This is a genomic window from Rhodococcus sp. NPDC055024, assembly GCF_053608585.1.
Genome location: NZ_JBSGVT010000007.1, coordinates 1 through 329,966, shown reverse-complemented (window position 1 = coordinate 329,966; position 329,966 = coordinate 1). Strand labels below are relative to the sequence as shown.

The following is a 329,966-nucleotide window of genomic DNA, read 5'->3' as shown; positions in this document are numbered from 1 at the left end:
CGATCGCTTCGAGCGATCGGCCCCGATTTCTGTCGTTCGATATAGGGCAAGCTCAGCGTGGGTGAATCCGGAACTCGACGCCGCCGAGACTCAGACCGGGCTCGACGGCAGACGCGCCGCTCGACGCCGCCAGATCGATTGCACTGAGCATCGACCGCTCCCCCGGAACGAACGACACGACGCGCGATCCCAGCGTGATCGAGAGTGTTTGCCTCGAAACCGGTTTCTTTCCGAACACCTCGGCCCACAGTGCCGCCGTCTTGGCCGGATCGGGAGAGGACACGTCGACGCCGAGGATGTCGTCGACCCATGGATCGACCGAAACCTCCTTCTCCGTCTCATCCCAGAACCACTCGTCGGCGTCGGGAATCTCGTCGAGTTCTACGAGCAGTCCGAGATCACCGGGATGGAGCTGGACGATCCGGTGACCGTAGGCCTCGAGATCGGCCACTGTCCGAACATCGGCCGCAACTGCACGTTCCAGATAGGGCTCGATGTTCGATACCTGGATCGAGAGTGCATAACCGCCCTCCCCTCCGCCCTTTCGGATCCATCTCGCCAGCGAGACAGTCTCGTCGAGCGGTGCGACGATCTCCAGAAAGGCTTGCGGCCCGACGGCCAGGGTCTCGTCGGCCAAACCGATGTCTTCGAGCAGCGGATCCGCGAATCCGGCAGCGAGATTCAGCGCTTCACGTAGTTGCCGACCGGTCTTCTCCAGGTCTCGTGCGCCGATCACCACCTGCCGCAAGATCTCCCAGGAGCCCGAGTCGGGCGTGGCCGTCAGAATCCGACCGCTTCGGCTGCGGTGTCGGCACTCTGCCAGCGTCGGAGCTCGGCCCCCGGAGCCCACGTCGAGTGCGTACCACTCGAAATCCTCTCGGGAAGGCGAAGTTTGCACAGAGGACCGTCTCCGACGCGGGCGGCGTCGAAGATCAGGCAGTAGGACGCATCCTCGTTCATGTCAGTGGTCAACGTGATGAGATAGCCGTCGTCTTCAGCGGTACCACCCACGCGCGGCGCCATCGAAGTCTCGCTGCCGTACACACCGTCACCGAAGGAGAAACGTTCCTCGTTGCCCGTCAGCAGGTCGTGTTTGACCAATCCGTCGAAAAGGAACCACGACGGCTTACCCGAAGCTGCGTATGCGTACCGGTATTTCTCGCCCGCGAAATTCCCGTTCATCATGCCGAATTCGGTGATCGAGTCACTGAGCTGCTCTTCACGCGTAGCTCCGGTGACCAGATTCAATCGCCAGCGGTGCAGCCGGGTCTGCATGCGATCGAGAGCGAGGAAGCGGAAGGCGCGTTCCCATTGATTGCCCATGCCGTTGTCCGACGGCTCCGGATCACCTTGGTAGAAACCGTCGAGAACTATTTCGTCACCCTCTTCGTAGGCGTTCACGAAGTGCAGGACGTAGGTCGGATCGGCCTCGAACCACTTGATGTCAGCGGTGTTTCCGCGGCGTGGGATGACTCCGAGACGCAGCGGGATTTCGGGATGGAAATTCGCGACGTGCGCGCCCTTCTCGAGCAGAACCGGATCCCAGAACAGGGGGCAATCGTTGAGGATCGCGTAGTTCTCCGTGAAGGCCATGTCGTGCGGCAAGCGCGGACCTGGAAGTGGGACATCGACGTAGTGGACCAACTCGTTGGCCGAGTCCACGACGCCGTAATGCATGTACGGCACTTCCTTGCTGTAGTTGAAGAACAGCATTTCTCCGGTTTTGTCGTCCACCTTCGGGTGCGCGGACACACCCCATTCGAAGGGGAACTTGCCGTTCCAGCTTTCCTTTCCGAGTGTCTCCGCCGACATCGGATCGAGGCGGTACAGATCCCCACACTGGTAGAAGCTGGTGAGAGCGGTTCCCCGGTGAACTACGACGTCGGTGCTGGACGCGTCCTTCATCCGGGTGCGTGCACCTTTGCCTCCCTCGGGGCGACTGAGTTTGGGAGACTCGGCGAGCCCTGCCCACAACGCAGCGCCGGCATCCTGCTCGGCCGCCAAGCCGTCCGTACGCACGAATCGGTTGCGGTAGAACGACTCTCCGTCGCGGAAGCCCACGATGTGAATCATGCCGTCGCCGTCGAAGGGGTGATATGCCTTCATCGAGGGATGAAGCGGATTCTCGGTATTTCGCAGGTAGACACCGTCGAGGTCTTTCGGAACCTCTCCGAACACAACTTCGAGGTTGTCCGCTTTGAACTCGGTGGTCTGCGGTTGCCACGGACCGGTGCGATACGGGTGATCGTCATCGGCGGGAAGGGTGGACAACAACTTGCCTACGATTTCGACGTCCATGGATTTCTCTTTTCGACTGATGGGGAAAGGCTTGGCTGCAATTCAGGAAACGGCGTCGACGACAAAACTGACGGTGGTGGCCGTACTTCCGCCGAAGTTGAGCGTCGCAAACCGGTGTGCGCCCTCGACTTGGAAGCCGCCGGCCGTTCCCGTCACCTGATGGGCCGCATCGAGAAGCATGCGGACACCGCTGGCACCCACCGGATGACCGCCGCCGATCAGACCACCGCTCGGGTTGATCGGCAGCTTGCCGCCCATGGCGATGTCTCCACTCTCGATGGCTTTCCAGGACTCACCAGGCGCCGTCAGACCGATGTGGTCGATCGCGAGATACTCACTCGCGGTGAAACAATCATGTGTTTCGATCCCGTCTATCCCGGTCAGATCGACTCCGGCCCGGGAGAAGGCGTCCATCACCGCATCCCGAACGTGTGGCATCACGTAGGGATTCTCCGCGTCACGCGCCAGTTTCTGTTCGAGGCCTAAACCGACGGTGCGGTGGCCCCAGCCCGCGATCTGAGCCAGAGGGGTCGCCGCGGCACCAGGGTGCTCACGAAGGTACTTGTCCGTCACCAGCACCACCCCGGCACCACCGTCGGTCACCTGACTGCAATCGAATCGTCGAACACCACCTTCCACAACAGGATTGGTGGTGTCGTCACCACCCGCATTTCCGAGCAGATCGGGCACCGACCAACCGCGTGTCTGTGCGTTGGGGTTGTTCTTCGCGTTCGAGAAGTTGATCTGCGAGATCGCGCGAAGGTGAGATTCGTCGATCCCGTAACGGCGCCCGTACTCCTTCGACACACGATCGAACATGTACGGCCACATGAATTTTGCTTCCCGACCTTCATGTCCTACCCAGGCTGCGGCACCAAGGTGACCCGCTGCGTCGTCACCCGGAACTGTCTTCTCCAGCTCGATACCCATCACTAGAGCGGCGTCGTAATTGCCGGCACGCAGGTCTGCCATTGCGGCGAGGACCGCGATACTGCCCGATGCGCATGCCGCCTCGTGTCTGGACGAGGGCACACCCCAGAGTTCCGGATGGACGGTGGCGGGCATCGCACCCAGCTGACCTTGGCCGGCAAACAACTGGCCGAAGGCATTACCGACGTGAATCACCTCGATGTCGGTGGCAGGAACCTTCGCCGCGGCCAGCGTGTGGTTCACCACCTCTTCGGCAAGGTTCGCGAAATCGAGTTCTTCACGGGTGAAGTTTCGTGCGAAGTCGGATTGGTACCCGCCGAGAATCCAAATGTTCGAAACAGTCATGACCTCTCCCCTTGCCGATCCGGCCTCGGTGACGTCACCGAGATACCCGTGTATCGGCGGTTGTAATTTCATCGCAACCGTACTACAACTAGCAGAGTAACTCTACTAATTGAAGGGTTGAAAATGACTGATGCTTTTGTCCTCGACTATGTGCGCACGCCGCGCGGTCGAGCATCGGCGCGAGGCGCCCTCCACGAACACAGCCCCGTGGATCTTGTGGTCCACCTGGCCAAGGCTCTGCAGGGTCGAACAAACCTCGCCGCAGAACAGATCGACGACGTAGTTCTCGGTTGCGCATCACAGGTGGACGAGCAGGGCGCGAACATCGCGAGAACTGCCGCACTGCTGGCAGGTTGGGGCGACTCCGTTCCTGGAGCGACTCTCAACCGATTCTGCGCATCCGGAGTCGACGCAGTCGGCCAGAGCGCAGCCCGCATCCGTAGCGACGATGTTTCCCTCGTCGTGGCTGGCGGTGTCGAAAGCGTCTCCCGCACCCCGATGTTCAGTGATCGCGGACCGCTGTGGACCGACCCGGCGACTATCGCGCAGATCGGCTCCATCCATATGGGTGTTGCCGCCGACTTGAATGCCACGATCGAGGGATACTCCCGCGACGAGTTGGATGCCTACGGCGTCGAAACCCAGCACAAGGCTGCCGAAGCGTGGCGCAACGGGGCGTTCGAGCGGTCGGTTGTACCTGTTCCCGGAAGAAACGGTGAGGCGGGAATCGCGCACGACGAACTGGTCAGGGCAGACACGAGCGCAGAGGGACTCGCCGCACTTCCGGCCGCATTCGAAGGACTCGGCGCCGGAGGTCAGGACGCTCTCGCGCTCGCCGCGTACCCAGAGGTCGGAAAGATCGAACACCTGCACACCGTCGGATCCTCTCCCGCCATGGCCGACGGAGCGGCACTCCTGCTCCTCGGGTCCGAGAAAGCCGCTGCCCGAGCCGGTTTGACACCTCGCGCACGGATCATCGGGTCCGCGTCGACATCGGTGAATCCGGTTCTCATGCTCACGGCAGGTCAGAGCGCCGTGGAGGCCGTCATCGCGCGAGCCGGACTGCGTCCGCAGGACATCGACGTGTTCGAGTTCGCGGAAGCCTTCTCCGCGCTCTGCCTGCGGTTCCGTCGCGATCTCGACGCCGGGCCGGACCGGATGAACCCCAACGGCGGAACGATGGCGATGGGCCATGCCTTCGGCGCTACCGGAGCAATTCTCGTGGGCGCGTGCGTCGACGAACTGGTTCGAAGCGACGGGCGATACGGCGTGGCCGCGGTCAGTGGCGCCGCAGGCGTCGGAGTTGCCGTGCTCGTCGAACGGATCGCCTCATGACCGCCAGTGCACTCTCCGGTCGCGTTGCCGTCGTCACCGGAGGTGGCAAGGGCCTCGGCCGTGCCGTCGCGCTGCATCTGGCAAGCCGAGGCGTCACGGTGATCGTCAACAATCGAAATCGCACACTCGATTCGAGCGGCCGAGGCCCCGCAGATCAGGTTGTCGACGAAATCCTCGAATCTGGTGGACAGGCCGTCGCCAACCACGACGACGTCACCGACCCCGACGTCGGCCGAAAGTTGGTGGACGACGCTCTCACTCGGTTCGGACGACTCGATTTCTGCATCACCAGCGCCGCGGTCAGCGGTCCGCAGATGCTCCACCGCACCACTGCCGAGAACCTCAGTACCGTCATCACGACAAACGTCGTCGGGACCGCACTGGTTGCAGCCGAAGCCTCCCGCGTGATGCGCGAAGCCGGGTTCGGACGCATCGTGATGATTGCCTCGACCGCCGGACTGCACGGTGAGCCCACCGTATCTGCTTACGCCGCAAGCAAGGGAGCCGTGATCGCCCTGGGCCGCACCGCAGCGGCAGAAGGTGCGAACCGCAACGTCTTCACCAATGTCCTTCTTCCCTACGCCACTACGCAGATGACCGAATCCGGAATGAACCCCGAATTCATCGACATCATGGGAGCCGACTTGGTCGCACCGGTTATCACCGCCCTTGTCGATCCCGAGTCCACTACCAACGGTCAGGTGATCGTCACGGCAGGCAACGGCGTGCGTTCGGCCGACGCCGTCGAGGGCTCGACCGAATTCTTGCCTACCACCACCGAACTCGATGCCACGGCGCTCGATGCACTGCTCGTAGCCAGTCGACTCGGCACACCTCACACCTATCCGAGCGCACAGGAAGCCTTCGCGGACTTCGCTTCCGAACTGCTCGACCACCACAATCGGAAGGCGCACGCATGACCGACATCCCACTGGGCGATCTAGCGCTGAACTTCGGAGTGAGTGCACTCGCCGTACTCCTCTTCATCGCCGCAGTGATGGCCGTCGCCATCCGAATGAACAATCACTCGATCATCGATATCTGTTGGGGGCCAGGCTTCGCCGTCGTCGCCGTCGTCTCGTACCTGACGTCCATCGGATCGGAAGGAAACGATCCGCGTCGCCTCGTTGTCCTTGCACTGACCGTGGTGTGGGGGATGCGACTGGGGTTGTACATCGGCTTCCGAAACCGGGGGCACGGGCAGGACAAGCGCTACACTGCCCTGCTCAAACATCAACAGGGACCGTTGGTTCCGTTCCTGATTCGGAAGATCTACGGACTCCAAGGCGTCCTCATTCTCGTGGTGTCGCTGCCCGTCCAGTTCGCGATGTACGAGTTTCGTGCCCTCGGCGTCGTCGGCGCGATCGGTATCGCCGTCTGGGCCATCGGCTTCGCCTTCGAATCGGTTGGCGACTACCAACTTTCCCACTTCAAGGCTGATCCTGCCAATACCGGAAAGGTGATGGATCGTGGATTGTGGGCCTGGACTCGGCACCCCAACTACTTCGGCGATGCGTGCGTCTGGGTCGGATTGTTCCTCCTCGCACTCGGTGATCCACTGGCGCTGATCACGATCATCTCGCCGATCGTGATGATCAAACTGCTGGTGAGCTACAGCGGTAAGGCGTTGCTCGAACGTGGCATGCGCAAGAGCAAGGGACAGGCTTACGACGATTACGTCGCCCGGACCAGCGGATTCTTTCCCCGTCCGCCCCGCCCGGCACGAAACCACGCGTCATGACCGCCCCCACGAGTGGCCTCGCCGACGTCTTCGACCTGGAATCGACCGGCCCGGACCGGTGGCAAGGGTCGAACGACGGTGTTCGGCTTCCTCAGTTGTTCGGCGGCCAACTGGTCGCGCAGTCGATTCTCGCGGCCGGACACACGGTCACCGACGGCAAAGCGATCAGTTCCGTCCACACGCACTTCCTGCGCCCCGGGTCGACGAAGTGCGCGACCGAGTTCTCGGTGGATCGTCTTCGCGACGGAAAGCGCTTGTCCACCAGAGGCGTCGACGTCCACCAGGGCGGACGACTGGTCTGCCGTTCGACGGTCTCGGCCTCCTCGATCGACGAGGGCATCACTCACAGTCGAGCCGTCCCCGCAGCACTCCCACCCGAAGAGTGCGTGACGTTGCAAGAGTTGGCCGAGGCGGACGGCGGGTTGGGAGAAGTATGGGAGGAGTTCTCCGCCATCGAGATTCGTGTGTCCCCACTCGATTCGCAGTCCCCCACGACACATTCGGCGGCGCCTCCGCGCAACATCTGGATGCGTTCGGCGCAGCGACTGAGCGAAGATCCACTGATTCACGTCGCTGCTCTTGCTTATGCCAGTGATTTGATGCTGATGGCCACCGCTTTGACTCCGCATGGATACGACATCGGGCAGGAGCACTCGCTCGACACCGATTGGACGGGAGTGTCCCTCGATCACACGATGTGGTTTCAGCGCCCCGTGCGAGCGGACGAGTGGCTGCTCTTCGAGCATTCGACCCCCACAGCTCATGCCGGCAGAGCGGTCGTGAATGCCGCGGTCTTCGATCCATCCGGACTCCAGATCTGCCAGATCACTCAGGAAGCGTTACTCATTGCCCGTACCGAGTGATTCCCGACTCTTTCTGCAGACCACTAGGTACGCTCTCGCGGTGCGGCTGGGTTCACGGCCTATGATTTCGGGGTGGTACGAGTGAATGCAACCGACTCTTCGACACCCACCGCGTCGGCGGGCGTCACCGAGTTGCCCGCAGGCGGACCCAACGCACTGGCCGTCACGCTCGGGTTGTTGGGGGACGAGTGGAACCTCTGGATTCTGCGGTTCGCCCTGTTGGGGTCGCGGCGCTACAACGACTGGCTGGCACTGGGGGGAATCTCCAACTCCGTGTTGTCAGCACGGTTGGCAATCCTGACGGCAGGCGGAATGCTCGAGCGTCGTGAGTATCAGCAGAACCCGCCACGGCACGAGTACTCGGTCACTCGCAAAGGGCAGTCGATCTGGCCCGTCCTCATCACCATGTGGTCGTGGGAGAAGCAGTGGGCGCCCAATGAAACCGCGCCGCTACCACCACTGCGACACAGCACATGCGGAAACGACTTCACCCCGATCCTGCGTTGCAAGGAGTGCGGCGAGGACGTGGACGTGCGGTCTCTGGACTCCGAAATGGGCCCGAGTGGCGACTTCTCACGCAGTGTCCCCGAAGCAACATCGCGGCGACGCTCCACCAAGTCCGAACGCCGACCGGAGATTCTGGCTCACACGATGGAACTCGTCGGCAATCGCTGGTCAGCGGCGATCATCGGTGCGGCATTCCGAGGCGCGCGCCGGTACGGAGAGTTCGCCGAGATCACCGGCGCGCCACCGGCGATAGTCGCGGATCGTTTGAAGCACCTCACCGAGATCGGTGTGATGGAAACGCGGCCGCTTCCGGATCGTCCCCAGTGGTCGGAGTATCGACTCACCGCCAAGGGGACGGCCTACTTCCCTGTCGTGATGTGCATGATCTCCTGGGGTCAGCGTTGGTTCAGATCCGCGGACGGCCCGGACATCGTTCTCCATCACAAAGCTTGCAGTAAGCGATTCGAAGCAAGGCTCGGGTGCAGTGTGTGCGGTGAGGAATTGAGGTCTTCGGACATCGAGGCGATCGACCTCACCACCTCGGTCCACGTACCCGGGTCCGGCTGGTCCTGAAGTCCCCGCTCAGCCGGCAGTGCGGATCCGGTCGAAACTCCGGCCTCGGTGTTCGAGCGGCAACCTGTCCCCTCGCCCGAACAGTTTGTTGCGCAGCGTTCCCTCGTCGTAGCCGCTCTGGTAGGCACCTCGTTTGGTCAGCTCCGGAATCACATGCTCCACAATGTCTTCGAAGGTTCCAGGAGTCACCGCGTACGCGAGATTGAAACCGTCGACGTCGGTCTCGGACACCCACTCCTGCAACTCGTCCGCGACCTCCGCGCCGGATCCGACAACGATCGGGCCGAGCCCGCCGATACCCGCCCACTCAGCAATGTCCCCCACCGTCCATTCACGGCCCTTCTCGTCGGCCTGACGAAACGATGCGACCGCGGATTGAATGGCATTGCTTTCGACGTTTCCGATCGGCTCGTCGGCTCGGTATCCGGAGAGGTCGATTCCCATCCACCCCGAGGTGAAAACGAGTGCACCTTCACTACTCGCGTAGCTGCGGTAGTCCTCGAGCTTCGCCTGGGCCAACTCGGGGGTTCGGTCGGTGATGATCGTCAACAGTGTGTAGATCCGGGCCGAGTACGGATCGCGGCCCACCTTCGTCAGCTCGTCTCGGATTCGGGTGACGGTGTCTTTGAGAATCGCCTTGGTCGGCGCACCGACAAAAATCGCCTCGGCATTCTCGGCGGCGAAGCGAACCCCGCGAGGCGACGCGCCGGCCTGGAAGATGACCGGCGTCCGCTGCGGAGAAGGTTCGGAGATGTGGATGCCCGGAACCGTGAAGTGCTTGCCTTCGTGCTCGATCGGATGAACCTTGGAGGGGTCCGTGTAGACCCCGGTGCTTCTGTCCCGCACCACCGCATCGTCTTCCCACGACGTTTCCCACAACTTGTAGAGAACTTCGAGGTACTCGTCCGCATGGTCGTAGCGATCGTCGTGCTGGAGTTGGTCGTCCTCGCCCATGTTCCGTGCGGCCGACGGGAGGTATCCGGTGACCACGTTCCACCCGATTCGCCCGTTCGTCAGGTGATCGAGGGTGCTCAAGCGCCGCGCGAACGGGTATGGATGCTCGAAAGCTGTACCAGCGGTGATCCCGAAGCCCAAGTGCTCGGTAACGGCAGCCATCGCCGACGCCAGCAGCAGTGGGTCCGAGACCGGCACCTGCGCGCCTTGCCGCAGCGCTGCGTCGTGGTTCCCGCCATAGACGTCGTACGTTCCCAACACGTCGGCCAGGAACAGCCCGTCGAATCGTCCACGCTCGAGGAGCTTCGCCAATTCCGTCCAGTACGTCAGATCCGTGTACCTGGACGACTGGTCCTCGGGGTGGCGCCACAGACCTGGCGATTGGTGGGCGACGCAGTTCATGGCAAAGGCGTTGAAGCGGATTCTGCGGGTCATTCCCGCACCATGCCGCGCCTGCTCGGCGGTGACCACCATTGCGATCAGTGCGATCGGTTCGGCCGGCACCTTGCACGCGATAACACCGTCGACTTCGCCACCGCGTCGGCGGGCCGCTACACTGGCTAGCGCAGCTGTGACGTCTGGGGCTTCGTGCCGACAGGTCGAGCAGATGCAACGGCAGTATCGGGAAGCGAAAACCCCCGCAGCACAGGGTTTTCAGCGCTTGTCGGTATGCTCCCCGCCCTCGTAGCTCAGGGGATAGAGCATTCCTCTCCTAAAGGAAGGGTCGCAGGTTCGAATCCTGCCGAGGGCACCAGGTGGGACTCTCCCCACACCGGCGCGACCAACGTGCCATTCTTGAATTCATGACGATGCCTCACTCCACGACTACTCCCCCGAAGAACATGTCGTTGATCCCGGGTGGAACGTACTGGATGGGCTCCGAAGACTTCTATCCCGAAGAACGCCCAGTTCACCAGGTCACAGTCGACGGATTCTGGATGGACACGACGGCGGTGACGGTCGCCGAGTTCCGACGCTTCGTGAAGGCAACCGGCCACGTCACCACTGCGGAAATCGCCCCGGATCCTGCCGACTATCCCGATGCCGATCCAGCCCTCCTCGTTCCGGGATCGTTGGTCTTCAATTCGCCACCCGGCCCGGTCTCACTCGACGACTACACCCAGTGGTGGTCGTTCACCCCCGGCGCCGATTGGCGCCATCCCGAGGGCGCCGACAGCAACATCGGGGGACGTGAACGGCACCCCGTCACCCACGTGTCGTACTTCGACGCCCAGGCCTACGCCGCGTGGGCCGGCAAGGAACTCCCGACCGAGGCCGAGTGGGAGTTTGCCGCCCGTGGTGGACTCGATCGCCAGGCCTACGTGTGGGGCGATCACGACTCACCGGGAGGGCGGCCCGGTGGCAATGTCTGGCAAGGCCAGTTCCCCTGGGAGAACCTGCTCGAGGACGGGTACGAGCGCACCGCGCCGGTCGGAAAGTTCCGGCCCAACGGCTACGGGCTGCTCGACATGGCCGGGAACGTGTGGGAATGGACGGCGGATCATTACACGTCCGACCACGCCCACGGTTCGAAGAATGTCGCGCCTGCCTCTTCGTGCTGCATTCCGCGCAATCCCCGCGCGGAGTTCGCCACCGAGGTCTTGGCTGGCGAACCCTACGCACGACGGGTGATCAAGGGTGGCTCACATCTGTGTGCGCCGAACTACTGCTTGCGGTACCGCCCTGCCGCGCGGCAGGGCGAGTCCGAAGAGTCCTCGACCTGCCACGTCGGCTTTCGGTGCATCATCCGCATTCCGCAGACGTAGATCAGAAGGGCACGTCTCCGAGGATTGCCACCCGCTCCATCACGCGGCGATGAGGGAAGTAGTCGCTCGCCGCATAGTGCTGTGTCGCCCGGTTGTCCCAGAATGCAATGGAATTCGGCGCCCACTTGAAACGGCACTGGAAGTCCGGGACCTTGACCTGCGCGAACAACAGGTTGAGCAGATCGTTGCCTTCGGCAGGATCCATGTCCGGAATGTGGGTGGTGAAGAGGCTGTTGACGAACAGCGTCTTACGCCCGGTTTCCGGATGCTTACGGACCATCGGATGCAGAACCGGTGGGTACTGCTCCTTCATCTGCTCCAACTTCTCCGGGCTCATACCGCGTCCGAAGGACGGCACGAAATCGTGGATGGCGTCCTTGCCCTCGATCAAGTCCTTGATCTCGTCCGGGAGGCAGTCGAAAGCATTTCCCATATCTGCCCACAACGTGTCACCGCCGGCCGGCGGCACGTCGATCGCTCGAAGGACCGAACCGAGCGGCGGTGCCTTGGTCCAGGTGACGTCGACGTGCCAGATGTTCTCGGTGCCTGGACTGTCTTCTCCGCGTTCGAATCTGACGACGGCCGGGACCTCTCCCTGCGGGAGAAGCGGATGAATCTCGAGTTCGCCCCAATGGGCGGCGAAGTCACGATGATTCAGACTCGAAATCGGCTGGTCGCGGAAGAAGACCACCTTCCATTCGAGTAGGGCCCGACGTAGATCCTCGATCTGATCCTCCGATGGATCACGTAAGTCGATATCGCTGATCTCGGCACCGATGAACGGTGTGACGGGAGTCAGAGTGAACCGCTCGTACGGGTTCGATTCAACGCCTTCCGGATTTCGCCGCATTCCGCGTGGCCCGAATTCGATTGTGTGATTGCCGATTTGAACTGTGCGTGATGATGTAAGGGTCGCCATCATATGACTCCGTCCTGTCGTGTCCTGAAGGGTCACACGTCAGTCGACGCGTGCACCCGTTGTGCTCGTGTGCGCTTGTGTGTGCTTTGGGGTGCAGTCAGGGCTCCCACCGCGAGATCGACCAGATGGTCCACCGTCGTATCGAAATCCGCCTGCACAACCGGATTTTCGTCTTGGCGGCGCTGCTCGAATATGGCCAGCGCGGACACACTCATGTTGAACGACAGGTCGATCCGTTCGACCGCGACGCGGCGGGGCAGATGCGGCAAGGCCCTCGTCAGTCTGCCGACAACTTCGTTGATCCCCTCGCTGACCTCGCGGAACTCGGCGCTCTGTGTATCCACCGACGGAGAGATTCTGGCAATGAACCTCGCATAGTTGGAACCGTCGACCGTCGCCATGAAATCGGCCAGCGGATACAGAAAAGCTTCGACCAACGCGCGGACCAGGTCAGTCCGCCCATTGGCGTCGATGTCGTCGAGATACGTCAGTCGCGCTGCATTGATCTGATCCATCCGATGGCGGAATACTGCCAGCACCAAACCGTCTCGCCCACCGAAGTGATATTGAACCGCAGAGTTGTTTCGCTGCCCGGCCGCACTCGCCACGTCCCTCATGGACACTTCGTGAATACCTTGCTCGGCGAACATCCGCTCGGCGACGGCGATCATGGCGTTCTTGGCATCCAACGAGGCGGGCATGCACCGACCATATAAGTCACTGTCTTAATTCCGCAAGCCCCAACCCCTGTGCGCGATGAAGGAGTGCAGGGACTCCTTAACCACTCACGGGGGTGATTGTCCCAGTCAGCGAGACTTACGGCGTCAACGGAATCCGGGCCGATACGCTTACAAATTAAGACGACTGCTTAATCGACCCGGTTTTGCACACGCCAAGGAGCCTGCTGGTGAATCGCCATTCCATCCCGATCATCCCCGAGACGCCGAACGTCGCGGCCGCCGTGTACTACCCCGATCAGAATCCCCCGTACACCCGCCCGGAACCGCTTCGCCCACCCGCCGGTGCGCCGAACGTGCTGCTGATCATGATCGACGACGTCGGATTCGGGGCGCCCTCTGCCTTCGGCGGTCCGTGCCGCACACCCACCGCCGAGCGTTTGGCCGAGACCGGCGTGAAATACAGCCGATTCCATACCACCGCTCTGTGCTCACCGACGCGCGCTGCCACGTTGACCGGGCGCAATCACCACAGTGTCGGCATGGGAGTCATCTCCGAAATGGCTAACGCTGCACCGGGATACAACGGGACCAGGCCCGCTTCCGCAGCGACAGTTGCCCGCGTCTTGCAGGGGAACGGCTATGCGACGGGCGCTTTCGGCAAGATGCACCAGACCCCGACGTGGGAGACAACCGCCGCCGGGCCGTTCGATCGTTGGCCGGTCCGTGAGGGTTTCGACAAGTTCTACGGTTTCCTCGGCGCCGAGTCCGACCAGTTCACGCCAGTGCTCTACGAGGACTTCACCATGGTGGACTTGCCGAAGACACCACAGGAGGGATACCACCTGTCCGAGGACCTGGTCGACCACGCGATCGAATGGGTCGAGGGCATCAATACGATGGACCCCGACAAGCCGTGGTTCTGCTATCTCCCCTTCGGCGCTTGCCATGCCCCACTTCAGGTTCCGGACAGCTACCTGGACAGGTACGTCGGCGAATTCGATCACGGATGGGATCGCCAACGCGAGATCACCCTCGAAAAGCAGAAGGAACTGGGCGTCGTCGCTCCTGATACCGAGTTGGCCCCGTGGGCTCCGGGGCTCCCGCACTGGGACGAACTCGACGACGACCAGAAGAAGGTTTCGGCCCGTCTGATGGAGTTGTACGCGGCGTTCCTCGAGCACACCGACGACGAGGTCGGCAGGCTCGTCGACCGGTTGCAGGATATGGGCGTCCTCGACAACACCCTGGTGCTCTACATGATGGGTGACAACGGCGCTTCCGCGGAGGGCGGAATGGAGGGCTCGTTCAACTACCTCGCCGGTCTCAACGGTTACAGGAGTGCGACATCCGACGTGCTGGCGCGCTACGACGAATTGGGGACCGAAACCAGCTACCCACACTATCCGGCGTCGTGGGCTCTGGCCCTCGACACCCCGTACCAGTGGGCCAAGCAGGTTGCGTCCCATTACGGCGGTACCCGAAACGGCCTGATCGCCCACTGGCCCAAGGGGATCGACAAGCCCGGAATCAGGGAACAGTGGCATCACTGCGTCGATATCACGCCGACAATACTGCAAGCTGCCGGAATTCCGGCGCCGACCAGCGTCGACGGCGTCACCCAGAAACCGATGGAGGGTGTGGCGATGAACTACACCTTCACCGAGCCCGACGCCGAAGAGCGCCACACCACACAGTATTTCGAGATCTTCGGCAATCGCGGAATCTACGATCACGGCTGGACCGCGGTCACCGCGCACCGCGCACCCTGGCTGATGGCGACTCACGGCCTCGAGCTCACCCCGATGAGCGAAGACCGTTGGGAGCTGTACGACACATCGGTCGACTGGTCGCAGGCCCGCGATCTTGCAGACGAGCATCCCGAGATCCTTGCCAGGCTCAAGGACAAGTTCCTCGTCGAGGCCGCCAAATATCAAGTACTGCCGCTGGACGACAGAACGGTCGGCCGTCACGCCACCGCGGAATCACGACCACCACATCCGATGATGGGCCGCAAGACCCTCACGCTGTACCCGCACATGAACGGCCTGGTCGAGAAGGCTGCACCGACGTTCTTCAACCGCTCGTACACGCTGACCGCGAGTCTGGGGAGCGTCGCCGACGGCATGCTGGTCAGCCTGGGCGGCCGGTTCGGCGGATTCGCTTTGTACATAATCGATTCCGTCCCGGTCTACTGCTATAACTTCAGCGGTGGAGGCCGAACCTACGTTCGCGGACCGGGTCAGCTGAGTGCCGACGCCAGCGAGCTGTCCATTCACTTCGAGTACGACGGCGGCGGAATCGGCAAGGGCGGAATCGCCACCCTGAGCGTTGACGGCGAGGTGGTCTCCGAGGGACGGATCGAGAAGACCACGCGGGCGATCTTCAGCATGAACGAACAGCTCGACGTCGGCATCAACCGGGGAAGCCCGGTCTCGGAGGAGTTCGCCGAGCACGGCACCTTCCGTTACGGCGGCACGTTGCACAGCCTGACCATCGACTTGCGCTCCACCCGCGACGTGGTGTCCGCGGCGGAACGGGAGAAAATCTCACTCGCCGTGCACTGATCGAACAGGCGACGCTCGCCGATTGTGCAGCCGCGCGCTATATCTGCCGCGCGGCTGCACAATCGCTCTGCGTCTATCCGACCGTGTACATCTGCAGGCATGGCCCCACTGGGCGAGTCTCCACGATGTCGCGGGCCTTCTCACGCGCCGCGTTGAACTCCCAGGGCGCACTGTTACCCGGCACTCCGAATCGATATCGACTCAACGCACACGAGCGCTGCGGTTCCGGTAGACGATCCAAAGCAGGCACCGCGTCGACGGAGAGCCCGTGCAGGTAGGAGACGTCGATGCTCTTACCGCCCTCGAACCGCTCCACGTTCTTTTGCGCGATGTACGCGTCGGGGTCGAACACCGCGAATGCCAGCAGAGCAAGGGCAGAGGTGGCGAGAACAGCTGTGGGTAGCCACTTCCCGGACATCCGGATACCCGCGACGAGCAACAGCACGAACACGAATCCCAGAAGCAACTCTGTCGCGAAGACGCTGACCCGCAGCACCGTGAAACCGTACTGATTCTCGTACAACCACATCCGGTGCACGGCCGATGCCACGATCACCAGGCTGAAGAGGCACAGTGCACCCAACAGACCGCGGGCCAGACGCCTCGATCCAGCATCGCGACGGTCGATGAACCGCACCGCGACGGCGATGACGAGCAGCGTCAGCACGGTTACTGCCATGAGCTGCCAGAAACCCTCACGTGCGTAGTCCGCATAGGTCAGTCCGTCGGTCACCTGAACGTGCTCGTCTCCCCCGAACAGTGTCTTTGTCTGCACTGCAACAAAACCGAGGAACAGGACGTTGAGCACGCCGAGCGGGACCGCCCATTCCCACATCGGCAACGGCGTCGCCGGCGCAGGCGCAAATGCGTCCACCGTCGGCGTTCTACGACGCAGATACACCGCAACCAGTGTGCCGAACGCCATCACGACGCCGGCGAAGATCCGTGCCCCCGGGTTCGACACCGAGATGGCAGGAGCGAAGCCACCGAAGATCTTCGCGAACTCCGGATCCGCACTCACGAACAAAGATCCGAAGATCAGCAGGAGGACAACAGACACTGCGCTCACGACGACAACTCGCACCGCCGGCACCCGCGGAGCAGAGCGGATAGCGAGTTTTCGACGACGAACGAAGTTCACCGTCCGGTGGGGCGCCCGCCAGGGTGCCACCGTTCCCAGGAGTATCCCGGTCCACGTCCGCCCACCGATCAGAGTCCACGTGAACAGAACCCACGCAGCTACGACGCAGAGGAACACCAACCACTCCGCACCGCGAACGGCGGCAACACCCAATAGCGCAAGCATCCCGATGGCGGCGACCCACTGCGTCACGGTCATCCGGGGCGGCGTCAAGATCCCGAAGACGATCACCACACCGACACCCACGATCACGTACGCGATACTGACGAACCCTGGATCGAGGATCAGGGCCGCAAGCACCCCTACTGCGGCCGCGCCGACGAGCATCGAGCGGGTGGCCATCGACGTTCGATCGGGGCGCCAGAACCGGCTGGGACGCTTGGGTTTTACGGCTGGCATCGGCGGTTTCGGTGGAATTACTATCGGAGCGCTCATGTGATCTCCTATGTTTCTGGTTCAAATTTTCAGGTTCGGAAGTACAGACGAATGCCGATGAAGGCATGCGCCATCGCGAGATCTCTCGATCCCGTCAGGGACTTTGATTCAGTTCTGCGGCAGCACTACTCGAATGCAGCATCCCGACGGGGCATCGACGACCGCAATCCTGCCGTCATGTAATTCGACCGCCCACTTCGCGATCGCGAGGCCGAGCCCGGTGCCCCCGTCTGTCGATCCGCCGCGGATGAAGCGGTCGAACACTCGCTCTCGGGCTTGTGGTTCGATGCCGGGGCCGTCGTCGTGGACGTCGAGCACCAACTCCCCCGCGCTGCCGGAACGCACTCGGATGGCAACTTTGGTGTCGACGTTCCCGTGCTGAACCGCGTTGTCCACCAAGTTGGTCACCACCTGATGGAGGCGATCCGGATCGGCTACCACGGACAATTGCGGAGGCTTCACGTCTATCTCGATGTCGCCCGCACTCACACTCGACAGCTCGCATAGGAATGGCTCGACCTCGAAACGGCTGCGCTTCAACGGCATTGCGCCGCCCTCGAGTTTCGAGAGGTCGAGAAGGTCGGCCACCAACGCGCCCAGTCGTTCCGTCTGCCGCAGCGCCGACTTCATCATCGCCGGATCCGGTTCTTCGACACCGTCGACGACGTTTTCGAGCATGGCCTGCAAAGCGGTGATGGGCGTGCGTAATTCGTGGGAGACGTTGCCGATCAGCTCGCGGCGGTACCGGTCGTCGGCCCCGAGGTCCTCGGCCATCCGATTGAACGCATGGGCGAGTTCGCCTACTTCATCGCGGGAAGTCGCTCGCACACGCCGCGAATAGTCGCCGCGCGCCATCGCCTTCGCCGCGGCCGTCATCTCGCGAAGCGGTGACGTCATCCCGTGTGCGAGCACCTGTGTAACTCCGAGAGCGACAACCAACGCCGTCAGCAGGGCGAAACGAAACGGTTGTTGCGACGTCAGCCAGAACCCACCGGAGGCGAACAACAGTGCTGCGACAACCAAGAGCCCGACCTTCACCTTGAAGGATCGCATCGGGTCCAGTGGCCGCGGCCACCGCGCAAAGAGTCGGTCGACGCCGCTCATCTCGGCACGTCCCAGGCGTACCCGACGCCGTGAACAGTCCGGATCACGGAAGGTCCGAGCTTGCGTCGTAACGCCTTGACGTGGCTGTCGACGGTCCGACTACCCGCTCCCTCGCCCCAGCCCCAGATCTCCTCGAGCAGCGACTCCCGTGGGATCGCGGCTCGCGGTCGCTCCGCCAGATAGGCGATGAGATCGAATTCGGTGCGGGTCAGGTGGACTTCTTGCGCATCACGGCGCACTCGACGCTCGGTCAAGTCGATCACGACGTCACCGAACTCGAGGAGGTCGGCCACCGGACGAGCGGCATGCTCCGCACGATCAGCACGCCGAAGCAACGCCTGCACCCGAGCGACGAGGACACGCATGCTGAACGGCTTGCTCAGGTAATCGTCGGCCCCCACACCGAGACCGATCAGCATGTCCGTTTCATCGGCGCGAGCGGTCAGCATCAGCACGGGCACCGGGCGCACGGCCTGGATGCGGCGGCACACTTCGAGGCCGTCGAACCCCGGCATCATGACGTCGAGCACCACCAGGTCGGCATCCATCTGCTCGCAGCGGGCCACCGCGCTCGGGCCGTCGAACGCCAGCTCGACGTCGTAGCCCTCGGCACGCAGCCTCGCCGCGATGGACTCGCAGATGCTGACCTCGTCGTCGACCACGAGCACTCTTCGCTGACTCATGGAACTGACTGTATTCGGCCCTCGTGGATGAACCTGGGAGGACTTGTGAAGGTTCTGTGCAGGTTCTAGAACCTGCGGATGTTGTTGATCGGCAGATCCGCCAGGGGCGTCAGTCCGGTCGGAACACCAACACCGTAGGCGTTGAACACCATTCCGAACCCAGCGTAGATACCGACGTGCGTCGCACCGGGATAGAACGTGATGACGTCGCCGGGAGCGAGGGCCCACCGCGGAACCGGCTGTCCGACGTTGGCCTGCTGCTGGCTGGTCCGTGGCAGATTCACGCCGGCCTGCCGAAACGCCCATTGCACCAGCCCGGAGCAGTCCCACGAGTTCGGCCCGACGCCGCCCCACTGATAGGGCTTTCCGGTCTGAGTGCTCGCCGCTGCCAGCGCGATCAAACCTGCCGGACTCGGAATGGGCAGGGCGGCTGAACCGCTGCTGATGCTGCCCGCGCTCCCCAGGCTGCCGGAACTCCCACTACTGCCGCCGCTGCCGAGGCTTCCCGGGTCAGCCGAAGCAGGGGCAGCGGAGAGCAACAGAACACTTCCGGTCAGCAAAGCCGCGACCGTTCCCGTGCGGAGTGTCGACTTCTTCATGCATCCGTCCTTCGTGGGAGTCGTTTCGGCGCGCGGCAGCGCACCTCGATAGCCGTGAACTGGTAAGACACGTGAAAACAAACACTTCGTTCGGATGTTAACGGCGTAGACGTGGTGTTCGGACAGGAATGATTGATCCGATTTGTCAGTTTTGAACAAACGGGCCTTACGTCCCGGCCCGGCAGAAGATCAGGGAATGATGGGGGATTTCCTGGATCCCGCGGCACGACAAGGTCCATAGATTCGACTCATGCGCCCATACCTGCTCGTCGCCGCGGTCATCATCGGAGCCACCACGGCACTCGTCGGTTGCTCGACGCTCCAGCGCGCTGTGGAGATTCAATCGGATCTCGACGGACTCACCCGCTCGGGCGTCGTCGGGTCGATCGCAACACTCGACGACGGCACCACAACGGCTGTCATGACCAGCGGGGTGCCCAACCGGACAAACGGCGATTCGATCGGCAAGAATGATCGCGTCCGGATCGGAAGTGTGACAAAAACATTCACAGCTTCGCTCGTTCTGCAGTTGGTGGCCGAAGGCAAGGTCGACCTCGACGCACCGATCGAGCAGTACCTTCCGGGGCAGATACATGGGAGCGGCACGGACGGCAGCGCGATCACCGTGCGGCAGCTGCTTCAACACCGCAGCGGCCTTCCCGAGTTCGCCGGTGAGCCCGGAGCCGACGAATGGATTGCTGCAAACGAGGACCGAACGCTGACGCCTTCCGCTGCGGTCGCCATCGCCCTCGGCAAACCGGCGCAATTCGTTCCCGGAACGTCGTTCGTCTACACCAACACCAACTACATCGTTCTCGGGATGCTCGTCGAATCCGTGACCGGCCGCAGCTACGCCGATGAACTTCAGTCTCGGATACTCGACCCGCTGCATCTGGGAGACACGTACCTCCCGCCGGCCGGCGAACGCGACATCAGGGGCGATCACCTGACGGGCTATCAGGACCTGGGAGGGGGCCTGACAGATGTTTCCCGGACCGAACCGTCGATCCCCTGGTCTGCCGGAGCGATGGTGTCGACGGGCACAGACCTGAACGTCTTCTGGCGGGCACTACTCGACGGGCAGGTGGTGCCGGCCGCGCAGCTTGCCGCGATGACCACTGGGCAGGTCGCCGCCACCGAAGCCGAGGGGCTCGGGTACGGGATGGGCGTCAGCGTCACCGAACTTCCTTGCGGCGTCACCTATACCGGCCACAGTGGCGGGATCTACGGGTACTACACGTTGTCCGGTGCGACGCCGGATCGTGCATTCACCGTGACGCTGACGTCGACGCCGAAGGACCAACCGGACACCGTCGCGATGCTCTCGCATGCTCTCTGCCCCTAACGCTGTTTCCAGAACTGATCACTACCAGTACCGATGACGCTGCCCGTCGGTATCCGCGACGAAGATGACCGCGTCGGCGCCGTCCAACTCCGACGGTTTCAGCGGCAGGTGGCCTGGCAGGATCGCCTCGCCCGCGGCGATCGACGGGCCAAGCGCGGCTCGCAGGGCCGGAGTCGGAAACAGGGCCCGGCGGGTGGTCGCGTCGGCCAACGCTCCTTGCAGAGTGCCCGGATCACTGTCGGGGTTGGCGTCGGTTGCCACAAATACGTAACGCTCTCCGAGGGCAAGTCCGACAAGTGAACCGGCGCTCCCCCAACTGACCACATCCTCGCTGACCGGCATCTCGGACTGCACTCGCAGGAGATGAGCGTTGTGGGCGAACAGGAGGCTCGGCCCGCGTCGCTGCTCCTGGGCAACGACGGCCAGCAGGTTCTCTGCCATCATCTCGGCGCGCAGGCTGAGCAGGGTTCCGATGCGATCAGGAGCGGGACGCGCCATCGCGGCGTGGTACCGCAGGAGTCCTACAGCGGTGCGTGCGTGTGCGAGAGCCAGGTCGTACGCGCCCGGGTCGGCAGGCCGCAGCACGGGTGCGGCGCGCCGAAGAATGCTGCCGAGGTCGTCCGCAATGATGCGCAGCAGGCGGGCATGATCGCAGTCACCGATGGACGCGTCCGGATCGAACATCGCCGCCGGGTTGGTCCAGTCGGTGTCCTGCCCGAGCAGAAGGTCGACGTCGTCGAGAGAGTGGGGCCGCAACGCGGCGGGCAGGAAGTCACCTACCGCTGACAGTGCGCGGCGTGGGCTCGGTGCGCCGGAATACTCGACCGGAGCATCGAAGCCGTAGAAGCGAACTCGGTCGGCCGGAGCGCGGCCGTGGTTGTACTCGCGTAGCCATTCGACGAGTTCGCGGTTTCCCGGTACTGCGCCGAATCCGTGGCTGAAGCCTGTGGCGAGGACTGTCTCGATGTCCGCCTCTCCCCCGCTCACGAAGTCATCGACAAGGAATGCCGCAAAGACATCTGTTTCGAGCACAATCGACCGATACCCTCGTTCGACCAGCTGGCCGAGAAGTTCGTTGCGCAGCAACGGAAAAGCCTTGATCCCGTGAGTCGGCTCGCCGAGGGCGAACAGAGTCGGCGCCTCGCTTCGCGCTGCGAGCAGTTCGTCGACGACGCGACCAAGACTTGCCGAATCTTCGAGTTGGCGGCCGATCTCACTCAGTGCCGGGGCAGTAGACATGGATATCCCTTTCGAAGGTGGACTGCCTTCGACAGTATCGTTGAATATTCGAGTGAAACTTTCACAGCAATTACCTGGGGCAGATCGCTGAAAGCCTCAATCGGAGGTGTTCAGTGCGGCCCATCGACCTTGCCCGTGAACACGGATTGTCCGCACAGGCGATCCGCAATTACGACGACGCCGGCATCTTCCCTCCGACCGAGCGCAGCAACACCGGCTACCGGCGATACACGCCTCTGCACGCGCAGGCCCTGCGTTCTTTCCTCGCGTTGCGCAGCGGTCACGGACACCAGCAAGCTACGGAAATCATGCGGGCGACCAATCAGGGCGACACCGAGTCCGCCTACCGCCTGATCGACAGTGCGCACGTGGCGCTGCTCGCCGAGCGCGGCACACGCACCGAGGTAGCCACAGCCCTGGGGACGCTGTCCACCACTCCGCCGGCACTGGTGCACGGACCAGCGTTGACGGTGGGTGAACTCGCGCGCCGTCTCGGCGTTCATCCGGCGACACTGCGCACGTGGGAAGAACACGGCATTCTGCGCCCCGAGCGCGAACAGGCAACGGGCTATCGCGAATACGGGCCGGAGTGTGTGCGCGACGCCGAGATCGCAAGGCAACTGCGACGCGGCGGCTACCGACTGTCGCGGGTCACCCAATTCGTCGATTCGCTGCGCGAGGCCGGCGGAGCGGACACATTGGCGGCGTTCCTCGACTCCTGGCAAGACCGGCTGACCTCGCGCAGTCGCAACCTACTTGCCGGCGCAGCTCAACTTGATGCCTATCTCACGATGCTCGAGCAGACCTAACAGGGTTGCCGATCGACAAACGGCCGCCGCGTCAGTTCACAAGCCGCGCAAGGCTCCTCACCATCTCACTGACGGTATCCGTCGACGGCCACGGGAACTCCGGGAGATCGGCACGCAACATCACCTGCCCGTGCAGCGAGGTCCAGATCGACACGGCATCGACAAAAGTGTCTGTGCTGTTTGACTTCCCAGCGGTGACACACGCGTCGAGGTTGGTCACCAGAGTGTTGAACGCAGCCAGCCCTCGCGTATCCGATTGTGGTGATTGACCTTTCGGCCTGGACCACCCGAACAAGACCCGATACCGAGCAGGCTCGGAAATGCCGAACTCGACGTACGCCGAGCAACCGGCGTACAGGCCCTCGACGGGGTCGGGATGCGCGGCCACCGCGTCGGCCACTGCGAGATGCAACTGCTCCAGCGATTCGGAGACAACCGCTTCGACAATGGCGTCGCGATCGGAAAAATGTCCATAGATCGAAGGGGCAGAGATCCCGACCTCGCGAGCGACCGATCGAAGCGTCACCGCCTGATCCGATCCGGTCCGGGCGATGAGCGTCGCCGCTGCGGCAACGATCTCTCCGCGCAGTCGTGCTCCGCTTCCTCGCGGATTTCGGGCGCGAGAACTCCGAGAACCACTGGTTTCGTTTTCATCGGCTTCCTCGGGACTATGACTCACCAGACAAACTTTACACATGTAAGGCGAAGCGGTACGTTCTCATCACTAAACATCCGTAAGGTTACATTCGTAAGGACATGATGAATTCTCTGGAACCCACTGACCGGCGACGATGGGCAGCACTAGGCGCCCTCTGTACATCCCTGGTCGTCGTCACGATCGACAACACCGTCCTCAACACCGCCATCCCCACCCTGGCCCGCGAACTGCACGCCACCACCGTCGACCTGCAATGGATCAACAACGCGTACACACTGGCGTTCGCCGCCTTGCTCATCACGGCGGGTGGACTGGGCGCGAGATTCGGTCACCGGCGAATACTTCTGACCGGCCTCACGCTTTTTGCCCTCGGGTCTGCCTGCGCCGCCCTCTCTCACACGTCGTTGCAGCTGATCGGGTGGAGAACAGTGATGGGAGCAGCTGCCGCACTGGTCATGCCCGCGACGCTGTCACTTGTCGTCGCGATGTTCGCCCCGCACGAGAGAGGTCGGGCGATAGGCATCTGGTCTGCAACCGCCGGACTCGGAATTGCGATCGGTCCGGTAGCCGGTGGCGTACTACTCGAACATTTCAACTGGGGCAGTGTCTTCTGGATCAACCTCCCACTGGTCGCCGGTGTGATCGCCGCGACGGTTTTTCTTGTGCCCCCGGCAAGAGACATCACGAAGGGTTCGTTCGACATCCCCGGGCTCCTGTTGTCCGCCGGCGGACTGGCTTTGATGGTGGATGCCCTCACTCAGGCAAGCCTTCGCGGATGGTCTTCGCCCGTCACGCTTCTGGAGATCGTGAGCGCAACAGCACTTCTCGCCGGATTCGTCTGGTGGGAGCTGCGGACCCCGGCGCCGATGACCGACGTGCGTATCTTCACCAGTCGAGTGTTCAGCATCTCCAATGCCATCTTGGCCGTAACGTTCTTCGCCCTGTTCGGAGTTCTCTTCACGTACACGCAATACCTCCAATTAGTCCGTGGCTACGGTCCATTGGTCGCCGGCGTCGGTGCTGTTCCGTTTGCGATAGTGATGGCGGCTGTCGCCTCCAGCAGCGATCGTGTGGTCGGCCGATTCGGCGTGCGCTGTTCGATCGCGAGCGGCCTCGCAGTCATGTCCGTGGGACTGTTGGTCTTGTCGATCGCAGCGGATAGGTACGCACCGTTCGGAATCCTGGCTGCGATCATGGCGCTGGTCGGCGCGGGGATGGGATTGGTCATGGCTCCGGCCACAACTGCGTCCATGTCTTCGGTTGCGCCCCAGCAGGCTTCGATGGCAAGTTCGATCAACAGTGTCGTACGGGAGTTGGGTGGAGTTCTGGGCGTCGCTGTCATCGGGACGGTCGTAGCCACTGTTTTCCGGTCCCGCTTCGAACCCGGAGTCGACACTTCCACAGCCGATCTGGCGCAGATCCATGCCGGCGCTCCCCCAGCGAGTGCCTTGACCGACGCAGCGAACCAGGCTTACACCTCGGCGATGAGTACCGGAATCCAAATCTGTGCTGCAGTCGCGTTCATCGGTGCGTTGGCCGTCATTGTGCTGCTTCCCGCACCACGTCTTCCCGCACCACACCGCCCGGCTTCTTGTCCTCCCGCAGACCCCGCCAACTCGGATGACGCAGACGCCCGGTCTTCGTCCAATCCATGAATCGCACCTCACCGACGAGTTCCGGTTTCACCCACACTGCTCCCTTGCGGTCGTCGGCGGGCAGTTCCTCTTCGAACGGACTTTCCTTCTGACGCAGCGGTTCCAGTATCGCAAGTATTGACTCCAAGTCGCGATCACTGAAGCCGGTCCCGACGCGCCCCACGTAGGTCAGCCCGTGCTCGCCCGGAATACCCATGAGCAGCGCGCCGATTCCCTGCGCTCGATTGCCCTGTCCGGTGCGCCACCCACCGATCACCACCTCTTGGGTGCGCCAGTTCTTCACCTTGATCCAACTCGACCCCCGCCGACCCGGAAGGTAGACCGATGCACGACGTTTGGCGACAATCCCTTCCCACCCGGCATCGGTACTCACCTCCAACGCGTTCTCCGCCGTTCCCTCGATTTGTGGGGGCACCTCGAGTTCACCGACCTTGCCCGCCAATGCATTCAATACGGTACGGCGATCAGAATAGGACTTCCGCAGCAAAGACACTCCGTCGAGGTACAGAAGATCGAAGGCCAGAAAAACTGGATCCCCGCCGCGCTGGAGGAGACCGAAATCAGAGACACCCACGTCGTTGTACGCCACTACTTCTCCGTCGAGAACCACGTCATGGCCGTCCAGGATCTCAGCCAACCCGGAAAGTGCTGGATAGTCTCGGGTCTTGTCGTTACCCGCGCGACTACGGAGTGACATTGTGCCCGAACGGTATTCGAGAATCACCCGAATACCGTCCCATTTTCCTTCGAAAGCCCACTCTTGCGGGTCGAGACCCTCGAGCGTTCCAGCGGTGGCGAGCATCGGCTCGAGATTCTTGGGAAACTCCGTTCCGAAACTCGCGTTCTGATCCTTCATCAGATGCATCAGCCACTGGTCACCCTTTGTCCGGATCAACGCGAACCGTCCTTGCACCCGTTTCCCACGGAGGCGCACGATCACCTCGTCGTCACGCCACTTCTCGGTCTCGTATGTTCCGGAATCCCAGATCGTCATCGAACCGCCGCCGTACTCCCCCTTCGGAATCGTGCCCGAGAAGGTGGCGTATTCGAGCGGATGATCCTCGGTGTGCACGGCCAACCGGTTCTCTCCGGCACTGGTCGGCACACCCTTCGGGACTGCCCAGGATACGAGCACACCGTCCCGCTCGAGACGTACGTCGTAATGCAATCGCCTGGCGTGATGTTCTTGAATCACAAAGGTATTGCCCGCTGTCTCCTTGTCCACCGCAGCCGGGATCGGCTCGGGCGTCCGATCAGCCGATCGTTTGTTGCGATAGTGCGTCAACGTGTCGGCCACAGCCGTCGAGACGGGCGGATCCAAGTCGCGCAGCAGATCACCTTCTGATTCGACGCGCTCCAGAACCTCGTCGAACAGCAGGTGGCGCAGCTTCGGATCGTCGAGTTCGTCCCAACTACGCGGCGCGGCAACATAGGGTTGATCGCGACCGCGCATCGAATACGGCGCAATGGTGGTCTTGGCGGCGTTGTTCTGACTCCAGTCCACGAAGATCTTGCCGGCCCGGACATTTCGAGCCATCGTTGCGGTGACGAGATCCGGGTGAAGCTTCTCCAGTCCGGTAGCGATCTGCTTGGCGACAGTCGACGCACCACTGCCGTCCAAAGTTCGATCCAGCGGAACGTAGAGGTGGATTCCCTTGCTACCACTGGTTACCGGATAGGCAGTCCACCCCAGAGTTCCAACCAGATCTCGAATCGACCTCGCCACCTCGGCGCACTCGGCCAACCCCACGCCCTCACCCGGATCGAGATCGAAAACCAGTCGTGTCGCCGGGCCACGCTCGGAACCGTCGAACCGCCATTGGGGAACGTGCAATTCGAGTGCCGCCTGTTGCCCCAACCACGCCAGCGATGCAACGGAATCGAAGATCGGATACGTGACAACACGATCCGAGTGTTGCAGCGACGCTCGGGTAAGCCACGGCGGCGCAGACGACGCAAGGTTCTTCTCGAAGAAGGACTGACCGTCCACACCATTGGGCCAACGCTTACGAGTGCCCGGTCTACCGACGACATGCGGAAGCATAACTGCGGCGATACGGGTGTAGTAGTCGATGACTTCGGCCTTCGTGGTGCCGCTCTCGGGGTAGAGAATCTTGCCCAGATTGGTCACGGACACCGTTGTGCCGTCGAGCGTGATCTGACCCCGATCAGTCGTTGCCATTTCCTCATTGTGCTGGAAACCGCTGTGTCTGGATACCGCTGCGTATGGCAGTAGAAATCTGGTGGATCGGAAACCTGCCGCCGCGCAGGGCCACGGGCGAGACTGGATTCTCGATGGGAGAGGAGACCACGATGACAGTTCGCAGTTCCCCGGGGCCGTTAGTGGAGAACAACTGGCGGATGTTCGCAACCTGTAAGACGGTGGACCCGGCGGTGTTCTATTCGCCGGGTGAAGAACGCGGACGCAATCGGGCCGCACGGGAAAGTTCCGCGAAGCAGGTGTGCTTCCGCTGCCCCGTCATCCGGGACTGCCTTACTTTTGCACTCGAGACCGCTGAGCCACACGGAGTCTGGGGTGGGACGACGCCGTCTGAGCGCCTTGCGTTACGACGCTCAGCTGCGTGAACACCTCTCGTACGAGACCCCCGTCACGTCCGTACCGGACAAACAGGCAAGATGGCCTTGTGCCTATGACACGACGCGCTGTTGCCATGACCGCGATCTTCGCTTCCTCGATCTTGTTGGGCTCGTGTTCGTCGCAGCCGGAGGCACCTGCGGCAGCGGACACCACGACCACGGTTCCCGAGGCCTTCACCAAACTGCCCTCGACGACCGCGGTGGACAAGTGCGGACCCCAGAGCGGGACCACCCTCGAAGACGGTGTCTTGACCATCGCCACCGATTCACCGGCGTACGCACCGTGGTTCGTCGACAACAATCCGTCGAACGGCAAGGGCTTCGAGGGCGCGGTGGCCCGCGCCGTCGTCGACAAGCTCGGATACACCACCGAGCAGGTGCGCTTCACCACGGTCGCCTTCAACGACGCGTTGAAACCGGGCCCCAAGAGTTTCGACTTCGATGCCAATCAGTTCACGATTTCCGGGGAACGCCGCGAGAACGTCGACTTCAGCTCGCCGTATTACGCAGTGGCGCAGTCGGTGATCGCCTCACGCGGAAGCAAAGCCGCTAGTGCAAAGAATCTTGCGGATCTTGCGGGCTACCGCTTGGGCGCTCAGACGGGTTCCACCAGCCTTGCGGCGATCACCGACACGATTGTTCCGACCACTGCGCCACGCGAGTTCGCGACCACGGACGACGCGAAAGCAGCGCTGGCCGCGGGTGAGATCGAGGCGCTGGTCGTCGACATCCCGACGGGATTCCACATCACCGAGAACGAACTCCCCGGGTCCGTCATCGTGGGTCAGTTTCCGCGGCCCAACGCGGTCACCGAATTCTTCGGTTTGGTGCTCGAGAAGAACAGTCCGCTGACTGCGTGTGTCTCTGCCGCCGTGGATGCGCTCTACGCCGACGGCACCCTCGAGAAGCTCGCGACCGGATGGATCACGGACAGCGCGGACGCACCCGTACTCGAGTAGTTCAGCCGGCGCGCCCACTGATCGCGCCGACGAAGACCTTCGGGATATCTGCCGGTGTCGGAGCGAAGTGACTGTTGCCGCCGGTGAGTGCCGAAATCTGCTCGAGCACATCGGTATCGGCGTCATCGGTGACGCCGATGGTGATGATCGGCACCGGGCGCGCCGGGTCCTGTTCGCGAGTCAGGGTGTCGAGAAGTTCTTGCAGCGAGATCCCTGCCGGATCGTCGTTGGCACCGTCGGTCAGCAGAATCACCGAATTGATCGACGCCGGATCGTAGGACTGTTGCACCGACCGATACGCGGCGAGAACGCTGTCGTACAAACCTGTTCCACCGCCGACGATCGAAGAGAGATTGTCGATCTGAGACAGTAGCTTGCTCCGATGGTCCGTCTCGCCTTCCATTGCATCCATACGGGCGATGGGTTCGAGTTCGCGGTAGTCCGTCCCGTCACCGAGGTCCACGGAGAAGGCCCAGAGGCCCAATTGTGCGTTGGCGGGAAACATTCGGATCGCGATGTCGCCGGCCTGCGCGGTCGCGGCCATTCGAGTGATCCCGTCCTGCATGTAGTCCATGGACCCCGAGACGTCGACAACCGCCAATGCGCGCGATGGTCTGGACAGAATCTCGTACCGCGCCAGGGCTTTGGTGACGACAGCCGGATCGGACGGCACCAGCGGCACAACCTTCCCCACTCCGCCGGCGACCAGTGGGGCCTGATCCGCGCCGCGGAACCCGAGGCCGGCGAGCACGGAGCGTCCGGTGTCCGACGTCAGAGCCGCCGCCAGTAGTTTGCCGGCTTCGTCTGCCCTAGACGAGTCTGCGCCCACACTTGCCATTGGGTAATCCATGAAGACCGAACCGGACGCCGGTACCGACGCGGCGAGTCCACTGTCAGCATGCGCGGCGAGATAAGCCTCGAAGGTCTGCTCGGTAGTCACCGCGGTCCCGCCGTCCGCGTCCACGGTTTGGATGCGTCCGGTCGAACCGGTTTCCTTCAGATTTCCGTACTGCGCTTGCGCCACCGGGACCAGGGCTGCCGAAATGGACGTGAGGTCCCCGCCCCGCGACTGGGTCTCGGCAAAGGCTGCCACGATCGGCGCACTGGAGACGGCACTGGTCAGGGGATCACCGATGTGCAGTGCTGGAGCACCGAGGACATCCGTCCATGCACCGGGTGCCTCGCTACCCGGCGCCGAGACGGTGACAACAGGGGTGGACGCGACCGAACTGCTGATCCGGCGAATCTCCTGCCCGCTTGCCGAAACCTTGTCCAGCCATTCGCTCGAATCGGGAATCCACAGTGCGGGCGCCGAACCGTCGGCGATCGCCGCGACGGTGAGCGCGGGATCTTGCGGCGTCACGCGCAGTGACGTGCACCCGAGATCCGCAGCGGGAATGGCAGCGGCGACGGCTTCGAGCGCTGAGGCGATCGACGGATCGGCCGCCACAGGCACGGTTTCCTGGTTGTCGCAATTGGTTGCTGTCGCAGCAGCAGCGGCGCCCACGCCGGGTTCTCCTTTGTCGCTGACGCTCTTGAACGTCACCGCAAATGCTGCGGTTCCACCGACTGCGACTACCGCCAGGAGTCCGATCAGAACCTGCACGGATCGAGGCATGGACGCAGGTGGTGCGCCGTACCCGTGACGAGACGACATTGAGCGAATCCTTTCCGGCGGGACCCGCACCAATAACCAGCCGATGCCTGGTTTATCCCGCCGAAAAGAATCCTAGCTCATGTTAGCGGCGAAGTAGCTCTATGTGTATATCTCGACAAACTAGGTGTAGATCTGAACAAACTGGGCCAGCGACTTCTCCACATCGCCCTTGAGCGCCCGCGCCACACTCGAACCGATCGGGCCGAACAGCGGCGCTCCACCCAACTCGACTGTCAGCGCAAGTTCCGATCCGTCGCCCTTTGCCTTCACGTCGAGTTCGAGACCGAGCTTGACCCCGCCCTTGCCGTCTCCCTTGAGCGAGATCGCCTTCGGGACGTCGTACTTCTTGATGGTCCACCGAACGCGATTGCGCAGGCCCTTCACGGTCACGACCGAGCTGATCTCGGTGCCGACACCCAACTGCTCGGGAAGTTCACTACGCCATCCGTCGTGAACCACGAGCCAGTTTTCGTAGCCGCTGAGATCGGAAGCCTTGTCCCACACTTCCTGAGGAGGAAGTGGAACGTCGATTTTCACTGTGAGCTTTGCCATGGCAGAACAATAAGCCCCGTGCGCCTTTTCCGTAACCAGAGGTACCAGAAACGCGCACGGGGCTTTGCCCCTCTTAGTGGCTGACGGCTTTCTCGACGCCGACGCCGGTGAGGGAGCGAACTTCCATCTCTGCCTGCTTTGCCGGATCTTCGATCTTGTTGCGTCCGATGTACGTACCGACGATGCCGAGGACGAATGCCAGCGGGATCGAGACGATGCCGGGGTTCGAGAGCGGGAACCAGGCGAAGTCGGAGTTCGGGAACATCGACGACGCCTTGCCCGACACTGCCGGGGAGAAGACGATCAGCGTCAAGCAGCTGATCAAACCGCCGTAGATGCTGAAGAGTGCACCGGTGGTGTTGAACTTCTTCCAGAACAGCGAGTACAGCAGGGTGGGCAGGTTCGCTGAGGCCGCCACTGCGAAGGCGAGAGCCACCAGGAAGGCGATGTTCTGCCCCATCGCCATGATGCCGAGAACGATGGAGACGAGTCCGATGACCACGACGGTGATTCGAGAAACTCGAACCTGCTGCTCCTCGGTTGCGTTGCCGCGCTTGATGACACTGGCGTAGATGTCGTGGGCGAACGACGCCGACGCAGTGATCGCGAGGCCGGCAACGACGGCGAGGATGGTCGCGAACGCCACCGCGGAGATGATGCCGAGGAAGATGGTGCCACCGAGCTCGAAGGCGAGCAACGGAGCTGCCGCGTTCTCCTTACCTGGTGCCGCCAAGATCTTGTCCGGTCCGACCATGCTGGCCGCGCCGTAGCCGAGAACCAGTGTGAACAGGTAGAAGGCACCGATCAGCGCGATCGCCCAAGTCACCGAGCGGCGAGCTTCCTTGGCAGTGGGCACCGTGTAGAAGCGCATCAGTACGTGCGGCAGGCCGGCGGTGCCGAGCACCAAAGCGATTCCGAGAGAGATGAAGTCGAGCTTCGTCATTCCGGAGAGCCCGTACTTCGCACCGGGCCCGAGGATGTCGCGTCCCTGCACACCCTTGGTGGTGGAGCTGTTGACCATGTCCTGTGCATTGGCGAGCAACTGAGAGAAGTTGCCGCGCACTGCCCACAGTACGAGCACGAACATGATGCCGGCTCCGGCGACCAACAGAACCGCCTTGACCATCTGTACGTAGGTGGTGCCCTTCATGCCGCCGACCAAGACGTACACGATCATCAGCACACCGACGATCGCGACGACGATCGACTGTCCCACTTTGCCGTCGATGTTGAGCAGCAGCGCCACAAGTCCACCGGCGCCGGCCATCTGAGCAAGGAGGTAGAAGAGGGAAACTGCCAGAGTGGACAGGGCTGCCGCCATGCGTACCGGACGCTGCTTGAGCCTGAAGCTCAGGACGTCGGCCATCGTGAATCTTCCGGTGTTCCTGAGTAATTCGGCCACCAGAAGCAGCGCAACCAACCAGGCGACAAGGAATCCGATGGAGTACAGGAAACCGTCGTAGCCGTACACGGCGATAGCGCCTGCGATACCGAGGAACGACGCCGCCGACAGGTAGTCGCCGGCGATGGCGAAGCCGTTCTGCGGGCCGGTGAACTGTCCACCCCCGGTGTAGAAGTCGGATGCCTTCTTGGTGGTCCGGCTGGCGCGGATGACCAGCGTCATGGTCACGACGACGAACGCGAGGAAGATCGCGATGTTGAAGGCGGGGTTTCCTACGTCCGTTCCGGACGCGGCGAGTGTGGTGATCACTGTGCGGGACCTTCCAGTTCTTCGCGGATGGCGGCGGAGCGGGGATCGAGCTCACGGCCGGCGAACTTCACGTACCACGCGGTGATGGCGAAGGTGGTGACGAACTGCCCGAGGCCGAGGATGATGCCGAGATTGATGTTTCCGAGAACCTTGGTGGCCATGAAGTCGTGCGCGTAGGTAGCCAGGACGACGTACACCGCATACCAGAGCAGGAAGAATGCAGTGATGGGGAAAACGAACTTGCGCAGACGCGTTCGGAGTTCCTGGAATTCGGGACTCGCTTGCATGTCTATGAATGCCTGGGCATCCGGGGTGCGTCGCTCTTGCGGCGACCCCTCACTGATTTCTGCTGTGGACACTGCCGGCTCCTCGCCTCGCGTGTGAAGTGAACTACGCACAGACGTTAGTGAGATCGGAGTCACATGAAGATGCTGTGGTGCCAGTCACACGCTGAGCAGTCGCGCGCTGCGCCGAACGGTCAGGCAGGCGCGACCAACGGCAGGTGCCCTGGGCGATGAAAGTCAGGGTTGGCGGAGATCGTCCTCGCGGTCGGAGCCCATTCCGAGCCGTTCAGGGGCGTGCATCCGCGTGAAGATTCGCGCAATATCTGCCGGTACCTGCTTCGCCGACGCCTTGCTCACGACGATCATCGTGACGAACGCCAGCGGCACGCTCACCGCGGCCGGGAACGCGAAAATGGCCGCCGGCCAGCCACCGAGGACGTTCTCCGACAAACCGCCCAGAACTGCGACGGTAGCGGCAGTTCCCGCGACGAACCCGCCGACCACCATCCCTGCCCCGGCGCCGACGGCGGTCAGGCCGCGCCACCAGATGCCCAACACGAGCAGAGGGCAGAGCGTCGACGCCGCGACCGCGAACACCAGTCCGACGGTTCTCGAGAGGTCGACCGATACCACCGCCAGCGACAGCACGAGCGGAACGACACCCGCCAGGAGTGCGGCAATGCGGAAATCCCGAACTCGCCCGCGGAGGACATCGGTACTGAGGACCCCTGCGATGCTGACGAGCAATCCGGACGACGTCGACAGGAAGGCCGCAATGGCACCGGACGCCACGAGGGCTGCCAGCAGTTGTCCACCCCACCCCGAGAACACCGATCCCGGCAGCAGCAGCACCGCGGCATCCGAGGTACCCGTGATCAGAAGTTGCGGAACATACAGGCGAGCGAAGACACCCAGGAGTGTCGGAAACAGGTAGAACACGCTGACCAGACCGACAACTGCGAGCGACGTGAGACGAGCGGCCCGACCGTCGGGGTTGGTGTAGAAGCGGACGAGAACGTGAGGCAGGCCGAGAGTTCCGAGGAATGTGGCGAGCATCAGCGAGTACACCTGATACATCGGGTGCGGCCCACCGAAACCCCAACCTGGGGTGATCCAGTCCGAGTTCTGTGCAGGCGCTCCCGCGACGACGGGGACCGCGGCTCCCGCGTCGAGGACCATGGACATGCCTTCACCGAGGGTGTGCTCCCCTGGCCCCAGGGTGACGGTGCCTTCGACCGCTCGCCCGTCGACCGTGCCACCGCTGACCGTCACCGGCTCGGACACCTGGACCACGACGTCGGTGGTGATGTCCACCGTCGTTGCAGTGGTGACCGTCGGCGGCATCGACGCGCCGACGTCGTGGTGATCGCCGAAGAAGTAGAAGGTCAGTGCCACAGCGGGAATCGCGACGGCGGTCAGTTTGAGCCAGTACTGGAAGGCCTGAACGAAGGTGATCGAGCGCATCCCGCCGCCCACGACGTTGGCGATGACGATGACGCCGACCGCAACGCCGCCGATCCAACTGGGAACACCGAGCAAGATGTTGAGCGTCAGGCCCGCGCCTTGGAACTGCGGAATCAGATACAGGATGCACACCATCGCGACCACGAGCATCGCGAGCTTGCGCAAGCGCGGTGAGCCGAGACGGAATTCGGCAAAATCGGGGACGGTGTACGCACCCGAACGCCGAAGCGGCGCTGCGACGAACAGCAACAGCGCGAGGTATCCGGCGGTGAATCCGATCGGATACCAGAGGGCGTCTGCACCGTATTTCGCGACCAACCCGGCGACTCCGAGAAACGAAGCAGCAGAAAGGTACTCACCGGAGATGGCCGTCGCATTCCACCGCGCGCTGACGGTCCTCGACGCGATGAGAAAGTCCGAGGTGGTGCGAGCGAGCCGAACTCCGTAGATACCGATCGCCACCGTCGCCACAGCCGCTGCCACGATGCCGATCACCGTCAACACCGGGATAGGTTGTCCTCCCACAGCGCCGCGCTCAGTCGTCCACGATGTCGGTGAAGTCCTGCTCGTTCCGTTCCGCCCGACGTACGAACACCCAGCCGGTGATCAACAACAGGGGATACACCGCGCCGCCCATCACGAGCCACGGCAATCTGATTCCCAGGACAGCGACGTCCGACAGCGTCGGGAAGAGGTGCGTCAGAAGCGGTACGGCACACAGGAGCCCGGCTGCGACGACCGCAAGGCGGATCGCCAGCCCCAACTGCGCGCGAACGAGACCCCGGATCATGGCGTCACCGACCTCGGTCTGTTCCTGCACCTCCACCCGTGTCCGCACGATCCGAGCGCCGCTGCGTTGCGCCAACACCACACGCTCACGTTGAGGAGGATCGGACTGCGACGTCATCGCGACAACCAACTCTGCTTGGGCGCACGAACCAGACGATCCTTGAGTTCACGGGTGTGTCTGCGGCTGACCGGAAGCTCGACGGGAGGCTTGTCGCCGTGCGGGCGCAGACACACCACCAATCCGCTGCCCACCGTGCGGATACCGGTGACCAGCGCCAGAGACACCAAATAGGAGCGGTGAACGCGCAGGAAGCCGGCGTCGGCCCAGCGTGATTCGAGCGTCGAGATCGGGATGCGCACCAGGTGCGACTTCCCTGCAGTGTGCAAACGCGCGTAGTCCCCGTCGGCTTCCACCCACTCCACCGAGGACCGCTGAACGAGCGTCGTGACACCGCCCAGTTCCACCGGGATCACCTCGTCGGTCGACGCAGCTTCGGGCTTGCTCTCGCTCTTGGCGCGCCCGGCCAACCCCACGATCCGTTGAACGGCCTGAGCGAGACGCTCCTCCCGGAGCGGTTTGAGTAGGTAGTCGACGGCACCGAGATCGAATGCCGCAACTGCTCGATCGTCGTGCGCTGTCACGAACACCACGGGCGGCGGCGTGGCGAAGTTGGAGAGAATGCCGGCCAGTTCGAGACCGTCGAGTCCGGGCATGTTGATGTCGAGAAATACCGCGTCGATGCTTCCACCGCGCAGGATCCTCAACGCGGTCGTCGCATCCGATGCAGTGTGAACGTGCGCGACCGAGCCCTCTGCGCGCAGCAAGAACGCCAGCTCGTCGAGGGCTGGTTTCTCGTCGTCGACGGCGAGGACGGTCAGCTGGGCATCAGTGTCAGTCTCGTTCACAACAGGTCCATGTTCCCACGACGGTTTCAGCCTGATCATCGAAGGCGAGAATCAGACGTGAATCCCCTGCTTGAACTTGGGAACACGCATACTGACCTTCGTTCCGGCGCCCGGCGCCGTCTCCACCACGAGTCCGTAGTCGTTTCCGAACGCGGCGCGAAGCCTGTCGTCGACGTTGGCCAATCCGACGTGAGCGGCTTCCCGCGCGCTGGGTCGTCCCGATCCCGACTCGATGGCGTCGAGTGAACCGGAGCGCAGTAGTTCGGGATCCATCCCCACTCCGTCGTCCTCGACGCTGATGATGCAGTCCGGTCCCTCGTCCGCGGCCACGATGCTGACAGTGCCGCCCTCCGGCTTACTCGAAATGCCGTGGCGAACCGCGTTCTCGACCAGCGGCTGGAGAGCAAGGAAGGGAAGCACCACGTTGAGCACTTCGGGTGCAACCTGAAGGCGGACGTTCAGCGCCTCCCCGAATCGCGCGCGTTCGAGAGTCAGATACCGATCGATGTTGCGTAGCTCGTCGGCGAGCAGGGTGAACTCGCCCGCTGATCGAAACGAGTACCGGGTGAAGTCCGCGAACTCGAGAATCAGTTCTCTGGCACGCGCCGGGTCGGTCCGCACGAAGGACGCGACGGTGTTGAGCGCGTTGTAGATGAAGTGGGGACTGATCTGCGCGCGCAGAGCCCGCACTTCCGCTCGATCCAACAGGGCCCGGGACGCGTCGAGGTCGGCGAGTTCGATCTGGCTGCAGGCGTACCGAGCGACCTCGGTGACCGCTCCGAGCATCCCCGGCCACGGATCTTCGCTGGTGACGATTCCCATCACCCCGACTACGCCGATGTCCTCGATCAGCAGTGGTTGCGCGATCAGCGCTCGCACGCTGTGATCGCTCGATCCGCGCACCAGGTCTGCGTGGGTGACGAGCACCCGGCGCTCACCTTCGATCGCGCGAATGGCGGCGTCGTGGAACTGATCGGCCAACGCTTCGTGACGACCGTCCCAGGCAAGCAGATTTCCCGACGCGTCCGCCAGGCCCAAGCCGGAACCGGCGGTCAGCTCGCGTAGGTGAGGCGCCGCCTCCGCCGCCGAATCCTTGTCGAGTCCGCGCCGAAGTGGCCGCGCTGCAAGCGAAGCCGTGTGGAGCGCCGCGTGGACGGCACGCTCGGTGGGAGTGGTCACCTCACGCCTGGTGCGCATCCACACCGCTGTCAGCGCCCCGGCCACCGCGAGAATCAGTACGCTCAGAAGCGCGACCACGGCCGGGCTCAACGCGAATCCTCGTCCAGTTTCCGGATCAGAGTTTTCGGAGCCACCGTGCGGTACGCATCTTCGACGACGTCGGCGACGTCGTTCCAAAATTTTTCGTTCTCGGTTTCGTCGGCGCTCGGCACGTCGAGGTACACGCCGATCCATCCGCGGCCACCCACGTACGGCGGGACGAAGAACCTCGACGGATCGCGGCTGACCCAATCTGCCTGCGCCCCAAGGGGTGCCGCGGCCCAGATCGCAACGCGATCGTCGTGGTGGTGATCCGCCATGGTGACGAACTGCGGCGCCTTGCGCACGAACCACGACGCTTCACCGTGGCTGACCCGCTCGGTTGCTTCCGGCAATGCCAGTGCAAGAGCGCGGATTCGCTCCAACGGCGTCATCTATTCACGACCCGCAGGTATTCGGCGCCGGCACACCTGCAAATCGATCCTTGACCCACGCAACAGCTCCCGGCACAGCGGCGCCGTCCGCGTGACCCTCGCCCGGCCGCGCGTGGAACTCGATGACGTCACCGTCGGCGCAGGCACGTTCCACCGCCGCCTCGGTCCACTCCGGACGGATGAGGTTGTCGTTTGTACCGACGACGACGTACATGGGACCGCTCGCCCGTTGACGTGGGAGAGCAACGTCGCTGAGCCACGCGTGAATTCGATCCGCGTCCTCGGCGGTGGCGGGCCGGGTGTCGGCCGGTGTGACCTTTCCGACTAGGCCCAACTTTTCGGTCGCGCGAGAGGTCAGGCACGAGGTGAGTAGATCGTAGTTCTGCTCGAATGCTCCGCGCACGTAGTCGGTTCGTTCGAGTTCGGGATGGGTGAGTGAGAGTCCTTCGAGCACGTACGGGAGCAACAGCTGCTGTGGGAGAGACAGATTCACCTCGGAATCACTCGAGATGATCGGTGAGATATCCGCTGCCGGGGACAGGTTTGCCGCACCCACGAATTCGAGACCGTCGCCGTACGTCTCGGCTTCCTCGGCTGCTGACCAGGAGGCCTGCCCGCCTTGGGAAAGCCCCAGAGTAGCCCACCGAGTCGAGGTGTCCGGAACGACGTTGCGCGCCGCTCGAACCGCGTCGATGACGTTGAACGCCGCGGTGTCGGGTTGCAGGTAAGGATGCGGATCCGGAGTGCCGAGACCCTCGAAGTCGGAGACAGCGACAACGTATCCCGAGTCGAGGAACGGTGCGACCAGGCCGATCGTGCCGAAAAGAGTCGGCGACGTCGACGGCGCACAGTCGTCCGAAATACCCGTCGTGCCATGGCCGATGGAAACGATCGGCCAGCCACCCTCCGGCGGAGTTCCAGGCGGCGTGAACACCGTTCCCGATACCTGAGTCTCCCGGCCGTCGATGCCGGAGGTGGAGCCGTAAAGGATCTTGACCGCACTCGCTCCGGACGCCGCCACTTCCGCTGTGCTGGTGAAAGGTTGACTGTCGAACACGACGCCGCGTTGAGCACTGTTCTCGACCGGCGGGGTGGTGGTGGTCTCGGTGTCGGTGACAGATATGTCAGGCGAGACATCCGATCCGCAGGCGACGCTCACGAGAAGTGCGCTCGCCACCAGTACTCCCCAGCCTGCGCGAACTCTCGAACTCCGAACCGTCATACGCAGTGTTCCCCTCTATTTGCCCGCGCTGCCTGCTCGGCGACGCCTGACACGTTCCTCGGCTGCGGCCTCTTCGATGTCGAGTCCTTCCAATACGGTACGCAATACCTCGTCGTCGAGATCGCCGTCGTCGCGTGCGGCGATCAGCGCAACTCGCTGCGAGCGCAGTGACTGATGCCGGAACTTGTCGAACAACGCTCCCGCGTTCCACAGGACAGCCTCGCGATCGGCGTCTTCGTCGACCTCCTGGAGTTGAAGCCTCGCCTGCATCGAACGCCGCACACGTTCGACGATTGCCTGCAGTTCCTTTCCGTCGATCCCCGGTGGAGGGTGCGCCGCAGCGTCGGCCAACGCCTTCTCACCGGCCTTGCGAGAAATGTTGCGTGCCAGCTCCATCTGTTCCTGCGTGCGCAACTGCTCGTGCGGATCCGCGACGTCGAGGCGGCGAATCATGAACGGCAGAGTCGAACCCTGAATCAGCAGGGTCCCGACAGCGACGATGAACGCGATCGCCTGGATGACGCCGCGTCCGGGGAACGGCTCGCCGGACGAGAGCGCAAACGGAATACCGCCGGCGGCAGCAAGAGTCACGACGCCGCGCATGCCCGCCCACGAGACCACCAGATTCTGTTTCCACGTCAGTTGATTCTCGCGATCGCGGCGCAGGGTTACACCGAATCGAACACGCGAGTAACTCAGGAACAGCCACAGAGGCCGAATCACGATGACCACGGCAAGGACTGCGAGACCGTATGCGAACACGTGAAGCACCGGAAGCCCGTCGGCGACAACATCGTCGATCACGAAGCTCAGTTGTAGACCCATGTATGCAAAGACGAACATCTCGAGAAGAGTGTCCAGACTCGACCACACCGAGCGCTCCTGCAGTCTCGTCATGATCGACGCATCCGTCGAATAGTGCCCGATCACCAAGCCGGCGACCACGACGGCCAGAACACCGGACGCGTGCAGTTCTTCGGCGGCCAGGTACGCAGCGAACGGAAGCACCAGCCCCAAGCCGGTTTCGAGTGGAGAGTCGTACATGCGGGCACGAACGAACTTGACGACAAACGCCAGCACCAAGCCGACGACGACGCCACCGATCACTTCGTACGCGAAAAACAGCAGGGGCGAATCTGTGGCAATTCGCGTTCCGGTCACTGCTGCGACGGCGACGGTGAAGAGCGTCAGCGCGGTGGCGTCGTTGACGAGCCCCTCGCCCGTCAGGATGGCGATGACCCGTTTCGGGAGCCCGAGTTTCTGACCGACCGCCACCGCGCTGACGGCGTCGGTCGGCGCGATCACGGCCCCGAGCACGAGGGCGGCGCCGATCGTGAACTCGGGCACCATCCATTCGGCGAAGAAGGCAACCACGAACGCCGTCACCAACACCATTCCGACGCCGAGACGCAGGATCGGTGCCAGGTTGCGTTTGAAGGTCGCCACCGAAAACTTCAGAGCGGCCGAGTAGAGCAGCGGCGGCAGGACCACACCGAGAATGACGTGGGGGTCGAGTTCGGGTCGCGGCATACCGGGTATGAACGATGCGACCGAACCTACCGTCACCAAAACCAGCGGGGCCTGCAGGTTTCGTCGATTGGACAGCCCGGTGACTGCGATGGCGGCAATGACGACCAGCAGAATCCAGGTGAAGTTCACGCGTTCATTCTGCCCGCCGACCCTGGGAGTTCACCCAGCGGACGCACAGAAGCCCGCAACCTTTTCGGTTACGGGCTCCTGAGCAACGGTGTTACCGAAAAACGGTATTGCCGAATCCGGTCTTACTGCTTTTCGGGAACAGCCTTCTTGGCGGCCTCGGCTGCCTTGTCGATCTTGTCGCCGTACTTGTTGCCGGTCTTGTCGTCAGCAATGTCGGCGACCTTGTCGATCGCGTCGTGAACTTTGTCGGAGTTCTCCGCTGCGAGCTCCTGGCCCTTTTCGACCAATCCCTTGACGTTGTCCAAGAAACCCATGTCCGTGTCCTCTCCCGGTGCTGACGCACATCCTTCGGCGGAATCGTTCCTCCGCGCCCTTCGATTCTCACAGTTCGACGGCCTCCGCGCCAGAAAGCAGGTCCGTGCTCACGATCCTCGCACTACTCGAGGTAGCGTTAACCCGCCAATAGCTGATTGACCGCCCATCGACATCGACAGGTGCCCGGTTTGAATGCAGGACTGCGCGGGACGGGGAGCGATCCCCACCCGACGCGTGAACTGCTGTCTCGGTGGTGGTCAGACCGTACCGATTACAGTTGGCTCCCCCGATTCCTCGACACCCGCGGGCTGACCGTTCCCGGGCGCAAATTGGTTGCGCTGTGGTGTTTCCTCTTCGCCCTGATCGCGGCGACGATGCAGTTGAGTCGCTTCGGTTCCGACACTGCCCTGGCGCGGTCGGTCCTCGCTGTCGGAAGCATCAGCGGGATCTACGCGGGTTGCCGTTGGGCACGAAACGAATCGTGGCCCACCTGGCAACAATCCGTGGCCTTTGTCGTCTGGGCCGACCTGTGGCTCGCCGTCACTCTTTTCTTCGCTGTCCGCACCGCTTTCGTCGGAACCATCGGCTGCATCCTGTTCATCATGATCGGTTTCTACGCGGCGATAGTTCACAGTCCACGCGTTGCCATCACGCACATCGGCTGGGCTCTTGCCGTCTGTACGACGCTGGCCGCCATGGCGATGTCCGAACCGGTCAACGACAACTGGGTGGTCGTGAATCTCTATCTGATGGTTGCCGGTGTGGTTTTCTCCACCGCCTGGATTCTGCAGATCGTCTGGCTGCGTCTGACCGACGACGCACGCAATGCCCACCGGGACTACCTCACCGCGACGCTCAATCGCCGCGGACTTCAAGACGAGGCACAGCATCTGCTGCGCAGTGATCGAACACAGGCGCTGATCGCACTTCTGATCGACGTCGACTCGTTCAAAAGCCTCAACGACACTCACGGCCACGTCGCGGGCGACGATGCGTTGACCGCTGTCGCCGACCGCCTCATCGCTGCCGCCGGACCTGATGCGGTGGTGGCGCGAATCGGTGGGGACGAGTTCGTCGTCCTGCGCGGAGTCGATCGAGGAGATATCGAACAGGTCGCCACCGAGATACATTCGGCGGTCTCGTCCGACTCCGATCCCTATCCCGTATCCGCCAGTACCGGCGTCAGTGTCTATCTGAGTCCCGAGACGGACTTACCGGATCGAGCTGTCAACGAACTGATCGAGCACGCAGACAATGCGATGTACCGGGCCAAGAAGCGCGGCGGCAATCGCATTGCCTGGGTGCAGATGTTCAGGCGCTGAAACTGTCTACTCGCTGTGCGCGTGGTGATGCTCGCCGGGTAAGTCGTCCGGCGTGGCGAACATCTTCCTTTTCTCCCCGTGCAGGCGTGCGCTGATCCACCACGAGAGTTCCACCAGTACAACACCGATCGCGCCGAGGGTGATCGCGAGCGTCGTAGCAGCGACGTTGCTCGGATCCAGTTTGAAGAACTCTCGGGTGAACGGCAGAGCGAACAGAATCAGATAGCCGGCCACCGATCCACCGATCAGAACAAGCTTCCACCAGACGTACGGCCTGGCCACGACGGCCAGAACCCACACGGCGATCATGATCAACGTGATGAGCGCGCTGGTTCCGGCCTGGATCTTCTGAGTTTCCGTCTGGTCCGGACCTTGGTAGGCCAGCACGTAGGAGATGAACGTGGTGATGCCGATGATCAGACCTGACGGCAGCGCCAAGCGCATGACGCGGGAGACGAAACCGGTTCGCGCGCGCTCGTTGTTGGGTGCCAGAGACAAGATGAAGGCCGGGATACCGATCGTGAACCACGCTGCGATCGTGACGTGGCGGGGAAGGAACGGGTACGGCAGCGGTTCGAAGTCGAAGACCTGGGACAGGACGCCGGTGATGCCGATCAGGAACGCAAGCACCACCGAGTAGACGGTCTTGGTCAGGAACAGATTCGACACACGCTCGATGTTGCCGATCACTCGGCGGCCTTCCGCGACGACGTACGGAAGCGTCGCGAACTTGTTGTCCAGCAGCACGATCTGGGCCACGGCTCGCGTAGCCGGGCTGCCCGAACCCATCGAGACCCCGATGTCGGCGTCCTTGAGGGCGAGCACGTCGTTGACGCCGTCACCGGTCATCGCGACGGTATGTCCGCGAGACTGCAAGGCAGCGACCATTTCCCGCTTCTGATCCGGCCGCACGCGACCGAAGGTTGTTGCGCCGTCGAGAGTGTCCGCCAGCTTTTCCTGATCGCTGGGCAGCTCCCGCGCATCGATCGGACGGTCGCCACCTTCGAGTCCGAGTGACCCCGCAACGGCGCCGACGGAAACCGCGTTGTCGCCGGAAATGACCTTGACCGCCACCTTCTGACTGGCGAAGTACTCCAACGTCTCCTGTGCGTCCGGACGCACCTTCTGCTCGAGTACGACCAGCGCTTCGGGGGTGACAGTTCCCGGTGCGTCGGCGTTGTCGACGGGGAGGTCGCTGCTGCCGAGCATGAGGACACGAAGTCCGCTCGACCCCACCTCCTCGGCCTTGCGGGCCATTTCCGAGTCGGGATCGAGCAGAACGTCCGGGGCACCGAGTACCCAGTTACCGTGACTGCCGTACGACTGGCCGCTCCACTTCTTCGCCGAGGAGAACGGCGCCACCGCTGTCGCCTCGCCCCACCCGGAATCGTCGGAGAGCGACTCGCGAATCGCCAGGACACTCGCGTTGGGACGAGGGTCGGAAGCAGCCATCGCGCTCAGCGCAGACTTGACCGCAGCCTCCCCCGATCCGCCCGGTGCGACATCGACCTCGGACAGGCGCATGCCGTTCTCGGTCAGCGTTCCGGTCTTGTCCGCACACACCACGTCGACGCGGGCCAGACCCTCGATCGCCGGCAACTCCTGAACGAGGCACTGGCGCTTGCCCAATCGGATGACCCCGACCGCAAATGCGATGGAGGTCATCAGCACAAGACCTTCGGGAACCATGGGAACGAGAGCTGCCACCATGCCGTTGAGGGCCGGTCGGATCGGCAGGCCGATGGTGAAGAGCTGGTTGAAGATGATCAGCGCACCCGCCGGAATCATCAGGTAGGTGATGAATTTCAGGATCTTGTCGATGCCGCTGCGCAGTTCGGAATGCACGAGGGTGAACTTGCTCGCCTCTTCGGCCAGCTTGGCCGCGTATGCATCGCCGCCGACCTTGGTGGCGCGGTATGCACCACTGCCCGCGGCAACAAAACTGCCCGACAACACTTGCTGGCCGCTCGCCTTGTGAACCGGATCGGCTTCACCCGTCAGGAGCGATTCGTCGACCTCGAGTGCGGCGGAACTGACCACCTCGCCGTCGACGACTATCTGGTCACCAGATCCGAGTTCGATAATGTCGTCGAGCACAACATCTTTGGGTGCCATTGCCACGGCGACGCCGTCACGCCTGACCATCGGCTTGGCCTGACTCACGATGGCCAGAGCGTCGAGCGTGCGCTTGGCGCGGATCTCCTGGATGATGCCGATGCCGCTGTTCGCGATGATCAACAACCCGAACATGCCGTCGATGATCGAGCCCGTCGCGAGCACGATCACCAACAACACGGTCAGGATCGCGTTGATGCGAGTGAAGACGTTGCCGCGAATGATGTCCTTGACCGAGCGGGACGCCCGGTCCGGCACGTCGTTGGTTTGCCCCGACGCGATCCGGGCCGCAACCTGATCGGCGGTCAAACCGCGGGCGACGTCGACGTCGTCCGGCAATCGCTCAGGGGCGACCGCCACTGCTGTCTCTTCTGAACTGGTGTGCTCGTGAGCCATGGTCAAAGATTACGCACCCGGAGCAACTAATCAGGGTTCGACTCGAAAGGCAACCACGTCCGCGGCGCTTCCCCGCTCATCCCAGCGGTATCCACCACTTCGACGGAGGTGTGGGCGACAACGCGTCGATCCTGCCGCCCGGCATCGGAACCGACACGGTCGTGCCTGCCTCTGCGGCCGACTCGTTGAGGCGAATGATCGGCTCCGACCACGAGTGAAACGCGAGGTTGAAGGTCGCCCAGTGAATCGGGACGAATACACCGCGCGACCCGTCGCCCTTGTTGAGGTCGATGTGCGTCTGCACTGCCTCTTCGGGATTCATGTGAATGTCCGGCCAGCGCACGTCGTACGCGCCGACGGGGAGAAGCGTCAGATCGAAAGGCCCATAGGTTTCACCCAGCTGTTCGAAACGTGATGTGTATCCGCTGTCACCACCGAAGAACACCCGGTGCTTCGGACCGGCGAACACCCATGACGCCCACTGGGTCGTGTTCCGAACGAGACCGCGACCGGAGAAGTGACGAGCCTCGGTGCACGTGAGAACCAGCTCGTCGATTTTTGTCGACTCGTCCCAGTCCAATTCCACGATCCGGTTCTCGGGCACCTTCCAGTGCCGCAAGTGAGCACCGATACCGATCGGCACGACAAACGGAGCCGTCTGTGTGCGAGTCAGAGTCTTGACCGTCGCCATGTCGAGATGGTCGTAATGATCGTGGGAGATGACGATCGCATCGACCGCCGGAAGATCGGCCAAGGCCACCGGAGCGGGATGCATTCGTGCGGGACCCACTGTGGCCGAGGGTGATACGCGTTCGCTCCACACCGGATCAGCAAGAACACGGTATCCGTCGACCTCGACGAGAACGCTCGAATGGCCGTACCACGTCACCGCCGCGTCGCCCGCTACCGCCGGTGCCAGCGGAGTGGCCAACGGAATCGGCTGACGCGGCCGACCCGTCGACCCTCGCGTAGCCATCGACTTGAACATCCCGGCATCGGTGCCCGGGACCAACGTGCTGCTGGGCTCCGAATTGTGGAACTGCCTGTCCCGGTATCGCGGGGACATCGCCGCATACGGCTGCACCGTGTTCCGCGATGCCCCGATCTGCGTCGGGATTCCCCATGCGGCTCGCGCCACCCATCCTGTTGCCGCGGCAACTGCAGCAACTCCGAGAAGCGTCGTCTTCTTCATTCAGACGAGCGTAGCCACTATCTGCCCCGCGTGCGTGGCGCCTGAGTACCCTGCAACTGGCTTTACTTTCCCTTGAATACGGGAGGGCGGTTTTCGATGCGGGCGGCGCGGGCTTCCTGGACATCCTCGCTGAGCCAGGCGGCGTGAAGGGCGTCGAGTTGCTCGGGAGACTGCTCCTCCATGGTCCCGTCGTCGTTGAGGACCATCTTCATGTGCCGCAAGGACAGCGGTGCGAGATTCGCGATGCGGTGCGCCCACTCCTGGGCGTCGGCGAGGGTTCCGATCTTGTTGGCGAGGCCGCGGGTGAAGGCTTCCTCAGCGCCGATCTGCTCGATCCCGAGCAGGATGGTGCGCGCGGGACCGCCGCCGACCAGCGACGCGAGCCGGCGCATGGTCCACTTGTCCACCGAGACACCGAGGGTCGCTGCCGGGATTCCGAAGCGAGCGCTCGGTGCTACGACGCGCAGATCCGACGCGATGGCCAACTGCGTACCCGCCCCGATGGCCGGACCGTTGACGGCAGCGATGACCGGGATGGGCGCCGTGTCGATCGACCGAAGCATCTCGAACAGGCGGTCGGTGAAGCCCTCCATGTAGACGTCACCGGAGAGGTCTGCCCCTGCACAGAACGCCGATCCCTCACCGGTGATGACGACGACGTGCGCATGCTCGGCGACTGCCGCATTCATCGCGTCCCGTATCGCGATGCAGAGTTCCGCGCTGAGCGCATTACGACGCTCGTGACGCTGCAACTCGATGGTCACGACGTTGCCGTCACGGGAGAACCCGATCATGTCCGCTCTCTTTCGTTTCTGGAAGGCTCGACACAGGGATGTTCCGAGGCGCCGATACCGTCCGCATACTTCTCTGCAGCTAAGTTCTGTACATCAGGAGGTTAGATTACCGATGAGTACAGACGACCTTGCCGCACAGCAACCACACCCGGTTGACGTGGTGGTGATCGGCGCAGGACAGGCCGGACTCTCCGCCGCGTACTACCTGCGCAAGTTCGGAATCGCACCCGAATCGGGGTTCGTGGTGCTCGATCATGCGTCCGGTCCGGGCGGAGCGTGGCAGTTCCGTTGGCCGAGCCTGACACTGAGCACCGTCAACGGTGTGCATGACCTCCCGGGAATGTCTTTCGCGGAAACCACCGGGACCGACGCCCAACAGGTGCCTGCATCGGTGGCGGTCCCCCACTACTTCGAACTGTACGAAAAGCAATTCGAACTTCCCGTCCACCGCCCGGTACACACGCGAGTGGTGTGCCCGAGGGAAGAGCGACTGCGGATCGAGACCGACCACGGAGTGTTCGCGGCCCGAGGCTTGATCAACGCGACGGGAACCTGGGAGCGACCCTTCATTCCCCATTACCCTGGGGCCGATTCATTTCGTGGCCGACAGCTCCACACGAAGGACTATCGAACCGCCGCGGAGTTCGAAGGCAAACATGTTGTCGTGGTCGGCGGCGGGATCTCGGCCGTCCAACTGCTCGACGAGATCTCACGCGTCACGACCACCACCTGGGTGACGCGCCGCGAACCGGAGTTCCGCGACGAGCCGTTCACGCCGGACATCGGCCGCGCTGCGGTGGCCATGGTCGAGGATCGTGTACGACGCGGTCTGCCACCGGGATCCGTTGTTTCGGTCACCGGCCTCCCCGTAACGCCTGCCATTCGGGCAGCACGTGAGCGTGGTGTGATGAATCGACTCCCGATGTTCTCCGAAATCCTTCCGAACGGCGTGAAGTGGGCCGACGGCACCGCTATCGATGCCGATGTCATCCTGTGGTGCACCGGATTTCGTAGCTCTCTCGATCACCTGGCTCCGTTGCACCTACGAGGGCCGGGTGGCGGAATCCCGATGACAGGACGCCTCGCCACGCAGGTCGAAGCCGACCCTCGCGTGCACTTGGTGGGATACGGTCCGTCGTCTTCGACGATCGGAGCCAACCGCGCGGGCCAAGCGGCAGCTCGCGAACTGACAGCTTACCTGGGGATCGGCGAATGAACAGAATTCTTGTTCCGGGCGAAACCTGCTGGCGCATCGAGCCGGCAGACAATCTTGCCTGCATCGTCGACGCCGCTGACTACTTTCACCATGCGAAGTCCGCGATGTTGCAAGCCGAAAAGCGAATCATGTTGATCGGCTGGGACTTCGACACGCGTATCAAACTCGAACCAGGCAAGCAGACGCTCGACGGCCCCAACCGGTTGGGAATGTTCCTCCGCTGGCTGGTCCGCGAGAAACCCGACCTCGAAATCCTCGTACTCAAATGGAACATCGGGGCGTTCACCGCAATCGGCCGCGGTATGACTCCTGTCTTCGTGTCCAACTGGTTGACCGACGAGCGCCTTCGGTTCGAGATCGACGGCGCCCACCCGGTGGGCGCGGCGCACCATCAGAAGATCATCGTCATCGACGACGCCCTGGCGTTCTGCGGCGGCATCGACATGACTGTGGACCGCTGGGACACCTCGGATCACGTCGACCGAAACGATTACCGAATCACGCCGAGCGGAAGGCGTTACGGCCCTTGGCATGACGCGACCACGGCGGTCGACGGCAATGCGGCGGCGGCCATCGGCGAATTGGCGCGGGCACGCTGGAAATCCGCAACCGGCGAGGATCTCACACCGGTCGAGAGCACTGCGACTCCGTGGCCCGTCAATCTGGCGCCCACCTTGCGGGTTGTCGACGTAGCCGTCGCCAGAACATTGCCGGAGCTCGGCGAACGCACGGAGGTGCGTGAGATCGAGGCGCTGTATCTCGCGGCCATCGCCGGGGCCAAGCGCACTCTGTACATCGAAAGCCAGTACCTCGCCTCACGCACTCTGGCCGAGGCGATTGCCGCGCGCCTGCGTGAGGACGACGGACCGGAGATCGTTCTGGTCATTCCGCGCAACGCCGACGGTTGGCTGGAACAAAAGGCGATGGACGGGGCGCGCCACGACCTGTTGCATCTGCTGTGGGCCGCCGATATCCACAACCGATTCGGTGCGTTTTATCCCGTGACCTCTTCTGGCGCACCTATTTACGTCCACGCCAAGGTTCTCGTGATGGACGATCGTCTCCTGCGAATCGGTTCGTCGAACCTCAACAACCGTTCGATGGGGTTCGATACGGAGTGTGACATCGCCGTCGAATCCGACGACGCCGCAGACGTCGAGTTGCGGGCCTCGATCATCGGTTTGAGGCGCCGTCTACTCAGCGAGCACCTCGACGTCACCGAGGAAGAAGTCGACGACGCATTGCGTGAGCGCTCACTGTTGTCGACGGTTCGCAGTCTTGCGTCTTCCAACGCTCGCAGTCTGCGCGAATTCGACCGGAACACAGTGGACGGCGAAGACCACGTGCTCGCTGAAAACGCGCTGATGGATCCCGAGCGCACGCCGCCCAGACTGAGCGACCGAATCGAGGGATTCCGTCGTCTCCTCGGTAAACGCTGAGACGCTAGAACACGCGGACGCTGTGCCCGGTTGTCAGTGAGAGTTCGACGAGTGTTGCGGCTCGATCACTCGGGACGAGCACAACGAGAAACGTATCGCTGTCGCTGTCGAGCCAGGCCACGGAAACGCCTGCCCCGGCGATGTTGTCGCCCACCCGCGCGAGAAGCGATTCCAGTCCGGCAGCTCGATCGAAGGCAGCGGCAAGGCTGTCTGCCCACTCCCACGATCCCGCACTTGCGGGCGAAGACTTCAGCTCTCGCAGCTGGCCGAGAACCTCGCCCGCGTCCTCGTTCCAGTCCACCCAGACGAGGAGTTCTTGTTCGTGCAACGCGTCGACGAGAGCGAACCACGCCAATTCGGGGTGTGGCTTCTCGAGCTTCTGTGAGTACAGCTCGTTCTGTACTGCGACATACCGTTCCGGGTAGTCGATTGCGAGAGTCACACGGTCGATGACTGTCGAGCTGTTCGGGGCAAGCAGTTCCGCGATCGCGCGCAACGCATCGCGAGCAGGTCCACCCACTATGGCTCCAAGGTTCGATTCGGTCATCGGCGCGGTTTCCACAGTCTGACACGCGGGTCCGCCTCGTACGGACCTGTCCTCGACGTTCGGTGCAGAGTCAGACACCGTTGCGGAGAGTTCCCTCACGCTTACGAACCAAAGTTCAGATAGCTACCAAATCGAACAACTCGGCTATCCTATTCGCCGCACTTGTCCGTTTAGCCTTTCACCTGGTCTTACAATCCCGATATAGTCATGGTCGATCCGTTGAGACAACTGGAATGTAGCGAGCCAGCGAACAGTCTGTTACCGTTCAGCTAACTACTCCTTCTGGTCAAACCGGATCGAAGGGGTTCGGGCAATGACCCACGGGGGGTTGACGTGAAGGGGCCATGTTCCGCATGAAACACGATTCACACACGACAACCTCTTGGTGGTCGATCGGCGAATGGCGCCTGGGATGGAAGGTCATCGCTGTCCTCGCATTGCCGATGATCGTCGCCGTTGTCCTCGGAGCCCTTCGAGTTCAGACAGAACTCGAAGAAGCCGCGCAGCTGAGTTCCTCGTCCGAGCGCGCCCTCGCAGTGCCAGCAGCGATCAATCTGGAATCGGCATTGTACGAACTCGCCGAAGCGGCATCGGCACGCTCCGACACCGCTCGTGCCACGCAAGCAGTCTCCGACGCGATGGACCAACTTGTCGATGCCGCCCGCACGTTCCAGTCCGACGATGCCCTCAACGACCAAGTGACTTCGGCGTTGGCCGAGAGCCGTTCCATCACCGAGGAGATCGCCGCCGGCGCGGTGGCACCCGCTCGCCTGGTTTCGCGGGTCGGTGAGGTCTCACGAGCCCTTTCCGGCACCTTCACCAGCGTCGTCGAGCATTCTCAGCGCCCAGTCCTGCGTGAACAGGGTGGTCGACTGTCCGCACTCTGGGAAGCGCGACGAGCCTTGGCCGAACAACGAATCCTCTTCGGCTCAGGCGATCCGGACCAGCAGGCTCGCACCTCGATGGTCAGCGCTGCCGGCGCCGAACTGGTCGCTCTGAACAACATCCTCACGATCGACGGAACCAACGACACCGTCCAGGCCCTGAGCAACTCGGCTCAGAACCGGATCAACGCCCTCGGATCAACTCCGTCGACTTCTCCTCTGGGGAGCCGCGTCGGTGCCGATCTGAAATCTGGAAACGAGCAGTACAACAGCCTCACCGACACCACAGTCACCGAGTTCGGCGACGCCGTCACCGCTGAATCCAATGCCGCACGAACCGCGGCACTTCGCGACACCGCGATTGTGCTCGGCGCGGTCCTGCTGGCCCTGGCCATCGCCCTCGTCATCAGCCGATCGCTCATCGATCCGATCCGCCGGTTGCGTTTTGCCGCCCTGCAGGCAGCGAGACGCGGACTTCCCGACGCGATCGAACGAATTCGCGCAGGTGCCAGTACCGACGAACTCGATTTTGCCCGTGTCCCGATCCGCACCCACGAGGAAATCGGCGAGCTCGCACGCGCCGTGGACGACATGCACGGCCAGGCCATCACACTCGCCGGCGAGCAGGCCACACTGCGGCGCCAGGTCAACGACATGTTCGAAACGCTGTCGAGGCGCAACAAGTCCCTCGTCGACCAGCAACTCGGTTTGATCGAACAGTTGGAGCAAGACGAAGACGACCCGCGTCGCCTCGAGAATCTGTTCCGGCTCGACCACATCGCCGCGAGAATGCGCCGAAACGGCGACAACTTGTTGGTTCTCGCCGGAACCGATGTACGCCGCGCCAGGACCGCCCCCATCGCCCTCGGCGATACCCTTCGTGCCGCCGTGTCAGGCGTCGAGGAGTATCGACGCGTTGAACTCGGGCAGATTCCGCCCGGAGTCGTCACCGGTCATGCGGCCCCGGACGTCGTTCATCTCATCGCCGAGCTGCTCGACAATTCGCTGCGGTACTCCCCACCTGAGACCACCGTCTCCATCAACGCCGCCCGCACCATCGACGGCTCCATGATCGTCGAGGTCGCTGATCTCGGTATCGGCATGTCACCTGCCGATATCCTCGATGCCAACGAACGCCTCGCCGCCGGCGGCGAGATGAGCGCAGATACAGCGCGTCGCATGGGTTTGTTCGTCGTGAGCCGAATCAGTCGTCGCTACAACATCTCTGTGCGCCTGCGCCCGACGGCAACGTCGTCGACACACAGCGGCATCACCGCCACGGTGCTCCTACCGACGTCGATTCTCGATTCTTCTCGGGCACCCGAGATCCGCACGCCGCGAACCGGACCCGTTCCCACGCTCGATCGGACTCCCCCTCCCGCAACGTCTGCACCGTTCGCACCGATCGCGCAGTCCGCACCGTCGGCTCCGTCGGCACCGTCATGGTCACAGCCCGTCCCGACCCAATCCGCACCCCCTGCGACCAGAAGTTTCGCTGATCTCCCGCGTCGAACGCCCGCTAACAGCACCGATCGGACTGAGACGTTCGCCCCGATCACACCGCAGTCGACGCCGCCGGCAACAGCGCCTTCGGGGTTACCGCGTCGTACCCCGGGCACAAGCGGAGTACCGACGGTCAGCACCTCGACTCCGACTATTCCGACACCCGCCACGTCGGTGTCATCCTTCACTCCTCTGCTCGATCCCGCAGGGACAAACGCATCGACAGCCCTTCCCGTTCGTACTCCGTCGCCGGAATTCGCCTCGCCGGCACAAGGTCCCGAGATTCCGGTGGGTCCCCAACCGTCGACAACTCCGCCGCCGCGGCACCGGCTCTCAGCCCCGACGCCGACAAATACTGCGGCGTTCTTCTCCTCACGTACCCGTGACGGGCTCTCTGCCCGATCATCGGCGCGCGCTGACAGCGCCGGCGACGGCAACTCGAACGGCGCGCCCACTGCCCCGTCCACGATGCCGATTTTTGCCCGGATGGTGTCGGAGTGGCTCGTCGATCCCACGGCGGAGACGTCAGCGGCTTCCACCGGCAGTTCGTGGACCACGGACGCCGATCAAGGCTGGGTGGCTGCTCGGACGTCATTCGAAATGCCGGTCACCAAGATCGCCGATTCAGGACTTCCCATTCGGGACCGCGGCGCCCGGCTGGTTCCTGGCGCCGTCGGCGGAGGCGGCTCGACACAGCGTCATGCATCCAATCCGGCGGACGTCCAACGTGGTTGGAGCAGTTACCAATCCGGAGTACAACGAGGGCGTCGGCACACCGCCGACCATCAGCGCGATGGCGGACAGTCTTTCGAATCGTCCACGATGTTGCACAACGATGAAGGAGAACAGTGAACACTGTCGGAGCCCAAGAGACTCCCCGCGCACTCGACTGGCTGGTTTCGGCTTTTGCCCGAGACGTGCCGGGTGTGAGTCACGCGATCATCGTCTCAACCGACGGGTTGTTGACGGCCTCGAGCACACACCTTCCGCTCGATCGAGCGGATCAATTGGCCGCTGTCACTTCCGGACTCGCCAGCCTGTCCGCGGGTGCATCACGCCTCTTCGACGGTGGGGCCGTCATGCAGTCCGTCGTCGAGATGGAGAACGGGTACCTACTTCTCATGGGTGTCGGTAGTGGTGCTTACCTTGCCGCCCTCGCCGTTGCCGGATGCGACATCGGCCAGATCGGTTACGAAATGGCGACTCTCGTCGATCGCGTCGGGACAACCATGGACATTGCTCCGCGAACATCGCAGGGTATTTGAGTCCGATGCCTCACCACCAATCCGAGTACGACGACGCCGAACCGAGCTTGGTCCGGCCGTACGCGCTCACCGAAGGTCGGACCCTGCCGTCCATCGACCTCCCGCTCGAAGCGATCATCGCGACGATCGAAGACGTGGTCTCGAACAATCTTGCACCGCAGGATATTCGTGCGTCGATCGTCGCACTGTGTGAGCAGCGGATCTCGATAGCCGAGATCGCTGCCCACCTGGGTGTTCCGATCGGAGTCGTGCGGGTACTGGTTGCCGACCTCGTAGTAGCCGGATCACTGGAAATACATGCCACTCTGCGAAGCGACGCATCTCGAGTCGAGCGACGCGAACTGATCGAAAGGACCCTCAGTGGACTTCGGGCACTCTGACTCATCGTCTCGCGTGAAATCGACCAAAATCGTGATCGCCGGGGGTTTCGGCGTTGGCAAGACAACGCTTGTGGGGACCGTCTCCGAAATCGTCCCCCTCCGCACGGAGGCAATGGTCACCGACGCCAGCGACGGTATCGACAATCTCGGATCCACTCCCGACAAGAGCACCACCACGGTCGCGATGGACTTCGGACGCATCACTCTCGCCGACGACCTGGTCCTCTATCTATTCGGAACCCCGGGCCAGCGCCGCTTCTGGTTCATGTGGGACGACCTCATCACCGGAGCGATCGGTGCGGTCATTCTGGTCGACACGCGCCGTCTGGAAGACAGCTTCGCCGCCGTCGACTTCTTCGAGGCGCGAGGACTCCCGTTCATCGTGGCGGTCAACCGTTTCGACGGCGCACCAATCCATTCGGCGAGCGATCTCCGGCAAGCGTTGGCTTTGCCCAACCGCGTTCCCATGATCGAGATCGACGCCCGTAACCGCGAATCGGCCAAACGCGCGCTGATCGCCATCACCGAGTACTCCCTCGAACGACTTGCAGCCGAAGCGGTCGTCTAGATGAATCACCAGATGCGAATCGTCGCCGAAAGGAACTGGCATGTCGGATGAAATGCACCATTTCTCGATGGGAATCTGGCTGCTCGGGCTCGCCTACGTCGTGTCCGTGGTCGGGTCGGTAGTCGGCCTGGCATGCACCAGGCATTCGGCGTCGGCGACGACAACCGCCACACGCATGCGATGGCTCGCCATGGCTGCCCTGTCGATCGGTGGCGTCGCCATCTGGCTGATGCATTTCATCGCCATGCTCGGCTTCGCAGTCCCCGGAAGTCCCATTCGATACAACCTCGGATGGACCGTGATCTCTGCGATCATGTCGGTGGCCGCCGTGTTTGTCGGTCTGCTGATCATCGGGACCGAATTCCGCTGGTCTCGGCTTCTGATCGGGGGCGTGGTGACCGGTCTCGCCGTGAACGTCATGCATTACACCGGTATGCGCGCCTTACGCTTTCAGGGTGAGATCCATTACGACCTGCTCTTCGTTGCGTTGTCGGTTCTCATCGCAGTCGTCGCCGGAACCGCTGCACTGTGGTTCACCATGGTGCTCGAGTCCACGATTCTGCGTTTTGTCGCCGGGATCATCATGGGTATCGCCGTCGTCGGTATGCACTACACCGGAATGGCCGCAGTCGAGGTTGTCCACGACGCGGCGGCCCCGGCACCGCAGGGGCTCGAAGTGTTCTCCTTCCTCTTCCCCGTCTTCGTTCTCGGCTTGCTGGCGTTGGCAGTTCCGATTGTCGCAGTGCTGACAGCGCCCAACCGTGCGACGGCTCGGATGGAATCCGCCGCCGACGACCTGGCGTTCGAAGCTCGAGAGTTCGCGATCTCGAACTGAGAGGAGTGCGGGGCGAGTCGATGTAGATCGACGACGCCCCGTACATTTCGAGGATGGTGGAAGCCGGACACAAACCCCAGCCGTCGGCCCGCGCAACGCTGGTCGTGATCGGTGGTTTGCCGGCCACCGGCAAGTCGACGATCGCGCGGGCACTTGCCCAGCATCACCAGGTTCCCTACGTGCGGATCGATACCATCGAACAGGCACTGACCCGCAGCGGTATCGATGATGCGTCCGGGACCGCTGGATACATCACCGGGTACGCGCTCGCCGCCGAACAATTACGACTCGGAATCTCGGTCGTGGTCGAATGCGTCAACCCGATCGAGATGACACGAAACGCCTGGTTCGCTACCGCACAACATAATTCAGCGAACTTACTCAACGTCGAGGTTGTCTGTTCGGATCCCGACGAGCATCGCCGACGCGCGGAGCAGCGTGTCGGCGACATCCCGGATCTTGTACTACCTAAGTGGCGGGAAATCCTGGATCGAGACTACGAGCCATGGACCACGGAACGGCTGGTGCTCGACACCGCAATCATGAACGCCGACAGCGCAGTACAACGCATCACTGCCCGAATGTTCGCAGCGTGAGAACTGTTCACAGCGTGAGAACAAAAAAGGCACTGTTCGGATCTTCGCGGTAGTTCCCGAACGGTGGACACGGCACAAACCCGAATTTTGCATACAGTCGACGTGCCGGATCGAAGAAGTCTTGCGTGCCGGTCTCCAATTCGAGTTGCCGGTAGCCTCGTTGTCTCGACTCGTCCACGACGTGTTGAAGAAGTCGCGTTCCCACTCCGCGCCCACGAGCTGCCGAAGATGTTCGCATCGACTTGATTTCACCGCTGCTCGACGATCGTTCCTTCAGCGCTGCACAACCGAGTAGTTCGTCGCTTTCGCTCCACAACGTCCACATGGTGACGGAGCTATCCGTCAGACCTGCGACGTCCAGCGCGTGAACGCTCTCCGCAGGCGAGGTCGCATGCATGTCGGCGAGATGTTCGGTCAGTAAGGCGCGGACCGCATCCCGATTCAGGTCGTCAACTTCGATTCGCACAGATCCCTCACCGCCCACTTTGTTTCCACCGGTATCGATCAAAGTATGACTGTCCGTCACTTCGCCGAAGGCTTGGCCCGTACGTGGATGCGTTCTCCTTGCGGCCCGAACAGACTCAGCACCTCGACCGGGCCGCGGCCGTCACTGCCGAACCAGTGCGGGTTGCGAGTGTCGAATTCGGCAGCTTCACCCGTGCCCATCACGATGTCGTGATCGGCCAACACCAACCGCAACCTCCCCGACAAGACGTACAGCCATTCGTAGCCGTCGTGCACTTGGGGGTCCGGTTCCGTCTGGCTTGCCGGGATGGTCATCTTGAATGCCTGCAATCCACCCGGCTGCCGAGTCAGCGGCAACACCGTTCGGCCGCTGACGCTTCGAGGCGCACTCTGGATGCGTGGATCGGCGACCTGCGGTGCCGCCACCAATTGATCCAACGGCACTTGGTGGGCGAGCGCGATCGGAAGCAGCAACTCCAAGCTCGGGCGACGCTCCCCCGCTTCGAGCCTCGACAGAGTGCTCTTCGAAATACCGGTGGACTCGGACAGCGCTGTGAGAGTGACGTTCCTCTGTGTACGAATGCGTTTGAGGCGCGCGCCGATCTGCGAGATGGCGGCATCGATGTGCGGACCGTTGACATTCATGATCCGAGTCTGACGACGATTCCCAGAAATGGCAACAATAGTTGCTGAGACTTCTCGTCCGCAGGCAACCTGTGCTCATGCGAACACACACTGAAACAGAGATCCTCGACACCGTGATCGTCGGCGGTGGCGCCGCCGGACTCAGCGCAGCCCTGGTGTTGGGTCGTGCGCGGCGCACGGTCGCCGTTATCGATTCCGGTAAACCGCGCAACGCGCCCGCAGCACACATGCACGGCTTCCTCTCGCGAGACGGCATGGCGCCCGGCGAGTGGCTTACCGTCGGACGCAGCGAATTGCAGACGTACGGAGTGGAATTCAATCGCGATGACGTTGTCGACATTTCCTGGCGTGGTATCGAACCCGGCTTTGTCGTCGAACTGTCAGGAGGCACAACCCTCGAGACCCGCACTGTGCTCGTTGCCACAGGCCTACAGGATTCACTCCCGGAAATACCAGGTATCCAAGAGCTTTGGGGACAGAGCGTGCTCCATTGCCCGTACTGCCATGCATATGAGATCAGTGACGAGCCGATCGGCGTTCTCGGCGGCGACGCTCGCGAGATGTCACTTCACCAGGCGCTTCTACTCCGACAGTGGTCGTCGGATGTGAAGTTCTTTCCCCACCACATCTCGCTCACCCCTGACGAACGCGCGCGACTGGCTGCACGTGGCGTGACCGTTGTAGATGGACAGGTATCTGGATTGATCCGCGAGAGAGGCGAACTGAAGGCCGTCGAACTCGACAGCGGCCAACTGGTTGCACGCTCAGCACTGTTCGTTGCGCCGCGTTTCATTCCGAACGACTCGCATCTGACGCGACTCGGGTGTAAAACCGGCCCTACTGGATTCGTGGCTGTCGACACTTCCGGCGCCACCAGCGTTCCAGGCGTCTGGGGCGCCGGCAACGTCGTCGACCCTCGCGCTCAGGTGATAGGCGCTGCCGCTGCCGGGTCGACGGCGGCAATCGCGATCAACGGATACCTGGTCGAGCAAGATGTCGAATCGGCTCTTCGTTCGACCGAGCCTGTGGGCGGTTTCTCGGCGGCCGTGGAGCAACGCGTCTGTGAGATGAACGGCGGCAGCGCCCTCCACGGCATGTGACCGAGGTGTCTACGTCGCGGGCCCGCCGTGCAACTTCTCGTAGGCGGCCTTCTCGGCGTCGTGGCGCGAGACCTTTTTCGGGTTCTCGAGGTCGGAAGGCAAACCGTGACGCTCGAGGCGACGCGACCTGTTCTGAGCCATGTAGGAGACCGAATAGAACAGTGCCAGAAGTACTCCGAGCAGCACCATCGATGCCCGCAGGGCCAAAGGCCCGGGGAAGAGCATGAAGGCAGCGAAGACCGGAAGGAACGGCACCATGCTGCGGATCAGGTGACGCGGCACAGCCCAGTCACCGATCAGGTCGTTTCGCACCCATTCCTGCATGGAATCGGGCAGCTTGCGCCCCACTGAATAACCCAACCACTGAAGGGGATTCGGGCTCGTACGTTGCTTTTTGGAAGTCACGGAAGTCACCTGTTCGGTACGCATCGACGGTACTGACGCAGTCATCACGTTTCTTTCGGATGCAGTCATCACATTTCTCTCATTGGTCCAAGGCTCCGGCGCGGAGCGCGGCCTCGTTGACCCGCGTCAGAACGTTGTGGAGTTCTTCGAGTTCGGCGAGGCTCACGCCGAGCTTCGCGACGACCGCCGGGGGGATCTTCTCCGCCTCCGTGCGCAGCGCCACACCCGCTTCGGTGAGGTCCACGTCCAGTTGACGTTCGTCGGCGCGGCTACGGGTGCGCGTGATCAACCCGGACGCCTCGAGTCGCTTGAGGAGCGGCGACAGCGTCGGCGAATCGAGCTGCAGTGCCTGCCCGATTTCCTTGACCGCCATCGGCGACTTTCCCCACAGTGCCAGCATCACCAGATACTGGGGATGCGTGAGGCCCATCGGCTCGAGCAGTGGCCGGTAGACGGACAGCACCGCCCGGTTCGCGACCGCAAGTGCAAAGCACACCTGCCGGTCGAGAGCCAGCGGATCGTCCATCTGCGTCTGCGGAGCCTTCGTCGTCATGAATCCGATGCTATCAGATTAATTAGTGCAGTAACTATTATTGCACTAATCAATTTGGCGATGATCGTCACTCTTCTCCAACGTCGACGTGGGTTGCCCGGTGAGACCCACGTGCGCTTCCGCCCTCATTCGCTCGACCATGTGCGGGTAGTGCAGCTCGAAGGCCGGGCGTTCGCTGCGGATGCGCGGCAACTCGGTGAAGTTGTGACGCGGCGGCGGGCAGGTGGTCGCCCACTCCAGCGAGTTTCCGTAGCCCCACGGATCGTCGACGGTGACCACTTCTCCGTAGCGGTAACTCTTGAAGACGTTCCACAGGAAGGGCAGCGTCGACGCACCGAGCACGAAGGCGAAGATCGTGGACACCGAGTTGAGCACGGCGAATCCGTCCGAGGGCAGGTAGTCGGCGTAACGACGCGGCATGCCCTCGCCGCCGAGCCAGTGCTGGACGAGGAATGTGCCATGGAAACCGACGAAGGTGGTCCAGAAGTGCCACTTGCCCAGTCGCTCGTCGAGCAGACGCCCCGTCATCTTCGGGAACCAGAAGTAGATGCCGGCATAGGTGGCGAACACGACCGTGCCGAAGACCACGTAATGGAAGTGGGCGACAACAAAATACGTGTCGGTGACATGGAAGTCGATCGGCGGACTCGCGAGGATGACACCCGACAGACCACCGAAGAGGAAGGTGATCAGGAAGCCCACCGAGAACAGCATCGGCGACTCGAAAGTCAACTGCCCCTTCCACATCGTTCCGATCCAGTTGAAGATTTTCACACCGGTCGGCACGGCGATCAGGAACGTCATGAACGAGAAGTACGGCAGGAGAACAGCACCCGTCGCGTACATGTGGTGAGCCCATACCGCGATCGAGAGGGCAGCAATCGCGAGCGTCGCATAGACCAATCCGGTGTAACCGAAGATCGGTTTACGACTGAAGACCGGGAAGATCTCCGAGACGATGCCGAAGAACGGCAACGCGATGATGTACACCTCAGGGTGACCGAAGAACCAGAACAGGTGCTGCCACAGCAGAACTCCGCCCGATGCCGGGTCGAAGATGTGCCCACCGAGGTGACGGTCGACGAACAGACCCATGAACGCGGCGGTCAGGAGCGGGAACGCCATCAAGATCAGGATGCTGGTGATGAAGATGTTCCAGGTGAAGATGGACATGCGGAACATCGTCATGCCGGGTGCTCGCAGGCAGATCACGGTGGTGATCATGTTGACCGCACCGAGAATGGTGCCGAGGCCACCGACCGTCAGACCGAAGACCCACAGGTCAGCTCCGACGCCGGGGCTGTGTACCGCGCCGGAGAGCGGGGTGTAGGCCGTCCACCCGAAGTCGGCGGCGCCGCCCGGCGTGAGGAATCCACCGAGGACGATGAGGCCACCAAAAGTGAAGAGCCAGAAGCCGAATGAGTTCAAACGCGGGAACGCCACGTCGGGCGCACCGATCTGCAGCGGAAGTATGTAGTTCGCGAATCCGAAGACGACTGGGGTCGCGTACAGCAGCAGCATGATCGTGCCGTGCATGGTGAACAGCTGATTGAACTGTTCGTTGGAGAGGAACTGCATCCCGGGAACGGCCAGTTCTGCGCGCATGAACAGCGCCATCAGACCGCCGATCAGGAAGAACACGAACGCAGTGATCAAGTACATGATCCCGATCTTCTTGTGATCGGTCGTCTTGATCATCTCGAGCATCCACGACCCCTTGGGATCACGACGCTTCGGATACGGCCGCTCCGGAATCGGCTCCAGCTCTCCGGCCCGCTCGTTCGGCACCGTCGTTGTCATGCTCGCGCGTCCTCTTTCGTGCTCGATACCGCCCTCAGAAACTTTCCGCACGACCATATCGCATGTTAATAGTTAATGCACAAACTAAGTTGGGTTTACATAACCACTGATCGAAAACCGAACGTACGCAACCTTTTGCAGATTTCAGGGAGATAAACTCATGCGGCGGAATAGGTCGAGGGTCCGCTGTGTTGAACAATCCCGTGACTCTTCCCGACACATCGACAGCACCCGAGGCCTCCGCGTTGCGCGGCCTCTTCGAGCCTTTCGAGGTCAAATCACTCTCGTTGCGCAACCGTTTCGCCATGGCCCCGATGACGCGCGCCTTCTCTCCCGACGGAATCCCCGGCGCCGACGTGGCCGAGTACTACCGTCGTCGCGCAGCAGGTGGTGTCGGCTTGATCATCACCGAAGGCACCTACATCCCCGACCCGGCAGCCGGCCCGCACACCCGCGTACCGCGCATCTACGGTGATTCGAGCCTGGGCGGCTGGAAGTCGGTTGTCGACGCCGTCCACGCCGAGGGTGGATCGATCATTCCTCAGCTGTGGCACCTCGGAGTCGAGCGCGGCGAGAACTCGCACCTGAACCCCGAGGTCGAAACCGTCAGCCCCTCCGGTCTGGCGCTGGACGGCACCCGTTTGGGACGCGAATTCACCACGTCGGATCTCGACGACTTGAAGCAGTCGTGGGTGGATGCCGCGCTCAACGCGAAGAACACCGGCTTCGACGGTCTCGAGTTGCACGGCGCACACGGCTACCTGCTCGACGAATTCCTCTGGGCAGGAACCAATGTCCGGACCGATGGATACGGCGGATCGCTCGAAGCTCGCACCCGTTTCCCGGCCGAGGTCGTCTCCGCAATCCGAGAGGCAGTCGGGGACGAGTTCGCGATCGTCTACCGATTCTCGCAGTGGAAGTCCGGCCAGTACGACGCTCGTATCGCGCAGAGCCCGGCAGAACTCGGCCGCATCCTCACTCCCCTGGTCGACGCCGGCGTCGACGTCCTGCATCCGTCGACGAGGCGTCATTGGGAACCGGCATTCGCTGAGCTCGACGGTGAAGACGGCAAGCTCGGCCTCGCCGGTTGGACCAAGAAGCTGACCGGGTTGCCGACTATCACCGTCGGCTCGGTCGGACTCGATTCCGTGTTCACGACGGCATTCACCGGCGACGCTGCATCGGCTGTGACCGGACTGGAGCGTCTCGAAGCTCAGTACGAGAACGGCGAATTCGACATGGTTGCCATCGGACGCGCACTGCTCGCCGATCCCGAGTGGGTCGACAAGCTCCGCACCGGACGCACGGACGAGCACATCGCATTCACTGCAGAACACCGCACACACCTGAACTGACCTCGCACGACAAAACGGCACTCCCGCGATTGAGGGAGTGCCGTTCGTGGATCTACCGGAAGTTCTAGCTGCCGAGCGTGACCGGGTCGGGGCCGATACGGCCGGCCGGCTCGTCGAGAGCACCGATCGCGTTGATCTGTTCCGGAGTCAGCTCGAAGCCGAAGACATCGAAGTTGGCTGCGATGCGTTCCGGGGTCACCGACTTCGGAATCACCACGTTGCCGATCTGCAGGTGCCAGCGAATGATCACCTGAGCCGCGGTCACGCCATGAGCGTCGGCGATGGCAGTGATGACGGGGTCGCCGAGAACGGTTCCCTGGCCCAGCGGGCTCCACGCCTCCGTCGCGATTCCCTTGCCGGTGTGGAAGGCGCGCAGTTCTGCCTGGTTGAACTTGGGGTGGAGCTCGATCTGATTGAGGACCGGCACCTCACCGGTTTCACCGATTACACGCTCGAGGTTCTCGATGGTGAAGTTGGAGACGCCGATGGAACGAACCCGTCCGTCGGCCTTGAGCTTCTGGAATGCCTTGAACGTCTCGACGTACAAGTCCTTCGACGGAACCGGCCAGTGGATCAGGTACAGATCGAGGTAGTCGAGACCCAACTTGTCGAGGCTGGCGTCGAATGCGGCAAGCGTCGAGTCGTAACCCTGGTCGTCGTTCCACAGTTTGGTCGTGATGTAGAGGTCTTCGCGGGCGATGCCGGATTCGGCGATAGCGCGGCCCACGCCCACCTCGTTGCCGTAGATCTTGGCGGTGTCGATACTGCGGTAGCCGGTCTTCAGGGCGGTGGAGACGGCTTCCTGCGTTTCGTCGTCCGGAACCTGGAACACACCGAATCCCAGTGCGGGGATCGTCTTACCGTCGTTCAGAACAATTGTCGGTACAGAGGTCACATCGTTGGTTTCGGTCATATTCGGAACCAACGCGCCAGAGCACGGAGGCATTCCCCGTCGAACATCCGGGGAGGGCCCTTGTACCGCCCGAAATGCCGGTCTACCTTGGTAGACAAGTATTGGAATCGCCTCGAGAAAAGAGAGAGCGATGAATCTTTCATATCGTCTCGCCTACAAGGTCGGCGTCACTCCGTGGGAGCACACCGGGCACGGGTTCGACGCTCAGCTGTCCGGACTTCTCGACGCGATTACCGTTCCGGAAGGTGGCCGTGCCCTCGATATCGGCTGCGGCACCGGACGTCATTCGATCGAGCTGGCGCAACGCGGTTGGCACGTCACCGGCGTCGACGCCGAGCAGGAACCGTTGGACAAAGCGCGCATCCATGCACGTGAAGCCCACGTCGACGTCCGGTTCCTCCATGAGGACGCCGCAGACCTGCACATAGCCGTCGACGGTGGGCACATGCTGGTACTCGACATCGGCTGCTTTCACGGGCTGTCCGAACATCAGCGACGGGACTACGGGAGGTCGGTCAACGCGATCACCGCGCCGGGCGCGTCCATGGTCATGTTCGCGTTCGGGCCAGGTCACCGCTGGCCGATGCCGCACGGCGTCTCCGAGGAGGACGTCATCCGCGCATTCGACGGATGGTCGACGGCCTCTAGCATGGCCGCGGACGTGAGCGAATCGCCACTTCCAGTCCGTGCGGCGCATCCGTGCTGGTATCACCTGGTTCGGGACTGACTGCTGTGCGCCTTTATTAACCGCCCGCGGTTAATAAAGGCGCACAGCACCGATTAACAGAGGCGCACAGCACCAGGGATACTTCTCAGGTGACTGCAACACTGCGCATCAGCGGCCTCTCTGCTTCCCGGGGAGAACGCACCCTGTTCTCCGACCTCGATCTGACGGTGGCGCCTGGCGACGTCATCGGCCTCGTCGGGGCAAACGGCGCCGGCAAGTCGACGCTTCTCACTGCCCTGGCCGGAATCGGAACCGCCGACGTCGAGGGTTCGATCATCCTCAGCCCGCCGGATGCTGCGGTCGGTTACCTCGCGCAGGAACCCGACCGCATCGAGGGCGAGACCGTCCTCGAGTTCCTCGGCCGACGCACCGGGGTCGCGCACGCCGAGGCGGCTATGAACACCGCGGCCGAAACGCTGGCTGAAGCCGAAGAGGATCTGTACTCCCCGGCGCTGGAGCGCTGGCTCGCGCTGGGCGGCGCCGATCTGTTCGAGCGCGCCGAGAAGGTAGTCGAAGAACTCGGACTTGGCGTATCCCTCGACGCTCACATGACGGCATTGTCCGGCGGTCAGGCCGCCCGCGCCGGCCTCGCATCGCTGCTGCTTTCGCGCTACGACATTCTCCTGTTGGACGAGCCCACCAACGATCTCGACCTGCGAGGTCTCGAGCAGTTGGAACGATTTGTCGCCGAGACCCGAGCCGCGTTGGTCGTCGTGAGCCACGATCGCGAGTTCCTCTCGCGCACCGTCACCGGGATCGTGGAACTCGATCTGGCACAACAGGACATCGCCGTGTACGACGGCGGCTACGAGTCGTACCTCGCCGAACGCGAGATAGCCCGCCAGCATGCACGCGAGGCCTTCGAGGAATATGCCGGCACCCGCTCCGATCTCGAAGATCGTGCACAGATGCAGCGCAACTGGATGGAACACGGCGTCCGGAACGCGCGCCGTAAGGCCAAGGACAACGACAAGATCGGACGCGGATTGCGGACCGAGTCGACGGAGAAGCAAGCCGCGAAGGCCCGCCAGACTCAACGCCGCATCGAGCGGCTCGAAGTGGTCGAGGAACCGCGCAAAGAGTGGGAACTTCGTATGGAGATCGCGGCTGCTCCGCGGTCCGGTTCCGTTGTCGCAACCACGAACGGCGCCAAGGTGACTCGCGGTCAGTTCACGTTCGGTCCGGTCACGACGCAAATCGACTGGGGCGATCGAATTCTCGTCACGGGCGCGAACGGTGCCGGCAAGACCACCCTCCTGAACGTCCTGCTCGGCAAACTCGTCCCGGACGAGGGCATCGCATCTTTGGGTTCAGGTGTCGCGATCGGTGAGATCGATCAGGCGCGCGGATTGTTCGAAGGCGATCAACCAGTAGTCGAGGCCTTCGGCGCTCAGGTTCCGGACTGGCCAGACGCCGATGTCCGCACGCTCCTTGCCAAGTTCGGCCTGCGTGGACACCACGTGCTCAGATCTGCCGCTTCACTGTCCCCCGGCGAAAGAACAAGGGCTGCACTGGCTTTACTCCAGGCCCGCGGCGTGAATCTCCTGGTACTGGACGAGCCGACGAACCATCTCGACCTTCCGGCGATCGAACAACTCGAGCAGGCAATGGAGTCGTTCGAGGGAACCCTCCTCCTCGTCACTCACGATCGACGCATGCTCCAATCCACCCGCAGCACGCGGCGGTGGCGGATGGAGAACGGACAACTCTTCGAGGAGTAGCCAACAGCACCGCTTGCGCAGACAACCCGCGTGTGCAACTATTTATGAGGCGCACGCAATAGTTGCATGCGCGGCATAGGTGGTTCACGGGCGACACGATCCCCCGTCGAGCTAGCCGTGTAGGACCTGATCCACTCGAATTGAACTGAATTCAAACGTCTTCAGAGATTCTCGTGCGGAGCCAACGTCAACAGAACCGAATCGACAGCCTGCTCAGCCAGGAGCGCGTCCAGCGGTAAGTGACGGAACAACGCTCGGTAATAGATCGGGGACGCCAATGCGTCCAGGACGAAGTCCAAGTCGAAGTCGCTCCGAAGGTCGCCGCGCAGACGTGCCGATTCCAGCACTGCCGCAGTGGAATCGCGTCGCGGCTGAAAGAACGCCGACTGGAAATCCCGCGCCAATTCCGGGTCCGCGGCCAGATCTGCAACCAACGCGGGCAGTATCCGACCAACTACCGTTTCGCTCAGTCCCACAACCAATGTCGTGATGCCGGCGACCAGGTCTGCCCTGAGATCGCCGGTGTCCGGCGTTGGATCAGTGCCGATATGCGCCACGACGACGTCCACCACCAGGTGCCGCTTTGACGGCCATCTACGGTAGATGGCGGGACGATGCACACCCGCCCTCGTCGCCACCGATCCGATCGACAGCTCCGCATATCCGTTCTCCCCCAACAATTCCAGGGTCGCGGACAGTACGGCGTCGTCGATCCGCTCGTCGCGGGCGCGCACCATCTACAGCACCGGCCGCGGCATGAGCACCAGCCGCCAGCCGTCAGGGTCTTCGAAAGTCATTCCCGCATTCTCCTCCCAGTACGGATTCTCGGCTTCGACGGGTTCGTGCCCCGCCTCACCCAGTCGCTGAACCACCTCGTACATCGCCGACTCGCCGGCGAAGTAGAGCACCAACAGATTGTCCTGCGTCGGCGCCGGGCACGGGCTTCCGTCTTCGTGGGTCGTGAATTCGAGGTGATAGTTCACATCCGGCAGACCCAGCATGATTCCGTCGTAGCCGGCATGTCCGGAAAACCGGTAGAGCTCCGGCAATCCCAGGCAGTCGCGATAGAACGCGATCACCTCGTCGAGCCGGTCGGTGGGTCGCGCTACGCGCACTTGCACTACTTCAAGATAGTTCGGCCACGTTGTCATGGTTAAACAGTACAGTACGTACCGTAACAATTCGAGCGCGAGCCAGACCGTCCCCTGAGCGGTCGACCTCGCGAGACCTACAAACGATCATTCTCCGGAAACGCTGCCTTGGGCATGAACTTCGGCCGGGCGAACAATACCGACAGCTTGGTGGGCTGCGACTCCACCGGGCGATCGGACCGATACAGCAACGCCTGCTGCGGGGTGCTCACCCATTCACTGGCGAAGATCTCACGGAGACGCAAAACCGGCACGTGCGACCCGTCCTCGAGTCGAACGGTGACGTCAGCCGTGGTGTCCGACTGGCCGTACACGACCCACCATGATTCGCCTTCGACATCGCCTGGAGTGTGCTGACCGATACCGATGACGGCACCTTTCTCCATCGGATCGCGCCAGAGCGGTTCGCGCCCTTGCGGTCCCACGCTGTAGCTACCGTCCTCGCGCACCTGCACGACCAGGCTGGACTTCTCGAGCACCAACTGTTCGACCACCATGTGAAGCCCCTTCCATTGCCGAACCTTATCCGCCGGCATCACCCAGAAGCGGGACTATCGCGGTTCGTGTTGACAAACTGTTGGGTTTTTACAACACTTTGATACATGAGCCCAGTCCGGCGGGGAGACGCGCTCCCTATCTTCAATCGCATCGGAGTGCTTCGCGCCGAGCGGAAGATGAGTCGGGCCCAGCTTGCACAACTCGTCGACGTCAATCCGCAGACGGTGGGGGCACTCGAACGCGGCGACCACTACCCCAGCCTGGATCTTGCATTTCGGATCTGCTGGGTATTCGACCTACCGGTCGAGGCGGTGTTCTCGCGGACGGAGTTCGGGCCGCTGTCGACGGAGGTCTACCGGAATGCACCGTCGACGGAGGCCTACCGAAACGCACAGTCGACGGAGGTCTACCGGACTGACCGCATTATCGAGGGGAGTGAAAAGCCAAGTGCCTGAATCGAATCTGATCGACCGCTACCAGGCCCACCGCACTCGGCGGTTCCTGCAGAACGAGGAGACGTTCCGACATTGGCTCCCGAATTGGCGGACCCGTCGACGTCGGCGCGTACTCGTCGTCGCCCTCGGAGTCCTTTTCGCCTTGATGATTGCCGTCGGCATAGCGTGCCTGTTCAATCCGCTCTTCGCGGTGGCTTGGCCGATCCTCACCCTGTTGTTCCTGCCGACGTGGTCCTCACTTCAAATCGTGTCGGGTCGGCAAGGGGATGCGCCGCGGCAGGCTTTGGACGAATGGGAGATCCAGCAACGCAATGACGCTCGCTCTGTCGGGTTGAGCGTGACCCAAACGTTGGTGTTCATTGTCGCCATTTTCCTCATTTTCACCTCGTCGGTGCAGTGGAATGTAGAGAGGCTGCCTTACACGGGAGGTTTATTGGCACTGACTGCAATGCTGATCGGCGCGTGCACGCCCGCGATGATTCTCTCGTGGACCAATCCAGACCCGGATCCGATTGATTCGGAAGAGTTCGACTTCTGACCCGTATTACCGAAGCGCACCACTCGACCGATGGGAAGGACCCATGTCAGCCACCCTCACTATCGACGGCATCTCGAAACGCTACGGCGACGTCGTTGCACTCGACAACCTGAGTTTCGAAGTCCGCCCGGGCGAGATCTTCGGATTTGTCGGCAGTAACGGTGCCGGCAAGACGACCACGATGCGCATTGCCTTGGGTGTCCTCGGAGCAGATTCGGGGGAAGTTCGTCTCGGCGGCAAACCCGTCGACCTCGACGTGCGTCGCACTATCGGATACATGCCGGAAGAACGCGGCCTCTACCCCAAGATGAAGGTGGGAGCGCAGCTTTCCTATCTGGCCGAACTACATGGACTCTCGAAAGCCGACTCGCATGCGGCCACGGAGCGGTGGACCGAACGTCTGGGCATCGCCGAACGCGTCAAGGACACCGTCGACTCCCTCTCCCTCGGCAATCAGCAACGAGTTCAGCTTGCAGCGGCGCTGGTTCACGATCCTTCGGTACTCGTTCTGGACGAACCATTTTCGGGTCTGGATCCGGTAGCGGTCGACGTCATGAGTGACGTGTTGGTCGAGAAGGCCCGCACCGGTGTTCCCGTTATTTTCTCGAGCCATCAGCTGGATCTGGTGGAGCGCCTGTGTGATCGCGTGGGCATCATCAGCCGCGGCAGCATGCGAGAGATCGGAACTGTCGACGAACTACGAGGCAAGGGGGACGGCCGAATCGAAGTCTTCGCCCCTGACGCGCCGGTCGGTTGGGCACACCATCTGATCGGTGTCACCACGCTGAGCCACCTCGACGGTCGAACACTCCTGAGCGTCGACGGCACCGCCGACGATCAGCAGATCCTGCATGCAGCGTTGAAAACCGGTCCGGTGCACGAGTTCACGCTACGACGTCCGTCACTGACCGATCTGTTCCGAGAGGTAGTAGCCGCATGAGCAACCAGTTGAGTGGAGGTCGAGCCATCGGGTTGGTCGCTCGACGCGAATTCATGACGCAGATCTCGAAGAAGAGTTTTGTGATCAGCAACGTCATCATTCTGGTCGCGATCATCGGCGGCATCATCGCCTTCTCCCTCTTCTCCGGTGGTGACGAGGACAAGTCGAAGATCGGCTTGGTCGGCAACCAGTCGCTCAGTGCCACGATGGTGTCCATCGGCGACACCCTCGGAAATCCGGTGACGGTGACGGAGGTTTCCGACGACGGGACCGCGCGTGATCAGGTCAAGGACGGCGACCTCGACGTGGCCGTGATCGCTGGATCGGGCGGCGGCGTCACTGTCGTGACCAAGAAGGAAGTGCCCACGAATTTGCGGGCCGTCATCGAGAGTTCCGTTGCACAGCAGGCACAGTCGAATGCGCTGTCCGCCGCGGGGATCGATCCGGCTCAGCTCGCCGAAGCCACGTCCACCGCAGTGGTCACCATCGATGCCATCGATCCCCCGGATCCCGAACAGGGCCAACGCATAGCGATGTCGATCGCTGCCGTGGTGCTTCTGTACATGCAGATCTTGCTGTTCGGAACGTACGTGGCGATGGGCGTCGTCGAGGAGAAGTCCAGTCGCGTCGTCGAGTTGTTGCTCTCGACTCTGCGTCCGCTGCAGTTGTTGTGGGGCAAGGTTCTCGGAATCGGCGCTGTCGGCCTGATGCAGATGGCCGCTTACGCTGTCGCGGGCGTCGCGACCGGATTGGCGACGGGCGTCCTGACCGTGACGGGCACCGCGATCGGTGTTCTGTTCGGCACTCTCGGGTGGTTCATTCTCGGCTTCCTCTTCTTCGCCGTGCTGTACGCCGCTGCCGGATCCATGGTCTCGAGACAGGAGGACGTCAATGCCACCGCGATGCCACTCGCACTGCTTGTCATGGCAATGGTCAGCGTGGCTTTCGTCTCGGTGAGCAATCCCGAAGGAACCCTGAGCAACGTGCTGAGTTGGATTCCGCCGTTCTCGGCCATCCTCATGCCCCTGCGCATTTCCGCCGGTGTAGCTTCTCCTTTCCAGATCGTGGGAACCATTCTGTTGATGCTGGTCGTGACTGCTGCGTTGTCGATGATCGCGGCAAAGATCTACCAGCGCTCCATCCTTCGCATCGGCAAGGTCGTTTCGTGGAAGGAAGCGTTCGGACGCTGATTCTCCGGCGCACAACTGACGCCACGCGATCCCGGCGGTACCCCGTCCAGGTAGGTTCATCCTGGACGGGGTGCTGCTTACTTGGAGGACGTTGTGCGAATCTCGGCCGAAGAACTACTCACTGCGGTACTCGATCCCGAGAGCTTCGTCTCGTGGGACTCCCCGCCCGTCGACGTCGGGCCTGGGCCGAAGTACGCGGAAGACCTGAAGAAGGCCCGCGAGAAGAGCGGAGTAGACGAGTCCGTCGTCACCGGTGTCGGCACCGTTCGGGGGCGTCGGGTCGCGGTAATTGCCTGCGAATTCAGCTTTCTCGCCGGTTCGATCGGAGTTGCTGCAGCCGAACGGATCGTGACCGCCGTCGAACGTGCTACGGCAGAACAACTCCCACTGCTCGCCTCGCCTACCTCCGGCGGAACACGAATGCAGGAGGGAACCGTCGCGTTCGTTCAGATGGTGAAGATCGCTGCGGCAGTGGCTGTTCACAAGGCTGCGCACCTGCCCTACCTGGTGTACCTGCGTAATCCCACCACTGGCGGGGTTTTTGCGTCGTGGGGATCTCTCGGCCACATCACCGTCGCGGAACCGGGCGCACTGGTGGGTTTCCTCGGCCCCCGTGTCTACGAATCCCTCTACGGCGAAAAGTTTCCCGACGGGATTCAAACCTCCGAGAACCTGTACCGCAACGGCGTGATCGACGGCGTCGTCCCGGTGGACCGCCTCCGACTACTGGTCAATCGAGCGCTGTGCGTGCTCACCGATCCCCCGACTCCGGCAGTCGCGGACCCGATTCCCTCGCCCGAGATTCCCGATGTCCCTGCCTGGCAGTCGGTGATGCTCTCGCGCCGGGCGGATCGACCAGGCATCCGGCAGTTGCTCCGCCATGCCGCGACCGAACAGGTACCACTCAGCGGCACCGGGCAGGGTGAAACCGACAAGACGATCTTGCTCTCGCTCGCCCGCTTCCGAGGCTTTCCGTGCATCCTGCTCGGCCAGGACCGCAGTGGACAATCCGCGCTCACCACGATGGGACCGGCCGCGCTTCGTGAAGCGAGACGGGGCATGAAACTTGCCGAAGAACTACAACTCCCGCTTGTCCTCGTCATCGACACTTTGGGCGCGTCGCTGTCCAAGGAAGCCGAGGAACGTGGGCTGGCCCCTGAGATCGCCCGGTGCATCGCCGACCTCGTGACGCTGAAAACCCCGACAGTGTCAGTGCTGCTCGGTCAGGGAACCGGCGGTGGCGCTCTGGCGCTGCTGCCTGCCGACCGGGTACTCGCGGCACAGAACGGGTGGCTCGCTCCCCTGCCACCGGAAGGCGCAAGCGCGATTGTCCATCGCGACATCAGTCACGCCCCGGAGATGGCCGCAGCGCAGGGAATTCGTTCGTTGGATCTGCTGCGAGACGGCGTGATCGACGCCATCATTCCCGAAACCCCTGACGCAGCCGACGAGCCCGTGGAATTCTCCAAGAGAGTAGGGGCAGCAATCGCGCACGAACTCTTCATTCTCGCCGAGGAGTCAGACACCGATCGCCAGTCCTCCCGTATCGCGCGCTATCGAAACCTGGGAGTTCCGCAATGACGACGAAGGATCGGACTGCACTGACGCTGCCACACAGTTACGACCGTGCGGCACTCGCTCGTTTCGAGCTGTTCCTGTTCGCCGCCGTAGCGACCGTGCTGATCACCCGTGCCTACCTTGCGGCAACCGGTTATCCCCAGATCGGGGGCGGTTCCCTCCACATCGCTCACGTTTTGTGGGGTGGATTGCTGATGGCCGTCGCCATCGTCTCGACCGCCATCACCGAAGGCTCTCGCACGCGCGATCTGGCGACCTTCGTCGGCGGAATCGGATTCGGCCTCTTCATCGACGAGGTCGGAAAATTTGTCACCGCCGACGTCGACTACTTCTACCAGCCTGCCATCGCGATCATGTACGTCGTCTTCGTCCTCTTCTATCTGGCCGCGCGCGAGGTGGTGATTCGGCGCGGTATGAATGATCGTCATCGGCTCGCCATCGGCGCACGAGCGCTCTCGGACCTCGCCCTCGGCCAGCTCGACGAGATCCAGTACAACCACGCCCTCCGAGTGCTCGACGGCGTCGAAGACCGCAGCCTCACCGGCCTCGTCGACTCGATCAAGGCCGGCCTGCACACACAGACTCCGCCGGTCGGCGGTATCGAATCGAAGATCACGCGTGCTCGCAACGTGTTCTTCCAACGGGCCGAAGCACTGCTCGGGCACCGACTCGTCCGCCGACTGGTACTGACTCTGTTCGTATTGCAGGCCCTCCTCGCGGTAGTCCAGGTGATCTACGCACTCGTCTCCGAGAACGGCGTCGAAGCTGACGACGTATCCGATCTCGTCGTCCAGATCTCCACGGCTGCAACCGGAGTTCTTGTGGTTCTGGGAGTGTGGTTCCTCTTCCGCGGTCCATACCTCCGGGCCTTGCGGCTACTACGAGCATCGATCGTGGTGAGCCTTCTGGTGACGCAGGTGTACCTGTTCACGCAGGACCAGTTCGGCGCGCTGTTCGGTTTTGCCGTCTCGCTGTTCATGCTCGCGACTCTTCGTATCGCGATTCGAAGCGAAGAGGCCGCAGCAGCTCACCGCCGTGATTCGCTGCCACAGTGATTCTCTAGCGCAGTGACTCGGCGGGCCGACTCGGTAGATCGCGGATGCCGCGCAGTGGACTGAAGAGCAAGACCAATCCGCACGGCGCGATCAACCCGGCCATGATCCACATGGTTCCGCGCACACCTACGAGATCACCCAGGAAGCCCGCCAGCAACGCACCCAGCGGAATAGTGCTGTGCAACAAGAACATACTCGTTGCCACCACTCGACCGAGACGGTCCGGCGGACAGTAACTCTGACGGAAGCTGCCGAGCACTACGTTGCAGGACACGACGCCGGCGATCATCACCATTCCTCCCGCACAGAACCAGAACAGGCCGGCGCCGTACGTCGTCAGAGGAGCCAACAGGATGAACGGTCCCGTCACCAACTGACAGATGAGAACGCTTCGGGCAGTACCGAATCGGCGCCCGAGCGGACGCGCGATCATCGACCCGACAATTCCGCCGATCCCGGCAATGGCCAACAGAAGTCCGAGTCCGAACTCCCCCACGCCAACTGTCTTTTCGAGGAAAACGATCTGGATCGTGGTGTACCCGGCGAGACCGAAATTGAGAAGAGTCCCGTAGACGACGATGGGCCGCAGATACGGATCAGCTGCGACGAATCGCAGTCCGAGCGCTATCTGGCGCCGAAACGGTTCTCGGCGGCCCTGTCCGCGGTCAACCGTTTCCTGCGCACGAATCAGCCAGATGCACACTGAGCAGACGACGAAGGTGAAAGCATCGACCAGCAGACCGGCTGCCAGCCCGACAGTCGCTACCAACAGTCCACCGATACTCGGGCCGATCACCCGGGTTGCGGCCTCGGCGCCCTGTATCTTCGAGTTCCCTTCGACCAGATCCGCTTCGTCGAGCACCGTGGGGAGATATGCGTGGTAGGCCGCCTGGAAGAAAACGGTGGCCGTACCGGTGAGCAGCGCAACCAGAAGCAAGTGGCCGTATGTCACCGCCTCCATGAGGCCGGCGATCGCGACGCTCGCGAAGAGCAGCGCGCACGCAGCGTTCGCGATCACCATGATCGGACGGCGAGGCAGCCGGTCGATCCAGGCACCGGCGGGTAGTCCGACGATCAACCACGGCAACCACACCGCCGAGGCCAGCGCCCCGATTTGAAAGTTACTCGCTTCCAATTCGCGAAGCGCGATCAGCGGCAGCACGACGGTCGTGACACCGTTTCCGATGCCACTGACAGCGTCGCCGGTCCACAGAAGTCGGAAATCACGCTGAGCGAGGACTCCCCAGAAGCCCGCACGTTGCGCTGTATCCGTCACACCGATTCCCCCTTCAGTCGCTGCCTGATCCCACCTGCCTATCCCACCCGCGACGCACCACTGGCCGACGGGACAGGCCCGTCCGGCGCAAACGGACGGTACTCGCACAAACACTGAGGCGCACGGCACTGGCAGTAACCTAAGGTGTTTCAAGTCACGGGTTAGCGAAGTTCACGAGAGGACACACGTCGATGAGCTCTTCTGAGCAGGCGTCCCACAACACGTATGCCGACGCGTATCGCGAGAGCATGGATCAGCCGGAGAAGTTCTGGCTCGATGCAGCGCGTGCCGTCGACTGGGATGTCGCGCCCACGAGGGCCCTCGACGATTCCGCCGCACCGATCTATCGCTGGTTCCCGGATGCGTCGCTCAACACCAGCTTCAATGCCCTCGATCGGCACGTCCGCGACGGCCGCGGCGATCAGACCGCGTTGATCTTCGACTCCGCGATGGTCCCCACCAAGGCCACGTACACCTACTCCGAACTCCTCGAGCAGGTCTCACTCTTCGCCGGTGTCCTGAAAGATCAGGGTGTTGTCGCGGGTGACCGTGTCATCATCTACATGCCGATGATCCCCGAGGCTGCGATCGCCATGCTGGCGTGTGCCCGTATCGGTGCTGTGCATTCAGTGGTGTTCGGCGGCTTCGCAGCCAAGGAACTTGCCACGCGTATCGACGACGCCGGCCCCGTGGTGCTCGTGACGGCGTCCGGTGGCCTCGAGCCCGGCCGAACCATCGAGTACCTGCCGATGGTCGAGAAGGCTCTGCAACTGTCCGCCACTCCCGCTCACACCGTGATCGTGAAGAATCGTGAGCAGATTCCCGGCGCTGCTGCCGACTACAAGTCAAGTGCCGCAGCCTGGTTCGACTGGGACGAGCTGATCGCCGATGCCACCCCTGCCGGCCCGGTGTCGGTCGCCGCGACGGATCCGCTCTACATCCTCTACACCTCGGGAACAACCGGTAAGCCGAAGGGCGTCGTCCGGGACAACGGTGGCCATGCCGTTGCGTTGACGTGGACGATGAAGAATCTGTACGACATCAGCCCCGGCCAGGTCTGGTGGACCGCCTCCGACGTCGGCTGGGTGGTCGGCCACTCCTACATCGTCTACGGACCTTTGCTCGCCGGAGCCACGACGGTCATGTACGAAGGCAAACCCGTCGGCACCCCCGACGCTGGTGCATTCTGGCGCATCATTTCCGAATACAAGGTATCGGCACTCTTCACCGCTCCGACAGCCATCCGCGCGGTCCGCAAGGCCGACCCGGACGCAAAAGAGCTCGCCAAGTACGACATCTCGTCGCTCGACACGCTGTTCGCGGCCGGCGAGCGCTTGGATCCCGACACCTACGAGTGGGCTACTCGGATTCTCGATCGCCCGGTGGTCGATCACTGGTGGCAGACAGAAACCGGTTGGGCAATCTGCGCGAATCTGCGCGGCCTCGAACCCATGGAGATCAAAGCGGGCTCACCCACCGTTGCCTGCCCTGGATACCGCGTCGAAATCGTCGACGGCAAGGGCGAACTCGTGGGACCGGGCACCGAGGGCAACATCGTGATCGGCCTGCCGCTTCCTCCCGGAACACTCGCCGGACTGTGGCGTGACGACGATCGGTACGTGAAGTCCTACCTGTCGACGTTCGAAGGCTATTACCTCACCGGCGACTCCGGATACATCGACGAGGACAACTACGTCTTTGTCCTCGGACGCAGCGACGACGTGATCAACGTTGCCGGACACCGACTTTCGACCGGAAGCATGGAGGCTGCCGTCGCGGGCCACCCGGCGGTCGCCGAATGCGCCGTCATCGGCATTCACGACGAACTCAAGGGGCAACGGCCGAGCGGCTACGTCGTGCTCAAGTCCGGCGTCGACATCGATCCCGAAACTCTCCGACAGGAACTGGTCGCGCGGGTGCGCGACCAGATCGGTGCTGTCGCCACGTTCCGGGACGTCACCGTCGTCGCCGCACTACCGAAGACTCGTTCCGGCAAGATCCTCCGCAAGACCATGCGGCAGATCGCCGACAACGAGGAGTACACGGTCCCGTCGACCATCGAGGACGCGAGCGTATTAGACGAGCTGTCCAAACTCCTTCGCGGATAAGGATTTCGCGAATTCCCCTGCCTGCCCGGCACCGGGCATAGCAGTATGAACACGTTCCAGTTTTGGCGCTTTACACGGGCAGGGGAAGTTCGATGGGCAATTTGGACGGTCAGGTCGCATTCATTACCGGAGCGGCGCGTGGTCAAGGGCGCGCGCATGCCGTCAAGCTCGCGTCCGAGGGCGCGGACATCATCGCGGTGGATCTCTGCGCGCCGGTCGCAACGGCGGGGTACGACATGGCCACCGAGGCCGACCTCGCCCAGACCGTCGCACTGGTCGAAGCTCAGGGCAGGCGCATCGTCGCGTCCGTAGCGGACACTCGCGACCTCGATGCCCTGAAATCGGCAGTCGACGCCGGAGTCGAGGAGCTCGGCCGGCTGGACATCGTGATTGCCAACGCGGGAATCGCGGCGTCGGCAAAACTGTCCTGGGATCTGAGCGCCGAAGAGTTCCGCGAGCTGATGGACATCAATGTCACCGGCGTCTGGTTGACGACCAAAGTGTCGATTCCGCACATCATGAACGGCAATCGGGGTGGGTCGATCGTGTTGATCAGCTCGATGGCCGGCCTTCGCGGCGTGCCGGGTATCGCACACTATTCCGCGTCCAAGCACGCCGTTCGCGGTTTGGCGAAGTCTCTGGCCAACGAACTCGGCTGGGCGGACATTCGGGTCAACTCCGTGCACCCGGGCAATGTGCGAACCACGATGATCGACAACGAACCGATGGTTCGCGCGTTCCGTCCAGACTTGGAGAATCCCGTCCTCGCGGACACCGCTCCCATCATGTCGAAGCTGAATCTGCTGCCCCATCCGTGGGTCGACCCCGAAGTGATTGCGGATGCGGTGTTCTACCTGGTGGGGCCGGCCGGGCGCGGGATCACTGGGATCGCACTGCCGATCGATCTCGGCACCTCGGAAAAATTCGCCGGCGGCTAAAGGCCCGAACTGATGCAGAATTGCCTCTGCCGGATGGGTCTCGAGCACCATCCGGCAGAGGCAATTCCGGCTTGATCAAGCCTTCGTAGCAACAGAACAAGTAGTCGACAACCTCATAGGCGCTCCTCGTCTGGCGTGGGAAAAACCTTTGTGGGATGCGCAACAAACCCAAGACCCAGAGTAGAAGCATTTGGCCGCAAACGCGCGTCATTCGGCAGTATTTTTTCGGATTCGGGCATACTGGACAACGCTCCCACCACGTATTATGGACCCGAGTTCACACTTACAGGGGGTAGGCACAGTGACGGTCAATTACGCCGCAATGGACCCGATTCACGGAAAAGTCGAGATCTCCTTCGACGTCGACACCGGGGTCGTGGACGTCCGAAACGGCGAATCGCGCGCTCTGTTGACGCGCCGAGTCGACGCCCCACGCCGCGAAGGCACACCCATCGGAACGCGGGCTGCCGCCGATCTGTTCTTCACTCTCGGTGGCGACGAAGTCGAACTCACTGTCGGCAAAGGGTTTCTGTCCCGGCGCTCGTATTCGGTCTCGGCACTCGTCGAGGGCGTGACACTGACCTTCGCGCCCGTCGACGACGCGAACAGCGCCTTCACCCGGGACGGGGTTCGCATCGCGCTGTTCTCCAAGAACGAGGAATCCGACCCCAGACAGACCGACGCAGTCTGGTCGAGCACTCCGAGCAACGACGAAGTCGTCATCGGCTACGCCCTGGCCGAAGCATTCGACTGCGGAGCACTCAACGGCGCTTTTGCCCTGATCGAATCACTGGTGCTCGGCGGCGGGTAAGGCCGAACTCAGAGCAGGTGAATAACCAGCAGAACGACGGCAATGGCTGGGAAAAGCATCTGCACGACGGCTGCGCGGGCCTTGTCGGGAGACGAGAGAATCAACACCAACCCCGCGGCAACCATCGATCCTGTGCCTGCCAGCACGAGGGCGATTCCGACCGACGCGGAACCGGTCGCCGCAATCACGATGCCGATCACGGACACGATTGCCAGGAAGAGGTTGTAAAAGCCCTGGTTGAAGGCAAGCGACTGCGTGGTGATCGCCTCTTCTTCTGACTTGACGCCGAATGTCGCGCGTGTCTTCGGGGCCGTCCAGAGAATCGATTCGAGGACAAAAATGTACACGTGCACTGCTGCGGCCAGTCCCGCGAAGATGTAGCCGGCGACGTTCATCGGTGAGCTCCTGTTGCATAGAGTGAATTCTGTATCGTTTGGTCCAATATATACTGGACCGAACGATACAGAAAGAGCGAGGCTTTGATGGGCAGATCACAAGAATTCGACACAACAGCCGTGGTCGCTGCCGCTTTGGACGTGTTCTGGGCACATGGGTACGAAGGCGCATCGCTCGGCGACCTGGAATCCGCGACGGGACTGAGCCGGTCAAGTCTCTACAACTCGTTCACCAACAAGCGCGGATTGTTCGACGCCGCAGTGCAGATGTACCTCGGACATGTCATCCGCCCGCGTCTGCGTAATCTCACTACGAATCCGAAACCGGACGCCGTCGACGATTACCTTTCCTCGCTGGCGCAAGCGATCAGCACCATGACCGCCGACTCACCTCGGCGAGGGTGCCTACTTCTCAACACTGCCGCCGGACTCGGCGCGCACGACGACGAGGCGGCAGCCGTCATCCGCGCTTACCGCCAAGAACTCGCCGACGCGATCAACAGTGGATTACACGCCGCTTTTCCGACCGAGACAGACGCCACGCTCTCCGATCGCACTCGAATCCTTCTCTCCTGCACGGTAAGTGCACTGGTTCTCTCGCGAGTTGACACCGAAGAGGCCATCGCGACTCTGGAATCTGCGCGCCGACTGAACGCAGAGTGGCAGCGATAAAGACAGGAAGCTCACGCCATTGCCTGCCATCGGCCGGGTAGGCGATGATGCTTCACGTGCCCAAGTTGACCACGCCCGCTATCGCCGCTGGATATCTCCGGGGAATGGACCAACCCTCGATACGCGTGGGGACTTCCGCGATTCTCCGGCCGTGGACCCCCGACGATGCACCGGCCGTGATGGAAGCGTTTCGGGATCCGTCGATTCAGCGTTGGCACGTCCGCCGTGCGGACTCGATCCACGAGGCGCGGGATTGGCTCACCGCGTGGCGAGACGGGTGGGCACGCGAATCCGAATGCCATTGGGCGATCGCCGCTCCCGAGACAAATGAACTCCTCGGCCGAATCGCAGTAAAGGGGGTGAACTTGTGGGACGGCACTGCCGAACTCGCGTATTGGATGACCCCAGCAGCGCGCGGCCGTGGACTCTGCACCCAGGCTGTAACCGCACTGTCCGAGTGGGCATTTCGCAAAGCAGGGTTTCACCGACTCGAACTCCAGCACTCGATCCACAACCCACCGTCATGCCGAGTCGCCACCAAAGCAGGGTTCAGCGAAGAAGGTGTTCGACGAGGCTCCGCGAGGCACGCCGACGGCTGGCACGACATGCACGTCCACGCCCGACTAGGCAGCGATCAGCCGCAGGTCACTCGATAACCACCCGCGCCGAGAGGGCAAGAGTCTGATCCACCAATTCCGCAACTCTCTGCGGCGTGACCGGCTCGAGGTCGAACAGGATTCGGTAGACGATCGGTGCCACCACATGGTCCACCACCGAATCACCATCCACACCAGCAGCTTCCGGCCAACGCGCGAGGATCACATCGATCTGCGTCCGACAGAAGAAGGCGCACTTGAACTTCTTCGTACCGTCCGGTGCGTGCGTCTGATCGTCGCTCATCAACACGTCTCGCAGCGAAGCACGACCGACGGGCGCCGACATCTCCTCGAGATAGTCCTGCGCCCAGACCGTCAGATCTCCTCGGAGCGAACCCGTTTCACGCGGGTCGGCGTCCGGTCGCAATCTCTCGATCGAGACATCGGCAAAAACTTCGTTGATGTCGCCCCACCGCCGATAGATGGTCGACGGGGTCACTCCCGCATCGGTCGCGATCATCGGCACCGTGATCTCGGCTCGATCACGCTGTTCCAGCAACTTGCGCGCCGACGCGTGCACGGCCTGTTGGATACGCGCACTGCGGCCACCGGGGCGCGGACCTGCGGACGGACTCATAAATCAAATACTAACGCAAAGATGTTGCATTAGGCTACGGCCAAGCGTAGCGTCCCAAACGCAAAGTATTTGCGTTTGAAGTCTTCACCACCCGCACGGGAAGCGCTACGACAATGACAACGACCGTTTCACCACCGACCGAGAGCACTTCACGCCCACGCTTGGGGCGAGGCGCCGCTTTCACACTCATCGCCGTCATCATCGCTACGTTCCTGGGCGCCTCCGCGACCCCGACACCGTTGTACGAGCACTATCAACAGTTGTGGGGATTCTCCTCGCTCGCGTCGACGCTCGTGTTCGGCATTTACGCTCTCGCACTGCTCGCCACACTCTTGACCGCCGGTTCTCTGTCCGATCACATCGGCAGGCGCCCGGTCCTGCTCGGAGCACTCGTCCTCGAGGCGATCTCGCTTGCACTGTTCGCCTCGGCCGATGGTCTGACCATTCTGCTGATCGCCCGCGTCGTACAAGGTGTTGCCACCGGCGCTGCAATCAGCGCTCTGGGCTCGGCCTTGATCGACCTCGAACGCACTCCCGGCCGCGGATCGATCATCAACAGCGTCGCTCCGACAGTGGGACTTGCCGTCGGCGCCGTGGGTTCGAGTCTCATCAGCGAGCACCTCCCCCGGCCCACCAGCACTGTCTACCTGGTCCTTCTCGCACTGGTCGTTCTCGAAATCCTCGGGGTTTGGGCCGCTCCCGAGACTTCGGGCGGACGGCCCGGAGCCTGGCAGTCGCTACGCCCCACCCTTGCCGTTCCTCGGGAAGCCCGAACGATGATTGCGCTCACCGCACCGTGCCTGATCGCAGTCTGGGCGTTGGGCGGTTTCTACCTCTCACTCGGACCGGCGCTGGCGCGCAACGCACTTGACGTTCACAGCTCACTCATCGGTGCCATCATGGTCGCAACACTGACGGGATTCGGAGCTGCAGCGGTACTCACCTTCCGTAAACTCGGCGGGCGAACCGTGATGCTGATCGGAACCACCGCCCTGGTGCTCGGGGTGGCCATCACACTCATCGGCGCTGAAACATCCTCTGCAGTATTGATTCTGGTTGGTACGGCTGTGGCAGGTATCGGCTTCGGAGCAGGATTCCAGGGGACCATCCTCACAGTCATGCCGCTGGCCGAGAACCACGAACGCGCGGGATTGTTGTCCACCGTCTACGTCATCGCCTATCTGGCCAACAGCCTTCCGGCATTGCTGGCCGGCTACCTGGTCGGCAAGGTGGGGTTGGTGGATACGACGCGCGGCTACGGAGCACTCGTCATGGTTCTCGCGGCCGCCGCGCTGATCGGACTGCTGGTCACCGGCGAGCGAAAGGTCAAAGCTGTCCCAGTGTCGGAGTAGATGTCCCCCGATCGGTGGACACACAGTTCCTCCTTCGTACGGTCCGGGTAGTGGACATACGGCATCGATCTGCTCCGACATAGTTGTCTTCGAGAGAGCCAACCGAACGCTCACCCGGACAAAGGACACCGACGATGACGAACCCACGCTACGTAGTTGCCGCAATCACGGCCCTGGCCGCTGGTGCCCTCACTTTGGGGTTGAGCGGAATCGCCAGCGCCGGAACTCTTCCGGCAACCGGCAATACCATCACGATGACGATCAGCAACGACACTGAACAGACAATTCATCTCGTAAGCGCCGACAATCCCTACGGACAGTGGATGCAGAGCCCACGTCAGTCGCTCGCGCCCCACGAGACCGAGATCGTCACCGCATACAACCAGGACCCGCGAGGCCTGACGGTCGACGTCGTCTACTCCACCCCCGGCGGCGGACAAGCAGTCTTCATGGCCAACGACTATCCGCAGTTCGACACCGACGGAACTCGCACAACCGACCCTGATCACTACTTCATCTCGAGCTACATCGACGGCTACTACCCGAACCTGAGCGTCGGCTACCACCTCGGTGCGGCGTCGTCATAAGAAATCCGTCTGCCTCTCAGACGCACTCGTTCTTGGACATTCGTCCGGCGTGAGGGGATTGTTGAACGCGGCCCCGCACGAGAAGGCACACGCCTCGTTGCAGGTGGTCCGAATGTCAACGGGAGAGGGAAAACCACAGTGCGACTACCCAATCAGTTTCTGATCTACGTCAGCGATGCAGCCTCCGCAGCAGCGTTCTACGGCGAATTGTTCGACGCGAAGCCGGAGGTACTCAGCCCTCGGTACATGACCTTCGACCTGGGCGGCGGTGTGGTCCTTGCACTGTGGAGCGGCAAGTCACGCGACCTCGATCCCGCGACACCACGAAATTTCGAAGTCGGCATATTGGTCGACGGCGGGAGCAACGAAATTCGGGCGATCTACGACGAGTGGGTGGCAAAGGGCGTCGAGGTCGTCGAAGAACCCAACGAAGATGTCTTCGGCCTGACATTCGTCATTTCAGATCTGGACGGAAACCGCCTCCGCGTAGCGCCCGCCGATCACTGAGCACTCAGCCTTTGATCTCGCCGTACCGGCGGAGGGCTTCCTCACGCTCGTGCGCATGGTCGACGATCGGGTCCGGATAGTCGACCGGCCGCATCGCTTTCAGTGAGTGGACCGCTTTGCCTGGAACATCGCGAAGTTCGGGGACCCACCGACGGACGTATGTGCCGTCGGGATCGAACTTCTCCCCCTGAGTGATCGGGTTGAAGACCCGAAAGAACGGCGAGGCATCCGTGCCCGACCCCGCAGTCCACTGCCACCCGTGCTGATTGGACGCCAAGTCACCGTCCACCAGTTGCGACATGAAGTACCGTGCGCCGCGCCACCACGGAATGTGCAGGTCCTTCACCAGGAATGACGCGACGATCATTCGCACCCGATTGTGCATCCAGTTCTCGGCGGCGAGTTGCCGCATGCCCGCATCGACGATCGGGAAGCCGGTCTTGCCCTCACACCAGGCAGTGAAGGCAGCGTCCGCGTCGACTCCGCCGTCGTGACGTAAGCGGTCGAACTTGTTGTCGTAGTTCTTCCGCGCGCTGTCCGGTCGTTGAAACAAGATGTCTGCGTAGAAGTCTCGCCAAGCCAGCTGGCGACGGTAAGCCTGAGCGCCGTCGCCGAGGCGCTTGGAAAGGTCTGCCAGCATGGTTCGCGGATGGATCGTGCCGTACTTGAGTGGGATCGACATCCGGCTCGTGGTGTCGAGGTCAGGCCGATTTCGTTCATCGTCGTACCGGTCAAGATCGTTCTCGCAGTATTCTTTCCACTGTTCGAGCGCACCGGCCTCCCCCACGAATTGGCTGACCTCACGAGACGGCACGGGAATGCTCACCCGGCGCGGGCCACCGTCCTTCTCCCCCGGATCGAACCAACTGACGGTCTGTGCGTCGGTCGACGCGGGACCTCGCCAACCGTGTTCCATCCACTGACGGAAGTACGGCGTGAACACCTTGTACGGATCGCCGTCGGCCTTGGTGACGCGTCCGGGGGCGACAGCGTACGGAGAACCGGTGGCGATCAACTCCACCTTCTCCGCCACTGCAGCGTCACGCCGTCGGCCGTATGGTCCGTAGTCTGCACTGATGTGAACTTCTTCGGCACCAACGGATTCCGCCACGCGGGGCACCACATCCACCGGATCACCTCGAACAACCATCAATTTTCCGTCGAGCTGGTTGTCGAGGGCCGCCAAGTTGGCGAACAGTTGATCCTGGCGGGGGGAGCCTGCCGGTCCGAGCAGTTTCTCGTCGAGAACAAATAATCCCAATGCCTGCCCGCCGCCATCCGACGCCGCGCTCAGGGTGGGAAGGTCGCCTACCCGCAGATCGCGTCGAAACCAGACCACAGAGTTGTTCACCCCGCCGAGCCTACCGATCAGATCCCAGAACGCACCCCGTCGCACGCGCAGCAAGTTGCGCAGCTCTCTCGGGTGTCGGCTCTGGGACCAGCCCGAGCAGGCGCCGCCGGTGTTCCTCACCGAGCAGCAATGTGTACAACTGATCCGCACTCAGCGCAGCCTTCTGTCCGTGCTGATCGAGCAAGATTTTCTCCAGGAAGGCAATCGACTTGGCCGGTCCGGATTCATAGAACGCGGCAGCCAGTTCAGGGAACTGCAGTGCCTCGCCGATCATCATGCGGTGCAGCGCAATCGAGTTTTCACTGTGCAGGGCGATGACGATGTCCACTGCGGCGGCCAGCAGGTCGGACTGGCCCTCGCCGGCATTGTCGACGTACGCGTGCTGACGCGCTACCGCAGCTGCAAAGACCGCGGACTTGTCGCCGAAGTAGCTGTACACGGTGCGCTTTGCGACGCCGGCCGCCGTGGCAATCGCGTCGATCGTTGTTCGAGCGAACCCGACTTCCCGAAACGAGTCGACCGCGACGTCGAGAATCTCGTTGCGTCGATCGGCGCGCTCGGCGTCACTGGTTCTCCCACGTCTGCGCGGTTGCTCCATCAAGTCTCCTGTTACCGTGCCAGTGAATTAATGCTACGTTGACGTTTCATTATTTCGAACACTACAGGAGCACTGCATGACCGGACAACGACTCGTCCACGTCGCCATCGCCGACGACTGGGAAGCGTGCAAGCGCTTCGGTGAGTACGAGGTCTCGACGCGCGGAATCAGTTACGACGAGGCGGGATTCATTCGCGCAACCACCCCGGACGCACTCGCTTCGGTGCTCGATCTGGTGTTCGGCGACCTGACCTTGCCACTGATCGTCGCCGTCATCGACGAGGACGCGCTGACCTCCGCAGGCATCGACGTCGAATGGGAGGCCGGAAAGCCCCGAATCCTCCGACCCCTACCGATGGACGAGGACACGGTGGTCGCCGAACTGGCCGTGGAACGTGTTGACGGGGTCTGGCCGCTTCCCGACCTCACCCCGTACGCAACCCGCACCGGCTAGACCAGGGCTACCTCTGGTTCGACCACCGGCGTCGACGCCTTCTTCCGACCGGCAGCCACGCACAGCGCGATCCCGACGGCGATCCAGCACACCAGCACCAGAAGTGGTGCGGCGGCACCGTGGCCGTCGAAGAAAGCCATCGATCGGACGGATGCCCCTGCGGCACCAGGCGGGAGCAGTTGTCCCAATGCGCCCCACCCCGCGGGCAACCAGGCCGCAGTTGTCGCCATCCCCGAGAGCGGATTGCCGACGAACATCATCGTGACGGCCCCCAATGCGAATCCCTTCATCCCGAGCAGGGATTCGAGTCCCAGAATGGGAAGCGAGATAGCCGAAATGCCCATGGTGAGTGCGAGTGCGGTGAGCAGGTAGTTTCCGTCAAGGCTGTTCGTGCCGAACTGCAGAATGGCAGTCAGGGCAAAACCCGCGACAACCGCGACGCCGACGGCGCCCAACACTCGCTTGACAATGCTGCGCGGAAACAGCTGCACGAGAACAACAGCAGGCATGATTCCACCGAACACCAGAGGCAAAGCCAGCGCCGTGAGCCCCGCACCGGTCGGGTCGTCCGCCGTCAACGGCACCACGTCTTCGACGGTAACCTTCGTTCCCGACGCATCCGAGAGTCCACTGGACACTCCGGTCAGGGTTTGCGCGATCGGGGTACCGCCCGCGGTGGCGATCAGCACGTGAGGGCCGGTCGCATCGACAACGATTCCGCCGACCACGTCTCGATTGCGAATCGCGTCACGAAGCGCGTCGGCGTCGGCGAAGTCCTGGGTGTCGAAGGCACCCGGCTTGCTCGCCTCGAGCGAGGCACTGATCTGAGTGGTCGCCTGAGCCGGACCGGATATACCCAACTTCAGTTCGTGCGGGCCACTGTTCACCGACGGCAACACGAAGGCGAGCAACATCAGCCCGATCACAGCAGACAGGCCCAACACCACGGCCACCAGCTTCTTACGGTCCCGCGCTTCGGCTTCGACGTTCATCACTACCTTCCCTAAGTGGAAGTTTTTCCTCCACTCTTTGTGGAAGATATTCCTCCAGTTATGATGAACTGTCAATACCGGAGGTGAATGTGCGAGCCGATGCACGCGAACGCAGGAACGCAATAGTCGACGCCGCCCGAGCGGTGTTCACCGAGCGCGGGCACGATGCGCCCCTCGACGCCGTCGCGGAACTCGCGAAAGTGGGCATAGCCACGCTGTATCGGAACTTTCCGACGCGCGAGGACCTGGTGACCGCCGTCGCCGTCGCAACGCTGACCGACGTCCGAGAGGCCGCCGACATCGCGCTTGCGGACATGCCCACCGATCCGACAAGCGCGTGGCACACGTTGGTGGATCGGCTCGTGGAACTGCGACTGGGTGCACTCATTCCCGCACTGGTGGAACGCAGTTTCACCGAGTTGGCCCCCGAAGTTCTGGCCGTGCGCGAGGCGACGAAAGCGAAGATGACCGCGACAATCGGCGCCGCTCAGAGCGCCGGACTGGTTCGCGCCGATCTACAACCGCTCGAATTCGTCATGGCTCTGGCCAAACTGACACGCCCGCAAATCGAGTTGTCCGACGAGGCCATGCCGAACCTGGTCCCTCGATTGGTCGCGGTGTTCATGGCCGGTCTGCGTCCGGACGGTACCGACTTGCCGGTCTGATCGGCGAAACACGACGTACCAGGCAAGGCACAATGGGGCTGTGACCGAGATACCGAAAATCCTCGTAGTCGACGACGACGCAGACGTCCTCACCTCACTCGAACGCGGATTGCGGCTCTCGGGATTCACCGTACTGACGGCAGTGGACGGCGCCGACGCGCTCCGAGTGATCTCCGACAAGCGACCGGACGCGGTAGTCCTCGACATCAACATGCCGGTGCTCGACGGCACCGGAGTGGTGACGGCGCTTCGAGCCGCCGGCAACGAAATCCCGATCTGCGTGCTCAGCGCACGCAACTCGGTCGACGATCGCATCGCCGGGCTCGAATCCGGCGCAGACGACTACATGGTCAAGCCTTTTGTCCTCGCCGAACTGGTTGCCCGGATCCGCGCGATGCTCCGGCGCAGCAACACCCCTGCCGGCGATCACACCGAGGGAACGAACACCCTGCGCGTCGGCAACCTCGACATCGACCTCTCCGGCCGCAGAGTTCGTGTCGACGGCAAGGAAGTACCGCTCACCAAACGCGAATTCGAACTACTCGAAGTACTCGCTCACAATTCCGGCATCGTGCTCACTCGCGAACGTCTCCTCGAACTGGTGTGGGGCTACGACTTCGTCGCCGACACGAACGTCGTGGACGTGTTCATCGGCTACCTGCGTCGAAAGTTCGAATCCGGCGGTTCACCTCGCCTTCTCCATACCGTCCGCGGCGTCGGGTTCGTGCTTCGGGAGAACCCGTGAAGCGTCGCCGCTTCTCACTTCGAACCCGCGTTGCCGCAGCCGCGGCACTGGGGGCGACGTTCATCGTCATCGCTCTCGGTGTAGTCGTTGCGTTGGCCATCGCTCGAAACAACCTGTCCCAGCTGGACCGTCGACTCGAGACGGCGTCGACAGTGATCGTGGCCAACGCAGCGACCGCCGGACCGTTCCTGGGAGCATTCGGAGACGGCGGCGCGTTTTCCGTGACCATCCGCTCCGACACCGACGGAACCGTCAAATCCAGCACCCCGACCCGTCTGCCCGAACTCCCGGTCGGCTCGGCCACCGTCGATGTGGACGGCACCAAGTACCGGGCATACACCGCCGAGGCCGACGGCATTAACGCCCTTGTCTCACTGGCAGTTCCCTACGCCGAAGCGCGGGACATCACCGTCGACCAACAACGCCAGGTCGCTTTCTTCGGCGTCGGTGCCGTCGGGGCCGCTGCAGCTCTCGGGTGGTTGTTCGGCGGCCCGGCGGTGCGCCCACTCGTGGAACTGACCCGCCGGATCGCCCGACGCGATCCCGATCTCGCCACCGAAATTTCCGGCATCCGTGAAGCGGACGAGCTTGCCGCAGCAGCAGAATCGATGCTCAGCGATGTCGCCCGGGCACAGGCCGCGACCAACTCGGCCCTTGCCGCCGCGCGAGACTTCGCTTCCGCCTCGGCGCACGAACTCCGAACTCCGTTGACGGCGATGCGAACCGACATCGAGGTGTTGTCCATTCACGAGCTCGATCACGAACAAAGACGCGAGATCCTCACAGATCTGGCCCGCGCGCAGGGCCGCGTCGAATCAACGCTGCGAGACCTCGAGCGACTGGCGAAGGGTGAACTCTCGACTGCCGAGGATTTCAAGGACACGGATCTGACCGAGGTCTGCGACATCGCCGCCGACGACGCACGCCGACATCATCGCGGCCTCGACGTCAGCGTCGTCACCGTGGATTCCCCACTCCCCTATTGCATCCGGGCTCTTCCCGGCGGAATCCGGTTGATCCTCGACAACGCGATCACCAATGCCGTCCGCCACGGCCGCGCGAGCACCGTGCGCATCACCCTCGCGCGCCCGGTCGATTCACCGGACACAGTCACGATCACGATCGACGACAACGGTTGCGGAATACCGGCCGAGGAACGCTCGAGCGTCTTCGAAAGGTTCACCCGCGGGTCGACGGCAGGCAAGACGGGCTCCGGCTTGGGCCTGGCACTGGTGGCGCAACAGGCGGCCCTGCACGGCGGACGCACGACATTCCACGACAGTCCGCTCGGCGGGGCTCGCCTGCTGGTCGAGCTCAGGGATCAACCCGGATCCGTTTAGCCCTTTCAGGTCTCGATCAGCTCACCGATCCCGGACGAAGTCACTTCGATGACCCGAGCCGATCCGATGTCGAAGAACAGCCCGGCGAGACGCAGGCGACCGTCGACGCGGGCTTGACCGACGAGAGGATGCCGTTCGAGAGTCTGCAATTGCACTGCAACATTGACCATTCCGAGCTGGTCGACCTCCGAGAAACCCGCCTCGGCGGCAGCGCGGGCGACCGGGTGGCCACTCGTGTAGGCCTGCAAACTCGTTTCGGCGTGACGCAGCCATTCCCCGATGGCTCCCGATTCCGGCGAACTGTCGGTCAGGAGTGCTTGCATCGCTCCGCAGCCTGAATGTCCGCACACGATAACCGAACTGACGCCCAACTCGTCGATCGCAAATGCCAGTGCCGCTTCCACCGACGTATCGCGGCCACCGGCAGGAACCAGGTTTCCGACGTTGCGCACAGTGAAGAGGTCTCCTGGGCCACTGCTCGTGATGATGTTCGGCACCACTCGCGAGTCTGCGCAGGTAAGGAAAAGGGAGTCCGGATTCTGCCCGTCACGCAACTGATCCATGTGTGGCCGTATCGCTTCGGCGCGGTGGCGATGGTAGTTGGACACCCCGTCGAGAATGGGCCGCAGCGCAGGCGGGCTGCTCAGATTCCTTCCCGAAGCCTGTGGTTGCCAACTCCCCCACGGAGCGAGCAAGCCTCGCAGGTCGGTGACTGCTGCGCCGCGCTTGGGCGGTCCGGTGGTCGCGCTCTCCATGCTCACCGATCCGACTTCGTCGATAGTCACCGACCCACCTGCCAACTCGTACTGCCTCGCCCACTCTTCGATGACGTCGAAGACGGCGTGGTCGAGAAAGTCGACGGACAGTTCGACCGTGACGTCCGACCGCGGCGGAATGCCGGCGAGTACCGACGTGAGCTTGGGCAGCACGAGGAAGGTGCACGACCCCTCGACGAGCACCCGCCACTTCCCGGAATCCTTGTCATCCAGCTCTTCTGCCGTGACCGATGCGCGAATGACACGCCACACCAGGAGGGCGATCGCCAGTGCCAATCCGATGAGTACGCCCTCGAGCAGGTTCAAGAACACGACTCCGACCACCGTGATGCCGTACACCCACAGGTCACCGGTCCGCCGCGCCAACCGAATGTGCGCCAGCTTGACCAGTTGAATACCGATGACGATCAACAGACCGGCAAGTGCAGACTTCGGAATCTGCTGAACCAACCCGGCCAGCGCGGCCGAGAACAGCAGGATCCACAGGCCGTGCATGATCGACGACGCACGGGACTTCGCACCGGCTTCGACGTTGGTGGCACTGCGCACGATCACTCCCGTGACGGGCAGCCCGCCGATCGCCCCTGACACCAAGTTCGCAGTACCTTGACCGAGCATCTCGCGGTCGAAATTCGAACGCGGGCCCGAGTGCATCTTGTCCACGGCCACAGCCGAGAGCAGACTCTCGACGCTGGCAATCAGCGCGATGGTCAGGATGCCGGTTGCGACGCCGAGCCACTGGCCGTCCGGCAGGGCAGGAAGTCCGATCGAGTCCAGCAGGGACCCGTCGAGAGCAATACGCTCGACGTCGATCGGCAGCACGAGTGAAGCGAGAGTTGCCAATACGATGCCGACCAACGCGGCCGGAACCTTTCGGACGCCCGCGGGAAGATAACGCCAGCCGAGAAGAGTGGCGACGACGACGAGCCCGATCATCAAGTCCTCGACGTGCAAGGCACCGATCTGCGCGGGCAACTGCCGTAGGTTGTCCAGCGCCGAACTGGCGGAGCTTCCTCCCAACAACACGTGAACCTGTTGTAGCGCAATGGTGATGCCGATACCGGCGAGCATCGCGTGCACCACCACCGGTGCAATAGCGAGTGCCGCACGGGCAATTCTGCTGAGCCCGAACACGATCTGCAGAAGACCGGCACCGACGGTGATCAAGCAGGTGACTTTCCACCCGAACTTGCCGATCAGTTCGGCGACCACCACGGTCAGGCCTGCCGCGGGACCACTTACTTGCAGCGGTGAACCTCCCACCGCTCCGGCCACCACTCCGCCGACGATGGCGGCGATCAGACCTGCCATGATCGGCGCCCCGGACGCGATCGCAATTCCCAGGGACAAGGGAAGCGCCACCAGGAAGACGACCAGCGACGCCGGCACGTCGTATCTGATCAGTTGCTCGAGATAGCGCCGGCTTCCACCACCCGGCGGAGACGAATCCCCTACGACGCTCTCGTCTGCCGGTGATTGTGTGTGCACTACGGACTGCGTCGACATAGATCTCCTCGCCGGACCCCGGATCCGGCTGCTGGGCAACATGTTCGAAGCGAATCGGCGATCGGTATCGCCGATCGACTGTGACTATGGTAACCGCGATTCCTTACCGTTCCCTTAGATGCGAGCCCAGACGTGGTCGACGTCACCGCCGCCCGGCACTGTGACTCGAACCTGAACATCGGTCCAAAAGATCGATCGAATTGCTTTAAACCGCAAGCATTTTGACTGACACACCTCCAGCGGCCGGCACACCTGAGCGCCGTCGGCGATAATGGTCGGGAGTGAACGCTCAACCGCAAACACAACGATGTGAAGGCAGGCACCATGTCCGATCAGTACGTCGCCGCGCAGGACCGCTACGAAGCCATGCCGTACCGCCGAACCGGTCGGAGCGGTCTCAAACTCCCGGCCATCTCGCTGGGCCTCTGGCACAACTTCGGCGACGACGTACCGATCGAGAACCAGCGCGCAGTTCTGCGGCGGGCATTCGATCTCGGAATCACCCACTTCGATCTTGCGAACAACTACGGTCCCCCGTACGGAAGCGCCGAGACGAACTTCGGCAGGATCCTGCGTGAGGATTTCTCTTCGTACCGCGAGGAATTGGTCATCTCGTCCAAAGCCGGCTGGGACATGTGGCCCGGCCCCTACGGATTCGGTGGTTCCCGCAAGTATTTGCTGTCTTCCCTCGATCAGTCGCTCGGACGACTCGGCGTCGACTATGTCGACATCTTCTACAGCCATCGCCCTGACGCCGAAACTCCGATCGACGAGACCGCAGGCGCCCTGATCAGCGCTGTCCAGCAGGGCAAGGCCCTGTACGCGGGTATCAGTTCGTACTCGCCGGAGCGCACCCGTGAAATCGCCGCACTGCTCGCCGCTGCGGGGGTTCCGCTCTTGATCCACCAGCCGAGCTATTCGATGCTGAACCGCTGGATAGAGCAGGACCTGCTGTCGGCTGTCGACGATCTCGGCGTCGGCGTCATCGCGTTCTCACCACTCGCTCAAGGCATGCTCACCGATCGCTATCTGAACGGCGTCCCCGAGGATTCCCGTGCAGCTCAAGGTAAGTCACTGGATCCGTCGTGGTTGACCGACGACGCTCTCACCCACATCCGCGCGCTCAACGACATCGCGGCAGACCGCGGCCAGTCGCTGGCTCAGCTGGCACTGAGCTGGGCACTCCGCGATTCGCGGGTCACCTCGGTACTGATCGGTGCGTCCAGTGTCGCCCAACTCGAAGCCAACGTCGGCGCGCTCGACAATCTCGAATTCAGCGCAGCCGAACTGGCCTCCATAGATCAGCACGCCAAGGACAGCGGCATCAATCTGTGGGCAGAGGCCAGTTCGATCTGAGCGATCACCTGCGCTAGAGCTGAGGCAACTCCACGTTCACGTGCTCGCCCTCTTCGAATACGGCCGACGCCGGCCCGACGATCAAGGGATCCGGAGTACCGACAGCCCGGTGATCCTTGTTGGGATAGTCGAAGCTGGCGAGCACGTGACGCATCGCCTCGAGGCGAGCGCGCTTCTTGTCGTTGCTCTTGATCACCGTCCAGGGCGCATCCCCGGTATCGGTGTAGAAGAACATGGCTTCCTTGGCCTGGGTGTAGTCGTCCCACTTGTCGAGCGAAGCCAGATCGGTCGGTGAGAGCTTCCACTGACGCACCGGGTCCGTTCGGCGGGCCGCGAACCGCGCCAACTGCTCTTCGCGGCTGACCGAGAACCACAGCTTGTGCAGATGAATCCCGGAGTTGACGAGCATCCGCTCGAAGTCCGGGGTCTCTCTCATGAACTCGAGATACTGCGTCGGCGTGCAGTAACCCATCACTCGTTCGACGCCGGCGCGGTTGTACCAGGACCGGTCCATCATCACTATCTCGCCGCCGCTGGGTAGGTGTGCGACATAGCGTTGGAAATACCACTGCGTCCGCTCGATGTCGGTGGGCTTCTCGAGCGCGACCACGCGGGCTCCACGGGGATTGAGATGCTCGGTGAATCTCTTGATCGACCCGCCCTTACCGGCAGCATCGCGACCTTCGAAGATGATGAGCACCTTCTGACCGGTTTCCTTGACCCCCAGCTGCAGCTTGAGCAACTCGATCTGCAGACGCCGCTTCTTCCGCTCGTACTCGCGGCGCGACATCTTCTTCTCGTACGGATAGCCCTGCTTCCAGGCATCCGCGAACTCCGAAGGCTCCAGCACGCCGAGCTTGTGCTTGAGACTCGACAGCTCGTCGATCTCGGCCGCGTAATCCTCGGTGACGGAAATTCTGGTCGACGGGGTCGGCAGGTCAGGAACCCGACCGTCCACACCGCTGGCGTCGGGGCTCATGAATACGCACTCCCTGTCGTCGAAATGAACGAACGTCCGGAAAGTGAATTTTACGCGCCGAAGCCCGCTCCCGCGGGTCCGAAGCGAATGTTGCTTGGCATCGAGGAGGTAACGACAGGTCCGGCTTCCCAGTCGCCGAACCCTCACGCGGTACCTTGATCGAGGTAACTGAGACGGTCGGTAACCCCGAGAGAAGAGAGTTCTGGCGAGATGCGAGTAGACGGACGGGAGATCCCGGTAACGGGAAGCCTCCTGCCACCACTGCACCGCCGTACGAGCGACATCATGCGGGTTGCGATCGCTGCTGTGCTGCTCGGCGGCGTGATCGCGGGATCTCTGATCACTCGAAGTCAGTGGGACGCCCTCGAAACGTCGGTGTCCAACATCGTCGGTGTTCTCTCGCCGAGCCTGTCCGACACTGTGTACCTGCTCTACGGCATCGCAATTCTGGCGCTACCGTTCGCCATCCTGATCGGCCTGATCGTCGGGCGCCGGTGGAAGTTGCTGGCCGGATACGCCGCCGCCGGACTGTGCGCCGGTGTCGCGCTGTCCTTCACCGGAACAGGCCTGGCGGCACCGAAATGGCACCTCGACGTGCCGGACCGACTCGACGCCACCTTCCTGTCTCAATTCCTCGACGATCCGCGATGGATCGCGATGCTCGCGGCGGTGCTCACCGTCTCGGGCCCGTGGCTTCCGAAGAAGTGGCGACGAGCCTGGTGGACGCTGCTTCTGCTCTTCGCTCCCATCCATCTGATCGTCAGCTCGATCGTTCCCGCACGATCGATGCTGGGTCTCGCCGTCGGTTACCTGATCGGCGCGGTGATCGTTCTCGCCGTCGGCACCCCTGCCCTCGAAGTGCCATTGGACTCGGCAGTACGCGTACTCGCGCGGCGCGGTTACCGCGTCACCGCATTCCGCGTCGTGAGTCCCTCGGGAATCGGGCCTCTTGTCATGTCCGCAGCCATCGACCAAGCACCGGACGACGAACCTTTCGACGAACTCGTCGTCGAGTTGTACGGACAGAACCAGCGAAGCAGCGGAGCAATTCGACAGACGTTCCGTTGGATCTCGTTCCGTAACCGTGAAACTCCGCCGCCCTACGGATCGCTTCGTCGCGCCGTCGAACACCGAGCGCTCATGGGTATCGCTTTCGCCGACATCGGTCTGGCCAGTTCCAAGGCCGTCGCAATCTCGGTACTCGATCGCGGGTGGGAGATGTACGCGCGCCCGAGTCCTCGTGGCATCCCCCTTGCCGTCGCCGTCGAGAACCAGGCGGGCGAGGAAGAATCCACCAAACTGATCGACGCGCTGTGGCAAACACTGCATACCGCTCACGTGCACCAGATGGCGCACGGCGACCTGCGCGCTTCCGAGATTCGTGTCGAAGGCGGAACCATCCTCTTCGGCGGGTACGCGTACTCCGAATTCGGCGCCACCGAAGTTCAGATGCAGTCCGACAACGCACAACTTCTCTTCGCCACCGCATCATTGTTCGGGGTCGATGCAGCGGTGGACGCCGCGATTCGAGCGCAAGGCGCAGACACGATTCTCGCCGCCTCCGGCCGATTGACCACCGCTGCATTGCCCAACCGAATTCGGCGGACGGTCACGGATTCCGCGAAACTGATGACCGAGATCCGAGACGAGGTCGGTGCCAAGAACGGGATCGAAAAGGTCGCTCCCGCACAGGTCACCCGATTCAGTCGCAACCAGCTGATCCAGCTCGTTCTGCTCATCGGTCTGGTCTACGTCGCCTACCCCTTCATCAGCCAGGTCCCCGCGTTCATCACCGAACTGAAGACGGCCAACTGGTGGTGGGCACTGCTCGGCCTCGGCGTCTCCGCACTGACGTACGTCGGCGCGGCTGCGGCCCTGTGGGCCTGTGCGTCGTCGATGGTCAGTTACCGCAACCTCTTGATCATGCAGGTGGCCAACACCTTTGCGGCGACGACAACTCCGGCCGGAGTCGGCGGGCTAGCGCTGAGCGTGCGGTTCCTGCAGAAGGGCGGGCTCGGTACCGTCCGTGCAACGGCCGCAGTCGCGCTGCAACAGACGGTTCAGGTGGTCACCCACGTCGGCTTGCTGATCTTCTTCTCGATCGTCGCCGGACGTGATACGAACCTCTCGCACTTCATCCCGGGATCCACTGTTCTGTACCTGGCGGGCGGCGTAGCGCTCGGAGTTCTCGGCGCATTCATGTTCATCCCGAAGCTCCGTGGGTGGCTGCGCGACGATCTGCGTCCTCAGATCACCGAAGTGTTGGGTGAACTGAGCCAGCTCGCGCGAAACCCCACGCGTTTCCTCATCATCGTCGGCGGCAGCGCCGCAACCACTCTGGGTGCCGCTCTGGCGCTGTGGGCGAGCGTCGAAGCATTCGGCGGCGGAACGACGTTCATCACCGTCACCATCGTGACGATGATCGGCGGCACGCTGGCCTCGGCAGCTCCGACACCGGGTGGCGTCGGAGCCGTCGAGGCCGCCCTCATCGGCGGTCTGTCCGCATTCGGACTGCCGGCAAGCATCGCGGTTCCGTCGGTCCTGCTCTACCGAGTACTGACCTGCTGGCTCCCGGTGTTCTGCGGTTGGCCGACGCTGCGATGGCTGCAGAAGAACGACATGGTCTGAGCCGTTCCCCTTTTACTGCCGGTTTTACTGCCGACGAACGACGTGCGCCTGCAGCGCTTCTCCGTCCTCGTCGACCCAGCCTTTGCTCTGCGCGTAATCGACCATCGCGGCAACACCTTCGACGTCCGTGGTGCTCTCGCGCACACGGGCCACCGAGACGAAAGCACTACCACCGCTGACGTATCCGTAATCTCGAACGCGCAACAGCTCGTCCAGTTCGGAATCGGAGATGTCGGTAGTCACCTCGACGTGGAAGTCATTCAGATTCTCGCCGTCATGGATGCTGACGCGGCCGTCGTCCACCAATACATACATGGCTCTCCTTCCTAGAGCACTGACGTCGGTGCGTGCGTACCGAATGCACGCCGGTGGTAGGTCAGTGGATTCGACTCGCGGTGCTCGACCTCGTCCACCGATCCTGTCACGATCTTGTGATCACCACCGTCCACGACGGCATCAACGGTGCACACGATCCAGATGGATACGTCCGGCAGTCTCGGAACACCGAGATGCTCCGCCCACTCGACACCGTCGAACTTCGCACGGCCCTTCCTCGCAAAGGCAACCGCCAGTGAGCTTTGCGCGGTCCCGAGGACATTGATCGCGAACCTCCGCGTTCCTTCGATGAGGCCGAGAACTTCCGACTGTCGATCCAGAGCCACCGCGGTCATCGGCGGGTCCATCGACAACGACATGAATGCGCTGACCGTCGTGCCGTGCGGCCGGTCGCCGTCCATTGCCGTGATGACGGCGACCGGTGAGCACACGTGCGCCATGGCTTCTCGAAAACGCAACGCCCGATTGCCCTGTGGATCGTTCACGACGTCAGCCCTTGTCTGCCAACTCTTGTGCGTACTTCTTCGTCATGTGGTCGACGGCGTCGAGTTGCGCCTTGGCATGCCCCTCCCGGACGGCCCGAGCGTGAGCTGCCGCATCGAGCGTCGCCTGCGCCTGCCCTTGGAAATGCGGAAAGACCTCCTGCGCGAACAACTCTGCCGAACGTCGGGTGTCCTGCGGGTTCGCCCAATCGTGACCCATCTGCAGCATGCAGCCGAAACCACCGGACTGGTCCCACAGCCGTTGTACCTGACGCCTGGCCTGCTCCGGTGTGCCGATGACACCGATCCCGGCTTCGTTGATGAAGTCGATCATCTCGCTCAGGCGCGCACCGGAGACCGCCATCTGCGGGAAGGCCGCGACGTGCTGGAAGTAGTCGAACCACTCCTCGATGCCGTATTCCACTTGCTTGCGTGCTTCCGCTTCGGTTTCGGCGATGTGAAAAGGCCCGGCGAGAGACCACCGTCGGCGATCCACCGTCGTGCCGTTGACCTCCGCGCGCTCCTCCATCACATTCCAGTGGTGCGCCAAGGCGTCGAAACCGTCGGCGGACAACGTTGCTCCGATGGAGAGCAGCCCCAGACCGTGCGTACCGGCCAGGCGAGGACCAGTCGGGGAAGCCACTGCGGCAACGGTGATTTCGATGCCGTTCTCCGAGTACGGAGCGAGTTGTAGCTTGGCGTCGTACAACTCGTGAGTTCGGGTCTTCGCGGAAACCGTCTCGCCACGAAGGAGGCGTACGACGATGTCGAGGTTCTCCTGCAACAACTCTCGGGTGTCGGTCGGGTTCAAACCGATCATCGCCGAGTCGGTGGGCAACGAACCGGGCCCGACTCCGAAGATGGTGCGGCCCTGAGTCAGGTGGTCCAACTGCATGATTCGATCCGCTGCCCACAGCGGGTTGTGATACGACAGCGACGTGACACCCGTGCCGAAACGAATCCGCGGTGCGCGCTGTGAGGCTGCAGCGATCATGATTTCCGGCGACGCGATGATCTCGCTTCCGGCAGAGTGATGCTCACCGAACCACGCCTCGTCGTAGCCCAACCGGTCGAGGTGCTCGACCAGTTCGAGATCGCGCTGCAGTGCGGCGGTGGGATTGCGTCCGGGGATGTGGAACGGTGCCATGAAATACCCGAAACGAAGCCTGCTCATGAGTTCTCCTAGTGCTGTGGGCCAACTCCTGGCCGTGCACCGGAAACGCTATCCGCGACGTGACCGTAGTCACAGTGCACGAAAGTGGACAATCTCAGACCCGCTGATCGGCGAGTTTCTGCTCGTAGACCAACTTCACGAACTCGGCACGGTTACGTACGTGCAAAACGGCAAGGATGCGGCTGACGTACTTCTTCACCGTGTCCGGACTGAGCGACAAGATCACCGCAATTTCGTCGTTGGTATGACCGTCCGCCAACAGCTCCGCGAGATCGATCTGCCTGGGCGTCAGCTTCTCTCGCCATCCCGGCTCGCGCTGACCGGGAAGTGTTTGACACAGCAGCGACAATTGCCTGCCCACAATGCCCAATCCTGCGATGTCGCGCCCTGAAAGATCCTTGCCTTCGGAATCGAAGATCCCCACCAGACCGTGACCACCGTGGGCCAGCTGGAGATGCATCACCGACGCGCTGTGCAGTCGTTTGCGATAGAGAAAATCCCGCAGGTAGGTCGCCGACTGCGAAGGGACGTCGGCCAACTGGGTGTGCGTGATCGCCGGGGAGGACAACAGCGTCGCCCGTGATTGCGCCGTCGCAAAGACGTCGTCGAGGTACCAATGCGCTTGGTACTCGTCGAGGATCGGCGTGATCCGCCCGGTCGTCACCGGATTCGGATCGGCGAACGCTGTCGTGAAGGTAGGACCGGCGAGGAATGTGGTGTTGGGGCAGCCGTAGTGATCATGCAAGGCCACCATGAGGAGGTTCTTGAGCTGATCGAGCGTTCTCGCCGCCGAGCAGTAGTCGAGGATCGCGAAAACACGGTCGTAGTCCGTCGCAGACAAAGCCACGTCGCCGCCACCACGCACGTCTACCACCTCACCGGAACTATGATCCAGATCACTCACCGAACAGCATAGGCACTGCGCTCGCGAAACGGACAGGTTCCGCCCCTACCTGCACTGTTGACGTCGATACCGGATACTGACCCCTATGTCGGAACTCGGAAAAGAACCAGACGAGAAGCAGAAGGCAGTTCTGGAGCGGCACGCCTCATGGATCGAATTGTTCTTCGACCTCGTCGTGGTTGCCGGCATCGGTCAGCTCGCTCACCTGCTCCACGGTTCACCGTCCTGGTCGGATGTCGGGCTCTACGCCTTGCTCTACCTCGCGTTCTGGACCGCGTGGGCGACGTTCACGATGTACGGCAACGTTGCCGGCGACCGCGTCCGAATTCCGAGCATGCTGATCGCCATGTTCGGGCTGGCCGTCATGATGGCGGCAGTGGCCGGCATCCACGACAACCATGCGCTGGCCTTCGCTGTCGCCTACGTAGCCGTACGTCTGCTGGCTAGTCGCGTGTGGCACAACGGTCAGATCGTCGTCGACTGGCCGATCGCCCAGATGTCACTTGGTGTGATTCCGTGGATCGTCTCGTTCTGGTTCGAGGGTGACACCCGCTTCTGGCTCTGGACTGCCGGTGTCACCATCGACCTATTGATCATGTTCGTCGTCTCCGGCAGCGCGATCATGGAAGACGCGCAGGAAAAGCTCGACCGCATCATCAAGGTCCGCGGGTTCAAGGACGACCGAATGCCCGAACTCGAAGCCCTGCACTCCGATCGGGCCCACCTTGCCGAGCGCTTGGGCCTGTACGTCATCATCGTGCTGGGCGAAGGCGTGATTCTCGTGATCTCCGCGGCCTCGAAGCTCACCTGGGACTCGACTGTGGTCAGCCTCGCCGTCGGATCGTTTGTCCTGCTCTCGGGCATGTGGGCGCTCTCGCTTCTCTACGGCCACGCCGGTGTTCCGCACCTGCAGGCCGAGAAGTTTCCCGCTCGCATCGACATGGCCCTGCACTGTTTCACCACCGGGGCGATCGCAGTTCTGGTCGCGGGCCTCGGGGCGGCCACCGAACACGGCGCGGAACACACGCCCGCGAATCTGCGGTGGTTGTTGTGCGGAAGCATCGCAGTCTATTTCGGCATCAGCACCGTCGCCGGATTGTTTGCGCGAACGGACCGACGGTGGTTGCTCGGCTGGGCACTCCCCTGCACTGCAATCCCCATCATCATGGGCATCGTCGGCACGCATATGAGCGCTACGTGGATCATCTGGGTGCTGGTGGCCACCGTGACCTGGCAGAACGGCTACGAGTACGCGCAGGTGAGGCGTTCGCGCCGCTCTGCTGTGCGCCTTTATTAACCCCCCGCGGTTAATAAAGGCGCACAGCAGGGAGGGTTTTTACCCGCACCGCCGGGTCGTAGCGATAAGGCTGCGCCAAGAGGATTCCGGCCAATCGTTTACGCAACCTCGATATCTCGGCCCGGACGGTCACCGTCTTGCGCGGATCACCGAACAGCTGTGAGGCGAGCTGCGAGGCCGTGAGACCCTCGGGCGCCTGGGTCAGAGCCACGAGGATCTGCGAATGGCGCGGGCTGAGGTCGATACTCCAGCTCCCCATGGCCGAGGAGTACCGCAGTTCCATCGCATTGGGATCTCGTAGGTCCAATTCGACTTCGGCACAGACAGTTCCGGACGCCGGGTTCACCTGAGGACGGATGAGCCAACCACCCGGAAGCGGCTCGCACATACATAATCCGAGCGACGGGAGCCAATGCTCGCCGCTGCTCATCACTTTCGGCAGAGCAATGCGGTAGATCGGCGCCATCGAATCCACGGCCGCGACCCAGCCACCACGGTCCACGACCACTGTCGGCTGACTCGCGCGAGCCAGTGTCGACGCCGAGATCATCCGGAGCTGATCCAATCCGATTCGATGCTTCTCCCGCAGTGCGGATTCCGCCAGCCTGGCCACACTGTCCACCAGTGCGAGGGTCGAAGGGTGGACCGTGTCTGCTGCGCCGGCGACGTTGACGACGGCGATGGCCCGGCGACTACGCGGATCCCGAACCGTCGCTCCGGAGCAGGTCCACGGATGCTGCGAGCGTGAGTAGTGCTCGGCCGAGAACACCTGCACTGCCGAACCTGATGCCAAGGACGTGCCGATCCCGTTGGTACCGACAGCTTCCTCGGTCCACGACGCACCCTCGATCATCCCGAGCCGTTCGGCCCGATCCAGCATTCGACTGGGCCCGTGTCGCCAGAGGATGCGTCCGTGGCGGTCGGCCACCACGATCAGATTCGCGTCGCCTGGGCCGACGAGTGGCGCCAGACCGTGCACCGCCTCGTCGAAGATCTCCGTCATGCCGGCGGCGCGTCGGCCCTCTTCGATCTCGGATTCGCGGCCCGTCTTGGTGATCGAGCACCGCTCCGGATCAACTCCGAGCGCACGCAGACGCGACCACGAATTCGCGATGACGGAGCGCGGACGCGCAGGCGGCTTGCGCCCCGACATCGTTGCTTCGTACACGGATTCGAGAACACGTGCGTACTGCGCCGGGTCTTCACCACTACCCAAGGCCGGTTCGAGTCGATTCGTTGCGCCGATCACACTCCAGTCCTATGCGACGGGGTCACCGAAAGCGAGCGTTGCACCCGGTTGCAGAGTTGTCCGCGTGCGTGAACGTAGGACGGCGTTCACGCACGCGGACTGTGCTCACGCGTTGAGGGGTCTCCCCAGCGCCGAGAGCACCGACTCGTGCATTGCCTCCGAGAGCGTCGGATGAGCAAACACGACCTCGGCGAGATCCTCGCCGGTGGCTTCGAGGGATCTGGCGATTCCGAACCCCTGAATCTGCTCGGTCACATCCGGACCGACCATGTGTGCGCCGAGCAGTTCCCCGGTATCGGCGTCGAAGATCGTCTTGACGAAGCCTTCGGCCTCACCGATCGCCAATGCCTTGCCGTTCGCCTGCAGGTCGAAGTGCCCGACGCGCAACGTGCGACCAGAGTCGGCGCATTGCTTCTCCGTCAGACCGAGACTCGCTACCTGAGGGCGGGCATACGTGCAACCAGGAACGTAGTCACGATCGAGCGGGTGAACATCGGGCACGCCGGCAAGCTTTTCGACGCACAGGACGGCTTCGTGACTTGCCTTGTGCGCCAGACACGGAGCGCCCGCGACGTCGCCGATGGCGTAGATCCCGAAAGCACTGGTGCGGCACCACTCGTCGGTGACGATCGCACCGCGCTCGATCTCGACACCCACGGCTTCCAACCCGAGATCCTCGACGTTGCCGGTAATTCCGGCCGCCACCAAAACCCGGTCCACGGTCAACGCGTGGACACCGTTGCTCGTCTGCACATTCACCTCGACGGCGTCGGCGCCGACGGTTACCGCCGACACCGAGGCTCCGGTGTGAATCGTGATGCCCCGCTTCTCGAACTGCTTGCGAACGAAGCCGGAGATCTCCTCGTCCTCGACCGGCATGATGTGCGGTGCCATCTCCACGATGGTCACCTCGGTTCCGAGATCGCGGTACAGGCTGGCGAATTCGACTCCGATCGCACCGGACCCGATCACGAGCAGCGACTTCGGCAGTTCCTTCGGGACGAGTGCGTCGAAGTAAGTCCACACCCGGTCGCCGTCCGGAACGACACCGGGTATCGAGCGCGGCCGGGCGCCGGTTGCAATGATGACGTGGTCGGCTCGATACGTCCGACCTTCCACGGATACGACGCCCTTGTCCACCAACTTCGCAGTGCCGGAGATGACGTCGACGGCGTTCTTCTTCATCAGATAGGCAACACCGCCGGACAACCGCTCCGAAACGCCACGGCTGAACGCCACCAACTTCGAGATGTCGAATTCAACAGACGCCGAACTGAATCCGTATGTGTCGAGTTCGCTCAAGGTATGCGCGACGTCAGCGCCGTGAAGCATTGCCTTGGTGGGGATACAGCCCCAGTTGAGGCAGATACCACCGAGGCGATCACGTTCGACCAGCGCAACGCTCAACCCCAACTGGGCAGCCCGGATCGCCGCAACGTACCCACCCGGGCCGCCGCCGATGACAAGAACGTCGTACTTTTGAGACGTATTGCTTTCCACCACAGCCCCTTACACCAACATCAGCGCGGGAGAAGCAACAAAGCGCTGGAGTTCGCGAAGGAAGGTCGCACCCAACGCTCCGTCGATCACCCTGTGATCGCACGAGAGGGTCACGGTCATCAGTGTCCGAACCGAGACGGTGTCGCCGACCACCACGGCCCGCTTCTCCCCCGCACCAACGGCGAGGATCGCACCCTGGGGCGGATTGATGATCGCGTCGAAGGCCTTGATCCCGAACATACCGAGGTTGGACACCGTGAAGGTTCCACCCTGGAATTCTTCGGGACGGAGTTTGCCGGTCTTCGCCTTGGTGGCCAACGAGAGCACCTCACCGGAGATGTCCGCCAACGACTTGGTGTTCGCACTGCGCACGATGGGCGTGATCAGCCCGGTCGGAAGTGCCACTGCCACCGAGACATCCGCCGACGCGAATCGAAGAACCGATTCGTTCGCAGCATCGAACTGGACGTTCACGTCCGGCACCTTCATCAGCGCGGCGGCGCAGGCTTTCACGATGAAGTCGTTGACCGACAACTTGACCGCCGGGACGGTCGAATTGATCTCCTTGCGCAGAGCGAGGAGCGCATCGAGCTCGAGATCCGCCGAGAGCCGGAAATGGGGAGCCTGCTGCTTGGACGCCTGCAACCTACCGGCGATTGCCGATCGCATGGGTGTGAAAGGAACTGTGTCGTAATCGGGTTCGACGGCAACGGTTCCCGTCTTCGCCGCCGCATCAGGTAGGAGCTGCGCGGAACGGGCGGCGTCGTGCACGTCGGCGACGCAGACGCGCCCCCTCGAGCCCGTCGGACGACAGTCGTGCAAATTGACACCCAGCGATTGCGCAGTTCTGCGTGCGACCGGGGTGGCCGGTACGGCGCTGTCATCGACAGTCGATCGCAGCGGAAGTCCGGATCTCGTGGCCGGCACTACCGGCGCAACAGTGCCACCGGCGTCACGAATCGCGTCGTCGATGTCTCGGACACTGATCCGTCCGAGTGGGCCCGTACCCACCACGGCGGCGAGATCGATTCCGAGTGCTTCGGCACGTCGGAGTGCGCGAGGACTGGCAAACACGTCACTCTGAGTCGTGCCCTGCAGAACGCTCGGTACGACGGTGGAGCCGGTTGGTGCAGGTTTCGGCGCAACAACCACCTTCGCAGCCGGCGTCGGCAGGGGTGTCGCGGGAGCCGCCGGCGCGGCAGCTGGTGACGGTGACGGCTCTTCCGGCGGCGCGGTTGCGCCGCGGGCGGCGAGGAACTGCTCGATCTCCTCATCCGTCGTGGACGCGTCGGCGGACACACCGATCACGGCACCGACGGGCAGAGTCTGCCCAGGTGTGCCGACGATCTTGCGGAGAACACCGTCGAACGGCGCCTCCAGCTCGTTGGTGATCTTGCTGGTCTCGATCTCACAGATCAATTGGCCCTTGGTGAACGACTCGCCTTCCCCGATGAGCCAGGCGTTGACCAACCCCTCCTCCATGGAGAGCCCCCACTTGGGGATGTCGATAGCTTTGATATCCGCCATGATCAGGCTCTCACCAGCTTGCGAACCGACTCTTCGATCCGCGCCGCGTCAGGCAGCCAGGCAGTTTCGAGGGTCGGTGAGAACGGAACCGGCGTGTGCGGCGGCGTGATCAGTTCGATCGGCGCTTTCAGGTAGTTGAAACCCTTGGTGGCGATCAACGCGGCCACGTCGTGCCCGAAGCCGCAGCGGGCGGCGGATTCGTCGACGATCACAACCCTTCCGGTCGACGCGACGGATTCGAGGATGCCATCCTCGTCCAATGGGGAGACGGTACGAGGATCGACGACCTCCACCGAAATACCCTCTGCTGCCAGCTTGTCCGCTACGTCGTTGGCGCGGTTCACCATCGCGGACAAAGCAATGATCGTGACGTCGTCGCCCTGCCTGGTGTAGTTGGCGACGCCGAACGGAATCGCGTAGGGCTCGTCCGGCACTTCGCCCTTGAGGTCGTAGAGAACCTTGTGCTCACAGAAGACGACGGGGTCGTCGTCCCGGATAGCCTGGATGAGAAGGCCTTTGGCATCGTAGGCATTGGACGGAGCGACGACCTTCAGACCAGGCACCGCCGCGAACACGTTGTACGGGGACTGAGAATGCTGTGCAGCGGCGGAGAATCCTGCGCCGATCATGCCTCGCACCACCAGCGGAGTTCTGGCCTTGCCACCGAACATGTAGCGGAACTTGGCAGCCTGGTTGTAGAGCGCGTCGTAGGAAACTCCGAAGAAGTCCATGAACATCAACTCGGCGACCGGCCGAAGTCCGGTCAGTGCGGCTCCGGCAGCCATTCCGATGATCGCGGATTCGGTGATCGGGGTGTCGATCACACGCTCCGATCCGAACTCCGTCCACAGGCCCTTGGTGACACCGAGGACACCGCCGAACGCCTCGATCTTCTTCGTCTCCAGATCGGGATTGGTACCGGCATGCCCGCCGCGTACGTCCTCACCGATGAGGACGACGCTCGGATCTCGTTGCATCTCTTGGGCGATGGCCTCTTTGACGGCCTCGCGGTAAGTCTTCTTCGACACGTTCTTGGTTTCCACGCTTGTCATCTCGGGCTCCTCAGTACGACACGTAGACATCGGTCAGCAGATTCTCGACGGGTGGATACGCCGCGGCGCGCGCCTTCGCTACCGCCTCGTCCACCAACACCCGCGACTGCTCGTCTACCGCGTCCAGATCAGCGAAGCTGACCTTCTTCGCGTCGACACTGCTACGGAAGTTCTTGAGCGGATCTTTGGTTTCCCGCAGTTGCGCAACCTGTTCCGCCGTGCGGTAGAGCTGCGCGTCGCCCTCGAAGTGGCCGTGCCAGCGGAATGCCGCCGCCTCGATCGTGGTGGGGCCACCGCCCGTCCTGGCACGCTCGGATGCTTCTGCCATTGCGTCGTAGACCGCGAAGAAGTCGGTGCCGTCCACCTTGACGGCAGGCATGCCGAAGGATGCGGCGCGCGCGGCGATGTCGGGTGCACCGACGGCGTAGTCGGTTCCGGTGGCCTCCCCGAATCCGTTGTTCTCGATCACGAAGACGATCGGAAGATCCAGCACCACAGCCATGTTCATCGCCTCGAAGACGGTTCCCTGGTTAGATCCACCGTCACCCGTGAACGAGGCTGCGATGACACCGTTTCCGAGCGTCTTACCACTCAGTGCCGCACCGATCGCCAACGACGGTGCGCCGCCGACAATCGCGTTGGCGCCGAGCATTCCCACGGACAGGTCGGCGATGTGCATCGAACCACCCTTGCCGCGACACAGGCCGTCGTCCTTGCCGAAGATCTCCGCCATCATTCCGTTGAGGTCACAGCCCTTGGCAATGCAGTGCCCGTGACCGCGGTGTGTGGATCCGATGTAGTCGGCGTCGCTGAGGTTCTCGCACACTCCGACGGCGATGGCTTCCTGGCCCGAGTAGAGGTGAATGAAGCCGGGGATGTCGCCGGTTGCATTCTCCTCGTGCAAGCGATCCTCGAAGGCACGGATACGTGACATCTTCTCGTACGCCTTCAGCAATGCTTCCCGGCCCAACCCTGAATGAGGCTTGGCCCCGGTCTTTTTCGATCCTGGCGTTGTCGGCTTCTGCGCCGTCCGTTGAACCACCGTCACACTCCTCGTTCTCGATCACTCGTCGCCATGCAGTGTCGTGTAGGTCACGGAGGAAGAGAAAGAGTTGCGTACGGTTGCCGGGAGTTGCGAAGGGTTGCAGCTGTTGACTTTCGAGCGTTGATTAGGCGCCGCTCAGGCTGCCGCGTCTGATCTTGGACAGCGCGCGGTGTTGGACGAGTTCGACGGCGCTCGTTGTTGTTCTCAGTGACAGCGCCGTCTCGCGCACGTCGAAACCGACAACGATGCGAGCTACCAAAACATTGCGTTCGACGGCCGACAGATCACCGAAAGGCAGAGTGAGTCGACTCGATGCTGGTAGCGAATCGATTTCGCGACTGATCGCGTCGTACAGGTGCGCGAGGAACGCTTCTCCGGCGCGTCTTCGTCGCCGGATGTCGGACAGGACGGATCTGCAGATACCGACGGCAATACGGTCAGCGTCGAGCGGTCGCAGTTCGACACGACAGCGCCGCGTCACCAGAGGCACGATGCGTTGAAGGAGTTCTGCAATCGCGTCACGATCCCCTCGGCACGCATCGTCGGCAACACTGTCGATCGAACGTCCACCTGCCCTGCTTGTCATTGCGATCTCCCCCTGGTTCGGCCCTTGGTCGAATTCCCGACTACTGCTCAGGTTTTGAACTTGTCAGGGGCGTATTGGCTCGGGGCAGATCCCGGTTTGTTCCCCGATGATGTTGATCTCGGCGTTGGAACGAGGGTCAGCGCCGTAGTTGATCTGGTCGGTGCACTTCTCCGAGGGCTCGACGGCATCGGGTGGGAGCGGCGCCGGACACGAACCCATCCGCTCTCCGATGCTGTTGATCTCCGCATTCGAACGAGGATCACCCGCATAGTTGATCTGATCGGTGCACCTGGTCGACTCGGTAGACGGACCAGGGCCCGCAGGGGCAACCGCGCTGGTCGAGACCGGGGTCCAGGCCGGCGCTGCATCGCCCGCCGGGGCTCCGGGAGTGGATGTGTCCGCACCGCCGCCCACCGAGTTCGAGCTTTCGACTGTCTCCGACGTGGTCGCTGGGGTCGGCGGCGGTGCGGTCGTCGACGCCGCGACCACCGACGTAGTCGTCGATTCGAGTCCTGGCGCGCTGGTGTCGTCACTCGAACACCCGGCCATCGCGCACACCACTCCGATCGTCAGTACGGCAAGCAGCACTCGCGGACGCCGAGTCTTGTTGGTCAGCAATACTTCAGGCATTTGCTCTCACACTCCTCGATACGCGGATCAGCTCGTTCCGCCCAAGCGGTGAACACCGACGTGACTCACTCTAGAAGCCCGATTCCATCGGTTTCGTAACAGAATTCCGGCGGTCGCGTACCAACTCTCGACGGTCCCGACATTCATACGATTACGTAACGGTGGGTGGTGAAACGCCGATATCGAGATCACGTGTGATCCTATGAAAAGTGCGCATGCCGATGAGACAGTTCGCACCGGCCGGGGAGGGGAAAGTGTTGTATCGGAATGAGATCTGTGAGGGCCGAACAGGCCGCACTCGCAGGCTGTTCGGTACGGCACTCGCGACAGCGGCCCTCGGAGCGTCCGTGATCACCGGATGCGGGTCCACCCAGGGTGTTGTGATCGAAGGCGATGTCGCTTCCACCGGATTGTCCGTCACACAGCCCGCCGACCTGGCCAGACGGGTTGCCGAGAATTCGAGGTTGGGGCGGGCGCTTCTCGACGACCCCGGGGTGTCGGAGGGTGTGAAGACCGAACTCCGATCGTGCCCGGACTGGTATCCGATCTCTGTCGGATCCATCCTTCTCGATCCAGGCGCACCTCGTATCGTGCCGGAGACCGAACTGATCGTCATGAACGTGTATCCGTGCCAACCGGCCCACCAACCCGGGACCGGAGTATCGATTTCGGTCAACCTCGCCGGCTACGTCTACCGCAGCGGCAAGGCCGGTTCGAGTGAAGACAATCCCGAACTAGGTGAGCGCCTGTTCTCCGTCGAAGAGCGAGGAAAGTTCATCGTCAGCGGTCAACGCGCCGCGAGTTTGTCTGTCCTGGAGACGGATCCGCGGCCACCGGAGTTCGAATGTTGCCCCCGTCCACCGCTTCGGACCGAGTTCCACTGGGATGGAACGGAGTTCATCCGTGATTGATCGCCGTCGTCGCGCGCTGCTCGCCGTGCTCTGCCTGCCGGTCGCGTTTGCTCTCGCCTCCTGTTCCACCGAGCCTGAATCAGAACCCACTCCGAATATCGCAGCATCACTCGACCCCTCGGATCTCTCACAGGGCTTGAGCATCGATCCTGTTGCCCTCCTCAGAGCAGACCCGGAAGTGTCCGATGCGGTCAAGGACAGTCTCCGACTGTGCGGTGATGCGAACTTCCCCTTCGAAATCCGCTACTCCCACGTGACGGACGCCGTTTGGCAAGATGCCGTCGTCAATGTCTTCACCTGCGAGTCTGTCGGCATCTGGGGACGACCGGCCCCACCGGTCAGCTTCATGGTCGCCGGATTCGTCTACCAGATCGACGAATCGGGCGCTCACAAAGTCTTCGGAGTGCAAGACCCAGGACGCTACGTCGTCGGCTCAACCGGAGGATTGTCGGTCATGGTCGACCTGTGCAAAGACCCCGGCATTCCGGAGTTCTGTCAATCGTCGACTGCATACAAGTGGACCGGTGAAGGGTTTGAGAGTGTTCCGTTCCCATGAAAGCGAAGGCCGATGACCGATCCGTTGATTTTGCTGGTCGAAGACGACGCTGTCATCCGCGAAGCAACGCAATTGAATCTCGAACGCAACGGGTTTCGGGTGATCACCGCATCGGGTGGGTTGACCGGAATGGATTTGGCGGTCGACGCCAAGCCCGATATCGCCGTCCTCGACGTGATGCTTCCCGACCTGAACGGAATCAGCCTGTGCCGACGCATTCGTGAGGAACTGTCGGTGCCGGTCATCATGCTGTCCGCGCGCGACGACCCGGTCGACATAGTTCTCGGATTGGAAGCCGGTGCCGACGACTACGTCACCAAGCCCTTCGACAGCGGTGTCCTGGTGGCCCGTATCCGAAGTGTGCTCCGGCGGGTCGAATCCCATTCCGGTACGGAGAAAGACATCGTGACTCTCGGCGATCTGGAGATCGATCGCGAGTTGGTGACCGTCACGCGTTCGGGCGCCGAAGTGGCACTCACCCCCACTGAAATGAAGCTGCTCCTGATCATGGTGAGCGTGCCGCGCAAAGTCTGGTCGCGCTCCGAACTGCTCTCGGACGTCTGGGATTACGACTGGGGCGGCGATACCCGCATCGTCGACGTTCACGTCCAGCGATTGCGCACGAAGATCGGCTCCGAACAGATCCGAACCGTCCGGGGGTTCGGCTACACGATGGACAACCATCGGTGAGATCGCGGGATCTCGCCGCCATGCTCCCGTCCACCGGGAGGCGGTTGTCGTTTCAGTGGAAGATCGCGGCGGCCATCACGTTCGTGATTGCCGTCGCCTCGATCACGCTCAGTACCGTGATGCATCAAACCTTTTCACACAACCAGGAGGATGCAGCGCGGGCTGCAGCCGATCGCAATCTCCAACTGGTGCTGCAGGACGAAACAGGCAGCATGCGTGCATTGTTCCGCGCCACCACGGATGGCCTGGACGTTCCGGAAGAGTTACGCGAGGCCGTCGCCGGCGGCAAACGCGCCACCTACCTCGTCGACAGTGGCGACCAACCATTCGTCTGGGCAGCTGCCGACGTGAACACTCAGGTGGTGGCGATTCGCGTCCCGTACACCGCGCAGCGGGAATCGATCGCCAGCGTCGATCGGACACTGCGCAATGCCACCGTCGCTGTGATCGCAGCGGGTGCCGTCCTGGGTGTGCTGCTTGGGCTCGCGATGTCGTATCGTTTGCGCTCGGCCGCCCGTGCGGCACGCAAAGTGTCTACCGGAGCGGACATCCGCGTCCGCTCGGTCACCTGGTCACTCTTCGACGACGAGATCACCGAACTGGCGGATGCAGTCGACGCGATGTCCGATGCGCTACGGGGTCAGCTCGACGCCGAAAAGCGTGTGACAGCCAACATCGCGCACGATCTCCGGACGCCCATCTCCGGACTGGTCGGCGCCGCGGAGCTTCTACCGCCCGGCAGGCCAACCGAATTGGTGCGCGACGGCGTACATAAACTCAGGAGACTCGCCGAGGACGTCATCGAAGTGGCCCGCCTCGACACCACCTCCGAGCAGGCAGACATCCAATCGGTGGAACTGGCACCGGTGGTGCGTCACGCGATTTCCACCACCGGGGTCGAGTGTGTAGTGAGTGCTCACGGCGCCCCCGCGTCGTACACCGATGCACGCAGACTCGAACGGATCATCGCCAACCTGATCTTGAATGCTCGCAATCACGGAAAGTCGCCGATCAATGTCGACGTCGACCACTCCCGCATCACCGTGCGGGATCGAGGCAGTGGGTTCACTGAAGAGTGGCTTCGTCAGGGGCCGAGGAGATTTCAGACTGATTGCGTCGAACGCGGCCCGAACTCGGGCCTGGGCCTCGGCTTGACGATCGTAGTGGGGCAAGCGGCGGTCATCGGCGCTGATATCGACTTCGCGAACCATCCGAACGGGGGCGCGGTGGTGACGGTCGACCTCCCCGAATGCTCGTCGGACGAGTTCGATTGACACCGGTGCAGTTCGGTCGATCGGCCGGGACACAGTGCCCCGGCCGATCATTGGTAGTTCAGGCTCAAACCTGTCCGACAGTAACTCCGGTGCGAACGTCCGGTGCACCGAGGCGCGCCGCATCAGCCGTCAGGTCATCGGGCTGCTCCTGAGATTCCCGCTCGGCTGCAACGCGCAACCGGTAGTGCTCGATCTCCTCGGCAATGTGCTCGGGAGTCCAACCGAGCACCGGTGCAACCAGTTCTGCCACTTCGGCAGCTGCCGCATCTCCGCGATCGGTAACCTCGATGGAGATGCGAGTACGACGGGTCAAGATGTCGTCGAGATGCTGCGCACCCTCATGGCTCGCAGCGTAATGGATCTCTGCCTTGAGGTACTCGGGGGCGGAGTCCAACGGTTGCCCCAGTTCAGGCCTCGCCTCGACGAGTTCGAACAACTCGTCGGCCAGAGTGCCGTACCGACCCAGTAGGTGCTCGATGGTCGAAACGTGGAGTCCCGTGCGCTCAGCGGTGAGATGCCGATTGTTGTGCGCGGCGAAGTAGCCGTCGGCACCCACCAGTTGGATACGCTCGGTGCAGGACTTCGGCACCTTCTGTTCGAGTCCGTGCACCGCGGAATCGACTGCGTCCTTGGCCATCACGCGGTAGGTCGTGTACTTGCCGCCGGCGACCACCGTCAAACCTCGGACCGGACTCGACACCGCGTGCTCACGCGAGAGAGTGCTGGTCGAGTCCGATTCACCGAACAGCAACGGACGCAACCCCGCGTACACACCGACGACGTCCTCGTGCGTCAACTCGTCCTGAAGGAGCTTGTTGACATGTCCGAGGATGTAGTCGATATCGCTTCGGCTGGCTGCCGGATGCGCGAGGTCGAGGTTCCAATCGGTGTCCGTCGTACCGATGATCCAGTGGCTTCCCCACGGGATCACGAACAGCAGGCTCTTCTCGGTCCGCGTGATGATCCCGGTCGAGGAGTTGATCCGGTTGCGCGGGACAACCAGATGCACGCCCTTGGAGGCACGAACCTGGAATTGTCCTCGCCCACCGACCATTTCCTGAATCTCGTCGGTCCACACGCCGGCCGCGTTGATGACCTGGCGAGCACGGATCTCGAAGGCGCGACCCGTTTCCAGATCCACCGCCTTCACACCGACCACGCGGTCCTCCTCACGGAGAAAACCGACGACGCGAGTGCTGTTGACGCACAGAGCGCCGTACTCGGCCGCCGTGCGCGCCAGCATCATCGTGTGGCGGGCATCATCTACCTGACCCTCGTAGAACTTGACCGAACCCCGGATAGCAGAACGCTTTCCGGAAGGGAACGATTCGAGAGTCTTCTTCTTGCCCACATGCTTGTGGTGTGAAGGAACCCCGCGGCCTGCGCCCATCACGTCGTAGACGCCGATGCCCAGACCGACGTACGGCCGGTCGATCAGCTTCTCGAGCGGGTAGATGAACGGCACCGGCTTCGCGAGATGCGGGCACAGCGAGTTCAGAACCAGCGACCGCTCACGCAGCGCCTCGAACACGAGCGCAAAATTGAACTGCTCGAGGTAACGCAGTCCGCCGTGGAACAACTTGCTGGACCGGCTCGAGGTTCCGGACGCGAAGTCGCGTGCCTCCACCAAGCCCACCTTCAGACCACGAGTCGCGGCGTCCAGCGCGCTACCCGCACCGACCACGCCACCGCCGATGACCAGGACGTCGAGTTCGGTTTCTTCCAACTTCTTCAGCGACTCCGCCCGCGAGGACGGACTCAATGCTTGTGCTGTGCTCATGAAAACTGTTCCTTCACTTGAAAATAGGTAGAAATGCGGGCGCCGCGATCAGTCTGCGTCGACCCAGTCGAGTGTCCGAGTGACGGCCTTCTGCCAGCCTGCGTACAGCCGGTCCCGCTCCGCCGAATCCATCGACGGCGTCCAACTCTTGTCCTTCGCCCAGTTGCTGCGAATGTCGTCCTCGCTCTCCCAGTACCCGACGGCGAGACCAGCGGCGTATGCAGCGCCCAAAGCCGTGGTCTCTGCCACGACCGGGCGGATCACCTCGACGTCGAGCAGATCGGCCTGGAATTGCATGAGGAGTTCGTTCGCGACCATTCCTCCGTCGACCTTGAGCACCTTCAAGTCGACACCCGAGTCGAGGTTCATCGCCTCGATCACCTCACGGCTCTGGTACGCAGTCGCTTCGAGCACCGCCCGGGCAAGGTGCCCCTTGTTCACGAACCGGGTCAGACCGACGATCGCGCCGCGTGCATCCGCGCGCCAATGCGGTGCAAACAGACCCGAGAACGCGGGCACGAAGTACGCGCCGCCGTTGTCCTCCACAGAGCGAGCGTTCACCTCGATGTCGGCCGCATTGTCGATCATGCCGAGGTTGTCCCGAAGCCACTGCACCAGCGAACCCGTCACGGCGATCGATCCTTCCAGCGCATAGACAGTGGGCTGCTCGCCGATCTTGTAACAGACCGTCGTCAGCAATCCGTTCTTGCTCATCACCTTTTCGGTGCCGGTGTTGAGGAGCACGAAATTGCCGGTTCCGTAGGTGTTCTTCGCTTCTCCGGGCGAGAGGCAGGCCTGGCCGAAGGTCGCAGCCTGCTGATCACCGAGGATTCCGGCGATCGGCACGCCGGACAGGGTGCCACGTTCACGGACGAATCCGAAGACCTCGGACGAGCTGCGGATCTCGGGAAGCATGGACTCCGGAATTCCCATGTCGGCACAGATTGCCGAATCCCAAGCGAGAGTGTCGAGATCCATCAGCAGGGTGCGCGAGGCGTTGGTCGGATCGGTGGCATGCACTCCGCCTTGGACGCCGCCGGTCATGTTCCACAACACCCAGGTGTCCATCGTGCCGAAGCACAACTCGCCGGCTTCGGCCTTGTCGCGAGCGCCCTCGACGTTGTCGAGAATCCACTTGACCTTGGGGCCCGAGAAGTACGTTGCCAACGGCAGTCCGGTGACTTCGGTGTACTTCTTGGGGCCGTCTTCGCCTGCGAGCGCCGTGCAGATCCGATCAGTGCGTGTGTCCTGCCAGACGATCGCGTTGTAGACGGGCTTTCCGGTTGCTCGTTCCCAGACCACGGCCGTCTCACGCTGATTGGTGATTCCGACGGATGCGATGTCGGCTGCGGTCAAGTCTGCATTGGCCAGGGCGCCCGCCGTGACGTTGCGGACGTTGTCCCAGATCTCGATCGGATCGTGCTCGACCCAACCCGCCTGCGGGAAGATCTGCGAGTGCTCATGCTGTTCGACGGCAACCACGTGCCCACTGTGATCGAAGATCATGCAACGAGTGGAGGTGGTTCCCTGGTCTATCGCGGCTACGAACTGCGCCATCGTGCTACCCCTTTGGTGTCGAAGAAAGTGCGAAAGATTTACTGTCAGAGATGATGATTCGCCGTCACGCCGGAATTGTGGCCGGCTCCTCGGCCGCCTTCTCCACCGTTTCGTCAGGCAGGAATCGTCCAACCAGCTTGTCGTAGAGGAACACCCCGATCGGAGCGCCGATCAGCGGCCCCACGATGGGCACCCAGAAATACAAGCTTCCGTACTGATCCCGCCAAGCACTGCCGTAACCGGTGAGGTACGACGCCAGTCGCGGGCCGAAGTCACGGGCCGGATTGATGGCGTAACCCGCGTTGGTAGCCCAGGCGAATCCGATTCCCACCACGATCAATCCGACGACGAAGGGCGCCAGATTCGCGAGCGGCGGAGTGCCGCGGGAATCCGTCACGGCAACGATGAGGAAAAGCAGGATCGCCGTACCGATGATCTGATCGATCAGCGCCGAGCCGAGACTGACCGGGAGCGTTCCGTTTCCGGGCATCGTCGAGAAGATCGTCTGAGTGGCCGTGGTGTGTCCGGGATCGATGGCGTTGAGCATGTCGTTGTAGTTCCATCGAACGATCAACGCCGCGACGAAAGCTCCCGCAGTCTGCGCCAGCGTGTACGGCAGCACCTTGCGCCAGGAGAAGTCCCGGAAGATCGCGAAGGCGAACGTGACCGCGGGGTTCAGATGAGCACCCGTCGCCCGGCCTGCGACATAGATTCCGAACATCACGCCGAGTCCCCAGGCCCACGCAATGCTGTCGTGTCCACCGAGACCCCCTGCGCTCCCGCCGGACACCACCTGCGCCACCACCCCGACGCCGAACAAGATCAAGATCATCGTTCCTGCAAACTCGGCTGCCAACTCGCCTGGAAGCCCCAATCGCTTGGCTTTCTCCATCCCCACCCTCACTTCGTTGTGATGCATGTCATAGTTTGGTCTGCTTCACTCGTAGCGTAAGACCCTTTGCACATTCACGCATAGCTCGTGCACATATGTGCAAATTGCCCATTTACGCACCGTAACGTGGGTAACAGACACACTTCAGGGACTTTGCGTGATCGAACGCTTCAGCCTGGTCCTACTCGGATAAGATTCGGTTCAGTGCTCTTGCACGTACGTGCAGACAGGACGAAACCATGGAAACTCCCACTTCCGACTCTCCAACCTCCGACCCGGCGGACCCGCGTATCGCCGACGCTGTTCAGGCCGCTCGCCTCTACTACTTCCAAGATCAGACGATGGCTGCCATCGGGCGCGACATGGGAGTCTCCAGATCCACCGTCTCCAGGCTGATCACCTACGCACGCACTTCGGGACTCGTCGAGATCAAGATCAGCACGCCGCACGGCCAGGCGCCTCGCATCGAACGCGAGTTCTCGGAACGGTACGGAGTACGCGCACACGTAGTGACCGTGCCGGAACTGGTGGGGGATCTCGAGCGACTCGAGAAGGTCGCCACTTTCGCGGGACGCCTGTTGGCCTCGTTCTTCGACAGCGACATGGTGATGGGAATCGCCTGGGGAACCACTCTCAGCGAAGTCAGCAAGCACCTCGCCCCCAAGCGCACGTACAACTCTTACGTCGTGCAACTCAACGGTGCTGCCAATACCCGCACCACGGGAATCTCCTACGCCAGCGACATCATCAGAACCATCGCTGACGCCTACGGCGCTCTGCCACAAGGATTTCCGGTACCTGCATTCTTCGACTACCCGGAAACCCGGGAACAGTTGTGGCGCGAACGCAGCATCAAGCGAGTGCTGGACATGCAGAAACGAATGGACCTGGCAGTCTTCAGCATCGGTGTCCCGGGTGGGAACGTGCCCAGTCACGTCTACACCGCCGGATACCTCGAACCCGATGAAGCAGAAGCACTTCGACGCGACGGAGTGGTCGGGGACATCGCAACCGTGTTCTTCCGGTCCGACGGGAGCTATCGCGGCATAGAACTCAACGAGCGCGCGAGTGGACCGCGGCTCGACCTTTTCGAGAAGGTCGCCAGACGCGTGTGCATCGTCGCCGGAACAGCAAAACTGCCCGCCTTGGAGGGAGCACTACGGGGCGGGCTGATCACCGACCTGATCATCGACGACGTCAGTGCCACCGCGCTGGTGTCCTGACCGCTGCACCAACTTCTCGATTCCGTCGAGCAGAAGGCCAAGCGAGAAACTGAAATCGAACGCATCATCGCCGGCTGCCTCGCCCTCCGGACTGCCGTCCTCGAAGCCTCCCTCCTCGATTGCAGCACTGAGGTAGGGAAAGTCCTCGCGGTTGATGACTCGCGCGATGAGGGCGCCGTAAGCCACGTCGTCGTCAGCCGACTGCGCCGACCGCGAAGCCAGGTCAGCCGAGAAGCGGGCACGGCCGATCACGAACAACGACACGTTGGTCACCACCTGGAACTTCGATGCGGCACTCAGAGCGACGCCGTCGAGTGCGCTCAGCCCCGCGTCGAGCCACGCCATGTTGTTCGGTCCGGTCGGCGGAGCGGTGATGGGCAGCTTGAGCCACCAGGGCCGACTCAGCATCGTGGCGTACTCCTTGTTCGCCCACGCCTCGAGCTTGACGCGCCAGGTCACGTCGTCGGGAATTATCGGCGGCGGCCCGATCACTCGATCCGAAATCAGTTCGATCAGTTCGTCTTTGCTTGCCACGTAGCGATAAAGCGACATCGTCGTGAACCCGAGCGCTTTGGCCACCCGGCCCATCGACAGTGCCGTAACACCTTCGGCGTCGGCCAACTCGATCGCGGTGTCGAGGATGTGCTCGAGACTGAGCCCCTTCTTGGGACCCCGCGTTCCGGGCTGATCCAGTCCCCAGGCCAGTTCGACCGTCCTCGGTAGCGCGCCGCCATCCATACAGCTCCCACTCTTCGCTCTTGCCATCATCCTAGAACTGTGTACGCTATAAACACGAGTTTATGCCATACACAGTTACCTCGGAGGTTTCGATGCCAGGAACGATCCCCGCAATCTCGGTCCGCGGACTCCGCAAGCGCTACGGCGATCAACAGGTTCTGGACGGACTCGATCTGTCGGTACCAGCCGGATCGGTGTACGCCCTCCTCGGCGCGAACGGCGCCGGAAAGACCACAGCGGTAAGAATTCTCACCACCCTCATTCCTTTCGACGCCGGCGAGGTCACCGTGGCGGGCCACTCACTCCCCGACGATCCCCAGAACATTCGCCGACGTATCAGCGTCACCGGGCAATATGCTGCCGTCGACACTCTGTTGACCGGTTCCGAGAACCTGACTCTCCTGGGCGAGCTGAATCACCTGGGCCGGAAGAACTCTCGAAAACGTGCCGACGAACTGCTCGACCAGTTCGACCTGACGGACTTCGGCGACAAACGAGCGGGCGACTACTCGGGCGGCATGCTCAGGCGACTCGACATCGCAATGAGCCTGGTCGCGAAGCCGGACGTCGTCTTCCTCGACGAACCCACCACCGGCTTGGACCCGAGAAGCCGCCACGAAATGTGGTCGATAGTTCGTGGCCTCACAGCGTCGGGTGTCACGATCTTCCTCACCACCCAATACCTCGACGAGGCAGACGAATTGGCCGACACCGTCGGCGTGCTCAGTGGCGGCCGTCTGGTCGCCGAGGGAACACCGGACGAACTCAAGCGTCTTGTTCCCGGCGGCCACGTCGCGCTGCAATTCGAGAACCTGGCCCAACTCGATCTCGCCGCGGCGTCACTGCCGCAGGCACATTCGAATGCCGAGACATTGACCCTGCACATCCCTTCCGACGGAGCCGTTCCGTCGATCAAAGCCATCCTCGACTCTATCGACGACCCGTCGATCACCGTCGAGAAGTTCTCCGTTCACACCCCGGATCTGGACGACGTGTTCTTCGCGCTCACCGGATCCGGCCAACCCGAGATTGCGAGAGTTCGATGACGTCCACCATTGCAGTCGATTCCGCGGTGATGCTTCGCCGGAATCTCAAACACGTTCTGCGTAGCCCTGATTCGATGATCACCGCGATAGCGCTGCCGGTCATGCTCATGCTGCTGTTCGTCTACGTCTTCGGTGGCGCCATCAACACCGGTACCGAGTACATCGACTACGTCGTGCCCGGAATCATCCTTCTGTGCGCCGGTTTCGGCGCCTCGACCACCGCCGTCAGCGTCTCGAGTGACATGAAGGACGGGATCATCGACCGTTTCCGGACGCTCGCGATCTCACCGTCATCGGTCCTGACCGGGCATGTGCTCGCCAGCGTCGTCCGCAATGTTCTGACGACGGCGATCGTGGTTCTCGTCGCGCTGATCATGGGGTTTCGTCCGACCAGTGATCCCCTACGGTGGCTCGGCGTCGCCGCGGTGATCGTCGCCTTCGTGTTCGCGATGTCGTACCTGTCGACGGCACTGGGGCTCCTGGCCCGGAACCCCGAGGCGGCAAGTGGTTTCACCTTCGCCATCATGTTCCTGCCCTACGTCAGCACTGCCTTCGTCCCGGCCGAGACCATGCCGTCGTGGCTGCAGGGGTTCGCTCGCCACCAGCCGGTGACTCCCATCATCGAGACGGTGCGTGGACTCTTGATGGGCACCCCGATCGGAAACAGCGCCGTCATCGCGCTCGCCTGGTGCCTGGGCATCGCCGCCGTGGGATTTGTATCGTCGAACTGGCTCTACCGGCGAAAGACAGCACGCTGACCGCACAAGAAAGCCCCACACCTGACGGTGCGGGGCCCTCGTGCTGTGCGCCTTTATTAACCGCGGGGGGTTAATAAAGGCGCACAGTAAAAATTACTTGGCGTCCAGCAGATCGATCACGAAGACCAAGGTCTTGCCGGAAAGCTGATGCCCTGCACCGGCGGGGCCGTATGCCAGCTCCGGCGGAATGGTGAGCTGACGACGTCCGCCGACCTTCATGCCCGGGATGCCGTCCTGCCAGCCCTTGATCAGGCCACGAAGCGGGAACTGAATGGACTCGCCACGGCTCCAGGAAGAGTCGAACTCTTCGCCGGACTCGAACTCGACACCGACGTAGTGAACGTCGACGGTGCCACCGGGAACTGCTTCGGCGCCTTCTCCGACGACCAGGTCCTTGATGACCAGATCGGTCGGCGCGGGGCCTTCCTGGAACTCGATTACGGGCTTGCTACTCATGGGTCCTCCTCGTTGAGGCGAAATATTGGGGTACAGAAGACTAGCGGGTGGTGATATCGCTAGGTCACGCGTCAGCGGGACGTGATGTCTCTGTAGTCACGCTCGGTGTAGCCGGTGTAGATCTGGCGCGGGCGGCCGATCTTCGTAGCCGGATCCTCGTGCATTTCACGCCAGTGCGCAATCCAACCGGGCAGACGGCCCATGGCGAACAGCACCGTGAACATGCGCGGCGGGAAGCCCATCGCGCGGTAGATGAGGCCGGTGTAGAAGTCGACGTTCGGGTAGAGCTTGCGCTCGATGAAGTAATCGTCCGTGAGGGCGGCCTCTTCGAGTTGCATTGCGATGTTGAGCAGTTCGTCGTCGCCACCGAGCTTGGCGAGGATGGTGTGCGCGGTTTCGCGGACCAGCGCAGCGCGCGGGTCGTAGTTGCGGTAGACGCGGTGCCCGAAGCCCATGAGCTTCACGCCGTCTTCCTTGTTCTTGACCTTGCGGACGAACTCGGCTGCAGTGCTGCCGCTGGCCTTGATCTCGTCGAGCATCTCGAGCACTGCCTGGTTCGCGCCGCCGTGCAGCGGGCCCCACAGTGCGTTGATGCCGGCAGAGACGGAGGTGAACAGGTTGGCGTCCGACGAGCCGACCATACGCACGGTCGACGTGGAGCAGTTCTGCTCGTGGTCGGCGTGCAGGATCAGCAGCATGTCGAGTGCCTTGGCGACCTCGGGATCACCCTGGTACGGCTCGGCGGGGAAGCCGAACGTCATACGCATGAAGTTCTCGACCAGGTTCAACGAGTTGTCCGGGTACAGGAACGGCTGTCCGACGGACTTCTTGTACGCGTACGCAGCGATGGTCGGCAGCTTCGCGAGAAGACGGATGGTGGACAGTTCCACCTGCTCCGGATCCTCGGGATCGAGCGAATCCTGGTAGTACGCCGACAGTGCATTCACTGCGGACGAGAGAACCGGCATCGGGTGGGCGTTGCGCGGGAAACCGTCGAAGAACCGCTTGAGGTCCTCGTGGAGCAGGGTGTGTCGACGAATGCGGTCCGTGAAGGACTCGAGCTGGGCGTCGGTCGGCAGTTCGCCGTAGATCAGCAGGTAGCTGACCTCGATGAACGTCGACTTACCTGCCAACTGCTCGATGGGATATCCGCGGTAACGCAGGATTCCCTTCTCGCCGTCGATATAGGTGATTGCAGAACTGGTGGATGCAGTGTTCACAAAACCGGGGTCAAGGGTGGTGTACCCCGTTGTGGCCAGCAGCTTTCCCAGCTCGATGCCGTCATTGCCCTCAGTTGCCCTGGCAATGGACATCGTGTACTCACCACCGGGGTAAGTAAGCGTGGGCTTTGTGTCATTGTCAGCGGGCACGAAGGATCCCTCTCAAGCTCGAACCAACGAGTAACTACATGCGATCAACTAGAAACTAGTCGCACGGGCGAGATCGTGCCGAAGGAGGGTCGCCCCACGGCTATTTTTCGGGTACTCACGAACCCGACATACCCACCGAAACTGAAACACGTTACAGGCTGTATTTTCTCGCTCGCGTGACCGATACTCCAGTCTACGGAATCGTGCGTTCACCCACACTGATCTGCACATCTCGACAGCGGCACACGACGTGGACGAACGACGGACCTTCCGGACCACTGGCAACGCGTACTGAAAACCGATGGTCATCGACTGATATCCAGTCGGCGTTACACGATCCCACGGTATGAGAGCCGGATCACAGAGCCTTGATACCCCAGCTACCCGTCCACGTCTGGCTCGGCTGAAGGACCAGGAGATCGATGCCCGAGTTGAAGGCGTCAGGCGGGCAGGTCATCGGTTCCAATGCCAATGCGCGTCCACGGTCGGGATATCCCTTGTCATTGGCAGGATCTGCGATAAATGCCTGAATCCACGGGAACTCGCGGTTGGTCCACAGGGCAGTGCCCGTTCCGTCTGGAGCCAGAAGCTCGTGTTGCGTGCGACCACTCCCGTCGACGACGTCCAATGCGCTGTACGGAGTGTCCAATTGAACCCCGGCGAGCGGTCTCGGCGTCCGGAAGTCGTAATCCGTACCGGCGACGGCCTGCGAATACGCATTCGGCAGCATCCTCGCCGGATCGATCGGCAGCCGCGTGCCGGCCGCCAGATGCAGAGCACATTCGTCGAGAGGAAAATCGCCGGCGCGGATGAAGGTATGCATTCCGAGCCCGAACGGCGACGACGTCGCACCCTTGTTCGTGGCCGTGTGAGTCACGGTCAACCCGTCGGCACCGACTGCATAGGCGACCGTCAGCTGCAACGGATACGGCCAACCCTTGTGCAGTCCGACGTCCACCGACAGCTCGACGCGCTCGTAGGTGTGGTCGACGAGGGTCCAATTCCGACGCCTGACAAACCCGTGGCTTGCGTTCCCCAGTGCCGGTTCGGTGATCTCGAGTTGATGCTCGATTCCGTCGAACATGAAGTGCCCGTCCCGAATCCGGTTGGGCCACGGTGCGAGAACCAATCCGGCAGAGAGCGGTGGCTTCGATCCGAGGGCCCAGGTTTCGGTCAGCGCACGCCGACCGTTGGGACCCTCGTGATCGAGAAGCCGCAATCCGGCACCGGCCGCCGCGATCTCGGCACGGTAACCGCCACCACGGATCTCGAACCCTCCCCTACCCGTGCTGTGCGGCGCAGTCATACGTACCAGTTTCCACCACGAGCGACCGGTTAACCAGGACGTCAGGCGGCGCGTCCCACCTTGTAACGAACGAACGCCGGAAATGCGAGAGCAGAAAGGACAACGCCGACAATCACCAGGAAGCCGCCGCCGGCCGCCGCGACACCGGTTCCGAACAGGAAGGCCGCACCGCCGTGCAGTACGTCACCGATGCGCGGACCACCTGCCACGACCACGATGAAGACGCCCTGCAATCTTCCACGCATGTCGTCGGTTGCCACTTGCTGGAGCATCGTGCTGCGGAATGCGGCCGAGACCATGTCGACGGCGCCGCCGAACGCCAGGAACGCCACCGCGACCCAGAGCAGAATCACGCTGGAGCCGGGACTCGCGAAGTACACGGCAACGCCGAAGCCGACCATGGACAGTCCCCACAGCACGATGCAGACCAGCACGGCGCGCCCCTGGTATTGCACCCGAGGCAGCCAACCCGAGAAGACTCCGCCCAGAACGGCTCCCACCGACATCGCCGCGAACAGCAGTCCGAGCGCAAAACCACCGCTGGCAGGGTCACCGAAGGATTCGTGTGCGATCTCCGGGAACAGTGCACGCGACATCCCGAACACCATCGCGATGATGTCCACCACGAACGAGGCGAGCAGAACCTTCTGCGTCGCCAGATACGTGAACCCGCCCAGGACCTCGCTCAATCCGGCCCGCCGAGACGTGCCGGTCGGCGGAATCGCCGGGAGCTTCCATACCGCCCACAACGTGGCGAGCAGAAAGATCGAGTCGAGCAGGTACAGCAGTTGCAGACCTGCCGACGGAATGAGAACGCCGGCCAGGAGCGGGCCGGCTATCGCACCGAACTGCACGACAGTCATGTTCAGCGAGTTCGCGGCAGGTAACTGCCTGCCCGGAATCAGGCGAGGAATGATCGCCGCCCGCGTCGGCTGGTTGACCGCGAAGAACCCCTGTTGAATCGAGAACAAGCCGAGCACCAACCACACGTTGTTCACGTTCAAGGCAGCCTGGATCCAGAACAGCACCGACGTGACACCGAGTCCGATCGAGGTGATCATCAACAGCCGGCGTCGATCCATGACGTCGGCGAGTGCCCCGCCCCACAGACCGAAAACGATCAGCGGTACCAAGCCGAAGATTCCCGTCAGACCGACGTAGGCCGAGCTTCGGGTGATCTCGTACACCTGCTGCGGTACGGCGACCACACTGAGCTGAGCACCGATAACGGTGACGATGCCGGCCGTCCACAGCCGTCGATAGTCGCGATTCTCGAGCGGAGTCGTGTCCGCAAGTAGCCGGCTCACGGCTGGAGTCGGACGGCGGACCACTGTCCGTCGACCAGGCTCGTGCGAACTCGATTGTGCATGCGGTTTGCTCGTCCTTGCCAGAACTCGACAGACTCCGGCCGGATCAGAATCCCGCCCCAGTTCGGTGGCACCGGAATCTCTCCGTCCACGCCGAATCGGGCCGCGACCTCACGCAGTTGCTCGTCGAGATCGGCACGCGAGCCGATCGGACGAGACTGCGACGACGCCCACGCACCGAGCTGTGAACCGCGAGGCCTGGTTCGCCAATACTCTTGCGTCAGTTGAGCACTCACCCGCTCGGCGGCGCCGCGAACGATCACCTGCCTGGCAAGAGTCAGCCACGTGAAGTTGGCCGACGCGTACGGATGGGCGTCGAGTTGACGAGCCTTGTCGGATCCGTAGTTGGTGAAGAAGAGCACGCCGTCTTCACTGAGGCCCTTGCAGAGCACGGTGCGCGAGGCCGGGTGTCCACGGTCGTCCACCGTCGACAGAGTCATGGCGTTCGGTTCCGGTGCGTCCGCTTCGACGGCATCCACGAGCCATTGACGCATGAGGGGCAGCCAACCGGTCTCGACGACCGAGGTATCCAATTCCGCACTCATGCGGTCCTCGACGGACTCCGATTCGCTGCCTGCTTGCGGATAGCCCACACGCATGGCCGCGAGTTCGTTGTCCACCGCCTGCGGGTCCTGACGTTCATTCGACACAGCCGAGAACGCTACTCCCGGGTACTCACTGGCCAACGGCTACGCGGCACGCGCTAAAGTTTGCCGTGGCTAGACCCGACCCGGACCGCGAGCCGCACCAGCGACAGCAACCGAATCGGGACGAGAAGATTGCGCAGTACTAAACACGGTGCGTGCTCATCCCTGCGAGCACCGAGGCGCAGTCACTGAAGCTGAGGCAGTGCGACTGTAGACCTGGCGCACTCGAACGAGGAGAGTCCACGAGAATGGCAGCGAGCGCAGCAATACCGGACGATTTTGTGAGCGGACTCGAAGGCGTCGTCGCCTTCACCAGCGATATCGCAGAACCCGACAAAGACGGCGGCGCACTGCGCTACCGCGGAGTCGACATCGAAGACCTGGTCGGCCAGAGGGTTACCTTCGGCAACGTATGGGCCCTTCTCGTCGACGGCCGCTTCGGCCCCGGCCTGCCGCCGGCCGAGCCGTTCCCCCTCCCCATTCACACCGGCGACGTCCGTGTCGACGTCCAGGCCGGACTTGCGATGCTGGCTCCCATCTGGGGCTACCAGCCGCTCCTCGACATCGATGACGAGACCGCCCGCGACCAGCTCGCCCGCGCATCCGTCATGGCACTGTCCTACGTCGCGCAGTCCGCTCGCGGCATCTACCAGCCCGCAGTCCCGCAGAGCCGCATCGACGAGGCCAAGACGGTCACCGAGCGCTTCATGGTGCGCTGGAAGGGTGAGCCCGATCCGGCACACGTCGAGGCAATCGACGCGTACTGGGTCTCCGCAGCCGAGCACGGCATGAACGCCTCGACGTTCACGGCCCGCGTCATCGCCTCCACCGGCGCCGACGTCGCGGCCTCGCTCTCCGGCGCCATCGGCGCGATGTCCGGCCCGCTGCACGGCGGCGCTCCGGCCCGCGTTCTTCCGATGATCGAAGAGACCGAGAAGACCGGCGACGCCCGCGCACTGGTCAAGGGAATCCTCGACCGCAAAGAAAAGCTCATGGGCTTCGGACACCGCGTCTACCGCGCCGAAGATCCCCGTGCACGCGTGCTCCGCGCTACTGCGAAGCGTCTCAACGCTCCCCGCTACGAGGCTGCCGCAGCTCTCGAGCAGGCAGCACTGACGGAACTGCGTGAGCGTCGTCCCGATCGCGCGATCGAGACCAACGTCGAGTTCTGGGCTGCAGTCATCCTCGACTTCGCCGAGGTTCCCGCGCACATGATGCCCGCCATGTTCACCTGTGGTCGCACCGCCGGCTGGTGTGCACACATCCTCGAGCAGAAGCGTCTCGGTAAACTGGTACGCCCGGCCGCCATCTACACCGGCCCGGAGCCCCGCACGCCTGAGTCCGTCGAGGGCTGGGACCAGATCAGCCACGCGTGACACCCGCTCGAATTCGCCAATCACGGTAGTACAGAACACAAGTGAAGGAACAGAAAGAAGCGATGACCTCCACACCGATCATCCCCGCCGACCTCAAGCCCGCCGACGGACGCTTCGGCTGCGGTCCTTCCAAGGTTCGCCCCGAGCAGCTGCAGTCCCTGGTCGAGGTGGGCGCTTCGGTGTTCGGCACCAGCCATCGCCAGAAGCCGGTCAAGAACGTTGTCGCCAGCATTCGTTCCGGCCTCGCCGATCTGTTCTCACTGCCCGAGGGCTACGAGGTCGTCCTCGGTAACGGCGGAACCACTGCGTTCTGGGATGCGGCTGCATTCGGCCTCATCCGCGAGAAGTCGCTGCACCTGACCAACGGCGAATTCAGCTCCAAGTTCGCTTCGGTCGCCAAAGCCAACCCGTTCATCGGTGACCCGATCGTCGTCTCCGCCGATCCGGGCAGCGCACCGGTGCCGGTCTCGGACCCGTCCGTCGATCTCATCGGCTGGGCGCACAACGAGACCTCCACCGGTGTGTCGATCCCCGTCTCGCGTCCCGCGGGTTCGGAGAACGCCCTGATCGCCATCGACGCCACCTCGGGCGCCGGTGGACTCCCGGTCAACGTCGCCGATTCCGACGTCTACTACTTCGCTCCGCAGAAGTGCTTCGCTGCAGACGGCGGACTGTGGATCGCACTGATGAGCCCGGCCGCCCTCGAGCGCGTCGCGGAGATCAAGGATTCGGGACGCTGGACGCCTGACTTCCTCTCGCTGCCCATCGCCGTGGACAACAGCTCCAAGGATCAGACGTACAACACCCCGGCCCTGGCCACCCTGTTGCTCTTCGCCAACCAGATCGAGTGGATGAACAGCAACGGCGGCCTCGACTGGACCACCGCTCGCACCGCGGATTCGTCCTCGCGCCTGTACAACTGGGCCGAGGCCAGCGAGTTCGCAACGCCGTTCGTCGCTGATCCGGCACACCGCTCGCAGGTTGTCGGCACCATCGACTTCAACGACGACGTCGACGCAGCAGAAGTTGCAAAGATCCTGCGCGCCAACGGAATCGTCGATACCGAGCCGTACCGCAAGCTCGGACGCAACCAGTTGCGTGTCGGCATGTTCCCGGCCATCGACCCCGATGACGTCACCGCTCTCACCAAGAGCATCGACTGGGTCGTTTCTCAGCTCGGCTGATTTTCACACTGCTTCACCGCTCGGTCCTCGACATCGTGTCGGGGGCCGAGCGTCGTTTGCGCAAGACCCTGTGAGCTACCACACCGGTAGGTGGATCAGAGGTCATCTCGCCCTGCGTGTCCTGCCGAGCCCATGGTCACGAATGAATTACAGTTGAGCGCGGCGCAAAGTCGCGAGCCGGCGCGATAAGGAGGTCAATGTGCGAGAGCTTAGAGTGATCGGACTTGAACCCGATGGATCGCATGTGGTGTGCGCAGATGCTGAAACCGGCCAGAAATTCCGGCTTCCCGCCGATGACAAACTTCGTGCAGCTTCCCGCGGAGACGTGGCTCGACTCGGCCAGATTGAGATCGAAATGGAAAGCCAACTCCGTCCCCGCGAAATCCAGGCGCGTATCCGTTCCGGTGCTTCCGTAGAACAGGTCGCCGAAGAAGCGAAGATCCCCATCAGCAAGGTCGAGCGCTTTGCGTACCCCGTTCTGCTCGAGCGCTCTCGCGCCGCGGAAATGGCGCAGGGCGGTCACCCGGTCCGCGACAACGGTCCGACGGTTCCCACGCTCTCCGAAATCGTGACTCACGCATTCCGTGCTCGTGGACACAGCATCGACGAGGCCACCTGGGATGCCTGGCGCGACGAGGACAATCAGTGGGTTGCGCAGCTGCAGTGGCAGGCCGGCCGCACCACCAACGCCGCGCACTGGCGCTACCAGCCCGATGCGCACGGCGGAACGATCGTCGCGCTCGACGATGCAGCATTCGACTTGATCGATCCCGACTTCGGTCGTCCGCTCCGCGGCCTGGTACCGGTGGCTTCGAACGAGCCGGAACAGCTCGAGCTGTCCAGGTTCGACGTCGAACCGGTGGCGGAGATCGAACCGACGGCGGTGCCCGAACGGACTGTGGTTGCCGAACGGACTGTGGTTCCCGAACGGATCGTGGCGCCCGAGCCGATTACCGTCGAACCGGAAACCGTCGTCGCCGAAGAGGTTCCCGAACCTGCGCCGGATGTGACGCCGAAAACCGCGCCGCAACAGACGCAGACAAAGGACAAGCGCGGAAGGCCTGCTCTGCCCTCGTGGGATGACGTTCTTCTCGGGGTCCGCAGCAGCGGTCGCTGACCCGAAGGAAAGTATTCTTCTTTCGAGCGAGGCTGAGGAGAGAGGTCTGCCGGTGGCTGCACGGGTATCGACGATCTGGTTTCTGGGCGGCGCAGACGCTCGCACCGAATTGAGCAAGTACCCGCAGCCGGATCAGACAGAGGCGCTGAAAATCGCCATGTCGTTGTATCCGGACAAGGAGTTCGAATCCCTCGGGCCCCAGCCGCTGTCGATGGCCGCGACGGTGAGCCCCGGCTACGTCTTCATCGGCGCGTACAACCGGGTGAGCGTCGTATGCAGCGCCGAACTCAGCACCTTCGTCCCCTCGAAACTGCCTGAGTCCTGGCACCTTTCGGCCGAGGGTGGGTCGACGCTGCTGATCAGCTCCGTCCCCGAAACCGCGCAGGGCTCGTTTGCACTGTGGGAGGACGGTGAGCTACGACGCTCGTTCAGTGCCATCCCGATAGACATCGTCGAAAATGTGGGGATCCCGCAGACCTGGGAACGGGAATTCTGGGCCGGCGATCATCCTCTGCGCTATCCGCCCGGGATCCTGCCCGATCCGCAGTCATTGCCGTTCCACCCGCAACAGTTCGCGGAGTCCGCCAATCTCGAGTGGCTGGGATTCCGATACACCGGCGCTCCGCGAGAACACGAACTCGATACGACGCAGATTCTCCTGTGGGGCTTCAAGATTCACCGTCCCGGCGAGGCGCCTAAACCTGCGCCACCAGCTCCCGTGCCGGTACCCGAGTCGGCGCCGACCGAGGTGCCCGTGCCCGAGAACATGCCGCCGATCCGCGAAGCGCCGGCAGCCAAGCCGCGCAGCCGCCTCGCCCGCTACTTCGGATTCAAGTAGCGCGGTACGCCTTCACAGGTTCATGCGGCTATCGCTGCGATCCACCCGAGCGGAACGCCGACAACTGCGCCGAAGACCACCCATCGCCAGACGGGAATCGCTCGCCAGCGCCACACGGTCGGCGCAAGTCCGCCTACCGCAATGAGATTGACGACAATCGCCAGGAGCACGTTCACGTTGCCAAGCGCGATGCAGAACGCCGCGACGGCACTGGTCGAGAGCATCGCGGCGAATACCGACACCGCGATTCCGGTGAACCAGGGTGTGCGGTCCTGAGTCACTGGCCGGTCCTCACACGTTCGTAGAAGGCCATCGCCGCTGCCGTCGCGACGTTGAGCGAATCGGTGCCTGGTGCCATCGGTATCTTGGCGCGAATGTCGGTGGCGCGCATCGCATGTTCGGTCAGTCCTGGCCCCTCGGCGCCCAGCAGTAGGGCCACCTTCTCCCCGGTCATCGCTTCGGCGAGAGTGACCGCCTCCGGGTTCGGGGTCAAGGAGATGAGCTGAAAACCGTTGCCACGCAGCTCCTCGAGGTCGTACGGCCATTTCGCCACGTGCGCGAAGGGCACTCGGAGCACGTGTCCCATCGACACGCGGACCGAGCGCCGGTACAACGGGTCGGCACAACCCTTCCCGAACAGAACGGCGTCGACGCCGAGCCCCGCAGCGTTGCGGAACATCGAGCCGAGGTTCTCGTGATCGTTGACGCCTTCGAGGATCGCTACCGTCTTCGCATCCTTCAGCACGTCCGAGACCGCGAGCGGTGCCGGACGTGATGCTGCAGCGAGGACGCCACGGTTCAGGTGGAATCCGACGACCTCGGCCATCACTTCGGCGCTCGTACGGTAGAACGGCACGTCCACACCGTCGAGATCGTCAGCCAACTCCACGAGCCGTCGTTCGACGCCGAGGAGACTGATCGGCTCGAACCGCGAGGTCAGCAGCCGCTGAGTGACGAACACTCCCTCGGCGATCACCAACCCCTTGCCCTCCGGCAGGTCGGGGCGCCGATCCGAGGAGTTGAGATCGCGAAAGTCATCCAGCCGGGAGTCGGCGGGATCTGAGATGTCGATGACGTGAACCACGGGTCTATCGTGCCGTACGCACCGCGAGCCCCCACCACTACTCCCGACCTAGCGCAACAGCGTGACAAAATGCGCGTCGAGCACCTGGCTGATCACCTCCGGATTGATTCGCTCGGGATTGTCGACGCCGTGCGACGCGAGCCCGTCGGCGAGCGCATGCAATCTCATCGCCTCGATGTCGACCGAGGCACCCGGCCGTAGAAAACCCGCTCGATGCGCCGCTTCCACGAACGAACGAAAGTGCTCGAACAAGGTCCGGTCTGTGTCGTCACGCACCGCCGTCAACGCCGGATCGGTCTGGGCGGCAGCAGCAAAGGCCTCCCAAACCTGCATTTCTTCACGCCGATCTTCGTCGAGGGGCACGAACTGATCGGTGAACTGGCGGATCGCGCGGCGGATGTCGGGATCGAAGTCGATGCCGGCAATCCTCTTCTCCACCCGAACGGTCACGAGCGTCATCGCGAACAGCAAGAGTTCGGACTGCGTGGTGAAGAAGTGACGCAGCGAGCCCGTCGACATCTTCGCCTCGTCCGCGACGGCTCGGACGCTGGCGCTCGCGACACCGTCGCGTCGAATCACACGCCAGACAGCCTCGGCGATCTCTTCTCGTCGCTCGTCGGGACTGATTCGTTTCACCACTTCACAAAACTAACACAACTGTGCTAGTTTTCCTCCACTAATACAGTCGTACTAGAAATGAGCTGATGTCATGATCGTCCACCTGATCATCGCGTGCGAAATCATGTTCTGGGTGTTCATCGCCGCCGGTCTCGCGGCCCGCTATCTACTGCGCCACAAAACGCTGGGCGCCGCACTGCTCATCTGCGCGCCGCTGGTGGATGTCGTACTGCTCGTCGCCACAGCCCTCGATCTTCGTGGCGGTGGCGAGGCGAACTTCACCCATGGGCTTGCCGCGGCCTACATCGGATTCTCCGTCGCGTTCGGACACAGCCTCATCTCCTGGGCCGACGCCAGGTTCGCCTACCGATTCGCCGGCGGCCCGGCTCCCGTCGCACCACCCAAGTACGGGAGTGCGCGAGCACTGCGCGAATGGCGCGAGTTCGGCAAAGCCGCGATCGCCTGGGCCATCGCGTGCGGACTTCTCGGCGCGGCCATCTTCCTCGTCGACGACCCCGCCCGTACGGGAGCCCTCGACGGATGGATCAGCAAGCTCACTGTGGTGCTGGGAATCTGGGGAGCAATCGCGTTGAGCTACACGGTATTTCCCAAGCGAGAGAAGGTCATGGCGCGCGGCTAGCCTCGACTGCCTGTTCGGTCGCATCGCACACGATCACCGGACGCAGGACGAACACCGGCAGCCTGCCACCGTCTTCCGGCCTCGCGAGCCGAAGCTTCAGTCCTTCGCTACGCAGCAGGTACACCCCGGCGGCAGTGCCCGAGACCAGCGAGATCACTCCGCCCACGATCAGGGGCGCGCGAGGATCCACGGAGTCGGCGAGCCAGCCCAGCAACGGGCTTCCCAGCGGTGTGCCACCGAGGAAACTGAGCATGTAGATGCCCATCACCCGCCCGCGCATCTCGGAGGGTACCGACATCTGCAGGATGTTCATCGCAGACGTCGTGAACGTCAACGTCAGTGCGCCCGTGGGAATCAGCATCAGTGCCACCAACGCGTAGGTGGGCATCAACCCCACTGCGACCTCGAACACACCGAAAGCCACGGCGGCACCGAGGAACGTCCGCAGTCGCGGCGCTTCCTTCCGCCTCGCGGCATACGCAGCGCCGGCAAGGGTTCCCACGGCGAGCGTCGTGGACAGGAGTCCGTAGCCGTCGGCCTCGAGACCGAACGTGTTACGCGCCATCACCGCAAGGCTGATCGCGAAGTTCAGACCGAACGTCGAGACCATGAAGACCGACACCATGATCACCCGAAGGTCCTTGCGGCCCCACACATATCGAAACCCGTCGCGCACCTGCCCCTTGGTACGCGGAGCCGGTTCGGACGGGATCAACTCCTTCTTGTTCATGAGGTAGAGCGCGATGAGCACCCCACCGAACGTCGCGACGTTGAGCAGGAACACCCACCCGGTACCGATCAGGTTGATCAGAACACCCGAGATGGCCGGACCGACGATGCGGGCCGTGTTGAACGTCATGGAGTTGAGCGCGATGGCGTTGGACAGGTGCTCCTTGCCCACCATTTCGATAGTGAACGACTGACGCACCGGTGCGTCGAGCGCCGAAACACAGCCGAGCGCAAAGGCAATCAGGAAGACGTGCCACAACGCGACCAGTCCGCCGACGTCCAACACACCCAGTACCAGCGCACAGGCCGCACTCGCCCACTGCGTGAAGATCAGAATCCGACGCTTGTCGTACCGATCGGCCAGCACACCGCCCCACACAGACAGGAACAGCGTCGGGCCGAACTGCAAGGCCATGACGATGCCCACCGCCAACGCGTTGCCGTCCGAGAGCGTCAGTACCAGCCAGTCCTGGGCGATACGTTGCATCCACGTGCCGACCAGAGAAACGATCTGTCCGGAAGCCCAAAGGCGGTAGTTACGGTTGTGGAGTGCGGCAAACATGCCGGAATCGGGGTCTCGGGGCACCACACCATCTTGCCCCTCGAGTAATTCGTTTGGGCAACGACCTATGGCATGGCGGAGCTACTCCGTCTTGTTGACCATCTCCGTGATGATCTCGACAGCCCCGCGCAGCGTCGCGAGTTCTTCGCCACCCAACCCCGCTAACTGCTCGTTCATCCACGCTTCACGCGCGTGGGTCTCGTCCGCGAGCAACGCCTGCCCGGCGTCGGAGAGGTTGACGATGATCTGACGACCGTCCGTGGGATGCGGCGAACGCTCGACCAAACCGAGCTCGGCGAGAGAAGCAACAACCCGCGTCATCGACGGCGGCTGCACTTTCTCACGTGCTGCGAGTACGCCAGGAGTCATCGGGCCGTACTGATCCAGGCTCGCCAAAGCGGACAGTTGCGTCAGCGATACCTGAGCGTCGACTCTGCGGCCGCGCAGATGCCTGGTGAGACGCACTACAGCCAGGGAAAGATCGCTGGCCAGCGCACGAGTTTCGGTGGTCACGCGTCAGACAATACGTCAAGAGCTGGCCGGTAGCTCACGTAATCGAATACCGGTCAACCCCGATTTCACGTAAGGGCGTCGGTAATGGGTCCGACAGTGAAGTAGGCCACAAAAAGTGCCGCCACGATCCACAGCAACGGGTGGATTTTCTTGATACCACCGCTGGCAGCGTGCAGGACCACCCACGAAATGAAGCCGACGCCGATGCCGTTGGCGATCGAGTAGGTGAACGGCATGACGATCATGGTCAGGAACGCCGGGAGTGCCACCGAGAACTTCGTGAAATCGATGTCTCGGACCTGTCCGATCATCAATGCACCGACGACGACGAGGGCAGGCGCAGCTGCCTCGATCGGCACGACGGAGTACAGCGGCGTCAGGAACATCGCGACCAGGAAGAGCAGACCCGTGACCACGTTTGCCAGGCCCGTGCGGGCGCCTTCGGCGATACCCGACGCGGATTCCACGAACACGGTGTTCGACGACGCCGAAGCGCCACCGCCGACGATCGCACCCGCACCTTCGACGACCAGCGCGCGACCGACGTTGGGGAGGTTTCCGTCCTTGTCGGTCAGGCCGGCTTCCTTACCGAGACCTGTCATCGTGCCCATGGCGTCGAAGAAATTCGCGAGCACGAGGGTGAAGACCAGCAGGCTGGCGGCCAGAACACCGATGCGGGTGAACGCTCCGAAGATGCTGACGTCGCCGACCAAGCTCAGGTCAGGCATACCGCCGAGCATGTCCGGGATGGCGGGGATGCTGAGGTTCCAGCCCTTGGGGTTGGTGCCGAGCGAGGGTCCGACGTCGGCAACGGCTTCGATGACGGCGGCGAGGATCGTCGTGACGACGATGCCGATCAGCAGTCCACCACGAACCTTGCGCACGACCAGAACACCCATGAGCAGCACACCGAAGATGAACACCACGGTCGGCCACGAAGCGATGGAGCCGTTGATTCCGAGTCCGACGGGGACCGTCGTACCGGCGGCGTCGGGGATGCGGCGGACGAATCCGGCGTCGACGAGTCCGATGAAGGCGATGAACATGCCGATACCGGCTGCGATCGCGGACTTCAGCGCTGCGGGGATCGCGTTGAACACCGCCGTTCGGAAGCCGGTGAGCGCCAACAGAACGATGATCACACCGTCGATGACCACCAGGCCCATCGCCTCGGGCCAGGTGACCTGAGGCGCGATGGTGACTGCGAGGAGGCTGTTGATGCCGAGACCCGCGGCGATGGCAAACGGATAGTTGGCGACGACGCCGAAGACGATGCTCATCAGGCCGGCCACCAGAGCGGTGACTGCAGCCACCTGGTTGACCGGAAGGATGTTGCCGAGAACGTCGGTCTTCGCCGCAGCGTCTTCGGCCGAGAAACTGCCGAGGATGAGGGGGTTGAGGACCACGATGTAGGCCATCGCCACGAAGGTGACGACACCGCCGCGAATCTCGGTCGAGATCGTCGACCCTCGTTCGCTGATCTTGAAATAGGTGTCGAGGATCTTGCCGGGTGCCGCCATGTTTGTTCTTTCCCCATCGCTGTAGGTCGCCGTGTGCCGGCGCACATGAAGCCGGTCGCACTAGGGAGAGTAGGCCACCGGGGTACGGGTAGCGTTAATTTTGTGACGGAGACTCGCAACACAACTGGCCTGATCGGCAAATTGTCCGCACCCGCGCCGGCACTGATCATCGGCACCGCGTTGTGGGTGATCGCCACGATCGTGGTCGCGGTGAGCGGCGACCGTTGGTCGGATGCACTCCCGATTTGTTACGCGGGTATCGGAGTCGGCTTCCTCGGCTTCGCTCTGTTCTCGATTCAACGGCGTGCAGCCGTTCGCGGCGACAAGGGCGCGCAACAGGGCGCCGGTCTGGTCGACTGAGCGGGCCGAATCACCCTTTCAGTATGGTAAGCCTACCCTGCACTGTTGTGCGGATCCCGGCTTGCCGCCGCTGAAAGGAAACACGTCACCGTGAAGATCTCCATCCGAAATCGTTGGAAAAGCCGCGACCTCAGAAAAAGTCGAGGACATCGGACGAGACTGACGTCCGTTGCCCTGGTCGCACTGGTCGGCACAGCACTCGTCTCCTGCGGATCGGGCGACGACGACACGACAAATAGTTCGTCGACTTCCGGAGGCGGCGCCTTCCCCGTCACGATCGATCACGCCTTCGGCAGCACCACGATCGATTCCGAACCACAGCGGATCGTCACCGTCGGCTACAACGACGAGCAAGCCCTGTTGGCCTTGGGCATCAAGCCCGTCGGCATGGTCAATCAGTACCCGGGTGAGCCGGACGTCAACCGCACGTGGCCGTGGGTGACCGGACCTTGGGGCGGAACCGAACCGACCGTCGTCGGCAGCAATCCCGAGACCACGATCAGCGTCGAAAAGATCGCCGCGCTCGAGCCGGACCTGATCCTCGGGCTCTACTCGAGCATCGACAAAGACCTGTACAGCACACTTTCCGCGATCGCCCCCACCGTCGCGAAGGATCCGGCCTACGGCGACTACGCAACCCCGTGGCAGATCACGACGAAGACCGCGGCAAAGGCAGTGGGACGCGAAGCCGACGGTGAGAAGTTGGTCGCCGACATCGACAAGCAGTTCGCCGACGCGAGAAGCGCTCACCCCGAATTCGCGGATCAGACCGCGGTGATCATCAGCGTCGACACGACTCCGGAGTTCTACGCCTTCTCCTCCGAGGATGCCCGCGGACGAGTTCTCGGCAGCCTCGGATTCAAACCTGCTCCCGCGGTCGAGGCGTTGATGAACGGCGAGTTCTACGCTCCGATCTCCACCGAACGACTCGATCTCCTCGATGTGGACCGTCTCGTGGTCATCGGCAATCCCGATGCCGCCCAGGCGGTCCGGAGCAATCTCGGCTTCCAGCAACTCGACGTGGTCAAGAACAACCGCGTCGTCTACGTCAACGACGATCAGGCCCCGCAGGTCGGCGCTGCCCTGACCGCAAGCTCAGCGCTGAGCTTGCCTTGGGCTACAAGCGAACTACTCGCCGAGCTTACGAAGTAACCGGCGTCCGGCGCGCCTTGATCTGCGCAGTTCCCCAGATCCACACTCCGGCCCACATCATCCCGAACGCCCAACCTGCCAGAACGTCGGTCATCCAGTGGGCAGCCAGGTAGACGCGGGAGAATCCGACGGCGATCGTGTACAGGCCGAGGCTCGCGAGCATTGCCAACTTCGCGAGCCTCGGCAAGGCAAGCCGAAGAATCACGGCGGCAACCGAAGTCGCGAGGATCGCGCTCATCATCGCGTGGCCCGACGGGAACGAATACGAGTCGATTTCGATCAAACGCTCCGGAACGGGTGGGCGGGTGCGGGTGAAGATGCGCTTCAATCCGCTCATCACGAGCAGGCCGGTCAACATCGACCCGGCGATCAACAGAGCTTCGGTGCGCAGTCCTCGGACCAGAAGCACGATCGTCAGCAGCGTCGCGATCAGCCACGACGCGAGTGTTCCGCCGCTGTCGGTGATGACGTCGACCACGTCCACGAGCCACGCCGTCCGCTGACTCACCGCGCTGTCGAGCACCCACTGATCAAAAGACATCTGGCCTCACATTCCTTGCGGCAGAGTCCACGTGCGCATCACGTGATGAACGCCGTCCGAGTCCACCCACCAAGGCACGGTCACTGTCGCCTCCACTGCTCCTGTCAGTTCCACCGACAGTTCGTGATGGATCACTACCTCGCCGTCGGGAACCTCACGGCCGAGGGCTGCGAAGCCGAGAACTGCCTGTGGTTCGTTTGCCCAAGTCGTGACGATGCCGGTGCTGCTCACTCGTCCGTGAACGGATGCAGAAGCCGTCGCGATGTCGAGGAGATCTGCCAGTGCGTCGGCCGTCTCGAAGCTGCCGAGCACCACTCGTTGCGCAGGTAGTGCTGCTCCCAGCCACGGCCGGTCGAGAACAAGAGCGTCGCCGGGATCCACCAGATCACCGGAAAGACCGCGTACGAATGGCGGTAGGCGCAGTTCCTCGAGGTCGAGAACCCGTCGCTGCGCTGCCTCACCCAGTAGTCGGTGCGTCCGCGCGACGACGGCGGAGGCCGGCATCCGTAGTGGGTCGGCAAGCCGATCGAGCAGCAGCTGACCCAGTTCCGGATCGTCGACGGTATCCGATGCCAGCAGTCCGGAAAAGAATCCGGCGTCGGGGTGTTCGGCAGCATCGAGCAATCCCTCGAAAGTGCGATCGCCCGGAGCGCGCAGCAGTCCCAGAACCTCCCCGCCCAGTTCGGCATTCGAACGCAACCACCACGCCGTGTATCCGCGGCGATCGACGAGCAACGCTCGCGTCGCCGGCGATTCGACCAGCAGCGACAACGCTTGAGCCCAGCGGTCTTCGTCCACGAGATCGAGATCGCGCACGGCCTCGATGTATTCGGGATCCTCGTCGAGGGTGTCCCACCATGCGTCTTCGGCGTCGAGATCGTGGTCCGGGCCGGACGGCAATTCCTCACGGACCACCGTGAAGCCCCACCCGACACCGACTACCCGAAGTGCCTGCTCCCCCACCTGCTGCACGAAATCAGCGTCGACGATGCCGAAGGGAGAATCCTCGACCAGGACACCCGCGAGGGGAGCCCCCGGAAGCAGAAGCTGGTCGGCGGAACGCAATTCGCCCTCCGAATCAGGAAGCAGCACTTCACCGATCCACGACGGTAGTGCCCCTGGCGCCACGTGGGCAGCCAAACCGAGCACCACCTGCGCCAAGTCCGTCACTACCGAATCATCCTGATCCGCAGCATCTTCGATCAATGCTCGTAGCGCCGGGTCGGACAGCAGGTCGGTAGCACTCGCGGTCTGCGCTCCCAATCGAGACAGCAACGGGTGAGCCGCAACGGGATGAACCAACCTCGTCCACTGCACCGACGGTGCGTCTTCGCCCAGTTCGACACCGACGACGACGGTCCGCGGCCCGGTCACCGTCCGTCCGTCGGAGAGCGGAACCGGCAGTGTTCCAAGCTCTTCCACCGCAAGGGTGTCGATCACCAGGGGCTCGAGAGCCGAATAGAGGCGATTCCACCACTTGGGTTCACGCTCCAAGCCGCTGAGCAGTTCCGCGATGCGCGCGAGCCCGATGCGGTGCGTCGACACCGCCGCAAGTGCTCGCTCGTGCTTGGGGCCGGAAAGTTCGGGGACAACCAGTCCGCCGATGATGTCGGTGAGCAACTCGGCGAGTTCGTCGCTGAGCCCGGGAACCACGGACGCTCGCTGCGGCGCCCGGTCGGGTTCACCGACCACCGGAAGCCACTCGTTCTCCTGCAACTCCTTCAGAAGCGCTTCGCGCAGAAGCGAATCCGTTTCACTTCGAGCGAAGGCAGGAACCGGGACGAGCGCCGTGCGCTGCCGGGGAGGCAGTGAGGCAAGGAACTTCGCGTATCCCTCGGCGAGCGGAGCGATCGGCGCAGCGGGCATGATGCGTCGGCGATCGGGTTGCATCGCTATGTCGGCGATGACGATCGCTGGGATCGACAGCTCCTCGTCGGATCGCGTCGGGGCACGCAGGACGTCGTCGGACACCGGCTCGACAACCCCGTCGCGGACCGGTACCAACCATCGCGCATTGGGCGCCGAGTACTGCCACCACGTGCGATCTCCGATCGCTATCTCGACGAGACCGGATTCCAGCACCCGTTCCGAGCGCTCAAAAGTCTTCTCGCCCAGACGAATAGATCCGAGGGCCGGAAGTTCGAGCAGCAAGTCGACGGCCTCGCGCGTCATCTGCGCGAGCAACGCAGCGGCATCGACATCCGGCCGCAGTGTCAGCACCACTTCCGAATCGGCACCGACGCCGGGCAATTCGACCGAGGGCCACACCAAACGGAGTACGGGAACTCCGGTTTCCGGCACCGGAAGTTCGTGAGACTCGATCTCGCGCAGGGTTTGCGAGGCAGAGAACCGAACCGATCCCGTCGACGAGCGCAGTTCCACCTCGTCACTGACCGAGAGAACTGCCGAGAATCCGACGCCGAACCGACCTGTGACGCCTTTGTCGGCGTCGACCTTGTTCGACGCTCGCAGCGCCGTGAGCGCGTGCACGCCGGATTCATCCAGCGGACGGCCCGTGTTCGCCACGGTCAGCGTCTGACCGTCCAGCTCCACCCATAAAGAGCCTGCAATGCCCTCACGTGCAGCCGCGTCGGCAGCGTTCTGTGCCAACTCGGTGAGCAGACGGTCGCGGTACCCGGCCTTCGCGAGATCGGATTCAGCAGCCGCGTCTTCACGCAATCGCGTCGGAGATTCCGACCACGCGCGCAGCGTCGCCGCCCTGAGTGCGTCCGTGCCGAACGGATCTTCTACTCGGTGGATACCGAATCCTCAACTGCAACAACGCTCGACGGGCGAGCAGGCACCGCGATCAGCTCGACTGCCCCGTCGTCGAATGCGTCGAACTGCGGCGAACCCGCACCGAGCGGCAAGCTGGTGTCCGAGTGCGCGCCACAACCGTAGGACACGCTGACCACCCTGCCGTCTGCGGAGAGTTCGTTTCCGCACACGCCGAACGCTGCATGCAGCGAACCGGCGAGCGGAAGGAAGAACCCACACAGCCCACACGTCGACGGCGCGGCCTTCGCCATTTCCGACTCCGGGCCGAAGTCACCGTCGAACCAACGCTGCGCGGCATCGAGTCTGCCCTCGAGACTCATGACCTGTTTGCGGCCGAGCCCGATTTCGAGGGCTACCTCGTCGACTTCCGGGTCACCGGTGGCGACGTAGCCCGGAACGAGGCGAGGATCCTCGGCCGGCGGAGCCAACAGGTCACCGACGGAGAGATCGCCGGGACGAATCCGCTGATCCCATGGCAGCCATTCCGGCGCAACCAACGCGTCGGGACCTGGCAGCAGCGCCAACTCACTGACCGTGGCGTGGGTGTCCTCCGGTCCGGCAGCGACGACAACCGCCCACTGCCAACCGCGGTATCCCGGAATGTCTGCTGCAAATCGATGGGTGGCGGCAAATTCGTCCTCCGACGTCACGCCGAGGTATGCCCCCACACCGCCTTCATGCAGGTCGACGACTGCCGTTCGGGCAAGCTCGACCGCATCGGCCAGTACTGGGCGCGGCACTGCACGCTCTGGAGAAGTAGCAACACTCACTCCTCCAGTTTGCCGCACCACCGCAAGTCCGCAACGCACTGGGCTGCCATGCTGGGCAGATGAGTAGGTCACACGCCAATTCCGTGCGCAGTTTCGCAGCGGTCGCCGTGATCGCGTCGGCGCTGACGGGGTGCTCCGATTCCCCCAACGCTCCCGACAACCTCACGACCGAAACCGGCTCCGTCGAGATCGTTCGAGTGTCCGCGCACGACCCCGACGCGTTCACGCAAGGCCTCGAAATCGACGGAAATCGTCTCTACGAAAGTACCGGGCGCGTCGGCCGGTCCTGGGTCCGCTCGAGTGAGATCGCGGACGAGCAGTCCCCCGCTTCGGGACCGGAAGTTGCACGTGCAGATCTCGACCCGCCGTTGTTCGGTGAAGGCATCACGATCGCCGGAGACACGCTGTGGCAACTCACCTGGAAAGACGGCGTTGCCATCGCTCGTGACAAGGACACCTTGATCGAACGAGGGCGGTTCCCACTCGACACCGAGGGATGGGGAATCTGTTCGCTCGGGGATCGGCTGGTCTCGAGCGACGGTTCGGCCACGTTGACCTTCCGCGATCCCGAAACCTTCGCGGCGATCTCCACGATCGACGTCACCAGGTCTTCGGAGTCCGTGGGCAAACTGAACGAACTGGAATGCGCCGAAGACGGCTCCGTCTACGCCAATGTCTGGACCACGGACACCGTCGTCAGAATCGACCCGTCGGGCGGCAGTGTCACGAACGTGTACGACGCGTCGCCGCTCCGCGGAGAACTCGTCACGGACGGATCGACCAACACCGTCGACGTTCTCAACGGCATCGCGCAGATTCCCGGTACCGATCGATTCCTGCTCACCGGCAAGTATTGGCCGCAGATGTTCGAAGTCCGTTTTGTTAACTGAGTCCGACATGACACAGGACTCGCAGGGGTGTGCGTGGTAGCCGCGCCGACACTAGGACAGAATTGAGTAGTGACCGGACCGCGCGAACCCTACGACCCCGAAACTCGGCGAATCCACGACGAGCCGGAGGGGCAACAGGTGCACCCCGGTTACGACAATTACCCACCCGCGGCCCGCCCGGACAACTACCCGCCTTCGGCCCGTCCCGCTGCCCGTCGCACGCCTTTGCCGCCGCTGCATCCGATCCCGGAATCACGGGGAGACTCCGATTCCGCGTCCGGTTCGAAGGCACCGGGTGCGGACGCTCCCAAGGCTCCCCCGATGCCTCGCAAGCTCACCGTCACCCGCGTCGCAGCGATGCGCAGTCGTGAACTGACGAACAAGGGCATCGCGACCTTCCAGCGCGCAGCGAAGGCCGACGGCGCGGACAAGTCCGGCCTGACCGCTCTGACCTACGCGGTGATGACGAACAACGCGACCGACGCGGCCATCTCCGTCGCCCTCGCGAACACGCTGTTCTTCTCGGCCGCAACGGGTGAGGACAAGACCAAGGTCGCGCTCTATCTCCTGATCACGATCGCGCCGTTCGCCGTGATCGCGCCGCTCATCGGCCCGATGCTCGACCGCTTGCAGCGTGGCCGCCGAATCGCGCTCGCGTCGTCGTTCGGAGTCCGGACGCTCCTCGCGGTGATCCTGGTCTTCAACTTCGACAGCTGGATTCTGTATCCGGCCGCGCTCGGCATGATGGTGCTCAGTAAATCGTTCTCGGTACTCAAGAGCGCGGTGACTCCACGCGTGCTACCACCGGAAATAGACCTGGTGCGCGTCAATTCGCGTCTGACGGTCTTCGGGTTGATCGGTGGAACGATCGGGGCCGGCGCTGTCGCAGGTGCGCTCGCGCTCGCTTTCGGTTCCACCGGAGCCTTGTGGTTCGCGGTTGCCGTCACCGTCTTCGGCGCATATCTGAGCATGCGAATCCCGTCGTGGGTCGAGGTCACCGAGGGTGAGGTTCCCGCGACCATCACTTACCACCCGGACGAGGCACATCACGCCGGCAGCGCCCCACCACAGCCGAACGCGAAACCGGCCAAGGTCCGTCAGCCTCTCGGACGGGCCGTGATCATCGGACTCTGGGGCAACGGAACCATCCGAGTGCTCACCGGCTTCCTGACGCTCTACATCGCGTTCGTCGCCAAATCACGTACCGATCACGAGCCACTCCAGCAAGCCATGATGCTCGGCTTGGTCGGCGCAGCCGCCGGTCTGGGTAACTTCGCCGGCAATGCCGCGGGCGCTCGCCTCAAGCTCGGCCGGCCCGCGTTGATCGTGCTTCGGTGCACGGCTTCGGTATGGATCATCGCCGTGATCGCCGCTCTGACGGACAACCTGATGACCGCCGCCCTGGCAACGCTCATCGCTTCCGCCGCCAGCGCACTCGCCAAGGTCTCGCTCGACGCGTCACTTCAGCACGACCTGCCCGAGGAATCGATCGCGTCCGGATTCGGCAGATCCGAGACGGTTCTGCAGCTGAGCTGGGTACTCGGCGGCGCATTGGGGGTTCTGCTTCCGACCGAATACTGGATCGGGTTCACTGTTGTATCGGTGTTCCTGACGATCGGGCTCCTACAGACCTTCCTGAGCTACCGAGGAAGCAGCCTCCTGCCCGGACTCGGCGGGAAGCGACCCGATCTGGCCGAACAAGAAGTGACCGAAGTGATTTACACCGGTAAATCCAACCGAGGACAAGGAAGTACTCCGCAGTGATGATGCGCTCGAGAACAAAGAAGATCGTGGCAGCGATCAGTGTCCTGATGGTGGTGGCACTGGTTGCTTACGTCTCCGTTCTTTTCGTGATCATCAAGAACATCAACGACGACCCCGACAAGCTGCCGGTCATCACTGCATACGCACACGGCAAGACGATCGAGACCAACCCTGCCGGGTTCTGCACCATCGATCTGTCCCAGTGCGCCCAGGTGGGCGACATCTACGCACTCGACGTTCCCGCGGGCTATCCGCTGCAGCTGTCGTTGTCGACGGACGTCTCGGATGCGCAGTGGGCACTGCTGGCCGTCTACGAGGATGCCGACGGCAACCAAACCGGCGAGCCCCGAGTCTTCGAGCCCGGTGAGGCATTGGCCGTGACGGTCGAATCTTCGAGCGATCCCGTCAAGCAACTCGTCGGCGTCGAAATCCACCTCGCCGTCGGTGAGGGAAGCGAACAGGGACTGCTGATCTGGTCGATCAAGACCGCCTGATCCCCGGAACGTCGAAAATGCCCTGCACACCGGTTGGTGTGCAGGGCATTTTGTTTCGAAGCCGTGTAAGGCAGCTCGTATCGAGCGATCAGGTGTCGAGCTCGCGAGCGACGGCCCGGACGACCTCGGAGATCCGCTGAGCGGTCTTGCGATCCGGGTACTTGCCGTTGCGCAGATCCGGCTGGACCTTCGCCTCGAGCAACGTGATCATGTCCTCGACCATGCCGTGCAACTGGTCAGGGGTGTGCTTACGCTCGACGGGCTCACGACGCGTCGCCGTAGCGCCGCGCAACGACGGCGCCGGCTCGAGCACCTTCAGGCTCAGCGCCTGCGGACCGCGTCGACCTGCAGCCATGCCGAACTCGACGCGCTGGCCGGCCTTCAAGCCCTCGACGCCCTCGGGGAGGGCGGAAGCACGGACGTAGACGTCCTCGCCCTCTTCCTGCGACAGAAAACCGAAACCCTTTTCGACGTCGTACCACTTCACCTTGCCGGTCGGCACCGCGTTCACCTGCTCATCACTCGACTGGGGCATCTGCCCCAATGTGCTCGGGAGGCTCTCGGAAGAGCCTCATGGCCTTGCTCGCATCGCTTCCGGTGGAAGAATGCAAAAGAACGCGCCCCACACTTGCTTCAGCGGGGCGCGCAGTCTGTTAACAGTCTACCTGTGACGAACCCGGGTCGGCACCCAGGTTTACAGGCACTATCCTCGTAGGTGTGGACCCTCAACCGAACCCGCGCACTTCCGGCACCGGAAACGGTCTGTTCCGTACGGCGATGGCACTGTTCATCGTCGGATTCCTGGCGATCGTGGCCATCTTCGCAGTCCATATCTTCAGCGACACCCCACCCGGCCTGGCGTTGTACCTGGTAGCACTCGCGTGCCCGATCGGCTTCCTTCTGGCCATCGTTTACACGCTCAGATCCGGTCGACGCGTGCGCTGATCACTCCCGCCTCCAACCGAAAGGTCACTGACCATGAGAATCCTCCTGAACGTGATCTGGCTGGTCTTCGGCGGCTTCTGGCTGGCGTTGGGTTACTTCGCCGCAGGCATCATCTGCTGCATCCTCATCATCACGATTCCCTTCGGAATCGCGGCATTCCGCATCGGCATCTACGCACTGTGGCCGTTCGGTAAGACCGTCGTCGACAAGCCCACCGCCGGGGTCGGTTCGATGATCGGCAACGTCATCTGGGTGATCATCGCCGGCATCTGGTTGGCGCTCGGACACATCGTCACCGCCGTCGCGATGGCAATCACGATCATCGGAATTCCACTCGCCGTCGCGAACTTGAAGATGATTCCGATCTCGCTGATGCCGCTCGGCAAGGAGATCGTCGACGTGGACCGGGTGAATTACGCATAGCCGTCGATCGCGTTACGCGAGAGCGGCCTCGCAGACCGAAGAACCCGACCACAGCAGGTGCTGTGGTCGGGTTCTCTCGTATCAGGTCGGATCAGCGGCCGAGGCTACCGAGTCCGGGGAGGTTACCGAGCGAACCGGTACCCGTTCCCGGGTTGCCCGGATCAACGGGGCCGACCGGGCCCTCGGAGACAACGATGGTCACGCTCGAAGCACGCGAAAGCACGCTCTTCGCAGTGATCTCGACTGTGACGCTGCCGACAGCCGTGGGGGTTCCCGAGATGGTGCCGTCCGGTGCGAGGGACAGTCCGCCGGGCAGAGTGCCGTTGGTGAGTGCAAAGGTTGCGCGCGTGTCAGCGGCAGTGAGCTTCTGCGAATACGCCTTACCGACCTGAGCGGCGGGCAGTTCGACGGTCGCGGGCAGCGGGTACGCAGCAACTACGGTCACCTTGCCCCCGTTGGTCGTCGACGCGATGGCGCCGGTCGAGGTGTCGAGCGCGAGGTTTTTGACCTTCTCCAGTGCCGGAACCTTGGTATCGGCCAGAGCAGTAGTGGCGCGCGTCGTCAGATCGACCGACCACAAGTGTCCGTTCATGACGTCGGCGACATATGCAATGCCTGCCGCAGAGTCGACGATCACGCCGTTGGGAATCGCGGTCGGAGACAGCGTGGTCTTCGACAGAACCGCGCCGGCCGGGGTGATCGCCCACAGGTTGGTTGCCCGCGTGTCGGTCATGTAGATGTTGCCGGTGTTCGTGTCGACATCGACGTCGACGGGGTAGAGGTTGTCGGCACGCACGATCGACTTGAGCGCGCCGCCCTTGCGTACGTCCGCCTGCCACAGCGTGCGGCCGTAGTTCTCATCGAAGAAGTTGGTGTCCGCGATGTAGAGGAAGCCGCGGACACTGTCGAAGGCGAGCTTGGTCGGCGTTGCCGACTTGTCGACCAGAATGCTCGACACGGCGTCGGCGGCGTTGGGGTCGACGACTCGGATGTTGCCGGACTTGTAGTCCGAGAAGTACGCGCGGTGTGTTGTGGGGTCGACGACGACATCGTTGATCTGCGGCCGCGAGCCGTCGGGGTTCTTCTCGCTCAGCGTGACCGTCTTTTCGACCTTGCCGGTCTTGGTGTCGACAATCGAGATCGCGCCGCCGTAGGAGGAGGACACGTACGCGCGTCCGAGGTCCGAATCCACGGCAAGTGCCGACGGGTAACCGACGACACCGTCGATGCTGCCGACGGACTTGCCCGTGTTCGTGTCGACGACGGACAACGAACTGGTCGGTCCCCCGTACTGCGTGATGTATCCGCGGTGGGTTGCCGAGTCGACGACGATGTCGCCGGGCTGGGTTGCGGAATAGCTTCCGACAACACCGTGTGTCGGATCCTCGGGTGAGGCGTGTGCAGCGGGAGCAGTGACGGCCAGGCCGACAGCAGCAGCGGCGACGGCGAGTGACGCGGTGACCGCGCGCCGACGGTATTGCAGTTTCATGAGGGGTGCCCTACTTCTTTGGAAGACTCTGCGAACCCTGCCCATTCAGGACAAGTCAGGCAAACCTAACCTAAGTTTCTATCTGGATGTTGAGACACAGACCACACCACCGGCCTGGATCGACACACCTCTCAATCGCCCGAATTCCTATTTCCACATAACGTGTGACCTTGCTCACATTACGGATGGATAACGGAACGGACACAACCGGACATTCACTCAGGCACCCCCACCTACCTGGGAAGAGTCTCCTGCGCTTTGTGTGACGCGTTGTACGTCTCTCGCCACGCCGCGTTATCAAATGGTGACACGAGCGACTCGAGCCGTTACCGTCGTTTTCGGCCGGGAAACTCGGCCACCTCCGGCCCGCCGCGCCAAGCCTTGTCCCGCGGGTACCGGACTTCCGACAGAGCATTCCAGGGACGAGGACGGGGGACCCAAAGTCCTCTGTGAGAACAGAAAAGTTCTCCAGTGGACACCGGTTCGGTTGCAAGACCGGATCTTGGGGTGAAGCCAGACCCTTTCCAGCCAGGAAAGGCGAGGCCGGGCGACCTCTCAGCCCGAACCCGACAGCTGACCTCGCAGGCGCGTGTGGAGAGGATTTCGACCATCATGAGCGGACGCCATCGCAAGCCCACCACCACCGGCCGCACTGTCGCCAAGGTCGCCGTCACCGGCGCCATCATGGGCGTAGCAGGAATTGCAGCCACCGGAACCGCAAACGCTGCCCCCGACTCCGACTGGGATCGTCTCGCCCAGTGTGAGGCCGGCGGAAACTGGGCCATCAACACGGGCAACGGTTACCAGGGCGGACTGCAGTTCTCCCCCAGCACGTGGAACGCACACGGCGGCGGACAGTACGCAGCCACCGCGAACCAGGCCACTCGCGAGCAGCAGATCGTTGTTGCCGAGCGTGTTCTCGCAAACCAGGGTTGGGGCGCATGGCCGTCCTGCTCCTCCAGCCTCGGGCTGAGCAGCGGCGCCACCGAGCGTTCCGCTCCGGCCACCACGGCTCCTCAGGCAGCTCCGGCTCCGGCGCAGCAGGTCGCACAGACCGTTGCACACCCGGTCGCCGACGCCATCGATCAGGCAATCGCATTCGCCGAGGCCAACGGCATCCCGGTCGACCCGCAGATCCTCGCAGTCGCCGACACCGCAAAGTCGTTCCTCAAGTAACACCGGCAAGACTGTCCGCTCGGACGCTCGAACATCAAGAAGGCCCGCACCGATTCGGTGCGGGCCTTCTTTGTGTCGAGTTGTTATCGGTTGATGACGGTGTGCGGGTGTACGTAAGGAAGTGACTCCACCGGAACCGGAAAGGTGGTGTCCTCGCCGAAGGGTGAAAGTCCACCTGCGCGGGTCGATGACAATTCGGTCACTGCGTGATCTCCGTCTGCAGTTTCCGGCCATCCTGGATCTACATAGTGTTGCTTCGAATTGTTGGCCACGAAGTCATTTTGACAGGACGCCGTTACGCCGTACAGACCAGGTCTCTAATCTGATACCTGATGACCGAAACACGTGGCACCCCGGCGGGCAGTTCCGCAGCCGAAAGTCTGACCGATTGGCTCTCGGCGCGCAGTGACGCCGAGTTGACGGAGTTGCTGCGTCTGCGCCCCGATCTGGCCGTACCGCCGCCGAGCACGATGGTGGTTCTCAGCGGTCGGGCACAGCAACGCGCGTCGGTCAGCCGAGCGGCGGACGAACTCGACACCCTCGATTTCGGTCTTCTCGAATTGTTGGCACTGGCTGGCGCCGAGGAAACTCCGATGACGCGGGCGGAGCTCAACAGTGCGATCGCCGAACGAGCGCTGACCGGCAAGGGCAAGGTCACCAAGAAGGCCGTCGACAAGTCTCTGTCGAAGATGCGCGCGTCCGCCCTCATCTGGGGTGTCGATCCCATCAGCGTCGTCCCGGCAGTCATCGGGATGATTCCGTGGCGTGTGGGGCGCGCCCTAGAACCTGCCGAGGCGATGACCGAGACCGAGATCTCGGCTGCGCTCAACGCTCTGGACACCCGCGAGCGGGATCTCCTCGAGACACTCGCCAACTCCAGCCCGATCGGTCGCACCCGCGACGCTGCCCCCGGAACGCCGCCTGAGCGCCCGGTTCAACGACTGCTGGCGACCGGCCTGCTGCGGTGGCTCGACGAGCAGACCGTCGAGCTTCCGGCGACGGTTCGTCAGGTCATCCGCGGCGAGCCGGTTTTCGATCCGACGACGCTGACCGCACCCGTCATCGGGGGCGACAAACTCAAGCCGGCGGACGTGAACGCCGCAGCAGCCGGCGAGGCGCTCGAGTTGGTACGCCAATGCGAGAACGTGATCGCTGTTCTGGGCGCAGCACCGGCCCCCGCACTGCGAGCCGGTGGGCTCGGTGTTCGAGAACTACGACGCGTGGCCAAGACGGCCGATCTCGACGAAGCGCGCGTGAGCCTGCTTGTCGAATTGCTCTCGGCAGCCGGACTCATCGCGAGCGGAACGCCAGACCCGGCGCCGATCTCGGACAACGCTGACGAGTACTGGACGCCTACACTCGCCGTCGACGGCTGGCTGAACGCATCCACAGCGCGACGGTGGGAGGTCCTGGCGTCCGCTTGGGTCGACGTACCTCGAGTTCCGTGGATGATCGGGCTGCGCGATTCCACAGACAAGCCGATCGCGGCGCTGTCCGAGGAGGGCCGCGCTCCGGCGGCTCCGCGAGATCGTCAGGCCATTCTGGGGCTGCTCTCCGAACTCGACAGCGGCCAGACCGCGTCGGCCGTCGAGGTAAGTCGGCTGCTGGCGTGGCGACGTCCGCGGTGGAGCGGGCGCCTACGGACCTTCGCGATCGAGCGAACTCTGGACGAGGCCGCCGCGCTCGGACTGGTAGCCCGCGGCGCTTTGTCGTCACCGGGACGAGCATTGCTGCACGGCGGGGACGCCGAAGCCGAAATGCAGTCCGCGCTACCCGAGCCCATCGACTACATCCTGGTCCAGGCAGATCTGACTTTGGTTGCGCCCGGGCCGCTGGTACCGGACCTGCTCGAGCAGGTGAGCCTGGTCGCGGACATCGAGTCCGCCGGATCTGCGTCCATGTACCGCATCAGCGAAGACAGTGTGCGGCGTGCTCTCGACGCCGGTCTGACGGCCACCGAACTGCATGCCATGTTCGCCTCGAAATCGAAGACACCTGTCCCCCAATCGCTTTCCTATCTCATTGACGACGTTGCCCGCCGACACGGACGACTGCGCGCCGGGGTCGCAGCGTCGTTCATCCGGTGTGAGGACGCATCGCTGTTGGCGGAGGTACTCGCATCGGCGGTGGCCGAGCCGTTGGCACTGCGCGCCTTGGCTCCCACGGTGGCAATCTCCCAGGCCCCGCTACGCGAGGTCCTCGCCGAATTGCGCGCGGCCGGATTTGCGCCGGCCGGCGAAGACTCCTCGGGAACGCTGGTCGATCTCCGCCCACGCGGGGCACGTGTACCGAACCGTCGCAGCCGACCGGCGTCGAGAATGCCCGCGAGCCCGTCGGCGGATCAGCTGGCGTCGTTGGTACGCACGATGCGGGCGGGCGACCGCGCTTCCGCCCCCGGCCGTGGCGGCGTTCGAACGGACGGCTCGCGAGAGAACAACGCCGCCACCATCGCCTTGCTTGCCACGGCGGCCCGAGACAATTCCAGCGTCAATATCGGTTACGTCGACGCCCAGGGGGTGGCGACCCATCGCATCGTCGACCCCGTCAGCGTGGGCGGCGGACAGCTGGACGCCTTCGATCCGGCAAGTGGTGCGGTACGCCGTTTCACGTTGCACCGCATTACTTCCGTCAGCCCCGTCGACTCCGGAAAAAAGTAGCAGAAAAGAAGCAACTGGCTTTTTTCTGTAAATGAAGTATGGTCGAGGTCAGTTTGTGATTGCCACTTCGAAAAATGAGGAGCGACAATGGCTGACAAGGCGCCGGGTAAAAACATGAAGAAACCCGCCCAGTCGATCAAGGAACGCCGCGCGGAAAAGCGAGCGAAAACTGCGGAGTCTTCCGAGTTCATCCGTAAGAGAAAGCGGAGCTGACAGCACAGTCCAGAGAAAGACGAGCTGACTGCGAAGCTGACCAATGCCGGCCCCCACCGATACCCTCGTGCACCTGCACGAAACATTCAACCTGTTCAAGTCACGTAGTCGAGGAACTGACGCACGCTCGCGCGGCTACGCAGCGGGCATGACCCTCGCTTCACTCTGCGTCCTCGACGAACACGCTCGGCAGTCCGGAATACTACTTTCGGATTCTCCGCAGAAAGAGAATTAACCATCGTGAAAAGAACAATCCACACCCTGGACCGCATTCAAACGAGACTCGAATCGGAGCTTGATTCCACTCCGGGCGATTCCGAAAAGAATATCGGTTATCGATCCGGAATTTCCGAGGCTATTACTCATGTAATGGAAATGCGAAAGTCTGTCGTCGCGCAAAAATAAGGAACTCATCCCAATAACTGCCGCACACCACCCACCAGAAAGACGACCTGGTCCTCGTAGAAGTCGGCAAGCCGCTCCGGCGCGAGCGGCTTGCCACTTCCGCTCCAATCGTCCGCCCGGCTCAACGCCTGGAGGAAGCCCATCAAGGCAATCGCCCAGCGAGTCTCGAGCCGTTCGGGATCGGTAGCAGGAAAAGTACGACGGACCTGGTCGAGAAGATGTTCACGCAGGTGCAGCTCGGTCGCCTCGAGGGCTGGATGGCCCGGTCGTGACATCTGCGGCTGCGAGATCTGCGTGACGATTCTGATCCATCGCATTCCCCGCGTGCGGTGGCGGAGGAGCAACGCCTCGTAGGGCGCGGTGACAGCCCGTACCAGTGCCTCGACCGTCGGCGGCGTCTGTTCGGCGGCAAGGGCGTCCACGTTCGCGCTGATCTGATCTCGCACCGACGTTCCCATGTCCAGCAGCACCGCGGCGACCAGATCGTCCTTGGTGCCGAAATGGTAGTGGACAGACGACGGACCGAGACCGGCTGCTGCGTTGACCGAGCGCAACGAGACTGCATCCAATCCCTCTGTCGCGAAAAGCCGCTCGGCAGTTTTGAGCAAGCGCATGCGCGTCGCGTCGCCTTGTCGGTTCTGCCTGGAGTCGGTCATACGAACGAGCTTCGCACGGGCTCGCCGAAGTTCTCCGAAGCGCTGACCCTGGAGTCAGAGTGATTCACGGTGTGCCCGCACCCTGTTGTCGCGATCGACCCAGCCGTGGGCGCGTGCGTAGTCCACCATCGCGGAGAACTTCTGCCTCCACTGCGCGTTTCCGACCTGGGCCGCGACGGCTTGTTCCAGGTGAGCAATGTCGAGCCAGACGTGATCGTCCTCGAGTTCCCCCCACGGTTCCAATACCCGACGCAGAGTCTCGGACTGATCGTCGCCGCCTACTACGACCGAGAGACTGGTGAAGTCGTCGACCCCGTTCAGCTCGACGGTCGAGGAGGTGGGGGTGATGGTGACGTCCAAATGCATGACCTCTTCAACGCTCCTTCTCGAAATGCCTGAATCAGTTGATCGACTTGAAACAACATTAGACGACGTGACTAAACCAGATAGCGTTGAGCTACAAGTGATTACAAACCTCCCACTGTGCGGGAGATTCAACTTATTGGATCAGGTGATCGATGTTAGACATCTCCACCAGAGCGAGTGAGCCAAATCACTTCCCTGTCGACAGGAGATGTCATCGTGTGGTCCGCATCGTCCATCCGCTTCGGAGCCTTCCTCGCCCCGTACCATCCGCTCGACGCCGATCCCGCCTTGCAGCTCAGACGCGATATCGATCTCATGGCGCACCTGGATCACCTCGGCTTCGAGGAAGCCTGGATGGGTGAGCATCATTCGACCGGCGCCGAAATCGTGCCCGCGCCGGACATGTTCATCGCCGCCGCCGCAGAGCGGACCGAGCGCATCCAGTTCGGTACGGGTGTGACGTCCCTGCCCTATCACCACCCGCTGATCACGGCCGACCGCATCACTCAACTCGATCTGCAGACCCGCGGGCGAGTCATCTTCGGCACCGGCCCGGGCAAGATCCCCCTCGACGCACACATGATGGGTATCGACCCGTCGGACCAGCGCCGTCGCCAGGGCGAAGCGCTCGAGGCCATTCTCGCGTTGCTCCGCGGCGAGGTCGTCAACATGGAAACCGACTGGTTCACGTTGCGTGATGCTCGTGCTCAGCTGCCCACGTACCGCGCGGATGGCATCGAGACCGTGACAGCGTCGACGATTTCGCCCAACGGTTCGGTACTCGCAGGCAAGAACGGCCTCTCCTTGCTCTCGTTGGCGGCGAGTTCACCCAGCGGATTCGACGCACTGGATCGCAACTGGGATGTGTACGAGAAGGTCTCGGCCGAGCACGGCCACCACGCCGACCGAGCGACGTGGCGGGTGGTCAATCCGATGTTCATCGCAGAGACCCGAGCCGAGGCCGAGCGCGCCGTGAGCCGACGGATCGGATCGATGGCCTCCTACGTGAATCGGCAGACCGGCCAGGCCCCGGCCTGGGCAGATACGCCGGCCGGGATCATCGACCAGTGGCGTAACGACACTCTCGGCGAGTTCGGTCAGGCGATCATCGGCACCCCCGAGGATGCGATCGCACAGATCGAGCGCCTGATCGAGAAGACGGGAGGGTTCGGCACGTTCCTGATCCTTCACGTCGACATGGCGAGCTGGGAGGACACCAAACGCAGCTACGAATTGTTCGCCTCCGAGGTGGTCCCGCACTTCCGGAAGCGGAACGTCGGGCGTCAGGCCAGCATGCAGTTCGCCGAGGACAATCGCGAGTACCTGATCGGAGGGCTGGTCGGAGCGCTCACCAAAGCCCACACCGACTACTACGGCCAGCCGGCGGAGACGGGAGCGGTACGCGCATGAGGGCTGTCCGATTCCAGAACGGTGAATTCGCAGTAGCGGTGGTAGCCGACGCACCTCCGCTGGCGCCACGGCAGATCCGCGTCGACGTCGTCGCCTGCGGGATCTGTGGCAGTGATCTGAGCATGTCGAAAGACCCGTGCCGGTTCGTCGAGGTCGCACACGACGGGGGTTACCCGCTCGCCACCTTCGACCCCGACCGCCCCGTAGTCCTGGGACACGAGTATGCGGGCATCGTCTCCGAAACCGGCTCTGCAGTAGACGATTTCGCGATCGGCGACAGGGTGGCGGGCATCGGCCTGGCCACCGACACTGCCACCGGGATCCCGACGATCATCGGCTACTCGAACGAATACCACGGCGCGTTCGGCGACCACATCGTCGTCGACGCGTTCTGGGTCCGCAAAGTTCCCGATCACCTGTCACTCGAGCACGCCACACTTGCCGAACCTCTCCACGTCGGCGAGATGCACCTTCAACAGTCCGGCCTCACCTCGGCCGATTCGGCGCTCGTCATCGGTTGCGGGACGATCGGACTTGGCGCCGTCGTCGCGGCGAAGGCGAGAGGAGCACAGATCGTCATCGCGTCCGAGCCCTCCCCCAAACGACGCGAGCTCGCCGCGAAGTTGGGCGCGGACATCGTCGTCGATCCGGCCGAGCAGGATCCGATCGAACTGTGGAATCAGATGGTCACCGAGGGCAACCCACTCGTCGGTCAGGCCGCAAACGGCATTCTGATCGCGTACGAATGCAGCGGCCGGGCGGGGGTTATCGGGGAACTGATGCACACCTTGCCGTTCAACTCGCGGATACAGGTGCTGGCTGCGCCGTTCGGCGACGAGACGATCATTCCCGTCGTCGGGCAGTTCCGGAGGATCTCGATCAACTTCGGTCACGGCCCCTACGAGAATGCCTACGACATCACCCTGCAGAGACTCGCCGATGGAGAGATCGACGCCGAAGCGATCATCACCGGCCGGGTCGGCCTCGATGGTGTCTCGGACGCTTTCGCAGCTCTGCGCGTACCCGACGAACACGTGAAGATCCTCGTGCTACCCGGCGCCGGCCTCCCGGAATAGCGGTCGGTCCTGCACTGTTGACGTAGGGGTGCCCGCACTCGGGCACCCCTGCTTCGGGCTGTGCGTGCGCCGCCTGTTGGCGTATGTGCTCAGCCTGTTGGCGTCTGCGCCCCGATACCAGGACAATGGCAGGGTTGGCGTCAGCCGACAACGCGGCGCAACGCTCTGTGGCTGCCGTGTTTGTTTCACTAGGAGGATTCCGTGACCGACGGACCGTTGATCGTCCAATCCGACAAGACGCTGCTGTTGGAGGTCGACCACGAGCGCGCCGGCGAGGCCAGGCAGGCAATCGCCCCCTTCGCCGAGCTCGAACGGGCCCCGGAGCACGTCCACACGTATCGCATCACTCCCCTGGCATTGTGGAATGCCCGCGCCGCCGGGCACGACGCCGAGCAGGTTGTCGACGCGCTGGTCTCGTTCTCACGATTCGCCGTTCCGCAGCCTCTCCTGGTCGACATCGTCGACACGATGGCCAGGTACGGACGCTTGCAGTTGGTCAAGAGCCCGGTGCACGGTCTCATCCTGGTCAGCCTCGACCGCGCAGTGCTCACCGAGGTGATGCGGCACAAGAAGATCTCGCCGATGCTCGGTGAGAAAGTCGACGACGACACCGTGATCGTGCATCCGAGTGAGCGCGGCCGCCTCAAGCAGATGCTGCTCAAGGTCGGCTGGCCGGCCGAGGATCTCGCCGGCTATGTGGACGGCGAAGCGCACCCGATCGACCTCGCTTTCGAAGAGGGCCACTGGGAACTGCGTGACTACCAGCAGATGGCAGCGGATTCGTTCTGGGCTGGCGGCTCGGGCGTCGTCGTCCTGCCATGTGGCGCCGGTAAGACGATGGTGGGCGCCGCAGCGATGGCAAAGGCCAAGGCCACCACACTCATTCTGGTGACCAACACCGTTGCCGGTCGCCAGTGGAAGCGTGAGCTCATTGCCCGCACGTCGTTGACCGAGGAAGAAATCGGCGAATACTCCGGCGAGCGCAAGGAGATTCGGCCGGTCACGATCGCCACGTACCAGGTGATCACGCGTCGTACGAAGGGCGAGTACAAGCACCTCGAACTTTTCGATTCCCGCGACTGGGGACTGGTGATCTACGACGAGGTACACCTGCTCCCCGCGCCGGTCTTCCGGATGACGGCAGACCTGCAGTCACGCCGCCGCCTCGGTCTGACCGCGACGTTGGTTCGTGAGGACGGCCGCGAAGGCGACGTCTTCTCGCTCATCGGCCCCAAGCGCTACGACGCTCCGTGGAAGGACATCGAAGCGCAGGGCTGGATCGCACCGGCCGACTGCGTCGAGGTGCGCGTGACGATGACGGACGCCGAACGCATGTCCTACGCCGTCGCCGAACCGGAGGAACGCTACAAACTGTGCTCGACGGCGCACACCAAAATTGCTGTCGTGAAGTCGATTCTGGCCAAGCACCCGGATTCCCCCACGTTGGTGATCGGTGCGTATCTCGATCAACTCGACGAACTCGGCGAAGCCCTGAACGCCCCGGTGATCAAGGGATCCACCAAGAACAAGGAACGTGAGATCCTGTTCGATCAGTTCCGAAACGGTGAGATCCAGACGCTGGTGGTGAGCAAGGTCGCGAACTTCTCGATCGACCTTCCCGAGGCGTCTGTCGCCGTGCAGGTGTCGGGAACGTTCGGATCGAGGCAGGAAGAAGCTCAGCGTCTCGGGCGCCTCCTGCGGCCCAAGCACGACGGCGGTCAGGCGCACTTCTATTCGGTGGTCTCCCGCGACACTCTCGATGCGGAGTATGCGGCACATCGTCAGCGATTCCTCGCCGAACAGGGCTACGCCTACCGAATCACCGATGCCGACGACCTGCTCGGACCCGCAATCGGCTAAGCCTTTCTGCAACACGTTCCAGAAAGAAATGGACATACGTCCAGTTATCTGTAAAGTGTGCCCTGTCACAGTCGTGTCCATCGGCCGGGGGTCACCAGCACCATGCGCTCAGTTCCACGTCTACGGGGTCGGCTCGCCGGAACCATCTCGCTGCTGACTGCCGCCGTCGTCGTCGCCACGACCGGCGTCAGTGCGGCGGCACCGAGCCAAGCTCCTAGCGCGCAGAACTCGGTGTACGCACTTGCGAACGGCTGCTACGCACTGCGCACGGAGTCCGGAGACTTCGTGCGTCGTGACGGACCGGCGTACCTCACCGACGCCACGAAAGCCGCCGACGCCGAGCCCTTCCGTTTACACGCGGCTCAACTGGGTCGTTTCATGCTGTACGGACCGGACGGGTCGATGCTCTCGCACGACGGCGCTGACTCCGTACTCGCAATCTCCGAAGCAACTCCGTCCGCCGACTGGACCGTGATGTCCACGGGTGAGTCCTTCGTTCTGACCGCCACCTCGAATGGCCGTCAACTGATCTCGCGAGATCTGATGCTCACGATGTCCGATCCCGGTGACGTTCCCGAATCTGCGTTCACTCTCGTCCCCCGCGATGGCTGCGCCGATTTCCCCGAAGCCGAAGTGGGCGCAAACGGCATTCCCGGCGAAATCGGCCCGAACGGTGAGGTCACAGGATTCATCGACACACACGTGCACATGAATGCTTCCGAGTTCATGGGCGGAAACCTGCACTGCGGCAGACCTTTCGACCCCCAAGGTGTCACGGCTGCACTCGTCGACTGCCCGGACCATCAGCCCGACGGGATACCGGCACTCCTCGAAAACGTTCTGTCGTACGGAAATCCCTTCGAAACTCACGACACCACCGGCTGGCCGAGCTTCGCCGACTGGCCGGCTCACGATTCGCTGACGCACGAGCAGACTTACTACAAGTGGGTCGAGCGGGCCTGGCGCGGCGGACTGCGAATTTTCACCAATCTCTTTGTCGCCAACCGTGTCCTGTGCGAGCTGTATCCGAGCAAGCGAAATCCTTGCGACGAGATGGAGACCGTCCGGATCCAGGCGGAGCAGACTCGCGAACTCCAGGACTACATCGACGCCCAGTACGGCGGTCCTGGCCGGGGATGGTTCCGCATCGTGAGCTCCCCGGAACAGGCCAGGAAGGTGGCTGCCGACGGAAAGCTGGCCGTCACCCTCGGGGTGGAGGTATCCGAACCCTTCGGTTGCTCTGTGCGTAACGGGATTCCGCAGTGCACCGAAGACGACATCGACCGCGGTCTGGACGAGTTGTACGACCTGGGTGTCCGGCAGATGATCGTCACGCACAAGTTCGACAACGCTCTCGGCGGTGCCCGTTTCGACGGCGGAATTACCGGCGTGGCCGTCAATATCGGCAACTACCTCGGCACTGGGGAGTTCTGGCAGTCGGAACCCTGCACCGGAGTTGCCGAAGACAACGTGCTGCCCACCAAGGTCGACGGCGCGCAGAATCTTCTCGCAGTACTCCCGCCCGGCGTGACGCTTCCGGTGTACCCCGCTGGTCCGCAATGCAATTCGCACGGCCTGACCGACCTGGGCGCATACACGATCAGAGGTTTGATGGACCGCGGAATGATCGTCGACATCGACCACATGAGCGTCAAGACCGCCGAAGCAGCACTCGATATTCTCGAAGCTGCGAACTATTCCGGCGTCGTCTCGAGTCACAGCTGGAGCGACCCGAGCCTCTACAAGCGGATCTACGCGCTCGGCGGATTTGTGGCCCTGTACGCCGGGCAACTGGACGCATCGGACGAAAAGCCCGAAGAGCGCGGATTCATCGACCAGTGGCGCGACGCGCGGGCAATGCGAAGCGAGAACTACTACTTCGGTTTCGGCTACGGCGCCGACACCAACGGCTTCGGTCCCCAAGCCGCACCGCGCGGTGACGCCGCCGAAAACCCGCTGCAATATCCGTACACCGCCTTCGACGGCACGGTCATGGACCAGCAGCGCGCCGGCACCCGGGTTTTCGACGTGAACACCGACGGCGTGGCGCAGTACGGGATGATTCCCGACTGGATCGCGGACATGCGCATCGCCGCGGGAGCCGACGGCGACACCATCGTCGAGGACATGAGCCGCGGCGCCGAGGCTTACCTGCAGATGTGGGAGCGCGCGCGAAACTAGCTACGCTGGTGGACGGTCCCCGGGCGATCGGGGGCCGGTCCTAGATCGTCCGGCACCACCCGAAGGATTTTTTTCGTGGCTGACTTCCAGTTCACTGTCGACAAGGCTCACGCCAAGTCGGTCAACGACACACTGGCCGACGTACGCCGCCTGCAGATTTCTGCGGTGATCTTCGCGATCGTCCTCGCCGCGGTCGGGGCCTGGCTGATCAGCATGGGCGAGGTGTGGTCCATCATCATCGGCGCAGTCCTGGTCATCGGTGCGGTCAGTTCCCTGTGGGTGGCCGTGTGGGCACCTCGCAAGGTGGGGAGCGTCGAATCTCTGTATGCGGACAACCCGCTGGTCCCGGCGATCGTCACCGAGGTCCACCCGCGTGCGGCGACGCTGACCGCACTGATCGACATCGCGAAGCCCGCCGCTGGGGCACCGAAGTACGCACTCGTCAGCCGCAATGTACGACTCAATCCGAAGTGGCGAGTCGGCGACCGCATTCCGTCGGTTGCACTGCGTTCGGATCGTTCCACCCGAAGCAAGGCTGACACCTGGCAGATGGTCAGCCCCATGCCGATCGAATGGGGAACCAAGGACTCGGCGGTGTTGGCACGCGCTGTCGCGGCTGTCAGTGCGAGCGAGTGGAACTTCCTGCAGAGCCGGATCCCCGATTCCGAAGAAGTTCGCACCCACCCCGATCGCCGGGTCCTGATCAACCCGGCCGATCTTCCTGACTCCCTGCGATAGCCGTACCGCTACGCGAGCGCGGGCAGTACTTCCTTCTCGAACATCTCGATCCCCGAGGTGTCGTACGCGGCCTCGGGGAAGTAGAAAATTCCGTACTCGAGGCCCTGCGCTTTGAGCGCCGACAGGTTCTCGATGATCTGCTCCGGTGTACCCACCGCCGGCATTCCGCGGAAGGCGTCGAGCGACGCATCCGCAGCAGCTTCGCCGACCAACGGCGTCAGCCGGGATTTCAGCGTCTCCAACCGCTGAGCCACCTCGGCTTCCGTCGCTCCGATGGCCACGTTGTAGTTGGCCGAACGGACGATCGCGTCGAAGTCGGTACCGACGGTGTCGCAGTGCTTCTTCAGGATCTCCGACTTGTGTGCGAAGCCGTCCGGGGTGCCGTCGAAGTTGGTGTACTGCGCGTACTTCGCCGCGATCTTGAGTGTGACCTTCTCGCCGCCGCCGGCAACCCAGATGGGAATTCCGCCCTCTTGCAACGGAAGTGGACGACACAGCGCTCCGTCGACCTGGTAGTACTTACCGTCGAGCGTCGCACTTCCCTTCGACCACGCCTGCTGCATGATCTGGATTCCTTCGTCGAGTCGACCCAGACGGTCACCGGCAGAGGGGAATCCGTAGCCGTACGCGCGCCACTCCTGCTCGTACCAACCGCCGCCGATTCCCATTTCGACGCGTCCACCGGTGATCAGGTCGGTGGTCGCGGCGACCTTGGCGAGGTACGCCGGGTTGCGGTAGCTCATGGCGGTACACATCTGGCCGAGCCGGATACGCGACGTCGACGCACCGAGCGCGGCCATCAACGTCCACGCCTCGTGAGTCGCTTCTTCCGTCGGCTGGGGAACGGTGTGGAAGTGGTCGTAGACCCACACCGATTCCCACGGTCCTGCCTCCGCGCGGAGCGTGAAGTCTCGCATCACCTCCCACTGCTTCGCGGGGTCGATGCCGACCAGGTCCAGACGCCAGCCTTGAGGTACGAACAGTCCGAATCGCATGCAGCGAGCCTACCTATCGTTTCCCGAGGCTCGAGCGGGGTGACACCCGCGGAGAGTAGACCGGAATGAAGCGGAACATCATCGCTGCGCCCGCGAACGAGGTCGCACCCAGTGCGGCGAACGCCCACCCGAGCGGGAACACCGCGGCAAGGAGACCGATCGCGAGCGGCCCACCGAACATGCCCGTGTCGTGAGTCAAGCGCCATGCAGCGAGGAACTCGGCGCGTTCTTCGGGTGGAGCGATATCAGCGCCGAGAGTCATGATCACGCCGTTGCCCAGTCCGTTGCCGATCCCCATCACGACAGCGACCACGGTCAGCCCCACTGCACTCGTCGAGAACGGCAACAGTAGGTACGACACACCGATCACCGTCAGCGAAGGCACCGCGACCAACCTGCGCCCGTATCGGTCCATGATGTGCCCGGCGGGATACGAGCACAGCAGATCCACTGCCGCACCGATACCGAAGATCACACTCACCTGGGCCGCATCCAACCCGAGGTGCAATGCCCACAGCGGCAGCACTGCCTCCCGCGAAGCACGAGCGGCGCCCATCAGCAGGGAGCCTGTCCCGAGCGTCGACAGGGCGGCGCGGTGGCGGCGAAGGATCTGCGGGAGCGTGACGTGGCTATGATCGCCGTTGCCCGCCTGCGCCTTTCGTGGCGGGTCGGGAACGCGGGCCATCAGCGCCCCGGCGAGTACGACGCCCACCAACTGGACCAGAAATCCTCCGCGCGCGCCCAGCAGAAGAATCACGCCGGCGCCGATGAGTGGGCCCAGGAAGAAACCCAACCGCCACATCGCGGCGAATGACGACATTGCTCGGGCCCGCAGGCCGAGCGGCACCGTCTCAGCGAGGTAGCTCTGCCTGGCAAGACCCCACACAGCATTCGCCAGTCCGGTCAGCAGAGCACCGATACCGAGCATCCACGGAGTCTGCGCAAGCAGACAGATCACCACTCCGGTCGCGCCCAAGGAACTTCCGCCGATGATGGACCGACGCTCGCCGAATCGCGACACTATCCGGCCGGCGGGGAGATCGCCGAGGACGGCACCCAAACCGCCGAGTGCAACGATCAATCCGGCGACGGCGACCGATGCACCGAGGTCGCGGGCGGTGACGGCCATGATGGGGGCGGCCGCGCCCTGACCGATTCCGAAAATAGCCGCCGGTACGAAAACCGTTGTGACCAGTGGCTTGAGCCCGGCAATCGCCGGCTGTTCCTTGGGCAGTGTTTCCGTCACGCGCTCACTTCTGCCGCGTCAGCGGCCCGCGAAAACCGATTCGCCGGACGATCGAGGCCGTAGTGACCCCGCAGGGTGGATTCCGTGTATTCGGTACGGAAGAGCCCACGCGCCTGCAGAATCGGCACGACCCGGTCGACGAACACCTCGAGCCCTCCGGGCAGATAGGGCGGCATGATGTTGAAGCCGTCCGCGGCGCCCTTGTCGAACCATTCGGTCAACTCGTCCGCGACCTGCTCCGGTGTCCCGGCAAATGTCCGATGCCCACGGCCACCGCCGAGTTTGCCGATCAGTTCACGAACGGTCAGGTTTTCGCTCTCCGCAAGATCTTTGACGAGCTGGTATCGACTCTTGTTTCCTTGGATGCGATCGATGTCCGGCAGCGGCGGCAACGGAGCGTCCAGCGAATGCTCGGTGAGGTCGACGCCCACCATGTTCGAGAGTTGGCGCAGCGAGTACTCAGGTGAGATGAGATCCGTGAACGACTGCTCCAGCGCCTTGGCTTCTTCTTCCGTATCCGCGATGAAGGGAACGATGCCTGGCAGCACCTTGATCTCGTCGGGACTACGCCCGTACTTGATCAGCCGCGCTTTGAGGTCGGTGTAGAAATCCTGCCCCTGCTCGAGTGTTCGTTGAGCGGTGAACACGGCTTCGGCGTACTGCGCGGCAAAATCCTTACCGCTCTCGGAGGAACCGGCTTGCACGAGCAGCGGACGTCCCTGTGGAGACCTCGGCGAATTGAGTGGACCGGCTACCGTGAATCGTTCGCCGTCATGGTCGATCCGATGGACACGATCCGGGTCGGCGAAGATCCCGGACTCTTCGTCCAGGACAACCGCCCCCTCTTCCCAACTGTCCCAGAGTCCGAGTGTCACGTCGAGAAACTCCTCGGCGCGCTCGTAACGACCACTGTGCGCCGGTACCGCATCGAGACCGAAGTTGGCCGCCTCGTCGGCGCCCGCCGATGTGACGATGTTCCACCCGCCACGTCCCCCACTGATGTGGTCGAGGGACGCGAACTTCCTTGCAAGAGTGTACGGATCGCTGTAACTGGTCGACGCGGTTGCAATCAGCCCCACCTTGTCGGTGGCAGCAGCGATCGCGGAGAGCAACGTGACGGGTTCGAAAATCGCCTGCGTGTTGTACTTGACCCGCGGGCCCACTGCCAGGCCGTCGGCGAAGAACACCGAGTCCAGCTTTCCTCGTTCGGCGATCCTCCCCAACTCCTGGAAGTGCTTGACGTCCAACAAGTTGGCCGCATTTGTGCGAGGGTGGCGCCACGCCGCCTCATGATGGCCGACGCCCATGAGGAAGGCGTTCAGATGAAATTGTCGTTCGGACATGAGTTCGCAGAATCTTTCCGTGAAGGTGCAGATCAGGTGGTGACGCGCCAGCGTGAGAGCCGACGTTCGATCAGGACCAGAATCGCGTTGATTGTGAGACCCAACAACGAGATCGCGAGGATACCCGCGTACATGTTCGGGATCTGGAAATTGAGTTGTGAGGCAGTGATCAGGTATCCGAGACCGGCTTTGGCACCGACCATCTCGGCGGCGATCAGCACGAGTATCGACGACGCGGCGGCCATGCGAATTCCGGTGAAGATCGTGGGCACCGCAGCGGGCAGAACTACCTTCTGGAACAGTCGAATCGACGAGAACCCCAGAGAGGCAGCGGACTTGATCAGCAGCGGGTCAACCGTGCGCACACCGGAGATGGTGTTGAGCAGAATCGGGAAGGTGCAGGCGTAAATCACCAGGGCGATCTTCGACTCTTCACCGATGCCCAGAATCAGTACGAAAACGGGAAGCAGAGCCAAGGCTGCTGTGTTGCGGAACAATTCGAGAATCGGGTTGAGGAAGTCGGAGACCGGACGATACCAGGCGATCGCAATTCCCAACGGAATCGCGATCGCGATGGCCACGAAGAATCCGGTTAACGCACGCGTCAGACTGGCCGAGACATGCTCTTGCAGTTGCCCGTTCCCGGCAAGAGTGAAGAACGCGGACACAACCTCACTGAAGGGCGGAAGGAAAACCTTGTCCACCAAGCCCAACCGAGGTGCGGCTTCCCAGATCCCGAGGAAAATCGCGATCGCTATCGACGGCTTGGCAATCCGCCACGCGGCAGATCCAACGTACCGCGCCGCCTTGCCGCCGGCCTGGCTCCGCTGCTGAATGTCAGGTGTTTTGTCGTGCAACGGTTTGGGGTCCGCGACCACTTCCGGCGTCGCCAATGCGCTAGACATGTGCAACCTCCTTGGCTGGGTCGAGCTCGCCCGCCCGTGCGCGTTCCACTTCACCGTGCAGCAGCGTCCAGATCCGGTGCCGGAACACTCGGAACTCCTCGCCGGATCGCACGTCGTCGCCGGACCTGTCGATGTCGATGTCGACGATCGTCTTGACACGCCCCGGCCTCGACGTCAGCACGGCAACGCGCTGCCCCAGGTAGATGGCCTCGTCGATTCCGTGAGTGATGAACAAGATCGTCTTACCGGTGGCTTTCCAGATGCGCAGAAGCTCGTCCTGCAGAGACTCTCGCGTCTGTGCGTCCAGCGCTGCAAACGGTTCGTCCATCAGCAACACTTCGGGGTCGAAGGCCAGGCTGCGGGCGATCGCGACTCGCTGCTTCATTCCACCGGACAACTCGTGCGGATAGCGATCCGCGAAACCTTGCAGACCGACCAATTCGAGGTAATGCTCGGCGAGCTCGCGTCGCTCGCTCTTCTTCACGCCCTTCGCTTCGAGTCCGAACTCGATGTTGTGACGTGCAGTTCGCCATGGAAGTAGCGCGTATTGCTGGAAGACGATTCCCCGATCCAAGCCGGGTCCGGTGATCTGCTTGCCGTCCAGAAGGATTCGACCGGAAGTCGGCGAACTCAGTCCGCCGAGGAGGTCCAGCAGAGTCGACTTACCGCACCCACTCGGCCCGACGAGGACCAGGAACTCCCCCGGCGCCACGTCGATGTTGATGTCCTCGACCGCGGTGAAAACTTCGTCGGTCCCACGAATGTCGAACTGCTTGGTGACGTGCTCGAGCCTTAGTTTCGGTTCTGTGCTCATTTTGCGGCCTCCAGTGCCTGTCCGTCAGCGCCGCTGTCGGGTGAATACGTTCCGTTGGCGTATGGATTGAATTCGTTGGTGTAGATGTCCGACGGCTTCAACTTCCCCTCTTCGAGTTCGCCGTTACGGGTGAGCCAGTCGATCCACGTGCTGATCTCGGTATCGGTGATCGTTCCGCCGGGGCCGGCGACTCCCGGGCTCTTCCAGTAACTGATGAGCTTGGTGTCCTCGTTGCGTCCGCGACTGTTGATGATCGACGTCAGCTTCGCGATCACTTCCTCACGTGGGTGCGTCTGGGTCCAGCGGATCGCTCGCGCTGTTCCCTGTACGAAATCGGCGACCGCTTCCTTGTTCTTCGCGATGTAGTCGTCACGGAACACCAACGTGCCGTAGGTGAACGAGCCGAACAGTGATTCGTCCGTGAACAGCTCGCGAAGACCACCGCGTTCGAGCGCGGAGTCACGGAAGACCGAGCCGAGGGTGGCAACGTCGATCTGTCCCTGGCGCAGCGCTTGCTCCGTGTTGACGGGAGGCACCACGATCAGTTCAACCTGCTTGATCTCGTCCGGCGTAAGCCCCTCCCGCGCAAGCCATTCACGAACGACGAACTCGTGGTGGGCGCCGAGTGTATTCATCCCGACCTTCTTGCCGATCAGGTCTTTGGCCGTTTTGATCGGACTGTCGTCGAGAACGTAGTACCCATTGAAGCTCTGCTTGTCGGAGCCGTAGTACCCGATCACCGAGGTGATCGGTGAACCCGCGGAAGCCAACTTCACCACCGCACCGTTGAACGCACCACCGAATTCGGTCTGACCGGTCGCGGCATTCTGAATGCTCTGAGGACCGCTGGTCGTGTCGCCGATCCAGTTGAGTTCCACGTTGTCGAAGTAGCCGAGATCGGCAGCGAGTTCGGGGTAGATGACCTGTCCGGTACTGCCCTCGTACCGCAGGACGGTCTTGCCGTCGGCGGTCTTGACGACTTCGTCGGAAGAGCCCGAGCAGGCCACGGCAAGGCTGGACAGTGTGACAAGAGCGACGACTGCGGCTATGGAGCGCGCAAGGCGAGGGCGAATCATGAAGTTGCTTCCTTTAGAGGATGATTGGTGAAATTTACGACGACACCTGTCCGGATCGCCTTGTGCGGCGATCGGCACAGGCAGGTGTTGGGAAAGTCAGTTCAACGACAACAGTTCAATGACGACAAGAGCGAAGACCGAAACACGTGAGACTCCAATGAATGTGAAGACAGAATCGAGCCGTTAGCAGTGTCGAAACCATACGTCGGCACCCACTACCTGGGTCAACGGTTACATTCATGCCGGATTTAAAGTGTGAAGTCCGTATCATGAGGGCATGCTTTCGCCGACTACCGCGCAGGACTTCGAGCAACACCGTGGCCATCTGACGTCGGTGGCCTACCGTCTCACCGGAAGTTTCAGCGACGCTCAGGACGCGGTGCAGGAAGCATGGATACGACTCCAAGTAGCCGAAACCACGCGAGGTGAAGAGCTGGAGATCCGCGAGCTGCGCGGATGGCTCACCACTGTTGTGGGTCGCATCTGCCTCGATCACCTCAAATCGGCCGCAGTCCGGAGAGAAAGCTATGTAGGACAGTGGCTTCCGGAGCCGATCGTCACGCCCGTCGACGCCACCGTGAGCACACCCTCAGCGACACCCGATCCCCTCGAGTACGTCGTGACGCAGGAACAGAATCGTTTTGCGGCCCTCGTCGTCCTGGACACTCTTACTCCCGCGCAACGCGTTGCCTTTGTCCTGCACGACGGCTTCGACGTACCGTTCGCCGAGGTAGCCCGAATCCTCGACATCGAAGTCGCCGCCGCCCGTCAGTTGGCCTCGCGAGCCCGTAGAGCCGCAGCGTCGGCGCCCGTCCCGGTCAGCAGCGAGGAGCATGCTGCCGCCGTCGAAAGACTGGTCATGGCTATCGCGAGTGGGGATCTGAACGCGGTGATCGAAGCACTCGATCCCGATGCCGTGCTGATCGGCGACGCAGGCGGAACAACTCGCACGGCGGTCAACGTCGTGCGCGGCAGTGATCGTGTGGCACGGTTCTACCTGGGCCTGGCACGCAAGTACGGACCGGCGGCGCTGTTTTCGATGTCACCGGTTCTCGTCAACGGACAGCTCGGTGGTGTATTCGCCGGCTCCCCCGGAGATGACCGGTACCCGCAGTTCGCCGCTCGCGTTGCCGGCTTCACGGTTCGCGACGGAGTTGTGTGTGCGGCCTACGACATTGCGAACCCAGCCAAGTTCAGTGCCGTCCCGATGCTCGATCACACCGAACCCGAGCGCAGGTAGCGAGACTCCCATTCTTCGAGGTGAGACCTGGACACCTGCGTGCCGAACCACAGTCGGTGCAGCACATCCGATCCCAGGTGATGCAGTGCGGTGTGCGTTCTCCACTGCTGCGACGCCCACTCGGGTTCGTTGTGGGCGGCGTCGATCCCGGCCATCGTGCTGCCTCGTAGTTCGAAGTCCAGGTCGCGTCGAAGCTCCGAAAGCTCGGACCAATTCGCTTGTGGTGCATAGTGCCTCGCGCGGATTTCGGTCAGCAGCTTGAACAGGACGCTGTCGGCACGCTCGTCGACCCAGATCAGAGTGCGTCGATGTGCCCCGCGCCCGACCGTCCACAGGACGATCAACGCCACGACGACGCCGATTGCCGTCTCGAGCATGCGGCTGAGGATCAGATGCTGGACGGTCCCGTGTGCACCACCGGCAGCGCCGAGGAGAATTGCCAGAGCGGTGATGAAGATGACGGCGATCCCGTAGTTCCGCACCAGGAACAGTTCGATCCCCGCCATCAGGACGGCAAGTACAGCCACCAGCCACAGACCGGTCGGACTCCAGGCGTATATGGCGCCCAACAGAATCAACCCGAGGACGGTTCCGCCGATGCGATGGATTCCGCGATAGGTGCCCAGTATTCGATCCGGTCCTTGATGCAGGACCATCGCCGCGGCGATCACCGCCCAGTCCGGGCGATCGATACCGAGTAGAACGGTGAGGGTTCCCGCCGCCATACAGGCGATGGACAGCCGAAGTGCCGTGATCGACGCTCGGCTGGACGGATTGCAGGCGCGGAGAAACCGATACCGGATCGTCGGGTCGGGCAGGGGCGGATGCGCCCCGACCTCGTCGACGTCGAACGCGGGGTCCGCCATGAGTTCGGGATCGTGGTCGTCGGAGATCGCCCTGGCCATCGCGATTTGTGCTCGTTCGAGTTCACGGGTCAACGGGTGGTCTTTCCCGACGATTGCGCCGCGGTAGAGGCACTGCCACGCGTCGTGCAGCCGCAGTGCTGCAGCGTGCCGTTTGTCTCGCGTCTGCTCCGGCGGGGCGTACTTCGCCTGCGCTTCCGTGTACTCCGCAACAGCCGAGACGGCTGCCTGTACCGCGCTGCGTTCGATCGCTCGCGGTGCCCACAGGATTCCCGTCATCGAGACGACCACCGCGCTGATCCCGCCGATTGCCGTCCACATCGCAACCTCGATCGGCGGCTGCCCGGGAGTGGCGATCACCGAACTGATCTCGGTGGTCAGCAGCAGGAAGAACGCGCCCGGTGGGCCTAATCGAAGCGCGTCGACGGTAAAGGCGCAGGTCGACACCACGATGGCCATGATCAGCACGACAAAGACGAGCAGCACCGTCGGCGCGCCTTCGGAGATCGCTCGGTGGACCGGCTCCCCCACCGATGCCCCGATGAAGGACAGGATCGTCAACGCCGCCGCGGCGATACCGACTGCCTTCCATCTGCTCCGGTACGGACGTCCCTCACCGTAGATCGACGCGAATGCACCGAGCCCGACCAGGAGGGACGAGGGCCCGAATCCGAGCAGTGTCGCGACAGCCGCAGGAATCGCCAAGGCGAGTGCGACCCGAATTGCTCCGGGATACCGGTTTCCCACCGGCGGCAATCCGAACAGGACGCTGCGAGCCGGACGCGGCGCCGGGAGGTTGGACTCGTGACCCGCTGATGTTTCTTCGGGGTCCACTGCCCATCCTTCGCGCCGGTTCGATCGTGTCTGTGCCGTCCCATTCTTGCGGGCGGCTGCCCTGGTATCCGAAGCGGGTCTGGAGGTCGATTCGGCCACCCGCTTATTGACACTGCGTCAACAGTGTGGATGATAGGTGGAGCCAGATCCGCTCGTGGGTCGCACTTCATCGATCGGGAGAAATCACGATGACGCAAGTATCAACCGCAACCCGAACCACCGAACGACGCTCCCCGTGGATGGACGACGAATTGGAGGCCGTTGGCGAACTGGCGAGGAACTTCTTCGCCAAACACGTGACACCGCACCAGAAACGCTTCGCGTCCCAGGGTTTTCCCGACAAATCCGCCTATCGGGAACTCGGGACGCTCGGCCTCGCCGGCATGTCGATACCCACCGAGTACGGCGGCGGAGGAGGAACTTTTGCGCATGATGCCGTGCTGTTCCACGAGCAGGTGATGGCGGGTGATCATTCACTCCAACTCGGTGTGCACTCGGGAATCGTGCCGCACTACCTCAATGCCTACGCCGATCACGAGCACAAACTGCGCTGGCTACCGAAGCTGGCGAGTGGCGAGTGGGTGGGCGCAATCGCCATGACCGAGCCCGGCACCGGATCCGACTTGCAGAACATCACCACCCGCGCCGTCCGCGACGGTGACGACTATCTGATCAGCGGCGCAAAGACATTCATCTCCAACGGTCGCAATTGTGATCTGGTGATCATTGCCGCCAAGACCGATCCCAGCCTCGGAGCGCGTGGAGTGTCGCTCATCGTGGCCGAGGTCGATGACAACACACCGGGTTTCGAGCGCGGGCGAATACTCGAGAAGGTCGGACAGAAGGGCCAGGACACCACCGAGCTGTTCTTCGACCGCTTGCGGGTGCCTGCAACAAACCTGCTCGGGGACCGCGAAGGCACAGGGTTTGCCCAGCTGATGCAGCAGCTACTGCCTGAACGATTGATCTGCGGAGTTGCAGCCACTGCGGCAATGGAGCGTGCAGTCGCCCTCACCGTCGAGTACACCAAATCCCGAAACATGTTCGGGCAAACGCTCTTCGATCTGCAGAACACGCGCTTCGAACTTGCCGAGTGCGCGTCCATCGCTCGTATCTCACGAACGTTCATCGACGACTGCATCGTCAAATACCTTGCCGGGCAACTCGACGCGACCACCGCCGCGATGGCCAAGTACTGGCTCACCGATCAGCAGTGCGCCGTGATCGACCGTTGCGTACAACTGCACGGCGGGTACGGCTACATACTCGAATATCCCATCGCTCAGATGTACGCCGACGCTCGTATTCAGCGAATCTACGCCGGATCGAACGAAGTCATGAAAGACCTCGTGGCGAGATCACTCTGAGTAATCAGGAATCCGCCTCGCACGCCGGCAGAACGTCACGCACGATGGCGAGCAAACTGCGTACCAGCAGAAGGTGCACCTGTTCGCGGTCGAGCGCTCCCGTCACCAACCACTGCTTACTGGCGGCCTTCGCCAGTCCTCCGTACGCCACGATCATCGAATGAACAGCAGCCCCGCTGCCTTCACTCGGTCGAATCTCGAGCGCATCCATCATGCGTCGCGCAGCAACGTCGTCAGCATCCTGCAGGATCCGATCCATCTCGGGATCACGGCGGAGGTCGTCGGACATGACTGTCGAGATCCACATGTCGCGATGACGCCAGGCGACGTCGAGCCACCGATCGATCACGGCGCCGATCCGCTTCTCCTGGCTCGCCGATCGCGGAATGCGGTCCACCGCCACTTCGGGAATGAAGACGAACCGCCGCACGACGTCGAGATACAACTCCCGCTTGGAGCCGAAGTAATGATTGAGCAGCGGACGACCGACCCCGGCCGCCTTGGCCAACTCGGTCATCGAGACGTCGGCAAAAGACTTCTCCTCGAAAACCTTTGCCGCGCTGACAATGATCTGCTCACGCCGGTCTTCGGGACCGAGACGCTTTCCGCCTGTGGCCGACGCGGACGTCATTCTTTTCTCGCGGGCGTGCTGTTGACCGTCGCCTGCGCCTCGACCATGAGCGAAATGTGTTCCACCAAACGCTTTCGAGAGATCTTGGAGGACGGGGTGTGCGCCTGATAGATGAACGCGAGGGCACCGAACAGCCCCACCGAATTGAGTTCGGAGTTCGCGGAGTCGGTTGCCTCGCCGCCGTACATCAGCTCGAGCGACGCGGAGATCGGATTGGTGAACTCCGCCATCAATTCTCGCCCTCGATCCCACAGCGCAGGTTCGGCCTGGGATTCGACGAACATGATGCGTCCACGGCGCGGATCCTTGAATACGTAGGTGGTGAAGGCCTTCACCACGTGACGGATCAGGGCCGACGGTTCGGAAGGCGCCGCCTCGAGAGCGTCCAGAATAGTGTCGCGTGCCCCGAGAACGACCTCGTCGAGCACGGCGACCAGCAGTTCGTCACGATTGGCGAAGCTCTCGTAGAAGTACCGTTCGGTCAGCGCAGCCTCGCGGCAGGTCGCACGCATGGTCGCGGCGGCCGCACCCTCGGTGCCCATGATCTGCAACCCGGCTTCGATCAGCTGTGCCCGGCGCGCGGCGCGGCGATCTTCTGGTTCCTGCCCACGCCACCTGCGCGGGCCGGTGCGCCGAGCCTCGGTATCCGTCATGTCCCCATGTTCTCACTGACCGGCAGTGCTCTCGACCTCAGGTAATCGCGGCGACCTCGGCAAGCGAGCTGACATCGCACGATGTCAATCAATTCAATTCTGACATCAACCGCTGTTGACATCACTTGATGTCAGACTTACTCTTCGTTCAGTTGTTCACGCACCAATCAGGAGGCGTCACACATGGTCGACATCGACCCAACCTCGGGGCCATCGGCCGGTGAAGAGGAAACTCCAACTCGCCGAACACGAGTCGTCGTCATCGGAGCAGGCTTCGGCGGCATCGGAACTGCTGTCCGCTTGAAGCAATCCGGGATCGACGACTTCGTCGTTCTCGAACGCGCTGCGGAGCCCGGGGGAACCTGGCAGATCAACACCTACCCCGGTGCACAGTGCGACATCCCGTCGATTCTGTACTCGTTCTCGTTTGCGCCCAATCCGAACTGGACGCGGCTGTATCCGCTACAGCCCGAGATCTACGACTATCTCCGGGATTGCGTCCATCGCTTCGGACTGGCCGGTCATTTCCACTGCAACCAGGACGTGACAGAGGCTTCGTGGGACGAGCAGGCCCAGATCTGGCGGGTACACACTGCGGAAACCGTGTGGGAGGCACAGTTCCTGGTCGCGGCCACCGGCCCGTTCAGCGCCCCCGCTACACCCGACCTCCCCGGACTCGAATCGTTTCGTGGTCAGATGTTCCACACCGCAGACTGGAACCACGACCACGACCTTCGCGGTGAACGCATAGCCGTGGTCGGCACCGGCGCCTCCGCAGTGCAGATCATCCCCAGACTGCAACCGCTCGCGAACTCGCTGACCGTATTCCAGCGGACACCGACGTGGATCCTGCCGCACCCGGATCAGCCGATGACGGGCTGGCCCAGCGCGCTGTTCGCGCGGGTACCGCTCACCCAGCGACTCGCACGCAAGGGACTCGACCTACTTCAAGAAGCCCTGGTACCCGGATTCGTGTACAAGCCGTCACTGCTCGCAGGGTTGGCCGCACTCGGCCGGGCACATCTTCGTCGACAGGTGCGCGACCGGGAGCTTCGCGCAAAGCTGCTCCCCCACTATGCATTCGGATGCAAGCGTCCGACGTTCTCGAACACCTACTATCCCGCGCTGGCGTCACCCAATGTGGAGGTGGTGACGGACGGAATCGTCGAGGTGCAGGAGCGCGGAGTTCTCACCGCGGACGGCGCCTTCCGGGAAGTCGACACCATAGTCATGGGAACCGGCTTTCGGATGGGAGACAACCCGTCGTTCGACATCATCCAGGGCCAGGACGGCCGCAGTCTCGCGCAGACGTGGAACGGCAGTGCCGAGGCCTTCCTCGGCACCACCATCAGCGGTTTTCCGAACTTCTTCATGATCCTCGGACCCAATTCCGTGGTCTACACCTCGCAGGTCGTCACGATCGAAGCGCAGGTCGAATACATCGTGAGCTGCATTCTTCAGATGGACGAGCGCGGCATCGGCAGTATCGACGTCCGCGCCGACGTGCAACGCGAGTTCGTGCGCGCGACCGACCGCCGACTCGCCACCAGCGTGTGGAACGCGGGCGGGTGCAGTAGTTACTACCTCGTCGACGGCGGCCGCAATTACACCTTCTATCCCGGATTCAACCGATCCTTCCGCGCCAGGACCAAACGAGCCGACCTCGCTCACTACGCGCAGGTACAACCCGTCTCGTCCGAATCACTCACCACTGCTCGAGAAACCGTGAGGAGCCGATAATGCTCGGCATCAACGCCTTCCGAGGCACACCCGTCATCGCACCGTCCGGCGCTCGCCGCTACACCGACGAAGCACATGCGATCGCCGCCCGTGACGTCGAATTCGACTGGGACGGTGTACCACTGCATTACGTGCCGAACGAACCGATGGTCACCCACGTCATCAACTTCATGCATCTCGTGTTGCCCGAGGGAGAGCGGGCCATGTCTGCGACGCTCGCCGAAGCGCTCCCTCTCATCGAGGACACCCGACTGCACGAAGAGGTGGTGGGATTCGTCGGCCAGGAAGCAACACACGCGTCGTCGCACAAAGGTGCACGCGAACATCTTGCGGACCTCGGCATGGACATGAAACCGATGGCACGCCGCATGGACTGGCTCGTGGACAAGATATTGGGCGACAAAGGATTGACCGGAAAAGCCAAGCACGCCTGGCTCTGTGAACGTCTCGGCTTGTTTGCTGCCATGGAGCACTACACGGCAGTGGTCGGGGAATGGCTGCTCACCGATCCCGCCCTCGAAGATGCCGGCATGCACCCGGTGATGCTCGACATGGTCAAGTGGCACGGCGCTGAAGAAGTCGAGCACCGCAACGTCGCTTTCGACGCCTACATGTACGTCGACGGTAGCTACGCCCGACGCGTTCGCACGGCGCTGCTGGCCAGCTTCACGTTGTTCGTACTGTTCATCGCCTCGATGAACTACCTTTTCCGGCAGGACCCGTCGAAGGCGAAGGGTCGACTGTGGCCTCTGCAGCTGATCAGCGCCACTCGTCGTGGACTGGTACCGAACATGAAATTCCTGATCACCGAGATTCCTCCGTATCTGCGGCCGAGCTTCCATCCGTCCCAGATCGGGGACATGGACGTAGCCATGCGCTACCTCGCTCGCTCGCCTGCCGCCAATCGTTCTTCCGAAAAGAGTGAAGAATGAACAAGACGACTGCCGACCGTCCTCACGACGCACACGGCTTCACACCGACCCGGTCGTTGAGGTTTGCCGCGCAGGCCACCAGCGCATACCGTCGGATCTTCGCAACCAGTCTTGCAGCGCAGATACTTTCGCGTCCCAACCCGGTCCGCTACAGCGGGTTCGACATGACGCTGGACGTGAAGTCCGTCCGGTTCGAGTGTGACGACGTCCTGAGTGTCACCTTGACCCCGAGGGAAGGCATCGCCCTGCCGTCGTGGATTCCCGGCGCCCACCTCGACGTCTTTCTCCCCTCTGGAAGGCAACGACAGTACTCGCTGTGCGGCGACCCCGACGACTTGACCTCGTATCGGATCGCCGTCCGAAGGATAGACGAGGGCGGTGGCGGCTCACGCGAGATCCACGAGTCGCTGAAACCTGGAATGGCGGTGGACGTACGAGGGCCACGGAATGCATTTCCGTTTGTCACTGCTCCGTCGTACCTCTTTGTTGCGGGCGGAATCGGGATCACTCCGATACTTCCCATGGTGCAACGCTGTCACCGCCGCGGAGTCCCGTGGCGATTGGACTATCTCGGACGAACTCGGGCAGCTATGCCATTCCTAACCGAGATCGAGGAGTATTCCAGCGGCCGGGTAACCATCCGGCCGGACGACGAGTTGGGTCCGCCGGATGTCGAAACACTGCTCTCCGCTGCGGATCCCGGCGCCGCGGTGTACACGTGCGGACCGACGCCGCTGATGAACATGGTGCGCGCGGCAGCCTTCACGAGCAACCCGACCGGATCGGTACACAGTGAGCGATTCTCGCCGCTACCGGTAGTCGACGGCAAAAAATTCACTGTGCACCTGGCGCGCACCGGTCTCACCGTCGATGTCGGCGAGTCCGAAAGTGCCTTGGCAGCAATACGACGCGCACTTCCCGGCGTCGCGTATTCCTGCCAACAGGGCTTCTGCGGTACCTGCAAGGTCCGGGTGCTCGCGGGGACCGTCGACCATCGGGACACCCTTCTCACCGAATCGGAACGCACCGATTCGATGTTGACCTGTCGATCACGTTCCACCGGTGGGTCTTTGGTGGTGGACCTGTGAAGCGAAAATTCCCGCTCGCGGCGGCCGACGCAGACTTCATCCGCTCCGCTCCGCTGGTGATCACTCACCGGATCGAGTCCGAAGCGACGTGTGAAAGCTTGTGGCGGACGTTGACCTCGGACGGTGCGCTCGCGTCGTGGGCGCGCGGGATCACCGGATCCGACTGGACCTCGGCCAGACCATTCGGCATCGGTACGACGCGGACTGTGCGGGCCGGCGCTTTCGCCGCACTGGACGAGAGATTCTTCCGCTGGGACGAGGGGCGCCGGATGACGTTCTACGTGGAGTCTGCGTCACTCCCGGGATTCAAGCGTTTCGCCGAAGATCTGGTGCTGGAACCGACTTCGACTGGAAGCCTTCTCACCTGGACGTTCGCGGTGCAGGCGCAGCCGTGGTTCGCCCCGATTCTGTCTCTGTCCCGACCGATCCTCGACCGCGTGACCCGCAACTGGGCCGACGGCGCCGTCCACCACACACTTCAGGGGACTCCGCGATGACAACAACCGAGATCGACACGACCGCGCAGGCGACCGACGTCACGGTGACACAGGCAGTGCGCGAAGCTCGAGTCGCCGCCGCGTGGTGGGCGGAACTGACATTCGAGCAACGCGCCCACCGACTGGATCGGTGGCGAGGAATCATCGCTCGTCGAGCATCCGAACTCGCCGACGTCGTTCACCGGGACATGGGCAAGCCGCACCCCGACGCAATGCTCGAAATTGCCATGGCGCTCGAACACCTCGCGTGGGCCTCTAAGAATGCTCGAAAGGTGTTGGGCAGGCACACCGTCGGTTCCAGTCTGTTGACGGTCAATCAGGCCGCCTCGGTGGAATATCGGCCTCTCGGAGTGGTCGGCGTGATCGGTCCGTGGAACTATCCGGTCTTCACCCCACTCGGTTCGCTCTCGTTTGCCCTGGCTGCCGGCAACGCTGTTGTCTACAAGCCGAGTGAGTTCGCACCAGGTGTCGGTGAATGGTTGGCCCGAGCATTTGCCGAGGTCGTCACTGAACATCCTGTGCTGCAAGTTGTCACAGGTGACGGTGGGGTCGGCGCGGCACTGTGCCTGGCCGGCGTCGACAAGATCGGGTTCACCGGGTCCACTGCTACTGGCAAGAAGGTCATGGCAGCCTGCGCCGAGACCCTCACACCGGTGTTGATGGAATGCGGCGGCAAGGACGCACTCGTCCTCGATGCCGACGGAGATGTCGGCGCCGCCGCGGACGCTGCGGTGTGGGGAGCGTTGTCCAACTCCGGTCAGACCTGTCTGGGCGTCGAGCGTGTGTACGTGCACGAACACGTCTACGACGAGTTCCTCGACAAGACAACCACTCTGGCCGCTCGAATTCATGCAGGTCCTGATGCCGACGACAAGATCGGTCCGATCACCATGCCCTCGCAAGTCGCCGTCATCCGGCGCCACATAGACGACGCGGTATCGCGGGGTGGACGTGTCGTTCTCGGCGGGCTCGGCACGATCTCCGGTCAGTACGTGCAACCGACCATCATGGTCGACGTACCCGAAGACAGCCTCGCCGTCACGGAGGAGACCTTCGGCCCGACGATGACCATCACCAAAGTCAGCTCGATGGACGAGGCGGTGGAGTTGGTCAACGCGTCGCCATACGCCTTGGGAGCAAGCGTGTTCGGCAAGGACGGAGTATCAATTGCAGATCGACTCCGATCGGGAGGAGCGTCGGTGAACTCCTACGTGATGTATGCCGCAGTTCCCAACCTGCCACTGGGTGGGGTCGGAGCATCCGGTTTCGGACGCGTTCACGGCCCCGACGGACTGAAAGAGTTCACCTATGCCCGTTCGATGACCAGGCAACGGTTCCGTTCGCCATTACCGCTGACGACGTTTCGACGGACCGCCCGAATCGACTGGCTGGTCAAGGTTCTCATACGCGCTCTACACGGAAGGCACTGAAGCCATGACGGGACGCTTGTCCGCGCTTGCAGGAACAGTCCGCGATCTGGGCATTCCACTGCCCGGACGCCGGATCGACTTCGACGTCGCCGGTAAGGTCGTACTGATCACCGGCGGAGGCGACGGTATCGGAGCGGCGTTGGCGCGCACTCTCCACCGACGTGGGGCGACGGTGGCGCTGGTCGATGTCAACCAGAGTTCGCTGGCAGCAGCCGAGCGCGCATTCGAGCCACGGCGAGTCGTGACGGTGACGGCCGACGTCCGCGATCGGGATGGTATGAAAGCAGCCGCGCGCACGATTGTCGATCAGCTGGGCAGAATCGACGTCGTGGTGGCCAACGCCGGAATCACCCCTCCCCCGGCGACATTGCGCCAAGTCGATCCCGAAACCTTCGATCGAGTAGTCGACGTCAATCTCACCGGTGTCTTCAACACCGTGCATCCGACCATCGACGAGGTGATCCGCAACAGTGGGCACATCGTCGTCGTGTCCTCGGCCGCGTCGTTCGCCCCCGGTTTGGGCGGAGCGTCGTACATGATCAGCAAGGCCGGCGTCGAAGCGCTCGGGCGGGCACTGCGTTTGGAGGTTGCCGGCTACGGCGCCACTGCCGGAGTCGCGTACTTCGGGATGGTGGACACACAACTTGCGCGCGCAACTCTCGACGACGACGAGATCGGGCGCAAGCTCGACGCTCGACTGCCCGGACCCCTCCGCCATCGAATCTCCCCTGACCGTGCCGCGACGGTCATCGCCGACGCGATCGCGCGCCGCGCCGGCCGGACCCTTGCCCCCGCGGCCTGGGAGCCCTGGGCGTGGGGACGCGGTTTCGTCAACGTCCTGGCCGACGGCTACCTGGCCAGGGACAAGCAGGCACACGACCTGATCCGCGAACTCGAAGCCAGAACCACAGCAGCAGCCCCGACGAATGCATCCAGGAGAACGTCATGACCACGTTGTGTGCAGCCTTCCAACGAGTGTCGGCAGTGGCGCCCGACGCGGTGGCCCTACGAGATATCGCCGATGCGCGAACACTGACGTGGCGCGAGTACGGCGAACAGGTCCGCGAGGTTACCGCAGGATTGGCCGGAATCGGCGTGGGACATGGCGATACGGTCGCCTTGATGATGAGTAACCGCATCGAGTTCTACCCGATCGACGTCGGCGCCCAACACCTCGGCGCGACGTCCTTCTCCATCTACAACACGTCGGCGCCTGAAGCCATCCGTTACATCCTCGCCAATTCCGGTGCGCGAGTTCTCGTCTGCGAGGCCCAGTACGTGGACACTGTTCTCCGATCCGGTGCCACACTCGACACGATCGTGGTCGTCGATGCGCAGCCGCATGCCCAGCAGTCCGGCACCCTGACGCTGGAGCAGATGAAGTCCTCTGCTGCCGCCGATTTCGATTTCGAGAGCACCTGGCGTGCGGTGAAGCCGAACGATGTCGCCACGCTGATCTACACCTCCGGCACGACCGGCAACCCCAAGGGCGTCGAGACGACCCATGCGTGCCTGTTGTTCGAGACCAACGCCGTCAGCGCGGTACTACCAGTCGAATTCGGTGACCGCATCACGTCGTACATGCCGTCGGCGCACATCGCCGATCGGCTCACGTGCCTGTACATGCAAATGGTGTTCGGCACCCAGATCACCGTCGTACCGGATCCCGGCCAGGTAGCGGCTGCGCTTCCCGACTGTCGCCCGACGATCTGGGGCAGCGTTCCCCGTGTGTGGGAAAAGCTGAAGGTTGCCGTCGAATCAGCCGTTGCCAACGAACCGGACGACGCGCGTCGGGGGGCGCTGCAGTGGGCACTCGACGTCGGTCGAACTCGTCTCGCACATTTACGAGCCGGTCAATCCGTCCCCGCCGAGCTGGATGCGGAGTACGCCCGAGCCGGTGCGATGGTCCTCTCCGCCCTGCGTGCGAAACTGGGCTTTGCCGAATTGAAGTGGGCCATCTCCGGCGCAGCGCCCATTCCGCCGGACACCTTGGCATTCTTTGCGGCCCTCGGAGTTCCTATCTCGGAGATCTGGGGAATGTCGGAACTGACATGCATTGCGAGCACGGCACCGGCCGAGCCGACCAAGCTCGGAACGGTCGGAAAGTTGCTCCCGGGCATGGAAATGCGCATCGAGGCCGATGGCGAGCTACTGGTTCGAGGACCGCTGGTCATGAAGGGGTATCGCGGCGAACCCGCGAAGACGGCAGAGGCAATCAGCGCCGACGGTTGGCTCTCGACCGGAGACATCGTCACCGCCGACGCGGACGGATACCTCACGGTGATCGATCGCAAGAAGGAGCTGATCATCAATGCGTCGGGAAAGAACATGTCACCCGCAGCCATCGAGACGGCGGTGAAGACGTCGTCGTCGTTGATCGGTGAAGTAGTGACGATCGGTGACGGCCGGAAGTTCAACACAGCATTGATCACTCTGAGCGCCGACGCCGCGGTCGGAGCGGCACGCTCACTGGGACTTGCGGTCGACGCCGCCGTGCTCGCCAAGGACGCTCGGATCGTCGACATCGTTGCAGCTGCTGTCGCCGAGGGAAACTCGCGTCTTTCGAGGGCCGAGCAGATCAAGCGGTTTCACGTGCTCACCATGTTCTGGGAGCCTGGCGGCGAGGAGCTGACACCGACGATGAAACTCAGGCGCAAGCCGATAGCCGAGAAGTATGTTTCCGAAATCGTTGCCCTCTATGCGGATTCGATCGAAGAGGACGTCTACGAGCCGGCGCCCTGAGCGTAGATCAGTGTTTCGGTGGCCTTGACCACAAACGTAACGGCCGTTCCCGGAACCAGATCGAGTTCGGCCGCTGCACTGGCCGTGATGTCGGCAGACAAACCAGGCTGGCCGGCGTCGTCCTCGGCTCGGACTCTGACGACATCGCCTCGGTTTTCGATCTCGGCGACCGTGACTGCAAACGCGTTTCGTGGGCTGCCGTGTGGCGGTTCCAGGTAGACCGACACCGCTCGCGGTTCGAAGACCGCCACGGCGGCACTGCCGGCGAGTAATTCGGACTCGGTCTGACCTGCGATGTCCACTCCGGTCGGGCTCCTGAGAACACCGTCGCCTGCCATCGTGCCACTGCGCAAGTTGATCCCGGCGATGCGTGCGGCGAACGCACTTCGCGGGCGAGTCAGAACTGTTCGCACGTCACCACGTTCGACAACCCGGCCACCGTCCACAACGACAACGGTGTCGGCAAGGGCCAGCGCATCCAGAGCGTCGTGCGTCACGAGTACGGCTGTGCGATCCCCGGTCCGGAGCACTCTGCGCAGTAACGACCGCAGCGCCGGGGCCGACGCGACGTCGAGCGCGGACATCGGTTCGTCGAGCAGCAGCAGTTCGGGTTCTGCCGCCAATGCCCTCGCCACTGCGATGCGTTGTGCTTGGCCGCCGGAGAGCTGTGAAGGCTTGCGGTCAGCCAATTCGCCGGCGTCGACTGCGTCGAGCCAATGGCGCGCAGACTCGGCGGAATCGCGACGCGACCGTCCTGCGCTGCGCGGCGCGAACGCCACGTTCGCAGCCGCGCTGAGATGTGGAAAGAGCAATGCCTCTTGCGCGAGTAGGGCGGTGCCGCGCCGATGCGGCGCCAATGCGACTCCCCTGCTGGTATCGGTGAGAACGCGGGAATTGAGTTCGATCAACCCGCGCCGCGGATGATGCAGTCCGGCAACTGCCGCCAGAACGGTCGACTTGCCTGCGCCGTTGGGTCCGAGGATTGCGGTCACCTCACCGGCCGCGACGTCGAACGCCGCGACGACGTCGCGCTCAGGAATCTCGATGTCGACGTGGAGGCCACTCACAACGAACCCGCCGATCCGCGTCCACGCACCGCAACCACAATGACGACCGCGACGACTACCAGCACCAGTGAAAGCGCCACCGCTGCATCCGGATCGGTCTCACGCTGGAGATAGATTTCCAGCGGCAGGGTACGCGTCACCCCTTGCAGACTTCCCGCGAACGTCAGCGTCGCACCGAATTCCCCCAGCGCACGAGCGAAGGCCAGAACTGCCCCTGACACCAGACCGGGAAGAACCAACGGCAGAGTCACCCGACGAAGCACGGTGGTAGGGCGGGCTCCGAGCGTCGAGGCCACTGCCTCGTACCGCGTACCTGCAGTGCGTAGCGCACCTTCGAGGCTGACGACGAGGAACGGCAGGGCAACAAACGTCTGCGCCAGGACGACCGCAGTTGTCGAGAATGCTATCTGAATGCCGAGCACTTCCAGCTGCTCACCGATCAACCCTTTGCGGCCGAACGTGTACAGCAACGCGATACCGCCCACCACGGGCGGCAGAACCAGCGGGAGCAGGATCAACGATCGAAGGACGGAAAGTCCCCGAAAATGACTGCGCGCCAACACCGCGGCCATCGGTACCCCGAACAGGATGCACAGCAGCGTGCTCATCGCTGCTGTCTTCAAACTCAGTTTCAACGCGGCAACCGACGATTCGGAAGTCACGAGTTCCCAGAACTGCGACCACTGCACGGTGGCCAGCATCGCGGCCAAGGGAGCGATGACAAACGCCCCGCCGATCAGCGCGGGAAGGTAAATCCATACCGGCAACCCGAGCGGGGCTCGGGCTGACGGTCGTAGGCGTGTCACGGAGCAGCGAATCCCGCGTCACTCAGAACTGCCAAGCCCTTGGGGCCCTTCACGAGATCGACGAACTTGGTTGCCGTTTCCGAATTCTTCGAATCCTTCAGCACCGCAATCTGGTACAGGTTGACCACCGTGGTTGCTTCCGGGAACGCGACGGTCTGTACCTTGTCTCCGGCGGACTTCGCGTCGGTGACGTAGACGATTCCGGCATCGGCCTGGCCGGATGTCACCTTGTTGAGAACGTCGGTCACCGACGATTCCTCACTGACGGGCGAGAGCGTCACACCGGTGGCTGTCTCGACCTTCTTCGTGGCCGCGCCACACGGAACCTGTGGAGCGCAGATCACCAGTTGCGTCCCCTCCTTTGCCAGGTCGGCGAACGACGCGATGCCCTTCGGATTGCCCGGAGGCACAACAATCGTCAAGGTATTGCTCGCGAAGTCCGAGGCTGATCCTGCGACGACACCGGCATCGGTGGCCTTGGTCATGTTGGCGGCGTCAGCCGAGGCGAACACGTCAGCCGGTGCGCCCTGAGTGATCTGAGCGACGAGGTCCGAGGACCCGGCAAAGCTGAAAGTGACCGATGAACCAGGGTTCTCGGACTCGAATTCCTTGCCGAGTTCGGTGAAGCTGTTCTTGAGTGACGCCGCCGCGAAGACGGTGATGCTTCCCGTGGCACTCTCACTCGAAGTGGTTGTGGTCGGAGCGGCCGACGACGTCTCCGACGAAGAATTGTCGGACGAACTACAACCGGTCACCAGGGCAAGCGAAAAGGCACCTGCTGCAACAAGTCCGACTATACGCTTCACGAATTTCCTCCAGTATGTTCAGAACTACGGCGTTTCCACGATGACCGTGGTGGCCTTCACGATTGCGACTCCGATACTCCCGACCTCGAGTCCGAGCTCCCGAACCGCGTCGGCACTCATCAACGAGACGACAGTGAAGGGCCCACACTGCATTTCGACCTGAGCCATCACCTTGTCGGTGACGACCTTGGTGACGAGGCCGGCGAACCGGTTGCGGGCCGAACTTGCACCCGTGAGCGGATCGGCCGGTGCTGGTCCGGCGTTGGACCGGGCGAAGCCCGCCAACTCGGCGCCGTCGATGACCTTGCGGCCGGAGTCGTCCGTCGTCGCGGTGAGAAGCCCACCGTCGACCCACCGCCGGACGGTGTCGTCACTGACACCGAGCAGGCCGGCAGCTTCGCGGATTCGAATGTTGGGCACCAGGTGATCGTAGGTCGCAAGTGCGGACCTAACAAGCCGAAATGCTCCGCAGATGCGTGAACTAGTCAATCCTGATCACGTATCTGCGGAGCATTGTCGATAGTTGCCGTAGACGAGCTACCGCATCATTCTTCCGCCCAGGGCACACGGCACGAGTCGGTACTGAACCCTTGCTCGGTAATCCCCAACGCCGAGTACATCCGGGCGCGCATGTTTTCGAGCCCGATCTGATAGGTCAGTTCCACGACGCCCGCGCGTCCGAACCTGCGCTCGAGGTCTGCGACCTGCTCGTCCGTCACGCCATGCTCGCCGTGCGGGTCACCGGTCATCGCGTCGGCGTAGGCGATCGCGGCGCGCTCGTCCTCGCTGTACTTCGGTGAATCCCGGTAATTCGCGATCTCTTTCAGCTTGTCGATGTCCAAACCGTCCAAACGAGACAACATCGTCCCGAAGTCGACGCACCACGAGCAGCCGACCGACCAGGCGACGCGATAGACGGCCAGTTCACGAATGTTCGACGGCAGCACCTTCGACGCCTTCTGCACGGCCATCTCATGGCCGGCAGCGGCGACGAACAATTTCCGATGATTGGCCAGGACGGCAAAAGGCTCGGGAACTTCGTCGTACTGCCTGGCCGCGAATTTGTAGGCCACCTTGATCAACGGACTGGCTTCTGACGGTGTCACTGCGGGAATGCGAGTCATGGCAAGCCTCCGTATCTTCTGCAGCACCGGATTCGATGCTCTCTACAGAGTTGGACGACGGCGGCGATTCAAACGTGACAAGCACCGCGCCCGAGCAGATGTGAGGATGCGGTCTCAGCCGACTAAGCTGCAAAGATGCCTTCGACGCCCCGCAACCGCACCGTCTCGCGTCTGCAGCCGTTCGCATCCACGATCTTCGCCGAGATGACAGCATTGGCCACACTTCACGACGCGGTCAACCTCGGTCAGGGCTTTCCGGATACCGACGGTCCTGCGGCCATGCTCGAAGTAGCGCGTCGAGCCATCGCCGAGGGCGTCAACCAATACCCACCCGGGCCGGGCATGCCCGTCCTGCGTCAGGCCATCGCGGAGGATCGGCGCATCCGCTACGGACTCGACAGTGATCCCGACTCCGAAGTTCTGGTCACCGTCGGCGCCACCGAGGCGATCAGTGCTGCGATCCTCGGGCTGGTCGAACCCGGCGAAGAAGTAGTGCTGATCGAGCCGTATTACGACTCCTACGCAGCATCCGTCGCATTGGCCGGCGCGGTGCGTCGCACCGTTCCTCTGGTCGCCTCGGGAGACGGATTCGCGGTCGATCTCGAGGCATTGCGCAGCGCGATCACCGCCAAGACGAAGATGCTGATCGTCAACAGTCCTCACAATCCCACCGGCACCGTGTTCACCGATCAAGAACTTCGAGCAATCGCCGAACTCGCGTGCGAACGCGACCTGATCGTGTTGAGTGACGAGGTCTACGAGCACTTGGTGTTCGACGGTCTCACCCACACACCGATGGCGTCTCTTCCGGGTATGCGTGAGCGCACCGTCACGGTGTCCAGTGCCGCAAAGACTTTCAACGTCACCGGCTGGAAAACCGGATGGGCGATCGGCCCCAGCGAACTCATCGACGGCGTTCGCGCTGCCAAGCAGTTCATGTCATTTGTCGCCGGCGCACCATTCCAACCTGCCGTTGCGTATGCGCTGACCAACGAACAGCCGTGGGTGGTCGAACTTCGAGAGAGCTTGCAAGGCAAACGGGACGTGCTCGGCAAAGCCCTGGCCGAAGCCGGTTTCACGGTGCATTCCGGCGGCGGCACGTACTTCCTCCTTGCCGACATCAGACCGTTGGGTGAGACCGACGCGGGAGAGTTCTGCCGCGCGCTGCCCGAGCGTATCGGCGTCGCGGCCGTACCGGTCGACGTGTTCGCGGACAACCGCGACGACTGGAAGCACTTGGTGCGTTTCGCCTTCTGCAAGCAGGACCACATTCTGTCCGAAGCTGCACGCCGTCTCCACCTGCTCCAAGGAGCAGCGCACCCATGACAGCGCGGACCATCCCGACCGCCTTCGTCCACCGCTACCTCGCGTTCTCACCGGACAACAATGTCGATTTGTCCGGCGCACTGCGCGCTGCTGGGATCGACCTCGAGACATTGTCCGACCCTCGCGCCCGGCTGACCCCGACTCAGGTCACCACGTTCATCCAATCCACCTGGCAGATCACCGAAGACGAATTGTTCGGCCTCGGATCCGCCCCGGTCCCCCGTGGCACTTTCCGATTGATCTGCCTGACGTTGATCCATTGCCCCGACCTCGGATCAGCCTTCGCTCGAATGTCCGACGTGATCCGTGCACTACCGGCTCTCGCCCCACTGGCGATCGAGAAGGGCGAGGAAAGCACGCGGGTGAGCTTCGCAGTCCGCGCTCGCGAAGGCGTCGCCGAACCTGATGTCGCAGAACGTGTCACAACCGATTTTGTCCTGATCTTGCTGCACCGATTTTCCGCGTGGTTGATCGGAAAGCGCGTCCGACTTCGGGCAGTCGAATTTCCGTACTCGGCACCGGATGCGCGGTTGGCGCAGGACTACGACTACATCTTCGGAGCACCGGTCACCTTCGGCGCGCAGCGAGCGGCACTGGAGTTCGACAACTCGGCCATGCGCGCACCGATCATCCAAACCGAGGAGACGTTGGAGGAGTACCTCCGAGAATCTCCGATTCAGCTCATGTCCGAACGCGATTACGACAGCACTGCGTCGGCGCAGGTGCGACGGGTCCTGGAACTCGGGGTGAAGGGGCGAACCTCCACGGCCGAGGAAATCGCCGAGATGCTCTCGATCAGCGTTCCCCATCTGCGTCGACTGCTGCGGCGTGACGGCACCTCACTGAATCAACTACGCGAGGAAGTGCTCCGCGACGTAGCCATCGCCGGTTTGCGACGCGGAGAATCCGTCGAAGTGCTCTCGGCGCGATTGGGATTCTCCGAGCCCAGCGCCTTTCGTCGTGCCTTCAAACGATGGACCGGCGATACGCCGAGTTCCTACCGCTAGCTGACGCAGAACTCGTTACCTTCGGGATCGGTCATCGTGATCCACACGCTCGGCCCCTGTGATCCTCGGTGCAGGATCGTCGCTCCCACCTTCTCGAGTTGCGCTGCAACATCCTCGCGCTTGTCGCCCACTCGTATGTCGAAGTGGAGACGGTTCTTCACCGTTTTCGATTCTGGAACCAGTTGGAACAGAACGCGGGGACGTTCGGGATGCTCCGGATCGCTGATGGCCGCGCCTTCACGCCAGACGAGAACTCCCTCGAACGTCGTGGTGTCGGATTCCTTGGCGTGACCAGCGGCGACGAGGCCCCTGATGAAGTCTTCGTCGCTAGGCTCCGCTGCCCACCCGAGTGCCGCGGCCCACCACTTCGCCTGTTCGTGCGGGTGCGCCGAATCTACTGTGACTTGAAATTCGTATCCCATGTTCCGACGTTAACGCCGAGCACCGACACGAAAGAGCAGGTTCGGGTGAGTTTGGGCGTCAGTCGACGCTCTTGATGGTCTTCATGGTGATCAGCGATGTCACCCGCGAGACGGCCGGAAGCCCGCTGAGCTTGGTGACCATGAAGTTCTCGTACGTCGCCAGATCTTTCACAGCGACACGGATGAAGTAGTCGGGAATTCCGAACAGTCGCCGACATTCGATCACTTCGTCGAACGCCGCGACCTGAGATTCGAAATCCTCGATGGTCGCCTGGTCGTTGACTCCGATCTCCGCGGTGACGATCACCTGAAACCCTCGACCGAGCGCTTCCTGACTGACGATCGCGCGGTACCCGGTGATGATTCCGTCGGCCTCGAGCTTCTTCACCCGACGCAGGCAAGGAGAGGGCGTCAGCCCCACCAGATCCGCCAACTCGGTGTTGGTCAAACTCGAGTCTTGGCGAAGGTGAAACAAAATTGCGTCATCCATGGCATCCATCGCACTATTATTGCGCACCGTTCACTATGTGGGCATTCTGAGCAATCGATCACCTCGATCTTTGTTATAGATTTGCGTCGTGATCGAATCAGCATCGTCGACGGCCGCACCTGCCGTCGAATCCCCGCCGCCAACCCCGGCGTGGCGGCACGCCTTCCAACTGTCGCTGCCGGTCGGGTTCGGCCTGCTCCCACTCGGGATAGCTCTCGGAGTTCTTGTGGTCCAACAGGGGCTCAATCCTTGGTGGGCAGTTGTTTTCACGTCGCTGATCTACGCAGGATCCCTGGAGTTCCTCGCCGTCGGAATGGTCGCGGCCATGACGCCCCTGCCGTACGTCGCCCTGACCGCACTGTTGGCCAACTTCCGACATGTGTTCTACGCCTTGAGCTTTCCGCTGGAAAAGATTCGAAATCCCTTCGCTCGCTTCTACAGCATGTTCGCACTGACCGACGAGGCGTACGCGATGTCGGTGACTGCCGATCCCAAGGCACTCACCGGCCGCACCATCGTCTACTCCCAGCTGTACCTGCACGCCTACTGGATCGGTGGCGCGATCCTGGGCGCAACGGCAGGACAATGGATTCCGGACTCGATCGTCGGTCTCGACTTCGCCCTGACGGCGTTGTTCGTTGTCCTCTCGATCGAAGCAATTCGCGCGCAAAACGGATTCGCGGTGCCGGTCGCCGCGGTTACCTGTGCTCTGGTCGCCCGGCTCGCAGCGCCGGACCACATGCTGCCAATTGCGATGGGCGCCTTCGTACTCTTCCTGATCGGCCGCTTTGTCTACGACTCACGGAAGGCGAAGATCGATGCCTGACACCTCGTACATTTTTGCGGCGGTCGCCGTCATGGCCGTGGTGACATTCGCGTTGCGGGCGATCCCGTTTGCCGCGCTCATGCCGCTGCGCTCCTCCGCTCTGGTCGGCTACCTGGGCATCTACATGCCGGCCGGCGTCATGCTGATCCTCGTGATGTATTCGCTCAAAGGCGTGTCGATCACCGCGCCGTCGCACGGCATACCCGAACTGATCGCAGTGTGCGCCACGGTTGCCGCGCATCTCTGGCGAAAGAACGCCGTCCTGAGCATCGTCGTCGGAACGACGATCTACGTCGCCCTGGTCAATACCGTGTTTGCCTGAAGATTTCCCATCCGGGAGCAAAGAATCTTTACTCCTGGATGGGTGATTTGTAACCTCCAGGCGCTTATCTGAACAGTTGAACACTTATACGATTTCAGTAGTGTGGCCGCCGGCCGCGACTGAAAGATCGGTGAGGTTCGATGTCCACGACGACGAGTACGACGACGGGCACCCGAATCGCCGGAGCTTGGCACAGTCTGGATCGAGGCCAGCGTCGGAGCATCATCGGAATGACCGTCACCGTCGTTGCACTCAACGTCGTCGGGTGGGCGGTTCTCCTCGGTCTGGTCGTACCCGGCCACTACACGATCGAAGGCAGTGTCTTCGGTATCGGGCTCGGCGTCACGGCGTACACGCTCGGCATGCGCCATGCTTTCGACGCCGATCACATCGCCGCTATCGACAACACCACTCGGAAGTTGGTGGCGGACGGCAAGAAACCGATGTCCGTCGGGTTCTGGTTTTCACTCGGACACTCGACCATCGTCTTCGTTCTCGTCGCACTTTTGGCGTTGGGTGTGCGGCAACTGGCCACCAGCCTTTCCGACGACAACTCCGATCTGGAGAAATGGACCGGCTTGTTCGGCACCACCATTTCCGGCACGTTCCTGATTTTGATCGGAATGCTGAACCTTCTGTCTCTCATCGGGATTCATCGGGTGTACACGAAGTACAAGGCCGGGACCTTCGACGAGGAACAACTCGAAAAGGAACTCGACAATCGCGGCGCCCTGAACAAGATCCTGGGACCGGTGATGAAGATAGTCCGAAAGCCCTGGCACATGTACCCGGTCGGTCTCCTGTTCGGACTGGGGTTCGACACCGTCACCGAGGTGGGACTGTTGGTGATCGCCGGCGGCGCAGCGGCGACAGGGCTCCCGTGGTATTCGATCCTCGTCCTACCGATCCTCTTCTGCGCCGGGATGTCGCTGTTCGACTCGATCGACGGATCGTTCATGAACTTCGCGTACGGCTGGGCGTTTGCCCAACCGGTACGAAAGATCTACTACAACATGGTGATCACGGGACTCTCGGTGGCAGTGGCCCTACTGATCGGGACCCAGGAAATCATCTCGATCTTCACCGACAAACTCGACATCCACGACGGAATTCTCGGCGCAATCGGGAACCTGGATCTCGGCGCGATGGGCTTCATCATCGTCGGACTCTTCGTCGTCACCTGGATGATCGCCCTCCTCGTGTGGCGGTACGGCCGCATCGAAGAACGGTGGCAGGCGCAGTCTGGTGCAGCAGTCGCACGACGAGCGACCGCAGACGACGCGATGTGAGTTCAGTTCGGCGACAATGCAGCACAGAATTCTCGAGGTTGGTCGACATGCAACCGCAGCCCACCGATCATGGTGGAACTGGATCCCTTCGACAGCCCTTTCGGAAGCGAGACCGGTAGCGGTCGATCGAATTCGACGTCCACGACAGTCCCGTCGGGCCCCGGGAGAACGAGATGCTCGTCGACCACCGCATTGGCGGTATCACCGAATCTTCGGACCATGCTCACCCGCGAAATCCGTGATCGGTCCACCTCGACACGAATGCCCGTGCCGGATCGAAACACCACCGTTCGAGCCGACACGAGATGCGGGTGCACGACCCGTCCGGCGAGCCAACCGCCAATCGCAATCAGCGACAACACCGTTGCAATGAGCAGCACGACGCGTAGCCACTGCCACGGAACAAGGAAGTGAATCGCCACGGCCTCGATCACACTCGCCGCGACGAAAGCCGCCGGTATCGACATGGTCCCCCTCGAGTAGCCGAAAGTCGCTGTTTCAGTGGAACCTCCGTCTACTCTGCCCCTCGAGAGCAACCACAGTGATCGGATCACGCCGTACCGCCAGACAAGAGACGTGTTGCGACGCGCGCGACCACTTCCCGTTGCGCCGGATCAGGCACCAGATCTGCGATCCCGACCGAGAAGCCCACACCTGCGGATCCTCCGTCTGAGGACACGTCGCCCAGCACCCCGGCCAACGATCCCCCCAACTCGCCCGACAAGTCCGCGATCTCGTCCGCAGCCGCGGCTACCTCGCGCCCAGCCAAGGCAGCAAAGCGGCGGTAAAGATCGACAATGCGCTTCCGGTCATCCTCGTCGGACAGCAACTGCGTGGCCGTGGAGAACAACTCGTGCGGCGCTGCCCCCGAGATCGCCACCAGCTCCCACATGTCGCGTTCCCGTTCGAACAGGCGCCGCACCGAGTCCGTCGGAGACGAGGCGATCAACTCTTCGAACGCCGACACCAGCTCCACGGTAAGCGGCGAGACCACCCGCCCGGCACCTCGCGCCGACAGCATTTCCTCGAGGCGCACCCGCTGGTCAGCGAGGACACGCTGCTTCCTGTCTATCTCTGCAATCAGGGAGGAAAGGTCGTCGGCGAAGTCGTCCGGTTCTCCTGCATCGATCGGCTTCGGCTCGATCATGGCGGCAATGGAGCCGAGTGGAATGCCGGCGGCAGAGAGCCAACGAATGCGCATCAGCCTGACCAGGTCGGGCAGTTCGTAAGTTCTGTATCCGTTGGACAGCCGCCTCGGCTCGGCCAACAGGCCTAGTCGGTGATAGTGCCGAACGGTCCGTGAAGTGGTCCCTGCCGCCCTGGCCACGTCGCTGATTCGCATACGAACAGCATCAACTATGACGCTACGTCATAGTCAAGGCACGGCATCCCTGGCCGCAGGTCTAAGGTCCCATTCTTCCTGCGGGGAGTTTCGCAGACGAATGTGGCGGGTATTGATCATTTGCGGCGGCGATTTCCAGAGCGAGGGGTCAGCCGCGCAAGGTCTGCCCCCGGCTGTCACTCGCCGGGTGGCGGGCCGCCAAAGCAAGCGGGCCGCCGAAAACAATCTGCGCCAGGCGATGATTTCGATGCAAACGACACGACTCGACACCATCCTGATTCTGATCGTCGGGACGGCAATCGGACTGAGCGTCTGGCTGGCCACGCAAGAACCATTCGCGTCGATCGGACTCGGAATCGCAACGGTCGTGATCTGCTGGATTTCTTGTTCGATGATCCACGGCTTCCCACACCGATCGACAAAGGACATGCGTCCGCGCGAGGACCAGGATCGCGAATCACCGAGGCGTCGTTGACGCCGTGCAGTGATGTGGCCAACCGTGGAGGCCCGGACACAACGGAGTGAGTGGTTCGCCTGTCGCAGGTGAACCACTCACTCTGGTCAGTTGATCAGACCTCGTCGGGTCGCCACGTCGCGACGGCCCAGATCACAGCGACGTCGAGAGCGATGATCACGATCGCCCACAGCGGGTAGTACGGCAACCACAAGAAATTGGCCACGATCGAGAGAGCTGCGATCACGAAGGCCATCCCGCGAGCCCACGTCATTCCCACGAACAACCCCAGCGACACCGCAATGCCGATGATTCCGAGCACGATGTGGATCCAACCCCACGTCGTGACGTCGAATTCGAAGGTGTAATTGACTCCGACGATCAGAAGATCGTTGTCCGCGAGGGCCGCTATGCCTTGCAGCAGCGCGACGATTCCCGCAACGAAGAGCAGGCAGGCTGCCGCCACCGTGGTCCCGATGGCAAAGCCTTGTCGGACAGGGTGGTTCGCATGAGATTGGTGCGGAGCAGTCATGACATCCCCTTCATCGGCGAAATAGCGTGAGAACAGTATTCAAAGGTTCGCGCCGACGAACATCACCCAGCAAGGATGAACAGCCGTCCAGCACCACGTGTCAAATTCATGGGAACATATGTTCGATTTCGGTGTACTGTGGTCCCTATGACCGCCACGATGCAACCGTCTCTCTTCGACAACGGTGACCTCGGCGTTTCTTTGGCCGATCTCGACGGCACGGTGCAGCGACGCATTCTCACCGCCGGCGCATGGGTCGACCATCGCCCAGCCTGGCTGACGGGATCGGAAGCCGTGTTCGACAACCTGGAAGCTACGGTTCCGTGGCGATCAGAACGGCGCCAGATGTATGACCGCGTTGTCGACGTACCTCGGCTGGTGTGTTTCTACGCGGAGAATCAGCCGCTGCCGGACGCGCTTCTCACCGAAGCTAAAGACGTACTGAGCAGCCACTACTTCGACGAACTCGGCGAGCCCTTCGCCACGTCGGGGCTGTGTTTCTATCGTGACGGTTCCGACAGCGTCGCCTGGCACGGGGACGACACGGGACGAAGCCGCACCGAGGACACAATGGTTGCCATTCTGTCTCTCGGTGCCGCTCGCCCACTCCTACTGCGCCCCCGCGGGGGTGGCGAATCGATCCGGTTCAATCTCGGTCACGGCGATCTACTCGTGATGGGCGGATCCTGCCAACGCACCTGGGAACACTGCGTCCCCAAGAGTGCGCGGGCACTCGGGCCGAGAATCAGCGTTCAATTCCGTACTCGCGGAGTCAGATAGCGTCGCGAAGTTGCTCTCGCAGCGCCTTCCGATTGAGCTTGCCGACGGCCGTCTTCGGAACCGATTCGGCAAAAACCACCCGGCGCGGCTTCTTGTACGACGCCAGTCGCTCGCCGACATGAGCGACCAATGATGCTTGCAGTGCGTCGTTTTCGACGGTTCCGCTCTCGAGGACAACCACGGCGGTGACCGCCTCCACCCACTTGACGTCGGCGGTGCCGACCACGGCAACCTCACGAACAGCCGGATGCGTCAGGAGCGCATCCTCGACTTCACGAGGGTAGACGTTGTATCCGCCGCTGATGATCATGTCCGAAGCCCGGTCCTTCAGGAACAGGAATCCGTCGGCGTCGAACTGGCCGATGTCGCGTGTGTGGACCCAGCCGTCTTCGGTGAAGGTGTCCGCATTCAGTTCCGGTGCGTTGAAGTATCCGGCGATCGCAGATGGCGAACGGATCACGATTTCACCCGGTTCTCCCTGCGGTACTTCGTGCCCCTCGCCGTCGAGCAGCCTGATCTCGACGTCGATGGCGGGCTGACCACAGGACAGTAGTCGATCCTCCGTGTGGTCTTCGGGCCGAAGGACTGCGATACACAGAGGCGCCTCGGTCTGCCCGTAGTACTGCAGAAAGCGGTGTTGCCCCCATGCCTGCATTGCCCGCTCGATGGTGTCCAGCGGCATCGGCGAGGCACCGTAGATCACGGATTTCAGACTCGAGATGTCTGCGCTCGCGAAATCAGGGCGTTCGAGGAGCATCTGAATCATGGTCGGCACCAAATTGATTGCGGTGGCACGATGCTCGGTTATCGAGTTCAGGAACGTCGATGGGTCGCATCCGGGAAGGACGACGGTCTTTCCGCCGCGGAGCCAGAACGGAAGCACGAACACACCGCTGGCATGGATCAGCGATGCCGCATGCAGCATCGTGTCGTCCTGAGTCGCCGGAAGCAGATTGAGCAGCACATTGCGGCAGATGGCGGCGTAGCTGCGCTGGGTGTGCTGCGCGGCCTTCAACGTTCCCGTAGTGCCGGACGTGAACAGAGTCAGGATCACATCGTCGGGAGCCACCTCGATGTCAGGCATGTCCGAAGGCATGCTCTGTGCTTGGTCGAGCAGAGAACTCTGTCCCTCCGAGTTCGTTTCCAGCCCGATGAATGTCCGCTCGGGAAACCTGGCCGAGAGTTCAGCGGCTCGGTCCGCGAGGTCGTGACCGAAGACGACGTGGGAACTGTCGGTGTCCTCGAGCATTCTCGCGTGCTCGTCGACCGAGAGTCGCGAGTTGAGCGGAACCCGATTGATTCCGGCTTTGACGCAGGCAAAATCGACGGGCACGCTGGCAAGAGAGTTGTTGACCAGCAACGCAACCCGTGCGCCATGCCCGATACCGAGCGCGATGAACGCGTGTGCCAATCGGCTGCTGAGTTCGTCCACTTCCGCGAACGTCATCGATCGATCGCCGAAGACGACGGCCGTTCGCGCCCCGTGCTGTCGCGCGCCACGGACGATCAGGTCTCTGGTTATGGGCATCATGGTTCAGTTTCCTCGTTCGAATTCCGGTTGTTCTCGAATCGGCCGTGCCGGCCGGCGCCCGCGGCGAACGCAGCAGCGCCGCGTACACCTTCAGCGATGACAATGGGATTTCCTGCAACGCCCTCGGCGCGCAGCGCTTCGGCAAGTGGTAGATCAAACGATCGGTAGGCCGACGCGCGGTCCGCGAGCATGCAAAGTTGCGGAAACGCGGTCAACTGGTGTGCAAGTTCCTTGGCTGCCTGGAGTGATTGCCCCACTGGAACAACACGATTGGCCAGACCGAAGGACAGCGCCTCCGGAGCGTCGACCGGACGACCGGTCAAGATCATGTCGAGTGCTCGCCCCTGCCCGACAATTCGCGGCAGTCGCACGGTCCCTCCGTCGATGAGAGGAACTCCCCAGCGTCGGCAGAAGACTCCGAACACGGAATCTTCCTCGCAGATCCTCAGGTCCGCGAGCAACGAAAGTTCGAGCCCTCCGGCAACCGCGTATCCACTGACCGCGGCGATCAACGGTTTGGACAAGACCAACCGACTCGGCCCCATCGGACCGGTGCCGCCGCCTTCCGGATGTAACTCGTGCACGCGGGCGGGGTCGGAGACTGCGGTCAAATCCGCACCGGCGCAAAATGTGCCACCCGCACCCCACAGAATCGCCACCTTCTGGCTCTCGTCCGACTCGAACTCCAGGAAGGCATCACGCAACTGCGCCGCCATCGGTCCGTCAACCGCGTTCTTGCGATCGGGGCGATTCATCACGATGACGGTGACGCCACCGTCACGCTCCACATAGACATCGTCACCTGGTCGATCGGAGTCGGTCACGATATTTCCTCACTGCTCGCGGATAAGGTTTCCCGGTACCCACCATGCCACTTGTAACAGAATTTGTCAGGAGTTGTTCAAAAGTTGTTACAAACTGATCGAGGAATGTCCGCAACCCGAGTCGTGCTGGACCTTGCAACAGCGAGCCCGGACACCGAGTTCAGCACCGCTGTGCTGACCCGGGCTGGCGAGATCGTCGGCGTCAGCGCATCGAGCGTTCGCGTGGCAGCGGGCCGACTGTGCCGCGAGGACAAACTGCGTCGCACCGCCCGGGGAACGTACGTCCTCAACCCGGACGGCATCCCCACCTACAGCGAGGTCGAAGGGTGGCGAACTCGTACCGATCGCATACGCCCCTGGGACGGCACCTGGACCGCCGTAGAGCACTCAGGTCTCAAACGAAGCGACCGCACTGCCGCCCGCCGGCACGATCAAGCGTTGCGCCTGGCGGGCTACGAGGACTGGAAGCCCACGCTGGCAGTCCGTCCGAACAATCTCGACGGCGGAATCGACGGCGCTCGCCGCACTCTCCGTCGACTCGGCGCCGCTCCCGAATCGTCACTCATGGAAGTTGATCACCTTACCCCCGAGGATGATTCGACAATCCGTACGCTCTGGAACTCGGAGTCGCTGTTGGCCGACATCGCCGAGGCTCGCGAAGCACTCACACAGGCGCAAACCCGCCTGGCGGCAACAAGCCGCGAGGAAGCCGCCCGCGAATCACTTGCCCTGGGCAGCGCGATCATCGCGGTCATCGTCCGCAATCCACTACTTCCGGAAGAGCTCGAACCAACGCAGCCACTGCGAGACCTGATCTCGCACATGCTCGAGTACCAGGATGCATCTCGTGAACTGTGGCAGTCACTGCTCCAATTCTGATCGGCTTCCTCCAGAAGGTATTTCAATACGTTGCGCGGCCACCGCTGGCGTCGTACACGGCACCGGTCGAGTAACTCACCGCAGACGACGACAGCCAGGAGATCAGTTCGGCGATCTCGTCCGCCTTCCCCATCCGCGCCATCGGCGTCAAAGATTGCGAACGGGCGAGAATGGCAGGATCGGTGCCGGCATTCATGGGGCTTTCTACCGCCGCAGGCGCTATCGCGTTGACCAGCACTCCGGTGGTGGCGACCTCCTTGCCGAGTGATTTCGTCAGCGCGACAACGGCCGCTTTGGACGCCGAATACGCACTCTGATTCGGGTTTCCGTCCTTGGCAGCAATACTCGCGAGATTGACGACCCGTCCCCATCCCGACGCAACCATCCCCGGTACGAATGCCCGGCACATGAGGAATGTTCCCTCGACGTTGATGCGGAACGTACGCTGCCAGGCCGCAAGATCAACCTTGACCAGCGGCGCTGACGGCCCGACAATTCCCGCACTGTTGATCAAGATGTCGACACTGCCGACTCGGGCACGAAGCGCGTCGACGGCGACCGGGTCACTCACGTCGAGTTGTTCGTGCGCTTCCTCGGCAAGATCTACCGCTATCACCCGAACTCCCCTCTCCGTCAGCAACTTTGCGCTGGCGGCGCCGATTCCGCTCGCACCGCCGGTGATGAGCGCGGTGACACCTTCCGGATAACTCTGCATCCTCTTCACTCCTGAGCTTCTGTGCGTTACGCACTCAATTTATGTTGCAAATAGGCATAATTGCCGTCACACTGTGTAGAAATTCTGAATATATGGCGTTTGTCGTCGACGTCAAATACCTGGAGGCGTTGTCGATGGAAACCCGCTGGTTGCACGCGTTCGTCGCGGTTGCGGAAGAACTTCACTTCGGACGGGCCGCGTCACGGCTCCAGATGGCGCAGTCGCCGCTGAGCCAAATGATCCGAAAGCTTGAAAAGGACATCGGCGTCAAGTTGTTCGAACGGAGCACCCGCAGCGTCGCACTCACGTCCGGAGGACATGCCTTTCTCCCCCACGCCTACCGCGTCATCGAGAACATGGAGACCGCACGGCACGCTACGCGGGCGTCGTCGGGAGGCGTCTACGGACGAGTCACGATCGGATTCACCGGAGTGCTCAATTATCAAGCACTTCCGCCACTCACCCGCGCGTTGCGTCAGCGCTATCCCGAAGTCGAACTGACACTCCTCGGCCGGATCATGACGCGCGACGCGGTCATTCAACTCGAGAGCGGCGCCCTCGATCTCGCCTTCGTCGGGCTGCCGGTGGAATCCGCATCGCTCTCTACCCGACTTATTCGACGGGAGGCGTTCGGCGCCGTGCTTCCGATCGACCATCCCCTTGCCGAGAGGGACGCGATCGATCTCCGCGAATTGGCCGGCGACGGATTCGTGACCACCCCGCTCTCGGCCGGCTCGGCACTGCAGGAGACCGCGATGCGGGCTTGCATGAACGCCGACTTCAGACCTCGTGTAGTTCAGGAGATCACCGATCCGTACATGATCCTGATGCTTGTCGCTGCCGGCGTCGGCGTAGCCCTGATGACATCGGGCATGGCTGCGATCACGCCCCCTGGCAGTGTGTTCGTCCCGCTCACCGGCGAGCCGACGTACATGAATCACGGAATTGCCTGGTCACCACGGCACATGACCGATGCGCTCGCCGTCGCACTGGAGACGTCGGAGGAGATTCTGCCTACCCCGGACATTGAGACCAATAACGTCATTATCTGAGACTCATTTAGTGTTGGACGCGCCATAGTCCTTCGTGGCACTGTCGTCTCAGCCGCCGAAAGGTGAGGGACGTCACCGATGCGTGGTGCATCTCCAAACGTGCCACCACGGCCGGCCCATCGGGACGAAAGGACTTCACATGGCACCTCCGATTACCTCCACCGGTTCCACGAACTCGACCGAGGAACATCCGAATGCGAACGCGCGCCGCGCCGCCGTTTCGGGCTTCCTCGGCAGCACCCTCGAGTACTACGACTTCTTCATCTACGGCTCCGCGGCCGCGCTGGTGTTCCCCAAGATCTTCTTCCCCGGCGGCGGATCGCCGGCAACCCTGCTCTCGATCAGCACCCTGGGTGTTGCCTACGTCGCCCGTCCGCTCGGCGCGGTGCTGTGGGGTCACCTCGGCGATCGCTACGGACGTAAGAATGCACTTCTCGCGTGTCTTCTCCTGATGGGAGTCGCGACCGTCATCGTCGGCTGCCTGCCGACCTACGACCAGATCGGCATCGCCGCGCCGATCATTCTCGTCTTGCTTCGTCTCCTTCAAGGGCTCTCGGCCGGCGGTGAATCCCCCGGCTCGTCGGCGCTGACACTCGAACACGCACCTGATCACCGTCGTTCGTTCTTCACCTCGTTCACCATGAGCGGGATCATGTTCGGCATCGTCATCTCCAGCCTGGTGTTCATCCCGGTGGCAAGCCTGCCCGACGAAGACCTCTATTCGTGGGGTTGGCGAGTTCCCTTCTGGCTCAGCATCATCGTGACCGTGGTCGCGCTCTGGTTGCGTCGCACCCTCGACGAGCCCGAAGTGTTCGAAGAACTCAAAGAGCAGGACGAGACAGCGGGAATCCCCGTCGTCGAGATGTTCCGCTCGCACTGGCGCACCGTGATCCGCATCAGCATGAGCTCGACCTTCGCGATGATCAACACCATCGTCAACGTCTTCGCCCTGGCGTACGCCGTGGAATCCGGATTCGAACGCTCCACGATGCTGTGGGCAATCGCGACCGCCAATTTTGTTGCCGTACTGACGCAGCCACTGTTCGGCATTCTCTCCGATCGCTACGGACGCAAGCCGATCTTCGTCATCGGTGCGATCGGAGCGGGGCTGATGATCTTCGTGTTCTTCCATTCCATCGGAACCCAGAGCGTTCCCATGGTTTTTGCCTCGGGAATCGTCATGATCGGCATCTTCTACGCGATGCCCAACGGTACCTACCCGGCGTACTTCCCGGAGCAGTTCCCTGCGAAGGTCCGATACACCGGCATGGCTGTGAGCCTCATGCTCGGTCTACTCGTCGCCGGCTTCACACCGGCTATCGCCCAGGCGATTTCGGCCGGAGACAAGAGCAATTGGACGCCGGTTGCCTGGATGTGCCTCGGCTTTGCAGTCGTGTCTGCCATCGCCGCCATGACCGGACCGGAGACGTACCGGACGCCCACAGCTGAACTGGGCCAACCGAAGCCGAGCCTGCCGACAAAGCAGGACTCAGAGCTCAGCAACAACAACGCTTGACCGGACCGGCCCCTCGCGTTGAACTTCCGCGAGGGGCCGTCCCCACTTATGCAGGAGAATGTCATGACTTCCGAATTCACACGTCACCGAATCGGCCTTGTCGGAGCGGGGATCGCAACCTCTCTCTCACCGGCGCTGCATTCGCACGAGGCATCAGCACTCGCACTCGTCGATTACAGCTACGAACTGATCGATCTCGAGAACCTGACGGCCTCGGTCGAGAAGACTGGGGAGGTGGTGCGGAGCTCCGTCGCAGGCGGTTTCACCGGGCTGAACATCACACACCCATGCAAGCAGGTTGTCGTGGACGTCCTCGACGAGCTGTCGGACAATGCCCGACTGCTCGGTGCCGTCAATACGGTTGTGGTCGAGAACGGCCGCCTGATCGGCCACAACACCGATCACAGTGGATTCCTCACCGCACTGCAACGCGGTTTACCTGACGCCACCTTGGATCGAGTTGTCCTCGCCGGAGCCGGTGGAGCGGGTTCGGCAGTGGCTTACGCACTGGCAGCAGCTGGTACGACGGATCTCCGCATCGCCGACGTCGACGCCGAACGCGCGGCCGATGTGTGTGCACGCGTCGCCTCGGCATTCCCCGCCACGCGCACAACGGCTTTGGCAATCGGTGAGATCGCGGACAACCTGGCGACAAGCGACGGCGTCGTCAATGCCTCTCCGATCGGTATGGTCGGCCACCCGGGAACCCCCTTCGATCCCGCTGCGCTCCACTCCGCCTTGTGGGTTGCCGACATCGTCTACCGGCCGATGCGCACCGAATTGCTCGACGCTGCACTCGCTCTCGGATGCGAGGTGCTCGACGGTGGTCAGATGCTGGTGGCGCAAGCCTCCGACACCTTCACACTCCTGACCGGAGTCGAAGCGGATACGGATCGGATGCGAAACCACCTGAGCGAGATGCTTTCCGAAATGGCAAGCGCATGAGCACAGTCGAATACACACTCTCGCGAAATGCTCCAGGAGCACTCATGAACGCAACCCAGCCGTTTGCCGAACCTCTCGACATGGGCAGCGCCCGCCTCCGAAACCGATTCGTATCTGCTCCGATGGAACGCAATTACTGCGAAGTCGACGGCACGATGACCGACGAGTACATCGCGTACCTCGCCAGGCGCGCCGAAGGTGGTGCAGCACTGATCTTCACAGAGGCAAGTTATGTGCGCGCCGACGGCAAGGGCCGCATCCGGCAGATGGGCGTCGATGTCGACGAGCGGATCCCCGGCATCAAGAAGATGGTCGACGCGATCCACGCTCACGGTGCACTCGTCGGAGTCGAACTCAACCACGGTGGTCGCACAGCGCAGGGTTCGGTCAGCGGTTTCGTTCCCGTTGCCCCGACTCCGATTCCGTGCTTGGTGGTCGGCGGCGAGATGCCCGAACAACTCGACGGCGACGACATCGAGCACATCATCGAATGCTTCGGTCAGGCTGCTGCACGATGCCAGAAGGCCGGCGTCGACGTCATCTCCCTGCACGGCGGGCACGGGTACCTGATCCACCAGTTCCTCTCCCCGGCGTACAACCATCGTGACGACGAGTGGGCGGACCCGACTCTCTTCGTCAACAAGGTCATCGCCGCCGTACACGAGCATGCTCCGGGAATCACTCTGGGACTTCGATTCTCAGCCTTCGAGGGAATCGACGGCGGGCTCGACGCCGAGACGACCCGTGCCCGCATCGACGCCATCGACACGGACCGACTCGATTTCCTCGACGTCTCGGCGGGCAACTACGAAGCGGGACAGTGGATCATCCAGCCCGGCGAATGGTCGCGTGGCCTCCTCGCGCCGTACTCCGAGCAGTACCAGCGCGACTTCGACATCCCGGTGGGTGTGGCCGGGCGCATCACATCACCCGAAATCGCCGCGCAGATCATCGAATCCGGGCAAGCGAACTTCGTCAGCATGGCACGGACTCTGCACGCTGATCCCGACTTCCCGAATCGCGCGATCGACGGCGGCCGCTACCGCCCGTGCATCGCCTGTAACTACTGCATCGACAGCCTGGCCGCTGGGCCGATCCCGTGTTCCGTCAACCCATGGGTCGGCCGTGAATTGGACCAGCCCTCGACGCCTGCTGATACCTCCGTGCGAGTCGCCGTCATCGGCGCCGGACCCTCCGGAATGGCTGCTGCCCGCGACCTCGCACTCGCCGGCCACCGCGTCGACCTGTACGACGAACGCCCCCGTCTCGGTGGTGACTTCGCCTTGGCGTCAAAGTTGCACGAGTATCCCGAGTACGGGCGGATCGTGGAGTGGTATCTCGACGAGCTGGCTGATCTCGGAGTGCAGTGCCACACTTCGACCAGGGCAGATGCCGCTTCACTCGCCGGCCGTGACTTCGACGCGATAGTCCTGGCCTCCGGCGGCGTAGGCCCCACGGTCGATCTCCCCCAAGCAGCAACGCGCACCGTTCGTGACATCCGCGAATTCCTCGTCTCCGAAGATCCTGCCCCCGATGCGATCACGATCTTCGGTGCTGATCGCGAGGCTGCGGCCGTCGCCGACGATCTCCTCCAGAAGGGCACCCGAGTCGTGATGATCGGCCCACAGGAAACCATCGCGCACGACGTCGGACGTCGCGGCAAGATCGTGCTGCTGCCGCGCCTGGCCGCAAGTGAGAACCTCACGACCTACCTGAGCTCGATCATCACCAAGGTCGACACCGACTCGGTCACGATCTCGACGGCCGGTGTGCTGAGCGAGGTCGACGCTCCCGGTGAACTGCTGATCTCACAGGGCGTCGAGCCACGCTCGGAGCTTCTGACCGAACTACGTTCACTGGCACCGCGCCTCGGTGTCCATACCGTCGGCGATGCGAGCGGAGACGGCGGGTCCATTCACGCTGCACTCGTCACCGCAGCCGATGTCGCCGTCACGATCACGGCCGCCGCTGCGGCCCGTCAGGAGATTCACGCATGACTACACAGGCAGCCGCACCGGTCGCAACTGCATTGCCGCCCATCGGACTCGGAACCTGGCCCCTCGTCGGCGCGGACGCCACGAAGTCCGTTCTCTCCGGCATCGAGGCTGGATACCGCCTCATCGACACCGCCGCGATCTACGGCAACGAGGATGCTGTCGGTGTGGCGCTGGCAGAATCTGGTCTACAGCGAGAAAAACTGTTTGTCACCACCAAACTTCGTGGCAACGACCAGGTTTCCGGTGACATCCGGAGCGCCCTCGAGCAGAGCCTGGAACGACTGGGGCTCGACCGGCTGGATCTTTTCCTGATCCACTGGCCGCTCCCGCGAATCGATCGCTACGTTGCGTCGTTCGAGGCGATGCTGGCCTGCCGCGATGCGGGACTGGTCAGGTACGTCGGTGTGTCGAACTTCCTGGAGCACCACTTGCGCCGACTCGTCACCGAAACCGGTGAGGCACCGGCAGTCAACCAGATTCAGATGGACCCCTCGCTCGCTCGCATTCCGGTGCGCCGGGCACACGACGATCTCGGCGTTTTCACCCAGTCGTGGAGCCCCCTCGGTCGGGGTGACGTGCTCGACAACGCCGTCGTCGGGGAGATTGCCGGTCGAATCGGTTGCACCCCAGCGCAGGTGGTCCTCGCGTGGCACTCCTCGCAGGGCGTGGTCCCGGTCGCGAGGTCAGCTAACCCGACCCGCCAGGCCGAGAATCTGGCGGCTCTCGACGTGACACTTACCGCCGAAGACGTCACCGCACTGAACAGTCTCGACCGCGGCGAGTCCGCGGCGCGGGACGTCGAAGCAGAGGAGCATTTCTGATGACGTTGAAAGTCGGAATCGTCGGCTGCGGCAAGATCGCCGGCAACCATGCCCGTGCTCTGCAACAAGTACCCGGCGTCGAGGTGATCGGCTGCTGCGATCCCGATCTTGGGCGCGCCCAGGAGTTCGCGGCACTTCACGGCATTCCCTCCGCCGTAAGTTCCGTTGACGAATTGCTTGCTCTCGGTCTCGATGCCTGCACCGTCTGCACGCCTCACCCGGTGCACGAAGAGGTCGTCGTTGCCGCGGCCGAGGCCGGTGTACATGTGTTGTGCGAGAAGCCCATCGCGGTGGATGTTGCTGCAGCCGACCGCATGATCGAGGCCGCCGACCGAGCCGGTATCACCTTCGGCGTCCTCTTCCAACGACGCTTCTGGCCGGCAGCGCGTCGTATCCGGGACGCGATCGACGACGGCCGGATCGGGCTTCCCACACTCGGCGAGGCATCGGTGATCCTGCACCGCCCATCGAGTTACTACTCGGCCGACGTGTGGCGCGGACGCTGGGACACCGACGGCGGCGGCGTGCTCATGACGCAGGCCGTGCACCAGATCGACATGCTGGCTTGGTTCATGGGCGAGGCCGTCTCGGTCAGCGGCTTCATCCGCACCCATACTCACGGTGAGCACATCGAGACCGAGGACAGCGCGTCGGCGGTGATTTCCTTTGCCTCGGGCGGCACCGCCACCGTCACCGCGACCACGGGTGCCAATCACAATTTGGGCAACCGCGTGACAGTGATCGGGCGCTCCGGAGCAATTGCCAGTGTCCTCGAGTTTCCCGAAGGGCACGAGGGTGTCAACGAAATCTGGACCGTGCCGGGCGAAGTGGAGTTCCGGTCCCCGTACTCGGCGGACATAGATGCGAATCTTGATGTGGGCGCGGTCAATGCGGCACTGACCGACTTCCACACCCTGCAGGTGCAAGACTTCGCCGACGCGGTCCTGAGCGGGCGCGAACCCGCTGTCACCGGACGCGACGCCCGCGCCTCGCTAGCCATCATCGCCGCAATCTACGAATCGTCACGAACCGGCAAGGTCGTCGAACTGACGTCGACGCCGACCCTCGCAACAACTGCCAAGGAGCAGCAATGAGTAGCAGTACCCCCCTCACCTACGACGTGGTTGTCGTGGGCTCCGGCGCAGGAGGGCTTTCCACAGCAATTGCCGCAGCACATGGCGGCGCGTCCGTCCTCGTTGTCGAGAAGGCCGACACCTGCGGCGGCGCAACGGCATGGTCGGGCGGGTGGATGTGGACCCCGCGCAACATGTTCGCCATCGCCGACGGTGTTGTCGAGGATCGCTCGGCACCCCGCACTTATCTCGAGAACCGACTCGGCGACAACTTTGACGCCGCCAAAGTCGATGCGCTCCTCGACGGCGCACCGGAGATGGTCGAGTTCTTCGAACGCAAGACTGCTCTGAAGTTCGTTCCCGGAGCCAAGATCGCCGACATTCACGGCGACACACCGGGTGCCGGCACAGGTCACCGGTCCGTCGGACCGAAACCGGTGAGTCTGCGAAAGCTCGGACCAGATGTTGCGGCGCTACTGCGTCGGCAGTTGTACGAGACGTCGTTCCTCGGAATGGGCATCATGGCCGGCCCCGATCTGCAGGCGTTCCTGCACTCGACGCGGTCACCGAAAGCCTTCGTGCACTGCGGTGTACGTGTCACCAAGCACATGTTCGACCTCGCCACCAAGCGTCGCGGTCAGCAACTCGTCAACGGTACTGCCCTGGTCGGCATGATGCTACGTTCAGCGCTCGATCTGGGCGTCGAGTTTCGGGTAAAGACGTCCGCGACCGCGTTGCAGACCGATGACGAAGGCCGCATAATCGGCGTCCGTCTCGAAGGTCCGGACGGTGCGTACTCGGTAACAGCCACGCGCGGCGTCGTACTCGCCACCGGCGGCTTTGCGCAGGACATCGACCGACGACGCGAATTATTCCCGCGCACCCCAACCGGAAACGAGCACTGGTCGCTCACCCCGAAGACAACCACCGGTGACGGCATCACTCTCGGTGAATCCGTGGGCGGACGACTCGACCGCACGCTCGCATCCCCCGTCGCATACTGCCCCGTCTCCATCGTTCGTTACCGCAACGGCAAGGAAGGTGTGTTCCCGCACATTCTGGATCGCGGAAAGCCCGGTGTCATCGGAGTTCTCGCGAACGGAAAGCGGTTTGTCAACGAAGCACTCGGCTACCACGACTACACCCTTGCGATGGTCGAGCAGGTTCCTGAGGGCGATGAGGTGTGCTCGTGGTTGATCGCCGACCAGCAATACGTGCGCTACCTCCCACTCGGCATGGCCAAGCCACTGCCGATCCCGATCCAGCCGTACCTGCGCTCGGGATACCTCACGCGTGGGCGCACTGTTCGGGACTTGGCCGAGAAGATCGGCGTCGATGCGGCGCAATTGGAAAAGACCGTCTCGGCGTTCAACGCCGGAGCTCGCAACGGCGAGGACCCCGAGTTCGGTCGCGGCACAACACCGTTCAACCGGGGATCCGGTGATACCGCCAATCCCTGGCCGAACCCGTCACTCGCGCCCTTGCAGAAGGGTCCGTATTACGCGGTGAAAGTTGTACCGGGTAGCTTCGGTACCTTCGCCGGGCTTGTCACCGACTCGTCGTCGCAAGTACTCGACGACAACGACCGCCCCATCGAGGGATTGTTTGCAGTGGGTGTCGATCAGGCCAGCGTGATGGGTGGGCATTACCCGTCCGGCGGTATCAACCTCGGTCCGGCCATGACGTTCGGTTACCTGGCCGGCCGGGAACTGGCCGGCGCCAAAAAAGTTGGAGCGCACGCATGACACTCTCACTCGGGCTGGCGGCCCTCACCGTGCTCGATACCGCACCGATGCAGCATGTCGACTTGGCCGAAAAGCACGGCTTCGACACCATCGGTATCCGTCTGATGCCCGCGGCACCGGGTACGACGGCTTACCCCTTGCACGAGGACAAGCAAGGGTTGAACGAACTGGTGCGTCGGCTCGACGATTCACCGGTGGAGGTATTCGACCTCGAAATCATCCGCCTTGCATCCGACTTCGACCCCGCCGACTACATTCCGCTTCTCGAAGCGGGAGCGCAGCTCGGCGCCAAGGCCGTTCTGGTCGGTGGCGACGACCGTGACCGTGCTCGACTCACGGACTCCTATGCCCAGCTCGCTGACCTGTGCGCGAACTTCGGCATCGTCGCCTCCCTCGAGTTCATGCCGTGGACCGCGGTGCCCGATGCGCGTGCAGCTATTGAGATCGTCTCGGCGGCAGACGGTCCGGCTCGCAGTGTTCTCGTCGACGCATTGCACACCGACCGCTCCGCAACAACGCTGGAAGATCTAGCGTCCATCCCGCGCGAGTGGCTGCACTACGCCCAGATGTGCGACGGTTCGACCCCTGCTCCCACCGATGAAGCAGAACTGATCCGCCACGCCCGCGAAGAGCGTCTGGTGCCCGGCACCGGCGGCATCGCCCTGGCCGACATCTGGTCGACGTTGCCCGCCGGGTTGCCGGTCAGCATCGAATTGCCCAACGAACCGCTGCGCCGGTCTGTCGGCACGGACGCTTGGCTGGAACGCCTGGTCACGGCCACGCGAGAAGTGTTGGCCTAGCGGCCCTGTGCGCGTTTAGCGAGTCCAGGCACTCCCTAAACGCGCACGGGGGCGTCAGCCCCTCCGAGCCGCAACAGCCTGCGCCAAACGATCCAACTGCGCTGCCGTGGTGGACCAGTCGATGCACGCGTCGGTGATCGACTGACCGTAAGTGAGCTCGTCGGCCTTACCCAAGGTCAGGTCCTGACGTCCGGCCTCGATGAAGCTCTCCAACATGACGCCGGCGATTCCCTGCTCACCCTCGGTGAGACGACGGGCAATGTCGTCCAGAACGATGACCTGACGCTCGTGGTCCTTGCTGCTGTTGCCGTGGCTCGCGTCGATGACCACGCGCTCGGGCAAGTTCGACTTACGCAGGCGGGCAAGGGTGTCCGCGACAGTCTCGGCATCGTAGTTCGGTCCGTCGCTGCCGCCGCGAAGAATGACATGGCAGTCGGGGTTGCCGGCAGTGCGAATCAAGGCAGCCTGACCGTCGAGGTCGGTTCCGGGGAACACATGGCTCGCTGCAGCAGCGCGGGTACCGTCGACGGCTACCTGCACGTCACCCTCGGTGGAGTTCTTGATGCCGACGGGCATGGACAGTGCGCTGCACAGCTGGCGATGCACCTGGCTCGCAGCGGTCCGGGCACCGATCGCACCGTAGCTGACCAGGTCCGCAATGTACTGAGGCATTATCGGGTCGAGGAATTCACAACCGACAGGCAAGCCCAGACTCGACACGTCGAGAAGCAGTTTGCGACCGATACCGAGCCCGGTGTTGATGTCGAAAGTTCCGTCGAGGTGCGGATCGTTGAGCAGTCCCTTCCACCCGAGCGTGGTGCGCGGCTTCTCGAAGTAGACGCGCATGACAATGTGCAGATCGTCCCGCAACTCCTCGGCCTTGGCGGCCAACCGGCGGGCGTAGTCCATTGCGGCTTCCGGATCGTGCACGGAGCACGGACCGACAACGACGATCAGACGATCGTCGTCACCGTTGAGGATGTTGATGGTGTCTGCACGACCGGTGCGCACGGTTGCGGCCGCGACCTCGTCCGGAGCGTGCTGAGCACGAACAGTCGCCGGTGACACGAGCGGACTGATACTCACAGTGCGCTGATCGTCGAGGCTGTCCGAAGCTGCAGTGGTGTCGATGGTGACAGTCATGGGGTTTTCGGTTTCCTGTTCTCAGGCCGACCCCAGAGATGAAGAGAAACTCCAGCGAGCCGGTCTGTAGTCCGGCTCTTGGGTGGAGGTTGTCAGCGCGTGGTTACGCCGGCAGGCCCACCCGGGGCCGGCCTGCTAAACCAGAAATAGACGCGCTGCATGTCGGCCACGATACCTCGAGTTCCGATCGGGTGGGCGTGCCCCTCCACGACGAGCCGAATCCGAGGGGAGAGTCCCGTGGCACGAGTCCGTGACGAATGGCCAAATCCGCTGAGCGATTGGCGCTTTCGAGCAAGGCTCCGGCTACGGAATTCGAATACGTTGGTCAGGCACCTGCCAATGCCCGGAACATCAGATGGAGCTGCGCCTTCTCATGCCTGTGATCGAATCGACCGAAACCTTCCACCCGAGGGTTTCCCCTTCCGCGCCCGAAACCGCCTTGCAGTCGACGAAAGATGTGGACCGCGAATTCACCCGTCTGATCGATTCCTTGACACGACGTGGCTTCCTGACCGGTGCGGCGGCGCTCGGTGCACTGGGCGCACTGTCTGCGTGTTCGAGCAAATCCAACGGCACCGAAGCCTCGGACGAGTGGGTCGACATCGTCGTCGCGGACCAGGCCTACCGCCTCCCGCGGAACCCCAAGCGTGTCGTGGTGCTCGAAGCCCGAGGAGCCCTCGATTTCGCACTACTGGCCGAGTACCCGATCGTCGCGACCAATTGGGATCCGAAGTCTCAACTCATGCAGCAGGTACCCGCCGGCGCAGCTCGCCTCGGTGGGACGAACAACGAACCGAATGCCGAATCGATACTGAGCCACGACCCCGATCTGTTGGTCGTCGGGAAAGGCTGGTGGGATTACTACCAGGACAAGGGCCTGCTCGGCACTGACATCGCACCGGTGCTCGTCGTCGACGAGGGCACGACGGGCTCGTCGTGGAAGCAGGCCATGACCGCGCAACTGACGGCTCTCGATCGCCACGAAGTCGCCGAACGCGTCATCGCCCGATACAACGCCGAACTTGCACAAGCGCGAGCCAAGATCGGTGGACTGCTCGAAGGAAAGTCGATCGCGATAGCCGGCGCAGACAGCGGTCAGATCTGGCTGCAGAACAACACGTTCGCCGTGTCGGTTGCGCAGGACCTCGGCTTGAACGTCTTGACCGACGCTGCCCATGCCGCACCTGATCGGAAGGATTCGACTTTCTACAGCCTCGAGGAGCTTGCGATCTTCGACCAGGCCGACTTCGTGTTGCTACAGAACCCCGACGCTGTGGAAGCCGAGTCGCCCACGTGGAAACGAGTCCGCGCTGTCCAGGACGGTCACGTCGGGCAGTTGCGTTACGACCTCAACAACGGCCTCGCTCTGACTGCGATGGCCCTGGCCGCTGATATCGCCGAACAAGTACAGGTCATGCGCTGACGTCTGTGCGGGCATCCGTTCAGGACTCGAGTGACCCCGTCTCACCGGGTGGGGTCATTCACGCCTCCAAGCGGAATACACCTCGCACCTGGCGTACGCCGTTGATCTGCACCTCGACGGCATGTTCGCCGGCGTAGTACTTCCGGGTGCTGATCGGTTTGAAGGAATGCCTCTTCGCGATGCGGGCGGGCACCCCGGGCTCCAGCGTTCGTGTTGTCAGTTTGAAGACCTTGGGCGTGGTCTGCCCGTTGGCCTTCACGTGGTGGACGATGTAATCGATCACGACGGTGACGGACTCGCTGCCGTTGTTCGTGACGGCGAAGTCGAAGGTGAGTTCTCCACCCGCATCGACTGTTTCGCGGTCGATGACGAAGCCCTCGACCACGACGTCGGTGGGCGGTGAGAACCCCAAAAGCGACAGAGCATCTGGGTCGCCGGCCTTGATCAACGTCCGAAATGCATGTTTGACGATTTTCAGTGTGTTGGAATCCGGTGTCTGTAACCAGCGCTTCGCGGTCGATACTGCGAGCGCTGCATCGGCACGACTGAGATCGTTGAGATGGTTTGCGACCGAACGGCGTACATATTCGGAATCATCCCGGTACAGCTCGTCGAGAATGGAGATTGTCGACTCGGGACGGGCCGTCAACTCTTTCACTCGCCTTCCCCAAGGCAAACGTGTACGAGTGCCTTCGGTCGCCAAGCGCCGGACGTGTTCGTCTTCGTGCCCGGTCCAGGCGAGTGCAATCGCCAGAGAACGGTGAAGGTCCGTTTCAAGGAAGGTTCGAATCGCGAATTCACCAGTCAGACGCGAAGTCAGCTCAGCGAGGAGTGCCATTCCACCGTCGAAATCCGACTCGGAGCCGCTCCGTGTCGCCGTGACGGCAACTGCTTCGGTGACCGGCCAGATCATCCACCCCGTGAAGGTCTCCTCTTCGAGCGCACGACGGATGATCTCCGCGAAGACCGGAAAGTCCTCGGGCAGTTCGGCAATCATCGCGTCCCGTACGACGCGTGTGCGCTCACCGAGACTCATTCCGTCGAATTTGGATGAGCTACCTCGTACGAGGTCAAGGCGCGTATCGCCAGTCGCGCGCTCGAGGCAGCCTGCCAGATCGGCCACGACGGATACCCCGAGAAGTTCGTCAGCTGTAGGCATCAGGGGCACACCGTGAGAGCGGAAACCCGATCACCGTCGAGAGTGAAGTGGTGGTGTAACCGCACGGGGCTTCCGGGAAAATCACCCTCGACCTTGACTGATACGACGACGGCCGAGCCAGGCGTGTGCACCGACTCGATCTTCTGGGTGAAGGTGAACGCCGTCGACACGGCGGACTTCCACGCCACGATTTCTTCGATGCCGAGATACGTCCGGCCGTCGTCACGCACCACCGCGTCTTCGGTGAACACGTCGCGGACGTCGCCGCCGTCGAAGTACGCGCGCGCTGCGCCTGGCACCTTCGCTGAGTCGATCATTCGCGAAGAGTACTGCTGGGGTCCGACAGGTTCGGCGACCTCGCTGCGCGAGCGGAGGCCGCCAGCTGAATCTCCATCAACAGCCGCGCCGACGGCTCGGACAGGTCGGTATCTGTGATCTCCTCGACCCTCTTGATCCGATACCGGAGTGTGTTCGGGTGAATGCGAAGCTGCTCGGATGCACGCCGGACATCACCCGAATGTGCGAGGTAAACGGAGACGCTTTCACGCATGTTCGACCCGTTGCGCCCGTCGTAAACGTCGAGCGCGTCGATTCTCGGATCGTGCAGTTCCTCGTCGGCCGCGATCGTGTCCATGATTTCGCGCAGCAGCACCGGGGTGCGCGAGTCCGCGAGAGTGGTCACACGAACATCCCCCGACGTGCCGTCAAGTACCCGATCCACTTCGGCCCGAGCCTGGGCCACCTCTGCAAGCGTCGAAACCGGAGACGACACGGCGGCCCGTAAACCCGAGGGCGACACCTTGTCCAAACGCGCGATAACTTCGCGGGTCCACGAGACCGTGGATTTCACGGATTGGGTTCGTGGAAACAGCACATAGATCCGGGTGCCGACGGCACTCACCAGCGATTCACGCTGAAAGGCGCTGGCGTGCAGGCGCAAAGACGACACGAGTTCACCCGACGACGGCAGCCCACCGCCACCGACGCCCGCCACCCCGATCACCATCGCCGGTCCGGACATCGGAATGGACAACGAGGCCGCCAGGGAAGGAACGTCGACGCCCCCGCCACGAACCCCGAGCAACCGCTGAATCTGTATCGCCTCGTTGTTCGGTGCGTCCCGAATACGCGAAATCAGCCGAGCAGCAACGGCAGCGGCGCCTCGAAGGACACTGTCGGCGTCGCCGGCAATGGGAAGCGGGCCTTCCTGAACCCAGATAGTGCCGAGCAGGCCAGAACTGAAACCACTCTCCCCCTTGATGTTCTCGGAGATCCTGCGTATCGGAACCACCAACCGTCGCCTGATCGCGAGGTCTTCGTGGGCAGGCACCTCGACCACGTCGTCGCTGCGCCGCAGGCTTTCGAAGACGCCCCACTCCTGCAGCTTTCGGAGGTATTCGTGAGGACCTTCGCGTCCGAGAATGGATCGTTTGCGTAGCTCGTCCGCAGCATCCCCCGATGCCGAGTAAGCCAAGACATGAGAACGCTCGTCCTCGATACTGACCATTCCCCGCGTGAGTGCTGCGACGTTCTGAGCCAACTCGAACAAGTCTGTGTCACTACCGAATACGACGTCGTCCGAATCCTGTCGGGACACCGAATGATCGAGCACGCCGCGGACCGTGGTGAACAATCGATCCCACCGAGCGTCCGCATGGACCGCAATCAACGCGATCCCGGCGCGCTTTGCCGCTTCCTGCACCGACGTGTCCGAGGCCTCCTTCGACATGACGGCCCGAGGCGCTGAGCCACTCTGATCGAGGCGGTTCAACCAGGCCGCCAGTTCGGCTGCACCGACACCGACAGTGAGCCAGAGGTCAGAGGATTCGACGTCAGCAGTTCTGGGGCGCACGAGGTCCCCGACCTCCGCGAACACCACGGAATCGACGAAGAAGTCGTCGCCTGGCGGCGAGAGGACGAGCTCGACAAAGGCTCCACCCAGTGCTCCAAGGACCGCGTCGAGCCTGACCCCACGGATAGACACGTACCACCAACTTTCCGGACCGTTCCTACGCCTTGATTTCGAGAATAGTGCATTTTCCTGCGAAAACAGTTCAGCCGATCGGACAAACACGGCCGCCGATATTTGGCCGCTCAGCGGATTACTCACCGAGATCTTTCGACTTGACTGGTGAACAACACGACAACTGCCCACTCCTGAGTCTGCCGAAGGATCGTCATGGACGCCGTCACCAATGTCCCCCACCCCTCCAACGAACCGGTCAACAATTACGCGCCGGGAAGCCCGGAACGATCTCGCCTACGCATGAAGCTGACCGAACTGGCCGAAACACCGACCGACATCAGACAGGTCATCGGTGGTGTCCACCGAACCGCGGAAGGTAAGCGGGAGAACGTCGTTCAACCACACCGTCACAGTTCCGTGATCGGATCATTTGCGGGCGCAACGCACTCGGACGTTCGAGACGCAATCGACGCCGCCACCCTCGCCGCCCCCGCCTGGCGCGACCTCTCGTTCGACGACCGGGCTGCAGTCTTCCTGAGAGCTGCCGACCTGCTCTCCGGACCGTGGCGTGAAACCATCGCCGCCGCAACAATGCTCGGGCAGTCCAAGACCGCATATCAGGCCGAGATCGACGCACCGTGCGAACTGATCGACTTCTGGCGATTCAACGTCGCGTTCGCTCGTCAGATACTCGCCGACCAGCCCGTTTCCGCTCCGGGAGTATGGAATCGCGTCGAGTATCGGCCGCTCGAAGGCTTTGTCTACGCGATCACGCCCTTCAATTTCACCGCCATCGCCGGAAATCTACCCACCGCACCGGCCCTGATGGGCAACACCGTGATCTGGAAGCCGTCACCGACGCAGGCCGTCGCGGCGTACCTGACGATGCAACTACTCGAAGCCGCGGGCCTACCACCCGGAGTGATCAATCTTGTTCTCGGCGACGGCCCCATGGTGTCCGAGGTCGCGCTTGCCGACCCTCGCCTGGCCGGCATCCACTTCACCGGATCGACTGCAACGTTTCAGCGTTTGTGGCGTGAAGTCGGTGCCAACATCTCGAACTACCGGACGTATCCGCGTCTCGTCGGCGAGACCGGCGGCAAAGACTTCGTACTCGCACACAGTTCCGCTGACCCGGACGTACTCACGACGGCGTTGATCCGCGGGGCCTTCGACTACCAGGGACAGAAATGCTCGGCCGCGTCACGCGCATTCGTCCCGAAGTCGGTGTGGGCCAGGATGGGCGACACGTTCATCGACACGGTGTCGTCACTGAAGTACGGCGACGTCACCGACCTGACGAACTTCGGCGGCGCCGTCATCGACCAGCGTTCCTTCGACCGCAACGCCGCCGCGATCGTCCGCGCCAAGTCGACCAGCAGCCTCACCATCGCAGCGGGCGGCGACTACGACGACCGCGAAGGGTTCTTCATCTCGCCGACCGTCCTGCTCGGCGACGACCCCAGTGACGAGGCATTCAGCACCGAGTACTTCGGTCCCATACTCTCGTTGCACGTTTACGACGACTCCGCGCCGAATGCCTACGCCGACACCCTCGCTCGTATCGACAGCGGATCCACCTACGCCCTGACCGGCGCCGTGATCGCCACCGACCGTGCCGCCGTCGATCAGGCCCACCATGGTCTGCGGTTCGCCGCCGGAAACTTCTACGTCAACGACAAACCCACGGGAGCGGTTGTCGGACAACAACCCTTCGGAGGTGCACGGGCCTCGGGCACCAATGACAAGGCCGGTTCGCCGCAGAATCTACTCCGTTGGGCTTCGACGCGAACCGTGAAGGAAACCTTCGTTCCTCCCACCGATCATCGTTACCCCCACCAGGACGTCGATTCAGCCGAAAGCGAGAACCGTCGATGAGCGCCGTGTCCCTGAGCAACCCGCTGCGCCCGGTACTTCTGGCGGCGGCGCGCTCGCCTCGACTGGAGAAGACGCTCTCCGGGATGACCGTGACTCGCAAGCTGGTAGACAGGTTTGTCGCCGGCGACGCGGAACCCGCAGCGGTCTCTGCCGTACGCGACATCCTCGCCAGTGGCCGGTTCGCCACGGTGGACTACCTCGGCGAGGACACCACCGATCCAGCTCAGGCAACCGCAACCGTCGACGCCTATCTCTCTCTTCTCCGCACCTATGCAACGCTTTCCGACACTGCCGGGACGCAACACCCCTTCGAGGTCTCACTCAAACTCTCCGCGTTGGGGCAGTCACTCCCCGGTGACGGCGAGAAGATCGCACTGGCGAACGCACACCGAATTGTCACAGCGGCAGACGAAGTGGGTGCGTGGGTCACCGTCGACGCCGAGGATCACACCACCACCGACTCGACACTGTCCATAGTCGAGGAGTTGCGCCGCGACTTCCCGACGCTCGGCACAGTCCTGCAGGCATATCTGCATCGCACCGAGGCCGACTGCCGCCACTTCTCCGGACCAGGTTCGCGAATTCGCCTGTGCAAGGGCGCATACAAAGAGCCGGCAGGGGTCGCATTTCAAAAGCCCGCCGACGTCGACGCGTCGTACCTGCGTTGCCTGAAGGTCTTGATGGAGGGTGACGGATACCCGATGGTCGCCTCCCACGATCCCACGATGATCGACGCCGCACTCGAACTCGCCACACTCGCCGAGCGGACACCCGAGGATTTCGAGTTCCAGATGCTCTACGGCATCCGCGACGGCGAACAACGCAGATTGGTGGCCGAAGGCAATCACCTACGGGTCTACGTTCCGTACGGCAGCCAGTGGTACGGCTACTTCATGCGTCGCCTCGCGGAACGACCGGCCAACCTGATGTTCTTCATGCGCTCACTCGCCTCCAACAACTAGGGCGCCGGAAACTGCGGCAGCGGCGGCAACTCGAGGTTCTCTCGGAAAGTACCGCCGACGTAGTCCGTTCCCACGATTCCACGCTTACGTAGTTCCGGCAACAGGCCGTTCGTGACGAAATCGCGTGTGCGCGGCGCGGCAAGGTCACCGAGCGTGATGACGTCGAGAACTCCCGCGTCGTAACGCTCCGCGATCGCGTCCGCGAGATGTTCCGGGGTACCTGCCGCTGCCCAGTGGCCGGTGTCCTTGGACGCGATGATCAACTCACGCAGCGTCTTTCCTTGCGCGGCGAGCTTGCCGAAGATCTCGACTCGGCCCCGTCGTCGATTCACCGACGACGGGTCCGGGATCAACGACTCCGGGATCGGCCGGTCCAACGGTAATTCCGAGAAATCCACGTCGCCGCCGAACATGTCGGCAAGCCGCGTGCGTCCGGCGTCGAAGTCCGTCGATTCCTCGGCCTCTCTGACCAATCGGTCGACTTCGGCTTCGGTGGCTCCGTACGTTGCGTGGAACGAGCTGAAAATCAGTGGCAGTTCGTCCCCACGCCCCAACTCTGCCGCCCTTGCGCGAATGGTCTTCGTGTAGGTGACCGCGTCCTCGAAGGTTGGGAGAGAGGTGAATACGACCTCTGCGAAGCGAGCACCCAGTTCGATACCTCCGGCAGACTGTCCTGCCTGGAATTGAACCGGACGACGCTGCGGCAGTGAAGGAATGTTCAACGGCCCCTGCACGGTGAAATACTTGCCTCGGTGCTCGATGGGGACCACCCGCGACGGATCGAGCACTGCGGACCCCTTGCCCTGGACCAGGGCGCCGGGCTTCCAGCTGTCGAACAGTGCGTTGACGACCTCGAGCGATTCGGCCGCTCGGGCGTACCGCTCCTCCGGGCTCGGCAGCGTCAGATCGCTGTAGTTCTCCTCTCCGAGTGAGGAAGTGACCGCATTCCACGCAGCCCTACCATTGCTGACGTGGTCGAGGGTGCCGAACAACCGCGCCAGGTTGAAGGGGTGATGAAACGTCGTCGTGACGGTCGCGATGAGGCCCACGTGGGTGGTGACCGCACTCAGCGCGGCGAGAAAGATCAGCGGTTCCTGCGCGCCGATCGCGCCCTGCGCGCCGAAGCTCAACAGGTCGGCGGCAAACAGTCCGTCGATCTTGTTCGCCTCGGCGGTCTTCGCGATTTCGATCGCGGACGCGAGCGTCGAAGTCCTCGGATCGATCGCGGCGTCGTAGATGCTCGCCGCCCCGCTGACACCGGTCACCGTTTTGAGCGGACGCCTACGATCGGCCACCGAATATCCTCCTGGCTTCGCGAAATCTGTTCCGACTTCACAACGCTAGACCGATCCTGGCTCCCCACAAGGTATTCACTCAGCCTGGTCTTAACCCTCCACCACTCGGTTACGCCCCGGATCTGCGGGCACGATAGGCGGCGACGTGTGCCCTGTTCCCACAGTTTCCGGTGTCGCAGTATCGCTTCGAACGATTGCGCGACAGATCCACGAAGACCGCTTCGCAGTCCGGGGCCTCACACCATCGCAGTCTCGAGAATTCGTCGGTTCGGATCAGATCGAGCACACCCATCGCCGCTTCTGCCGCCATCCGGTCCGCCAGGGGCGAATCGTCAGCGGTGACGTGCAGATGCCAACCGAGGTCGTCGTGCCTGGTGAGCCGCGGCCGCGCACCCGATTCGAGCAACAGTGTGTTCACCACCTCGACGGCGTTGTCCACTCCCGCAACTTCCCAGAACTGTCGCAGCCTGGGACGCAGAGCACGAACCGCCGTCAATTCCTCCAGCGTGCCGTCCCGCCTGCCGGTCCAGTGATCCGCGTCGAGAAACCGTGTCAGTTCCTCTTGATCCGGAAGCAGTTCGGCCCCGCCGCGGTCCGTGTTGACCAACGAGGCAGCGAAGACGAGCGCCGATTCCGTGTCACCAGCAAAATGCACTTTGACTCCTGAGCTGTATCGACCTAGTGTCAGCATCGTAATCGCTTTTACTCCTGACGGGTGACGACGTGAACTCTCGCAACGGCTTGATCTTCGCTCTGCTGTCCGCGGCAACGTTCGGCATATCGGGCCCGTTCGCGAAATCTCTCATCGAATCAGGGTGGTCCCCCGGCGGCGCAGTATTCGCGCGCGTTGCCGGCGGCGCACTGGTGATGATGGTGATCGCAGTAGCCACCCAGTGGAATCGCCTACGACAGGTGAGCACCCACACGCGAACGGTACTGCTGTACGGGGTGTTCGCGATCTCGGGCGTTCAACTGTGCTTCTTCAATGCCGTGCAACATCTTTCGGTCGGAGTCGCACTGCTTCTCGAATACCTTGCACCGATCATCGTCATCGGGTGGGTGTGGATCACCAAAGGCACGCGCCCGAGTGTGCAGACACTTCTCGGTGCAGCGGTTGCCCTGATCGGCGCCGCCGTGGTGATCGACGTCTTCGGATCGGCGGAGATCAGTGCCGCCGGCGTCGCCTGGGGATTGGCGGCAGCGGCTTGTCTTGCAGTCTATTTCGTCATTTCCGAGCGCGCGGACGGCGACCTCCATCCCGTTGTACTCGCGGCGTCCGGGCTCACCGTCAGCGCACTGGTCATCGGCACCCTCGGACTCGTCGGCATCCTCCCCTTCCAGTTCTCGGCCTCGAACACCGTCGTGGCAGAACACTCGGTTGGCGTGTGGCTGCCGGTAACGGTTCTCGTCCTGGTCAGCACCGTCATCGCCTATCTCACCGGCATCGCCGCGATCACGCTCCTGGGACCAACCATCGGATCCCTGGTAGCGCTGACCGAAGTGCTGTGTGCGGTTGTCGCCGCCTGGATCCTGGTCGGGGAGTCCGTCACCGCACTACAAGCTGCGGGCGGTGCAGCCATCATCGCCGGTTTGGTCCTCGCCCGACTCGGCCAGGTTGCACCGAAACAGATACCGGCCGACCCGATGACAAATGTCATGGCAGAAGAATGACGGACGGACGAGGGTTCACGTCCTCGAAGCGAGCAGATTCTATGTATGACCTCAGCACAGGCACTGCATCCACTCAGTGAAGGATCGACACACGACGCCGTCCGGTTGACCGGACTTCGCAAGAGTTTCGGCACCGTCGACGCAGTCAAGGGAATCGACCTGAGCATCCGCCCCGGCGAGATCGTCGCGTTCCTCGGCCCGAACGGCGCAGGCAAGACCACGACCATCGACATGATTCTCGGCCTGTCCCGGCCGACGTCGGGCGAGGTGAGCGTCTTCGGAATGTCACCTCGATCAGCGATAGCGCGCGGACTCGTGTCCGCAGTCATGCAGACCGGCGGGCTGCTCAAAGAACTGACAGTGGCCGAGACCGTACAGCTGACCGCCAGTCTGTACGCCCATTCCCGTCCGGTCGACGAGGTGCTGGGGAGAGCCGGAATCCTCGACATCTCCGATCGCCTCGTCAGCAAATGCTCGGGCGGACAACAACAACGCCTACGATTTGCGATGGCGTTGCTGTCGGACCCCCAATTGCTCATTCTGGACGAGCCGACCACCGGCATGGACGTCGAAGGGCGACGGGACTTTTGGTCCGCCATCCGCGCCGACGCCGATCACGGTCGCACTGTGCTCTTTGCGACGCACTACCTCGAAGAAGCCGATGTCTACGCCGACCGCATCATCCTGGTCCGGCAAGGCACCGTGGTCGCAGACGGGACCACAGCCGAGGTCAAGTCCATGGCGTCCGGACGGACCCTGCGTGCGACAGTCCCCGGCATCACAGACGAACTCCTGCGCGCGATTCCGAACTCGGACGCCGTCGAGGTGCGTGGCGAGTCACTGCTAGTGCACTCGGGTGACACCGACGCCGTTGCACGGTTCCTGTTGACCAACACGCAGGCTCGCGATCTCGAAATCGTCTCCCGCGGTCTCGAAGACGCCTTCATCGCACTCACGTCGAACAACTCCGAAGGACAGAAGTGATGACCACTGCAACCGAACCGAACACCTACGGGGCCGAGCGAACCGTCGTACCTCTCGGCGGATTCAACACGACGCTTCTGCGACTGGAATTCCGTCGTCTGACCCGCAATCGGCGCACGATGATCTTCACGCTCGTCATGCCGGTTGTCTTCTTCCTCGTCTTCGGGCTCGGTCAAGGCGACGACGATCACGGGATCGGGCATGGCAATGTCGCCGCGTACATCATGATCAGCATGGCGCTGTACGGCGCGATGCTGGCCACTACCAGCGGCGGAGCGATGGTCTCGATCGAACGGGCGTCGGGATGGAGCCGGCAACTTCGGCTGACTCCCCTGACGCCAGTCGCCTACATCGCCGTCAAACTGATCATGGCAATGCTGCTCGGGCTCGTCTCGATTCTCGTGGTTTACGCCGTCGGCTCGTTCACCTCCGCGCAGATGGACGGATCACTGTGGTTCACAACGGCATTGATCGCCTGGCTGGGATCGTCGATCTTCGCGGCATTCGGCCTGTTCATGGGGTATCTGCTGCCCAGCGAGAACGTCATGCAGTTGCTCGGGCCAGGGCTGGCCCTGCTCGCCTTCGGCGGCGGACTCTTCGTGCCGCTCGAAGACGGTTCGGTATGGGCGAGCATCGCACAGTTCACACCGATGTTCGGCATCAACGCCCTCGCCCACGCACCGCTGACGGGCAATAGCATTCATTGGACCTGGATCGTCAATATCCTGGTGTGGTTCGCCATCTTCGCCGGCGGAGCGATCTGGCGGTTCCAACGAGATACGGAGCGTGTGTAGTTGCCGGAAACGACTGACCGAAACGATTCCGTCGCATTGCCGCGACGGAATCGTTTCGGCGTTCTCTTCGCGGCGGTCTGGATGGTGTTTCTCGGCGGACCGCTGATCGAGGGATGGAATCTGCGCGACGAACTGCGCGGCTGGACAGGGATTCTCGCGACGATCGCCTTCAGTGCGCTCTACCTCTACACCTTCGCCACCACGCAGCAGCGGCGACGAATGACGATGACTCGGCCGACGATTCGCGAAGCTGCACTGGCTCTGGCCGCCTTGACCGCGCTGGCCGCTGCGATGATCGTCAGCGTCGGGCCGACGGGATTGGCGGCCGCACCGTATCTCGCGGTGACAGCGGTGACGCTGCTCCCGACCGTCGCGGGCGGCATTCTCGCCTTGGTGTTCGCGGCCTCCGTGGAGATAGTGAGCCTCTCGTCAGGGTGGGGAAATTACTCCGGCCTCTCACTCGGTGTCTGCGCGGCCGCATTTGCGACGTGGGGCATCATGTCCCTCATCAGCCGTAACTTCGCCATGCTCCATGAACGTGAAGAGCAGGAGCAGCGGGCGATCGCGGAGGAGCGAACGAGGATGGCGCGCGATCTGCACGACATACTCGGGCACTCACTGACCGTCATCACGATCAAAGCCGAATTGGCCAACCGCTTACTGGACGTGGACATCGAACGTGCGCGCAGCGAACTCGACGACCTCGAAAGACTCTCTCGCGACGCGTTGGCAGACGTCCGCTCGGCAGTCGAAGGATTTCGTGGGATTTCGCTGCCCGTCGAGATAGCCCGTGCGCGAGAGGCATTGCGTGCGGCAGGGATCGACGACGAGGTGCCGAGCAGTACCGACATGGTTCCTACGCGCCTTCGTGAACTCTTTGCATGGACGATCCGTGAGGGCGTGACCAATGTGGTTCGGCACAGCGGGGCAACACACTGCCGGATCACGGTCGACGAGAAAAGCGCGACTGTCGTCGACGACGGACACGGGGCCGGGTCGGCGTCTTCCGGCAACGGTCTGATCGGATTGCGAGAGCGAGCCGGTGCGTCGGGCGCACGAGTGATCATCACTCATCCCCAGCCGCAGGGGTTTGCACTTCAGGTAGTCGAACAGGAGAAAGTGTGAGCAACCAGGGCGAGCGGGCATCCATACGGCTGCTCTTGGCGGACGACCAGGCACTCGTGCGAGGAGCGCTGGCCGCGCTGCTCGATCTGGAATCCGACCTGTCCGTGGTGGCCGAGGTCGGCCGCGGTGACGAGGTAGTGGCCGCCGTTCTCGAGCACCGCCCGGATGTCGCACTTCTCGATGTCGAGATGCCTGGCATGGACGGGATTGCCGCGACGGCAGCCCTTCGCGAGGCAGCACCCGACACTCGAGTCCTGATCGTCACCACGTTCGGACGTCCCGGATTTCTTCGCAAAGCCCTGCACGCCGGGGCCGGCGGGTTCGTCGTCAAGGACACGCCCGCCAGGCAGCTTGCCGACGCCGTCAGACGTGTCCACGCCGGATTGCGCGTCGTCGATCCCACCCTTGCGGCCGACAGCCTCGTCAGCGGCGAGTCGCCCCTGACAGAACGTGAGACCCAAGTTCTCCGGGCCGCGCACGACGGCGCGCCCGTGGCAGCCATCGCGGCGGAACTCTTCCTCTCCCCCGGAACGGTTCGAAATCACCTGTCGGCCGCGATGGGTAAAACCGGCGCCACGACACGTGCCGAAGCCGTCAGAATCGCCGAGTCGAACGGCTGGCTCTGATCAGGACGGGCGAGAACCCGCTTCCCGGCAAATAGTTCGCCGCTCGTTCATTGATGGCAATTTGTCCAGATCACTCAAAGTAGGGACCTTATACCCTAGGGATTTGCCCGGAAAACTACCCGGTCACGCAAGTCCGAAACAGCTAATCGTTCGATAACTGGCTATGATGCAGTTAATTGAATTGACGGAGCCTGTGTAACGGGGAAGGGGCGTCTCATGTCGAACCAGTTCAACGATCGATTGAACTCGCTGTTCGAGACTGCCGACTTTCACGTCACCAATGCGATGGTCGTTCGCGGCATGACCGAGTTCGGTTGCCGCATCTCGACTCCGTATCTGTCACAACTGCGCACCGGCGTCCGAACCAATCCGTCACCGGAAGTGGTTGCCGCCCTCGCGCACTTCTTCAACGTCCATCCGGACTACTTCTACGCCCCGTCCGACCACACTCCGCCCGCCATCTCCGGTGGCGAAGCTGACCTTTCTCTACTCGAACAGTTGCACAACGTGCGCCTGCGAAACCTCACCTCGCGAGTCGTCGACCTCTCACCGTCGTCGCAGGATCTGCTCGTGGAAATGGCGGAAAATCTGCGCTCCTCGGAGAATCTTCCGCGCGTACCACCGGACTCGAATTCCTACATGTCACGCGCCTAGTGCTTCGTCGACTCTCCTTGACTGCTCAGGGAGGGTTGGCCTTATGCTGGTCGATGCAGCTGGTTCGCCCGGCACGGTCATGAGGAGCCCCGAAGACCGTTCCCGGCGTCGAAGCCCCGTCAGCGCAAGCTGTCGGAGTGAGAGGGAACCCGGTGAAAATCCGGGACTGTCCCGCAGCGGTAAGCAGGAACGACCGCCGTTTATGTGCACTGGGCATCCGCCTGGGAAGCGACGGCCAGTAGGTTCGATCCAACTCGATCGAGTGCCCGCGAGTCCGAAGACCTGCCGACTGTGTCGGGCACGCCGTGCCCGACGGTCCACCGCCTCGTGGAATGGGCGTGTAGATCTCCATCGGACCTCGTGTGCGGTGCGGGCAGTGCTGCCTGCCGAAACTCGAGGTCTCGTGAGGTGTACCCGTCTGCCGGCAGTGGCCATCAATGCATTGGCAATCTGGAGAAACTCCGTGACAACGACATTCACTTCGACCGTGCTGGGCTCACCGCGCATCGGTCCTCATCGAGAACTCAAGCGGGCAACCGAAAGCTACTGGGCGGGGCGCATCGACGCCGACGCCTTGCAGAGCGTGGCCCGTGACCTCCGTCGGCAGGGCTTGGCCGACCTCCGTGACCTGGGCCTCGACTCAATCCCGGTCAACACCTTCTCCTTCTACGACCAGATGCTCGACACCGCAGTTCTTCTCGGCGCACTACCCGATCGCGTCGCGCCCGTCACCGATCCGTTGGACCGCTACTTTGCAGCTGCCCGTGGGACGGACACCATTGCGCCGCTGGAAATGACGAAGTGGTTCGACACCAACTACCACTACCTGGTGCCGGAGATCTCACCGTCCACCACTTTCGAACTCGACCCGTCCAAGGTCTTGTCCGAACTGGCAGAAGCGCTTTCCGACGGCATTGCGGCCCGCCCGGTCGTCATCGGACCGGTTACCTTCCTGCTGCTCTCGAAGGCTGTCGGCACAGACGAGCCGCTGCTCTCGCGGCTCGACGAACTACTCCCTCTCTATGCGGACCTACTCGGCCGGCTCGCGAAGGCCGGTGCAGGGTGGGTCCAGCTCGACGAACCGGCACTCGTGGGCGATCGCACCGACGAGGAGATCGAAGCGGCACGCGCTGCGTACGAACAGCTTTCGGCGCTTTCGGAGCGACCGTCGATTCTGTTGGCGTCGTACTTCGGTTCGCTGCGTGACGCGTTGCCCGCACTTGCTTCGACCGGCGTCGAAGGATTTGCCGTCGACCTGGTGGCCGGTCAGGATTCGATCGGCTCCGTACCTGAACTCGCCCGCAAACTGGTCGTCGCCGGAGTGGTCGACGGACGAAACATCTGGCGGTCGGATCTGGACTCGGCACTGAGCACATTGGGCGCTCTGCTGGGAAGCGTCGATACGCTTGCCGTCTCGACGTCGTGCTCTCTGCTGCACGTTCCGTACACGCTCGACGCGGAAGCCGGGGTCGACAAGGCACTGCGCTCGTGGCTCGCGTTCGGAACCGAGAAAGTCAAGGAAGTAGTCACTCTCGCAACTGCTCTCACACAGGGTCGGGAATCGGTGGAGGACGAGTTCGCTCTGGCGCGAGCGGCCGCCTCGACCCGCAAGGACGATCGCAGACTCAACGACGCGAGTGTTCGAGGCCGTCTCGACGCCGTTCTGAACTCGGCAACTGGTCGAGCACCCGCCGCCGAACGCCGTGCGGCCCAGGACGAGTTGCTCTCTCTTCCGCCGCTCCCCACGACAACCATCGGCTCGTACCCGCAAACGTCGAAGATCCGCATCGCTCGCGCGGCGCTGCGCAAGGGCGAGATCGACGAAGCCGAGTACGTCAACCGTATGCGCGCCGAGATCGCCGAAGTTGTTGCGCTCCAAGAAAAGCTGGATCTCGACGTACTTGTTCACGGTGAGCCGGAACGCAACGACATGGTCCAGTACTTCGCGGAGCAGTTGGACGGGTTCTTCGCCACCGCCAACGGGTGGGTCCAGTCGTACGGCACCCGCTGCGTGCGTCCGCCGATTCTGTACGGCGACGTCTCGCGTCCGAAGCAGATGACCGTCGACTGGATCACGTACGCACAATCGATGACCGACAAGCCGGTCAAGGGCATGCTCACCGGGCCCGTCACCATCCTTGCCTGGTCCTTCGTCCGCGACGACCAACCGCCTGCCGACTCGGCAAATCAAGTCGCACTGGCCATTCGAGACGAGACGGTCGATCTGCAGGCCGCCGGTATCGGAATCATCCAGGTCGACGAACCCGCACTGCGTGAGCTACTCCCACTGCGTGCGGCAGACCAGCCCGCCTATCTGGACTGGTCCGTCGGCGCTTTCCGGTTGGCCACCTCGGGCGTCGCAGATTCCACCGCCATCCACACGCACCTGTGCTATTCCGAGTTCGGAGCGGTGATCGGTGCCATTGCCGGTCTCGACGCGGACGTCACGTCCATCGAGGCGGCTCGATCACACATGGAGGTGCTCGACGATCTCAGTTCGGTCGGGTTCGACCTCGGCGTCGGCCCGGGCGTCTACGACATCCACTCACCGCGTGTGCCGAGCGTCGACGAGATCGCCGAGTCGCTGCGCGAAGCACTCAAAGCCGTTCCGGTCGAACGATTGTGGGTCAATCCGGACTGCGGTTTGAAGACCCGCGGACCGGTCGAGGTCGAAGCGTCGCTGCGTAACCTCGTCGAAGCCGCGAAGTTGGTCCGAGCGGAGCTTTAGGGGCAAAGCCCTTGTGCGCCTTTTCGGTAGTGGGCACTACCAAAAAGGCGCACGGGGGTCAGCTCAACCACGTATTGCCGAAGAGCAGAATTCCGTCCGCACTCGGCGTCACTCCGTGCACGTTCTCGCGCCACGGAATGAAGACCTTGCCGGAGTTGACCACAGCCATCGGCGCCGTCTCGTTGACTACTGTCTGGATGTCGTCGATGACGGCTCGACGCTCTTCCTCCCCCGACGCCGTCTGCAGTTTGCCGAGCAACTCGTCCATCCGAGCGTTCTTGTAGCCGAGGATATTCGACGGCGACTCACTGAACAGATTGCCGTACATACGCACGAACGGTGACTCTTCGAGAACGTTGAACGCGAAGTAGGACACGTCGTAGTCGTGCTTGGCATACAGCATGGAGATCAGATCGTTGATGCTGGTTGCGTAGGTGATGTCGACCGTGAAACCCACTGCCTGCAAGAGCGACTGAAACGTCAGCGCGCTGCGTTGCGTCGCCGGGTCGTTCATTCCGACGTAGGTCAGTTTTCCGTCGTAACCGTCGGCCTTCGCCTCGGCCAGATACTTCTTCGCAGCCTCGGGATCGAAACCGTTTCCCGCCACCGAACCGTGCCATTGCGACCACGACGCGAACATGTCAGTGCCAGGTTCACCGAAGCCGCCTTGAACCCGCTCGTTGAACGTATTCGGATCCACCGCAGCGACGATCGCCTTTCGCACACGCTCGTCCTTCGCCGCCCGATCGTCGCGCTGATTGATCGCCAGCACTCCGGCCATGCTGGCCGAGTACACAAATCCCGGATCGCCGGCTTCGAAAGCCTCGTGAATGAAATCGGGAGACTTCAGATAGGCAACCTGAATTCCGTCGGTGTGTAGGCCCTCCAGTTTGCTCTTCTCGTTGACAATTGCCGGGAAGCGCAACTTCTCGAGATACGGCGCCCCGTCCCAGTACGTTGTACGGGCAGCGAGCACCAATTCGTCTTGGGAAGCGAACTTCTCGACGGTGAACGGGCCTGCCCCGACCGGGACGAAAGTGCCGGTTGCCATCGACGAGGGTGCGACGATCATGCCGGGACCAGTGGTGAACATGATCGGGAACTCGTCCCACGGCTGCGCCAAGGTGAAGACGACCGTACTCGGATCCGGTGAATTCATCTCGCGCACAGCGGTCTTCCACACCAGCGCGTGAGTTCCCTTCTTCTGCAGATAGTGATCGATGCTCCACAACACTGCTGCACTGTCCATCGCGGTGCCGTCGCTGAAGGTGACACCGTCGCGCAATTTCAGTGTCCACACCGTGTTGTCGTCGTTGGCAGACAAAGACTGCGCCATGTGGGGAACATATTCTCCCGCAGCGGTGTCGAAGCGCATCAAAAGGTCGTAAATGGCTGCCATTTCGCTACCACCGGTAGCGCCGCCGTCCTGACGGTCTGCTGGGTCGAGACTGCTGATTCCGTTGTACGTCGCAAACGAGACCGTGCCACCCGAGCGTGGCTCTCCCCCGTCGTTCTGGTCGCCGACAACTCCGGCCGTCACGTCCGATGCATCCGTGGTCGTACCTTGGCCGCTACTCGCACACCCGGTCACCACCAGTGTCGCCGACGCCAGGACAACCATGCAGATTCGAGCGCGAGCTCGGTACGAGCGCTTCATTGCGACTCACTTTCACAGTTCACGGACACGTCGATCTCATGGATCCAACACCCGACAGATTTGTGAGTGAATTCTAGGTAAGGACTCATTCTATGTCTGCGATTTCGCAAAGCTGAGACGATGATTCACAATATTGACGAGGAAAAGAGAATCAAATTCTAGATGACTCTGGTCCGCTGAACACCAACCAGATGGCATCGTCGAGGCTTCCACTGCGCCTCGGCGAACTGATCCCAGCACGAAGGGTGCTCGATCTCCCGTCCGCCGCCGTCTCCGCCTTGCGCAATCACGATCGTTCGGACTAGCGCTCGAATTTCCGAGTCGCCAAGGTTCGTCACAGTCCAGAGAAGTAATACACACATTAATTAAGTGTTGAACCACCCGATCGCGCTAGGGTTAGGCCATGAATGACCCGAGGACCGACAACCAGGCAACCGATGACCTGACAACCGTCGGCGAACTGAACTTCTGGTCGTTCATCGAACTGGCCAACAAGCGACTGGCCACAGAACACGGATTTCGCGACCAGTTGGCCACTGAGGTACTCCTGACGCTCAATCGAGCCTCCAACGTCGTCACCTACGATCTCGAGTCGTCGATCCACCGCCCTCGCGGCTGGTCATGGTCGTCGTTCCGACTACTGTTCGTCACCTGGCTCGCCGGACCGATCGAGCCGAAGGCTGCCGCCGGGCTCACCGGGATGAGTCGAGCCGCGGTCTCCAACCTGTCCAAGTCCCTGCTGGCAGACGGACTGATCGATCGCCGCCCCACCGAGAACGACGGACGCTCTGTCCAGCTGTACCTGACCGACAAGGGCCGAGAAGCCATGGTCGAGGCATTTCGCGAGCAAAACGAACGCGAGCACGCCTGGGTCAGCGTCCTGAGCGAAGCCGAACAGCGCATCCTTGTCATGCTCCTGGACAAACTGATCACCAACCGCAGCCAATTCGACGTACGCGGACGTAACTGACGCAAATCAACACCGTCTCGAGGGTTGCACGCATCACATCATTTTAGTTAATGTATTTACTATCTGGTGGATGTGGGCCAGGCAGAACAGCACAGAAGGAGCCCCGTCATGGCGTTCTATCGACAACTCGGCAACATTCCACCGAAGCGTCACACCCAACACCGTGACGAGTCGGGCAACCTCTACTACGAAGAACTGATGGGCGAGGAAGGTTTCTCCTCCGATTCGTCGCTGCTCTACCACCGCGAAATTCCGTCGGCCATCGTCGACGCAACGGTCTGGGAACTGCGCGACCAAAGCACCACGCCCAACCACCCCCTCAAACCCCGCCATCTGAAACTCCATGCACTGTTCCCCGAGAGCATCTGGAACGAGACCGACGTGGTAACCGGCCGTCGTCTCATACTCGGCAATGCCGATGTCCGACTCTCCTACGTGGTTGCTTCCGCACCATCCCCCCTGTACCGCAATGCAATCGGTGACGAGATGGTCTACGTCGAGTCCGGCGAGGCTACCGTCGAGACCGTCTTCGGCACGCTCGACGCCCGCGAGGGTGACTACGTCCTGATCCCGATGTCCACGACCCACCGGTGGATCCCCAAGGGTGACAAGCCACTCCGCGCTTACGCCATCGAGGCGAACAGTCACATCGTCCCACCCAAGCGCTATCTCTCCCGTTTCGGCCAACTGCTCGAGAACGCACCGTTCTGTGAACGAGACCTGCACGGACCGATCGCGCCCATGGTCGCCGAGGGCACGGACGTCGAAGTACTGGTCAAGCACCGTACGTCGGCAGGCATCGTCGGAACCCGAATGGTGTACCCCACTCATCCTTTCGACGTCGTCGGTTGGGACGGCTGCCTGTACCCGTACACCTTCAACATTACGGACTACGAGCCGATCACCGGCCGCGTTCACCAGCCGCCGCCGGCACATCAGGCGTTCGAGGGGAACAACTTCGTGATCTGCAACTTCGTACCGCGCAAGGTCGACTACCACCCGCTCTCGATCCCGGTGCCGTACTACCACTCCAACGTCGACTCGGACGAGATCATGTTCTACTGCGGCGGTGACTACGAGGCACGCAAGGGTTCCGGTATCGGGCAGGGTTCGATATCGATTCATCCCGGTGGCCACGCTCATGGCCCACAACCCGGCGCGTACGAACGAAGCATCGGCGCGGAGTTCTTCGACGAACTGGCCGTGATGGTCGATACGTTCCGTCCGCTCGAATTGGGTGAGGGAGCCTTGGCTTGCGAAGACGAAGCCTACGCCTGGAGTTGGGCAGGGCGGGGGCCGCAGCAATGACGATCATCTCTCCCCTCCTCCGCGCCCTGTGCGACGACGCAGCACTCTTCCCACCCGGCAATGCTCCTCTCGCCGAGGCAGTTCCGGCCCACGCCGCCTACCTGCAGGCGGACTACGACGCACTGGTCGGGCCCTTCGTCTTTCCCGCGCCGCGATTGAGCGAACTGGCCGCGTATGTTTCGGCAGACAACCCGGTGACGCTGAGTCTGACCGTACCGGCCGGCCCAGCCGATACGGCGGCCGCACTGTCGAACGCGCTCGCCAGCCCTGGTGTTCACGTCGCCGCCGTCGAGGTGGGAATTCCTGACGGGCTGGACGCTGATGCGGCCTTCGAGGAACTCGCTCGTGTCCATGCCGCTCATCCCGACGTCGATATTTTTGTCGAGGTACCCCGTGGTGATCGGCGCGCGGACTATCTGACAGCTCTCGAAACTGCCGGGTACTCCGCCAAGTTTCGCACCGGCGGGATTGTCGCCGAGGCGTACCCGGACGAGGAAGAGCTCGCCGATGCGGTGATATCCGTTGTCCGAGCGAATATCCCGTTCAAGGCAACCGCGGGACTGCACCACGGCGTGCGCAACACCGATCCGGAAACAGGCTTCGAGCAACACGGCTTCCTCAACATCATGGTGGCCGTCGACGCTGCGAGGAGGGGCGCCGATCGTTCGGAAGTTGTTGCTGCACTGGCGCAGCGCAACGACGAATCGATTGCGCGAACCCTGTCCGGATTGACCGAGGCCGAGGCCGGCGAGGTGCGTCGCCGATTCCTCTCGTTCGGTACGTGCAGCATCTCGGACCCCCTCACCGAGCTCGAAGGGCTCGGATTGATCGTCCGCTCCGACAACACCGAAGGAACATTCGTATGACCGTCACGACCATCGACATTCCCGCCGACTCACTGTTCGGTCTCGACAATCTGCCGTACGGTGTCTTCTCCCCCGAGGGAGAGTCGCCGCGCATCGGTGTACGGGTCGCCGACTCGGTGGTCGATCTCGCAGCCACACTGGGTGATTCCGTCTTCTCCGAACCGACCCTGAACGCATTCATGGCCCAGGGCCGAGATCAGTGGATATCTGTGCGAAACCGGATCTCGGAACTCGTGACCGGTGAAATAGACTCGGATGCAGTATTTTCCGTCGACTCGGTGACACTTCACTTGCCCATCGCCGTGGCCGACTACGTCGACTTCTACGCCTCGGAGAATCACGCAACCAACCTCGGAAGGCTATTCCGCCCGGACGCTGCTCCCTTGATGCCGAACTGGAAGCACCTTCCCGTCGGATACCACGGACGCTCGAGCACCATCGTCGTCTCCGGCACCGATATCATTCGCCCCTGCGGACAGCGCAAGTCACCCGATCAGGAGAACCCGGACTTCGGATCGTCGCGTCGCCTCGACATCGAAGCGGAGATGGGGTTCATCGTCGGAACTCCCTCGAAGATGGGTGATTCCATCACCCCGGACGAATTCGCCGAGCACGTCTTCGGCGCTGTCGTCGTGAACGATTGGACTGCCCGAGACATCCAAGCGTGGGAGTACGTCCCCCTCGGCCCGAACCTGGGGAAGAGCTTCGCGACGTCCATCTCACCGTGGGTCGTACCGTTGCTCGCCCTCGAAGCAGCCCGAATCGACACTCCGGTGCAGGACCCCGAACCGCTCTCCTACCTGCGCGGTGAGGAGAAGTGGGGGCTGGACATCGATTTGGCCGTCGAATGGAACGGTCACGTCGTCTCGCGACCGCCCTACGCGCAGATGTACTGGTCGCCTGCACAGATGCTTGCGCACACCACCATCAACGGCGCCGCGGCCAGTACCGGCGATCTCTTTGCGTCCGGAACCATTTCCGGACCGGACAAGGATCAGCGCGGCGCCTTCATCGAACTGACTTGGGGCGGCGAAGAACCCGTCGCAGTCGGCTCCGCGACTCGCACCTTCCTCGAAGACGGCGACACCATCTCCATCTCAGCCACCGCTCCCGGCATCGGCGGTTCACGAATCGGCTTCGGGGATGTTCGAGCCCGTATTCTGCCGGCGACGCAGACCGAAAGGTAGCCGTCGATCTGTCGACTCGGGAGACCGATTGACAACTGTTTGATTCACGCTGATCTGATGTCCGGAATTCCTTGCCTCACGATTCTCCGAAGATAAGCTGGACTAACCATCCAGAGCGATCGAGAGTCCTGGCTCCGTGACGTCGCAGCAACCCCCTCAGCTGAGGTGCGGGTGCTTTCTGCCAGGTCCGATGGAGGACTCGTGCCCGGCGAACGACCCCGTACCTCAGTGGGGACAGCAACTGTCATCGTGATCGTGGGCGGTGGACCCCGCGGTACCGGCGTACTCGAGCGGATCCTCGCTCACGAATCGGTGAACGCCGATCCCACACCGATCGACATTCATGTCGTCGACCCGTATCCGGCAGGTGCCGGCCGTATTTGGAGAGGCAACCAAGCGCCGCTCCTGTGGATGAATTCGACAACCGCAGACGTCACCATGTTCACCGACGAGACCACCGCAGTCACCGGTCCGGTACTGCCGGGTCCGACGCTCGCGGAATGGGTCGCCGAGAACTCGGCTGAGCTTGCCCACTTCCCCGAAATCACGGCAGAAGTGCCGACCGTCACGCCGTCGTCGTTTGCATCGAGGTCACTGCAAAGCCGATACCTGAACTGGGTGTTCCAGACCGCGGTCGACTCTGCACCAGCGCACGTCGATGTTCGGGTTCATCGACGATCCGTGGTCGACATCGTGAACGTGGGCGAAGTACAGAATGTTCATCTGGACGACGGCGTTGTCATAGAGGCGACGGCCGTCCTTCTTGCACAGGGGCACCCGGATGCGTTGGCTGCCCCGCGCGAATCCGCACTGAGCGGGTTCGCGTCCGAACACGGGTTGACCTATGTGGGTCCGGGATACACCGCCGACCTCGACGCCGATGTCATTCCAGCAGGCGAGCCGGTATTGATCGCCGGACTCGGGTTGGCTTTCATCGACTGGATGGTTCTGCTCGCCGAGAGCCGCGGCGGTGTTTTCAAACGCGGTGACGACGGCGCCCTCACCTACGCTCCCTCGGGTCGGGAACCACTGTTGTATGCCGGATCTCGTCGCGGCGTGCCGTATCACTCCAAGATCTCGTACTCGATCGCTGACGCCCGGCCACCGCTACCGCGGTTCTTCACCGCTGATCTTGTTCCCGGCGACGGGCCTTTGGATTTCCGAAACGACATCTGGCCCCTGGCGTCGAAAGAACTGGCAGGCGCCCACTATCACGAGCTGTTCGCCTCGCACCCGGACCGGACGGTGGGCACCTGGGAGGAGTTCGACGCCGAATTCGCCGCGCTGGCTTGGGGATCGCCTCGATTGCAAGAACTGGTCGAGAACGCGGTCCCGAAGCCGGAGGACCGTATCGATCTCGAACGGCTCAACCGCCCGCTCGGCGGTGAGCGCTACGACGGACTTGCCGAGGTCCAATCTCGGATCACCGAATACATCTCGGCAGACGTCGCACGCCGGTCGGACTCGTATTTCAGCGCCGACGCAGCTGTCTTCTCAGCACTGCTGTCGACGTACATGACTGTCGGAGAATTGTTGCGGCGCGGCAGAATCCCGGCCGAATCCGTCGCCAAGGACGTCGAGGGGTGGCTTCATTCGTTCTTCAGCTTCATTGCCAGTGGTCCGCCGCCTGAGCGTCTGGAACAGTTGGTCGCCCTCAACGAGGCCGGCATCGTCGAGTTCCTCGGGCCGGATTCGGTGTTCTCCACCGAGATCGACCCGGCAACGGGAGCGGGGATCTTTGTCGCTCGCAGTGCGTCGCACACCGATATCGTGGCCGCGAACACCCTCGTCGAGGCGCGCTTGCCTGTCGCTTCCATCAGCGCGAGCGGTGACTCGCTCCTGCGGACCCTTCACGGGCGGGGCGAGGCAGTCGAACTACGTGCCACTGCCGACAGTGCTGCGAAGCTCGCGGTCGACGGCACGTCACGAATTCTTCATCAGGACAACACTGCTCATCCTCGCCGCTTCGCTGCCGGGCCGTGGGTTGCCGGACACAACTGGTCGGCGGCGTTCCCTCGTCCGCGCACCAATGCAGGGTTCTTCCGGCACAACGACGCTCTGGCTGCAGAGATTTTAGGCGCTGCGCGCCTGTGAGCGGTTAAGGAGCCCAGAGACTCCCTAACCGCTCACGGGGGCTGTGCCCCTAGCTGAACACCAACTCACCCTCGTCAACCGCGACGGTGATGCTGCCACCCTCTTCGAGGAGATCGTCGAGCAGCATGTCGGCGATCTTGTCGTCGACCACACGCTGGATCGAACGGCGCAACGGACGAGCCCCGAACTCGGGCTGATGCCCGTGCTCGGCGATCCAGTCCACTGCGTCGGCGGTGAACTCGATGTCGATGCCCTTCGACTGCAACCGCTTCCGGCTGTCGTCGAGCAACAGATCAGTGATCCGGTGCAGTTGCTCGGTGTCGAGCTTGCGGAAGATCACGATCTCGTCGATGCGGTTGAGGAACTCCGGCCGCATCGATTCGCGCAATCTCGCCATCACGCGGTCGCGCAGTGGCTTCTCCGCCGACTCTGCGTCACCCGTGGTGAAGCCGAGTCCACCGGATTTGCTCGAGATGATGTCGGAGCCGAGGTTGCTGGTCATGATCACGACGGTGTTCTTGAAGTCCACCGTGCGACCCTGGCCGTCGGTCAGACGCCCGTCGTCGAGCACCTGGAGCAAGGTGTTGAACACGTCCGGGTGCGCCTTTTCGATCTCGTCGAGAAGGATCACCGAGTACGGGTTACGACGCACTTGCTCCGTGAGCTGTCCGGCCTCGCCGTAGCCGACGTATCCGGGAGGAGCACCGACCAATCGGCTGACCGTGTGGCGTTCCCCGAACTCACTCATGTCGAAGCGCAGCATCTTGTTCTCGTCACCGAAGAGTGTGGCGGCCAGAGCTTTTGCGAGCTCCGTCTTACCGACACCGGTAGGCCCGAGGAACAGGAAGCTTCCGACGGGGCGATCCGGATCGCTCATACCTGTCCGGCTACGACGCACCGCACGAGCGATGGCGCGAACGGCATCATCTTGTCCGATGACACGACCGTGCAGTTCCTCCTCCAGACGGCGCAGGCGATCCTTCTCTGCCTGAGTCATCTGGCTGGCCGGAATACCCGTGGCGCGAGCGACAACCTCGGCGATCTGCTGAGCGGTCACGTCCGGAGTTTCCTCGGAAGGAACCGAGGATCCTGCCTTCTCGAGACGCTTTGCGACGCCGTTGATCTCGTCACGCAGGGTCGACGCCTTCTCGTACAACTCGTCGGCGACGGCTTTTTCCTTGTCGCTCTCGAGCTGCTCGAGACGCTGCTGCAGGGCAGCGGTGTCTACGGTGGCCGTCCTCAAACGGAGCCTGGCACCGGCCTGGTCGATCAGGTCGATTGCCTTGTCCGGCAAGAACCTGTCGCCGATGTACCGTGCCGACAGTTCCACCGCAGCGGTGATCGCCTCGTCGGTGTAGTGCACCTTGTGGTGATCCTCGTAGCGACTGCGCAGTCCGCTCAAGATGGCGATCGCGTCCTCGATCGACGGCTCTCCGACCTGTACGGGCTGGAAGCGCCGCTCGAGCGCGGGATCCTTCTCGATGTTCTTGCGGTATTCGTCGAGCGTGGTGGCGCCGACGATGTGCAGTTCACCGCGAGCAAGCTTGGGCTTGAGGATGTTTCCGGCGTCCATCGCGCCTTCGGCACCGCCGCCTGCACCGGCGATGGTGTGCATCTCGTCGATGAAGACGATCAGCTCGTCCTTGTGTGCGGTGATCTCGTCGATCACCTTGGTCAGCCGTTCCTCGAAATCACCGCGGTAGCGGGTACCCGAAACCATGCTCGACAGTTCGAGCTGGACGATCTTCTTGCCCACCAACGATTCCGGGACGTCCCCGTCAACGATGCGCTGGGCCAGCCCTTCGACGATGGCAGTCTTGCCGACGCCGGCCTCACCCACCAGGACCGGGTTGTTCTTGGTACGGCGGGAGAGGATTTCGATGGTCTGTTCGATCTCGTCGGCGCGGCCGATCACCGGGTCGACGCCGCCGTTGCGGGCGCGATCGGTGAGATCGACGCCGTACTTGTCGAGCGTCGGAGTGGTGGACTCGTCCTCCACTGGACCGGCCGCGGGATTCTGAACTGCGGCCTGCAACTTCTCCGGCGTGATACCGGCGGAAGCGAGCAGACGACCCGGGACATGATCGGGGTCACCGGCCAGTGCGATGAAGAGATGTTCGGGGTCGATGTACGTCGATCCCAGGGCTCGGGCTAGTTGATGTGCCTCGAGTAAAGCAGTTTTGACGGCGCTGCTGAGCGCGGGAGCTGAGTATGCACCCTGCTCACGGCCTTGTGGCAGTCGCAGGTCGACGGCGTCGACCACGGATTTCGGGTCGGCTCCGGCGCGCTGCATGAGCGTGCGGACCGGATCCTGCTCCGCCATGACGCGGAGAACGTGCAGTGCATCGAGATCCGAATCACCGCGAGCAGCCGCTACGCGTGCAGCGTCAGCCATGAGTTGCTGGGTGGCCCTGCTCATGAGCCGGGAAATATCGATGCGACCGGGACCCTCGGGCCCGAAGAATGCTGGCATTCCGAAGCCTCCTTGCAGAAAGTTGAGCGTTACTGACTCAATTAACGTGCATAAGGCTCGATCAATTCCCGCGGGCTCAGATTTGTTTCAACACCCTCGCGCCGAAGATCGTTCTCAACTACCGAAAGATCCGGTAGATCGACCGACCGGGTACGCCTCGATGTGCATGATCACCGATCCCTCGCAGGGACCACTCTTGATGTCGGTACGCCACGAACCCTTCAGGCTGCCATCGGGCTGAGGTGTGTAGTACGCGTCCGAATGTGCCGGCGCCCACACCTTGGGCACACCCTCACCTTGGTAGCAATCCCACTCCCAGTCATAGGGGTGCACCCAACTGGTTCCGTCCCAGGTGTATTGCGCCGGCTGCGGCAAAGTCGGATTGGCGGGAGCCGGCCCGCCCACCACAGTGGCAACACACACTCCGCCCGAGCAGTCCGTCTCGAACGTGTACGTATCGGAGAAATCCGGCTCCCATTGGCCGGCGGCCAGACTTGTACCTGTCTTGGTCGCGGCGAAGCGCTTGAGCGAGTAATCACCGGACCAGTTCGCATCCGCCGCCCCCGCAGGCATCGCCCCTGCGACAAACCAAGCAGCAACCAACGCAACCACCAACAATGACTTCCGCATGCGTGAAGTGAATCACAAGCGATGTCCGATTTGTCGGATACTGGCCACAAGAACACCGACCACGATCAGCATCAGCGCCACCAAGGGCAACGCTCCCGCACCCCTGTTCGCCAAGATCAGGCCGCCGACGACGCCACCCGCTGCGATCGCCGAATTGAAGATCGTCACGAAAACCGATTGTGCAGTGTCCACCGCGTCGTCCGTCGTTTCCGCGAGTGCAGTCTGAAGGAGAGTGGGAGCGCCTCCGAATGCCACACCCCATACTGCAACGCTGAGTGCGATCACTGCGAAGTTGTCACCGCCGACACCCAAGGCCGTCAAAGCTGCGGCAAAGACCACCAAGCTCAACACGGTGAGACTTCGCAGCGCCCGGTCGACGAGCACCCCGACCACACCGATGCCCACGAAGGCGAAAAGTCCGAACACGAACAAGACGATTCCCAACCGATCGCCGAAACCGATGCGATCCAGGAACGCCGCCAGATACGTGTACACGATGTTGTGCGCGAGGATCCACAAGAACGCGACAAGGAGAATCGGTCGTACGCCCGGCAAGACCAGGACTTTCCGCACCGACAGCCGCCGATCCGCTTGTTGCCCGGGAAAGTCCGGCATCACTGCGAGTATCCACACCACCAGAAGTAGCGCCGAACCCGACATCAAGGCGAAGACGACGCGCCAATCGGCCAAGGTCCCGAGCCACGCCCCCATCGGAACGCCGATTGCCAACGCAATCGGCTGTCCGACTGAGGCAACCGCAACGGCCCGCCCCTGCAGGTGAGGGGGCGCCATCCTGCGCGCGTACCCGGCAAGCAATCCCCACACCACACCTGCCGCCATGCCCGCCAGGAACCGAACACCCAAGGTGAGAACAAGATTCGACGACAGCGCTGTCACCAGATTGAAGACACCGAACCCTACAATCGCCGACACCAGGACCGCGCGCCGTCGCAATCCCCGCGTCACTGCGATCAGCGGTACAGCCCCGACGACAGAGCCCAACGCGTATGCAGTGACCAATTGCCCGGCGCCGGAGACAGATACGGACAGTCCTGACCCGATCTGCACCAGTAGTCCGGCCGGCATGGTTTCGGTTGTGATCGCGATGAAACCTGCCGTTGCGAGTGCCGACAACCCGGCCAGAGGTAGTGTTCTGACGGAATCGGTCTCCGCCAGTACCGAAGTCACAGTCCCGTCCGAAGTCACAGTCCCGTCCGCGTTCGCGCTCACCTCGTCGGTGTTTCGGGACTGCCTTCGCCCGACTGGCCGGAACGAACCAGTTCTGCAATCGACGCCCAGTCCATCTCGCCCTGACCGTTCACCAGAGCCTGAGTGAGCACGCCTCGAAGTACGCCACCGAACGGCAAATCCAGATTGACGCTGTCGGCGGCGTCGAGCGCAAGCTTCAGATCCTTGAAGCCCAGAGCGGTGGTGAATCCCGCAGGCTCGTACTGACGCGTCGCGACGAGGTTTCCGTAGCTGGAGTAAACCGGCCCCGGAAAGATCGTGGAGGTCAGCAGTTCTACGAGTTGGCTTCCGTCCACACCTGACCTCTCCCCCAATGTGATTGCCTCACCCAAGGATTGAATCGCGGAGAGGATGAGGTAGTTGCCGATGATCTTGACGATGTTGGCCTGCTCCGGACGCTCACCTTGTGGCCAGGTGCGAGCCCCGATGACGTCGAAGAACGGCTGTACTCGTTCGAGAAGGGCACTGTCGCCACCGGCGATGATGTTCAACTGACCAGCCTGAGCAACAGAAACGCGTCCGAACACCGGCGCCGCGATGTAACCGATGCCGTGCTCGGCGTGCAGTGCGGCGGCGCGCTTGGCAAGATCGACGCTGACGGTGGCCATGTTGACGTGCACGGTTCCACTCGGAACGGATGCGAGTAAGGCGGGATCCAGAATGGCCGCAGACACGGCCGAATCATCCGCCAACATCGACAGCACCACACCGGACTCGAATGCCTCGGCAACGGTTTTCGCGCCGGTCGCCCCTTCCTCGACCAGTTCGGTTACCGCTTCAGGGCTGCGATTCCACACCGTCACGTCGAACCCTGCGCCCATCAGATTTCGAGCGATGGGACGACCCATCGCGCCCAAACCGACCACGGAAACAGAAGTCATGGATTTCCCTCTCGAAAGTGTTGAACCATCTAAGACGGTTCAACACTCTCATACAGGTACAGTTGGTGTCGAACCGGTTGAGATGGTTCACCGCAAAGGAGGGCAAAAGTGAACGAAGCAGGAGCTGATGAATCCGCTCGGGACGTCTTTCGACTCGACAACGACACGCTCGCGTTCCGCTTCACCGCCACCCTCACCAATCGGAACGGCTCGAGGTTCGAGCGACTCACGAGCCCGCATCGACTCGAATTATGGTTGCGCGCCAACGATCTGACGAACACCTCGGCACGAGCGACGGCAGACGACCTCCGCGACGCGCAGGATTTACGTGAATCCATTCATCGCATTGGAATCGCCGTGTGCGAGAACCGACAGGCCTCACGCGCCGATGTCGCGATCGTCAACACCGCATCCGAACTCGGCAGCGCCCACCTCGTCCTTCAGAACGGTCGAGCCCTCTGGACATCGACCGGAGACAATCCGATCCGCGACGCCCTGTCGATCGTGGCTGCCGACGCGATCGCGGTACTGGGCGGTCCCGACCGTGACCGCGTCAAAGCATGCCAAGGCGACGGGTGCACCGGCCTCTACGTCGATACCAGTCGCGGCAACAACCGACGCTGGTGCTCGATGAACATCTGCGGAAACAAGGCGAAGAAATCCGCGATGACCGCGCGCGCCGACTAGCTCATTTCACCTTCGCCGCCTCTCGATTTCACCGCTTCTCGATTTCACCGCCTCTCGATTTCACCGCCTCTCGATTTCACCGCCACTCGATCCCACAGCTTTTCGATCGGGGTCGACAAGAGGAGAAGAAGCAACGGGAAGTACGACGTCACCGGGACAAGCACACTGACGAGCAGTGCCACCAGCATTATCAGGAAGGTAACGATCTCGGCCGTGAAATGCGGCTTTGCACTCTCTTCGCTCAACGACGGGTTGCGGACCAGACCCCACGCGACCACCGCCAGGCACGCAGCGCTGGCGGCCATCGTCCCGATGTAGAGAGCCCTGGTTCCCAGGTCCTGAGACGGCGCTGCAACCAGCGCCGTCGGGAAGGGCAAGAACACGATCGTCAGTACCCACAACCCCAGCCCGCGCACGACCACCTTGTCCCCGTCGATCACAAAACGAAGTAGTCGATGCTGCGACCACCACAGCCGGAAGATCACCAGAAAGCTCAGGGCGAAGGAGCAGAATTGCGCCGCGTGCTCGCGCAGCAGCTCGGACGTGGTGCCGTGGTGGTCGCTGGTCAATTCGACCAACGGCAGGACGAGCAGCGTGATCGCGATGGCAACTATCGCGTCGATGAAAGTGACGTAGCGCTCGAAGTAGCGGGTTCGTTCCTCGATCTCAGCCATTGCGGAAGCATAAGCCTCGCAACAAGAAACAGACCGGTGACGCCACTTTGCGGGAGTCGATATCCCGAAACATACAATTAACGAATCAAATTCGTTATACCTCTTGACCGAGCCCTCGGCCGTCCCCATACTTAACGAATCACATTCATTAAGTGACTCGCATCACGCCATCAGGGGTCGGTTCCGCCACCCCCTTCAGGACTTGGGGTTGCCCTAGTGCCAAACAACGCTTCTGCGAATACGAAGTCAGACCGGGTTCCACTCACCACCAACCGCGGTGTTGCCGTCTTCAGCATCGGCGTCATGGGGTTCATCACCGCGAACCTCATCCCATTGATGATCGTGGCAATGGTCGATGACCTCGGTGTCACCGAATCTGCCGCTGGTGCCGTCCTGACCGCGTCGCTGCTGGTCTGCGCGGGCACCTGCCTCGCCACCACGCGGATCGCATCGGGTCCGCGTCGTCACCTGCTCGGCCGCATCAGTCTGATCGCGATGGCGGCTGCATTCGGCGTCGCGGCCATCGCACCGACCACGGCAATCGCGTGTGCGGCGATCATCATCGGCGGCGTCGGCGCTGGTGGCTCCGCATCCGTCGGTGGCGCGGCATTGGCAGCGCTCACGAACCCGGACCGGGTATCAAGCATCAGCGGACTTGTGAATCGGGTCGTCGTCACAGCGGTCCTCGCTCTCATTCCCATCCTCGGCACACATATGACCAACGCCTTCGGCATCGTCGCGGCCCTGGCGCTTGCCACCGCCGCCACGGTGACCTGGTTGCCGTCATCCCCGGTGAAAGAGTCGCCGGAGGCGACGAAGTCCGCCAAGGCGACCACAACTCTCCCCGCCGGGGTCAGCGCGAAACGACTCACTTTTGCCGGGACCGCCTTCCTCGCGATGCTCGCCGTCTGGGCGATCAGCGAGGACTCACTGTGGGCAGTACTCGGCATCATGGGCTCGGAGCACGCCGGACTTTCGGACCAACAGATGGGGCTCGCGCTGAGCGCATCAACGGCAGGTGGTGTCCTCGCGGCAGTTGTCCTGACCGCGCTGGGTTCCCGCGTCAGCCGGACAGTGTCGATCTCGGCACTCCTGATCCTCGGGGCAATTCTGAAGCTGTCGGCTTGCCTCGCAACCGATTCCACGATCTACCTCATCCTGGTGATCGCCTGGAACACAACCTACGCGGCAACGTTCATCGTCTTGGTTGCCATCTCGGCGGCCCTCGACGCCGCCGGCCGATGGTCCGCCCCACTGCTCGGTACCTACCTCATCGGTTCCGCGTTTGCGCCGTTGTTCGGCACTTCGGTGACTGCGAGCCTCGGCTATCCGACCTTCGGAGTCATCATCTCGGGGATCAGCTTCGTCTTGTTGGTCCCGTTCGCCTTGGTATCGCGGCTCTCCGCACGTACCGAGGGTGCGTATCGTCACCACAGTGCCGCCATCACTACTACCGTCATCGCGTAAGGATCACGTAGAAGTCATGAATGACAGCATCACTCACTACCGCAACGGAAAGATCTTCACGGCCGCCGAGGAAGGGTGGGCCGAATCGATAGTCGTCGAGGGCCAACAGCTCAGGTTCGTGGGCGAGACCGTCTATGCCGAAATCCTGGCTCCCGACGCCGAGGTGGTCGACCTCGAAGGTGCGGTCGTGCTCCCCGGTTTTGTCGACGCCCATACACATTTGGTCATGATGGGATTCGCGCTGCAGAAGCTCGATCTCCTCGATGCCACCGATCTTGCCGACATTCAGTCCAGCATCCGGCAATTCGCGGAATCGAACCCGGACGCGCCGCGACTGTTGGGTCGCAGTTGGTTGTTCTCGGCGCTGAACGGAGAGCACCCCACGCGAGAGATGATCGACGCCGTCGTACCCGATCGCCCGGTGTACCTCGACGCCAACGACGTACATTCGGTCTGGGTGAACACCGCAGCACTGCGAGAACTCGGCATCGACGCGGACACTCCCGATCCGATCGGCGGTCGTATCGGCAGAGACCCTGAAACTGGTGAAGCGACTGGAATGCTGTACGAGACGGCCATGATGCTCTATGTCTGGCCGAAACTGGCGGGGCTCGCTTCGGACGAGGACCGGGACGCCGCCCTCGCTCTCGCGTTCCGCCACTATCTCGAGGACGGCGTGACCGGCGCGGTGGACATGGCCCTCGGCGCGGACGAATTGGCTGCGCTGGAAAGAGCTTTGGACGCCGGAAACGGCACTCTGCCGCTACGAGTTGCGGCTCACTGGCTGATGACCCGCGAGGACAACGAGGCCGACAACGTCCGGCAAGTTCACGACGCAATCGAACTCCACGAGCGTGTCCAAGGTCCATGGCTCCGTATCGCCGGAATCAAGATCATCATCGACGGTGTGATCGACAGCTGCACTGCCGCAATGAAAGAACCGTACTCGGACGGCACCAACGCCGAGCCCATCTGGGATCTCGAATCCTTGATCCCCGTCGTGACAGCCGCAGACGCCGCAGGCCTGCAGATCGCGATGCACGCGATCGGCGACGAGGCGTCGGAGATCGGACTGACTGCACTCGAGTACGCGATCGCCGCCAACGGAGACATTCCCCGCAGGCACCGAATGGAACACTTGGAGTCCATCACCCGGGACAACGTCGAAAGGCTTGCCCGCCTGGGAATCATCGCCTCGATGCAACCGGTTCACGCTGACCCTGCAATCCAGGAAAACTGGCAGGCGATGCTCGGCGACTACCGGGTGAATCGCGCGTATCCCTGGCCTGAATTCACCGAGGCCGGAGCGGTTCTGGCGTTGGGTTCGGACGCGCCGACCGCTCCCCACCCGCCGCTGCCGAACATGTTCATAGCCACCACCCGTCGATCCGCAATCGATCCGTCGCTGGCACCCAATCTGCCGAAGTACGCTCTACCTCTCGCGGATGCGCTGGCACACGCAACTCGCGACGCTGCCTACTCGTGCAGGTGGGAAGATGTGACCGGCCAGCTGGTTCGGGGTAATGCAGCCGATTTTGTCGTGCTGAAACAAGATCCGTTCACCGAAGGGGTCGATTCTCTCCTGACCACGGAGATTGCGATGACCGTCGTTGCTGGATCCGTGCGATACGACGCGGCCAGGGCCAAGAGCACCCAAGCACGGAACACCGAGCCCGATAGCCGATCGTTACCAGTTGTTCGATAACGCAAACGCATATCCCGGCGACAGAACGAAGGAGGGACTTGAACACGTGAACCCATACTCTCTGGAGGACGCATGCGCAGGAAAGCTCCGATTTCGGTCGTCGCCGCGGCCATTGCACTGGTGACGGCCACTGCCCTGACGGTCGCCGGTTGCGGGTCGACCGAAGGAACACCTGAAGCGGCGTCGAGTTCAACGGCAGCAAGTTCGACTGCGGCGTCTTCGACTGCAAGCGAATCCGAGACGACGGTAGCGAGTTCTCCCCCGCCACAATCGGACACCCGCACAAGCGCATCCACGACAGCAATCCCCGCTTCGGGTCCCTGTCTCGACGTCGGCTCTCCGCTCGTCACCGATGCCATCAGCACGCTGGGTACCGACGTCAACGGAGGTAACTGGATACCGACATCCTCGAGCGAGGAGCAGGTCGGTAATTGCCCTGACCTACTCTGGGTTTCGGTCGACGGCGACGGCGTGGGCGATGCGACTTACCAGTCACACGTCCTGTTCTTCCACGACGGAATATACCTGGGCACCGCTACCAGTAAGCCGTACTCGTACACACACGTCATCGACAGCAACAAGGATTCCGTATCCGTCCAATACCGTTGGCTGCTGGACGACGACGCGTTCTGCTGCCCCCAAGGAGGACCGAACATCGTGAACTTCACGTGGAACGGCAGCGCCGTGGTTGCCGACGGGCAGTTCCCGCCCTCCTGAACCTGTCCACGTACGATTCGGCTCCGAACACAACTGTGCCCCAGCAACAACGGTTGCTGGGGCACAGTTTCTTCGAGCTACTCGCCGGCGCTCCTACTCACCGACGCCGAGTTCACGCAGGCGAGTCTTGTACAGCTCGATGTTGCCGAGCTTGATGTCCTCGTAGCCACGAACCACGTCCGGCAGCGCCGCGATCTCGACGGCGCGATCGTATCCGTCGGTTGCGAGCGTACGAGAGAGGTCAGCGATCATGGCCTCGTACTCGGCGAGCAGTTCACGCTCGACCTTGCGGACGTGCATGTAGCCGAAGGGATCGAGCTTGGTGCCGCGAAGCTTCTTGCCCTTGGCCAGAACCTTCAGTGCAACATGCGACTTGGGTCCGAGACCGATCTTCTTCTTGCGACCCATCACTCGCAGGATCGGCGGGTGGAGCTTGTAGGTCAGGTTCTCCCCGGCCGGCACCTGAGACTTGACGTCCTCGATGAATGCGGGGTCGACCAGCATACGAGCCACTTCGTACTCGTCCTTGTACGCGGTGAACTTGAACAGGCCGCGGGCAACCGCTTCGCTGAAGTCGGTCCGCTCGGTTGCGGCACGCTCGGCAGTCCAGACTGCCTGGACCTGATCGATGTAACGCTGGGCGATCTTGACGGACTGGAACTCGATGAGCTGCGCAGCACGCAGTTCCACCAGTCGCAGGGTTTCACCGGTGAAGGTGGTTCCGGCGAACATGTGAGCCGGTGCGACAACGGGTTCGCGGACGGACTTGGCCGGCGTGGTGACGGCCGAGAACGCAGCGGTGTCGGCAATTGCTGCGCGACCCCAACGGAATGCCGCGATGTTCGCGTCCACGGCAACGCCGTTGATGCCGATCGCTTCTTCGATGGCCTCGGCCGGCAGACGAAGTCCGCCGCTCTGGTAGGCCGCACCGATCAGCAGGAAGTTGGCAGCTGCGGTGTTACCGAACAGCTCCTGCGCCGCTGCGAGGGCGTCGAAGGAGCGCAGGGTGCGCGACACCTTGTCGAGGCGGGCAAGGAGTGAAGTCTCCTCGGGGTAGCGAACAGCCTTGTCGTAGACCATGTCTCCGGTCGGCGTCTGCGACGTCGACGCGATGGAGACCGTCTTCTCGGAGTTGCCGTAGTCGAGGTTCTTGTTGTCCGTCGCGGTCAGCAGGTCGAATGCGACGATGCAATCCGCACTGCCCGGGGTAAGGCGGTTGGACGGCTCGAGCGCGCTGGAGCTGAAACGCAGGTGCGAGACAACGGGTCCGGCCTTCTGGCTCAGTCCGATCTGGTCAAGGCTCTCCACCTCGAGGCCGGCGCGCAATGCAGCAGTGGCGAGCACCTGGTTGACGGTCACGATGCCGGTTCCGCCGATACCCGCCAGGAAAACGTTCTGCGTGGTGGTGAGCGGGCCGAAATCAGGATCTGCGACGACCGGCGGGACGGGACGTGCGGCCTTGGGAGCCTTCTTGCCCGGTACCAGTTCGACGGTCACGAACGACGGGCAATCGCCATCCATGCAGGTGTAGTCGGTGTTGCAGGACGTCTGATCGATCTTCGTCTTGCGGCCGTACTCGGTGTCCACGGGCTGGACCGAGAGGCAGTTGGACTTGACGCCGCAGTCACCGCACCCCTCGCACACCGCCTCGTTGATGACGACGCGAGTGTTGCGAGTGGGCAGCGTGCCGCGCTTGCGCTGACGACGAGCGTCGGCCGCACAGTGCTGGTCGTAGATCAGCACTGTGACGCCCTTGATCTCGCGAAGCTCCTTCTGGGCCTCGTCGAGGCGATCGCGGTGCCAGAGCTTGGTGCCCTTGGCCAGTGCGCGCTTGTTGTGACGCGAAGGCTCGTCGGCGCAGATGATGATCTGCTTGACGCCCTCGGTGGTCAGCTTGTGGCTGAGTTGAGCAACGGAGAGGGCACCTTCCGCGTCCTGCGCACCGGTCATCGCCACTACCTCGTTGTAGAGCAACTTGTAGGTGATGTTCACGCCTGCAGCGATGCACGCCTGGACAGCCAACTGACCGGAGTGGAAGAAGGTGCCGTCGCCGATGTTCTGGAACAGGTGAGGCACGTCGGTGAACGGTGCCTGCCCGATCCACTGGCTGCCCTCGCCGCCCATCTGCGTCAGACCGGTGACAGCGCTGTCCTCACGGCCGGACATGGTGACGAGTGTGTGGCAACCGATTCCGCCGCCGCCGATGGAACCCTCGGGGATAGCGGTGGAACGGTTGTGGGGGCACCCGCTGCAGAAGTACGCGGTTCGCTTGGCGGAGAGCACGTTCAGCGACAGCGGCGCCGGGAGGGTGCGCTTGAGCTCGACGTGCGGCTTGAGCACGCGACGCAGCGGGGCCAGCAGCCGACCTGCGGTCAACTCACCGCTGGCGGGCATGAGCAGACGGCCCTGGCCGTCACGCTTGCCGATGATGCGTGGGGCATCGTCGGTGCCGTACAGGACTTCCCGGATCTGCGCCTCGATGAACGCGGTCTTGTCCTCGACCACGACGATCTGCTCGAGACCTTCGGCGAACTCGCGAACCTTCTCGCCCACAACGGGATAACACATGCCGATGCGGAGGAGGCGGATACCCGCGCGGTGCAGCGCGGCGTCGTCGACACCGAGGTCTGCCAGCGCTTGGCGAACGGAGTCGAAAGTTGTACCGGTGGCCGCGATACCGATCTTCGCACCGGATGGGTTGACCTCGATGACGTCGAGATTGTTGGCAGTTCCGTACGCGTGCACCAGATCCCATCGCGGGCCGTACAGATCGGCCTCGGCGATGACGCTGTCCGGCGGCGCGGCCATCTGACGCTGCTTGTAGACGAAGGGCTTGCCCTCGAACTGCACCTCCGGAACCACGATGTCGAAGTCCGCGATGCTGCCGTCGATCGTCCAGGCACCGTCGGCGACGTCGGCGACGATCTTGAGCGCCACGACACAACCGGACACACGCGAGAGTGCAACAGCATGCATACCCATCGTGATGATCTCTTCGGCATTGCGCGGGAACAGAACCGGTACACCCATCGCAGCAAGCGAGCGCTCACTGACGGCAGGAACCGTAGACGACTTCGACGCCGGGTCGTCGCCCACCAGGAGGACGACGCCGCCCTTGGGGTTCACGCCGTACATGTTGGCGTGGCGAATGGTGTCGGTAGCGCGGTCGACGCCGGGGCCCTTACCGTACCAGACGCCGGTCACGCCGTCATGGGTCGCGGTTCCTGCAGGGAGGTCCGTCTGGCTTCCCCACACCGCGGTGGCAGCAAGTTCCTCGTTGAAGCCGGGGATGAAGGTGATGTCGTGTTCTGCGAGTACCTTCGGCATGCCGTGAAGCATTTTGTCGACGCCGCCGAGCGGACTGCCCTGGTAACCGGACACGAAGGTGGCAATACGCTTACCTGCCCGAATGTCGCGAACGTGCTGCTCGACGAAGCCGCGTGCAATTGCCTGAACACCGGTCAGCAACACCGGTCCCGATCCCGACCGGTACCGATCATCGAGGTCATAGGGCTTGGTCTGGGCTACGCCCGACACCAGTTCAGTCATCGTGGACCACCGTTCCGTCTGCAGTGCATTTCAACTACCGTGCATTTTCAACAACCGCGTAACTCGATCTGTTCAGATGATCGTGGTCGAGGTATGTGAAAGCGTCAACAGAGTCTTGTTCAACTATTCAAATTGACAATTTGTGAGCCAAATCACGTGACCTAGGTCATCGAATCAATCAGTTGGAGACCCGTTCGTGGCGATACGGCGAAACGGACATAAAACGTTCCCGACAATGCAAACCGAAAACATCCTTGACATTGACGCAACGTCAACTTGCAAGCTGAATGAGCACAACCGATCCGAGAGTAGGAACTACACGTGAGCGAATGGTCCATCCAAGAACTCGCCAAATCCGCCGGTTCCACCAGCAGAACGCTGCGTCACTACGGCGATCTCGGGCTCTTGGAACCGAGCCGCATCGGCGCCAACGGCTACCGCTTCTACGACGAAGACGCCCTGGTGCGGTTGCAGCGCATCCTGCTGCTCCGAGAACTCGGACTCGGATTGCCGGCCATCGCCGAAGTCCTCACCGGTGAACGCGACACGGCCGCCGCGTTGCGTACCCACCTCGAACTTCTCGAGCAAGAGCGCACGCGGATCTCGAGACAGATCGAATCGGTCTACAGGACCTTGGACAAGACGAAGAAAGGTGAATCACTCATGCCGAAAGATGTTTTCGACGGGTTCGACCACACCCGATACAAGGACGAGGTCATCGAGCGTTGGGGCAAGGACGCCTACACGAGAGGGGACAACTGGTGGCGATCGATGCCCGAGCACGACCGGAAAGCGCATCTGCAGAACCAAGCTGACATCGCAGAAGCATTCGGTACCGCACTGACAGCCGGTCTGTCCGCGGATAGCGACGACGTCCAGTCGATTACCCAGAGACAGTTCGAGTGGATAAAAATCGGTTGGCAGGGAAGGACTCCCAGCGCCGATGCCTTCACCAGACTCGGACAGATGTACGTCGACGACCCTCGCTTCACTGCAAACTACGACAAGTACGGCGAAGGCACCGCTGTGCTGGTTCGTGATGCGATGAAGGTCTACGCCGAGCGCAACCTGCAGTAACGGGTAATCAGTCCTGCCCGCTGCCGAGCAGGTTGTGTCGGTGCGCTGCCGCGACGGCCTCTTCGCGGGAATGCGCACCGAGTTTGCGATACAGGGCTCGCAGGTGACTCTTCAACGTGTTGTTGGATACGAACAACTTTCGCGCTATCTCACCGATCGGGATGCCGAGACCGAGTTCCACGAGAACGTCCATCTCCCGCTTCGTCAATTGGACTCGAACGATCACCGCTGGATACATCTGCGGCGCTTCGGATTCGAGAAAGTCTGCGACGGCACTGCTCGACCCCTCGGCCCGCTCCTCGAGTCGCCTGATCAGATCCCGCGGTATCGTCGCCAGCGCCGACAGGACACCCGAGGTTTCGAGCAGTCCGCGAGCCTGCTCCCATGGACGCGCGGCAGCGGCGATTGTGCCCAGTTCGCACAGCGCTACGCATTCTATCAACAGCGATTCGAGACGATTTCTGGTGAGATACTCTCCACTCCAGTCAATTTCACGGCACAATTCCAAAGCCTGTGCCGGCGCTCCGGTCAGTAGATGCGCACGAGCGACAGAAACCGTGACAACAGCAAACGTGTGCGCGGCAGCAACTGCTTCTTCCAGTGCCTTCGTACCCTCCCCGGACGCCAAAAGAAGATCGATGCGTGCTGCGGTGAGAAGTGCGTCACCGAGCGATCGTTCACACGGATTCACGTGCCCATGCGTAGCTACTGCACGCTGCAATGAAATCAGGCCCGAGAACGGGTCTGATTGCAGCAGTGCGAATCTCGTGTACGCGTAGGCGGCAAATGCCCAGAGATCTCCTGGCGGCGTGATCTCGGCGAGCACGTCCATCGCGGCAGCGCCCGCGATCCGGTCCACGCTGTCGTACGCCACGAGTGCACGCGCGATCGCTCCGCCCATGTGCGAAGGTGGCCCCAGCCATCCCGAAACGTCCGGGTGCGCGCTTTCGAGGTGAAGCCACTCTGTCGCGTGTGTGACATCGCCGATCAGTGCAGAGTTGAGCGCAGCGTTGCCTGCGGCGTGCCGCAGGACGAACTCCGGACCGTGCTGCACGGCGCCGTGATACGCGAGCCGCAATTCCACCGCGGCATCACCGAGGTCACCGGTCAACTGGTGCGAGACTCCCCAGATCAGCCGCAGGGCGGGCAGTTGAGACCCCAACGCGCCCAACGATTCGTCGCCGAGTCCGTACACGACGTGCGCCAACTTGCGTGTGATGTCGGTTGAGCGCTTGTACTTTCCGGACGTTCTCAGTACGACGGATTGGACGGTCCCGACGTTCAACAAACTGCATGCTTGCGAACTACCGCCTATTGCGCGCAACTCCGCAGGTTCCGTCGGTAGCGAATCGCCGTTCATCAACTGTGGACGAAGGCGTGATTCGAGTAGGTCACGCCCCACCAGGATCGAGGGGTTCTCGGCCAAGACGTCACTGGGAATCGATTGCAACGCCGTTCGAATCAGTCCAGTGTGATCGACCAAGAGATCGGCCCAGTGCCGTTCGAGTATGTCGAGCGCGCGAAGCCACTGACGACCGTCCATCGCGTAGCGGACCGCACTGGCGAAATCCGAAGTCGCGAGAGCGTGGTCGACGAGCATCGGAAAGGGGTCTTCGAATCTCGCCCCTTGTTCGGACCGTATCCGTATGAGCGCCAGTCGAACTGATGGCGCAAAATACCAGGCCGGCTCCCCGGCGCGGCCGTCCCGGAAGATGAGTCCGAAAGACTCGAGCACGTCGAGTTTGCCCGTCACGTCAAGGTCGTCGGACACGACGGCCGCGATCGCAGGCGTGACCGTGCGCGCTGCGGCGATCGTCGTCGCGAAGTCGAACAGCTCGAGCGCTTTGCCCGATCGAGGAGCGGTCCGACTGACGTAAGCGAGGATCGCCTGGTCCACCCGCTTCTGAACGCGTTCACGCCCGCGATTCGGTTCACTCAGCCCCGCAACCGCGCTCAGAGCAACCTTCATCAGAACAGGGACACCCGCAACGCGTTCGCAGATCGAATGCACGATGCCGGACGGAAGGTGAATCCCGGCGTCCGCAAACAGAATCGTGGACTCGTCGAGTGTGTATCTGAGGTCGTTCATGCATAGGTACTCGTCCACGCGTACACCGTCGAGCAAGTCCGTTGCAGATCGGTCCTGGAGCGTGACAATCACTTTCAACCCGGGCAAGCGCACGATCAGATCCACAAGTTGGTGGCCCACCTCGTCTCCCTCGACCAGGTCGATGCGATTGAACACCAATACGAACGGCACGGCCGAGGAGTGGAGAAGTGATTCGACGGCTCCCACAGGATCGTCGAGTATTTGCGGCGGAGCCTTCAATGATTCCAACGAATCCTGAATCAGGGCGCGCGCCGAGTTCCAGTAGTCGACGGGTGTCATCCGTTTCGACGGTGCCGGCACCCACACAACCGGTCGACTCGGCACCGGCCCCAGAGTTGTCAGCCACAAGGCTGCGAGTTCTGTCTTGCCGAACCCTCGGGGCGAGTCGATGACCGTCAACCCCGCGTGGCGCTCCATCAAAGCGAGGAGGCGAGGGCGCACCGCGGTGGGTCCACGCCCCGCGAGACGCCGATGCAGCGAACCCGTTCCGCGAGGGTTTCGCTTTGCTCGGGATAGCTGCGATCGATTCGAAGGGGTCGTCACGATTGCCGGCCAGTGAGCAGGCGAGGCCCGCCGAATTCGAGATTTCGTTCGAGAACCGAACTCACAGCCTGTCCACCCATAACGAACAACATAGACAGAATCTGCACGACACGCGAGGGCCGTGCGTCTCAAAAAATCGTCCGTTTTGTCTCAATATGTGGGCTCGATCACTATCGGTGATTATTTGCGGGAGAGTGACTGCGGCCTGCAGGATCTGACATATCATGCCCGCGTGTCGATCAATTCCGCCCGCATTCGCGTGTCGACCCGATCGGTCGACCCCGCAGATGCCGACGACTTCTGGCGCGGCGCGACCCGTCCGTTCTTCGTCACCGAACCGGTGCTTGCCGACGCTCCGCTCGAAGGCTCGATATCCGCTCTGCCCATCGGGACCTCGCTGATCGGTGAAACTACCTTCAATGCGCAGAAGTACACCCGAAACAAAATCGTCATCGCCGAGAGCGGGCTCGACGATCAGTACATGATCCAGGTCGTCCTCGACGGGCAGGTGAGTGGTGATGCCGAGGGGGTGGATTTTGTCGCCCGCACAGGGGACGTCACGTTCTTCGACCTAGGGCGGACCTGGACCGCCGCCGCCGAAGCCGAGGCGACAGGGCGCACCATCACGCTCCTCGCCCCGCGCTCTCTCGTGGAGGCAGAGTCCAAGGGTCGTTCCCTCCACGGAACTGTCCTGCGCGGAGTTCCCGCCTTCGTTCTCGCTCAGTGCCTGCAATCGGTCGTACTGGCGCTGCCACATCTCGACCCCGATGCTGCGGCCGGCTACGAGGACGTCGTCGCTTCACTTCTCCGCGTCAGCTTGGGTATCGCTGAGCCCGACTTGTTGCCGCGGCCCGATTACTCTCTCCGCGATCGTGCCTACGCCTACATTGCCGAGCATCTCTCCGAGACCTGGCTGGGGCCTACGACCATGTGCGCGGCCCTGTCGGTCTCCCGGGCCCAGCTCTACCGCGCGTTCGCGTCCGACGGCGGAATTGCGCTTGTCATACGGCGCAAGCGTCTCGAACTCGTGTATCGCGAGTTGACCCGAGCCGAGATGCCGAACGAAACGATCGAAGCGCTGGCGCAGCGTTGCGGCTTCACGTCCAAGTCCCAGTTGGCGCGCGCGTTCAAGGACTTCTACGGGATGACCCCGAGCCAGGCACGCACAGACGGCAGACGCACGATCGGAGACCCGTCGATCTCGCGTCTGCACCGCCGCCTCGAGTTCTTTAGCCCTTGAATCGCAATACTTCACAGCCCCGCGATCGTGCCTGTGTTCTAGTTGATCGATGAGCTGGGTCGACAAGGAGCTGTGTCTGGCCGCGCTCACCGGTGCGGTCACAGGTGTCGCCGTGATGATCCCGATAGTCGGCGATGAAGCCTGGTCCTGGGTAGGACTGTTCATACCTGCCTTCATCGGAGCACTGGTCGGGCTGATTGTCGGCTCGAGCGCAGTAGCAGGCGGGCGCAGTGCGCTGAGCACAGGCCGGAGATGGCCGGCGCGCACAGTCCACCGCTGGAAGCATCGGTTCGCGGCGTATTCGACAATGGCGGTGGCGTTACTGGTGGCCACAGTGTTCGTGGCGGCTGTCATCGCTACGGGTGAACCGGTGCGAGATGCCGGAGGATTCCCGACGTCCTTGATCGTACTTGCGGTCATCGCCCTGGTGACGTACGTATTCTCCTACGTGCTCGCACCGGCCCAGGCCTCCGAAACTCCGTAAGCAACTCTGCTTCATCACAATTCAGCATCCGAATCGCGGCAGTAGCCAAGGAACCATCCGCACCAGGCAGCGAGCTCAGATCACTTCAGCTCGAAATGAACCGAAGAACAAACTGTTCGATGCCTTCCGATATGACCTTGGTGAGGGCGGTGAAGTCGTTCGACCAACGTTGAATGTCCAAGCTGCTCATTGATTTCCTCCGGTCAACATCCCGCTGCCTGTGACCACATGACGTATGCGAGGCATCGGTCGCGCACTAGAACTACCTGCCAGAAAGCGGTTTCCGTTACCGCTGGGCCCACCGAACAGCGACACCTGTTCCTGCGAACCCTGGTACTGCAGATGCCGTCGAACGGTTGCAACAACGCCATGCAGAGTTCGAGCGAAAAGCGCTATCCACCAAAAGTATTAGCTCGAAAGAACTACGAACCACGCGTTTTCCGGGCGCACAACACCCACCGCGCACCGACGGCGATCAGGCGAGTTGGCCGCTCGATTGTCATGCACCGAAGCCGCACGCGACTCCAGGAAGTTAGCGAAGTCCCCCAAGGGAATCAGCCCTGCTTACTCACGTCACTGATTCCGTCTGGCGACGATGGCGAAGTTCAGGGGGATCCTCGCAGCGTGGTCCGACAGAGTCCATCCGTTGGCGCACGCAACGAGTTCCGGGAAGGCCGGCCAGTCCATGTAGGGAAGTTCCGAAACTGATTCGATATGAAGGCCCGCATCCAGCAAGGAACCGATGACCTCGCCTAGATCGTGGCGCCATTCGTGGTTAGTGGCGTGCGCTATCTGTCCGTCGGAGTTCCCGGTGTAGGTCGCAGAGTCTTCGTACGAACGCACACCGCCTCCGGAGAGGTAGTCGTCGGTGATCGTCCACGGTTCGAATGCCATTGCGCCGAGGATCGGATGATCGTCGCGGATCTGAAACACCCCACCCGGCTCGAGGAGGTCGTGGATCGACCGAGCCCAGGTGGCGAGTTCCGGCAACCAGACGATGGTCCCGGCGCTGGTGACGATCGTGTCGAAACGCCTGTCGACAAGCGTCGAAGCGAATCGCGCATCACCTTCCACCCAGGTGATCCGGCGGTTGTCGGCCTTTGCGATACGAGCTGCGTGGTGCAGAGAATTCGGTGACAGATCAAGCCCGTGCACGTCGATCGCACCAAGTCGCGCCCAGGAGATGGTGTCGATCCCGATGTGGCACTGCAAATGCAGAAGCGAGCGACCCCGCACTCCTGACTCCGGCAGATGTGGGGCCAGAATCGACAAGTCGTTCTGCACAACTGTGGAAATGGTCGCGCTGTTGGCGAGAAACCCTCCGACGTCGTACATTTCGGAGCGCACATGCACATCGGCGCGATCATCCCAATTCGCCTTGTTGCCGGCGATGGCCTCGGCCTCGTGTTTCGCTTCTGCCCCGTGCATCGCTGCCCCTCCGAGATCGGCCTGAACTGCCTTTCTAACACGTCTGTAGTCGTGTTCGCCGTCGTGTCCTCGAGGACACTTTCGCTAACGGATCAGACGGTCACTTCTTCGACCGGCTTCTCCTCGTGGGTCGCGGCGCCGAAGACTGCCACGGCGACGGCACCGGCGATCGCCCCTACGAAGCCGACGACGGCAAGCCATTCCAGGCCCGGTCGCGACGCGTCACCGAGTACCACGACGCCGACGATTCCCGGAACAACCGTCTCGCCGACAACCAGAGCCGCCGTCGCTCCGTTGACGGACCCCAGTTGCAGCGCGACCGTGTGCAGATAGAAACCGCCCAGGCCCGAGACGAGGATTGCCCACCCGGCCGGATCGCGGAGCATCGTGCCGATTTCGAACGGATCGATTCCGTAGACCACGCGTACGGCAATGGCCAGACAGCCGAACAGCACACCCGAGATCAATCCGGCGACAACTGCTGCGCGTGAACCCAACCATCGGATCAAACCGATGCCGATCGACAAGATCAACGCCGAGCCCACCAGGACGCCCCAGTGGACGACGTCATTGGAACTCCCGCCGCCCGCGTGACCCGACGACAAGCCGAGCAGCAGGAGCGATCCGATCACAGCGGCGATCGCGAACCAGTCGCGGCGATGCAGCTGGATGCCCAGGACCACGGTCCCCAGCACCGCCGTGATGACGAGATTGGCGCTGACCACGGTCTGCGACAAGAACAATGGAATGAGCCGCGCGGAGATCGCACTACCGGCGAATCCGACCGCATCGAGCACGGTGCCCAGAATGAACGACGCCGTCAGCGCGGCTGCGAACGTCGACCGCAAGGTCGGGCCACCCGACGCCGTCACGTGCCCGGACTCGCCCCGCTGCTCGGCGGCTGCTGCCGACTTGCGCGCACCGTACGCCTGCAGCACCGACGCAACGCCGTATCCGACACACGCCACGATTGCGGCTATCAGTCCGATCAGCATCGAAAGTCCACACGAAGTTCCAGGGCAATGGTCATAGACGTAAACCCTGCCCTATTTCCCCAGTCCTGACATCACCCTCAGGTATTCGAACAAGTGCTACCCGAGAAGTACACCGACCAACCCTGACCGGTACCTGAGGACACCCGACCCCTAGTGGAACTGCTTGAGAGCCCTGATCTTGTTCATGACGTCGAGCGCCGCCACCTTGTACGCCTCGGACAGCGTCGGGTAGTTGAAGACGGCGTCGACAAGGTATTCGACGGTCCCGCCGCACCCCATCACCGCTTGACCGATATGCACGAGATCCGTTGCACCCGAGCCGAAGATATGAACACCGAGCAGTTTGAGGTCATCCGTCGACACCAGAATCTTGAGCATTCCGTAGGTGTCACCGCCGATCTGTCCACGCGCGAGTTCACGGTATCGGGAAACCCCGACTTCGTACGGCACCGACTCCTTGGTCAGATCCACTTCGGTGGCGCCGACGTACGACACCTCGGGAATCGAGTAGATGCCGATCGGCTGCAGATCCATCAGCTTCGCGCCGGGTTCGTCGAATGCATGGTAGGCCGCGAGTCGACCCTGATCCATCGACGTCGCCGCCAATGCCGGGAATCCGATGACGTCACCAACGGCGTAGATGTGTTCGACCTTGGTGCGGAAATTGTCGTCGACGTAGATACGCCCGCGTTCGTCTGCCTCCAGCCCTGCGTTCTCCAGCGCCAGTGGCGCCGTGAGACCTTGACGTCCAGCCGAGTACATGACGGTCTCGGCGGGAATCTGCTTGCCGCTGCGCAGCGTCGTGAGCGTTCCGTTCGCTCCGACGTCGACGGCCGTCACTTCCTCACCGAATCGGAAGGTGACCGCCAGATCGCGCAGATGGAACCGCAGCGATTCGATGACCTCGGGGTCACAGAAGTCCAGCATCGACGTTCTCTTCTCGACGACGGTGACCTTGGTGCCGAGCGCCGCGAACATCGACGCGTACTCGATACCGATCACTCCCGCACCCACCACGACCATGGTGGTCGGGATGGAGGTCAGATCGAGGATTCCGTCGGAGTCGAGCACCCGGTGACTGTCGAAGGACACACCGGACGGACGGGCAGGCAACGTTCCGGTCGCGATGACGACGAATTTCGCAGTGATCGTCATCTTGTCTCCGCGCGAGGCGTCCTCGACGAGGATGGTGTGCTCGTCGACGAACGAGCCGACCCCTACCAACAATTCGACACGGTTGCGCAGGAGTTGAGATCGCACGACTTCGATCTCTTTGGTGATGACATGCTGGGTTCGCGCCAGCAGGTCGGCCGGAGTGATGTTCTCCTTGACGCGGTAACTCGCGCCGTACAGTTCGCGCTGGTTCATCCCGGTGAGGTAGAGAACCGCCTCGCGCAGTGTTTTCGACGGAATGGTGCCGGTGTTGACGCACACTCCCCCGAGCATGTTGCCTTTCTCGACCATCGCCACCCGTTTACCCAACTTGGCGGCCGCGATGGCAGCCTTCTGCCCACCCGGGCCGGAGCCGATCACAACCAGGTCGTATTCCATCGGATCAGTCATCTCTTACAGATACCGTCTGCATACGACCGGCAGATGCCGAGCATGTCAATACTCGGTGAACAATCCGCGGCACCGAGTGCGCACGCCGGACCTACACGAACCGTGTTGCAATAGAAAGAGATACACCAGAATCTCTACGAAACTTACTACACACAAACATATTCCACTATTTACATATTCGAATGTGTCGCGATCTCACAGCTTTTGAGCAGGTTGATGAAATTTGTTTCACCACAGAGTGATTGATCGATAAACTGACAGCTGACCAGGGCTGTAAACCGGATGTCCAGTATTCGAATTGTCCGAAATAACGAGCGGAATGTTCCTCGTCACATCCCGGACCGAAGCAGTTGCGCGCAGCCTCGGGTCGCGTTCTACTTGCCTTGACTAATCATCTGTCACTCTCGGTTACAAACATCCGCCCCGTTCACGATCCCCACCTTTCGCCATCTCGAGAGATCAGGTTTCCCAATGGAATTCACGGAACTTGCCGACTATCCCTTACCGCCTGGGACCGTCACCGAGTGGGCTCCCGCTGCGGTGAATCCGCCCGAGCAGTGGCCTGTCGACCAGCGTCCCGCCAGCTACATTCACGAAGCACACTTGAAACATGCCGAACAGGTGAAACAGCAGGTGCACCATCAGATCGACGGATGCACTCCCTCCTGGTTGGGTACCTCGTTTCGCATCCACGATCGACTCGACCGAAGGATCTGGGCGGCTGCACTCGATCATTGGATCGATCGCCACGAAGTGCTCCGGACACACGTCGCCACAGAGGGCGAAGCGATAGTCCGACGCACCGCGGGGCCCGGAGACGTCCGGATTCTGGGCACCGAAGTCGGACACCTGGCGTCCTCGATGTCCGTCTTCACACACCTGCAGCAACTGCTCGACCGGTCGACCGATCCACTCGTCTGGCCTGCGTATCAATTCGCGACGATTGAAAGTCCCAATCATTTCACTGTCGTTTTCGCCGCTGATCATGCTCTGCTGGACGGATATTCGGTTGCGCTGACCGCGCACGAACTGCAGGCGATCTACCGATCGTTGAGCGAGGGGAACCCTCTCTCACCACCGGAGACTGGGAGCTACATCGACTTCGGCACCACCGAACGAGATCTCGTGGAACACGCGGACTGCTCCCACCCTGCGGTGCAGACGTGGCGTGAGTTCTACACGCACGGTGAGGCTCCGTTCTTTCCGGCGTTACCCGAACCGGTCACCGGACGCCGAGTTCCTCAGCAAAGCCTGTCCGCCTGGCTTCTGAGCGCCCGGGGAGCCGAACGCCTGGCAGAAGCGAGCAAGCGCAGCAACCAAGGATTCCTGGCCGCGATACTCGCGTGCGCGGCCAAAGTGACCGGCGATCTCACCGGTGCAGACGAATTCCGCGTCGTCGTGCCGCAACACACCCGTTCGGATCTTCGATGGGCCGCGTCCCTGGGATGGTTCATCGGTGTTGTGCCGGTGAGGATTCCGATTTCTCCCGCCGCTACCGTGAGCGACCTGGCCCAGGTTGCCGGCGCGGAGGTACGACGCGTCCGACCCTCAGCTGCCTTGCCGTATTCGAAAGTGTGCGAGCTGATCGACTGCCCGCAGCACCTGCCGTTCGTGCTCTCCTACATGGACGTTCGTCACGTTCCCGGTGCCGAGCAGTGGACGAGCTGGCAGACCAGAGGCCTTCGTAGTCGCGATCATTCGGGAACCGACGTCTACATCTGGCTGACACGAACGCCGGAAGGACTCAATCTGGCCATACGTCACCCGGGCAATGCACGCACGAGTCGCCACATCCATCAGTTCGCCGGCCTTCTCCGCCGTGAGATGGAGGATTTTGCCTTCCTGACCGAAACATCCACAGCGCCGACTAACACCGCTGCAACGATCGAGGAGAACTCCCATGGAAATGACACCGATCGATCTCTGGGCACCGAAAGCCGGGACACTCACCGAGTTCAGGCCTACTGAGCAATCCCTGGCGGCGGCATCCGCGGCACCGCGGAGCGACCAACCGCTCTCGTTTCTACAAGAGGGACACATTCGTACCGCCGACCACAAGCGCGCGCAAGGCGTCGACTGGTCACCGTGGATCGGATTCACCTTCACGCTGCCCGGTGATCTCGATCGGGAGGCACTGCGGCGGGCAGTGCAGGCTTTTGTCCTGCGGCACAACACACTGCACAGTTGGTTCGAGGTCAGACCATCCGAAGATCCCGCTGGTAGTGGGGTCATCGACCGTCGGGTGGTGGAGGCGTCGACGATCGAACTCACGTCACACAGCGTCGGTCCCCTGAACACGACAGATGCGGTTCGCGAACACGTGAGCCGAAGTTTCGCCGGCGATACCAGCCCACTGCAGTGGCCCTCGTTCATCAGTGGCGCCGTCGAACACGGCACGGGCGCCGGCTTCACCATCTACTACGGCGTCGATCACTCGCACACCGATGGCCTGTCGCTGATGCTGGGCGTCGAAGAACTTCGTGCGCTGTACGTCGCCGAAAGCGCCGGCATCGACGCTCAACTTCCCTCCCCCGGAAGCTATGTCGAGTACAGCGGTGAAGAACGGGCAGCCGCGGGGGACCTCGATTTCTCCGCAGCCCCTGTGCAGCAGTGGATTTCGATTCTCGCGGCCAATGCCGGACAACTCCCGACGTTCCCCCTCGACCTCGGCGTGCCACGGGGCGAGCAGACCCGGTCGACCCGCACACATATCGACGTTCTCGACAGCGACGAGTCGGCCGCGTTCGCAGCGCTGTGCAAGGCCAATGGCGTCGGCTTCTCCACGGGGATATTCGCGGCCCTCGCCCTCACCGAGATCGAGGTCTCGGACAGAGCGAACTACTTCGCGCTCAACGCAGTCGGTACTCGCTCCGATCCGAGATACCGTTTTTCTCAAGGCTGGTTCATCAATCTCGTCCCGGTCTCGTTCACGCTGAGTGGTGTCACCAGCTTCACCGATGCACTCCCCCTTGCCCATGCTGCTCGCGCCGCAGTGAAGGGGCTCGCGGACGTGTCCATCCATTCGGTGATCGCCCAGGTGTCGAAGTTGACCGGATCCGACTTCGGCGGAACGTCGGTCCCACCGATGGTGTCGTACATCGACATGCGCCTGATTCCCGGTGCCGAGCACCACGACGAACTCGAAGCGCGTGCACTGGGTGGACCTGGAACGACGGGTGATCTGTCGATGTGGATCAACAGGAAGGAAGACCGTACGTATGTGATGGTCAGTTTTCCCGACACCGAGCAGGCACACACATCGGTGGATCGATACCTTCGACATCTCCGCAACGTCCTGAGAACGGTCGCTGATGCCGGCGACTACCGGGTCGTTCGTCAAGCGGATGCGCGTCAGGAAGTGGAGACCGCCTGATGCACATCACCTTTCTCGACAGGTTCGAGGCACGGCCGGGCCGCATCCTGCAGTGGACGCCGAGCGAAATCTCCACCGGATCGACGTATCCGGTTCCTCCGACCTCCAATCAGCAGCTGCACCTTGCCGGCAGCCGCGGCGATACGACCTGGCTCGCTGCCACTTTCGACGTTCCCGGCCCCATCGACACGGACGCACTCAAGGCCAGCTTCGAGGAATGGACGTCCCGTCACGACGCCCTGTCGTGCTCGTTCTCCCAGGCCGAAGAACCGGGCGAATCCTCGGCACTGTTCGTCGACGTCGCCGACGTCGGCGATCTGCGCCTGCGTGAGGAAACAGTGGCTGACGCACGAACACCTGAACAGGTGCGAGAACTCTTGGGCGAGCGCTTGGATCGATGGTGCAATCCTTTTGCGTTTCCCGCGTACTTTCTCGGTGCCATCACCCGCGAGGACCAGTCAACAGTGATCTGCGGATTCGACCATGCCATCTGCGACGGTTGGTCCATGAGCATCGCAATTACCGAGATCAGCACTCTGTATCGCGAATACACGCAGGCGGACCGTGTTCCGATCGCGTCGGATCTCCTGCCGGAGCCCGGGAGTTTCCTCAACTACTGCTTCCGTGAATCGGCAACCGCGGATCCAGAGCCCGGCGACCACCGCATTGCGGGTTGGCGGTCCTTCCTCCGATCATGCGGGGGTGACACTCCACATTTTCCCGTAGATCTGGGACTGCCCGCCGGGACCATGTCACCTCAGGGCACAGACACCCGGATGCTCCTCGACGCCGGCGAAGCAGAGCTGTTCGACCAGAACTGCGCCGATCATCGACACTCGTCGTTCGGCGCGATTCTCGCGTCGATCGGTTTGGCCACAACACAATTGACCGGCAAGAGGGACACACACCTACTGTTCCCGGTCCACACCCGTCGGGAACCGCGACACAACCACACCTTCGGATGGCTGGTAGCCAATGCGCCCATCACCGTGACGAGCATGGACAATCTTCACAGCACTGCTCGGGCAGTCAATCTCGCTTTCCACGAGTCACTTTCACTGTCGTCCGTGTCGTCGAGACAAGTCTTGCAGAGCTTGGGGCCCGAGGTTTCGCCCACTCGCAGAGACATCTTCTCGGTGTCCTACGCCGACTACCGAAGCATGCCTGGTGGATCGCGCCCCCGTACATCACAGTCCAGCGAATCGCCGTCCTGCAACTCACAGACCTGCGAATCACAGTCTGCGCCGATCAATCCGCAGCAACTCAGTCGCGTGTCGAGCGCGGACGACGTTCAGTTCTGGTTCTCACGCACTCACGACGGATTGGCAGTGCGCACCAGGTTTCCGGCACCTGCGGCCCGGACAGTGCATACCTTCCTCGAGTGCGTCTCCGAGATTCTGTCGACGCCGTAGACGGACTGCCGATCATCCGAAGGTCTATTTGACACCTCTTTGTTGTGCACAACTTAACTGTGCGCTACAGTTGTTCTCGTGACCAACCCACTCGCCCTCGAACGCCAGGTCTGCTTCGCCCTCTATTCGGCGTCGCGGGCTACTACGGCCGCGTACCGAGCAATGCTCGACGACCTGGGGATCACGTACCCCCAGTACCTCGTCCTGCTGACACTCTGGGAACGAGACGGCCGCGGCGTGCGAGAGATCTGTGAGGCGCTCGATCTCGATACCGGAACTCTGTCGCCGCTGCTCAAGCGGCTCGAGGGCCTGGGATTCATCGAACGCCGGCGCCTCACCACCGACGAGCGTCGCGTCGAGATCCACCTGACCGAGTCGGGTTCCGCCTTGCGCAGCAAGGCCGAGGACATCCCGGCCAAGCTCGCAGGCGCCACTGGTCTGAGTAACGACGAACTCACCGAGCTCCGAGACGTTCTCACTCGTCTCGGCGAGTCACTTCAAGCATCCAATGCCCACTCCGACGGAAAGAAGAAGTCATGAACATCGTCTACACCGCAGAAGCACTTGCCACCGGCGAAGGCCGCAACGGTCACGCTCGCACCTCGGATGGCCGCCTCGATCTCGGTCTCGCCATTCCCAAGGAAATGGGTGGCAGCGGCGAAGGCACCAACCCTGAGCAGCTCTTTGCCGCCGGGTACGCAGCCTGCTTCCACTCCGCACTGCAGATGGTCGCCCGCGCCGAGAAGGCCAACGTGGCCGATTCCGCAGTCGGCGCGCGAGTCGGCATCGGCCCTAACGGTGCAGGTGGTTTCGGACTCGCTGTGACGCTGGAAGTTTCTCTCCCCCATCTGCCCCACGATCAGGCCGTCGAGCTGACGGAGAAGGCGCACCAGGTGTGCCCGTACTCCAACGCGACTCGCGGCAACATCGAGGTCACCCTCGAAGTAAGTAAGGACGACGAATGAGCACCACCACTACTGTCAGCCGAGAAATCCATCTCGCTTCACGCCCCAACGGTTGGCCTACCCAGGAGAATTTTTCCACCGTAGAGGTAGAACTCCCCGAACTCGAAGACGGCCAGATCCTGGTCCGCAACATCGCCATCTCCGTCGACCCGTACATGCGCGGCCGGATGAACGACGTGAAGTCCTACCTTCCGCCGTTCCAGGTCGGTGCAGCGCTCGACGGTGGTGCTGTCGGCGAGGTCGTCGAATCCAAGTCGGCTGATCGCGCCGTGGGCGACGTCGTCGTCCACGGCCTCGGATGGCGTGAATACGCCATCCTCGACGGATCCGCAGTGACTCCGGCCGACACGTCCATCGCGCCGGCGACGGCTTACCTGGGCGCCCTCGGCATGACCGGTCTCACCGCGTATGCCGGCCTCACCGCGGTTGCAGAGTTCAAGGAAGGCGACACCGTATTCGTCTCCGGCGCAGCAGGTGCCGTCGGATCGCTCGTCGGTCAGATCGCCAAGTTGCTCGGTGCGAAGCGAGTTATCGGTAGCGCCGGTTCGCCGGCGAAGGTCGCCCGACTGCTGGAGCTCGGATTCGACGCGGCATTCGACTACCACGACGGCCCGATCACCGAACTGCTTGCCGCTGCTGCCCCTGACGGCATCGACGTGTACTTCGACAACGTCGGTGGCGAACATCTGGAAGCCGCCATCGATGCCATGAACCAGGGCGGCCGGATTGCCCTGTGCGGAGCCATCGCTCAGTACAACACCACCGACAAGCCCACCGCGCCCCACAACCTGGCACTGGTGATCGGCAAGCAGCTCACCCTGCGTGGATTCCTCGTGGGTGGCTACCGTCACCTCGGCGGCGAATTCCGCACCCACATGGCAGCGTGGCTCGCCGACAACAAGATTCAGTGGGACGAGACCATCGTCGAAGGCCTGGAGAACGCACCGCAAGCCTTCATCGACCTGATGCGCGGCGCGAACACCGGCAAGATGGTTGTCACGCTGTAACCCGAACAGTCTGTAACTGAAACAGATATGACTGTGGCCGCGAACTTCTCGGAGTTCGCGGCCACAGTCGTATCCGAATCAGATGCCGAACGACACTCCGGTCAACTTCTCCGACAGGGTCCACAAACCCGCGGCGGTCCTCGTGTCATGTGACTTCTTGTTCGACCCCACGACCTTCGGATACCCGCGCTGCTCGAACGGACCGTCCGGTCCGATGTAACTGCCGCCGAAGGCATCCGGCGCGGTTGCCGCCCACAGTTCGGGAAGCGCACCCATCTCCGCGGACTGCGCGAAGATCTGATTGCCGATTCCCATCAGCTTGTCCTGGATCGACTCGGTGTGCCCTTGCAGGTTCGTCGACGCATATCCCGGATGTGAAGCGAGCGCCTTGAGCGGAGATCCCGAAGCTGCAAGCCTGCGCTGAAGTTCGTACGTGAACAACAGATTGGCAAGCTTGGACTGCCCGTAGGCCAACCAGCGGTTGTACTTCCGACGCTCGAAATTGAGATCGTCCAGATCGACGGTCCCGAGCTGATGCAAGGCACTGGACATCGTCACAACTCGGTCGGTGAGCTTGTCTTTCAGCAACCCGGTCAACGCGAAGTGCCCGAGATGGTTTGTGCCGATCTGCATTTCGAATCCGTCGACCGTCCGGCGGAACGGGACCGCCATCACGCCGGCGTTGTTCACCAGGACGTCGACCTTCTCCGTTGCGTCGGCAAAGGCTCGTACCGACGACAGATCCGAGAGGTCCAACTTGCGGACAACCGCGTTGGACCCGATCTCGACGGCTACGGCGTCGGCCTTCGTGGTGTCGCGACAGGCGAGGACGACGTCGGCCCCGGCTTTGCCCAGCGCTCGTGCGACTACCTCACCCAGTCCGCTGTTCGCCCCCGTGACGACAAATGTGCGGCCGGTCTGATCGACTACGTCTTCTGCGGTCCATTTGGTCATGCATTCCAGCGTACGTGCCTTACCCGCCGGTAGGGAGGGCCGATTTTTCGGTCATCGCTTGCGCTTGGCCCGGATCGGCTTTGCTCCTGGCACCGGTGGGGCGCCCGCTCCACGTGCCGGGGGCGTGGCCACTGCGGGTGTCGGCGACAGTTCGGCTTTCTTCTGCTCCGCCGCGATGCGTCCGTACACAAAATGCTGTTGCCCCAGCGTCCAGCAGTTGTTGCTCACGAAGTAGAGCAGGATCGCGACGGGCGCAAAAGCGCCGAAGACGATCACACCGACCGGAAATACCCACAGAGCAAGTTTGTTCATGATTGCCGTTTGAGGATTGACGGTTCCGGTATCCACTTGACGCGCGATGGACGCCCGCGACGTGAAATGTGTAGCGACGGCGGCAAAAATCATCAGCGGTACGGCAACCAGAATGATGGAGATCCGGCTGACGTCGCCGAACGCTTCCAGCTGCGCTGCCGGACTCGAAATCATGGCGGACAACGGCGCGCCGAACAGTTTGGCGTCGAGAAACGACTGCACGTCCGAGGCACTGAAGAAGTAGTTGGCCGTGTTCGCGTTGTCCGCCACCGACATCGGTTCGGTCGGGCTCAGAAACGGGACGTGGGATGCCGCTCCGGTTCGATTGAATGATCGCAGGACGTGGTAGAGACCAATGAACACCGGTGCCTGGACGAGCATCGGCAGGCATCCGAGCAGCGGACTGTAGTTGTGTTCCTTCTGCAGCTTTGCCATCTCGACAGTAAGTTTCTGCCGGTCGCCTGCGTACTTTTTCTGCAATGCCTTCAACTGTGGTTGCAGCTTTTGCATGACCAATTGGGTTCGAACCTGCTTGACGAATGGTTTGAACAGCAAGGCCTTGAGTGTGAAGACCAGAAATACGACCGACAACGCCCACACGACGCCGTTGTCGGGTGATCCGGAGATCAGTGAGAAAACTTTGTGCCAGAACCAGAGGATTCCGGACACGGGGTAGTAGACAAAATCGAGCATGACGAATGAACCTCACCGAGAGGCACGCTCAGGCAATCGAGAGCGCGGGAATGGTCGTGGACGCAAGACGTCTGACCGACCTACGACGAGTTCACCCCCGCCGACGGCCGATCTACAGACCGATTCCGGGTGCTCGAGGTTGCGGACGGCCAGGCGCGTCCGGGCTGCTCTGCCTGCGGAAAGCGCCACGCAGGCAGCGTTCGTCATCCGACGGGCCGGCGGCCGAAACCGCGCGTAGTTGGAGAAGTTCGTACTTCGAGGAGGTTGCGAGTGCAGCGACCACGAAGACGGCGATCGCAGTTCCCAGCACCGCGGCGCTACCCGAGGAACCAAGCGGAGGCACTGCGAGAAGGGCGATGAACGGCAACAGAAGCAGCAACAGTGATCGCGTCACTGTTCCCGTACTCCGCTGTTGCATGACTGCGAGAGTACAGAACGACCACCGAATTCAGCTAGACGCTTGCCTCACGGACATGTCCGCGTAGCCATCCATGAGCAGGATCGTGATCCAGCCGACCGTGCCGCCGTCGCAGTCCGACCGCAGCCAACGCGTCGTCGATCGGTCCGTGGGTCCGGCCACGTCTGGATGTCGAAACGTGTGGGTGCTCGCACCCCCTGATCGCCGGCAGCCTGGTCACTGCGCAATCCGCATGGTCGAACAAGATGCGAAAGACGGAAACAGAACTGGCGCATTGACATCTCGACCGGCTAGTTCTTCCGTCAGTACCTGGCCGAACAACTCCGCATCGTCGATCAGCCAATTGTGATTACCGCGAACCTCACGGACCTCGGGATCATGCAAAGCAGCGCAGACAGCATCAAAGCTCGCGCGCGGAATGACACGATCACCGGCGCCCCACAACACGACAACCGGCATCGCGCGGACTGCAATCTCTTCGAGCGCATCGATGAGATCGGCAGTCCGCGCGAGGTTGCCCGTTCGCCACACCGCACCGACGTTGCGAAGCGCGTTGAACGCGAACTCGTCGAGTGGAAACTGTGTGATTCTGTGAGTGTGTGCCGTCTCGGCCGCTTCGACCATCGCCGACCCACACCAGTTCCACCACGGCCGTTCACGAATCGAGCGCTCCCGGCCGCCGCTACTCGACCAGATTCCGCCACCGACCGCGTTCACCAGAACCAAGCGCGAGACTCGGGTGGGGAAATCCCGCGCCACCACTGTCGCCACACCGCCGCCGAACGAATGCCCGACGACCGTCACCGGGCCGGCAACGCCGGCCGCCTCCAGAAACCGCGTCACCCACGCGGCATAACCTTCGAAGGTGCGATCGGCTCGGTCGAGCTCGGCCGTGCCACCAAGGCCTGGAAGCGCAGGCGCGATCACCCGGTATCCCCGGTGAACAACAGCAGCAAGGGCAGATCGATAAGCACGAGGCGACAACCCCCACCCGTGCAGAAAGACCACTGTCTCGCCGTGTCCGCCGACGCCGAAGTCGACAGGTCGAGAATCGACCACGGCTGTGCGCCACTCGATGAATTCATCGGTTCGGCGTGCGTCGACGGTCATGTCAAATCCCAGTTCAGGTGTGGTTTTTCCTCGGATGAAGTATCGAACTCGATATTGCCGTGCGCCCTCCGGCGCCGCGACGACCGTGGTACCTGCATCGGTACCTACTTCTTCCTTCCGGCGTCACATTTCGCGGAATGCCGCGAAGTGCTGCCACACGAAAAACAGGTATGCACCCCGTCCAACTGACCGGCGCGAACGCGTCGATGCGAAACCAGGCTGTGTGTCACAAGCCGAAGCCCGATCACGCCCAGCTGAATACCTGCTTCGGGACGCATCGACACGAAGGCAACACGAGAAATGTCGCACCATCGATTCACTAACCCCCGCACGACGAAGAACACACTCGGGAGGGTCATCGTCATCGGCGCTCTGTCATTGACGACCCTCGCCGTGAGTATCGACACCGCAAACGCTCAGGCACCCTTGCTTCCGGACTGGAACATCGCCGGAGTTTCTGCGGTCACGAATCCGGAGAAAGTGTCAGCTTTCGCTTCCTCGGATGGAGGCCGCGCCTTGGCAGCCGCAGAGTCCAAGATCGGCGCCCCGTACGTCTGGGGCGCGACCGGACCGGACTCGTTCGACTGCTCCGGCCTTGTTCAGTGGGCCTATGCACAAGCGGGCGTTTCGATTCCGCGAACTACCTACGACCAGGCGGTCGGCGGATCTCCGGTTTCCCGGGACGACCTCCAGCCAGGTGACGTGGTCCTGTACTACGGCGGGGAACATGTGGGGATCTATGCCGGAGGCGGTCAAGTAGTTCACGCCCCGACGTCTGGGGAGTCGGTCAAACGCGCGCCCGTGGACTCGATGCCGTACTACCTCGCCCGACGTTACTGACATGTATCACGTAAGCCTGATGAAACATCTTGTATCGCAGCGCTATTCGGGACACTCGTCGCGATCCGAATGCTTGACGCTCCCCCATTGCGCGGAATGTGATGCCATCCTCTCCCCCGCAAGCGCCGTCTGCACCAGGTGTCGCGGGGCCCGGTTGGACGTAACGCAGTGTTGCGGAGACGGCACTGTCGTGTCCTGGCGGACGGTTCGCGGCGATCCCGCGACCGTTCTCGCCATCGTCGAATTGGACGAGGGCCCGTGGTTGTACACGTTGCTCACGGAATCTCCGCGTGTAGGTGTGTCGGGTCCGCTGCGAGTGTCGTTTCAACGGAGGGAAGTGGGTAAGCGTTACCCGGTGTTCTGCCTGTGCCGCGACGACCGGGGAAAACTGCGATCGGACTTCAGTTCCGGTCTGTTGAATCATTGACATCGCGCGAGTCACGCTCCGGCGCAGTCGACACCACCCACGCCGCGATCTGCGCTCTGGAGGTGAAGCCCAATTTCGTCAGCACATGCTCCACATGCCCCTGAGCCGTGCGTACCGAAATGACGAGGCTCTCTGCGATAGCGCGATTCGTGAACCCCTGCGCAACCAATTCCGCAACTTGCTGCTCACGACGAGTAAGTCGAATCACGTCGGTCGACGATGCAGGTTCGGCGGCGCGATGCTCGTCGAGCGCGTATGCCACAGCTTCGCCCTCGGTCATCACCGTTCCCCGGAGATAATTTTTGTCGAAAGTACTTTCACCCAAAGCCTTTCGAACAACCTCCATCGCGTTCTCACGGAAACGCGACAATCTCGGGAATCCGGTGAGCGGTTGCCCGATCTTCTGCCAGTACATCGCTGCGGCGCCGAGCAGAATCGCTGCTAGCTTCCAATCACGTTGTGCTGTCGCGGTCCACGCCAACGGTTCGATACACCACGCCGCGTTCATCGAAGATTTGTCAGTCCGCAAACTGCGCGTCAAATACTCACTCGCGCGTTCGAAGTCGCCGCGAAGCCAAGCGATGAGTCCGATAAACCCCAACGCGTGGGCCTGATATGTGACTTCGCGCAGTGGCTCGGTGATCTCGATACACTCGTCGAAACACTCTGCCGACCGCTCCAGTTCACCTGCAAGGATGTATGCAAGGCCGAGGGTGTCCAAACTGATGACGACGTATTGCAGATTTTCGTCGATTCGAAACAACGACACTGCAGTTTCCAACTTCACTGTGGCATTGCCGAATTCGCCCGCTGCCGTGTCGATGTACCCGTCTGCCCAAGCCGCCAGCGCCCGCGAGCGCACATCCCCCAGAGCCTCGGCAAGGCGGGAGCCCTCGTCGATCAATTCGCGCGCGCGAACAACATCGCCCTGCATCGCATGCGCCGCGGCGTCTACACACAGAACATCCACGCGAAACATGTCAGGCCCAGCGTCTGGGACGCTCAGTGTTCGATCGGCCCAATACCGCAACTGGCCGATCAATCCGTCGGACAACCAGAATCTGTACAACGCGGCGACCATACGAGTCGCAGACCGCGCCTCACCAGCGGATGAAATCGAAAATTCCAGCGCGTCGTTCAGATTGTGTTGTTCACGACCGAGCCGCGCCGCCCATGACTCCTGCCCGCTACTGATCCAGTCGGATTCGGCACGGACGACAAGATCTTCGAACCAATTACGTTGTCGGCGACGCAGTTCGAGCTGTTCCCCGGTGGATTCCAATTTTTCACGCCCGTACTCCCGGAGTAGGTCGAGAAGATGGTAGCGGACGATACCGTCGATCTCCTCACGAATGAGGATGGATTTCCCGACCAACGCAGTAATCAGATCGAGCACTTCGTTCGAACCCATATCCTGCCCGCACACACCCTCGGCGGCGTCGAGGTCGAACCCACCCGAGAACACCGTCAGCCTGCCCCACAACTGTTGTTCGGACGGCGAGCAGAGGTCGTAGCTCCAATCGATCGACAATCGCAGCGTCTGTTGACGACTCGGAACGTCGCGTCCACCCGTTGTCAGAAGTCGGTATCGATCCGAGAGCCTGTTCATGATCTGCTCGGCAGACATACCACGCAGGCGAGCTGCCGCCAGTTCGATCGGCAAAGGCAAGCCGTCCAGATCGTGGCAGATACGGGCAACGGCATTCCGGTTCTCTTCGCTCAGCACGAAGCCCGGCACCACTGTTGCGGCTCGTTCCGCGAACAACAGAATGGACTCGTACCTGGCCAGACCGTCGAAAGCGCTCGGCCCCCGAAGTTCCGGAGTCGTGAGGGAGGGAACTCGCATCGTGACCTCGCCACCGACACCCAGCGATTCGCGGCTGGTCGCCAGAATCTTCACGCCGGCACACCGGCGTAAGACGGTCCCGGCAAACCGAGCAACCGAATCCACCAGGTGCTCACAGTTGTCGAGCACCAACAGCAGACTCCGATCGCTGCAATAGTCGATCAGTGCTTGAAGTGCGTCAGACGAGGAAACCGGCCGTACACCCAAAGTCGCGGCGATGTAGTTTTCGAGCAGATCCGCATCCGAGAGCTCACCCAGTTCCACCAACCACGCACCGTCTCGGAACACCCGTTGCAACGCTCCCGCAAGTCGGATCGCAAGCCGCGTCTTACCGACGCCACCAACACCGGTCAGGGTCAACAAACGGGACGACTCGAACAATCTTCTGGCATCGGCCAACTCACGCCGTCGACCGACAAAACTCGTCAGTTCCAACGGCAAGTTGCCGACAACTCGCTGATCGGCATCTGAGCGCACAGCGGGGGCCATGGACCGTCTCGCTTTCTGCGATTCCACTACAGATCAACGCTACCCCCGCGAACAGCACCCAGAGAAGCGCTCACCTCTGCCCGCGGACTCAGCCTCGGGAGTCGGTCTCCTGCGCGGTCGAGACGAACCACGCCGCGATCTGCGCTCTGGAAGTGAATCCCAGTTTTGTCAGCACGTGCTCCACATGCCCCTGAGCCGTGCGCAACGAGATGACCAAGTGCTCCGCGATTGCGCGGTTGGTCAGTCCCTGAGCCACCAATTCGGCGACCTGCTGCTCACGACGGGTCAGGTGAGGTGCGTCGATCGGCGACGCGGCCGGGGCGCTACGACGCTCGTCGAGCGCGTAAGCGACAGCTTCACCTTCGGTCATCTCGAATCCTCTACGAAACTCCTTCTCGAAAGCACTCTCACCCAATGCCTTTCGAGCGGAAACGGCAGCAAGGTCGTGGTGGGTTGACAAACTCGAAAGCCCGCTCAGTCGACCCCCGACCCGCTGCCAGAACATCGCTGCGGCACCGAGCAGAACCGCTGCTTGCTTCCAATCACGTTGCGCGGCAGCAATCCAAGCCATCGGTTCGACACACCATGCCGAGTTCAACGAGGCGTCGGTGGTTCGCAGACTTCGCGTCAAATGGTCACCGGCGCGCTCGAGGTCACCCCGAAGCCAATCCACAAGCCCGAGGTTGGCCAACGTCGACGCCTGATACATCACTTCGTGCAGCTGTGCGGTGATCGCAAGGGACTCGTCGAAGCACTCCACAGAACGCTCCAACGCACCGGTGAAGACGTACGCGAGCCCGAGGGTGCCCAACCCGATCACTTTGTGCTGCAGATTCTCAGCTGATCGGAACAGCGTTACGGCAAGTTCCAACTTCTCAGTGGCAGTGTGGAATTCGCCATTGAACGCGTCGACATACCCGTCGGCCCATCCGGCCAGGCCTCGCGAGCGCACGTCTCCGATGATCTCGGCAAGGCGCAAACTCTCGTCCGCCTGTCTGCGTGCACGAACGAGATCACCCTGCATGCCGTGTGCCACAGCATCGATGCACAGAATTTCCAGGCGATACATGTCCGGCTCTCCATCGGATGCGCTCAGCGTCCGATCCGCCCAGCGCCTCGCCGAACCGATCCGCCCGCCGTTGAGCCAGAATCGGTACAACGCCGCGACCATTCGCGTCGCCGACCGTGCCTGACCCGGCGTCGAAATCGAAAACTCCAGCGCTTCATGCACGTTCCGCTGTTCACGACTCAGCCACTCGATCCACCCAGCCTGCCCGCTACTTATCCATTCGAAATCAGCCTGTACAACAAGGAATTCGAACCAATCACGATGCTTTCGACGTAGATCGGAATACTCACCGGCGGACTCCAACTTTTCATGCCCGTACTCCCGCAGAAGATCGAGGAGGTGGTAACGAACATCCCCGTTGGTTTCCTCACGAATCAGGATGGACTTCTCGACCAAAGCGGTGACGAGATCGAGTACTTCGGTCGAATTCAGATCCTGCCCGCACACACCCTCGGCGGCGTCGAGATCGAACCCACCCGAGAATACCGACAGTCTCCCCCACAACTGTTGTTCGGATGGCGAGCAGAGGTCGTAGCTCCAATCGATCGACAATCGCAGCGTCTGTTGACGACTCGGAACGTCGCGTCCACCAGTTGTAAGAAGGCGGTATCGATCCGAGAGCCTGTTCATGATCTGCTCAGCAGACATACTACGCAGGCGAGCTGCCGCCAGTTCGATCGGTAACGGCAAGCCGTCCAGATCATGGCAGATACGGGCTACAGCAAGCTTGTTCCCCTCCGTGAGGACGAAGCCTGGTACTACCGCAGCCGCACGCTCGGTGAACAGTGACACGGCTTCGTACCGAGCCAGCCCCTCGAACGCTCCCGAGTCATAGTGCAGCGGGGTACTCAGGGAGGGAACCCGCATCGTCGCTTCACCACCCACACCCAGCGACTCTCGGCTCGTCGCGAGGATCTTCACACCGGCACATCGACGCAGGATCGCCCCGGTGAACAGGGCAACCGCGTCGACCAGATGTTCACAGTTGTCGAGCACCAAGAGCAGACTCCGATCGGCGCAGTAGTCGATCAATGCCTGCAGCGGGTCCGCCGACGAGACTGACCGGACACCCAGGGTCACGGCGACATAATCTTCGAGGAGATCTGGATCCGTCTGCTCCCCCAGTTCCACCAACCAGGCACCATCTCGAAACACCCGTTGCAACGCTCCCGCAAGTCGGATCGCGAGCCGTGTCTTGCCCACGCCACCGATCCCGGTCAGTGTCAACAAACGGGACGTCTCGAACAATCTCCTGGCGTCGGCCAACTCGCGCCGGCGGCCGACAAAACTTGTCAGCTCCAAGGGCAAGTTACCGACAACTCGCTGGTCGGCTTCTGAGTGCACAGCGGATGCCATCGACCGACTCGCTTTCTGCCATACCACTACACAACAACGCTACCCCCACGATCGGCCTCCTGAGCAGCACCCACTCGTGCCTGTGATCGGAGCCCTCAGGTTCTCCATCGAGTGCGCGATTCACGACGGCCACACCGGTGTCACGCGGGCGAAACAACGTATTTCTACGCTGGCAGATACACGAAGGGAGAGCGACATGCCGCCGCGCCGTAGATCGGTACTGCTGACGCAACTGGTAATCGATGCTCCCGGCAGTCCACAACAAGCGATCCTCGACGAACTGCGGCGAGTGATTCTGTCCGGCTCGGCACCTCCGGGTACCCCGATTCCTCTAGGCGACGTGGCTGATGTTTTCGGCGTCAGCCGAATACCAGTGCGGGAATCACTAAAAACCCTGGTCGGAGAATCTTTGGTCGACCACCGACATCAATTCGGCTACACCGTTGCTCAGTTGACGCCGGCGGAATTGCGTGAGATGTACATCGTCCGCGAAACTCTCGAATCAGCTGCGTTGGCCGTCGCGGTCGAGCAGGCCACCGAGGAGGATCACGAACACGCCGTCGAGGTGAACTCCCGTCTGGAGATCGCATTGCGCTACGACGACTCTCAGTCCTATCACTGCGAGAGCCGAAACTTTCACCTCGCGCTGACTCGACCGTCGCACATGCTTCGACTTCTGCACATGTTCGAAGCTGCCTGGAACATCACCGAACCGGTTCAGCCGATGGTCCATGTTGCCGGCGTCGATCGCCAGGTTCTGCACTCGGACCACACCGCCATGCTGGACGCATTCCTGCACCGGGACGCAGCCGCCCTTCTGAGTGCTTCCGAAATCCATCATCGCCGACTCAATACCGTCATTGCGACTCTGCCCACAAACACCGGTCTACTGTCCGAAAAAGATATACCGATCGCGCAATAACTGTGCAACACAGCGCCGATACCTTTCTCTCAACACGGTTTTCATCACTGACGCTGAGAGCTTGTGCTCTGTCCGCTGATTTCCTGCACTGATGCACAGGAGCTGTCATGACCGACATTCTTCCGTCTCGAACGACCTCTACACCTACTCCCGCAATGGAAACCGGCCCAGGTGACCTGGTCGAAGCCGCGGGTCACCCTGTCGGCAGCGGACTGATCAAGCCCGGCTACGACCCACGTTTGACCAATGAGGATCTGGCGCCGCTTCGCAAGCAGACCTGGTCGTCGTACAACATCTTCGCCTTCTGGATGTCCGACGTCCACAGCGTCGGCGGATATGTCACTGCCGGCAGTCTTTTCGCATTGGGATTGGCCAGCTGGCAGGTCCTCGTCGCTTTGTTGGTCGGTATCACGATCGTCTACTTCTTCTGCAATCTCGTCGCCAAACCGAGCCAGGCCACCGGCGTGCCCTATCCGGTGATCTGCCGCAGCGTGTTCGGCGTCCTCGGCGCGAACATCCCGGCAATAATCCGTGGCCTGATTGCCGTGGCTTGGTACGGGATTCAAACCTTCCTCGCTTCGGCAGCGCTCGATGTCGTACTGATCAAACTCTTTCCGTCACTCGCGCCCTATGCCGTCGTCGAAGACCACGGATTCGCCGGACTCTCCGCTCTCGGCTGGGGAAGTTTCATGCTGTTGTGGGTATTGCAGGCCTGCGTGTTCTGGCGAGGCATGGAGTCGATCCGTCGGTTCATCGACTTCTGCGGGCCGGCAGTGTACGTCGTGATGTTCATGCTGTGCGGCTACCTCATCTACAAGGCAGGCTGGAGCGCAATCGATCTCACGCTCGGCGACGTCAAGTACTCGGGTTTCGACGCCGTCCCCGTCATGCTCGGTGCTATCGCTCTGGTTGTCTCGTACTTCTCCGGACCGATGCTCAACTTCGGCGACTTCTCCCGTTACGGGAAGTCGTTCGCTGCAGTCAAGAAGGGCAACTTCCTCGGTTTGCCGGTCAACTTCCTCGTGTTCTCGGTGCTCGTCGTCGTCACGGCATCGTTGACACTGCCGGTGTACGGCGAACTGATCACCGATCCCGTTGCAACCGTGGCACGAATCGACAGCACCTTCGCCATCGTCCTCGGCGCACTCACCTTCACCATCGCCACGATCGGCATCAACATCGTTGCCAACTTCATCTCCCCGGCCTTCGACTTCTCCAACGTCAGCCCACAGAAGATCAGCTGGCGCGCCGGCGGAATGATCGCAGCGATCGGCTCGATCCTCATCACCCCGTGGAACCTCTACAACAATCCGGACGTCATCCACTACACGCTCGAAACCCTCGGAGCGTTCATCGGTCCGCTGTTCGGAATCCTGATCGCCGACTACTACCTCGTGCGCAAGCAGAAGGTGATCGTCGACGAACTGTTCAGCATGGCACCTACCGGAACCTACTGGTACAGCAAGGGATACAACCCGGCCGCAGTGATCGCAACCGTCGTGGGAGCAGTCGTCGCGATGGTCCCGGTGCTGGCAAAAGATCTCACCGGGATGTACACGGCAGCACAGTACAGCTGGTTCATCGGTTGCGGACTCGGATTTGCCGTCTACTACTTACTCGCCACGCGCACCCCCCTTGCTGTCCGAAATACTTCCTCCGCGGAAACCGCGACGGTCGACTGAACGTCATGAGAATCAAGGTGATCAACCCCAACACCACGTGGGCGATGACTGCCAAGATCGAGGAATGTGCCCGGGCCGTCGCCGGTCCGGGCACATTCGTCGAGGCTGTCAGCCCTGCCATGGGTCCCGCGTCGATCGAAAGCCACTACGACGAAGCTCTGAGCGTCCCAGGGATTCTCGCCGAAATCGCGTCCGGCGAGAAGAATGGTGTCGACGGATACGTCATCGCCTGCTTCGGGGATCCAGGTCTGGATGCGGCCCGCGAACTGGCCAGGGGTCCAGTGGTTGCGATCGCCGAGGCGGCGATGAACTACGCAGGCTTTCTGGGCCGTGGCTTCAGCGTTGTGACCACCCTCGGCCGAACCCGTGGCCGCGCTGCCGACCTGGTGGACCGTTACGGGATGCAGGCCCGCTGCCGGGGTATCCACTCCTGCGAGATTCCGGTTCTCGAACTCGATCGTGATCCCGATGCGCGAAAAGTGATCCTGGAAGCCTGCTTCGACGCATTGGAACGAGACGACTCGGACGTCCTCGTTCTGGGTTGTGCAGGTATGGCGGACCTCTGCCAGGAACTGTCTGCCGAACTGGGGGTGCCAGTAGTGGACGGCGTTGCCGCTGCCGTCACGATGGTTCAATCCTTGATCACGCTTGGTTTGTCGACCAGTACGCGCGGTGAGTTCTCGCGGCCACTTCCCAAGAACTACGCCGGCACCTTGGCGCCGTTCTCGTTGTGAACCCGCCCGAGCGACAATCGAGCGATGATCATTGCCAGGGCGAGGGCAGCGAACAAGACTCCGGCCCAGACCAATTGCCGTGTTCCGAGATGCGAGAGAAACAGGCCGCCTGTCGCTGTTCCGAGCGTGATCCCCAGATTGGAGAACGAAATGAACAGGCTGTTACCGAACTCAGGTGCATCAACCGAATCTCGTCCCATCCAACTCTGCGAAACGACCAATCCACCGGAATGCACCATGCCCCACACCAACACGGCAACAGTCATCGCGGCAAAGTACGGCCCCACCAGATAGATCACGACGTACACGACGATGTAGAGCAACGGGAAAGCCACCACCGTTCGCACCACATTCTTTCCGAGCATCGCGCCGAAAACGAAGTTCCCGAAGATCATCACGACACCGAAAGCCAAGAGCATCGCGCTGATCCACGATCCACTCATTCCGGTCACCCCGCCGAGATATTCGGCGAAGTATCCGTACACCGAGAACATGGCTGCGAAGACGAACGTGACGGAAAGAATGGTCAACCACACGCGGGGCCGTCGAAGTATTCCGACCTGCGCGCCGTAGGAAATGCGTTGTGTCACCGGGGTCGAGGGCAGAAGTGTCAGAATTCCGAAAAACGCGAGGACATTGACCACGGCGCCGAAAACGAAAGCTGTCGACACCGTGAAATTCTCGGCCAGATACGACGTCAACGGCACACCGAACGCAAATCCGACGGTGACACCGGCAAACACCTTCGTGACCGCAGTAGTTGCCTCCTCCGGTGGCACCAGACGAACCGCACTCGCGAGCGCGAGAGCGAAGAAGACCGGATGAACGACGGCGGGGATGATCCGGAAAGCGAACATCACCTCGAAACTCGACGTTGTCGCATACACCAGATTGGAAATCGCGAAGACTGCAATCGCCACCAGCAGAACGGTTTTCCTGTTGATTCCCGAAGTGAAAAGCGTCGTGAACGGACCGGTCACCGCCACGACGAGCGCAAACACACCGACCAACCATCCTGCATCGGACGCGGTGATGCCGAACTTGTCGCTGACCTGGGGCAGAACTCCGATAATCCCCATTTCGGTGGTGATGATTCCGAATACGCCCAATGCCAGAACGGGAATCAATAATTTCGACTTCACAACACACTCCTCTTACTGCGCCACACGGGACGCGAAACAGATATATATCTAGATATGTAGATATGTTGAGGCGCACATCGTCGCGAAAAAACCGACTGTCACAGTTCTTCGCGAACGAATTCCCTGAACTCGGCGATCACGGCTTCATTCCGCCGGTAGTACGTCCACTTCCCGATACGTTCGGACTCGAGCAGGCCCACATCCTTCATGCCCTGCAGATACCCCGAGATCACCGACTGCGCGAGCCCCGATCGCGAAGCAATGTCACCGACACAGACTCCGATGTGAAAACCGAGATCCTGTTGCGTGTACGAGTCTTCGTCGAAGTACTTCGCCGGATGCGCAAGCCACTCCATGATCTGCAGGCGAGTCTGGTTCGACAGGGACTTGAAGATCGCCAAAGCATCCATCGATCACACCTCACCCTTCGCCGACCGGAACGCATCTACTTTTATAGATACGACCGGCTAAGTCAAGCCTGCACGGCGCGCGAAAGGTTGTGCATCACACCTCTACACGTGAAGTGAGCTGTGCCACTTGATTTTCAGCGACCTGCGGAAACATACGGCCCGACTTTCTATCTGTGACGACTTGTTTATAGTTATCGCCAACAACGAATTGTCGGAACTTTCCGGTTCACCTCAGAACGTCCGTGGGTGAACACAATTCGCTCAACAGCAGCCGTACCCGGCTTGTCATTCGGGAGTCGAACCATGAGCACACCACATCAGTTCGGGCTCGATCTCCGATGGTGATGTCGAGGCTCGCCAAATGGCAGCTGGTCGCTCTCGTCGCCGTTGCGCTACTCGGGTTGATCTACGTCGGTGCGAAATATGTACGGCTGGACAACCTTCTGGGATTCGGCCAGTACACGGTCAAGACCGAACTGGCGACGTCCGGCGGCATCTTCACCAATGCCGAAGTGACCTACCGCGGTGTACCCGTCGGACGCGTCGGCGACATGTCCCTCACGTCCGAGGGAATCGAAGTCGACCTGTTGATCGACAGCAGTGCTCCCCAGATCCCCGCATCAGCGCGAGCCGTCGTGGCCAATCGCTCTGCCATCGGCGAGCAGTACGTCGACCTGCAGCCCGATACCGACCAGGGTCCGTTCCTCGACGACGGCTCGGTGATCGCCGTGGGCGACACCACCACGCCGATCCCGATCGAGAACGTCTTGACCAGCGCCGACGGTCTGGTGCGCTCCGTTCCCGTCGACGCACTGCACACCGTCGCGAAGGAACTCGGCGCGGCATTCAACGGCAAAGGCGAAGATCTGCAGGTACTCGCCGACTCGCTGTCGGGGATTTCCCAGTCGGGCCTCGATACCCTTCCCCAGACCCTCGGACTGATCCGCGACAGCCAGACGGTGCTCACGACCCAGTCCGATCAATCGTCGGCGATCAAGCAGTTCAGCACCGACCTCGACGCACTGACCGCGCAGTTGCGCACCAGCGACCCCGACATCCGACGCGTGATCGACAACGGCATACCGGCCAGCGACCAAGTCGGCGCACTCGTCACCGAAGCCGGCCCCGCACTCACCACCAACCTCTCCAACCTCTCCGCCGTTGCAGCTGCGACTGCACCGACATTGCCTTCCCTGCAGCCATTCCTACTCTTTCTACCTGCGCTCGCCGGGGCGGCGCCCACCGTTGCGCCGGGAGACGGGACTGTTCATCTGGGCTTGGTACTCGAGACCAACAACCCACTCTCGTGCACTGTCGGCTACGAAGGAACCATGGCGATTCTCGACGAGATGAAGCGCAAAGACCCGAACTTCGACGACACCACGCAGAACTTCCCGTTGAACACTGCCGCCAACTGCCAGGCGCCTCAGGGCAGCGAAACGGGAGTTCGTAGTGCAAACCGCATCGCCTTCGCCGACCCGAACACCTCGCAACCGTGGGACAGCAAGCCCAAGGTGGACCCGGACAGGCTCAACCTGAACCCGATTGCCACTCAACTCGCACCGATGCTCGGCGCCACCCCGAAGTAGCGGTAAACAAGTGGCACCTTCGACTCTCCGCGACGATGATGATGTGATGTCGGTAGGAACGCCTGAAGGCGAGTCACAGAGGATGTCACGAGGTTTCGACGAACTCGTCGCCGAAGCCGAATCCGCCTCCGTCGACGGGTGGGACTTCTCGTGGCTCGACGGACGCGCCACGGAGCAGCGTCCGTCGTGGGGGTACCAGAGGCTGATGGGTGAGCGCCTCGGCCGCGCCGGCGCCGCATTGGACATCCAGACCGGCGGCGGCGAAGTCCTCGCCGCTGCACCGTCACTCCCGCGGGTGATGGCAGCAACCGAATCCTGGCCACCGAACATCGCCAAGGCCACCGCCCTTCTGCGTCCCCGAGGTGTGGTGGTGGTCGCGGACGCAGACGAGCCGCCGCTACCGTTTGCGGATTCGGCTTTCGACTTGGTGACCAGCCGGCACCCAGCGACGGTGTGGTGGATCGAAATCGCTCGGGTACTCGAACCAGGGGGAACCTACTTCGCTCAACATGTGGGTCACGCCAGCGTGTTCGAACTGGTCGAGTACTTTCTCGGTCCTCAGCCGCAGGCTCGTCGTGGACGGCACTACGAGGATGAAACTGCCGACGCGATTGCGGCCGGGCTCACTGTCGTCGACCTTCGTTTCGAGCGTCTGCGCATGGAATTCTTCGACATCGGCGCCGTTGTCTACTTCTTACGCAAAGTGATCTGGATGGTTCCGGGATTCACCGTGGCGCAGTACCGAGACCGACTCCGCGAACTCGACGCGCAGATCCGTCGCGACGGATCGTTTGTCGCGTACTCGAGTCGATTCCTGATCGAGGCACGCAAAAGCTGAGCGCACCGCGACGGGGCAGCGCATCCCGAACGTGATCGAAGCTGCTAAGTCGACTCGTCGACGTCGCTCCGCGAGCCGATCGCAGCGGCGAGGTAGTCGCCGAGTTCACGCTGAAGGTTCGCGTCGAGCGCCCGGGCCAGTGCCGAATGTACCGACGCCACACCGAGTTCACGCATCGTCTGGAGCATCTCGGCTGTACCGGCAACCTCGTCGCCCTCCGGAAGCCAACCGACCCCGTGCTGATCGACGATGCGGTCCTTCACCGCCTGAATCAGGTCTTTGGCGATCCCGTCCACAGCGTTGTGGAGCTTTTCATGCACATCGACAAGTTGATCGAGAGTAAAACCGTATTCGAGGAGACTCGAAAACCCGCTGAGCAAAGCAGGATCGGTGAAAACACAGTTCTCTCCTTCGATCTGCACCAGTCCGAGATCTACGAGACGATCGAGTTGACCATCCGCATCGCCCCCGAGAAACTCGCGTACGACGGCCATCTCGATACTCACGGTGTCACTGCGGGACCATGGTTCGGTGACCGCGTGCTGCAGACCCAGCACCTCTGTCAGATCTTTCCCGGTTTCCCAACCGGTGATGAAGTCGTCGATATGCGCAGTGGTGAAACCTCGTTGAAGAAGTGTGTCGATCAGTTTGAGGCGTTCGAGGTGCGCGTCGCCGTAGATGCCTACCCGCCCCCGCTTCTCCGGCGGAGGAAGCAATCCGCGTTCCTGATATGCCCGTACGTTCCGCGAGGTAGTGCCCGCAGCGCGCGCTAGATCGTCGATGCGGTACTCGGTCACCGCCTCGTCTCCTCTGCCGCGTCGGTCGTCACGATTCCAACTTAGTGGCAACACCAGGCCGATCAGAACCCGGGATCAGGTCTGCGCAGTGTCTTTCTCGCGCACCCTGCTCGTGTAGTCCCGAAGATCCACCGATTTCAATTGGTTCACGTACTGGGTCGCGAAGCCGGGAAACATCGTGGCGTTGAAACCTTCGTCGGTGAGATACCAACTCGAACATCCCGAGTTCCACGTGGTCTTCGACAGCCGACGCTGCAACTCGACGTTGTACGCATCTTCGACATCTTGACGAACGTCGAGCGCCTTGAGGTCGCGCTCGAGGACGATCTTGATCGCTTGGGCGAGATAGTCGAGTTGCGCTTCCATGTACACGAGGGCGGAGCTGTGCCCCGGACCAGAGTTGGGTCCGAAGGTGAAATACAGGTTGGGGTAACCGGATACCGCAATGCTCTTGTACGCGCGCGCCCCGGATTTCCACTCCTGTGCGAGCACACGTCCGTCCCGTCCGATGATCGGGACCGGTGTTCCGGTCTTGCAAACGTCGAAGCCGGTGGCGAACACAATGCAGTCGAATTGATGCTCGATCCCTTCGACCGTGCGAATGCCATGTGGGGCCAATCTCGCGATCGGCCAGGTCACGAGTGTGCAATTGTCCTGCTGGAGAGCCGGGTAATACTCGCTGGTCATCAGCAACCGCTTGCACCCTGCCCGAAAATCGGGAGTGAGTTGTCGCCGCAACCACGGGTCCTTCACCTGCATGCGCAGATGAAGACGCCCGACTGTTTCCACCACCCTCGTCAACGGGGATTCCCAGACCACCCCGAGCGCTACCGATTCGTGTCCCCAGTACCAAGCCCGACGCGCCAGAGTCTGGACGACCGGATGACGACGGTACAGCTCCTTCGTGCGAGGTCGTGTGCGTAGATTTGCTCGCGGCAATGCCCATCCGGGGGTTCGTTGGAAAACCTTCACTGATCGTGCAGTTTTCACGAGTTCCGGGACGATCTGGACTCCACTGGCCCCGGTTCCGATCACTGCGACCCGCTTGTCGGTGAAGTCGTAGTCATGGTCCCAGCGAGCACTGTGAATCTTGTGCCCTTCGTAGCTCTCCAAACCCGGAACAGCAGGAAAGCTGACATTCGCGAGCGGACCCGACGCCATGACGACTGTCCTGGCAACGACCGCTTCACGGCCCTCGAGCGCGATCGTCCAGGCGCCGGTCTGCTCGTCCCACACGATGCCCGTGACGTTGCACCGAAACCGAATTCTCGAATCGAGGCCGAACTCTTTCACCATCGTTCGGATGTAGCCGAGGATCTCCGCGCTCGCTGAGTAGGTGTGCGACCAGTCGGGGTTCGGGGCGAAACTGTACGAGTACAGACGGGACGGAATGTCGCACGCAGCGCCCGGATACGTGTTGTCGCGCCACGTCCCGCCGACTTCCATACCCCGTTCGAGAATGACGAAGTCCTCGATACCGTTCTGCTTCAACCGAATCGCCGCTCCGATTCCTGCGAAACCTCCACCGATGATCGCCACTGACAGTGGCTCGGCAGTACTCATGCGAGTGGCTCGTACGTCAGTTCCTTGGCCCAGGTCGGCTCGGAATTGAGCCTGCTGCCGGAAAGTCGGCCAGTGACCTTGACCATCCGATCGGCAAGCAGATGATAGGGATGGTTGCGATTGATGACCATGTTGCCGTGCCACTTCACCACCCGATACATCGGGACGCGGAGCGCGGCCGGACTCCGTTCGCCTACGTTCCTGAACCGCTTCATCGCGGTGTAGAGCCGTTCCTCGTTCACTCCCATGTCGACGATGTTGTCGCGCATCTTGTTCAGCAGCGGGATGTATCGAAGTGTCCCGATGATCAACGCCGGATTCATCCAGGCGCCGACGGTTTCGACGACGAGCTTGCGCGTCGTCGAGTGCCCGAGCATCTCGATCACCGCAAAATCGACCGCCAGATGCCTGGACTCGTCTGCATTGATCTTCTTGAACACAGCCTGACAGACCGGATCCTCGATCTCGTCCATGATGAATTTGACCAGGGCTCCGTCGAGCGCCACCTCGAGCATCGGTATGACGGTCCCGAGAATCGAGAGAGACAAACCGTCGGAATGCTTGTCCAGCCAGTCGATGACGAGCTTGACGTTGATGTTGGGCTCGGGCATCTCGTCGCCGTCGAGCATTCCCCACCTACGCATCAGCGCGAGTTCGGCGTTGGCGTGCTTCTGTTCCTCGGCGTGAAAATGCCGATAGATGTCGCGGAGAGTTTCAGTCGGCGCCTTGAGAGCCATCGCAGCGAAGCCGCGGGCACCGACGTTCTCGATCCACATCAGGTCCGACATGAACGGTTTCAGCTTCGCGTGAAGCTCTGGACTGATCGTCTCGGCACCGGGAGCATCCCAGTCGATCTCCACCAGAGCCCATTGGCGGTCCTTGATCTTCTGCAGCATTCCGTCGAAATCGAAGGACATGTCACGCTCCTTTCGTGCTCAGCGAGTTCGTATCCGGCACCGCCGAGGCTCCAGATGATCCCGACTTCTGTTTCGGCGCAAAGCGATTGAGAACTCCACAGCCCCACGTGTATGCAACGGGTAGATACCGCTTGAGTCGCCAGATCACCTTCGCATCGAACTGCGGCACCACGTAGAGTCGCCCCTTGTCGTAGGCGTCGAGAGTGGTGACGGCGATGCGCTCCGGCGAAAAGCCGGTTCGCCGCATCAACGTCTGCGCCAATTGTGTTGCTTCCGCGGTGATTCGACCGTCGCGAGCAACATTTGTCTTGACGAAGGTCGGACACAGCACCGTCACCCGCACTCCCGTACCGGCAAGTTCAGCAGACAAGGTCTCCGAGAGCGACATCACGGCCGCTTTGCCGACGTTGTAGGGCGCCATCAGCGGCGCAGCCGCAAACCCAGCGGCCGAGGCCACGTTGATGAATCCCCCGGCGCCGCTCGCACGCAGTTGTGGAGCGAATATCTCACAGCCGTGCACGACACCCCACAGATTGATCCCGAGTGCCCACTCCCAATCCTCGAAACCGATCTCACCCACCGGTTTCCCACCGATACCGACCCCGGCATTGTTGATCACCAGCGAAAGCGGTCCCGCAAGTTCGAGTTCCGCGAACAACGCCAGGTCCTGAACCTGCTCACGAATCGACACATCGCATTGGACGGCGTGTGCGGTACCACCGATCTCGTCGATGAGTGCCGCAGTTTCCTTGGCCCGCTCCAGCGAGATATCCGCGCAGATCACCTCACCGCCTCGGCGCGCCAACTCCAACGAAAAGGCCCGGCCGATTCCGCTGCCGGCGCCGGTCACCACCGCGCGGGCACTGTGGGACAACTTCCATTCGCGGCTCTTGGTCGGCTTCTTGGTTGGCACTGGTCGGCTCACTTTGAAGACGCTTCGACTGCTGTGTGTTTCTCCATCTACAAAGAGTCATCCACAACCGTGCCAGTTGTCAATGGCCTAGAATTCGCTGGCGGAATGCGCGCCGGTCGAATAAGTACCCGAACTGCTCGAATGAAGTCTTTTGTCGACCGACCGTGACCCCTAAGCGGGATGCGCGGACTTCCAGTGCTCGGCGATGTCGATGCGCCGCGCGACCCAGACCTTCTCGTGCGACTGCACGTGGTCCAGGAATCGTTCGAGAGCGGCAGCACGGGCGGGGCGGCCGACTATGCGGCAGTGCAACCCGACCGAGAGCATCTTCGGCGATCCGGCCGCCCCCTCCGCATACAGCACGTCAAAGGCGTCACGAAGGTGCGCAAAGAACTGATCGCCGCTGGGAAATCCTGCGGGAGAGGCGAAACGCATGTCATTGGTATCGAGCGTGTACGGAACGACCAGGTGCTTCACCGACTCTGCGCCACGCGGCACGTCGACCCAGTACGGCAGATCATCTGCGTAAGAATCGGAGTCGTAGACAAAGCCGCCGTGCTCGACCACCAGTTCACGAGTGTTCGGTGAATCGCGTCCGGTGTACCAACCGAGAGGCGCCGAACCCGTCAGATCTCGCAGAATCTGCACTGCCTCGGCCATGTCTGCGCGTTCGCGTTCGATGTCCACGGATTGGTAAGACTTCCAACGCAATCCGTGGCACGCGATCTCGTGGCCTAACTCCTGAAAAGCACTGACTGCTTCGGGGTTACGCTGCATCGCCCGCGCCACCGCAAAGACTGTGAGAGGCAGGTTTCGCCGCTCGAAGGTTCGCAGTACACGCCACAACCCGGCCCGGGAGCCGTACTCGTACAGCGATTCCATGCTCATGTGTCGGTTCGGAAACGCCTCTGCCGGAGTCATTTCCGACAGAAATGTTTCCGAAGCCGCGTCCCCGTCCAGGACGTTGTTCTCCGCTCCCTCTTCGTAATTGAGGACGAACTGAACGGCAATCCGCGCGTCGCCGGGCCAGTGCGGGTGCGGCGGATGAGGCCCGTATCCCACCATGTCCCGGGGATAGGTGTCCCGGGGATCGTTCTCGCGGGAATAGTCGCTCATGTCAACAACTTTACCGTCAGCGCCCGGAAATCACAGCGCGAGCAGCGTCGGTCAATACGCCGAAGACTCTCAGCCGCGCGAGGCCACCATCCGGGAAGATGTCCAGACGGACATCGGTGACCGGGGCTTCGGATTCGATCGGAAAGCGATGACGCGTATCCGGACGCAGCGTCGTGCGCGGCAGCAGTTCGATCCACTCCCCTCCCGTCGTTCGGCCGGCCAAAGCACCCTCACCCGGACTGTTTCCGAGGAAATACGAAGTGTCGATCTCGACGAAGCTCAACACGCCTTCACCCGCGAGTTGTACTTGCACCCAGTCGTTTCCGTCATCGCGGCGCCTGGCGGTCTCCCACCCGTCACCCATCGAAGCAGCGCGTCCGGGAAACAGGATGTTCTGCGGTGAGCTGTAGAACATGTTGGAGCAATCGGTCACGCGGCCACCGTTTTCGAGTGCTGCGAGGTCCAACGGCCCGGCGTCGAGGAAACGTGGGTCCGGCCGCGCTTCACCGTGAACACGGAATCTCGCCACGCCGCCGTCCGGGTAAATGGTCAGCTTGACGTGCGTCCACCGCTCCTCCGACGCCACCGAGAACGGATTCTCCGAGTCGCCCTGCACGGTCGAGCGCTCGACGATGGTTGTCCACTCGCCGGAGCCGGCGAGGTCGAGGGGATCCGGGTAGCCGTCGACGGAGATTGCCTCCACCGAGATCTCGGGCGGGTAGTTGCCCTTGAACCAAGCGGTGTCGACGACGACACCGCGCACCACTCCGGGAACACCGAGTCGCACGATCGCCTCGTCATGACCTGCCACCCGGCGACGACGCGTCTCCCAACCGTCGTACACCTGCCCCTTGTGCCCGAACGTCGCCGGCTGGTACCCGGCCTTGCCTGGCCGGATCAAGGCCTCACGCTCGGCGAATGCCTCGTCGTTGGCCCAGATGACGGCTCCGCCGAGGGTGCGCAGTGCCAGGTCGGGCAGCAAGGTGAATTCGGTGGTGCTCATCGGTCAGTGTTCTCCTGTGATCGGTGTGGTGCGTCCTACGAGATGGCGGAGTGCGTCGGTGTCGGCGCTCGGCGCGAGCCGGAGAACCTCGGATTCCGGATAGGCCCCCGCGTCGAGCCCGCGCAGAACCACCGCCGCCAGAGCCTGTGCCGTTGCGGGTTCGTCCATCACATCGCCACCTTGGCGCCCCAGGTACGACTCGATGCGCGGAGCGGCGGCACCGAGCGCGTTGCGGTAGAAACCGAAGGTGGCGAGCCAGCGGGTGACCAGGTGCCCGGGGTGCATGTCCCAGCCCTGGTAGTAACCGCGTTCCAGGGATCGTGTGACGAGCCCATGGTGCCGAGTGATCGCGTCGCGGATTGCCGTGGCACTCCCGACTGGCGCGACCTGAGTGGACCCGTCGCACACCCACACGCCGGTCTGCGCGGCAGCAGCCAACATGACAGCCTTTGCGTGATCTGCCACCGGATGTTCGAGCGACTGATGACGCGATGCAATTCCGCACGCCGCACTGTAATCGTAAGTGCCGTAATGCAAACCGGTCAGACGACCGGCACCGCGGTGGATGGCCGGAGCAACAGCCACCGTTCCGTCGGCAGCGATGACTGCCTGCGGGCTCTCGATCTGCAACTCGAACCGAAGCGAACCCGGCTCGAGTCCGTGAGCCTTCTCCAGTTCTTCACAGAGCAACACCGTCGCCGTGACCTGCTCCACCGCGCGCAGTTTGGGGACGGTGAAGACAAATCCGTCCGGCACTCCGCCGGCCGCGTCGAGCACCAACTCGAGCGTCCTGATCGAGCGGCGACGCTCACTGGCCGGCAGCCCCTTGAACCTGATGCCGCCCCAGTTCGGCCCGGCAGGATCAGCGCTGAGCGCTGCAAGTGTCCGCCCGGCCGACGTCGCTGCAGCGTCTTCTTCCTCGTCGCTGCGGCGTCCGTATCCGTCCTCGAAATCTATTCGAAAGTCTTGGACCGGCTTGCGGCCGAGTTGAACTCGCACATCGGCGAGTGCATTCTCGGTGTCGAGATCGGCGAACACATGCGCGTGAGAATCGAGAAGCGCAATCGCCTGCTCACCCCAGAGACGAGGAGTGTCGACGGTTGCATCAGCGGCACTGACGTAAATCGTGTGCACTGGCTGGATCTCGTCACGGTTTCCCGGGTACTGCGCCGCGAGCCGCTCGTCCACCGGGTCCAGAAGTTCGTCCAGACGATCATGGACGGCGGCGGAGAGTCGGGATTCTGTCATCGGACGATCTTCTCAGAACCTCCGCGAACCCGCAGGTTCTCACGCCGCCGTCGCAGTCCGGGTCAGCGACCCCCGACGAAGGGGACGTTGACGAAGCTCGGCCGGTCTGCAGCCAACTCGATGTGCTGCGGCTCGAGTTGACTGTCGGCGAGCATCGGCCCGAGGGCCAGGTAACGCGGCACGCTGGCAGCGTAGACGTCGACGCGAAGTCGGTGCCCCGGTTGCAGCACTGCGTCCGTCGGGAGCATGTTTATGTCGACGGTGGTGACCTCACCGGGAACAACCGGCTGACGCGTGTCGATCGTCAGAAAGTGGTGCGGTTCACTGTAGTCACCGTTGGCCGAGCGGGTGCTCTTGGAATCGTCGACCGCCCGGAGCGACGCGGTCAGTGCGCCGTTCGTGATCGGCGTCGAGGTTCCGTCCGGCGCTACGTCGTTGACCGTCGCTGCCCAGAATCCGTCCGTCGCGTCCAAGACCGTCTCGAGATGGACGTTGATCGGGCCCGAGAGAGTGGTCGGCTCGGTCACTGCCTCGCCGGTGAACGTGAGACCCTCCGCTTCCTGGAATCGGGAATCCTTGGAACACGACGCACCGAGCACCACGGAAATACCGGCAGTGCCTTGGGTTCCGTCACCGGAGCAGAAGCCTCGCAGTCCGGGTGCAACTGTCAATCGCGCTGCGGCACTGGGCGGGTCATCGGTCAGGGAACCGTCGTACGCCGCATGAGCGGCAGTACCGCTGGGCGCGGAGTTCAGATACATACGTTCGTAGCTCGCACCTGCGCGCGGGAACTGATCGTCCGTGATCCATCCGCCACCTTGCTGGAACATCGTCACCGGACCGTATCCATCGATTCCGTTGTCGATGCCCTTGAGCCACTTGTCGAACCACGCACGCTCGAGCACGTCGAGGCGCGGCGGCGCACCGTCCTTGCCGAACCCACCGCCGGGAGTGACGTGATAGCCGTTCCCCATGATCAACTGCTTCTGTCCGGGCGGCAGATCTATTCCGTTGTAGATCCGCGGCTCACTGTTGGCGAAGATGTCGTGCCACCCGCCGTAGACCATCGTCGGAACAGTGATGTTTCCGACGTCTGCGGACCGGTCCTGATAGAACTGACCGTCTTGCGCGACTTGCAGAGTCGACGGTGACACGTCCTCGATTCTCTGAGCCGTCATCGCTTGCACCAGTTCGGGAATCAGCGTTCCCGGATCCGCGAGGCGGCTCGCCAACCACAGGGGATCGAAGTTTCCTTGCAGGATGTCCTGAATGTTCGGGACAAGTTTGAGCCCGTTGACCGCGGCCAACCACAACGGCATGAACCCGACGCCGAGGCCGCCGCCGGTTCCGACGATGTCACGCAGCAGATCGTTGCTCGGTTCGACCGGGAAGATCGCCTTCAGTGCAGGTGGATTGTTGCTCGCCGCCTGCACCGAGTTGATCGCGGAGTAGGAGATGCCCGCCATCCCTACTTTCCCGTCGGACCACCCCTGCTTGCTCATCCAGTCGATGACCTCGACCGAATCCTGTTGCTCACGCTTGCCGAGCACGTCCCAATTACCTTGGGAGAAGCCGGTTCCACGTGCGTCGACCACAACCTGTGTATATCCGTTCTGGACCAGATCACGGTTGACGCCGAGCACCCTGGCACCTCCGCCGGCGATGACGCCCGTCAACTCCGACACTCCGTCGAACGGCGCCGCAAGGTCGAGCGAGTTCGCCACGTCCATCAACGTCTCTCCGACCTGCGGGATCGAGAGAGCTGAATCCACCAGCGTGTCCAGCAGTTTCGTGTACGGCGTGATGTTGAGGACCGAAGGCGTCCTCGATTCCACGGCCCGCCCGGATGCATCCGCCGGTCGGTACACATTCGCTTGCAGAACTATGCCGTCACTCATCGTGATGGGCACGTCCCACTCGATGGAGACCCCCGGATACTGCGGCGTCGCCTCCGTTGCCGCGAGCCAGGCCTGCCCGTCCGAGCCTCCCGTCGGATCCGCAGAAGCGACGGCGCTCGGCACCGTCAATCCCACGACGCACAGCCCCACCGCAATCGTTGTCGACCTTCGACGTAGAAGTCGTGTCCTCACGAAAACCCCAATTTTCTGTTGTGATGACCCTGCCCTGCCCCCACGACAGTGACCGGTGTCACGAACTTACCGGATAGTAACTTCCGTCCCATATGTCGTCAATAGGTCTGAATGCCGACCGGACGGCTAGCTTTGAAGATGTGTCACGATCACCCCTTCCCGTCCGCGACGGCCTGAACCCCAGTCGCATCCGTCAGCCCGACGACGGCATGTGGGCGACGACGCTCGACTACCTGCTCGAACGGTTTCCCCAGGATGCCGTCCGCCTGCGGGAGAAAGTCGCAGCCGGGGAGGTCGTCGACGAGAAGGGCGTCGGAATCACCGAGACGAGCGCTTACGCTCCCCGGCGGTTCGTCTACCTGTATCGCGACCCTCCCGTCGAAACGCGGGTGCCGTTCGAGATCGACATCCTCTATCGGGACGAGAACATCCTTGTCGTGGACAAGCCGCACTTTCTCGCGAGCACCCCGCGCGGCCGATACATAGCCGAATCGGCGTTGGTCCGCTTGCGTCGGGACCTCGATCTACCGGAGCTGAGTCCAGCTCATCGCCTCGACCGCGTTACGGCGGGACTGCTGCTGTTCACCGTGCATCAGGCGGCCCGGCGCGACTACCAGACCATGTTCGCCGAGCGCCGCGTCACCAAGGAGTACGAGGCCATCGCGCGTTTCGACGCTCAGGTGAACACCCCCGTAGTCGTGCGCAGTCGCATCGTGAAAGAACGCGGGGTACTCAAGGCCGAGGAGATCGAGGGCGAGCCCAACAGCGAGTCGCGAATCGAACTGATCGAGACGCGGGACGGCTTCGCGCGGTATCGATTGCTCCCCCATACCGGCAAGACTCATCAACTTCGCCTGCACATGACCTCGCTCGGGCTACCGATCCACGGCGACAACTTCTATCCCGACTTCTACGACGTTGCCGCAGAGGATTATTCGAATCCGCTGCGCCTGCTGTCGAAGGTTCTCGAGTTCGAGGATCCGACTACCGGCCGCCTGCAACGGTTCGAAAGTAGGCGGACCCTGTCCTGGCCGGACGAATCAGCCCATGGCGACTCGCCGTAGGAACCCCGGACCCTTCCACTGCGCCACCGATACCGGGAGGATGGAAGCGCAGACCGCACCGCAAGAGGAGACCAGATGAGTAAGACCGCTGACGTACCCGAAGCCGTACGGGAGATCGAGCGTAAGTACGAGGCGCCGGCCGAGCAGGAAGTTCCCGCACTGGGCGGGCTTCCCGGTGTTGTCGGCGAACCGGTCCACGATTCGATACAGCTCTCTGCCACCTACTTCGACACCGCCGACTTCCGGTTGCTCGCCGAGAAGATCACGCTGCGCAAGCGTGAGGGCGGCGATGACGCGGGATGGCACATGAAACTTCCCGCAGGCCAGGACACTCGAACCGAAATCCAGCTTCCGCCGGACGAGAGCACCGATGTTCCCTCGCCGCTGTCGAGTCTGATCCGGGCGATCATCCGCGGACACGATCTGGTGCCGGTTGCCCTGATCATCACCGATCGGGAGCGCACCAGGCTCAACGGCGAAAACGGTGTTCTGCTTGCCGAAGTGGTTTCCGACACCGTCATCGCATGCAAGGCAGACGGTTCCGGCGAGTCGACGTGGCAGGAAGTCGAGGTCGAACAAGGTGCAGGCGGACAAGACCTCGCCGACGCCATCGAGTCGGTTCTACTGGACGCCGGACTCGAGCGTTCTGCGAGTCCGTCCAAACTCAAACGAGCACTGGGCACTTCGGTCACGCCGTACGTCGGCCACGAGGTCACCACGGGCAAAGCGTCGAACCCGCGGATTCTGTTGCGCAATTACCTCATCGAACAACAGCGCGCACTGGTCGCAGCGGATCTCGGGACGCGCCGGGCCGACGACGAAGCCGTTCACGATTTCCGGGTCGCAGCACGTCGCATCCGAAGCGCTCTCCAGTCGTACGCCGGCCACTCCCCCAAGACCGACGATCTCATCACGGATCTGCGATGGATCGGTGGAAAGTTCGGCGACGCCCGCGACGTCGAGGTCCAGTGGGAGCGTCTTGTGGAACGCCTCGGCGAAATCGACGAGATGCCCGAACGAGAAGCTGTGCGAGCTCGAATCGACGAGTTCTTCTCGGCACGCGGTGAAACCGCCCAGGAAACAGCCCTCGAGGCGCTCGATTCCGAGCGATACACCACGCTGCTCGATCGTCTCGACGAGTACGTCGGCGACCTCGAGTTCGACACAGTCGCACACCGCGTGGGAAAGAAGGCGTCGGCGCGAGAATTGGCTCATACCCTGCGCCACCTGGCACACAAGGTGGGTAAGCGAGTCGATCACGTCTTCGACGCCGATACCCGCACCGATCGTGACGAGCGCATGCATCGCGCCCGCAAGGGAGCCAAGCGGATGAAGTACGCGATCGAGGTCATGGAACCCGTGTCGAAGAGTCGAGCCAAGCGCGCCTTGAAGCATTTCAGCCACTTCCAGGACGTTCTCGGTGAGCATCAGGATTCCGTTGTCGCCCAACATCATCTGCTCGAAATTGCCGCAGAGCAGGAACACACTTCATTGACCAGCTTTGGATTGGGCATGGCCTATCGGCGGGAATTGGAAATCGCCGACGGGCAATCAACCCTGCTGCGCAAGACGTGGAAGGAAGCCGTGAAGTCGGCGTCGTCACTCTGGTGACTTCGCTGTAACCAGTCGACCGATCTCGATCATTTCAGAGGGAGTAGACATGAACACACTTGCAGGACACCAGGATGTCGTCGCCGGCATCGACGGATCCGAGGCCTCCACGGCCGCGGCCCGGTGGGCAGCCTTGATCGCCAACGCGGTGAATTCACGACTGATTCTGGCGCATGCCCTGCCGCAAGAGGGTCCGATCTACAGTCCCGCTGCAGTGATGTTGCAGTCGCAGTTCCTCAGCCAGATCCGCGAAGACGGCGAAGCGATAGTCGAAGCCGCCGCCACAGTGATTTCGGCCGAATTCCCGGAACTGACCATCGAATCCGAGATCGCGCCAGGGCCGGCGTCGACGCACATCCTCGAATCCTCGGGTACCGCACGCCTGATCGTGATGGGGTCGACCGGATCGGGTGCACTGCGCTCACGGCTGCTCGGATCGACAGCACTGAAGGTGGCCAATCATGCAACCTGTCCGGTCACCGTGTGGCGCGGTTCGGCACAGAATCCAGGTCCGGATCAGCGTCCCGTCATCGTCGGAGTCGACGGAAGCGCGTTGAGCAAGAAGGCCGTCGAGTACGCGTTTCGTTATGCCGATCAGTTCGACGCACCGCTCATCGCAGTTCACACCTGGCAGGGTTCGTCCACCTTCCGCGAAGGCGGAGCGGGAATTCTGATCGACTGGGAGGCCGTCGAACAGGAGGAATCGGCACTGCTGGCCGAGAATCTCGCGGGCATGGCCGACCAGTACCCCGACGTGCCGGTCACCCGCATCAGTGAACCCGGTGCCGCTGCCCCGGTCATGCTCAAATACGCCGACGACGCGCAGTTGATAGTTGTCGGAAGTCACGGCCGCAGCGCGATGGCCGGCGCCGTAATGGGATCGACCAGCCAGAATCTGCTGCACCATGCGCCGGGGCCGGTCATGATCTGTCGTGCCTGAATCTGCTGTGCGCCTTTATTAACCGCGGGGGGTTAATAAAGGCGCACAGCAAGGGTCAGGCGAGGCCCGTGCCTACCAACTGACCTACCCCGTACGTCACAGCCATCGCGAGTGCGCCGCCGATCACCACGCGTAGCACCGCTCTCGTCTTGCGGGCTCCGCCGAGCGTCGCGCTGATCGTTCCGGTAAGCGCAAGTGCGATCAGCACCGCGAAAAATGCGATAGGGACACGGATACCCGTCGGCGGCACCAGAATTGCGACCAGCGGGATCGCCGCGCCGATCGTGAACGAGATTGCCGACGAAATCGCCGCATGCCACGGATTGGTGAGATCGTCTGGATCGATACCCAATTCGACTTCTACGTGCGCCGCGAACGCGTCGTGCTCGGTCAATTCTTCGGCGACGCGGCGGGCCGTTTCCGGACTCAATCCCTTGTTCTCGTAGATCTCGGTCAGTTCCTGGAGTTCAGCCTCCGGGGTCTCGAGGAGTTCCTTCTTCTCCTTCTGCAGGAGTGCACGTTCGGTATCTCGCTGGGCGCTGACCGAGACGTACTCGCCCAACGCCATCGATACAGCGCCGGCGACCAGACCTGCAAAACCAGCCGTGAAGATCGCGGAACGCTCGGTTGTCGCTGCCGCAACACCGACCACGAGGCCTGCGGTCGAGACGATTCCGTCGTTTGCGCCCAGAACACCGGCACGCAGCCAGTTCAGGCGATTGTTCAAACTCGGTGCGTGAGGTTCCGAGGCATGGGATTCTGGTTCCCCTTCCGGCGCCCCATCGGTCAACTGCACACTGTCTCCGGACATGGCACCAGATTAGGGCGATCAGTCCGGTTGCGATAGCAATCTGAGCCTGTCCTTCGCGCAGTGATATATTCCGAACGGCATCCCAACCAAGCATTTGCTAGGTTGGAATCGGCATACCACTGGAGGCACTGTGAGCGCAGCACGCACCGCTTTTGTCAGCGGCGGAACCGGCGGAATCGGGTCGGCGATCGCCTTGACTCTCGCCGAACGCGGACACGACGTCGCCTTCACCTACCGAAACAACAAGGACGCCGCCGAGCAACTGAGCGAGCAGATTCGAACGCATGGAGTGCGCGCCCACTCGTACCCTCTCGACCTCACGGACGAGTTGTCGATCAGCGCCGCCGTGAGCGATGCGGTCAGTGATCTGGGCAGGTTGACAACGCTGGTCCACGCTGCCGGACCGCACGTCCCGATGACGCACCTCTCACGCGTGACGCCGGCGTTCTTCACCGAACAACTGAACCAGGAAGCCGCAGCGTTCTTCACCCTCGTTCACACCGCTCTGCCTTCGCTGCGTGCATCTTCAGGTTCGGTGGTAGCAGTGACGACCGCGGCAACGGATCGTTTTCCGGTGCGCGACGGACTCTCCGCAGGTACCAAAGGGGCTGTCGAACAACTTGTTCGCGGATTCGCCGCAGAAGAAGGGCGCTACGGCGTCCGGTTCAACTCCGTGGGCCCCGGCATGTTGACCGACGGAATGGCCGAGCGGCTGATCAACTCGGCCGAACTCGATCAGAGCGCACTCGACGTGACCATGAGCCGAATCCCGTTGAAGCGCTTCGGATCGGCAACCGACATCGCTGAAGCCGTATGTTTTCTCGCAAGCGATGCCGCCGGATTCATCAGCGGCCAGAAGCTCAACGTCGACGGCGGCTACACCGTGTGAGGACTATCCGCCCAACTTGCGAAAGACCAGGCGCACTGCAAGTTCGAGATGCGCCATCACTTCGTCCGTCGTCATCCGGCCGGCAACCCACGAGACGAGACTCGACATCCAGACGTCGTCGATGACCTTCACCGCGTCCAACTGCTGCTGCGAGACTTCCTCGACGCCGATCGCCTTCGCGAACATCTCGGTCACGACCCCACCGAGCGCATTGAGTTCCGGAGTCGCCGACGCGTCCGCGAACATGTACGCCCGAACCAACGCTTCGTAACGGAGGTGATCGGTCTCGAGGACCTCCGTATTCTTGCGCAGCACAAACAGAATCCGGTCCGACGGAGTCTCACCCGGGATTACAAAGTCCTGGAATCTGTCACGCAAACCCTCGAACATCCACAACAATGCGACAACGAGCATGTGGTTCTTGGACGGGAAATACCGGTAAACAGTGCCGATCGCGACGCCGGCGCGATCGGCGACCGATCGCATCTGCACCGCGTCGTAGCCACCTTCGGAGGCGGATTCCATTGCGGCGTCGACAATCCGGCGAAAACGCGCTCGCTGCGACGGCGTCGTACGACGTCCGGTCACCGAGCTACGTTCGACCACCGACTGGTCTGCCTTGTCGCCACCTGCCATGTCCACAACCCTCATTAGACGTCGTTTTGCCGATCCCCAATGTAGTCGCCCACCGCAATTGGCGGGTGCGTGACTGCCCTCTTCCGAGTTGCCGGGCAGTAGGACTGGCTGAGATCAGGAAGCCCGCCGGGGTCGATCGGAGCGGCCACGTCTGCGTGGATCTTCCGACCAGTCACGCGACGGTGCGCGTCGGCCCGGAGCTGGAGCCCGGCGCCTGTCAGGTTGCGGCGCGCGTCGTTCCGGTCTGCGTTGCCCAGTTGGAGCAGGTTGGGCGCGGCGAGCGGGCGGCCTACGTCGATCAGGCTGTAGTTTCTTGGCAATGCCGAACCGAGGCTTGCCGAAGACCAGCGGGATCCAGCCGCGACCGCTGCTCTCGGACGAGGCGACCGCCTCCGGTTCGCGGAAGGCTGCATGAGCGATCAGCCCGAACATCAGCAGGGTGGTGATCATCGACGTTCCGCCCGCCGAGATGAGCGGCAATTGCAGACCGGTCACCGGAATCAGGCCCACCACGTAAGCAATGTTGATGAACGCTTGGACGACGATCAGCGTCGTTGCCGTCGCTGTCATGACTTTGAGGAACGGATCGGTGGACCGCTTCGCGATCCGCAACCCGACGATCAGTACCGCGGCAAAGAGAGCAACGACAATCAGGGCGCCGACCAAACCCAACTCTTCACCGATCACGGCAAAAATGAAGTCGTTGTGTGCCTGCGGCAGGTAACTCCATTTGGCGTCGGACTGTCCTAGACCGCGACCGAAAATGCCGCCGTTGGCCAATGCGTACTTGGCCTGAGTGCTCTGGAAGTTCAACCCCTGCGGGTCGAGGTCGGGATTCAGGAATGCCTTGATGCGATCCGATCGGTAACCAGCAGTAAGCCCGAGCACGAGAAACGCGACGGCAGAACCGAGTGTGAGGCTGATGAACGTCTTCATCCGGAACAGTCCGAACCACAGCACCGACATGAAGATGATGCCGATCGTGATGGTGGTTCCGAGGTCCTTCTCCAACACCACCAGGACCAGAACGAGCAGCGTCGTACCGCCGATCACCGGCAGCGCGCGATTGACATCCATCCGCGCGTTCAAGAACGACGCAACAGTCGCTGCGGACCAGATCGCCAAAGCAAGTTTGGCAAGCTCCGACGGCTGGAAGGAGATGCCCGCGATCACGAACCAGCTGCGAGCGCCCATCTGTTCCGAACCGATACCTGGAATCAGCACCAGGACAAGCAGAACAAGACACAGGATCAGCAGCCACGGCGACGCTCGGCGCATCGTTTCGGTCGGTAAGCGCACGACCGCCACGAACATCACCAGACCGATCGCTGCGAACATGCACTGCGGCCAGAATCTGGCGTACGACGTCCCGGACAGAACGTAGGACTCGACGCCCGAAGACGAGAGCACCATCAGTAGTCCGAATGCGACGATCAGCACGACCAGACCGACGATCATGTGGAAATCGAACAGTGGCCGATTCGTCCACATCGCCGTTCGAGCGCGAAAGGGCGTCGATGTGCGGTCACGTTTGTCCGACGATCCGCGGGGTGAGTTAACTGGCTCTCCACTCCCGCGACCGTTGGGCTTGTCTTCGCTGCGACCGGTCACCACACAAGTATCGTCCCACGACTCCTAACCCATGGGTAACACAAGTCCCACGAGTCACACGGGCTCTGCCTCCGAAGGACCGAGGAGACCCACAAAATGCCAGTTCACGTCTTTCTCCGACGGCTGTCTGCCACCGCCCCCGCCAACGAGAGCATCAACATGACGACGCAGACGGCCAGCGCGATTCCGAGCGCACGTCCGTATCCGTCGGTCGACGACCCGAGGACACCGAGATACAACCCCGATACCGCTGCCAGAGAGATGGTCGCCGACAAGCGCTGCGAGAGTTGAAGGAAGCCCGCTGCAACTCCGTTCGCGCCCGCCGGCGCGTATTCGAGAGTCAACACCCGATTGGGTGCGTCGACGAAGCCACTGGCAACTCCCGACAACACGGCCAGGACTACCAGCACCGGGATCAGATACTCCCGAGGAATCAGATTGACCGCCGCGATGTAGCCGAGGATGACAAGTATCTCCCCGACTATCGCAACAACGACCGCACCTCGGCCGAACCTGGCAACCAGCCGCCACCCGAAGGCCGACGTCAGTGCCATCGCGAGCGAGCTGCCGGTCATGATCAACGCCGCACTCAGCGGCGCGAAGCCCAAACCTTCGATCAGATAGAGGCTGAGCACTGCGTTGACGGCAAGGATGGATCCGAACCAGAAGAGTGCAACGGTCGTACCGAGTCGAAATCCCCGAGAGGCGATCAACGACGGAAGTAGCACGGGTGTGCCACCGCGGACGGCATACCGACGTTCCCAGAACCAGAAGGCGACAGCAGCGCCGAACGCACCGATCAGGAAAGCCGCGGCCACCGTGACACTCGTTCGGGTCACGATGGGCCACAACAGGAGCCCGGTCGTAGCCGCCAGCAGGCACAACCCCACCGGATCTATCGACGCGCCGGATCGGGTGGTTCGATCACGGCGCAGAAAGCGAAACGCCAGAAGCAGTGTGACCACGGCAAACGGCACGTTGAGGATCAGGAGCAGCCGCCACCCGAAGTCAGGATCGGAATACTTCAGCAGAACACCACCGAGGATCGGTCCGGAAACGCCGGCCAGACCACCCGCGGTGCTGTACGCGCCCAACGCCTTCGCCCGTGCCTTTCCGGACACCCGGTCGGTGATGATGCCGAGCACTTGCGAACTGATGGTGCCTGCACCGATCCCCTGTCCCAGCCGAGCCAAAACGATCATCGACGGGTCCGACGCACACGCTCCGAGGATTCCCATCACCGCGAAAATGCTGAGCCCGACCAAGAACAAGCGTCGACGCCCGACGACGTCACCGAGTCGGCCCGCCGGCACCAGGGCCAAGCCGAAAGTCAGCGAATAACTCGCGAGGATCCACTGCACCTCGGAGGTCGACGCGCCCAGCGACGCCCGGATGGACGGGACCCCGATTCCGAGCACCGCTGAATCGAGAAGGGTGGTAAAACCCGCCGCTACGCAGACGACGATCTCCCAGCGCACGGCCGAATCGAGCTTGGTGGATTCGGCCGCCGCTGTGACTGTGTGGGACAGGACCCGTTACCCCGCAGCTTCGTGAGAAGCCCGACGCGTGAGCGCCGGTCGCAGCCCAAGGTGCTCCCGCAGCGTCGACGTGGAGTACTCGGTGCGGTACGCCCCACGCTCCTGCAGTTCCGGGATCAACCAGTCGACGATCTCGTCGAGTCCGGTCGGCACCAGGTACGGCGAGATGTTGAAGCCGTCCGAGGCTCCGTTGCGCACCCAATGCACCAACTGGTCGGCGACCTGCCCGGGAGTGCCCGCAAAACCCGAACGCTGTGAGGTTTCGATGGCGACCTGACGCAGGGACAGATTCTTTGCCTCCGCGAGAGCGCGCCATTCACGTGCAATCGCAATTGGGTCGTTACCGTCCCGCGCTGAACCGCGCGTCTCCGAAACCGGGCGAGCAACCGGATCTTCTTCGGGGAGTGGACCGTCGGGGTCTCGATCGGAAAGGTCCTTGCCCCACACCAGACCGACGAGAGAGAGTGCGGTTTGGCCGGTGAACTGACCTTCGAGGACCCACCGAGCCTTCTCCTCCACCTCGGACTCGTTCTCCGCCAACACGATCTGCGTGCTCGGCAAGATCTTGACGTCGTCTTCGGGTCGCCCGGCTTTACTCAACCGAGCCCGAATGTCCTCGGCGAAGTCGAGAGCGCCGTCGAAATGTGTCCCGTGTCGCGAGAAGATGACGTCGGCATGCGTCGCCGCGAAATCGCGTCCACTCGGCGAATCACCCGCTTGGAAGATGACCGGATGCCCCTGGCGGCTTCGGGGAAGCGTCGGCGTCACGGAGATGTCGAACTGCGAAGTCTGCCTATGCACCTCGCCGACGGCTCCCGGATTCGACCAGTTCTCGGACGCACGAGAGCTCGAGATCGCGTCGTCGGCCCACGAATCCCACAGTGCCCGAGCAGTTTCGATGAACTGCCCGGCACGCTCGTAGCGCAGGGCGTGGTCGAGGAAACCACCGCGACGGAAGTTTTCTCCCGTCCACGCGTTGTCGGTGGTCACCGCATTCCAGCCGGCCCGTCCGTCGGAAAGTAGATCGAGGCCGGAGAGTCGACGTGCAAGGTCGGCAGGTTCGTTGTACGTGGTGTTCTGCGTCGCGACCAACCCGATCTTGTCGGTGATACCGGCGAGTGCGGCCAACTGCGCTATTGCATCCGGGCGGCCGGCGATATCCAGATCGAGAATCTTGCCGTTCTGTTCACGAAGCCGCAGGCCCTCACCGAGGAAGAATGCGTCGAATAGACCTCGCTCGGCGGTGAGTACCAATCGCCGAAAAGTCTCGAAGTCGATCTGGGATCCACTGGCTGAATCGGACCAGATGGTGGTGTGGTTGACCCCTTGGAAGAAGACGCCGAAGTGAACGTGAGCGTCGGGTCGAGGCACGGCGGAGCGTGATGCAGTCATAGCCGAAATATCCTTAGCACGAAGTCAAGTCAGGAAGAGTGGGCGAATCGATTTGCGGGCCGCTGCAGCCCGAGGTTGCCCCTCAGCGTCGATCCCGGGACCGGGCGTCGAGTCAACCCGGCCTTGGACAACCCCGGAAGCACGAACTTGGCCAGCACAGGGAGGTCCTCGTCGATCACGAGAGCGTGGAAATGAACACCGTCGAGGTGCCCGGCCAATTCTTTCAGAACTGCGGCCGCCTCCCCCGGATCTGCAGCCAGGAGCAGTCGACCACTATCGACGGCTTTCCCGTGCGAGTTCAGCTCGGTCAGTCGCTGCGCCGCAGACAGATTCGGCGTATCGAAAGCCACATCGACCTCGGCGACCACCAATGACGCGCCCTCATCGCGCGCCTTGGCAGCCGACCGTGCGATGGCCTCCACCGAATCACCTGACACGAGAACAACATCCGCCTGGTGTGGTTCGATGGCGCCGTAGCGGCCGAAGACCACCAACTGGCCTTGCGGCGGCCGCGGAACGATGGCCGGCCCCTTCACCGAGAACGAGTCGCCCTCGAAATTGACGTAATGCAAACGATCACGCTCGAGGAACCGTCCACTGAGATAGTCACGGACGACGGCGTCGTCCTCCCACGAGTCCCAGAGATCAGTCACGACGGTGACCGAATCCCGCTGCTCCTGCCGACGCGCCGACTCCGTTGCCACCGGAGCTCTCCCCCACGCCCTCGCCGCAGCGTCGTCCTCGACCGGAACGGCAAGCCAGCCGCCGCGCCCGCGGGAGGAGTAGTCGAGCGTCGCCAATTGCGAAGAGGTATGGAATGGTTCGGCGTACGTGGTCCCGACGACGGGGACCAGCCCGATCGTGCTGGTCGTCGCCGCCACGTACGCCGCCCTCGAGACAGCGTCGATACGACCGACCACGTCACCGCTCGGAGGAAGGATGGAATCGTCGAACGTCGCGAACGTGAAGCCCGCATTCTCGGCAGCCGCGACGCGATCGCGCACGGTCTTACCCGTGAGCAGCTGGTCCGGGCGGTGCGAGCTTCGACGCCAGGCAGCGGGGTGAGTACCCTCGCCGTCCAATTCGATACCCACGGCAAAAACAGTCATGCGTCCTCCATCGGTCCTGGCGGTAGCACCCACACTGCGGTTAGGTAGCGGGTTGCTGCGGCATCATCGAGCCAGGTCTCTCAGCCACTCTGGATGGTGGATGCAATCTATGTCGACCACGACAGGCAAGTCAAATTCGAACATTCGAATTACCTTGACTAGCAACATATTTCAAAAGAATCACGATGATCGAAAGGGTTGCGTGTTTACGCTATCGAGCTGGACACGACAAAACCCCGCCCGACTCACGTCGGACGGGGCTCTCGGGTTGCGCGTAAGGCTACTTAGCGCCCATCCATGCCTGGTCGAACAACATGATGCCCGTTGCGGTCGGAACCACACCGTGCACGTTCTTCTGCCAAGCCCAGAAAGAGGCCAATCCACCGACCGGAGCCGACGGAACCGTTTCGTTCCACAAGGTCTGGATCTTGCTGATCACGGCCAGCGCCGACGCGTTGTCCTTCGTCTGCTGCAGATCAGCGATCAACTGATCCATAGCGGGGTTGGCGTAACCCGCGGTGTTGGACTTCGAGGTGCTGTTGGTGGTCGAGTACAGACCGAGATCGGGAATCGACTCGTACAGACCGATACCGGCGTGAGCGAGGTCGAAATCATTCTTGACGTAGACGTTCTGAACGATGTCGCCGGCATTGTTCGCAAGAATGAGGTTCACCTCGAACCCGACGGCCTGAAGCAGAGACTGCACAGCCAAACCGATCGCATGGTCCTTCGGCTCGCTGAGCACGATGTAGTTGAGCGTGCCGTTGTATCCGTCGGCCTTGGCCTGGTTCAGAAGCTCCTTGGCCTTGGCGGGGTCGTACGCGATCCCCGGGGTGTCTACATGCCACTGTGACGTCGTGCCGAACAGCTCCGAACCCGGGAGTCCTTCACCGTTTTCGGCGCGCTGGTCGATCAGCTCCGGATCCAGTGCGTAACCGATAGCCTGGCGGACACGAACATCCGAACCCGGACGGCCCGCACGGTTGTTGATGATCTCCGCACTGCCGGCGTTGAGTACGTCGATGTAACCGGGATAGCCGGCGGACTTGGCTGAGTTGATCGCCGACGTCAGACCACGAATGTAGGCAACGTCCAACTGACCGCTGTTCAGCGATTCGAGATTGGCCTGCGGGCCGTTGAGCGCAACCATCCGAAGCTGTTCAAGCTTGGGAGCACCACCGTAGTAGGCGGGGTTGGCCTTGAAGATTCGCTCGACACCCGGGCTGAACATGCCTTCGGTGAACGGTCCGGCACCAACCGCAGTGAACTTGTCACCTTGCTGCGAGCTGGGAGCGACGATCATTCCGTGGCCGAGGGCCAGCATCGACGGAAAACGCATCCAGGGCGTACTCAGATTGAAGACCACGGTAGTGGCATCCGAAGCTTTCATCGAGGCGACCGATGCCAGCCACAGTTCTGCGCCGTTACCCTTACCTGCGTTGTACCGATCAATACTTGTGATCACCGCGTTGGCATCGAGGGCGGTGCCGTCACTGAACTTCACACCGTCGCGAAGTTTCAGCGTCCAGGTGGCTCCGTCGTCAGAGGTCGCAAGTGATTCGGCCAACTTGGGCTTGAATTCGCCACTGGCAGTGTCGTAGCTCATCAGGACGTCGTACACAGCAGCGAAGGCCTCACCGCCGGAACCGCCGCGAGCGGCAGTCTTGGTCGGGTCGAGAGAGGGAACGAGTACCTGCACGCCGTACGTCATGGTCCCGCCGGCGACAGCGCTCCCAGGATCAGGCTGCTCGTTGACCATGCCGGTCACGATGTCTCCCGACGCGGTCATCGTGTCGGTACCGCTGTCGTCATTGCTGCTCGCGCAGCCCACCAACAAGGCACCGGCACCGATCATCGCCACGGCGACACGGCCGACTTTCCCGATACGCCAAGATCTCGAATGCGACACGGAGATTCCACCTCACTTCCAATAGACGCGGCCAGGGTTCGGCCGCAACCCGCTAATAGTGAAGTTCATGGCGGAGTGACGCGCAGCACGTTCCCGGTGACCGGAAATTCATCTGAACGGACGAATCCGGACGCGCGCGAGTGGAAACGCCCACTCTTGCCGAGGCCGGTCAGGCCTCACCTCGGCCGTGAGCAAACTCATAATTTTCGTGCAACAAGTATTGCAGATCACAGTTCATGCAGCTAGCGTTGCCGACGACATTCCCGTCGATTGGAGGCATCTTGACCGAATTACCCGTTACACGTGCAGTTTCGAATGAGCACGATTTGCTGCTCCGCCTCGATCGACTCAAGCCCGGGCGCCCTCATCGCAAGCTGATGGTGATGGGTGGACTCGGCTACACCTTCGATGCATTCGACGGCGCATTCATGGGCTACGCGATTTCAGCGCTCATCGTGGTTTGGCACATCCCGAAAAGCACGGCAGGGTGGCTGCTGTCGTCGATTTTCGCCGGCTACCTGGTGGGCGCTCTGGTGGCCGGCGTTTTGGCGGACCGCTTCGGCCGTCGGCGAATGATGCTCACCGCGCTCCTGGTGTTCTGTTTTTGCAGTCTTCTGATAGGGACATCGACGACGGTTCCCGAACTGTTTGTCTGGCGGACGCTCGCCGGCGTGGGACTCGGCGCAGAGGCCACCCTGATCGCGCCGTATATCTCCGAGTTTCTGCCGGCTCGTGTCCGTGGCCGATTCGTCGCCCGCACCATCAGTTTCCTTGCGCTCGGATACATCTTGGCAGGAATACTGGCGCCAGTGGTGATCGCACCCCACCCCGAAACCGGTTGGCGGATCGCGGCAGTGATCGCCGCACTCCCCGTAGTCTTGCTTCTCTGGTGGCGGCGCAGCATGCCCGAGTCACCCCGTTACCTCCTCTCACGTGGGCGGGTCGCCGAAGCCACCGCGATAATCGAGGACTTCGAACGAAAATGCGAGGTCGATCCCGAGGCTCTCACTGAAACCGCGCAGACCCAGGCGAGCGCACCAACGCAGTCCAACGTCAGTGCCGGGGGTCTGTTTGCGCCGTTGGCGAAGTTGTGGGCCGGGCCAATGGCACGCACGACGTTGATGTTGTGGCTGTTGTGGTTCGCACTGACGGGCGCCCATTACGGATTCTCCACCTGGCTGCCGACGCTGCTTGTGACGGACAAAGGATTCACAATCACCAAGTCGTTCCTGTTCACCTTGGTGGTCGCGATCGCGCAGATCCCCGGCTACTACGTCGCGCAATTGCTCATCGATCGAATCGAGCGCAAATGGTTGATCGCCGGTTACGTGTTAGGTGCAACCGGTTCCGCCTTGGTGGTGGCGTTATCCGACAAGGAAGCGATGCTGCTTGTAGGTGCAGCGTTGCTCGCGGCGTTCCTGAACGGCGTCGCTGCCGTCTACTACACCTACACCGCCGAGCTCTATCCGACCTCGATCCGAGTGACAGGCATGGGTGCGGCGTCCGCAGTCGGGCGAATAGGTGCCATCATCGCACCAATCGCGATCGGTTACCTCTCCGCGGCTGGGATCAGTTTTGCGCAGATCTTCCTCGGCCTCGTTGCCCTACTGGCCACCGCGATCGCTGTTGTGGTGGTTTTGGGACAGAAAACGTCGGGTCGCGCCCTGTCCTGAGACGGTGAAGATTCCTACCACGTCACCGATTTTCCAGAGCGGTCGATCGATACGTCGCCAGGATTCGAAGTGCCGAGCTTCCCGGCGGTTCGCACTGTTCTGTCATCACAACTCGCTGACTATTGCGGGCAGACCGATGAGGGCGCCCCCTGATAGCGCTCGATGCGAACAGACATGACAGACGTGGCCCGAGTAGGCACGTTCGTCGAAAGGGTCTGAACTACAAGGTTTTACACCAGAATTCCTACCTCAATGAGAGCATCCCCCGACGGCATCGGATTCTCATGCCGCGGCTTGATTGAGGTTTGGACCGCGCGACGGGTAGCTGTAAACGCCGGAATAAGGCTTGCAGCTACCCGTTGCAGCGTTCCATCGAGTTCGGGTCGGAATAGTTTCCTCTGGACGGAAACAACCACTGAACGACAAAAGGCTCCAACGTCATGTCCGAAAATATGATGTTGGAGCCTTTCTCAAAGATTATGGTGGCCAGGGCCGGGATCGAACCGGCGACCTTCCGCTTTTCAGGCGGACGCTCGTACCAACTGAGCTACCTGGCCGGACGGCACCCGAACCGAATGCCTATCGCATTGCGTTGTTCTCAATCGAGTGACTGAGAACAACGCTTTGCGACCCTGACGGGACTCGAACCCGCGACCTCCGCCGTGACAGGGCGGCGCGCTAACCAACTGCGCCACAGGGCCTTGCTTTTTCCTTGCTGTGAAACCGTACTACATCTTCGAGCCGCTCCCAAACCACTGTCCTGGCCTGGCATTTGTGCATCTCAAAGCGTGTCGTGCGGGTCAAACCATACTGCATCGTTTCGCTTTCGCAAAACGTACCCCCTACGGGATTCGAACCCGCGCTACCGCCTTGAAAGGGCGGCGTCCTAGGCCGCTAGACGAAGGGGGCCCGCCGGATCTCTCCGAACTAGTACCCCAACGGCGTTCCGTTGGGAGCTTGGATAGCTTATGGCACGGCATTCGGAAATCACAAATCGCCTGTTCACGGGCGAAAAAGTACGCTATTCGGTGTCAGGGAACTCCACCTGAGGCCATCCGTCACGATGGAACGTCTCCAACCACTGCGGCGTCGCCATGGCTTCGAGGACCACTTCGAGAGACTCCTCGAACCACTCGCCCAGATCTCCGCTGGAGGCAATCAGGTCTGCCATGTACCGCTGACCCGCGAGGCTCGCTGCCAGTACACGCGTGAATTTGACCGGGTCGGCATCTTCTCGCAGTAATCCGTCGTCCTTGGCACGCACCGCCAACTCGTAAGCGGTCTTACCCCAGACCTGCCCACCACCCGATTGCACATCCTTGTAGAACTCGGGCTCGATGATCAGCCGGAATTCCGCCTGCACGATTACCTCGGCGCGAAAGACTTCGGCAATGTCGAGCACGAGTCCGTGCAATGCGACGAATGGATCGAGGTCTGTTCTCTTGGCCCAACGATCAGTGATTCCAGTGAAAGTTTCGATGGCCGAGGTCAGAACCGCTCGCGCCAGCTCTTCCTTGGACTGGAAATGGAAATACATGGCGCCTTTGGTGGCGCGGGAGCCCTCGAGGATCGTGTTCACCGACGCAGCTGCATAGCCGCGCTTGGCGAATTCGACTGCAGCCGCTTCGACCAGGGCGGCGCGGGTACGCCGCGCACGCTCTTGTTGACGTGCCATTTACGGTGTTGTGCCTCTCGCAGAGTTGGTACGCAGAATCGCCGTGATCGGCGCCTGTCATCCCCCCGAAACTTCACAGTATCCCCTCAAACACACCCTACGTAAGGACTAGAGCGATACCCGCCAAAAGTACTAGAAGCAATCGGCTGTTCAGGGGACAACAACCGACTTTATGCCCAAAGGACACCAAGTGGTATGGTTTTGGCCGCTCGGGTGCGGCACAGGGGGTGCGCATCCGAGCTTTTTATTGCCTGAGACGTCGACAATCCGACCATTCGGGCGGAACCACTTTGCCGACCAAGGCGTTGCAGTCCCAGTGTTTTAAACAACCAAAGCGATTGTTTATTCCCTATTTTTCAACGAAACCGCACTGGCAGCATTGAAACAACACAGTTAGACTGTCTAAATGAATGTGGGTAAGGATCCCAAGGAAGCCCGAGACGACATCGACGTACTTTGGGATGATCTGGGCGCCTTCGTCCGGCGGCTCCGCACCAAACGCAACGACCACAAACTCACGCCCAGCCAAATCCAGGCCCTCGGCCACCTCGATCGACAAGGTCCGTTGACCGCAAAAGCGTTGGCACACTTCGAGCGAGTCACGCCGCAATCCATCGCAAAGACCGTGACCGCACTCGAAGAGCAGGGGATGGTGACACGCAGTTCGGATCCATCGGACGGTCGCGCGGTCCTGGTCACGATGACCGAACTCGGAACATCGACCCTCCACGAAGACCGAACGAAACGAACAGCGTGGCTGGCCGAGGTCATCGACGCCGAGTGCACCGAAGCCGAGCGCGACCTGCTGCTGATCGCCGGCCGAATCCTGCGCAACCTCGGCCAGGACGCTTCCCCAACATCAACATCAACATCCGTACCCGCGACAGAGGAGTCACTGATGAACCCGTGACCGCCGTCGTCGAAACGTCGACACCCCAAACCTCCGTTCCGCTGAAGCTGAGTCTTGCTCTCGGTTCGGGAACCGTTCTTCAGGCACTGAACTCGTCGATGATTGCGGTGGCAATCGTCCCGATCGCCACCTACTTCGGTTCGAGTTCCGGCACGGCCTGGGTGATCTCGGCCCTCTACATCGCGACTGCTGTCACGGCCCCGGCTGCCGGGCGACTCGGATCTATTCTCGGAGCCAAACGCGTCTACCTCGCCGGGTTGGGCCTGATCGCTGCCGGATCGATCCTCGGCTCGCTCGCTCCGTCACTGGGTTGGCTGATCGCCGCACGAATCCTGCTCGGAATCGGCACCGCGACACAGTATCCGAATGCAATGACCGTCATCCGTGAATATGCCGATCGCCACCGGGCTCAAACCCGTTCAGCCATCGCAACACTCACCATTTGTGCACAATCGGTAGTCGCACTGGGGCCTACCCTCGGTGGGTTGCTGGTCGGCACACTCGGTTGGCAGTCGATCATGTGGGTGAACCTCCCACTTGTCGTAGTTACTGCAATATGGGTCCTCTTCGCCGCTCCGAGCGACTCCGCCCTGCCCGACCGGGCCGGTGCCGCTGCTCTGTTCAAGTCTCTCGACCCACTCGGCATCGCCCTGTTCCTGGCACTGACGACATCGACGATGCTCTTTCTCCTCTCTCTCGCCGAGCACACGAAGTGGTACCTCCTCCCCTCGACGGCTCTATTCGCGTTCCTGTTCGTCTGGTGGGAACGGCGAACCACCTCGGCGTTCATCGACGTCCGAGCTGTCGCGCGAAACCGAGCGTTGAGCATGACTCTCGGCCGGACCCTTCTGACCTACACGGCGTTCTACTGCATTTTCTTCGGACTCCCCCAGTGGCTGCAGGTGGCCCGAGGAATGTCACCGATCAGCGCGGGACTCTTCATGCTCCCTGTCGCTGCGGTCGGGATCTTCGCGACCATGTCCGCATCGAGGGTGTACGGGAAATTCGGCGCACGGACCACCCTGCTGATCGGCACCGCCGCCTTGGCGGTGGGCGGGGTTCTGATCGCCTTTGTCGAATCGAGCTCGACGCCACTGGTGGCGCTCCTACTGATTGCGGCGATCCTGGGCATTCCCAACGGCTTCAACAACATGGGAAACCAGAACCTGATCAACTCGGTGACCACCTCTGCAGATGTCGGAACGGCGATCGGCCTGTACCGAACAATCCAGTACATCGGCGCCAATCTTGCTGCCGTCGTCATCGAGCTGACCATGCGCGGAACCATCGACGACGCGGGTCTGCATCGCACCGGTGGGACCATCGCCATCATCGGAATTGCACTTCTGGTGGGGGTGGTGTTTTCACGAACCCTGCGGTCCCGTTAGACTCTGCGCCGCGCCCCTATAGCTCAGTTGGTAGAGCTACGGACTTTTAATCCGCAGGTCGTAGGTTCGAGTCCTACTGGGGGCACCGATATAGCCCCAGGTCGAGACGGTTAACGCCGCTCACCTGGGGCTTTTCTTCGTTTTGCGGGACGTAAAAGAGCGTGAAATTAGCGTGGCGAGCGGGATTGGCCGGGGCGTGTCCCACGCGCCTGGCAGAATCCAATCCATGACAGACCAGACCTCAGTCCGATTGCTGAATCTGGCGGACCACTTCCGCCTAGTTCTTGATGTTCGGGATGCAGTCAGTGCATTGAGACAGGAAGATTCCTATCTGCTCCTGAGGCAGTACAAAATCGGCGTCTGGGATGGCAATGGGTACGAGGGCCCGTCCATCGGGGAATCGTTGCAGGACACCGACGAGGAAAAGCTGCTTGGCCTCGCGAAGTTTCTCCAAGTCCCGATTCCCTCAACGAGTGTTGACTCGCCAGATAGTGCACCGCTCACCCCGATAGACCCCTACAACGAGCTGGTAGCGGCGGAGACTGCGCTTCGAGAGGTCGTCCGGACCGCAATCGGCGTGAACTGGATTGGCGATTTCGATGAGGCCAAGATTGAGGGCCTGGAATCCAAGAGACGAGAAGAAGACAAACGACGGGACGGCATCACTGTGAGCCAGGACCTGCTGGACTACACAGAGGCATATCACCTCGAATCTTTGCTGATGAAGCACTGGGAAGCTGTGCAGCCGATCCTCAAAGACAAGAAACGAACCGAAGTCCACCTCAAACTGATGCTGAGCGTGCGCAATACCATTGCCCACGCTCGACCGGTGGCGTCGTTTGAACGACACCTCTTGGCTGGAGTCGCGGGGCAGATCCAGAATCTGCTCGCGGTCCATCGCAGTACCTCCGAGGGGCCAGACGCCCACTATGCATCCATTAACTACGTAAGAGACTCATTCGGCGAAGAAATCAAGTCATATGCCGATGAGCAATCGACGGTACCGCGGCTACAGGTCGGCCAAACTGTTTCTTTCGAATGCTCAGCCTCCGACCCCAGAGGACGAGAAATTACGTGGATGTTCCATTTACAAGGAAACAGCAGCGCACAGCCGGGGCACTCCCTAGGAGTGGCCAAGGGCGCACAGACGCGCTTCGACTGGCTGGTGTCTGAGGATGACGTCGGAGAGGGGCGCTATTTCAGCGTTCGCATGGGGAATTCAAGCAAGTACCACCGAGACCACAATGGCGACGGTTCAGTGACATTCCGCTACCACGTCAATCCACCGCTCTAATCGAAAGAATAATTAGGGGGGGCAGTCCTTTCGCGACGGTCGCCTAAAGTTCTCTCATGAGACGAACTTTGCTGGCGGTTTGCGCTGCTCTTATCTTTCCACTCGCTGCGTGCGGGAGTGACGAGACAACAAACTCACCCCCTGATGACCCTCAGGCCGCGGAATGGTGCGAATCATTCAAGAGAATGGAAAACTCGACGCACGCGGTCGAAGGAGGCCAATTGATTGCTGATGCGAACGACAAAAGCCTCCCAGCTGCGGAACGCCAAGCGGCAGCGGACAAATACAATGCGCTAATAAAACTGCCGGCAAACGAGTCCACGGATGCGGAATGCGCAGGCCCGGTGTGGGATCGCTTCTATGACGAGACCAAAAAATCCGTTTCCGCAACCGCAGCGGCGCCCAAAACTAACGCTGCCCGTCAGCCCGCTGACGCAGCTGGATTCCTGAACGAACTCGGCATAGGCAACGGAGATCTGCTGAAAGTCGAGCCGATGAAGCAAGCAGAAATCATCTGTAGCCAGCTCGACGCTGGCCAGACTCCAGTCGCGGTCGCTGACGAAACCCTAGTCCGTTTGAGGACGGACTATGCGTCGAAGTCGAACTCAAAGGTCCAAGGCTGGGATGATTTCGAGGCAAAGGTCCTCACGCATCGGTCAGCGACGTACGTTTGCCCGGATCACGAAGCGGCGGTGACTGCAGCAGCGAAGGGGTGGTGACGGAGTCGCTCGATCAGCCAATCTGCCACCGCCTTCGGCTAGCCGACCGACCTCCGACCAAATAGCGGAACGACGTTCGACGGTTGCGGCTGAGCCTGGGTAGCTTCGCGTTCGGCCGCAACCCCACCGGGGCGCAGCAACGGGGCCTTCTTTCCGCCCTCGTCTTCCGCGATGTAGTCCGCGTAGACGTTGAGGGTGGTCACGAACGACGCGTGTCCTAGCCACTTCGATACGGCCATGTAGTGCTCCCCGGCGCTCAAGCTCAGAACCGCAAACGTGTGGCGGAGGTCGTGCCAGCGGCTATGGGGTAGCCCAAGCGCCTTCAACGCCGGGTCGAAATAGTGGTCCGCGACGTTGGCCGGATTGATCGGTGCGGTCCACTTGTACCCGTCGGGTGGAGCGACCCGCAGACATGTCGCGGTCGGGTCCGCGACGGAATTGCGGCGGTCGAGCTGGCCGTCTTTCCTCCGAACCTCCGCGCTGAACGTCGTCGCCCGCTCCGAGCCGATCGCTTCTCGCGACAACCCGTCCGGCAACGCCTCCCCTTTCGCGTACCGACCAGGGAACAATGGGGCTTCCGGATCAAGTTCGATGATTCGGGGTCGCCGTGCGGGTGAACGTCGAGCAGATATCGCCGAATGCCGTCGGTCAACCACCCATCCATCGGCACGGTTCGGCGCGACCGTTTCGATTTGGGCGTGCCCGTCTCCCAACCTCCGCGGATGGGGCGACGAGTCCGCACCACCCTCACCGCGCCTCCCCTCCCCTCCACCTCCGGGAGCAAAATGTCTCCGACGTTGAGGCCGGCCAATTCGCCCGCGCGGACGCCGGTAAAGGTGCTGAATGTGACGGCCAACGCGTAGATCGGGTAGCCCTGGACTCGGGCAATATGGTCCGCGACGGAAGAGATCTGCTCGGAAGTGAGCGGTTGAGGCGCGAACTCTGGCTTGTCCGATTCGGCGCTGGTCTTCCGTGGGAGGCGAACCGAGTGGCATGGGTTAGCGGGGATCGCCCCATCCACAACGGCAACGTCAAGAATCCGCCGTAGGACGTCGTACGCGTGCTTCACCGTCGAGCGCGCCAACGTCACCATCACGGGTTGCTCGTCGGGGCGATACCTCCGCTTCGGTCGCGGGCTGAGCAAGCTCGCGCGGAACCGACGAACGTCCGCCGCAGTGATCGAGGCGACGGCTTTCGGGCCGAATGGTTCCGCGAGGTATCGGTGGTACACGGCCTTGGTTTCTTTGAGCGTGCGCGGCTTAACCGTCCCGAGCATCCCATCGAAGAATGCCGAAGCGAAGTATCCGAGCGGCTGGTCCCCTAGCTTCCGCAACTCCGAGGGCGTGTGCGGCGCTGCTCTGTGTCGGGCCGCATTGAGCTCGTCGCAACGCTCCTGCGCTAGTTCTTTGGACGGGAACGTCTCTCGGCGATGGACTTGCTTCTTTTGGCCGTCTGGTCGAGATGGGTCGAGCGGGATCGGTAGGCCCATCTCGTCGCGCACATTCTCCATCCACCGCACGCGATAGCTTGGCTGCGGCTTTCCGTCCTTGGTGCGCTTGGTTGCTGATTTCTCCACGAATGCCATTGCGCCTACTTCTTTCCGTTGTTGCCGAAGATCGACCCGAGTACGCCTGTGCCGATGAAACTGAGGATGATGAGCACCCAAATCCAGAAGTCGCTCATCACGCCACGCCCTCTCGTGCGAGAACGCGCCGGATGGTTGAGTCCGACCAGCTGTGACCTCCACCAGGCGGTTGAATGTTCGTGTCATCGAGCGCTTCCGCGATTGCCTTGGCACTCAGCCCTTCCTGCTTCCGCATCTCCACGATTCCCTCCACCACAACGGGGTCGATCCGCGATGGGCGACCGATGTGCTTGCCTTGAGCTTTGGCCCGCCGCATACCCTCTCGGGTGCGTTCGCTGATCTTGCGCTTCTCCTCTGCGGCCATTGCGATCCTGATATCCGCGAGGAGACGCTGGCTCGGGTCGCCGGAATCGGCCCTGTCGCAATCTAAGAGCCTCCACCCGTTCTTGTTGGCGCGCTTAAATATTGATGCCGCGTCGAGCTGGTCCCGCGTAGCGCGATCGAGAGCGCGCACCAAGAGAGCGTCAGCAAGGCCAGACTCGATAGCTGCGATTGCTGTGGCTCGTCCGTGCATCTTCTCCACGCTTCCGCCACTCACCACGTCGTAAGTGATCGTGAGGAGCTGCAAACCGTTCGCAGCGCAGTACTGCCTCATCACCTCTTGCTGAGCAGCGAGGCCATAACCCTTCTCTCCCTGCGCTTGTGTCGATACTCGGGCGTATCCAACAACCCGCAAACCGCTGAGAGACTGGGTATTTGAAGTCATTGCAACTACCTTTCAGTTCGTTTGAACCGTTCGGTGGGGACGACGAACGGGAGTCGAAAGCGTCTAAAGGGGTCGGTAACGACGCTTCCGACTCCCCGAAAGCTACGCCAGCCGCCACCGGATGGCGACAAGCTATTTTGCGGATTGCATTGCCAGACAGCGCATTTTGTCTCTAAGGAGCTGAAGGTCTCGTACCCTCCGATCCCTAGCCGAGGGCGTTCGAGCTGGCGAGGCTGTGGATCAGGTGGGTGCAATTTGCATCGTCGGTTGTCGAGCGGGACGAGGCGCGGACGATAGGCGATCCGCGACGGCGAAAGCGACCTGTCGGGTGGTCAGGATCTCGTGGGCTGGAAAACAATCCCGATCGGGAAGTTCCGCGAGGAGAGAGCTGAGCGGAGAGACGAGGCAGAAAATCGCCTAGGCCGATGATTATTCGATTCCTACCTGCAAGGTAGGGAACCCTCTAGAAGGCCTGAGATCCAGGGTCCACCCCATCCCACGGCACTAACGCTCCGAAATTCTCATCGGTCAGCTTGTTCTTCACAACCACCACCTCGGCAAGCGCATCGACTTCCGCCCACTTCGCCGCCTCAGCCTTCTCCCACTTCACCCGATCTCCAGCCAGCCTTTTGCGTTCCTTCTCCGCAGCACGCGTCGGGGTTTCGTAATACACGTTCACTCGCTCCAATGCTCAGTTTCGCCCGATTTCCCGAGCATTTCCGTTACCGACGACCGACCCGACTTCCCCGACTCTCGGACCTGCGAATACCCCTACGTACCCGAGCAAGCTTTTCCCAAAAACCCACCCTGACCACCTCTTACCCGATTACCCTCTCTTTTCTTCTTTAAAGTAGTAAGAAGAAGTAGTAATAAAGGATCTATATAGGGGCTCCTATAAAAGCTCCTATAAGAGTTTCCGGAGGGTCGGTAACCTCGGTACCGGGGTAACCGCTGGTCAGGGTGAGTTTTCGGACCTATTTCGCCTCGGTATTCGCGAGGGTAATCCGCTCGACGTTCCGACCACAGGGCGAAACCATTGCGCAGGTCGATCGGTTTCGCCCTGCGCGGTTAACAACCAAAGTTCTTTGCGGAGAGTCGATCTGCCCATTCGAGCGTGAGATAGATGCTCTTTCCCTGCGTGTTCGCGGCCGTATGCGTCTTCTTCAAATCCCTTTTGCGCTTGCGCGATTGGGGTTTTCCGAACGCATCCCGCATCCGCTTGGTGAATTGGGTTCGGTCTAGCCTGTTGTCGTGGGTGAGTCCCGATTCCCTTTGCTCCCTGTCGAAGTGGGTCCACGCGTCACCCGGAGTCACTGCCCACCCCTGCCTCGGAGTCTCCGTGACCTTCCTCAGCGCCGAAGATTGCCACGACTGGAAGAACGACAGGTCCGAGTGACCTTCTTCGGTGGCTGTGCGTATGTCGGGATGGAGATTACTGAGATCAATTCCGCTCTGTAGGTAGTCCAACCGACCCTCGACTAACAGCCGTAGGAAGTGTTTGCGGTCGGCGGTAGTGATCGTGTGGTCGGACTGCTCCGAGTCGCGGAGTTGCTTATTGAAGGGCAAGACCAGAAGACGACGCTTCAGAGCCTCGTCCGCATCGACAATCGTCGGCATCTCATTCGTCGCGATGATCGGCGTAAACCACGGCTGCACCTTGTGGACGACGCTTTGGTACATATCCCGCGCGGCAACCTCGTCTCCCGCGCCGGTGATCATTTTGACGTGATCGGCGTGCATCTTCGCCCGCGTCGACAACTCGGAGGAGAACGTCACGAACAAGTAAATCGCACTGAGGATTTCGGGGGCAGGTCCGTCGGCCTTGCTACGGAACACCGACAGATTGACTGTGCCGCCGAGGTCTCCACTCGCCTCGCGGAACAACCGCAACAACGTCGATTTGCCGCTTCCGGTGTCGCCCTTGATGAAGAGGGCGATCCGCGCTGGGTTTCCGCGTTGGAGTGTGTAGCCGAGGAACCGGAACACCTCACGTCGATACCCCTCATCCGGCAAGAACTTTTCCAAATAGTCTTCCACCCAATCGCTTTGAGCGTTCGGGTCGAACTCGGTGGGCGTGTGGTAGAGCACCATATCCTCGCGGGTGGCCGGCCGGAGCGCGGAACCCCACCCATCACCCGCCATGAGACCAGCGAAGTCGAGCACCTTGCCGCCTCCAACCCCAAGCAATTTCTCGTTGCCGTCGAAGTCGGTCCTAGCAACCGCCGCGTTGGTGTGTGCGATCTTGAGGTACTTCTCCATCGCGGCCAGCTGTCCGGTCGCGTTTGCCCGAACCTCCAGGTTCTTCGCGCGGGCGTTCGCAGCCTTCGCGTCGTCCTCCTTGTTGGCGCTTCGCGCTAGGTTTCGCTCTGCTTCAGCGGCTTTCCGCAGTCGCCGCTCCACAGCAGGAGCACAGAAATCGTTGTACAGAGATTGGTCTGCGATGCGCTGTGAGTATCGACCTTCACTAGAGTCCCACGCCACCCACGAACTGGTTCCCCGTAGCCCGCGAAGGTTGTCGCCGTGGTAGTCGGTGAACATATTCGCATTACCCAAGTCGTTGGGGCTGTAGTTGTTCGGATCAACAATCTCGCGGTATCCATCACGCACGGACCGAATCTGTTCTGCCACAGAATCTCTATTCGATGCCTGCAAGGTGAAGGTCCACCGCATCAGGTCTCCGCATGGTCGCGAAGTTGCACGGTATGGTCGCGGCGGGGTGAGGGTGATGCTCATACGGATTGTCCGTTCTCTGTCACGTGCCGAAAGTCGATGCGCCCCTCGGCATCTCGCTGAGGTTCTGCGGCTTTTCCGCGAGTCCGCGCGATACCCGCAGAACCGCGCACGGCGCGATGAAAGTCCTGCAAAGCCGCACTCTCCGAACGCGCTTCGCCGGGAGCTTTCCCGTCTCTGCGCATCCGCATCACTTCCAAATACGCCTCACGGATCACCAGTAGTGCCAGCTTCAAACCCGCTCTGCCTTCGGTGGAAAGCAGGACAACATACTGGACCTTCCGGAGCATCAACGAGTGCGCGGAAGCATCCTCATCCGACCCATCTGCAAACAGACGCACAGTGCTTTCGTAGTCGAGTTCACCCAGCATCGAACGGTATCGCCCGAGCTTGAGCATCTCCTTGAAATCGGCATCTGCGCCGGGCTGACTGGCAATCCACGCATCGGCCTCTGCCATATTCGTCGGTACCCGCTCTGCGATGGTGCCGACAACTCCACCCAATGGCTGAGCATCGCGCATATCAAGCAAACGGACCAGACGGTCACGGCGAACCGCTTTCGAGCGCGGAAAGATGTGGGTTACCACCGGCACAGGATCGCTCTTCCAGTTCGCCGAACCAGGGCACCGAAGAATCCGACTCAGGTCATAGACGTTGTCGATCTTCGCGTCGGGACGGACCTCGCGCGCAACCTGCTGCACCAGGCCGCCCCAACGCGCATAGACCTCACGCCAAACCTGGCGAGACCATCGCGCGCCATCCTCCGTCTGCTCATCCGCGATTCGTGTGGATGAACTGCGGGGAGAGGCCAGCCGCCAATACGGCTGGAGACCATGACCGGACTCCACGACGACGGTCGGAGGAACGCCCACAGCCCGAGCCAGTCGGTCCACCACCTCGCGGCATTCGTCGAGCGTTTGCAGACTGTCGTGCTTGATGTCGAGGTCCGCAAATAGGACCCGTACGCGGGTGATATCGGAGTCCGTACCACGACCCGAACTGACAGCCCTGGAGACGGGGTTCACCCCGAAATACACATCACGATCGTGCGGAGCTTCCCAATGCTCAAGGTCTCCAACTGACAGCAGTCGCGGATATACGCGACCATCGGGTGTCTTGTGGTTCAGACTGACGCGTTCAGCGGGACGGTAGCTGAGAGCCGTATATACCGCGTACAGATTAGGTTGCGGCAGAGGAGGGTTGAAGCTTGATACTCGCGGACCCGACCGCGATCGACTAGGATAGGACACAGGATTCCTCACTGAGGCAAAGTGATTGGGATTCATGAAGCAAGTCAGGTGCCCCGGTCCGTAGCCGGGGCACCTGCTATTTTCCGGAACTAACTGAGGGGTGATCGATCCAGAACAGATCGACATTGACCCGCTCCGCGCTGTCAATCAGTTTCCTTTGGCATCGCAAACACACTGGATTCACCAGAATCCAAAATGAGTGTCCACGCAGCAGAAATTTGATTTCAGCTAGCTTGATGCGCTTCGAGAAGCAGATTCCACACCAACTCTCCTTGCGGAGAATCGGTGCAAAATGCTCCTGCACAGCCGCATTCACTTCAGCGATGCTGGTGACAGGAATGTGCAATGTGCCCATCAGGTCACTGCCCACCAACGCGGGACGCTTGTCGAAGGGATCGACCTGTTGAGAAATATCACCGCGTTCGAGCAGTCCAGGCTTGCGGTGACCTGCGATTGCATGCGCAAACAGTTCCGCGAGAGAGCTATGTGGATCATGGGGATTTCGTAGCCGCTGATGTCCTGGCGAAAAGGACTCCGCGAAGCGACGGTGCATATCCCACTCATCCACAATGGGATTGCCGTCGTGGATATCACGAGCGGTACCGCGCGAAAGTCCTAGCCTGTCCAGCATTTCAGCCACATCGAGCGGATGAGCCTCACCATACGGATCAGACAAAAACCGACCTGAGCTCTCATACTCCGCAACAGGTTCGGGTAGAGATTCGCGACGACGACCAATGGAGCCCCTGGCGTACGGATCGAAACTACTCATGATACACGCCCGGAATGGCGAACAATGAAATCCGCGTCAGCCGTCGATGCGATCCAAGTCCTGATATCGTTCTCGCTCAACCGAACTCGGTTGACAACCAAGTGGCGACGCAAAGACTTTGAGTAGATAGCTGTCTTTATTGCACGACTCGTGATGAAGTTCAACCCCATCCGGTGACAAAATGCGACAGCATCGTCAACCGACATGTTTGGAATAGAAGGATCTCGCTCGATGATCTTGCCCATTGTTCTCTCCTGGTTGCGGAAGCCCAGGGTGTGTCCAATTACAACAAAGCGGCAATGGGACACGACCCTAGAAAGGGGTGGTTGGGCCACAGGCCCGAACTGTGTGGCTCAGCCACGTCGTGTCCACCGCCGGCCAGGTGCACTGGTGCACGCTGGGGCGCCTCCATCGAGACGCCCTCTGTCCCTCACACCCCTGGGGCCGCGCGGCGATGGAATCATCCATGTCTCCGCCAGCCGAGTCCAGATGGAGCAGTGGTTACTTCGGTTCTAGCAAAGGATTCGATCGCTCGAATCCGATACTTCGAGCGTACCCGATCGGCTTCGAGCGCGCTAGTCGCGACCTCGCCAAAGCTGTTGCGCGAGTGTCGATTTACCCTACCGACAACAGGTCCAGGATAATCTCGGAAGCTCTTCAGATTGTACAGAATGTGAATCGCCCCGACCACCGGAGGTTCAATGCCGAAGGTCGGGGCGATCCGTTTCCCTACCGCGCCGCGCCGACATGTCAAGCGATACAGCCGAAGGATCAGTCCACGCCTCGACACGTCTAAAGGTCCGTGGTCTGCAATTCGAGGTTCGGGTTAGGGGTGCCCGTCTCGAAGGTCTCTATCGAGTTGTCGATTCAGTCCCGATTTAACGAACGCGATTGCCCACAGCTCGGCGTGCCGGAGCGGGCTTGCGAGATGAGGATCGGCCCGCCGTACCCTTTCCGGCTTTCGACCCCGCAGAATTGGCCAGAGTGGGTGGCGTGGCCTTCGGTTTGAAGAGTGAGTTCCCGGCTGCGACCCCTGCTCTGGAGCCGAGCGTATGCCCGAGTGCACCGCCGACCGCAGCGCCTGTGGCAGAGCGCGTGACTGCAAGGCCGGCAATGACGCCAACCTGCGCGCCACTCACCCCACCAAGACCCACAAGCGCGGACCTTGCGGCGGTTCCTGCGATCTTTGCGACGTTCGACTTTCCTCGCAGGCTACCCTTCCCTGCCCAACGCCCGCCCTTGTCGCGGGGTTGGCCGAGATAGGCAGTCTTGGATCGGAACTGCCGCTTACTCATCACTCACCTCTCCGGCTGACACTCGCAATACTGCGCACGGCGTCCGCAGACAAGCCATCACTCACCGTTTCACTGGCTGCGCGACCTCGATACCGTTGAACGCCCAGCGGGTCCAATCCGCGACCGTGACTGAACTCGCTGGGCCCAGGCTCTTGGTCACGCTTCATAGCCACGGTTGCCTACTTCGGGAAGGTCGGCTTGGCGTACGCCGCATTGGTCGTGACCTGAAGAACGGCTGCACCTCCGCGATGTCGAACGCCTGTGCCGTACCCGATTGCGTAGTAACTGGAGATGAGGGGGTAACGCTGGTCTGCTCCAGGAATCAAGCGAAGCCCTTGGTATTCCGGTACTGTGTGGACTCGGAAGCCGACGGGGTTGCCCTCTGCACCAGGGGCCAGCAGACGCGACTACAGCGACGTATCCCTTGGGGATGAACGCGCTTTGGATCACGTACGCATCGCCATAGCTACCGAGAATCGCGAGGCCGTTCCACTCGCCTGGAGCCTGGTCACCAATGATCTGCTCGGTAACCAGTCGTGGAGGTGCCGCGCTGGATGGAATGAAGTCGAAGTGAGCCTCAACGCCGTCCGCACCCGGCTCGCCAGCGCGGAATGTCGCGATCATCTTCGCTTCGATCGGGTTGGCGAGGATGAGCAGCTTACGGCCGCTCTCCGCACTGAATCCCTTGCTGCTGACCTTGGTGAGGAGAGTCTCGACATCAGACGGGTCGAGAACGGCCGACCCTGTCGTGAGGTAGTGGGTATCGGTGTCCGGATCGAACTCGGTGCCGAGGTATGGCGGAATGAACATGCCGTCGCCGTTGTAAAGTCCGTAAATCGTGTTGCCTTCGGGCGACTGGCTCTGAGTCGGATCAAACAACCGCTCCAACACTGCCGTCGTCGTCGCCCGATTCGCACCCTCAAGAATCGAATTGTGAACTGCTCCGACCTGCCGCGAATCCGCGTCGCGCAGATACTTCCAGGTGAACCGGGTTGCCTGGTCGAAATCCTCAAAATCGTAAGCAAGGCTAAGTATATCTTTGGGGACTCGATGCCCCTGCGGCACGCCAAACTCCGACGCAATCTCGAACTGAGCACCTGCTACTGCCTGCGGGACAGCGTCGATCTGTCGTGTGGTCTGGTAGCTGATCAATGCGGCAAGCGCGGTTCGCTGTTGGTTGTACAACTCCAGAGTGGTCGCGAACTCAGCCCAGACCTGATTGAGATCGACTCCATCCGAAGTCTGATTGACAAGGACATCACCGAGGGTGTTGGTGCCGCTTTCAGCACCCCAGAACGAATAGAACGACTCACGCGTGGGTGCGGGCATCGGAAAACTTGCGGACATAAGAATGCTCCATCGGATATGTGGATTGAGGGGTCGCGCTCAGCGCGGGAGTCTGTAGGCCACAGGCCAATGAAGCATCGTGTTTGTCGGGTCGCTAACTAGCGGGAATCCGACGTACGAATCGAGCCTACTCGAAGACGAGCGCCCGAGTAAACGAGCGTGAGATTAGCGTGACGTGCGGCGTAGTTCGATCGTTCTAGCGACGTACTCAACGCGTACCCGAACGCCCTAGAACGTATGCCTAGCTGCGGCGATGCTCTTCACTCGCGGGAATCTCCGCCGGTCGCCGGAACCCGGAAATTACACCCCTCACCTACTTTTAATCCGCAGGTCGTAGGTTCGAGTCCTACTGGGGGCACAAACGCAGACCCGGCACCTCATTCGGAGGCGCCGGGTCTTGTGCATTCGAGCTACATGAATGCATCAGCAAGTCATCGAAGCAGAAACTCGAGGGTCACCCGCTCGAATGCCTGCTTGGCTTCGATCATCACCCAGTGCCCGCAGTTCGGGAAGACGTGCAGTTCCGCGTTCGAAATCAGTCGCATCGGAATCAGCGGCATGTCCGGTGGGCACTGCCGATCATCGAGCCCCCACGTCAACAAGGTCGGGCACTGCACCTTGTGCATCATCGACCAGTAGGGCGGTGCATCCGAGTTCGCCATCATCTGCTGCTGAGCGGCAAAGGCTTTGGACCCGTACATCGCCGACAATGCCTGGTGCGAGGCCGGGTCGTTGGCCGTTTCCCACCGCTCCTCGATCCGCTCCTCGGTGATCACGGATTTGTCGTAGACCATGCACTCGAGCCAGCGAACCAACTTCTCGCGCCTGGGACCGTCGGCGAAGTCCTGCAGGAGTCGCGTGCCTTCACTCGGGTTCTGACTGAAAATGTTCGGACCGATGCCACCGATGGTGACCAACTTGCGGACGCGATCGGGAAACCTTATTGCGACGTTGACGCCGACTACCCCACCCATCGAATTGCCGATCATCGCAGCCGATTCGATTCCCAGCGCGTCCATGAATCGGTTCACCGACGAAGCTGCCGTGAGAACCGGATGACCGTCGACGGGATCGCTCACGCCGAACCCCGGGAACTCCAGTATGTAGCAGTGGAAATGCTTCGCGAACACCGCGAGGTTCCCTCGGTAATTCCGCCAACCACTCACGCCGATCCCCGAGCCGTGCAACAGGATCAACGGCGGACCCTCACCTGCCTCGTGATAGCGCAAGGTGCCCTTGTCGGTAGCGACTTCCCGTTTGGTCCCCTCATAAGTCACGTCCATGACCCGATACTAGAACGTGTTTCAGATTTGCAGGACGGAACCTTCGAATGCAGCCGACGAGGTCAGAAGCATCCCCCACCACCTCGACGCCCACTGCGATTCGTGGACTTCTGCTCGCTCGGTTTCGGCTTCCCCGGTACGGCCTTCGTGCACCGGTTGGGGCGCCGCACCTGCTCGAAATGCCCAGCGCTCACTACATGGCCGGCCACGCTCACCCTGACCGGCGTGTCCGCGCGGGCGGTCCCGACTTGCGCCGACCCCACTGTCAGGGCGAATGCCGCCACAACGACCAGCGCCATCTTCTTCGAGATCTTCATGCGTACTGCCACTTCGACACGGGTCCACTCCAGATGCTGAACAGGTGCGCGCACCGAAGGAACACGCTCGGTGTCGACGATATTCAGCCAGGGTGGCCGGCCGCGATCCTTTTGCTCACCAGCATCTGAACAGTCGACAACAAAAGTTTTGGCGGCACGTCAACATCCCGAGGGCGTCAACGAGCCGACGCCCAACGTACGCACCGTTACTGAGAAATCCGTAAATCCAGACCGCCGCCTCACGCGACGGTCGAGCTGCACCTACTGCAAGTCCCGATGGAAACAACGCGTTTCGTCCGCAGTCCGAAACATCCGGTTTGATAATTTCTTCACAGACAAGCTCACTCCTCGGATTCTCGGGGCCTGCCGGCGCTCTCCGGTGAACAGGCATCGGAAACTGTTGTGCGCGAACTCTTCAACCCAGATACCCACAGAAGCCGAGGCATTGATGACGCAGACCAACGTCACGGAACGGGAAGGTCCGACGCCTACCCGATACGAACCCGACGACCGCTGGGTCCCGGTTGATCGGCGGTGGTTCGGTCTCGACCGCACGACCATCCTTCCGGCCGCCATCGTATTGGCTGTCGCAATCGTGATGAGCATCGTCATTCCGCAGATCAACGACGCCGTCTCCTACGACGACCCCGTCGTCGCGGGCGACGTCATGGAACTCCAGTACGGCGTCACCTTCGTTCCCGCTCCGGGGTGGGGAATCACCGACGGCGTCCGAGAGGCTGATGCACCGGTGACCGGTTCGTTCCCTCCTCGCGCCACCCTCGTGAACGGAGGTGCGATGTTCACCGTATACACAGCGTCTTTCACCGGTGACGCAAACGCCCTCCTCGAACAGATCAAGAAGACGTCCGATGCCCTCGCTACCGAGAAGTCACTACGGGTGAGCGACGATGCCTCCGCAATCACTACGGAAAGCGGCATCCGCGGAGTACTGACCAGCTACTCGAATTCGACCACAGACGGCGTGATCGCCGCATTTGTCGTCGACGGTAAGGGCATCGAAGTGGTGTCCACCGGTCCGAGCGACGTGGCTCCGACGATCACCGACGACATCGCTCACATGATAGTGAGCATCGGCCACCGAACCGGAGAGGGCAAGTGATGACCGCTCCCGTAGTACAGACGACCGACGATCTGATCACCATTCGAGCGGAAGCTATCGAAAACTCGGGCTGGGGGCGGTCTTTCGCTTTCTATCAACCACGCAACGCAGCCTTCTGGGTGTACCTGCTGTTAGTGGTGAGCGGCGCCTTCAAGCTCTTCTCCATGCTCTCGGCCTCCGCACCCGCCTACGGCGACGCCATAGCATTCTCCATCGCGCTCTTCGGCGTGTACGGCGCGGTCTTCTGGTGGTTCACCCACCACATCGACCGGTACGCACGCCAGCCCGTCAAACTGATCGTGGTGGCGTTCTTCTGGGGCAGTTTCGCGGCTACGTGGGTGATGGCAGCGAACGCCAACGACGCGATACTTGCTCTGTACGCCAAAACGTTCGGACAGGCATGGGCGTCGGATTGGGGCGCAGGATTGACAGCGCCGTTCACCGAGGAAATCGCCAAGGGCGTCGGATTGCTCCTGCTCATCTCGCTGGCATCTCGCTTGGTGCGCACCGCGTTCGACGGCTTCATTCTCGGCGCCTTCATCGGGCTCGGCTTCCAGATCTTCGAAGACATTCTCTACGCATTGAACTCGGCTGCCTCGCAGTTCGGAGCAAATCCGGTCGGCGCCGAAATGTCGACAATCGTCCTCCGCATGGTCTTCGGAGTGGCAGCACATACTCTCTACAGTGCGATCTTCTGCACCGGACTGGTCTACCTCCTTGGGCGTCCGGCCGAACCACGGCGTGTTGGGCGTGGTCTCGCCTTGATGGCATCCGCGATGCTTCTCCACGGCCTGTGGGATTCCGCCGGCGCCTTGGCACAGGGCAAGAATGCACTCCTCTTTCTGCTCTTCGTCATTATGATCGCTGCCGCATTGATCCTCGTGGTCCGCGTGTTTCGAATGACGGTTCCGCGTGAGCGCCAGTTCCTCCGTGAGGTTCTCGCCCCAGAGGTCGAGCGCGACGTCATCACCGGTGAAGAACTGACGGCACTGTGCGGCGACCGTAAGGCACGCAAGGCTTTCCGGAAGTCAGCGGGAAACCATGCCGACCGCAAGCGCAACGGGTACGTGCTCGAGGCCGCCGCGGATCTTGCCGATGCGCTGGCCGAAGGCCGCGGAACAGAAAGCGGTCGAGTCGAATTCGCTCGATCCGAGGTAGGCCGAATCAGGAACGGTCAGCCGTCGGTCAAACCCTGACCCGCTCCGAACTGAAATCCAACGACCACGTTGTACATACCGTTCGTCACGTCGTGATCAATCGACGAACCGCCTCCACCACAGCCTCGCGACGTCGAGCGACCGTACGAGACGACTTGAGCGCAAACATCCGGGCGATGTCCGCGATCAACAGAATCAATTCCGTAGGATTCCACTCCGGATCAATGTGCCCCTCGAGCTGTCCCTTGCGAATCTCCGCAATTTTCGGCCGGAAGGTCTTGCTTCGTATGTCGTCCTCGCTCATGACATCCGGCGCTTCGAGATCCGCCCACTGCTGCAATCGAGCGTTCTCGGGATGGGCGACGTAGCTGTCGAAAAGCCGACCTGCATAGCCCGGCAGGTCATCACCTCGAAGCGCTGTCTCCGCTGTGGTTTCGGACGTCCACTGTTCAGTGACGGCAGCGAACAACTCTTCCTTGCTTGCGAAGTAAGCATAGAGACGGTCTTTGCTGGCACGCGCTTGCGCGGCAATTCGATTGATCCGCGCGCCGGCCAGACCGTACGTGGCAAATTCGTCCTTTGCGGCCGCCAGAATGCGGTCCCTCGTGGCTTCCCCTGCTGAGCGCATGTTCACAGCCTAGAACGAATCGACCGTTGCCGAACCATCCGGTTCGGCGTAGCGTGCAAAGTTGACGAACAATTTGGTTCGCGAACTGACATGCGGCCTACCCGCCGATGCAAGGAGAGACATGAATCTCGACGAAGCCCGAACCGCTTTCGCCCGGCTCCGTGCAGCGGAAAGTGGTGTGTCGCCAGAAGAACTCGACGACGTGTGGGCGGCGCTGGATACCGTCGCCGCCGCGGACATACTCGGTGAATGGAAGGGTGACGACTTCGCCACCGGTCACCGGCTGCACGAAAAGCTGTTCGCGAGCCGTTGGTACGGCAAGACGTTCAACTCGGTCGAGGACGCTAAGCCGTTGATCTGTCGCGACGAGGACGGAAACCTCTATTCCGACGTCAAGGGCGGCAATGGCGAAGCAAGCCTGTGGAACATCGAGTTTCGCGGCGAAGTCACGGCGACGATGGTCTACGACGGCGCGCCGATCTTCGACCACTTCAAGAAGGTCGACGACTCGACACTCATGGGCATCATGAACGGAAAGTCGGCGTTGGTTCTCGACGGCGGGCAGCACTACTACTTCCTACTCGAGCGAGCGTGATTCGCGCCGAACAGAATTCGACGTCTGCAATGCAGATGACAGCGGCGCTCTCGCACGGACCGCACTCCCCCTTCACACTCGACACCGTCGAGATCGACGAACCCCGTGCAGACGAGATCCTTGTTCGCATCGTCGCAACAGGTCTGTGCCACACAGATTTGTTCACGAAGTCGGTGCTCCCGGAAAGCCTCGGCCCCTGTGTGTTCGGGCACGAAGGGGCGGGGGTGGTCGAGGCCGTCGGCTCGTCGATCGACAGCATTTCACCCGGTGATCACGTGTTGCTGAGCTACCGCAGTTGCGGTGCGTGCAGGCAGTGCCTCAGCGGTCATCGGGCATATTGCGAAAGCTCCCACAGGCTCAACAGCTCTGGCGCACGCACCGACGGCTCGACGCCGATCCAGCGAAACGGAACTCCGATACGGTCCGCATTCTTCGGTCAGTCCAGTTTCGCGGAATACGTCATCGCCTCTGCCGACAACACCGTTGTCGTCGATCCTGCGGTGGATCTGACCGTCGCGGCTCCGCTCGGCTGCGGGTTCCAAACCGGCGCCGGTGCGGTCCTGAATCTGCTTCGCCCCGAGCCCGACTCGACGTTTGTCGTTTTCGGAGCCGGAAGCGTCGGATTCGCGGCGCTGCTGGCAGCACGGGCTGCCGGGGTTTCCACCCTGGTTGCCGTGGACCCCGTTGCACATCGACGAAGCCTCGCCGAGGAATTCGGCGCCGTCACCGTCGACCCGACCACCGAAGACGCGATGGAAGCGGTTCGCGCCGCCACCGACGGTGGCTCGACGCATTCCCTCGACACCACCGGCATCGGCGCCGTGATCAATCAAGCCGTCGCATCACTTCGTGCGCGGGGAACACTGGCGGTGGTCGGGCTCGGAGCGTCGACAGTCGAGGTGAACATGGCCGACATCATGCTGAGCGGAAAGGCAATTCGAGGATGCATCGAAGGTGAATCGGAAGTCGCGACATTCATCCCCGAACTCGTCGAACTCTTCACTGGTGGCCGGTTTCCGATCGACCGCTTGGTGACGCGCTACGCCTTCTCCGACATCGACAAAGCCGTCGAAGATCAAGCGTCGGGTCGCGTCATCAAACCCGTTCTCGTGTGGTGAGGGGCGAAATGTCTCATTCGTCGACCCGGCGGAATTCGCCCTAGACTGCGCTCCTGCACTTCACGTCGGAGCAAGGTGGGGACGATGACAGAACACACCAGTACAGGCGCGGGCCACGGCCGGGCCGTTATGCCGATCATCCGGATGCGCGCACGCAGCCGCGACGAGGACCATCGAGCGTCGACGCCACTCGAACTGTTCTTCGATCTGTGTTTTGTGGTGGCAGCTGCGCAAGCCGGAGTTCAACTGGTGCATGCCGTTGCCGAAGGCCACTACGCCGACGGCATCGCCGGTTACATGTTCGTCTTCTTCGCGCTGTGGTGGGCGTGGGTGAACTTCACCTGGTTCGCCTCTGCCTACGACACGGACGACGTCCCCTACCGGATCGCGACCTTCGTACAGATTTGTGGCGTTCTCGTCTTTGCCGCCGGAATCCCCGACGCTTTCGACGGAACCGACCGCACGACAGCTATCGTCGGCTACCTCATCATGCGGATAGCACTGACGTGCCAATGGCTTCGAGCCGCGAGCGGTGAAACCGGTGCGGCGCGAACCACAGCGCTGCAGTACGCCGCCGGACTCGTGATCGTTCAGGCGGGCTGGATCGTGCTGCTTCTGATGCCGGCGGCGGCGTGGATACCCGGCTTCTTCGTTCTGATGATTGCCGAACTCGCGGTGCCGGCAATCGCCGAACGCAACCACCAGACGCCGTGGCACCCGCATCACATCGCCGAACGCTACGGCCTCTTCACCATCATCATGCTCGGCGAAACCATTGCTGCCGCCACCATCGCGGTTCAATCCGGCATTCGTGACTTCGACGCCGCCGACCTGCTGATCCCCATTGCCGTCGGCGGAGTTCTGATCGTGTTCTCCGCGTTGTGGATCTACTTCGCCGTCCCGATCCACGAGTACCTCGCAGACCAGGGCAATCGCGCTGTCCTGTTGTGGGGGTACGGACACTACTTCGTATTCGGGTCCGCTGCGGCCATCGGCGCCGGGATCGAAGTAGCCGTCGAGGAAGCAGTTGGCGAAGCGCACATTTCAACATTCGCAGCATCTGCTGCGGTCACAATCCCAGCCGCGATGTTCTTGATCTTCGTGTGGCTCATGCACTCACGACACTTCAAGCGCGACAGGATCGAGCAGGCCGTTCTACCGGTGAGCGCAATCCTGGTTCTCGCCTGCACGTTTGCCGGACACTGGGCGGTCCCGCTCGCCGGACTGGTGGCGGCGGGAACCGTCGGAGTCGGTGTCGGCCTGAGTACTCGATCGAAGAGCTGACTCAGATTTCGGGAGCCGGTGCCTCGCCCTTGCTCTGCGGCTCGTGCTGCTTGAGTTCACCGCGCATCTTGTCGAGATCCTTGCCACGCTTCTTGTACAGGTAGCCGAGCGCAACGAGACCCAGGAACAACGCGACGCCGAGGACTGCACCGACAACGGAGGCTCCGCGGAATCCGGGACCGTCCACGTCGAGGATCCGCTCGCCCGCATGCGCTGCATTGTTGTTGCCGAGAACAACTGTCAGAGAGAGCAGATTCGGCAGCGCGAAGATGACACCCAACGCGAGAGCCGTGATCTGCATGATTCGAGCATGCTTGCGCTTGCGCACCTGCCAAACCGCCCGGAAGAAGATCAGCGGGACGAGTGTGCAGACGAGACCGAACAGTAGTCCCCACGCGATACCGGCGCTGAAGCTGCCGTTCGCCAGCGACGCAATGCGCTGCGCCCACCAACGCGGCAGGAAGGCGGCAAGGATGAAGTAGGCGATGACCAGGACCACCGCCATCACTGCGATCCCGATGGCCTTCTTCGCCCACGGCGGCATGCCCGGTTGTGCGGTGGCCGGTGAAGTTTCCGGTGTCGTCATGACAATTCCTCGTCTAGTCGGCGTCTGTACTGACGAATCTATCCGTTACGGGCGTTCCTCATCCGCATCGAGAACGATCCGGGCAAGCCGCTTCGGCGCAACGAGGGTGAACGAGGTGTAGATCCACTCCTCGAGCTGTGACCATTTCTCCTCGGAAACGTCGGTACCGATGTCGAATGCAACCCACCCGTGGCGACCGAGCCCGTAGCCGGCAGCGCTTGCGCCTGGTTCGGTGGCCACCACCGCTTCGGATTCCTCCTTGCTCAACTTGACTGTCAAGGAGGTGGCTTCGAGGTTGCAGAACACGAAGTTCTTGCCGCGCACCCGGAACGTCGGGTGACCATCCCACGCTTCGATGTCGACACGCTCTGCCTCCGGCAGGGACAGCGAGATCTCTTCGAGTCGACGCATGTTGTCGGGCATGGAGATGATTGTGCACGCTTCGATACCGGGCTTCACACTCTCGACACGGCTAGGCTCGGCGACGACCGCGTTACCGAACTCCAATCATGGGGAGAGTGGCATGCGCACGTTAGTTCATCTGGTTCTGTTGATTTGTGGGATCGCCGTAGCCGTCGGCTCGTTCATGTACGTTCTGGCCGGCGTCAAACCAAGCAACGTTCGTCTCGAGGACCTGCGGGACGGCTTTCCGGCCGGGTGGGCAATCGAGCAACTCGGCGATCAGTCCGTGACCTTCTACCGGTCGATGGCGGTACTTCTGCTCGCCGCCGCCGTTTTGATTCTGATTGCCGCATTGTTCGGTTCTCGCATTGCAGCGTGGATCGGAATCATCGTGGGATTGGGAACTCTGGGCACGTTCTACTACCGAGTGAACGACCAATTCGACAACGTCATCAGGGAAAACTACTCCACGATCCTGACAAATCAGACAGGATTCATCTTGACGGCCGGTGGACTGATTCTCGCGCTCCTAGCGTGTCTGGTCCCCCGCGAGAAGACCCGAGCCTGACCGCTCGGCAACCGGAGGGTTACCGTCGACGCCGACATTCACTAGTGTCTGCAACAGCCGGGTACTGACGAGTAGTACCCCAGAAGAGGTAGGGCATCAATGGCATCGCTTGACGACCTTCTATCCCAGATCCCCATCGACCAGATCGCGCAGCAACTCGGCGTAGACCAGGCAACTGCCGAATCGGCGGTCAAGACGGCACTGCCGACCCTCGTCGGTGGCCTCGGCGCCAATGCGCAAGATCCGGCAGGCGCAGCCTCGCTGGAAAGTGCGTTGCAGTCGCATGCCGACACCAGCCTTCTCGACGACGGCGTCGACATCAGCAAAGTCGACACCGCTGACGGCCAGAAGATCGTATCGAACATCTTCGGCGGCAACACCGATCAGGTCGCCAGCGCACTCGGCGGAGTCGGTGGCGGCGGAAACGATCTGGTGAAGCAGTTGCTTCCGATCCTCGCTCCCATCGTCCTGGCCTACCTCGCCAAGCAGTTCACCGGCGGCGGCGCAGGTACGCAGGCCCAGGCCTCCGGCGGCGGCGGGCTCGGGGATCTCCTCGGCGGAATTCTCGGCGGCGGTGGCAATTCCGGCGGCGGCATCGGTGGCGCACTCGGCGGCATCCTGGGCGGATCCGGTGGCGGCGGCCTCGGTGACCTCCTCGGCGGTCTCCTGGGCGGCGGCAAAAAGTAAGACTCTCGGCAGATAAGCGCTGCGG

Annotated in this window: 306 protein-coding genes, 5 tRNA genes and 4 riboswitches; of the genes, 151 read left to right on the top strand and 160 right to left on the bottom strand. The window is 62.2% G+C overall.

The annotated features are described in order from the left end of the window. Positions 1 to 52: 52 nt before the first annotated feature. The 3 genes from ACWF6P_RS17520 to ACWF6P_RS17510 are packed head-to-tail and all read right to left on the bottom strand — an operon-like array spanning position 53 to position 3,573. On the bottom strand, positions 53 to 736 hold the full coding sequence (locus ACWF6P_RS17520) for a hypothetical protein (protein ID WP_452621826.1): 684 nt from the start codon (positions 734 to 736) through the stop codon (positions 53 to 55). Between the two features lie 44 nt (positions 737 to 780). Next, the gene (locus tag ACWF6P_RS17515) at positions 781 to 2,298 is read right to left on the bottom strand and encodes a carotenoid oxygenase family protein (protein ID WP_452621825.1); all 1,518 of its coding nucleotides are present in this window, start codon (positions 2,296 to 2,298) and stop codon (positions 781 to 783) included. A gap of 42 nt (positions 2,299 to 2,340) precedes the next feature. Beyond that, on the bottom strand, positions 2,341 to 3,573 hold the full coding sequence (locus ACWF6P_RS17510) for an acetyl-CoA acetyltransferase (protein ID WP_378648496.1): 1,233 nt from the start codon (positions 3,571 to 3,573) through the stop codon (positions 2,341 to 2,343). Positions 3,574 to 3,696: 123 nt separating this feature from the next. Between ACWF6P_RS17510 and ACWF6P_RS17505 the strand changes: the two genes are divergently transcribed. From ACWF6P_RS17505 to ACWF6P_RS17485, 5 genes are all read left to right on the top strand, one after another. Continuing rightward, positions 3,697 to 4,908: an acetyl-CoA C-acyltransferase gene (locus ACWF6P_RS17505; RefSeq protein ID WP_452621824.1), complete on the top strand. Its 1,212-nt coding sequence runs from the start codon at positions 3,697 to 3,699 to the stop codon at positions 4,906 to 4,908. Next, entirely contained in the window at positions 4,905 to 5,828 is a 924-nt protein-coding gene (locus ACWF6P_RS17500; protein WP_452621823.1) for an SDR family NAD(P)-dependent oxidoreductase, read from the top strand. The genes ACWF6P_RS17505 and ACWF6P_RS17500 overlap by 4 nt, the downstream gene beginning before the upstream one ends. Continuing rightward, positions 5,825 to 6,649 (top strand): DUF1295 domain-containing protein, encoded by an 825-nt coding sequence (locus tag ACWF6P_RS17495; protein ID WP_452621822.1) that lies wholly within the window; start codon positions 5,825 to 5,827, stop codon positions 6,647 to 6,649. The genes ACWF6P_RS17500 and ACWF6P_RS17495 overlap by 4 nt, the downstream gene beginning before the upstream one ends. Continuing rightward, the gene (locus ACWF6P_RS17490) at positions 6,646 to 7,512 is read left to right on the top strand and encodes an acyl-CoA thioesterase (protein ID WP_378648488.1); all 867 of its coding nucleotides are present in this window, start codon (positions 6,646 to 6,648) and stop codon (positions 7,510 to 7,512) included. The genes ACWF6P_RS17495 and ACWF6P_RS17490 overlap by 4 nt, the downstream gene beginning before the upstream one ends. 81 nt (positions 7,513 to 7,593) lie before the next feature. Beyond that, positions 7,594 to 8,592, top strand: coding sequence for a winged helix-turn-helix transcriptional regulator (locus ACWF6P_RS17485; RefSeq protein ID WP_452621821.1), 999 nt, complete (start codon positions 7,594 to 7,596; stop codon positions 8,590 to 8,592). Positions 8,593 to 8,601: 9 nt separating this feature from the next. Here ACWF6P_RS17485 and ACWF6P_RS17480 read toward each other — a convergent pair whose 3' ends face one another. Next, on the bottom strand, positions 8,602 to 9,981 hold the full coding sequence (locus ACWF6P_RS17480) for an LLM class flavin-dependent oxidoreductase (protein WP_452621834.1): 1,380 nt from the start codon (positions 9,979 to 9,981) through the stop codon (positions 8,602 to 8,604). 243 nt (positions 9,982 to 10,224) lie between these two features. On the opposite strand from ACWF6P_RS17480, the gene ACWF6P_RS17475 reads away from it, so the two are divergent. Together ACWF6P_RS17475 and ACWF6P_RS17470 are read left to right on the top strand one after the other, a co-directional pair. After that, positions 10,225 to 10,300: transfer RNA gene (locus ACWF6P_RS17475), tRNA-Arg, on the top strand. Positions 10,301 to 10,349: 49 nt separating this feature from the next. Continuing rightward, entirely contained in the window at positions 10,350 to 11,312 is a 963-nt protein-coding gene (locus ACWF6P_RS17470; RefSeq protein WP_452621820.1) for a formylglycine-generating enzyme family protein, read from the top strand. A gap of 1 nt (position 11,313) precedes the next feature. Here the strand turns inward: ACWF6P_RS17470 and ACWF6P_RS17465 are convergent, their stop codons facing one another. Then, positions 11,314 to 12,231, bottom strand: coding sequence for a TauD/TfdA dioxygenase family protein (locus ACWF6P_RS17465; protein ID WP_378648546.1), 918 nt, complete (start codon positions 12,229 to 12,231; stop codon positions 11,314 to 11,316). Positions 12,232 to 12,263: 32 nt separating this feature from the next. After that, positions 12,264 to 12,932: a TetR family transcriptional regulator gene (locus ACWF6P_RS17460; RefSeq protein ID WP_452621819.1), complete on the bottom strand. Its 669-nt coding sequence runs from the start codon at positions 12,930 to 12,932 to the stop codon at positions 12,264 to 12,266. A gap of 206 nt (positions 12,933 to 13,138) precedes the next feature. Here ACWF6P_RS17460 and ACWF6P_RS17455 point away from each other — a divergent pair, with 206 nt between their 5' ends. Further along, positions 13,139 to 15,475 (top strand): arylsulfatase, encoded by a 2,337-nt coding sequence (locus ACWF6P_RS17455; RefSeq protein WP_452621818.1) that lies wholly within the window; start codon positions 13,139 to 13,141, stop codon positions 15,473 to 15,475. 73 nt (positions 15,476 to 15,548) lie between these two features. On the opposite strand, the gene ACWF6P_RS17450 is transcribed toward ACWF6P_RS17455, so the two are convergent. The 4 genes from ACWF6P_RS17450 to ACWF6P_RS17435 all read right to left on the bottom strand — a co-directional run bounded on the left by ACWF6P_RS17450 (position 15,549) and on the right by ACWF6P_RS17435 (position 19,437). Continuing rightward, the gene (locus ACWF6P_RS17450; protein WP_452621817.1) at positions 15,549 to 17,051 is read right to left on the bottom strand and encodes a DUF4153 domain-containing protein; all 1,503 of its coding nucleotides are present in this window, start codon (positions 17,049 to 17,051) and stop codon (positions 15,549 to 15,551) included. Between the two features lie 108 nt (positions 17,052 to 17,159). After that, a complete protein-coding gene (locus ACWF6P_RS17445) occupies positions 17,160 to 18,155 on the bottom strand; it encodes a HAMP domain-containing sensor histidine kinase (protein WP_452621816.1) in 996 nt (331 codons plus the stop codon). After that, complete coding sequence (locus ACWF6P_RS17440) at positions 18,152 to 18,838, bottom strand: response regulator transcription factor (protein ID WP_003940586.1); 687 nt, start codon at positions 18,836 to 18,838, stop codon at positions 18,152 to 18,154. The genes ACWF6P_RS17445 and ACWF6P_RS17440 overlap by 4 nt, the downstream gene beginning before the upstream one ends. A gap of 65 nt (positions 18,839 to 18,903) precedes the next feature. Continuing rightward, positions 18,904 to 19,437, bottom strand: a complete 534-nt coding sequence (locus tag ACWF6P_RS17435) for an NlpC/P60 family protein (RefSeq protein ID WP_029255974.1) — start codon at positions 19,435 to 19,437, stop codon at positions 18,904 to 18,906. 250 nt (positions 19,438 to 19,687) lie between these two features. Between ACWF6P_RS17435 and ACWF6P_RS17430 the strand changes: the two genes are divergently transcribed. After that, complete coding sequence (locus tag ACWF6P_RS17430) at positions 19,688 to 20,782, top strand: serine hydrolase domain-containing protein (RefSeq protein WP_452621815.1); 1,095 nt, start codon at positions 19,688 to 19,690, stop codon at positions 20,780 to 20,782. A 21-nt stretch (positions 20,783 to 20,803) separates the two neighbouring features. Here the strand turns inward: ACWF6P_RS17430 and ACWF6P_RS17425 are convergent, their stop codons facing one another. Beyond that, complete coding sequence (locus tag ACWF6P_RS17425) at positions 20,804 to 22,021, bottom strand: erythromycin esterase family protein (protein ID WP_452621814.1); 1,218 nt, start codon at positions 22,019 to 22,021, stop codon at positions 20,804 to 20,806. A gap of 113 nt (positions 22,022 to 22,134) precedes the next feature. Here ACWF6P_RS17425 and ACWF6P_RS17420 point away from each other — a divergent pair, with 113 nt between their 5' ends. Then, complete coding sequence (locus ACWF6P_RS17420; protein ID WP_452621813.1) at positions 22,135 to 22,830, top strand: MerR family transcriptional regulator; 696 nt, start codon at positions 22,135 to 22,137, stop codon at positions 22,828 to 22,830. A 31-nt stretch (positions 22,831 to 22,861) separates the two neighbouring features. Here the strand turns inward: ACWF6P_RS17420 and ACWF6P_RS17415 are convergent, their stop codons facing one another. Next, positions 22,862 to 23,509 carry a TetR/AcrR family transcriptional regulator gene (locus tag ACWF6P_RS17415; protein WP_452621812.1) on the bottom strand — a complete coding sequence of 216 codons (648 nt, stop codon included), beginning with the start codon at positions 23,507 to 23,509 and terminating at the stop codon, positions 22,862 to 22,864. A gap of 77 nt (positions 23,510 to 23,586) precedes the next feature. On the opposite strand from ACWF6P_RS17415, the gene ACWF6P_RS17410 reads away from it, so the two are divergent. Continuing rightward, complete coding sequence (locus ACWF6P_RS17410) at positions 23,587 to 25,143, top strand: MFS transporter (protein ID WP_452621811.1); 1,557 nt, start codon at positions 23,587 to 23,589, stop codon at positions 25,141 to 25,143. Here ACWF6P_RS17410 and ACWF6P_RS17405 read toward each other — a convergent pair. Further along, on the bottom strand, positions 25,028 to 27,325 hold the full coding sequence (locus tag ACWF6P_RS17405) for an ATP-dependent DNA ligase (RefSeq protein ID WP_452621810.1): 2,298 nt from the start codon (positions 27,323 to 27,325) through the stop codon (positions 25,028 to 25,030). The genes ACWF6P_RS17410 and ACWF6P_RS17405 overlap by 116 nt on opposite strands. A gap of 131 nt (positions 27,326 to 27,456) precedes the next feature. On the opposite strand from ACWF6P_RS17405, the gene ACWF6P_RS17400 reads away from it, so the two are divergent. Then, positions 27,457 to 27,729, top strand: coding sequence for a WhiB family transcriptional regulator (locus ACWF6P_RS17400; RefSeq protein WP_230814438.1), 273 nt, complete (start codon positions 27,457 to 27,459; stop codon positions 27,727 to 27,729). A 65-nt stretch (positions 27,730 to 27,794) separates the two neighbouring features. After that, the gene (locus ACWF6P_RS17395) at positions 27,795 to 28,700 is read left to right on the top strand and encodes an ABC transporter substrate-binding protein (RefSeq protein ID WP_452621809.1); all 906 of its coding nucleotides are present in this window, start codon (positions 27,795 to 27,797) and stop codon (positions 28,698 to 28,700) included. Position 28,701: 1 nt separating this feature from the next. On the opposite strand, the gene ACWF6P_RS17390 is transcribed toward ACWF6P_RS17395, so the two are convergent. The 12 genes from ACWF6P_RS17390 to ACWF6P_RS17335 all read right to left on the bottom strand — a co-directional run bounded on the left by ACWF6P_RS17390 (position 28,702) and on the right by ACWF6P_RS17335 (position 40,910). Next, on the bottom strand, positions 28,702 to 30,357 hold the full coding sequence (locus ACWF6P_RS17390; protein ID WP_452621808.1) for a substrate-binding domain-containing protein: 1,656 nt from the start codon (positions 30,355 to 30,357) through the stop codon (positions 28,702 to 28,704). A 120-nt stretch (positions 30,358 to 30,477) separates the two neighbouring features. Continuing rightward, complete coding sequence (locus tag ACWF6P_RS17385; protein WP_003939735.1) at positions 30,478 to 30,909, bottom strand: type II toxin-antitoxin system Rv0910 family toxin; 432 nt, start codon at positions 30,907 to 30,909, stop codon at positions 30,478 to 30,480. 73 nt (positions 30,910 to 30,982) lie between these two features. Next, entirely contained in the window at positions 30,983 to 32,620 is a 1,638-nt protein-coding gene (locus tag ACWF6P_RS17380; protein WP_378532439.1) for a solute symporter family protein, read from the bottom strand. After that, positions 32,617 to 32,979, bottom strand: coding sequence for a DUF485 domain-containing protein (locus ACWF6P_RS17375; protein ID WP_003939976.1), 363 nt, complete (start codon positions 32,977 to 32,979; stop codon positions 32,617 to 32,619). The genes ACWF6P_RS17380 and ACWF6P_RS17375 overlap by 4 nt, the downstream gene beginning before the upstream one ends. A gap of 162 nt (positions 32,980 to 33,141) precedes the next feature. Then, positions 33,142 to 34,893: a sodium/solute symporter gene (locus ACWF6P_RS17370; protein ID WP_378543339.1), complete on the bottom strand. Its 1,752-nt coding sequence runs from the start codon at positions 34,891 to 34,893 to the stop codon at positions 33,142 to 33,144. 10 nt (positions 34,894 to 34,903) lie between these two features. Further along, positions 34,904 to 35,275, bottom strand: a complete 372-nt coding sequence (locus ACWF6P_RS17365; protein WP_378532433.1) for a hypothetical protein — start codon at positions 35,273 to 35,275, stop codon at positions 34,904 to 34,906. Further along, on the bottom strand, positions 35,272 to 36,102 hold the full coding sequence (locus ACWF6P_RS17360) for a LytR/AlgR family response regulator transcription factor (RefSeq protein ID WP_378543337.1): 831 nt from the start codon (positions 36,100 to 36,102) through the stop codon (positions 35,272 to 35,274). The genes ACWF6P_RS17365 and ACWF6P_RS17360 overlap by 4 nt, the downstream gene beginning before the upstream one ends. Before the next feature lie 12 nt (positions 36,103 to 36,114). After that, a complete protein-coding gene (locus tag ACWF6P_RS17355) occupies positions 36,115 to 37,332 on the bottom strand; it encodes a sensor histidine kinase (protein WP_452621807.1) in 1,218 nt (405 codons plus the stop codon). Further along, positions 37,329 to 37,715 (bottom strand): MmcQ/YjbR family DNA-binding protein, encoded by a 387-nt coding sequence (locus tag ACWF6P_RS17350; protein WP_378543333.1) that lies wholly within the window; start codon positions 37,713 to 37,715, stop codon positions 37,329 to 37,331. Before ACWF6P_RS17350 ends, ACWF6P_RS17355 begins: the two co-directional genes overlap by 4 nt. Positions 37,716 to 37,719: 4 nt before the next feature. After that, complete coding sequence (locus ACWF6P_RS17345; protein WP_452621806.1) at positions 37,720 to 38,937, bottom strand: lipase family protein; 1,218 nt, start codon at positions 38,935 to 38,937, stop codon at positions 37,720 to 37,722. Positions 38,938 to 38,952: 15 nt separating this feature from the next. Continuing rightward, the gene (locus ACWF6P_RS17340) at positions 38,953 to 40,596 is read right to left on the bottom strand and encodes a Na+/H+ antiporter (protein WP_452621805.1); all 1,644 of its coding nucleotides are present in this window, start codon (positions 40,594 to 40,596) and stop codon (positions 38,953 to 38,955) included. Positions 40,597 to 40,718: 122 nt separating this feature from the next. Next, complete coding sequence (locus ACWF6P_RS17335) at positions 40,719 to 40,910, bottom strand: antitoxin (RefSeq protein WP_214884047.1); 192 nt, start codon at positions 40,908 to 40,910, stop codon at positions 40,719 to 40,721. A 180-nt stretch (positions 40,911 to 41,090) separates the two neighbouring features. On the opposite strand from ACWF6P_RS17335, the gene ACWF6P_RS17330 reads away from it, so the two are divergent. Beyond that, positions 41,091 to 42,233 (top strand): diguanylate cyclase domain-containing protein, encoded by a 1,143-nt coding sequence (locus tag ACWF6P_RS17330; protein ID WP_452621804.1) that lies wholly within the window; start codon positions 41,091 to 41,093, stop codon positions 42,231 to 42,233. A gap of 6 nt (positions 42,234 to 42,239) precedes the next feature. Here ACWF6P_RS17330 and ACWF6P_RS17325 read toward each other — a convergent pair whose 3' ends face one another. The 3 genes from ACWF6P_RS17325 to ACWF6P_RS17315 form a co-directional block, all read right to left on the bottom strand. Then, a complete protein-coding gene (locus ACWF6P_RS17325) occupies positions 42,240 to 44,744 on the bottom strand; it encodes an HAD-IC family P-type ATPase (protein WP_452621803.1) in 2,505 nt (834 codons plus the stop codon). A 76-nt stretch (positions 44,745 to 44,820) separates the two neighbouring features. Then, a complete protein-coding gene (locus ACWF6P_RS17320; RefSeq protein WP_378532416.1) occupies positions 44,821 to 45,936 on the bottom strand; it encodes an MBL fold metallo-hydrolase in 1,116 nt (371 codons plus the stop codon). Between the two features lie 62 nt (positions 45,937 to 45,998). Beyond that, a complete protein-coding gene (locus tag ACWF6P_RS17315) occupies positions 45,999 to 46,730 on the bottom strand; it encodes an enoyl-CoA hydratase (protein WP_378446313.1) in 732 nt (243 codons plus the stop codon). A gap of 112 nt (positions 46,731 to 46,842) precedes the next feature. Here ACWF6P_RS17315 and ACWF6P_RS17310 point away from each other — a divergent pair, with 112 nt between their 5' ends. Together ACWF6P_RS17310 and ACWF6P_RS17305 are read left to right on the top strand one after the other, a co-directional pair. After that, positions 46,843 to 47,946, top strand: a complete 1,104-nt coding sequence (locus tag ACWF6P_RS17310) for an NAD(P)-binding domain-containing protein (protein ID WP_378543323.1) — start codon at positions 46,843 to 46,845, stop codon at positions 47,944 to 47,946. Further along, positions 47,943 to 49,385, top strand: coding sequence for a phospholipase D-like domain-containing protein (locus ACWF6P_RS17305; protein WP_452621802.1), 1,443 nt, complete (start codon positions 47,943 to 47,945; stop codon positions 49,383 to 49,385). Before ACWF6P_RS17310 ends, ACWF6P_RS17305 begins: the two co-directional genes overlap by 4 nt. Positions 49,386 to 49,389: 4 nt before the next feature. On the opposite strand, the gene ACWF6P_RS17300 is transcribed toward ACWF6P_RS17305, so the two are convergent. Next, a complete protein-coding gene (locus ACWF6P_RS17300; RefSeq protein WP_452621801.1) occupies positions 49,390 to 49,932 on the bottom strand; it encodes a DUF6630 family protein in 543 nt (180 codons plus the stop codon). A 353-nt stretch (positions 49,933 to 50,285) separates the two neighbouring features. Between ACWF6P_RS17300 and ACWF6P_RS17295 the strand changes: the two genes are divergently transcribed. Genes ACWF6P_RS17295 through ACWF6P_RS17270 form a run of 6 tightly spaced genes read left to right on the top strand, consistent with a single transcriptional unit; the run spans position 50,286 to position 55,963 of the window. Beyond that, complete coding sequence (locus ACWF6P_RS17295) at positions 50,286 to 53,171, top strand: ATP-binding protein (RefSeq protein WP_452621800.1); 2,886 nt, start codon at positions 50,286 to 50,288, stop codon at positions 53,169 to 53,171. Beyond that, positions 53,168 to 53,584, top strand: coding sequence for a roadblock/LC7 domain-containing protein (locus ACWF6P_RS17290; RefSeq protein WP_452621799.1), 417 nt, complete (start codon positions 53,168 to 53,170; stop codon positions 53,582 to 53,584). Before ACWF6P_RS17295 ends, ACWF6P_RS17290 begins: the two co-directional genes overlap by 4 nt. Positions 53,585 to 53,589: 5 nt before the next feature. Further along, entirely contained in the window at positions 53,590 to 53,964 is a 375-nt protein-coding gene (locus ACWF6P_RS17285; RefSeq protein WP_019744850.1) for a DUF742 domain-containing protein, read from the top strand. Next, positions 53,945 to 54,532 (top strand): GTP-binding protein, encoded by a 588-nt coding sequence (locus tag ACWF6P_RS17280; protein ID WP_378446307.1) that lies wholly within the window; start codon positions 53,945 to 53,947, stop codon positions 54,530 to 54,532. Before ACWF6P_RS17285 ends, ACWF6P_RS17280 begins: the two co-directional genes overlap by 20 nt. 40 nt (positions 54,533 to 54,572) lie before the next feature. Then, the gene (locus ACWF6P_RS17275) at positions 54,573 to 55,367 is read left to right on the top strand and encodes an MHYT domain-containing protein (protein ID WP_452621798.1); all 795 of its coding nucleotides are present in this window, start codon (positions 54,573 to 54,575) and stop codon (positions 55,365 to 55,367) included. A gap of 53 nt (positions 55,368 to 55,420) precedes the next feature. After that, complete coding sequence (locus ACWF6P_RS17270; protein ID WP_452621797.1) at positions 55,421 to 55,963, top strand: AAA family ATPase; 543 nt, start codon at positions 55,421 to 55,423, stop codon at positions 55,961 to 55,963. Between the two features lie 7 nt (positions 55,964 to 55,970). On the opposite strand, the gene ACWF6P_RS17265 is transcribed toward ACWF6P_RS17270, so the two are convergent. Together ACWF6P_RS17265 and ACWF6P_RS17260 are read right to left on the bottom strand one after the other, a co-directional pair. After that, complete coding sequence (locus ACWF6P_RS17265) at positions 55,971 to 56,429, bottom strand: GNAT family N-acetyltransferase (protein ID WP_452621833.1); 459 nt, start codon at positions 56,427 to 56,429, stop codon at positions 55,971 to 55,973. A 56-nt stretch (positions 56,430 to 56,485) separates the two neighbouring features. Then, positions 56,486 to 57,073 carry a helix-turn-helix domain-containing protein gene (locus ACWF6P_RS17260; RefSeq protein ID WP_037128769.1) on the bottom strand — a complete coding sequence of 196 codons (588 nt, stop codon included), beginning with the start codon at positions 57,071 to 57,073 and terminating at the stop codon, positions 56,486 to 56,488. 71 nt (positions 57,074 to 57,144) lie between these two features. Between ACWF6P_RS17260 and ACWF6P_RS17255 the strand changes: the two genes are divergently transcribed. After that, positions 57,145 to 58,173 (top strand): NAD(P)/FAD-dependent oxidoreductase, encoded by a 1,029-nt coding sequence (locus ACWF6P_RS17255; protein ID WP_452621796.1) that lies wholly within the window; start codon positions 57,145 to 57,147, stop codon positions 58,171 to 58,173. A gap of 9 nt (positions 58,174 to 58,182) precedes the next feature. Here the strand turns inward: ACWF6P_RS17255 and ACWF6P_RS17250 are convergent, their stop codons facing one another. The 3 genes from ACWF6P_RS17250 to ctaD are packed head-to-tail and all read right to left on the bottom strand — an operon-like array spanning position 58,183 to position 60,931. After that, positions 58,183 to 58,602: a DUF5313 family protein gene (locus tag ACWF6P_RS17250; RefSeq protein ID WP_452621832.1), complete on the bottom strand. Its 420-nt coding sequence runs from the start codon at positions 58,600 to 58,602 to the stop codon at positions 58,183 to 58,185. A 55-nt stretch (positions 58,603 to 58,657) separates the two neighbouring features. Next, positions 58,658 to 59,131 (bottom strand): MarR family winged helix-turn-helix transcriptional regulator, encoded by a 474-nt coding sequence (locus tag ACWF6P_RS17245; protein ID WP_378446301.1) that lies wholly within the window; start codon positions 59,129 to 59,131, stop codon positions 58,658 to 58,660. A gap of 45 nt (positions 59,132 to 59,176) precedes the next feature. Then, positions 59,177 to 60,931, bottom strand: coding sequence for an aa3-type cytochrome oxidase subunit I (gene ctaD / locus ACWF6P_RS17240; protein WP_452621795.1), 1,755 nt, complete (start codon positions 60,929 to 60,931; stop codon positions 59,177 to 59,179). A 203-nt stretch (positions 60,932 to 61,134) separates the two neighbouring features. Between ctaD and ACWF6P_RS17235 the strand changes: the two genes are divergently transcribed. After that, positions 61,135 to 62,286: an NADH:flavin oxidoreductase gene (locus ACWF6P_RS17235; protein ID WP_378543305.1), complete on the top strand. Its 1,152-nt coding sequence runs from the start codon at positions 61,135 to 61,137 to the stop codon at positions 62,284 to 62,286. 64 nt (positions 62,287 to 62,350) lie between these two features. Here ACWF6P_RS17235 and ACWF6P_RS17230 read toward each other — a convergent pair whose 3' ends face one another. Beyond that, positions 62,351 to 63,199 carry an aldo/keto reductase gene (locus ACWF6P_RS17230; RefSeq protein ID WP_452621794.1) on the bottom strand — a complete coding sequence of 283 codons (849 nt, stop codon included), beginning with the start codon at positions 63,197 to 63,199 and terminating at the stop codon, positions 62,351 to 62,353. 130 nt (positions 63,200 to 63,329) lie between these two features. Here ACWF6P_RS17230 and ACWF6P_RS17225 point away from each other — a divergent pair, with 130 nt between their 5' ends. Together ACWF6P_RS17225 and ACWF6P_RS17220 are read left to right on the top strand one after the other, a co-directional pair. Further along, positions 63,330 to 63,926, top strand: a complete 597-nt coding sequence (locus ACWF6P_RS17225) for a class I SAM-dependent methyltransferase (protein ID WP_452621793.1) — start codon at positions 63,330 to 63,332, stop codon at positions 63,924 to 63,926. Positions 63,927 to 64,015: 89 nt separating this feature from the next. Further along, entirely contained in the window at positions 64,016 to 65,647 is a 1,632-nt protein-coding gene (locus ACWF6P_RS17220) for an ABC-F family ATP-binding cassette domain-containing protein (RefSeq protein ID WP_378644758.1), read from the top strand. Positions 65,648 to 65,808: 161 nt separating this feature from the next. Here the strand turns inward: ACWF6P_RS17220 and ACWF6P_RS17215 are convergent, their stop codons facing one another. The 3 genes from ACWF6P_RS17215 to ACWF6P_RS17205 form a co-directional block, all read right to left on the bottom strand. Beyond that, complete coding sequence (locus tag ACWF6P_RS17215) at positions 65,809 to 66,384, bottom strand: TetR/AcrR family transcriptional regulator (protein ID WP_452621792.1); 576 nt, start codon at positions 66,382 to 66,384, stop codon at positions 65,809 to 65,811. Beyond that, positions 66,385 to 66,798 (bottom strand): VOC family protein, encoded by a 414-nt coding sequence (locus tag ACWF6P_RS17210; RefSeq protein WP_452621791.1) that lies wholly within the window; start codon positions 66,796 to 66,798, stop codon positions 66,385 to 66,387. 77 nt (positions 66,799 to 66,875) lie between these two features. Beyond that, a complete protein-coding gene (locus tag ACWF6P_RS17205; RefSeq protein WP_452621790.1) occupies positions 66,876 to 67,295 on the bottom strand; it encodes a hypothetical protein in 420 nt (139 codons plus the stop codon). A 105-nt stretch (positions 67,296 to 67,400) separates the two neighbouring features. Between ACWF6P_RS17205 and ACWF6P_RS17200 the strand changes: the two genes are divergently transcribed. The 6 genes from ACWF6P_RS17200 to ACWF6P_RS17175 all read left to right on the top strand — a co-directional run bounded on the left by ACWF6P_RS17200 (position 67,401) and on the right by ACWF6P_RS17175 (position 73,052). Continuing rightward, positions 67,401 to 67,751, top strand: coding sequence for a helix-turn-helix transcriptional regulator (locus ACWF6P_RS17200; protein ID WP_452621789.1), 351 nt, complete (start codon positions 67,401 to 67,403; stop codon positions 67,749 to 67,751). Continuing rightward, a complete protein-coding gene (locus tag ACWF6P_RS17195) occupies positions 67,744 to 68,289 on the top strand; it encodes a hypothetical protein (protein WP_378532382.1) in 546 nt (181 codons plus the stop codon). The genes ACWF6P_RS17200 and ACWF6P_RS17195 overlap by 8 nt, the downstream gene beginning before the upstream one ends. Positions 68,290 to 68,332: 43 nt before the next feature. After that, positions 68,333 to 69,229: an ABC transporter ATP-binding protein gene (locus ACWF6P_RS17190; protein ID WP_452621788.1), complete on the top strand. Its 897-nt coding sequence runs from the start codon at positions 68,333 to 68,335 to the stop codon at positions 69,227 to 69,229. Further along, positions 69,226 to 70,419 carry an ABC transporter permease gene (locus tag ACWF6P_RS17185; RefSeq protein ID WP_003940506.1) on the top strand — a complete coding sequence of 398 codons (1,194 nt, stop codon included), beginning with the start codon at positions 69,226 to 69,228 and terminating at the stop codon, positions 70,417 to 70,419. Before ACWF6P_RS17190 ends, ACWF6P_RS17185 begins: the two co-directional genes overlap by 4 nt. 93 nt (positions 70,420 to 70,512) lie before the next feature. After that, positions 70,513 to 72,000, top strand: a complete 1,488-nt coding sequence (locus tag ACWF6P_RS17180; protein WP_378446289.1) for a carboxyl transferase domain-containing protein — start codon at positions 70,513 to 70,515, stop codon at positions 71,998 to 72,000. Then, entirely contained in the window at positions 71,997 to 73,052 is a 1,056-nt protein-coding gene (locus tag ACWF6P_RS17175) for a hypothetical protein (RefSeq protein ID WP_452621787.1), read from the top strand. Before ACWF6P_RS17180 ends, ACWF6P_RS17175 begins: the two co-directional genes overlap by 4 nt. Before the next feature lie 4 nt (positions 73,053 to 73,056). Here ACWF6P_RS17175 and ACWF6P_RS17170 read toward each other — a convergent pair whose 3' ends face one another. Then, the gene (locus tag ACWF6P_RS17170) at positions 73,057 to 74,328 is read right to left on the bottom strand and encodes an MFS transporter (RefSeq protein ID WP_378543283.1); all 1,272 of its coding nucleotides are present in this window, start codon (positions 74,326 to 74,328) and stop codon (positions 73,057 to 73,059) included. Between the two features lie 191 nt (positions 74,329 to 74,519). On the opposite strand from ACWF6P_RS17170, the gene ACWF6P_RS17165 reads away from it, so the two are divergent. The 3 genes from ACWF6P_RS17165 (at position 74,520) to ACWF6P_RS17155 (ending at position 78,185) form a co-directional block, all read left to right on the top strand. After that, positions 74,520 to 76,436, top strand: a complete 1,917-nt coding sequence (locus tag ACWF6P_RS17165; protein WP_452621786.1) for a propionyl-CoA synthetase — start codon at positions 74,520 to 74,522, stop codon at positions 76,434 to 76,436. Between the two features lie 92 nt (positions 76,437 to 76,528). Continuing rightward, the gene (locus ACWF6P_RS17160) at positions 76,529 to 77,374 is read left to right on the top strand and encodes a mycofactocin-coupled SDR family oxidoreductase (protein WP_317828775.1); all 846 of its coding nucleotides are present in this window, start codon (positions 76,529 to 76,531) and stop codon (positions 77,372 to 77,374) included. A 301-nt stretch (positions 77,375 to 77,675) separates the two neighbouring features. After that, positions 77,676 to 78,185, top strand: a complete 510-nt coding sequence (locus ACWF6P_RS17155) for a hypothetical protein (RefSeq protein WP_378532367.1) — start codon at positions 77,676 to 77,678, stop codon at positions 78,183 to 78,185. Positions 78,186 to 78,193: 8 nt separating this feature from the next. Here the strand turns inward: ACWF6P_RS17155 and ACWF6P_RS17150 are convergent, their stop codons facing one another. Next, on the bottom strand, positions 78,194 to 78,580 hold the full coding sequence (locus tag ACWF6P_RS17150) for a DUF1304 domain-containing protein (RefSeq protein WP_378532365.1): 387 nt from the start codon (positions 78,578 to 78,580) through the stop codon (positions 78,194 to 78,196). A gap of 87 nt (positions 78,581 to 78,667) precedes the next feature. Between ACWF6P_RS17150 and ACWF6P_RS17145 the strand changes: the two genes are divergently transcribed. Together ACWF6P_RS17145 and ACWF6P_RS17140 are read left to right on the top strand one after the other, a co-directional pair. After that, on the top strand, positions 78,668 to 79,252 hold the full coding sequence (locus ACWF6P_RS17145) for a TetR/AcrR family transcriptional regulator (protein WP_452621785.1): 585 nt from the start codon (positions 78,668 to 78,670) through the stop codon (positions 79,250 to 79,252). A gap of 56 nt (positions 79,253 to 79,308) precedes the next feature. Continuing rightward, entirely contained in the window at positions 79,309 to 79,908 is a 600-nt protein-coding gene (locus ACWF6P_RS17140) for a GNAT family N-acetyltransferase (RefSeq protein WP_452621784.1), read from the top strand. Here ACWF6P_RS17140 and ACWF6P_RS17135 read toward each other — a convergent pair. Further along, positions 79,898 to 80,485 carry a TetR/AcrR family transcriptional regulator gene (locus ACWF6P_RS17135; protein WP_378532361.1) on the bottom strand — a complete coding sequence of 196 codons (588 nt, stop codon included), beginning with the start codon at positions 80,483 to 80,485 and terminating at the stop codon, positions 79,898 to 79,900. The two genes, ACWF6P_RS17140 and ACWF6P_RS17135, sit on opposite strands and share 11 nt — an antisense overlap. 113 nt (positions 80,486 to 80,598) lie before the next feature. On the opposite strand from ACWF6P_RS17135, the gene ACWF6P_RS17130 reads away from it, so the two are divergent. The 3 genes from ACWF6P_RS17130 (at position 80,599) to ACWF6P_RS17120 (ending at position 82,931) form a co-directional block, all read left to right on the top strand. Then, positions 80,599 to 81,837 (top strand): MFS transporter, encoded by a 1,239-nt coding sequence (locus ACWF6P_RS17130; protein WP_452621783.1) that lies wholly within the window; start codon positions 80,599 to 80,601, stop codon positions 81,835 to 81,837. A 134-nt stretch (positions 81,838 to 81,971) separates the two neighbouring features. Then, entirely contained in the window at positions 81,972 to 82,424 is a 453-nt protein-coding gene (locus tag ACWF6P_RS17125) for a hypothetical protein (protein WP_452621782.1), read from the top strand. Positions 82,425 to 82,562: 138 nt separating this feature from the next. Then, positions 82,563 to 82,931 (top strand): VOC family protein, encoded by a 369-nt coding sequence (locus ACWF6P_RS17120; RefSeq protein WP_020970460.1) that lies wholly within the window; start codon positions 82,563 to 82,565, stop codon positions 82,929 to 82,931. A 4-nt stretch (positions 82,932 to 82,935) separates the two neighbouring features. Here ACWF6P_RS17120 and ACWF6P_RS17115 read toward each other — a convergent pair whose 3' ends face one another. Continuing rightward, positions 82,936 to 84,282: a cryptochrome/photolyase family protein gene (locus ACWF6P_RS17115; protein ID WP_452621781.1), complete on the bottom strand. Its 1,347-nt coding sequence runs from the start codon at positions 84,280 to 84,282 to the stop codon at positions 82,936 to 82,938. A 10-nt stretch (positions 84,283 to 84,292) separates the two neighbouring features. Next, positions 84,293 to 84,880 carry a TetR/AcrR family transcriptional regulator gene (locus ACWF6P_RS17110; RefSeq protein ID WP_378532355.1) on the bottom strand — a complete coding sequence of 196 codons (588 nt, stop codon included), beginning with the start codon at positions 84,878 to 84,880 and terminating at the stop codon, positions 84,293 to 84,295. A gap of 76 nt (positions 84,881 to 84,956) precedes the next feature. Between ACWF6P_RS17110 and ACWF6P_RS17105 the strand changes: the two genes are divergently transcribed. After that, a complete protein-coding gene (locus tag ACWF6P_RS17105; RefSeq protein ID WP_378543265.1) occupies positions 84,957 to 85,334 on the top strand; it encodes a DUF952 domain-containing protein in 378 nt (125 codons plus the stop codon). Here ACWF6P_RS17105 and ACWF6P_RS17100 read toward each other — a convergent pair. Beyond that, positions 85,331 to 86,326 carry an ABC transporter permease gene (locus ACWF6P_RS17100; RefSeq protein WP_452621780.1) on the bottom strand — a complete coding sequence of 332 codons (996 nt, stop codon included), beginning with the start codon at positions 86,324 to 86,326 and terminating at the stop codon, positions 85,331 to 85,333. The genes ACWF6P_RS17105 and ACWF6P_RS17100 overlap by 4 nt on opposite strands. Positions 86,327 to 86,415: 89 nt before the next feature. On the opposite strand from ACWF6P_RS17100, the gene ACWF6P_RS17095 reads away from it, so the two are divergent. Genes ACWF6P_RS17095 through ACWF6P_RS17085 form a run of 3 tightly spaced genes read left to right on the top strand, consistent with a single transcriptional unit; the run spans position 86,416 to position 89,076 of the window. Further along, positions 86,416 to 86,991: a TetR/AcrR family transcriptional regulator gene (locus ACWF6P_RS17095; RefSeq protein ID WP_452621779.1), complete on the top strand. Its 576-nt coding sequence runs from the start codon at positions 86,416 to 86,418 to the stop codon at positions 86,989 to 86,991. 40 nt (positions 86,992 to 87,031) lie between these two features. Further along, positions 87,032 to 87,736: a response regulator transcription factor gene (locus ACWF6P_RS17090; RefSeq protein ID WP_378446273.1), complete on the top strand. Its 705-nt coding sequence runs from the start codon at positions 87,032 to 87,034 to the stop codon at positions 87,734 to 87,736. Then, positions 87,733 to 89,076 carry a sensor histidine kinase gene (locus ACWF6P_RS17085; protein WP_452621778.1) on the top strand — a complete coding sequence of 448 codons (1,344 nt, stop codon included), beginning with the start codon at positions 87,733 to 87,735 and terminating at the stop codon, positions 89,074 to 89,076. Before ACWF6P_RS17090 ends, ACWF6P_RS17085 begins: the two co-directional genes overlap by 4 nt. A gap of 5 nt (positions 89,077 to 89,081) precedes the next feature. Here ACWF6P_RS17085 and ACWF6P_RS17080 read toward each other — a convergent pair whose 3' ends face one another. After that, a complete protein-coding gene (locus ACWF6P_RS17080; protein ID WP_452621777.1) occupies positions 89,082 to 91,358 on the bottom strand; it encodes a SulP family inorganic anion transporter in 2,277 nt (758 codons plus the stop codon). A gap of 324 nt (positions 91,359 to 91,682) precedes the next feature. On the opposite strand from ACWF6P_RS17080, the gene mgrA reads away from it, so the two are divergent. Beyond that, positions 91,683 to 92,714: an L-glyceraldehyde 3-phosphate reductase gene (gene mgrA, locus ACWF6P_RS17075; RefSeq protein WP_007733451.1), complete on the top strand. Its 1,032-nt coding sequence runs from the start codon at positions 91,683 to 91,685 to the stop codon at positions 92,712 to 92,714. Positions 92,715 to 92,727: 13 nt separating this feature from the next. Here the strand turns inward: mgrA and ppk2 are convergent, their stop codons facing one another. After that, the gene (ppk2, locus tag ACWF6P_RS17070; RefSeq protein WP_452621776.1) at positions 92,728 to 93,693 is read right to left on the bottom strand and encodes a polyphosphate kinase 2; all 966 of its coding nucleotides are present in this window, start codon (positions 93,691 to 93,693) and stop codon (positions 92,728 to 92,730) included. Positions 93,694 to 93,903: 210 nt separating this feature from the next. Here ppk2 and ACWF6P_RS17065 point away from each other — a divergent pair, with 210 nt between their 5' ends. After that, on the top strand, positions 93,904 to 96,321 hold the full coding sequence (locus ACWF6P_RS17065) for a lysylphosphatidylglycerol synthase transmembrane domain-containing protein (RefSeq protein ID WP_007733454.1): 2,418 nt from the start codon (positions 93,904 to 93,906) through the stop codon (positions 96,319 to 96,321). A 24-nt stretch (positions 96,322 to 96,345) separates the two neighbouring features. Here ACWF6P_RS17065 and ACWF6P_RS17060 read toward each other — a convergent pair whose 3' ends face one another. From ACWF6P_RS17060 to ACWF6P_RS17045, 4 genes are all read right to left on the bottom strand, one after another. Then, positions 96,346 to 96,636 (bottom strand): Rossmann-fold NAD(P)-binding domain-containing protein, encoded by a 291-nt coding sequence (locus ACWF6P_RS17060; protein WP_378543251.1) that lies wholly within the window; start codon positions 96,634 to 96,636, stop codon positions 96,346 to 96,348. A gap of 11 nt (positions 96,637 to 96,647) precedes the next feature. After that, positions 96,648 to 97,097 (bottom strand): flavin reductase family protein, encoded by a 450-nt coding sequence (locus tag ACWF6P_RS17055; protein ID WP_378543844.1) that lies wholly within the window; start codon positions 97,095 to 97,097, stop codon positions 96,648 to 96,650. Between the two features lie 49 nt (positions 97,098 to 97,146). Further along, a complete protein-coding gene (locus tag ACWF6P_RS17050; protein ID WP_452621775.1) occupies positions 97,147 to 98,313 on the bottom strand; it encodes an LLM class flavin-dependent oxidoreductase in 1,167 nt (388 codons plus the stop codon). Positions 98,314 to 98,407: 94 nt separating this feature from the next. Continuing rightward, positions 98,408 to 99,217: a helix-turn-helix transcriptional regulator gene (locus ACWF6P_RS17045; RefSeq protein ID WP_378446266.1), complete on the bottom strand. Its 810-nt coding sequence runs from the start codon at positions 99,215 to 99,217 to the stop codon at positions 98,408 to 98,410. An 85-nt stretch (positions 99,218 to 99,302) separates the two neighbouring features. On the opposite strand from ACWF6P_RS17045, the gene ACWF6P_RS17040 reads away from it, so the two are divergent. Further along, complete coding sequence (locus ACWF6P_RS17040; RefSeq protein WP_378543247.1) at positions 99,303 to 100,514, top strand: low temperature requirement protein A; 1,212 nt, start codon at positions 99,303 to 99,305, stop codon at positions 100,512 to 100,514. 10 nt (positions 100,515 to 100,524) lie between these two features. On the opposite strand, the gene ACWF6P_RS17035 is transcribed toward ACWF6P_RS17040, so the two are convergent. The 7 genes from ACWF6P_RS17035 to ACWF6P_RS17005 form a co-directional block, all read right to left on the bottom strand. Next, positions 100,525 to 101,763, bottom strand: coding sequence for a GAF domain-containing protein (locus ACWF6P_RS17035; protein WP_452621774.1), 1,239 nt, complete (start codon positions 101,761 to 101,763; stop codon positions 100,525 to 100,527). Positions 101,764 to 101,868: 105 nt separating this feature from the next. Then, positions 101,869 to 103,266, bottom strand: a complete 1,398-nt coding sequence (gene lpdA / locus ACWF6P_RS17030; protein WP_452621773.1) for a dihydrolipoyl dehydrogenase — start codon at positions 103,264 to 103,266, stop codon at positions 101,869 to 101,871. A gap of 6 nt (positions 103,267 to 103,272) precedes the next feature. Then, a complete protein-coding gene (locus ACWF6P_RS17025; RefSeq protein WP_452621772.1) occupies positions 103,273 to 104,790 on the bottom strand; it encodes a 2-oxo acid dehydrogenase subunit E2 in 1,518 nt (505 codons plus the stop codon). A 2-nt stretch (positions 104,791 to 104,792) separates the two neighbouring features. Continuing rightward, positions 104,793 to 105,842, bottom strand: coding sequence for an alpha-ketoacid dehydrogenase subunit beta (locus ACWF6P_RS17020; protein WP_378543239.1), 1,050 nt, complete (start codon positions 105,840 to 105,842; stop codon positions 104,793 to 104,795). 10 nt (positions 105,843 to 105,852) lie between these two features. After that, on the bottom strand, positions 105,853 to 106,776 hold the full coding sequence (locus ACWF6P_RS17015; protein ID WP_378446540.1) for a thiamine pyrophosphate-dependent dehydrogenase E1 component subunit alpha: 924 nt from the start codon (positions 106,774 to 106,776) through the stop codon (positions 105,853 to 105,855). Between the two features lie 235 nt (positions 106,777 to 107,011). Beyond that, positions 107,012 to 107,473 (bottom strand): RNA polymerase subunit sigma, encoded by a 462-nt coding sequence (locus tag ACWF6P_RS17010; RefSeq protein WP_452621771.1) that lies wholly within the window; start codon positions 107,471 to 107,473, stop codon positions 107,012 to 107,014. Positions 107,474 to 107,536: 63 nt separating this feature from the next. After that, positions 107,537 to 108,103 (bottom strand): hypothetical protein, encoded by a 567-nt coding sequence (locus tag ACWF6P_RS17005; RefSeq protein WP_378532319.1) that lies wholly within the window; start codon positions 108,101 to 108,103, stop codon positions 107,537 to 107,539. A gap of 254 nt (positions 108,104 to 108,357) precedes the next feature. On the opposite strand from ACWF6P_RS17005, the gene ACWF6P_RS17000 reads away from it, so the two are divergent. The 4 genes from ACWF6P_RS17000 to ACWF6P_RS16985 are packed head-to-tail and all read left to right on the top strand — an operon-like array spanning position 108,358 to position 111,534. Further along, the gene (locus ACWF6P_RS17000; protein WP_378543235.1) at positions 108,358 to 109,014 is read left to right on the top strand and encodes a hypothetical protein; all 657 of its coding nucleotides are present in this window, start codon (positions 108,358 to 108,360) and stop codon (positions 109,012 to 109,014) included. Then, positions 109,007 to 109,570 carry a hypothetical protein gene (locus ACWF6P_RS16995; RefSeq protein ID WP_378532315.1) on the top strand — a complete coding sequence of 188 codons (564 nt, stop codon included), beginning with the start codon at positions 109,007 to 109,009 and terminating at the stop codon, positions 109,568 to 109,570. The genes ACWF6P_RS17000 and ACWF6P_RS16995 overlap by 8 nt, the downstream gene beginning before the upstream one ends. A gap of 12 nt (positions 109,571 to 109,582) precedes the next feature. Further along, positions 109,583 to 110,260, top strand: coding sequence for a response regulator transcription factor (locus ACWF6P_RS16990; protein ID WP_172932971.1), 678 nt, complete (start codon positions 109,583 to 109,585; stop codon positions 110,258 to 110,260). Next, entirely contained in the window at positions 110,257 to 111,534 is a 1,278-nt protein-coding gene (locus tag ACWF6P_RS16985) for a sensor histidine kinase (protein WP_452621770.1), read from the top strand. The genes ACWF6P_RS16990 and ACWF6P_RS16985 overlap by 4 nt, the downstream gene beginning before the upstream one ends. Positions 111,535 to 111,598: 64 nt before the next feature. Here the strand turns inward: ACWF6P_RS16985 and ACWF6P_RS16980 are convergent, their stop codons facing one another. From ACWF6P_RS16980 to ACWF6P_RS16970, 3 genes are all read right to left on the bottom strand, one after another. Beyond that, on the bottom strand, positions 111,599 to 113,314 hold the full coding sequence (locus tag ACWF6P_RS16980) for a glycerol-3-phosphate dehydrogenase/oxidase (RefSeq protein ID WP_347874482.1): 1,716 nt from the start codon (positions 113,312 to 113,314) through the stop codon (positions 111,599 to 111,601). A 48-nt stretch (positions 113,315 to 113,362) separates the two neighbouring features. Beyond that, positions 113,363 to 114,871 (bottom strand): glycerol kinase GlpK, encoded by a 1,509-nt coding sequence (gene glpK, locus ACWF6P_RS16975; protein WP_230814506.1) that lies wholly within the window; start codon positions 114,869 to 114,871, stop codon positions 113,363 to 113,365. A gap of 64 nt (positions 114,872 to 114,935) precedes the next feature. Continuing rightward, complete coding sequence (locus ACWF6P_RS16970; RefSeq protein ID WP_452621831.1) at positions 114,936 to 115,763, bottom strand: MIP/aquaporin family protein; 828 nt, start codon at positions 115,761 to 115,763, stop codon at positions 114,936 to 114,938. Between the two features lie 239 nt (positions 115,764 to 116,002). Between ACWF6P_RS16970 and ACWF6P_RS16965 the strand changes: the two genes are divergently transcribed. Next, entirely contained in the window at positions 116,003 to 116,986 is a 984-nt protein-coding gene (locus tag ACWF6P_RS16965; RefSeq protein WP_317828753.1) for a sugar-binding transcriptional regulator, read from the top strand. Here ACWF6P_RS16965 and ACWF6P_RS16960 read toward each other — a convergent pair. Beyond that, the gene (locus tag ACWF6P_RS16960; RefSeq protein ID WP_452621830.1) at positions 116,921 to 117,724 is read right to left on the bottom strand and encodes a TetR/AcrR family transcriptional regulator; all 804 of its coding nucleotides are present in this window, start codon (positions 117,722 to 117,724) and stop codon (positions 116,921 to 116,923) included. The two genes, ACWF6P_RS16965 and ACWF6P_RS16960, sit on opposite strands and share 66 nt — an antisense overlap. Positions 117,725 to 117,816: 92 nt before the next feature. Here ACWF6P_RS16960 and ACWF6P_RS16955 point away from each other — a divergent pair, with 92 nt between their 5' ends. Both ACWF6P_RS16955 and ACWF6P_RS16950 read left to right on the top strand, forming a co-directional pair. Next, the gene (locus ACWF6P_RS16955; RefSeq protein ID WP_452621769.1) at positions 117,817 to 118,770 is read left to right on the top strand and encodes an ATP-binding cassette domain-containing protein; all 954 of its coding nucleotides are present in this window, start codon (positions 117,817 to 117,819) and stop codon (positions 118,768 to 118,770) included. Beyond that, the gene (locus ACWF6P_RS16950; protein ID WP_452621768.1) at positions 118,767 to 119,528 is read left to right on the top strand and encodes an ABC transporter permease; all 762 of its coding nucleotides are present in this window, start codon (positions 118,767 to 118,769) and stop codon (positions 119,526 to 119,528) included. The genes ACWF6P_RS16955 and ACWF6P_RS16950 overlap by 4 nt, the downstream gene beginning before the upstream one ends. Before the next feature lie 93 nt (positions 119,529 to 119,621). Here the strand turns inward: ACWF6P_RS16950 and ACWF6P_RS16945 are convergent, their stop codons facing one another. The 5 genes from ACWF6P_RS16945 to pdxH all read right to left on the bottom strand — a co-directional run bounded on the left by ACWF6P_RS16945 (position 119,622) and on the right by pdxH (position 124,677). Further along, positions 119,622 to 119,984 carry an FKBP-type peptidyl-prolyl cis-trans isomerase gene (locus ACWF6P_RS16945; protein WP_003940440.1) on the bottom strand — a complete coding sequence of 121 codons (363 nt, stop codon included), beginning with the start codon at positions 119,982 to 119,984 and terminating at the stop codon, positions 119,622 to 119,624. A 71-nt stretch (positions 119,985 to 120,055) separates the two neighbouring features. Further along, on the bottom strand, positions 120,056 to 121,354 hold the full coding sequence (locus tag ACWF6P_RS16940; RefSeq protein ID WP_003940509.1) for a citrate synthase: 1,299 nt from the start codon (positions 121,352 to 121,354) through the stop codon (positions 120,056 to 120,058). A 358-nt stretch (positions 121,355 to 121,712) separates the two neighbouring features. Beyond that, a complete protein-coding gene (locus ACWF6P_RS16935) occupies positions 121,713 to 122,660 on the bottom strand; it encodes an aldose 1-epimerase family protein (RefSeq protein WP_452621767.1) in 948 nt (315 codons plus the stop codon). Positions 122,661 to 122,701: 41 nt separating this feature from the next. Continuing rightward, positions 122,702 to 123,967, bottom strand: a complete 1,266-nt coding sequence (locus ACWF6P_RS16930; RefSeq protein WP_452621766.1) for an MFS transporter — start codon at positions 123,965 to 123,967, stop codon at positions 122,702 to 122,704. Further along, positions 123,964 to 124,677 (bottom strand): pyridoxamine 5'-phosphate oxidase, encoded by a 714-nt coding sequence (gene pdxH, locus ACWF6P_RS16925; protein ID WP_378446248.1) that lies wholly within the window; start codon positions 124,675 to 124,677, stop codon positions 123,964 to 123,966. Before pdxH ends, ACWF6P_RS16930 begins: the two co-directional genes overlap by 4 nt. Before the next feature lie 245 nt (positions 124,678 to 124,922). On the opposite strand from pdxH, the gene ACWF6P_RS16920 reads away from it, so the two are divergent. The 4 genes from ACWF6P_RS16920 (at position 124,923) to ACWF6P_RS16905 (ending at position 129,189) form a co-directional block, all read left to right on the top strand. Continuing rightward, positions 124,923 to 126,050: a citrate synthase 2 gene (locus ACWF6P_RS16920; RefSeq protein ID WP_230814514.1), complete on the top strand. Its 1,128-nt coding sequence runs from the start codon at positions 124,923 to 124,925 to the stop codon at positions 126,048 to 126,050. Positions 126,051 to 126,112: 62 nt separating this feature from the next. Next, complete coding sequence (gene serC, locus ACWF6P_RS16915) at positions 126,113 to 127,234, top strand: phosphoserine transaminase (protein WP_007733484.1); 1,122 nt, start codon at positions 126,113 to 126,115, stop codon at positions 127,232 to 127,234. 199 nt (positions 127,235 to 127,433) lie between these two features. Continuing rightward, complete coding sequence (gene sepH / locus ACWF6P_RS16910) at positions 127,434 to 128,351, top strand: septation protein SepH (RefSeq protein WP_452621765.1); 918 nt, start codon at positions 127,434 to 127,436, stop codon at positions 128,349 to 128,351. Between the two features lie 52 nt (positions 128,352 to 128,403). Beyond that, the gene (locus ACWF6P_RS16905) at positions 128,404 to 129,189 is read left to right on the top strand and encodes a DUF6928 family protein (protein ID WP_452621764.1); all 786 of its coding nucleotides are present in this window, start codon (positions 128,404 to 128,406) and stop codon (positions 129,187 to 129,189) included. Between the two features lie 20 nt (positions 129,190 to 129,209). Here ACWF6P_RS16905 and ACWF6P_RS16900 read toward each other — a convergent pair whose 3' ends face one another. Genes ACWF6P_RS16900 through ACWF6P_RS16890 form a run of 3 tightly spaced genes read right to left on the bottom strand, consistent with a single transcriptional unit; the run spans position 129,210 to position 130,909 of the window. Then, on the bottom strand, positions 129,210 to 129,470 hold the full coding sequence (locus ACWF6P_RS16900) for a DUF2537 domain-containing protein (RefSeq protein WP_230814517.1): 261 nt from the start codon (positions 129,468 to 129,470) through the stop codon (positions 129,210 to 129,212). Further along, on the bottom strand, positions 129,467 to 130,273 hold the full coding sequence (locus ACWF6P_RS16895; protein WP_452621763.1) for a TrmH family RNA methyltransferase: 807 nt from the start codon (positions 130,271 to 130,273) through the stop codon (positions 129,467 to 129,469). The genes ACWF6P_RS16900 and ACWF6P_RS16895 overlap by 4 nt, the downstream gene beginning before the upstream one ends. 48 nt (positions 130,274 to 130,321) lie before the next feature. Next, positions 130,322 to 130,909: a TetR/AcrR family transcriptional regulator gene (locus ACWF6P_RS16890; protein ID WP_452621762.1), complete on the bottom strand. Its 588-nt coding sequence runs from the start codon at positions 130,907 to 130,909 to the stop codon at positions 130,322 to 130,324. 73 nt (positions 130,910 to 130,982) lie between these two features. Between ACWF6P_RS16890 and ACWF6P_RS16885 the strand changes: the two genes are divergently transcribed. After that, complete coding sequence (locus ACWF6P_RS16885; RefSeq protein WP_452621761.1) at positions 130,983 to 131,531, top strand: hypothetical protein; 549 nt, start codon at positions 130,983 to 130,985, stop codon at positions 131,529 to 131,531. Here the strand turns inward: ACWF6P_RS16885 and ACWF6P_RS16880 are convergent. The 3 genes from ACWF6P_RS16880 to ACWF6P_RS16870 all read right to left on the bottom strand — a co-directional run bounded on the left by ACWF6P_RS16880 (position 131,515) and on the right by ACWF6P_RS16870 (position 134,855). Then, positions 131,515 to 132,822 (bottom strand): MFS transporter, encoded by a 1,308-nt coding sequence (locus ACWF6P_RS16880; protein WP_378632833.1) that lies wholly within the window; start codon positions 132,820 to 132,822, stop codon positions 131,515 to 131,517. The genes ACWF6P_RS16885 and ACWF6P_RS16880 overlap by 17 nt on opposite strands. An 81-nt stretch (positions 132,823 to 132,903) precedes the next feature. Further along, the gene (locus ACWF6P_RS16875) at positions 132,904 to 133,335 is read right to left on the bottom strand and encodes a MarR family winged helix-turn-helix transcriptional regulator (protein ID WP_003939901.1); all 432 of its coding nucleotides are present in this window, start codon (positions 133,333 to 133,335) and stop codon (positions 132,904 to 132,906) included. Positions 133,336 to 133,400: 65 nt separating this feature from the next. Further along, positions 133,401 to 134,855 (bottom strand): NCS2 family permease, encoded by a 1,455-nt coding sequence (locus ACWF6P_RS16870; RefSeq protein ID WP_378446242.1) that lies wholly within the window; start codon positions 134,853 to 134,855, stop codon positions 133,401 to 133,403. A 102-nt stretch (positions 134,856 to 134,957) separates the two neighbouring features. On the opposite strand from ACWF6P_RS16870, the gene ACWF6P_RS16865 reads away from it, so the two are divergent. Next, complete coding sequence (locus ACWF6P_RS16865) at positions 134,958 to 135,215, top strand: DUF2530 domain-containing protein (RefSeq protein WP_007733492.1); 258 nt, start codon at positions 134,958 to 134,960, stop codon at positions 135,213 to 135,215. A gap of 90 nt (positions 135,216 to 135,305) precedes the next feature. Beyond that, positions 135,306 to 136,367, top strand: a complete 1,062-nt coding sequence (locus tag ACWF6P_RS16860) for an iron-siderophore ABC transporter substrate-binding protein (RefSeq protein ID WP_378532283.1) — start codon at positions 135,306 to 135,308, stop codon at positions 136,365 to 136,367. Here ACWF6P_RS16860 and ACWF6P_RS16855 read toward each other — a convergent pair. The 3 genes from ACWF6P_RS16855 to ACWF6P_RS16845 all read right to left on the bottom strand — a co-directional run bounded on the left by ACWF6P_RS16855 (position 136,357) and on the right by ACWF6P_RS16845 (position 140,477). Further along, on the bottom strand, positions 136,357 to 136,908 hold the full coding sequence (locus ACWF6P_RS16855; protein WP_378631629.1) for a phosphatase PAP2 family protein: 552 nt from the start codon (positions 136,906 to 136,908) through the stop codon (positions 136,357 to 136,359). The genes ACWF6P_RS16860 and ACWF6P_RS16855 overlap by 11 nt on opposite strands. A 6-nt stretch (positions 136,909 to 136,914) precedes the next feature. Continuing rightward, on the bottom strand, positions 136,915 to 139,587 hold the full coding sequence (locus ACWF6P_RS16850) for a sacsin N-terminal ATP-binding-like domain-containing protein (protein ID WP_452621760.1): 2,673 nt from the start codon (positions 139,585 to 139,587) through the stop codon (positions 136,915 to 136,917). A gap of 68 nt (positions 139,588 to 139,655) precedes the next feature. Further along, the gene (locus tag ACWF6P_RS16845; RefSeq protein ID WP_230814746.1) at positions 139,656 to 140,477 is read right to left on the bottom strand and encodes a DUF3027 domain-containing protein; all 822 of its coding nucleotides are present in this window, start codon (positions 140,475 to 140,477) and stop codon (positions 139,656 to 139,658) included. 38 nt (positions 140,478 to 140,515) lie between these two features. Between ACWF6P_RS16845 and ACWF6P_RS16840 the strand changes: the two genes are divergently transcribed. From ACWF6P_RS16840 to ACWF6P_RS16830, 3 genes are all read left to right on the top strand, one after another. Beyond that, entirely contained in the window at positions 140,516 to 141,346 is an 831-nt protein-coding gene (locus ACWF6P_RS16840) for a glutaminyl-peptide cyclotransferase (RefSeq protein WP_452621759.1), read from the top strand. 69 nt (positions 141,347 to 141,415) lie between these two features. After that, positions 141,416 to 143,110, top strand: coding sequence for an MFS transporter (locus tag ACWF6P_RS16835; protein ID WP_378446236.1), 1,695 nt, complete (start codon positions 141,416 to 141,418; stop codon positions 143,108 to 143,110). Positions 143,111 to 143,136: 26 nt separating this feature from the next. Further along, entirely contained in the window at positions 143,137 to 143,604 is a 468-nt protein-coding gene (locus tag ACWF6P_RS16830; RefSeq protein WP_223304425.1) for a DUF2771 domain-containing protein, read from the top strand. Between the two features lie 88 nt (positions 143,605 to 143,692). Here the strand turns inward: ACWF6P_RS16830 and ACWF6P_RS16825 are convergent, their stop codons facing one another. Further along, positions 143,693 to 144,106, bottom strand: a complete 414-nt coding sequence (locus tag ACWF6P_RS16825) for a cold-shock protein (RefSeq protein WP_007733502.1) — start codon at positions 144,104 to 144,106, stop codon at positions 143,693 to 143,695. A gap of 215 nt (positions 144,107 to 144,321) precedes the next feature. On the opposite strand from ACWF6P_RS16825, the gene ACWF6P_RS16820 reads away from it, so the two are divergent. Beyond that, positions 144,322 to 144,549 (top strand): hypothetical protein, encoded by a 228-nt coding sequence (locus ACWF6P_RS16820; protein ID WP_003940194.1) that lies wholly within the window; start codon positions 144,322 to 144,324, stop codon positions 144,547 to 144,549. Between the two features lie 33 nt (positions 144,550 to 144,582). Next, a complete protein-coding gene (locus ACWF6P_RS16815) occupies positions 144,583 to 144,972 on the top strand; it encodes a YccF domain-containing protein (RefSeq protein WP_452621758.1) in 390 nt (129 codons plus the stop codon). A gap of 91 nt (positions 144,973 to 145,063) precedes the next feature. Here the strand turns inward: ACWF6P_RS16815 and ACWF6P_RS16810 are convergent, their stop codons facing one another. Next, positions 145,064 to 146,461, bottom strand: coding sequence for a YncE family protein (locus ACWF6P_RS16810; RefSeq protein ID WP_452621757.1), 1,398 nt, complete (start codon positions 146,459 to 146,461; stop codon positions 145,064 to 145,066). Between the two features lie 394 nt (positions 146,462 to 146,855). Next, positions 146,856 to 147,065, top strand: a riboswitch (cyclic di-AMP (ydaO/yuaA leader). An 8-nt stretch (positions 147,066 to 147,073) separates the two neighbouring features. Between ACWF6P_RS16810 and ACWF6P_RS16805 the strand changes: the two genes are divergently transcribed. After that, on the top strand, positions 147,074 to 147,637 hold the full coding sequence (locus ACWF6P_RS16805; RefSeq protein ID WP_003939675.1) for a transglycosylase family protein: 564 nt from the start codon (positions 147,074 to 147,076) through the stop codon (positions 147,635 to 147,637). Between the two features lie 83 nt (positions 147,638 to 147,720). Here the strand turns inward: ACWF6P_RS16805 and ACWF6P_RS16800 are convergent, their stop codons facing one another. Beyond that, positions 147,721 to 147,909 carry a hypothetical protein gene (locus ACWF6P_RS16800; RefSeq protein ID WP_019744939.1) on the bottom strand — a complete coding sequence of 63 codons (189 nt, stop codon included), beginning with the start codon at positions 147,907 to 147,909 and terminating at the stop codon, positions 147,721 to 147,723. A 60-nt stretch (positions 147,910 to 147,969) separates the two neighbouring features. On the opposite strand from ACWF6P_RS16800, the gene ACWF6P_RS16795 reads away from it, so the two are divergent. Continuing rightward, positions 147,970 to 150,294 carry a helicase-associated domain-containing protein gene (locus ACWF6P_RS16795; protein ID WP_452621756.1) on the top strand — a complete coding sequence of 775 codons (2,325 nt, stop codon included), beginning with the start codon at positions 147,970 to 147,972 and terminating at the stop codon, positions 150,292 to 150,294. A gap of 87 nt (positions 150,295 to 150,381) precedes the next feature. Further along, positions 150,382 to 150,507, top strand: coding sequence for a hypothetical protein (locus ACWF6P_RS16790; RefSeq protein WP_007733507.1), 126 nt, complete (start codon positions 150,382 to 150,384; stop codon positions 150,505 to 150,507). 410 nt (positions 150,508 to 150,917) lie between these two features. Here ACWF6P_RS16790 and ACWF6P_RS16785 read toward each other — a convergent pair whose 3' ends face one another. Then, positions 150,918 to 151,568, bottom strand: a complete 651-nt coding sequence (locus tag ACWF6P_RS16785) for a TetR/AcrR family transcriptional regulator (protein WP_452621755.1) — start codon at positions 151,566 to 151,568, stop codon at positions 150,918 to 150,920. Between the two features lie 54 nt (positions 151,569 to 151,622). Then, entirely contained in the window at positions 151,623 to 151,934 is a 312-nt protein-coding gene (locus tag ACWF6P_RS16780) for a hypothetical protein (RefSeq protein WP_378532265.1), read from the bottom strand. Positions 151,935 to 152,150: 216 nt separating this feature from the next. Here ACWF6P_RS16780 and ACWF6P_RS16775 point away from each other — a divergent pair, with 216 nt between their 5' ends. The 5 genes from ACWF6P_RS16775 to ACWF6P_RS16755 all read left to right on the top strand — a co-directional run bounded on the left by ACWF6P_RS16775 (position 152,151) and on the right by ACWF6P_RS16755 (position 159,199). Continuing rightward, on the top strand, positions 152,151 to 153,344 hold the full coding sequence (locus tag ACWF6P_RS16775) for an LLM class flavin-dependent oxidoreductase (protein ID WP_452621754.1): 1,194 nt from the start codon (positions 152,151 to 152,153) through the stop codon (positions 153,342 to 153,344). Continuing rightward, on the top strand, positions 153,341 to 154,420 hold the full coding sequence (locus ACWF6P_RS16770) for an alcohol dehydrogenase catalytic domain-containing protein (RefSeq protein WP_452621753.1): 1,080 nt from the start codon (positions 153,341 to 153,343) through the stop codon (positions 154,418 to 154,420). Before ACWF6P_RS16775 ends, ACWF6P_RS16770 begins: the two co-directional genes overlap by 4 nt. Before the next feature lie 201 nt (positions 154,421 to 154,621). Next, complete coding sequence (locus tag ACWF6P_RS16765) at positions 154,622 to 156,280, top strand: DNA repair helicase XPB (RefSeq protein ID WP_138872200.1); 1,659 nt, start codon at positions 154,622 to 154,624, stop codon at positions 156,278 to 156,280. A gap of 102 nt (positions 156,281 to 156,382) precedes the next feature. Beyond that, positions 156,383 to 158,461: a peptidase gene (locus ACWF6P_RS16760; RefSeq protein ID WP_452621752.1), complete on the top strand. Its 2,079-nt coding sequence runs from the start codon at positions 156,383 to 156,385 to the stop codon at positions 158,459 to 158,461. A gap of 75 nt (positions 158,462 to 158,536) precedes the next feature. Then, complete coding sequence (locus ACWF6P_RS16755) at positions 158,537 to 159,199, top strand: DUF3239 domain-containing protein (protein ID WP_378532255.1); 663 nt, start codon at positions 158,537 to 158,539, stop codon at positions 159,197 to 159,199. Between the two features lie 8 nt (positions 159,200 to 159,207). Here ACWF6P_RS16755 and ACWF6P_RS16750 read toward each other — a convergent pair whose 3' ends face one another. The 6 genes from ACWF6P_RS16750 to ACWF6P_RS16725 are packed head-to-tail and all read right to left on the bottom strand — an operon-like array spanning position 159,208 to position 165,578. Further along, the gene (locus tag ACWF6P_RS16750; RefSeq protein WP_452621751.1) at positions 159,208 to 160,194 is read right to left on the bottom strand and encodes an LLM class F420-dependent oxidoreductase; all 987 of its coding nucleotides are present in this window, start codon (positions 160,192 to 160,194) and stop codon (positions 159,208 to 159,210) included. A 13-nt stretch (positions 160,195 to 160,207) separates the two neighbouring features. Further along, positions 160,208 to 161,440 (bottom strand): MFS transporter, encoded by a 1,233-nt coding sequence (locus tag ACWF6P_RS16745; protein WP_452621750.1) that lies wholly within the window; start codon positions 161,438 to 161,440, stop codon positions 160,208 to 160,210. Beyond that, positions 161,437 to 162,783, bottom strand: coding sequence for an LLM class flavin-dependent oxidoreductase (locus ACWF6P_RS16740; protein WP_452621749.1), 1,347 nt, complete (start codon positions 162,781 to 162,783; stop codon positions 161,437 to 161,439). Before ACWF6P_RS16740 ends, ACWF6P_RS16745 begins: the two co-directional genes overlap by 4 nt. 32 nt (positions 162,784 to 162,815) lie before the next feature. Continuing rightward, a complete protein-coding gene (locus ACWF6P_RS16735; RefSeq protein WP_452621748.1) occupies positions 162,816 to 163,688 on the bottom strand; it encodes an ABC transporter permease in 873 nt (290 codons plus the stop codon). Then, positions 163,681 to 164,502, bottom strand: coding sequence for an ABC transporter ATP-binding protein (locus ACWF6P_RS16730; RefSeq protein ID WP_003940477.1), 822 nt, complete (start codon positions 164,500 to 164,502; stop codon positions 163,681 to 163,683). Before ACWF6P_RS16730 ends, ACWF6P_RS16735 begins: the two co-directional genes overlap by 8 nt. Then, positions 164,499 to 165,578 carry an ABC transporter substrate-binding protein gene (locus ACWF6P_RS16725; RefSeq protein ID WP_378532247.1) on the bottom strand — a complete coding sequence of 360 codons (1,080 nt, stop codon included), beginning with the start codon at positions 165,576 to 165,578 and terminating at the stop codon, positions 164,499 to 164,501. Before ACWF6P_RS16725 ends, ACWF6P_RS16730 begins: the two co-directional genes overlap by 4 nt. A 277-nt stretch (positions 165,579 to 165,855) precedes the next feature. Between ACWF6P_RS16725 and ACWF6P_RS16720 the strand changes: the two genes are divergently transcribed. Beyond that, positions 165,856 to 166,818, top strand: coding sequence for a sigma-70 family RNA polymerase sigma factor (locus ACWF6P_RS16720; protein ID WP_378532245.1), 963 nt, complete (start codon positions 165,856 to 165,858; stop codon positions 166,816 to 166,818). On the opposite strand, the gene ACWF6P_RS16715 is transcribed toward ACWF6P_RS16720, so the two are convergent. Then, on the bottom strand, positions 166,794 to 168,515 hold the full coding sequence (locus tag ACWF6P_RS16715; RefSeq protein WP_378532243.1) for an FUSC family protein: 1,722 nt from the start codon (positions 168,513 to 168,515) through the stop codon (positions 166,794 to 166,796). The genes ACWF6P_RS16720 and ACWF6P_RS16715 overlap by 25 nt on opposite strands. Before the next feature lie 188 nt (positions 168,516 to 168,703). Here ACWF6P_RS16715 and ACWF6P_RS16710 point away from each other — a divergent pair, with 188 nt between their 5' ends. Further along, the gene (locus ACWF6P_RS16710; protein WP_452621747.1) at positions 168,704 to 169,882 is read left to right on the top strand and encodes an acyl-CoA dehydrogenase family protein; all 1,179 of its coding nucleotides are present in this window, start codon (positions 168,704 to 168,706) and stop codon (positions 169,880 to 169,882) included. Between the two features lie 4 nt (positions 169,883 to 169,886). Here the strand turns inward: ACWF6P_RS16710 and ACWF6P_RS16705 are convergent, their stop codons facing one another. Continuing rightward, a complete protein-coding gene (locus ACWF6P_RS16705) occupies positions 169,887 to 170,513 on the bottom strand; it encodes a TetR/AcrR family transcriptional regulator (protein ID WP_452621746.1) in 627 nt (208 codons plus the stop codon). Continuing rightward, on the bottom strand, positions 170,510 to 171,166 hold the full coding sequence (locus ACWF6P_RS16700) for a TetR/AcrR family transcriptional regulator (RefSeq protein WP_020908817.1): 657 nt from the start codon (positions 171,164 to 171,166) through the stop codon (positions 170,510 to 170,512). The genes ACWF6P_RS16705 and ACWF6P_RS16700 overlap by 4 nt, the downstream gene beginning before the upstream one ends. Before the next feature lie 183 nt (positions 171,167 to 171,349). Between ACWF6P_RS16700 and ACWF6P_RS16695 the strand changes: the two genes are divergently transcribed. The 7 genes from ACWF6P_RS16695 to fadD11 are packed head-to-tail and all read left to right on the top strand — an operon-like array spanning position 171,350 to position 179,595. Next, a complete protein-coding gene (locus ACWF6P_RS16695; RefSeq protein WP_452621745.1) occupies positions 171,350 to 172,906 on the top strand; it encodes a flavin-containing monooxygenase in 1,557 nt (518 codons plus the stop codon). Continuing rightward, positions 172,906 to 173,838, top strand: a complete 933-nt coding sequence (locus ACWF6P_RS16690; RefSeq protein WP_452621744.1) for a metal-dependent hydrolase — start codon at positions 172,906 to 172,908, stop codon at positions 173,836 to 173,838. Before ACWF6P_RS16695 ends, ACWF6P_RS16690 begins: the two co-directional genes overlap by 1 nt. Next, positions 173,835 to 174,926, top strand: coding sequence for a PDR/VanB family oxidoreductase (locus tag ACWF6P_RS16685; RefSeq protein WP_452621743.1), 1,092 nt, complete (start codon positions 173,835 to 173,837; stop codon positions 174,924 to 174,926). Before ACWF6P_RS16690 ends, ACWF6P_RS16685 begins: the two co-directional genes overlap by 4 nt. After that, positions 174,923 to 175,423 (top strand): SRPBCC family protein, encoded by a 501-nt coding sequence (locus tag ACWF6P_RS16680; RefSeq protein ID WP_452621742.1) that lies wholly within the window; start codon positions 174,923 to 174,925, stop codon positions 175,421 to 175,423. Before ACWF6P_RS16685 ends, ACWF6P_RS16680 begins: the two co-directional genes overlap by 4 nt. After that, complete coding sequence (locus tag ACWF6P_RS16675) at positions 175,420 to 176,853, top strand: aldehyde dehydrogenase family protein (protein WP_452621741.1); 1,434 nt, start codon at positions 175,420 to 175,422, stop codon at positions 176,851 to 176,853. Before ACWF6P_RS16680 ends, ACWF6P_RS16675 begins: the two co-directional genes overlap by 4 nt. 4 nt (positions 176,854 to 176,857) lie before the next feature. Beyond that, positions 176,858 to 177,802 carry an SDR family oxidoreductase gene (locus tag ACWF6P_RS16670; protein ID WP_452621740.1) on the top strand — a complete coding sequence of 315 codons (945 nt, stop codon included), beginning with the start codon at positions 176,858 to 176,860 and terminating at the stop codon, positions 177,800 to 177,802. Beyond that, entirely contained in the window at positions 177,799 to 179,595 is a 1,797-nt protein-coding gene (fadD11, locus tag ACWF6P_RS16665; RefSeq protein WP_452621739.1) for a fatty acid--CoA ligase FadD11, read from the top strand. Before ACWF6P_RS16670 ends, fadD11 begins: the two co-directional genes overlap by 4 nt. On the opposite strand, the gene ACWF6P_RS16660 is transcribed toward fadD11, so the two are convergent. From ACWF6P_RS16660 to ACWF6P_RS16640, 5 genes are all read right to left on the bottom strand, one after another. After that, positions 179,577 to 180,662 (bottom strand): sulfate/molybdate ABC transporter ATP-binding protein, encoded by a 1,086-nt coding sequence (locus ACWF6P_RS16660; protein ID WP_452621738.1) that lies wholly within the window; start codon positions 180,660 to 180,662, stop codon positions 179,577 to 179,579. The genes fadD11 and ACWF6P_RS16660 overlap by 19 nt on opposite strands. Further along, the gene (locus ACWF6P_RS16655; RefSeq protein ID WP_007733547.1) at positions 180,659 to 181,468 is read right to left on the bottom strand and encodes an ABC transporter permease; all 810 of its coding nucleotides are present in this window, start codon (positions 181,466 to 181,468) and stop codon (positions 180,659 to 180,661) included. Before ACWF6P_RS16655 ends, ACWF6P_RS16660 begins: the two co-directional genes overlap by 4 nt. Then, positions 181,465 to 182,274 carry a molybdate ABC transporter substrate-binding protein gene (gene modA / locus ACWF6P_RS16650; RefSeq protein ID WP_452621737.1) on the bottom strand — a complete coding sequence of 270 codons (810 nt, stop codon included), beginning with the start codon at positions 182,272 to 182,274 and terminating at the stop codon, positions 181,465 to 181,467. Before modA ends, ACWF6P_RS16655 begins: the two co-directional genes overlap by 4 nt. Positions 182,275 to 182,298: 24 nt before the next feature. Continuing rightward, positions 182,299 to 182,694, bottom strand: a complete 396-nt coding sequence (locus tag ACWF6P_RS16645; protein ID WP_452621736.1) for a TOBE domain-containing protein — start codon at positions 182,692 to 182,694, stop codon at positions 182,299 to 182,301. A gap of 125 nt (positions 182,695 to 182,819) precedes the next feature. Beyond that, positions 182,820 to 183,398 (bottom strand): carboxymuconolactone decarboxylase family protein, encoded by a 579-nt coding sequence (locus ACWF6P_RS16640; RefSeq protein WP_452621735.1) that lies wholly within the window; start codon positions 183,396 to 183,398, stop codon positions 182,820 to 182,822. 135 nt (positions 183,399 to 183,533) lie between these two features. On the opposite strand from ACWF6P_RS16640, the gene ACWF6P_RS16635 reads away from it, so the two are divergent. Together ACWF6P_RS16635 and ACWF6P_RS16630 are read left to right on the top strand one after the other, a co-directional pair. Then, on the top strand, positions 183,534 to 184,724 hold the full coding sequence (locus ACWF6P_RS16635) for a pyridoxal phosphate-dependent aminotransferase (RefSeq protein ID WP_452621734.1): 1,191 nt from the start codon (positions 183,534 to 183,536) through the stop codon (positions 184,722 to 184,724). Beyond that, positions 184,721 to 185,731: an AraC family transcriptional regulator gene (locus ACWF6P_RS16630; RefSeq protein WP_452621733.1), complete on the top strand. Its 1,011-nt coding sequence runs from the start codon at positions 184,721 to 184,723 to the stop codon at positions 185,729 to 185,731. Before ACWF6P_RS16635 ends, ACWF6P_RS16630 begins: the two co-directional genes overlap by 4 nt. On the opposite strand, the gene ACWF6P_RS16625 is transcribed toward ACWF6P_RS16630, so the two are convergent. Together ACWF6P_RS16625 and ACWF6P_RS16620 are read right to left on the bottom strand one after the other, a co-directional pair. After that, a complete protein-coding gene (locus ACWF6P_RS16625) occupies positions 185,728 to 186,153 on the bottom strand; it encodes a VOC family protein (RefSeq protein WP_452621732.1) in 426 nt (141 codons plus the stop codon). The two genes, ACWF6P_RS16630 and ACWF6P_RS16625, sit on opposite strands and share 4 nt — an antisense overlap. Before the next feature lie 58 nt (positions 186,154 to 186,211). Further along, a complete protein-coding gene (locus tag ACWF6P_RS16620; protein ID WP_020970517.1) occupies positions 186,212 to 186,652 on the bottom strand; it encodes an Lrp/AsnC family transcriptional regulator in 441 nt (146 codons plus the stop codon). 79 nt (positions 186,653 to 186,731) lie between these two features. On the opposite strand from ACWF6P_RS16620, the gene ACWF6P_RS16615 reads away from it, so the two are divergent. The 3 genes from ACWF6P_RS16615 to ACWF6P_RS16605 all read left to right on the top strand — a co-directional run bounded on the left by ACWF6P_RS16615 (position 186,732) and on the right by ACWF6P_RS16605 (position 189,080). Continuing rightward, the gene (locus tag ACWF6P_RS16615; protein WP_452621731.1) at positions 186,732 to 187,469 is read left to right on the top strand and encodes an AzlC family ABC transporter permease; all 738 of its coding nucleotides are present in this window, start codon (positions 186,732 to 186,734) and stop codon (positions 187,467 to 187,469) included. Beyond that, a complete protein-coding gene (locus ACWF6P_RS16610; RefSeq protein ID WP_452621730.1) occupies positions 187,462 to 187,791 on the top strand; it encodes a branched-chain amino acid transporter permease in 330 nt (109 codons plus the stop codon). The genes ACWF6P_RS16615 and ACWF6P_RS16610 overlap by 8 nt, the downstream gene beginning before the upstream one ends. A gap of 140 nt (positions 187,792 to 187,931) precedes the next feature. After that, positions 187,932 to 189,080, top strand: coding sequence for a HoxN/HupN/NixA family nickel/cobalt transporter (locus tag ACWF6P_RS16605; protein ID WP_452621729.1), 1,149 nt, complete (start codon positions 187,932 to 187,934; stop codon positions 189,078 to 189,080). Positions 189,081 to 189,082: 2 nt separating this feature from the next. On the opposite strand, the gene ACWF6P_RS16600 is transcribed toward ACWF6P_RS16605, so the two are convergent. After that, positions 189,083 to 189,547: a hypothetical protein gene (locus tag ACWF6P_RS16600; protein ID WP_452621728.1), complete on the bottom strand. Its 465-nt coding sequence runs from the start codon at positions 189,545 to 189,547 to the stop codon at positions 189,083 to 189,085. An 83-nt stretch (positions 189,548 to 189,630) separates the two neighbouring features. Then, positions 189,631 to 190,422 (bottom strand): MerR family transcriptional regulator, encoded by a 792-nt coding sequence (locus ACWF6P_RS16595; RefSeq protein ID WP_452621727.1) that lies wholly within the window; start codon positions 190,420 to 190,422, stop codon positions 189,631 to 189,633. A gap of 247 nt (positions 190,423 to 190,669) precedes the next feature. Between ACWF6P_RS16595 and ACWF6P_RS16590 the strand changes: the two genes are divergently transcribed. After that, positions 190,670 to 190,897, top strand: a complete 228-nt coding sequence (locus ACWF6P_RS16590) for a hypothetical protein (protein WP_378532201.1) — start codon at positions 190,670 to 190,672, stop codon at positions 190,895 to 190,897. Between the two features lie 94 nt (positions 190,898 to 190,991). On the opposite strand, the gene ACWF6P_RS16585 is transcribed toward ACWF6P_RS16590, so the two are convergent. Beyond that, positions 190,992 to 191,408 carry a DUF7144 family membrane protein gene (locus ACWF6P_RS16585; RefSeq protein WP_452621726.1) on the bottom strand — a complete coding sequence of 139 codons (417 nt, stop codon included), beginning with the start codon at positions 191,406 to 191,408 and terminating at the stop codon, positions 190,992 to 190,994. A gap of 147 nt (positions 191,409 to 191,555) precedes the next feature. On the opposite strand from ACWF6P_RS16585, the gene ACWF6P_RS16580 reads away from it, so the two are divergent. Next, complete coding sequence (locus ACWF6P_RS16580) at positions 191,556 to 192,188, top strand: alpha-ketoglutarate-dependent dioxygenase AlkB (protein ID WP_378446195.1); 633 nt, start codon at positions 191,556 to 191,558, stop codon at positions 192,186 to 192,188. Here ACWF6P_RS16580 and ACWF6P_RS16575 read toward each other — a convergent pair. Both ACWF6P_RS16575 and ACWF6P_RS16570 read right to left on the bottom strand, forming a co-directional pair. Further along, the gene (locus ACWF6P_RS16575) at positions 192,181 to 193,719 is read right to left on the bottom strand and encodes a class I adenylate-forming enzyme family protein (protein ID WP_452621725.1); all 1,539 of its coding nucleotides are present in this window, start codon (positions 193,717 to 193,719) and stop codon (positions 192,181 to 192,183) included. The two genes, ACWF6P_RS16580 and ACWF6P_RS16575, sit on opposite strands and share 8 nt — an antisense overlap. After that, positions 193,716 to 194,543: a crotonase/enoyl-CoA hydratase family protein gene (locus ACWF6P_RS16570; protein ID WP_452621724.1), complete on the bottom strand. Its 828-nt coding sequence runs from the start codon at positions 194,541 to 194,543 to the stop codon at positions 193,716 to 193,718. Before ACWF6P_RS16570 ends, ACWF6P_RS16575 begins: the two co-directional genes overlap by 4 nt. A 105-nt stretch (positions 194,544 to 194,648) precedes the next feature. On the opposite strand from ACWF6P_RS16570, the gene ACWF6P_RS16565 reads away from it, so the two are divergent. Then, positions 194,649 to 195,422, top strand: coding sequence for a hypothetical protein (locus ACWF6P_RS16565; RefSeq protein ID WP_452621723.1), 774 nt, complete (start codon positions 194,649 to 194,651; stop codon positions 195,420 to 195,422). Positions 195,423 to 195,444: 22 nt separating this feature from the next. On the opposite strand, the gene ACWF6P_RS16560 is transcribed toward ACWF6P_RS16565, so the two are convergent. Further along, complete coding sequence (locus tag ACWF6P_RS16560; protein ID WP_452621722.1) at positions 195,445 to 196,137, bottom strand: SDR family NAD(P)-dependent oxidoreductase; 693 nt, start codon at positions 196,135 to 196,137, stop codon at positions 195,445 to 195,447. Between the two features lie 134 nt (positions 196,138 to 196,271). Here ACWF6P_RS16560 and ACWF6P_RS16555 point away from each other — a divergent pair, with 134 nt between their 5' ends. The 8 genes from ACWF6P_RS16555 to ACWF6P_RS16520 all read left to right on the top strand — a co-directional run bounded on the left by ACWF6P_RS16555 (position 196,272) and on the right by ACWF6P_RS16520 (position 206,086). Then, positions 196,272 to 197,189 carry a LysR substrate-binding domain-containing protein gene (locus ACWF6P_RS16555; RefSeq protein WP_378446534.1) on the top strand — a complete coding sequence of 306 codons (918 nt, stop codon included), beginning with the start codon at positions 196,272 to 196,274 and terminating at the stop codon, positions 197,187 to 197,189. Positions 197,190 to 197,328: 139 nt separating this feature from the next. Beyond that, positions 197,329 to 198,705: an MFS transporter gene (locus tag ACWF6P_RS16550; RefSeq protein ID WP_452621721.1), complete on the top strand. Its 1,377-nt coding sequence runs from the start codon at positions 197,329 to 197,331 to the stop codon at positions 198,703 to 198,705. A gap of 63 nt (positions 198,706 to 198,768) precedes the next feature. Further along, on the top strand, positions 198,769 to 199,650 hold the full coding sequence (locus tag ACWF6P_RS16545) for a shikimate dehydrogenase (protein ID WP_452621720.1): 882 nt from the start codon (positions 198,769 to 198,771) through the stop codon (positions 199,648 to 199,650). Positions 199,651 to 199,694: 44 nt separating this feature from the next. Further along, positions 199,695 to 201,647, top strand: a complete 1,953-nt coding sequence (locus tag ACWF6P_RS16540) for an oxidoreductase (protein WP_452621719.1) — start codon at positions 199,695 to 199,697, stop codon at positions 201,645 to 201,647. Next, complete coding sequence (locus ACWF6P_RS16535; protein ID WP_452621718.1) at positions 201,644 to 202,468, top strand: aldo/keto reductase; 825 nt, start codon at positions 201,644 to 201,646, stop codon at positions 202,466 to 202,468. The genes ACWF6P_RS16540 and ACWF6P_RS16535 overlap by 4 nt, the downstream gene beginning before the upstream one ends. Then, positions 202,468 to 203,562: a Gfo/Idh/MocA family protein gene (locus tag ACWF6P_RS16530; protein ID WP_452621717.1), complete on the top strand. Its 1,095-nt coding sequence runs from the start codon at positions 202,468 to 202,470 to the stop codon at positions 203,560 to 203,562. Before ACWF6P_RS16535 ends, ACWF6P_RS16530 begins: the two co-directional genes overlap by 1 nt. After that, positions 203,559 to 205,286 carry an FAD-dependent oxidoreductase gene (locus ACWF6P_RS16525; RefSeq protein WP_452621716.1) on the top strand — a complete coding sequence of 576 codons (1,728 nt, stop codon included), beginning with the start codon at positions 203,559 to 203,561 and terminating at the stop codon, positions 205,284 to 205,286. Before ACWF6P_RS16530 ends, ACWF6P_RS16525 begins: the two co-directional genes overlap by 4 nt. Continuing rightward, positions 205,283 to 206,086, top strand: coding sequence for a sugar phosphate isomerase/epimerase family protein (locus tag ACWF6P_RS16520; RefSeq protein WP_452621715.1), 804 nt, complete (start codon positions 205,283 to 205,285; stop codon positions 206,084 to 206,086). Before ACWF6P_RS16525 ends, ACWF6P_RS16520 begins: the two co-directional genes overlap by 4 nt. Positions 206,087 to 206,140: 54 nt before the next feature. On the opposite strand, the gene ACWF6P_RS16515 is transcribed toward ACWF6P_RS16520, so the two are convergent. Beyond that, positions 206,141 to 207,229, bottom strand: a complete 1,089-nt coding sequence (locus tag ACWF6P_RS16515; RefSeq protein ID WP_003940571.1) for a 3-deoxy-7-phosphoheptulonate synthase — start codon at positions 207,227 to 207,229, stop codon at positions 206,141 to 206,143. A gap of 373 nt (positions 207,230 to 207,602) precedes the next feature. Between ACWF6P_RS16515 and ACWF6P_RS16510 the strand changes: the two genes are divergently transcribed. Continuing rightward, entirely contained in the window at positions 207,603 to 208,652 is a 1,050-nt protein-coding gene (locus ACWF6P_RS16510) for an ABC transporter substrate-binding protein (protein ID WP_452621714.1), read from the top strand. 58 nt (positions 208,653 to 208,710) lie between these two features. Here ACWF6P_RS16510 and ACWF6P_RS16505 read toward each other — a convergent pair whose 3' ends face one another. The 3 genes from ACWF6P_RS16505 to ACWF6P_RS16495 are packed head-to-tail and all read right to left on the bottom strand — an operon-like array spanning position 208,711 to position 211,795. Next, positions 208,711 to 209,811, bottom strand: coding sequence for a DNA alkylation repair protein (locus ACWF6P_RS16505; protein WP_452621713.1), 1,101 nt, complete (start codon positions 209,809 to 209,811; stop codon positions 208,711 to 208,713). After that, a complete protein-coding gene (locus ACWF6P_RS16500; RefSeq protein WP_452621712.1) occupies positions 209,811 to 210,128 on the bottom strand; it encodes a nuclear transport factor 2 family protein in 318 nt (105 codons plus the stop codon). Before ACWF6P_RS16500 ends, ACWF6P_RS16505 begins: the two co-directional genes overlap by 1 nt. Then, positions 210,125 to 211,795 carry a PucR family transcriptional regulator gene (locus tag ACWF6P_RS16495; protein WP_452621711.1) on the bottom strand — a complete coding sequence of 557 codons (1,671 nt, stop codon included), beginning with the start codon at positions 211,793 to 211,795 and terminating at the stop codon, positions 210,125 to 210,127. The genes ACWF6P_RS16500 and ACWF6P_RS16495 overlap by 4 nt, the downstream gene beginning before the upstream one ends. Before the next feature lie 195 nt (positions 211,796 to 211,990). Between ACWF6P_RS16495 and pruA the strand changes: the two genes are divergently transcribed. Then, on the top strand, positions 211,991 to 213,655 hold the full coding sequence (gene pruA, locus ACWF6P_RS16490) for an L-glutamate gamma-semialdehyde dehydrogenase (protein ID WP_452621710.1): 1,665 nt from the start codon (positions 211,991 to 211,993) through the stop codon (positions 213,653 to 213,655). Next, positions 213,652 to 214,617 (top strand): proline dehydrogenase family protein, encoded by a 966-nt coding sequence (locus ACWF6P_RS16485; RefSeq protein ID WP_452621709.1) that lies wholly within the window; start codon positions 213,652 to 213,654, stop codon positions 214,615 to 214,617. The genes pruA and ACWF6P_RS16485 overlap by 4 nt, the downstream gene beginning before the upstream one ends. On the opposite strand, the gene ACWF6P_RS16480 is transcribed toward ACWF6P_RS16485, so the two are convergent. Further along, on the bottom strand, positions 214,614 to 215,912 hold the full coding sequence (locus ACWF6P_RS16480; protein WP_452621708.1) for an NtaA/DmoA family FMN-dependent monooxygenase: 1,299 nt from the start codon (positions 215,910 to 215,912) through the stop codon (positions 214,614 to 214,616). The two genes, ACWF6P_RS16485 and ACWF6P_RS16480, sit on opposite strands and share 4 nt — an antisense overlap. Positions 215,913 to 216,021: 109 nt before the next feature. Next, a complete protein-coding gene (locus tag ACWF6P_RS16475) occupies positions 216,022 to 216,567 on the bottom strand; it encodes a CGNR zinc finger domain-containing protein (RefSeq protein ID WP_452621707.1) in 546 nt (181 codons plus the stop codon). Between the two features lie 68 nt (positions 216,568 to 216,635). On the opposite strand from ACWF6P_RS16475, the gene ACWF6P_RS16470 reads away from it, so the two are divergent. The 7 genes from ACWF6P_RS16470 to metE all read left to right on the top strand — a co-directional run bounded on the left by ACWF6P_RS16470 (position 216,636) and on the right by metE (position 224,494). Continuing rightward, a complete protein-coding gene (locus ACWF6P_RS16470; protein ID WP_452621706.1) occupies positions 216,636 to 217,583 on the top strand; it encodes an EamA family transporter in 948 nt (315 codons plus the stop codon). Between the two features lie 45 nt (positions 217,584 to 217,628). Next, the gene (locus tag ACWF6P_RS16465; RefSeq protein ID WP_378543103.1) at positions 217,629 to 218,567 is read left to right on the top strand and encodes an ABC transporter ATP-binding protein; all 939 of its coding nucleotides are present in this window, start codon (positions 217,629 to 217,631) and stop codon (positions 218,565 to 218,567) included. Beyond that, positions 218,567 to 219,361 (top strand): ABC transporter permease, encoded by a 795-nt coding sequence (locus ACWF6P_RS16460; protein ID WP_378446173.1) that lies wholly within the window; start codon positions 218,567 to 218,569, stop codon positions 219,359 to 219,361. Before ACWF6P_RS16465 ends, ACWF6P_RS16460 begins: the two co-directional genes overlap by 1 nt. Continuing rightward, on the top strand, positions 219,362 to 220,486 hold the full coding sequence (locus tag ACWF6P_RS16455; RefSeq protein ID WP_452621705.1) for a sensor histidine kinase: 1,125 nt from the start codon (positions 219,362 to 219,364) through the stop codon (positions 220,484 to 220,486). Further along, on the top strand, positions 220,483 to 221,112 hold the full coding sequence (locus ACWF6P_RS16450) for a response regulator transcription factor (protein WP_378446171.1): 630 nt from the start codon (positions 220,483 to 220,485) through the stop codon (positions 221,110 to 221,112). The genes ACWF6P_RS16455 and ACWF6P_RS16450 overlap by 4 nt, the downstream gene beginning before the upstream one ends. 216 nt (positions 221,113 to 221,328) lie before the next feature. Beyond that, positions 221,329 to 221,766, top strand: a complete 438-nt coding sequence (locus ACWF6P_RS16445; RefSeq protein ID WP_030535308.1) for a helix-turn-helix domain-containing protein — start codon at positions 221,329 to 221,331, stop codon at positions 221,764 to 221,766. Between the two features lie 95 nt (positions 221,767 to 221,861). Further along, positions 221,862 to 222,070: riboswitch (cobalamin riboswitch) on the top strand. Positions 222,071 to 222,229: 159 nt separating this feature from the next. Then, entirely contained in the window at positions 222,230 to 224,494 is a 2,265-nt protein-coding gene (gene metE, locus ACWF6P_RS16440; protein ID WP_452621704.1) for a 5-methyltetrahydropteroyltriglutamate--homocysteine S-methyltransferase, read from the top strand. A 58-nt stretch (positions 224,495 to 224,552) separates the two neighbouring features. Here the strand turns inward: metE and ACWF6P_RS16435 are convergent, their stop codons facing one another. Further along, entirely contained in the window at positions 224,553 to 226,151 is a 1,599-nt protein-coding gene (locus ACWF6P_RS16435) for an ABC transporter substrate-binding protein (protein ID WP_452621703.1), read from the bottom strand. Positions 226,152 to 226,554: 403 nt separating this feature from the next. On the opposite strand from ACWF6P_RS16435, the gene ACWF6P_RS16430 reads away from it, so the two are divergent. From ACWF6P_RS16430 to ACWF6P_RS16410, 5 genes are all read left to right on the top strand, one after another. Then, entirely contained in the window at positions 226,555 to 227,121 is a 567-nt protein-coding gene (locus tag ACWF6P_RS16430; RefSeq protein ID WP_452621702.1) for a MarR family winged helix-turn-helix transcriptional regulator, read from the top strand. A 108-nt stretch (positions 227,122 to 227,229) separates the two neighbouring features. Further along, a complete protein-coding gene (locus tag ACWF6P_RS16425) occupies positions 227,230 to 228,429 on the top strand; it encodes a homogentisate 1,2-dioxygenase (RefSeq protein WP_452621701.1) in 1,200 nt (399 codons plus the stop codon). Further along, the gene (locus ACWF6P_RS16420; protein WP_452621700.1) at positions 228,426 to 229,295 is read left to right on the top strand and encodes a hypothetical protein; all 870 of its coding nucleotides are present in this window, start codon (positions 228,426 to 228,428) and stop codon (positions 229,293 to 229,295) included. The genes ACWF6P_RS16425 and ACWF6P_RS16420 overlap by 4 nt, the downstream gene beginning before the upstream one ends. Next, positions 229,292 to 230,482, top strand: coding sequence for a fumarylacetoacetase (gene fahA, locus ACWF6P_RS16415; RefSeq protein WP_452621699.1), 1,191 nt, complete (start codon positions 229,292 to 229,294; stop codon positions 230,480 to 230,482). The genes ACWF6P_RS16420 and fahA overlap by 4 nt, the downstream gene beginning before the upstream one ends. A gap of 103 nt (positions 230,483 to 230,585) precedes the next feature. After that, positions 230,586 to 230,679, top strand: a riboswitch (SAM riboswitch). Between the two features lie 4 nt (positions 230,680 to 230,683). Continuing rightward, complete coding sequence (locus tag ACWF6P_RS16410) at positions 230,684 to 232,576, top strand: FAD/NAD(P)-binding protein (RefSeq protein WP_452621698.1); 1,893 nt, start codon at positions 230,684 to 230,686, stop codon at positions 232,574 to 232,576. A 49-nt stretch (positions 232,577 to 232,625) separates the two neighbouring features. On the opposite strand, the gene ACWF6P_RS16405 is transcribed toward ACWF6P_RS16410, so the two are convergent. The 4 genes from ACWF6P_RS16405 to ACWF6P_RS16390 all read right to left on the bottom strand — a co-directional run bounded on the left by ACWF6P_RS16405 (position 232,626) and on the right by ACWF6P_RS16390 (position 237,808). After that, complete coding sequence (locus tag ACWF6P_RS16405) at positions 232,626 to 235,049, bottom strand: ATP-dependent Clp protease ATP-binding subunit (protein ID WP_452621697.1); 2,424 nt, start codon at positions 235,047 to 235,049, stop codon at positions 232,626 to 232,628. Positions 235,050 to 235,163: 114 nt separating this feature from the next. Further along, on the bottom strand, positions 235,164 to 235,679 hold the full coding sequence (locus tag ACWF6P_RS16400; RefSeq protein ID WP_452621696.1) for an Rv2253 family sensor-like surface protein: 516 nt from the start codon (positions 235,677 to 235,679) through the stop codon (positions 235,164 to 235,166). A gap of 12 nt (positions 235,680 to 235,691) precedes the next feature. Next, positions 235,692 to 236,885: an MFS transporter gene (locus tag ACWF6P_RS16395; protein WP_452621695.1), complete on the bottom strand. Its 1,194-nt coding sequence runs from the start codon at positions 236,883 to 236,885 to the stop codon at positions 235,692 to 235,694. Between the two features lie 20 nt (positions 236,886 to 236,905). Next, the gene (locus ACWF6P_RS16390) at positions 236,906 to 237,808 is read right to left on the bottom strand and encodes an NAD(P)-dependent oxidoreductase (RefSeq protein ID WP_452621694.1); all 903 of its coding nucleotides are present in this window, start codon (positions 237,806 to 237,808) and stop codon (positions 236,906 to 236,908) included. A 108-nt stretch (positions 237,809 to 237,916) separates the two neighbouring features. Here ACWF6P_RS16390 and ACWF6P_RS16385 point away from each other — a divergent pair, with 108 nt between their 5' ends. Next, a complete protein-coding gene (locus ACWF6P_RS16385) occupies positions 237,917 to 238,495 on the top strand; it encodes a CGNR zinc finger domain-containing protein (RefSeq protein ID WP_452621693.1) in 579 nt (192 codons plus the stop codon). A 44-nt stretch (positions 238,496 to 238,539) separates the two neighbouring features. Here the strand turns inward: ACWF6P_RS16385 and ACWF6P_RS16380 are convergent, their stop codons facing one another. Beyond that, positions 238,540 to 239,169 carry a TMEM175 family protein gene (locus tag ACWF6P_RS16380; RefSeq protein ID WP_452621692.1) on the bottom strand — a complete coding sequence of 210 codons (630 nt, stop codon included), beginning with the start codon at positions 239,167 to 239,169 and terminating at the stop codon, positions 238,540 to 238,542. Between the two features lie 216 nt (positions 239,170 to 239,385). Here ACWF6P_RS16380 and ACWF6P_RS16375 point away from each other — a divergent pair, with 216 nt between their 5' ends. From ACWF6P_RS16375 to ACWF6P_RS16365, 3 genes are all read left to right on the top strand, one after another. Beyond that, positions 239,386 to 240,636, top strand: coding sequence for an MFS transporter (locus tag ACWF6P_RS16375; protein WP_378532124.1), 1,251 nt, complete (start codon positions 239,386 to 239,388; stop codon positions 240,634 to 240,636). Positions 240,637 to 240,652: 16 nt separating this feature from the next. After that, the gene (locus ACWF6P_RS16370) at positions 240,653 to 242,341 is read left to right on the top strand and encodes an amidohydrolase (RefSeq protein ID WP_452621691.1); all 1,689 of its coding nucleotides are present in this window, start codon (positions 240,653 to 240,655) and stop codon (positions 242,339 to 242,341) included. 72 nt (positions 242,342 to 242,413) lie between these two features. Continuing rightward, positions 242,414 to 243,058 (top strand): LppP/LprE family lipoprotein, encoded by a 645-nt coding sequence (locus ACWF6P_RS16365; RefSeq protein ID WP_452621690.1) that lies wholly within the window; start codon positions 242,414 to 242,416, stop codon positions 243,056 to 243,058. Between the two features lie 93 nt (positions 243,059 to 243,151). On the opposite strand, the gene ACWF6P_RS16360 is transcribed toward ACWF6P_RS16365, so the two are convergent. Beyond that, positions 243,152 to 246,607, bottom strand: a complete 3,456-nt coding sequence (locus ACWF6P_RS16360; protein ID WP_452621689.1) for an indolepyruvate ferredoxin oxidoreductase family protein — start codon at positions 246,605 to 246,607, stop codon at positions 243,152 to 243,154. Positions 246,608 to 246,928: 321 nt separating this feature from the next. Here ACWF6P_RS16360 and ACWF6P_RS16355 point away from each other — a divergent pair, with 321 nt between their 5' ends. Then, positions 246,929 to 247,684: a MerR family transcriptional regulator gene (locus ACWF6P_RS16355; protein WP_452621688.1), complete on the top strand. Its 756-nt coding sequence runs from the start codon at positions 246,929 to 246,931 to the stop codon at positions 247,682 to 247,684. A gap of 7 nt (positions 247,685 to 247,691) precedes the next feature. On the opposite strand, the gene ACWF6P_RS16350 is transcribed toward ACWF6P_RS16355, so the two are convergent. Next, positions 247,692 to 250,235: a response regulator transcription factor gene (locus tag ACWF6P_RS16350; RefSeq protein ID WP_452621687.1), complete on the bottom strand. Its 2,544-nt coding sequence runs from the start codon at positions 250,233 to 250,235 to the stop codon at positions 247,692 to 247,694. A 334-nt stretch (positions 250,236 to 250,569) separates the two neighbouring features. On the opposite strand from ACWF6P_RS16350, the gene ACWF6P_RS16345 reads away from it, so the two are divergent. Next, positions 250,570 to 251,577 (top strand): helix-turn-helix domain-containing protein, encoded by a 1,008-nt coding sequence (locus ACWF6P_RS16345; protein WP_452621686.1) that lies wholly within the window; start codon positions 250,570 to 250,572, stop codon positions 251,575 to 251,577. Positions 251,578 to 251,626: 49 nt separating this feature from the next. Beyond that, the gene (locus ACWF6P_RS16340) at positions 251,627 to 252,061 is read left to right on the top strand and encodes a hypothetical protein (RefSeq protein WP_452621685.1); all 435 of its coding nucleotides are present in this window, start codon (positions 251,627 to 251,629) and stop codon (positions 252,059 to 252,061) included. Positions 252,062 to 252,634: 573 nt separating this feature from the next. Here the strand turns inward: ACWF6P_RS16340 and ACWF6P_RS16335 are convergent. From ACWF6P_RS16335 to sthA, 3 genes are all read right to left on the bottom strand, one after another. Beyond that, on the bottom strand, positions 252,635 to 253,489 hold the full coding sequence (locus tag ACWF6P_RS16335; RefSeq protein WP_452621684.1) for a class I SAM-dependent methyltransferase: 855 nt from the start codon (positions 253,487 to 253,489) through the stop codon (positions 252,635 to 252,637). A 92-nt stretch (positions 253,490 to 253,581) separates the two neighbouring features. Then, complete coding sequence (locus ACWF6P_RS16330) at positions 253,582 to 254,484, bottom strand: hypothetical protein (protein ID WP_378543051.1); 903 nt, start codon at positions 254,482 to 254,484, stop codon at positions 253,582 to 253,584. A gap of 150 nt (positions 254,485 to 254,634) precedes the next feature. Further along, entirely contained in the window at positions 254,635 to 256,047 is a 1,413-nt protein-coding gene (gene sthA, locus ACWF6P_RS16325) for a Si-specific NAD(P)(+) transhydrogenase (protein ID WP_283302488.1), read from the bottom strand. 471 nt (positions 256,048 to 256,518) lie between these two features. Between sthA and ACWF6P_RS16320 the strand changes: the two genes are divergently transcribed. The 6 genes from ACWF6P_RS16320 to ACWF6P_RS16295 all read left to right on the top strand — a co-directional run bounded on the left by ACWF6P_RS16320 (position 256,519) and on the right by ACWF6P_RS16295 (position 262,804). Further along, a complete protein-coding gene (locus tag ACWF6P_RS16320; protein ID WP_452621683.1) occupies positions 256,519 to 258,015 on the top strand; it encodes a condensation domain-containing protein in 1,497 nt (498 codons plus the stop codon). Beyond that, a complete protein-coding gene (locus ACWF6P_RS16315) occupies positions 257,948 to 259,420 on the top strand; it encodes a condensation domain-containing protein (protein WP_452621682.1) in 1,473 nt (490 codons plus the stop codon). The genes ACWF6P_RS16320 and ACWF6P_RS16315 overlap by 68 nt, the downstream gene beginning before the upstream one ends. Next, a complete protein-coding gene (locus ACWF6P_RS16310; RefSeq protein WP_452621681.1) occupies positions 259,420 to 260,832 on the top strand; it encodes a condensation domain-containing protein in 1,413 nt (470 codons plus the stop codon). Before ACWF6P_RS16315 ends, ACWF6P_RS16310 begins: the two co-directional genes overlap by 1 nt. A 78-nt stretch (positions 260,833 to 260,910) precedes the next feature. Further along, positions 260,911 to 261,372, top strand: coding sequence for a MarR family winged helix-turn-helix transcriptional regulator (locus ACWF6P_RS16305; RefSeq protein ID WP_378631465.1), 462 nt, complete (start codon positions 260,911 to 260,913; stop codon positions 261,370 to 261,372). Continuing rightward, positions 261,369 to 261,797 carry an organic hydroperoxide resistance protein gene (locus ACWF6P_RS16300; RefSeq protein ID WP_003939720.1) on the top strand — a complete coding sequence of 143 codons (429 nt, stop codon included), beginning with the start codon at positions 261,369 to 261,371 and terminating at the stop codon, positions 261,795 to 261,797. The genes ACWF6P_RS16305 and ACWF6P_RS16300 overlap by 4 nt, the downstream gene beginning before the upstream one ends. After that, a complete protein-coding gene (locus ACWF6P_RS16295) occupies positions 261,794 to 262,804 on the top strand; it encodes an NADP-dependent oxidoreductase (protein ID WP_378631463.1) in 1,011 nt (336 codons plus the stop codon). Before ACWF6P_RS16300 ends, ACWF6P_RS16295 begins: the two co-directional genes overlap by 4 nt. Before the next feature lie 78 nt (positions 262,805 to 262,882). Here ACWF6P_RS16295 and ACWF6P_RS16290 read toward each other — a convergent pair whose 3' ends face one another. The 4 genes from ACWF6P_RS16290 to ACWF6P_RS16275 all read right to left on the bottom strand — a co-directional run bounded on the left by ACWF6P_RS16290 (position 262,883) and on the right by ACWF6P_RS16275 (position 266,291). Beyond that, a complete protein-coding gene (locus ACWF6P_RS16290; RefSeq protein WP_452621680.1) occupies positions 262,883 to 263,758 on the bottom strand; it encodes an oxidoreductase in 876 nt (291 codons plus the stop codon). 51 nt (positions 263,759 to 263,809) lie between these two features. After that, on the bottom strand, positions 263,810 to 264,763 hold the full coding sequence (yidC, locus tag ACWF6P_RS16285; RefSeq protein WP_452621679.1) for a membrane protein insertase YidC: 954 nt from the start codon (positions 264,761 to 264,763) through the stop codon (positions 263,810 to 263,812). A 112-nt stretch (positions 264,764 to 264,875) separates the two neighbouring features. Beyond that, positions 264,876 to 265,181, bottom strand: a complete 306-nt coding sequence (locus ACWF6P_RS16280) for a DUF6412 domain-containing protein (RefSeq protein ID WP_452621678.1) — start codon at positions 265,179 to 265,181, stop codon at positions 264,876 to 264,878. Positions 265,182 to 265,397: 216 nt separating this feature from the next. Next, the gene (locus ACWF6P_RS16275) at positions 265,398 to 266,291 is read right to left on the bottom strand and encodes an alpha/beta fold hydrolase (protein WP_452621677.1); all 894 of its coding nucleotides are present in this window, start codon (positions 266,289 to 266,291) and stop codon (positions 265,398 to 265,400) included. 300 nt (positions 266,292 to 266,591) lie between these two features. Here ACWF6P_RS16275 and ACWF6P_RS16270 point away from each other — a divergent pair, with 300 nt between their 5' ends. Both ACWF6P_RS16270 and ACWF6P_RS16265 read left to right on the top strand, forming a co-directional pair. Then, positions 266,592 to 267,131, top strand: coding sequence for a C40 family peptidase (locus ACWF6P_RS16270; protein WP_378532089.1), 540 nt, complete (start codon positions 266,592 to 266,594; stop codon positions 267,129 to 267,131). Positions 267,132 to 267,321: 190 nt separating this feature from the next. Further along, entirely contained in the window at positions 267,322 to 267,558 is a 237-nt protein-coding gene (locus ACWF6P_RS16265; RefSeq protein ID WP_452621676.1) for a hypothetical protein, read from the top strand. On the opposite strand, the gene ACWF6P_RS16260 is transcribed toward ACWF6P_RS16265, so the two are convergent. Together ACWF6P_RS16260 and ACWF6P_RS16255 are read right to left on the bottom strand one after the other, a co-directional pair. Then, positions 267,533 to 269,893, bottom strand: coding sequence for an ATP-binding protein (locus ACWF6P_RS16260; RefSeq protein ID WP_452621675.1), 2,361 nt, complete (start codon positions 269,891 to 269,893; stop codon positions 267,533 to 267,535). The genes ACWF6P_RS16265 and ACWF6P_RS16260 overlap by 26 nt on opposite strands. Before the next feature lie 88 nt (positions 269,894 to 269,981). Continuing rightward, positions 269,982 to 272,318 carry an ATP-binding protein gene (locus tag ACWF6P_RS16255; protein WP_452621674.1) on the bottom strand — a complete coding sequence of 779 codons (2,337 nt, stop codon included), beginning with the start codon at positions 272,316 to 272,318 and terminating at the stop codon, positions 269,982 to 269,984. Positions 272,319 to 272,514: 196 nt separating this feature from the next. Here ACWF6P_RS16255 and ACWF6P_RS16250 point away from each other — a divergent pair, with 196 nt between their 5' ends. The 3 genes from ACWF6P_RS16250 to ACWF6P_RS16240 all read left to right on the top strand — a co-directional run bounded on the left by ACWF6P_RS16250 (position 272,515) and on the right by ACWF6P_RS16240 (position 275,656). Then, positions 272,515 to 273,240: a GntR family transcriptional regulator gene (locus tag ACWF6P_RS16250; RefSeq protein WP_452621673.1), complete on the top strand. Its 726-nt coding sequence runs from the start codon at positions 272,515 to 272,517 to the stop codon at positions 273,238 to 273,240. Positions 273,241 to 273,347: 107 nt separating this feature from the next. Beyond that, entirely contained in the window at positions 273,348 to 274,922 is a 1,575-nt protein-coding gene (locus tag ACWF6P_RS16245) for an NCS1 family nucleobase:cation symporter-1 (protein ID WP_452621672.1), read from the top strand. A gap of 5 nt (positions 274,923 to 274,927) precedes the next feature. After that, complete coding sequence (locus tag ACWF6P_RS16240; RefSeq protein WP_452621671.1) at positions 274,928 to 275,656, top strand: aspartate/glutamate racemase family protein; 729 nt, start codon at positions 274,928 to 274,930, stop codon at positions 275,654 to 275,656. Here ACWF6P_RS16240 and ACWF6P_RS16235 read toward each other — a convergent pair. After that, positions 275,623 to 276,798 carry an MFS transporter gene (locus ACWF6P_RS16235; protein WP_452621670.1) on the bottom strand — a complete coding sequence of 392 codons (1,176 nt, stop codon included), beginning with the start codon at positions 276,796 to 276,798 and terminating at the stop codon, positions 275,623 to 275,625. The two genes, ACWF6P_RS16240 and ACWF6P_RS16235, sit on opposite strands and share 34 nt — an antisense overlap. 98 nt (positions 276,799 to 276,896) lie before the next feature. Beyond that, the gene (locus ACWF6P_RS16230) at positions 276,897 to 277,208 is read right to left on the bottom strand and encodes an ArsR/SmtB family transcription factor (RefSeq protein WP_378532074.1); all 312 of its coding nucleotides are present in this window, start codon (positions 277,206 to 277,208) and stop codon (positions 276,897 to 276,899) included. A 338-nt stretch (positions 277,209 to 277,546) separates the two neighbouring features. Between ACWF6P_RS16230 and ACWF6P_RS16225 the strand changes: the two genes are divergently transcribed. Both ACWF6P_RS16225 and ACWF6P_RS16220 read left to right on the top strand, forming a co-directional pair. Continuing rightward, the gene (locus tag ACWF6P_RS16225) at positions 277,547 to 278,797 is read left to right on the top strand and encodes an MCE family protein (RefSeq protein WP_452621669.1); all 1,251 of its coding nucleotides are present in this window, start codon (positions 277,547 to 277,549) and stop codon (positions 278,795 to 278,797) included. An 82-nt stretch (positions 278,798 to 278,879) separates the two neighbouring features. Continuing rightward, on the top strand, positions 278,880 to 279,635 hold the full coding sequence (locus tag ACWF6P_RS16220) for a class I SAM-dependent methyltransferase (RefSeq protein ID WP_378543023.1): 756 nt from the start codon (positions 278,880 to 278,882) through the stop codon (positions 279,633 to 279,635). 44 nt (positions 279,636 to 279,679) lie between these two features. On the opposite strand, the gene ACWF6P_RS16215 is transcribed toward ACWF6P_RS16220, so the two are convergent. From ACWF6P_RS16215 to ACWF6P_RS16180, 8 genes are all read right to left on the bottom strand, one after another. Further along, complete coding sequence (locus ACWF6P_RS16215; protein WP_452621668.1) at positions 279,680 to 280,432, bottom strand: MerR family transcriptional regulator; 753 nt, start codon at positions 280,430 to 280,432, stop codon at positions 279,680 to 279,682. A 75-nt stretch (positions 280,433 to 280,507) separates the two neighbouring features. Then, on the bottom strand, positions 280,508 to 281,995 hold the full coding sequence (locus tag ACWF6P_RS16210) for a flavin-containing monooxygenase (RefSeq protein WP_452621667.1): 1,488 nt from the start codon (positions 281,993 to 281,995) through the stop codon (positions 280,508 to 280,510). After that, positions 281,992 to 282,912 carry a ferritin-like domain-containing protein gene (locus ACWF6P_RS16205; protein ID WP_378532066.1) on the bottom strand — a complete coding sequence of 307 codons (921 nt, stop codon included), beginning with the start codon at positions 282,910 to 282,912 and terminating at the stop codon, positions 281,992 to 281,994. The genes ACWF6P_RS16210 and ACWF6P_RS16205 overlap by 4 nt, the downstream gene beginning before the upstream one ends. A gap of 1 nt (position 282,913) precedes the next feature. Then, the gene (locus tag ACWF6P_RS16200) at positions 282,914 to 283,825 is read right to left on the bottom strand and encodes an SDR family NAD(P)-dependent oxidoreductase (protein ID WP_452621829.1); all 912 of its coding nucleotides are present in this window, start codon (positions 283,823 to 283,825) and stop codon (positions 282,914 to 282,916) included. A gap of 171 nt (positions 283,826 to 283,996) precedes the next feature. Further along, complete coding sequence (puuE, locus tag ACWF6P_RS16195) at positions 283,997 to 284,941, bottom strand: allantoinase PuuE (RefSeq protein ID WP_452621666.1); 945 nt, start codon at positions 284,939 to 284,941, stop codon at positions 283,997 to 283,999. Between the two features lie 16 nt (positions 284,942 to 284,957). After that, positions 284,958 to 285,944, bottom strand: a complete 987-nt coding sequence (alc, locus tag ACWF6P_RS16190; protein ID WP_452621665.1) for an allantoicase — start codon at positions 285,942 to 285,944, stop codon at positions 284,958 to 284,960. A 3-nt stretch (positions 285,945 to 285,947) separates the two neighbouring features. Then, complete coding sequence (locus ACWF6P_RS16185; RefSeq protein ID WP_378543015.1) at positions 285,948 to 287,192, bottom strand: DUF6986 family protein; 1,245 nt, start codon at positions 287,190 to 287,192, stop codon at positions 285,948 to 285,950. Positions 287,193 to 287,254: 62 nt separating this feature from the next. After that, positions 287,255 to 289,282, bottom strand: coding sequence for a CocE/NonD family hydrolase (locus ACWF6P_RS16180; protein ID WP_452621664.1), 2,028 nt, complete (start codon positions 289,280 to 289,282; stop codon positions 287,255 to 287,257). A 140-nt stretch (positions 289,283 to 289,422) separates the two neighbouring features. Between ACWF6P_RS16180 and ACWF6P_RS16175 the strand changes: the two genes are divergently transcribed. The 3 genes from ACWF6P_RS16175 (at position 289,423) to ACWF6P_RS16165 (ending at position 292,897) form a co-directional block, all read left to right on the top strand. After that, complete coding sequence (locus ACWF6P_RS16175) at positions 289,423 to 290,346, top strand: pseudouridine synthase (RefSeq protein WP_452621663.1); 924 nt, start codon at positions 289,423 to 289,425, stop codon at positions 290,344 to 290,346. A gap of 75 nt (positions 290,347 to 290,421) precedes the next feature. After that, positions 290,422 to 291,957: a CYTH and CHAD domain-containing protein gene (locus tag ACWF6P_RS16170; RefSeq protein ID WP_452621662.1), complete on the top strand. Its 1,536-nt coding sequence runs from the start codon at positions 290,422 to 290,424 to the stop codon at positions 291,955 to 291,957. Between the two features lie 49 nt (positions 291,958 to 292,006). Continuing rightward, complete coding sequence (locus tag ACWF6P_RS16165) at positions 292,007 to 292,897, top strand: universal stress protein (RefSeq protein WP_452621661.1); 891 nt, start codon at positions 292,007 to 292,009, stop codon at positions 292,895 to 292,897. Positions 292,898 to 292,952: 55 nt separating this feature from the next. Here the strand turns inward: ACWF6P_RS16165 and ACWF6P_RS16160 are convergent, their stop codons facing one another. Then, positions 292,953 to 293,708 carry a VIT1/CCC1 transporter family protein gene (locus tag ACWF6P_RS16160; RefSeq protein ID WP_452621660.1) on the bottom strand — a complete coding sequence of 252 codons (756 nt, stop codon included), beginning with the start codon at positions 293,706 to 293,708 and terminating at the stop codon, positions 292,953 to 292,955. Between the two features lie 130 nt (positions 293,709 to 293,838). Between ACWF6P_RS16160 and ACWF6P_RS16155 the strand changes: the two genes are divergently transcribed. Continuing rightward, entirely contained in the window at positions 293,839 to 294,597 is a 759-nt protein-coding gene (locus ACWF6P_RS16155; RefSeq protein WP_378543007.1) for an SDR family NAD(P)-dependent oxidoreductase, read from the top strand. Positions 294,598 to 294,600: 3 nt separating this feature from the next. Here ACWF6P_RS16155 and ACWF6P_RS16150 read toward each other — a convergent pair whose 3' ends face one another. From ACWF6P_RS16150 to ACWF6P_RS16125, 6 genes are all read right to left on the bottom strand, one after another. Continuing rightward, a complete protein-coding gene (locus ACWF6P_RS16150; protein WP_007733896.1) occupies positions 294,601 to 295,233 on the bottom strand; it encodes a TetR family transcriptional regulator in 633 nt (210 codons plus the stop codon). A 114-nt stretch (positions 295,234 to 295,347) separates the two neighbouring features. Further along, a complete protein-coding gene (gene ftsW, locus ACWF6P_RS16145; RefSeq protein ID WP_452621828.1) occupies positions 295,348 to 296,724 on the bottom strand; it encodes a putative lipid II flippase FtsW in 1,377 nt (458 codons plus the stop codon). A 224-nt stretch (positions 296,725 to 296,948) separates the two neighbouring features. Further along, the gene (locus ACWF6P_RS16140) at positions 296,949 to 298,322 is read right to left on the bottom strand and encodes an MFS transporter (RefSeq protein ID WP_452621659.1); all 1,374 of its coding nucleotides are present in this window, start codon (positions 298,320 to 298,322) and stop codon (positions 296,949 to 296,951) included. A gap of 57 nt (positions 298,323 to 298,379) precedes the next feature. Beyond that, the gene (locus ACWF6P_RS16135; RefSeq protein ID WP_452621658.1) at positions 298,380 to 299,774 is read right to left on the bottom strand and encodes an NtaA/DmoA family FMN-dependent monooxygenase; all 1,395 of its coding nucleotides are present in this window, start codon (positions 299,772 to 299,774) and stop codon (positions 298,380 to 298,382) included. Between the two features lie 29 nt (positions 299,775 to 299,803). Further along, positions 299,804 to 300,883: an LLM class flavin-dependent oxidoreductase gene (locus tag ACWF6P_RS16130; protein WP_452621657.1), complete on the bottom strand. Its 1,080-nt coding sequence runs from the start codon at positions 300,881 to 300,883 to the stop codon at positions 299,804 to 299,806. Positions 300,884 to 300,887: 4 nt separating this feature from the next. Beyond that, positions 300,888 to 300,983, bottom strand: a riboswitch (SAM riboswitch). A gap of 180 nt (positions 300,984 to 301,163) precedes the next feature. Then, the gene (locus tag ACWF6P_RS16125) at positions 301,164 to 302,792 is read right to left on the bottom strand and encodes an ABC transporter substrate-binding protein (RefSeq protein ID WP_452621656.1); all 1,629 of its coding nucleotides are present in this window, start codon (positions 302,790 to 302,792) and stop codon (positions 301,164 to 301,166) included. A gap of 326 nt (positions 302,793 to 303,118) precedes the next feature. On the opposite strand from ACWF6P_RS16125, the gene ACWF6P_RS16120 reads away from it, so the two are divergent. Then, the gene (locus ACWF6P_RS16120; RefSeq protein ID WP_452621655.1) at positions 303,119 to 304,465 is read left to right on the top strand and encodes an MFS transporter; all 1,347 of its coding nucleotides are present in this window, start codon (positions 303,119 to 303,121) and stop codon (positions 304,463 to 304,465) included. Positions 304,466 to 304,945: 480 nt separating this feature from the next. Here the strand turns inward: ACWF6P_RS16120 and ACWF6P_RS16115 are convergent. The 4 genes from ACWF6P_RS16115 to ACWF6P_RS16100 form a co-directional block, all read right to left on the bottom strand. Further along, positions 304,946 to 305,022 (bottom strand) — tRNA-Phe (locus ACWF6P_RS16115). Between the two features lie 70 nt (positions 305,023 to 305,092). Further along, positions 305,093 to 305,166 (bottom strand) — tRNA-Asp (locus ACWF6P_RS16110). A 135-nt stretch (positions 305,167 to 305,301) separates the two neighbouring features. Then, a tRNA-Glu gene (locus ACWF6P_RS16105) sits at positions 305,302 to 305,374 on the bottom strand. 112 nt (positions 305,375 to 305,486) lie between these two features. Beyond that, the gene (locus ACWF6P_RS16100) at positions 305,487 to 306,140 is read right to left on the bottom strand and encodes a TetR family transcriptional regulator (protein ID WP_452621654.1); all 654 of its coding nucleotides are present in this window, start codon (positions 306,138 to 306,140) and stop codon (positions 305,487 to 305,489) included. Positions 306,141 to 306,546: 406 nt separating this feature from the next. On the opposite strand from ACWF6P_RS16100, the gene ACWF6P_RS16095 reads away from it, so the two are divergent. The 5 genes from ACWF6P_RS16095 to ACWF6P_RS16075 all read left to right on the top strand — a co-directional run bounded on the left by ACWF6P_RS16095 (position 306,547) and on the right by ACWF6P_RS16075 (position 310,451). Then, positions 306,547 to 307,050 (top strand): MarR family winged helix-turn-helix transcriptional regulator, encoded by a 504-nt coding sequence (locus ACWF6P_RS16095; RefSeq protein WP_452621653.1) that lies wholly within the window; start codon positions 306,547 to 306,549, stop codon positions 307,048 to 307,050. Then, positions 307,047 to 308,438, top strand: coding sequence for an MFS transporter (locus tag ACWF6P_RS16090; RefSeq protein WP_452621652.1), 1,392 nt, complete (start codon positions 307,047 to 307,049; stop codon positions 308,436 to 308,438). The genes ACWF6P_RS16095 and ACWF6P_RS16090 overlap by 4 nt, the downstream gene beginning before the upstream one ends. 12 nt (positions 308,439 to 308,450) lie before the next feature. Continuing rightward, positions 308,451 to 308,523: transfer RNA gene (locus ACWF6P_RS16085), tRNA-Lys, on the top strand. Between the two features lie 141 nt (positions 308,524 to 308,664). Then, positions 308,665 to 309,732, top strand: a complete 1,068-nt coding sequence (locus ACWF6P_RS16080; RefSeq protein ID WP_452621651.1) for a hypothetical protein — start codon at positions 308,665 to 308,667, stop codon at positions 309,730 to 309,732. A gap of 56 nt (positions 309,733 to 309,788) precedes the next feature. Then, positions 309,789 to 310,451: a hypothetical protein gene (locus tag ACWF6P_RS16075; RefSeq protein WP_452621650.1), complete on the top strand. Its 663-nt coding sequence runs from the start codon at positions 309,789 to 309,791 to the stop codon at positions 310,449 to 310,451. 38 nt (positions 310,452 to 310,489) lie between these two features. Here the strand turns inward: ACWF6P_RS16075 and ACWF6P_RS16070 are convergent, their stop codons facing one another. The 11 genes from ACWF6P_RS16070 to ACWF6P_RS16020 all read right to left on the bottom strand — a co-directional run bounded on the left by ACWF6P_RS16070 (position 310,490) and on the right by ACWF6P_RS16020 (position 321,850). Continuing rightward, positions 310,490 to 310,987 carry a hypothetical protein gene (locus tag ACWF6P_RS16070; protein WP_452621649.1) on the bottom strand — a complete coding sequence of 166 codons (498 nt, stop codon included), beginning with the start codon at positions 310,985 to 310,987 and terminating at the stop codon, positions 310,490 to 310,492. 1,146 nt (positions 310,988 to 312,133) lie between these two features. After that, positions 312,134 to 312,802: a recombinase family protein gene (locus ACWF6P_RS16065; RefSeq protein ID WP_452621648.1), complete on the bottom strand. Its 669-nt coding sequence runs from the start codon at positions 312,800 to 312,802 to the stop codon at positions 312,134 to 312,136. A 463-nt stretch (positions 312,803 to 313,265) separates the two neighbouring features. Then, on the bottom strand, positions 313,266 to 313,481 hold the full coding sequence (locus ACWF6P_RS16060; protein WP_452621647.1) for a hypothetical protein: 216 nt from the start codon (positions 313,479 to 313,481) through the stop codon (positions 313,266 to 313,268). 389 nt (positions 313,482 to 313,870) lie between these two features. Continuing rightward, on the bottom strand, positions 313,871 to 315,430 hold the full coding sequence (locus ACWF6P_RS16055) for a hypothetical protein (protein WP_452621646.1): 1,560 nt from the start codon (positions 315,428 to 315,430) through the stop codon (positions 313,871 to 313,873). A gap of 101 nt (positions 315,431 to 315,531) precedes the next feature. Continuing rightward, on the bottom strand, positions 315,532 to 316,557 hold the full coding sequence (locus ACWF6P_RS16050; protein ID WP_452621645.1) for a hypothetical protein: 1,026 nt from the start codon (positions 316,555 to 316,557) through the stop codon (positions 315,532 to 315,534). A gap of 301 nt (positions 316,558 to 316,858) precedes the next feature. Next, positions 316,859 to 317,554, bottom strand: a complete 696-nt coding sequence (locus ACWF6P_RS16045) for a hypothetical protein (protein ID WP_452621644.1) — start codon at positions 317,552 to 317,554, stop codon at positions 316,859 to 316,861. Further along, the gene (locus ACWF6P_RS16040; protein WP_452621643.1) at positions 317,551 to 317,799 is read right to left on the bottom strand and encodes a hypothetical protein; all 249 of its coding nucleotides are present in this window, start codon (positions 317,797 to 317,799) and stop codon (positions 317,551 to 317,553) included. Before ACWF6P_RS16040 ends, ACWF6P_RS16045 begins: the two co-directional genes overlap by 4 nt. Before the next feature lie 633 nt (positions 317,800 to 318,432). Then, positions 318,433 to 318,849: a hypothetical protein gene (locus tag ACWF6P_RS16035; RefSeq protein ID WP_452621642.1), complete on the bottom strand. Its 417-nt coding sequence runs from the start codon at positions 318,847 to 318,849 to the stop codon at positions 318,433 to 318,435. A 156-nt stretch (positions 318,850 to 319,005) separates the two neighbouring features. Then, a complete protein-coding gene (locus tag ACWF6P_RS16030; protein ID WP_452621641.1) occupies positions 319,006 to 320,034 on the bottom strand; it encodes a hypothetical protein in 1,029 nt (342 codons plus the stop codon). A gap of 593 nt (positions 320,035 to 320,627) precedes the next feature. Beyond that, positions 320,628 to 321,479, bottom strand: a complete 852-nt coding sequence (locus ACWF6P_RS16025; RefSeq protein WP_452621640.1) for an alpha/beta fold hydrolase — start codon at positions 321,477 to 321,479, stop codon at positions 320,628 to 320,630. Positions 321,480 to 321,541: 62 nt separating this feature from the next. Further along, positions 321,542 to 321,850 carry a hypothetical protein gene (locus tag ACWF6P_RS16020; RefSeq protein WP_452621639.1) on the bottom strand — a complete coding sequence of 103 codons (309 nt, stop codon included), beginning with the start codon at positions 321,848 to 321,850 and terminating at the stop codon, positions 321,542 to 321,544. Positions 321,851 to 322,244: 394 nt separating this feature from the next. Between ACWF6P_RS16020 and ACWF6P_RS16015 the strand changes: the two genes are divergently transcribed. Both ACWF6P_RS16015 and ACWF6P_RS16010 read left to right on the top strand, forming a co-directional pair. Then, the gene (locus ACWF6P_RS16015) at positions 322,245 to 322,916 is read left to right on the top strand and encodes a hypothetical protein (RefSeq protein WP_378532023.1); all 672 of its coding nucleotides are present in this window, start codon (positions 322,245 to 322,247) and stop codon (positions 322,914 to 322,916) included. Beyond that, positions 322,916 to 324,112 carry a PrsW family intramembrane metalloprotease gene (locus tag ACWF6P_RS16010; RefSeq protein ID WP_452621638.1) on the top strand — a complete coding sequence of 399 codons (1,197 nt, stop codon included), beginning with the start codon at positions 322,916 to 322,918 and terminating at the stop codon, positions 324,110 to 324,112. Before ACWF6P_RS16015 ends, ACWF6P_RS16010 begins: the two co-directional genes overlap by 1 nt. Before the next feature lie 46 nt (positions 324,113 to 324,158). Here the strand turns inward: ACWF6P_RS16010 and ACWF6P_RS16005 are convergent, their stop codons facing one another. Next, entirely contained in the window at positions 324,159 to 324,701 is a 543-nt protein-coding gene (locus ACWF6P_RS16005; protein WP_452621637.1) for a TetR family transcriptional regulator, read from the bottom strand. 121 nt (positions 324,702 to 324,822) lie between these two features. Here ACWF6P_RS16005 and ACWF6P_RS16000 point away from each other — a divergent pair, with 121 nt between their 5' ends. The 3 genes from ACWF6P_RS16000 (at position 324,823) to ACWF6P_RS15990 (ending at position 327,698) form a co-directional block, all read left to right on the top strand. Next, positions 324,823 to 325,296 carry a DUF4334 domain-containing protein gene (locus tag ACWF6P_RS16000; protein WP_378532015.1) on the top strand — a complete coding sequence of 158 codons (474 nt, stop codon included), beginning with the start codon at positions 324,823 to 324,825 and terminating at the stop codon, positions 325,294 to 325,296. 29 nt (positions 325,297 to 325,325) lie between these two features. After that, the gene (locus ACWF6P_RS15995) at positions 325,326 to 326,414 is read left to right on the top strand and encodes an NAD(P)-dependent alcohol dehydrogenase (RefSeq protein WP_452621827.1); all 1,089 of its coding nucleotides are present in this window, start codon (positions 325,326 to 325,328) and stop codon (positions 326,412 to 326,414) included. A gap of 84 nt (positions 326,415 to 326,498) precedes the next feature. After that, complete coding sequence (locus ACWF6P_RS15990) at positions 326,499 to 327,698, top strand: low temperature requirement protein A (RefSeq protein WP_452621636.1); 1,200 nt, start codon at positions 326,499 to 326,501, stop codon at positions 327,696 to 327,698. 1 nt (position 327,699) lies between these two features. On the opposite strand, the gene ACWF6P_RS15985 is transcribed toward ACWF6P_RS15990, so the two are convergent. Beyond that, on the bottom strand, positions 327,700 to 328,284 hold the full coding sequence (locus tag ACWF6P_RS15985; protein ID WP_378542983.1) for a hypothetical protein: 585 nt from the start codon (positions 328,282 to 328,284) through the stop codon (positions 327,700 to 327,702). Positions 328,285 to 328,329: 45 nt separating this feature from the next. Beyond that, a complete protein-coding gene (locus ACWF6P_RS15980; RefSeq protein WP_452621635.1) occupies positions 328,330 to 328,707 on the bottom strand; it encodes an MmcQ/YjbR family DNA-binding protein in 378 nt (125 codons plus the stop codon). Positions 328,708 to 328,807: 100 nt separating this feature from the next. On the opposite strand from ACWF6P_RS15980, the gene ACWF6P_RS15975 reads away from it, so the two are divergent. Next, positions 328,808 to 329,254 carry a hypothetical protein gene (locus tag ACWF6P_RS15975; protein WP_452621634.1) on the top strand — a complete coding sequence of 149 codons (447 nt, stop codon included), beginning with the start codon at positions 328,808 to 328,810 and terminating at the stop codon, positions 329,252 to 329,254. Positions 329,255 to 329,353: 99 nt separating this feature from the next. Beyond that, the gene (locus ACWF6P_RS15970; RefSeq protein WP_452621633.1) at positions 329,354 to 329,941 is read left to right on the top strand and encodes a DUF937 domain-containing protein; all 588 of its coding nucleotides are present in this window, start codon (positions 329,354 to 329,356) and stop codon (positions 329,939 to 329,941) included. Positions 329,942 to 329,966: the final 25 nt, after the last annotated feature.

What these genes read in the sequence shown, in the direction of transcription:
- ACWF6P_RS17515 (WP_452621825.1), bottom strand. Translation starts at nt 2,298, where the DNA reads ATGGACGTCGAAATCGTAGGCAAGTTGTTGTCCACCCTTCCCGCCGAT.
- ACWF6P_RS17510 (WP_378648496.1), bottom strand. Translation starts at nt 3,573, where the DNA reads ATGACTGTTTCGAACATTTGGATTCTCGGCGGGTACCAATCCGACTTC.
- ACWF6P_RS17505 (WP_452621824.1), top strand. Translation starts at nt 3,697, where the DNA reads ATGACTGATGCTTTTGTCCTCGACTATGTGCGCACGCCGCGCGGTCGA.
- ACWF6P_RS17500 (WP_452621823.1), top strand. Translation starts at nt 4,905, where the DNA reads ATGACCGCCAGTGCACTCTCCGGTCGCGTTGCCGTCGTCACCGGAGGT.
- ACWF6P_RS17495 (WP_452621822.1), top strand. Translation starts at nt 5,825, where the DNA reads ATGACCGACATCCCACTGGGCGATCTAGCGCTGAACTTCGGAGTGAGT.
- ACWF6P_RS17490 (WP_378648488.1), top strand. Translation starts at nt 6,646, where the DNA reads ATGACCGCCCCCACGAGTGGCCTCGCCGACGTCTTCGACCTGGAATCG.
- ACWF6P_RS17480 (WP_452621834.1), bottom strand. Translation starts at nt 9,981, where the DNA reads ATGACCCGCAGAATCCGCTTCAACGCCTTTGCCATGAACTGCGTCGCC.
- ACWF6P_RS17470 (WP_452621820.1), top strand. Translation starts at nt 10,350, where the DNA reads ATGACGATGCCTCACTCCACGACTACTCCCCCGAAGAACATGTCGTTG.
- ACWF6P_RS17465 (WP_378648546.1), bottom strand. Translation starts at nt 12,231, where the DNA reads ATGGCGACCCTTACATCATCACGCACAGTTCAAATCGGCAATCACACA.
- ACWF6P_RS17460 (WP_452621819.1), bottom strand. Translation starts at nt 12,932, where the DNA reads ATGCCCGCCTCGTTGGATGCCAAGAACGCCATGATCGCCGTCGCCGAG.
- ACWF6P_RS17450 (WP_452621817.1), bottom strand. Translation starts at nt 17,051, where the DNA reads ATGAGCGCTCCGATAGTAATTCCACCGAAACCGCCGATGCCAGCCGTA.
- ACWF6P_RS17445 (WP_452621816.1), bottom strand. Translation starts at nt 18,155, where the DNA reads ATGAGCGGCGTCGACCGACTCTTTGCGCGGTGGCCGCGGCCACTGGAC.
- ACWF6P_RS17440 (WP_003940586.1), bottom strand. Translation starts at nt 18,838, where the DNA reads ATGAGTCAGCGAAGAGTGCTCGTGGTCGACGACGAGGTCAGCATCTGC.
- ACWF6P_RS17435 (WP_029255974.1), bottom strand. Translation starts at nt 19,437, where the DNA reads ATGAAGAAGTCGACACTCCGCACGGGAACGGTCGCGGCTTTGCTGACC.
- ACWF6P_RS17430 (WP_452621815.1), top strand. Translation starts at nt 19,688, where the DNA reads ATGCGCCCATACCTGCTCGTCGCCGCGGTCATCATCGGAGCCACCACG.
- ACWF6P_RS17425 (WP_452621814.1), bottom strand. Translation starts at nt 22,021, where the DNA reads ATGTCTACTGCCCCGGCACTGAGTGAGATCGGCCGCCAACTCGAAGAT.
- ACWF6P_RS17410 (WP_452621811.1), top strand. Translation starts at nt 23,587, where the DNA reads ATGATGAATTCTCTGGAACCCACTGACCGGCGACGATGGGCAGCACTA.
- ACWF6P_RS17405 (WP_452621810.1), bottom strand. Translation starts at nt 27,325, where the DNA reads ATGGCAACGACTGATCGGGGTCAGATCACGCTCGACGGCACAACGGTG.
- ACWF6P_RS17400 (WP_230814438.1), top strand. Translation starts at nt 27,457, where the DNA reads ATGACAGTTCGCAGTTCCCCGGGGCCGTTAGTGGAGAACAACTGGCGG.
- ACWF6P_RS17395 (WP_452621809.1), top strand. Translation starts at nt 27,795, where the DNA reads ATGACACGACGCGCTGTTGCCATGACCGCGATCTTCGCTTCCTCGATC.
- ACWF6P_RS17390 (WP_452621808.1), bottom strand. Translation starts at nt 30,357, where the DNA reads ATGTCGTCTCGTCACGGGTACGGCGCACCACCTGCGTCCATGCCTCGA.
- ACWF6P_RS17385 (WP_003939735.1), bottom strand. Translation starts at nt 30,909, where the DNA reads ATGGCAAAGCTCACAGTGAAAATCGACGTTCCACTTCCTCCTCAGGAA.
- ACWF6P_RS17365 (WP_378532433.1), bottom strand. Translation starts at nt 35,275, where the DNA reads ATGACGTCGCAGTCCGATCCTCCTCAACGTGAGCGTGTGGTGTTGGCG.
- ACWF6P_RS17360 (WP_378543337.1), bottom strand. Translation starts at nt 36,102, where the DNA reads ATGATCAGGCTGAAACCGTCGTGGGAACATGGACCTGTTGTGAACGAG.
- ACWF6P_RS17350 (WP_378543333.1), bottom strand. Translation starts at nt 37,715, where the DNA reads ATGACGCCGTTGGAGCGAATCCGCGCTCTTGCACTGGCATTGCCGGAA.
- ACWF6P_RS17345 (WP_452621806.1), bottom strand. Translation starts at nt 38,937, where the DNA reads ATGACGGTTCGGAGTTCGAGAGTTCGCGCAGGCTGGGGAGTACTGGTG.
- ACWF6P_RS17335 (WP_214884047.1), bottom strand. Translation starts at nt 40,910, where the DNA reads ATGGGTTTCTTGGACAACGTCAAGGGATTGGTCGAAAAGGGCCAGGAG.
- ACWF6P_RS17325 (WP_452621803.1), bottom strand. Translation starts at nt 44,744, where the DNA reads ATGGCTCACGAGCACACCAGTTCAGAAGAGACAGCAGTGGCGGTCGCC.
- ACWF6P_RS17320 (WP_378532416.1), bottom strand. Translation starts at nt 45,936, where the DNA reads ATGAAGAAGACGACGCTTCTCGGAGTTGCTGCAGTTGCCGCGGCAACA.
- ACWF6P_RS17315 (WP_378446313.1), bottom strand. Translation starts at nt 46,730, where the DNA reads ATGATCGGGTTCTCCCGTGACGGCAACGTCGTGACCATCGAGTTGCAG.
- ACWF6P_RS17310 (WP_378543323.1), top strand. Translation starts at nt 46,843, where the DNA reads ATGAGTACAGACGACCTTGCCGCACAGCAACCACACCCGGTTGACGTG.
- ACWF6P_RS17305 (WP_452621802.1), top strand. Translation starts at nt 47,943, where the DNA reads ATGAACAGAATTCTTGTTCCGGGCGAAACCTGCTGGCGCATCGAGCCG.
- ACWF6P_RS17300 (WP_452621801.1), bottom strand. Translation starts at nt 49,932, where the DNA reads ATGACCGAATCGAACCTTGGAGCCATAGTGGGTGGACCTGCTCGCGAT.
- ACWF6P_RS17295 (WP_452621800.1), top strand. Translation starts at nt 50,286, where the DNA reads ATGAAACACGATTCACACACGACAACCTCTTGGTGGTCGATCGGCGAA.
- ACWF6P_RS17285 (WP_019744850.1), top strand. Translation starts at nt 53,590, where the DNA reads ATGCCTCACCACCAATCCGAGTACGACGACGCCGAACCGAGCTTGGTC.
- ACWF6P_RS17275 (WP_452621798.1), top strand. Translation starts at nt 54,573, where the DNA reads ATGTCGGATGAAATGCACCATTTCTCGATGGGAATCTGGCTGCTCGGG.
- ACWF6P_RS17270 (WP_452621797.1), top strand. Translation starts at nt 55,421, where the DNA reads ATGGTGGAAGCCGGACACAAACCCCAGCCGTCGGCCCGCGCAACGCTG.
- ACWF6P_RS17260 (WP_037128769.1), bottom strand. Translation starts at nt 57,073, where the DNA reads ATGAATGTCAACGGTCCGCACATCGATGCCGCCATCTCGCAGATCGGC.
- ACWF6P_RS17250 (WP_452621832.1), bottom strand. Translation starts at nt 58,602, where the DNA reads ATGCGTACCGAACAGGTGACTTCCGTGACTTCCAAAAAGCAACGTACG.
- ACWF6P_RS17245 (WP_378446301.1), bottom strand. Translation starts at nt 59,131, where the DNA reads ATGACGACGAAGGCTCCGCAGACGCAGATGGACGATCCGCTGGCTCTC.
- ctaD (WP_452621795.1), bottom strand. Translation starts at nt 60,931, where the DNA reads ATGACAACGACGGTGCCGAACGAGCGGGCCGGAGAGCTGGAGCCGATT.
- ACWF6P_RS17230 (WP_452621794.1), bottom strand. Translation starts at nt 63,199, where the DNA reads ATGACCGAAACCAACGATGTGACCTCTGTACCGACAATTGTTCTGAAC.
- ACWF6P_RS17225 (WP_452621793.1), top strand. Translation starts at nt 63,330, where the DNA reads ATGAATCTTTCATATCGTCTCGCCTACAAGGTCGGCGTCACTCCGTGG.
- ACWF6P_RS17215 (WP_452621792.1), bottom strand. Translation starts at nt 66,384, where the DNA reads ATGGTGCGCGCCCGCGACGAGCGGATCGACGACGCCGTACTGTCCGCG.
- ACWF6P_RS17210 (WP_452621791.1), bottom strand. Translation starts at nt 66,798, where the DNA reads ATGACAACGTGGCCGAACTATCTTGAAGTAGTGCAAGTGCGCGTAGCG.
- ACWF6P_RS17205 (WP_452621790.1), bottom strand. Translation starts at nt 67,295, where the DNA reads ATGGTGGTCGAACAGTTGGTGCTCGAGAAGTCCAGCCTGGTCGTGCAG.
- ACWF6P_RS17200 (WP_452621789.1), top strand. Translation starts at nt 67,401, where the DNA reads ATGAGCCCAGTCCGGCGGGGAGACGCGCTCCCTATCTTCAATCGCATC.
- ACWF6P_RS17190 (WP_452621788.1), top strand. Translation starts at nt 68,333, where the DNA reads ATGTCAGCCACCCTCACTATCGACGGCATCTCGAAACGCTACGGCGAC.
- ACWF6P_RS17185 (WP_003940506.1), top strand. Translation starts at nt 69,226, where the DNA reads ATGAGCAACCAGTTGAGTGGAGGTCGAGCCATCGGGTTGGTCGCTCGA.
- ACWF6P_RS17175 (WP_452621787.1), top strand. Translation starts at nt 71,997, where the DNA reads ATGACGACGAAGGATCGGACTGCACTGACGCTGCCACACAGTTACGAC.
- ACWF6P_RS17165 (WP_452621786.1), top strand. Translation starts at nt 74,520, where the DNA reads ATGAGCTCTTCTGAGCAGGCGTCCCACAACACGTATGCCGACGCGTAT.
- ACWF6P_RS17160 (WP_317828775.1), top strand. Translation starts at nt 76,529, where the DNA reads ATGGGCAATTTGGACGGTCAGGTCGCATTCATTACCGGAGCGGCGCGT.
- ACWF6P_RS17150 (WP_378532365.1), bottom strand. Translation starts at nt 78,580, where the DNA reads ATGAACGTCGCCGGCTACATCTTCGCGGGACTGGCCGCAGCAGTGCAC.
- ACWF6P_RS17145 (WP_452621785.1), top strand. Translation starts at nt 78,668, where the DNA reads ATGGGCAGATCACAAGAATTCGACACAACAGCCGTGGTCGCTGCCGCT.
- ACWF6P_RS17135 (WP_378532361.1), bottom strand. Translation starts at nt 80,485, where the DNA reads ATGAGTCCGTCCGCAGGTCCGCGCCCCGGTGGCCGCAGTGCGCGTATC.
- ACWF6P_RS17130 (WP_452621783.1), top strand. Translation starts at nt 80,599, where the DNA reads ATGACAACGACCGTTTCACCACCGACCGAGAGCACTTCACGCCCACGC.
- ACWF6P_RS17125 (WP_452621782.1), top strand. Translation starts at nt 81,972, where the DNA reads ATGACGAACCCACGCTACGTAGTTGCCGCAATCACGGCCCTGGCCGCT.
- ACWF6P_RS17110 (WP_378532355.1), bottom strand. Translation starts at nt 84,880, where the DNA reads ATGGAGCAACCGCGCAGACGTGGGAGAACCAGTGACGCCGAGCGCGCC.
- ACWF6P_RS17105 (WP_378543265.1), top strand. Translation starts at nt 84,957, where the DNA reads ATGACCGGACAACGACTCGTCCACGTCGCCATCGCCGACGACTGGGAA.
- ACWF6P_RS17100 (WP_452621780.1), bottom strand. Translation starts at nt 86,326, where the DNA reads ATGAACGTCGAAGCCGAAGCGCGGGACCGTAAGAAGCTGGTGGCCGTG.
- ACWF6P_RS17080 (WP_452621777.1), bottom strand. Translation starts at nt 91,358, where the DNA reads ATGTCGACGCAGTCCGTAGTGCACACACAATCACCGGCAGACGAGAGC.
- mgrA (WP_007733451.1), top strand. Translation starts at nt 91,683, where the DNA reads ATGTCCGATCAGTACGTCGCCGCGCAGGACCGCTACGAAGCCATGCCG.
- ppk2 (WP_452621776.1), bottom strand. Translation starts at nt 93,693, where the DNA reads ATGAGCCCCGACGCCAGCGGTGTGGACGGTCGGGTTCCTGACCTGCCG.
- ACWF6P_RS17065 (WP_007733454.1), top strand. Translation starts at nt 93,904, where the DNA reads ATGCGAGTAGACGGACGGGAGATCCCGGTAACGGGAAGCCTCCTGCCA.
- ACWF6P_RS17060 (WP_378543251.1), bottom strand. Translation starts at nt 96,636, where the DNA reads ATGTATGTATTGGTGGACGACGGCCGCGTCAGCATCCATGACGGCGAG.
- ACWF6P_RS17055 (WP_378543844.1), bottom strand. Translation starts at nt 97,097, where the DNA reads ATGGCGCACGTGTGCTCACCGGTCGCCGTCATCACGGCAATGGACGGC.
- ACWF6P_RS17050 (WP_452621775.1), bottom strand. Translation starts at nt 98,313, where the DNA reads ATGAGCAGGCTTCGTTTCGGGTATTTCATGGCACCGTTCCACATCCCC.
- ACWF6P_RS17040 (WP_378543247.1), top strand. Translation starts at nt 99,303, where the DNA reads ATGTCGGAACTCGGAAAAGAACCAGACGAGAAGCAGAAGGCAGTTCTG.
- ACWF6P_RS17025 (WP_452621772.1), bottom strand. Translation starts at nt 104,790, where the DNA reads ATGGCGGATATCAAAGCTATCGACATCCCCAAGTGGGGGCTCTCCATG.
- ACWF6P_RS17020 (WP_378543239.1), bottom strand. Translation starts at nt 105,842, where the DNA reads ATGACAAGCGTGGAAACCAAGAACGTGTCGAAGAAGACTTACCGCGAG.
- ACWF6P_RS17015 (WP_378446540.1), bottom strand. Translation starts at nt 106,776, where the DNA reads ATGTCACGTATCCGTGCCTTCGAGGATCGCTTGCACGAGGAGAATGCA.
- ACWF6P_RS17010 (WP_452621771.1), bottom strand. Translation starts at nt 107,473, where the DNA reads ATGACAAGCAGGGCAGGTGGACGTTCGATCGACAGTGTTGCCGACGAT.
- ACWF6P_RS17005 (WP_378532319.1), bottom strand. Translation starts at nt 108,103, where the DNA reads ATGCCTGAAGTATTGCTGACCAACAAGACTCGGCGTCCGCGAGTGCTG.
- ACWF6P_RS16990 (WP_172932971.1), top strand. Translation starts at nt 109,583, where the DNA reads ATGACCGATCCGTTGATTTTGCTGGTCGAAGACGACGCTGTCATCCGC.
- ACWF6P_RS16980 (WP_347874482.1), bottom strand. Translation starts at nt 113,314, where the DNA reads ATGAGCACAGCACAAGCATTGAGTCCGTCCTCGCGGGCGGAGTCGCTG.
- glpK (WP_230814506.1), bottom strand. Translation starts at nt 114,871, where the DNA reads ATGGCGCAGTTCGTAGCCGCGATAGACCAGGGAACCACCTCCACTCGT.
- ACWF6P_RS16970 (WP_452621831.1), bottom strand. Translation starts at nt 115,763, where the DNA reads ATGGAGAAAGCCAAGCGATTGGGGCTTCCAGGCGAGTTGGCAGCCGAG.
- ACWF6P_RS16965 (WP_317828753.1), top strand. Translation starts at nt 116,003, where the DNA reads ATGGAAACTCCCACTTCCGACTCTCCAACCTCCGACCCGGCGGACCCG.
- ACWF6P_RS16960 (WP_452621830.1), bottom strand. Translation starts at nt 117,724, where the DNA reads ATGGATGGCGGCGCGCTACCGAGGACGGTCGAACTGGCCTGGGGACTG.
- ACWF6P_RS16955 (WP_452621769.1), top strand. Translation starts at nt 117,817, where the DNA reads ATGCCAGGAACGATCCCCGCAATCTCGGTCCGCGGACTCCGCAAGCGC.
- ACWF6P_RS16950 (WP_452621768.1), top strand. Translation starts at nt 118,767, where the DNA reads ATGACGTCCACCATTGCAGTCGATTCCGCGGTGATGCTTCGCCGGAAT.
- ACWF6P_RS16945 (WP_003940440.1), bottom strand. Translation starts at nt 119,984, where the DNA reads ATGAGTAGCAAGCCCGTAATCGAGTTCCAGGAAGGCCCCGCGCCGACC.
- ACWF6P_RS16935 (WP_452621767.1), bottom strand. Translation starts at nt 122,660, where the DNA reads ATGACTGCGCCGCACAGCACGGGTAGGGGAGGGTTCGAGATCCGTGGT.
- ACWF6P_RS16920 (WP_230814514.1), top strand. Translation starts at nt 124,923, where the DNA reads ATGGCAGCGAGCGCAGCAATACCGGACGATTTTGTGAGCGGACTCGAA.
- serC (WP_007733484.1), top strand. Translation starts at nt 126,113, where the DNA reads ATGACCTCCACACCGATCATCCCCGCCGACCTCAAGCCCGCCGACGGA.
- ACWF6P_RS16885 (WP_452621761.1), top strand. Translation starts at nt 130,983, where the DNA reads ATGATCGTCCACCTGATCATCGCGTGCGAAATCATGTTCTGGGTGTTC.
- ACWF6P_RS16880 (WP_378632833.1), bottom strand. Translation starts at nt 132,822, where the DNA reads ATGTTTGCCGCACTCCACAACCGTAACTACCGCCTTTGGGCTTCCGGA.
- ACWF6P_RS16870 (WP_378446242.1), bottom strand. Translation starts at nt 134,855, where the DNA reads ATGGCGGCACCCGGCAAGATCCTCGACACCTATTTCAAGATCAGCGAA.
- ACWF6P_RS16855 (WP_378631629.1), bottom strand. Translation starts at nt 136,908, where the DNA reads ATGTCTTTTGATCAGTGGGTGCTCGACAGCGCGGTGAGTCAGCGGACG.
- ACWF6P_RS16840 (WP_452621759.1), top strand. Translation starts at nt 140,516, where the DNA reads ATGAGTAGGTCACACGCCAATTCCGTGCGCAGTTTCGCAGCGGTCGCC.
- ACWF6P_RS16815 (WP_452621758.1), top strand. Translation starts at nt 144,583, where the DNA reads ATGAGAATCCTCCTGAACGTGATCTGGCTGGTCTTCGGCGGCTTCTGG.
- ACWF6P_RS16810 (WP_452621757.1), bottom strand. Translation starts at nt 146,461, where the DNA reads ATGAAACTGCAATACCGTCGGCGCGCGGTCACCGCGTCACTCGCCGTC.
- ACWF6P_RS16805 (WP_003939675.1), top strand. Translation starts at nt 147,074, where the DNA reads ATGAGCGGACGCCATCGCAAGCCCACCACCACCGGCCGCACTGTCGCC.
- ACWF6P_RS16795 (WP_452621756.1), top strand. Translation starts at nt 147,970, where the DNA reads ATGACCGAAACACGTGGCACCCCGGCGGGCAGTTCCGCAGCCGAAAGT.
- ACWF6P_RS16790 (WP_007733507.1), top strand. Translation starts at nt 150,382, where the DNA reads ATGGCTGACAAGGCGCCGGGTAAAAACATGAAGAAACCCGCCCAGTCG.
- ACWF6P_RS16785 (WP_452621755.1), bottom strand. Translation starts at nt 151,568, where the DNA reads ATGACCGACTCCAGGCAGAACCGACAAGGCGACGCGACGCGCATGCGC.
- ACWF6P_RS16780 (WP_378532265.1), bottom strand. Translation starts at nt 151,934, where the DNA reads ATGCATTTGGACGTCACCATCACCCCCACCTCCTCGACCGTCGAGCTG.
- ACWF6P_RS16770 (WP_452621753.1), top strand. Translation starts at nt 153,341, where the DNA reads ATGAGGGCTGTCCGATTCCAGAACGGTGAATTCGCAGTAGCGGTGGTA.
- ACWF6P_RS16760 (WP_452621752.1), top strand. Translation starts at nt 156,383, where the DNA reads ATGCGCTCAGTTCCACGTCTACGGGGTCGGCTCGCCGGAACCATCTCG.
- ACWF6P_RS16750 (WP_452621751.1), bottom strand. Translation starts at nt 160,194, where the DNA reads ATGCGATTCGGACTGTTCGTACCTCAAGGCTGGCGTCTGGACCTGGTC.
- ACWF6P_RS16740 (WP_452621749.1), bottom strand. Translation starts at nt 162,783, where the DNA reads ATGTCCGAACGACAATTTCATCTGAACGCCTTCCTCATGGGCGTCGGC.
- ACWF6P_RS16735 (WP_452621748.1), bottom strand. Translation starts at nt 163,688, where the DNA reads ATGTCTAGCGCATTGGCGACGCCGGAAGTGGTCGCGGACCCCAAACCG.
- ACWF6P_RS16730 (WP_003940477.1), bottom strand. Translation starts at nt 164,502, where the DNA reads ATGAGCACAGAACCGAAACTAAGGCTCGAGCACGTCACCAAGCAGTTC.
- ACWF6P_RS16725 (WP_378532247.1), bottom strand. Translation starts at nt 165,578, where the DNA reads ATGATTCGCCCTCGCCTTGCGCGCTCCATAGCCGCAGTCGTCGCTCTT.
- ACWF6P_RS16720 (WP_378532245.1), top strand. Translation starts at nt 165,856, where the DNA reads ATGCTTTCGCCGACTACCGCGCAGGACTTCGAGCAACACCGTGGCCAT.
- ACWF6P_RS16710 (WP_452621747.1), top strand. Translation starts at nt 168,704, where the DNA reads ATGACGCAAGTATCAACCGCAACCCGAACCACCGAACGACGCTCCCCG.
- ACWF6P_RS16705 (WP_452621746.1), bottom strand. Translation starts at nt 170,513, where the DNA reads ATGACGTCCGCGTCGGCCACAGGCGGAAAGCGTCTCGGTCCCGAAGAC.
- ACWF6P_RS16700 (WP_020908817.1), bottom strand. Translation starts at nt 171,166, where the DNA reads ATGACGGATACCGAGGCTCGGCGCACCGGCCCGCGCAGGTGGCGTGGG.
- ACWF6P_RS16695 (WP_452621745.1), top strand. Translation starts at nt 171,350, where the DNA reads ATGGTCGACATCGACCCAACCTCGGGGCCATCGGCCGGTGAAGAGGAA.
- ACWF6P_RS16690 (WP_452621744.1), top strand. Translation starts at nt 172,906, where the DNA reads ATGCTCGGCATCAACGCCTTCCGAGGCACACCCGTCATCGCACCGTCC.
- ACWF6P_RS16685 (WP_452621743.1), top strand. Translation starts at nt 173,835, where the DNA reads ATGAACAAGACGACTGCCGACCGTCCTCACGACGCACACGGCTTCACA.
- ACWF6P_RS16675 (WP_452621741.1), top strand. Translation starts at nt 175,420, where the DNA reads ATGACAACAACCGAGATCGACACGACCGCGCAGGCGACCGACGTCACG.
- ACWF6P_RS16670 (WP_452621740.1), top strand. Translation starts at nt 176,858, where the DNA reads ATGACGGGACGCTTGTCCGCGCTTGCAGGAACAGTCCGCGATCTGGGC.
- fadD11 (WP_452621739.1), top strand. Translation starts at nt 177,799, where the DNA reads ATGACCACGTTGTGTGCAGCCTTCCAACGAGTGTCGGCAGTGGCGCCC.
- ACWF6P_RS16640 (WP_452621735.1), bottom strand. Translation starts at nt 183,398, where the DNA reads ATGACTCGCATTCCCGCAGTGACACCGTCAGAAGCCAGTCCGTTGATC.
- ACWF6P_RS16635 (WP_452621734.1), top strand. Translation starts at nt 183,534, where the DNA reads ATGCCTTCGACGCCCCGCAACCGCACCGTCTCGCGTCTGCAGCCGTTC.
- ACWF6P_RS16630 (WP_452621733.1), top strand. Translation starts at nt 184,721, where the DNA reads ATGACAGCGCGGACCATCCCGACCGCCTTCGTCCACCGCTACCTCGCG.
- ACWF6P_RS16625 (WP_452621732.1), bottom strand. Translation starts at nt 186,153, where the DNA reads ATGGGATACGAATTTCAAGTCACAGTAGATTCGGCGCACCCGCACGAA.
- ACWF6P_RS16620 (WP_020970517.1), bottom strand. Translation starts at nt 186,652, where the DNA reads ATGGATGCCATGGATGACGCAATTTTGTTTCACCTTCGCCAAGACTCG.
- ACWF6P_RS16610 (WP_452621730.1), top strand. Translation starts at nt 187,462, where the DNA reads ATGCCTGACACCTCGTACATTTTTGCGGCGGTCGCCGTCATGGCCGTG.
- ACWF6P_RS16605 (WP_452621729.1), top strand. Translation starts at nt 187,932, where the DNA reads ATGTCCACGACGACGAGTACGACGACGGGCACCCGAATCGCCGGAGCT.
- ACWF6P_RS16600 (WP_452621728.1), bottom strand. Translation starts at nt 189,547, where the DNA reads ATGTCGATACCGGCGGCTTTCGTCGCGGCGAGTGTGATCGAGGCCGTG.
- ACWF6P_RS16595 (WP_452621727.1), bottom strand. Translation starts at nt 190,422, where the DNA reads ATGCGAATCAGCGACGTGGCCAGGGCGGCAGGGACCACTTCACGGACC.
- ACWF6P_RS16590 (WP_378532201.1), top strand. Translation starts at nt 190,670, where the DNA reads ATGCAAACGACACGACTCGACACCATCCTGATTCTGATCGTCGGGACG.
- ACWF6P_RS16585 (WP_452621726.1), bottom strand. Translation starts at nt 191,408, where the DNA reads ATGACTGCTCCGCACCAATCTCATGCGAACCACCCTGTCCGACAAGGC.
- ACWF6P_RS16580 (WP_378446195.1), top strand. Translation starts at nt 191,556, where the DNA reads ATGACCGCCACGATGCAACCGTCTCTCTTCGACAACGGTGACCTCGGC.
- ACWF6P_RS16575 (WP_452621725.1), bottom strand. Translation starts at nt 193,719, where the DNA reads ATGATGCCCATAACCAGAGACCTGATCGTCCGTGGCGCGCGACAGCAC.
- ACWF6P_RS16565 (WP_452621723.1), top strand. Translation starts at nt 194,649, where the DNA reads ATGTCCGCAACCCGAGTCGTGCTGGACCTTGCAACAGCGAGCCCGGAC.
- ACWF6P_RS16560 (WP_452621722.1), bottom strand. Translation starts at nt 196,137, where the DNA reads ATGCAGAGTTATCCGGAAGGTGTCACCGCGCTCATCACCGGCGGTGCG.
- ACWF6P_RS16555 (WP_378446534.1), top strand. Translation starts at nt 196,272, where the DNA reads ATGGAAACCCGCTGGTTGCACGCGTTCGTCGCGGTTGCGGAAGAACTT.
- ACWF6P_RS16550 (WP_452621721.1), top strand. Translation starts at nt 197,329, where the DNA reads ATGGCACCTCCGATTACCTCCACCGGTTCCACGAACTCGACCGAGGAA.
- ACWF6P_RS16545 (WP_452621720.1), top strand. Translation starts at nt 198,769, where the DNA reads ATGACTTCCGAATTCACACGTCACCGAATCGGCCTTGTCGGAGCGGGG.
- ACWF6P_RS16540 (WP_452621719.1), top strand. Translation starts at nt 199,695, where the DNA reads ATGAACGCAACCCAGCCGTTTGCCGAACCTCTCGACATGGGCAGCGCC.
- ACWF6P_RS16535 (WP_452621718.1), top strand. Translation starts at nt 201,644, where the DNA reads ATGACTACACAGGCAGCCGCACCGGTCGCAACTGCATTGCCGCCCATC.
- ACWF6P_RS16530 (WP_452621717.1), top strand. Translation starts at nt 202,468, where the DNA reads ATGACGTTGAAAGTCGGAATCGTCGGCTGCGGCAAGATCGCCGGCAAC.
- ACWF6P_RS16525 (WP_452621716.1), top strand. Translation starts at nt 203,559, where the DNA reads ATGAGTAGCAGTACCCCCCTCACCTACGACGTGGTTGTCGTGGGCTCC.
- ACWF6P_RS16520 (WP_452621715.1), top strand. Translation starts at nt 205,283, where the DNA reads ATGACACTCTCACTCGGGCTGGCGGCCCTCACCGTGCTCGATACCGCA.
- ACWF6P_RS16515 (WP_003940571.1), bottom strand. Translation starts at nt 207,229, where the DNA reads ATGACTGTCACCATCGACACCACTGCAGCTTCGGACAGCCTCGACGAT.
- ACWF6P_RS16510 (WP_452621714.1), top strand. Translation starts at nt 207,603, where the DNA reads ATGCCTGTGATCGAATCGACCGAAACCTTCCACCCGAGGGTTTCCCCT.
- ACWF6P_RS16505 (WP_452621713.1), bottom strand. Translation starts at nt 209,811, where the DNA reads ATGCCTACAGCTGACGAACTTCTCGGGGTATCCGTCGTGGCCGATCTG.
- ACWF6P_RS16500 (WP_452621712.1), bottom strand. Translation starts at nt 210,128, where the DNA reads ATGATCGACTCAGCGAAGGTGCCAGGCGCAGCGCGCGCGTACTTCGAC.
- pruA (WP_452621710.1), top strand. Translation starts at nt 211,991, where the DNA reads ATGGACGCCGTCACCAATGTCCCCCACCCCTCCAACGAACCGGTCAAC.
- ACWF6P_RS16485 (WP_452621709.1), top strand. Translation starts at nt 213,652, where the DNA reads ATGAGCGCCGTGTCCCTGAGCAACCCGCTGCGCCCGGTACTTCTGGCG.
- ACWF6P_RS16465 (WP_378543103.1), top strand. Translation starts at nt 217,629, where the DNA reads ATGACCTCAGCACAGGCACTGCATCCACTCAGTGAAGGATCGACACAC.
- ACWF6P_RS16460 (WP_378446173.1), top strand. Translation starts at nt 218,567, where the DNA reads ATGACCACTGCAACCGAACCGAACACCTACGGGGCCGAGCGAACCGTC.
- ACWF6P_RS16445 (WP_030535308.1), top strand. Translation starts at nt 221,329, where the DNA reads ATGTCGAACCAGTTCAACGATCGATTGAACTCGCTGTTCGAGACTGCC.
- ACWF6P_RS16435 (WP_452621703.1), bottom strand. Translation starts at nt 226,151, where the DNA reads ATGAAGCGCTCGTACCGAGCTCGCGCTCGAATCTGCATGGTTGTCCTG.
- ACWF6P_RS16430 (WP_452621702.1), top strand. Translation starts at nt 226,555, where the DNA reads ATGAATGACCCGAGGACCGACAACCAGGCAACCGATGACCTGACAACC.
- ACWF6P_RS16425 (WP_452621701.1), top strand. Translation starts at nt 227,230, where the DNA reads ATGGCGTTCTATCGACAACTCGGCAACATTCCACCGAAGCGTCACACC.
- ACWF6P_RS16420 (WP_452621700.1), top strand. Translation starts at nt 228,426, where the DNA reads ATGACGATCATCTCTCCCCTCCTCCGCGCCCTGTGCGACGACGCAGCA.
- fahA (WP_452621699.1), top strand. Translation starts at nt 229,292, where the DNA reads ATGACCGTCACGACCATCGACATTCCCGCCGACTCACTGTTCGGTCTC.
- ACWF6P_RS16405 (WP_452621697.1), bottom strand. Translation starts at nt 235,049, where the DNA reads ATGCCAGCATTCTTCGGGCCCGAGGGTCCCGGTCGCATCGATATTTCC.
- ACWF6P_RS16400 (WP_452621696.1), bottom strand. Translation starts at nt 235,679, where the DNA reads ATGCGGAAGTCATTGTTGGTGGTTGCGTTGGTTGCTGCTTGGTTTGTC.
- ACWF6P_RS16390 (WP_452621694.1), bottom strand. Translation starts at nt 237,808, where the DNA reads ATGACTTCTGTTTCCGTGGTCGGTTTGGGCGCGATGGGTCGTCCCATC.
- ACWF6P_RS16380 (WP_452621692.1), bottom strand. Translation starts at nt 239,169, where the DNA reads ATGGCTGAGATCGAGGAACGAACCCGCTACTTCGAGCGCTACGTCACT.
- ACWF6P_RS16370 (WP_452621691.1), top strand. Translation starts at nt 240,653, where the DNA reads ATGAATGACAGCATCACTCACTACCGCAACGGAAAGATCTTCACGGCC.
- ACWF6P_RS16365 (WP_452621690.1), top strand. Translation starts at nt 242,414, where the DNA reads ATGCGCAGGAAAGCTCCGATTTCGGTCGTCGCCGCGGCCATTGCACTG.
- ACWF6P_RS16360 (WP_452621689.1), bottom strand. Translation starts at nt 246,607, where the DNA reads ATGACTGAACTGGTGTCGGGCGTAGCCCAGACCAAGCCCTATGACCTC.
- ACWF6P_RS16340 (WP_452621685.1), top strand. Translation starts at nt 251,627, where the DNA reads ATGAGCTGGGTCGACAAGGAGCTGTGTCTGGCCGCGCTCACCGGTGCG.
- ACWF6P_RS16335 (WP_452621684.1), bottom strand. Translation starts at nt 253,489, where the DNA reads ATGCACGGGGCAGAAGCGAAACACGAGGCCGAGGCCATCGCCGGCAAC.
- ACWF6P_RS16330 (WP_378543051.1), bottom strand. Translation starts at nt 254,484, where the DNA reads ATGCTGATCGGACTGATAGCCGCAATCGTGGCGTGTGTCGGATACGGC.
- sthA (WP_283302488.1), bottom strand. Translation starts at nt 256,047, where the DNA reads ATGACTGATCCGATGGAATACGACCTGGTTGTGATCGGCTCCGGCCCG.
- ACWF6P_RS16320 (WP_452621683.1), top strand. Translation starts at nt 256,519, where the DNA reads ATGGAATTCACGGAACTTGCCGACTATCCCTTACCGCCTGGGACCGTC.
- ACWF6P_RS16315 (WP_452621682.1), top strand. Translation starts at nt 257,948, where the DNA reads ATGGAAATGACACCGATCGATCTCTGGGCACCGAAAGCCGGGACACTC.
- ACWF6P_RS16310 (WP_452621681.1), top strand. Translation starts at nt 259,420, where the DNA reads ATGCACATCACCTTTCTCGACAGGTTCGAGGCACGGCCGGGCCGCATC.
- ACWF6P_RS16300 (WP_003939720.1), top strand. Translation starts at nt 261,369, where the DNA reads ATGAACATCGTCTACACCGCAGAAGCACTTGCCACCGGCGAAGGCCGC.
- ACWF6P_RS16295 (WP_378631463.1), top strand. Translation starts at nt 261,794, where the DNA reads ATGAGCACCACCACTACTGTCAGCCGAGAAATCCATCTCGCTTCACGC.
- ACWF6P_RS16290 (WP_452621680.1), bottom strand. Translation starts at nt 263,758, where the DNA reads ATGACCAAATGGACCGCAGAAGACGTAGTCGATCAGACCGGCCGCACA.
- yidC (WP_452621679.1), bottom strand. Translation starts at nt 264,763, where the DNA reads ATGCTCGATTTTGTCTACTACCCCGTGTCCGGAATCCTCTGGTTCTGG.
- ACWF6P_RS16280 (WP_452621678.1), bottom strand. Translation starts at nt 265,181, where the DNA reads ATGCAACAGCGGAGTACGGGAACAGTGACGCGATCACTGTTGCTGCTT.
- ACWF6P_RS16275 (WP_452621677.1), bottom strand. Translation starts at nt 266,291, where the DNA reads ATGACCGTCGACGCACGCCGAACCGATGAATTCATCGAGTGGCGCACA.
- ACWF6P_RS16270 (WP_378532089.1), top strand. Translation starts at nt 266,592, where the DNA reads ATGTCGCACCATCGATTCACTAACCCCCGCACGACGAAGAACACACTC.
- ACWF6P_RS16260 (WP_452621675.1), bottom strand. Translation starts at nt 269,893, where the DNA reads ATGGCCCCCGCTGTGCGCTCAGATGCCGATCAGCGAGTTGTCGGCAAC.
- ACWF6P_RS16255 (WP_452621674.1), bottom strand. Translation starts at nt 272,318, where the DNA reads ATGGCATCCGCTGTGCACTCAGAAGCCGACCAGCGAGTTGTCGGTAAC.
- ACWF6P_RS16250 (WP_452621673.1), top strand. Translation starts at nt 272,515, where the DNA reads ATGCCGCCGCGCCGTAGATCGGTACTGCTGACGCAACTGGTAATCGAT.
- ACWF6P_RS16245 (WP_452621672.1), top strand. Translation starts at nt 273,348, where the DNA reads ATGACCGACATTCTTCCGTCTCGAACGACCTCTACACCTACTCCCGCA.
- ACWF6P_RS16240 (WP_452621671.1), top strand. Translation starts at nt 274,928, where the DNA reads ATGAGAATCAAGGTGATCAACCCCAACACCACGTGGGCGATGACTGCC.
- ACWF6P_RS16230 (WP_378532074.1), bottom strand. Translation starts at nt 277,208, where the DNA reads ATGGATGCTTTGGCGATCTTCAAGTCCCTGTCGAACCAGACTCGCCTG.
- ACWF6P_RS16225 (WP_452621669.1), top strand. Translation starts at nt 277,547, where the DNA reads ATGGTGATGTCGAGGCTCGCCAAATGGCAGCTGGTCGCTCTCGTCGCC.
- ACWF6P_RS16220 (WP_378543023.1), top strand. Translation starts at nt 278,880, where the DNA reads ATGTCACGAGGTTTCGACGAACTCGTCGCCGAAGCCGAATCCGCCTCC.
- ACWF6P_RS16210 (WP_452621667.1), bottom strand. Translation starts at nt 281,995, where the DNA reads ATGAGTACTGCCGAGCCACTGTCAGTGGCGATCATCGGTGGAGGTTTC.
- ACWF6P_RS16205 (WP_378532066.1), bottom strand. Translation starts at nt 282,912, where the DNA reads ATGTCCTTCGATTTCGACGGAATGCTGCAGAAGATCAAGGACCGCCAA.
- puuE (WP_452621666.1), bottom strand. Translation starts at nt 284,941, where the DNA reads ATGAGCGACTATTCCCGCGAGAACGATCCCCGGGACACCTATCCCCGG.
- alc (WP_452621665.1), bottom strand. Translation starts at nt 285,944, where the DNA reads ATGAGCACCACCGAATTCACCTTGCTGCCCGACCTGGCACTGCGCACC.
- ACWF6P_RS16185 (WP_378543015.1), bottom strand. Translation starts at nt 287,192, where the DNA reads ATGACAGAATCCCGACTCTCCGCCGCCGTCCATGATCGTCTGGACGAA.
- ACWF6P_RS16170 (WP_452621662.1), top strand. Translation starts at nt 290,422, where the DNA reads ATGAGTAAGACCGCTGACGTACCCGAAGCCGTACGGGAGATCGAGCGT.
- ACWF6P_RS16165 (WP_452621661.1), top strand. Translation starts at nt 292,007, where the DNA reads ATGAACACACTTGCAGGACACCAGGATGTCGTCGCCGGCATCGACGGA.
- ACWF6P_RS16160 (WP_452621660.1), bottom strand. Translation starts at nt 293,708, where the DNA reads ATGTCCGGAGACAGTGTGCAGTTGACCGATGGGGCGCCGGAAGGGGAA.
- ACWF6P_RS16150 (WP_007733896.1), bottom strand. Translation starts at nt 295,233, where the DNA reads ATGGCAGGTGGCGACAAGGCAGACCAGTCGGTGGTCGAACGTAGCTCG.
- ftsW (WP_452621828.1), bottom strand. Translation starts at nt 296,724, where the DNA reads ATGTGGACGAATCGGCCACTGTTCGATTTCCACATGATCGTCGGTCTG.
- ACWF6P_RS16135 (WP_452621658.1), bottom strand. Translation starts at nt 299,774, where the DNA reads ATGACTGCATCACGCTCCGCCGTGCCTCGACCCGACGCTCACGTTCAC.
- ACWF6P_RS16130 (WP_452621657.1), bottom strand. Translation starts at nt 300,883, where the DNA reads ATGACTGTTTTTGCCGTGGGTATCGAATTGGACGGCGAGGGTACTCAC.
- ACWF6P_RS16100 (WP_452621654.1), bottom strand. Translation starts at nt 306,140, where the DNA reads ATGGCACGTCAACAAGAGCGTGCGCGGCGTACCCGCGCCGCCCTGGTC.
- ACWF6P_RS16095 (WP_452621653.1), top strand. Translation starts at nt 306,547, where the DNA reads ATGAATGTGGGTAAGGATCCCAAGGAAGCCCGAGACGACATCGACGTA.
- ACWF6P_RS16080 (WP_452621651.1), top strand. Translation starts at nt 308,665, where the DNA reads ATGACAGACCAGACCTCAGTCCGATTGCTGAATCTGGCGGACCACTTC.
- ACWF6P_RS16075 (WP_452621650.1), top strand. Translation starts at nt 309,789, where the DNA reads ATGAGACGAACTTTGCTGGCGGTTTGCGCTGCTCTTATCTTTCCACTC.
- ACWF6P_RS16065 (WP_452621648.1), bottom strand. Translation starts at nt 312,802, where the DNA reads ATGACTTCAAATACCCAGTCTCTCAGCGGTTTGCGGGTTGTTGGATAC.
- ACWF6P_RS16045 (WP_452621644.1), bottom strand. Translation starts at nt 317,554, where the DNA reads ATGAGTAGTTTCGATCCGTACGCCAGGGGCTCCATTGGTCGTCGTCGC.
- ACWF6P_RS16040 (WP_452621643.1), bottom strand. Translation starts at nt 317,799, where the DNA reads ATGGGCAAGATCATCGAGCGAGATCCTTCTATTCCAAACATGTCGGTT.
- ACWF6P_RS16035 (WP_452621642.1), bottom strand. Translation starts at nt 318,849, where the DNA reads ATGAGTAAGCGGCAGTTCCGATCCAAGACTGCCTATCTCGGCCAACCC.
- ACWF6P_RS16025 (WP_452621640.1), bottom strand. Translation starts at nt 321,479, where the DNA reads ATGGACGTGACTTATGAGGGGACCAAACGGGAAGTCGCTACCGACAAG.
- ACWF6P_RS16015 (WP_378532023.1), top strand. Translation starts at nt 322,245, where the DNA reads ATGACGCAGACCAACGTCACGGAACGGGAAGGTCCGACGCCTACCCGA.
- ACWF6P_RS16010 (WP_452621638.1), top strand. Translation starts at nt 322,916, where the DNA reads ATGACCGCTCCCGTAGTACAGACGACCGACGATCTGATCACCATTCGA.
- ACWF6P_RS16005 (WP_452621637.1), bottom strand. Translation starts at nt 324,701, where the DNA reads ATGCGCTCAGCAGGGGAAGCCACGAGGGACCGCATTCTGGCGGCCGCA.
- ACWF6P_RS16000 (WP_378532015.1), top strand. Translation starts at nt 324,823, where the DNA reads ATGAATCTCGACGAAGCCCGAACCGCTTTCGCCCGGCTCCGTGCAGCG.
- ACWF6P_RS15995 (WP_452621827.1), top strand. Translation starts at nt 325,326, where the DNA reads ATGCAGATGACAGCGGCGCTCTCGCACGGACCGCACTCCCCCTTCACA.
- ACWF6P_RS15990 (WP_452621636.1), top strand. Translation starts at nt 326,499, where the DNA reads ATGACAGAACACACCAGTACAGGCGCGGGCCACGGCCGGGCCGTTATG.
- ACWF6P_RS15985 (WP_378542983.1), bottom strand. Translation starts at nt 328,284, where the DNA reads ATGACGACACCGGAAACTTCACCGGCCACCGCACAACCGGGCATGCCG.
- ACWF6P_RS15980 (WP_452621635.1), bottom strand. Translation starts at nt 328,707, where the DNA reads ATGCCCGACAACATGCGTCGACTCGAAGAGATCTCGCTGTCCCTGCCG.
- ACWF6P_RS15975 (WP_452621634.1), top strand. Translation starts at nt 328,808, where the DNA reads ATGCGCACGTTAGTTCATCTGGTTCTGTTGATTTGTGGGATCGCCGTA.
- ACWF6P_RS15970 (WP_452621633.1), top strand. Translation starts at nt 329,354, where the DNA reads ATGGCATCGCTTGACGACCTTCTATCCCAGATCCCCATCGACCAGATC.